This window comes from Streptomyces sp. NPDC041200 (assembly GCF_055591805.1).
The window spans coordinates 1-381,504 of sequence record NZ_JBVIZF010000004.1 but is presented as its reverse complement, the minus strand read 5'-3'; the positions used below and the strand labels follow the sequence as shown (position 1 = coordinate 381,504).

340 protein-coding genes and 11 pseudogenes are annotated in these 381,504 nt (G+C 71.9%); 163 read left to right on the top strand and 188 right to left on the bottom strand.

The genetic code is table 11. From position 1 onward, the window contains the following. Window positions 1-1,203 (top strand): Ig-like domain repeat protein (locus tag ACZ6CL_RS15265; RefSeq protein ID WP_468936022.1); only part of this gene is annotated, 1,203 nt, incomplete at its 5' end. Window positions 1,204-1,208: 5 nt separating this feature from the next. Here ACZ6CL_RS15265 and ACZ6CL_RS15260 read toward each other — a convergent pair. The 5 genes from ACZ6CL_RS15260 to ACZ6CL_RS15240 form a co-directional block, all read right to left on the bottom strand. Beyond that, window positions 1,209-6,857, bottom strand: a complete 5,649-nt coding sequence (locus ACZ6CL_RS15260) for a hypothetical protein (RefSeq protein ID WP_468936019.1) — start codon at window positions 6,855-6,857, stop codon at window positions 1,209-1,211. Window positions 6,858-6,897: 40 nt separating this feature from the next. Further along, complete coding sequence (locus tag ACZ6CL_RS15255; RefSeq protein WP_468936017.1) at window positions 6,898-7,791, bottom strand: hypothetical protein; 894 nt, start codon at window positions 7,789-7,791, stop codon at window positions 6,898-6,900. Between the two features lie 89 nt (window positions 7,792-7,880). After that, complete coding sequence (locus ACZ6CL_RS15250) at window positions 7,881-9,416, bottom strand: hypothetical protein (RefSeq protein WP_468936014.1); 1,536 nt, start codon at window positions 9,414-9,416, stop codon at window positions 7,881-7,883. Window positions 9,417-9,640: 224 nt separating this feature from the next. Continuing rightward, window positions 9,641-10,285, bottom strand: a complete 645-nt coding sequence (gene pcp / locus ACZ6CL_RS15245) for a pyroglutamyl-peptidase I (protein ID WP_468936012.1) — start codon at window positions 10,283-10,285, stop codon at window positions 9,641-9,643. Between the two features lie 63 nt (window positions 10,286-10,348). Then, entirely contained in the window at window positions 10,349-11,053 is a 705-nt protein-coding gene (locus ACZ6CL_RS15240; RefSeq protein ID WP_468936009.1) for a GntR family transcriptional regulator, read from the bottom strand. Between the two features lie 194 nt (window positions 11,054-11,247). Here ACZ6CL_RS15240 and ACZ6CL_RS15235 point away from each other — a divergent pair, with 194 nt between their 5' ends. From ACZ6CL_RS15235 to ACZ6CL_RS15215, 5 genes are all read left to right on the top strand, one after another. Beyond that, complete coding sequence (locus tag ACZ6CL_RS15235) at window positions 11,248-12,534, top strand: MFS transporter (protein WP_468936007.1); 1,287 nt, start codon at window positions 11,248-11,250, stop codon at window positions 12,532-12,534. Between the two features lie 52 nt (window positions 12,535-12,586). Next, window positions 12,587-13,420, top strand: coding sequence for a putative hydro-lyase (locus ACZ6CL_RS15230; protein WP_468936004.1), 834 nt, complete (start codon window positions 12,587-12,589; stop codon window positions 13,418-13,420). Next, entirely contained in the window at window positions 13,417-14,199 is a 783-nt protein-coding gene (locus ACZ6CL_RS15225) for a LamB/YcsF family protein (RefSeq protein WP_468936002.1), read from the top strand. The genes ACZ6CL_RS15230 and ACZ6CL_RS15225 overlap by 4 nt, the downstream gene beginning before the upstream one ends. A 74-nt stretch (window positions 14,200-14,273) precedes the next feature. Next, window positions 14,274-14,915, top strand: coding sequence for a 5-oxoprolinase subunit B family protein (locus ACZ6CL_RS15220; RefSeq protein ID WP_468936073.1), 642 nt, complete (start codon window positions 14,274-14,276; stop codon window positions 14,913-14,915). Next, window positions 14,912-15,793 (top strand): 5-oxoprolinase subunit C family protein, encoded by an 882-nt coding sequence (locus tag ACZ6CL_RS15215; protein WP_468935999.1) that lies wholly within the window; start codon window positions 14,912-14,914, stop codon window positions 15,791-15,793. The genes ACZ6CL_RS15220 and ACZ6CL_RS15215 overlap by 4 nt, the downstream gene beginning before the upstream one ends. Here the strand turns inward: ACZ6CL_RS15215 and ACZ6CL_RS15210 are convergent. Together ACZ6CL_RS15210 and ACZ6CL_RS15205 are read right to left on the bottom strand one after the other, a co-directional pair. Continuing rightward, on the bottom strand, window positions 15,781-16,056 hold the full coding sequence (locus tag ACZ6CL_RS15210) for a CDGSH iron-sulfur domain-containing protein (protein ID WP_468935997.1): 276 nt from the start codon (window positions 16,054-16,056) through the stop codon (window positions 15,781-15,783). The two genes, ACZ6CL_RS15215 and ACZ6CL_RS15210, sit on opposite strands and share 13 nt — an antisense overlap. Then, on the bottom strand, window positions 16,016-16,696 hold the full coding sequence (locus tag ACZ6CL_RS15205; protein WP_468935996.1) for a HemK2/MTQ2 family protein methyltransferase: 681 nt from the start codon (window positions 16,694-16,696) through the stop codon (window positions 16,016-16,018). The genes ACZ6CL_RS15210 and ACZ6CL_RS15205 overlap by 41 nt, the downstream gene beginning before the upstream one ends. A gap of 130 nt (window positions 16,697-16,826) precedes the next feature. On the opposite strand from ACZ6CL_RS15205, the gene ACZ6CL_RS15200 reads away from it, so the two are divergent. Beyond that, entirely contained in the window at window positions 16,827-18,419 is a 1,593-nt protein-coding gene (locus tag ACZ6CL_RS15200) for an FAD-dependent oxidoreductase (protein ID WP_468935994.1), read from the top strand. 32 nt (window positions 18,420-18,451) lie between these two features. Next, complete coding sequence (locus ACZ6CL_RS15195) at window positions 18,452-19,459, top strand: iron-containing redox enzyme family protein (RefSeq protein WP_468936071.1); 1,008 nt, start codon at window positions 18,452-18,454, stop codon at window positions 19,457-19,459. Here the strand turns inward: ACZ6CL_RS15195 and ACZ6CL_RS15190 are convergent. The 5 genes from ACZ6CL_RS15190 to ACZ6CL_RS15170 form a co-directional block, all read right to left on the bottom strand. Further along, entirely contained in the window at window positions 19,372-19,782 is a 411-nt protein-coding gene (locus ACZ6CL_RS15190; protein ID WP_468935991.1) for a WhiB family transcriptional regulator, read from the bottom strand. The genes ACZ6CL_RS15195 and ACZ6CL_RS15190 overlap by 88 nt on opposite strands. A gap of 202 nt (window positions 19,783-19,984) precedes the next feature. Then, a complete protein-coding gene (locus tag ACZ6CL_RS15185; RefSeq protein ID WP_468935988.1) occupies window positions 19,985-23,629 on the bottom strand; it encodes a hydantoinase B/oxoprolinase family protein in 3,645 nt (1,214 codons plus the stop codon). A 241-nt stretch (window positions 23,630-23,870) separates the two neighbouring features. Continuing rightward, window positions 23,871-25,058, bottom strand: a complete 1,188-nt coding sequence (locus ACZ6CL_RS15180) for a glycosyltransferase (RefSeq protein ID WP_468935986.1) — start codon at window positions 25,056-25,058, stop codon at window positions 23,871-23,873. Beyond that, entirely contained in the window at window positions 25,055-26,197 is a 1,143-nt protein-coding gene (locus ACZ6CL_RS15175) for a glycosyltransferase family 4 protein (RefSeq protein WP_468935983.1), read from the bottom strand. The genes ACZ6CL_RS15180 and ACZ6CL_RS15175 overlap by 4 nt, the downstream gene beginning before the upstream one ends. A 256-nt stretch (window positions 26,198-26,453) precedes the next feature. Further along, complete coding sequence (locus ACZ6CL_RS15170) at window positions 26,454-27,878, bottom strand: HEAT repeat domain-containing protein (protein WP_468935980.1); 1,425 nt, start codon at window positions 27,876-27,878, stop codon at window positions 26,454-26,456. A 331-nt stretch (window positions 27,879-28,209) separates the two neighbouring features. Here ACZ6CL_RS15170 and ACZ6CL_RS15165 point away from each other — a divergent pair, with 331 nt between their 5' ends. Continuing rightward, window positions 28,210-29,676, top strand: a complete 1,467-nt coding sequence (locus ACZ6CL_RS15165) for a PP2C family protein-serine/threonine phosphatase (protein WP_468935977.1) — start codon at window positions 28,210-28,212, stop codon at window positions 29,674-29,676. Between the two features lie 29 nt (window positions 29,677-29,705). Here the strand turns inward: ACZ6CL_RS15165 and ACZ6CL_RS15160 are convergent, their stop codons facing one another. Further along, a complete protein-coding gene (locus ACZ6CL_RS15160; RefSeq protein WP_468935974.1) occupies window positions 29,706-31,220 on the bottom strand; it encodes a DNA-binding protein NsdB in 1,515 nt (504 codons plus the stop codon). A gap of 288 nt (window positions 31,221-31,508) precedes the next feature. Here ACZ6CL_RS15160 and ACZ6CL_RS15155 point away from each other — a divergent pair, with 288 nt between their 5' ends. Together ACZ6CL_RS15155 and ACZ6CL_RS15150 are read left to right on the top strand one after the other, a co-directional pair. After that, a complete protein-coding gene (locus ACZ6CL_RS15155; RefSeq protein ID WP_468935972.1) occupies window positions 31,509-32,612 on the top strand; it encodes an aminoglycoside phosphotransferase family protein in 1,104 nt (367 codons plus the stop codon). A gap of 163 nt (window positions 32,613-32,775) precedes the next feature. Continuing rightward, window positions 32,776-34,824 carry an N-acetylmuramoyl-L-alanine amidase gene (locus ACZ6CL_RS15150; RefSeq protein ID WP_468935969.1) on the top strand — a complete coding sequence of 683 codons (2,049 nt, stop codon included), beginning with the start codon at window positions 32,776-32,778 and terminating at the stop codon, window positions 34,822-34,824. 1 nt (window position 34,825) lies between these two features. On the opposite strand, the gene ACZ6CL_RS15145 is transcribed toward ACZ6CL_RS15150, so the two are convergent. The 3 genes from ACZ6CL_RS15145 to ACZ6CL_RS15135 form a co-directional block, all read right to left on the bottom strand. Further along, the gene (locus ACZ6CL_RS15145; RefSeq protein ID WP_468935966.1) at window positions 34,826-37,177 is read right to left on the bottom strand and encodes a glycoside hydrolase family 95 protein; all 2,352 of its coding nucleotides are present in this window, start codon (window positions 37,175-37,177) and stop codon (window positions 34,826-34,828) included. A 15-nt stretch (window positions 37,178-37,192) separates the two neighbouring features. Next, a complete protein-coding gene (locus ACZ6CL_RS15140; protein WP_009713271.1) occupies window positions 37,193-37,693 on the bottom strand; it encodes a hypothetical protein in 501 nt (166 codons plus the stop codon). 194 nt (window positions 37,694-37,887) lie between these two features. Next, window positions 37,888-40,818, bottom strand: a complete 2,931-nt coding sequence (locus ACZ6CL_RS15135) for an ATP-binding protein (protein WP_468936068.1) — start codon at window positions 40,816-40,818, stop codon at window positions 37,888-37,890. A 247-nt stretch (window positions 40,819-41,065) separates the two neighbouring features. Between ACZ6CL_RS15135 and ACZ6CL_RS15130 the strand changes: the two genes are divergently transcribed. Next, window positions 41,066-42,151 carry an isoafricanol synthase gene (locus ACZ6CL_RS15130; protein ID WP_468935963.1) on the top strand — a complete coding sequence of 362 codons (1,086 nt, stop codon included), beginning with the start codon at window positions 41,066-41,068 and terminating at the stop codon, window positions 42,149-42,151. A 59-nt stretch (window positions 42,152-42,210) separates the two neighbouring features. Beyond that, complete coding sequence (locus ACZ6CL_RS15125) at window positions 42,211-42,939, top strand: leucine-rich repeat domain-containing protein (protein WP_468935961.1); 729 nt, start codon at window positions 42,211-42,213, stop codon at window positions 42,937-42,939. Between the two features lie 44 nt (window positions 42,940-42,983). On the opposite strand, the gene ACZ6CL_RS15120 is transcribed toward ACZ6CL_RS15125, so the two are convergent. From ACZ6CL_RS15120 to ACZ6CL_RS15100, 5 genes are all read right to left on the bottom strand, one after another. Further along, window positions 42,984-43,229 carry a DUF397 domain-containing protein gene (locus ACZ6CL_RS15120; RefSeq protein WP_468935959.1) on the bottom strand — a complete coding sequence of 82 codons (246 nt, stop codon included), beginning with the start codon at window positions 43,227-43,229 and terminating at the stop codon, window positions 42,984-42,986. A 105-nt stretch (window positions 43,230-43,334) separates the two neighbouring features. Continuing rightward, window positions 43,335-44,501, bottom strand: a complete 1,167-nt coding sequence (locus tag ACZ6CL_RS15115) for a thiolase domain-containing protein (RefSeq protein WP_468936065.1) — start codon at window positions 44,499-44,501, stop codon at window positions 43,335-43,337. Further along, complete coding sequence (locus ACZ6CL_RS15110) at window positions 44,498-45,556, bottom strand: thiolase domain-containing protein (protein ID WP_468935957.1); 1,059 nt, start codon at window positions 45,554-45,556, stop codon at window positions 44,498-44,500. The genes ACZ6CL_RS15115 and ACZ6CL_RS15110 overlap by 4 nt, the downstream gene beginning before the upstream one ends. After that, window positions 45,557-46,516 (bottom strand): Zn-ribbon domain-containing OB-fold protein, encoded by a 960-nt coding sequence (locus tag ACZ6CL_RS15105; RefSeq protein WP_468935955.1) that lies wholly within the window; start codon window positions 46,514-46,516, stop codon window positions 45,557-45,559. It abuts the gene before it with no gap. A gap of 31 nt (window positions 46,517-46,547) precedes the next feature. Next, the gene (locus tag ACZ6CL_RS15100; protein WP_468935953.1) at window positions 46,548-47,354 is read right to left on the bottom strand and encodes a crotonase/enoyl-CoA hydratase family protein; all 807 of its coding nucleotides are present in this window, start codon (window positions 47,352-47,354) and stop codon (window positions 46,548-46,550) included. Between the two features lie 166 nt (window positions 47,355-47,520). Between ACZ6CL_RS15100 and ACZ6CL_RS15095 the strand changes: the two genes are divergently transcribed. Beyond that, a complete protein-coding gene (locus ACZ6CL_RS15095; RefSeq protein ID WP_468935952.1) occupies window positions 47,521-49,137 on the top strand; it encodes an acyl-CoA synthetase in 1,617 nt (538 codons plus the stop codon). A gap of 29 nt (window positions 49,138-49,166) precedes the next feature. Here ACZ6CL_RS15095 and ACZ6CL_RS15090 read toward each other — a convergent pair whose 3' ends face one another. The 7 genes from ACZ6CL_RS15090 to ACZ6CL_RS15060 all read right to left on the bottom strand — a co-directional run bounded on the left by ACZ6CL_RS15090 (window position 49,167) and on the right by ACZ6CL_RS15060 (window position 56,169). After that, window positions 49,167-49,310 (bottom strand): hypothetical protein, encoded by a 144-nt coding sequence (locus tag ACZ6CL_RS15090; protein WP_468935950.1) that lies wholly within the window; start codon window positions 49,308-49,310, stop codon window positions 49,167-49,169. 125 nt (window positions 49,311-49,435) lie between these two features. Further along, on the bottom strand, window positions 49,436-50,059 hold the full coding sequence (locus ACZ6CL_RS15085) for a chorismate mutase (RefSeq protein WP_468935948.1): 624 nt from the start codon (window positions 50,057-50,059) through the stop codon (window positions 49,436-49,438). Window positions 50,060-50,112: 53 nt separating this feature from the next. After that, window positions 50,113-50,802, bottom strand: a complete 690-nt coding sequence (locus ACZ6CL_RS15080; RefSeq protein WP_468935946.1) for an alpha/beta fold hydrolase — start codon at window positions 50,800-50,802, stop codon at window positions 50,113-50,115. Between the two features lie 40 nt (window positions 50,803-50,842). Continuing rightward, the gene (locus ACZ6CL_RS15075) at window positions 50,843-52,426 is read right to left on the bottom strand and encodes an acyl-CoA synthetase (RefSeq protein ID WP_468935943.1); all 1,584 of its coding nucleotides are present in this window, start codon (window positions 52,424-52,426) and stop codon (window positions 50,843-50,845) included. A gap of 27 nt (window positions 52,427-52,453) precedes the next feature. Beyond that, complete coding sequence (locus ACZ6CL_RS15070; protein WP_468935941.1) at window positions 52,454-53,557, bottom strand: NAD(P)H-dependent flavin oxidoreductase; 1,104 nt, start codon at window positions 53,555-53,557, stop codon at window positions 52,454-52,456. Between the two features lie 102 nt (window positions 53,558-53,659). Further along, the gene (locus ACZ6CL_RS15065; protein ID WP_468935939.1) at window positions 53,660-55,225 is read right to left on the bottom strand and encodes a phytoene desaturase family protein; all 1,566 of its coding nucleotides are present in this window, start codon (window positions 55,223-55,225) and stop codon (window positions 53,660-53,662) included. Between the two features lie 32 nt (window positions 55,226-55,257). After that, window positions 55,258-56,169: an oxygenase MpaB family protein gene (locus tag ACZ6CL_RS15060; RefSeq protein WP_468935936.1), complete on the bottom strand. Its 912-nt coding sequence runs from the start codon at window positions 56,167-56,169 to the stop codon at window positions 55,258-55,260. 205 nt (window positions 56,170-56,374) lie between these two features. Here ACZ6CL_RS15060 and ACZ6CL_RS15055 point away from each other — a divergent pair, with 205 nt between their 5' ends. The 5 genes and pseudogenes from ACZ6CL_RS15055 (at window position 56,375) to ACZ6CL_RS15035 (ending at window position 59,835) form a co-directional block, all read left to right on the top strand. After that, window positions 56,375-56,566 (top strand): hypothetical protein, encoded by a 192-nt coding sequence (locus tag ACZ6CL_RS15055; RefSeq protein WP_468935934.1) that lies wholly within the window; start codon window positions 56,375-56,377, stop codon window positions 56,564-56,566. Further along, window positions 56,539-57,219 (top strand): ABC transporter permease, encoded by a 681-nt coding sequence (locus ACZ6CL_RS15050; RefSeq protein WP_468935931.1) that lies wholly within the window; start codon window positions 56,539-56,541, stop codon window positions 57,217-57,219. Before ACZ6CL_RS15055 ends, ACZ6CL_RS15050 begins: the two co-directional genes overlap by 28 nt. Next, window positions 57,129-58,025: pseudogene (locus tag ACZ6CL_RS15045) on the top strand (ABC transporter ATP-binding protein); the annotation flags it as partial. The gene ACZ6CL_RS15050 and the pseudogene ACZ6CL_RS15045, both read left to right, overlap by 91 nt. Before the next feature lie 104 nt (window positions 58,026-58,129). Next, window positions 58,130-59,029 carry a helix-turn-helix transcriptional regulator gene (locus ACZ6CL_RS15040; RefSeq protein ID WP_468935928.1) on the top strand — a complete coding sequence of 300 codons (900 nt, stop codon included), beginning with the start codon at window positions 58,130-58,132 and terminating at the stop codon, window positions 59,027-59,029. Next, on the top strand, window positions 59,026-59,835 hold the full coding sequence (locus tag ACZ6CL_RS15035; protein ID WP_468935926.1) for an SDR family NAD(P)-dependent oxidoreductase: 810 nt from the start codon (window positions 59,026-59,028) through the stop codon (window positions 59,833-59,835). Before ACZ6CL_RS15040 ends, ACZ6CL_RS15035 begins: the two co-directional genes overlap by 4 nt. A gap of 11 nt (window positions 59,836-59,846) precedes the next feature. On the opposite strand, the gene ACZ6CL_RS15030 is transcribed toward ACZ6CL_RS15035, so the two are convergent. Both ACZ6CL_RS15030 and ACZ6CL_RS15025 read right to left on the bottom strand, forming a co-directional pair. After that, window positions 59,847-61,025 (bottom strand): acyl-CoA dehydrogenase family protein, encoded by a 1,179-nt coding sequence (locus ACZ6CL_RS15030; protein WP_468935923.1) that lies wholly within the window; start codon window positions 61,023-61,025, stop codon window positions 59,847-59,849. Window positions 61,026-61,143: 118 nt separating this feature from the next. Further along, on the bottom strand, window positions 61,144-63,291 hold the full coding sequence (locus ACZ6CL_RS15025) for a pyridoxamine 5'-phosphate oxidase family protein (protein ID WP_468935921.1): 2,148 nt from the start codon (window positions 63,289-63,291) through the stop codon (window positions 61,144-61,146). Between the two features lie 142 nt (window positions 63,292-63,433). On the opposite strand from ACZ6CL_RS15025, the gene dhaK reads away from it, so the two are divergent. The 4 genes from dhaK (at window position 63,434) to ACZ6CL_RS15005 (ending at window position 67,138) form a co-directional block, all read left to right on the top strand. Next, window positions 63,434-64,426, top strand: coding sequence for a dihydroxyacetone kinase subunit DhaK (dhaK, locus tag ACZ6CL_RS15020; protein WP_468935918.1), 993 nt, complete (start codon window positions 63,434-63,436; stop codon window positions 64,424-64,426). 70 nt (window positions 64,427-64,496) lie between these two features. Continuing rightward, complete coding sequence (dhaL, locus tag ACZ6CL_RS15015; RefSeq protein WP_468935915.1) at window positions 64,497-65,132, top strand: dihydroxyacetone kinase subunit DhaL; 636 nt, start codon at window positions 64,497-64,499, stop codon at window positions 65,130-65,132. Continuing rightward, the gene (locus tag ACZ6CL_RS15010) at window positions 65,129-65,560 is read left to right on the top strand and encodes a PTS-dependent dihydroxyacetone kinase phosphotransferase subunit DhaM (protein ID WP_468935913.1); all 432 of its coding nucleotides are present in this window, start codon (window positions 65,129-65,131) and stop codon (window positions 65,558-65,560) included. The genes dhaL and ACZ6CL_RS15010 overlap by 4 nt, the downstream gene beginning before the upstream one ends. Before the next feature lie 186 nt (window positions 65,561-65,746). Continuing rightward, entirely contained in the window at window positions 65,747-67,138 is a 1,392-nt protein-coding gene (locus ACZ6CL_RS15005; RefSeq protein ID WP_468935910.1) for an MFS transporter, read from the top strand. Between the two features lie 38 nt (window positions 67,139-67,176). Here ACZ6CL_RS15005 and ACZ6CL_RS15000 read toward each other — a convergent pair whose 3' ends face one another. From ACZ6CL_RS15000 to ACZ6CL_RS14990, 3 genes and pseudogenes are all read right to left on the bottom strand, one after another. Next, window positions 67,177-69,201 (bottom strand): helix-turn-helix domain-containing protein, encoded by a 2,025-nt coding sequence (locus ACZ6CL_RS15000; RefSeq protein WP_468935907.1) that lies wholly within the window; start codon window positions 69,199-69,201, stop codon window positions 67,177-67,179. Then, window positions 69,186-70,010, bottom strand: coding sequence for a 3-hydroxybutyrate dehydrogenase (locus tag ACZ6CL_RS14995; RefSeq protein ID WP_468935904.1), 825 nt, complete (start codon window positions 70,008-70,010; stop codon window positions 69,186-69,188). The genes ACZ6CL_RS15000 and ACZ6CL_RS14995 overlap by 16 nt, the downstream gene beginning before the upstream one ends. Window positions 70,011-70,065: 55 nt before the next feature. Continuing rightward, window positions 70,066-70,270, bottom strand: a pseudogene (locus ACZ6CL_RS14990) (NUDIX hydrolase); the annotation flags it as partial. A 551-nt stretch (window positions 70,271-70,821) separates the two neighbouring features. Here ACZ6CL_RS14990 and ACZ6CL_RS14985 point away from each other — a divergent pair. Then, window positions 70,822-71,493, top strand: coding sequence for an MBL fold metallo-hydrolase (locus ACZ6CL_RS14985; RefSeq protein WP_468935901.1), 672 nt, complete (start codon window positions 70,822-70,824; stop codon window positions 71,491-71,493). A gap of 519 nt (window positions 71,494-72,012) precedes the next feature. On the opposite strand, the gene ACZ6CL_RS14980 is transcribed toward ACZ6CL_RS14985, so the two are convergent. From ACZ6CL_RS14980 to ACZ6CL_RS14925, 12 genes are all read right to left on the bottom strand, one after another. Continuing rightward, window positions 72,013-73,173: an acyl-CoA dehydrogenase family protein gene (locus ACZ6CL_RS14980; protein ID WP_468935898.1), complete on the bottom strand. Its 1,161-nt coding sequence runs from the start codon at window positions 73,171-73,173 to the stop codon at window positions 72,013-72,015. Between the two features lie 222 nt (window positions 73,174-73,395). Further along, window positions 73,396-74,607 (bottom strand): aminotransferase class I/II-fold pyridoxal phosphate-dependent enzyme, encoded by a 1,212-nt coding sequence (locus ACZ6CL_RS14975; RefSeq protein WP_468935896.1) that lies wholly within the window; start codon window positions 74,605-74,607, stop codon window positions 73,396-73,398. A 58-nt stretch (window positions 74,608-74,665) separates the two neighbouring features. Then, on the bottom strand, window positions 74,666-75,961 hold the full coding sequence (locus ACZ6CL_RS14970; protein ID WP_468935893.1) for a dihydrolipoamide acetyltransferase family protein: 1,296 nt from the start codon (window positions 75,959-75,961) through the stop codon (window positions 74,666-74,668). Next, the gene (locus ACZ6CL_RS14965) at window positions 75,948-76,919 is read right to left on the bottom strand and encodes an alpha-ketoacid dehydrogenase subunit beta (RefSeq protein WP_468936062.1); all 972 of its coding nucleotides are present in this window, start codon (window positions 76,917-76,919) and stop codon (window positions 75,948-75,950) included. Before ACZ6CL_RS14965 ends, ACZ6CL_RS14970 begins: the two co-directional genes overlap by 14 nt. Before the next feature lie 15 nt (window positions 76,920-76,934). Then, on the bottom strand, window positions 76,935-78,017 hold the full coding sequence (pdhA, locus tag ACZ6CL_RS14960; protein WP_468935890.1) for a pyruvate dehydrogenase (acetyl-transferring) E1 component subunit alpha: 1,083 nt from the start codon (window positions 78,015-78,017) through the stop codon (window positions 76,935-76,937). 19 nt (window positions 78,018-78,036) lie between these two features. Beyond that, window positions 78,037-79,155 (bottom strand): SIS domain-containing protein, encoded by a 1,119-nt coding sequence (locus tag ACZ6CL_RS14955; protein WP_468935888.1) that lies wholly within the window; start codon window positions 79,153-79,155, stop codon window positions 78,037-78,039. An 86-nt stretch (window positions 79,156-79,241) separates the two neighbouring features. Continuing rightward, window positions 79,242-79,985, bottom strand: coding sequence for an SDR family NAD(P)-dependent oxidoreductase (locus ACZ6CL_RS14950; RefSeq protein ID WP_468935886.1), 744 nt, complete (start codon window positions 79,983-79,985; stop codon window positions 79,242-79,244). Between the two features lie 282 nt (window positions 79,986-80,267). Further along, window positions 80,268-81,200, bottom strand: coding sequence for a cytochrome P450 family protein (locus ACZ6CL_RS14945; protein ID WP_468935884.1), 933 nt, complete (start codon window positions 81,198-81,200; stop codon window positions 80,268-80,270). Between the two features lie 96 nt (window positions 81,201-81,296). Next, window positions 81,297-82,472, bottom strand: coding sequence for an FAD-dependent monooxygenase (locus ACZ6CL_RS14940; protein WP_468935881.1), 1,176 nt, complete (start codon window positions 82,470-82,472; stop codon window positions 81,297-81,299). Then, complete coding sequence (locus ACZ6CL_RS14935; RefSeq protein ID WP_468935880.1) at window positions 82,469-89,686, bottom strand: amino acid adenylation domain-containing protein; 7,218 nt, start codon at window positions 89,684-89,686, stop codon at window positions 82,469-82,471. Before ACZ6CL_RS14935 ends, ACZ6CL_RS14940 begins: the two co-directional genes overlap by 4 nt. A gap of 172 nt (window positions 89,687-89,858) precedes the next feature. Then, the gene (locus tag ACZ6CL_RS14930) at window positions 89,859-90,590 is read right to left on the bottom strand and encodes a hypothetical protein (RefSeq protein WP_468935878.1); all 732 of its coding nucleotides are present in this window, start codon (window positions 90,588-90,590) and stop codon (window positions 89,859-89,861) included. Between the two features lie 941 nt (window positions 90,591-91,531). Further along, window positions 91,532-92,587: a methyltransferase gene (locus ACZ6CL_RS14925; protein ID WP_468935876.1), complete on the bottom strand. Its 1,056-nt coding sequence runs from the start codon at window positions 92,585-92,587 to the stop codon at window positions 91,532-91,534. Window positions 92,588-93,836: 1,249 nt separating this feature from the next. On the opposite strand from ACZ6CL_RS14925, the gene ACZ6CL_RS14920 reads away from it, so the two are divergent. The 3 genes from ACZ6CL_RS14920 to ACZ6CL_RS14910 all read left to right on the top strand — a co-directional run bounded on the left by ACZ6CL_RS14920 (window position 93,837) and on the right by ACZ6CL_RS14910 (window position 96,142). After that, window positions 93,837-94,490, top strand: a complete 654-nt coding sequence (locus ACZ6CL_RS14920) for an ATP-dependent Clp protease proteolytic subunit (RefSeq protein WP_468935874.1) — start codon at window positions 93,837-93,839, stop codon at window positions 94,488-94,490. Between the two features lie 84 nt (window positions 94,491-94,574). Next, the gene (locus ACZ6CL_RS14915) at window positions 94,575-95,192 is read left to right on the top strand and encodes an ATP-dependent Clp protease proteolytic subunit (RefSeq protein ID WP_468935872.1); all 618 of its coding nucleotides are present in this window, start codon (window positions 94,575-94,577) and stop codon (window positions 95,190-95,192) included. Between the two features lie 224 nt (window positions 95,193-95,416). Beyond that, window positions 95,417-96,142: a dienelactone hydrolase family protein gene (locus ACZ6CL_RS14910; protein WP_468935869.1), complete on the top strand. Its 726-nt coding sequence runs from the start codon at window positions 95,417-95,419 to the stop codon at window positions 96,140-96,142. 114 nt (window positions 96,143-96,256) lie between these two features. Here ACZ6CL_RS14910 and ACZ6CL_RS14905 read toward each other — a convergent pair. The 6 genes and pseudogenes from ACZ6CL_RS14905 to ACZ6CL_RS14880 form a co-directional block, all read right to left on the bottom strand. Further along, window positions 96,257-96,740, bottom strand: a pseudogene (locus ACZ6CL_RS14905) (hypothetical protein); the annotation flags it as partial. A gap of 337 nt (window positions 96,741-97,077) precedes the next feature. Continuing rightward, the gene (locus ACZ6CL_RS14900) at window positions 97,078-98,346 is read right to left on the bottom strand and encodes a cytochrome P450 family protein (RefSeq protein ID WP_468935866.1); all 1,269 of its coding nucleotides are present in this window, start codon (window positions 98,344-98,346) and stop codon (window positions 97,078-97,080) included. A gap of 130 nt (window positions 98,347-98,476) precedes the next feature. Next, complete coding sequence (locus tag ACZ6CL_RS14895) at window positions 98,477-98,725, bottom strand: hypothetical protein (protein WP_468935864.1); 249 nt, start codon at window positions 98,723-98,725, stop codon at window positions 98,477-98,479. A 194-nt stretch (window positions 98,726-98,919) separates the two neighbouring features. Beyond that, window positions 98,920-99,153 (bottom strand): hypothetical protein, encoded by a 234-nt coding sequence (locus tag ACZ6CL_RS14890; protein ID WP_468935862.1) that lies wholly within the window; start codon window positions 99,151-99,153, stop codon window positions 98,920-98,922. Continuing rightward, entirely contained in the window at window positions 99,098-99,388 is a 291-nt protein-coding gene (locus ACZ6CL_RS14885) for a hypothetical protein (protein WP_468935861.1), read from the bottom strand. The genes ACZ6CL_RS14890 and ACZ6CL_RS14885 overlap by 56 nt, the downstream gene beginning before the upstream one ends. 384 nt (window positions 99,389-99,772) lie before the next feature. After that, window positions 99,773-100,252: an NUDIX hydrolase gene (locus tag ACZ6CL_RS14880; RefSeq protein ID WP_468935859.1), complete on the bottom strand. Its 480-nt coding sequence runs from the start codon at window positions 100,250-100,252 to the stop codon at window positions 99,773-99,775. 210 nt (window positions 100,253-100,462) lie between these two features. Between ACZ6CL_RS14880 and ACZ6CL_RS14875 the strand changes: the two genes are divergently transcribed. Beyond that, entirely contained in the window at window positions 100,463-101,506 is a 1,044-nt protein-coding gene (locus ACZ6CL_RS14875; protein WP_468935856.1) for an O-antigen ligase family protein, read from the top strand. A 384-nt stretch (window positions 101,507-101,890) separates the two neighbouring features. Here the strand turns inward: ACZ6CL_RS14875 and ACZ6CL_RS14870 are convergent, their stop codons facing one another. Together ACZ6CL_RS14870 and ACZ6CL_RS14865 are read right to left on the bottom strand one after the other, a co-directional pair. Further along, window positions 101,891-102,463, bottom strand: a complete 573-nt coding sequence (locus ACZ6CL_RS14870; protein ID WP_468935854.1) for a hypothetical protein — start codon at window positions 102,461-102,463, stop codon at window positions 101,891-101,893. 74 nt (window positions 102,464-102,537) lie between these two features. Further along, window positions 102,538-103,341, bottom strand: coding sequence for a glutamate racemase (locus ACZ6CL_RS14865; protein WP_468935852.1), 804 nt, complete (start codon window positions 103,339-103,341; stop codon window positions 102,538-102,540). A 77-nt stretch (window positions 103,342-103,418) separates the two neighbouring features. Here ACZ6CL_RS14865 and ACZ6CL_RS14860 point away from each other — a divergent pair, with 77 nt between their 5' ends. After that, the gene (locus ACZ6CL_RS14860; protein WP_468936059.1) at window positions 103,419-104,594 is read left to right on the top strand and encodes a glycosyltransferase; all 1,176 of its coding nucleotides are present in this window, start codon (window positions 103,419-103,421) and stop codon (window positions 104,592-104,594) included. Window positions 104,595-104,604: 10 nt separating this feature from the next. On the opposite strand, the gene ACZ6CL_RS14855 is transcribed toward ACZ6CL_RS14860, so the two are convergent. Beyond that, window positions 104,605-105,909 (bottom strand): TerD family protein, encoded by a 1,305-nt coding sequence (locus ACZ6CL_RS14855; protein WP_468935850.1) that lies wholly within the window; start codon window positions 105,907-105,909, stop codon window positions 104,605-104,607. A gap of 205 nt (window positions 105,910-106,114) precedes the next feature. Between ACZ6CL_RS14855 and ACZ6CL_RS14850 the strand changes: the two genes are divergently transcribed. After that, window positions 106,115-106,612 (top strand): DUF6643 family protein, encoded by a 498-nt coding sequence (locus ACZ6CL_RS14850; protein ID WP_468935849.1) that lies wholly within the window; start codon window positions 106,115-106,117, stop codon window positions 106,610-106,612. A 135-nt stretch (window positions 106,613-106,747) separates the two neighbouring features. Further along, entirely contained in the window at window positions 106,748-107,602 is an 855-nt protein-coding gene (locus ACZ6CL_RS14845; protein WP_468935847.1) for an MOSC domain-containing protein, read from the top strand. Window positions 107,603-107,897: 295 nt separating this feature from the next. On the opposite strand, the gene ACZ6CL_RS14840 is transcribed toward ACZ6CL_RS14845, so the two are convergent. Together ACZ6CL_RS14840 and ACZ6CL_RS14835 are read right to left on the bottom strand one after the other, a co-directional pair. After that, window positions 107,898-108,617: a response regulator gene (locus ACZ6CL_RS14840; RefSeq protein ID WP_468935846.1), complete on the bottom strand. Its 720-nt coding sequence runs from the start codon at window positions 108,615-108,617 to the stop codon at window positions 107,898-107,900. 147 nt (window positions 108,618-108,764) lie between these two features. Beyond that, window positions 108,765-109,214: a Crp/Fnr family transcriptional regulator gene (locus tag ACZ6CL_RS14835; RefSeq protein ID WP_468935843.1), complete on the bottom strand. Its 450-nt coding sequence runs from the start codon at window positions 109,212-109,214 to the stop codon at window positions 108,765-108,767. 209 nt (window positions 109,215-109,423) lie between these two features. Between ACZ6CL_RS14835 and ACZ6CL_RS14830 the strand changes: the two genes are divergently transcribed. The 5 genes from ACZ6CL_RS14830 (at window position 109,424) to ACZ6CL_RS14810 (ending at window position 116,032) form a co-directional block, all read left to right on the top strand. Then, on the top strand, window positions 109,424-109,891 hold the full coding sequence (locus ACZ6CL_RS14830) for an ATP-binding protein (RefSeq protein ID WP_468935840.1): 468 nt from the start codon (window positions 109,424-109,426) through the stop codon (window positions 109,889-109,891). Window positions 109,892-109,985: 94 nt separating this feature from the next. Next, window positions 109,986-110,873, top strand: coding sequence for a universal stress protein (locus ACZ6CL_RS14825; protein WP_468935834.1), 888 nt, complete (start codon window positions 109,986-109,988; stop codon window positions 110,871-110,873). Window positions 110,874-110,927: 54 nt separating this feature from the next. Continuing rightward, the gene (locus tag ACZ6CL_RS14820; RefSeq protein ID WP_468935832.1) at window positions 110,928-112,694 is read left to right on the top strand and encodes a GAF domain-containing sensor histidine kinase; all 1,767 of its coding nucleotides are present in this window, start codon (window positions 110,928-110,930) and stop codon (window positions 112,692-112,694) included. Window positions 112,695-112,785: 91 nt separating this feature from the next. Continuing rightward, window positions 112,786-113,388 carry an Rv1733c family protein gene (locus ACZ6CL_RS14815; RefSeq protein WP_468936057.1) on the top strand — a complete coding sequence of 201 codons (603 nt, stop codon included), beginning with the start codon at window positions 112,786-112,788 and terminating at the stop codon, window positions 113,386-113,388. A 202-nt stretch (window positions 113,389-113,590) separates the two neighbouring features. Then, window positions 113,591-116,032: a right-handed parallel beta-helix repeat-containing protein gene (locus ACZ6CL_RS14810; RefSeq protein ID WP_468935830.1), complete on the top strand. Its 2,442-nt coding sequence runs from the start codon at window positions 113,591-113,593 to the stop codon at window positions 116,030-116,032. On the opposite strand, the gene ACZ6CL_RS14805 is transcribed toward ACZ6CL_RS14810, so the two are convergent. Then, the gene (locus ACZ6CL_RS14805; RefSeq protein ID WP_468936055.1) at window positions 116,002-118,128 is read right to left on the bottom strand and encodes a hypothetical protein; all 2,127 of its coding nucleotides are present in this window, start codon (window positions 118,126-118,128) and stop codon (window positions 116,002-116,004) included. The genes ACZ6CL_RS14810 and ACZ6CL_RS14805 overlap by 31 nt on opposite strands. Before the next feature lie 534 nt (window positions 118,129-118,662). Between ACZ6CL_RS14805 and ACZ6CL_RS14800 the strand changes: the two genes are divergently transcribed. Continuing rightward, entirely contained in the window at window positions 118,663-119,514 is an 852-nt protein-coding gene (locus ACZ6CL_RS14800) for a DeoR/GlpR family DNA-binding transcription regulator (protein WP_468935827.1), read from the top strand. A gap of 32 nt (window positions 119,515-119,546) precedes the next feature. Beyond that, window positions 119,547-120,017, top strand: a complete 471-nt coding sequence (locus ACZ6CL_RS14795; protein ID WP_468935825.1) for an SRPBCC family protein — start codon at window positions 119,547-119,549, stop codon at window positions 120,015-120,017. Between the two features lie 27 nt (window positions 120,018-120,044). Here the strand turns inward: ACZ6CL_RS14795 and ACZ6CL_RS14790 are convergent, their stop codons facing one another. Then, window positions 120,045-121,166, bottom strand: coding sequence for a PLP-dependent cysteine synthase family protein (locus ACZ6CL_RS14790; protein WP_468935822.1), 1,122 nt, complete (start codon window positions 121,164-121,166; stop codon window positions 120,045-120,047). 175 nt (window positions 121,167-121,341) lie between these two features. Here ACZ6CL_RS14790 and ACZ6CL_RS14785 point away from each other — a divergent pair, with 175 nt between their 5' ends. The 4 genes from ACZ6CL_RS14785 to ACZ6CL_RS14770 all read left to right on the top strand — a co-directional run bounded on the left by ACZ6CL_RS14785 (window position 121,342) and on the right by ACZ6CL_RS14770 (window position 123,818). Beyond that, the gene (locus ACZ6CL_RS14785) at window positions 121,342-121,668 is read left to right on the top strand and encodes a hypothetical protein (protein ID WP_385442328.1); all 327 of its coding nucleotides are present in this window, start codon (window positions 121,342-121,344) and stop codon (window positions 121,666-121,668) included. A 186-nt stretch (window positions 121,669-121,854) separates the two neighbouring features. After that, the gene (locus ACZ6CL_RS14780) at window positions 121,855-122,529 is read left to right on the top strand and encodes an ATP-binding protein (RefSeq protein ID WP_468935819.1); all 675 of its coding nucleotides are present in this window, start codon (window positions 121,855-121,857) and stop codon (window positions 122,527-122,529) included. A gap of 98 nt (window positions 122,530-122,627) precedes the next feature. After that, window positions 122,628-123,209 carry a TetR/AcrR family transcriptional regulator gene (locus tag ACZ6CL_RS14775; RefSeq protein ID WP_468935818.1) on the top strand — a complete coding sequence of 194 codons (582 nt, stop codon included), beginning with the start codon at window positions 122,628-122,630 and terminating at the stop codon, window positions 123,207-123,209. A 21-nt stretch (window positions 123,210-123,230) separates the two neighbouring features. Beyond that, the gene (locus ACZ6CL_RS14770) at window positions 123,231-123,818 is read left to right on the top strand and encodes a DUF4865 family protein (RefSeq protein WP_468935817.1); all 588 of its coding nucleotides are present in this window, start codon (window positions 123,231-123,233) and stop codon (window positions 123,816-123,818) included. A 10-nt stretch (window positions 123,819-123,828) separates the two neighbouring features. Here ACZ6CL_RS14770 and ACZ6CL_RS14765 read toward each other — a convergent pair whose 3' ends face one another. After that, the gene (locus ACZ6CL_RS14765; protein ID WP_468935814.1) at window positions 123,829-125,082 is read right to left on the bottom strand and encodes an ROK family protein; all 1,254 of its coding nucleotides are present in this window, start codon (window positions 125,080-125,082) and stop codon (window positions 123,829-123,831) included. Here ACZ6CL_RS14765 and ACZ6CL_RS14760 point away from each other — a divergent pair. Genes ACZ6CL_RS14760 through ACZ6CL_RS14745 form a run of 4 tightly spaced genes read left to right on the top strand, consistent with a single transcriptional unit; the run spans window position 125,073 to window position 128,284 of the window. Further along, window positions 125,073-126,305, top strand: coding sequence for an MFS transporter (locus tag ACZ6CL_RS14760; protein WP_468935812.1), 1,233 nt, complete (start codon window positions 125,073-125,075; stop codon window positions 126,303-126,305). The two genes, ACZ6CL_RS14765 and ACZ6CL_RS14760, sit on opposite strands and share 10 nt — an antisense overlap. A 49-nt stretch (window positions 126,306-126,354) precedes the next feature. Beyond that, window positions 126,355-127,089 (top strand): maleylpyruvate isomerase family mycothiol-dependent enzyme, encoded by a 735-nt coding sequence (locus ACZ6CL_RS14755; RefSeq protein WP_468935809.1) that lies wholly within the window; start codon window positions 126,355-126,357, stop codon window positions 127,087-127,089. Between the two features lie 50 nt (window positions 127,090-127,139). Continuing rightward, the gene (locus ACZ6CL_RS14750) at window positions 127,140-127,388 is read left to right on the top strand and encodes a DUF6332 family protein (RefSeq protein ID WP_468935807.1); all 249 of its coding nucleotides are present in this window, start codon (window positions 127,140-127,142) and stop codon (window positions 127,386-127,388) included. Further along, a complete protein-coding gene (locus ACZ6CL_RS14745) occupies window positions 127,385-128,284 on the top strand; it encodes a DUF2797 domain-containing protein (RefSeq protein WP_468935804.1) in 900 nt (299 codons plus the stop codon). Before ACZ6CL_RS14750 ends, ACZ6CL_RS14745 begins: the two co-directional genes overlap by 4 nt. Before the next feature lie 25 nt (window positions 128,285-128,309). Here ACZ6CL_RS14745 and ACZ6CL_RS14740 read toward each other — a convergent pair whose 3' ends face one another. The 3 genes from ACZ6CL_RS14740 to ACZ6CL_RS14730 form a co-directional block, all read right to left on the bottom strand. Then, a complete protein-coding gene (locus ACZ6CL_RS14740; protein ID WP_468936053.1) occupies window positions 128,310-128,975 on the bottom strand; it encodes a response regulator transcription factor in 666 nt (221 codons plus the stop codon). A gap of 5 nt (window positions 128,976-128,980) precedes the next feature. Beyond that, window positions 128,981-130,282, bottom strand: a complete 1,302-nt coding sequence (locus tag ACZ6CL_RS14735; protein ID WP_468935802.1) for a sensor histidine kinase — start codon at window positions 130,280-130,282, stop codon at window positions 128,981-128,983. Window positions 130,283-130,371: 89 nt separating this feature from the next. Continuing rightward, window positions 130,372-131,088 carry a TetR/AcrR family transcriptional regulator gene (locus ACZ6CL_RS14730; protein ID WP_468935800.1) on the bottom strand — a complete coding sequence of 239 codons (717 nt, stop codon included), beginning with the start codon at window positions 131,086-131,088 and terminating at the stop codon, window positions 130,372-130,374. 140 nt (window positions 131,089-131,228) lie between these two features. Here ACZ6CL_RS14730 and ACZ6CL_RS14725 point away from each other — a divergent pair, with 140 nt between their 5' ends. Continuing rightward, complete coding sequence (locus ACZ6CL_RS14725; protein WP_468935797.1) at window positions 131,229-131,681, top strand: nitroreductase family deazaflavin-dependent oxidoreductase; 453 nt, start codon at window positions 131,229-131,231, stop codon at window positions 131,679-131,681. 7 nt (window positions 131,682-131,688) lie between these two features. Here ACZ6CL_RS14725 and ACZ6CL_RS14720 read toward each other — a convergent pair whose 3' ends face one another. Next, window positions 131,689-132,912 (bottom strand): geranylgeranyl reductase family protein, encoded by a 1,224-nt coding sequence (locus ACZ6CL_RS14720; RefSeq protein WP_468935795.1) that lies wholly within the window; start codon window positions 132,910-132,912, stop codon window positions 131,689-131,691. A 147-nt stretch (window positions 132,913-133,059) separates the two neighbouring features. Here ACZ6CL_RS14720 and ACZ6CL_RS14715 point away from each other — a divergent pair, with 147 nt between their 5' ends. Next, complete coding sequence (locus ACZ6CL_RS14715; protein WP_468935793.1) at window positions 133,060-134,421, top strand: M20/M25/M40 family metallo-hydrolase; 1,362 nt, start codon at window positions 133,060-133,062, stop codon at window positions 134,419-134,421. Window positions 134,422-134,797: 376 nt separating this feature from the next. Here ACZ6CL_RS14715 and ACZ6CL_RS14710 read toward each other — a convergent pair whose 3' ends face one another. The 4 genes from ACZ6CL_RS14710 to ACZ6CL_RS14695 form a co-directional block, all read right to left on the bottom strand. Beyond that, window positions 134,798-135,832: an NUDIX hydrolase gene (locus ACZ6CL_RS14710; RefSeq protein ID WP_468935791.1), complete on the bottom strand. Its 1,035-nt coding sequence runs from the start codon at window positions 135,830-135,832 to the stop codon at window positions 134,798-134,800. 125 nt (window positions 135,833-135,957) lie between these two features. Beyond that, a complete protein-coding gene (locus ACZ6CL_RS14705; protein ID WP_468935788.1) occupies window positions 135,958-136,878 on the bottom strand; it encodes a carbohydrate ABC transporter permease in 921 nt (306 codons plus the stop codon). Next, entirely contained in the window at window positions 136,875-137,789 is a 915-nt protein-coding gene (locus tag ACZ6CL_RS14700) for a carbohydrate ABC transporter permease (RefSeq protein WP_468935787.1), read from the bottom strand. Before ACZ6CL_RS14700 ends, ACZ6CL_RS14705 begins: the two co-directional genes overlap by 4 nt. Before the next feature lie 12 nt (window positions 137,790-137,801). Then, entirely contained in the window at window positions 137,802-139,085 is a 1,284-nt protein-coding gene (locus ACZ6CL_RS14695) for an ABC transporter substrate-binding protein (RefSeq protein ID WP_468935784.1), read from the bottom strand. Between the two features lie 210 nt (window positions 139,086-139,295). On the opposite strand from ACZ6CL_RS14695, the gene ACZ6CL_RS14690 reads away from it, so the two are divergent. Beyond that, the gene (locus tag ACZ6CL_RS14690; RefSeq protein WP_468935782.1) at window positions 139,296-141,377 is read left to right on the top strand and encodes an NPCBM/NEW2 domain-containing protein; all 2,082 of its coding nucleotides are present in this window, start codon (window positions 139,296-139,298) and stop codon (window positions 141,375-141,377) included. A 47-nt stretch (window positions 141,378-141,424) separates the two neighbouring features. Here the strand turns inward: ACZ6CL_RS14690 and ACZ6CL_RS14685 are convergent, their stop codons facing one another. Both ACZ6CL_RS14685 and ACZ6CL_RS14680 read right to left on the bottom strand, forming a co-directional pair. Beyond that, a complete protein-coding gene (locus ACZ6CL_RS14685; RefSeq protein ID WP_468935779.1) occupies window positions 141,425-143,008 on the bottom strand; it encodes a serine/threonine-protein kinase in 1,584 nt (527 codons plus the stop codon). Window positions 143,009-143,069: 61 nt separating this feature from the next. Further along, complete coding sequence (locus ACZ6CL_RS14680) at window positions 143,070-144,044, bottom strand: ROK family protein (RefSeq protein ID WP_468935777.1); 975 nt, start codon at window positions 144,042-144,044, stop codon at window positions 143,070-143,072. Window positions 144,045-144,179: 135 nt separating this feature from the next. Here ACZ6CL_RS14680 and ACZ6CL_RS14675 point away from each other — a divergent pair, with 135 nt between their 5' ends. After that, window positions 144,180-145,244 carry a LacI family DNA-binding transcriptional regulator gene (locus ACZ6CL_RS14675; RefSeq protein ID WP_468935774.1) on the top strand — a complete coding sequence of 355 codons (1,065 nt, stop codon included), beginning with the start codon at window positions 144,180-144,182 and terminating at the stop codon, window positions 145,242-145,244. 314 nt (window positions 145,245-145,558) lie between these two features. Here ACZ6CL_RS14675 and ACZ6CL_RS14670 read toward each other — a convergent pair whose 3' ends face one another. Further along, window positions 145,559-145,942: an SHOCT domain-containing protein gene (locus tag ACZ6CL_RS14670; protein WP_468935773.1), complete on the bottom strand. Its 384-nt coding sequence runs from the start codon at window positions 145,940-145,942 to the stop codon at window positions 145,559-145,561. A gap of 195 nt (window positions 145,943-146,137) precedes the next feature. Between ACZ6CL_RS14670 and ACZ6CL_RS14665 the strand changes: the two genes are divergently transcribed. Next, complete coding sequence (locus ACZ6CL_RS14665) at window positions 146,138-146,770, top strand: GAP family protein (RefSeq protein WP_468935771.1); 633 nt, start codon at window positions 146,138-146,140, stop codon at window positions 146,768-146,770. Between the two features lie 13 nt (window positions 146,771-146,783). Here ACZ6CL_RS14665 and ACZ6CL_RS14660 read toward each other — a convergent pair whose 3' ends face one another. From ACZ6CL_RS14660 to ACZ6CL_RS14630, 7 genes are all read right to left on the bottom strand, one after another. After that, window positions 146,784-147,980: a hypothetical protein gene (locus tag ACZ6CL_RS14660; protein ID WP_468935769.1), complete on the bottom strand. Its 1,197-nt coding sequence runs from the start codon at window positions 147,978-147,980 to the stop codon at window positions 146,784-146,786. Window positions 147,981-148,065: 85 nt separating this feature from the next. Then, window positions 148,066-149,346: a DUF6986 family protein gene (locus ACZ6CL_RS14655; RefSeq protein WP_468935766.1), complete on the bottom strand. Its 1,281-nt coding sequence runs from the start codon at window positions 149,344-149,346 to the stop codon at window positions 148,066-148,068. 175 nt (window positions 149,347-149,521) lie between these two features. After that, window positions 149,522-150,484: an electron transfer flavoprotein subunit alpha/FixB family protein gene (locus ACZ6CL_RS14650; RefSeq protein WP_468935763.1), complete on the bottom strand. Its 963-nt coding sequence runs from the start codon at window positions 150,482-150,484 to the stop codon at window positions 149,522-149,524. An 88-nt stretch (window positions 150,485-150,572) separates the two neighbouring features. Continuing rightward, window positions 150,573-151,358 carry an electron transfer flavoprotein subunit beta/FixA family protein gene (locus tag ACZ6CL_RS14645; protein ID WP_468935761.1) on the bottom strand — a complete coding sequence of 262 codons (786 nt, stop codon included), beginning with the start codon at window positions 151,356-151,358 and terminating at the stop codon, window positions 150,573-150,575. Between the two features lie 198 nt (window positions 151,359-151,556). After that, entirely contained in the window at window positions 151,557-152,063 is a 507-nt protein-coding gene (locus ACZ6CL_RS14640) for a flavin reductase family protein (RefSeq protein WP_468935758.1), read from the bottom strand. A 56-nt stretch (window positions 152,064-152,119) separates the two neighbouring features. Further along, complete coding sequence (locus ACZ6CL_RS14635; RefSeq protein WP_373689202.1) at window positions 152,120-152,203, bottom strand: putative leader peptide; 84 nt, start codon at window positions 152,201-152,203, stop codon at window positions 152,120-152,122. 94 nt (window positions 152,204-152,297) lie between these two features. Then, window positions 152,298-152,669 carry a TlpA family protein disulfide reductase gene (locus tag ACZ6CL_RS14630; protein WP_468935757.1) on the bottom strand — a complete coding sequence of 124 codons (372 nt, stop codon included), beginning with the start codon at window positions 152,667-152,669 and terminating at the stop codon, window positions 152,298-152,300. Window positions 152,670-152,860: 191 nt separating this feature from the next. Here ACZ6CL_RS14630 and ACZ6CL_RS14625 point away from each other — a divergent pair, with 191 nt between their 5' ends. Beyond that, window positions 152,861-153,592, top strand: a complete 732-nt coding sequence (locus ACZ6CL_RS14625; protein ID WP_468935756.1) for a lysophospholipid acyltransferase family protein — start codon at window positions 152,861-152,863, stop codon at window positions 153,590-153,592. A gap of 61 nt (window positions 153,593-153,653) precedes the next feature. Here ACZ6CL_RS14625 and ACZ6CL_RS14620 read toward each other — a convergent pair whose 3' ends face one another. The 3 genes from ACZ6CL_RS14620 to ACZ6CL_RS14610 are packed head-to-tail and all read right to left on the bottom strand — an operon-like array spanning window position 153,654 to window position 156,951. Then, a complete protein-coding gene (locus ACZ6CL_RS14620; protein WP_468935753.1) occupies window positions 153,654-154,715 on the bottom strand; it encodes a threonine aldolase family protein in 1,062 nt (353 codons plus the stop codon). Continuing rightward, window positions 154,712-155,497: an SDR family NAD(P)-dependent oxidoreductase gene (locus ACZ6CL_RS14615; RefSeq protein WP_468935750.1), complete on the bottom strand. Its 786-nt coding sequence runs from the start codon at window positions 155,495-155,497 to the stop codon at window positions 154,712-154,714. The genes ACZ6CL_RS14620 and ACZ6CL_RS14615 overlap by 4 nt, the downstream gene beginning before the upstream one ends. A 53-nt stretch (window positions 155,498-155,550) precedes the next feature. Then, window positions 155,551-156,951, bottom strand: a complete 1,401-nt coding sequence (locus tag ACZ6CL_RS14610) for a DUF6421 family protein (RefSeq protein ID WP_468935747.1) — start codon at window positions 156,949-156,951, stop codon at window positions 155,551-155,553. Between the two features lie 264 nt (window positions 156,952-157,215). Between ACZ6CL_RS14610 and ACZ6CL_RS14605 the strand changes: the two genes are divergently transcribed. Beyond that, the gene (locus ACZ6CL_RS14605) at window positions 157,216-157,899 is read left to right on the top strand and encodes a glycerophosphodiester phosphodiesterase (protein ID WP_450883301.1); all 684 of its coding nucleotides are present in this window, start codon (window positions 157,216-157,218) and stop codon (window positions 157,897-157,899) included. A gap of 16 nt (window positions 157,900-157,915) precedes the next feature. On the opposite strand, the gene ACZ6CL_RS14600 is transcribed toward ACZ6CL_RS14605, so the two are convergent. Further along, window positions 157,916-158,449 carry a GNAT family N-acetyltransferase gene (locus ACZ6CL_RS14600; protein ID WP_468936051.1) on the bottom strand — a complete coding sequence of 178 codons (534 nt, stop codon included), beginning with the start codon at window positions 158,447-158,449 and terminating at the stop codon, window positions 157,916-157,918. Window positions 158,450-158,574: 125 nt separating this feature from the next. Here ACZ6CL_RS14600 and ACZ6CL_RS14595 point away from each other — a divergent pair, with 125 nt between their 5' ends. Continuing rightward, a complete protein-coding gene (locus ACZ6CL_RS14595; RefSeq protein WP_468935745.1) occupies window positions 158,575-158,961 on the top strand; it encodes a VOC family protein in 387 nt (128 codons plus the stop codon). 28 nt (window positions 158,962-158,989) lie between these two features. Here the strand turns inward: ACZ6CL_RS14595 and ACZ6CL_RS14590 are convergent, their stop codons facing one another. Next, on the bottom strand, window positions 158,990-159,313 hold the full coding sequence (locus tag ACZ6CL_RS14590; protein WP_468935742.1) for an AzlD domain-containing protein: 324 nt from the start codon (window positions 159,311-159,313) through the stop codon (window positions 158,990-158,992). Further along, the gene (locus ACZ6CL_RS14585) at window positions 159,298-160,014 is read right to left on the bottom strand and encodes an AzlC family ABC transporter permease (protein ID WP_468935740.1); all 717 of its coding nucleotides are present in this window, start codon (window positions 160,012-160,014) and stop codon (window positions 159,298-159,300) included. The genes ACZ6CL_RS14590 and ACZ6CL_RS14585 overlap by 16 nt, the downstream gene beginning before the upstream one ends. 66 nt (window positions 160,015-160,080) lie before the next feature. On the opposite strand from ACZ6CL_RS14585, the gene ACZ6CL_RS14580 reads away from it, so the two are divergent. The 4 genes from ACZ6CL_RS14580 to ACZ6CL_RS14565 all read left to right on the top strand — a co-directional run bounded on the left by ACZ6CL_RS14580 (window position 160,081) and on the right by ACZ6CL_RS14565 (window position 163,134). Then, window positions 160,081-160,647 carry a helix-turn-helix domain-containing protein gene (locus ACZ6CL_RS14580; protein ID WP_468935737.1) on the top strand — a complete coding sequence of 189 codons (567 nt, stop codon included), beginning with the start codon at window positions 160,081-160,083 and terminating at the stop codon, window positions 160,645-160,647. Window positions 160,648-160,756: 109 nt separating this feature from the next. Continuing rightward, window positions 160,757-161,338 carry a DUF5134 domain-containing protein gene (locus tag ACZ6CL_RS14575; RefSeq protein WP_468935735.1) on the top strand — a complete coding sequence of 194 codons (582 nt, stop codon included), beginning with the start codon at window positions 160,757-160,759 and terminating at the stop codon, window positions 161,336-161,338. Between the two features lie 108 nt (window positions 161,339-161,446). Continuing rightward, on the top strand, window positions 161,447-162,382 hold the full coding sequence (locus tag ACZ6CL_RS14570; RefSeq protein WP_468935733.1) for a M56 family metallopeptidase: 936 nt from the start codon (window positions 161,447-161,449) through the stop codon (window positions 162,380-162,382). Between the two features lie 83 nt (window positions 162,383-162,465). Next, window positions 162,466-163,134 carry a phosphatase PAP2 family protein gene (locus ACZ6CL_RS14565; RefSeq protein ID WP_468935731.1) on the top strand — a complete coding sequence of 223 codons (669 nt, stop codon included), beginning with the start codon at window positions 162,466-162,468 and terminating at the stop codon, window positions 163,132-163,134. Here the strand turns inward: ACZ6CL_RS14565 and ACZ6CL_RS14560 are convergent. Beyond that, complete coding sequence (locus ACZ6CL_RS14560) at window positions 163,131-163,544, bottom strand: nuclear transport factor 2 family protein (protein ID WP_468935729.1); 414 nt, start codon at window positions 163,542-163,544, stop codon at window positions 163,131-163,133. The two genes, ACZ6CL_RS14565 and ACZ6CL_RS14560, sit on opposite strands and share 4 nt — an antisense overlap. Before the next feature lie 212 nt (window positions 163,545-163,756). Here ACZ6CL_RS14560 and ACZ6CL_RS14555 point away from each other — a divergent pair, with 212 nt between their 5' ends. Beyond that, a complete protein-coding gene (locus tag ACZ6CL_RS14555; protein WP_468935727.1) occupies window positions 163,757-164,374 on the top strand; it encodes a LysE family translocator in 618 nt (205 codons plus the stop codon). 5 nt (window positions 164,375-164,379) lie between these two features. On the opposite strand, the gene ACZ6CL_RS14550 is transcribed toward ACZ6CL_RS14555, so the two are convergent. The 5 genes from ACZ6CL_RS14550 to ACZ6CL_RS14530 form a co-directional block, all read right to left on the bottom strand. Further along, window positions 164,380-165,060 (bottom strand): response regulator transcription factor, encoded by a 681-nt coding sequence (locus tag ACZ6CL_RS14550; protein WP_468935725.1) that lies wholly within the window; start codon window positions 165,058-165,060, stop codon window positions 164,380-164,382. Continuing rightward, entirely contained in the window at window positions 165,057-166,331 is a 1,275-nt protein-coding gene (locus tag ACZ6CL_RS14545) for a sensor histidine kinase (protein ID WP_468935722.1), read from the bottom strand. Before ACZ6CL_RS14545 ends, ACZ6CL_RS14550 begins: the two co-directional genes overlap by 4 nt. Window positions 166,332-166,449: 118 nt before the next feature. Further along, window positions 166,450-168,726: an MMPL family transporter gene (locus ACZ6CL_RS14540; protein ID WP_468935719.1), complete on the bottom strand. Its 2,277-nt coding sequence runs from the start codon at window positions 168,724-168,726 to the stop codon at window positions 166,450-166,452. A gap of 155 nt (window positions 168,727-168,881) precedes the next feature. Next, the gene (locus ACZ6CL_RS14535) at window positions 168,882-169,997 is read right to left on the bottom strand and encodes an ABC transporter substrate-binding protein (RefSeq protein WP_468935716.1); all 1,116 of its coding nucleotides are present in this window, start codon (window positions 169,995-169,997) and stop codon (window positions 168,882-168,884) included. A 54-nt stretch (window positions 169,998-170,051) separates the two neighbouring features. Further along, on the bottom strand, window positions 170,052-171,293 hold the full coding sequence (locus ACZ6CL_RS14530; protein ID WP_468935714.1) for an MFS transporter: 1,242 nt from the start codon (window positions 171,291-171,293) through the stop codon (window positions 170,052-170,054). Window positions 171,294-171,430: 137 nt separating this feature from the next. Here ACZ6CL_RS14530 and ACZ6CL_RS14525 point away from each other — a divergent pair, with 137 nt between their 5' ends. Then, window positions 171,431-172,366 carry a LysR family transcriptional regulator gene (locus ACZ6CL_RS14525; protein WP_468935711.1) on the top strand — a complete coding sequence of 312 codons (936 nt, stop codon included), beginning with the start codon at window positions 171,431-171,433 and terminating at the stop codon, window positions 172,364-172,366. A 29-nt stretch (window positions 172,367-172,395) separates the two neighbouring features. Here ACZ6CL_RS14525 and ACZ6CL_RS14520 read toward each other — a convergent pair whose 3' ends face one another. Beyond that, window positions 172,396-173,154, bottom strand: a complete 759-nt coding sequence (locus tag ACZ6CL_RS14520) for an IclR family transcriptional regulator (protein WP_468935709.1) — start codon at window positions 173,152-173,154, stop codon at window positions 172,396-172,398. 239 nt (window positions 173,155-173,393) lie between these two features. Here ACZ6CL_RS14520 and ispH point away from each other — a divergent pair, with 239 nt between their 5' ends. From ispH to ACZ6CL_RS14500, 4 genes are all read left to right on the top strand, one after another. Beyond that, window positions 173,394-174,395, top strand: coding sequence for a 4-hydroxy-3-methylbut-2-enyl diphosphate reductase (gene ispH, locus ACZ6CL_RS14515; RefSeq protein WP_468935706.1), 1,002 nt, complete (start codon window positions 173,394-173,396; stop codon window positions 174,393-174,395). An 11-nt stretch (window positions 174,396-174,406) separates the two neighbouring features. After that, a complete protein-coding gene (locus tag ACZ6CL_RS14510) occupies window positions 174,407-176,263 on the top strand; it encodes a 1-deoxy-D-xylulose-5-phosphate synthase (protein WP_468935704.1) in 1,857 nt (618 codons plus the stop codon). Further along, window positions 176,260-177,435 (top strand): flavodoxin-dependent (E)-4-hydroxy-3-methylbut-2-enyl-diphosphate synthase, encoded by a 1,176-nt coding sequence (ispG, locus tag ACZ6CL_RS14505; protein ID WP_468935701.1) that lies wholly within the window; start codon window positions 176,260-176,262, stop codon window positions 177,433-177,435. The genes ACZ6CL_RS14510 and ispG overlap by 4 nt, the downstream gene beginning before the upstream one ends. 297 nt (window positions 177,436-177,732) lie before the next feature. Further along, window positions 177,733-178,374 (top strand): helix-turn-helix transcriptional regulator, encoded by a 642-nt coding sequence (locus ACZ6CL_RS14500; RefSeq protein ID WP_468935698.1) that lies wholly within the window; start codon window positions 177,733-177,735, stop codon window positions 178,372-178,374. Here the strand turns inward: ACZ6CL_RS14500 and ACZ6CL_RS14495 are convergent. The 11 genes from ACZ6CL_RS14495 to ACZ6CL_RS14445 all read right to left on the bottom strand — a co-directional run bounded on the left by ACZ6CL_RS14495 (window position 178,354) and on the right by ACZ6CL_RS14445 (window position 189,751). Then, window positions 178,354-179,100 carry a transmembrane-type terpene cyclase gene (locus ACZ6CL_RS14495; protein ID WP_468935696.1) on the bottom strand — a complete coding sequence of 249 codons (747 nt, stop codon included), beginning with the start codon at window positions 179,098-179,100 and terminating at the stop codon, window positions 178,354-178,356. The two genes, ACZ6CL_RS14500 and ACZ6CL_RS14495, sit on opposite strands and share 21 nt — an antisense overlap. A 66-nt stretch (window positions 179,101-179,166) precedes the next feature. Continuing rightward, window positions 179,167-180,360, bottom strand: a complete 1,194-nt coding sequence (locus ACZ6CL_RS14490; protein ID WP_468935693.1) for an acyl-CoA dehydrogenase family protein — start codon at window positions 180,358-180,360, stop codon at window positions 179,167-179,169. 2 nt (window positions 180,361-180,362) lie between these two features. Continuing rightward, a complete protein-coding gene (locus tag ACZ6CL_RS14485) occupies window positions 180,363-180,752 on the bottom strand; it encodes a limonene-1,2-epoxide hydrolase family protein (protein ID WP_468935690.1) in 390 nt (129 codons plus the stop codon). A gap of 4 nt (window positions 180,753-180,756) precedes the next feature. After that, window positions 180,757-182,547: an FAD-dependent monooxygenase gene (locus tag ACZ6CL_RS14480; protein WP_468935688.1), complete on the bottom strand. Its 1,791-nt coding sequence runs from the start codon at window positions 182,545-182,547 to the stop codon at window positions 180,757-180,759. A gap of 42 nt (window positions 182,548-182,589) precedes the next feature. Next, window positions 182,590-182,805, bottom strand: a complete 216-nt coding sequence (locus tag ACZ6CL_RS14475; RefSeq protein WP_468935686.1) for a ferredoxin — start codon at window positions 182,803-182,805, stop codon at window positions 182,590-182,592. A 25-nt stretch (window positions 182,806-182,830) separates the two neighbouring features. After that, entirely contained in the window at window positions 182,831-184,024 is a 1,194-nt protein-coding gene (locus tag ACZ6CL_RS14470) for a cytochrome P450 (RefSeq protein ID WP_468935683.1), read from the bottom strand. 16 nt (window positions 184,025-184,040) lie between these two features. Continuing rightward, window positions 184,041-185,405: an MFS transporter gene (locus ACZ6CL_RS14465; RefSeq protein ID WP_468935680.1), complete on the bottom strand. Its 1,365-nt coding sequence runs from the start codon at window positions 185,403-185,405 to the stop codon at window positions 184,041-184,043. Between the two features lie 122 nt (window positions 185,406-185,527). Further along, window positions 185,528-186,556, bottom strand: coding sequence for a polyprenyl synthetase family protein (locus tag ACZ6CL_RS14460; protein WP_468935678.1), 1,029 nt, complete (start codon window positions 186,554-186,556; stop codon window positions 185,528-185,530). 126 nt (window positions 186,557-186,682) lie between these two features. Beyond that, window positions 186,683-188,080 carry an FAD-dependent oxidoreductase gene (locus ACZ6CL_RS14455; RefSeq protein ID WP_468935675.1) on the bottom strand — a complete coding sequence of 466 codons (1,398 nt, stop codon included), beginning with the start codon at window positions 188,078-188,080 and terminating at the stop codon, window positions 186,683-186,685. A gap of 17 nt (window positions 188,081-188,097) precedes the next feature. After that, window positions 188,098-188,850, bottom strand: a complete 753-nt coding sequence (locus ACZ6CL_RS14450) for a tryptophan 2,3-dioxygenase family protein (protein ID WP_468935673.1) — start codon at window positions 188,848-188,850, stop codon at window positions 188,098-188,100. After that, a complete protein-coding gene (locus tag ACZ6CL_RS14445) occupies window positions 188,741-189,751 on the bottom strand; it encodes a polyprenyl synthetase family protein (RefSeq protein WP_468935671.1) in 1,011 nt (336 codons plus the stop codon). The genes ACZ6CL_RS14450 and ACZ6CL_RS14445 overlap by 110 nt, the downstream gene beginning before the upstream one ends. 236 nt (window positions 189,752-189,987) lie before the next feature. Here ACZ6CL_RS14445 and ACZ6CL_RS14440 point away from each other — a divergent pair, with 236 nt between their 5' ends. Next, window positions 189,988-191,307: a phosphatase PAP2 family protein gene (locus tag ACZ6CL_RS14440; protein ID WP_468935668.1), complete on the top strand. Its 1,320-nt coding sequence runs from the start codon at window positions 189,988-189,990 to the stop codon at window positions 191,305-191,307. A gap of 27 nt (window positions 191,308-191,334) precedes the next feature. Here ACZ6CL_RS14440 and ACZ6CL_RS14435 read toward each other — a convergent pair whose 3' ends face one another. After that, window positions 191,335-191,703, bottom strand: a complete 369-nt coding sequence (locus ACZ6CL_RS14435) for a winged helix-turn-helix transcriptional regulator (RefSeq protein WP_468935665.1) — start codon at window positions 191,701-191,703, stop codon at window positions 191,335-191,337. Between the two features lie 87 nt (window positions 191,704-191,790). On the opposite strand from ACZ6CL_RS14435, the gene ACZ6CL_RS14430 reads away from it, so the two are divergent. Continuing rightward, window positions 191,791-192,699, top strand: a complete 909-nt coding sequence (locus ACZ6CL_RS14430; protein ID WP_468935663.1) for an NAD(P)-dependent oxidoreductase — start codon at window positions 191,791-191,793, stop codon at window positions 192,697-192,699. A 47-nt stretch (window positions 192,700-192,746) separates the two neighbouring features. After that, window positions 192,747-193,073 (top strand): deoxyxylulose-5-phosphate synthase, encoded by a 327-nt coding sequence (locus tag ACZ6CL_RS14425; RefSeq protein WP_468935661.1) that lies wholly within the window; start codon window positions 192,747-192,749, stop codon window positions 193,071-193,073. Window positions 193,074-193,103: 30 nt separating this feature from the next. Here ACZ6CL_RS14425 and ACZ6CL_RS14420 read toward each other — a convergent pair whose 3' ends face one another. After that, window positions 193,104-194,042: an EamA family transporter gene (locus ACZ6CL_RS14420; RefSeq protein ID WP_468935658.1), complete on the bottom strand. Its 939-nt coding sequence runs from the start codon at window positions 194,040-194,042 to the stop codon at window positions 193,104-193,106. Window positions 194,043-194,112: 70 nt separating this feature from the next. Here ACZ6CL_RS14420 and ACZ6CL_RS14415 point away from each other — a divergent pair, with 70 nt between their 5' ends. The 3 genes from ACZ6CL_RS14415 to ACZ6CL_RS14405 all read left to right on the top strand — a co-directional run bounded on the left by ACZ6CL_RS14415 (window position 194,113) and on the right by ACZ6CL_RS14405 (window position 196,492). Then, complete coding sequence (locus tag ACZ6CL_RS14415; RefSeq protein WP_468935655.1) at window positions 194,113-195,003, top strand: LysR family transcriptional regulator; 891 nt, start codon at window positions 194,113-194,115, stop codon at window positions 195,001-195,003. A 67-nt stretch (window positions 195,004-195,070) separates the two neighbouring features. Beyond that, window positions 195,071-195,688, top strand: coding sequence for a hypothetical protein (locus ACZ6CL_RS14410; RefSeq protein ID WP_468935652.1), 618 nt, complete (start codon window positions 195,071-195,073; stop codon window positions 195,686-195,688). A 168-nt stretch (window positions 195,689-195,856) separates the two neighbouring features. Further along, window positions 195,857-196,492, top strand: a complete 636-nt coding sequence (locus tag ACZ6CL_RS14405; protein WP_468935649.1) for a TetR/AcrR family transcriptional regulator — start codon at window positions 195,857-195,859, stop codon at window positions 196,490-196,492. A gap of 16 nt (window positions 196,493-196,508) precedes the next feature. Here ACZ6CL_RS14405 and ACZ6CL_RS14400 read toward each other — a convergent pair whose 3' ends face one another. Continuing rightward, window positions 196,509-197,990: an LVIVD repeat-containing protein gene (locus ACZ6CL_RS14400; protein ID WP_468935647.1), complete on the bottom strand. Its 1,482-nt coding sequence runs from the start codon at window positions 197,988-197,990 to the stop codon at window positions 196,509-196,511. Between the two features lie 137 nt (window positions 197,991-198,127). Between ACZ6CL_RS14400 and ACZ6CL_RS14395 the strand changes: the two genes are divergently transcribed. Beyond that, window positions 198,128-198,805, top strand: coding sequence for a DUF305 domain-containing protein (locus ACZ6CL_RS14395; RefSeq protein ID WP_468935645.1), 678 nt, complete (start codon window positions 198,128-198,130; stop codon window positions 198,803-198,805). 134 nt (window positions 198,806-198,939) lie between these two features. Continuing rightward, window positions 198,940-200,283, top strand: coding sequence for an FAD-dependent oxidoreductase (locus ACZ6CL_RS14390; protein WP_468935643.1), 1,344 nt, complete (start codon window positions 198,940-198,942; stop codon window positions 200,281-200,283). Window positions 200,284-200,309: 26 nt separating this feature from the next. Here ACZ6CL_RS14390 and ACZ6CL_RS14385 read toward each other — a convergent pair whose 3' ends face one another. Then, window positions 200,310-200,636 (bottom strand): ArsR/SmtB family transcription factor, encoded by a 327-nt coding sequence (locus tag ACZ6CL_RS14385; protein WP_468935641.1) that lies wholly within the window; start codon window positions 200,634-200,636, stop codon window positions 200,310-200,312. A 324-nt stretch (window positions 200,637-200,960) separates the two neighbouring features. Here ACZ6CL_RS14385 and ACZ6CL_RS14380 point away from each other — a divergent pair, with 324 nt between their 5' ends. The 5 genes from ACZ6CL_RS14380 to ACZ6CL_RS14360 all read left to right on the top strand — a co-directional run bounded on the left by ACZ6CL_RS14380 (window position 200,961) and on the right by ACZ6CL_RS14360 (window position 205,965). Further along, window positions 200,961-202,052 (top strand): WD40/YVTN/BNR-like repeat-containing protein, encoded by a 1,092-nt coding sequence (locus ACZ6CL_RS14380; protein ID WP_468935639.1) that lies wholly within the window; start codon window positions 200,961-200,963, stop codon window positions 202,050-202,052. A gap of 58 nt (window positions 202,053-202,110) precedes the next feature. After that, window positions 202,111-202,788 carry a uracil-DNA glycosylase gene (locus ACZ6CL_RS14375; protein WP_468935637.1) on the top strand — a complete coding sequence of 226 codons (678 nt, stop codon included), beginning with the start codon at window positions 202,111-202,113 and terminating at the stop codon, window positions 202,786-202,788. A gap of 39 nt (window positions 202,789-202,827) precedes the next feature. Next, window positions 202,828-203,715, top strand: a complete 888-nt coding sequence (locus ACZ6CL_RS14370) for an LURP-one-related family protein (protein ID WP_468935635.1) — start codon at window positions 202,828-202,830, stop codon at window positions 203,713-203,715. Window positions 203,716-203,737: 22 nt separating this feature from the next. Then, the gene (locus ACZ6CL_RS14365) at window positions 203,738-204,778 is read left to right on the top strand and encodes an N-acetylglucosamine kinase (RefSeq protein ID WP_468936050.1); all 1,041 of its coding nucleotides are present in this window, start codon (window positions 203,738-203,740) and stop codon (window positions 204,776-204,778) included. A 185-nt stretch (window positions 204,779-204,963) separates the two neighbouring features. Then, the gene (locus ACZ6CL_RS14360; RefSeq protein ID WP_468935633.1) at window positions 204,964-205,965 is read left to right on the top strand and encodes a sirohydrochlorin chelatase family protein; all 1,002 of its coding nucleotides are present in this window, start codon (window positions 204,964-204,966) and stop codon (window positions 205,963-205,965) included. Between the two features lie 106 nt (window positions 205,966-206,071). On the opposite strand, the gene ACZ6CL_RS14355 is transcribed toward ACZ6CL_RS14360, so the two are convergent. Then, window positions 206,072-207,112, bottom strand: a complete 1,041-nt coding sequence (locus tag ACZ6CL_RS14355) for a lactonase family protein (protein WP_468935630.1) — start codon at window positions 207,110-207,112, stop codon at window positions 206,072-206,074. Between the two features lie 136 nt (window positions 207,113-207,248). After that, window positions 207,249-208,748, bottom strand: a complete 1,500-nt coding sequence (locus ACZ6CL_RS14350; protein WP_468936047.1) for an FUSC family protein — start codon at window positions 208,746-208,748, stop codon at window positions 207,249-207,251. 252 nt (window positions 208,749-209,000) lie between these two features. On the opposite strand from ACZ6CL_RS14350, the gene ACZ6CL_RS14345 reads away from it, so the two are divergent. Further along, window positions 209,001-209,504: an Lrp/AsnC family transcriptional regulator gene (locus ACZ6CL_RS14345; protein WP_468935628.1), complete on the top strand. Its 504-nt coding sequence runs from the start codon at window positions 209,001-209,003 to the stop codon at window positions 209,502-209,504. Window positions 209,505-209,528: 24 nt separating this feature from the next. After that, entirely contained in the window at window positions 209,529-210,218 is a 690-nt protein-coding gene (locus ACZ6CL_RS14340; protein ID WP_468935625.1) for an HAD family hydrolase, read from the top strand. 97 nt (window positions 210,219-210,315) lie between these two features. Here the strand turns inward: ACZ6CL_RS14340 and ACZ6CL_RS14335 are convergent, their stop codons facing one another. The 6 genes from ACZ6CL_RS14335 to ACZ6CL_RS14310 form a co-directional block, all read right to left on the bottom strand. After that, the gene (locus tag ACZ6CL_RS14335; protein ID WP_468935622.1) at window positions 210,316-212,523 is read right to left on the bottom strand and encodes a hydantoinase B/oxoprolinase family protein; all 2,208 of its coding nucleotides are present in this window, start codon (window positions 212,521-212,523) and stop codon (window positions 210,316-210,318) included. 31 nt (window positions 212,524-212,554) lie between these two features. Continuing rightward, entirely contained in the window at window positions 212,555-214,666 is a 2,112-nt protein-coding gene (locus ACZ6CL_RS14330; RefSeq protein ID WP_468935619.1) for a hydantoinase/oxoprolinase family protein, read from the bottom strand. A 76-nt stretch (window positions 214,667-214,742) separates the two neighbouring features. After that, on the bottom strand, window positions 214,743-215,873 hold the full coding sequence (locus ACZ6CL_RS14325) for an XdhC family protein (protein ID WP_468935616.1): 1,131 nt from the start codon (window positions 215,871-215,873) through the stop codon (window positions 214,743-214,745). Further along, window positions 215,866-218,004 (bottom strand): xanthine dehydrogenase family protein molybdopterin-binding subunit, encoded by a 2,139-nt coding sequence (locus ACZ6CL_RS14320; RefSeq protein ID WP_468935614.1) that lies wholly within the window; start codon window positions 218,002-218,004, stop codon window positions 215,866-215,868. Before ACZ6CL_RS14320 ends, ACZ6CL_RS14325 begins: the two co-directional genes overlap by 8 nt. Continuing rightward, window positions 218,001-218,993, bottom strand: coding sequence for an FAD binding domain-containing protein (locus ACZ6CL_RS14315; RefSeq protein ID WP_468935612.1), 993 nt, complete (start codon window positions 218,991-218,993; stop codon window positions 218,001-218,003). The genes ACZ6CL_RS14320 and ACZ6CL_RS14315 overlap by 4 nt, the downstream gene beginning before the upstream one ends. Then, window positions 218,990-219,589: a (2Fe-2S)-binding protein gene (locus tag ACZ6CL_RS14310; RefSeq protein WP_468935609.1), complete on the bottom strand. Its 600-nt coding sequence runs from the start codon at window positions 219,587-219,589 to the stop codon at window positions 218,990-218,992. The genes ACZ6CL_RS14315 and ACZ6CL_RS14310 overlap by 4 nt, the downstream gene beginning before the upstream one ends. 270 nt (window positions 219,590-219,859) lie before the next feature. On the opposite strand from ACZ6CL_RS14310, the gene ACZ6CL_RS14305 reads away from it, so the two are divergent. Next, the gene (locus tag ACZ6CL_RS14305; protein ID WP_468935606.1) at window positions 219,860-220,447 is read left to right on the top strand and encodes a TetR/AcrR family transcriptional regulator; all 588 of its coding nucleotides are present in this window, start codon (window positions 219,860-219,862) and stop codon (window positions 220,445-220,447) included. Here the strand turns inward: ACZ6CL_RS14305 and ACZ6CL_RS14300 are convergent. After that, window positions 220,444-221,211 (bottom strand): LysR substrate-binding domain-containing protein, encoded by a 768-nt coding sequence (locus tag ACZ6CL_RS14300; protein WP_468935603.1) that lies wholly within the window; start codon window positions 221,209-221,211, stop codon window positions 220,444-220,446. The genes ACZ6CL_RS14305 and ACZ6CL_RS14300 overlap by 4 nt on opposite strands. 73 nt (window positions 221,212-221,284) lie before the next feature. Here ACZ6CL_RS14300 and ACZ6CL_RS14295 point away from each other — a divergent pair, with 73 nt between their 5' ends. Then, the gene (locus tag ACZ6CL_RS14295) at window positions 221,285-221,698 is read left to right on the top strand and encodes a DUF5997 family protein (protein ID WP_468935600.1); all 414 of its coding nucleotides are present in this window, start codon (window positions 221,285-221,287) and stop codon (window positions 221,696-221,698) included. Window positions 221,699-221,722: 24 nt separating this feature from the next. On the opposite strand, the gene ACZ6CL_RS14290 is transcribed toward ACZ6CL_RS14295, so the two are convergent. Then, a complete protein-coding gene (locus ACZ6CL_RS14290) occupies window positions 221,723-222,517 on the bottom strand; it encodes a class II aldolase/adducin family protein (RefSeq protein WP_468935598.1) in 795 nt (264 codons plus the stop codon). 45 nt (window positions 222,518-222,562) lie between these two features. Continuing rightward, window positions 222,563-224,029, bottom strand: a complete 1,467-nt coding sequence (locus ACZ6CL_RS14285) for a sodium:solute symporter family protein (RefSeq protein WP_468935596.1) — start codon at window positions 224,027-224,029, stop codon at window positions 222,563-222,565. A 159-nt stretch (window positions 224,030-224,188) separates the two neighbouring features. Between ACZ6CL_RS14285 and ACZ6CL_RS14280 the strand changes: the two genes are divergently transcribed. Next, window positions 224,189-225,754, top strand: coding sequence for a PucR family transcriptional regulator (locus ACZ6CL_RS14280; protein ID WP_468935593.1), 1,566 nt, complete (start codon window positions 224,189-224,191; stop codon window positions 225,752-225,754). Between the two features lies 1 nt (window position 225,755). On the opposite strand, the gene ACZ6CL_RS14275 is transcribed toward ACZ6CL_RS14280, so the two are convergent. Next, window positions 225,756-228,089 (bottom strand): glycosyl hydrolase family 95 catalytic domain-containing protein, encoded by a 2,334-nt coding sequence (locus ACZ6CL_RS14275; protein ID WP_468935591.1) that lies wholly within the window; start codon window positions 228,087-228,089, stop codon window positions 225,756-225,758. Window positions 228,090-228,250: 161 nt separating this feature from the next. Then, window positions 228,251-228,559 carry a hypothetical protein gene (locus tag ACZ6CL_RS14270; RefSeq protein ID WP_468935589.1) on the bottom strand — a complete coding sequence of 103 codons (309 nt, stop codon included), beginning with the start codon at window positions 228,557-228,559 and terminating at the stop codon, window positions 228,251-228,253. A 123-nt stretch (window positions 228,560-228,682) separates the two neighbouring features. On the opposite strand from ACZ6CL_RS14270, the gene ACZ6CL_RS14265 reads away from it, so the two are divergent. Together ACZ6CL_RS14265 and ACZ6CL_RS14260 are read left to right on the top strand one after the other, a co-directional pair. Beyond that, window positions 228,683-229,999, top strand: a complete 1,317-nt coding sequence (locus tag ACZ6CL_RS14265) for an SGNH/GDSL hydrolase family protein (RefSeq protein WP_468935586.1) — start codon at window positions 228,683-228,685, stop codon at window positions 229,997-229,999. Window positions 230,000-230,132: 133 nt separating this feature from the next. Then, window positions 230,133-231,404 (top strand): hypothetical protein, encoded by a 1,272-nt coding sequence (locus ACZ6CL_RS14260; RefSeq protein WP_468935583.1) that lies wholly within the window; start codon window positions 230,133-230,135, stop codon window positions 231,402-231,404. 12 nt (window positions 231,405-231,416) lie between these two features. Here the strand turns inward: ACZ6CL_RS14260 and ACZ6CL_RS14255 are convergent. Beyond that, window positions 231,417-231,560: pseudogene (locus ACZ6CL_RS14255) on the bottom strand (DNA-binding response regulator); the annotation flags it as partial. Between ACZ6CL_RS14255 and ACZ6CL_RS14250 the strand changes: the two are divergent. Next, on the top strand, window positions 231,499-231,897 hold the full coding sequence (locus ACZ6CL_RS14250; RefSeq protein ID WP_468935581.1) for a hypothetical protein: 399 nt from the start codon (window positions 231,499-231,501) through the stop codon (window positions 231,895-231,897). The pseudogene ACZ6CL_RS14255 and the gene ACZ6CL_RS14250 overlap by 62 nt on opposite strands. Here the strand turns inward: ACZ6CL_RS14250 and ACZ6CL_RS14245 are convergent. Continuing rightward, the gene (locus tag ACZ6CL_RS14245; RefSeq protein ID WP_468936045.1) at window positions 231,811-232,413 is read right to left on the bottom strand and encodes a TetR/AcrR family transcriptional regulator; all 603 of its coding nucleotides are present in this window, start codon (window positions 232,411-232,413) and stop codon (window positions 231,811-231,813) included. The genes ACZ6CL_RS14250 and ACZ6CL_RS14245 overlap by 87 nt on opposite strands. A gap of 214 nt (window positions 232,414-232,627) precedes the next feature. Here ACZ6CL_RS14245 and ACZ6CL_RS14240 point away from each other — a divergent pair, with 214 nt between their 5' ends. Genes ACZ6CL_RS14240 through ACZ6CL_RS14230 form a run of 3 tightly spaced genes read left to right on the top strand, consistent with a single transcriptional unit; the run spans window position 232,628 to window position 235,501 of the window. Then, window positions 232,628-234,136, top strand: a complete 1,509-nt coding sequence (locus ACZ6CL_RS14240) for an MFS transporter (protein ID WP_468935579.1) — start codon at window positions 232,628-232,630, stop codon at window positions 234,134-234,136. A gap of 58 nt (window positions 234,137-234,194) precedes the next feature. Then, on the top strand, window positions 234,195-235,076 hold the full coding sequence (locus ACZ6CL_RS14235; protein ID WP_468935576.1) for an AraC family transcriptional regulator: 882 nt from the start codon (window positions 234,195-234,197) through the stop codon (window positions 235,074-235,076). Window positions 235,077-235,090: 14 nt separating this feature from the next. Continuing rightward, window positions 235,091-235,501, top strand: coding sequence for a VOC family protein (locus ACZ6CL_RS14230; protein ID WP_468936043.1), 411 nt, complete (start codon window positions 235,091-235,093; stop codon window positions 235,499-235,501). On the opposite strand, the gene ACZ6CL_RS14225 is transcribed toward ACZ6CL_RS14230, so the two are convergent. Next, the gene (locus ACZ6CL_RS14225; protein ID WP_468935574.1) at window positions 235,471-235,824 is read right to left on the bottom strand and encodes an ANTAR domain-containing protein; all 354 of its coding nucleotides are present in this window, start codon (window positions 235,822-235,824) and stop codon (window positions 235,471-235,473) included. The two genes, ACZ6CL_RS14230 and ACZ6CL_RS14225, sit on opposite strands and share 31 nt — an antisense overlap. A gap of 177 nt (window positions 235,825-236,001) precedes the next feature. Between ACZ6CL_RS14225 and ACZ6CL_RS14220 the strand changes: the two genes are divergently transcribed. Next, window positions 236,002-237,084, top strand: coding sequence for an AraC family transcriptional regulator (locus ACZ6CL_RS14220; protein WP_468935572.1), 1,083 nt, complete (start codon window positions 236,002-236,004; stop codon window positions 237,082-237,084). Here ACZ6CL_RS14220 and ACZ6CL_RS14215 read toward each other — a convergent pair. Both ACZ6CL_RS14215 and ACZ6CL_RS14210 read right to left on the bottom strand, forming a co-directional pair. Next, entirely contained in the window at window positions 237,038-237,649 is a 612-nt protein-coding gene (locus tag ACZ6CL_RS14215; protein ID WP_468935570.1) for a hypothetical protein, read from the bottom strand. The genes ACZ6CL_RS14220 and ACZ6CL_RS14215 overlap by 47 nt on opposite strands. Window positions 237,650-237,805: 156 nt before the next feature. Continuing rightward, complete coding sequence (locus ACZ6CL_RS14210) at window positions 237,806-238,210, bottom strand: pyridoxamine 5'-phosphate oxidase family protein (protein ID WP_468935567.1); 405 nt, start codon at window positions 238,208-238,210, stop codon at window positions 237,806-237,808. A gap of 108 nt (window positions 238,211-238,318) precedes the next feature. Between ACZ6CL_RS14210 and ACZ6CL_RS14205 the strand changes: the two genes are divergently transcribed. Both ACZ6CL_RS14205 and ACZ6CL_RS14200 read left to right on the top strand, forming a co-directional pair. Beyond that, entirely contained in the window at window positions 238,319-240,388 is a 2,070-nt protein-coding gene (locus ACZ6CL_RS14205) for a glycoside hydrolase (RefSeq protein WP_468935565.1), read from the top strand. Between the two features lie 124 nt (window positions 240,389-240,512). Next, window positions 240,513-242,060 (top strand): GMC family oxidoreductase, encoded by a 1,548-nt coding sequence (locus ACZ6CL_RS14200; RefSeq protein ID WP_468935563.1) that lies wholly within the window; start codon window positions 240,513-240,515, stop codon window positions 242,058-242,060. Window positions 242,061-242,181: 121 nt separating this feature from the next. On the opposite strand, the gene ACZ6CL_RS14195 is transcribed toward ACZ6CL_RS14200, so the two are convergent. Continuing rightward, window positions 242,182-242,406: a hypothetical protein gene (locus ACZ6CL_RS14195; RefSeq protein ID WP_468935561.1), complete on the bottom strand. Its 225-nt coding sequence runs from the start codon at window positions 242,404-242,406 to the stop codon at window positions 242,182-242,184. A gap of 83 nt (window positions 242,407-242,489) precedes the next feature. Here ACZ6CL_RS14195 and ACZ6CL_RS14190 point away from each other — a divergent pair, with 83 nt between their 5' ends. Continuing rightward, complete coding sequence (locus ACZ6CL_RS14190; protein WP_468935558.1) at window positions 242,490-242,894, top strand: GNAT family N-acetyltransferase; 405 nt, start codon at window positions 242,490-242,492, stop codon at window positions 242,892-242,894. A 52-nt stretch (window positions 242,895-242,946) separates the two neighbouring features. Here the strand turns inward: ACZ6CL_RS14190 and ACZ6CL_RS14185 are convergent, their stop codons facing one another. From ACZ6CL_RS14185 to ACZ6CL_RS14155, 7 genes are all read right to left on the bottom strand, one after another. After that, window positions 242,947-244,137 carry a M48 family metalloprotease gene (locus tag ACZ6CL_RS14185; protein WP_468935556.1) on the bottom strand — a complete coding sequence of 397 codons (1,191 nt, stop codon included), beginning with the start codon at window positions 244,135-244,137 and terminating at the stop codon, window positions 242,947-242,949. 60 nt (window positions 244,138-244,197) lie between these two features. After that, window positions 244,198-244,638, bottom strand: coding sequence for a Pycsar system effector family protein (locus ACZ6CL_RS14180; protein ID WP_468935553.1), 441 nt, complete (start codon window positions 244,636-244,638; stop codon window positions 244,198-244,200). Between the two features lie 77 nt (window positions 244,639-244,715). Beyond that, window positions 244,716-245,816 carry a PE-PGRS family protein gene (locus tag ACZ6CL_RS14175; protein ID WP_468935551.1) on the bottom strand — a complete coding sequence of 367 codons (1,101 nt, stop codon included), beginning with the start codon at window positions 245,814-245,816 and terminating at the stop codon, window positions 244,716-244,718. Window positions 245,817-245,879: 63 nt separating this feature from the next. Beyond that, the gene (locus ACZ6CL_RS14170; RefSeq protein ID WP_468935548.1) at window positions 245,880-247,991 is read right to left on the bottom strand and encodes a hypothetical protein; all 2,112 of its coding nucleotides are present in this window, start codon (window positions 247,989-247,991) and stop codon (window positions 245,880-245,882) included. Further along, window positions 247,988-248,851: a hypothetical protein gene (locus ACZ6CL_RS14165; protein ID WP_468935546.1), complete on the bottom strand. Its 864-nt coding sequence runs from the start codon at window positions 248,849-248,851 to the stop codon at window positions 247,988-247,990. Before ACZ6CL_RS14165 ends, ACZ6CL_RS14170 begins: the two co-directional genes overlap by 4 nt. A 111-nt stretch (window positions 248,852-248,962) precedes the next feature. Continuing rightward, window positions 248,963-249,688: a Crp/Fnr family transcriptional regulator gene (locus ACZ6CL_RS14160; protein ID WP_468935544.1), complete on the bottom strand. Its 726-nt coding sequence runs from the start codon at window positions 249,686-249,688 to the stop codon at window positions 248,963-248,965. 62 nt (window positions 249,689-249,750) lie between these two features. After that, on the bottom strand, window positions 249,751-250,170 hold the full coding sequence (locus ACZ6CL_RS14155) for a YjbQ family protein (protein ID WP_468935542.1): 420 nt from the start codon (window positions 250,168-250,170) through the stop codon (window positions 249,751-249,753). A 101-nt stretch (window positions 250,171-250,271) separates the two neighbouring features. Between ACZ6CL_RS14155 and ACZ6CL_RS14150 the strand changes: the two genes are divergently transcribed. The 8 genes from ACZ6CL_RS14150 (at window position 250,272) to ACZ6CL_RS14115 (ending at window position 257,273) form a co-directional block, all read left to right on the top strand. Beyond that, window positions 250,272-250,355 carry a putative leader peptide gene (locus ACZ6CL_RS14150; protein ID WP_370593019.1) on the top strand — a complete coding sequence of 28 codons (84 nt, stop codon included), beginning with the start codon at window positions 250,272-250,274 and terminating at the stop codon, window positions 250,353-250,355. Window positions 250,356-250,460: 105 nt separating this feature from the next. Then, complete coding sequence (locus tag ACZ6CL_RS14145; protein WP_468935540.1) at window positions 250,461-251,273, top strand: ABC transporter permease; 813 nt, start codon at window positions 250,461-250,463, stop codon at window positions 251,271-251,273. Further along, a complete protein-coding gene (locus ACZ6CL_RS14140) occupies window positions 251,246-252,022 on the top strand; it encodes an ABC transporter ATP-binding protein (protein WP_468935538.1) in 777 nt (258 codons plus the stop codon). The genes ACZ6CL_RS14145 and ACZ6CL_RS14140 overlap by 28 nt, the downstream gene beginning before the upstream one ends. 54 nt (window positions 252,023-252,076) lie before the next feature. Beyond that, a complete protein-coding gene (locus tag ACZ6CL_RS14135; protein WP_468935535.1) occupies window positions 252,077-253,114 on the top strand; it encodes an ABC transporter substrate-binding protein in 1,038 nt (345 codons plus the stop codon). Next, entirely contained in the window at window positions 253,114-254,277 is a 1,164-nt protein-coding gene (locus ACZ6CL_RS14130) for an LLM class flavin-dependent oxidoreductase (RefSeq protein ID WP_468935533.1), read from the top strand. The genes ACZ6CL_RS14135 and ACZ6CL_RS14130 overlap by 1 nt, the downstream gene beginning before the upstream one ends. A gap of 214 nt (window positions 254,278-254,491) precedes the next feature. Beyond that, the gene (locus ACZ6CL_RS14125; protein ID WP_468935531.1) at window positions 254,492-255,727 is read left to right on the top strand and encodes a cytochrome P450; all 1,236 of its coding nucleotides are present in this window, start codon (window positions 254,492-254,494) and stop codon (window positions 255,725-255,727) included. Then, the gene (locus tag ACZ6CL_RS14120) at window positions 255,724-256,620 is read left to right on the top strand and encodes an SDR family NAD(P)-dependent oxidoreductase (RefSeq protein WP_468935528.1); all 897 of its coding nucleotides are present in this window, start codon (window positions 255,724-255,726) and stop codon (window positions 256,618-256,620) included. Before ACZ6CL_RS14125 ends, ACZ6CL_RS14120 begins: the two co-directional genes overlap by 4 nt. A 5-nt stretch (window positions 256,621-256,625) precedes the next feature. After that, window positions 256,626-257,273, top strand: coding sequence for a TetR/AcrR family transcriptional regulator (locus ACZ6CL_RS14115; protein WP_468935526.1), 648 nt, complete (start codon window positions 256,626-256,628; stop codon window positions 257,271-257,273). 10 nt (window positions 257,274-257,283) lie between these two features. Here the strand turns inward: ACZ6CL_RS14115 and ACZ6CL_RS14110 are convergent, their stop codons facing one another. Continuing rightward, entirely contained in the window at window positions 257,284-257,577 is a 294-nt protein-coding gene (locus ACZ6CL_RS14110; RefSeq protein WP_468935523.1) for a DUF1330 domain-containing protein, read from the bottom strand. 71 nt (window positions 257,578-257,648) lie between these two features. After that, complete coding sequence (locus tag ACZ6CL_RS14105; RefSeq protein WP_468935521.1) at window positions 257,649-258,563, bottom strand: hypothetical protein; 915 nt, start codon at window positions 258,561-258,563, stop codon at window positions 257,649-257,651. Between the two features lie 150 nt (window positions 258,564-258,713). Here ACZ6CL_RS14105 and ACZ6CL_RS14100 point away from each other — a divergent pair. Next, window positions 258,714-259,562, top strand: a pseudogene (locus ACZ6CL_RS14100) (PAS domain-containing protein); the annotation flags it as partial. 394 nt (window positions 259,563-259,956) lie between these two features. Beyond that, a pseudogene (locus ACZ6CL_RS14095) lies at window positions 259,957-261,336 on the top strand (ATP-binding SpoIIE family protein phosphatase); the annotation flags it as partial. A 38-nt stretch (window positions 261,337-261,374) separates the two neighbouring features. Here the strand turns inward: ACZ6CL_RS14095 and ACZ6CL_RS14090 are convergent. Beyond that, window positions 261,375-261,962 (bottom strand): cysteine hydrolase family protein, encoded by a 588-nt coding sequence (locus ACZ6CL_RS14090; RefSeq protein ID WP_468935519.1) that lies wholly within the window; start codon window positions 261,960-261,962, stop codon window positions 261,375-261,377. 74 nt (window positions 261,963-262,036) lie between these two features. Between ACZ6CL_RS14090 and ACZ6CL_RS14085 the strand changes: the two genes are divergently transcribed. Continuing rightward, a complete protein-coding gene (locus tag ACZ6CL_RS14085) occupies window positions 262,037-263,023 on the top strand; it encodes a GlxA family transcriptional regulator (protein ID WP_468935517.1) in 987 nt (328 codons plus the stop codon). 144 nt (window positions 263,024-263,167) lie between these two features. Here ACZ6CL_RS14085 and ACZ6CL_RS14080 read toward each other — a convergent pair whose 3' ends face one another. Beyond that, window positions 263,168-263,410 carry a DUF397 domain-containing protein gene (locus tag ACZ6CL_RS14080; protein ID WP_468935515.1) on the bottom strand — a complete coding sequence of 81 codons (243 nt, stop codon included), beginning with the start codon at window positions 263,408-263,410 and terminating at the stop codon, window positions 263,168-263,170. Window position 263,411: 1 nt separating this feature from the next. Next, window positions 263,412-263,804 carry a DUF5753 domain-containing protein gene (locus ACZ6CL_RS14075; RefSeq protein WP_468936041.1) on the bottom strand — a complete coding sequence of 131 codons (393 nt, stop codon included), beginning with the start codon at window positions 263,802-263,804 and terminating at the stop codon, window positions 263,412-263,414. Between the two features lie 145 nt (window positions 263,805-263,949). Between ACZ6CL_RS14075 and ACZ6CL_RS14070 the strand changes: the two genes are divergently transcribed. After that, complete coding sequence (locus tag ACZ6CL_RS14070) at window positions 263,950-265,029, top strand: NAD(P)-binding domain-containing protein (protein ID WP_468935514.1); 1,080 nt, start codon at window positions 263,950-263,952, stop codon at window positions 265,027-265,029. A 67-nt stretch (window positions 265,030-265,096) separates the two neighbouring features. Here ACZ6CL_RS14070 and ACZ6CL_RS14065 read toward each other — a convergent pair whose 3' ends face one another. After that, window positions 265,097-265,768 (bottom strand): response regulator, encoded by a 672-nt coding sequence (locus ACZ6CL_RS14065; protein WP_468935512.1) that lies wholly within the window; start codon window positions 265,766-265,768, stop codon window positions 265,097-265,099. Then, complete coding sequence (locus ACZ6CL_RS14060) at window positions 265,743-266,918, bottom strand: sensor histidine kinase (RefSeq protein ID WP_468935510.1); 1,176 nt, start codon at window positions 266,916-266,918, stop codon at window positions 265,743-265,745. Before ACZ6CL_RS14060 ends, ACZ6CL_RS14065 begins: the two co-directional genes overlap by 26 nt. Window positions 266,919-267,171: 253 nt before the next feature. On the opposite strand from ACZ6CL_RS14060, the gene ACZ6CL_RS14055 reads away from it, so the two are divergent. Then, window positions 267,172-269,355 carry an MMPL family transporter gene (locus ACZ6CL_RS14055; protein WP_468935508.1) on the top strand — a complete coding sequence of 728 codons (2,184 nt, stop codon included), beginning with the start codon at window positions 267,172-267,174 and terminating at the stop codon, window positions 269,353-269,355. A gap of 25 nt (window positions 269,356-269,380) precedes the next feature. Here the strand turns inward: ACZ6CL_RS14055 and ACZ6CL_RS14050 are convergent, their stop codons facing one another. Both ACZ6CL_RS14050 and ACZ6CL_RS14045 read right to left on the bottom strand, forming a co-directional pair. Further along, window positions 269,381-270,400 (bottom strand): LacI family DNA-binding transcriptional regulator, encoded by a 1,020-nt coding sequence (locus ACZ6CL_RS14050; RefSeq protein WP_468936039.1) that lies wholly within the window; start codon window positions 270,398-270,400, stop codon window positions 269,381-269,383. 123 nt (window positions 270,401-270,523) lie between these two features. Further along, window positions 270,524-271,417, bottom strand: coding sequence for a LysR substrate-binding domain-containing protein (locus ACZ6CL_RS14045; protein WP_468935506.1), 894 nt, complete (start codon window positions 271,415-271,417; stop codon window positions 270,524-270,526). A 118-nt stretch (window positions 271,418-271,535) separates the two neighbouring features. Between ACZ6CL_RS14045 and ACZ6CL_RS14040 the strand changes: the two genes are divergently transcribed. Further along, window positions 271,536-272,714: an aminotransferase class V-fold PLP-dependent enzyme gene (locus ACZ6CL_RS14040; RefSeq protein ID WP_468935504.1), complete on the top strand. Its 1,179-nt coding sequence runs from the start codon at window positions 271,536-271,538 to the stop codon at window positions 272,712-272,714. A gap of 78 nt (window positions 272,715-272,792) precedes the next feature. Here ACZ6CL_RS14040 and ACZ6CL_RS14035 read toward each other — a convergent pair whose 3' ends face one another. From ACZ6CL_RS14035 to ACZ6CL_RS14005, 7 genes are read right to left on the bottom strand one after another with little or no spacing between them, the layout of a single operon-like run. Continuing rightward, the gene (locus tag ACZ6CL_RS14035) at window positions 272,793-273,806 is read right to left on the bottom strand and encodes a LacI family DNA-binding transcriptional regulator (protein WP_468935502.1); all 1,014 of its coding nucleotides are present in this window, start codon (window positions 273,804-273,806) and stop codon (window positions 272,793-272,795) included. Between the two features lie 24 nt (window positions 273,807-273,830). Then, the gene (locus ACZ6CL_RS14030; RefSeq protein ID WP_468935500.1) at window positions 273,831-275,258 is read right to left on the bottom strand and encodes a BNR repeat-containing protein; all 1,428 of its coding nucleotides are present in this window, start codon (window positions 275,256-275,258) and stop codon (window positions 273,831-273,833) included. A 22-nt stretch (window positions 275,259-275,280) separates the two neighbouring features. Then, a complete protein-coding gene (locus ACZ6CL_RS14025; RefSeq protein WP_468935498.1) occupies window positions 275,281-275,601 on the bottom strand; it encodes an L-rhamnose mutarotase in 321 nt (106 codons plus the stop codon). Window positions 275,602-275,616: 15 nt separating this feature from the next. Then, window positions 275,617-276,705, bottom strand: coding sequence for a rhamnose ABC transporter substrate-binding protein (gene rhaS, locus ACZ6CL_RS14020; protein ID WP_468935496.1), 1,089 nt, complete (start codon window positions 276,703-276,705; stop codon window positions 275,617-275,619). Between the two features lie 25 nt (window positions 276,706-276,730). Continuing rightward, entirely contained in the window at window positions 276,731-277,699 is a 969-nt protein-coding gene (locus ACZ6CL_RS14015) for an ABC transporter permease (protein ID WP_468935493.1), read from the bottom strand. Further along, a complete protein-coding gene (locus ACZ6CL_RS14010; protein ID WP_468935490.1) occupies window positions 277,696-278,730 on the bottom strand; it encodes an ABC transporter permease in 1,035 nt (344 codons plus the stop codon). The genes ACZ6CL_RS14015 and ACZ6CL_RS14010 overlap by 4 nt, the downstream gene beginning before the upstream one ends. Next, the gene (locus ACZ6CL_RS14005; RefSeq protein WP_468935487.1) at window positions 278,727-280,241 is read right to left on the bottom strand and encodes a sugar ABC transporter ATP-binding protein; all 1,515 of its coding nucleotides are present in this window, start codon (window positions 280,239-280,241) and stop codon (window positions 278,727-278,729) included. Before ACZ6CL_RS14005 ends, ACZ6CL_RS14010 begins: the two co-directional genes overlap by 4 nt. A gap of 192 nt (window positions 280,242-280,433) precedes the next feature. Here ACZ6CL_RS14005 and ACZ6CL_RS14000 point away from each other — a divergent pair, with 192 nt between their 5' ends. From ACZ6CL_RS14000 to ACZ6CL_RS13940, 13 genes are all read left to right on the top strand, one after another. Further along, complete coding sequence (locus ACZ6CL_RS14000) at window positions 280,434-283,640, top strand: alpha-L-rhamnosidase (protein WP_468935484.1); 3,207 nt, start codon at window positions 280,434-280,436, stop codon at window positions 283,638-283,640. Window positions 283,641-283,673: 33 nt separating this feature from the next. Then, window positions 283,674-284,834, top strand: coding sequence for an L-rhamnose isomerase (rhaI, locus tag ACZ6CL_RS13995; RefSeq protein ID WP_468935482.1), 1,161 nt, complete (start codon window positions 283,674-283,676; stop codon window positions 284,832-284,834). Between the two features lie 60 nt (window positions 284,835-284,894). Then, a complete protein-coding gene (locus ACZ6CL_RS13990) occupies window positions 284,895-286,934 on the top strand; it encodes a bifunctional aldolase/short-chain dehydrogenase (protein ID WP_468935480.1) in 2,040 nt (679 codons plus the stop codon). 202 nt (window positions 286,935-287,136) lie between these two features. Then, window positions 287,137-288,660, top strand: coding sequence for a rhamnulokinase (locus ACZ6CL_RS13985; protein WP_468935477.1), 1,524 nt, complete (start codon window positions 287,137-287,139; stop codon window positions 288,658-288,660). Further along, a complete protein-coding gene (locus ACZ6CL_RS13980) occupies window positions 288,651-289,403 on the top strand; it encodes a (Fe-S)-binding protein (protein ID WP_468935475.1) in 753 nt (250 codons plus the stop codon). Before ACZ6CL_RS13985 ends, ACZ6CL_RS13980 begins: the two co-directional genes overlap by 10 nt. Before the next feature lie 29 nt (window positions 289,404-289,432). Continuing rightward, window positions 289,433-290,914, top strand: coding sequence for a lactate utilization protein B (locus tag ACZ6CL_RS13975; RefSeq protein ID WP_468936037.1), 1,482 nt, complete (start codon window positions 289,433-289,435; stop codon window positions 290,912-290,914). Next, a complete protein-coding gene (locus ACZ6CL_RS13970) occupies window positions 290,911-291,570 on the top strand; it encodes a LutC/YkgG family protein (RefSeq protein WP_468935472.1) in 660 nt (219 codons plus the stop codon). Before ACZ6CL_RS13975 ends, ACZ6CL_RS13970 begins: the two co-directional genes overlap by 4 nt. A 119-nt stretch (window positions 291,571-291,689) precedes the next feature. Then, window positions 291,690-292,280 (top strand): hypothetical protein, encoded by a 591-nt coding sequence (locus ACZ6CL_RS13965; RefSeq protein ID WP_468935471.1) that lies wholly within the window; start codon window positions 291,690-291,692, stop codon window positions 292,278-292,280. Continuing rightward, window positions 292,280-296,965: a putative T7SS-secreted protein gene (locus ACZ6CL_RS13960; protein WP_468935468.1), complete on the top strand. Its 4,686-nt coding sequence runs from the start codon at window positions 292,280-292,282 to the stop codon at window positions 296,963-296,965. Before ACZ6CL_RS13965 ends, ACZ6CL_RS13960 begins: the two co-directional genes overlap by 1 nt. 1 nt (window position 296,966) lies before the next feature. Beyond that, on the top strand, window positions 296,967-297,329 hold the full coding sequence (locus ACZ6CL_RS13955) for a hypothetical protein (RefSeq protein WP_468935465.1): 363 nt from the start codon (window positions 296,967-296,969) through the stop codon (window positions 297,327-297,329). A gap of 97 nt (window positions 297,330-297,426) precedes the next feature. After that, window positions 297,427-297,600, top strand: a complete 174-nt coding sequence (locus ACZ6CL_RS13950; RefSeq protein ID WP_468936035.1) for a Scr1 family TA system antitoxin-like transcriptional regulator — start codon at window positions 297,427-297,429, stop codon at window positions 297,598-297,600. A 12-nt stretch (window positions 297,601-297,612) separates the two neighbouring features. After that, entirely contained in the window at window positions 297,613-297,810 is a 198-nt protein-coding gene (locus ACZ6CL_RS13945; RefSeq protein ID WP_468935463.1) for a DUF397 domain-containing protein, read from the top strand. Window positions 297,811-297,971: 161 nt separating this feature from the next. After that, the gene (locus ACZ6CL_RS13940) at window positions 297,972-298,679 is read left to right on the top strand and encodes a haloacid dehalogenase-like hydrolase (protein ID WP_468935461.1); all 708 of its coding nucleotides are present in this window, start codon (window positions 297,972-297,974) and stop codon (window positions 298,677-298,679) included. A gap of 5 nt (window positions 298,680-298,684) precedes the next feature. On the opposite strand, the gene ACZ6CL_RS13935 is transcribed toward ACZ6CL_RS13940, so the two are convergent. Together ACZ6CL_RS13935 and ACZ6CL_RS13930 are read right to left on the bottom strand one after the other, a co-directional pair. Then, a complete protein-coding gene (locus ACZ6CL_RS13935; protein WP_468935459.1) occupies window positions 298,685-299,569 on the bottom strand; it encodes an aminoglycoside phosphotransferase family protein in 885 nt (294 codons plus the stop codon). Beyond that, window positions 299,566-300,777 carry an MFS transporter gene (locus ACZ6CL_RS13930; protein WP_468936033.1) on the bottom strand — a complete coding sequence of 404 codons (1,212 nt, stop codon included), beginning with the start codon at window positions 300,775-300,777 and terminating at the stop codon, window positions 299,566-299,568. The genes ACZ6CL_RS13935 and ACZ6CL_RS13930 overlap by 4 nt, the downstream gene beginning before the upstream one ends. A gap of 82 nt (window positions 300,778-300,859) precedes the next feature. Between ACZ6CL_RS13930 and ACZ6CL_RS13925 the strand changes: the two genes are divergently transcribed. The 8 genes from ACZ6CL_RS13925 to ACZ6CL_RS13890 all read left to right on the top strand — a co-directional run bounded on the left by ACZ6CL_RS13925 (window position 300,860) and on the right by ACZ6CL_RS13890 (window position 311,363). Then, window positions 300,860-301,618: a DeoR/GlpR family DNA-binding transcription regulator gene (locus ACZ6CL_RS13925; protein WP_468935455.1), complete on the top strand. Its 759-nt coding sequence runs from the start codon at window positions 300,860-300,862 to the stop codon at window positions 301,616-301,618. A gap of 195 nt (window positions 301,619-301,813) precedes the next feature. Then, complete coding sequence (locus ACZ6CL_RS13920; protein WP_246096865.1) at window positions 301,814-301,969, top strand: hypothetical protein; 156 nt, start codon at window positions 301,814-301,816, stop codon at window positions 301,967-301,969. A 39-nt stretch (window positions 301,970-302,008) separates the two neighbouring features. Continuing rightward, window positions 302,009-303,610, top strand: coding sequence for a penicillin-binding transpeptidase domain-containing protein (locus tag ACZ6CL_RS13915; protein WP_468935452.1), 1,602 nt, complete (start codon window positions 302,009-302,011; stop codon window positions 303,608-303,610). A 183-nt stretch (window positions 303,611-303,793) separates the two neighbouring features. Continuing rightward, window positions 303,794-305,065 carry an ROK family protein gene (locus tag ACZ6CL_RS13910; protein ID WP_468935449.1) on the top strand — a complete coding sequence of 424 codons (1,272 nt, stop codon included), beginning with the start codon at window positions 303,794-303,796 and terminating at the stop codon, window positions 305,063-305,065. Between the two features lie 183 nt (window positions 305,066-305,248). Next, complete coding sequence (locus ACZ6CL_RS13905) at window positions 305,249-306,505, top strand: ABC transporter substrate-binding protein (RefSeq protein ID WP_468935446.1); 1,257 nt, start codon at window positions 305,249-305,251, stop codon at window positions 306,503-306,505. 23 nt (window positions 306,506-306,528) lie between these two features. Then, the gene (locus tag ACZ6CL_RS13900; RefSeq protein ID WP_468935443.1) at window positions 306,529-307,509 is read left to right on the top strand and encodes a carbohydrate ABC transporter permease; all 981 of its coding nucleotides are present in this window, start codon (window positions 306,529-306,531) and stop codon (window positions 307,507-307,509) included. Further along, entirely contained in the window at window positions 307,506-308,399 is an 894-nt protein-coding gene (locus ACZ6CL_RS13895; protein ID WP_468935440.1) for a carbohydrate ABC transporter permease, read from the top strand. Before ACZ6CL_RS13900 ends, ACZ6CL_RS13895 begins: the two co-directional genes overlap by 4 nt. A gap of 12 nt (window positions 308,400-308,411) precedes the next feature. Continuing rightward, the gene (locus tag ACZ6CL_RS13890) at window positions 308,412-311,363 is read left to right on the top strand and encodes a glycoside hydrolase family 2 TIM barrel-domain containing protein (RefSeq protein ID WP_468935437.1); all 2,952 of its coding nucleotides are present in this window, start codon (window positions 308,412-308,414) and stop codon (window positions 311,361-311,363) included. A 19-nt stretch (window positions 311,364-311,382) separates the two neighbouring features. On the opposite strand, the gene ACZ6CL_RS13885 is transcribed toward ACZ6CL_RS13890, so the two are convergent. The 4 genes from ACZ6CL_RS13885 to ACZ6CL_RS13870 are packed head-to-tail and all read right to left on the bottom strand — an operon-like array spanning window position 311,383 to window position 314,402. Continuing rightward, window positions 311,383-312,153: an amino acid ABC transporter ATP-binding protein gene (locus tag ACZ6CL_RS13885; RefSeq protein WP_468935435.1), complete on the bottom strand. Its 771-nt coding sequence runs from the start codon at window positions 312,151-312,153 to the stop codon at window positions 311,383-311,385. Then, window positions 312,153-312,803 (bottom strand): amino acid ABC transporter permease, encoded by a 651-nt coding sequence (locus ACZ6CL_RS13880; RefSeq protein WP_468935432.1) that lies wholly within the window; start codon window positions 312,801-312,803, stop codon window positions 312,153-312,155. Before ACZ6CL_RS13880 ends, ACZ6CL_RS13885 begins: the two co-directional genes overlap by 1 nt. After that, window positions 312,803-313,543: an amino acid ABC transporter permease gene (locus ACZ6CL_RS13875; protein WP_468935404.1), complete on the bottom strand. Its 741-nt coding sequence runs from the start codon at window positions 313,541-313,543 to the stop codon at window positions 312,803-312,805. The genes ACZ6CL_RS13880 and ACZ6CL_RS13875 overlap by 1 nt, the downstream gene beginning before the upstream one ends. A gap of 49 nt (window positions 313,544-313,592) precedes the next feature. Then, complete coding sequence (locus ACZ6CL_RS13870) at window positions 313,593-314,402, bottom strand: ABC transporter substrate-binding protein (RefSeq protein WP_468935401.1); 810 nt, start codon at window positions 314,400-314,402, stop codon at window positions 313,593-313,595. A gap of 247 nt (window positions 314,403-314,649) precedes the next feature. On the opposite strand from ACZ6CL_RS13870, the gene ACZ6CL_RS13865 reads away from it, so the two are divergent. Beyond that, a complete protein-coding gene (locus ACZ6CL_RS13865; RefSeq protein ID WP_468935399.1) occupies window positions 314,650-315,498 on the top strand; it encodes an IclR family transcriptional regulator in 849 nt (282 codons plus the stop codon). A 48-nt stretch (window positions 315,499-315,546) separates the two neighbouring features. Here the strand turns inward: ACZ6CL_RS13865 and ACZ6CL_RS13860 are convergent, their stop codons facing one another. From ACZ6CL_RS13860 to ACZ6CL_RS13830, 7 genes are all read right to left on the bottom strand, one after another. Further along, window positions 315,547-317,511, bottom strand: a complete 1,965-nt coding sequence (locus ACZ6CL_RS13860; protein ID WP_468935397.1) for a DUF2264 domain-containing protein — start codon at window positions 317,509-317,511, stop codon at window positions 315,547-315,549. After that, complete coding sequence (locus tag ACZ6CL_RS13855; RefSeq protein WP_468935395.1) at window positions 317,508-318,557, bottom strand: rhamnogalacturonan acetylesterase; 1,050 nt, start codon at window positions 318,555-318,557, stop codon at window positions 317,508-317,510. The genes ACZ6CL_RS13860 and ACZ6CL_RS13855 overlap by 4 nt, the downstream gene beginning before the upstream one ends. Window positions 318,558-318,708: 151 nt before the next feature. Then, window positions 318,709-319,164: a peroxiredoxin gene (locus ACZ6CL_RS13850; RefSeq protein WP_468935392.1), complete on the bottom strand. Its 456-nt coding sequence runs from the start codon at window positions 319,162-319,164 to the stop codon at window positions 318,709-318,711. A gap of 74 nt (window positions 319,165-319,238) precedes the next feature. Beyond that, window positions 319,239-320,435 carry a Gfo/Idh/MocA family protein gene (locus ACZ6CL_RS13845; protein WP_468935389.1) on the bottom strand — a complete coding sequence of 399 codons (1,197 nt, stop codon included), beginning with the start codon at window positions 320,433-320,435 and terminating at the stop codon, window positions 319,239-319,241. A 26-nt stretch (window positions 320,436-320,461) separates the two neighbouring features. After that, window positions 320,462-321,838, bottom strand: coding sequence for an ABC transporter substrate-binding protein (locus tag ACZ6CL_RS13840; protein WP_468935388.1), 1,377 nt, complete (start codon window positions 321,836-321,838; stop codon window positions 320,462-320,464). A gap of 11 nt (window positions 321,839-321,849) precedes the next feature. Then, the gene (locus tag ACZ6CL_RS13835) at window positions 321,850-322,797 is read right to left on the bottom strand and encodes a carbohydrate ABC transporter permease (RefSeq protein ID WP_468935386.1); all 948 of its coding nucleotides are present in this window, start codon (window positions 322,795-322,797) and stop codon (window positions 321,850-321,852) included. Window positions 322,798-322,808: 11 nt separating this feature from the next. Then, the gene (locus ACZ6CL_RS13830) at window positions 322,809-323,705 is read right to left on the bottom strand and encodes a carbohydrate ABC transporter permease (protein ID WP_468935384.1); all 897 of its coding nucleotides are present in this window, start codon (window positions 323,703-323,705) and stop codon (window positions 322,809-322,811) included. A gap of 174 nt (window positions 323,706-323,879) precedes the next feature. On the opposite strand from ACZ6CL_RS13830, the gene ACZ6CL_RS13825 reads away from it, so the two are divergent. After that, window positions 323,880-325,049 carry an ROK family transcriptional regulator gene (locus ACZ6CL_RS13825; protein ID WP_468936032.1) on the top strand — a complete coding sequence of 390 codons (1,170 nt, stop codon included), beginning with the start codon at window positions 323,880-323,882 and terminating at the stop codon, window positions 325,047-325,049. Between the two features lie 42 nt (window positions 325,050-325,091). On the opposite strand, the gene ACZ6CL_RS13820 is transcribed toward ACZ6CL_RS13825, so the two are convergent. The 3 genes from ACZ6CL_RS13820 to ACZ6CL_RS13810 form a co-directional block, all read right to left on the bottom strand. Next, window positions 325,092-325,400, bottom strand: coding sequence for a hypothetical protein (locus ACZ6CL_RS13820; RefSeq protein WP_468935381.1), 309 nt, complete (start codon window positions 325,398-325,400; stop codon window positions 325,092-325,094). A gap of 36 nt (window positions 325,401-325,436) precedes the next feature. Further along, entirely contained in the window at window positions 325,437-326,702 is a 1,266-nt protein-coding gene (locus tag ACZ6CL_RS13815) for an amidase (protein WP_468935379.1), read from the bottom strand. A gap of 70 nt (window positions 326,703-326,772) precedes the next feature. Beyond that, the gene (locus tag ACZ6CL_RS13810; RefSeq protein ID WP_468936030.1) at window positions 326,773-328,242 is read right to left on the bottom strand and encodes an aminopeptidase P family protein; all 1,470 of its coding nucleotides are present in this window, start codon (window positions 328,240-328,242) and stop codon (window positions 326,773-326,775) included. Between the two features lie 491 nt (window positions 328,243-328,733). Between ACZ6CL_RS13810 and ACZ6CL_RS13805 the strand changes: the two genes are divergently transcribed. The 7 genes from ACZ6CL_RS13805 to ACZ6CL_RS13775 are packed head-to-tail and all read left to right on the top strand — an operon-like array spanning window position 328,734 to window position 335,857. After that, window positions 328,734-329,894, top strand: a complete 1,161-nt coding sequence (locus tag ACZ6CL_RS13805) for an MFS transporter (protein WP_468935377.1) — start codon at window positions 328,734-328,736, stop codon at window positions 329,892-329,894. Window positions 329,895-329,929: 35 nt separating this feature from the next. After that, complete coding sequence (locus tag ACZ6CL_RS13800; protein WP_468935375.1) at window positions 329,930-330,778, top strand: cupin-like domain-containing protein; 849 nt, start codon at window positions 329,930-329,932, stop codon at window positions 330,776-330,778. Next, window positions 330,775-332,055 carry an 8-amino-7-oxononanoate synthase family protein gene (locus ACZ6CL_RS13795; protein ID WP_468935372.1) on the top strand — a complete coding sequence of 427 codons (1,281 nt, stop codon included), beginning with the start codon at window positions 330,775-330,777 and terminating at the stop codon, window positions 332,053-332,055. The genes ACZ6CL_RS13800 and ACZ6CL_RS13795 overlap by 4 nt, the downstream gene beginning before the upstream one ends. Continuing rightward, on the top strand, window positions 332,052-332,957 hold the full coding sequence (locus ACZ6CL_RS13790; RefSeq protein WP_468935369.1) for an HpcH/HpaI aldolase/citrate lyase family protein: 906 nt from the start codon (window positions 332,052-332,054) through the stop codon (window positions 332,955-332,957). The genes ACZ6CL_RS13795 and ACZ6CL_RS13790 overlap by 4 nt, the downstream gene beginning before the upstream one ends. After that, the gene (locus tag ACZ6CL_RS13785) at window positions 332,944-333,873 is read left to right on the top strand and encodes an acetaldehyde dehydrogenase (acetylating) (RefSeq protein WP_468935366.1); all 930 of its coding nucleotides are present in this window, start codon (window positions 332,944-332,946) and stop codon (window positions 333,871-333,873) included. The genes ACZ6CL_RS13790 and ACZ6CL_RS13785 overlap by 14 nt, the downstream gene beginning before the upstream one ends. Further along, on the top strand, window positions 333,870-334,886 hold the full coding sequence (gene dmpG, locus ACZ6CL_RS13780) for a 4-hydroxy-2-oxovalerate aldolase (protein ID WP_468935364.1): 1,017 nt from the start codon (window positions 333,870-333,872) through the stop codon (window positions 334,884-334,886). Before ACZ6CL_RS13785 ends, dmpG begins: the two co-directional genes overlap by 4 nt. Next, window positions 334,883-335,857, top strand: coding sequence for an ornithine cyclodeaminase family protein (locus ACZ6CL_RS13775; protein WP_468935361.1), 975 nt, complete (start codon window positions 334,883-334,885; stop codon window positions 335,855-335,857). The genes dmpG and ACZ6CL_RS13775 overlap by 4 nt, the downstream gene beginning before the upstream one ends. On the opposite strand, the gene ACZ6CL_RS13770 is transcribed toward ACZ6CL_RS13775, so the two are convergent. Next, the gene (locus ACZ6CL_RS13770) at window positions 335,818-336,375 is read right to left on the bottom strand and encodes a MaoC family dehydratase (protein WP_468935359.1); all 558 of its coding nucleotides are present in this window, start codon (window positions 336,373-336,375) and stop codon (window positions 335,818-335,820) included. The two genes, ACZ6CL_RS13775 and ACZ6CL_RS13770, sit on opposite strands and share 40 nt — an antisense overlap. A gap of 151 nt (window positions 336,376-336,526) precedes the next feature. On the opposite strand from ACZ6CL_RS13770, the gene ACZ6CL_RS13765 reads away from it, so the two are divergent. After that, window positions 336,527-337,891: a hypothetical protein gene (locus tag ACZ6CL_RS13765; RefSeq protein ID WP_468935357.1), complete on the top strand. Its 1,365-nt coding sequence runs from the start codon at window positions 336,527-336,529 to the stop codon at window positions 337,889-337,891. 76 nt (window positions 337,892-337,967) lie between these two features. On the opposite strand, the gene ACZ6CL_RS13760 is transcribed toward ACZ6CL_RS13765, so the two are convergent. Continuing rightward, the gene (locus ACZ6CL_RS13760; RefSeq protein WP_468935354.1) at window positions 337,968-338,387 is read right to left on the bottom strand and encodes an ankyrin repeat domain-containing protein; all 420 of its coding nucleotides are present in this window, start codon (window positions 338,385-338,387) and stop codon (window positions 337,968-337,970) included. Window positions 338,388-338,614: 227 nt separating this feature from the next. Here ACZ6CL_RS13760 and ACZ6CL_RS13755 point away from each other — a divergent pair, with 227 nt between their 5' ends. Then, window positions 338,615-338,809, top strand: a complete 195-nt coding sequence (locus ACZ6CL_RS13755; protein ID WP_039936790.1) for a hypothetical protein — start codon at window positions 338,615-338,617, stop codon at window positions 338,807-338,809. A 1-nt stretch (window position 338,810) separates the two neighbouring features. Beyond that, window positions 338,811-340,424: a hypothetical protein gene (locus tag ACZ6CL_RS13750; RefSeq protein WP_468935352.1), complete on the top strand. Its 1,614-nt coding sequence runs from the start codon at window positions 338,811-338,813 to the stop codon at window positions 340,422-340,424. A gap of 33 nt (window positions 340,425-340,457) precedes the next feature. Here the strand turns inward: ACZ6CL_RS13750 and ACZ6CL_RS13745 are convergent, their stop codons facing one another. Continuing rightward, entirely contained in the window at window positions 340,458-342,020 is a 1,563-nt protein-coding gene (locus tag ACZ6CL_RS13745; protein ID WP_468935349.1) for an SCO1417 family PLP biosynthesis transcription factor, read from the bottom strand. A 211-nt stretch (window positions 342,021-342,231) separates the two neighbouring features. Here ACZ6CL_RS13745 and yczE point away from each other — a divergent pair, with 211 nt between their 5' ends. Together yczE and ACZ6CL_RS13735 are read left to right on the top strand one after the other, a co-directional pair. Continuing rightward, window positions 342,232-342,864 (top strand): membrane protein YczE, encoded by a 633-nt coding sequence (gene yczE / locus ACZ6CL_RS13740; protein ID WP_468936028.1) that lies wholly within the window; start codon window positions 342,232-342,234, stop codon window positions 342,862-342,864. A gap of 256 nt (window positions 342,865-343,120) precedes the next feature. Further along, window positions 343,121-343,498, top strand: coding sequence for an RNA polymerase-binding protein RbpA (locus ACZ6CL_RS13735; protein ID WP_055556980.1), 378 nt, complete (start codon window positions 343,121-343,123; stop codon window positions 343,496-343,498). Between the two features lie 88 nt (window positions 343,499-343,586). On the opposite strand, the gene fxsA is transcribed toward ACZ6CL_RS13735, so the two are convergent. After that, window positions 343,587-344,192: an FxsA family membrane protein gene (fxsA, locus tag ACZ6CL_RS13730; protein WP_468935346.1), complete on the bottom strand. Its 606-nt coding sequence runs from the start codon at window positions 344,190-344,192 to the stop codon at window positions 343,587-343,589. 126 nt (window positions 344,193-344,318) lie between these two features. Here fxsA and ACZ6CL_RS13725 point away from each other — a divergent pair, with 126 nt between their 5' ends. Genes ACZ6CL_RS13725 through ACZ6CL_RS13700 form a run of 6 tightly spaced genes read left to right on the top strand, consistent with a single transcriptional unit; the run spans window position 344,319 to window position 348,113 of the window. Then, on the top strand, window positions 344,319-344,483 hold the full coding sequence (locus ACZ6CL_RS13725) for a hypothetical protein (RefSeq protein ID WP_468935344.1): 165 nt from the start codon (window positions 344,319-344,321) through the stop codon (window positions 344,481-344,483). Further along, window positions 344,480-344,920, top strand: a complete 441-nt coding sequence (locus tag ACZ6CL_RS13720) for an MrpF/PhaF family protein (protein WP_468935342.1) — start codon at window positions 344,480-344,482, stop codon at window positions 344,918-344,920. The genes ACZ6CL_RS13725 and ACZ6CL_RS13720 overlap by 4 nt, the downstream gene beginning before the upstream one ends. Further along, window positions 344,917-345,186 (top strand): Na(+)/H(+) antiporter subunit B, encoded by a 270-nt coding sequence (locus tag ACZ6CL_RS13715; protein WP_468935339.1) that lies wholly within the window; start codon window positions 344,917-344,919, stop codon window positions 345,184-345,186. The genes ACZ6CL_RS13720 and ACZ6CL_RS13715 overlap by 4 nt, the downstream gene beginning before the upstream one ends. Beyond that, complete coding sequence (locus ACZ6CL_RS13710; protein ID WP_468935336.1) at window positions 345,183-345,953, top strand: MnhB domain-containing protein; 771 nt, start codon at window positions 345,183-345,185, stop codon at window positions 345,951-345,953. The genes ACZ6CL_RS13715 and ACZ6CL_RS13710 overlap by 4 nt, the downstream gene beginning before the upstream one ends. Next, window positions 345,950-346,294 carry a sodium:proton antiporter gene (locus ACZ6CL_RS13705; RefSeq protein WP_468935334.1) on the top strand — a complete coding sequence of 115 codons (345 nt, stop codon included), beginning with the start codon at window positions 345,950-345,952 and terminating at the stop codon, window positions 346,292-346,294. Before ACZ6CL_RS13710 ends, ACZ6CL_RS13705 begins: the two co-directional genes overlap by 4 nt. A gap of 4 nt (window positions 346,295-346,298) precedes the next feature. Beyond that, on the top strand, window positions 346,299-348,113 hold the full coding sequence (locus ACZ6CL_RS13700; RefSeq protein WP_468935331.1) for a complex I subunit 5 family protein: 1,815 nt from the start codon (window positions 346,299-346,301) through the stop codon (window positions 348,111-348,113). A 4-nt stretch (window positions 348,114-348,117) separates the two neighbouring features. On the opposite strand, the gene ACZ6CL_RS13695 is transcribed toward ACZ6CL_RS13700, so the two are convergent. The 5 genes from ACZ6CL_RS13695 to ACZ6CL_RS13675 all read right to left on the bottom strand — a co-directional run bounded on the left by ACZ6CL_RS13695 (window position 348,118) and on the right by ACZ6CL_RS13675 (window position 353,831). Beyond that, window positions 348,118-348,312 carry a Rho termination factor N-terminal domain-containing protein gene (locus tag ACZ6CL_RS13695; RefSeq protein WP_468935329.1) on the bottom strand — a complete coding sequence of 65 codons (195 nt, stop codon included), beginning with the start codon at window positions 348,310-348,312 and terminating at the stop codon, window positions 348,118-348,120. Window positions 348,313-348,431: 119 nt separating this feature from the next. Continuing rightward, window positions 348,432-349,166 carry a polyprenol monophosphomannose synthase gene (locus ACZ6CL_RS13690; RefSeq protein ID WP_468936025.1) on the bottom strand — a complete coding sequence of 245 codons (735 nt, stop codon included), beginning with the start codon at window positions 349,164-349,166 and terminating at the stop codon, window positions 348,432-348,434. Between the two features lie 149 nt (window positions 349,167-349,315). Beyond that, window positions 349,316-351,055, bottom strand: a complete 1,740-nt coding sequence (gene lnt / locus ACZ6CL_RS13685; RefSeq protein ID WP_468935327.1) for an apolipoprotein N-acyltransferase — start codon at window positions 351,053-351,055, stop codon at window positions 349,316-349,318. 588 nt (window positions 351,056-351,643) lie between these two features. Continuing rightward, window positions 351,644-353,287: an amidohydrolase gene (locus ACZ6CL_RS13680; RefSeq protein WP_468935324.1), complete on the bottom strand. Its 1,644-nt coding sequence runs from the start codon at window positions 353,285-353,287 to the stop codon at window positions 351,644-351,646. Window positions 353,288-353,390: 103 nt separating this feature from the next. Beyond that, complete coding sequence (locus ACZ6CL_RS13675) at window positions 353,391-353,831, bottom strand: Lrp/AsnC family transcriptional regulator (protein ID WP_009713557.1); 441 nt, start codon at window positions 353,829-353,831, stop codon at window positions 353,391-353,393. Between the two features lie 228 nt (window positions 353,832-354,059). Here ACZ6CL_RS13675 and ACZ6CL_RS13670 point away from each other — a divergent pair, with 228 nt between their 5' ends. Then, the gene (locus ACZ6CL_RS13670) at window positions 354,060-354,434 is read left to right on the top strand and encodes a hypothetical protein (protein ID WP_468935320.1); all 375 of its coding nucleotides are present in this window, start codon (window positions 354,060-354,062) and stop codon (window positions 354,432-354,434) included. Window positions 354,435-354,538: 104 nt separating this feature from the next. Here the strand turns inward: ACZ6CL_RS13670 and ACZ6CL_RS13665 are convergent, their stop codons facing one another. Continuing rightward, a complete protein-coding gene (locus ACZ6CL_RS13665) occupies window positions 354,539-355,711 on the bottom strand; it encodes an acyl-CoA dehydrogenase family protein (protein ID WP_468935318.1) in 1,173 nt (390 codons plus the stop codon). A gap of 346 nt (window positions 355,712-356,057) precedes the next feature. Between ACZ6CL_RS13665 and ACZ6CL_RS13660 the strand changes: the two genes are divergently transcribed. From ACZ6CL_RS13660 to ACZ6CL_RS13640, 5 genes are all read left to right on the top strand, one after another. Further along, window positions 356,058-357,317, top strand: coding sequence for a glycoside hydrolase family 18 protein (locus tag ACZ6CL_RS13660; protein WP_468935316.1), 1,260 nt, complete (start codon window positions 356,058-356,060; stop codon window positions 357,315-357,317). Between the two features lie 258 nt (window positions 357,318-357,575). Next, window positions 357,576-357,731 carry a hypothetical protein gene (locus ACZ6CL_RS13655; protein WP_468935314.1) on the top strand — a complete coding sequence of 52 codons (156 nt, stop codon included), beginning with the start codon at window positions 357,576-357,578 and terminating at the stop codon, window positions 357,729-357,731. Between the two features lie 44 nt (window positions 357,732-357,775). Beyond that, window positions 357,776-359,107 carry a GAF domain-containing protein gene (locus tag ACZ6CL_RS13650; protein ID WP_468935312.1) on the top strand — a complete coding sequence of 444 codons (1,332 nt, stop codon included), beginning with the start codon at window positions 357,776-357,778 and terminating at the stop codon, window positions 359,105-359,107. A gap of 67 nt (window positions 359,108-359,174) precedes the next feature. After that, window positions 359,175-360,698 carry an acetaldehyde dehydrogenase ExaC gene (gene exaC / locus ACZ6CL_RS13645; protein WP_468935309.1) on the top strand — a complete coding sequence of 508 codons (1,524 nt, stop codon included), beginning with the start codon at window positions 359,175-359,177 and terminating at the stop codon, window positions 360,696-360,698. Continuing rightward, window positions 360,698-361,078 (top strand): DUF779 domain-containing protein, encoded by a 381-nt coding sequence (locus tag ACZ6CL_RS13640; protein ID WP_468935306.1) that lies wholly within the window; start codon window positions 360,698-360,700, stop codon window positions 361,076-361,078. Before exaC ends, ACZ6CL_RS13640 begins: the two co-directional genes overlap by 1 nt. A 61-nt stretch (window positions 361,079-361,139) precedes the next feature. Here ACZ6CL_RS13640 and ACZ6CL_RS13635 read toward each other — a convergent pair whose 3' ends face one another. The 3 genes from ACZ6CL_RS13635 to ACZ6CL_RS13625 all read right to left on the bottom strand — a co-directional run bounded on the left by ACZ6CL_RS13635 (window position 361,140) and on the right by ACZ6CL_RS13625 (window position 364,714). Continuing rightward, window positions 361,140-363,320, bottom strand: a complete 2,181-nt coding sequence (locus tag ACZ6CL_RS13635; RefSeq protein WP_468935304.1) for a putative bifunctional diguanylate cyclase/phosphodiesterase — start codon at window positions 363,318-363,320, stop codon at window positions 361,140-361,142. 352 nt (window positions 363,321-363,672) lie between these two features. Next, window positions 363,673-364,416 (bottom strand): Hsp20/alpha crystallin family protein, encoded by a 744-nt coding sequence (locus ACZ6CL_RS13630; RefSeq protein WP_468935301.1) that lies wholly within the window; start codon window positions 364,414-364,416, stop codon window positions 363,673-363,675. A 34-nt stretch (window positions 364,417-364,450) separates the two neighbouring features. Next, window positions 364,451-364,714, bottom strand: coding sequence for a UBP-type zinc finger domain-containing protein (locus ACZ6CL_RS13625; RefSeq protein WP_468935299.1), 264 nt, complete (start codon window positions 364,712-364,714; stop codon window positions 364,451-364,453). A gap of 199 nt (window positions 364,715-364,913) precedes the next feature. Here ACZ6CL_RS13625 and ACZ6CL_RS13620 point away from each other — a divergent pair, with 199 nt between their 5' ends. Both ACZ6CL_RS13620 and ACZ6CL_RS13615 read left to right on the top strand, forming a co-directional pair. Continuing rightward, window positions 364,914-366,644, top strand: a complete 1,731-nt coding sequence (locus ACZ6CL_RS13620; RefSeq protein ID WP_468935297.1) for a PucR family transcriptional regulator — start codon at window positions 364,914-364,916, stop codon at window positions 366,642-366,644. 91 nt (window positions 366,645-366,735) lie between these two features. Then, complete coding sequence (locus ACZ6CL_RS13615) at window positions 366,736-367,383, top strand: HhH-GDP family DNA glycosylase (RefSeq protein ID WP_468935295.1); 648 nt, start codon at window positions 366,736-366,738, stop codon at window positions 367,381-367,383. A 4-nt stretch (window positions 367,384-367,387) separates the two neighbouring features. Here ACZ6CL_RS13615 and ACZ6CL_RS13610 read toward each other — a convergent pair whose 3' ends face one another. Then, complete coding sequence (locus ACZ6CL_RS13610; protein ID WP_468935292.1) at window positions 367,388-368,203, bottom strand: SDR family NAD(P)-dependent oxidoreductase; 816 nt, start codon at window positions 368,201-368,203, stop codon at window positions 367,388-367,390. Then, a complete protein-coding gene (locus ACZ6CL_RS13605) occupies window positions 368,200-369,348 on the bottom strand; it encodes a mandelate racemase/muconate lactonizing enzyme family protein (protein WP_468935289.1) in 1,149 nt (382 codons plus the stop codon). Before ACZ6CL_RS13605 ends, ACZ6CL_RS13610 begins: the two co-directional genes overlap by 4 nt. 164 nt (window positions 369,349-369,512) lie before the next feature. Here ACZ6CL_RS13605 and ACZ6CL_RS13600 point away from each other — a divergent pair, with 164 nt between their 5' ends. Further along, window positions 369,513-370,151 carry a GntR family transcriptional regulator gene (locus tag ACZ6CL_RS13600; protein WP_468935286.1) on the top strand — a complete coding sequence of 213 codons (639 nt, stop codon included), beginning with the start codon at window positions 369,513-369,515 and terminating at the stop codon, window positions 370,149-370,151. On the opposite strand, the gene ACZ6CL_RS13595 is transcribed toward ACZ6CL_RS13600, so the two are convergent. After that, a complete protein-coding gene (locus ACZ6CL_RS13595) occupies window positions 370,130-370,879 on the bottom strand; it encodes a lysostaphin resistance A-like protein (RefSeq protein WP_468935283.1) in 750 nt (249 codons plus the stop codon). The genes ACZ6CL_RS13600 and ACZ6CL_RS13595 overlap by 22 nt on opposite strands. Window positions 370,880-370,996: 117 nt before the next feature. Between ACZ6CL_RS13595 and ACZ6CL_RS13590 the strand changes: the two genes are divergently transcribed. From ACZ6CL_RS13590 to ACZ6CL_RS13575, 4 genes and pseudogenes are all read left to right on the top strand, one after another. Beyond that, window positions 370,997-371,161 (top strand): hypothetical protein, encoded by a 165-nt coding sequence (locus ACZ6CL_RS13590; RefSeq protein ID WP_468935279.1) that lies wholly within the window; start codon window positions 370,997-370,999, stop codon window positions 371,159-371,161. Window positions 371,162-371,598: 437 nt separating this feature from the next. Next, the gene (locus tag ACZ6CL_RS13585; protein WP_468936023.1) at window positions 371,599-371,790 is read left to right on the top strand and encodes an ester cyclase; all 192 of its coding nucleotides are present in this window, start codon (window positions 371,599-371,601) and stop codon (window positions 371,788-371,790) included. 78 nt (window positions 371,791-371,868) lie between these two features. Next, window positions 371,869-372,000, top strand: a pseudogene (locus ACZ6CL_RS13580) (NAD(P)-binding domain-containing protein); the annotation flags it as partial. A gap of 2 nt (window positions 372,001-372,002) precedes the next feature. Beyond that, window positions 372,003-372,476 (top strand): annotated as a pseudogene (locus tag ACZ6CL_RS13575) (alpha/beta fold hydrolase); the annotation flags it as partial. 40 nt (window positions 372,477-372,516) lie between these two features. Here the strand turns inward: ACZ6CL_RS13575 and ACZ6CL_RS13570 are convergent. After that, a complete protein-coding gene (locus ACZ6CL_RS13570; protein WP_468935277.1) occupies window positions 372,517-373,551 on the bottom strand; it encodes a hypothetical protein in 1,035 nt (344 codons plus the stop codon). 283 nt (window positions 373,552-373,834) lie between these two features. Continuing rightward, window positions 373,835-374,401 (bottom strand): annotated as a pseudogene (locus tag ACZ6CL_RS13565) (NAD(P)-dependent oxidoreductase); the annotation flags it as partial. A 319-nt stretch (window positions 374,402-374,720) separates the two neighbouring features. Between ACZ6CL_RS13565 and ACZ6CL_RS13560 the strand changes: the two are divergent. Beyond that, the gene (locus ACZ6CL_RS13560) at window positions 374,721-374,855 is read left to right on the top strand and encodes a hypothetical protein (protein WP_468935274.1); all 135 of its coding nucleotides are present in this window, start codon (window positions 374,721-374,723) and stop codon (window positions 374,853-374,855) included. 28 nt (window positions 374,856-374,883) lie between these two features. Here ACZ6CL_RS13560 and mtnC read toward each other — a convergent pair whose 3' ends face one another. The 6 genes and pseudogenes from mtnC to ACZ6CL_RS13530 all read right to left on the bottom strand — a co-directional run. Next, window positions 374,884-375,594, bottom strand: coding sequence for an acireductone synthase (mtnC, locus tag ACZ6CL_RS13555; RefSeq protein WP_468935271.1), 711 nt, complete (start codon window positions 375,592-375,594; stop codon window positions 374,884-374,886). Beyond that, window positions 375,591-376,169, bottom strand: coding sequence for a 1,2-dihydroxy-3-keto-5-methylthiopentene dioxygenase (locus ACZ6CL_RS13550; RefSeq protein WP_468935268.1), 579 nt, complete (start codon window positions 376,167-376,169; stop codon window positions 375,591-375,593). Before ACZ6CL_RS13550 ends, mtnC begins: the two co-directional genes overlap by 4 nt. Continuing rightward, the gene (gene mtnB, locus ACZ6CL_RS13545) at window positions 376,166-376,840 is read right to left on the bottom strand and encodes a methylthioribulose 1-phosphate dehydratase (protein WP_468935265.1); all 675 of its coding nucleotides are present in this window, start codon (window positions 376,838-376,840) and stop codon (window positions 376,166-376,168) included. Before mtnB ends, ACZ6CL_RS13550 begins: the two co-directional genes overlap by 4 nt. Continuing rightward, window positions 376,837-378,432, bottom strand: coding sequence for an S-methyl-5-thioribose-1-phosphate isomerase (mtnA, locus tag ACZ6CL_RS13540; RefSeq protein WP_468935262.1), 1,596 nt, complete (start codon window positions 378,430-378,432; stop codon window positions 376,837-376,839). The genes mtnB and mtnA overlap by 4 nt, the downstream gene beginning before the upstream one ends. 228 nt (window positions 378,433-378,660) lie before the next feature. Continuing rightward, window positions 378,661-379,428 (bottom strand): Vgb family protein, encoded by a 768-nt coding sequence (locus tag ACZ6CL_RS13535; protein ID WP_468935259.1) that lies wholly within the window; start codon window positions 379,426-379,428, stop codon window positions 378,661-378,663. Window positions 379,429-379,451: 23 nt separating this feature from the next. Further along, window positions 379,452-379,830 (bottom strand): annotated as a pseudogene (locus ACZ6CL_RS13530) (alpha/beta fold hydrolase); the annotation flags it as partial. A 101-nt stretch (window positions 379,831-379,931) separates the two neighbouring features. Between ACZ6CL_RS13530 and ACZ6CL_RS13525 the strand changes: the two are divergent. Continuing rightward, window positions 379,932-380,348, top strand: a pseudogene (locus tag ACZ6CL_RS13525) (transposase); the annotation flags it as partial. Between the two features lie 137 nt (window positions 380,349-380,485). Next, window positions 380,486-380,920 carry a DUF6228 family protein gene (locus ACZ6CL_RS13520; RefSeq protein WP_468935256.1) on the top strand — a complete coding sequence of 145 codons (435 nt, stop codon included), beginning with the start codon at window positions 380,486-380,488 and terminating at the stop codon, window positions 380,918-380,920. A gap of 71 nt (window positions 380,921-380,991) precedes the next feature. Here the strand turns inward: ACZ6CL_RS13520 and ACZ6CL_RS13515 are convergent. Next, window positions 380,992-381,504, bottom strand: a 513-nt coding sequence (locus tag ACZ6CL_RS13515) for an inositol monophosphatase family protein (RefSeq protein ID WP_468935253.1), incomplete at its 5' end; no start/stop codon positions are given.

Genomic DNA, 381,504 nt, shown 5'->3' with positions numbered 1-381,504 from the left:
ACCGACACCCAGACCGTCAACAAAGCCGCCACCAGCACCTCCGTGGTCTCCTCACCCGACCCCTCGACCGTCGGCCAGTCGGTGACCCTCACCGCCACCGTGTCCCCGGTGGCACCGGGCAGCGGGATCCCGACCGGCACCGTCACCTTCACCTTCGGCGACGGCACGAGTCCCGCCACCGCCACCCTGACCAACGGCATCGCGACCGTCACCCACCCCTACACCACCAGGACCGGCAGCCCGTACACCGTCACCGCCACGTTCAACGGCGACACCAACTTCACCACTTCCAGCGGCACCGACACCCAGACCGTCAACAAAGCCGCCACCAGCACCTCCGTGGTCTCCTCACCCGACCCCTCGACCGTCGGCCAGTCGGTGACCCTCACCGCGACGGTGGCGGCGGTCGCTCCCGGGGCCGGGACGCCGACCGGCACGGTCACCTTTACCTTCGGCGACGGCACGAGCTCCGCCACCGGGACCCTGTCCGGCGGCGTCGCGACCGTCACCCACCCCTACGCCACCAGGACCGGCAGCCCGTTCACCATCACCGCCACCTACAACGGCGACACCAACTTCACCGCCTCCAGCGGCACCGACACCCAGACCCTGACCAAGATCACGACCATCACCACGGTGACCTCGACCCCCGACCCCTCGGTGGTCGGGCAATCGGTGACCATCAGTGCGACCGTCTCCTCCGCGTCCGGTACGCCGACCGGAATGGTCACCTTCGCCTTCGGCGACGGGACGAGCACGGCCGCGGCTCCGCTGTCCGGTGGCATCGCGACCGTCACCCACACGTACACCACGACCACGGGAAGCGCGTTCACCATCACCGCCACCTACGGTGGGAACGACAGCTACGCGAGCTCCAGCGGCACCGATACCCAGACCGTCAGCAGGGCGGCCACCACCACTTCCGCGGTCGCCGCACCGAACCCGGCGTTGGTGAGCGACCCGGTGACCGTCACCGCGACCGTGGCCCCCGTCGCCCCCGGCACGGGTACGCCCACCGGAACCGTCACCTTCGCCATCCCGGGGCGCACCCCGCAGACCGTGCCGCTCGTGGGCAGCACCGCGTCCGCCACGTTCACCCCGCTGCCGAAGGGCACGTACACCGTCACCGCCAACTACAACGGCTCCGTCGACTACGCGCCCTCCACCGGAACCATGACCCTGGTCGTGACGACGCCGGGCTGAGGCTCCTAGGGGGCGTCCGGCCCGGTGGTCCGGTCCGGCGCGTCCCCCTCCGGCCGCTTGTACATCCGCGTCGCCGTGATCTGGCCGTGCACCTGCTCCCCCTCCGGGTCCTGCGTCGGCAGACCCGGCCGCAGATGCTCCTCGACGCTGATGTACTTGAGCCCGGCCCGCAGGTCCGCGTCGTTCCGCAGCCGGATCACCAGCGGGAACTCGGCCAGCGCCGTCGTGTCGAACAGGCCCGTCGTATAGAGCAGCTGGACGCCCAGCGCGTCCGCCACCGCCCGCTGCAGCTCCAGCAGATACGTGGCGTTGGCGCGGCCGATGGGGTTGTCGAGGAAGAGCGTGCCCGCGTGGCGGTGCTTGTCGCGGCCCCGGTCGTTGCTGCGCAGCGCGGCCATCGTGCAGTACAGGGCGATGGCGGCGGTCAGCAGCTGGCCGCCGGAGAAGACGTCGCCCATCTGCCCGACCGGCACCCGCTCCGCGCGCAGCACCGCGTCCGGCTTCAGGATCTCCACGGCCACCCCGCGCGGCTGGAGCGCCGCCGAGACGCCGCGCAGCAACAGGGACATGCCGTCCCGGCGCAGGTCGGAGTTCTTCTTGACCGCCGAGTGGGTCGCCTCGTCGATGACCTCGCCCAGCCGCTCCGTCAGCGTCGCCTGGTCCGGGTCGTCGAACCGGATCCGCAGGAACTCCTGCCCCGACCATTCGCCAAGACCCTCCGGGAGCCGGGAGAGCCGCTGCGCCGAGCGGAGGGTGGCCAGGCAGGATTCGACCAGGCCGCGCAGCCGGTCGACGATGGAGTCGCGGTTGCGCTCCAGCTGCTCCAGCTCGTCGGTCAGCACACGCAGCCGGGGCGCGAACGCGTCCGCCCAGGCGGCGGCGTGCTCGGGCAAGGCGGCCGCGGGCAGTTCGCGGATCTGCTGGCGGGCGGGGGTGCGGACCTGCTCGTAGCGGGTGGAGTTGGCGTGCCGTACGAGGACGTCGCTCGCCTCCCGGACCGACGACTCGGCGCCCGACAGATCGGCCGCGCAGCCGCGTAGCGAGCGGCGGGCCTCGGTGGCCGCCTGCCGGGCCTCGTCCAGGCCGCCCGCGTACGGGTCGGGGCGCTCGCCGTCGTCCTCGGCGCCCGGGCCGTCCCGGAGCAGGTCCCGCAGCAGGGCGGCGGTCTCGTCGAAGCCGCCCGCCGCGTCCTCGGCGGAGCGGTGGGCGCGCAGCAGGTCGGCGTGGGCGGTGCGGGCGGTGTCCAGCGCGTCCGTACGGGCGGCCAGTTCGCCGTTGGCCGTGCGCAGCAGCTCCTTCGCCTGCTCCGCGTCGGCCGGTGCCATCTCCTCCGGCAGGGCGGTGTGGGCGTCGTCGCCGTCGGCTGGTGCCAGCCGCTCGGCCTCGCCGCGCAGCCTGCCGAGCTGCTCGCTCGCCGTCGACGCGCGGCTCTCCAGCATCTGGACGAGCGATTCGGCACGGGCCGCGGCGGCCTGCCGGGACGGGCCGTCGGCGCCGTCCGTGCCCTCCAGGAGCTGGGCGGCGCGGGTGCGGACCTTGTTGGTGAGCCGGTCGAGGGTGGCGAGCGCCGCGCTCTCGTCGCTCTCCGCGCGGGCCTGTTCGGCGCGCAGGTCGGCGCCGACGCCGACCTTCTCGTACACCTGGGAGGCCGCGCGATACGCCTCGCGGAGCGCGGGCAGCGACGCGGTCGGCGGCTCGGTGTCCTCGCCCAGGTCATCGGGCGCTCCCGCGATCTCCGCCCGCTCGGCGCGCAGGGCGCGCGCGGTGCGGTGCGCGTCGTCGGCCGCGCGCTGGGCCGCGCGCCGGTCCTCGTCGGCGGCGCGCGCCCGGTCCACGCAGGCGGCGGCCTGCTCCTCGGCCTCGGCCGCCTCGTCGGCGAGTTCCCGCAGCCGGGTCTGCCAGGTGGCGCGCTCGCGCAGCCGGTACGCGAGCCCCGCCAGCGCGTCCGCCACCCGGCGGGCCCGCTGCGCGGCCTCCTGCCGCTCGTCCCGCACCCGGGCCGCCTCGGTGGCGGCCTCGTCCGCCTCGGCCCGGGCCGTACGCGCCTCCACCAGCTCCCGCCGCGCCGCCTCGGCCGCCTCCGCGGCGCCCTCGGCCGCGGCCGCCAGCTCGGCGAGCCGACCGGCCGGGCATCCGTCGCGCCACGACGCCAGCCGGGCCGCCAGCGCCCGGTCCCCGGCCAGCCGGGCGGCCAGCGCCCGGATCTCCTCGTCCCGCGCGGTGGCCCGGTCCCGCAGCCCGCGCCGCTCGTCGTCGGCGGCGCGCTCGTCGTGCATCGCCGGGTTCGGCGGTACGAGGAACACCCCGCTCTCCTCGCCCGCCCCGGGCGCGGGCGTCGGCGCGAGCAGCGCGGCGGCCGTCCCGACCGCGACGGCCGAACGCGGCAGCAGCGACGCCTGCGCCAGCACCTCGCGGGCGCGGGCGTGGGTGCCGGGGTCCGTGATGACGACGCCGTCCACCAGCTCGGGGCGGGCCGCGAGCACGGCCGCGTGGTCGACGGGATCGACGGCCTGGGCCAGGTAACGCCAGCCGGGCAGGGCGGGGATGCCGTGCTCGCCCAGGTACTCGACGGCGGCCAGCACGTCGGCGCTGGGCGGCAGCAGCCCGCCGTCGCCGAGCGCGGCGAGGATGCGCGAGTCGTCGGCGGCGGCGGTCCGCAGGTCGAACAGCTGCCGCTCGGCGGAGGCCACGCTCTCCTCCAGCAGCTCCCGCAGCGCGTCGGCGTTCCGGTCCAACTCCTCGGCGGTCAGCGGCCCGTCACCCACTGGCCGCCGCGGTGCCGCGGGCGCGGTGCCGTCGCCGCTGTGCGGACCGTCCTGGGCGGCGGCAGACGCGTCGCCTTCGCCGATCTCGGGGTCCCAGCAGTCCTGCTCGTCGTCGGACCCGTTGTTCGTGTTGTTCGTGTTGTTCGTGTTGTTCGCGTTGTTCGCGTCGTCAGCGCCGTCCGCGCCGTCCGCTGGGTGCGGCTGACCACCTTCGGGCGCCTGCTCGGGCACGTGCGCGTCGCCGCCGTCGCCCTCGCCGTCGTCCCCGACCCGCGCCGTCACCCGCCCGGGCGGAGGCGAATCGGCGGCGTACACACGCGCGGCTTCACCGGAGTCGGCGACCGGCTCGCCGCTCACGTTCACGGCACCGGTAGCCCGCGTACGTCCGGCGCGGTCGCCGGTACCGGAGGCGGCGCCCGCGCCCGAGCGCGCGGCCCTGGAGGACGACACGGCGCCGGTCCGCACCCCGGCCGCGCCCCGGCCCACCGGACGTGGCTCGCCGACGGGCACATCCCCCTCGCCTGCGGCAGTCGAGCCCGAGCGCTCATCCTCGGCCGACGACACACCGCGCTCGTCCGCGACGCCAGTGGCCCGCGTACGGCCAGTACGGGAGACGGCGCCGTCGTTGTCCTCCGGGGCGGCGTCCACGTCCTCGACGCGGACCGTCACCCGGCTGCGGGGGCGGGACTCGGCCGGGTGGGTGCGGCCGGGGCGGGGGGCCGGATCGCCGGGTGCCGCGTCTTCGGGCGCGCCGTCCGGGCGTCCCTCCTCGTCGTCCGCGTCCGTGCGCGGGCCCCGGGCTTCGTAGGGCTCGTCGGAGGCGTACGCGTGGTCGGCGATGGGCGCGCAGGCGGGGTCCACGGCGCCCTCGTCCTGGGGGCGGGCGGTGGGGTCCGCGCGGAAGGCGGCGGGGAGCTGGGACAGGCCCAGCATGTCGTCCGCGTCCGGGTCGTCGTCCACCCGGACCGTGACCCAGCCCGTACGGGGCGACTCGGCCGCCGAGGGGCGGGCCGGGCGGCGGGCGGCGGGGATGGCGGCGGTGGGCTGGGGAAGGCCCAGCAGCTCGATGAGGCGCGGCTCGGCGCCGAGCGCCTCGGCGGCGCGCCGCTCCGCGTCGTACGCCGACTCCGCCGCCCGCGCGGCGTCGGACGCCCGGGCGGCGGCCAGATCCGTGCGGGACTGTTCGGCGGCGGCCGACTTCGCGTGGTCGGCGGTACGGCCCGCCGTCTCGCGGGCGGCCTCCCAGGCCGCGGCGGCCGTCTTCTCGGCGTCGCTGGCGGCGAGCGCGGCGCGGGCCGGGTCGGCGTCGGGGGCGGAGTCGTCGAGCCATCCGGCGCGCACGGCCTCGGCGGTCTCCTGCTCGACCTCGGCGAGCCGCTGCCGCAGGTGCTCGGCATCGCTGCGGGCGCGCTGGGCGGCGGTGGCGGCGGAGGTGGCGTCGCGGTGGGCGGCCTCGCCGGTCTCCTGGAGGGCGGCGGAGCGCTCCTCCTCCTCGCCCGCGTGCCGTTCGCCGTCCTCGGCCGCCGCGTGCAGGGCGCGTACGAGGTCGGCGGCGGCCTTGGCGCGGGCGGCGAGCGCGGGGGCCGCGTCCCGCTCGGCCTCGCGGATGGCGGCGGCCACGCGCGCGGAGCGGTCGGCGGCGGCGCGGTGGCGGAGCACCGTCTCGGCGGCCTGCCAGGCGGAGTGCAGGGTGCGGGCGTCGTTGAGTTCGCGGCGCTGGGCGGCGGCGCCCTTCTCGGCGGCGGCGAGGGCCAGCGAGGCGTGGCGGTAGGCGAGTTCGGCGGCGACCAGGTCGCTGCGGCCGCGCGCGGTCTCCGCCTCGGTGACGGCGTGCGCGGCGGCGGCGACCTGCTGGGCGAGTTCGGCGGCACGGCCCCGCTCCTCGGCGCCGCGCGCGGAGAGCCGCCGGGCGAGCGTACGGGTGCGCCGCTCGGCGCCCGCGTGCACCCCGCGCGCCTGCTCGCGGCGCTCGGCGGCGTCGGCGATGCGCTGGAGCAGGTCCAGCGAACCGGCGGTGAAGTCGCGCTCGGCGGTCAGCTCGGCGCGGCGGCCGAGCTTGTGCGCGAAGCCGTGGACGAGGTCGGCGAGCCCGTCCGTGTCACGGGTGTCGGTGACGGCGCGCAGCAGCAGGTCGGTGAAGTCGGAGTCGTTCTTGACGGCGAAGAGCCCGGCGGCCTCGCCCTCGTCGGCGTTCATCTCGCGCTGGTAGCGGAAGAGTTCGGGGTCGAGGCCCAGCTCGCCGAGGTGTTCGTTCCAGCGCTCGTGGATCTCCACCCAGGAGACGTCCAGGTGCGGATAGGCCTTGCCCGCCTCGGTGAGGGCGTCCCGGAAGCCCTTCATGGTGCGGCGGCGGCCGCGCGCGGTGGAGGCGCCCTCCGCGGCGGGGCGGACCGCCGCGGCCTCGGCGACCGGCAGCGAGTCGAGGCTGAGGCCCGGGCCGGGCCGGAACGAATACCACGCCTCGGCGAACTTCCGCGGGTCGTTGGAGACCTGGCGGCCGCGCCACTCGCTGACCTTGCCGACGACGACCGACTCGCCGGTGACCGTGTGCTGCCACTCCAGGGCGACGTGCCCGCAGTCGTCGGCGAGCAGGAACTTGCGCAGCACACCGGAGCTGGCGCCGCCGAGGGTGTTGCGGTGGCCGGGCAGCATGACCGAGAAGATCAGCTTGAGGAGGACGGACTTGCCGCCGCCGTTCTCCAGGAAGAGCACCCCGGCGGGGGCCGGGCGGCGCGGCGGGCCGACCGGCTCGTCCTCGAAGAACTCTGCCTGGGTCGGCGCGGGGCTGGGCACCGGCTCGCCGACTCCGCGCAGGTCCAGCACGGTGTCGGCGTAGCGCGCACCGGCCGGCCCGATGGAGTAGAGGCGGACCCGGGACAGCTCGTACATGGCGGCGGACTCTCGTTGTCGGAGGGTGGCTTAAGCGGGGTCAGGAGTGGAACGGCAGACCGGCGTCGGCGACGAGGTCGAGGTCGTCGCCCTCGTCCGGCGGCAGCAGGGTCGCGCTGCCGTCGCCGACCGGCACGACGCCGAGCGCCAGCAGCTCGGACATGGCCGCACCGGCCGCCATGTCGCGCACCTGCAGCTGGTAGCGGGCGGTGGTGCGGTACGTGCCGCCGGACTCGTCCCCGGTGCGCTGGAGGAAACCGGAGTCGACGAGGAAGGCGACGGCCTTGCCGATGATGCCGGTCGTCGAACCTGCCAGCCGCCGCGCGTCCTTGGTCGCGCCGGTGGCGCTGCGCCGCGCGTACACCCGCCAGGCGGCCTCCAGGCCGGGTGCCTCGGTGGCCGGGTCGGTGTTCTCGCCCTGCTCCTCGGCCCGCTGCTCCAGGCGGGCACAGGCCTGCCGGACGAAGGCGTCGACGCCGTTGACGGTGACCCGGCCGATGTACCCGTCGTCGGCCAGGTCCTCGGGGCGCGGGAAGGCCATGGCGGCGACCGAGAGATGGGCGAGGCCGTGCAGGAAGCGGTCGGCGGAGTCGCTGGCGGCGCGGCGGGCGTAGTCGCCCATGCGGACGGCGAAGACGGAGTCCTCGTCGGCGGTCACGGCCATCCCGGCGCGGGTGGACACCTCCAGCACGATCAGTCCGAGCCCGGTGGCGACGGCGTCGGTGAGGCGCGCGAAGGCCGGTTCGTCGCGGTAGCGGCGCAGCAGCTCGGAGTACTCGACGTCCCGGGCGGGCAGCAGCTTGGGCTGCAGCCCGAAGGACACCAGCCGCGCCGCGTCGGCGGCGTCGGCGGGCGTGACCCCGCTCGCCGGACCGCCGGGCGCGGCGGTCGGCTCGTGCTGTGCCGCGTCGTCGGCGGCGTCGTACTCGGTCACGGGTGAAGCTCCTTGCGCGGGGCGTTCTCACGGTGTGCGGCGGGATCGGCCTCACGGTGTGCGGCGGAGGCGGCACGGCCGGGGGTCATCTACGCAACCTCCGTGCGGTCGGCCGCCATGCCCGCGGCGTCCAGGAGGGCGGTGCCCACGATGAGGTCGGCGCCGCCGAATCCGGGGTCTTCCAGTTCCGTGCCGTCGTCCACGGCGAACAGCAGCCGCTGTTCGCCCTGGCGGTAGGCGGTGCCGACCGGGGGGCTGGCGGCGTGGATGGCCAGCAGGGCGATCAGGTAGGGCAGGTCGGGGTCGCGGCGCCGGGCGTCGGCGAGGAGCCCGGAGAGGCGGCGCGGGGCGTCGGCGGGGAGGTCGAGCAGTTCCATGGCGACCGCGAGCTGCTCCTCGCTGAAGCGGCTGTCGTCGGGGGTCGCGATGAGGTCCGGTTCGGGCATCTCAGCGCCGAGGTGTTCGCGCTCGACGGGCGGGGTGAGGAGCATCTCGACCAGGTCGCCGACGCGGACGGAGGTGGGCGTCCGCATTCCGGTGCCGCGGGCGAAGAACGCGTCGGTGACCGGACCCGCCTGCTCGACGGGGAGCGGCAGGATGGGGGCCAGGAGCTGTCCGTACAGGTCGAGTCCGGCGCGCGCGGCGGGCGGGGCGAAGGCCTGGCGGTCCTGCTCGGCGCGGAACAGCGGTCCGGCCTCCAGCAGCCGGGACTGGAGCTGGGTGTGGCGCCGGATGCAGTCCTTGACGATGTCGACCAGCTCGGCGGCGCGCCGCTTGTGCTCGGCGCCCTCGGCCTCGTCGCGCGCCTTGCGGATGTTGGTGAGGATCGCGTTCTCGTGGCGGTAGCGGTCCGCGACGTGGTCCAGCGCCTCGGTGATCATCTCGGGGACGGTGCGCAGCCAGTCCACCGCGCGGACGTTGCGCCGGGTCGCGTCCAGGGTGCGACGCAGCGTCTCCGAGTACTGGACGGTGCGGTAGCGGGCCTGCTCGGCGGCGAGTTGGGCGTCGGCGAGGCGGCCGCGGCTGATGAGGACCTCCAGCTTGACCTCCGCGGCGATCTGGGCGCTGGTGACGTCCGTGTCGAGGGCGCCGACCAGGACGTTGACCGCTTCGTCGGTGGTGCGCAGATAGACGCTGCCGCCGGGCCCGGGCACCTCCTCGATCAGCTTGAAGTCGTAGTCGCGCCGGACATACGCGCCGTCGGCGCCGAACGTGCCGTAGACGGCGCGGAAGCCGCGGTCCACGCTGCCGACGTTGATCAGGTTCTCCAGCACCCAGCGGGCGACGCGCTCGTGCTCGGCGGCGGGCCGCTCAGGGGCCTGGGCCGCGACGCGGGGCAGCAGCCTGTCCACTATCTGTTCGTGGTCGGCGCCGGTGTCGAAGTCCATGTTGAGCGTGACGAGGTCGATGGCGGCGAGGGCGACCTCGGCCATCGCGTACACCCCGTACTCCCCCGCGAGGTTGGCCTTGCGGGTGTCCAGGTCATGGAGCGGCGCCGTGCACGCGAGCGCGCGCAGCCGCCGGGCCAGGCCCTCGTCGGCGGCCGGTCCCGGCGCCGGGCGGGCGGCCCCGTCATGGCCGTTGAGCTGGGGCGCAGCGGTGGCCCCGGGGGGTGGAGATGTCACGTCGCACAGATTAGGCGGTCGCACCGACAACGCACGAAACGGCACGGAGATCCCGCTATGTCGGGGCGCGTCATACCCGCCTGTACACCGGTGCGTCTCCCGTGACTCACCGACCGGTCAGTCTACGGCTTCGCGGGCGTCCCCCGGACCGCCCGGCGGGCCGTCGAAGGCGAGGGCGGCGAAGCGCTCCGCGTGGGGATCGAGCCCCGTACCGTCCGCACCGCTCAGTGAATCGCGCCTTCGGCGCTGCGCACATCCGTCCCGGTGCTCGCCGCCGTGGTGACGATCGCACGGAGCGCCTCGGCGACCGTGGCGGCGGGCAGGGACGGTTCGGCCCGGTCCACGACTTGTTCGGGCGCGTACGGGACGTGGACGAAACCGCCGCGTACGCCGGGCCGCTCGGTGGCGAGCAGGTGGGCGAGGCCGTAGAAGACGTGGTTGCAGACGAAGGTTCCGGCGGTCTGCGATACGGAGGCGGGAATCCCGGCGGCGCGCACGGCGGCGACGCACGCCTTGATCGGCAGGGTGGCGAAGTACGCGGCGGGGCCGCCCTCGACGACCGGGCCGTCGAGGGGCTGCTGTCCCGCCTCGTCGGGTATGCGGGCGTCGTTGACGTTGATGGCTACCCGCTCGACGGTGATGCCGGGGCGGCCTCCGGCCTCCCCCACGCACACCACCACCTCGGGGTCGTCCCGGTACACCGCGGCCCGCAGCTCCTCCAGGGCCGTGCCGAAGACACAGCTGAGCCGGGCGGTGGTGACGGTCGCACCGGGCGGCGGGTCGGCGGCGACCAGGGAGACGGCCTGCCACGAGGGGTTGACGACCGACCCGTCGAAGGGCTTGAAGCCGGTGAGCAGCACTCGGGTCACGAGGTGGCCTCCTCGGAAGGCGAAGGGCGACATGACGGCGCGGGTGGCCCACTGGGCCGAAGGTCAGCCGATCCGCTGGGCGTACGCCTCGGAGAGCTGAGCCAGCGAGTCTTCCAGATAGGCGGCGAGCAGGCGCTCGGCGCCCGGCGCGTCGCCGTCCTCCAGTGCCCGCAGCATCTGCCGGTTTCGGTCGAGGTAGGGTTCGTGGAAGCGCCGGGGGTCGTCCATCATGTGGAAGACGAGGCGGAGTTCGGCCAGCACGCCCCGCATGAGTTCGTCGGTGCGCGGGCTGCCCGCCAGCGCGACGATCCCCTGGTGGAAACGGATGTTGGCGGTGCCGAGATCCCGCCAGGCGGCGTCGCGGTCGGCCTGGTCGCCCGCCGCCACGGCCTGGCGCAGCGCGTCGAGCGGATAGGGCGGCTCGCCGAGCCCGCGCAGGGCCGCGCATTCGACGAGGTGCCTCACCCGGTAGATGTCCACGACGTCTTCGACCGCGAGCACGCGGACGAAGACCCCGCGGTTGAGTTCGTGGACGAGCAGGCGTTCGTGCGTGAGCAGCCGGAACGCCTCGCGCAGGGTGTTGCGGGAGATGCCGAGCGCGCCGCCGATGCTGTCCTCCGACAGCCGTGAGCCGGGAAGGATGAACCCGTCCGTGATGCGGGTGCGCAGGATGTCGGCCACCCGCTCGGCGGTGCTGGTGCGCCCCAGCAGGGCACGGTCGTCCGCCAGTCCGGCGAACGCCGCCTGACCGGCTCCGTTCTTCCCCACGCGCTCTCTTCTCTTCTCGTAGCCCTCTGCCTGCGACCAGTCAACCGCAGAAACAGGAACGAAACAACATGGGTATTGCCGGATCGTTCAACGATCCCCTACGTTGACCGGCAAGCCCGACCGCCCCGACCGCCTTCACCCTCCCCCGGGTGACCTTCACTCCTCTGCCACACATCCCTCTCTGCGAGGTGGCCATGAGCACGTCCCCGACAACGCCGACATCCCGCCCCACCGCCCAAGCCGCCGAGGACAACGGCGCCTTCGCCTGGCGCCGCGACCTCGGGCCACGAGGCCGCCGCGCCTTCAACGGCGCCTTCGGCGGCTACGCCCTGGACTCGTACGACTTCTTCGCCCTGCCGCTGAGCATGGTCGCCATCGCGGCGTACTACGGGCTCAGCAGCGACCAGACCGGGCTGCTCACCACGGTCACCCTCGTGGTCTCCGCCGTGGGCGGCGCGCTCGCCGGGATCCTGGCCGACCGGATCGGCCGGGTGAAGGCGCTGATGATCACGGTGATCACATACGCGGTCTTCACCGTGGCCTGCGGGTTCGCGCCCAACTACGAATCACTGCTGGTGCTGCGCGCCTTCCAGGGGCTCGGGTTCGGCGGTGAGTGGGCGGTCGGCGCGATCCTCGTGGCCGAGTACGCCTCCGCCAGGCACCGCGGCCGCACCCTCGCCTTCATCCAGAGCTCCTGGGCGGTCGGCTGGGCCCTCGCCGTGATCGTCTACACCCTCGTCTTCCAATTCGTCGACGAGGACCTCGCCTGGCGCGTGATGTTCTGGACCGGCGCCCTCCCCGCCCTGCTCGTGTTCTACATCCGCAGGAACGTCACCGACGCGCCCCAGGCCGCCGAACAGCGGGCCAGCAGCACCAAGCGCGGCTCGTTCGCCGAGATCTTCCGCCCGGGGCTGCTCAAGACCACGGTCTTCGCCTCACTGCTCGCCACCGGGGTCCAGGGCGGCTACTACACGCTCGCCACCTGGGTTCCGACGTTCCTCAAGGAGGAGCGGGGCCTCACGGTCGTCGGCACCGGCGGTTATCTGACGTCGCTGATCTCGGGCGCCTTCACCGGCTACCTCACCGGCGGCTACCTCACCGACCGGCTGGGCCGGAAGATGACCATCGCGCTGTTCGCCTTCCTCTCCGCCGGCTGCATCCTCGTCTACACCAACATCCCGAGCGGCGCGAACGGCCTGCTGCTGGTTCTCGGATTCCCGCTGGGCTTCTGTATGTCGGCCATCTTCAGCGGCTTCGGCTCGTTCCTCAGCGAGCTCTACCCCACGGCCGTCCGCGGCACCGGGCAGGGCTTCACCTACAACACCGGCCGGGCCGTGGGCGCGTTCTTCCCGACCCTCGTCGGATTCCTCGCCGACAGCTGGGGCGTCGGTGGCGCGCTGGTGTTCGGCGCCGTGGGCTACGGCATCGCCGCCCTCGCCCTCCTCGGCCTGCCGGAGACCCGTGGCCGGGAACTGCTGTGAGGGCAGACGGTTCAGCGAAAAGGGAGCAGAAGAGAGCACAAGGGAGAACGACATGAGCGTCACCACACCTCCCGCGGACCCCGCCCGCGCGCGCGAGATGTTCCGGTCCGGCATCTCCTCGCCGACGGCCGGATGGGCTCCGGGCTACGCGCAGGTCAACCTCATCGCCGTGCCGGCCGACTGGGCGAAGGACGTACGGCTCTTCTGCCGCCGCAACCCGGCGCCGTGTCCGGTCCTCGACGAGACCGGGCCCGGCTCCGTCACCACCCGGCTGGCCGACGGCGCCGACCTGCGCACCGACTTCCCCGGCTACCGCGTCTGGGAGCACGGCGAACTCGTCGCCGAACCGGCCGAGGTGACCGCCCACTGGCGGGACGACCTGGTCGCGTTCCTCATCGGGTGCAGCTTCACCTTCGAGACGGCGCTCGCCGCCGCGGGCGTGCCGCTGCGCCACATCGAGCAGGGCCGCAATGTACCCATGTACGTGACGGACCGCCCGTGCCGTCCGGCCGGACGGCTCTCGGGCCCGATGGTGGTCTCCATGCGGCCGATCCCCTCCGGACTGGTCCCCACCGCGCGCCAGGTGAGCGGGGCGATGCCCGCCGTGCACGGCGCACCCGTACACGAGGGTGACCCGGCCCTGCTCGGCATCCGCGACCTCTCACGGCCCGACTTCGGCGACTCGGTAGAGTTCCGGACGGGCGACGTCCCGGTGTTCTGGGCCTGCGGGGTGACACCGCAGGCGGCCGTCATGGCCTCCCGCCCGCCCTTCGCGATCACCCACTCGCCGGGCCGGATGCTCGTGACGGACGTACGAGACGACGAGTACCGCGTACCGCGCGTCATGACTCCCCACCCGTACCACCGACCTCCGGAGGAGCGATGACCGACGCACCGATCGGCGCGCCGATCGACCTCAACGCCGACCTCGGCGAGGGCTTCGGCCACTGGCGGCTCACCGACGACGAGGCGCTGCTGTCCGTCGTCACCAGCGCCAATGTCGCCTGCGGCTTCCACGCCGGTGACCCGTCCACCATGCGGCGGGTGTGCGACCTGGCCGCCGAGCGCGGGGTCCGCGTCGGCGCCCAGGTCTCGTACCGGGACCTGGCCGGATTCGGGCGGCGCGCCATGGACGTGGAGCCGCGCGAGCTGGCCGACGAGATCGCCTACCAGATCGGCGCGTTGGAGGTGTTCGCCCGCTCGGCGGGCATCCGCGTGCGTTACGTCAAACCGCACGGGGCGCTCTACAACCGCTGCGTGCACGACGCGGAGCAGGCCGCGGCCGTCGTGGAGGGAGTGCGCCTGGCGTGCGGGGAAGCGGCTCTGCCGGTCCTGGGCCTGCCCGGCTCACGGCTGCACGAGGCGGCCGGCGCGGCCGGACTGCCCATCGTCGCCGAGGCGTTCGCCGACCGCGCGTACACGGCCGAAGGGACGCTGGTACCGCGTCGCGAGCCCGGCGCCGTCGTCACCGACTCGGGCACCGTCGTGAAGCGCTCCCTGATGATCGCCCGCGACAGGGCGGTGACCTCGATCGACGGGCAGCGGGTCGAGGTCACCGCGCGGTCGCTGTGCCTGCACGGCGACACCCCGGGCGCCGTCGGCCTCGCCCGGCGCGTACGGAACGAACTCGCGGCCTCGGGCGTACGGGTGGAGGCGTTCACGTGACCGGTGGTGACACGACGGTACGGGCAGCGGGAGCCGACGGCGAGGCCGAGGCCCCGCCGCCCGGCCCGCGCGTCCTGCCCGTCGGCGAGCACGGGCTGCTCGTCGAACTCGACAGCGGCGAGGCGGCCGAGGCGTTGCACGCCGAGATCCTGCGCCGCGTGGCGGCCCGCCAACTGCCCGCCGTACGCGAGATCGTGCCCGCCGCGCGGACCGTGTTCCTCGACGGTCTCGACGACCCCGCCCGGCTCGCCGCCGAGCTGCCCGGCTGGCGGATCCCACCGCTCGCCCGGGACCGGGCCGGGACCGTCGAGATCCCGGTCCGCTACGACGGCCCCGACCTCGCCGAGGTCGCGGCGGTCTGGGGCGTCACGCCCGCCGAGGCGGCGGCGATCCACTCCGGAACCGAATTCCGGGTCGCCTTCTGCGGGTTCGCCCCCGGCTTCGGCTATCTGACCGGCCTGCCCGACCATTACCAGGTGCCTCGCCGCGCCACCCCACGGACCAGGGTTCCGGTCGGATCCGTCGCCCTCGCTGGCTCGTACACCGGCGTGTACCCGCGCTCCTCCCCCGGTGGCTGGCAGCTCATCGGCACTACGGACGCGGTGCTGTGGGACACCGCGCGCGACCCGGCGGCGCTACTCACACCCGGCACCCGCGTCCGCTTCGTCATGGCAGAGCCGGCAGCGCCAGAAAGGCGAGAAGGGAGGGAACGGTGACCGACAGCGCCTTCGCGGTCGTACGGGCGGGCGCGCTGACCACCGTCCAGGATCTGGGGCGCGCGGGCCACGCCCATCTCGGCGTGCCCCGCTCCGGCGCCCTGGACGAGCCCGCGCACCGGCTGGCGAACCGCCTCGTCGGCAACCCGGAGGACGCCGCGACCCTGGAGACCACGCTGACCGGCTGTGCCGTACGGCTGCGCCGCGCGGCCACGGTGGTGGTCACCGGCGCGCCCTGCCCGGTCACCGTCGACGGCCGTCCCGCCGCGTGGGGGGCGCCGGTGCGGGTACCGGCGGGCGCCGTGCTGGAGGCCGGGGCGGCGACCCACGGCGTGCGCTCCTACGTGGCGTTCGACGGCGGCGTGCACGCCGACCCGGTGCTCGGCAGCCGCGCCACCGACGTGCTGTCCGGGCTCGGCCCGGCGCCGCTCGCCGACGGCGCGGTGGTGCGGCTCGGCACTCCGTACGGACCGGCGCCGGGCGCGGATTGCGCGCCCTTGAGGAACGTCGTATCGGAGCTGGTGCTTCCGGTGGTGCTCGGTCCGCGCGACGACTGGTTCACGGCCGCGGGGCTGCGCACCCTCACCACCGGCCGTTTCCGGGTCGCGGCCGCGAGCAACCGGATCGGGCTGCGCACCGAGGGCCCCGCGCTGGAGCGCGCCAGGGAGGGCGAGCTGCCCAGCGAGGGCATGGTGCTCGGGGCGCTCCAGGTGCCGCCGGACGGCCGCCCGGTGCTCTTCCTCGCCGACCATCCGACCACCGGGGGGTATCCCGTGGTGGGCGTCGTCCCGGAGCCCTGCCTGGCCGCCGCGGCGCAGGCCGTGCCCGGCACTCCGGTGCGCTTCGCCCCGCTGCGCCGCCCGGGTCAGCCGTCCTGAGCCTCCCGGGTGGGGGCGTCCCGGGTGCGGACCGGGCGGCGGTGACTGGTGTCGCACCAGGGGTAGCGGGCGCTGCGCCCGCAGGCGCACACCGCCACCATCATCCGGTCGGAGCGGACCGTACGGCCGTCCTCCAGGACGACTTCCACCGGGCCCTCGACCAGCACCGGGCCCTCGGGGTCGACGATGACGCGCCGCGCGGGGGCCCGCGCCGGGCCGGGCTCATCGGGCGCAGCTGCTGCACTCGGTCGTACGGATGGCACGGATCACCACCAGTTCCTCCTTGTCGTCGCCCGGGCCGATCAGCCCCCTGGCCGCCAGCCAGGCGCTGCGCCGCAGCAGCACGGGCCCGAACGGGACGACGCGGCGTGCCGTCACATCCGCGTGCAGCCCCTGGTCGGCCAGCCGCTCCAGCGTCGTTCCGACGCCGCTCAGCGCGGACTGCACCAGCAGCAGCACGCCCCGGGGGCGCAGCAGCCCCGGCATCCGGGCGCACAGCCGGTCCAGCACCGCCCGGCCGTCCGGCCCCGCGTTCCAGGCGCGGCCGCCCCCGGCGCGCTCGAAGGGGCGGGGATTCCGCGCGGGCACGTAGGGCGGATTGGCCAGAACGACGTCGAAGCGCCGCCCCGGGGCCATGGACGCCAGCCCGCCGAGGCGGACCCGGACCGGCTCGCCGCTGAGCCGGGCGTTCAGCCAGGCCGCGAGCACCGCGCGGGCGGAGACGTCCACCGCCTCGACCCCCGCGGCTCCGCAGCGCGCGGCGAGGACCGCCAGCGCGCCGGTGCCCGTTCCGAGGTCCAGCACCTGGGCACCTGGCATGGCGGGCTCAGCCCGCACCGCCTCGGCCAGCAGGGCGGTGTCGTCTTGCGGCGCGTACACCCCGGGAGGCGCAATCAGTCGCATCCGTCCCAGGTACCTCATCCGCACCGGACGAAACGCCCCGGTGGTTCCGGCCGGATGCGTCGGCCGGGCGATCGGGGGCACTCGGCGGGCCCTAGGAGCAGCGGAAGAGCGGCGGACAGAGGAGCGGTCGATGACGAGTCTTCCCACCGGGTTCGCGCCCGCGTCGTACTGGATGGAGTCCGCCCCGGGCCCCGCGTATCCGGCCCTGGAGCCCGGCCCCGAGCGTGCCGTCCCCGAGGTCGAGGTCGCCGTCGTGGGCGCTGGCATCGCGGGGATCTGCACGGCCTGGGAGCTGGCGCGGGCGGGGCGCCAGGTGGCGCTGATCGAGGCGGACCGGCTGGCGGCGGGGGCGACCGGGCACACCACGGCCAAGCTCTCCGCCCTCCAGGGCCTCGCCTACCAGGACATCCTCGCCGCGCGCGGCGAGGAGGCGGCACGGCTGTACGCGGCGTCCCAGGCCGACGCGGTGGACCGGGTCGGCCAGGTCGCCGCCGAGCTGGGCGCGGACTGCGATCTGGAGCGGGCCCCGGCGTACACCTACGCCGAGGGCGAGGAGTCACTGGACGCGGTGCGGGCCGAGGCGGAGGCGGCCTCGGCGGCCGGTCTCGACGCCTCGTTCACAACGGAGACGGATCTGCCCTTCCCGGTCGCGGGCGCGGTCCGGGTCGCGGACCAAGCCCAGTTCCACCCCAGGAAGTACCTGCTGGCCCTCGCCGGGGACCTGGTCGCGCGCGGCGGCCGGATATACGAGAACACGCGGGTCATGGGCCTGCGCGAGGGCCATCCCTGCCAGCTCACCACCGACCGCGGGGCGCGGATCCGGGCCCGCGAGGTCGTGGTCACCACCGCCTACCCGATCTTCGACCGGGCGCTGCTCTTCCCCCGGCTGGAGACGAAGCGCGAGCTGGTCGTCGCCGCGGTGCTGCCGGACGGCCGCGCCCCGCGCGGCATGTACCTCACACCCGAGGGCGGCACCCGCTCGGTCCGCAGCGCGCCCTACGGCGACGGCAAGCGGCTGCTCATCATCACCGGGGAGAAGTTCACGCCCGGGGTGGGCGGTGTCGAGGACCGCTACGAGCGGCTGATCTCCTGGACGCGGCAGCGCTTCCCGGACGCCGAGCCCGCGTACCGCTGGGCCGCACAGGACAACTGGACCACCGACCACGTGCCGTACGTGGGCCCGCTGCACCCCGGCGCCCGGCACGCGTACGTGGCCACCGGCTTCGCCGGATGGGGCATGACCGGCGGCGTGCTCACCGGACGGCTGCTGACCGCGCGGCTGACGGGCGAGCCGCTGCCATGGACGGACCTCTACGATCCGCGGCGGCTGAACCCGCTGCGCGAGACCCCCGCGCTGCTGCGGCTGCAGGGGAAGGTGGCGCGCCACTTCTTCGGCGACCGGATCTCCGGGGACGGCGCGGACGCGGTCCGCGACATTCCGCCGGGCGGCGGCGCGGTCGTCCGCGCCGGGGCGGGGCAGCGCGCCGTGCACCGCGACGAGGAGGGCGCGCTGCACGCCCTGTCCGCGCGCTGCACCCATCTGGGGTGTCTGGTCCGGTTCAACGACGCCGAGCGGACCTGGGAGTGCCCGTGCCACGGGTCCCGCTTCGCCGTCGACGGCAGCGTGCTGCAGGGCCCGGCGGTCCACCCGCTGGAGCGCTACGACGACCTCGGCGACGCACGGGACGCACAGGACGGTCCGAACGGGGAGGGCCAGCGGTGACCACCGACGCTCCCCGGAACACGGGCACGGGCGTGGGCGTGGGCGCGGCGTTGTCCGGCAGGCCCGCGCTGCCGGAGGCCCGCGGTCCGCTGTCCGCGGCGGTCCGTACCGCCCTGTGCCACGCCCCGCCGCCGACGGAGCTGCCGGGGGCCGGGACCGCCGACCCGTTCGGTGAGGACCTCCAGCTCGCGCTGTACCTCACGTACGAACTCCACTACCGCGGCTTCGCGGGCGTCGACGAGGCATGGGAGTGGCAGCCGGATCTGCTGCGGCTGCGGGCCGCCCTGGAAGGCCGGTTCCTCGGCGCGCTGCGCGAGGCCGTGCCCGGCGGCGCGGACGTGGCCGGTGAGCTGGACGCGCTGCTGGTCGAACCGCTGGACGCGCCCGGCGTCAGCCACCACCTGAAGAGCCGTGGCACCTGGGGGCAGATGCGCGAATATCTGGCGCACCGCTCGCTGTACCAGCTCAAGGAGGCCGACCCGCAGGCGTGGCTGATCCCCCGGCTGACGGGCCAGGCCAAGGCGTCACTGGTGGCGGTGGAGTTCGACGAGTTCGGGGCGGGCCACGGCGACCGGGTGCACGCCCGGCTGTTCGCCGAGGCGATGGCGGGGGCGGGTCTCGACCCGGCGTACGGCCGCTACCTGGACCAGGCGCCCGCCGAGACGCTCGCCACCGTCAACCTGATGTCGCTGCTCGGCCTGCACCGCGCGCTGCGCGGCGCGATGGCCGGGCACTTCGCCACCCTGGAGATCACCTCGTCGCCCGGGGCCCGGCGCCTGGCGCGGGCGCTGGAACGGCTCGGCGCCGAGCCCCGGTGCGTACGGTTCTTCACCGAGCACATCGAGGCCGACGCGGTGCACGAGCAGCTGATGCGCCGGGACGTCATCGGCGGCTTCCTCGCGCAGGAGCCGGAGCAGGCCCCGGCCGTGGTCTTCGGGATCCAGGCCACCGGTTACCTGGACGCGCGCTGGTCGGACCGCCTGCTCGGGGCGTGGGCCGCCGACCGGCCATCCCTGCGCCGACCGCTGTGCGACGGCTGACCGCCGCGCGGCGGGGCGCCCCGGGACTGACCACCCGGCGACGGGGCGCCCCGGGGCTGTCCGCCCTGGGCCGCCGCGCCGCTCGCCTGACGCCGCTCCCGGCGGCGCAGCACCCGGCGTTCCTCCTCGTCGGTGCCGCCCCACACGCCGTGGGTCACACCGGTCTCCAGCGCGTACACGAGGCACTCGTGGATCACCGGGCAGCGGTGGCAGACCTCCTTGGCCTGGGCCTGCTGCGCCTGGGCCGCGGGTCCGGCCGCCCCCACCGGGAAGAACAGCTCGGGGTCCTCGTCCACGCATGCCGCGCTCTGCCACCACTCCATGACTGCCCCTTCTGTGATGCTTCGTGGTGATTTTCCCGCCCTCGCCTACGCGGGGTGACGCGTCCAGTGAGTGGGCATGGAGGCGTGAAGCCGACCTCGCGCACGAGGCTTGGCGGGCTTGATAAAACTCGGGTTTCCCACCCACGCGACCGCAAACGGGATTGATCGCGCCAATGCGGCGGTGTGCTTCCGGGGCCCGCGCTCAGTCCGGCGCCGGGCCGTAACCGCCACCGCCCGGGGTACGGATGACGAGGACGTCGTCCGTACCGGCATCGGCCGCGTCGCAGCCGTTCAGCCGGTCCACCGATCCGTCGGCGCGCTCGATCAGGTTGGCGCCGAGCGCGCCCGGCGCGCCGCCCGCCATGCCGTACGGGGCGACGCGGCGGTGGCCGGTGAGCAGGGCCACGGTCATCGGCTCCAGGAAGCGGATGCGGCGGGTGACGCCGTGGCCGCCCCGCCAGTGGCCGCGGCCGCCGCTGTCCGGCCGTACCTCGAAGCTCTCGACCCGGACCGGATAGCGCCACTCCAGCACTTCGGGGTCGGTGAGCCGGGAGTTGGTCATATGGGTCTGTACGGCGTCGGCGCCGTCGAAGCCGTCGCCCGCGCCCGAGCCGCTGGCCACCGTCTCGTAGTACTGGACGCGGTCGTTGCCGAAGGTGACGTTGTTCATCGTGCCGGAGCCCTCGGCCTGGACGCGGAGCGCCGCGTAGAGGGCGCCGGTGACGGCCTGGGAGGTCTCGACGTTTCCGGCGACCGTGGCGGCCGGATACACCGGGGCCAGCATCGAGCCCTCGGGGATGCGGACCTCCAGGGGCTTCAGGCAGCCGCTGTTGAGCGGGATGTCCTCGGCGACCAGGGTGCGGAAGGCGTACAGCACGGCCGCCATCACCACCGAACTGGGCGCGTTGGCGTTGCCCGGCTGCTGGGGCGAGGTACCGGCGAAGTCCAGGACGGCGCCGCGCCGCGCGTGGTCGACGGTGACGGTGACGCGGATGACGGCGCCGCTGTCCGTCTCGTAGCGGTACGAGCCGTCCCGGAGGGCGCCGACGATACGGCGCACGGACTCCTCGGCGTTGTCCTGGACGTGGCCCATATAGGCGCGCACGACGTCCAGGCCGAACTGGCCGATCATCCGGCGCAGTTCCTGGATGCCCTTCTCGTTGGCGGCGATCTGGGCGCGCAGGTCGGCGAGGTTGGCGTCCGGGGCGCGGGAGGGGTAGGGCCCGGCGGTCAGCAGTTCGCGGGTCTCGCGCTCGCGCAGCGCGCCGTCCCGCACCAGCGGCCAGTTGTCGAAGAGCACGCCCTCCTCCTCGATGGTGCGGCTGAAGGCGGGCATGGAGCCGGGGGTGATGCCGCCGATCTCGGCGTGGTGGCCGCGCGAGGCCACCAGGAACAGCAGCTCGGCCCCGTCCTCGTCGAAGACGGGGGTGACGACCGTGACGTCCGGGAGGTGGGTACCGCCGTGGTACGGGTCGTTGATGGCGTAGACGTCGCCGGGGCGCATCGCGCCGCCGCCCGGCGCGTCCCTGTTGCGCCGCAGCACCTCCTTGATGGACTCGCCCATCGATCCCAGGTGCACCGGGATGTGGGGAGCGTTGGCGATCAGGTTGCCGTCGGCGTCGAACAGGGCGCAGGAGAAGTCCAGCCGCTCCTTGATGTTGACGGAGTGGGCGGTGTTCTCCAGGCGCAGGCCCATCTGCTCGGCGATGGCCATGAAGAGGCTGTTGAAGACCTCCAGCATCACCGGGTCCACCTCGGTGCCGACCGCGGCCGTGCGCGGCCGGGACCGGCCCCGGGTGAGCAGCAGATGGCCGCGGTCGCCCGGGGCCGCCTGCCAGCCCGGGTCGACGACGGTGGTGGCGTCGTCCTCGGCGATGACCGCGGGGCCGGTGACGGTGTCCCCGGGGCGCAGCCCGGCGCGTTCGTACAGCTCCGTGCGCTGCCACCGGCCCTCGGCGAACATCTCCACGGTCGCCACCGGCGCCATGTGGCCCTCCCTGGGCGGCTGTTCGACGGCGTGGCCGCCCGCCGGGCCCGCCGCGCCGACCGCCTCCACCGATACCGCCTCCATGACGAGCGGCTTGTCCATGGTGAAGGCGTAGCGCGCGCGGTGCGCCCGTACGAAGCCGTCGGTCATCGCGGGGGCGGAGTCCAGCGGGACGGGGAGGGCGGCGTCGGTGCCCGCGTACCGCAGATGGACCCGGGCGGTGGTGTGGACGCTCTCCCCGGGCACGCCGTCGGCGAGCAGTTCGTCGCGCGTCCGCGCCGACAGCCGCGCGCACAGGTCGCGTACGTCCGGCAGCGACTCCTCGCTCAGCTCCCGCTCCACCGCCTGCTCGCGCATCGCGGTGGCGTCGGCGACCCCGATGCCGTACGCCGAGAGCACGCCCGCCAGCGGCGGCACGATCACCGTCCCGATGCCGAGGGCGTCGGCGACCGCGCACGCGTGCTGGCCGCCCGCGCCGCCGAAGCTGGTGAGCGCGTAGCGGGTGACGTCGTGGCCGCGCTGCACGGAGATCTTCTTGACCGCGTTGGCCATGTTCAGCACCGCGATGTCGAGGAAGCCCGCCGCGACCTCCTCCGGGCCGCGCCGGTCGCCGGTCGCCTCCGCGATCTCCTCGGCGAGGCGGGCGAAGCGCTCCCGTACCGCGTGCGCGTCCAGCCGCTGATCGGCGTGCGGGCCGAAGACCGCCGGGAAGTGGGCGGGCTGGACGCGGCCCAGCATCACATTGGCGTCGGTCACGGTCAGCGGGCCGCCGCGCCGGTAGCAGGCCGGGCCCGGGACGGCACCGGCCGAGTCCGGGCCCACGCGGTAGCGGCGGCCGTCGAAGTGGAGCACCGAGCCGCCGCCCGCCGCGACGGTGTGGATGTTCATCATGGGCGCGCGCATCCGCACCCCGGCGACCTCGGTCCCGAAGACCCGCTCGAACTCGCCCGCGTAGTGCGACACGTCGGTGGAGGTGCCGCCCATGTCGAAGCCGATGACCCTGTCGTAACCGCCGCGGCCGCCGTGGTTGTCGTGACCGGCCTCGGCCGAGGTGCGCACCATGCCCACGACGCCGCCCGCGGGCCCCGACAGCACCGCGTCCTTCCCTCGGAAGTGGGCGGCCTCCCGCAGCCCGCCGTTGGACTGCATGAACATCAGCCGGATGCCGCGCAGCTCGGCCGCCACGTCCTCGACGTAGCGGCGCAGGATCGGCGAGAGGTACGCGTCGACCACCGTGGTGTCGCCTCGCGACACCAGCTTCATCAGCGGGCTCACCTCGTGCGAACAGCTCACCTGGGTGAAGCCGAGGTCGCGGGCCGCCCCGCCCACCGCGCGCTCGTGCGCGGCGTACCGGTAGCCGTGCGTCAGGACGACCGCGGCGCTGCGGAAGCCGTCGCGGTGGGCGGCGCGCAGTGCCTCGGTGGTCGCGTCGAGGTCCAGGGGTCGTACGACGGCGCCGTGCGCGTCCACCCGCTCGGGCACCTCGATCACCCGGTCGTACAGCGCCTCCGGCAGCGTGATCCGGCGGTCGAACAGCCTCGGCCGGTTCTGGTACGCGATGCGCAGCGCGTCCCGGAAACCGGCCGTGACGACGAGCACCGTGGGCTCGCCCTTACGCTCCAGCAGGGCGTTGGTCGCGACGGTGGTGCCCATCTTGACGACGGCGATCCGGTCGGCCGGAACCGGCTCGTCCGGCCCGAGCCCCAGCGTCTGCCGGATCCCGGCGACGGCCGCGTCCCCGGTGCGCTCGGGATGGTGGGACAGCAGCTTGCGGGTGACCAGGCGGCCGTCCGGACGTTTCCCGACGACGTCCGTGAAGGTACCGCCACGGTCGATCCAGAATTCCCAGCGACCGGTCACCCCGCCATTGTCGCAGCGTGCGCGGGTGCTGGAGCTTCCCGCTGCGGCAACGAGGCGAGCGCGGCGAGCGCCGCCCGCCGTTCCTGCCCGTCGAGCTGTGTGCGGTCCCCCGTACGCGGTGACGGACCTCCTGCGCCGCCAGCGCGAGGAGTCCGGGCAGCAGATCGGTGCAGCGGTCCACGACCCACCGGGGGTGAGGGCGCGGGGTGAGGGCGGCGGGCCGGGTGAGCGCGCGGTGTGGTCACCGCGCATCGCCGACCGCCGTGCGGGCCGGGGTCCGGCCGTCGGGCCGGGCGGCGGCGGGCGCGTCGTGGGCGGCCAGGAAGGCGTCGACCGCCGCGGGCCAGCCGAAGCGCTCGGCGCGGGCCCGGGCCGTGGCGCGGCGTACGGGCTCGGGACGGGCCAGGACCTCGGTGACGGCGTCCGCGAACGCCGCCCCGTCGTCGGGCGCCGTCGCGCCCGCCGGGCCGACGATGGCGGGGAGCGCGGACAGGGCGCTGACGACCACGGGCGACCCGCACGCCAGCGCCTCCAGGGCGGCAAGACCGAAGGTCTCCGCCGGGCCCGGGGCGAGGACGACGTCCGCGCTCGCCTGGAGCGCGGCCAGCCGGGACCGGTCGCCGACGTGGCCGAGGAAGGTCGCCGGAAGCCCTTCCGCGCAGGCGCGGGCCTCCAGCCGGGCGCGCATCGGGCCGTCGCCCGCGACGACGAGCGCCGCCGGGAGGCCGCGGCGCCGCAGCTCGGCGAGGGCGTCCAGCGCACGTCCCGGCCGCTTCTCGGGCGACAGGCGGGAGCACATGGCGAGCAGGACCGAGGCGCCGTCCCGGTGGTGCTCGCGCAGGGCGCCGTCGTAGTGGGACGGGTGGAAGTGGCCGAGGTCGACGCCCAGAGGGGCGCGTACGACGTTGCGCGCGCCGATCCGCACGAACTCGCGCTCCGCCCACTCCGTGGTGCACACGACCCGCGCGTACGCCCGCGCGGTGCGCCGGTTCAGCCGGTCGGCCGCGCCCCGGGCGGCCGACTCGGGCACGCCCCAGGTGCGCAGCACGGCGTCGGCACTCTCGTGGGAGACCATCACGGCGGGCACGCGGGCACGCCGCGCCCACTCCCCCGTCCAGCGCAGGGTGGTGCGGTCGGAGACCTCCAGCCGGTCGGGCGCGAGCCCGTCCAGCAGGCGGGCCAGCCGCCGCCGGTCGGTCAGCACCCGGTAGCCGCCGGTGCCGGGCACGGCGGGCCCGGGCAGGGTGATCACCCGGCCCTGGCGGGTGTGCTCGTCCGCGTCGCGCTCCCCCGGCACGATCAGGACGGACTCGTGCCCGGCCGCCTCGTAGCCCGCGCCCAGCTCGCGCAGCGCGGTGCGCAGGCCGCCGGAGGAGGGGGTGACGAAGTTGGCGAGCCGGACGATCCGGAGGGACGGCGCGTCGCTCATGCCGCCACCGCCGTACGGGCCATCAGTACCTCGGCGTAGTGGTCGATCAACTTGTCGACGATCGCCTCCCAAGTGCGGCCCTCGACCGCCTCCCGGCCCGCCTGCCCGAGCGCGGCGCGCATCCGGGGGTGGGCTTCGAGGAGTGATACGGCGTCGCGCACCTCGTCCGCGTCGCCGGGCGGCACCAGCAGGCCGGTACGGCCGTGGTCGACGAGGTCGAGCGGGCCGCCCGCGGCGGGCGCGACCACCGGCACGCCGCTGGCCTGCGCCTCCTGCACGGTCTGGCAGAAGGTCTCCTGCGGGCCGGTGTGCGCGAAGACGTCCAGCGAGGCGAAGACGCGGGCCAGCTCGGTGCCGGTCCGGCGGCCGAGGAAGTGGGCGCCGGGCATGGCGGCGCGCAGCGCGGGCTCGCTCGGCCCGTCGCCGACCACGACCACCCGGACGCCGGGCAGCGCGCACAGCGGGGCCAGCAGCTCGACGTTCTTCTCGGGTGCCAGGCGGCCGACGTAGCCGACGATCAGCTCGCCACCGGGGGCCAGGGAGCGGCGCAGCTCCGGGTCGCGGCGCGAGGGGTGGAAGCGCTCGGTGTCGACCCCGCGCGGCCACAGCGCGATCCGCGGCACCCCGTGCTCGTCGAGGTCGCGGGCGGCGGCGGTGGACGGGGCGAGGGTGCGGTCGGCGGCGGTGTGCACGGCCCGTATCCGGCGCCAGGCCGCGTTCTCGCCCGCACCGAGGTACGTACGGGCGTAACCGCCCAGGTCGGTCTGGTAGACGGCGACGGCGGGGATCCGCAGCCGCAGCGCGGCCGTCATCCCGCGCGCGCCGAGCACGAAGGGGCTGGCCAGGTGGACGAGATCGCTGCGGTGCGAGGTGATCGCGGCGGCGAGCCGACGGCTGGGCAGCGCGACGCGCACCTGCGGATAACCGGGCAGGGGCAGGGACGGGATCCGGACAACGGGAAACGGATGCGCCCCGTCGCTCTCCCCGGCCCCGTCGGCCGGTCCGTCGTGCGGACCCGCGGGGGCGATGACGAGGGGTTGGTGACCGCGCCGGTGAAGATGCTGGGCGGTCTGCAGCGTGCAATGAGCGACGCCGTTGATGTCGGGCGGGAAGGATTCGGTCACGATGGCGACTCGCATACCGGTGTTGTCGGCGTACGAAGGGTGGCCCCGGCATCGTGCACCTTGCGTGCCGTGAAACGTCCCGTGAGCGTTGGCCCCCGCGCCCGCCGAAGCCGGGCGAGTGCCGGGCGAACCCCCCGAAACCCGGCGCCAATCCCGGGGTTTACGGACGACCACATGGCGTAAACACATCGGTCCCCGCCCCGATACCGGTGACCCACCCCGCCGACTCCGCCACTGCAGGTGACCCCCTCGGCGGCGGGGTGGGGAGGGGTCAGACTCCGGCGGCGTCCGGGCCGATGCGGCTGCGGACCGCGGTTTGGACCTCGGCCTCCTCTGCCGGGTCGGCGGCCAGTCTGCGGAGTCGTTCCACCACGCGGACGTCACCGGTGGCGGCGTGGCGGGCGGCGATTTCGCGGGTGGTCTCCTCGCAGTCCCAGAGACATTCGACCGCGAAGCCCGCCGCGAACGAGGGATCGGTGGCGGCCAGGGCGCGGGCGGCGCGGCCGCGGAGGTGGGAGGAGGCGGTCTCGCGGTAGATGTGGCGCAGCACGGGGGCGGCACAGGTGATCGCGAGGCGCCCGGCGCCGTCCACGAGCGTCCACAGGGCCTGCGAGTGCGGCCCCTCGGCCCGCACCGTACGGCGGAGGGCGGCGAGGACGAGGCCCGCGTCGTACTGCCCGCCGCGGGCGGCGAGCATCGCGGCGGCCGCGCCGCCGAGCGCGTCGGGGCGGTGGGCCCAGATCCGGGCGCGGTCCAGGGCGGCGATGCTGAGCATGCGTTCGAACGCGCCCAGGGCGGCCCGGGAGACCGGCTCCGAGGCGTCCGGCTCGGTCACCGCGATCTCGATCAGGTCCAGCACCTCGGGGTCGCCGATGTCCGCGAGGTGCCGCAGGGCGGTCGCGCGGGCCGCGTCCGGGGCCGACGCGGCGGCGGCCAGCAGCTCGGGCCGGTCCTCCGGACCGGCGACGGCGGCGAGGCAGCGGGCGGCGGCGTCGGGGCGCCGGGCACCGGGCCGCAGGTCGTGTTCCTGCTGGGCCCAGGCCAGCACGTCGCGGACGCTCCAGCCGGGCCGCGGCCCGGAGGGGCGCAGCTGGCGCTGCCAGCGGTCGAACGCGCCCTGCTCCTGCACGGCGCGCACGCGCGGCCCGTGCGCCGGGTCGTCGGCCCACAGCCGCCAGGGGCGCGGCTCGTAGGCGCCGCGCGCGGCGGCGGCCAGCTCGGCGTCGCCGTCGGGGGTCTCGGGGAAGCGGCCGAGCACGGCGGGGGCGAGGGCGCGCAGCCCGGCGTCGTCGTCGCGCAGGGCCAGCTCGTCCAGGGCCCATTCCCAGTTGCTGCCCGCGGCGGCGTACCGGCGCAGCAGCCGCAGCGCGTCGAGCCGGTCGTACGCGGCGAGGTGGCCGAGAACGGCGAGGGCGAGCCCGGTGCGCTCCTCGTCGGTGTTCACCAGGTCGTCGGGGTGGAACAGGTGCTGTTCGATTTCGTCGAGGTCCGCGTCGAGGTCCAGGCAGAGCCGGGCGTAATAGAGGGAGCGGTTCTCGACCTGCCAGTCCCGGCGGGGGTCGTGCAGCACGCAGTGGTGCAGTGCCGCGAGCGCCTCGGCCCGCGGCGCGGCGAGGGCATGCAGAGTACCGTCGCCGCGGCCTCGCTGGAGGAGGCCGAGCAGGGTACCGCTGGGCGCTATGTCTGGATCGAACATGAGGTCAGCATCCGGTGCGGGGGGTTCGCTGGCAACGGGATTTCCGTCGATCGGCATTCTTGCCGGTGTCCTGGCGCCATATGCCGGATGAACACCTGAACTGAGGGAATCCCGAGCGCCGCAGCCTACCCGGAATCGCACCCTCCACCGAGCCGTGTCCGACTTGCCCCAGGAAAGCCATGGGCATATGCCAGAAGCACCACCGGATCGGGTATTGCCAAACGACTTACGCGACGTCGCAGCCTGTGCAAAAGTCGTTACCGGCCCAAGACACCCCTGACCCCTTCAGACCCGGCCGCGCCGCGCCGTACCGGCCCGTATCGGAGAACACATGCCGCCCCCCCGCTCCGCGGACCACCCCGCCGCCCCGTCGCCCCGGCGCGGCACGGTCGACGCGCTCATCACGCAGACCCGGCGGCTCCGCGGCGGCATCGCCGCCGTGCGGCGCGACACCACGGCGGACCTGAGCGGTACGGCACACGAACCCCAGCTGCGCTGGCAGCGCGCCCTGTGCGATCTCGCCGTCCACCATCTGGACGACCTCGGCCAGCATCTGGACCAGCTGCGCGAGGGGCTGCCGTCCGAGCAGCCCGGGGAAGCGAAGGAGACCGCGGAAGGGGACGGAGCGACGGCGCCGCGACAGCGGGGGCCCGAGCCCACCGGGCCCGGCTCGCTGCTCCACCGCGTCGGCAGCGCCGAGTGGAACCTCCTCACCGACGAGGTGACCTGGTCCGACGAGCTGTGCCAGATCTTCGGCCGCGGCCCCGAGGAGGGCGGGCTGTCCCTGGACGAGCTGCCCTCCTGGGTCGTCGCCGACGATCAGCCGGTGCTGACCGCGATGGTCACGGACTGCCTGGTGGACGGCAAGCCGATCGACGGCGAGTTCCGCGTCGTCCGCGCGGACGAGGCCGTCCGTACGGTGCACATGGCGGGCGAGCCCGTGTTGGACACCGACGGCAGCACCGCCTCCATGTGGGCCGTGCTCCGCGATGTGAGCGAGCTGCGCCGCAGCGAGCGGGCGGTGCGCGAGTCCCGGGACACGCTCCAGCGCCAGCGGCACATCGCCCGCACCGAGCGCCGACTCGCGGTCGAGCTGCACGAGGCCGTCCTGCCGCCATGGCGCGGCTCCACGCCCCTCGCGCACGGCGGGCGGCCCACGGGCACCTCCCTCGACGTCGCCGCCCACTACTTCCCCTCCGCGAACAGCGCCCTGATCGGCGGCGACTGGTACGACGCGCTCGAACTGCCCGACGGCGGCACCCTGCTCAGCGTCGGCGACCTCACCGGCCACGGCGTCGCCGCGACCTCCGGCATGGCGATGGTGCTGGGCGCGGTGCGCGGCATGGCGGTGGCCGGGATAGAGCCGGGCCCGCTGATGGGTCGGCTCAACCAGCTGCTCGACGCCTCCTCGCAGCCCGCCCTGGGCAGCGCCGTCTGCGGACGGTACGACCCGGCCACCCGCACCCTGGTGTGGTCGCAGGCCGGGCACCCCGCCCCGCTGCTGTTCCGCGACGGGGCGGGACGCGCCCTGCGGCCCCCGGCCGGAGTGTTGCTCGGCGGCACGGCGGGCGCCACGTACACCCAGGCCGAGGAGCGGCTGGAGCCGGGCGATCTACTCCTGCTGCACGCCGGCGGGCTCGCCGAGGACCCCACGGTGACGGCCGAGCGGCTGCTCGCGCTCGCGCCACGGTTCGCCGCCGCCCGTGGCACGCAGGAGTGCGTGCGGGTGGTGGCCGAGGAGTTCGACGACGAGCGGCGTGAGGGCGACGCCTGCGTACTGCTCGCGATGATCGGTTGAGTCGGTTGAGCTGATATGACGGGCGGCCGCTAGACCACCGTGCTCTTCGCCGCCCCGCCCGCCCCCTTCGACCCTCCTCCGGATCCCTTCTGGTGGCCCATCCCCTTCGGCATGGCCTGCTGCAGCTCCGCCCGCAGCTCCCGCACCAGGGGGGACGACGCGTACGGCGCGGTGAGCCGGTACATCTCCCGCAGCCGGTCCCAGGTGCGGTGCGAGGAGTTCTGCTCGATCGTGGCCAGCGCCTGGCGGGCGGAGGCGGTCCCCTGCTCCGGGTGACCGCCGATGAAGCAGGCCGAGGCGATGGAGATGTGGTCGAAGATCTGCGACCGCTGACGGCCGCCCTCCCGCATCCGCAGCGCCTCCATGGCGTGCCGCTGCGAGAGGGCCGCGACAGCGGGGTCGTGCTCGGCCAGGGTGCGGTAGACCAGCCCTTGCATCCCGTGCAGGTCGGCCTCGTTGAACAGCTGCATCCAGCTCGGCGCGGTCCCCCGGTCCTCGTCGGAGACGAACAGCTCCTCCGCTTCCCCCAGGGTGCGCCGCACCGCCTGGCCGTGCCCCTTCGAGGCGTGCGCCCAGGCCTCGATGGTGCGGAACATGGAGCGGGTGCGGGGCAGTGCCTCGTCGCCCGCTCCTGACGAGGCCAGCCGCATCAGATCGAGGGCGTCGTCCGGGCGGCCGATGTGCACCATCTGACGGGCGGCGCGGGACAGCGCCTCGCTGGCCCGGGGCCGGTCGCCGCCCTCCCGGGCCGCGTGCGCGGCGATGACGAAGTACTTCTGGGCGGTGGGCTCCAGGCCCACGTCATGGGACATCCAGCCCGCCAGCACGGCCAGGTTCGCCGCGACGCCCCACAATCTGCGCTGCAGCGCCTCGGGGTGGCGATAGGCGAGCATCCCGCCCACCTCGTTGAGCTGGCCCACCACGGCCTTGCGCTGCAGCCCGCCGCCGCGGGCCGCGTCCCAGGCGCGGAAGACCTCGACCGACGTCTCCAGCGCGTCGATCTCCTGGGAGCCCACGGGGGCGGCCTCATAGCGGTCGAAGCCCGCGGGCTCGGCGGAGAGGGGGTTGTCGGAACGGGGCGCGTCGGTGGCGAGGGTGGGGTCGGAGAGCAGCCATTCGCTCATGGCACCGGTGATGGCGGATCCTGCGGCGAGCGCGGCGCCCGCACCCACCAAGCCGCGTCGGTTGAACATAAGGTCCATTCCCGTGAATTCGGTGAGGACCGCGGCCGTGGACTCGGGCGGCCAGAGCAGCCCGTCGGCGGACTGCCCCTTTCCCGCGCGCCCACCTCGTCCGAACCCGAGGTCCTCGATGGTCACGACTCGACCGAGGCGCTCGGTGAACAGGACTGCCAGCACCTTGGGCACGGGATCGCGCGGCGTCTCGCCGGTGTCGATCCAACGCCGCACCCGCGAGGTGTCGGTCGCCAGCTGCGGGTGGCCCATGGCCGCCGCACGCCGGTTCACGAGCCTCGCCAGCTCTCCCTTGGACCAGCCGGCGAGGCCGAAAAGGTCCGCAAGACGGGTGTTGGGTTCCCTCGTCACGTCAAGCCCCCAGGATCCTTGGCTGACTTGACAGTAACGGGCCCGTCACGAGCGGTGCGACTATTCGCCAGGGTTCGCCAGGGTCCGCCAGATGGTGTGCCACCCGCGCGCGGGTGTGATGTAGGAGTGCGCTACCCGGCCCGGAGATGGTTGGCAATTTCCAGCTGGAAAATGCCATTCGGAAGACGCCGGTTGGAAAATGCCAGCCGCATTCCCCAGGGTGCGGCCCCGTCACCGGGGCCGGGAGCGTATGTACATCGTCGGCACACGAAGGGATCTGTCTCGCCCATGTACGCAGCGTCGTCCTCCGTGTCCGCCCCGCCTCGGCCGTACCGGCGGCAGCTGCCCGGCAATGGGCCGTACCTCGATCCCGCTCCCGGCGGCCGCCCGCGGCGGACCCCCGCCCTCGGTTCGGTGCCGCCCAGCGGAAGACTCGATGTGTCCGGCCCCCAGGGTGCCCAGCTGCGCACCGCCATCGCCTCGGTCCATCGCATCTGCCCGGAGTTCAACCCCGTCCAGGTGCTCCGGCGCAGCGGGCGGTCCGTCCTCCTGCTCGGTTCCACGGGCCGCACCACGGCGGTCGCCAAGTGTCTGCTGGACCACTCTCCAGCGTGGGCCGAGCGGTTCCGTCGCGAGATAGCGATGTACCGCACGTTCGTACGGCAGCGTCCGCCCGTCCGGGTGCCGCGCCTGATCGCCGCCGACCCCGACAACTGCGCGCTGGTCATCGAGCGGATGCCCGGGCGGATCGTGGCCGCGCAGCGCCATCCCACCGAGGCGCCGCCGCGCGCCGATGTGCGGGCCGCGCTCGGCGCGCTCTGCCGGATCAACCAGTGGCGGCCGCCGGGTGACCTCTTCGACGCCCCGGTGGACTACGCGGCCCGGCTGTCCCGCTACCACGAGCTGGGGCTGCTGACCGACCGGGACATGGGCGATGTGCGCAAGCTGCTGCGGGGCGTCTCGCAGGCGGCGGGGCGGCAGCTCCCGGCCCAGTTCTGCCACGGCGACGCCCTGTTGAACAATGTGCTGCTGTCCCCCTCGGGCGCGGTCCTCATCGACTGGGACCACGCGGGCTGGTATCTGCCCGGCTACGACCTGGCGACGCTCTGGGCGGTGCTGGGCGACGCCCCGGTGGCCCGGCGTCAGATCAGCCAGCTCGCGCAGTCGGCGGGGCCGGCGGCGCGGGACGCGTTCCTGGTGAACCTGATGCTCGTCCTCACCCGGGAGATCCGCCGGTACGAGACCGCCGTGCAGCGCACCATGCACGATCCGGCGCCGGTGGTGCCGGGGGTGATGGCCGCCGGTGAGGAGCAGCGGCTGCTGCTGCGGCGGCTGCATGACGACTGCGGGCTGGCCCGGCGCGCCGTACGGGCCGCGGTGGGGACGCGGTGAGGGACGGCCCAGCGGCCAGCGGCCGCCCAGTGCGCGCGAAGCCTACTTCGTGCGACGGTGATTGACGGATCGCCTGGCAGCGGATAGCTGTAGGCCGTGCCGTGCCTCCGGTGGAGGTGAGGCACGGCTACGGTTCGGCTCAGCCCACCTCGAGGAGGCTGCAATGCCAGGATCCGCACAGGACAGCACCCACGGCACGGACAGAGGCGCGGACAGGGACGCGGACAGACCGGTCCCCAACCGCCGTACGGCGCTGCGGACCGCGGGCGCCGCCGCGTCCGCCGCCCTTCTTCTCCCGGTCGTCGCCGGGGCCCCGGCCGCCCGGGCCGATCAGCCGCGAGCGGGCGACCAGCCGTCGCCGGGCGCGGCCGGGTCGCTCCAACGGGCCTTCGCGGCGGCGGCGAAGGAGCACCGGGTGCCGCTGAGTGTGCTGCTGGGCGTGTCGTATCTGCAGTCCCGCTGGGACGCCCACCGCGGCGCCCCCAGCGTCACCGGCGGCTACGGCCCCATGCACCTCACCGACGCCTTCACCGCCCTCTCCACGGCCCCGCACCACAGCCAGGGCACCGAGGATGCCCGCGGCGACCAGGCGCGGCCCCTGCGGGTGCCGGAGGCCTCGGTGTCCGAGCCGCGGCAGCTGCCCGCGCGGCTGCGCACGCTGGACCGGGCCGCGGAGCTGACGGGCCTCTCCGCCGGGGCGCTGCGCGGCGACGCGGCGGCCAATGTGCGCGGCGGCGCCGCGCTGCTGGCCGCCACACAGAAGCGGCTGGGGCTGCCGCCGAGCGAGGACCCGGCCGACTGGTACGCGGCGGTGGCGGCCTACTGCGGCGCCGACAGCGCCCCGGCCGCCGCCGTGTTCGCCGACGACGTGTACGACGTGATCCGCGGCGGCGCGGCGCGCACCACGGGCGACGGCGAGCGGGTCACGCTCGACGCCGCCCCCGAGGTCGCCCCGGACCGGCGGCAGCTGCGGTCGCTCGGGCTCCCGGACCCCAAGCGGGATCCGCACGTCGAGGCGCCGAGCAATGTGTCGTGCGAGTGGATCCCGGCCCCCTACGAGCAGTTCGGGGACAACGACTACGGCAACCACGACCTGGGGAACCGTCCGCTCTCCCAAATGATCGACTACATCGTCATCCATGACACCGAGGGCTCCTGGGACACCACCATCAAGCTGGTCCAGGACCCGACGTACGTCTCCTGGCAGTACACGCTGCGCTCCTCCGACGGCCATATCGCCCAGCACGTGCCGCTCAAGGACGTCGCCTGGCACGCGGGCAACTGGTACGTCAACGCCAAGTCCATCGGCTTGGAGCACGAGGGCTTCCTGACCGCGCCCGACGCCTGGTACACGGAGGCGATGTACCGCTCGTCGGCCCGGCTGGTGAAGTGGCTGGCGCGGCGGTACGGCATCCCGCTGGACCGTCAGCACATCCTGGGCCACGACAATGTGCCCGGCACGACCGCCGCCACCATCAAGGGCATGCACACCGACCCGGGCCCGTACTGGGACTGGGCGCACTACTTCAGCCTCCTCGGCGCGCCCTTCCACCGCACCGCGGGCGCCTCCGGGGGGCTGGTCACCATCCGCCCGGACTACGAGACGAACGAGCCGGTGTACACGGGCTGCGAGCAGGCCGGTCAGGTGTGCGCCCCGCACGGCTCGTCCGCGGTGCGGCTGCACACCGCGCCGAGCGGCGACGCCCCGCTGGTCAAGGACATCGGGCTGCGGCCGGACGGCGCCGACTCGACCACCGGCGTCAATGACACCGGCGCCCGCGCCACCACCGGCCAGAGATACGCGGTCGCGGGGCGGCAGGGCGACTGGACGGCGATCTGGTACCTCGGCCAGCAGGCGTGGTTCCGCAACCCGCGGCGGCGGCCCACGGCCGTGTACGCCAAGGGGCTCGTCGTCACCCCGAAGCCGGGCCTGGCGGAGGTCCCGGTGTACGGGCGCGCCTACCCGGAGAAGGAGGCGTACCCGGAGGGCGTGCCGGTGCAGGCGGTCTCACCACTGCCGTACAAGCTGCTCGCCGGGCAGCGGTACGCGCTGGGGCTGAAGACCCAGGGTGAGTATCTGTGGGCGACCACCTTCGATGCGGACGGGCACATCGTGGTGCGCGGTCAGGACATCTACTACCAGATCCAGTTCGGGCACCGGGTGGCGTTCGTCCGGGCCGCCGATGTGCGGGTGCGGCGCTCGGGTCGGTGAGTCAGCCGCGCGCCGTGAAGCGGTAGGTGTGGCCGCCGCGGGCCGCGAGCGTGACCGTACGGACGTCCCCGGAGCCGGTGTCGTCGCGTACGGGCGTCTCGTGGCCCGTGGCGTCGTCATGGGCGGTGTACGGGCGCGCGAACAGGTCGCTGCGTATCCGCACCGGCCCGTCCTGTCCCGCCGCCACAGTGAGGGTATGGGCACGCCCCTCGCGCCAGGTGACGTCGACCGTGAGGTCGCCGTGGGCGCGCAGCCCGCGCACCGAGCCGTCCGGCCAGCGGCGCGGCAGGGCGGGCAGGACGTCCAGCACCGCGCGGTGGCTCTGCAGCAGCATCTGGGCGATCCCGGCGGCGGCGCCGAAGTTGCCGTCGATCTGGAACGGCGGGTGGGTGTCCCACAGGTTGGGGAGGGTGGAATCCGTCAGCTGTCCGGCGAGCAGCCGGTGGGCGCGGTCGCCGTCGCGCAGCCGGGCCCAGAAGTTGACCTTCCACGCCCTGCTCCAGCCGGTGCCGCCGTCGCCGCGCGCGTCCAGGGAGACGGCGGCGGCCCCGGCCCAGCGGCTGTCCGGGGCGATCTGCCGTCCGGGGTGCAGGGCGAAGAGGTGGGAGGCGTGGCGGTGGGTGTCGGCGGGGTCGTCCCGGTCGGCCTTCCACTCCTGGAGCTGGCCCCAGGATCCGATGTGCAGCCCCGGGTCGAGGGCGTCCAGGGCGCGCCGCAGTGCGGTCTGGAAGGCGGGGTCGTCGCCGAGGGTGCGGGCGGCCTCCAGGGTGGCGGTGAGCAGGTCGTGGACGATCTGCTGGGACATGGCGGGGCCCGCGGTGAAGTCGCCGTGCTCGGGCGAGTAGCCGGGCGAGACGACGAGCGTGCCGTCCCGGGGATCCGGGCGCAGCGTGTCCAGCCAGAACGCGGCGGCCTCGCGCATCGCCGGGTACGCGGTCTCCCGCAGGAAGCCGGTGTCGAGGGTGAAGCGGTAGTGCTCGTAGAGGTGGTGGACCAGCCAGGCGGCCGCCTCGGGGAACCAGAAGGCGGTGGGCCAGTCGTGGACGCCGGTGAAGCCGTACGGATTGGTCTCGTTGTGCACGACCCAGCCACGGGCGCCGAACATCTCGCGGGCCGTGATCCGGCCGGGGGCGCGCAGGGCGGTGATGAAGCGGTGCAGTGGCTCGGCGGTCTCCGCGAGGTGGAGGGCGTGCGCGGGCCAGTAGGTCATCTGGAGGTTGATGTTGGTGTGGTAGTCGGCCGACCAGGCGGGCTGGACGCTGTCGTTCCAGACGCCCTGGAGGTTGGCGGGGAGCGGGGCGCCGGGGCGTGAGGAGGCGATGAGGAGGTAGCGGCCGTACGCGAAGAACAGCTCCTCCAGGGCCCGTTCGGCCGGGCCGTCCCCGCCGGTGTACGCGGCGAGTTGCCGGTCGGTGGGCAGGCCGGGCGGGGGCTGGCCACCGAGGTCCAGCACCGTACGGTCGAACAGGGCGCGGTGGTCGCGGGCATGACGGCTCAGCAGGGTGGGATAGCCGTGGTCCGCGGCGGCGTCGACGGCCTCGGTGACGGCCTGGTGGGGGTCCTCGCCGCGGTAGTGGGGGTGGATGTCGGCGTAGTCGGTCCCGGCGGCGAGGACGAACCAGGCGCTGCGGGCGCCGGTGACGGTGAGCGTGCCGTCCGCCCCGGACGTGACGGTGCCGCCGTCGCACTTCACCCGCACCTGGGCCTCGAACCGCAGCCCGTTGTCCGCCAGCGCGCCGCGGATCGTCAACCGCCCGTCGTGGGCGGTGACGTGGTGGTCGCCGGGGCGGGGTGAGGTGTGGCGCAGGGTGAAGCCGACGTCCCACGGGGCGGCGCTCAACCGTCCGACGATCACCCGATCGGGGTACGAGGCGAAGAACTCGCGCTGGTGCCGCCCGCCGCGGGCGGTGTACTCCACGAGGGCCACGCCCTGGCTGATCTCCAGGCGGCGCCGATAGCTGTCCAGGGTCCCGGGCACGCCGGGGATGTCCAGCCACAGGTCGCCGAAGGGCTGGTAGGCGCCGTAGCGGGAGCGGGGCTGTCCGAGCCGGGCCGTCACGTCCTCGGGGGCGGCCGCGCCGTGCTCGTCGATCAGCCGCTGGACGGCGGCGAGGGCGCCGGGGCGGGGCTCACGCCAGTTGCCTGAGTCGTACGGCGGGGATCCCGGGCCGCCGCTGCCTGGGCCGCCGGTCCAGTCCGGGCCGCCGGTCCATAACGACTTCTCGTTGAACTGGATCCGCTCCCGGTCGGTGCCGCCGAAGACCATGGCGCCGAGCGTGCCGTTGCCAATGGGCAGCGCCTCGCGCTCCCAGTCCGCCGCGGGAGTGTCGTACCAGAGCGTCCAGCGGCCCATCGGGGCGCCTCCCCCTCAGCCCTGCTGGAACATCTCCGCGGGCAGCGGCTTGAGCAGCCGGTACAGATCGTCCGTGATCGGCCGGTCCCAGCTGGCGATGGTGACGAGGACACCGTCGCTGCGGTCGAACTGGGCGCAGGAGATCCGGCCTTCGGACAGCTTGATCCGGCGCACGATGAGGAGGTTGTCGTCGTGCATGACCGGGGTGTCCTCGGTGTCCACGACCTGCACCTGCTCCTCGTTGCCGAGGGCGGCCAGCAGCTGGGTCACCTCGAACGGAGCCTGTCCCTCGGCCACCTCACGGGCCGGGGAGCCCTCGGGCAGATTCCCGATGATCATCGCCGGGCCGCGCCCGCCGAAGAGGTCGTAGCGGAGGAAGACGCCCTGGCAGGTGCCGTCCGGTGCGGGCAGCAGCCCCGCGCCGAGATCGCCGGGCCAGTCCCCCGGATCCATGGCCAGGACATCGAAGTCCGGCCCGGTGGGCGTGGCGGCGCTGCGGCGGCGGAGGAAGGACATGCCGACATGGTACGTGGCCCGCCGCCGTTGCCATGCTGGGGAGCACCACCTGACGGCGCCGACCGTGCCCTGGCCCCGGCGGCGTGAGGGCCGGTCGCCGGGCCGCCGCAGGCTCGGTCGACAGGCCGCCCCAGGCGCGACCACCCGGCACGCGCGGGGCACGACCAACCGGCAGCCGCCCGGCGGCTGGGGGCTCAGTCGGCGGGGAGCGGGCCCGGCGGGCGGCCGGGGCGGTTGGCGCCGAGGAGCGTGGCCAGGCCGCTGCGGTCGGTGCCTACCTTGCGGTAGACGTCGGACAGCAGCCGGGCCACGTCGCGCTCGGCGAGGCCCGTCGCCTCGGCGATCCGGGCGTCCGGCCAGCCCTCGGCGGCTCGCTCGGCGACGGCCTGCTCCTGCGAGGTGAGGGGGCTGGTGTGGTCGACCCGCAGCTGCATCGGGCGCAGTCCGGCGGCGGACAGCTCGTCGCGGGCCCGGGACGCCAGCGTGTCCGCGCCGCACTGGACGGCGCCCTCCAGCCCGCGGTAGAGCCGGTCTCCGGCCTCCTGGGGCAGGCCGACGCGGCGCAGGGCGGCGCCGTGGTCGACCAGGGCCGCGGCCAGGTCGTACGCGGACGGGGAGCGCTCCAGATGGCTGACGGCCTCGGCCAGCAGCCTGATCCGCTCCGATCCCTGGGCCACGGCGGCGGCGCTGTGTAGCGCCCGGCCGATCGCGGAGTGGGTGCCGAACTGGCGGGCGCGGCGCACCGCGTCGTCGGCGACCTCGGCGGCCTGGCGGGGGTCGGTCAGCGCGAGGGCCTGGGACATGTGGAGCTGCCAGGGGCACCAGGCGGGGTTGCGCATGCCACGCCCGTCCATCCGGCTGCCGACGTCGGCGAGCTGCTGCCGGGCCTCGCCGTGCAGGTTGGAGGCCAGCAGCAGTTCGCCGCGGACGGTGGGTACATCGGGGCAGAGCACGGCCTGCGGGAGGATCTCGCCGCCGTGCCCGGCCGCGAACTCCTGCGCCTCCCGGATCCGGCCGCGGCTGATCAGGGTCTCGATGAGGGTGCCGACGGCGGTCCAGTGGGCGGGGGTCGAGGAGCCCACGAGATCGGCGATGCGCATGCCCTCGCGGGCCAGCTCCTCGGCCTCGACGAGCGCTCCGCGGCGCAGCCGCGCGTATCCGAGGAGGGTGATGCCGAACGCCAGGTGGGAGCCGCGCCAGCCCTTGCGCTCGCATTCGGCGATGCCGGTGTTGAGGAGCGCCTCGGCGCGTCCGGGCTGGTCGCAGTGGAGGAAGATCAGGGCGACCAGGATGGGCACCTCGAAGCCCCAGTCGTCATCGGTCCAGCTCAGGCCATCGCCGAGGGCCTCTTCCGCGTAGTGGAGGGCGGTGGCGGCCGGTTCTCCGCGCGTCATCGCGTCCCAGGCGCGCAGGCCCAGCAGATAGCGCTCGGCCATGCCGCGGCCGGTGAGGTGGTCGGCGAGCCGGGCGAGGCGCCGGGAGCGGGCGGGGGACTCCCGCTCGTCGGCCCGGAACATGTTCCACATGAACTGCTCGGCCTGCATCCGCAGCCGGGTGCGGGCACTGGTGGCCCGGCCCACCTCGGCGGCGACGACCTGCGCGGCCTCCTCCATGCGGCCGCTGTGGCCGTACGCCTGGGCGAGCCGGTAGGTGATCGCCTCGCGCAGGTCGGGGCCGAGGTCCGGCTCCTCCAGGGCGGCCCGCAGATGGTTGACGGTGACGGAGGGCTCGGTGAGCTGGGCGGAGCAGCCCAGCTCGTACAGGACGGCGGCGCGCTCCTCCGGGGCGGGCGGTTCGCGCAGGGCGCGGGCGAGGCAGCGGCGCCCGGCGTCGGGGGCACCGGCCCGCAGGTACTCGCGGGCCGCCTCCCTGAGGTGGCGCACCACCCAGGAGTCGCCCTCCGGGTGCATCTCCAGCAGATGGCGCCCGGCGGCCGCGGAGCCCAGGCCCGCGGCGAGCACCGCGGAGGCGGCCTGGCCGTGCATGGCCACACGCAGGGCGCCGGGGATCGCCTGGTAGACGGCGGTGGCGATGAGCGGGTGGAGGAATTCCAGCGGCTGGCCGCCGTGGGTGCCCCGCCGCGGCGGGGCGAGGATGCGGGCGTCCGCGAGCCGCGCCACCTGCTCGGCGGCCTCGGTCTCGCTGAGCCCGGCGACGTTGGCCGTCAGCGACGGGCTGGCCTCGATACCGAGGACGGCGACGGCCCAGGCGAGGCGGACGGCGGCGGTGCCGAGCCGGGTCAGCCGGTCGCCCAGCCCGCTGTCCTTCGCGGCGGCGACCAGCTCGCGCAGCGCGCTGAGATTGACCGACTGCGGCTTCAGGTCGCGGTCGCGGACCTTGGCGGTCAGCTCGACGACCTCGAAGGCGTTGCCGCCGGTCACCGCCCAGCACTCGCGGCAGAACGCCTCGTCGGCCTCCTCGCCGAGGACGTCCCGCACGATGCGGCCGACCCCGGCCGGGGTGAGCGGGGCGAGCACATGCGCCCGCGTGCCCTGGCGCTCGGTGAGGCCGCGGACCGCGGCGGCGTCGGCGCTCAGGTCCTCCGGACGGTAGCCGACGGCGATCAGCAGCGGCAGGTCCACGGCGCGGGCGGCGAACCGCAGGAGCCAGTCCAGGGATTCGGGGTCGGCCCAGTGGACGTCGTCCAGGATCATGACGACCGGGGCGTGCTCGACCGCGAACCGGGTGACCAGCCAGTCCAGGCCGTCGCGCACACCCTGCGGATCGGGTGAGCCGCCGCTGCCGGAGACCACCAGGCCCACCGCGGGCGCGACGATGTCGTACCAGCTGCCCAGGATCCTGCGGTGCTCCTCCTCGCCGGTCGTCGCGAGGACGGGCTGGAAGAGCTGCCGTACGACGTGGAACGCGGCGCCCTGCTCGTGCTCGCCGCCGCGCGCCGACATCACGGTGCAGCCGCGGTGGGCGGCGCGGCGGCGCATCTCGCCGAGCACCGCGGTCTTGCCGACGCCGCCCGGTCCGGCGAAGGCGATGACTCCACCGGTGCGGGTGCCGGACGGATCACCGGGATCGGTTCCGCACAGATCGGTCAACGCCAGGTCGACCGCGGCGAGTTCCGCCTCCCGCTCCAGAAGTGCCCGACGTGTCCGGTCCTGCCGGTCCATCATGTCCGCCACGTTCGTTCCCCTTCGGCACGTAACGCCGAGCGTAGCCTGTCTGGCACGCTCCGTAGCCCCGTATGCGGGTATTTCCTTCTGGCATTGCCATTGGCACACGCCAATTCAACTCGTGCTCTATCGATGGCACGTTCACCACGCGAGGATGACCGGATTCATCGGGTCGGCCCGTCGCCTCGGGGGCTTGTGGTAGTGGCGACGCGGCCCTCCCCTGATCCCGAAGGGGGGCGATACCGCCATGAACACGACGTACACGACCACTTCGCGCCCGCACATCCGGCAAGCGGCGCTGCTGAGCCGGGCGGCCCTGCTCGACATTCCGGCCTCGGCCGACCCCAGCCCCGGAACCGGGGCCGCCAGAGTACACACCGTCCAATGGCTCTCGCGGTACGGCGTGTTCGAGGCCGGGGGCGCGGTCGCCGAGTACGACGCACTCCGCTTCGACCTGCTCAACGGGCTGTTCTACCCCCGGACGACCGGCGCGGAGCTGGATGTGGGCAATGACCTCATCGGCTGGTACTTCGTGTTCGACGATCAGTTCGACGGTGAACTCGGCTGCCGCCCGGGGGCGGTGGCGCGGATGGTCCAGGACGTCATACGGGTCACCGAGGAACCGGACGACGCGCCGGGGCGGGGCGGCGGGCCCTTACTGGAGAGCTTCCGCGACCTGTGGCGGCGCATCCACGCGGACCGGCCACCGGTGTGGCGGGATCGTTTCCGCCACCACTGGCTGGAGTATCTGCACTCCTACCACCGCGAGGCCCTCGACCGCACCGGCGCCCAGGGCCCCCCGCTCTCGGTCGACGCCGTGCTCGCCCTGCGCCGCCACTCGATCGGCGTGCAGCCGTGCCTGGACCTGAACGAGCGCTTCGGCGGCTACGCCCTGCCCGCCGCCCTGCACGGCGGCCATCCGCTGGCCCGGATGCGGGAGGCCACGGACGACGTCGTCGTCTTCACCAACGACATCGCCTCCCTGGACAAGGAGCTGGCCGCCGGGGACGTCCACAACACCGTCATCGTCCGCCACCAGCGGCACGGCGGCACCCTCGACGACGCGGTCGAGCACATCGCGCACCTCGCCAACGCCCGCTACCGCTGGTTCGAGCAGACCGCCGACCGGCTGCCCCAGCTGCTGCGGGAGGCGGGCGCGGGGGCGGATCTGCGCCGGGACGTGGAGCACTACGTGGACGGGATGCGCCATGTGATGTGCGGCAACCTGGGCTGGTCCCTGCGGACGGCCCGCTACGACGAACGGGGCATAGCGGCGGTCAGCGACGGCCGCCAACGACCGTGGGCCGGACTCAGCGCCCCCGGCCCCGGCTGATCGAACAGGCTACGCACGAACGGCCCGCCCCGGCGGGCCGTTCGGGTATCAAGGGCAACGTGAACGACACCCTGAACCTGTGGAAGGCGGGGCTCGCCGAGGCCCCCGACGAGATCTGGCAGCGCACCGGCCTGCGCGTCCTGATCCTCGCCGACAACGCGCTCACCCACCTCCCGCCCGCCCTCGGACGGCTGCGGCGGCTGCACACAGTGGACCTCGGCCACAACCGGCTCGCCGAGGTCCCGGAGGAGATCGGCGAGCTGTCGGGCCTGACCCGCTGCCTCTATCTGCACGACAACCGGCTCACCCGGCTGCCGCGTTCGCTCGGACGGCTCGACCGGCTGGGCTATCTCAACGTCGGCGAGAACCCGCTCGGCAGCCTGCCGGAAGATCTCGGCGGCCTGGCGGGGCTGGTGGAGCTGCGGGCGCAGCACGCCGAACTGACCGGGCTGCCCGGCTCGATCGGGCGGCTCGGCGCGCTGCGGGAGCTGTGGCTGCGCGGCAACCGGATCACCGCCCTGCCCGCCGAGGTGTCCGCCCTCCGCGCGCTGCGTCAGCTGGAGCTGCGTGAGAACGCGCTGAGCGAGGTGCCCGAGCCGCTGCGCGGGCTCCCGCGCCTGCGCCACCTCGATCTGCGCGGCAACGGGATCCGGACGCTCCCCGGCTGGGTCGCGGAGCTGGCCGCCCTGGAAAAGCTCGATCTGCGCTGGAACCCGCTCGACGACGGCGTCGATGACGGCCCGGCCGTCCGGGCGCTCGCCGAGCGGGGCTGCGTCGTCCTCAGGTGAGGCCGACGCCCGGGCGAAGTCGAAGCCCCGGGTGAGGCCGGGGCTCAGGTCAGGTCGAACTCGCCGTCGCGGGCGTTCAGGACGAAGGCGCGCCACTCGGCCGGGGTGAAGATCAGGGCCGGGCCTTCGGGACGGCGGCCGTGGCGCATCGCGATGAAGCCCTCGACGAAGGCGATCTCGACATCGCCCACCCCCTGGCTGCTCGACTGCCACTGGGCGCTCGTGAGGTCGAGGTCGGGCTTCTCGCCGTTGCCCCTGAGCGGCTGTGCGGTCGTGGTGGTGTCTGCCACGTGTCGGCTCCTCCCGGATCGTCGTCCCGGCCCCACCCTAGCGATCGCGGGCGGTGCCGGACAGGCCACGAAAGGAGGATCTGATCTGTCCGGCGGGGCGCGGGCTCACCCGGTGGGAGGCGTCGCCGCGACCACCCACATCGCGAAGAACTGCGAGCCGCCGCCGTAGGCGTGGCCGAGCGCCGTGCGCGCGTCCTCGACCTGGTGTTCGCCCGCCTGGCCGCGGACCTGGAGGGCCGCTTCGGCGAAGCGGAGCATGCCGGAGGCGCCGATGGGGTTGGTTGACAGCACCCCGCCCGAGGGGTTGACGGGGAGGTCACCGCCGATCTCGGTCACGCCGGACTCGGTGAGCTTCCAGCCCTCGCCCTCCTCCGCGAAGCCCAGGTTCTCCAGCCACATGGGCTCGTACCAGCTGAACGGTACGTACATCTCGATGGCGTCGATCTCCCGGCGCGGGTCGGTGATCCCGGCCTGCCGGTAGACGTCGGCGGCGCAGTCGCGCCCGGCGCGCGGCGAGACGCAGTCCTTGCCCGCGAAGAGCGTCGGCTCGCTGCGCATGGCGCCGCCGTGCATCCAGGCGGGCGGGCGGGGGGCGCGGTCGGCGCCGGTGCGGTCGGTGAGCACCATGGCGCACGCGCCGTCGGAGGAGGGGCAGGTCTCGGAGTAGCGGATGGGGTCCCACAGCATCGGCGAGGACTGCACCTTCTCCAGCGTCAGATCCTGTTCGTGGAGGTGGGCGTAGGGATTGCGCAGGGCGTTGCGGCGGTCCTTGTAGGCAACGAGCGCGCCGACGGCCGGGGGCGCGCCGGTACGCCGCATGTACGCGCGGACGTGCGGCGCGAAGAAGCCGCCCGCCCCGGCCAGCAGCGGCTGCTGGAAGGGGACGGGCAGCGAGAGCCCCCACATGGCGTTGGACTCGGACTGCTTCTCGAAGGCCAGGGTGAGCACGGTGCCGTGGACGCGGGCGGCGACCAGGTTGGCGGCCACGAGCGCGGTGGAGCCGCCGACCGATCCGGCGGTGTGCACGCGCAGCATGGGTTTGCCGACCGCGCCGAGCGCGTCGGCGAGGTACAGCTCGGGCATCATGACGCCCTCGAAGAAGTCGGGCGCCTTGCCGATGACGACGGCGTCGATGTCCGCCCAGGTCAGCTCGGCGTCGTCGAGGGCCCGTACGGCGGCCTCCCGGACCAGTCCGGCGATGGAGACGTCGCGCCGGGCGGCGGTGTGCTTCGTCTGGCCGATTCCTATGACGGCCACCGGCTCCTTCATCAGGCTTCCCCTTCCAGGACGGCGACCAGGTTCTGCTGGAGGCAGGGGCCGGAGGTGGCGTGGGCCAGCGCCCGGTCCCCGTCGCCGCGGTGGATGGCGGCGGCGGCCTCGCCGAGCCGGATGAGCCCGGCGGACATCATGGGGTGGGCGGCCGGTGCCCCGCCGGACGGGTTGATCCGTACGTCGTCGCCCAGCTCCAGTTCGCGGCGCAGGATGACCTCCTGCGAGGTGAACGGGGCATGGAGTTCGGCGAGGTCGGCGGGCGCCTCGAAGGCCCCGGCGCGGGTCGCGGCGAGCCGGGTCGACGGGGAGCGGGTGAGGTCCCGTACGCCCAGGCCGTGCGGTTCGATGCGGTGGTCCATGCCGCGGATCCAGGCGGGACGGGCACACAGCCGCCGCGCGGTGTCCCCGGCGGCGAGCACCACGGCGGCCGCGCCGTCGCCGATGGGCGGGCAGTCGTGGCGGCGCAGCGGCCGCACCAGGTACGGGGTGTCGAGGAGGGCGGCGGGCGGGGCGGAGCGGGTCACCTGGGCGTGCGGGTTGTCGGCGGCGGCCTCGCGGCCGCGCGCGGCGACCTCGGCGAGGGCGCGTTCGTCGGTGTCGCCCGCGTCGAGGAGCGCCTGGGCCTGGAGGGCGGCCAGGGAGACGGAGTCGGGCCACAGGGGGGCGACGTAGTACGGGTCGAGCTGGCGGGTGAGGACCTCGGGCAGGTCGCCGGGCGAGGACTTGCCGTACGCGTAGACGAGCGCGGTGTCCGCCTCGCCGGTCAGCAGCTTGACCCAGGCCTCGTAGAGCGCCCAGGCGCCGTCCATCTCGACGTGGGACTCGGCGATGGGCGGCCAGGCGCCGACGCCGTCCAGCGCCATGGTGAAGGAGAAGGCGCGGCCCGCGAGGTAGTCGGAGGAGCCGGAGCAGGTGAAGTCGATCTCGCCCGCCCGCAAGCCCACTGCGGCGAGCACCTGGTGGAGGACGGGCATCAGCATCTCGACCTCGGAGACCTCGGCGCTGGTGCGCCGGGTTCCGCTCTGCCCGAAGGCGACGATGGCGACGTCTCGCATCTACAACAGCTCCTTGTAGGTGTCGTAGTCGGCGTCGGGTTCGCCGGTGGGCCGGTAGTGGTCGGGGTAGCGGCCGCCCTCGGTCCATACGGGCATCACCCGCAGTCCCATCCGCACCTGGTCGTAGGGGATGCCGCCGATGCGGCCGTGGAGGGCGAGGTCGGCACCGTCGAGGGCGATGTGCGCGTAGACGTAGGGCACGTCGATGTCGAGGTTGCGGGCCTTGATGTTCACGATGCAGAAGGTGGTGACGGTGCCGCCGGGGCCCACCTCGACCTGTTCGTCGGTGGCGACGCCGCAGGTGGGGCAGGCGCCGCGCGGCGGTACGTACACCTTGCGGCAGGACGGGCAGCGCTCGCCGATGGTCTTCTGTCCGGCGAGGGCGGCGAGGTAGCGGGACTGGGCGCGGCCGGGCGCGTACGTGTAGTCGAGGCGGGCGGGGGCGACGATGCCGGTGACGGGGTCCGCGAACGCGCCATCGTGCGGGGCGGCTTCATGGGTGGCGACGCCGTCGTACGGTTCGAAGCAGGCGATGTCGGTGATGGCGCCGGTGCGCTCACCGGCCCAGCGGACCCGTACCCGCATGCCGGAGCGCACGGCGTCCGGCCCGGGCGCGTCGAGGGCGTGGAGGAGGGCGGTGTCGGCGCCGTCGAGCCGGACCAGCGCCCAGGCGAAGGGGGTGGGCAGGGGCTGGCCGCGGCGCGGGGCCGGGTTCCAGGCCCAGGTGGTGACGGTGCCGGTGGGGGCGACCTCGACGAGGTCGCGCAGTTCGTCGGCGGTGGCCGGGTCGTATTCGACGGGCGGGACGAGCACCCGGCCGTCGGCGGTCCGTACGCCGAGCACGGTGCGCTCGCGCAGACCCGTGAGGAAGGCGCTCTGGACGGGGCCGAGGGAGCGGGTGAAGGGGAACTCGACGACCAGAGGGGCCTGCAGCACGTCGGGGGTGGGAGCCGGTGTCATGGGGCGTCTCCTTACTGCTGGGAGCGGAGCGCTACGCCCGGCGGTAGACCGGGGGGCGTTTTTCCGCGAAGGCCTTCGATCCCTCTTTGGCGTCGGCGGTGTCGAAGATGGGCCAGCCGCGTTCGAGTTCGGACGCGAGGCCATCGGTCTCGGTCATCTCCGCGGTCTCGTAGACGGATGCCTTGACCGCCTCGACGGCGAGCGGGCCGTTGGCGTTGATGAGTTCGGCGATCTCCAGGGCCTTGGCCAGGGCCGTGCCGTCGTCCACGACCTGGCCGATCAGCCCGATCCGCTCGGCCTCTTCGGCGCGGTAGGGGCGGCCGGTGAGCAGCATCTCCAGGGCGTGGGTGCGCGGCACCTGGCGGGCCAGCCGCACCGTGGAGCCGCCGATGGGGAAGAGCCCGCGCCGGACCTCGTACAGCCCGAACGTGGCGCCGCGGCCCGCCACCCGGATGTCGGTGCCCTGCAGGATCTCGGTGCCGCCCGCGACGCAGTGGCCCTCGACGGCGGCGATCACCGGGGTGCGCGGCCGGTGGTGGCGGAGCATGGCCTTCCAGTGGAGGTCGGGGTCGGCCTTCAGCCGGTCCCGGTACTGCTGTCCCTCCATCCGGCCGCCGCCCGCGAGCGCCTTGAGGTCCATCCCGGCGCAGAAGACACCGCCCGCGCCGGTGAGTACGACGGACCGGACGGTGTCGTCCTCGTCGGCCTGGATCCAGCCGTCGTACAGCCCGACCAGCATGGGCAATGAGAGCGCGTTCTTGGCCTCTGGCCGGTTGAGCGTGAGCACCAGTGTGGCGCCTTGGCGCTCGACGATGAGGTGTTCGGTCCCGTGCGGCACGGCAGTCCTCCCGTCTCAGACCTAGAACAGGTTGCAGGAGGGCGGGAGCGACTTCAAGAGAAATCTGATGCATAGTCAGATTTCTTGGCCACGGCCCTTCCCACCTCTCCCCCGCGGTGCTGTCATGAGCGCCGAGCCCGCCCGATGTGTCAGGTCAGGAGGAGCCGTGGAGTACAACCTTGCCGACCTGTTCGAGTCGATCGTGGACACCGTGCCCGGCAGAGAGGCGCTGGTGTACGCCGACCATCCGGGCACCGGCGCCGAGCGGCGGCTGAGCTACGCCCAGCTCGACGCCGCCGCCAACCGGCTCGCCCACCACCTCCGGGACGCGGGGATCGCGCCGGGCGAGCATGTGGGGCTCCACCTCTGCAACGGCGTCGAGTACCTGCAGACCGTCCTCGCCTGTCTGAAGGCCCGGGCCGTGCCGGTGAACGTCAACTACCGCTACGTCGAGGACGAACTGGTCTATCTCTACCGCGACGCCGATCTGGCCGCCCTGGTCTACGACGCCGAGTTCGGCGACCGGGTGGCGGCGGCGTTGCCGCGCACGGACGCCCTGCGCCACCTCGTCCAGGTCGGCACCGGGGAAGGACCGCCCGGTGCCGTCCCGTTCGCCGAGGCCGAGGCGTCCGGATCGGACGGGCGCGGCTTCGGGCCCCGCTCCCCGGACGACCGCTTCATCATCTACACCGGCGGCACCACCGGGATGCCCAAGGGCGTGGTGTGGCGACAGGAGGACTTGTTCTTCTCCGGGCTCGGCGGCGGCGCCCCGACCGGCGTTCCGGTCGGCCGCCCCGAGGAGCTGGCCGAGCGGGTGGCGGCCTCCGGCGACGGCCTGGTCTTCTTCCCCACCGCGCCGCTGATGCACGGCACCTCGACGCTCACGGCCTTCATCGCCCTCAACTTCGGTCAGAAGGTGGTCATCCACCGGAAGTTCGTGCCCGAAGAGGTACTGAGGACGGTCGAGAAGGAAAAGGTCAGTACGGTGTCGCTGGTCGGCGACGCGATGATGCGGCCGCTGGTGGACGCCCTCACCGGCCCCCTCAAGGACATCGACCTGTCCCCGCTGCTCAGCGTCAGCAGCTCGGGGGCGATCCTCTCGGACACCGTGCGCGCCCAGTTCGCAGCGCTCGCGCCCCACACCATGGTGCTCAACAACTTCGGCTCCTCGGAGTCCGGGTTCAACGGCACCGCCACCGCGGACTCCGGCCCCGAGCGGGGCTTCCGGGTGAGCGTCCACGACCGTACGGCCGTCGTCGACCCGGCGACCCACCGGCCCGTCGCGCCCGGTGAACCGGGCCGGATCGCCCAGCGCGGCCATGTGCCGCTCGGTTACTACAACGACCCGAAGAAGTCCGCGGAGACCTTCTTCGAGGCGGACGGCGAACGCTGGGTGCTTCTCGGCGACATGGGAACGGTCGACGAGGACGGCGTGATCACGGTCCTCGGCCGCGGCTCCCAGTGCATCAACACCGGTGGCGAGAAGGTGTACCCGGAGGAGGTGGAACAGGCCCTCAAGGCCCATCCGGACGTGTACGACGCGCTGGTGGCGGGCGTCCCGGACGAGCGCTGGGGGCATCGTGTGGCGGCCGTCGTCCAGCCCCGCCAGGGGGCCGGGCCCCTGGACGCCGACGCGGTACGGGACCACTGCCGCACCCGGCTCGCCGGGTACAAGATCCCCCGTACGGTCGTCTTCACCGACCACATCCAGCGCTCCCCCAGCGGCAAGGCGGACTACCGCTGGGCCCGCGCGGTCGCCGCCGGAGACGGACCCGGGGCGTAGGGGGTGTCTTGCCCCCTGGGGGCGCGCTCTCAGGAGGCGGGCGGCGGGGGGCGCGGCAGCACGCGGGCGGCGAACTCGCGGACCGCGTCCAGGATGCCCCTGCCGCGGTGCCCGACCCCCGGCACGATGTCGAGGGTGACCTCGATGCCGAGCGCCAGATAGTTGTCGCGCACACAGCCGCTCCGGGGGGAGGTGTCCGCCGCCATCCTGTGCCTGGCCCTGGCGTCCCTGGTGGGCCCGATGGCCGTGCGGCTGCTGCGCCGCCGGGCGTCCGTACGGGACCGCGAACGGCGGGCGTCTAGGGCGTCCAGGGCCTCTCGCACACCGACGGCAGCGCGCGGGTCAGCGCCACCGCGTGCAGCCCGTCCAGCCGCTTCTCGTGACCCGTGGCCAGGGCTCCGGCCAGAAGTCGGGGCGGGCACGAGGGGGCGGCACGGGCGTTCACGGCGCGCGCGATCGCCCGGACCAGTTCGCCGTTGATCCGGTTGATCTCCAGCCGGATCTTCGCGAGGTCGGGGCGCTCGGCGGGCGCCTCGGACGGGTCGGCCTGCCACCGCCGGTACAGGCCGCGCTGGACGACCTTGCTCGCCTCGATCTGGTCGCGGAAGATCCTCGACGTCGCCACCGGGTCGCCGCCCACCTCCCGGGCCTGCTCCGCCACCGCGTCCAGCACCTGCTTCTCCCGGGCCGGGTCGTCGATCGGGCTGTCGGTGCCCCACTTGGCGGCGGCGACCTGGTCCGCGACCAGCAGCCGGTCGGCGGACAGCCCGGCCAGCGGCCGCAGTTGGCCGTGGGACGGCGGCGCGGACGGCTCCCCGGGCGCCGCCACGGCTCCCCCGGCTCCGGCCGTCAGCACGGCCGCGGTCATGGCCGCGGTCATGACGGCGATCAGAACAGGGCGCACGGAATCGGTCAGTCGCACGGGCGGACCCCTCTCTCGGCGGCGCGAGCGGCGCGGGCAGCGCGGGGAGGAGTCTACGACTCCAGGAACGCCCCTATGGCGGCGAGGAATTCCTCGGGGCGGTTCTGGTGGACGCAGTGGCCCGCGTCGATGGTGACCAGGCTGCAGTCGGGTATGCGCTCCGCCATCTCCGCGAGCAGCTCCTGCGGGATGTGGCTGGCCGGGCCGCCGCCGATGACCAGGGTGGGGGCGGTGATGGCCGAAAGGCCCTCGGTCCAGCGGGGGTCCGGGGCGTTGCGCTGCTCGGTGAACTGCGTCTTCACCGCCCAGTCGAAGGCCATGCGCCCGGTCGGGCGCGGCGGCACCTCCAGCGGCGGGTCCTGGGGCAGCAGCGGCGGGGCGTCCTCGATGACCAGGCGCTCCGTCAGCTGCGGGAAGCGCTGGGCGACCAGGTAGGCGACCACGCCGCCGTACGAGTGCCCGATCAGCGTGACGCGCTCCACCCCGACCGCCGCGAGAAACCCGGCGACCTCGTCCCGCAGCTGCTCCAGGGCGTACTCCCCCGGCCAGTCGCTGGATCCGTGCCCGCGCAGGTCCAGGGCGTAGACCCGGCGGCCCGGGGCGAGGCGCCGCGCGATGGTGATCCAGTCGACGCCGTCCTCGCCCAGGCCGTGCAGCAGCAGGACGGGCGGGTCGCCCGCGGTGCCCCACACCCGGTACGTCAGCTCGACCCCGTCCACCTCGACACTGTCAAGTGTGTGCATAGGGCCGAGGATACGGCCGGAACCGCTCACGTCACCCCCGTCACACAGGCCGCTCATGTCCGTCCCAGTAGGGCTCCCGGAGCCGCCGCTTGTAAAGCTTGCCGTTGGGGTCGCGGGGCATCTCCGCGATGAAGTCGACGGACTTGGGGCGCTTGTAGCCCGCGAGCCGCTCCGCGCAGTGGGCGAGGATGGCGGCCGCCAGCTCCGGCCCCGGGGTGTGGCCCGCGGCGGGTTCCACGACCGCTTTGACCTGCTCGCCCCAGTCGTCGTGCGGGATGCCGAACGCGGCGGCGTCGGCGACGGCGGGGTGGGTGAGCAGCGCGGACTCGATTTCGGCCGGGTAGATGTTGACCCCGCCCGAGATGATCATGTCGATCTTGCGGTCGCGGAGGTAGAGATAGCCGTCGTCGTCGAGGAGGCCGAGGTCGCCGACGGTGAAGTAGTCCCCGATGCGGTTCTTGGCGGTCTTGCCCTCGTCCTTGTGGTAGCTGAAGCCGCCGGTGCTCATCTTCATGTACACGGTGCCGAGTTCGCCGGGCGGCAGGTGCCGTCCGTCGTCGTCGAAGATGGCGATGTCGCTGATGGGCCAGGGCTTGCCGACCGTTCCCGGCTTCTTCAGCCAGTCCTCGGCGGTCGCGAAGGCGCCGCCGCCCTCGCTCGCCGCGTAGTACTCCTCGACACAGCGGCCCCACCAGTCGATCATGGCGCGTTTTACGTGGTCCGGGCAGGGCGCGGCGCCGTGGATGGCGTGGCGCATCGAGGAGACGTCGTAGGACGTCCGTAACTCCTCGGGGAGGGCGAGCAGCCGGTGGAACTGGGTGGGCACCATGTGGGTGTGGGTGCAGCGGTAGGCGTCGATGAGCCGCAGCATCTCCTGGGGCGTCCATTTGTCCATGAGGACCAGGGGGTGGCCGATGTGCAGGGACGAGGACGCGAACTGCAGGACGGCCGTGTGGTAGAGCGGTGAGCACACCAGGTGGACGTGGTCGGGTTCCTCGGCGCGGGGCCTGATGCCGAAGAAGCGCAGGAAGCCGCCGAGATGGCTCTCCTCGGGGAGCTTCCCGGTCAGCGGGCGCCGGATGCCGCGCGGGCGTCCCGTCGTACCGGAGGTGTAGTTCATGACCCAGCCCAGCTCGCGGTCTGTGGGCGGCTCGGCCGGCTGTCCCTGGAGGAGTTCGGCGTACGGACGGAAAGCCTCGATGGCGCCGACCGCGTAGCGGTGGTCGGCGGGCAGCCCGGCCTCGTCGGCGGCCAGGGCGGCCTGCGCGCCGAAGCGTTCGTGGGCGATCAGCACCTTGGCGCCCGAGTCGGAGACGATCCAGGCGATCTCGGGGCCGACCAGATGGTGGTTGACGGGCACGAGGTACAGCCCGGCCTGGGTGGCGGCGAGGGCGGCGGTGAAGAACTCGACCCCGTTGGGCAGGACGACCGCGAAGGCGTCGCCGCGCCGGAGCCCGGCCGCGCGCAGTCCGCCGACGAGCTGGTTGCACGCTTCGTGCAGCCGGGCCGCGGTCCACTCCTCGCCATCGGGGGCGACGAGGACGACGCGGTCGGGTTCGCTCGCGGCCTGGGCCCAGAAGCCGACGGGGATCTTGACGGTGGGGTCGCTGGTCGTGGCGGTCATCGGTCGTCGCCCTCCTGTAGTCCCGTTTCAGTCCCGTCCGGCGATGCGGTTGACGCGGTCGATGGCCCGCTCGAAGCCTCGGGTCAGGTCGTCGAAGACGGCCTGCACACTGCGGGTGGAGTTCATCCGGCCGACGATCTGGCCGACCGGGGTGCCGAGCAGCGGATCCACCTCGTACTTCTGGATGCGCGAGACGGCCTCGGCGACCAGCAGCCCCTGGAGCGGCATCGGCAGCGGTCCCGGGCCCCGCGGGTCGTCCCACGCGTCCGTCCACGCGGTGCGCAACTGGCGGGCGGGCTTGCCGGTGAGGGCACGGGAGCGCACGGTGTCGCCGGACCCGGCGGCCAGCAGCTTGTTGGTGAGCGCGGCCGAGTGCAGTTCGGCCTCCTCGGTGGTGAGCCACAAGGAGCCGAGCCACACCCCCTGGGCACCGAGCGCGAGCCCGGCGGCGATCTGTTCGCCGCTGCCGATGCCACCCGCGGCGAGCACCGGCAGCGGGTCGACGGCCTCGACGACCTCCGGGGTGAGCACCATGGAGGCGATCTCGCCGGTGTGGCCGCCCGCCTCGTAGCCCTGGGCCACGACGATGTCCAGGCCCGCGGCCTGGTGGTGGCGGGCGTGGCGGGCGCTGCCCGCCAGCGCGGCGACGAGGATGCCGTGCTCGTGCGCGCGGGCGACGACGTCGGCGGGCGGCGAGCCCAGCGCGTTGGCCAGCAGCTTGACGGGGTAGTCGAACGCGACGTCGAGCTGGCTGCGGGCGACCTGCTCCAGCCAGCCGGTGATCCGCCAGCCGGACGCCTCGCCCTCGGCCAGTTCGGGCACCCCGTGCTTGGCCAGGGTCTCCTGGACGAACGCGCGGTGCTCCTGCGGGATCATCTCCTCGATGTCGGCCTCGCTCACCCCCTCGACCTTCTTCGCGGGCATCACGACGTCGAGGCCGTACGGTTTGCCGTCGGTGTGCTCCTGCATCCAGTCCAGGTCGCGGGCCAGGTCCTCGCCCGCGGCGTAGCGGACCGCGCCGAGCACGCCGAACCCGCCCGCCCGGGTGATCGCCGCGGCCACGGCGGGGAACGGCGTGAAGCCGAAGATGGCGTGCTCGACACCCAGCCTTGTGCTCAGCTCCGTCTTCATGCGGGGCAGGATGCCGCAGGGGACCGGGGAGCGGAAGAGTTTTTCTGACGGAACGTCAGATTGGCTGGGTGTCGGGCAATCGTGCCGGGCACCTGTGCCGGGCTATTTGCCCAGCACCGCCATCGCCGCGTTGTGGCCGGGAATCCCGCTGACCCCACCGCCGCGCACCGCGCCCGCGCCGCACAGCAGCACATTGGCGTGACGCGTCTCCACGCCCCACCGGCCGGTGCCCTCCTGGGCGTACGGGAAGGCCAGCTCCCGGTGGAAGATGTTCCCGCCCGGCAGCCGCAGTTCGCGGTCCAGATCCAGGGGGCTCTTCGCCTCGACGCACGGCCTGCCGTCGGCGTCGTACGCGAGGCAGTCGGCGATCGGCTCGGCGAGATGGGCGTCGAGCTGGGCGAGGGTGTCCCGCAGCAGGGTCTCCCTGGCCGCGTCGGGGTCGTCCGTGAACAGCCGGGCCGGGGTGTGCAGCCCGAACAGGGTCAGCGTCTGATAGCCCCGCGCCGCCAGGTCCGGGCCGAGGATCGACGGGTCGGTCAGCGAGTGGCAGTAGATCTCCGACGGCGGCCGCCGAGGCAGCTCCCCCGCGGCCGCCTGCCGGTACGCCGCCTCCAAGTCGCCGTAGCCCTCGGCGATGTGGAACGTCCCGGCGAACGCCTCGCGCGGGTCCGCCTCGGGGTCGCGCAGCGCGGGCAGCCGCCGCAGCAGCATGTTCACCTTCAGCTGCGCGCCCTCGGCGGGCGGGGCGGGCGGCTCCTCGCCGAGCAGCCGCGCCAGCTCGCGCGGGGCGGCCCCGACGAGTACGTGGCGGGCACCCACGACGTGTTCGCCGTCCCGGTCGGCGTACGTCACCTCGGCCGCCGTCCCGTCGGTGGCGATCCCCGTGACCTCGCAGCCGGTCGCGATCCGCGCACCCGCCAGCTGGGCGGCCTGCGCGAGCGCGTCGGTGAACGCGCCCATGCCGCCCACGGGCACGTCCCAGTCGCCGGTGCCGCCGCCGATCACGTGGTAGAGGAAGCAGCGGTTCTGCGCCAGCGACGGGTCATGGGCGGAGGCGAACGTGCCGATCAGCGCGTCGGTGAGCACCACGCCCCGCACCAAGTCGTCCTCGAACGTTGCCTCGACCACCTCCCCCAGCGGCCGCTCGAACAGCGCCTCCCACGCCGCGTCGTCGCCGATCCGGGCCCGCAGCGCGGCCCGGTCCGGCAGCGGCTCGGTCAGCGTCGGGAAGACCCGCTCGGCGACCCGCCCCGTCATCCCGTAGAACCGCTCCCAGGCCGCGTACTCCCGCTCCCCGCCGGTCAGCCGCGCGAACGCCTCCCGGGTGCGGGCCCCGCCGTCGGTCTCCACCAGCAGCCCGGTCGGCCGCCCGTCCCGGACGGCGGGGGTGTACGAGGAGACGGACCGCTTGCGGACCGCGAACCGCAGCCCCAGGTCGTCGACGATGCGCCGGGGCAACAGGCTGACCAGGTACGAGTAGCGCGAGAGCCGGGCGTCCACCCCGGCGAAGGGCCGCGTGGACACGGCCGCGCCGCCGGTGTGGCCGAGCCGCTCCAGCACCCGCACGCTGCGGCCCGCCCGGCCCAGATAGGCGGCGGCGACCAGGGCGTTGTGGCCGCCGCCGACAATGACGACGTCGTAGGCATCGCTGGCATCGCTGTGAGGCATGCCCTCTGGTTAGCACGCGGTGAACGCCCCGGCTACCCGGCCCCGCCCGGTACGGCCACCCCGTGGGGGAGGTCGCGGGGCAGGTTGCGGGGCGAGGGGCGGGTGCCCGGGCCGAGCCGTTCCACCGCCCGCAGGATGTGCTTCGGCGGCAGCTGCCAGCGCACCGTGGGCGGAATGCGCCGCAGCGCCCGGCCCGTCGCCCGCAGCCGGCGGGTGACGGTGGCGGGGGCGGGCGCGGGGCGCCCGTACAGCGCGTGGGCGTACGGCGGCAGGGAGGCGTAGGCCAGCGCGGCGAAGGGCCCCCAGATGAGATCGCGCGCCGGGACGAGCGCGGCGTGCACCGGGGGCTTGCGCAGAAAGGCGTCGACCTCGCGGGCCTCGGGGGTGGCGGCGAGTTCGGGGCGCACCCTCGCGAAGTACGCGCGCAGTTCCGCCGTATCGCCCGGCACCCCGGCGGGGTCGAGCCCGACCAGGCGGGCGGATTCCCGGTTCTCGGCCACATAGCCGTCCGCCTGGGCGTCGGTGAGGGGGTAGCCGGAGCGGCGGACGACATGGAGGTACGAGGCGACCTCGGCGCAGTGCACCCACAGCAGCAGGGCGGGCTCGTCCACGGCGTGCCGGGCGCCGGTGCCGGGGTCGGTCACCGAGAGGCGGCGGTGAATGCCCCGCACCCGGGCCCCGGCCCGCTCGGCGGCCTCGGTGGTGCCGTAGGTGATGGTCGCGACGAACCGGGCGGTGCGCAGCAAGCGGCCCCAGGCGTCCTCGCGGAAGTCGGAGTTCTGGAGGACGCCGCGCACCGCGAGCGGGTGCAGGGCCTGGAGGTAGAGCGCGCGGACACCGGCGATCCACATCACGGGGTCGCCATGCATCTGCCAGGTCACCGACCTCGGGCCGTACAGCCCCGGGTCGGGGTCCGCGATGCCCTGCCGTACGGCCGCCGCCATGGGCCACCACCTCCTGCGGTCAGCCTAGAGGCGGATTGCCTTGCACCAAGTCAGAGTTAAATACAATCTCGCCCTCGAACCTCCATCCCACTGCACAGCCGCGCGACTCCCTTCGCCAGAAGGGTGTATCAATGCGCGCCTTGAGACAACATGGGGCGGCCGACGCTCACCCGGGCCACACCCGCCCGGAACGACAGCAGGGATCATGAGCCCAGACCGCATCGCCGCCCCACCCGTGTACGCCCGCCGCCGCGTGCTGCGCGGCGCCGCCGCCGCGGGTGTCCTCGCCGCCGGCGGCGGCACGCTCGCCGGTTGCACCGCCCAGCCGGGTAGTACGCGGGGACCGGCTGGGCGGCGGCGTCCGCCCGAGTGGCGTTCGTCGGCGCGGTCGCGGTGACTTTGCTCGGCACCGTCGTGGTCCTGGTGGCGCGCCGCTCCGACTTCCGCTTCGCGCGGCTGCTGGAGACGGCCGCGCGGTCACCGCACGCCGTGCCCGGCCTGATCGTCGGCATCGGCTTCTTCTGGGCCTTCGCCTGGATGCCGGGCGGGGACGCCGTACGGGGCACGCTCCTGGCCCTGATCATCGCGTTCGGCGTACGGGCCCTGCCGTCCGCGTACGGGGCGATCTCCCCGGCGACCATGCAGCTGGGCACCGAACTGGACCAGGCCGCGCGGGTCGCCGGGGCCGACTGGTGGCGCACGGTGTCCCGCATCCTGATCCGCCTCCTGGTGCCCGCGATGCTCGCCTCGTTCCTGCTCATCTGGACCCAGATAATCCGCGAGTACGCGCCCGCCATGTTCCTCGCCGGGACCGAATCGCAGGTCATCGGCACCACCGCCATCGACCTGTGGCCCCAGGGCGAGACTGGCTCCGTCGCCGCGCTCGCCACCCTGCAGATCGCCGTCACCGCCCTCGTCGCCGGCCTGGCCGGCCTGCTGCTGAAGAGGAAGCACGATGCTTCTTCGACGGACGGGCGCGCACCGCCGTGCCGCCGGAGGGCCGCAACCTGGGTCTGGTCTTCCAGTCCTACGCGCTGTGGCCGCACATGACCATCGCCGACAACCTCGCCCTGCCGCTGAAGCTGCGCAAGGTCACCAAGGCCGAGCAGAAGCGCCTGATCGACGACGCGCTCACCAAGGTCGACATGGCGCACCTGCGCGACCGCTACCCCCACCAGCTCTCCGGCGGCCAGCAGCAGCGCGTCGCGCTGGCCAGCGGCATCGTCTACTCCCCCGGCGTCCTGCTCCTGGACGAGCCGCTGTCCAACCTCGACGCGAAGATGCGCGACCAGGCCCGCATGTGGCTCAAGGACCTCCAGCGCGAGGTCGGCATCACCACGGTCTACGTCACCCATGACCAGATCGAGGCGATGTCCCTCTCGGACCGCATCGCCGTGTTCATGCACGGCCGTCTCCAGCAGGTCGGCACCCCGGCCGAGATCTACGAGATCCCGGCCACTCCGGAGGTGGCGGGCTTCATCGGCCGCTGCAACCTCCTGGACGGCCGTATCGACGAGGTCCCGGCCGAGGGCAAGACAGTCCGCGTCGAACTCGGTGCGACCGGACGGCACTTGAGGGTCGTACGGACGGAAGGCCTCACGGAGGGCCAGAGCGCGACCGTGGGTCTGCGGTCCGAACGCATCACCCTCGCCGACCGGGCGGACGCGGCGGGCGACGGCGTCAACGTCCTTCCGGCGACGATCGAGCAGCGCTCGTACACCGGCGCCCGCTTCGAATACGAACTCGCCATCGGCGACCTGCGCGTCCACGCCGAGAGCGCGGTCCGGCACGAGGGCCGGGAGATCAACCTGCTGATCCGGCCCGAGGACTGCCTGCTGTACCCCCGCGCGACGTAAGGCCCCCGGCGCCCGGGCGAACGTCCCTGGTCAGCGACTTCCTAGGACGCACAGACCTACCTTCGGGCCATGCCGGACGGGCGAAGGCGCGGCAGCATGGAGTCATGGCACGCAACGTGGATCTCAGTGAATTCCTACGCCGCTGCCGTGCCCGGATCAGCCCGGAATCGGTGGGACTGCCCGAGCGCGGCGCCTACCGGCGGGTCCCCGGCCTGCGGCGCGAGGAAGTCGCGCAGCTGGCCGGGGTGAGCACCGACTACTACACGCGCCTGGAACAGGGCAGGCAGATCAGCCCCTCCCCGCCCGTCCTGGAAGCGGTCGCGGCCGCGCTGCGGCTGGACGACGCCGAACGAGCCCACCTCTTCGACCTCATACGACCACAGACGAACAAGACCCGGCGCAGCCCGCCCGTCGTACAGAAGGCCCGCCCCGGCCTGCGCCGGTTCCTGGACTCCTTCACCGACCACGCCGGCTTCGTCCTCGGGCGGCGGGGCGACATCCTGGCCACCAACCACCTGTGCCGGGTACTGCTGGCCGACTTCGACGCCATGCCCTACCGGGAGCGCAACCTCACCCGCTGGATCCTGCTGGACGAAGTCGCCCGGCACCTGTACGTGGACTGGGAGAAGATCGCCTCGGAGATGACGGCGATCCTGCGGCTGGACGCCGGACGCCACCCCGAGGACACCCGCACCGCGGAACTGGTCGGCGAACTGGCGATGAAGAGCGAGCACTTCCGCCACTGGTGGGCCGACCACAAGGTCCTGGACCGCACCTTCGGCCAGAAGCGCTTCCGGCATCCGGTCGTCGGCCCGCTGACCATCGACTACCAGGCGTTCACCCTGCCCGGCGAGGAAGACCAGACCCTCTTCCTCTACCTGCCCGCGGGGGACCAGTCGTCACAGGACGCGTGGCAGCTGCTGAGCAGTTGGAACGCCGACGCCGCGCCGCGCGACCGGGCAGCTGAACAGACCAAGACCACACCCCACAGGAGCACACCGTGAGCACCGCCCCCTCCCGCCGGCCGCTGGCACTGGTCACCGGCGCCTCGGCAGGAATCGGCTACGAACTGGCCCTGCTGTTCGCCCGAAACGGCCACGACCTCGTGGCCACCGGCCGCAGCGACAAGATCCACGAAGTGGTGGCCGACTTCGCACAACACGGCGCCCAGGTCCTCCCCGTCCAGGCCGACCTGGCCCAGCACGATGGTGTCGAATCCGTGTGGCAGGCGGTCGAGGACACCGGCCGTCCCCTGGCGGTGGCCGTCCTCAACGCCGGGCGCAGCATCGGTGGCGCCTTCCTCGACACCGATCTGGCCGACGAGCTGAGCCTGATCAGCCTCAACGTCACCTCCGTGGTCCACCTCGCCAAGCACGTGGCCCGCCACATGGCCGTCCACCGCGACGGACGAATCCTGATCACGTCCTCGCTCTCGGCCACCCTGCCGACTCCGTACGAGACCGTCTACGGACCCTCCCGGGCCTTCACCCGCATGTTCGCCCTGGGCCTGCGCGAGGAACTCAAGGACCACGGCGTGAGCGTCACCACCCTGCTTCCCGGCGCCACCGACAGCGACTTCCACGCCCGCGCGGGCATGAACGACACCGCCTTCGGCCCCGGTACGAAGAAGAACAGCCGCGTCCAGGTCGCCCGCCAGGGCTTCGACGCCCTGATGTCCGGCCGGGCTCAGGCCATCGGCGGCGATCGGGCCACCCGGCGCACGGCGGCCCGGCACCGCTTCCTGCCCGAGACGTACAAGGCGGCCCGCCACGCCCGCAAGGCCAAGCCGGACCCCGCCCGCCGCGCGTAAAACAGCTCGGGTCAGCGGCGCACCCGTGGCATGCCCAGGCCGATCCAGGAGATGATCTCCCGCTGGATCTCGTTGTTGCCGCCGCCGAAGGTGAAGACGACGCTGCTGCGGTAGCCGCGTTCCAGCTCGCCGTGGAGGACCGCGCCCGCCGAGCCCTCCTTGAGGGGGCCCGCGGCGCCGACGATCTCCATGAGCCAGGCGTAGGCGTCGCGGCGGGCCTCGGAGCCGTAGACCTTGACGGCGGAGGCGTCGTGCGGGGTGAGGTTGTCGCGCTGGAGGGCGTCCACCATCTGCCAGTTGAGCACCTTCATGGCGTCCAGCCGGGCGTGGGTGCGGGCCAGCCGGGCGCGGACCCAGGCCAGGTCGATGACCCGGCGGCCGTCCGGGAGCTTGGTGTCGGCGGCCCACTGGCGGACGCCGCGCAGGGCGCGGATGGCCATGGTGCCGTGGGCGGCGAGGGTGACGCGTTCGTAGTTGAGCTGGGTGGTGATCATCCGCCAGCCCTCGTTCTCGGCGCCGACCCGGCGGCTCGCGGGGACCCGGATGTCCTCGTAGTAGCTGGCGGTGGTGTCGTGGGAGGCGAGGGTGGTGATGACGGTGCAGGAGTAGCCGGGGTCGGTCGTCGGTACGAGCAGGATGCTGATGCCGTGGTGGGGCCGCGCGTCGGGGTCGGTGCGGACGGCGAGCCAGACCCAGTCGGCGGTGTCGCCGTTGGTGGTCCAGGTCTTCTGGCCGTTCACCACGTAGTCGTCGCCGTCGCGTACGGCGCGGGTCGTGAGGGCGGCGAGGTCGGTCCCGGCGTCGGGTTCGCTGTAGCCGATCGCGAAGTCGATCTCGCCGGAGAGGATCCGCGGCAGGAAGTACCGCTTCTGCTCGTCGGTGCCGTAGCGCATGAGCGTGGGGCCGACCGTGTTGAGGGCCATGAGCGGCAGCGGTACGCCAGCCTGGGCGGCCTCGTCGAAGAAGATGAACTGCTCGACCGGACCCAGCCCCCGCCCGCCGTACTCCCGGGGCCAGCCCACGCCGAGCCAGCCGTCGGTGCCGAGGCGGCGGATGGTCTCGCGGTAGAACCGCTTCTGTCCGGCGGGGTCCGCGTAGCGGGCGTAGGCGTCGTCGGGGACCAGCTCCGCGAAGTAGGTGCGCAGCTCGGCTCGTAACTGCCGCTGTTCAGGGGTGTATTCGAGGTCCACGGCCCCTCCTGGAGTCTCGCGTGCGCCACGGCGGCGGCTGGGAGCGTCCTGGGATCGAGGGGCACGGTAGAACGCGTTCCAAAAATTCGGAAGGGCCATGGACCAACGGACGGCGGGGTCAGCTCTCCTCGTCCACCCGGGGCGGGCTGTCGTCCGTGCCGCGCCGGACGACCTGTACGGGATGGCCCGGGCGCCAGGTCCGCAGCACCAGGTCGGATCCCTCGACCGCGGTGTGCACGACCTCGGTCACCTCGGCGCGGAAGAGGTGGAACGGCTCGGGCGGATGGACCTCGGCGGCGAAGCGGGCCAGCGACTCCGGGTCGGTCACCTCGACGGCCCGGCCGCTGACCCGGACATCGCCGCCGGGGGTACCGGTGTCGGGGCCCGGGTTGGCCTGGACCGAGAAGCGCCGGTCGCGCCGCAGGTCGACGGCCTTGCGCGAGTCGGGCATCATGCCGAGCCACAGCTCCCCGAAGCGGAACGTGACCTCCAGAGGTGTCAGCCGCGGCGAGCCGTCCTGGCGCACGGTGGCCAGGACATGGGTGCGGTATCCCTCGAAGCGCTCCTGCGCGGCCGTGGCGAAGCCGGGCTCCGCCGCGTGGAATCCGGCCCAACTGGTGATCGGATGCGTCGTCATGGCGCCCATGCTCGCGGCATTACCCGACGTCTCCTGTCCGGATTCCCGGGACGGCAGGGGCTCCCCCGCGCCGCGCGAGGCCACCTGGCGCGCCTGGTCCGGCGGCAGAAAGGCGCTCCAAGCCGTCCCCGCCAGCGGAAACCCGATCCAGGTGCGGGCGTACGAGGGCGGCCGGGCGCCGCCGTCGCGCCGGACGAGCAGCGCGGTGGGCTCGTGTCCGGCCCGCCGCAGCAGCCCGGACACGCTGGTGGAGCGGTTGTTCCCGCTGGTCTGGGCGGAGGCGCAGCCCGCGTGGTACGCGACGGGCAGGGCGCGGTCACCGGCCACCAGACACGGCGGCCGCAGTCCCAGCCGCTTCAGCCCGTCGGCGGCGGTGCGGTAACGCCCGGTGGTCTTCTCGGACACCGCCGAGGTGTGGGTGAGGACGGCGAGCTGACTGCCCAGGTGGAGCAGGACGACGATCCCGAGCGCGGTGGCCATGTGGCGCGGCGAGCGCGCGACGCGTACGGCGCGGAAGCCGAGCGCGGCGATGGGCAGCGCGAGCAGGGCGTAGGAGGGCATCAGGAAGCGCGGCGCGGAATAGTCGATGAGCAGCAGGTACGGGACGGCGAGGGAGCCCGCGCAGACGATGGGCAGCACGGTGACCGGCACCCCGGGATCCTGCGGTACGTGCGGCCGCCCGAGCCCGACGCGCATGCGGGTCCGCCGTTCGTGACGGTCCCGCAGGGCGAGGGTGACGGCGGTCAGGGTCAGCATCGGCAGCGACAGCCACCACAGCGTCAGCTCCGGATGGCTCAGCCCCACCTCGCACGGGCGGCACAGCTGCGGCCCGTTGAGGCTGCGCAGCGCGGCGCCCACGGCGAAGTGGAGGCCCATGCCGCCCTCGACCTCGCTGGAGACGTCCAGCCGCCCGCCGACGCCGCCGAACCGGTCGTAGGCCTCGCCGATCCACTGCGCGGCGCCGAGCAGCAGCCCGCCCGCCAGCGGCGGCAGGGCGGGCCGCCAGGCCCGTACCCGCAGGGCGACGGCCAGCAGCGGAAGGGCCAGCCAGCCGCCGTCAGGGGTGCGCACCAGCGTGACACCGGCGATGACGGCGGCGAGCCACCACCGGGCATGGCGCTCGGCGGGCAACCGCAGGAACCAGCCGACGGCGGCCACCGCGCCGAGCGCGACCCAGAGGTTGGGCATCACCGCCGGACCGCTGATCGTGGTGATCCACAGCCCGGCGAAGAGCAGCGCGGCGAGCGCCACCGGGCCGCGCGGCAGCAACCTGTTCCATACGCGGAAGGCGGCGTAGAGCGCGCCCGCGGAAAGCACCGTAAGGAGGAGCCGGAGCACCGTAATCGAGGACGTGGCGGCCACCACCGGGGAGACCAGCATGCTGATGCCGCGGGAGCGCGGTGCGCTGAAGTACGCGGACGGGGTGCGCGGGTCCACCTGGGAGACGTACACGGACTCGTCCCAGCCCAGCGCGTGCCCGACATGCGGCACGACCACGGCGAGCTGGACCGCCGCATAGCCGACGGCGACCACCGCGAGCCACGGCGCGCGGCGCCGGTGGCGCGGCGGCCGGGGTGGATGCGGGCGCGGGCGCGCGGTGGCGGCCGCCGGTGCGGCAGTGTTCTCCATGCGCGCACCATATGATGCCTATGTACCTTTTTCGGCTTATTAGGCTGTTCGGCTCAGCGCTCCAGGGGTGCCATCACCGCATCGGATCCGTACGCTGTTGCAGCGGTGCACAGCCCCCTTCCGGTGGAGGACGAACACTCCCATGAAGATGCTCATCAACGTGGCCGAAACCGTGGTCGCCGACGCACTGCGCGGACTGGCCGCCTCCCATCCCGAACTGACCGTGGATGTCGAGAACCGGGTCATCGTCCGGCGGGACGCGCCGGTGCCCGACAAGGTGGCCCTGATCTCCGGCGGCGGCTCCGGCCACGAGCCGCTGCACGGCGGGTTCGTGGGGCCCGGCATGCTCGACGCGGCCTGCCCCGGCGAGGTCTTCACCTCCCCCGTGCCCGACCAGATGGTGCGCGCGGCGGCCGCCGTGGACAGCGGCAAGGGCGTGCTGTTCGTCGTCAAGAACTACACCGGCGACGTGCTCAACTTCGACATGGCGGCCGAACTGGCCGAGGACGAGGGCATCCAGGTCGCCCGAGTGCTCGTCGACGACGATGTGGCGGTGTCCGACAGCACCCACACGGCGGGCCGCCGCGGCACCGGCGCGACGCTGTTCGTGGAGAAGATCGCCGGTGCGGCGGCCGAGGAAGGGGCGCCGCTGGAGCGGGTGGAGGCGATCGCCCGCCGGGTCAACGCGTCCTCGCGCAGCTTCGGCGTGGCGCTCTCGCCCTGCTCGACGCCCGGCAAGGGCGGCCCCACCTTCGATCTGCCCGCCGGGGAGCTGGAGTTGGGCGTGGGCATCCACGGCGAGCCGGGGCGGGAGCGGCGGGCCATGATGACCTCGCGCGAGATCGCCGACTACGCGGTGGACGCGGTGCTCGAGGACCTGCGCCCGGACAGTCCGGTGCTCGTCCTCGTCAACGGAATGGGCGCGACCCCGCAGCTGGAGCTGTACGGCTTCGCGGCCGAGGTGCACCGGGTGCTCGGCGAGCGCCGCGTGGCGGTGGCACGTACGCTCGTCGGCAACTACGTGACATCACTCGACATGGCGGGCGCCTCGGTCACGCTGTGCCAGGTCGACGAGGACCTGCTGCGGCTGTGGGACGCGCCCGTACGGACCGCCGGGCTGCGCTGGGGCTGCTGACCCGGACCATTCCGCCACCTGGCCCGATACGTACGCTGTCGCCGTCGGTTACCGTCCTGAGGAGGCGTCTGTGTCCAGCAGTGAACCCGCAGTCGAACACGTGCTCGACACCTCTTTCTTCCAACGCTGGCTCACCGCCGCGGCCGAGTCCGTCCACCGCGAGGCGGCCCGGCTGACCGAGCTGGACTCCGCGATCGGCGACGCCGACCACGGCACCAATATGCAGCGCGGTTTCGCGGCCGTGACCGACGCGCTGGACAAGGAGCCGCCGGGATCGCCCGGCGCCGCGCTCATCCTGGCCGGACGCCAGCTGATCTCCAAGGTGGGCGGCGCCTCCGGGCCGCTGTACGGGACGCTGCTGCGGCGTGCGGGCAAGGCACTGGGGGACGCGGCCGAGGTCACGCCCCAGCAGCTGGCGGACGCGCTGCGGGCCGGGGTGGAGGCGGTGGCCCAGCTCGGCGGCGCCGCGCCGGGCGACAAGACCATGCTGGACGCGCTGCTCCCGGCGATCGATGCGCTGGGCGGCGACACCGCGTCGTTCACCTCGGCGGGCGAGGCCGCCGACAAGGGCGCGCTGGCCACCGTGCCGATGCTGGCCCGCAAGGGCCGGGCCAGCTATCTGGGCGAGCGCAGCGTCGGCCACCAGGACCCCGGTGCCACCTCGTCCGCGCTGATCGTCGCGGCGCTGGCGGAGGCCGTCCGATGACCGAGGGCAGCATCACCGAGGACAGCGGCGAGAAGCTGGTCGGGGTCGTGGTCGTGTCGCACAGCGGGGAGGTCGCCGAGTCGGTCGCCCGGCTGGCCACCGCGCTGGCGGGCGGCGGCACCGCGCCCGTACGCGCCGCGGGCGGCACCCCGGACGGCGGGTTCGGCACCAGCGAGGAGCTGATACGCGACGCGGCGCACGCGGTCGACCAGGGCGCCGGGGTGGCCATACTGGTCGACCTCGGCAGCGCCGTACTGACCGTCAAGGCGCTGCTGGCCGAGGAGGACGAGCTGCCGGAGGGCTCCCGGCTGGTGGACGCGCCGCTGGTGGAAGGCGCGGTGGCGGCCGTGGTCACCGCGTCCACCGGAGCGGACGTGGACACGGTCGCGGGGGCCGCCGCGGAGGCGTACGACTACCGCAAGGTCTGAAGCGGCGCGCACGGGCCCGGGGACATCGCCTCCCCCGGGCCCGTCTCCGTGCTCCCGTCCGCATGGGTGCGGCGCCCTCGATGGACGCCGGAAGTGTGTAGTCCCCGTACATATCCGAGCTGACATGCGCATTTCTACGGTGTGGCACACGAATCCCGTCCCCGCACCCGCTCGGAAGTGGTAACCATGGCTACCCCGGCCCCCGCTCCCCCGACCAGCCCCGGATCGCTGCGCCGCGTCGTCGCGGCGAGCCTCATCGGCACGACCATCGAGTGGTACGACTTCTTCCTGTACGGGTCGGCCGCCGCGCTCGTCTTCAACAAGCTGTTCTTCCCCGGCTCCGACCCGCTCGTCGGCACCCTGCTGTCGTTCCTGACGTACGCGGTCGGCTTCGCCGCCCGGCCGATCGGCGCCCTGGTGTTCGGGCACTACGGCGACCGGCTCGGCCGGAAGAAGCTGCTGATCCTGAGCCTGCTGCTGATGGGCGGGGCGACCTGTGCGATCGGGCTGCTGCCGACCCACGCCACCGTCGGGTCCGCCGCGCCCGTCCTGCTCACCGCACTGCGGCTGGTGCAGGGCTTCGCGCTCGGCGGCGAATGGGGCGGGGCGGTGCTGCTGGTGTCCGAGCACGGGGACGCGCGGCGGCGCGGATTCTGGGCGTCCTGGCCGCAGACCGGCGCCCCCGCCGGGCAGTTGCTGGCCACCGGGGTGCTGTCCGCGCTGACCGGTCTGCTCTCCGAGTCCGCCTTCGAGTCCTGGGGGTGGCGGGTGCCGTTCCTGCTCTCGGGTGTGCTCGTGCTGGTCGGCTTGTGGATTCGTCTCTCTGTCGATGAATCACCGGTCTTCAAGACCGCGCTGGCCCAGGCAGAGGCCCGGAAGACCACCGGCGACCAGGCGGAGAAGATGCCGCTGGTGGCCGTCCTGCGCCACCACTGGCGGGACGTCCTGGTCGCGATGGGCGCCAGGATGGCCGAGAACATCAGCTACTACGTGCTCACGGCCTTCGTCCTCGTCTACGCCACCTCCGACCAGGTCGGCCTCGGCAAGCAGACCGCGCTGAACGCCGTGCTCATCGCCTCCGCCGTGCACTTCGCGACGATCCCGGCCTGGGGCGCGCTCTCGGACCGTATCGGCCGCCGCCCGGTCTACCTGCTGGGCGCGGTGGGCGTCGGCGCGTGGGCGTTCCCCTTCTTCGCCCTCATCGACACGAAGGGCTTCGGGCCGCTGCTCCTCGCGGTCACGGTCGGACTGGTCTTCCACGGTGCGATGTACGCGCCGCAGGCGGCCTTCTTCTCGGAGATGTTCGCGACGCGGATGCGGTACTCGGGTGCCTCGATCGGCGCCCAGTTCTCCTCGGTAGCGGCCGGAGCACCCGCCCCGCTGATCGCTACCGCGCTGCTCGCCGACTACGGCAGCGCCACCCCCATCGCCCTGTACGTCATCGCGGCGGCGCTGCTGACGGTGGTGGCGGTCGGCGCGGCGAAGGAGACCCGCGACCGCGACCTGTCCGCCATCCGCCCGGGCGCCCCGGATGAGCCCCGGGCGGCGTCGGAGGCGTCCCGTTCGGCCTCGGCCTAGGAACGCGTCGGGCGGGCCGTCAGGAGAGCCCGCCCGGCTCAGCGTTCCCCGTCCGCGGCCCCGGCCGTCAGGCGGTGCAGCCGCAGTGCCAGCTGGATCTCCAGCGACCGCGCGGGCGATTGCCAGTCGTCGCCGAGCAGCCGCCCCACCCGCTCCAGCCGCTGCGCCACCGTGTTCACGTGCACGTGCAGCTCGTCCTTGGTGCGCGCCGGGCTCATCCCGCTGGCGAAGTACGCGTCGAGCGTGCGGACCAGCCCGGTGCCGCGCCGCGCGTCGTACTCCACGACCGCCCCGATGGTGCGCGTGACGAACTCCCGCACCCGGGTGCCGTCCGGGGCACCGTCCCGCGTACCGGCCAGCAGCAGGCCGAGGAAGCCGAAGTCCTCGGCGGCGGCCCCCTCACCGGCCCGCCCCACCGCCCGCAGCGCGGCCAGGCAGCGCCGGGCCTCGGCGTACGAGGCGGCGACCTCGGCGGGGCGTGCGGCGGGCGCGGCGACGGGCGCCGAGGCGCCGACGGTGACGGGCGCGTGCACGGCGGTGCCCAGCTGCCGGGCGGCGCGGCGGGCGAGGGCGTCGGCGCTGTCGCCCTCGGCGAGCGGCAGCAGCAGCACCGTGCCGCCGTCGCGCGCCGCGGCGAGCCCCTGCCGGGTGGCGGCCAGATGGGACGCGGCGGACCACAGGCGCTGCCGGTCGGCGGCGTCCTCGGCGGCGGGGGCGGGCTCGGCGGCGGGCTCGGCGCGGGGCGCGTCGATGCCCGCGGCGAGGACGACATGGGGCGCGTCCAGGTCCGCCCGCAGCCGCGCGGCGCGCTCCCGCAGCAGCCGCGGCTCCCGGTCGGGTGCGTCGAGCAGATCGTCCAGCAGCTCGCCGCGCACCCGCTGTTCGGCCTCGCCCGCCGAGCGGCGGGCGAGCTGCAGCAGCGAGGTGACCATGGCGGCGCGCTCCAGGGTGCGCTGGTCCAGGGGGTCGAGCCGGGGGTGGCCGTGCAGGACGAGCGCGCCGAGGAGTTCACCGCCCGCGGAGACGGCCGCGATCCAGTCCTCGCCGTGGCGTACGGCGTGGCCGTCGGCGCGCGACCGGTCGAGGGCGTCCGGGGGCGCCTGGTCCGCCTCCAGGAACTCCACCGATCCGCTCAGCACCTCGGCCACCGCGGCGGCGACATCGTGCACCCCGCCGCCGCGCAGCACCAGTTCGGCGAGCCGGTCGTGGACCTCGGAGGCGCGCTCGATGACCCCGCTGCGGTCCCGGATGATCTCGTTGGCGGCCTCCAGTTCGGCCAGCGCCGTCCGCGTCTCGGCCAGCAGATTGGCCGTATCGATCGCGACGGCCGCGTGCGCGGCGAAGGAGGCGAGCAGGGCGATCTGTTCGCGCTCGAAGACGCGGACCCGGCGGTCGGCCGCGAACAGCACCCCGATGACGTTGCTGCCCAGCAGCAGCGGCACCCCGAGGATGGCGACCAGGCCCTCGTCCCGGACGCCCGCGTCGATGGTCCGGGTGTGCTGGAACCGGGGGTCGTCGAAGTAACTGTCGGTCACATAGGGGCGCGCGGTCTGGGCGACGAGCCCGCCGAGCCCCTCCCCCATGCCGAGCCGCAGTTGCTGGAAGCGCGCCGAGACCGAGCCGTCGGTGACCCTCATGCAGGTGTCACCGGCGCTCAGGTCGTTGAGGGTCAGATACGCGACCTCGGTTCCCAGGAGCGAGCGGGCGCGCTGCACGATGGCCTGGAGGACCGCGTCCAGGTCGCGCAGCCCGGCGAGGTCGTGGGCGGTCTCGAAGAGCGCGGACAGCTCGGCCTCGCGGCGCCTGCGCCCCTCCAGCTCGCCGCGTACCCGCAGGGCGAGCAGCTTGGCGCGCTCCAGGGCGGCCAGCCGCTCGGCCGGGGCCTTCTCGGCGCGCGCGAGCAGGCCGGGGCGCTCGTACGCCTCGGCGGGCGCGCCGCGCGCGAGCAGTTCCAGGTACGGGGTCTCCGGGGGATCGCCGGGCGGGGGCACCGGCGCGCTCCCGCCGGACGCGGCGCGGCCCGGTGGGCGGTCCGCCGGGCGACCGTTCAGTGGGCCGTCCATCCGCCGTCCATGGTGAGCGAGGCACCGGTGATGAACGAGGAGTGCGGACCGCACAGATAGGCCACGGCCTCCGCCACCTCCTCCGGCTCGACCAGCCGCTTGACCGCCGCGTCGGCCAGCAGCACCTCGGAGACGACGCGCTCCGGGGAGATGCCGTGCGCCGCGGCCTGGTCGGCGATCTGACGCTCGACCAGTGGGGTGCGCACATAGCCGGGGCTGACGCAGTTGGACGTCACCCCGTGGGGCGCGCCCTCCAGGGCGGTGGTCTTGGAGAACCCCTCCAGCCCGTGTTTGGCCGCCACATACGCGGCCTTGTACGGGGAGGCGCGCAGCCCGTGCACGGAGGAGATGTTCACGATCCGCCCCCAGCCCCGCTCGTACATCCCCGGCAGCGCGCCGCGCACCATCCGGAACGGGGCCTCCAGCATCACCGTGAGCATCCGGGAGAAGGCCTCCGGCGGGAAGTCCTCGATCGGGCGGACGCACTGCATCCCCGCGTTGTTGACCAGGATGTCGGCGCCCTCGGCGACCCGTTCGGCCGCGTCGAGGTCGGTCAGGTCCAGGGCGCACGCCTCGACGGTGCCCGGTGGGCGGGCCGTACGCCCGGCGAGGGCGACCAGGTCGGCCAGGCCCTCGGCGTCCCGGTCGACCGCCCGTACCCGTGCCCCGGCGGCCGCCAGCCGCAGGGTGCACGCGCGTCCGATGCCCCCGGCGGCGCCGGTGACGACTGCGGTACGGCCGGAGAGTCCGGTGTCGGCGGGCCGGGGAGCGGAGCCCGGGGTGTGGCCGGGCGCGGGGGGCGCGTTCATGAGGCGCAGACTAGACGGACGCCGCGCCCCGGCCGATGGGGGCCCGGCACACTGTTCACTCCCCCGGGATGGGTTCGAACCACGTCGGCCCCTCGCCGAGCGCCTGCTTGATCCGGGTGAGCGAGAAGTCCCGCAGGTCCGGCAGCGCGTCGAGCGGGAACCAGCGCAACGTCCAGCGACTCGTCGTCGTTCACCCGCGCCTCGCCGCCCACCGCGCGGCAGCGGAAGCAGACGTCCATGAACTGCGCGAGGCTTCCGTTGACAGACGCATCCACGAGTGACAAATATGCGGGTCAGTGGCTTGGGCTCGCTCCAGAGCGAGTGAGCCCAAGCCGGCCCGTGCTGACCTGGTGCTGACTTCCCCTGCCGCCCGTTCCGGTCCGTTCGGGTGCGTCGTGCTGGATCCGTGCTGACCTTCAGGCATACGCGTCAGCGACGATCCTTCACCGCGCTGATCCCTCACCCACGCGGCCTGCACCGTTAGGAGGTGTCCGAGTGATCCCAGGTCCTCGGACCCGCGATCCATCGGGGGCTCCCTGTCGACGCAACTGGTAGCAGACGGGTGCCGTGGTGGTGACGTGCAGCGAGGCAGGCCCTGGCGGCGGGCGCTCGCGGATCGTGTACTGCTGGTGGCGGTCGGGGTGCCGCTGCCCGGCAGCCGCACCGGCTGCCGGGCGTTGGCCGAGTCCGGCGCGCACTTCGACGCCTCGTTCGAGCTGTCGGATTACGGCAGACATGTGGGGGCGGGGGTGGCAGTGAGCCGTCAGCGAACTACCGCATGGCCGCGAGGGCGACCGCACAGACTGAGGGCATGGATGCGATCGAGGTACTGCCGAGGCTGCGCATGCTCCGATTCCCGGTGGGATCGGCCTATCTGTGGCGGGACGGCGATGAGCTGACCCTGATCGACACCGGGACGGCGGAGTGCGCGGCGGACATCGAGGGAGCCCTCGACGGCGAGCTTCGGCGGATCGTGCTGACGCACTGGCACGAGGACCATTCGGGCTCGGCTGCCGAATTGGCCGCCCGGCACGGGGCGGAGGTGCTGGCGCATCGGCTGGAGGCGCCGGTGATTCAGGGGGAGGTGGCCGGGACGCCGCCGGTGCTGGAGGAGTTCGAGGTGCCGATTTGGGCGGCGCTTCCGCGCCTGCCGCTGGCACCGCCGTGCCTGGTGGACCGAGAGGTGGAGGACGGCGATGTCCTGGAGTTCGGCGGCGGGGCGGTGGTGGTCGCGGTGCCTGGGCACACGGATGGGTCGATCGCACTCCACCTGCCCGGTCCGAGCGTGCTGTTCACCGGTGACGCGGTCGCCAACGTCGGCCAAACGATGCTAGGTGTCTTCAACACCGACCGCCCCCGGGCCATCGAGTCGCTGCACCGGCTGGCCAAGCTGGAGGTCGACACGGCGGTCTTCGGGCACGGCGATCCCCTCGCCCACGGCGCGGCGGCTGCCCTGCAAGAAGCGGCCACCGCGGTGATGTGACGAAGGTCGGCCTTTCGGCTCGCCGGCAGCCCGCCCCCCCTCATAGGCACGTAGTCGGGAACAGGCAGGTCCCCGGTGTCCGGCGGCCGGCGGTGCCGTCTCGGGAACGCGGGGTCGGTGATCCGATGGGTACAGCGGTGGCCGCGCCGGTACGGCTGAATATCCGGCGTGGTGACGAGTCCGTGGTGGAGGGCCTGGACCTTCGGTGCGGCCGGACCGCTGAGGGAGGCCCGACCGTGGCGGACGTCCCGCTGGTTCCAGGGGCAGCAGCACTGTTCCGGCACGTACTGGCCGGTCGGCGACCGTGAGCGACCACGTGATCTACGGTCCGCGGCTGGAGCGGGGCGGCTGCTGTTCGCCGGCTTCTGCCCGGAGAAGGCTGCACGAACGCCGTCCGCCGTCCGCCTGCACGCCGAGCTCAAAGAGCCGGGCTGTCAGGGCACCTACCGGCCCATCAGCGTCGACGGCCCGGCCCCGCGCCGTGCAGGCGCGGGGCCGGAATCGTACGCGCGGCTGGGCTCAGCTCTCCAGCCCCAGCTCCCTTGCGATGAGCATCCGCTGGATCTCGCTCGTGCCCTCGCCGATCTCCAGGATCTTGGAGTCGCGCCACATGCGGGCCACCGGATACTCGTTCATGAAGCCGTAACCGCCGTGCACCTGGGTGGCGTCGCGGGCGTTGTCCACGGCGATGGTGGAGGAGTGCAGCTTGGCCAGGGCCGCCTCCTTCTTGAAGGGCTCGCCCGCCACAAGCCGGGAGGCGGCGTCGCGCCAGGCCAGCCGGGCCGTGTGGGCCCTCATCTCCATGTCGGCAATCTTGAACTGGATGGCCTGGTGGGAGGCGATCGGGCGGCCGAACGACATCCGCTCCTTCGCGTACTTCACCGACTCGTCCACACAGCCCTGGGCAAGCCCCGTCGCCAGGGCCGCGATGGCGATGCGGCCCTCATCCAGGATGCGCAGGAACTGGGCGTACCCCCGGCCCTCCTCACCCAGCAGGTTGGCCGCCGGCACCCGGACGTCGGAGAACGACAGTTCGCGGGTGTCGGAGGCGTTCCAGCCGACCTTCGAGTAGGGCGCGGCGACCGTGAAGCCCGGTGTGCCGGACGGGACGATGATCGCCGAGATCCGCGGTCTGCCGTCGGGCTTGCGGCCGGTGACGGCGGTGACGGTCACCAGTCCCGTGATCTTCGTGCCCGAGTTGGTGATGAAACACTTCGTGCCATTGATCACCCATTCGCTGGTGTCCGGGTCCAGCCGGGCCGTGGTGTGCGGTGCGCCCGCGTCACTGCCGCCGTTCGGCTCCGTCAGGCCGAACGCGCCGAGCGTCTCGCCCGCGCACAGCCGGGGCAGCCACTGCCGCTTCTGCTCCTCCGTGCCGAAAAGATGGATCGGCATCGCGCCGAGCGAGACACCGGCCTCCAGGGTGATCGCCACCGAGGAGTCCACCCGGGCCAGTTCCTCCAGGGCGATGCCGAGCGCCAGATAATCGCCGCCCATGCCCCCGTACTCCTCCGGGAACGGCAGAGCGAACAGGCCTATACGGCCCATCTCGCGCACGATCTCGTACGGGAACTCGTGCCGCTCGTAGAAGTCGCCGATCTTCGGCGCGACTATGTCGTGCGCGAATTCCCGCACGGTACGGCGGAGTTGCTCCAGCTCTGGGCTGAGACGGTGGTCCATGCTGATCACTGGTCCTCGGGAGAGTGAGTGGGCGGTGCAGGGCGGACGAGGCCGGGCGGCGAGAAGCGCGGGCGCATCGGCCGCTGTGGCCGGCCGGCATCCGGCCCAGGCTCCTGACGTCAGGCTTCGCCGAGCGCTGATGTGCTTGCGGTGGTGCGGACGGGGCAACCGGGCGGGGGCGGCCCCGCACCCGCCCCCTGGCCGGCCCGCCCGGTACGCGGGTCAGCCCTTCCGCAGTCCGGCCAGCCTCGCTGTGGCCTCGCGCAGCACCTCGGTCGACTTGCAGAAGGCGAAGCGGACGAGCCAGTCCGGGCCCGTGTCTTCGGCACCGTGCCGAAAGGCGGAAGAGGGAATGGCCGCGACCCCGACCCGCAGGGGCAGCTCCCGGCAGAACTGGACCCCGTCCGCATATCCCGCGCCCCGCACGTCCGCCTGCAGGAAATACCCGCCTTCGCCGCGGTAGGTACGCATTCCGACCCGTTCAAGGCCGGTACGCAGCAGGTCACGATGGTGCCGCAGAGTGCCTCGCAACTGCGCTGCCCACGCCTCGGTGTCGCCGAGCATGCCCGCCACAGCAGCCTGGAACGGTGTGCCGGAGGCGAAGGTCAGGAACTGCTTGACGGAGAGCACCGATTCCACCAGCCAGTCCGGTCCGCAGGCCCAGCCGACCTTCCAGCCGGTGACGTTGAATGTCTTGCCGGCGGACGAGACAGTGAGCGTGCGCTCCCGCATTCCTGGGAGCGAGGCGAGCGAGTGGTGCTTTCCGCCGTCGTACACGAGGTGTTCGTACACCTCATCCGTGACGGCGGTCAGTCCGTGGTCCAGGCACAGCTGGGCCATGACAGCGAGTTCCGCAGCGGTGAACACCTTGCCGGTGGGGTTGTGCGGTGTGTTGAGCAGCAGTACCCGTGTCCGCGGGGTGACCGCGGCCCGCAACGCAGCCTCGTCCAGCACGAACCGGTCCCCCTCCGTGGCCAGCGGGACGGCGACGAGCCTGGCACCGGCCAGCGAAGCGGCAGCCGCATAGGCGTCATAGCAAGGATCGAACGTGAGGACCTCGTCCCCCGGGTTGCACAGCGAGAGGAGCGCGGCTGCGACGGCCTCGGTCGCACCGGCAGTGACGACCACTTCCCGGTCCGGCTCGTACCGGACTCCGGTGCTGCAGAGCCGGCTTTCGGCTATCGCTCTGCGCAGCTCGCTGAGTCCTGCCGCCGGAGGGTACTGGTTGTGCCCTGCGGCCATGGCCGATGCGGCGGCGTCCACAAGGGCCGTGGGGGCGTCCAGTCCGGGCGCGCCCTGCCCCAGGTCGATGGCGCCGTGCCGCTCGGCGAGTTCACGTATCTCGGTGAAGACGGACGGCCGGAAGTGCTGGATACGGTCGGCCCTGGGCCGGCGGAGGACAGGGGTGTCCGAGGGAGTCTGCGCTAGGGGCACTGTCGCAGTGTCCTTTCCTTGTCCGTTCCTACGTGGTGCTCGTCGTCTCGGCCCTGTCTCATATCCGCAGAAGGACCGTCTCGGGGGATTCGACAAGGTCACGCAGCGCGGTCAGGAAGGCGGCGGCCTCTGCGCCGTCACACACCCGGTGGTCGAAGGCGCAGGTGAGCTTCGCGGTGGGCCGTACGACGAGCGCGTCCTTTCCCAGGACGTACGGACGAGGCCGGATCGAACCCACACCGAGGATCGCCGCCTCGGGGTGGTTGATGACCGGCACTCCTTCGTCGAGCCCCAGTGCACCGAAGTTGGAGACGGTGAAGGTGGACCCCGTCAGCTCCCCGGGGCCGAGGGTGCCCCCGCGGGCCTCGGCCGCCAGCCGCGCCGTCTCCTCGGTCAGCGCCGCGGTGGACAACGTGTGGGCATCGCGGACCACCGGCACGACCAGGCCACGCGGGGTGGCCGTGCCGATGCCCAGGTGCACCGCGTCGTACGTACGCACCGTCGGGCCTTCTTCGACGAAGGAGGCGTTGAGCCGTGGATGGTCGCGCAGCGTCAGCGTCAGGAGCCGCAAGAGGAGTGCGAAGGGGGTGGCCTGTTCCGCTCCTGACCCCGCCCGCAGCCGGTCGCGCAGGGCCAGCAGGCGGGAGAAATCGGCGGTGACGGAGCAGTGTGCGTCCGGAATCTCCCGGCGGGAGAGCGCCATGCGCTCGGCTGCCCGCGCCCGGATACCGCGGACCGGAAGGGTGTGCGCCGCCGGTGCCGTTCCAGGAGCCTTGACGGGCCCCATGGCGTGGGGATCCGCGGCCGCGTGGACGTCCGCACGCGTGATGTTCCCCTCGGGGCCCGAGCCCCTGCCCAGCGAGGTGAGGTCCACGCCGAGCGCACGGGCGAGCTTGCGCACGGGCGGCTTGGCACGGGGACGTCCGGTGTCCGTCGCGTCGGGCTCCGGGCGCCGGGGCGCGGGGCGCCGTCGGGCGGTGCGCCGTCCGGTCCCCGTGCCCCGGTCCGTGCCGTATCCGACGAGTACCGGCCCCGGCTCCGTTCCTGGGGCGTCCGTGCCGCCCCCGCTGCCGGCGTCGCCCGCCGGTGCCGTGTCGATACGTGTCAGGAGTGTCCCCACCAGCAGGCTTTCTCCTGGCTCCCCGCGTCGTTCCAGAACCACCCCGGCGAACGGGGAGGGGATCTCCACCTCCGCCTTGGCCGTTTCGAGAGAGCACAGCGGCTGGTTGACCGTGACCGAGTCACCCGCTGCCACCAGCCACTCGACGACGGTCGCCTCGACCAGTCCCTCACCCAGGTCGGGTACGAGGAATTCCCGGACCGCCTGGTCAGTTGCGGCGTCAGTCATGGGCATACCCGAAGGATCGGTCGATGCTGTCGAGCAGCCTGTCCACACCTGGCAACCATGCCTTCTCCCATCGTGCCGGCGGATACGGTGTGTCGAATCCCGTGGCCCGCAGCACAGGAGCCTCCAGATCCCAGAACAATTCCTCCTGGACCCTGGCCGCGATCTCCGCCCCCAGTCCCAGGGTGCGCGGCCCCTCGTGCAGCACGACGCAACGTCCGGTGCGCGACACCGATTCGGAGATGGCGGGAAAGTCGAGAGGTGCCAGCGAACGCAGATCCACCACCTCCAGCTCCCACCCGTGCTCACGCTGGGCGGTCTCCGCGGCTTCGAGGGCGGTGCCGACGGTGCTGCCGTAGGCAACGACCGTGATGTCCCGCCCGGTTCGGCGGATCATCGCCCGTGCCAGGTCCGCCGGCGCTTCGTCGGCGAGCAGGTCACCGCTCTCCCAGTAGCGTCGTTTGGGCTCCAGAAAGAGCACCGGGTCGTCACAGTCGATGGCCTGCCGGAGCAGAGTGTGGGCGTCGGCCGCCGTGCCGGGCGTCACCACGCGCAGCCCGGCAGTGTGGGCCCAGTAGGTCTCGGTGGACTCCGAGTGGTGCTCGACCGCGCCGATACCGCCGAAGGACGGGATACGCAGCGTCACCGGAACCGCAAGCTGCCCGCGGGTGCGGTTGCGGTACTTGGCCAGGTGACTGACGATCTGGTCCAGGGCGGGGTAGGCGAATCCGTCGAACTGGATTTCAGGTACCGGGCGGAGTCCACGCATCGCCATGCCCAGCGCCACTCCCACGATCGCTGACTCGGCCAGCGGCGTGTCGAAGCAGCGTTGCGGGCCGAACCGCTCGGCGAGGCCCTCCGTCACACGGAAGACGCCGCCTTGGCGTGCCACGTCCTGGCCGAAGACGAGGACTCGGTCGTCCTCGTCCATGGCTTCGCGCAGCGCCGCGTTGATTGCTTCCACCATGGTCGCTGCCACTGCTCACTCCTCCCTGGCCAGCTCGGCAAGGAGCTGGTCGGATTGCTCCAGCAAGTCCTTGGTGGGCTCCTTGAGCACGTGTGCGAACAGCTCCTCCGGCGGGACGTCCGGTGCGTCGAACACGCCGTCCCGCAGCTCGGTGCACATCCGGGCAGCCCGCGCCTGCGCGCGGTCCTCGATCTCCGTGTGCCAGATGTCCAGGTGCGTGAGGTACCGGCGGTAGCGTGGCAGCGGGTCGAGCCGCTCCCAGCGGTCCACCTCGTCCTGCGGGCGGTACCGGGTCGGGTCGTCCGAGGTGGTGTGCGGGGCGAGCCGGTAGGTGACGGCCTCGATGAGGGTCGGGCCGCCGCCTTCCCTGGCCCGGCGGGCCGCCTGTTCGGTCACTGCCCGGCAGGCGAGTACGTCGTTGCCGTCGACCCGCACCCCCGGCATGCCGTAGCCCACGGCCTTGTGTGCCAGGGAGGGGGCCCGCGTCTGCTGGGACAGGGGCACGGAGATCGCCCACTGGTTGTTCTGGATGTAGAACACACACGGCGCGGAGTTCACGGCGGCGAAGTTCAGTGCTTCGTGCACATCTCCCTCGCTCGTCGCCCCGTCACCGATGAACGCGACGGTCACCGAGTCCTCCCCGAGCCGGGGCGCCGCCATGGCGGCGCCGACCGCGTGCAGGGCGTGCGTACCAATGGGTATGGACATCGGTGCGCACGCGTGCTCGGGGAAGCCCCAGCCGGCATGCCACGTGCCACGCCAGGCGGAGCCGACCGCGGCGGCCGGCACACCGCGCATCAGGAACAGCCCGAGTTCTCGGTACTGCGGGAAGAGCCAGTCGTCGGGGCGCAAGGAGGCGGCGCAGCCGACCTGTGCCGCCTCCTGGCCCCTGCACGACGGGTAGAGGGCCAGTTGCCCCTGCCGCTGCAGATTGACGAACTCCGCATCCACGGCCCGGGTGATGACCATCCACTCATACAGGCCGGTCAGCTCGTCCGGTGACAGCGGTACGTCGAACGGTGGGTCTTCCACCGGTAGGCCCTCAGGGGTGATGAGAGCGACCAGCTCCGGATCGTGTGTGGTGGGTACGGCCTGCATGAAGGGCCTCCTTACGCAATCAGTGCAGTCCCCTGTGATCCGGGAGTCGGCCGGCGACTTCCTCGGCGCGGATGGTGTCCCCGTGGTACCAGGGGTTTCCCGCGGCCTCGGAGATCAGTTCGCGAGAACGGGTCTCGTGGGCCCGGCCGAGGTCCAGCGTGATGTACTGGATCAGTTCGAGCGCGGTGAAGTACTTGCGAGTGAACGTGGCTTCGGCGAGCGGGACCACGGAGACCTCTATGTTCCGGTTCTCCGGGCGGTCGCTGGTGAGGAGAGCGACCAGGTTCTTCATCTTCGCCTTGGTGTAGGCGTCGTCGTCCTCGTCCTCGAAAATGATCAGGCTGTGCTTCCTGGTCGGGTCGGACAGGGTGGCCACCTCGCTGTGGCAGAACTCGTGGAAGTAGTTCCGGGCCGCCGGGACCATCGCGATCTCGTTGAGGTGCATCTTGCCGAGCTTCAGCAGGCTCTCGTGCCACTTGGGGGAGGCCAGCATGATGACGTTGGCGTCGCGGCTGCGCTCGGCCACCACACGGGCCAGCTCGCGGTGGGCCTCGGTGAAGTCGGTCTCCAGGTGCCCGGGGAGTTCCTGGGTCTCCTGCCGGTGGTCCTCGTCGATCAGTCCCAGTTCCAGGAACATGTCCAGCAGGATGGCGAAGTACTGCCCGACGTGGAAAAGCGGGTACTCGCGGTCCGGCTCGCTCAGCGTCCACCGCGCAATCGATACCCCTGCTTCCTCGCCCAGGGCGCCCAGCCGCCCGCCCGAGGTGAGCAGCAGCACCCTGTCGTGGGCGTGCGCGAGGTTGTGGAAGACGTGGACCGGCTCGTTCGAGTGGCCGCTGTACGAGCTGAGGATGATGAGTGTCGACTCGTCATCCATGATGGAGGCCGGGAGCAGGTACCGGTAGTCGTAGTCGTTGAAGACGTGGAAATCCAGGTCGCTGCCTGCCGAGTTGAAGAAGGCTGCCACCACGTCGGAGACGATTGCGGAGCATCCCATCCCGGTGAACACGACCCGCTTGAACCGTCCCGACTTGATTTTGAGCCGGAGGTCGTCGGTGACGTCTGCGAGGGAGTACTCCTCGGGCTTGAGGAATCCCTTCCGGTATTCATTGGTGAGGAAGCTCTCGTAGCGAGCCATGCGCGACTGCATGTGACTTACCTTTCGTTGCGTGAGGGCGCCTGCCGGGCGGGAATCAGCTGTACGGTCTGTGGCGAGCGGAAGCGTCACCACATGAACTGGCCGCCGTCGACGATCATCTTCTGTCCCGTGATGTACGAAGCCTTCTCGCTGACCAAGAACTCCAGCGCGTCGGCCATCGCTTCCGGGCTGCCGATGTGCCCCTGCGGGATCTCGGCCAGCAGCCGGTCACGGAATTCCGGTTCATCCGTCCTGAACCGTGTATTCATCTCTTCGGTGTCGATCATTCCGGGGATCAGAGAATTGACCCGAATCGTGGGGGCGAGTTCCAGTGCGAGGCACTTGGTGAGATGGAGCAGGCCGGCCTTGCTCGCGCAGTAGTTGGCGCCGTTCAGCCGGGGCCGGATTCCGGTCGTTGCTGCCACGTTGACCACACTGCCGGCGCCGGCCGCCAGCATGGCAGGAGCCAGCGCTCGGGTGAGGTAGAAGGGCGCGGAGAGGTTCGCCTCGATGACCTGATTCCAGTCCCCAGGAGACATCTCCAGGAAAGGACGGTCGATGTTCCGCCCCGCATTGTTGACGAGCACATGAGGGGTGCCGTGCTCGGCCAGCAACGCCTCGGTGGCACGGAAGACTTCAGCACTGTCCGAGATATCCGACTGCACTGCAGTGTAACCGTCGTCGCCCAGCTCCTTTGCGGCGCGTACGGCGGACTCCCGGTCGTTACGGTACAGAGCGACGACCCGGTACCCCACGGACAGCAGCCTGCGGCTGAGGCTCAGGCCAATTCCCTTCGTTCCGCCGGTGATCACGGCAAGTCGCGGCTGCATGAAGAACTCCTTATTTCGTCGGGGCCTATCTGGCCCAACCTTCACGGTCCGGCGCTGGACAACCGAAAATCGGCATGCCGGAACTCCGGGGCCGGCACCGGGATTGCGGGTGAAAGCTTCACGGGAGGGGCGCGCTGCGCTATGGCGTGCGCGGAAGACTTCGCTCAGCGCATCTGAATTCCTCGGGGAGAACGTCGTTCCCTGGCGTCGCCGGCCGCGTCCTCGCGTGGGGTGCGGAACACACACGAACTGGGCGCACACCACGCGCGGTCGGCACGTCACTCAGACTCCGGCAGCCACCTCCTCACGCGGCCTGAGCACAGCGGGCAGCGCGCGAATGCCGTTGAGTGCCAGCGAGGGGACCGGTTCGACCTCGTCCCTGGGGACGGCCAGTACGGCGTCGTCGAACGACGCGGCCAGCGGACCGTGATGCGCGGGGTCGCGCCCCAGCGCCGCGTACGACATCATCACCGGCTCGCCGGCGCGGATCAGCACTCCGCCGATCTCGATGTCCTGCTCCGGGTAGCGGAACGCGCCCTGGCTGACCGGCGAGTCCCAGGCCAGCGCCGATTCAGTCACCGACTCCCACGACACCTCGCCGGCGCGCACCCGCGCCAGCTGGTCCGCCACGAAGCGGTAGAGCGCCTCCTCGGTGGCGGTCACCTCCGTCGGCTGTTCGGTGGTGTCGAAGAGCGCGTGGCACAGGGAGTGCAGCAGGTCATGCTGCTCGTCGGGAACTCCGAACAGCTCGCATACCACCCCCATCGGCAACGGGACGGCGAACGCCGTCTTGAGGTCGGTCACCTCGTGCGCGAGCGGGGCGGCGAGCTGGTCCAGCAGGTCGTCGACGATCCGCTGGATCTGCGGCCTCAGGGCCTCGACCCGGCGCGGAGTGAACGCCCGGGACACCAGGTTGCGCAGCCGCCGGTGCTCGGCCCCATCAGCGGTGCCCATGTACTGGGCGGTGATGATCTTCATCAGGGGCCAGCCTGCGGGGACTTCACCACGCTGAAGGGCTCCCCAGTTGCTGCTGTTCATCGAGAAGCGCGGGTCCTCAAGAATCTGTTGGGCGACGGCGTGGCGGCTGACCGCCCAGACGGGCACACCGACCACGTCGACCGGTACGACGGCTCCGGCCGCAAGCAGCCGCGCAGCTTCCGCTTGGGCGTCGGCGGCGAACGGGTCGAGGGCGAACAGCGGCCCGGACAGATCCATGATTTGCTCCCACAAAGAGTGCGGATACCGGTGCGGCCGCGGGCGGGCACGTGTATGCCCACCCGCGGGTCGGCCATCAGCGGTCATGGGATGTGGTCAGCCCAGTGGGGGCCAGGTGAGGACCGCTTCGTTCTGGCTGGTGAGCTTGGACAGCGGAGTGAACCGGAAGTAGAGGTCGCGCGCCAGGGCGGGAAAGAGGCCCTCCAGCTGCTCGGTCTCGCTCAGCGCACGGGCCGCGCCGACCAGTGCCTCGGTCCGTGGCCGGCGCTCGTCCTCGTAGCCGCGCAGGGCCGCGGGCAGATCCGTTGCCCCCTTGAGGTGCTGGGCGAGAACGACGGCGTCCTCGATGGCGAGCGCGGCGCCCTGGCCGAGGCTCACCAACATCGGATGCGCCGCGTCCCCGAGCAGGGTCGTCCGCCCGCTGCCCCACCGTGACAGGAACGGACGGTCCTGGGCAGTGATGCGGACGATCGTCTCCTCGGGGGTGACCCGGATCGCCTCCCGCACCTCGTCGGCCCAGCCCGCGAAGAGGCCCGCGAGCCCCTCCTTGCCGCGCCGTAGGTGTCCGGAGGCGCCCGGGGGCACGTTCTTCGTCGCCCACCAATAGGCGCGGCCGTGGCCGATGTCGGCGAGGCCGAAGCGCTGGCCCCGCCCCCAGTAGTGCGCGGCGTAGCCCTTGGTCATCCGCGGATGGCTGAAGGGCACCGTCGCCAGCCAGCACGCGTAGTTGCCGGGCCGCGGCTCGTCGGCGTCCGCCACCTGGCGGCGGATCGCGGAGTTGAAGCCGTCCGCACCGATCAGGACGTCGCCCGAGGCCGTCCGCCCGTCCTCGAAGGTCACCTCGACTCCGTCGTCACCGGAGACGAACCCCGTGGCGGCAGCGTTCAGTTCGATGACCTGGTCGTCCCCGAGCGCATCCAGCAGCGTCTGCTGGAGGTCGGCCCGGTGAACGGCGTAGTTCGACGCGCCCAGCCGGTCCGCGAGTTCGCGGAACGGGAGCGCTCTGATCGGTCGGCCGCGCCTCGTGAGGAACTTCAGCTCGTCGAAGACCTCACCGCGCTTGTCCAGACCCGGAGCGATGTCGATGTCCAGGGCGCGCAACGCCAGGATCGCGTTGGACATCAGGGAGACCGCTGTCGTCCCCGGGCGGAGCTCGGGGGCCCGTTCGAAGATCTGGACCTCGACTCCGGCCCGGCGCAGCGTGGCCGCGGCCGCCAGCCCGCCGATCCCTGCCCCGATGATGAGGGCCTTGCGTGGGGATTGCTGGATCATTTCCCGCTCCTCTCGGCCGGCCGCCCGTCGAGACGGTCGGACATCGCTTCTGCCACCCTCTGGGCGACCGTGCTCACGTGTGGTTCCTCCAGCAGGACCAAGTGGTCACCAGGAACGTCCACCACCTGGAGCCGGCCGGTGGTCAGGGCTCCCCACCCGTTGGTGGGGTCCTCGTGCAGACTCTGTGCGGCTCCGTGCATCGGCCGGAGGATGTCCGGAAGTTCTGCGTGGGCGCGGAGCAGTACCAGGTCCTCGTCGCCCGGTTCGGGGTGGTAGGAGAGAATCGCCTGCCAGTGCGCCTTGAACATGCGGAACAGCCGCCGCACGGTGGTGCGTGAACTGCCCGCCGGCAGGACGCCGGCCTCCGTGGCGTGCTCGACGATGAAGTCGAACTTCGCCTCCTCCTCCAGCCCGTCCGGCAGCGAGACCACCGGCGCGGTCCCGCCGCGCCCCATCCACAGCAGCTCCCAGAAGAACCACTCCAGCAGCGAGTGGTCGGCGATGTCGGGCCGCTCGCCCTGCTTGACGAAGATCGGATCGATCAGCACGGCGCCCCGGAGGGCGTCCGGATCGGTGCGCCGCAGCTGACGCGCCATCTCGAAGGCGATGAAGCCGCCGAACGACCAGCCGCCGATGACGTACGGGCCTTCCGGGCACGCCCGGCGTATCGCCTTCAGATAGCTGTCGGCCAACTCGGGGATGGAGCTGAGCGGTTCCGTGCCGGGGACGGTCCCGGCAGCCTGCAGCGCGTAGACCGGCCGGTCTTCCGGCAGGTGGCGGGCGAGGCGTACGTAGGACAGGACGTGGCCGCCGAGTGGGTGGACCAGGAAGAGGGGGGGCTCGCTGCCCTGGGCGCGGATCGGCACGACAGGGTCGAACTCCGCCCCCGAGTCCCCGCCCCGCAGCCGTTCCGCGAGCCCGGCCACGGTCGGCGCCGCGACGAACGCGGAGAGCGGGACGTTGACGCCGTACCGCTTCTCGATCGTCATCACCAGCCGCATCGCGGTCAGCGAGGTGCCGCCGATGTCGAAGAAGTTGTCTCGCACCCCGAGCGACGGCAGCTCCAGCAGTTCCGCCAGGATGTCCACCAGCGCCCGCTCGTACTCGTCACCCGGCGGGGCGGCGTCGGCCGTCGGCGCGGCGAGCGGCATGCGGCGCAGCAGCGCGTCGTCCCGCTTGCCGCTGGGGGTCAGGGGCATACGCGGCAGCCACTCCAGGTGCGAGGGCATCATGTAGTCCGGCAGCACCACGCGCAGGCGGGAACGCACCTCGTCCAGGTCAACGGCGGCCGCGTCACCCACGAGGAACGCGGCGAGGAACGCGTCGGCGCCTTCCCGGCACCGGGCCACCACCGCGGCCTCACGAATACCCGGCTGCTCATCGGCGAGTTTGGCGATCGCGATTTCCACCTCGGCGAGCTCGACCCTGAAGCCGCGCACCTTCACCTGGGAGTCGGCGCGGCCGAGCCACACGAGGTTGCCGTCGGGCATGCGCCTGGCCAGGTCACCGGTGCGGTACAGACGGGCCCCCGGCTCCCCGGAGGGATGCGGTACGAAGCGCTGCTCGGTGAGGTCGGGCCGGTTGCGGTAACCGTGGGCCAGGCACACCCCGCCGACGTAGACCTCCCCCTTCGCGCCGGGCGGCACCGGCTGCATCAGCCCGTCGAGCAGGTGAATCTCGATCCCGTCGACCGGGATGCCGATGGGCGGCAGGTCGGGGAAGGCGGCCGGGTCGCCGGTCATCGTGTGGTGGGTCAGCAGATGCGTCTCGGTCGGCCCGTACTGGTTCTCCAGCACGGTGCCCGGCAGCGCGGCGCAGAATCGCCGGATCTCGTCGGTGACGCGCAGCTGCTCGCCGGAGGAGATCACGACCCGCAGCGCGCGGGGTCGGATGCCCAGCGCTTGGGAGGTCTCCGCGAGCTGCTGGAGCGCCACGCAGGGCATGAAGGCACGCTCCACCTCCTCGCGGTCCAGGAGGCGCAGCAGCGCCGGCATGTCGCGCCGCTCCTCCTCGGCGAGCAGTTGGAGAGTGCCGCCGCCGCACAGGGTGGAGTAGATCTCCTGGAACGCCACGTCGAAGCTGAGCGATGCGAACTGCAGGGTCTTGCCGCCTGCCGCGCCGCTGGCGGACGGGATCTGCCATTCCATGTAGTTGGCGAGCACCCGGTGCGGGAGTTCGACGCCCTTGGGCTCACCGCTGGATCCGGAAGTGAACAGCAGGTAGGCGACGGTCTCACCGGTGATCTCCGGCAGGTCCTGCCCGTCGGCTGCCGGCTCGGCGGTGAGCAGGTCGGCCACGTCCAGCAGCCGGGAGGAGTCCTCGAAGAGATGCGCGTGCGTGGCGTGCGTGATGATCCGCACCGGGTCGGCCTGGGCGACCATGGCCGCGAGCCTGGCCTGTGGATAGCTGACGTCGAGCGGGACGCAGGTGGCGCCGGCCTTCCCGACCCCCAGCACGGTGGCCAGCGTCTCGGGCGATCGGTCCATGGCGATGCCGACGGTCGTCCCGGGCCGGGCCCCGGCGCCGATCAGGCCACGGGCTATTCGGTACGCGGCGTCGTCGAGCTGTGCGTACGTCCACTGGCGCGATCCGCAGGAGACGGCCACCGCGTCGGGGGTGCGCGCCACGTGCTCGTCGATCCGCCGGATGACGTTCTTGTGCGCGTCCACGCCGGTGCCGGGCGCTGACCTCAGTGCCGCTTCGGCCCGCGGATCGCGCAGGAAGGCGAAGTCCACGCTCTCGTCGGGGTGTTCGGTCAACTGCTGGAGGACGGAGAGATACGTCCGGCCGATGCTCTCCACCTGTGCCCGGGAGAAGGTGCGTCCGTCGCAGTCCATGCGCAGCCAGAGGTGTTCGTCCACGGGGTCGACCACAGCGTTGACCAGGAGCTTGAAGTTCGTCTCCTCCCAGGTCCTGAAGTCGGTCAGCTCCATGCCGGTGTCCTCGAAGAGCGAGGTGAGGACGTGCGGGTGGACGTAGTTGAAGGCCGTCTCGAAGATCACGCCTCCGCCGCGGTCCTCCTGGATCGCGCTGAGCGGGTAGTGCCGGTGGGGGTGGCTGTCCCGCTCCTGCTGGTAGACCTCGCGCGCCGAGTCCAGCCAGGTACGCGGCTGGGGGTCGAGGCGCAGCGGCAGCGTCTCCAGGAAGAGACCGGTGATCCGTTCGGCGTCGGCTTCCTCCGGCCGTCCGCCGGTGACCAGGCCCGTGGTGATGTCCGGCGTGTCGGAGTACAGCCGCAGGGTCAGACAGTGCGCCGCGAGCAGCAAGGATTTGACCGGCAGGCCGTGGATACGCGCCAACTGGCGCACCTGGGTGCTGAGGCCGTCGGGCAGTTCCACATGGTGGACGATGAGTCCCTCGCCGTCCGCGGGTGCGTACGGCCGGAATCCATCGATCTGGACCAGTTCGGCGTCGGCCAGCAGCCGCTCCCAGTAGCCCTTGGCGAGATCGGAGGCGAGGGCTCGCCGTTCCTCACGTACGTAGAGGGCGGGGGACGGCAGTTCGCCGGACGGGACGGCGGCGACGGGCTGCCCGGCGTGATGGAGGAAGTCCTGGAGCAGCTCGCGGACGAGGGTGGCCACGCTCCAGCCGTCCAGGATCGCGTGGTGGAAACTGAACACCAGCTCCACGGAGGAGTCCAGGACGTGCGCGCGGAACAGGTACAGCGGCGGGTGGTCCAGCCGGTACTCGTGGTACCGCCGCTCCTCGACGTGCCGGGCGACCTCGGCCTGCGCCTCCTCGTCACTGAGACCGCGGAGGTCCGCGATCTCCAGTCCACCGTCGACCTCGCGGTGGACGAGTTGCAGGGGTTCGGAGTATCCGCCCAGATCGAATGCCGAGCGCAGGACCGGGTGGCGCCGGACCAGGCTGGCGAAGGCGCGGCGCAGCGCTTCCTCGTCCCAGACCGTCTTGAGGGAGTAGCGGAAGACATCGTGGTAGACGGCCGTCCGCTCGTGCTCCCGGCTGTGGTAAAGGAGACCGAGGTGAAGCCGCGTCGCCGGGTAGGCGTCCGCCAGGCCGGTCAGCCGCGCGCGGTCGACTCCGGAAACCAGCGCGAACGGCTCCAGCGGAGCGTCCTGCCCGTCCGGCGACGAGGTGGTCGCGACCTCGGCGAGCGCCGCCACGGTGGGGTGCCGGACCATGTCGGCCAGGGTGAAGTGCACGCCGGCGCGCCGTGCCTCCGCCTGGATGCGGAGCATCAGGATCGAGTCCCCGCCCAGGGAGTAGTAGTCCTGGTCGACACCGATCCCGTCGGTTTCGAGGACGACGGACCAGGCCGCCGCGATCTTCGCCTCCATCTCGTTGGCCGGCGCCGCACCCTTGGCGTCCGCTTCGACGGCGGGAGCGGGCAGCCGCCGCCGGTCGGCCTTGCCGTTCGCGGTGAGCGGGATGTGGTCGATCCGTACGAAGAACGCCGGGATCATGAACTCCGGCAATGTCTCCAGGAGCCGGTCCCGAAGATCCGCAATCCGCACTTCCTGATCCGCGACGTAGTAACCCACCAGGTGGACGCCGCGGGCCGAAGTGCTCCGGTCCACGACGATCGCGTCCCGGACGCCCGGGAAGGCCGCCAGTCGGTCGCGCACCTCACCGAGCTCCACCCGGTTTCCGCGGATCTTGACCTGGTCGTCCAGGCGGCCCAGATATTCGAGGGTGCCGTCCGCGAGCCATCGCGCCCGGTCACCGGTCCGGTACATCCGTCCGCCGGGTCTGAACGGGTCCGCAACGAACACCGCCGAGTCCAGCTCGGGCCGATCCAGGTAGCCGCGCGCCACGCCCACACCCGCGATGCACAGCTCACCGGCCACTCCGGCGGGCTGCAGATCGCCGTGTGCCCCGACCACGTAGAGCCGGAGGTTGTCGATCGGCCGCCCGATCGGGACACGTCGGACTTCTTCGGCCGCGTCGCCCGGGCAGTCGTGGTAGGTGACGTCTACCGTGGCCTCGGTCGGGCCGTAGAGGTTGACCAGCCGCGGCGTGGTGGCACCGGCCGCGGTGAAAGCCCGGTTGAACCGGTTCACCTGAGCGGGCGTCAGCGCCTCTCCGCTGCAGAACACCAGGCGCAGTGACGCGATGTCCTCGACAAGTGCCGGAGTCGCTTCGAGCAGGTCGAGGAAGGGGCCGAGCATCGAGGGCACGAAGTGGGCCACACTCACCCGGTGCGCCTTGACCGTCCCGAGGATGACCTTGGGGTCGCGCTCGCCCCGGGGCGGGAGCAGCGCGAGTCCGGCGCCGGTGATCGCCCACCAGAACAGCTCCCACACCGAGACGTCGAAGGTCGCCGGCGTCTTCTGGAGCAGGACGTCCTCGGCACCGACCGGGTAGCCGCGCTGCATCCACTCCAGCCGGTTCACCACGGAACGGTGCTCCACCTGCACGCCCTTGGGCTGCCCGGTGGACCCCGAGGTGTAGATGACATAGGCCAGGTCACGCGGACCGCCGAAGGGGCCGGGCGGCGCGGACGCGGCACGCGGGGCGGCGTCCAGGTTCCGTACGGGCACCGCGTCACCCACCAGGGCACCGGACACGGTACTGCCCAGGAGCGCGGCCTTCGCCCCGCTGTCGGTGAGCAGGAACCTGACCCGTTCCGCGGGATGGCTCGGATCCACCGGTACGTACGCACCGCCTGCCTTGAGCACTCCCAGGACGGCCGCGACCAGTTGCGGGCTGCGCTCGGCCACCACGGCCACCCGGTCGCCGATGCCCACGCCGTCACCGCGCAACTGGTGCGCGATGTGGTTCGACCACGCATCCAGCTGCGCGAAGGTGAGCGACTGTGCGGGATCGTCCGTGGCGACGGCGAGCCGGCCGGGCGTCCTGGCCGCCTGCTCCTCGAAGAGCGCGTGGACGGTGGTGTCCTGGGAGAAGTCGGTCACCGGGCCGCTGCCTGCCGCCATCAGGACGGCGCGCTCGGCGTCGCTGATCATCGGCACCTCGGTCAGCGGGCGGTCCGGCCGGGCAAGGGCGCCCTTGAGGATCGCCTCGATGTGAGTGGCCACCGACTCGATGGGGAAGTCCGTGTCGAAGACGTCGAGGGCGTAGTCCATGTCGACCAGGACGTCGCTGACGTCGTCCAGTTCGTTGACGACGACCGCCAGTACGTCGTCGTCGTGGGCGCGGGCCTGAACGGCGGTTTCGTACGCCACGCCCTGCACGTCGAGCGGGCTGGGCCAGCGCAGGTAGGCGATGGTGGTGTCGAACAGCCGCTTGGGGCCGCTCCCCTGAAGCGGTACCGAGCGCAGCAGGTCGCCCAGGGAGAACCGCTCGTGGGGCTTGAGCGCCCGGGTCGCGGCCTGCACCCCGGCGACCAGCTCGCTCATCGTGCGGTCTCCGGAAGGGATCACCCGCAGCGGCAGGGTGTTGGCGAAATGGCCGACGGTCTCCTTCTGGCCGTCGGTGGGCCGGTTCAGCAGCGGGACGCCCAGAACGACCTCGTCGCTGCCGTGGACCCGGGAGAGATAGACGGAGAAGGCACTGGCGACGAACGCGAAGACCGAATGGCCGCGTTCACGTATACCGTCGATGAGCCCGCGCTCGATCAGGAAGCTGTGGCGGGCGCTCCGCCGGGAGCCGGCCGGGGCGGTGCGGCGGAAGAACGCCGGGGTGACGCCCTTCAACTGCTGCTGGAAGAACTCACGGTCCCGCTCGTGATCGTCCGAACCCTGGTAGCGGCGCTCGTCGTCGACGAAGTCGAGGTACGACGGCGCGGGCCGGTCGCGGAACCGCCCGGTCCGCCGCACCTGGTCGTATTCGGCGCGGACCTGGGACATGAACAGGTTCAGGCCCCAGGCGTCGGCGACGATGTGGTGCACCTTGACGTACGTGTGGACGACGTCCTCGCGCTCCTTGAGGACCGCGAACATGAACAGCCGGCGACGCTCCACCTCGAACGGGACGTCGAAGGCTTCTTTGATCCACTTCTCACAGGCCGCACGTGGCGCGGCAGTTCCGGAGAGGTCGACCGTCGGGATGTCGAACCCCTCGTGCTCGGCCCACTGGCTCGGGGTTCCGTCCTCCGGGTCGATCCGGAGCTGGAACGCGTCGTTGCGGTCCGCCGCGCGGCGCAGGCACTCCTTGAGCAGGTCGACGTCGACCTCACCTGTGAACCGGTCCGTGATGAAGCAGTTGAACTGCGGGAGATCCGGGTAAAGAGAGTTCGCTGCCCAGATGTCCTGCTGATAGGCCGTTAGACACTTGCGCCCCCGGAGATTCACGATCGCTCCATTTTCCCTCGGCTGCTGCCTGTGCTGCATGAGCTGTGCGAGTGCCTCAGCGGGCATTCTCCGCGGCGGTCGTGCTGCCGTGCTGCCAGGAATGCCCGGCCGCCTCGGAGGCGAGATGGCATGCTTCGTTTCCCGTGCCCTTCGGAGACCAAGGGTCAGGCACTCAATGAATTCCAGCGCGGTGAAATACTGGCGGATGGAGGTTGGCTGGCCGGGTTCGGCCCCTGCCACGGTGACGCGCGCGCTCTTCGAGACCGGCGCGGTGCGCGACGAAACCATTTTCTTGCGCTTGACTCGGGTGCCTTCGTCCGCTGCCGGACCGGAGAAGATGAGAATGCCGCGCCGGCGCTCGGGATCGGTGAGCGTGGCCACCTCGCCGTGACAGAACTCGTGGCAGCAATTCCGCGTCACCGGCACCATATCGATCTCGTTGAGGTGCGTCACCGGCATCGGCGGCCGACTCACGCAGCGCAGGCGTGACGTCGGTCTGCAGGGCCTTCGCCAGGCCACGGGCCTCGGGACCACGGCCCACGTCGAGGATGCCGAGCTGCCGGAGCGTGGCGACCAGAAGCGGGAAGTGTGCCCAGCAGCTCAGGATGATCCGCTTCCGATCGTCCTCGATCACCGAACGCGGAACCAGGCACTCGAAGTCGTGATCTTTGAAGACATGCACTTCGAGGTCGTTCCTGATCGAGTGGACGAAGACCCCGATCACGTCCGACGCGGTGGTCGAGTGACCCGTTCCGCTGAACACAATACGCGTGAACCGGCCGCCTTGCATTCGTCTCAGAAAATTATCAGAGACCCCGGAGACATCACACTCGTCCGACTTCGCGGAACTGGGGTGGCACTCCTGCTCCAGATTTCCCTGACAGCGCTCAAGGCGTGCTCGCATGACTTCCCCCGTTCGTCAAAACCCGGTGCCTACAGGCACACTGATGCGCAATCCATAGAAGATTGCCGAGCGACATTACAGCATGATTCGACTGCCGTTTGAGGTCAATTGTCGGCTCTTGGTAGAGACGGTACGTTAATTCATCGTGAATTCAAGTGCGTCCACCCTATGGCGGTGACGCCGACCCTGCGCTGCGAAATCACTTTCAGCACTGCGCTCAGGCATTCCGGCTCGGCCGAGCCGGAATGGGGCCGCACCGCGTCCGCTCCGGGTCGATCTCCTCCGGCGAGGCGGTTCACCCGGATGCCAGGGCACGAGTTCCGTGGCCAGAGACTTGGTCAGATGGAGTGGGATCGGCTCGCGCGAACCGTGGTGGGCGCCGTGCCGGCGGGGGCCGGCCGCCGTGGTCGCGCGTTGCCGACCAGCGCTTGCGGCATTCCGTGCCCAGCGCGCACGAGTGCGGCCGAGTACGCCGCCTTGTCGGGGCGCCATACGCCCGACGGGGCGGCTGACAGGCCCTGTTCCGTCTCTCGCAGGGCATGGTTCGCGCACTTCTCGGCACTGCGAACCGTCCTGATCGCCCGACTTCCCGTCCGGACGCGCCTGCGTCCCGACTCGTCCGCGGTGCCCTTGGTTCCGCCGGTGACCACAGCCGGCCTGTCAGCTGATCTCATTCGAGCCCCCGTTGTATCTTTCCTGCTTTCCCGCTGCGCTTCCCGCTTGCCCGCTGCCGCTCCGAGTCGCTTCGTACGAGCCGCTCCGAGCGAGGGGCCTGTTCGGCGATGCCTCCGAAGAAGCGAAGCGAGCGGGGCGTGCCCCCGGTTCCGGCGCGGACGGGCTCGCCGGCGCATCCGACGCACGAGCCCGGGAGAGTCCCGGGCCGAGCCGGGCGGACACGGTATGCCTCCGGTCAACTCCCCTTAGGGTTAACCTGGTTCAGCTCAGACGGCTTCGGGCTTGCGGGCGCGAAGGATGACGTCGAACCGTCCAGGGTACTGGCGGTCGATCGTCTCGAAACCCGCTTCGGTGTACCACTGCTCGAACTCCCGCGCCGTGTAGATGCGGCCCTCGGGCGACGCGACCGTCTGGACGTACGCCGACATGAACGCGGCGTGGGCGGGGCCCGTCTCGTCGTCGTCCTGGGCACAGGCGACGATCACCATGTGGCCGCCCGGCTCCAACGCGCGGTAGGTCTTCGCGAAAAGGTCCTGGACCTGCTCCGGGGACCAGATTTCGAGGAACCGGGAGTACACGACGCAGTCGTGGGACGACGTGGGGAACTCTTCCTGCATGATGTCGGTTCCGATCGCGCTGACCCGCTCGGACAGGCCGGCCTCAGCGATCCGGTCGTTCGCCATCTTCGCCACGTTGGGCAGTTCGAGGATGGTCGCCTGAAGGTGCGGCCATCGTTCGGCGAAGCTGATGGCGTTGGTTCCGGTCCCCCCTCCGACGTCCAGGACGCGGTGGTACGACGAGAAGTCAACGGCGTTGACGAGGTCCTCGACCACCGAACGACTCTGGTGTTCCATCATCGCGGTGAAGACCTTTTCGAGGTCCTTGTCCTCGGCGAGGAGCTCGTAGAGCGTGGTCGCCGACGATCCCGCGAGCAACTCCCGGTCCATCCCCAGGTTCTCGTTCTGCACCAGCGACTCGTAGAGCCAGCCGACCGGCCGGTAGAGCACCTGGTGGGTGTAGCGGACGATGACCGGCATGAAGGCGTCCTGGTCACCAGCCAGAAGGTCGGTCGCGGCGGTGTTGTGGTAGCCGTCGCCCTCCTTGCGGACCAGTTCGTACGCGCAACACCCCAGCAGCAGCACGTGTCCCGCGCGCTCTTCCAGCCCCAACGCGTCGGTAATTTCCTCAAGCGTGCTGCCTGGCCGGTCCTTGAGCAGGGTGAACAGATCCAGCCGTTGGGCGGCATGCATGAACGGGAATCGGAAGCTGGTGTACACCAGCTTCCAGAGCTCGTCCAACGCGGTCGACGACGGTTCAGTCATGGTGTTTCCCTTCACGAAATCGCAGGCCTCTGGCGGGCGTCCTCGGTCGACTCGTGGTGCGGTCCGGCATCGTCCGGGTCTGCGGATCGGCGGCGGATCGAAGTGGGCAACAGAAACAGCGGCTGCGGATCGTTGTCCGCGGCCGGCCCGCCCACTGCACCGTCCTGGATACGGAATGGGTCTCGTTCGTCACCCGGCGGGCGCGCGCACGGCGTTGGCCTTAGTCGATGCGCAGCGCGGCGGCGACATCGCCGGCCTCGGAGAGATGCCGGGCCGGCACGGCGGCCTCCCCTGTGGCGAGCCCTGCCCCTCGGCCCATCGACGCGTGCGTCGGGCGGGCAGTTTCGCCTCTCCCCCGTCTTCTGAATCGTCAGCACCTCCCCCCCGCAAGATGCAACACCAGGCCCAGAGTTCACACAAGACCTCTCGAGTCACCGCCCTTCCAACGGTGGCGCGAATCGTGCTTGCGCTCCCTTCCGGATACCGCTGCGAGACACGCTGGGGTGCCAAAACGGTTCCGCCATTCGTTCGGTCACGCGGCCGAAAATCCTCCATCCTTTAAATGGTCGAAACATGGACCATCCACCTGAAGTAGGACGGCGTACCGGAACGATGCCTACCGACGGTTCGTCAAGTTCCCTCAGTGGCAGGCGAGATGACAGGCCTGAGCGGTTGAGGGACGAGGTTGCGGGGACGCGACGACCCCGGATGGACGATGACCACACGGCATCCGCTTCCGCCCGCGCCGGTGTCGTTGAAGGAGTACGCCCAGGAGCAGTGCAGGAGTAACCGACTGTTCACGAGCACCTGTTCACCAGCGCGGGCCAACAGGCCTGCCGACAAGGGGGGTCGGTTGGGGAGACGAAGGTCGACGTCACGTCACCATTCGTACGCGAACGAGTCATTCCTGTCTTATTCGAGCGAACGATCCGCCGACATCGAACCCTGGAAGCCCCGACCTGCGGACATTCGGGGTGACGCAAAGCGCCGGGGGCGGCTGACTGAAATGCGTCGCCGCATGTCCGAGACTGCATGCTGCGCGTCGGAACCTTGCCACCGCAGCTCAACTCCGGCCGTCGGACCGGGCGTTGAGTCGCGCATCTGCTCTCAGCGAACGACAGACGGAATCACGTTCCGTGGCGAGTGAACGTGTTAGCTTCAAACCAGACTGGGGAGGCGAGTTCCGACCATCGCTTACCTGAAGCAGTTCCCCGGGGCGCCTGGGGCTCGGTCAAGAACAGGGGAAGACATGAGTGACGCGAAGTTCCACCACCCGGCAGCGTCGATCGCACCGTATGCCTACAACCCCAACGGCGGCGCCGCGTTCGGTGACCAGATTTACAACCGCCTGCTCAGCGACCGCATCATTTTCCTGGGCAAGGAAGTCGACGACGAAATCGCGAACCAGATCACGGCCCAAATGCTCACGCTGGCCGCCGATCCGGACCAGGACATCTACCTCTACATCAACTCCCCCGGCGGCTCGGTGATGGCCGGACTGGCGGTCTACGACACCATGCAGTACATCCGCAACGATGTCGTCACCATCGCCATGGGATTCTGCGCGTCCATGGGCCAGTTCCTGCTCACGGCCGGCACTCCGGGGAAGCGGTTCGCGCTGCCGCACACCAGGATTCTCATGCACCAGCCCTCGGCCGGGCTCGCGGGCTCCGCCACGGACATCCGGATCTACGCCGAGCAGCTGCGGGAAACCAAGCGGGAGATGGCCGAGTTGATCGCCCATCACTCGGGGCAGACCCCGGAGCGGATCACCAAGGACTCGGACAGGGACCGCTGGTTCACGCCGGCCGAGGCCAAGGAGTACGGCCTCATCGACGACATCATGACCAACGCCACAGGTACGCCGGGTGCCAACACCCTCCCGGGCGGTTCTGCCGGTTGATCGCGTGGCGGGACCACGACGCCCATTCGTATGGAGGTGTCGCGCTCAGTGCAGCCGACTGAATACTCATCTCAAGCCCGGGACATGCCCATGAACAGTCGCTACGTCGTTCCGAGCTTTGTGGAGCGCACCTCGCAGGGAACCAGGGAACTGGATCCGTACGGCAAGCTCTTCGACGAACGGGTGATATTCCTCGGAAGTCAGGTCGACGATGTGTCGGCCAACGACGTCATGGCCCAGATGCTTTGCCTGGAAGCCATGGATCCGGACCAGGATATCTCCCTCTACATCAATTCTCCTGGCGGCTCCTTCACAGCCTTCACCGCCATCTACGACACCATGCAGTTCGTCAAGCCTGACATCCAGACGGTCTGCCTGGGTCAGGCCAACTCTGCCGCCGCGGTGATTCTCGCCGCGGGCACGCCGGGAAAGCGGATGGCACTGCCGAGCGCTCGGGTGCTCATTCACCAGCCGTTCAGCCAGGGGAGCCAGGGCCAGGTATCCGACCTGGAAATCCAGGCGGCGGAGATCGAACGGCTGCGCCGACTCATGGAGAAGGTGTTGGCGGACCACTCTCAGCAGACCCTGGAGCAGGTTTCTGCCGACGTGGAACGGGACAAGATCTTCACTGCCCAGGAGGCCAAGGAGTACGGGCTGATCGATCACGTAGTGGCGCCTCGGTCGATCCCCGGAGCTTCTTGATCCTCGTACGCTGCCCTGTGGCACTCCAGCGAGAGGGGCCGGGACACTACGTCCCGGCCCCTCGTCCGTGTCCGGACTCTCTCGACCTCGGGGAGCATCGCGCGGCAGGACCTCGTCGGCCTCTCGGCTCGGCTCCGCCGCCCGGCTGACTCGGCGCGGCACGACCGGACCGTGGCCACGCCGCTACACGAGATCACCGGCAACGATCACTACAGTCCAGTCCCATGACGGTGGTTACCACGCGCACGGTCGAATACCCGGCCGACGGCCTCACGATAATCGGGCACCTAGCGCTTCCCGCCGGTGTCGGCCGCCGGCCCGCGGTCCTGATCGGTCCGGAGGGGCCGGGGCTGAACGATTTCCAGCGCCGCCGGGCCGACACCCTGGCTGAACTGGGGTACGTGGCGCTGGCCTTCGACATCAACGGAGGGCGCTGGTTCACCGATCCCGCGGAGATGCTGGCGCACACGACCCCCTTGCTCGCCGCCCCGGACCGGATGCGGGACATCGGCCACGCGGCGCTCGACGTGTTGCGCGCGGAGCCGAGGACGGACCCCGACCGGATCGCCGCCGTCGGTTACGGCACCGGGGGCGCCATCGGGCTGGAACTCGGCCGCGACGGTGTCGACCTGCGCGCCATCGGAACGGTCAACGCACTGACCACGGGCCGGCCCGGCGAGGCGGCACGCATCCGCTGCCCGGTGTGGGCGGGGGTCGGATCCGAAGATCCGATCATGCCGCCCGCGCAATGGGCGGCGTTCACTGCCGAGATGCAGGACGCGGGCGTCGACTGGCGTCTCGTGGTCTACGGTGGCGCCTTGCACGCCTTCCACCACCCGCCGGTCGACCAGGCCGTGCTCCCCGGCGTCGGCCACCACCCACGACACGCGCAGCGCGCCTGGCGCGACGTCGTCGACCTGCTCGCCGAGTGCGTACCCGTAACGGAGTGACCTGGCCGACCCCCGGGTTCCCCGGACGCGCAGCGGGCCCGCGCCCGGCCAGGGCAGCCCGGCTGCGGCGGCGGACAGCTCCCTCGCAGCCTCATTCGTGCCTGCGGGTCGTCATCAGTCCCGCGTACCAGCAGCAAGACCAGCAGACCCACCACCCAGCCGTGGTCCTCCAACGACTCGAGGAAGCGTGATCAGTGACGGTGCGGCGGACGATCCAGTGGTCCGCCGCCCCTCGTACGCGGAGTAGTCCGCGATCACGTGATGCGTTGCGGCCGGCAACACCTGCTCGGCGCGCGGGTCGTGCATCACGATGTCAGCGTCGGCGCCGGGCGTGATGGCGCCCTTCTTCGGACACAGACCGAACATCATTGTCGGCATGGCGCACACGATCTCGATCCAGCGGCGACGGCCTATTCGGCCGAGACGTGCACGACGTTGAGCGGCGCCCCGGCGACCCGGGCGAGCTGGAGCGTGCGGTGCGTGCCCTCGGCCTCAGGCAGCTCGCACCGCACCTCGCCGTAGTCCCGGGGATCGGTCCGTCCCTCAGCCCCAACGCCTGTTCGACGAGTACGTCGATCGCGATGCCGTTCTCCGCGTGGGACTACTTGCCGCTGGAGCTGGGTTCACCAACTACGGACAGATCCCCAGCTCCCGCAGTGCCCGCTTGTGGGGGCCCGTGGGGTTCGCCGGGAAGTAGAGGTAGCAGACGCCACCGGTGCCCGACTTCACGGCGCCGCTCGCGTCCTTGCGGAAGACGCTGGGCCCCAGTGCGCGCTGTCCCCCATGACGATCGCCTCTCTCCTGTCCGGTGCGTGACCGCCTCTGTCGCAGCACTGCGGACAGCGTGGACCCCGCCACTGACAGTCCCCGCCGACCTGCGCGAACGGCGTGCCGCGACCGCTCACCCGCCCGTCAGCCCGCCCGCGGCAGGCGTATCACCACCGCACCGGCAGGCTCCGCCTCCCCCGGATCAGCATCCCCGGGAGCCACTCCCCCGGCTCCCCGTCCGCCGTCAGATCCGGGCAGCGCTCCAGCAGCGTGCGCAGCGCCACCTCGCCCTCGAGGCGGGCGAGCGGGGCGCCCAGGCAGAAGTGGATCCCGTGTCCGAAGGAGAGATGGCCCCGGGCCTCGCGACGCCGTACGTCGAAGCGTTCCGGATCGGGGAAGCGCGCCGGGTCGTGGTCCGCGCCGGCCATGGCGATCAGCACGATGGCACCGCGCGGCACCCGTACGCCGCCGACCTCGGTCTCCTCCAGGGCGATGCGCGGCGTGGTGGTCGCCACCGGCCCGTCGTAGCGCAGCGTCTCCTCTACCAGCCCCGCCGCCAGCCCCGCCGGATCGGCCCGTACGGCCGCCAGCTGCTCGGGGTGCGCGAGGAGCGCGCGCACCGCGTTGCCGATCGTGTTGACCGTCGTCTCGTGCCCGGCGACGAGCAGCAGGAAGGCCAACGAGACCAGCTCGTCCTCGGTGAGCCGGTCGCCGCCCTCGTCGACCGTGTGGACGAGGGCGCTGAGCAGGTCCTCCCCGGGGCTCTCGCGCTTGGCGGCGATGAGCCCTGTGAGATAAGGCATGACCTGCTCGTACGCCTCCTTCTCCGCCTCGGGGCTGGTGGGCGCGAGGGTCTCGTTGGACCAGGCGTGGAAGGAGGCGCGGTCCAGGCCGGGGACGCCGAGCAGTTCGGAGATGACGATCATGGGGAGCGGGGAGGCGAACGCCTCGATGAGGTCCGCGCGGCGCGCTCCGTCCGCCGTCATGCGGTCCAGCAGCTCGTCGGTGATCTCCTGGACGCGCCCCCGCATCCCCTCGACCCGCCGGGCCGTGAACTCCCCCGCCACCAGCTTCCGCAGCCGGGTGTGGTGGGGCGGGTCGCTCATCAGCATGTTGGCGTTGCCGAGCATGTCCAGGGCGTACGGCGGGCGCCAGCCGGTCTGCCGCCACTCGCGCTGCCAGTCCCGGCTGAGCTGCGGGGCGGTGAAGGCCTCGCGCGCGGCCTCGTACCCGACCACGAGCCACACCACGCCCCTGTCGGGCGTCACTACCTGGTGCACCGGACCGCGCTCGCGCAGCCGCGCGAAGGCGGTGTACGGGTCGGCTTCGAAGTCGGGGCTGAGCGAGGCGAGCACCTCGATCCCGCCGAGGCTGTCAGGCCGGTCGGTTCTGTCGGGTATCGCGGGATCGGCGGCTGCTTTCTCGGTCTCGGGCACGACGGAATTCCCTTCCCTCAGGCCCGGGTTACCGGCCCCCGCCGACCACTCCGAGCACGGCCGATCACTCTAATCCCGCACCCCCACCCGCACAACTACCCGCTTGCCCGGCTAAGTTGTGTCCGCAGAGTCAGGGGAGCCAGAGTATGTGGAAGTCGTCCCGGGCGAAGCCCTCGTTCCGGCGGTGTTGCCGGGTCACGAGCCTGGCTTCTGGCGCAGCATGAAGGCCGCCGCGGGGCTTTCCCGAATACGGTCGACGATGTCCTCCGCGGTCAGCGAGGCTGAGAGAGCCGGCTTCGAAGCTCTCGCCGGGCTGGTACTCGATACCTTCGGCCAGGACGCCAGACACGACGCCGTCGTCGACGTTCTCGCGGACCACCTCGGCGGCACCCTCCGGGCCCGCGTCTGGATGACCGAAGCTCTTACGGTGGCCGGACGCATCAAGCGGGCTGGCCCGCGGATTCGCTCGAAGCCCTCGCCGAGAAGTGGTGAGCGGGGCCCGCCCCATCGACGGGGTGGCATTCCGGGTCCATGAGACGTAGCAGGTCCGCTGGTCCGTCCCCCGTCGGCGCCTCAGCCTTCCTTGCTGGCCCCTCCTTGTCCGCCGCCCAGGTATCCCTCCAGGCCGGCCGCTGCCAGTGGGGAGAAGGAGCACAGGTCGGGGCTACTGTGCAGCCGCAGCAGTACATGGTCGTCGTCGACGAGGCAGTCGGTGTACGGGATGGTGCGGGAGAGGAGCCGGGCGAAGTCGTCACAGGCGGCCTTGACGATCGACGGGTGTGCCGGCAGCTTCGGCGGCCTCGCCACACCATTTCAGTGTTTCGCGCAGTGCGCCGAGTTGGACGCGCAGCGGCTCGAACGCCTCCCTGCGCATGTCGTCGCGGAGCGAAACGCCGATGTCGGGCGCCTGATCGCGCCACCAGTCCTGTACGACGTCGCGCACGGACTTCTCCCACGGCCCAGTATGCACGGCACGCAGCACGGCGTGCGCTGCGTGCCGCCGGACCACGCTTGCGCCGTCGGTACCCTCTTCGGCGGCCATGCGCCGCAGAAGGGAACGGGGGCCGTGGCGGGCGTCGTCGACGACTCGCCGGTACAGCTCGCGCAGAGCGTCGGGCACCGACGTCCCGTCCGGTCCGAGCAGGGCGTCTGCGCGTCCAGCCCAGGCCAGGAACGCCTCCGTGTCCCCCGTGGCGAGGAGGTCGGCGCCGAGATCGCCGCGGGCGAGGATACGGGTGTGCTGCCGTTCGGTCGTGGCGCCGAGGCCGTTGAGCTGGGCGTGGAGGAGGTCGGTCAGCAGGTCACGGTGGCGGAGGGTGAGGCTGTCGAGGAGGTCGTGAGAGGTAGGAGCGGCGAGGATATCGAGGACTTCCTGGGCGGTCGTCTTCTTCGCCTCCGGCCCTCATCCAGCTCGGCGGGAAGGCGCTTACGCCTCTCCCATGCCCTCGAACCAAGTCGGTGCGTCCTCCGTGGCCAGCTTGATTCGCTGCAGAGCGAACTCCTCCAGCGGGGGCAGAGCATCGAGTTCGAACCACCCGACTTCGAGCGACTCGTCGTCGTTCACCCGCGCCTCGCCGCCCACCGCGCGGCAGCGGAAGCAGACGTCCATGAACTGGCACTGGTCGTCGTTGGGGTACGTCACCGGCGCCAGGGTCCGTACGAGCACGATGCGCTCGGGCACGCAGCGCACCGCGGTCTCCTCCTGCACCTCGCGCACGATGGCCGCGGCGGGCTGCTCGCCCGGTTCGGGGATGCCGCAGATGATCGCCCAGCGGCCGTTGTCGGCGCGGCGGCCCAGCAGCACTCTGTCCTGGTCGTCGAAGACGACGGCGCTCACGCCCGGCAGGTAGAGCAGTTGATGACCGATGGAGGAGCGGAGGCCTCGGATGAAGTCGGGGGTCGCCATGCGGTGAGGGTATCCGCCGGGCCCGCGTCCGCGCCGGTGGCCCGCGCCGGGCGCCCGTTCTGCGCGCTCGGAGCGTGTTTCACCCCTGACACATCGTTTCTGCGCAACATATACACATAACTCACCGCTGGCGCTACCGTTCCTGGTGCATGGCTCGCGACGCGACTACCGGTCGCCGCGCGATGCCCGTCACGACGGGGGGTCGACGGGATGACGTCATCTGCATTGGAACCGGTCGTCAGGGAGTACGACCAGGACCACGGCACCGATCACTACAGCCAGCCCGTGGGCAGTGTGCCCGACATCGCGGGCGTGGCGATCCTCGCTTCCTGCGCCCTCTGGGCGCTCATCTCCGCCATGGGCCGCACCGCGCGCCCCGAGGGGGTACTGCTCGCCGTACTGGCCGTGGCCGCCGGGTACGCCTGCGGCCGCATCGCCGGGTCGCTCCTGCCGGTCCTCTGCGGGGCCGCCGCCGGGCTCGCGGGGCTCGGGCTGGCCCTGGCCGCCGACACCGGCCCGGGCGGCCACCAGGGGCTGGCCGCGGCCGAGCTGACCCTGGCCACCGGCGCGGCCTGCTGCGCCGCGTGGGCCGCCCGGCGGCCCGCGCTCCGGCTGGCCCTGTGGCTGCTGGCCCTGACGATCACACTCGGCGCCGTGGTGACCGGCCCGCCCGCGGGCTGGGTCGCGAGCGGCGCGGTCCTGCTGTGCTCCCTGGCCGCCGCCCGGGTACGACGGCGGCTGGCGGGCCTGGCCGCCCTCGCGCTCGTCGCCGCGGTCGGCGTCGGCGGCTGCTGGGCGGTCGCGGCGGACGTGGTGCCGGGCGGTCTGCCCGCCTCGCTGCGGGCCCACCTCACCGAGCACCGCGTCCGGCTGTGGCAGGACGCGGCCCACCTCGCCGCGACGAACCCGGTACGCGGCACCGGGCCCGACCGCTTCGCCGAGCTGAGCCCGGCCGCCGCGGCGTCGCCCGAACCGGAGACCACGCCCCACTCCGCCCCGCTCCAGCAGGCCGTCGGCCAGGGCCTCCCGGGCGTGGCCCTCCTGGCCTCGGCCTTCGCCTGGCTCCTGTACGCCCTGTGGCGCTCACCCCGCTCCACCCCGATCGCCCTGACGGCGGCGGCCGCGCTGACGGCCCTGGCCGTAGAGGCGTCCCTGGGCAACGCGCTCAGCTTCCCGCAGATAACGGCGGGCGCGGGCCTCCTGGCAGGCCTGGCAACGGCCAGCCACCCGGAAGCCCCCTTCCCCACCCCCTGACCGGCACCCCGCCACACCGAACAACGCGACGGATCCCGCGCCCCAACCCCGCTCCTCCCCGACCCGGGAAGGGGCGCGGCTGAGGAAGAAGCCCCGCCACACGAGCCGATCCGCAGCCCATACCGCGGCAGCGGAAACGGAGGCCGCGCCCCAGCGGGAGCCGAGCACAAGCGCCAGCCGGGGGGCCGGGGGCCCGCCCCCGGTATCGGGAAGGGGCGGGGCCGGGGAAGCAACCCCACCGCACGAGCCAATCCGCAGCAGCGGGAGCCGGACGCAGGCGCCAGCCGGGGGCCTGCGCTCGGGGCGGGGGCCAGGGCCGCGCCTGGGACGGAGCCCAGGGCGCCGCTCCGGTTTCGGGGAGGGGCGGGGTGGGGGTAAGGCCCGTTAGACCTGGGACGTGGGGGTCGCGATCAGGCGGAGCCGGTCGCGGATGACCCGGACGGCCGCCTCCGCGTCGTCCACCGTCACCGTGAAGATACGGCCGTCCCCCAGCCGCACCACCAGCCCCTCACCGCGCCGCACCACCACCGCCGTGCCCTTGTCGGGGCGCCACCGGTAGCCCCAGCCACCCCATTGGCAGGGCGTGACGCGAGGCGCGACGTCGGCGTGGACCACGTCGCTGAGCGGGATGCGGCGGCGGGGCAGCCCCATGTGGCCGCAGCGGACCTCCAGGCACTCCTCGTCGACCCGCACCGCCACATGGACGAAGGCGAGGGTGCCGAAGAGCATCAGCAGCCCCGCGGCGAGGCAGCCGATGACCGACATCAGGAGCGGGGCGAGTCCGGTGGTCCAGGGGGAGGCGACGGCCAGGTCGATGCCGAGCGCCACGCACGCGGCGCCCACGGTCGCCAGCACCCACTGCACACGGTTGTGGGCATGACCGGTCCAGACCGCGGGCGTGCCCTGGCCCGGGGTCTGCTTGCCGTGGGGCTCGGGGTCCTCGGCGTGGGGCCTCATGACTCGCAGGGTACTCACGTTCCGCTACCACGGCAGCCGACCGAGCCGTTTTGGCCGGTGGGAAGGGGAGCGGGTCAGCCGCGCGCCGGGGCGGCGGCGGGGGCCAGCAGCCCGCCCTCGGCGTAGGCGAGCGCGCCGTCCGGAAGCGTGGCCTCGCGGCCGCTGAGGATGACCGTGAGGGTGCCCCGGGCGGGCGCGGCCGCGCCCGGCGGCAGCGAGGACTCGGCGCCGATCCGGCGCAGCGCCTGCGCGGCGACGGCCCCGGCCGACCCGTGGAGGGCGATGGGCGGCGCCCCGGCGGGCTGGACGGCGGCCCTGATGCGCTCCGCGACCAGCTCGTAGTGGGTGCAGCCGAGGACGACGGCCCGGACGTCGTCCGGGGTACGGGCCGCCGCGGCGGCCACCGCGGCGTCGATCGCCGCGTCGTCGACGTGCTGGACGGCGTCGGCGAGGCCGGGGCAGGGCACGGCCGTCACCTCGACGCCGTCCGCGAACTCACGGATCAGCTCGCGCTGGTACGGACTGCCGGTGGTGGCGGGCGTGGCCCAGATCGCGATGGGCCCGCCACCGGCCGCCGCGGGCTTGATCGCCGGTACGGTCCCGATGACCGGCAGCCCGGGCTCCAGCTCGGCCCGCACCGTGGGCAGGGCGTGGACGGAGGCGGTGTTGCAGGCGATGATCAGCGCATCGGGCCGGTGCGCGGCGGCGGCACGGGCGCAGACCAGGGCGCGTTCGGTGATGTCCTCGGGAGTGTGCGGCCCCCACGGCATGCCGTCGGGGTCGGAGGAGAGAACGAGATCAGCGTCGGGTCGAAGGCGGTGCATCGCGGCCGCGGCGGGCAGCAGGCCGAATCCGGAGTCCATTAGCGCGATCTTCACCCGATCACTTTAATGGATCGGCCCCGAGTCCCCGGCACCCGGGCGCCGGTTCGGGCAGACTGCGGCGGGTGAGCCTGCTGACGTGGATCGCCGCCGGGGCACTGGTGGGATGGGTGTGGCTGCTGCTGGGCCAGGGGTTCTTCTGGCGTACGGATGTCCGGCTTCCCCGGGCACCGGCCGGTGAGGAGCCGGGCGACTGGCCCTCGGTGGCCATCGTGGTGCCCGCCCGGGACGAGGCCGCCGTCCTCCCGGCGAGCCTTCCGTCGCTGCTCGCGCAGGACTACCCGGGCCCGGCGGAGATCTTCCTGATCGACGACGGCAGCTCCGACGGCACCGGAAAGCTGGCCCGCGAACTCGCCGACACCCACGGCGGGCTGCCGCTGACCGTCGCCTCACCGGGCGAGCCGGAGCCCGGCTGGACCGGGAAGCTGTGGGCGGTACGGCACGGGATCGCGCTCGCCAAGAGCACCCACCAGGCCGACTTCCTGCTGCTGACGGACGCCGACATCGCCCATGAACCGGACTCGCTGCGGGAGTTGGTGCGGGCCGCCCGGGCCCACGGCCTGGACCTGGTGTCGCAGATGGCGCGACTGCGGGTGACGACCGGCTGGGAACGGCTGATCGTCCCGGCGTTCGTGTACTTCTTCGCCCAGCTGTACCCGTTCCGCTGGGTCAACCGCCGCCGTGGACGCTGGGCGGCCGCCGCGGGCGGCTGCGTGCTGCTGCGCCGGGAGGCGGCCGAGCGGGCCGGGGTCCCGGAGGCCATCCGGCAGGCGGTCATCGACGACGTGGCGCTCGCCCGCGCGGTCAAGCGCTCCGGCGGGGCGACCTGGCTGGGCCTCGCCGACCGGGTCGACAGCGTACGGCCGTACCCGGGGCTCGGCGAGCTGTGGCGGATGGTCGCGCGCAGCGCGTACGCCCAGCTGCGGCACAATCCGCTGCTGCTGATGGCGGCCGTCGCGGGGCTCGCGGTGGTGTACCTCGCGCCGCCCGTCGCGCTGTGCGCGGGCGCACTCACCGGGCGCCCGGCGCTGCTCGCGGCGGGCGCCGCCGCGTGGGCGCTGATGACCGCCACGTACGTCCCGATGCTGCGCTATTACCGGCAGACCCTCTGGCTGGCTCCGCTGCTGCCGCTGACCGCCTTCGTCTATCTGCTGATGACCGTCGACTCGGCGGTGCGGCACTGGCGGGGGCGGGGCGCGGCCTGGAAGGGGCGCACCTACGCCCGACCCAGTGCCGCGCCCGGCGAATGAGCCCCAGCCCTCACTTACGCCCCGGGGTCCAGTTCATGCCCCAGCCGTACGCGTGGTCGAGGGTGCGCTGCGGGCTGACGCCACGGTCGGGCACCAGATAGCGGGCCTCGCGCTGGACGACGAGGTCGCCGCCGTTGTTGGTGATGAGCGCGAGCGCGCAGACCGTGGACGGGACGGTGCACTCGTCGAGGGAGAAATCGACCGCCGCGCCGAACTGTGGCTGAAGAGTGACGGTGGCGTGCAGGTTCGCGAAGCTGCGGGCACCTTCGTAGATGGTGACGAAGACGAGGATGCGGCGGAACGCGTCCTTGTGGTCGAGGTTGACGGTGAGGTTCTCGCCGGACGACCGGGCGCCGGTCCGGTCGTCGGCGTCGAGGTGGATGAACGGTGGCTGGTGCAGCGAGCCAAACGAGTTGCCGAGCGCCTGCACCACGCCCTTGCTGCCATCGGCGAGTTCGAACAGGCAGCCCAGGTCGAGGTCGAGGTCACCGTGGAGGGCCAGGGCCCTGCCGAGCTTCTGGCCCCACCCCTGGAACTGCTTGTGCACCTGCCAGTTGAGGTTGACCCGCAGGGCACCGGAGGTGCCGCCCTGCTTGGTGAGCGAGACGGCGGGCGACTCCTTGGTCAGCGTGACCTTGCTGAGGCTCACCGGAGCCGCAGCAGGAGCAGGAGCCACAGCCGGGGGCGCGGCGGCCGGGGGCGGCGGGACGGCGGCGGCCGGAGGCCCCGACGGCGGCGCCAGCGGCGCGGCCGGGGGCGCGGGGACGGAGGCGGGCGCGGGCGCCTGCTGCGGTTCATCGACGCTGATGCCGAAGTCGGTGGCGAGCCCCGCGAGCCCGCTGTCGTACCCCTGGCCGACCGCGCGGAACTTCCACCCGCCCTGCCTGCGATACAGCTCGCCGAGGACGAACGCGGTCTCCACGGAGGCGTCCTCGCTGTCGAAGCGGGCGATCTCGGCGCCGCCGGACGCGTCGAGGACGCGGATGTACAGACCGGGCACCTGGCCAAACGTTCCGCCATCCGTGGAGGCGGCGAGCACCACGGTCTCGACCGCGGGCTCCACGCGGCCCAGATCGACCCCGAGGGTGTCGGTCACGGAGTCACCGACGGGCCGCTTGCCCTCGTGACGTACGGCACCCGATGTGTGCGCCGCCTGGTTGTAGAACACGAAGTCCGCGTCGGAGCGAACCTTTCCGGACACCAGCAGCAGCGCGGAGGCGTCCACGTCCGGCACTCCGGGGCCGGAGCGCCAGCCGAGTTCGACCCGCACCTCCCCTGCCGTGACCTGGATGTTGCTGCCTTTGCGCATCGCCATGCTGTCCCCTGTCTTTCTGTTCGCTTCATCTTCTGGACGGGCATGTGACCCTCTGAAAACGCGCTCTTTACAGGATCTCAACGTACCCTGACGACCGTTTTCCCCGGGTTCCGTCCGATTGGGGATCCACGACCGCTCCGAACACTGAAAACAACCTTCTTACCGGGCTCCCCAATCAGCACATGGTGGGCTTAACTTATGGTCTATGACCTCCCCCCGCAGCACCTACGGCGGCGGCTACTACTCCTCGCCGTCCTTCCCGGACACCCCCATCTACGACAGCCTTGTCGCCGAGCGGGGAACGCCTCAGATCGCACCCATCCGGGTGCCTTCCGCGTACGACAGCGGAAGTCACCTCCCGGCACTGCCCTCGGCGCTTCCCGCGCTCCCGGCCGCCCCGTCCCAGCAGAACCCGCAGCAGGGCTATCAGCAGCAGGCCCCGCAGCAGGGTGGAATGCAGCCGGGCGGGCTCCAGCAGGCCCCCTCCCCGTACATCCCGCCGCAGGCGGGCCCGCGCGGCTACCCGGGGGCGCAGCAGCAGCGCCCGGCGGCGCCGAACGGGTACGAGGCGATGCGCCCGGCGATGCCCCGTCCTCAGGCGCCCCGCCCGGCGGCTCCCGCGCCGTCCCCGTACGACGACCCGTACGGCCGTCAGCAGCAGCAGTACCCGGGGCGTCCCCAGCAGCCGGGGGGCGGCTACTGACCCCAGCGCACTCTTCGCGCACCCATCGCACCGCGGCCGGGGCCCGGTGGTCCGACTTTCGGACCACCGGGCCCCGGCATGTGTTCACCCTGTGGCCATCCCGGCCTGTCGGACCCTGCTGGCAGGATGTTCCGCATGGTCAACCCAGAGCTGAGCGCCGTCAGCGCCCTCCATGTCTACCCCGTCAAGTCCGTCGCGGGGTTGGCGCCAGGTGCCGCGACCGTGGAGCCATGGGGGCTGGCCGGGGACCGCAGGTGGATGGTGGTCGAGCCGGACGGGCGCTATGTGACCCAGCGCCAGCAGCCGAGGCTGGCGCTCGCCTCGGCCGAGCCGCTGCCGAGCGGAGGCGTGCGGCTCAGCGCCGAGGGCCGGGAGCCGCTGACCGTGGCCGCACCCGGGCCCGGGGACCCGTCGGTGCCGTCACTCGCCCCCTTCCCCGTGATGCTGGCGCGTACCGAGGTCGAGGTGGTGTCGGCGGGAGCCGACGCCGACGCGTGGTTCAGCGACTTCCTGGGCGCCGAGGCGCGGCTGGTCCATCTCGATGACCCGGCGCGGCGGCGGCCGCTGACCCCGGAGTACGCGCTCGGCGGGGAGACCGTGAGCCTCGCCGACGGGTTTCCGCTGCTGGTCACGACCACCGCGTCACTGCACGCGCTCAACTCGCTCATCGCCCAGGGGGACCACCCCGATGAGGGCCCCTTGCCGATGAACCGCTTCCGGCCGAACGTCGTCATCGACGGCACCGCGCCCTGGGCCGAGGACGACTGGCGGCGGATAAGGATCGGCGAGGTCGTCTTCCGGGTGGCCAAACCGTGCTCCCGCTGTGTCATCACGACGACCGACCAGAGCACCGGGGAGCGCGGCAAGGAACCGCTGCGGACGCTGGCGCGGCACCGGCGGGTGGGGGACGCCCTGATCTTCGGGCAGAACCTGGTGCCGGAGGGCACGGGCACGCTGCGGCTGGGCGACCCGGTCGAGATCCTGGAGTAGCCCGCAGCGGGGTGTCAGCCGCGCGGCGGCCCATCCGGCCCCGGGCCGGGGGCCGTTCGGCCCTCCCTCGCCGGGGGCGCGGCGCGGGATGCTGGGGGTCGGCGGTGTGAGCCGGTTGACCACGGGGCAGCCGGGCTCTCATTCCACTGCGGTGATGAGCGTCCACGACCGGCCGAGCCCCGTTCGGCGTGGGGTGCGGGGCCGGATGGGGAGCCGGCCTCGTGCCCCCCGCGACCCCGCGCACCGACCCGGCGCGGCACCGCGCACCGATCCGCGCACCGGCCCGGCACACGGCTCACTGCCCGGTCTCGCGCTCCCTGATCCGCTCGGCGATCACCGCGGCCTGGATCCGCCGTCCCACGCCCAGCTTGGACAGGATCGAGGAGATCCGGTTCTTGACGGTCTTCTCGGCGAGGAACAGCCGCTCGGCGATCTGCCGGTTGGTCAGCCCGTCCCCGATCAGCTCCAGGATCTCCCGTTCGCGCGGGGACAGCCGCTCCAGCTCGTCGGGCGCGCTGGGCTGAGGCCCGCGGAGCCGGGCCATGACACGGGCGGTCGCGCCCGGGTCGAGCATGGACCGGCCGCCCGCCACGGTGCGTACGGCGGACACCAGGTCGGAGCCGTTGATCTGCTTGAGCACATAGCCCGCGGCCCCCGCCATGATGGCGTCGAAGAGCGCTTCGTCGTCGTCGAAGGACGTGAGCATCAGACAGGCCAGCCCGGGCAGCCGGGCCCGCAACTCCCGGCAGACCGCGATCCCTTCGTGATCGGCCCCCTCGCCCGACCCGCCCAGCCGTACGTCGAGCACCGCCACGCGGGGCCGTACGGCGGGGGCGCGGGCGATGGCCTCGCGGGCGCTCGCCGCTTCGCCGACGACCGTGAGATCGGGTTCCGCGTCGAGCAGATCGCGCAGGCCCCGCCGCACCACCTCGTGGTCGTCGAGCAGGAAGACCCCGATGGGCTCGGCGGGCGGGTCGACTCCCCCGGCGTCGGCGGTGTCGGCTGTCTCGGGCACTGCCCTCTCCTCCGTAGCGCGCGGGGCGCCGGTCGTGATCCGGCTGCCCACTCTTACGTCCTGCCGCGGGAAGGGGTAAGGGGCCATTCGGCCCTCCCCGATCACGGTTCTCCCCACGATCGGTACGCTCAAGCTCAGGGGGACAGATCAGGGGGACATGCCGCCCGCGTACGGCCCGTACAGGTCCAGCAGCCGGGTGCGGGCGGCCTGCAGCCGTCGCCCGATGACCTGGGCGCAGGCCAGCGCGAGCGCGTAGCCCAGCTCGGCGTCCTCGTCGCACAGCCTGCGCACCGCCTCCGCGTCGAACTCGTACGCGCGCACCGGGCTGAGCGCCTCCGCGCCCAGGTGCCAGGTGTCCGGCGGGAACAGCCACGACCAGCCGATCAGCTCGCCGGGGCCCAGGGTCTCGATCACCGCGGCGCGGCGGCCCGGGACCCGCAGGTCGAGGGTGATCGCGCCGGTGCGGATGACCCAGAAGTGGTCGGCCTTCCGGCCCTCCTCGAAGATGCGGCCGCCCGAGGGGAAGGACACATCGTGGGCGAGCGCCATCAGTCGCTCGCGGTGCTCGGTCTTCAGTGCGCCCAGAAGTCCCTTCATGGCCTCACTCTGCCGTCTCCTCCCCCGCCTCGCCCCTCGACGGTGACCGTGCGTGCGAGCCGCCGCCGATCCGAAGCGATACGCCGATGAGCGCGTACCGACTCTCCATTAGTCATTTCCAGTCGAGTTGGGGACATGACACGTCATTCACGGTCACACCTCCCCATGACACCCCACACCCCATACCCTCGGCTCCTTCACCGAGCCTGATGTCGCTCGCCCTCGTCACACAGGAGGCCCTGGTGCCAGCCGACTCTCTCCGTCGGTCCGCCAACCGAGCCGGAGCACACCTGGAACATCTGCTGCACCGCCGCTTCACCGCGGGCGAGCTGCCGCGGCTGCGCGTCCTCGTCGAGGAGTGCGCCGCCTGGGCCGGGCTCAGCGAGGACCGCCGCGGTGACTTCGTCCTCGCCGTCGACGAGATCGCCAGCAACGCGATCGAACACGCGGGCGGAAAGGGCTCCCTGCTGCTGCGGCGGGTGGGCGACGAGCTGGAGTGCCGGATCAGCGACTCCGGCCCCGGCTTCTCCGAGGACGTCATCCCGCAGATCCTCCCCGGGCTGGACGGCGCGACCAGCGGCCGCGGGCTGTGGCTGACCCGCCTGGTCACCGACCGGCTGGTGATCAGCGCCGGGGCCATGGGCGCCGTCGTGACCCTCGCCATGCGGCTGCGCTAGCCCCCGTTACTCCCGCTGCCCCGATACCGCGTCATGGCCACCGCTTCGGCGGGACAATGAGCGGGCATACAGCCATGTGCCGACAGGAGAGGCGGTGGGCGCCGTGGAGCTTCCCGTGGTCGTCGGGGTCGACGGCTCGGACGCCGCCTCCGGCGCGCTGGACTGGGCCGCCGACATGGCGGCCCGGCGACGGCTCCCCCTGCGCATCGTGCACGCCTCCCTGTGGGAGCGGTACGAGGGCTACGTACCCGCCACGGCCGCCGACCGCCCCACCGAGCGGCTGCACAGCGAGACCGTGCTGGCCACCGCGGCCGAGCGGGCCGGGCGGCGCGCACCGGCGCTGAAGGTGATGACCGATCTGGCACCCGACGAGGCGGTGACGGCCCTGCTGCGCGCCGGGCAGAGCGCGGAGGCCGTGGTCGTCGGGTCGCGCGGGCGCGGCGAGTTCGCATCGCTGCTGCTGGGCTCGGTCGGGCTGGGCATCGCGGCCCGCGCGTCCTGCCCGGTGATCGTCGTCCGCGGCCGTCCGGAGGGCGGGTACGGCGGGATGAACCGCGTCGCGGTGGGCATCGCCGAGCGCGAGCGCCCCGGCGAGCACGACCACACCCCGCCCTCCCCCGCCGTCGCCTTCGCGCTCCGGGAGGCCCGGCTGCGCGGCTGCGAGCTGGCGGCCGTGCACGCCTGGCGCTGCGCGGGGCCGGAGGACCACGGGCCGCACGAGGACCACGCCGGGCACGCCGCCGAACTGCTGGACGAGGCGCTGGGCGGGGTGACGGAGATGGCGCGGCCGCCCGTACCGGTGGCGTACCGCGCGTTCGAGGGCCCGGCCCGCAAGGCGCTGCTGGACGCCTCGGACGACGCCGACCTGCTGGTGGTGGGCGCCCGGCGGCGGCAGGGCCACTTCGGGATGCAGCTGGGCCTGGTCAACCACGCCGTCCTGCATCACGCCCGCTGCCCGGTGGCGGTGGTCCCGCAGCCCTGACTGTCACTCCCCCTCGATACGCTGTGTGCCGCGGCGCAGACCAAGGGGGTCCACGTGTCGGCTAGTGGGGATCAGGGGAGCCATCCCACTCTGCCTCAGCTCCGGCTGGATCAGCTTCTCGACGAGTTGCAGGCGCGGCTGGACGCCGCCCGGGCCACTCAGGGGCGGATGCACAGCCTGCTGGAGGCCGTGCTCAGCGTGGGCCGCGAGCTGGACTTGGAGCAGGTGCTGCGGCGGATCGTGGAGTCGGCGGTGGTGCTGGCGGACGCGGAGTACGGGGCGCTGGGCGTGGTCGACAGCAACCGGCTGTCGCAGTTCCTGCCGGTGGGCATATCGGAGGGTCTCGCGCACCGGATCGGCCCGCTGCCGAGCGGCCACGGTCTGCTGGGCGAGCTGATCCGCCATCCGCAGCCGCTGCGGCTGACCGATCTGTCGGAGCATCCGGCGAGCCATGGCTTCCCGGAGCACCATCCGCCGATGCGCTCGTTCCTGGGGGTGCCGATCCGGGTCCGGGACCAGGTGTTCGGCAATCTGTATCTCACGGAGAAGCGCGGCGGCGCGCAGTTCGACCCCGATGACGAGGCGGTGCTGACCACCCTGTCGGTCGCCGCCGGGGTGGCCATCGAGAACGCCCGGCTGTACCACGAGAGCCGCCGCCGCGAGCAGTGGCTGGAGGCGCTGGGGGTGATCACCCGCACGCTGCTGGCGGGCACTCCGGCGGCCGAGGTGCTGAGTCTGATCGCCCGGCTGGCCCTCCAGGTCTCGCTGGCCGACTCGGCGGCCATCCTGTTGCCCGCGCCGGGCACGGACAGCCTGATGGTGGAGGTCGCGGAGGGGCATGACGCGGAGCGCGTCGGCGGTCTGGTGGTGCCCTCCGACGGCTCGCTGGCCGGTCTCGCGGTGCGCACCGGGCGGCCCGCGGTGGCGAGCGACGTGCGGACCGACGCCCGGGCGCGGGCCTGGCCGCTGCCGGACCAGGAGAGCGAGTTCGGCCCGCTGGTGGCCGTACCGCTGGTCGCGCACGAGCGGTCCTCGGGGGCGCTGCGGCTGTGCCGTCTGGCGGGGCGGCCCGCGTTCGACGACCACGAGGTGGAGCTGCTGTCGGGCTTCGCCGCGCAGGCGGCGCTCGCACTCGAACTGGCCCGGCACCGTGCCGAGTCCGAGCATCTGGCGCTGCTCCACGACCGCGACCGGATCGCCCGTGACCTGCACGATCTGGCGATTCAGCGGCTGTTCGCGACGGGTCTTACGCTGCAGAGCGCGAGTCGGCTGATCGAGCATCCGGAGGCGGGTGAGCGGGTCGGCCGGGCGGTGGACGACCTGGACGAGACGATCAAGATCATCCGTTCGACGATCTTCGCGCTGCGCGCCGTCGGCGACGAGGACGGCGAACCGGCCACCTTGCGGCGGCGGCTGGTGAAGGCCGTTCGGTCGGCGTCCGACATCCTGGGCTTCACGCCATCGCTGCTGATGGACGGGCCGGTCGACACCGACGTACCGGACGAGACCGGCGATCAGGCGCTCGCGGTGCTCGCCGAGGCGCTCAGCAACACCGTCCGGCACGCGTACGCCCAGCGGGTGGACGTGCGGTTCACGGTCGGCGCCGATGTCGTCCTCACGGTCACCGACAATGGGGTGGGCATCGGCGCCGCCGTCCCCAGCGGAGGCCTGGTCAACATGCGGTCGCGGGCGGAGCTGCTGGGCGGCACGCTGAGCGTCGAGGCCCCCGAGGCGGGCGGCACCCGGGTGGTGTGGCGCGTGCCACGGACCCCGGACGATCCCGACGGCCCCGCCCGCGCGACCAACGGGCTCAGCCCGTGATATGGCTCTCTCTTCACCGAATTCGCGCATATCCGGCTTCCCATGCGGTATCCACGAACGGGGAAGGGGATTGTCGAAAGACGTGCGGATGATGCGAATGATCAAGGGCTTGTGGCGTTGGCGACGGAACTCGCTGCGCCGTAAGACCGACCTGGCAGAGGCATACGCGGCGCTTGTCGCCGCCGTGCTGATCGTGCTCGCGGCCCCGGCCGCGGGCTGGGCGGCGGGGTCCCTGGCGCACGGGGCGCTGAAGCAGACCATGCAGGAGCAGCGCGCCGAACGCCATGACGTGGCGGCGACCGTGGTCAAGGTGCTGCCCCAGCCACCCATCGACTCGGATCCCGAGACCGCCTCCGCGCGCGACGCCCAGCGCCGGGTGCTCGCGCGGTGGACGGGCCCGGACGGCAGCAGGCACGACGGCACCCTCGCCGCCGGTCCGAGCGCCGACCCGGGCGAGACGTTCCGTATCTGGACGGACGACCAGGGCCGGCTGAAGGCCCGTCCGCTGGACTCGGCCACCGCGGCCACCCATGCGGTGCTGGCCGGGATCGGCGCGGGCGCGGTGACGGCGGGGCTGGTCGACGGCGCCCGGCGGCTGGTCGTATGGCGGCTCATGCGCCGGCGTTACGCCCAGTGGGACATCGCGTGGGAGCGGGCCGGTCAGGACTGGGGCCGAGCCGACGCGGACAGCTGACGCGGCAGTAACGTAGAGCCGGGCACCGCCCCCGTGCGCGGCTCTTCACCACAACACCCCGTGTACGGGACATCCCGTGCGCCGGAGCTTACGGGCAGGTCAACTCGGCGTGCCGCGCGCACGCTACGGTGGGGCCCTCACGTGAACAGCGGCACAGTCGCGCACATCCGACATACGCACGAGGTGGGGGCACAGCAGCACCATGGCACAGGGCTCGGTCGTCCAGGTGACGCACAGCGGGACGTCGCGGTGGCGGCGCCGCACCGGAGAGTACGCCTCCCTCGCCGCGGCCCTGGAGGCCGCCGGGGACGGCGACGTGCTCTCCATCTCGCCCGGCACCTACCGTGAGAATCTGGTGGTGGGACGGGCCGTCACCCTGCGCGGCCCCGAGGGCTCCTCGCGCGGCTCGGTGCGGATCGCCCCCGCCGACGGCGTCGCGCTGACGATACGCGCGTCGGCGGTGGTCCAGGACCTGCACGTGGAGGGCATGGACTCGGCGTCGCCCGCGCTGCTGGTCGAGGAGGGCACCCCGGAGCTGACGGACGTGCGGGTCGCGACCCGCTCCGCCGTCGGCATCGAGGTGCGCGGCGGCGCGCGGCCGACCGTGAAGCGCTGCACCGTGGACAACCCGGCGGGCGTGGGCCTCAGCGTGCTGGACGGCGCGGGCGGGGTGTTCGAGGACTGTGAGGTGATGGCGGCCGGGCAGTCCGGGGTCGCGGTGCGCGGCGGCGCCCGCCCGCGCCTGGAGCGCTGCCGCATCCACCACTCGTCGGGCGCCGGGGTCACGCTGACCGGCGAGGGCAGCTCGCTGGAGGCCGTCGGCTGCGAGGTGTACGAGATCCGGGGCGCGGGGGTGGCGGTCTCCTCGCGGGCGACCGGGCACCTGACCGACTGCCGGGTGCACCGCACGACGGGCGACGGCGTCAATCTGGACACGGACGCCGTGCTCACGCTCGCGGACTGCGAGATCCACGACGTCCCGGAGAACGCGGTCGACCTGCGGTCCCGTTCGGTGCTGACGCTGACCCGCTCGACCGTGCGCCGGTTCGGGCGCAACGGCCTGTCGGTGTGGGACCCGGGCACCCGGGTGGACGCCAACCAGTGCGAGCTGCACGAGAGCACGGGCGACTATCCGGCGGTGTGGGTGAGCGACGGCGCCACGGCCGTGCTCGACTCGTGCCGGGTGCGCGACGTGCCCGACGCGCTGTTCGTCCTGGACCGCGGCTCGCGTGTGGACGTCGTCGACAGCGATCTGTCCCAGGTGCGCAACACGGCGGTGTCGGTGAGCGACGGGGCGACCGCGCAGCTGGACGACTGCCGGATCCGGGAGGCGGCCACCGGCGCCTGGTTCCGCGACCACGGCAGCGGCGGCACCCTCGCGAACTGCGTCATCGACGGCGCCGCGACCGGAGTGATCGTCACCAAGGGCGCCGATCCGACGGTCGAACGCACCACGGTCTCCTCGCCGACGGAGGCCGGTTTCTATGTGTCCGCCGAGGGCCGCGGCACCTTCAGCAACTGCCGGGTGACGGGCAGCAGCGGCTACGGCTTCCACATCATCGACGGCTGCCGCACCACCCTCAACCGGTGCCGCACCGAGCGGTGCGCGCGCGGCGGTTACGAGTTCTCCGAGGCGGGCCCGGCCGTCGAGGACTGCACCAGCGACGAGAGCGCCACCAGCGCCGTCACCACCCCGGCGACCGCCCCCGCCCTCCCGGCGCCCGCCGTGGAGACCGCCGCCTCGACGGGCGGGCTGCTGGGCGGCCTCCCGGCGCAGCGCTCCGTCCAGCCCCCGGCCGTGACCGCCGCGCCCGCCGAGGAGCCGGTGTCCGTACGGCCCTCCACGACGGTGCTGGGCGAACTGGACGCGCTGGTCGGGCTGGACAGCGTGAAGCGCGAGGTGCGCGCCCTCACCGACATGATCGAGGTCGGCCGCAGGCGTCAGGAGGCCGGGCTGAAGGCCGCCTCCGTCCGCCGCCATCTGGTCTTCACCGGCTCCCCCGGCACCGGCAAGACGACGGTCGCCCGGCTCTACGGCGAGATCCTGGCCTCCCTCGGCGTGCTGGAGCGCGGTCACCTGGTGGAGGTCTCCCGGGTGGACCTGGTCGGCGAGCACATCGGCTCGACGGCGATCCGCACCCAGGAGGCGTTCGACCGGGCGCGCGGCGGCGTGCTGTTCATCGACGAGGCGTACGCGCTCTCCCCCGAGGACTCCGGCCGGGACTTCGGGCGCGAGGCGATCGACACCCTGGTGAAGCTGATGGAGGACCACCGGGACTCGGTGGTGGTCATCGTCGCCGGGTACACCGCGGAGATGGAGCGCTTCCTGTCCGTCAACCCCGGTGTGGCGTCCCGCTTCTCCCGCACCATCACCTTCGGCGACTACGCGCCCGAGGAGCTGCTGCGGATCGTGGAGCAGCAGGCAGACGACCAGGAGTACCGGATCGGCGAGGGCGCCTCGGAGGCGCTGCTGAAGTACTTCACGGCACTTCCGAAGGGCCCCGCGTTCGGCAACGGCCGTACCGCCCGGCAGACCTTCGAGGCGATGGTGGAGCGGCACGCGGGCCGGGTCGCGCAGGTGAGCGACCCGAGCACCGACGACCTCACGCTGCTCTACCCGGAGGATCTGCCCGAACTGCTCTGAGCGGGCCCCGGGTTGTCCTGAGCCGGTCCGGAACCGCTCCGAGCCGGTTTCGGCACGGTGACGGGTTCGGGAGCGGATTCGGGGGCGGGGCCGCAGCCCTTTCCCTCGGGGAGCCGGGCCAGCAGCGCGGCCCGCTCCCGGTCGAACGCCGGGTCCGCCTGGTACTCGCCGTGCCCCAGGATCGGTGCGGGCAGCGGGTGTTCGGCGGTACGGCCGTAGGCGAGCGGGTCCTTGAAGGCGTCGCAGTCCACCTCGGGCCCGTCGGCCTCGGTCAGCCGGATCGGGCCGCCGATGGGGTCGGTGTAGCGCCACAGGTTGCGCCAGCACCGCACCTCGCCGTGGAGCGAACGCAGTTGCGCGGGCCCGAAGTAGGCGGGGAACCAGCGCCCGTACAGCCGCTCCAGCGGTGAGCCGTACGTGAGCAGCGCGACCTGGGCGCGGGTGCGCGGGTCGACCTGCCAGACCGCGGCGGCGGCCAGCACACTGCCCTGGGAGTGCCCGGAGATGACGAGGCGGCCGCCGTAGGTGCGGGTCCAGGTCTCCATCCGCCAGGTCAGGTCGGGGACGGCGCGCTCGGCGTAGCAGGGCGGGGCGAAGGGGTGCGCGGCGCGCGGCCAGAAGGTGCCGACGTCCCACAGGATGCCGATGGTGCGCCGGGCGGAGGGGCTGCGGTACGCGCGGCGGGCCCAGGTGATCAGCATCAGGACCGCGAAGCCCATCATCCAGGAGCCGAGCGCCTGTGCCGTCTGGGTGGCCGCGTCGATGAACCCCGGGGTCTCGTCGGCGGCCCGCCCCGGCACCTCGTTGGTGAGCCAGGTCCCGATGACCGCGAGTCCGCCGAGCAGCAGGGTGAACAGGGCGACGGGGCCGACGAGCCAGGGCGTGGAGTCGGTGAGCCCGGCGCGGGCGATGGTGGTGGCGATCCGGCGGGTGCGCACCGCGTCGGCGGGCTCGCCCGGGTAGCTGTCCAGGACGCCGGGGATGAGCCGCTCGCGTATCCGCCAGGCGCGCAGGGCGGTGATCACGGCCAGCAGCAGGATCATCAGCAGCAGGACCGGTATGGCCGTGGCCCACCAGGACAGCAGGATCGGGGGCGCGATGGTGCCGCCCTCGCCCGGGGTGGCGCCGCCGTCCAGCCAGTCGGCGATGCGCTGGGCGACGCCACCGGCGAGCACCGAGCCGAGCCCGCAGGCGAGCATGGCGACGACGGGACCGGCCAGCCCCCGCAGCGGGGTGCGCGCGGTGGGCGCCTCCCGGTACAGGAGCAGGGCGCACACCGCGATGGCCACGATGAGCGCGCCCTGCACGATGGCGATCACGCTGAACGTCTGGTCGCCGGGCAGTCTCCCGTGGGAGACCCAGCCGGGGCGGGACCAGCCCGCGTACAGCATGGCGAGCGCGAGCACGCCGAGCGCGGCGCCGGGCAGCGCGGTGATGGTGAGGCGGTCCAGATGGCTGTCGGCCTTGGTCTCGCTGCGGCCTCGGCGGCACACCACGCACACCACCAGGCACCCGCCGGTGACCACTAAGGCGAGCAGCGTCCAGCCCGCGGCGTCCAGCAGGGCGCCGCCGCCCGCCCCGCGGTCGTACCCGGCGGTGGCCGCGGTGACGGCCGCGGCGATCGTCAGGAAGCCCGCGGCGGTGTGGGCGGCGCGCAGCCGGGCGACGATCCGGCGGCCGTACCAGAAGCCCGGCAGGCACAGCGCGGGGCGGTTGCCCGACTCGGCGCAGGTCTCGTCCACCGGCAGCTCCAGCGGGGGCTGCGACTCGTAGGCGCTCCAGGTGCGGTTGGACAGGTACCACAGCAGGCCGTTGAGGGCCGCCGGTACGACGGCGGTGAGCGCCAGGCGGCGGCCGGGCTGGCTCCACCAGCCGTCGTCCCCGGCGGACAGGAAGCCGAGCCAGGTGCCGTCGGCGCAGTCGGCCGCGCCCGCGCACTGCCAGGCGACCAGGTCGAGGGCCACCTCGCAGGCCCCCGCGATCAGCAGCACGGTCAGGCTGAGCGCGATCAGGCGCACCAGCAGGCCGTAGCCGCGCACGGTGCGCTCCCGCCGGTCGGCCGCGGGGCGCATCCAGTGCGCCAGGTTGACGACCATGAAGGGCAGCAGGAGCAGCCACAGGGCGCGGGCGCTGTTGCCGGAGGTGAGGTTGGACCAGACGTACGCTTCGCGGACCGGGGCGCCCCGGTGGTCCTCCGGGCGCGACTCGGCGTCGATGTCGTCGATGCGCCGGTAGACCGCGGCGGTCTCGTCGCCGGTGACCGGCGTGGTGCGCGGATCGCCCAGCATCTCCTGGGGGGTGGTGCCGCCGACGCCGTGGACCAGGAGTTCCAGGTCGGGTGGTGGTTCACCGTTCCGGGACGGCGGTGGCGCCCCCAGCGCCCGGTCCGCCCCCGCTGCCGATGCGCTGGTACCCGTGGTCGATGCCACCGTGCCCCCCGATCCCGGTGTCGTGCGGTCGTTCCGCCCCGGTCTTCGCTCCAGGATTGTGCCCAGCGGGGTGGGACCCGGAGCATGACAGGCCGGGCGTGGCGAAATCGTAACCCCCCGGCGCGAGGGGCCCGGCTGTCCGCCCCACATGCGAAGATGGCCGCGCGGGCGACGTGCGACGGCCGGAAGGGAACGGGCAGGGTGAGCGACAACCAGAATCTCCTCGCCGAACAGCGGCGCGCCCTGATTCTCGACGAGGTCAGGCGGCGCGGCGGAGTGCGGGTCAACGAGCTGACGCGCAAGCTCAATGTGTCGGACATGACGGTCCGTCGCGACCTGGACGCGCTGGCCCGGCTGGGTGTGCTGGAGAAGGTGCACGGCGGCGCGGTGCCGGTCGCCGAGGCGAGCACGTACGAGCCGGGATTCGAGGCCAAGTCGGGCCTGGAGCTGTCCGCCAAGGAGGACATCGCGAAGGCCGCCGCCGCGATGGTCACCCCGGGCACGGCGATCGGGCTGGCCGGGGGTACGACGGCGTTCGCGCTGGCCCAGCAGCTGCTGGAGGTACCGGATCTGACGGTGGTGACCAACTCGGTCCGGGTGGCGGACGTGTTCTACAACGCGCAGCGGTCGGCGGCGGCGCTCGGCGGGGCCGCGCCGCGCCCCGGGGCGGCCACCGTGGTGCTCACGGGCGGGGTGCGCACCCCGTCGGACACGCTGGTGGGGCCGGTCGCGGACGCCGCGGTGCGCTCGCTCCACTTCGATGCGCTCTTCCTCGGGGTGCACGGCATATCGGTCGAGGCCGGGCTGTCCACGCCGAACCTGGCGGAGGCGGAGACCAATCGCCACTTCGTACGGTCCGCGCGGCGGGTGGTGGTGGTCGCCGACCACACCAAGTGGGGCACGGTGGGCCTGAGTTCCTTCGCCTCGCTGGACCAGGTGGACGCGCTGGTGACGGACCCCGGGCTGCCCGCTTCGGCGCGCGCCGAGATCGCCGAGTATCTGCCGGAGCTGGTGGTGGCGGGCGAGCCGGGCGAGGCCGCGTCGGACCTCTGACGGAACGACAGCCGTGCGGCTATCGTGGCCGCATGGCATACCGGTTGCGTTCCGTGGGGCTGGACTACACCGAGACGGCCCCGGTCCAACTCGCCTTCACCGCCGAGGCGTCGGCGCCGCCCGAGGCGGTGTTCGGGGCGCTGGCCGACGTCGAGGGCTGGCCCCGCTGGTTCAGCCAGGTGACCGCCGCCCGCCCGACGGCCGACGGGACGGGGCGGGAGATCGGCCTCATCGGCGGCACCCGCTTCCGCGAGACGATCATGGCGTCGGACCCGTGCGAGCGGTACGCGTACCGTGTCGACGAGACGAACGTGCCGGGGTTGCGGGCGCTGCTGGAGGAATGGCGGCTGGTGCCGTGGCGCTCCGGCACCGTCGTGCGCTACACGTTCGCGCTGGACGGCACGGCGGTGACCCGGGCCGCGGCGCGGGCCTTCCGCCCGGGGCTGCGGAAGGCGTTCCACGACGCGGTCCGGTGCCTGGACCGGCGCCTGACGACGGGCTGAGGACCCCCGGTTCCCCCGGGTGACGCGCTAGTCCGGCCAGTGTCCGGTCGCCAGGAAGGTGTCGATCGCCTTCGCGTGCGGCTCGATGTCGAGCCCCTGTTCCTCCAGCCAGGCGTCCGAGTAGTACTTGTCCAGATACCGGTCGCCCGGGTCGCACAACAGCGTCACCACGCTCCCCGTGCGCCCCTGCGCCACCATCTCCGCGACGATCTTCAGCGCGCTCCACAGCCCGGTCCCCGTGGACCCGCCCGCCTTCCGCCCGATCGCCCGCTCCAGCGCCCGTACGGCCGCGACGCTCGCCGCGTCCGGGACCTTCATCATCCGGTCGATCGCGCCGGGCACGAAGCTGGGCTCCATCCGGGGACGGCCGATGCCCTCGATGCGGGAACCGGACTCGCTGCACGCGTGGGCGTCGTGGCGCACCCAGCCGTCGAAGAAGCACGAGTTCTCCGGGTCGGCGACGCACACCCGGGTGTCGTACTGCATGTAGTGCACATAGCGCGCGATGGTCGCGGAGGTGCCGCCGGTGCCCGCGGTGGCGACCACCCAGGCCGGTTCGGGATAGCGCTCCAGCCGCAGCTGCTGGTAGATCGACTCGGCGATGTTGTTGTTGCCTCGCCAGTCGGTCGCCCTTTCGGCGTAGGTGAACTGGTCCATGTAGTGCCCCCCGGATTCCGCCGCGAGGGCGAGGGACTCCTCGTACATCTTCCGCGGGTCGTCCACGAAATGGCACTGGCCGCCATGGAATTCGATCAGGCGGCACTTTTCCCGGCTCGTCGTGCGCGGCATCACCGCGATGAAGGGGACGCCGATCAGCTTCGCGAAGTACGCCTCGGATACGGCGGTGGAGCCGCTGGACGCCTCGATGACGGGTTTGCCGGGACGGATCCAGCCATTGCACAGCCCGTAGAGGAACAGCGAGCGGGCGAGCCGGTGCTTGAGGCTTCCTGTGGGATGGGTGGACTCGTCCTTGAGGTAGAGGTCGATCCCCCACCGCTGCGGGAGCGGGAAGCCCAGCAGGTGCGTATCAGCCGATCGCTGTGCGTCGGCCTGCACTTTCCGGACGGCCTCCTTGAGCCAGTCCCGGTAGTCGTGGTCGCTGCGGTCCACGTCAACCGTGTCGACGACCGCCCGCGTCGTACTGTCCACGCCGCTCCTCGTGCTTGTGCCCCGTGCCCGTTCCGAGTGGCATACTCGGTCCGTTTCGATCCTAAATGGACCCCGGTGCGCCCTGGTGCCCCGGCCCGGTCACGGGCACACTGCGCAGCAGGGAGAATGAGGCAGCAGCGCTTGCCAGTCGGAAGCCACCGGGGAGGCGGTCGTGATGGCCGATACCGAGTTCAACGCCAGGGGTGTACGGATCGAGCGATTCCTGCGCTCGGTCACCCGCGCCGGACAGGTCTCGATCAAGGACGGCAGGCTACAGCTGCTGACCAGCTACGGGCGCGAGATCGACAGCGCGCCCGTGCAGTCGGTCCGGGCGAGCAAACCGTGGTTCGTGGACGGCGACCAGGCGATGGCGACCGTCAACGGCACCCGCTACCGCCTCACCCTCGGCCAGCAGGACGCGGCCAAGCCCTCCGGGTCCGGCGCCGCCGGCCGCTTCCTCGACGCGGTCCGGTCCGCCCGGGACCACGTCCGCAAGGGGTGAAGGCGGCCGAGTTGCGCATGCGCGCGGGGGGACCGACCCTGGACGAGCATCAGTATCACTGAGGGTCAACAAGCGGTGACGCTGAGAACCGGCCCACCGGTCGCGCACGGCAGCCACCACTGCTGAACGCGTTCGTCGCCCGCATCTGCATCAGGCTAGCCCCAACTTCTTCAGGGAGTCGCAGCCGTGATCAGTCGTCCTAGCAGGCATTGCACGGTGGAGCTGCAAGCCCTGCCGTCGCGGATCGGTCAGGTCCGCAGAATCGTGTCGGCGCAGTTGCGCTACTGGCATCTGGATCCGCTCATCGACCCGGCGGCGCTCGGTGTCACCGAGCTGCTCACCAATGTCCACCGGCACGCCGAGCCGGACAAGCAGTGCACGGTGGAGATCGCCCTCGTACTGGACCAGCTGACGGTTTCGGTCCGCGACCAGGACCCCCGGCTGCCCCGGGTCCGCGAATGTGACCCCGTATCCACCCACGGCCGGGGGCTCGCGCTGGTCGCGGCGGTCAGCGAGACCTGGGGGATGCGGGTACGGGACGACGGCAGCGGCAAGGTCGTCTGGTTCACCCTGGCCGTGCCGCAGCCCGCCACCGTGACCGGCTCGCCGTACGCGGCGCACGGAGCGGGCCGCACCGCGCCGCCGCCGCACCGCGCGGGGCCGTCCCGCCCGGTGACGGCCCCCACCCCGGCCTCCGCACCGGCCCCGGTATCCCCGGTGACCCCAGTGGCCCCGGTATCCCCGGTATCCCCGGTGACCCCAGTACCCCCGGCACCCGCACCGGCTCCCGTGGCGGCGCCCGCGCCCGCACCGGCCGTACGGGAGCGGGCACCGGCCGCCCGGTCGGCCGTATCCCACTGAGCTTTCCGGCACCGGGCGTTCGGGCCGCCCCGCCCCCAGGCGGACGGGACGGCCCGCTCACGACCCTCTCTGTACCTACTGGTATGTACACTCCTCGCATGACCACGTCGGAGCGGCTGATCGAGAGCACCCGGGAACTGCTGTGGGAGCGCGGCTACGTGGGCACCAGCCCCAAGGCCATCCAGCAGCGGGCGGGGGCGGGCCAGGGCAGCATGTACCACCACTTCACGGGCAAGCCCGATCTCGCGCTCGCGGCAATCCGCCGCACCGCCGGGGAGTTGCGGGCCGCCGCGGAGGCGTCGCTGTCCGGCCCCGGGGGCGCGTACGACCGTGTGCGCGGCTATCTGCGGCGCGAGCGCGATGTGTTGCGCGGCTGTCCGATCGGGCGGCTGACGATGGACCCGGACGTGATCGCCGACCCGGTGCTGCGGCAGCCGGTGGACGAGACGCTGGACTGGCTGCGCGGACGGCTGGCGGAGGTCCTCGCCGAGGGGCGGGAGCGCGGCGAGTTCACGGCCGGACTCGACCCGGCCCGTACCGCCTCGGCGGTCGTCGCGACCGTACAGGGCGGCTATGTGCTGGCCCGCGCGGCGGAGTCGGCGGCGCCCTTCGAGGACGCCGTGGAAGGTCTGCTCGCCCTGCTGGCCGCCCACCGGGCGCCCGATTCCCCTTCCCGGTAAGGGAGTTCAAGGAGCCTTCCCATGCATGCCATGCAGTACCGGATCACGCTGCCCGCCGACTACGACATGAAGATCATCCGGCGCCGGGTGGAGTCGCGGGGGCACCTCCTGGACGACTTCCCGGGGCTCGCCCTCAAGGCGTACGGCATCCGCGAGCGCGGGGTCGACGGGTCACCGGTCAACTCCTACGCGCCGTTCTACCTCTGGTCCGCCCCGGACGCCATGAACCGCTTCCTGTGGGGTCCCGGATTCCGGGGCATCGTCCAGGACTTCGGCCGCCCCGCCGTCGAACACTGGCAGGGGCTGGCCTTCCACCGCGGCCCGGCGCTCGGCGCCGCACCGCGCGCCGCCGTCCGCCACACCGAGCCGGTCCCGGCCGCCGCCGATCCCGCGACGGCCGTCGACGGCGCGCTGGAGGAGCTGCGGCGGCGGGCGACCGCCGAGGGCGTGCACTCGGCGGCGCTCGGCATCGACCCGCGCGGCTGGCAACTGGCGCGCTTCACGCTCTGGGCGGACGCCGCGCCGCCCGAAGAGCCCGGCGACCGCTACCAGGTGCTCCACTTGTCGGCCCCGGACCTGACCTCGCTCCCCGAGGGGCGGCTGTGGTGAGGCGTTGAGGCTAGGCGGCGCCCAGCGCCGTCAGCGGGTCGTCCAGCACCGGCTGCCACGCCAGCTCCGCCGCGCCCACCAGGCCGTTGTGGTCCAGGGTGCACGGCAGAATCGGTACGCCCCCGCTGCGCCCCCACAGGCTGCGCTCGGCGACGACCGCCCGCAGCCGCTCCGCGTCGGCCTCCAGCAGCTCGCGGTGGAGGCCGCCGAGGATGATGCGGTCGGGGTTGAGGATGTTGACGAGCCCGGCGAGCCCGAGGCCCAGGCGGTCGATGAGCTGCTCGGCGGCGGCCCGGACCGATGGATCGGCGTAGTCCGCGCGGATCAGGTCGCGGGCCTGCTGGAGCAGTGACCCCTCGGGGCCGGGCTCGCGCCCGGCGGCGTCGAGGAAGGCGAGCGGGTCGGTCTCGATGTCCAGGCAGCCTCGGCTGCCGCAGTGGCAGGGCGGCCCCTCGGGGTTGACGGTCAGATGGCCGACCTCCAGGGCGAGTCCCGCGCTGCCGGTGTGCAGCCGCCCGTCGAGGACCAGCGCGCCACCAACGCCGCGGTGCCCGGTGGCGACGCACAGCAGATGCTGGGCGCCGCCCCCGGCGCCGTGCCGGTGTTCGGCGAGGGCGGCGAGGTTGACGTCGTTGCCCGTGTGGCCGGTGAGGGGCTCCTCGTCCGCGCCGCGGATTCCCGCGGCGGCCAGGCTCCGGGTGAACAGATCGCGCACCGGCGCGCCCGCGGGCCAGGCGATGTGCAGCGGATTGAGCGCGGTGCCCTCCGGTTCGGCGACCGCGGACGGCACGGCCAGCCCCGCCCCCACACACAGCCGGCCCGTCTCGCGCAGCAGCTGGGCGCCGGCCTCGACGACCGCGTCGATGACGTGCGCCGGGTCGGCGGGCACCGTCATGCGGCCGGGGGCGGTGGCGACGATGTTCCCGCCGAGCCCGACGAGCGCCGCCCGGAAGCCGTCGGCGTGCACCTGGGCGGCGAGCGCGACAGGCCCGCGCGGGGCGATCGAGAGCCGGTGCGACGGGCGGCCCTGCGCCCCGGCGGAGCCGAGCGGCCGCGCGTCGACTTCGATCAGGCCGAGCGCCTCCAGCTCGGCGGCGACGGCCCCCGCGGTCGCGCGGGTCACCCCGAGTTCGGTCGTGAGCACCGCGCGGGTGGGTGCGCGGCCGGTGTGTACGAGCGCCAGTGCCGGGCCGAGAGCGCCCCGGCCCCGCTCGAGCCTTGTCCGTGTCTGGGTCACGCCCCTATTCTCACTTTGTGCCGACATCAAACAAAACATGGACGGCCATTCCGGGGAAGCCCGGGGCCGCCGCCCCCGAGCGCGCCCTGTCCCAACTCCGCGCCGCCCTCACCGTGTTCTTCGCCCTCGACGGCTTCGTGTTCGCCGGGTGGGTGGCCCGTATCCCCGCGATCAAGGACCAGACGGGCGCCTCCGCCGGGGCCCTGGGGCTCGCCCTGCTGTGCGTGTCGGTGGGCGCCACGGCCACCATGATGATCACCGGGTGGCTCTGCCGCCGCTTCGGCAGCCATGCCACGACGGTCGCCCTCGCCGTGCTGCTCTCGCTCAGCGTCACACTGCCGCCGCTGACCCATTCCGCGCTCGCCCTCGGGCTGGTGCTGCTGGTCTTCGGCACCGCGTTCGGCGGGCTCAACGTCGCCATGAACAGCGCGGCCGTCGATCTCATCGCCGCGCTGCGCAGGCCGGTCATGCCCAGCTTCCACGCGGCGTTCAGCCTGGGCGGCATGGCCGGGGCGGGGCTCGGCGGGCTGCTCGCGGATCATCTCTCCCCCACCCGCCATCTGGCGCTGCTGGCCGCCGTCGGGCTGGTGCTCGCGGCGGCGGCGGGCCGGACCCTGCTTTCCGTTCCGCCTCCGTCGCCGCCCGAAACCGCTACGAGCCCGGCGGCCGAGGCATCCGCCGGAGCGCGGCGCGGTCCCGCGCGCTGGCTGGTGGCCGTATTCGGCCTGATCGCGCTGTGCACGGCGTACGGCGAGGGGGCGATGGCGGACTGGGCGGCGCTCCATCTCCACCAGGACCTCGACGCGTCGGCGGGCGTCGCCGCCGCCGGTTACTCCGTCTTCGCACTGACGATGGCCATCGGGCGGCTGTCCGGCACGGTGCTGCTCGAACGGCTCGGCCAGACCGCGACGTTGACCGCGGGCGGCGCCACGGCGGCGGCCGGGATGCTGCTGGGCGCGCTCGCGCCGACGGTCTGGCTCACCCTGCTGGGCTTCGCGGTCACCGGACTCGGCCTGGCCAACCTCTTCCCCGTGGCCATCGCCCGGGCGGGCGCGCTGACCGGCCCCAGCGGGGTCGCCGCGGCCTCCACCCTCGGCTACGGCGGCATGCTGCTGGGCCCGCCCGCGATCGGCTTCCTCGCCGACTGGTTCTCGCTGCCCGCCGCCCTCACCACGGTCGCGGCGCTGGCGGCGGTCGCGGCCGTCGTCGCGTACGCCACGCGCAACGCCGCACGCCCCGGGCCGGATTGAATTTCGCCACGTCACCCCGCATGTCGGAGGTGGCTGGCAGAATTCCGCCATGGAGATTGCCGAGCTGATCGACGTCGTGGACCGCGAGGGACACCTGCTGGCCGACGCCGCCGCCAAGGCGGGCACGGACGCCCGGGTGCCCACCTGTCCCGGATGGCAGGTCCGGGAGCTGCTGTCGCACACCGGGCGGGTGCACCGGTGGGTGGCCCGCTACGTCACCGAGGGCCTGACAGAGCGGGTTCAGCTGAGTGACGAGCCGGAGCAGACCGGCGACGAGCTGGTCGCCTGGTACCGGGAAAGCCATCGGACGCTGGTCAAGGCGCTCAGCGACGCCGACCCCGACCTGGAGTGCTACACGTTCCTGCCCGACCCCTCACCGCTGGCGTTCTGGGCCCGGCGGCAGGCCCATGAGACGGCGATCCACCGGGTCGACGCGGAATCGGCGCTGGGCGCGGACCACTCCCCCTTCGACCCGGCCTTCGCGGCGGACGGGATCGATGAGCTGCTGCTCCGTTTCCACGGGTCGGAGCGGAGCCGGGTGCGCACGGACACCCCGCGTACCCTGCGACTGCGGGCCACGGACACCGACGACGTCTGGACGGTGCGGCTCAGCGACGAGATCCCGCGCACCACGCGCGACGGCGAGGGGGACGCGGACTGCGAGCTGACCGGTCCGGCCGGCGAGCTGTACATGGTGGCGTGGAACCGGCTGCCGTACAGCGCGCTGAGCGGCAAGGGCGATCTGTCGCTGGCGCAGGTGTGGCGGGAGCAGTCGAGCCTGTGAGCGGGCAGCATGGGCTGGGCAGCCCCGACACGACAGAGGACTGATGCCGTATGACCGCCGGACCCCGTAGTCAGGCCGACCGGGACGCGCTCACCGTGGAGATCGTGTTCGCGCTGGTCACGGGCGGGCTGCTGGCGGCCGTCCTCTTCTTCGCCGTCGCGAGCCCGGCGCTCTTCGGGGAGCTGGGGCGGGCCCAGGAAACCGCGTGGCGGACGGCGGCCGCCACCGCCGCCACCGCCGGGTTCGCCTACCGCGTGATACGGGTGCTGTGGCTGTCTCGTAAGGGGCGGCGCGAATGACCGGGGACGGGCGGTGGCGGTGCGCGGGGCCGCACTGGTCGTCCGGCTCCGGTCCCGCGCTCGTCTGGCGTCACCCTGTCCACGGGGAGCGGACGTCCGCGCTGGCCCGGGGCCGCCCGCTGGCCTTCACCACCGGGCCCGGGCGCCACTGCACCGGCGTGCGCCGGGGCGTCCGGCACACCCCTTGCCCGCACGACGCCGAGGTGGCGGCGTCCGCCGTCTCGTCCCAGTGCGCGGACTGCGCCCGGCTCGACCGTTCGTACTCGGTCGCCGCCGATACCCGCACCGACGACCCCCGCCCGTACGACGTCTATCTCGCCTGGTTCGGGCCGGGGCTGGTCAAGGCCGGGATCACGGCGGCCGAGCGGCAGGGCGTCCGGCTGCTGGAGCAGGCCGCGCTCTCGTACGCGCTGCTCGGCCGCGGCCCGTTGATGGCCGCGCGCCGCGCGGAGGCCGTGCTGGGCGCGGCGCTCGGCGTCCCGGACCGCTTTCCGTACGCGGCCAAGCGCGCCGCGCGCGAGGCGCCGCCGCCCCGGGAGCACCGCGCCGCCGAACTAGCGGCGCTGCACGCGCGGGCGCGGGGGCTCGGCGGTCTGCCGGAGTCGCTGGCCGTCACCGCCTTCGTGCCGGTCCACCACGATGAGGCGTTCCATCTGGAGCGGCTGGGGCCGGTGCACGGGGTGATCCGGCTCGCCGCCGACCGCACGGTGGCGGGGCGCGTCGAGGGCGTGGCGGGCCCGGACATCCACCTGACCGCGTCGGACGGCCGTGCCCTGTTGCTGGACGGCCGTCTGCTGGCGGGCCGTCCGCTCGGCGCGGCCCCGGCGGGCGCGGAGACGACGGCCCCGGTGGAGGTTCCGGCGCGGGAAGCCGCGCGTCCGGAGGCGTTGTTCTGACGCGGGTCCGGGCGGGAGGGGGCTGTCAGCCCAGCCATCCGGGGCGTACGAGTCCCGACTCATAGGCGAGGACGACGAGTTGGGCGCGGTCGCGGGCGCCCAGCTTGACCATCGTACGGCTCACATGGGTCTTGGCGGTGAGCGGGCTGACGACCAGCCGCCGCGCGATCTCGTCGTTCGACAGACCGATCCCGACCAGGGCCATCACCTCCCGTTCCCGCTCGGTCAGTTCCGCGAGGACCGAGGCGGGCGCGGGCTTCTTCGAGCGGGCGGCGAACTCGGCGATGAGGCGGCGGGTGACCCCGGGCGACAGCAGCGCGTCGCCGTCGACCACCGCCCGCACGGCGCGCAGCAGTTCCTCCGGTTCGGTGTCCTTGACCAGGAAGCCGGAGGCGCCGCCACGGATGGCCTCGAAGACGTACTCGTCCAGCTCGAAGGTGGTCAGCATGATCACCTTCACCTCCGCGAGAGCGGGGTCGGCGGTGATCCGGCGGGTCGCGGCGAGTCCGTCGAGGAGGGGCATGCGGATGTCCATGAGCACGACATCGGGGCGGCGCTCCCGCACCTCCCTCAGGGCCTGCTCCCCGTCGGCGGCCTCGGCGACCACGTCGATGTCCGGCTGGGCGGCCAGCAGTGCCCGGAAGCCCGCGCGGACCAGGAGCTGGTCATCGGCGAGCAGGACGCGGATCACTCGGCTCACGGTGTCTCCTCGGGCGCGGCGGTCTTCGCGGACGCGGCGGGCGCCTGGGGTGCGGCGGTCTTGTGTGCGGTGGTGAGCGGGATGCGCGCGTGCACACGAAAGCCGCCGTCCGGGCGCGGGCCCGCCTCCACCGTGCCGCCGAGGGCGGCGGCGCGCTCGCGCATGCCGACCAGGCCGTTGCCGCCGCCCGTCGCTCGGTCCGCCGTGTCGTCCGCGGTCGCCGGGCCGTCGTCGTCCACCCGCAGCTCCAGCTCCTCCGGGGCGTACGACAACCGGACGCGCGCGGTCCGTGAGCCGGAGTGGCGGACGATGTTGGTCAGCGCCTCCTGGACGATGCGGAACGCGGCCAGGTCCGTGCCCGGCGGCAGGGCGGCCGGGGTGCCCCGCGTCGCCACCTCCACCGTCAGCCCCGCGCCCGCGGCCTGTTCGGTCAGCTCCGGCAGCCGGTCCAGACCCGGGGCGGGCTGGCGCGGCGCGGCGCCGGAGGCGCGCAGGGTGTCCAGGACCTGGCGCACCTCGCCGAGCGCCTCCTTGCTGGCCGCCTTGATGGTGGTCAGCGCGGTGCGGGCCTGTTCGGGGTCCTGGTCGAGGAGGGCGAGGCCGACCCCGGCCTGGACGTTGATGACGGAGATGCTGTGGGCGAGGACGTCATGCAGTTCGCGGGCGATCCGCAGCCGCTCCTCGTCCGCCCGGCGCCGTACCGCCGCCGCCCGTTCCGCGCGCTCGCGGGCCCACTGCTCGCGCCGTACGCGGACGAGTTCGGCCGCGGCGAGCACCGCCGCCGCCCACGCCGCGACCGCTGCCTCCTGCCCCCAACCGGCGGACGGGTCGCCCGGCGGCGGCAGCCAGCGGTAGAGCCAGTGCGCGATGAGCAGCCGCCCCGCCCACAGCGCGCCGACCGCGCACCAGGCCGCCACCCGCTGCCCGGCTGCTACGGCCGCGACGCAGGAGACGACGACGCTGAGGAAGACCGGGCCGTCCGGCCCGCCCACGGCGAGGTAGCCCAAGGTCACCGCCGAGACGCCGAGGACGGCGAGCCGGGGGTGGCGGTGGCGCAGGAGCAGCAGCGCGGGCCCGGCCAGCAGCAGCGCGCACAGACCGGGTCCGAGGTCGGTCCGATCGGGCTGCCGCTGGGCGGCGAACCCCGTGCCGACCAGCTGGATGACGGCGACGGCGAGCGCGGAGCGCCAGGGCACGGAGGTGCCCGGCGGGCCGAACGGCCCGTCGTACCAGGGCGCTCCGCGCCACCACCCGCCCGGCCCGCGCCCAGGCTCCCGCTCCCCCGTGAATTCGTGCATACGGCAACGCTAGACCGGCCACCCGCGAACGGCGTCCCCCGCGCGCGGTGGCCGCCCGTACTCCCGCCGGAGTAGGCCGCGGGGGCCCGCTACCGCAGGCCCGCCTGCCGTCCCAGGGCGGCGGCCGTGTGCGCGAAGAACTCCTCCCGCGCCTCCACCACCTGATGGAAGTGGCCGAACAGCTCGAAGCTGATCAGCCCGAACAGCTGCGCCCACGCCGCGACGAGCGCCGCGAGCGCCCCGGCGGGCAGGGGCGCCTCGGCGGGCGGCCCGGCGTCGAGGACGTCGGCCAGGGCCGCGACGTCCGCCCGCACTCCCTCCGGCAGCTCCGCCTCCTCCGGTACGCGCAGGGCTCCCTCCGCGTGGGCGTCGCGGGCGACGGCGATGAAGGTGAGGGCGACGCGGGCGGCCGGGGCGATGGTGGCCTCGGGCGCGGAGTACCCGGGCACCGGGGATCCGTAGATCAGCGCGTACTCATGCGGGTGGGCGAGCGCCCAGGCCCGGGCCGCCCGGCAGACCGCGGTCCAGCGCGCCACGGGGGCGTCGCCGCCGCGCGTCGCGGCGAGCGCGGCCTCGGCGGCGGCGCCGATCGCGTCGTACGCGTCCACGATGAGCGCGGTCAGCAGCTCGTCGCGGCTCGGGTAGTAGCGGTAGAGGGCTGAGGAGACCATGCCCAGCTCGCGGGCGACGGCCCGGAGCGACAGCTTGGCCGCGCCCTGGTCGGCCAGCTGGCGGCGCGCCTCTTCCTTGATGGCGGCGGTCACTTCGGCGCGGGCCCGTTCCCTGGCCCCTCGGATCGCGGTCATGCGTGCAGTCTGCCATCTTTCGGAGCGACGCCCTAAAACGAGAGCACTGCTCTTGCCATGCCCCGAGACCTCTGCGCACAATGCTCATCAACGAGAGCACCGCTCTCGGGGGTGGTTCACAACAGCAGACGGAGGACGTCATGACGCAGCACTACATCGAGCCCCGCCGCTTCGAGGTGCCCGTCCACGGCGCCGTGGCCTGGCTGGCGCGGCGCGGGCTCAGCCTCTTCGGCGCGGCGGAGCTGTCCGTTCCGGGCCGGTCCAGCGGGGCGTCGCGGCGCGTCCCGGTCAACCCGCTGGCCCTGGACGGCGAGCGGTATCTCGTCTCGGCGCGCGGCAACGCCCAGTGGGTGCGCAACCTGCGGGCGGCCGGGGGCGGACAGCTGCGCAAGGGCCGCCGGACGCGGTCGTTCACCGCCGCCGAACTGCCCGAGGGCGCGGAGAAGGCGGCGGTGCTGCGGGCCTATCTGAAGCGGTGGGGGTGGGAGGTCGGCGCCTTCTTCGACGGCGTGACCGCCACCTCCACCGACACCGAACTCGCCCGGGCCGCCGCCCTGCACCCGGTCTTCCGCGTCACCGTCACGGACGCCTAGGCGTCCGCTACCCCTTGCCCGTCGCCTGCCCCTTGTCCATCGCCGCCAGGGCCCGGCGCGCCGCCGGGTGGGTACGGACCAGGTCGGCCAGCGTCGTCGTACCGCGCGTGATCTTCGTGAACGCGCGCCACGCCGGGCGGAAGCCGGTGATCGCCGCGTGGAACATCCCGGGGCGGCGGGCGAACGCCGCGTACATCCGGCGGCCGACGCCCATCTCCACGCCCAGACCGGCCTTGATCGCGAACGCGTAGTTGAGGGCCTGGCGCCGGGTGTCCACCGCGTCGTGCGCCTCGGCGATCCGTACCGCCCACTCCCCCGCGAGGCGGCCCGAGCGCAGCGCGAAGGAGATGCCCTCCCGCGTCCACGGCTCCAGCAGCCCGGCCGCGTCCCCGCACACCAGCACCCGGCCGCGGGAGAGCGGCGAGTCGTCGGTGCGGCAGCGGGTCAGATGGCCGGAGGAGACGCTCGGCTCGAATCCGGCGAGGCCGAGCCGGGCGATGAAGTCCTCCAGATAGCGCTTGGTGCCCGCGCCCTCGCCGCGCGCCGAGATGACGCCGACGGTCAGCGTGTCGCCCTTGGGGAAGACCCAGCCGTAACTGCCGGGCATCGGGCCCCAGTCGATGAGCACCCGGCCCGCCCAGTCCTCCGCGACCGTGTCCGGAACCGGGATCTCCGCCTCCAGGCCGAGGTCAACCTGGTCGAGCTTCACCCCGACATGCGCCCCTATCCGGCTCGCGCTGCCGTCCGCGCCGACCACGGCCCGCGCCAGCACCGTCTCGCCGTCCCCGAGGACGACCGCCACCGTGCGGCGGTCCGGCACGGACGGACCGTGCTGCTCGACGCGGGTGACGGTCACGCCCGTACGCACCTCGGCGCCCGCGTCCTTGGCCGCCTCGACCAGCCCGGCGTCGAACTCCGGCCGGTTGATCAGCCCGAACAGCGCGTGCTTGGAGCGGCGGGTCCGGGACAGCTTGCCGTTCATCGAGAAGGTCACCGCGTGGACGCGCTCGCGCAGCGGCAGCTCGAAACCGGGCGGCAGCGCCTCGCGCGAGGGGCCGATGATGCCACCGCCGCACGTCTTGTAGCGCGGCAGTTCGGCCTTCTCCAGCAGCAGCACCCGGCGGCCGGCGCACGCGGCGGCGTGGGCCGCGGAGGCACCCGCGGGCCCCGCGCCGACCACGACGACGTCCCATACCGTCTCTTTGTCCGGGGCTGCGTTGTCGCTGCTCACGTGTGCTTCCGCTCCCAATCGCCCGTCCTATGCGCCTACCGGGCATCCTACGGCGCGCCGGTGGCCGAACCTGCTGTGGGATGATCGGCGCAGTGCGCCACTCCGCACACCACCCCTCAACGCCGCGCATCCCAGGAGCGTTCCCCCATGGAACAGGACCTCGCCGCCACCGTCGCCGCGCTGCAGCCGCGCGCCCTGGCCGAGCTGGCCGAGCTGGTGGCCTTCCCGTCGGTGGCGGACCCGGCGCAGTTCCCGCGCAGCGCGTGCGAGGCCGCCGCGGAGTGGGTCGCGGCCGCGCTGCGCGCCGAGGGGTTCGAGGACGTGGCGCTGCTGGACACCCCGGACGGCACCCAGTCCGTCTACGGTTTCCTGCCCGGCCCGGCCGGCGCCCCGACCGTCCTGCTCTACGCGCACTACGACGTGCAGCCGCCGCTGGACGAGGACGCCTGGCTCAGCCCGCCCTTCGAGCTGACCGAGCGCGACGGCCGCTGGTACGGGCGCGGCGCGGCGGACTGCAAGGGCGGCGTGATCATGCATCTGACGGCGCTGCGCGCGCTCAAGGAGCACGGCGGCGTCCCGGTCAACGTCAAGGTGATCGTGGAGGGTTCGGAGGAGCAGGGCACCGGCGGCCTGGAGCGGTACGCCGAGGCGCATCCGGAACTGCTGGCCGCCGACGCGATCGTGATCGGCGACGCGGGCAACTTCCGGGTGGGGCTGCCGACCGTCACCGCGACGCTGCGCGGGATGACGCTGCTGCGCGTCTCGGTGGACACCCTCGAAGGGAATCTGCACTCCGGCCAGTTCGGCGGCGCCGCCCCGGACGCGCTCGCCGCGCTGATCCGGATGCTGGACTCGCTGCGCGCGGAGGACGGTTCGACCACGGTCGACGGCCTCGCCCCGGAGACGGCCTGGGACGGCCTCCAGTACGCGGAGGAGGCCTTCCGGAAGGACGCCGGGGTGCTGGACGGGGTCGAGCTGATCGGCTCGGGCACGGTCGCCGACCGCATCTGGGCCCGTCCCTCGGTCACGGTGCTGGGCATCGACTGCCCGCCGGTCATCGGCGCCACCGCCTCCGTCCAGGCGAGCGCGCGGGCGCTGGTCAGCCTGCGGGTGCCGCCGGGCGTGGACGCGGCCGAGGCGAACCGGCTGCTGGTCGCCCATCTGGAGGCGGCGGCGCCGTGGGGCGCGCGGGTGGCGGTGGAGCAGGTCGGCCAGGGGCAGGCGTTCCGCGCGGACACCGGGAGCCCGGCGTACGAGGCGATGCGCGAGGCCATGCGGGTGGCGTACGACGGCCAGGAGATGGCGACCGCGGGCCAGGGCGGCTCGATCCCGCTGTGCAACACGCTCGCCTCGCTGTACCCGGAGGCGGAGATCCTGCTGATCGGCCTGAGCGAGCCGGAGGCGCAGATCCACTCGGTCAACGAGAGCGTCTCGCCGGAGGAGTTGGAGAAGCTCTCGCTGACCGAGGCGCTGTTCCTGGGGGCGTACGCGACCGGCAAGAAGGCCTGACCCGGCCCCGGGTCTGCCTACGCGCCGCCGTACGGGCCTGACCGACCGCGCCCGAGCCCGGCTCCCGGGCCGCCCACGGCGGATCGGAAACCGCCCGCCATCGGCGACGCGCTGCCGGTACGACCGGTGCCACTCGGCGGCGTACGGTACGGCCAGCCCGCCGCGCAAGGCAGGGCCCGGCGTGACGGCAGGCCACTGACCGGCACCGCGACGACGTTCCGTACGGGCCAGCCCCCGTCACGCCGGGGCGGCCCGGCAGCCGCACCGCATCGCGGGCGCAGACCTCCGCCACCACACCGCACCGCGTGCCGGGGCCCGTCACGGCCCGCCCACGCCCACGGCGGATCAGCGGCGGCGCGCCACCGGGGGCGGCCGGTCAGCCCACCGGAACCCCCGCCTCCAGGTAGAGGGGGCGGCCCTGTTCGCGGGCGCGCAGCGCCCAGCGGAGACGGTTGAACCGGACCGGGGGCAGCAGGTCGGCGGCCTCGGCCTCGGTGACGAAGCGCCAGCCGCGCAGTTCCCCGCCGGGCAGCAGGACCTTCTGGGCCTCGTGGGCGGTGAGGCGGCCGCCGTCGAACAGCAGCCGCAGGCCTCCGTAGCCGGGCGGCTGGGGGCGTTCCCAGTCGGCGACCAGCAGCCGCAGCGGTTCGTCGAGCCGTACGCCCAGTTCCTCGGCCACCTCGCGGCGCCCCGCGCACATCGGCGGCTCGCCGCGCTCGACGACGCCGCCCGGGAATTCCCAGCCGGGCTTGTAGGTGGGGTCGACGAGCAGCACCCGGCCGGCCTCGTCGAAGAGCAGCACCCCGGCCGCCAGGGTCTCGGCCGTCGGCTCGGGCGTCTGCACGATGTCGCAACTCCCGGCGCCCTCGCGGACGGCGTCGGCGATGTGCTCGGCGGTCTGGCGCGGGGTGAGCCCGGTGGTGTCGACCACGTGGGCGTCGTTGGTCAGCCAGTTCAGCGCCGCGCGGTAGGGCGCGAGGTGGTCCAGACACCAGCGGCGCACGGACGCGCTGGCGTCCGCGTCGCCCGGTATCTCCTCGCGCTCGGCTATACGCCGGCGAAGGATCGTTTCATCGGTGTGCAGCAGAACGTGCCGCACGGGGATACGCCGGGCGGCGAAGCCGCCGAAGATCTCATCCCGGTACTCCTGTCTGAGGACGGTCATCGGGACCACGAGCGGGCCGCCGACCTCCGCGATGAGCGCCGCGCCGGTGTCCACGACCAGCCGTCGCCACGACGGCAGGTCCTGGTAGTCGGAGACCTGCTCCAGACGCTTGCGCGGCAGCATCATGCGCAGTCCGCTGCCGACCAGTTCCGGGTCGTAGAACGTGCTGCCGGGCATGAAGTCCACCAGCTCGCGGGCCGCGGTGGTCTTCCCCGCGCCGAACGCACCGTTCAGCCAGACGATCACATTTCCCCCTAATCCATCGCCTCCTGACAGTTGCCCGCATCACCCTGCCACGGAAACGCCCGAATCCGACTGAGTGACGGATCACGCCGCCCCGCGGCGCCCCCGCGGGGGCGCCGCGGGGCCCCTCACCCCTTGTTGGCGCCGAGCGTGAGCCCGGCGATGAAGTGCCGCTGCAGCAGCAGGAAGACCAGCACCGTGGGCAGCGCCACCAGCACCGAGCCCGCCGCGAGCAGGTTGTAGTCGGTGAAGAACTGCCCGCGCAGGTTGTTGAGGGCAGAGGTGACGGGGAGCTTGTCGCCGTCGGAGATGAAGACGAGCGCCCACAGGAAGTCGTTGTACATCCAGGTGAACTGCAGCGTGGCGAGCGCGGCGAGGGCCGGGCGGCACAGCGGCAGCGTGATGCGCCAGTACCGCGTCCACACCCCCGCGCCGTCCACCACCGCCGCCTCGATGATCTCGATCGGCAGGGTGCGCATGAAGTTCGCGAGGACGAAGACGCAGAACCCGACCTGGAAGGCGACCTGGACGGCGATCACGGCCCAGTAGGAGTCGTACATCGTCATCGAGTCGGACATCCAGTAGGGCAGCTCGATCTTGGTGAACAGGACATAGAGCGGGGTGACGATGACCTGCTGCGGCAGCAGGTTCCCCGCCGTGAACACCATCAGCAGGACGAGCCCGCCGCGCATCTTCAGCCGCGTGACGGAGAAGGCCACGAAGGACGCGAGGAAGAGCGTCAGCAGCACTCCGGGCACCGCGATGAGGATCGAGTTGAGAAAGTACTTGCTCATTCCGGAGTCGCTGAACGCCTGCCGGTAGTAGTCGAACGACAGCTTGCGCGGCAGCGAGAAATAGCCGTATTCCGCGGTCTCCTCGTACGGCCGCAGCGAGGCGTAGACGGCGAGCAGCAGCGGGGCGAGAAAAGCCAGCGAGACGGTCATCAGGAACGCGTGCAGACCGAGCCGCCCGGGGCGGACCCGGCGCCGCCCCGGTCCGCTCACCGGGTCCACGGCCGGTACGGGGGCCGGGCGGATATCGGTGATCATCCCTTTTTCTCCCCTCGCAGTTCCTGGACCAGATAGGTCACGATGAATCCCAGGGACACGGTGAGCAGGACGACGGCGATGGCGGAGCCGAATCCGATCCGGCTGGCCTCACCGATGATGTTGTCGGTGACCAGTACGGAGAGCAGCTCCAGGCCGTTGCGGCCGTGGTTGATGGCGTAGACGATGTCGAACGCGCGCAGCGCCTCGATGACCGTGATGACGCCGACGATCACATTGACCGGCCGCAGTGTGGGCAGCACGACCCGGAAAAAGCTCTGGGTCTCACTCGCGCCGTCGATCGCGGCGGCTTCCTTGAGCGAGGGGTCGACGGATTTGAGCCCGGCCAGATAGAGGATCATCACGTACCCGGTGTGCCGCCAGGCGGCCGCGAGCAGCACCATCCAGATATTGAGGTCGGGGTCGCCGATCCAGTCCACCGGATGGCTCTCGTTGCCGAGAATCGCGTTCAGCGCGCCCTGGTCGCGGGAGAAGACCAGCTGTGCGATGAAGCCGACGATGGCGAGCGAAAGCACCACCGGCATGTAGAGCGTCGACTGGTAGAAGCGGCTGAACCGGACGCCCTTGTCGAGCAGGACGGCCAGCAGCAGCCCGAAGGGCGTGGCGACCAGGCCGAGGAAGGCCACCCACAGAAGGTTGTTGCGGACGGCGGGCCAGAACGGCGGATATTCGGTGAACAGGTTCCGGTAGTTGTCGAAGCCGACCCAGCGGAGGTCGCCGATCCCGTCCCAGCTGGTGAAGGACAGGCCGATGGAGGCGAGGGTCGGGCCCCAGACCAGGGCCAGGTCGAGCAGGACGGGTACGCCCAGCAGCACGCCGATGACGGCGAGGTCGCGGGAGGTGAACCTCCGCGGTCCCCGCCGTTTGGCACGCCGCGCGGTGGTGAGCGGCACGGCGCGGTTCTCCTAGCTGTCGGCGAAGATGGTCTTCTTCTGGGACTCGATGTCCTTGGTCAGGGTGTCGATGTCATTCGGCTTGTTGATGAATTGCTGGATCGCCCGGATCATCACCTGTGACGCGAAGTCGGGGCGGGTGTCGCGGTCCATGAACTGCGATATCTGCTTGGCGCCGGAGACGAGGTCGACGGCCTTCTTCTGCAGCGCGTTGTAGGACGAGGTGGCCGCCTTGTCGTTGCACGCGATGTTGTTGGGGTCCCGCTTGAGGTAGATCTCCTCGGCGGCGGGGGTGGCGAGGTACTTCAGCAGTTCCTTGCCCTCCTTCTGCCGCTTGGACTTCTTCGCCAGCAGGAATCCGTCGATCGGCGCCTCGACCGCGTCCTGGCCGTAGGCGGAGTCGATTTCGGGGAAGGGGAAGAAGTCCAGGTCGTCGCGGTCGGCGGCGGAGAACTGCTGCCCGGGGTGGGGCAGTCCGAAGACCGCCATGCCGGACTTCTTCTGCGCCAGGCTCTGTGCCGCCTCCTGCCAGGTGCGCCCGTTGGCGCCCTGCTGGTGGTACGGCATGAGCCCGCGCCACAGGTCGAAGACGTTTTTGACCCGGGGATCGGTCCAGGACTCCTTGCCGCCCATCAGCGAGACATGGAAGTCGTAGCCGTTGGCCCGCATATTGAGATAGTCGAAGGTCCCCATGGCGGGCCAGCCGTCCTTGTCGCCGAAGGCGATGGCGTCGAGGCCGTCCTTGTCCATCCGCTTGGCGAGCGCCCGGAACGCGTCGAACGTCTTGGGGATCTCGTAGCCGTGCTGCTCGAAGACGGACTTCCGGTAGAAGACCGCCCACGGGTAGTAGTAATACGGCACGAAGTACTGTTTGCCGTCCTTGCCGGTGGACTGCTTCTTGAGCGCGTCGGAGAAACCGCTGAAGCCCTTCCAGAGGTCGCCGATCTCGGCGAGCTGCCCCTGTTCGGCGAAGAACTGCATGCGGTATCCGGCGAACCACATGAAGACGTCGTCCGGGGTGCCCTTCAGATAGCGGTTGATGCCCTCCTGGAAGGCCTCATGGTTGACGGTGTTGACCTTGACCTTCTTGTCGGACTTCTTCTCGTACGCCGCGAACACCTCGGCGAACGCCTTGCGGGGCACGGCGTCCGAGGCGTTGGAGCCCATCTTCACCTCATTGCCCGGGCCGCCGCAGGCGGTGAGGAGCGCCGGGAGAGTGACCGCCCCGGCTCCGACCGCGGTGCCACGGAGCAACGTACGGCGGGAGATCCGATGTCCTGACGATGACTGTGCCATGGGCCCTCCACAGAGGATCAATCAAACACAACCGAACGCGAGTGGCTGGATCACATCGGGCGAGAGGCGGCATAGTCAAGGGTTTGGACGAGATATCGAACAACTGTTATCGCATCTCTTCCAACAGACTCCAACAAGGCCTACCGTAAACGCTCGCATGTGACGCATCCGCAACGCTGCGTCACCCGTTGAGAACGGAGGATCCGCATCATGCGCCACCGCTCTTTACGTACCGCGAGACACCGAGTCATCGGAGGACTGGCCGCCGCGCTGCTCGGCACGACCGGTCTCGCCCTCCCCGCCGTGGCCGCCCCGGCGGGTAAGCCCGCCCCGGCCGCCCAGCCTGCCGCGGCCGATGAGACCGCCCCGGCCGCCGAGACCGCGGCGCCCGGGGACGGGCGCGCGCTCACCCCGCCGATGGGCTTCAACAACTGGAACTCCACCCACTGCCGCGCGGAGTTCAACGAGGCGATGGTCAAGGGCATCGCCGACATCTTCGTGAACAAGGGGCTCAAGGACGCCGGATACACCTACGTCAACCTCGACGACTGCTGGGCGCTGCCGCAGCGCGACGCGAACGGCAAGCTCGTCCCGGACCCGGTGCGCTTCCCGAACGGCATCAAGGCCGTCGCCGACTATGTCCACTCCAAGGGCCTCAAGATCGGCATCTACACCAGCGCGGGCACCAAGACCTGCAACACCGCGGGCTTCCCCGGCGCGCTGGGCCATGAAAGGTCCGACGCCCAGCAGTTCGCCGACTGGGGAATCGACTACCTCAAGTACGACAACTGCAATAACCAGGGCGTAGACGCCAAGCAGCGCTACCGCACCATGCGGGACGCGCTGAAGGCCGCGTCCGAGACCACCGGGCGCCCGATCGTCTACAGCATCTGCGAATGGGGGCAGAACAAGCCGTGGGAGTGGGCGGCGGATGTCGGCCAACTCTGGCGCACCACCGGTGACATCAGTGACACCTGGGGCAGCATGCTGTCGATCGCCAAGAAGAACCTGCCCCTCGCCCCGTACGCCGGGCCCGGCCACTGGAACGACCCCGACATGCTGGAGGTCGGCAACGGCGGCATGACGGACACCGAGTACCGCAGCCACTTCTCGCTGTGGTCGGTCATGGCCGCGCCGCTGCTGATCGGCACCGACCTGCGCAAGGCCGACGCCAGGGCGTTCGAGATCCTCGGCAACCGCGATGTCATCGCCGTCGACCAGGACCCGCTGGGCAAGCAGGGCACCGTGCTCTCCTCCGAGGGCGGACGCTGGGTGATCGTCAAGGAGATGGCGGACGGCAGCCGCGCCGTCGCCCTCTTCAACGAGACCGACCGGCCGCAGCGCATCACCACCACCGCCGCCCGCCTCGGCCTGCCGCAGGCGGACGGATACAAGCTGCGCGACCTGTGGCGGCACCAGGACCAGAACACCACAGGCTCCGTGGCGGCCACCGTCCCGGCCCATGGCACGGTGCTCTACCGGGTCTCCGCCGACCGGCGCTGGGCCTCGTACCCGCCCGCCGCCGAACTCGGCGTGGGCGCCGCCCCGTTCACCGAGGCCGGGGCCACCGCAGCGGTCGAGACGGCGCTCCGCAACCTCGGCGGCACCCCGGCCCACCAGGCCCGGGTCCGGCTCACCGGCCCCGACGGCTGGCGGATCAAGACCACCTCGCCGACCCGTGCCGCCACCCTGCCCGGCGGCAGCAAGCTCACCACCCGCTGGCAGGTCACCGCGCCGAAGGACGTCAAGCCCGGGGCGTACGACCTGACCGTGCGCGCCGATTACCGGTCGGCGCGCGGCGACACGGTGGGCACCGAACTGCCCGTTCCGGTGAACGTGGTGGTCGCGCCGCCCGCCGGTGCCACCTACGCGAGCGATCTGCCGTGGCTGAGCGCGTCCAACAGCTGGGGCCCGGTCGAGAAGAACACCAGCGTCGGCGAGAACGCGGCGGGCGACGGCCATCCGATCACCCTCGACGGCACCGCCTACGCCAAGGGCCTGGGCGTGCACGCGCCCAGTGAGGTCACGTACTACACCGGTGGCCACTGCTCCGCCTTCAGGGCGAAGGTCGGCGTGGACGACGAGGAGGGCACCGCCGGAACGGTCGCCTTCGAGGTGTGGGCGGACGGCACCAGGGTGCTGTCGACCGGGACGCTGACCAACGCCGATCCGGCCAAGGCCGTCACCGCCGATGTCGACGGCGCGGCGACGGTCCGGCTCGTCGTCACCGACGGCGGGGACGACGTCACCAGCGACCACGGGGACTGGGCGGACGCGGCGTTCAGCTGCTGACGTCCGTTACGGAACGACGACCGGCCCGCTCGCCCCGTACGGCTGTCTCAGCAGACCGGCAGCCCGGGGATGGGCCGGTCGTTGTCGCCACCCCGGATGTACACGTCGCTGACGTACACGTCCTTGTTGCCGTTGTCGTCGTCCGTCTTCGCCCACCAGACGTTCGTCCACTTGCCGTACCGCTCCGGGCGGTTCAGATTCTCCTGGCAGTAGAAGTAGTTGACGCCCTGCTTGAGCGCGCCGACCGGTTCGCCGCCGTGGGTGTGCGACGTGGCGTCGCGCCACACCACGCAGTTGTACTTGCCGCCGCCGATGTCACCGCAGGCCCGGGCGGTGCTGGAAGTGGAGGACGGGGAGGCGGTGGCCTTGGCGGCGCCCTTGCCGTCCGGCGTACCGTCCTCGCTCGCTCGCGGGCTGCTCGTTTTCGCCTCGTCCGTCGCCTCGCGGGTCGCTCCGCCGGACGCGGGCGCTCCGGATCCCGGCGCGTGCGGCGACCGGCCCGAGCCGCCCGACTGGCCCGGCTGACCCGACTGGCCCGTCGCCGCGTCGTCGCTCTCGCCGCCGAGCAGCGCGTACGTCACGCCGCCCCCGACGAGCACCACACCGGCGACCGCCGCCGCCACCAGCACCCGCGTCCGTCCGCGCCCCGGCGCGCCTTCCGGCCGCGCGGCCGGGGGTGGCCCGGAGGCGGCCGCGAGATCCGGCGCGGTCGGGGTCCGCGGGACCCGCGGGGCGCTCAGCACCTGAGGCGGAGACGGCACAGGCCCCGGCGCGGCACCGGCGGCGACGGCCTCCAGCAGCCGCCGCGCCTCGGCCGCCGTCGGACGCCCCTCCGGGTCCTTGTCCATCAGCCCGCGCAGGACGGGCCCCAGCGGACCGGCCAGCCGGGGCTCCGGCAGCGGCTCGGTGACGATCGCGGTCAGCGTCGACCACACGGAGGTGCGGCGGAACGGCGACGACCCCTCCACCGCCGCGTACAGCGTCATGCCCAGTGCCCACACGTCCGAGGCCGGGCCCGGCTCCTGGCCCTGGGCGCGCTCCGGCGCCAGGTAGTCCAGCGAGCCGATCAGCTCGCCGCTGCGGGTCAGCTTGGTGGTCGCGCCGTCGTCGGGCGCCTCCATGCTGGCGATGCCGAAGTCGGTGAGCACCACCCGGCCCCCGCGGTCGATCAGCACGTTGCCCGGCTTCACATCGCGGTGCAGCACCCCGGCGTCATGGCCCGCGGCGAGCGCGTCGGCCACCTTCGCGCCGATCCGCGCGGCCTCCAGGGGCTCGACGACGCCGCGCTCGTCGATCAGGTCGTCGAGTGACGGGCCGTCGATCAGCTCCATGACGATGACCGGCAGCCCGCCCTCGTCCGCCACATCGTGCACCGTGATCACACCCGAATGGCGGATCCGGGCCGCGGCGCGCGCCTCGCGCTGCATCCGGGTGCGCAGATCAGCCAGCTCCGCGCCGGACGCGTCGGTGTAGGCGCGCAGCACCTTGACGGCGACTTCCCGGCCCAGCACTTCGTCCACCGCTCGGCAGACCACGCCCATGCCGCCGCGGCCGAGCTGCCCCGTCACCCGATAGCGACCGCCCAGCAGCCTGCCGGACAGATCACCGCCCATGTCCCCCGGTGCCACCATCGGCTCCCTCGCATCGCCAGCAGTGAGCGAACAGCTTAGGGCCAGCCGGTGACAGCGCGGCTCAACTCGGACTGCCAGGCGCGCCCGCCGGGGCGAAACCCTCCAGCCGCTGGTCCTGGGCCGCCGCGGCGGCCGCCCCGACCAGGCCCGCGTCGGTGCCCATCTGTGCCGGCACGACCTCCAGCCCCCGCACATAGCTCAGGGTCGCGTAGTCGCGCAGGGCGCGCCGCAGGGGCGCGAAGAGCACGTCACCGGCGCCCGCCACCCCGCCGCCGATCACCGCCACCTCGATCTCGACGAGCGCGGCGGTCGCGGCGATCCCGGCGGCCAGGGCCTGTGCCGCGCGGTCGAAGGATGCCTGCGCGACCGGGTCACCGGCGCGTGCGGCGACGGCGACGGCCGCGGCGCTCGTGTCGCCGTCCGGGCCCGGTCGCCAGCCGCCGGACAGCGCCCGGCGGGCGATGTTGGGGCCACTGGCGATGCGCTCGACGCAGCCACGCCCGCCGCACGGGCACAGATCGCCGTCGAGGTCGACGCTGATGTGGCCGATGTGCCCGGCGTTGCCCGTGGGGCCGGGGTGGAGCCGCCCGTTCAGCACCAGCCCGCCGCCGACGCCGGTGGACACCACCATGCACAGCGCGCTCGCGCGCCCGCGCGCCGCGCCCTGCCAGTGCTCGGCGGCGGTCATGGCCGGTCCGTCGCCGACGAGCGTGACCGGCAGCTCGCCGGTGGTCTCCCGGACCCCGGCGACCAGCGGGAAGTCGCGCCAGCCCGGGATGTTGACGGGGTTGACGGTGCCCACCGAGGCGTCCACCGGGCCCGCGCTGCCGATGCCGACGGCGGCCACCCGGGACCAGTGCGCGGTGGCCGCGAGTTCGCCGAGCACCGCGGAGACCTCCCGCATCACCGCCGTGCCGTCGGGCTGCGTGGGGGTCGCGCGCCGGGCCCGTACGACCAGCTTGCCGCCGCCGTCCACCAGGCCGCCCGCGATCTTGGTGCCGCCGATGTCCAGCGCGGCGATGAGGTCACGTGCCATGGCGGTCGACTCTCCTGGTGGGCCTCGGGTGTCATCGGTTCGCGGCCACAGTCTTCCCTGCCGCTGACAACGTTGTCCAGGGGCTATGCTCGACACCCCTTCCGCCACGACGACCAGCGACGGGACGAGCACACCGTGACCGACACCGCCCGGGACACCGCCGCCGCCACCCCACCGCGGCGCTACGGCTCCCGGCCCACGATGAAGGACGTCGCCGCCCGGGCCGGGGTCGGCCTCAAAACGGTCTCGCGCGTGGTCAACGGCGAGCCGGGCGTCACCCCCGACACCGAGCACCGGGTCCAGGAGGCGATCACCGCGCTCGGCTTCCGCCGCAACGACAGCGCCCGCATCCTCCGCAAGGGGCGCACCGCGAGCGTCGGCCTGGTCCTGGAAGACCTCGCCGACCCGTTCTACGGTCCGCTCAGCCGCGCCGTCGAAGAGGTGGCCCGGTCCCATGGCGCGCTGCTGATCAACGGCTCCAGCGCCGAGGACCCGGTCCGCGAGCAGGAGTTGGTGCTCGCCCTGTGCGCGCGCCGGGTGGACGGCCTCGTCGTCATTCCGGCGGGTGACGACCACCGCTATCTGGCCCCCGAGATGGCGGCCGGTGTCGCCACCGTCTTCGTCGACCGCCCGGCGGGCGGCATCGACGCGGACGCGGTGCTCTCCGACAGCTTCGGCGGCGCGCGGGACGCGGTCGCCCACCTGATCGCCCAGGGCCACCGCCGGATCGGCTTCCTCGGCGACCAGCCGGGCATCCACACCGCCGCCGAGCGGCTGCGCGGCTACCACGCCGCGATGGCCGGGGCCGGGCTGCCGGTCCACGACGGCTGGCTCTCGCTCGGCCCGACCGACCCGGAGAGGGTGCGCGGCGCGGCCGCCGCCATGCTGGACGCCACCGAGCCGGTCACCGCGCTCTTCGCGGGCAACAACCGGGTGACGGTCACCGTCGTACGGGTCCTCGCCGAGCGCCCCGAACCCGCCGCCCCCGTCGCCCTGGTCGGCTTCGACGACTTCGAACTCGCCGATCTGCTCTCCCCCGGCATCACCGTGGTCGCCCAGGACTCGGCCCAGCTCGGCCGCACCGCCGCGGATCTGCTCTTCCGCCGCCTCGACGGCGCGAGCGGCGCACCCCGGCGGGTCGTGCTGCCGACCCGGCTGATCGCCCGCGGCTCCGGCGAATTGCCCCCGTCCCTGTCCTGAAACGCGTCGCGAACGGCCCCGCCCCGGTTGCCCCGGCTCGCCGTCCACGTCACGGTGGGGTGCGGAGGGCCGGGAGACCTCAGTCGACGGGACGGGAGAGGTGCGACGACCGGACGCCGTACGCGAACGATCCGCGCGGCGAGCCCCAAGGCCGCGCCGGCGCCGGTCGCCGCGGGCCGCTCGGAGGAGGGCGGCACCCCGTCGGCCGCGGTGTCCCGGGCCTCCCCCGCCCTCGCGGCACGGATCGGCTCCCTTCCTTCAGCCAGCTCCCTTCAGGTGGCTCCCTTCAGGTGGCTCCCTTCAGCCAGCTCCCTTCAGGCGGCGAGCACCTTGGCCTTGGCGCGTTCGTACTCCTCGGCCGTGATGTCACCGTGGTTCTTCAGCTCCACGAGCCGTGACAGCTCTTCGGCGTGGCTCGTTCCCGCGGTTCCCCGGACGAACTCCCGGAAGTCCTCCTCCGCCCGCTCGGCCCGCTTCATCTCGCGTGCGCCCATCCCGCGGCCCCGTGCCATCAGGTACACGAAGACGCCGAGGAAGGGCAGGACGACGACGAAGACGCACCAGCCCGCCTTGGCCCAGCCGCTGAGCGAGTCATCGCGGAAGATGTCCCCGATCACCCGGAAGAGCAGCATCAGCCACAGGACCCACAGGAAGATCCACATCGTGGTCCAGAACACATTGAGCAGTGGGTAGTCCATGGTCTGCCTCCCGTCGGACACACCCGGCGGGACCGACGCCACCACCGGTGCCGACGACTCCAGCGTACGGCGGCAGGTGCGCCGCGCCCGGCGGTACGCGGCCCGGTCGGCGCAGCACCAGGTGCGCCACGGGCCCGGTCGCGGGCCAATGGAGACAGGAAGGGGGCCAGGACGGCGGGGGCCGGAAGGGCAGCCATGGACCTCCAGATTCTCCCGCTCGCCATCACGATGATGGCCGGGCCGCAGATCGTGGCCGCCGTGATCCTCGTGACCACCGCGCGGCCGGTGCGGGTGTCCGCGGCGTTCCTGCTCGGGGTGGCGGTCGCGACGGCGGTGGGGGTCGCCGTCACCCGGGGGATCTTCGCGCTGCTGGGCAACGCGGTCACGCTGGGCCACCCCTCCGACCGAGGGGCGGCCGCGACTATCGTGCAGCTGGTGCTCGTGGGGCTGCTGGTGCTGATGGCAGTGAAGAACTTCGTGCGCCGGGAGTCCGTCGAACCGCCGAAGTGGCTGGGCTCGCTGATGGAGGCGGGCCCCGGGCGGGCCCTGACGACCGGGATGCTGATCATCCTGCTGATGCCCTCGGACATCATGGTGCTGCTGACGGTGGGGGCGAATCTGGAGCAGCACCGGGCGGCCCTGGCGGAGGCGCTGCCGTTCATCGGTGCCACCGTGCTGATCGCGGCGCTGCCGCTGCTGATCTACGTCGTCTTCCGGAACCGGGCGCGGCGCGCGATGCCCCGGCTGCGGGAGTGGTTGAACACCCACAGCTGGGTGGTCAACATCGCCGCCTGCCTGCTCTTCATCGTGCTCATCCTCACCCCCTGAAGCCCTCACCCTCTTAAAGCCGGTCCCGGCCCGTCGCGGCCAGCAACGTGATCACCGCGAGGACGGCCAGCAGGACCAGCACCAGGAACAGCACGGTCAGCACGGTGGGGTGGTTCCACAGCGCGAAGACGGCGGCCGGGGCCAGCGGCGCCGCGACGGTCAGCTCCCGCCGGTGGTCCGCGGTCCAGACCCCGGCCCGTCCGGTGCGCATCCCGCGGGCCGCGCCCCAGTACGCGGCGGAGTCGGCGGCGCGCTCGGCCGCGGCCCGTGCGGCGCGCGGCAGCCGTCCGGGACCGGCCAGATAGGCACCCGCCGCGACGACGGCGCTGAGCACCAGCACGGTGAGCACGGTGACCCGCAGGAAGCGCACCACGGTGTCGAAGAGGGCCGACGCGGCGGCCCGGGACAGCACGCCCGGCGGCACGTGGTCGAGGCAGTACCGGCGCGCCACGGTGAGGGCGAGGGCCAGTGCCAGCGAGGCGACGGCGGCGCCGAGGGCGGCGCGGGCGAGCGCGCGGCGGCGGCCCCGGGCGAGCAGCACGCCGGTGGCGCCGAGCGCGACGGTCAGGGCGGGCAGCCAGTTGCCGACCAGGTCGAGCAGGCGCACCGCCCGCTTGACGCGGTCGAGTTGCTGGGAGTGGAAGAGGATCGTCCGGCGGTGGATGTCGGGGATGTCGCTCGCCGAGGGGAATCCGGCGTTCACGAGCTGGAGTCTGACCTTCTCCACGGCGGCGCCGACGTTCAGGGTCACGGTGTCGCCGCGTACGCCGACCGGACCCTGGCCCTCGCCGGTGAAGGCGTTCACGGCGGCCGCGTGGGCGGCCCGGTTGGCGACGGTCCATACGGCGGCGAACTCCTCGGTGTGCACGATGTGCGTCGCGACCTTGCGTACGGCCTGGTCGAGGGCCGCGTCCAACTGGGGAGCCAGGCCCTCGATGGTGTCGGCGGCCCGTGACGGCAGGCCCTGGTCGCGCAGCCAGTCGGCGATGTCGGAGGTGACCTTCCGGCTGTTGTGCCGGAGGTCGACGGCGTCGCCGACGTGGTCCACGGCCGCCTCCTGGATCGCCGGATCGGTCGCCAGCGGGGCGACCGTCGCCACGTAGCGGTCGGTGTCCAGGACGATGCCGTGGACCCATACGGTCAGCACGGACACCGGTACGAGCAGGCAGGCGAGCAGGATCAGCAGGGCTGACACGGCACTTCTGACCATGCCACCATCTCCCGCCCTCCCTGGCGGAAGCGCATCCCGGGTGACACGGAGGGGTGAGCGAATATGGCCAGGCGGATCAGAGGGGTCAGATGGATGGGCCGCGTCCGGCGAGGGCGTCGAGTTCGGCGCGGCTCAGCCCGGTGAGCCGTGCCACCTCGGCGGCGTCGACCGCGCCGCAGTCCAGACCGCGCAGCAGATGGCCGCTGAGCGCCTTCGCGGTGGCGGGCTCGTCCATGACGTCCCCGCCCGTACGGTTCACATAGGCCGCGAGCCGGGCCGCGGCCGTCTCCAGGCCCTCGCGGTAGAACGCGTAGACGGCGGCGTAACGGGTGGGGAGGTGGCCGGGGTGCATGTCCCAGCCCTGGTAGTACGCGCGGGCCAGGGACCGCCGGACGAGGCCGTGGTGGAGCCGCCAGGCGTCGTGGACGCGCTCGGTGGGGCCCACGGGAAGCACATTGGTCGAGCCGTCGGAGAGCCGGACGCCGGTGCCCGCGGCGGCGACCTGCATGACGGCCTTGGCATGGTCGGCGACGGGATGGTCCATGGACTGGTGGGCGGCGCTGACGCCGCAGGAGGCGCTGTAGTCGAAGGTGCCGTAGTGGAGTCCGGTGGCGCGGCCCTGGGCCGCCTCGATCATCCGGGCGACGGTGGCACGGCCGTCGGGGCCGAGGATGGACTGGGTGGTCTCGATCTGGATCTCGAAGCCGAGCCGCCCCGAGGGGAGCCCGCGGGCCTTCTCGAACTCCTCGCACAGCCGGACCATGGCGCTGACCTGTTCGGCGTACGTCACCTTGGGGAGGGTGAGCACGAGCCCGTCCGGCAGACCGCCGGAGTCCATCAGTCCGGTGAGGAAGACGTCGAGGGTGCGGATGCCGCGGTCGCGGACGGCGGCCTCCATGCACTTCATGCGGATGCCCACATAGGGCGGTGCGGTGCCCGCCGCGTGGGCGGCGGCGACCACCGTGGCGGCGTGGGCGGCCGCGGCGTCCTCCTCGGCGTCGGGGCGCGGCCCGTAGCCGTCCTCGAAGTCGATGCGCAGGTCTTCCACCGGCTCGCGCTCCAGCTTGGCACGCACCCGCCGGTACACGGGCTCGGCCAGTTCGTCGGGGATGCCGAGGACCGCGGCGAAGGCGGCGGCGTCGGGCGCGTGGGCGTCGAGGGCGGCGAGCGCCTGGTCGCCCCAGTCGCGCACGGTGCTGTCGGTGAGGGCGTCGGCGGGGACGTAGACGGTGTGCACGGGCTGGCGGGTGCCGGAGTCGCCCGGATAGCGGCGGGCGAGGTCGGCGTCGACGGGTGCGAGGAACGCGGTGATCCCCTCGCCTACGCCGCGCGGCAAGCTGGTCCCCGCCGTCTCGTGCTGAGTCATGCCCGCACCTCCGCCTTTCACCTCGGCCCAACCGACTCGGAGTTTCCGTCTTGCGGAAACAAATATCCGTAGAGCGAAGTTATATGGGGTCCGGATGGAGGTCAACACCCCATTGACGCACGTGAGGCCCCGTACGCGCCGTGCGTACGGGGCCTCATCGCTACCGGCCGGGCGGTCAGCCCTTGCGGGCCTTGACCTCGTCGGTGAGCTGCGGGACAACCTCGAAGAGGTCGCCGACCACGCCGTAGTCGACCAGGTCGAAGATCGGGGCCTCGGCGTCCTTGTTGACGGCCACGATGGTCTTCGAGGTCTGCATACCGGCCCGGTGCTGGATCGCACCCGAGATACCGGCCGCGATGTACAGCTGCGGGGACACGGTCTTACCCGTCTGGCCCACCTGGTTGGTGTGCGGGTACCAGCCCGCGTCCACCGCCGCACGCGAGGCGCCGACCGCGGCACCGAGCGAGTCCGCGAGGGCCTCGACGACGGGGAAGTTCTCCGCGCCGCCCACACCACGGCCACCGGAGACCACGATCGCGGCCTCGGTCAGGTCCGGACGGCCCGTCGACTCACGCGCCGCGCGGGAGACGACCTTCGTGCCGGTGGCCTGCTCGGAGAACGACACCTCCAGCGCCTCGGCGGCACCCGCGGCCGGAGCCGCCTCCGGCGCGGCGGAGTTGGGCTTGACGGTGATGACCGGCGTGCCCTTGGTGATCCGGGACTTGGTGGTGTACGCGGCCGCGAACACCGACTGCGTCGCCACCGGACCCTCCGCACCGGCCTCCAGATCGACGGCGTCGGTGATGATGCCCGAGCCGATGCGGACCGCGAGCCGCGCCGCGATCTCCTTGCCCTCCGCCGAGGACGGGAGCAGCACGGCGGCCGGGCTCACGGCCTCATACGCCGCCTGCAGCGCGTCCACCTTCGGTACGACGAGGTAGTCGGCGAACTCCGGGGCGTCGGCGGTCAGCACCCGCACCGCGCCGTACTCGGCGACCTTGGCGGCGGTGTCCGCGGCACCGGCGCCCAGGGCGACGGCGACGGGCTCGCCGACGCGGCGGGCCAGCGTCAGCAGTTCCAGGGTGGGCTTGCGGACGGCGCCGTCCACGTGGTCGACATAGACGAGGACTTCAGCCATGGGACTTCTTCTCTCCTGCGAATGCGAGGGGTCGGGGCGGTCGGACGGCGCGGTTCAGAGGAAACTTCTGACCGGCCAGGCAGCGCGTTCAGACGAACTTGCGCTCCGCGAGGAATGCGGCGAGCTGCTTGCCGCCCTCGCCCTCGTCCTTGACGATCGTGCCCGCCGTGCGGGCCGGGCGCTCCTCGGCGCCGTCGACCTTCGTCCAGGCGCCCTCCAGACCCACTTCCTCGGCCTCGATGTCGAGGTCGGACAGGTCCCAGGAGGTCACCGGCTTCTTCTTGGCCGCCATGATGCCCTTGAAGGACGGGTAGCGGGCCTCGCCCGACTGGTCGGTCACCGAAACGACCGCCGGAAGCGACGCCTCCAGGTGCTCGGTCGCCGTGTCGCCGTCCCGGCGCCCCGTGACCGTGCCGTCCTCGACAGACACTTCCGACAGCAGCGTGACCTGCGGGACGCCCAGGCGCTCGGCGAGGATCGCCGGCAGCACGCCCATCGTGCCGTCCGTGGAGGCCATACCGCAGATGACCAGGTCGTAGCCGGTCTTCTCGACCGCCTTGGCCAGCACCAGCGAGGTGCCCAGCGCGTCGGTGCCGTGCAGATCGTCGTCCTCGACGTGCACGGCCTTGTCGGCACCCATCGACAGCGCCTTGCGCAGCGCGTCCTTGGCGTCCTCCGGACCCACGGTCAGCACCGTGATCTCCGCGTCGTCCGCCTCGTCCGCGATCTGGAGGGCCTGCTCGACCGCGTACTCGTCCAGCTCCGAGAGCAGACCGTCCACATCCTCACGGTCGAGCGTCAGGTCCTCGGCGAAGTGCCGGTCGCCGGTGGCGTCGGGCACGTACTTCACACAGACAACGATCCTCAAGCTCACGCCGGCTCTCCTACTGCATCGTCTCTTCCGGGCTGCCTTGTGCTGGCAGCATAGGCGCCCTCGGGGGCTCTTCCCGGTCGGTTGGCGGCCGGGGCGGCCCATGCACCGAACGAAATATTACTCGCCAGTACACCCAGGGTGTGCCCGGTACGCAACCCGGTTGAACTGTGACCTTGCCAACGGATGATCAGTCGCGGCTCAGTCGCGCAGCGCGTTGAAGCGCCCCTGGTGGTACAGGAGCGGGCGGCCCGCTCCCGCCGGATCGCCCGCGACCACCTCGCCGATCACCACGCGATGGTCCCCGGCGGGTATCCGGGCCACCACCCGGCACACCAGCCACGCCAGTACCCCGTCCAGCACCGGCACCCCCTCGGGCCCGGTGTGCCAGCCGGTGTCCGGGCCGAAGCGGTCCGCTCCGCTGCGCGCGAAGGTCGCGGCCAGCTCCCGCTGGTGCTCACCCAGGACGTGTACGCCGACGTGTTCGGCCTCGGCGATCACCGGCCAGCTGGAGGAGCTCTTGCCGACGCCGAACGAGAGCAGCGGCGGCTCGGCGGCGACGGACGCGAGGGACGTCGCGGTGAAGCCGACGGGGCGCTCCCCCCGCGCGGTGACCACCGCGACACCGGCGGCGTGCCTGCGGAAGACGGAGCGGAAGAGTTCGGGGGCGCTGAGCCGGGGCGTGCCGAGGTCGGGCGAGGCGGTCATGAACCTGTCCTTCTGCGGTGGGGTACGAGCGGGGGGAGCCGTGCTGTCGTCGTCGCTCACCCGCCCGGACACCGCGCACTCGCGGTCCGCACGAGATCCACGTGTACGCGTCCGTAGAGAAGAAGAAGTCCAGGCCGCATGACGTCACCCTGACGACCCCCGCAGCGCACCGTCAAGTACGGATGGGTGGACGGGATTCCGCGACTAGGGCATCCACCGGGATCTCACGCCGGATCAGACCGCCTCGCCGAGCGCCGCGATGACGTCCGCGGTCCGGGGCTGTCCCACCGCGCGGCGCACGATCCGGCCCCGCGCGTCCAGGACCAGCACGGTGGGCGTCCGCACGATGTCCAGCATCCGTACGAGGTCCAGCTGCGCCTCGGCGTCGATGTCGAGATGAGCCACGCCATCGACCATGTCGGCCACCTCGGCCAGGACCCGCCGGGTGGCCCGGCAGGGCTGGCAGAAGGCGCTGGAGAACTGGACGAGGGTGGCCCGGGCCCCCAGTGCCGCTCCGAGCTGGGCGGCCTCGAGCCGTTCGTCCCCGTCTGCCTCGCTCTGCCCCTGCACGTGTCGCACGCTGCCCTCCGGATTCGATGCCGTCATAGGGTGCAGCGATACGGGCCTTTAGGGGATTCCCCAGAGCCTGACGTGATGAGGATCTCGCGGCCAGGCCGGGACCCGCGCTAGCACAGAGAGATGACATAGGGCACCATCTGCCAGAAGCCGGGAAACCTACGGCTGCGTAACTTCCGCCGGGAGAGCCCTCCCAGGGAAAACGATGAAGGGTCCCTTCTATGGCAGAGCTCGTCTACCCGCCGGTGATCGGCGCGGCCCGCACCATGTTCAAGGCGCTGGACCTGCGTATCGACATGAAGGGCATCGAGAATGTCCCGGAGCGGGGTGGCGCGGTTCTGGTGAGCAACCACATCGGCTATCTCGACTTCGTGTTCGCCGGGCTCACCGCCCGTCCGGCGAAGCGGCTGGTGCGGTTCATGGCGAAGGAGGCGGTCTTCCGGCACAAGGTGTCCGGGCCGCTGATGCGGGCCATGAAGCACATCCCGGTGGACCGGGCCGCGGGCATGGACGCCTACAAGCACGCCCTCAAGGCGCTGCGCTCCGGCGAGATCATCGGCGTCTTCCCGGAGGCGACGATCTCGCGCTCGTTCACCCTCAAGAACTTCAAGTCGGGTGCGGCCCGGCTGGCCCAGGAGGCGGGCGTCCCGGTGCTGCCGATGGCCCTGTGGGGGACGCAGCGGCTGTGGACCAAGGGCCATAAGCGGGCGCTGGGCCGCAACCACTTCCCGATCACGATGCGGGTCGGCGAGCCGATGGAGGCCGACCCGACGGAGCCGTCCGACACGCTCACCGACCGGGTGCGGGGCCGGGTGCAGGAGCTGCTGGAGGCGGCGCAGCGGGCGTATCCGGTGCGGCCGAAGGGCCCGGAGGACACCTGGTGGATCCCGGCCCACCTGGGCGGTACGGCCCCCACCCCGGCGGAGGCCATCGCCCTGGACCGCGGGCGGTAATTCTTCAGCCAGTACCCGGCGGCCGTCCCTCCCGGCGGGGGGACGGCCGCTTCCGGGTCGGCTACCGCTTCATCTCCTCCCGGAGGGCCGCCACGAAGCCGTCGACGTCCTCCTCCCGGGTGTCGAACGAGCACATCCAGCGCACGTCGCCCGCCGCCTCGTCCCAGAAGTAGAAGCGGTACCGCTTCTGGAGGCGCTCACTCACATCGTGCGGCAGCCGGGCGAAGACCGCGTTGGCCTGGACGGGGTAAAGGATCGTGACGCCGTCGACCGCGCGCACCCCCTCGGCGAGCCGCTGTGCCATCGCGTTGGCGTGACGGGCGTTGCGCAGCCACAGGTCGCGGGCGAGCAGGGCCTCCAGCTGGACGGAGACGAACCGCATCTTGGACGCCAGCTGCATGGACAGCTTGCGCAGATGCTTCATGGCGCGCACCGCGTCCGGGTCGAGGACGACGACGGCCTCGCCGAAGAGCATGCCGTTCTTCGTGCCGCCGAAGGACAGCACGTCCACGCCCGCCACATTGGTGAACGAGCGCATCGGCACGTCCAGCGCCGCGGCCGCGTTGGCTATCCGCGCCCCGTCGAGGTGGACCTTCATGCCGCGCTCATGGGCGTGCTCGCAGATCGCGCGGATCTCGTCCACCGTGTAGACGGTGCCCAGCTCGGTGTTCTGGGCGATCGAGACGACCTGCGGCATCGCCCGGTGCTCGTCGTCCCAGCCGTACGCCTCGCGGTCGATGAGGTCGGGGGTGAGCTTGCCGTCCTCGGTGGGCACGGTGAGCAGCTTCAGCCCGCCGATCCGCTCGGGCGCGCCGCATTCGTCGACGTTGATGTGCGCGCTGTCGGCGCAGATGACCGCGCCCCAGCGGTCGGTGAGCGCCTGGAGGGCGACGACGTTGGCGCCGGTGCCGTTGAAGACCGGGAACGCCTGCGCGTAGGGGCCGAAGTGGCTGCGCATGACGTGCTGCAGATGCGCGGTGTAGTCGTCCTCGCCGTAGGCCACCTGATGGCCGCCGTTGGCGAGGGCGAGCGCGGCGAGGATCTCCGGGTGGCCTCCCGCGTAGTTGTCGCTGGCGAAGCCGCGTATCTCGGGGTCGTGATGACGGCGTGCGTCGGTGCTCACGGCTTGGGGGTCAGCCACTGGCGGGTTCCGTTCACTTCCCGGGCGGGCCGCTCCCAGACTCCGGCGATGGCCTCGGCCAGCTCCGTGACGTCGGTGAAGCCCGCGAACTTCGCGTTGGGGCGCTCCGCGCGCATGGCGTCGTGCACCAGCGCCTTGATCACCAGGATGACAGCCGCGGCCGCCGGACCGCCCTCGCCCCCCAGCTTGCGGAAGGAGTCGCCGAGCGCGAGCGTCCACGCCTCGGCGGCGGCCTTGGCGGCGGCGTACGCGGCGTTTCCGGCGGTGGGCTGGGACGCGCCCGCCGCGCTGATCAGCACATAGCGGCCGTTGCCGGTGCGCCGCAGGGCGTCGTGGAAGGCGAGCGAGGTGTGCTGGGCGGTGCGGATCAGCAGATTGTGCAGGGTGTCCCAGTCGGCGAGCGGGGCGTCGGCGAAGGTCTTGCTGCCGCGCCAGCCGCCGACGAGGTGGACCAGGCCGTCGACGCGGCCGAACTCCTTCTCGGTCCGGTCGGCCCAGGCACGGGTGGCGTTCAGGTCGAGCAGGTCGACCGTCTCCCCGGTGACGCGGGCGCCGCCGTGGGCGTAGCGCGCCGCGTCGACGGCCTCGGCCAGCCGCGCGGGGTCGGAGTCGGAGGCGACAACGGTGGCACCGGCCTCGGCGAGGCGGAGCAGCGTGGCGCGGCCCGCCGGGCCCGCCGCACCGGCCACCGCCACCACGGCGCCGTCCAGCGGCGTCCTGCCGCCCGGCTCGTTCGGGCTCGGGCTCGACGTCGGTGTGGTCATGCTCGCTGTCTCCTCATCGTCCGGTGCCGTGGATCGGTGCGCCGCGTTCCGGCTCACGCAGCCGCTCGTATGTCGGCGTCGCCTGCCGTGATGCCCTTGGTGGAGGCGACCACGTCACGCAGCTTCTTGGCGAGCGCCTCGTAGAACATGCTCAGCGGAAACTCGTCGGGGAGCACGTCGTCGACGAGCTTGCGCGGCGGCTGGGTCAGGTCCAGCGCGTCGGGGCCCTTGGCCCAGACGGATCCGGGGTGCGGGGCGAGATAGGTCGACACCAGCTCGTACGCCTTGAACCAGTGGACGAGCTTGGGCCGGTCGATACCGTCCCGGTACAGCTTCTCGATCTCACCGCACAGCTGGTTGGTGACCTGCGCGGCGCGCGACCAGTCGATGTGCAGGGTGTTGTCCGTCCAGCGTACGACGTCGTGCTGGTGGAGATAGGCGAACAGCAACTGGCCGCCGAGCCCGTCGTAGTTGCGGACCCGCTCACCGGTGACGGGGAACCGGAACATCCGGTCGAAGATCACGGCGTACTGGACGTCCCGGGCCTGGGCGAGCCCCTCCGCGTCGAGCTTCACGGCCTCCTTGAAGGCGGTGAGGTCGCAGCGCAGCTCCTCCAGGCCGTACATCCAGAACGGCTGGCGCTGCTTGATCATGAAGGGGTCGAACGGCAGGTCGCCATGGCTGTGGGTGCGGTCGTGGACCATGTCCCACAGGGCGAACGCCTCCTGGCAGCGCCGCTGGTCGGCGAGCATGTCCCGGATGTCGTCGGGGAGTTCGATGCCCAGCGCCCGGACGGCGGCGTCGCTGACCCGGCGGAAGCGGGCGGCCTCGCGGTCGCAGAAGATGCCGCCCCAGGTGAAGCGCTCGGGGGCCTCGCGCACGGCGATGGTCTCGGGGAAGAGCACCGCCGAGTTGGTGTCGTAGCCGGAGGTGAAGTCCTCGAATGCGAGACCGAGGTAGAGCGGGTTGTCGTAGCGGGTGCGCTCCAGCTCGGCCAGCCAGTCGGGCCAGACCATGCGCAGGACGACCGCCTCCAGATTGCGGTTCGGGTTGCCGTTCTGCGTGTACATGGGGAAGACGACGAGGTGCTGGAGGCCGTCGGCGCGCGTCCGGGCGGGCTGGAAGGCGAGCAGCGAGTCGAGGAAGTCGGGGACGCCGAAGCCGTCGTCGGCCCAGCGGCGCAGATCGGCGACGAGCGCGCGGTGGTACGCGGCGTCGTGCGGGAGCAGCGGGGCCAGCTCCTCGATGGCCGCGATCACCCTTTCGAGGGTGTCGCGGGCGCGGTGGGCCGGTGGCGCCCCCTCGGCGTCGAAGTCGATGGAACCGTCCTTGGACTGCCAGGGGCGAATCGTTTCTACAGCACCTTTGAGGGATGGCCAGGCCTGGTGTTCGATCACACGCTCCGCAGGCAGAATGCCACCGTCCGCTATGGCGGACGAAAGAATTTCCGTCATGACGACTCCTTCACCGGAGAACCTTCCGTGTAGACACCGTATCCGTGGATGACCTCGCCACTCAAGGGCGGGTAACGGAAATCGTCCTGCGTCACCTCCGCACCACCGCTGTTTTTCCTGCCCCATCCGCCCCGGACCATGCCACGGCCGTGCTTGAGCGGCCCTGCTGAAGTCGGCCGTTAGGCTGAGCGCCGGTCCGGACAGCCCGTGACTCCACACACAACCGAAAACCGACAAAAAGCCCGACAGAAGAGCGAGATCACGTTGACCTTTCTCACCATCGGACACCGCGGAGTGATGGGCGTCGAGCCGGAGAACACCCTGCGCTCATTCGTCCGGGCCGAGCACGAGGGCCTGGACGTCATCGAACTGGACCTGCACCTCAGCAAGGACGGCGCGCTCGTCGTGATGCACGACGCCCACGTCGACCGCACGACCGACGGCAAGGGCCCCATCAGCGACTTCACCCTCGCCGAGCTGCGCGAACTCGACGCCGGGGACGGCGAGCGGATCCCGGTCTTCGAGGAGGTCGTGGACGCGGTGAAGGCGCCGATCCAGGCCGAGATCAAGGACGTGGCCGCCGCGCGGGCCCTGGCCGAGGTGCTGACCAGCCGCGATCTGCTCGGCCGGGTCGACGTGATCTCCTTCCACGACGAGGCCCTCGCCGAGATCCGCACCCTGCTCCCCAGCGCCCGCACCGCCCTGGTGGCCAGCCGCTACGGGCTCGACGCCATCGACCGGGCGCACGCCGTCGGCGCCCGGACGCTGGTGCTCAACATCCGCCGGCTGACCCTGGAGCTGGTGGAGCGCGCCCACGCCGCCGACCTCAAGGTCATCGGCTGGACGGTCAACACCCCGGACCATCTGAAGCTGGCCCGCGGCCTCGGCCTCGACGGCGGCACGACCGACTTCCCGGAGATCCGCCGGGCGGTGCGCTACACGGCGTGAGCTGAGCGTTCAAGGATCAGCCCAGGGGCTTGACCAGCAGCTCGAACGCGAGATCCGGGCGGCGCGGCACGCCGAAGCGCTCATCGCCGTACGGGAACGGGATCATCCGTCCCGTCCGGGCGTAGCCGCGCCGCTCGTACCAGGCGATCAGGTCCTCGCGGGCGGTGATCACGCTCATGTGCATCTCGCGGGCGGCCCATTCTGCGGCCGCGAAACGCTCGGCCTCGGCGAGGATCACCTTCCCGAGGCCGCCGCCCTGCAGGCCGGGGCGGACCGCGAACATGCCGAAGTAGGCGTGTTCGCCGCGGCGCTCCAGCTGGCAGCAGGCGATCAGCTCGCCGTCCCGTTCGACGACCGTCATCCGGCTGTCCGCGCCCCGTACGACGGCCGCCACGCCCTCGGGGTCGGTGCGCTGCCCGCCCAGGAGGTCCGCCTCCGTCGTCCATCCGGCCCGGCTGGCGTCCCCGCGGTACGCCGACTCGATCAGCGCGACCAGCGGCTCGATGTCGGCCTCGGTGGCCCCGCGGTAGGTGAGCGCGGAGGCGCTCATGGCGGGGGCGTTCGTGGCGGGGGTGTTGGCGGCGTTCATGGCGGTGGCGTCCTAACGGCCGGATGACGGAAGAAGAAGACACTAACCCCGTCCCGCCCGGCGCGGGGGTGCGTAGGGTCACGGGCATGGTGCATGTACTGAGCGGCCGCACACTGCTGCGGCCAACGGACCCCGAGCGCTCCCGGACCTTCTACGGCGAGGCGCTGGGACTGGCGATCTACCGTGAGTTCGGGACCGGCCCCGAGCGCGGCACGGTCTACTTCCTGGGCGGTGGCTTCCTGGAGGTCTCCGGCCGCTCCGAGACCCCGCCCGCTCCGGGGCTCCAGCTGTGGCTCCAGGTCGCGGACGCGGAGGCGGCCCACGAGGAGCTGGCGGCCCGGGACGTGGAGATCCTGCGGCCGCCGAAGAAGGAGCCGTGGGGGCTGGTCGAGATGTGGATCGCCGACCCCGACGGCGTGCGCATCGCGGTCGTGGAGATCCCCGAGGACCACCCCCTGCGCTACCGGCCGTAGCGCCCTGGCCCGGCCCTGACCGGCCGGGCTAACCCACGCCGAGCAGGCGCAGCCCGGCCGCGGTGGCGGCCGCGGCCAGGACGACCACCAGGAACGGCGCCTTGCGCCAGGCGAGCACTCCGGCGACCGCGACCCCGGCGGGGCGGGCGATCCCGGCGGGCCCGTGGCCCTCGGTGAGCGCCGTCGTCGCCGCGACGGCGGCCAGCAGCACGATGGCGGAGGTCTCCATCAGCTTCTCCGCCCGGGGCGGCAGCGTGATCCGGCGGCGCAGCAGCGGCCCCGCGAGCCGGAGGGCGAACGTACCGGCCGCGAGCGCGAGGATCGCGGCGGCCAGCGTCAGGGAGCCGGGCACGGGCGCTCCTCCTCGGGGTCGTTCGCCCTGTCCGTCTTCTTCGGTACGGCGGCCAGCGCCACCCCGGCCAGGGCGAGCAGGACGGGCACGCCGGCGGGGAGGAAAGGCGTGGTGGCCAGGGCGATGGCGACGCCCGCCGGGACCGCGCGGCGCTTGTCCCGGTCGCGCAGCGCGGGCAGGACCAGGGCCAGCAGGATGGCCGGGAACATCGCGTCGAGCCCGAACAGACCGGTGTCGTCGATGACCGTGCCGATCAGCCCGCCGGTCACCGCGCCCAGCGGCCAGCAGAGGAGAACGCCCAGACCGCAGGCCCAGTAGGCGGCGCGCTGCCGCGCGACGCCGTCCTGGGCGAGGGCGAAGACGACGCTCTCGTCGTTCATCAGATGGCTGCCGAGGAGACGCCGGTGGCCGCGTCCGAGGACGTCGGGCAGGGCCAGCCCGAACGGCAGATGGCGCGCGTTGACCACCAGCCCGGCCAGCACCGCCGCGAGGGGGCTGCCGCCCGCCGCGATCAGCCCGACGAACAGGAACTCCGAGGCGCCCGCGAGCACCAGCACGCTCAACGCCGCCGGAACCCACAGAGGGAGACCGGACGCCACGGCGATCGCCCCGTACGACAGGCTGGTGACGCCGATGGCCAGGCAGACGAGCGCGATGTCCCGCAGCAGCACACGATCGAGCGTTCTCCATATCGAATGCATGACGGATATAGTGAACACCGCAGGCTACGTTCGTCAAACCGAACACAAGACGCATGGAGCGAACGGATGGCACAGGAAGTACCGGCCAGGATCCCGATGGAGTCGATCGCGGCTGTGCTGCGCCGCGAGCGCGGCCGGGCCGGGCTGTCGCTCACCGAGGTGGCCCGGCGCGCCGGAATCGCGAAGTCCACGCTCTCCCAGCTGGAGTCCGGCAGCGGAAACCCGAGCCTGGAGACGCTGTGGGCGCTGTGCGTCACCCTGGACGTGCCACCCTCGCGGCTTCTCGACCCACCGCGCCCCCGCGTCCAGGTGATCCGGGCCGACGAGGGGGTCTCGCTCGCCTCCGCGCAGGCCGACTACCGGGCCGCCATGCTGTCCGCCAGCCCTCCCGGGGCACGCCGGGACATCTACCGCCTCAGCGCCGAACCAGGCGCGGTGCGCGCCTCCGATCCGCATATGCCCGGCGTGGTGGAGCACGTCCTGCTGGCCACGGGCCGGGCCCGGGTCGGCCTCGCCGCCGAACCGGTGGAACTGCGCCCCGGCGACTATGTCGCCTATCCGGGCGACCTGCCGCACATCTTCGAGGCGCTCGAACCGTCGACGCGGGCGGTGCTCATCTCCGAGCACAACTGACGCGTCCGCGCGCTCCCCCGCTGCGCCAGTGCGCTCCCGTAGCCCGGTCCGCCCGCGGGCAACCTCCCGGCATACGTACGTCCGTGGCGTGACGACCGGGAGGTGTGCCGTGCACGGACCTCCGCTGATCGGCTGGCTGCTGGTCGCGCTGTGCGCCGCCACCGGCACGTACTGCCTGCTGCGGACGCGCGGCGAACCGGCCGGGCCGGGCCGCCGGACCGCGCGCGCCGAGGCGCTCATGGGGTGGGGGATGGCGGCGATGGCCGTGCCGTCCGCCGCCCTGGACCCGCGGCCTTGGGGCCCGCCCGCCTTCGCGGCGATGTTCGGCGTGGCGGCCGTACGGGCGGTGGGGCACCACCATCTGCACCACGCCATGGGGGCGTTGGCCATGGCGTACATGGCGCTCGCGATGATGGCGGGCCCCACGGGCGGCCACGGCCATGACGCCTCCATGACGGCAGGCGGCGCGCCCGGCGGCATGACGCCGGGCGGCACAGCGGGCGGCATACCGGTGCTCACGGGTGCCCTGCTCGCCTACTTCGCGGTCTACGCCGTCCGGTCCGGTCTGCGGCTGCTGCCGATGACGGACGGCGCGGTGACGGCCGTCGGCTGGTCGCGGCGTCCCGAACTACGGCACGCGTGCCGCCTCACGATGGCGATAGGGACGTTCACGATGCTGCTGACGCTCTGAGCCGCGCCGGGGCGCACGCCCGGTGGCGATGCCCACAAACCGTGGCGTGCGTCACTTCGTCCGCGCGGACATACCCGGGCCGACCGCCACGACCATAGGCTGACGGCCATGATGGTCCCGCTCGCGCTGATGGGCCTCGGCGCACTGGTGGCGGCAATGGCGCCGCGCCTGATGTCCCGTTCCACCTGGGTCGACCGCGAACCCGTACTCGCACTGTGGGTATGGCAATGCGTCGTCGTCGGAGTGCTGCTGTGTTGCGCCTTCACCATGGCGCTCACCGCGGCGGCGGCCTCGGAGGCCGTCCGGGGGAACGTCTTCGCCCCCGCGCCCAACGGCGTCGTGGAGGCGTACGCGCTGTCCGGCTACGGTCCTTGGGCGGCGCCCGTCGCCCTCGCCCTGGCCTCCGGCGCCGTATGGTCCGCCGTGATGCTCAGCCGCGAGATCGGCCGGGCCCGCGCCTGGCGCAGGCAGCACCGCGCCGAACTCCTCGTCCGCTCCCCCGTCTTGCCCGGTGAGGAGCCCTCCGGGGAGCGGCTCGTCGTCCTGGAGGGCGACAAGCCGGACGCCTGGTGGCTGCCCGGCACCACGCCCCAGCTCATCATCACGACGGCGGCCCTGCGCCGCCTCAAGGGGCGCCGGCTGGACGCCGTGATCGCCCATGAGCAGGGCCACGCGCGGGCCCGTCACCACTGGCTGCTGCACTGCTCCGGCGCGCTCGCCGGGGGCTTTCCGCAGGTCCCGGTGTTCGCGGCCTTCCGGGACGAGGTCCACCGGCTGGTCGAACTGGCCGCCGACGACTCCGCGTCACGGCGGTTCGGACGGACGACGACCGCGCTGGCGCTCGTCGAACTCAACGAGGACCGGGGGGTGTTCGGCCCCTGCCCCAGCGGACTCGCGCAGGTCCCGCAGCGGGTGGACCGGCTCCTGGCCCCCGCGGCGCGCTTCACCCCCGTACGCCGTCTGCAACTCACCGCCGCGGCCGCGCTGGTCCCCGTCGTCCCCCTGCTGGTGACCCTGGTCCCGGCGCTGCGGGTGCTGGGCTGAGCCTCCGGGGTACGGCCCACCGCCGACGTACGGCCCACCCGCGTGGTGGCCCCGGACGCCCGGCGTCGGCGATCATCGACACCATGCAGCCGCAGACCCCCCACCCCCGCCCCCTCCTCGTGGCAGCGGTGCTCAGCATCCTGTTCGCCGTGCTGCTCGCCCTCGTCGCCGCCCGCTGGGGGCCACTGATGGGCACGGACCGGGACCTCGTCGTCCCGCTGCACCGCTCCGCGCTCGACCACCCCGGCTGGACCGAGACCAACAGAGTGCTGACGGACTGGATCTGGGACCCCTGGACGATGCGCGCCCTGACGGCCGTGATCGTCCTGTGGCTGCTGCACCACCGGGAGCGGACGCCCGCCCTGTGGGTCGCCGTCACGGCGGCCGCCGGTACCGCCCTCCAGCAGGGCGTCAAGGCGCTCCTCGACCGCCCCCGCCCGCACTGGGCGAATCCCGTGGACACGGCCCACTACGCGGCCTTCCCCTCCGGCCACGCCCTCACCGCGACCGTCACCTTCGGCCTGCTGCTGTGGATGCTGAGGCTGCACGGCGCGCCCGCCCTCTGGCAGCGCCTGGCCACCGCCGTGGCCGCCGTCTCCGTGCTCGGCGTGGGATTCACCCGCACGTACCTGGGCGTCCACTGGCCCACCGACATCCTCGGCGGCTGGCTGCTGGGCGCGGCGCTGGTCGCCTGGGCGGTCGCCACATACCCGCACCCGGTTACCCACAGGGGCGAGCGGGAGGCTTCCTAGCCGAAGATCATGCGGTGCCCGCGGGCTGTATCCATGTACTCGTGGACCCGGTGGATGAGGCCGTCCCGGAGTTCGAAGACGAAGCAGTAGTCGTTGGCGTAGTGGTGGCCGTTGGCCAGAGTCGCCGTCATGGTTTCCTCCACGATCACCCGGTCTCCGTCGACGTGGAGGCCGTGGAAGGTGACCGCGACGTCGCGCGCGAACAGCCGGGGGAAGTCATCGGCGAGGAAGCTGGTGATCGCGTTCTTGCCCACCATGTGGCTCGGGGCGTCCAGGGCGATCGCTGTGGCGTTCCCCGGCGGCGCGAGCCACTCGGCGTCCTCGGTGAAGACCGCGGATATCTGATCGGCGTCGTGACTGGCGAACGCCTGCCATGCGGCCCGGACGATGGTGCGACTGTCCTGTGACATGCCGCGACAGTAGGCAAGGCGGCGGGGAAGGGCTGGCGGATTTCCGTCGTCATCGCCGCCCCGCGCGACGCCTCAGCAAGAATCTTCCGGAAATGGCCCCTACGAGAGAGATTTTGCCTCTCCAGTGGCTATTCCGGGGTAAGAACGCAAACACTTTCGGGCCGATCCCACCTAGCCTCCCTCCCAGAGCAAGAAATGCGAGGGATCGAACCATGGAATTGACGACGCTGGCGGCCTTTTTGGCAGTGGATCTGCTGCTGGTGTTCACCCCGGGCGCCGACTGGGCCTACGCGATCTCGGCCGGTCTGCGGGACCGGTCGGTCGTTCCGGCGGTCGCCGGGCTCATCGCCGGATACGTCGGGTACACGCTGCTCGCCGTCGCGGGCCTGGTGGTGATCGTGGCGAGTTCGGCCACCGTGCTCACCGCGCTGACCGTCGCCGGGGCCGGGTACCTGGTGTGGCTGGGCTGGGGCGTGCTGCGGCAGCCCGCCACGCTGACGGCCTCCGAGGAGACCATGGGGTCCTCCCGTTTGCAGATCATGCTCAAGGGGGTCGGGATCAGCGGCCTGAACCCCAAGGCGCTGCTGCTGTACTTCTCGCTGTTCCCTCAGTTCATCGACCCCGCCCACGGCTGGCCGGTCGCCGCGCAGACCGGCCTGCTCGGCACGCTCCACATGACGGCCTGCGCGCTGGTGTACCTCGCCGTCGGTGTCCTCGCCCGTACGGTCCTGAAGACGCGGCCGGGGGCGGCCCGGGCCGTGACCCGCGTCTCCGGCGCCATGATGATCGCCATCGGCGGGTTCCTGCTGGCGGAACGCCTGGTCGGCTGACGCGGTCACGGCGTGGGCGGAGCCGCCTGGACCAGGCCCGTCTGGTAGGCGATGACGACCAGTTGGGCCCGGTCGCGGGCGCCCAGCTTCGTCATCGCACGGTGGATGTGGGTGCGCACCGTCAGCGGGCTGACCGTGAGGATCTCGGCGATCTCGGTGTTGGACTTGCCCTCGGCGGCCAGGCCCATCACCTCGCGTTCGCGGACGGTCAGCTCCGACAGGCGTCGCGGGGGCGCGAGGTGGGCGTCGGGGGCGGGGGACATGAGGAAGTTCGTGATGAGGGTGCGGGTCGCGGCGGGTGACAGCAGCGCCTCGCCGGAGGCCACCGTCCGCAGACCGGCCAGCAGGGTGTCGGCGGTGACGTCCTTGCCGAGGAAGCCGCTGGCACCGGCGCGCAGCGCCTGGGCCACGCAGTCCTCGGTCTCGAACGTCGTCAGGATGAGGACGCGGGTGGCGGCCAGTTCCGGGTCGGCGCAGATCGCGGAGGTGGCGGCGAGACCGTCGGTGCCCGGCATCCGGATGTCCATGAGGACGATGTCGGGGTGGTGGGCGCGGGTCAGTTCCAGCGCCTCCGCGCCGTCCGAGGCCTCGCCCACCACCGTCATGTCCGCGCAGGAGTCGATCAGGATCCGGAAGGTGGCCCGCAGCAAGGCCTGGTCGTCGGCGAGCAGCACCTTGATGGTCATGACTCTTCTCCTCCTGCGGGAACATCGGTGGCGGCCGCGGCCGGTTCGGGTGCCGAGGGCTGGAGCGGCAGGGCGGTGGTGACCTCGAAGCCACCTTCCGGGCGGGGTCCGGCGCAGAGTTCGCCGCCGATGGTGTGGGCGCGTTCGCGCATGCCCATGAGGCCGAAGCCCCGGCCCCGCGCGGCCTCCGAGTCATGGGTGGTGCCGGGGGTGTCCGGGCCGTCGTTGCTGACCGTGATCAGCAGGCGCGAACCGGCGTAGGCGAGGCGTACGTGGGCGGAGTCCGCGGCGGCGTGCTTGGTGACGTTGGTGAGCGCCTCCTGCACGATCCGGTACGCGGTCAGGTCCACCCCGGGGGACAGCGGGCGGGGTTCTCCTGTCGTGGTGACCGTGACGGCCAGTCCCGCGGACGCGCACGCCGAGACCAGTTCGGGCAGGCGGGCGAGGCCGGGGGACGGCTCCAACGACGCGGTGGCCGGGTCGTCGTTCTGGCGCAGCAGTCCCAGCGTGGCCTTCAGCTCGCGCAGGGCGGAGGACGTGGTGCCGGTCAGGTCGGTGAGGATCGCTTGCGTCTGCCGGGGGTTGCTGAGCACGAGGTGGGCGGCCGTACCGGCCTGGGCGTTGGCCAGGGCCAAGTGGTGGGCCACGACGTCGTGCAGCTCGCGGGCGATGCGCATGCGCTCTTCGGTGACGCGCAGCCGTGCCTCCTCCTCCCGGGTGTGTTCGGCGTGTTCGGCGCGGGCCTGCACCGACGCCAGGTAGGCGCGCCGCAGCCGGGTCATGGTGCCGGCGGCGAGCGGCAGCAGCAGCCAGAAGAACGGGCCGATGGTCCTGAGCACCAGGGAGAGGCTGTCCATGGAGTCGGAGGCCACGGACGCGATCATCAGCGCCACCATGGTGGTGACACCGAAGGCGCGGGTGGTCCTGCGGTCGGAGAGCGTGGCCAGCCAGTAGAGCGCCGCCATGACGGGGCCCAGCAGCAGGGGGGTGAGCAGGTACCCCAGCGCGATCACGATCACCGTGCAGACCGCGGTCACGACGACGGCGGCGCGCGGGTGGCTGCGGTACTTCAGCAGGGCGAGGCAGGACACGCCCATGAGGACGAGGGCGGTCCTGCCCTGGTCGGGCGGGTCGGCGCCGGGCAGGGTGAGATCGCTGCCGAGCGTCGCGCATCCCATCAGTGCCAGGACGACCGCCAGGTCGACGACGCGGGGGTGGCGGTCGGAGTACTGCTCGAAACGGTCCGTGTAACGCTCAAGGCTGGTGCTCATCGGGTTCTCCGGTCGGTGCTCTGGGACCATCGTGGCCCGTTCCCCGCGCGGACGGCTGCCGGGGCCGCCCGTGTCGTTCGCCACGGGCGGCCCCGGCGGGGTGGGTCGGGCAGCCGTATCAGATGCGGGCCGCTTCCCGGCCGGGCGTCCCGGCCGCTTCCGGGTCGGCTTCCGGGTCCGGCGCCGGGTGCGGGCCCGCTTCCGGACGGCGGCTGAGCGCCTCGCCCTCCACATCGACGTTGGGCAGCAGCCGGTCCAGCCACTTCGGCAGCCACCAGGCCTTGTCGCCGAGGAGGGCGAGCACGGCGGGCACGATCGCCATCCGTACGACGAAGGCGTCGAACAGGACGGCGGCGGCGAGTCCGAACCCGATCATCTTGATCATGGAGTCGCTCTCGCCGACGAACCCGGCGAACACCGCGATCATGATCAGCGCGGCGGCCACCACCACGCGGGCGCTGTGCCGGAAGCCGGACGTGACCGCCTGGCCCGGCCGCTCGCCGTGGACGTACGCCTCCCGCATCCGCGAGACGAGGAACACCTCGTAGTCCATGGCCAGGCCGAAGACGATGCCCACCAGGAAGATCGGCATCAGGCTCATGATCGGGCCGGTCTGTTCCACGCCCAGGAGTTCGGCGCCGTGGCCCTGCTGGAAGACCAGGACGACCACGCCGAGGGAGGCCAGCACCGACAGCAGGAAGCCGAGGGCCGCCTTCAGCGGGACCAGCAGGGACCGGAAGACCACCAGCAGGAGCAGGATCGCGAGGCCCACGACGACGACCAGGTAGGGGATCAGCGCGGACTGCACCTTGTCGGAGATGTCGATGTTCAGCGCGGTGGTGCCGGTGACCTCGAAGGTCGCCCCGGTCTCGGCCTCGGCCGCGGGCCGCTCGGCCCGGATGGTCGTGACCAGGTCCTTGGTCTTCTCGTCGGTCGGCGCCGTGGACGGTACGACCTGGAAGACGGCCGTGTCACCGGCCTCGTTGAAGCGGGCCGGGGAGACGGAGACAACGCCCTCGGTGCCGCCGATCTCCTTCGCGACCGCCGCGGCCGCAGCCTTCGGGTCGGCGTCCCCCTTCGCGCTCCCCTTCGTGTCCCCCTTCGTGTCCCCCTTCGCGTCCACGACGACGGTCAGCGGCCCGTTGAAGCCCGGCCCGAAGGCCTCGGCGAGCGCGTCGTAGGCCCGGCGTTCGGTGGTGGAGGTCGACTTGGCCTCGTCGCCCGGCATGCCGAGCCGCAGGTTCGTCATCGGCACCGCGAGGGCCCCGAGGCCCACCACGCCGAGCAGCAGCACGGGCAGCGGACGCCGCAGCACGAACCGCGCCCAGCGGCTGCCGCCGTTGTTCCCGGTGCTCTCCTCGATACGGCCGCTCTTGCGGGCCCGCCGCCGGAGCACGGCGTTCGGCCAGAAGCCGAGGAACGCCGGGACCAGCGTCAGCGCGATCAGTACGGCCACGACGACCGCGCCCGCCGCGGCCATGCCCATCTTGGTGAGCATCGGGATGCCGACCACCGCGAGTCCGGCCAGCGCGATGACGACGGTGAGCCCGGCGAACACGACCGCGGAACCGGCGGTGCCGACCGCCAGACCGACCGCTTCCTGCGGCGCGTGGCCCTTGGCGCGCTCCTCCCGGTAGCGGGAGACGACGAACAGGGCGTAGTCGATGCCGACCGCGAGGCCTAGCATCATCGCCAGGGTGCCGGTCGTCGTGGACAGGCCCAGCGCCTCGGACAGGGTCAGGATGGTGGCCATGCTCACGCCTACGCCGATGATCGCGGTCAGCAGCGGCAGCCCGGCGGCGGCCAGCGAGCCGAAGGTGACCAGCAGCACGACGGCGGCTATCGCGACGCCGACCACCTCGGCCACACCGCCGGGCCCGCCGCCGTCGTCCATCGCGCTTCCGCCCGCCTCGACGGTCAGCCCGGAGTCCCGGGCCGTGCCGATGGCCCGCTCCAGCCGCGTCTTGCTGGCGTCGGTGAGGTCGGCGGCCGCGACCTTGTAGGTGACGGACGCGTACGCCGTCGTGCCGTCCTTGCTGACGGCCTTCGCCCGGAACGGGTCGGCGGCGCTCGCGACCTGGGGGCCGTCGGCCAGGTCGGCCACGGCCTTCTCGACGGTCTGCTTGTTCTCGGTGGCGGTGACCTTCTCACCGCCCGGCGCGACGAAGACGACCCGGGCGGTCGCGCCGTCGGCGGTGGCCCCGGGGAAGCGCTGCTCCATGAGGTCGAACGCCTTCTGGGACTCGATGCCCGGCATGGAGAACTCCTCGTCGGAGGCCCCCGGAGCCTTGAGGGCGCCCAGCCCGACGGCGGCCAGGACGGCCGCCCAGACCAGGGCGACGTACCAGCGCCGCCGGAAGGCCAGACGGCCCGCTTGGTAAAGGAATGTAGCCACGGCAGGAGGTCTCCACATCTGGTGCCGACTGTCCGCCCAGACTCCCCGGGAGCGGGCCGCCCTGTCGTCGTGCGCCTGCCGACACTTCCCGCTACTGAGAACGCAGTACGACCGGGCCGGGCGGATCCGCCGCTGGTACGACGGACCCCCTACGGCTACGACGGCCCGTGAAGGATCCGGAAGCGATCGGGGTCCGCCGGATCCCGGTCGACGACGTGGAGGGGCGCGCCGGCCCATTGCCACACGCTGATACCCGGCGTGCGGGAGAACCGGATCTGCCCGCGGGTGCCTTCGACCGCGACGCGCGCCCAGGATGCGGCGGTGCGCGCCCGGTCCGCGCCGTGCGAGCGCAGCACATCGGCGAGGACGGCGACCGTGTCGTAGCCCTCGAAGGCGACGAAGGAGGGCGCCTGGCCCAGCCGCTCGCGGAGGGCCGTCCCGACGCGTACGCCGAGGGGGCTGAGGCGCTCGGGCAGGTAGCGCAGGAAGGGGATCGCGGCGCCGTCCCCGCCCAGCGACGCCACCCATCCGGCGAACTCCGGCTGCCCGGCCGGGGCGCCGATCATGATCTCGGCCAGCCGCTGGTCGCGGCGGACGGACGTGACGATCGGCACCGCGGGTTCCGGGTGGCCGACCAGAAGAAGGAGGGCTGTCGCGCGATGGCCGACGAGTTCGTCGCACACGGCCGCGGGGGTGAGCGCGCTCATGTCGAGTTCGCTGACCGTGCCACCGCGTGGCGCGAGGTAGTCCCGCAGAATGCGGGTCCCGGCCGCCCAGTAGACACTCTGCTGGGCCGCTACGGCGATACGGCGGTGGCCCGCGCCGAGGAGGAAGTCCGCGTAGGCCTGCCAGCCACGGGACTGCGGCGGGGAGAGGCGCGCGACCCAGTCCGTCGGCTGTTCGGTGAGCGTGTCGAGAACCGCTGACGAGCAGAGGTACAGCAGGCCGAGGGCGTCCGCCCTGGTGGCAGCGGCGCGCGCGACGACGCTGTGGTACTCCCCCGCCACGGCGGCCACGCCCAGGCGGGCCAGTTCATCGACGGCCGCCGTGGCCCTCTGTGGATCAGCCGCGGTGTCCCGGACCACCAGCTCAAGTGGTCTTCCGGCGATCCCGCCGGTGGCATTGACCTCGGATACGGCCAGCTCCAGTCCGGCGAGCAGGTGGTGGCCCGCCTCGGTCCAGCCCGGCCGAGTCAGCGGAACGAGTGCGCCGATCCGGACGGGTGTCCCGTCAGGCCGCTCGGCTCCACGGGGCGTTGGTGGCGTAGTCATGCGGCAGTACATCCACCGCCGTCGCCACCGGCAACCGATTATTGGTTCGCCGACTTATTGGTTCGCCGACAGCTCCGGCTCGGAGACGGCCGCGGCCCGGCGGCGGGGCAGCAGCAGCGGGGTCGCCAGCAAGAACACGCCCGCCAGACCGATGGCGGTACGCGCGCCGAGCAGGCTGCCCAGCACGCCCCAGACGGCCGTCAGGAGCGCGGTCGTGGCCCTGACCGTCACCGTCCAGGCGGACAGCGTGCGGGCGACCCGATCGGTTGCGGTGCGTTCGAGACGGTAGGTGGCGTAGACGGGGTTGAAGACGCCGCAGCAGAAGATGAGCCCGAGTTCGACGCCGATCACCAGCAGCAGCCCGCCGGTGCCCGGCCCCAGGAAGGCCAGGCCGACGGGCCAGAGCGCGCGCAGCGCCCCGGACACGACGAGGACCCGGTGCTGTCCGAACCGGGTGACGAGCGGCCGGGCCAGCCGCGAACCGATCAGCCCGCCGATCGAGGGCGCGGCGAAGGCGAGGCCGTACTGCCACGGTGCGAAGCCGAGTTGGCCGAGCATCAGGACGGCCATCAGCGGCTGGGTGGCCATCACCAGGGCGTTGAACGAGGCGGTGTTGAAGAACAGCGGCCGCAGCGTCGTGTCGGCGAGGATGTACCGCCAGCCGTCAAGCAGGTCCCCGGCCCGCAGGCGCGCGGCCACCCGGCGCTCGGGCAGCGGTTCGCGCCCGCCCATGGCGCGGAGGCCCAGGGCCGAGAGCAGATAGCTGACCGCGTCGGCCACCACCGTCGCCACCGGGCCGAGAAGCCCGGTCGCCGCGCCGCCCAGCGGCGGACCGATGATCGTGGTCGTCCAGGCCGTGGACTCGAACCGGGCGTTGGCGACGAGCAGGTCCTCGGCCGGGAGCAGCGTCTTCAGGTACGCGCCGGAGGCGGCGCGGAAGGTGATCTCGGCCGCCGCGACGACGACCGAGACCAGCAGGAGCTGTACGAACGTGAGGGCCCCGAGGGCGAACGCGGCGGGGATCGTCAGCAGCGCCGCGCACCGCACCAGGTCCATCGCGATCAGCACCGGCCGCTTGCGCCGGAACTCCACCCACGGGCCGAGCGGCACCGCCGCGGCCGCGCCCACCGCGGTGCCCACCGAGGCGAGCGCGGCGACCTCGGCCGGTCCGGCGTGCAGCACCTCGATGGCGATCAGCGGGAACGCGCCGAAGGCGAGCCACGTGCCGAGCGCGCTGGACGCGTACGCCCCCCAGAACCACCCGAACCGCCGCCCCAGCCGCTGTCCGCTCCTCATGTCCGACTCCGCCCCTCGCCACTCGCTCCGCACAACCGATCCGCGTTCGGAAGCATCAAAGCGAGCGCCGCGACCAGGGATCAAACAACCGCGGAGCCGCCGGCCACAACCCTGGGTTGTGGCCGTAGGGTGTCGGCGTGGACCTCGACACCGTCCGGACCTTCGTCGCCGCCGCCGACGCGGGGCAGTTCCAGGAGGCCGCCACCGAGCTGGCGATCACCCAGCAGGCCGTCTCCAAGCGCATCGCCGCACTGGAGCGCGACCTCGGCGTGCGGCTGTTCACCCGCACCGCGCGCGGCGCCGGGCTCACCATCGACGGGCAGGCGTTCCTGCCGCACGCGCGCGAGCTGCTGCGCGTCGCCGAGCGCGCTGTCGCGTCCGTGCGCACCGGCCGACGTCCGCTGCGCGTCGACATCATCGCCTCGCGCGGCGCGGCGTCGGGCCTGATGCGCGGCTTCCACCGCGCGCACCCCGAGATCGACCTCGACGTGGTGATGCTGTTCGACATCGAGACGGCCGTCGCCGCCATCCGGTCCGGTGCGATCGACGCGTCCTTTCGCGCCGTCGCCGCGCCCGACCGGCCCCTTCCCGAGGACATCGAGTCCGTCCGGGTGCTCGACGAGCCGCTCCAGCTCCTCACCGGCCCCGCCCACGCGCTGGCGGGCGCCAGATCGGTGACCGTCGCTCAGCTCGCCGGCCACCGGATCTGGATGCCCGGCATCGTCCCCGGCACCGAGTGGGCCGCCTACTACGACGACCTCGTCGCCGAGTACGGCCTCACCATCGAGGCGACAGGCCCCAACTTCGGCTCCGACGCGCTCCTCGACACCGTCGCCGACACCCCGGCCCTGGCCACCTTCATGGGCGGGCAGACCCGGCTCGTCTGGCCCGCCGGCCACGGCCTGCGCCGCATCCCGGTGACCGACCCGGTGCCCGTCTACCCGCACTCGCTGCTCTGGCACCGCGACAACCCCCACCCGGCGCTGGGCACCCTCCGCGCCCACCTCGCCGCCACCGCGACCGGCCAGGACGCCGCCGGGACCTGGGCGCCGGACTGGGTGATTCCGCGCTGAACCCCCGCGCTTGCTTCCCCGACGGGCGGTCAGCAGGCCCCGGCCAGGTTCTGTTCGATGACGCCGACGGTCCGCAGCAGCACACGTCCCACGCTGCGCAGGTCCATGTTGTTCACCGTGTCGCCCACCACGATCGCGGCCACCGGGCCGGACTTTCCGAGGTGGACCGGGGCGGCCACCTCGACGAGTCCGGGGATGTGCTCACTCCTGGCATAGGACAGCCCGGTGCGCCGGATCTGCTCGAACTCGCGCCGCATCGTGTCCGTCCCGGTGACGGTCCACCGCGTGTCCGCGACCAGCGCCGTGCCGCCGGCGTCCGCCGGGCTCCGGGTGCTCTTGGCGATCAGGAGCCTGCCCGCCGCCGAGCAGTGCGCCGGGAAGGGGTGGCGCAGCGCCATCGCGAGCCGGGCGTGCTCCTGGCGGTAGAGGGTCCCGACATGGTGGACGTTCGTACCCGACAGCATGCCCACGCTGACGATCTTGTGGGTGAGCTGGAACAGCTCGATCAGGAAGGGGGTGATCGGGTAGCTGAGGTGCTGCGCCCGGGCCGCTCCGCTCGTGGCCGCCATCTGGGAGAGGTACTCCCCCACCTCGTAGTACTTCGATTCCCTCCGGACGGCGAGACGCAGATCGGTCAGCACCCGCATGGTGCGGTGCAGGGTCGACTTCGGCTGGCCGACCAGCCGGGCCAGCTCCGACAGGGTGAGCGGCCGCGACGCCCCGGCCAGCGCCTCGAGGACGGCGAGCGCCTTCCGCAGCGGGCCTCCAGCGGATCCGGTCGCGTCCATCTCAACCACCTCATCCGCGGCTGCTCCACGGCCCAGCGTCCGAGAATTCCGTCCAGCGTTCACGGTTCATGGCTACCTGCGTACGGGCGGTCAACTCAAGATCACCGGAGGCTGTTGTCCCGTGGGGCCATGCGATCGGGCCCTTTGTGACAGGGCCGGAACGCAAGCCCGCAGCGACCGTTCGGGAAAGTGGAATCGCGCGTTGATCGGAGCACATCGCCTTCCTAGTCTCCGGAAACATGGCTTACGTAAGCTCGGACGAGCATGTGGAGAACGACGGCGCACGTCGCGTCCTGCTGGCCGGCCCTCGGTCCTTCTGCGCCGGTGTCGAGCGGGCCATCGAGATCGTCGAGGAAGCTCTGGAATCGCGCGGCGCTCCGGTCTACGTCCGCAAGGAGATCGTGCACAACGTGTCCGTCGTCGGCGATCTCGCGGAGCGGGGCGCGGTCTTCGTCGACGAACTGGACCAGGTGCCCGACGGCTCGACGGTGGTGTTCTCCGCGCACGGGGTCTCCCCCGCCGTGCGCGCGGAGGCGGATCGCCGCGCTCTCGACGTCATCGACGGAACCTGCCCGCTGGTCGCCAAGGTCCACGCCAAGGCCCGCCGTTTCGCGAGCCGAGGCGACACCGTCGTGCTCGTCGGTCACGCCGGGCACGAGGAGGTCGAGGGCACCCTCGGGGAGGCGCCGGACTCCACGGTGCTGGTCGAGACGGTCGAGGACGTACGGAAGCTGTCGCCGGCCGATCCGCGGCAGATCTCCTACCTCACCCAGACCACGCTCGCGGTCGACGAGACGGCCGAGGTCGTCGACGCCCTGCGGGAGCGGTTCCCGCTGCTGCACGAGCCGTCGTCCGAAGACATCTGCTACGCCACCACCAACCGGCAGAAGGCGCTGAACGCGATCATCGGGGAGGCGGACCTCGCCCTGGTCGTCGGCTCGACGAACTCCTCCAACTCCGTCCGCCTGGTGGAACTCTCACGCCGCCAGGGCACCCCGGCCCATCTGATCGACCGGGCCGCCGACATCCGGCCCGAATGGCTCGAGGGAGTACGCACGATCGCGCTCACGGCCGGCGCCTCGGCCCCGCACCACCTGGTCACGGAGGTCGTGACCGCGCTGGGCGAGTTCGGTCCGGTCTCCGTCGAGGAACGTGAGATCACCCGCGAGACCGTGCGCTTCGAACTGCCCTCCGCGCTGCGCGGCGATACGGAGCCGCCGGCGGACGGCCCGACGAGCTGAACGGGAGAGCCATGTCGTCCACTTCTGCGTCCACCTCTGCGTCCACCTCTGCGTCCGCTTCCGCCTCCACTGTGCTCAGCGGCGTCCTCGGACCGCGGCAGCTCAAGGAGTTGCCCCCGGATCAGCTCCCCGTGCTGGCGAGCGAGATCAGGGACTTCCTCGTCGAACGTGTCGCCGCCACCGGCGGACACCTCGGCCCGAACCTCGGCGTGGTCGAGCTGACCATCGCGCTGCACCGCGTGTTCGACTCACCGACCGACCGCGTCGTGTTCGACACCGGTCACCAGTCCTACGTCCACAAGATCCTCACCGGCAGGCAGGACGCCTTCGCCACGCTCCGCGCGGCGGGAGGGCTGTCCGGCTATCCGATGCGCGCCGAGTCGCCGCACGACCACGTGGAGAACTCGCACGCCGCCACGGCCCTGTCGTACGCGGACGGCCTGGCCAACGCCCAGCGACTGGCCGGTGAGGAGCACCGCCGGGTGGTCGCGGTGATCGGCGACGGCGCGCTGACCGGCGGCCTGGCCTGGGAGTCCCTGAACAACCTCGGCCGCAGCGAGGGCCGGGTGGTGGCGGTCCTCAACGACAACGGCCGCTCGTACGACCCCACGGTCGGCGGCCTGGCCGACCATCTGGCCGCCCTGCGCGAGGGCCGCCACCAGGGCCGGAACCTGTTCGAGAACCTCGGTCTCGCCTACCTCGGCCCGGTGGACGGACACGACATCGCCGCGCTCGAAGCGGCATACCGCCACGCGGCGGAGCTGGACCGCCCGGTCGTGGTCCACTGCGTCACCCGGAAGGGGCTCGGCTACGCCCCCGCCGAGCAGGACGAGGCGGACCGGATGCACGGCATCGGTGTCATCGACCCCGCGACGGGGCGCCCGCGCTCCGGTGGCTCACCCAGCTGGACCGGGGTGTTCGGCGAGGAGCTGGCGAGCGTCGCCGCCGGACGGCCCGACATCGTCGCGCTGACCGCCGCGATGCTGCGCCCGGTCGGCCTCCACCGGTTCTCCCAGCGGTTCCCGGACCGCGTATTCGACGTGGGCATCGCCGAGCAGCACGCGGTCACCAGCGCCGCGGGGCTGGCCATGGGCGGCCTGCACCCGGTGGTCTGCCTGTACGCCACGTTCCTGGGCCGCGCCGCCGACCAGCTCATGATGGACGTGGCCCTGCACGGCCTGCCGGTGACCTTCGTCCTGGACCGCGCGGGCGTCACCGGCCCCGACGGCGCCAGCCACCACGGCATGTGGGATCTCGCGCTGCTCGGCGGGATACCGGGCATGCGGGTCGCGTCGCCGCGCGACACCGGCCAGCTGGCCGAGCTGCTGCGCGAGGCGGTGGACACCCACGACGGCCCTACGGCGCTGCGGTTCCCGAAGGGGAGCGCGGGCCCGGAGATCCCCGCCCTCACCCGCATGGACGGCCTGGACGTGCTGCACCGCAGCCGGTCCCAGCCGCTCGATGTCCTCCTCGTCTCCGCCGGAGTCCTCGCCTCCCCCGCCCTCCGCGCGGCGGAGCTGCTGGCGGAACACGGCATCGGGACGACCGTGGTGGACCCGCGCTGGCTGCTGCCGGTCAACCCGACGCTGGTGCATCTGGCGTCCCGTCACCGGCTGGTGCTCTCCCTCGAGGACGGCACGCGCGCCGGGGGTGTGGGCACGGCGCTGGCGCAGGCGTGTGCCGACGCCCACGTCTGGACACCGGTGCACACCCTGGGACTGCCCCATGAGTTCCTGAGCCACGGAGAGCGGTCGGCCATCCTCGCCGAGCACGGCCTCTCCGGGGAATCCATCGCCGACACCGCGCTCACGCTGCACAGTGCCCTGGCGACACGGCACGCCATCCACGTGGAAAGGACACCGCGGTGACCCAGGTCGCGCTCGGTATGCCCGCACTGCCGCCTCCGGCGCTCGCCGAGCGCCGCAAGACCCGTCAGCTGCAGGTCGGTCCGGTCGGGGTCGGCAGTGACCACCCCGTCTCGGTGCAGTCGATGACCACGACCGTCACGGCCGACATCAACGCCACCCTTCAGCAGATCGCCGAACTCACCGCGGCGGGCTGCGACATCGTCCGCGTGGCCTGCCCGAGCGCCGACGACGCCGAGGCGCTGCCCACGATCGCCAGGAAGTCCAAGATCCCGGTGATCGCCGACATCCACTTCCAGCCCAAGTACGTGTTCGCGGCCATCGAGGCCGGATGCGCCGCGGTCCGCGTGAACCCCGGCAACATCAAGAAGTTCGACGACAGGATCGCCGACATCGCCCGCGCCGCCACGGACCACGGCACCCCGATCCGGATCGGGGTGAACGCGGGGTCGCTGGACAAGCGCCTGATGGAGAAGTACGGCAAGGCCACGCCCGAGGCACTCGCCGAGTCGGCGCTGTGGGAGGCCTCGCTCTTCGCCGAGCACGACTTCCACGACCTCAAGATCTCGGTCAAGCACAACGATCCCGTGGTCATGGTGCGCGCCTACGAGATCCTCGCCGAGGCTTGCGACTACCCGCTGCACCTGGGCGTCACCGAGGCGGGCCCGGCGTTCCAGGGCACCGTCAAGTCGGCCGTCGCGTTCGGCGCGCTGCTGCGCCAGGGCATCGGCGACACCATCCGGGTGTCCCTCTCGGCCCCGCCGGTGGAGGAGGTCAAGGTCGGTGTGCAGATCCTGCAGTCGCTGAACCTGCGACCGCGCAAGCTGGAGATCGTGTCCTGCCCCTCCTGCGGGCGCGCCCAGGTGGATGTCTACAAGCTCGCCGACGAGGTCACCGCGGGGCTGGAAGGCATGGAGGTGCCGCTGCGGGTCGCCGTGATGGGGTGCGTGGTGAACGGCCCCGGCGAGGCGCGCGAGGCCGACCTCGGCGTGGCCTCCGGCAACGGCAAGGGACAGATCTTCGTCAAGGGCGAGGTCGTCAAGACCGTACCCGAGCACCGCATCGTGGAGACCCTCATCGAGGAGGCCCTGCGCATCGCCGAGGACATGGAGCCCGTCGACGACGCCGCGCCGACGGTCCACGTCCTGAACGGGGCGGGGGCGCCCGGGAACTGAGTCCGGCGCACATCCGCGCTCCCGGAAGAGCCTTGAGGACGGCCGCAGCACATCTATGCGGCCGTCTTCAAGGCTTTCGGGCACCGGCCGAGGGTTTTCCCCTGTTTAAAACCAGAACATCCGCAACTCATCGACTCTGCGAACTCGGCCACTGTATGGTCCTTGAAGTCGTTCCGGATCGCAAAGAACCCTCCCTGCCCACTGGGCGGAGGGTGTCGACCAGGCTCGGCGAATCCCTCTGCACACAGCAGTTAAAAGACTCTGGGTGAGCATACGGTGAATTCTTTGGGAGCGGTCGTGGGCAATAGGACTACGGCAAACCTGATACGAGCGCTGGTGCGGGCACCGGATCCCCTGACCTACAGGGCAGTCAGCAGCCATCTCGATGCCACTGCGCACATCGAGGTCGTCTCGGGCGAGCACCGCGCTTCGGCCGATGTCGCCGTGTTCGTCGCGGAGAAGATTACCGTGGAGACGGCGTCGTCATTGCGCGGGATGAAAGAAACCCTGAACGTACCGGTCGTTCTGATCGCCTGTGAGGTCGACCGGGCCGATCTGCTCACCGTGGTGGAGTGCAACGTCGTCGCGGTGCTGCTGCGAGCGGGCGCCACCAGCGAGCGCATCGAGGAGGCGGTGCGGACCGCCGCGACCGGCGGGGGTGTGCTGCCCTCGCAGATGCTCGGCGAGCTACTCCGGCAGGTGGAGCGGGTCCAGCGCGAGGTGCTGTCGCCGCGCGGGCTGCACCTCTCCGGGCTGACCCCCCGCGAAATCGATGTCCTGCGGCTCATGTCGGAGGGCCTGAACACCGCCGAGATCGCCGAGAAGCTGTGTTTCTCGGAGCGGGCCGTGAAACGGGTCGTCTTCGAGGTCACCAGGCGTCTCAATCTGCGCAACCGGCCCCACGCCGTGGCCTACGCGCTACGCAGTGGCGTGATCTGACCGAGGGGCGGCGACGCCCTGGCGCCGCGCCCAGGGCGATCGCCCCTCCGCGCGCATCGTCCCGCGCAGCATCACCAGGTAGGCGATGTCCAGGCCGACGTACGTCGGGACCAGCACCCAGAACAGCAGGTGGGACGGGTAGACGATAAAGGCGGTCAGCCCGGCGAAAACGGATCCGGTGAACTTCGCGACGGCGATGTACATGGACTGACCCACACTGGACCCGCGCCGTTTGAGCATCAGGAGGAATGAGGCGCTCAGCGGCACCTGGATGATCATTCCGGTGTACATCCCGTCGCGGTCGTGGAACTCATTCGCGCCCGCCATCACGATCAGCGCCGCCCATATCAGCACGCCCACGAGCGTCCAGGTAAAGGTGCGCGGCGACAGCTCGGGATGGTCGCGCCGCCCGTACCGGAACGCCTGATACAGCAGGATGACGTTGAAGACGACCCAGAAAAGGTTGATCTGCCGCTGGGTCGGCGTCTGTTCCAACAGGAATGCCAGGCTGAATTCCCATGCGAAGTTCACCGCCACCAGGTAGGCGGGAATGCCCACCCGGCCGTCCCTGACGGCCTGCCGGATGGCCAGGATGTAGGTCAGTGTCCAGCCCATCGCCGTCGGCCCGGCGACCGACCAGAAAAGCCAGTCGGGGACGTCGGCCTGCCCCACCGTCACCGGCGCGACTTCTGACATCTGGAGGAGATAAGGGGGAAGCCAGCTCATGGGATTCCTTGCGGGCGAGGAACGTGCGCGGGAGAAGGCGGGCGGTGGTCAGAGGGCGGGCGGTGGTCAGAGGCTGGGGACGATGGGGTCCAGGCCGAAGAACGCCCCGCCGTAGAGTTCATGGCCGACGTGGACGTTGAGCATGGCGTGCCGGGCCGCGGTGTTGGCGTCCCGCCAGTACTGCTGCATCGGATTCGACTGGGCGAAGGCGGCCGCGCCGTGGGCCCACATCAGCTCGTCGAGGGCGACGGTCACCAGGTTCACCGCCTGCCCGACGTCACCGCGGATGCGCAGGAGTTCGCTGTCGGGAAGCGCGGTGGCCGCGGCGGCGGCCGCGTCGATCGCGTCGGCGGCCCGGTTCACGTGCAGCTCGGCCGCGTCGATCCGCAACGCCGTCTTGCCGAGTGCGGACACGAACGTGGGTGAGTCCGGCTGGCTCGTGAAGCCGGTGGGCGCGATGCCCCGGCCCGGCGCCCGCTCGACGACGAAGGCGCGCGCGGCCTGGCCGACGCCGATCACCACCGAGGCGCAGATGGTGGCCATGGCCGCGATCGCCGCCGAGCGGAACAGCGGCGGCAGTGTGGTGTCGGTGGCGTTCTCCCGCCCCCGCTGCAGCGCGGCCGGAATCACCCGGTGCTGGGGGACGAACACCTCCCGGGCCACGGCGGTGTGGCTGCCGGTGGCCCGCATGCCCACGGTGTGCCACGTGTCCTCGACCGTCAGATCCGCGGTGGGCACCAGCACGGAGAGCGCGCCCACCGGTTCCCCGTCCGCGCCCAGTTCCTTCGCGATCAGGATCGCCCAGTCGGCGTGCAGAATGCCGGTGCCGTACGGCCAGGTGCCGGTGAGCAGATACCCGCCCGTAGTCCTGACCGCGGTGCCCTGCGCCGCAAAGATCGAGGCCAGTTTGGCGCCCGGATTGGTCCCGAACACCTCGTCCCGCGCCGTCTTGGGGAATTTCGCGGCGAGCAGGTTCGACCCGTTGATGTTGTTGACCACCCACGAGGTGGACGGGCAGTAGTGGGAGAGGGCCTTGGTGACCTCGCTCAGCGTCCGCACATCGGCTTCGAGTCCGCCGTAGGCTCTCGCGGTCCAGAGCCTGCTCACCTGTGAGTCGTCGATGGCCCGGACGCTGCTGTCGGGCAGCCTCCGCTCCCGCTCCCCCTCGGCGACACCGTCCGCGAAGACGGGCCCGAACTTGTGGACCCTGTCGACAAGTTCCGCTCGCAGTTCCATCGGATCCGTTCGGGTATTCGTCATGGCTACCATTCCGGGTGCTCGGACAGGAGGTTGGTGCTGTCGTAGTAGTCCCGCCAGGCGCTGATGCGGCCGTCCCGCAGCTCGAACGCCGCCATCACCCTGAGGTTCCGTGCGAGGGGTGTGCCGTCGGTGCGGAACATGTTCTCGATCCGCTCGGCCAGGACGGTGTCGGCGGTCGTGGCCAGGTGCCGGAACCTGACCTCCAGCCGTGCGAAGTCGGCGGGCATGAGGGCGAGGATCTCCCCCTTGCCCCGGCACACCGGCGCCCCGGGGTTCTCCCACACGCAGTCGTCGGTCAGGAAACGCTCCACCGCGGCGCGGACGTCCGCGGGGGTCGGGCCCATCGCGGTCAGGAACTCCCGGACGATCAGCTGGTGCTTGTCGGCGGTCATCTGCTCAGCTCCCTTCGGTCGTCGGCGCGGGCCGTACGAACAGCGCGCGGAACACCGCGTCCAGGTCCTCGTCGGGGTGTTCGCTCGCGGTGGCGCCGCGCCAGGCCACGTGGTTGTCCGGGCGTACGAGGACGGCGCCACCGTCGTCGATCTGGCGCACCGCGGCCCAGGTGCCCTCGGCGTCCCAGTGGCCCGCCTCGTCGGGCCTGCTCCCGATGGGCACCACGCTGAGCGCCACGCCGTGGGTGTCCGCCGCCTTCTTGGCCGCGACCGCCCAGCCCTCGCCCAGGGGCCCGGTGATCAGCACGAAGCCGCCGCTGTTGCCGACCAGGTCGTGCGTGGACACCCGGGTGTCGCCGTGCCGCAGCCACGCGTGCGGCAGCCGGTGACCCGGCCGGGTGAGCGGATGGTACGTGGCGCCCATCGGGTCCCGGGGCGGCGGCGGGGTGCCGTCCGGGATCACCGCCCCCCTCTCGTAGCGGTGGCCGAGTTCGATGTCGTGCGCCTGGTACTCCATCCGCTGGGTGCCGAACACCTCGCGCACCACGGCCCGCCGGGTCTCCCCCATCGGCGTGTCGGAGAGCAGCTCGCGGAAGCTCGCCCGGGTGGCCTCCGGCTGCCCGGGCTGCACACCGAGGCTCCCGAACAGGACCGAGTAGTTGCGCAGGCTGAACATCGCCCATCCCACGTTGCGCGTGGCGACGGGCAGCCGTTCCGCCTCGTAGGAGTCGAGCAGCGCGTCGTCGGCCCGGCCGCCGAGCACGGCCCCGAGCTTCCAGGCGATGTTGTGCGCGTCCTGGATCGCCGTGTTCAGGCCCCCGCCGTTCGCGGGCGGCTGCCGGTGGGCGGCGTCCCCCGCGAGGAAGACCCGGCCGGACCGGAAGGACCGGGCCACGACGGCCTCCGGCCGGTACTCGCTCACATGGTGAACCCGCAGGCTCAGGTCCTCCGGCAGCTTGAGCAGTTCCCGCACCCTCGTGGCGATCGCCTCCGGGCCGAGGTCCGCCGCGGCGCCCGGTGGCAGCCGGAAGTGCAGCGCCCATTCGTCGGATGCCAGGCCCCAGTCGGGTCCGGCCGCGACGACCACGGACACCTCGCCCTCGGGGCTGATGATGTGGGTCATCAGCACCGAGTCGCCGCTCCACCAGCGGGACAGGTCCGCGCTGAAGTGGACCGAGAGGATGGTGAACCCGCCACCGGCGCCGTCCATCGGCACGCCCAGTGCGGCACCGACGCTCCTGCCGCCGTCGGCGCCCAGCAGGTACCGGGCGCGGACGGTTTTCGTCTCGTCGGTCGTCCGGTCGGTGATCCGCGCGGTCACGCCGTCCTCGTCCTGGGTGAACTCCTCCATCACATGGTGGAAGAGCAGGCTGGACGGCGCCCGCTGCTCGGCGTGGCGGCGCAGCAGCGGCTCCAGCCGGTGCTGCGGGAGGTTCGTCGAGGGGCCGGGGCTGTCGGCCGCGTACGGACCGGCGGTACTGCCGCCGCCGAAGGCGTCCATCCGGTGCAGCTCCCGCGCGTCCACGGGGTCGTCACCGGCCAGCGAGGTGCGCCAGACGACCTCGCTCATGTTGGCCAGTGGGGCGCTGATCCGGTAGACGTCGTCGGCGATCCCGTGCTGCCGGAACATCTCCATGGTGCGCTGGTTCAGATAGTGCGCCCTGGGGAGTACCGAGGTCGACTCGCGGCGCTCCACCAGCAGGTGGCGCACGCCCGCGTCGGACAGGAAGACCGACGCGCTGAGTCCGCAGCCGCCGCCACCGACAACGAGAACGGGCACCTCTACGTCATACATGGGTTTTCCCCTGGGGTTGGGCGAACTCTCGGCAGGGTGTGGTCACTTGCCGCGGTCCGATGGGTTCTCGTGCAGGACGATGGCGGCGGCCGGGCACCGCGGGTGGGCCTCCCGGACCCGCTCGTACTCGCTCTCCGGCGGAGTCGCATCGAGCAGGATCACCGTGCCGTCGTCGTCGCGCTGGTCGAAGACCGCGGGCGCGAACGCGGCGCAGTTTCCGGCCGCGACGCATCTGGCCTCGTCGACCTCGACGTTCATGGTCAGCTCCGCTTCCGGTCGTCGGTCACCAGGTCACCGGCAGGGTGTTCACGCCGAAGACCAGCGCGTTCGTGCGGTAGTCCAGTTCGTCGTGCGGGACGGCCGACCGCAGCGTGGGGAACCTGGTGAACAGCGCCGGGAGCGCCACCCGCAGCTCCATGCGCGCCAGCTGCTGGCCGAGGCACTGGTGCGGGCCGAAGCCGAAGGTGAGGTGGCGGTGCGGAGGCCGCCGCACGTCCAGCCGGTCCAGGTCCTGGTCATGGCCCTGGCTCTGGTCGTGGCCGGTCGCCGAGGGGTCCCGGTTGGCTGCCAGGACGGACGCCACGACCCGTTCGCCCTCCTTGATCTCCTGATCGCGCACGCACATGGTCCCGGCCGCCTGGCGCGGCAGGATGGCGGCCGGTGCGCAGTACCGCAGCAGCTCCTCGACGGCGCCGTCGGTCGCCGAGGGGTCGTCCCGTACCACCGCGAGCTGATCGGGGTGCTGGAGCAGCAGCGCGATGCTGGCCGAGAGGGTGCTGGCGATGGTCTCGTGCCCGGCGATGAGCAGCATGTTGCCGATGCCCGCCAGTTCGCTGTCGGTGAGCTGGTCGCCGAATTCGCGCACCACCCGGCCCAGCACGTTGTCGCCCGCGTGCTCCCGGTGGCGCGCCACGAGCCCGGCCATGTAGGCCTCCATCTCGGCGGCCTTCTCCATCTGCACCTCGCGGCTGACGCTGAAGTCCAGCGCGACCTTGGTGCGGCGCTGGAAGTCCTCGCGGTCGGCGTAGGGCACGCCCAGCAGTTCACAGATGACCAGCGTCGGAATGGGGTTGCAGAAGACCTGCACCAGGTCCGCGCCCGGACCGGCCTCCGCCAGCGCGTCCAGCGCGGTCGCGACGACGCCCTCGATCGCCGGCCGGAGTTCCCGCGCCCGCTTGGTCGTGAACGACCCGGTCAGCATGCGCCGCAGGCGGGTGTGGTCGGCGCCGTCGTAGCTCAGCAGGTTGCCCGCCTGGTACGGCATGGACCCGCCCATCCGCAACTGGTCGTTCGCGAGCGCGCTCTTGACGTCGTCGTACCGGGTGACGAGCACCGCTTCGAAGTCGCCGAGCAGCGGGTTGGGCATCGTGACCCGGTGCAGTGCGTCGTCCTTCTGTGCCGCGTACAGTTCGGGGGCGGGTGCGAACGGGCATCCGGCGGCGCGTCCCGCGCTGGAGGTCGCCTGGGTTTCGGTCATGACATGGCCTCTCTGCTCATGAGGAAGAAGATTCGTGCGGCCGGCCGGGGATCGCGGCGCCGGTCGCCAGGGCGAACACCGCTCCGGCCATGCCGACCACCGCGATGAGCACGAAGGCTCCCCGCAGCGGGACGGAGGTTCCGCCGAGCGGCATGCTCCGCCCGGCGAAGATCGCGCCGATCACGGCGCCGGACAGCGACGTGCCGATGGACCGCATGAGCGTGTTGAACCCGTTGGCGACCCCGGTCTCGGTGGGCGAGACGGCCGTCATGATCAGCGCGGGTATCGCTCCGTAGGCGACCCCGACGCCGCCGTTGGACACCACGGTGCCGATCACCAGCATCGTGATCGAGTCCATCTGGACCAGGCAGACCGCGTAACCCAGGCCGATCAGCGCGGTGCCCAGCAGCAGCGAGAACTTGGGGCCGCGGGCCGCGGAAATCCTGGCGCCGACCGCCGACGCGCCCATCATCGCCAGCCCGGCGGGCAGCATCAGCAGACCGGCCCGCACGGTCGACAGGCCGAAGCCGTAGCCCGTGCGCTCCGGGAGTTCCAGCAGCTGAGGCACCATCAGAATCTGTGCGTACAGGGCGAAGCCGACCACGACGGAGGTGATGTTCACCAGCAGCACGGGCCGCCGTGCCGTGGTGACCAGATCGATCAGCGGATCGGCCACCCGGCGCTCCCATACGCCCCACAGCGCCAGCACCACCACGGAGGTGACGGCAAGGCCGAGGGTGGGGGTGCTGCGCCAGCCCCATTCGCCGCCGTACGAGATCGCCAGGAGCAGCGCGGTCAGCCCGGCGCTCAGCCCCAGCGCCCCGACGCCGTCGAAGCGCCCGCGGGCCAGCCCCGGGGGCGCCGGGACCAGCCGGGCCACCAGCACACCGAACACCGTCGTCAGCACGGCCATCACCCAGAACATCAGGTGCCAGTCGGCGAACTGCGCCGCCGCGGCGGCCAGCGGCAGCCCGACCGCCGCGCCGACCCCCAGGACGGATGAGGTCAGCGCGATCGCCGGGCCGAGCTGGCGCGGGGACAGCACATCGCGCAGCAGGCTGATGCCGAGCGGTGCGAGCCCCATGCCGACGCCCTGCAGCCCGCGGCCGATGACCATGGGGGCCAGTGAGTCGGCCACCGCGCACAGCAGCGAGCCCAGCGTCACCAGACCGAGCACGATCAGCATCAGCCGCCGCTTGCCGTAGAGATCGCCGAGGCGGCCGACGACCGGGCTGGTGACCGCCCCGCCCAGCGAGGCCGCGGTGACGACCCACGAGGTGCCCGCCACGCCCGCGTCCAGCAGTCTCGGCAGCTCGCCCAGCAGGGGCACCACCATGGTCTGGGTCATCGCGGCCACGCCCACGGCGAAGGCGACAACCACGACGGTCCCGGGTCCGGCGGGGGGATCCGGCGCGCCGGCCCTTCCGGACTCGGTGTGCGGCGGCGCTGTGCCTTCCGGCGGAGCCGTGTCGTCCGGGGCCAGGCCCCGGTCCCGTCGCCGCATCAGAACCGCCTGCCGACGATGAACCCGGCGACCTCCTGGAACTCATGGCGCACCCCGTCCGCGAGCCCCGCGGCGGCAAGGCATTCCTCCGCCGCGGCGACCTGGCGGGCCGCCTCGTCCCGGGCCCAGTCCCGCCCTCCCCCGCGTTCCACCAGGGCCGCGACGTGGCGCACGTCCGGCTCGCTCAGCGGCTCGGGACGGAGGTAGAGAGCGGCCAGCTCGTCCGATCCGTCCGCGCACAGGGCGGCCACCACGGGCAGCGACTTCTTGCGGACCCGCAGGTCCGCCCCTACCTGCTTTCCGGTCTGCTTCTCCTCGCCCCAGATCCCCAGCAGGTCGTCGACGAGCTGGAAGGCGAGGCCGACGTGCTCACCGAAGGCGGCGAGCCGTTTGACCAGTTCCGGGTCCGCGCCGACGAGGTCCGCGCCGAGCGAGCAGGCACACGCGAGCAGCGCTCCCGTCTTGTCGCCCGCCATCCGCACGCACTCGGCCAGGGTCACATCGCCGCGCCGCTCGAAGCCGACATCGGCTCCCTGGCCGCTGATCATGCGCTGGGTGGCGGTCATCAGCGACGTGGCGGCCGAGGCGGCGCCCTTGCCGTCGGCGTCGAGCAGGACGGCCCCGGCCGCGGCCACCAGCGCGTCCCCGGCGAGGATGGCGCCGGGCACGCCGAAGACCTTCCAGGCGGTCGCGCGGCCGCGACGGGACGCGTCGCCGTCCATGATGTCGTCGTGCAGCAGCGAGAAGTTGTGCACCAGCTCCACGGCCACCGCGGCCGGAATGCCGTCTTCGGCCGTGCCGTTCGCCGCCCGCGCCGACAGCAGCGCCAGGGTGGGGCGGACCAGTTTGCCGCCCCAGGTGCTGGTCGGCCTGCCGTCGGCGTCCGCCCATCCGATGTGGTACTGGGCGATCTGCCCCAGCTCCGGGCTCAGATGGGTCCGGACGGCGTCGCGCAGGGCCGGTTCGAGTGCCGCCCGGCTCGTGGCGAGGACCGAGGAGAGCAGGTCGGCCGGTGTCGTGGTGGTCATGGCCGTCACCGCCCGCTCGTGAGGTCCGTGCGCACGCGGCGGGTCGTCCGGGGTCGGTCCGCCCGCGGAGGGACGGACACGCTGGGGTGTCGCATGGTGTGGCCCTTCACTGTCGCTCGGGGGTGGTCACTGCGTGGGCAGGTCGCGTGGTGTCGGCACCACGGGACGCAGCAGGGATCGGCGGAGAACCTGAGGGGAGGTGAGCAGGCTGCGGGGCGGGGCGAGCAGGAACAGGACGTCCCGGTTGGCGGTGCACACGACCGGATCGCCCGGTGTGCGGTCGCGTACGCGGTCCAGGTACCGCGTCAGGAGCCGGTTGGCGGGACCGGTGCGTACCGCGTTGCCGACGACCCCCGGCATGGTGCTGTCCACACCCGTCGCCACGTCCCAGGCATCGCGGGACGACCGCAGGACCGCGCGTTGCAGGGCGTGCGGCGACGGCGGGCGTTCGGCGGCCAGCGCCCGGGTGAGCGCGACCGCGTTCAGGGCCGCGACGGACAGGCCCTGCCCGTAGACGGGGTTCAGGGCGCACGCCGCGTCTCCGACCACGAGCAGTCCCCTGCGAGCGCGCCCCATACGGTCGTAGTGGCGGCGCCGGTTGGTGGTGTGCCGGTATCCCACGGGACGGCCGACGGGATGTGCCGTGCTGAGCCACTTGTGGGGAGCGGTGTGCGGGAGGCGATCGACGAACGCGGTGAAACCGGCCGGGTCGGTGGGTGGCGCGTGGTCCCGGGGCCCGGACAGGGTGACCATCCAGCGGTCGTCCTCGGCGGGCAGGATGATCGCGCCGAACGGCTGCCCGGCGTCGGGAACGATGTAGAAGCCCTTGAGGTCCTCGGGCGGGCCGTCGCCGCGGAAGACGGCCGTGGCATACGCCCGCCCGGTCTCCACCACGTCCTCACGGGGCGGTGAGCCGCCGAGGTCGGTGAGCCACTGAGGCGTACGGCTGGCCCGCCCGGTGGCGTCCACCACGAGGTCGGCCGCGAGTTCCTGCCGGAGGTGGTGATCGGATCCCCGGCCACGGACCAGGACGCCGGTGATGTGATCGGGGCGGCCCAGCAGTCCCGCCGCCTCGGTCTGCGTCCGGACCGAGATGCGGGGATCGGCCAGGACCCGCCCGCGGATGCGATGTTCCAGGAAGGGGCGCGACGGGGTCATGATCGGACGGGACGGATTGCGGCGGGATATCCACTGACCCGCCTGCCACACGCCCACGTCCCCCGGAACGGCGGGACACGGCGCGCCCGCCTCCCTCAGCTCGGACACCAGGCCGGGCAGCAGCTCGTCCAGCGCCCTCATGCCACTGGTCAGCAGCACGTGGGTGTGGCGTGACTGCGGCACGCCCGCGCGGGGGCCGGGGCTCTCCTCGTACTGGTCGCGTTCGAGGACCGTCACCCGCTCCGCGTGGCGCGAGAACGCCTGGGCGGTGAGCAGACCGGCCACGCTGCCGCCCATCACCACCACGTGTCCCAGCGATAAGCCCGGGGCCGAACCCGGGGACAGACCCGGGGACTGTGCGCGCATGTGCCGCCTCTCACGTGTCACGAACGCGCCCGCTTCCCCGCGACGGCCGCGCGGTGGCCGCCCTCGTCCCGCGGCGCTCCGTTCAGCCGGCTGGCCAGGTAGCGGACGCCGGAGGTCTTCGCCGTGCCCGGCAGACTGCCGATCATGTACTCGACGAGTTCCAGGTGGGTACGGCGCCACCGCCGCACGGCGGCGCTCAGCCCGTCGCGCTGGCGGGGGTCCACCGGGAGGAGGTGACCGGCGCCTCCCGGCAGCAGGCACTCGGTCAGCGCGAACAGTTCGTGGAACTGCTCGGACTGCAGACCGCTCGCCGTTCCGACCCGGTCCCGGAACCGCAGGAAGTCCTCCGGCTTCAGCGTGTGGCGCATCAGCGTCAACTGCCCCTCCAGGGCGTCGATCAGCCGTGTCGCCCGTTCCGCCCGGTGGGCGAAACACCGCTGTCCGCACTCGTTCGCCGCGATGTGGCGCAGGTCCACGAGGACTTGGCTGAGCAGTGTCTCGGACGACTGGTGCACGACGATGAAGAGCCGTTCGTCGTCGTGCTCGTCCTGCAGCGTCACCGGCGTGAGCGGATGCTGCAGCGACAGCAGTTCGTCCAGGCGCAGGTACGTCGCATAGGTCATGCCGGTCATGAGAGCCACCTCCTCGGGTGAGTCCGCGCTACACCAGGCGGCCGGGCACGGTGAGTTCCGCGAGGGCGTTCCTGTGCTCGGTGGGCGGGAGGCATTGGAGCGCCTCCTCGGCCGAGCGCACGTGCCGGTGCGACACATCCCGTGCCGCCTGGACGCCGTCGAAGGCGTTGACCAGCTCGGACATGGCCTCGTACCGCTCTTCGACCGACGACGCGGTGTCCGCGAGCAGCCGCTCGATCCGCCGCCGCTGCTCGCGCGGCGCGCGCTCGTGCGCGAGCAGCACGGGCAGGGTGGGCCTGCCGTTGCGCACGTCGGAGACGTTCGGTTTGCCCGCCCGGGTTCCGTCGTACGCCATCAGGTCATCGCGGATCTGGTACGCGATGCCCAGCTGGTCGCTGTACTGGCTGAGCGCGTTGAAAGCGGTGTCGTCCGCCCCGCCGAGGGTGGCACCCACACCGCATGCCATCCACAGCAGAGCGCCGCTCTTGTCCCTGATCATGTCGAGGTACGTCTCGACGGAACAGACACTGCGGCTCATCCGGATTTCCTGAAGGGCCGCGCTTCCGATGCGCAGACCGGCCCGGGACAGCACGGCCAGTGCCCGTGCGACCCGTGCGGCGGGAGCCCCTGCTTCCTGGCACTCGGACAGCGCGGCGAAGCCGTGGAAGAAGAGCCCGTCCCCGCCCACGATCGCCGTCGGTTCCCCGAACACCGTGTGCGCGGCCGTCTTGCTGCGCCGCTCTCCGTCCCGGTCGATGATGTCGTCGTGCATCATCGCGCCGACCTGCACACATTCCAGGGCCACCGCGGCGGGAAGAGCGGCCGCCAGGTCACCCCCCACCGCGAGGCTGGACCGGATCACCAGCCAGGGGCCCATCATCTTGCCGAAGGGCACCAATCCGTAACGCACCACTTCGTCGAGGCCCGAGACACCGTTCGGCCATCGGTACTCCACCTCGGCCCGTACCAGAGCGGCTACTTCGGCATCAGCGACCTGAGGCACATCGATGTCCGCTATGAAGTCGACGTTGTCCGTCATGCCGCTGACGCTAGGAGCGCCGTGCCCCCCATGTCTTCAGCGCCGGGCGACCTCGGCCCGAGAGGACACCCGGAATGGCATCTTCGTGCTCCTTCGCGCTCCCGCGGTCAGCCGCCCCACCGCTCCGATATCATGATCGAACTCACGATCAAGGAACACCTAACAAAACGGCCAAGTAATTGATACCCAAACCTTCACGGGTGCTTTCGCGAAAACCCCGCACAGATGCGTTCGCCGTGTGGCGCCGGCCACGGGCGCTGCTGTGGACCACGGCGGTTGTGGCGGCCCTCGGATTCATCGTCGCGCTGGAGATCGCCTCGCGTCGCTATGGCCAGCCGGGGCCGCTCACCAACCAGGTGCGCGAGGTGATATTCGCCCCCAAATCGGGGTTCATGCTGTACGCGGGCATGGCGTTGATGATGGTGGTGCTCACCCGGCGGGAGAGGCTCATCGCGACCGGTGCCGCGATCGGCATCGACGCCGTCTTCTTCCTGGTGCGGTGGGCGGCCGGCATCACGACGAGTGAGGGCCACCCCTTCGGTAATGGCGCGCTCTGGGTGATCCTGGCCTACGCGGTCATCGCCATCACGCGCCGCGAGGGCCAGGAACGGGCCCTGCTGCTGAAAGGCGTCGGGCTGGGGCTGCTGCTGGTAGCAGGCCGCAAAACCGGCGACGCCTTTCTGCTGATCACCTCGAAGACCCGCCCGATGGTGCTCGATCAGTACGTGGCCGTCGCCGATCACGCGCTGGGCAACCCGTCGTGGCTGGCAGGCCGGATCCTCGCGGCCACCGGCCCGATCGGCGCCAAGGTGCTCGACGGCGTCTACGTCCAGCTCGCGGTGGCCGCGGCCATCGTCGCGGCCTACCAGCTGCGGAACGTGGCGGCCGAGCGCCGCTTCCCGGGCCATCACCTGGTGCGCACCTTTCTGGTGATCGGCCTCGTCGGACCGGCCATCTACATGATCTTCCCGGTGGTCGGGCCGGTCTTCGCCTACGGCTCCGGCGCCTTCGGAACCGGCGGCGAGCACTGGGCGATCGCCAGCCTGTGGCCCCACACGTCCACGCCGGTCACCACCCCGCACCCGGTGCTGTACGACGCGGTCACGCCCCGTAACTGCATGCCCAGCCTGCATACGGCGTGGGCTACCGCGATCTTCATTCATTCCCGCACGGGCCCACGGATTCTGCGGTTCGCGGGCACGTTCTGGCTGGTTGCCACGCTCTGCGCGACGCTGGGATTCGGCTACCACTACGGCGTGGACCTCATTGCCGGAGTGGTGTTCACGATCACGATCGAGGCAGCCCTGCGCGCGCTCGACCGCGGCTGGGACCGGTCGGCGATCCAGCTGGTCGGCTACGGCACGGCGGTCTTCGCCGCGCTCCTGGTGTCCTATCGCTATCTGCCGATGGAGATGGCCCACCACCCGTGGGTGTTCGGCCCCCTCCTCCTTCTCGCGATGGCCTCGGTGATCCACGGCTACATACGGACCACCCGGGGATGGGAACCGAAGGCCGCGCCCGTGCGGCCACCGGAACCGCAGCCCGAACCGGCGTGAGCCATGGCGCGCCGGACGGCGGGCTTCTCAGTGTGCGGGCTCGTGCACATCGACCGCCTCGGAGCGTTCGCGGCGGATCCGCTCCAGGCCCCAGGCGCCGAGCGGGCCGAGCGCCTGGTTGAGCGTGTGCCCGTGCTCGGTCAGGGAGTACTCCACGCGGGGCGGCACCTCGGCGTAGACCTTCCGGTGCACGAGACCGTCCTCCTCCATCTCGCGCAGGTGCTGGGTCAGCATCTTCTCGCTCACACCCGGCAGTCCACGGCGCAGCTCGGCGAAGCGGCGTACCCCGTAGTTGTCCAGATCCCAGAGGATCAGCCCCTTCCACTTACCGCTGACGACATCGAGCGCGGCATCGACGCCGCAGATGTAGGGCCCGCATCGCGGCGTCTTGGCCATCGCTGAGCTTCTCCCTTACAAAAAGGTAAGTACCGCAGTATTTAGTGGGTACTTCCGAGAATAGCGACATGCTCCGAGCATGGAGGGGTGAACGAACAACACACCTCATTCTTGCGGCAGGACAGCCCCGTCACCGTCATCGGCCTCGGGCCGATGGGCCAGGCCATGGCCCGTACCCTCCTCACCGCCGGTCACCCGGTCACCGTCTGGAACCGCACCGCGAGCCGAGCGGACGGAGTCGTCGCGGACGGGGCGAGGCTCGCGGCCACACCGGCCGAGGCGGTCGAGGCGAGCGGGCTGGTGATCCTCAGCCTCACCGACTACCAGGCGATGTACGACATTTTGGGCGGCGCCACCGGATCGCTCACCGGCCGGACGCTCGTCAATCTGAGTTCGGACACTCCCGACCGGACCCGCGCGGCGGCCACGTGGGCGGCGGGCCACGACGCCACGTTCCTCACCGGCGGTGTCATGGTTCCGGCGCCGATGGTCGGCACCGAGGCGTCCTACGTCTACTACAGCGGACCCGGCGAGGTGATGGAGCGTCACCAGGCGGCGCTGGCCCTGCTCGGCGCGCCGAAGTACCTGGGCGAGGACCCGGGCCTCGCCCAGATGATGTACCAAGCCGCGCTGGCGGTGTTCCTCACCACCCTGTCCGGTCTGATGCACGCGACCGCGATGCTGGGCAGTGCGGGGCTCAAGGCCCGGGATGCACTGCCGGAGTTGCTCTCCCTCGCCGACTCGGTCGGCGCCATCGTGCGAGCGGGCGAGGAGACACCCGGCGCCGCGCTGGACGCCGGGGAGCATCCGGGCGACCTCAGCACCGTCACGATGATGGGCGCGACGGCCGACCACATCGTGGAGACCAGCGCCTCGCTCGGCCTCGGCCTCGCCCTCCCCGAAGCCGTCCAGTCGCACTACCGCCGCGCGATCGACGACGGCCACGGTGGCGACAACTGGACCCGCATCATCGACGGCATACGCGACCCGCGCTGACCCAAATCCCCTCGCTCCACCACGGCCGGGGCCCCTAGCCTGAGCGCATGCCTCACGCGAAGACCTCGTACGTGTGCCTGCCGTGCCGGGCCTCGTACAAGCAGCCCTACCCCGGTGACCACGAACGGCTCTGCCCGCGCTGCGCACAGCCGATGATTCACGTGGGGTCCGCCTTCGCCCCGCCGCGCCGACGGGACGCGGCGGGCTGGCGGGTGCTGTCCGTACTGCTCCACGCGGGGGTGCGCTTCCACAAGAGCTGCTGCGGAGGCCCCGGTTACCGCCCGCGCACCCTTCACGAGGTGCGCGAGCGGATGGCCTACGCCCGGGCCACCGGGGAGCCGTTCCAGCAGGCCCTGGTCCGCCGCGACCTCTGACCGGAGCTGAGAGTGGCTAGGAGTGGGTATTCACTCTCCTTGCCTGTGCCTTTTCTCCCCGCGACGCGCGTCGGCGCCCGTCCGCACCGCGCCCGCGCTCGCCGCGACCACCATCGCGATCGCCGCGCACTGCGGCAGCGACAGGCCCTGGTCGAGCACCAGATAGCCCGCCAGCGCGGCGACGGCCGGGGCCAGGCTCGTCAGCACCGCGAAGGTCGCCGCGGGCAGCCGTCGCAGAGCCAGCAGTTCCAGCGCGTAGGGCACGCCCGAACTCAGCACCGCGATCGCCAGGCCCAGGCCGAGGGCCACCGGTTCCAGCAACGCCCCGCCCGAGGCCCCGACGCCCAGCGGCAGGCTGAGCAGCGCGGCGACGGACATCGCGATCGTCAGGCCGTCCAGCCGGGGGAAGCGCGCACCGGCACGGGCGTTGAGCACGATGTACGCCGCCCACATCACCCCGGCGCCGAGCGCGAAGGCGACGCCCCCGGCGCCCAGTTGGTCGAATCCGCCGTATCCCAGCAGGTACACCCCGGCCAGGGCGAGACCGGCCCACAGCAGGCTGGCGGCGCGGCGCGAGGCGATGACCGACAGCAGCAGCGGTCCGAGGACTTCGAGGGTGACCGCCGCCCCGAGGGGGATACGGGCGATGGCCTGGTAGAAGAGGATGTTCATGCCGCCGAGGGCCAACCCGAACCCGCAGACCACGGCCCAGTCGGTGCGCGCGTATCCGCGCAGCCGGGGCCGGGTGATGACCAGCAGCAGCAACGCGGCGATCGTCACCCGCAGCGCGACCGTGCCGAGCGCCCCGGCCCGGGGAAACAGCAGCGCGGCGCACGCCGATCCGAACTGCACGGACACGGTGCCCGCCAGCACCAGGCCGACGCCGCCGGGAGTGCCACGGCCGGGGGCGTGGCGGAGGAGGACAGGAGCGGTCGTCGTCGCGGAGGAACTGTGCGCCGGGGATCTCATGGGCCTCACGCTAGGAACCCGGTCCAGGCCCTGTGAAATGCGGAGTCCCCTGCGGTTATGCTCCTCAGACATGACCATCGAGCTGCGGCATCTGCGCGCCTTCCTCGCCATCGCCGAGGAGGGCAACGTCACCCGTGCCGCCGCCCGTCTCCATCTGAGCCAGCCCGCGCTCTCCCGCACGCTGCGCCAGCTGGAGGATCACTTCGGCGCCCGGCTCGTCGACCGCTCGACGCACCACCTGGAGCTGACCGCGGAGGGCCATACGTTCCGCGACAAGGCCCTCGCCGCCGTGGCCGCCGTCGAGACCGCTCTCGACCCCCGGGGCCTGCGGAGCTGGCCGCTACGGGTGGGCCACCCCTGGGCGGCGCTCGGCGACCACACCGTCCCGCTGCTGCGCCGCTGGGACGAGACCCACCCCGGCACTCCGCTGAAGCTGCTCCGCATCGACGACCGCACAGGGGGCCTGACCCAGGGGAAGGTCGACGCGGCCCTGCTGCGCGGCGAGATCACCGAGGCCGGGCTCCGTACGGAGTCGCTGATGACGGAGGAGCGGTTGGTGGTCATGCCCGCGGACAGCCCGCTGGCGGCGCTCCCCCGGATCACCCTGGCGGACCTCGCCGCCCACCGGATAGCCGTCAACACCGTCTCCGGCAACACGACGATGGACCTGTGGCCGCCGGCGGCCCGCCCCGTCGCGACCATCGAGGTGGCCAACACCGACGAGTGGCTCATCGCCATCGCGGCGGGCCGCGCCGTGGGGATCTCCACCTCGGCCACCCCGAGCCATCACGCACTCCCCTCGCTGGCCTTCCGGCCGCTCGCGGACGCACCGGCCGTTCCCGTCGTCCTGGCCTGGCGCGAGGGGCTTGGCCACCCGGCCATCCCGGACCTGGTGGCACTGGCCCACCAGGTCATCGCGGCCGATCGGACCGGAGAGGGCCGGATCTTCGCTCCCCGCTGAGCGCAACCCTGTGAGGGGGCGGTGGGTCATGTAAGCGCCCACCCTCGGATTTCCTGATTGGAATCAGATGAAGCTTCGACGTGCCCTGTCGGCAGCCGCCGCCGTCGCCGCTCTCGGCTCCGCGTCACTGCTCGCCGTCCCCGCCGCGCACGCGACGGGCGACGCGCCCTCGGTCGCCGCCGAGCCGTCGCCGTCCCCGACGTACACCCGCCCGGCGTTCTGCTCCGGGATTCCTGACGAGGAACGCGGAAAGACGGGGCTGCGCGGGCTGCCCGGCACCATCGTCGCCGGGTCCGGATGGCACGAGTTCACCTATCGCGTCACCAACGTCTCCACCGTCACGGTGATGGAGACCGTCATCGGCCTCTATCCCGGCACCGCCGACCCCGAGATCGACGACATCGCCGAACTCGGCATGGCGGTCGAGTGGTTCAACCCGGAGACCGGTGCCTGGAAGCCGATCGAGGGCGAGGGCGCGGAGCCGCTCGACAACTACGACTTCGCCACGCTGGGCATGGTCAAGCCGGGCGAGCACACGGACGCCACGATGCGCATCAAGATCGCCAAGTCCGCCAAGGCGGGCACCGGTTACTTCTTCACCCAGGGGTATTCCTACGGCGAGGACGACCAGTGCGGCTTCGACGAGATCAGCCAGTTCGACTTCACCGTCGTGTCGGCGCGCTGACGTTCGTCCTGTCCGTACTGCTCCTGAGGGGCTGAAACCGCCGGTTCGGACGATCCCCCGCGTCGCCCGAACCGGCGGTGGTAACAAGCCATCCTCGAAAGATCGCCGGACGGCATCCTGCCGCCTGAGTATATTGGCTCGCAGCCAGCCAACGCAGGAGCTAACAGCATGTCCCCCCGCAGCCCATCGGTCAATGAGGAGTTGCGCCGCCGGTCCCAGGCCCGTCTGCTGCAGGCGACGGTCGAACTGGTCGGTGAGCGCGGCTACGAGGCGACGACGCTCGCCGATATCGCCGACCGGGCGGGGGCGGCCCGTGGGCTGGTCTCGTACTACTTCCCGGGCAAGCGCCAGCTGCTGCAGACCGCCGTGCACCGGCTGATGCACATGCAGCTGGCCGGGGCCCTGGAGCGCGAGCCGCGCCCGGAGGGCGAGGACGCCGGGCGCGAGCTGCTGGCGCGCGCGATCGACGCCATCCTGGGGCTCGCCCGGGAGCGACCGCGGCTGATGCGTACGCACATGGCGGGGATCCTCACGGCGGAGGGGTTCATCCAGTGCCCGGAGCAGCAGCGGCTGGCCGCCCTGCTGCGCGACACGGTGACCCGCTACGGCTCCCCGGACCCGGAGGCCGACTACCGGCTGCTGCGCGCGCTGCTGATGGGCGCGGTGGTCGCGGTGCTGCTGCCGGGGGCGCCGATGGAGCCCGAGCGGCTGCGGGCGGAGCTGTTCCAGCGCTACGCGCTGGACTGGGGCCTGGGGGCCCCGCCGGGCGGTGAGCCGCCCGGCGGGGTCCCTCAGCGCGGGTGAGTGATCGGGCGGGCCGTCAGCGGTAGTCGGGCTGCGTCTGGACGTTCAGCTCGCGCAGCCGCACCGACCGGGCGCTGTCGGTGCGCCGGTCGTCGACCTTCAGGACGTCGAAGCCCTTGGTCATGTCGTTCGAGTAGATGTAGCCGTTGTAGTAGTACGCGGACCAGGAGCCGCCGCCGACCAGCGCGTCGGCCGAGATCGGGCCGCGCTCGAAGTAGCCGATCTCCTTCGGGCGGGTGGAGTCGGTGAAGTCCCAGATGGACACGCCGCCCTGGTACCACGCCTGGACCATGATGTCGCGGCCCTTGGCGGGGATCAGCGAGCCGTTGTGGGCGACGCAGTTCTCGGTGGCGGCCTGGTGGCGCGGGATCTTGTAGTAGCTCTTGAAGACCAGCTTCCGCTTGTCGCCCTTGCCGACGATGTCGTAGATGCCGTCGGCACCGCGCTTCGGGCCGGTCGCCTCGTTGCACGTCGCGGCACCGCCGCCGCCCAGCTCATCGGTGAACACGACCTTGTTTCCGCGCTCGTTGAAGGTCGCCGAGTGCCAGAAGGCGAAGTTGACGTTGTCCTCGACCCGGTCGAGGACCCGTGGCTTCGCCGGGTTGGCGATGTCCAGCAGGATGCCGTCGCCCATGCACGCGCCCGCCGCCAGCTTCAGCTCGGGGAACGCGGTGAGGTCATGGCAGCCGGTGGTCTGGGAGACGCCCGGGTTGCTGGGGCCGCCAGGGTTGCCGCCGTCCGGGAAGAGCACCGGGAAGTCGATGACCGCGGCCTTCTCGGGCGCCTTGCGGGGCACCTTGATGACGGAGATGCCGTCGTGCGGAGGCTGGCAGTCCGGGAACGTCTCGCTGGGGTAGTACGAGGAGACGTAGACGTACACGTTCTTGCGGTCGGGCGCCAGGGTGTGGGTGTGCGAACCGCACGAGGTCTCGACGGCGGCGACATAGCGCGGGTTGCGCTTGTCGCTGATGTCGAAGACCTTCATGCCCTCCCAGGAGGACTTCTCGGTGGCGGGCTGCGTGGTGCTGGTGCAGGAGTTGTCGCTACGCGAGGAGTCGGTGGAGAGAAAGAGCAGGTCCCCGGAGACCGATACGTCGTTCTGCGCGCCGGGGCAGAGCACCTGGCTGACGACCTTCGGGCGCTTCGGACGGCTGACGTCGTAGATGACGAAGCCGTCGTAGTTGCCCGCGAAGGCGTACTTGCCCTGGAAAGCGAGGTCCGAGTTGGTTCCCTTGAGGTCCTGCTTGGGGATGTTGGTGAGGTGACTGACGTTGTCGCTGTGAACGATCTCGTCCACCCCGGGGATCTCGCCGTTCTCGATGGCGGTCCTGGTGTCGGATGCCTGACCCTTCGTCACCCGCTCGCCGCGCGGCGCGTCACCGGGGTCCGGTGTCGCGACCGCGGGGCTCGCCGCCAGCAACGAGGCCACCAGGCCGAAGGCGGCTACGGCCGCACCGAGGTATCTGCGCCGCTGCGGGGATCTTTCCCACGGCTTCACTGCGTCCTCCCTATGTCCTGCGCCCGCTCGGAGTTGAACGGTTCATGGGACGTGGGCAGTATCGCGCCTCTCATGTACACCACAACAGGCGGCAACATAGTCGTCATACAAAATCCCGACTTCCCCTGGAGGTAACGGTGTTGCACCGGCGCACGAGGCATCACGCCGCATCCCTCGCGTTCGCGGCTACGGCCATCGCCGCGATGCTCGCCCTCACCGGCTGTGAGGCCGAGGGCGGCAGGCAGGACACCGGGCAGGGGACGGACGGGAAGCCCGCGGTGATCGCCCCGGGGCGGCCGGGCGAGGCGGCGCGGACGCTGTCGGCCGAGGAGGCGGCGAAGGCGGGCGACGACGACTCCCCCAACGCCGCCGACCGCGCGTACGTCACCATGATGATCGAGCACCATCAGCAGGCCCTGGTCATGACCGACCTCGCGCCGGACCGCGCGAGATCGGCCGAGGTCAGACGGCTCGCCGAGCGCATCGCGGCGGCGCAGGGGCCGGAGATCGACGCGATGCGGGGCTGGCAGCAGACCACCAGCGGCGCCCAGGGGTCGGAGGGTGGGCACCACCACGGCGGGACGGCGGACATGCCCGGCATGGCCACGCCGAAGCAGCTGGACGCGCTGCGCGCCGCCGAGGGCGCCGACTTCGACGCGCTCTTCCTCAAGCTGATGATCGCCCACCACCGGGGCGCGCTCTCCATGGCCACGGACGTGCTGGGCCGGGGCAACAACGTCCGGGTGGAGGAGATGGCCAACGATGTGATCGCGCAGCAGAACAGCGAGATCCGCCGGATGCGGAGGCTGACGTGAGCGGCTGAGGTGAGCGGCGAGCCTGAGCGCCGGGCGTGGACGGCTGAGGTGAGCGGCGCGCCTGAGCGCCGGGACCTGCGCGCTCGGGCCCGCCGGGTGGGATGCTGGAGACAGCCTGCGGAAGGAGTTCCTCCGTGCTTCGCGTCGCCGTCGTGGGATCCGGGCCGAGCGGTGTCTACGCCGCCCAGTCGCTCGTCCAGCAGCAGGCCGTGCCCGAGGTGTCGGTGCATGTGCTGGACCGGCTGCCGTGCCCGTACGGGCTGGTGCGCTACGGCGTCGCCCCCGACCACGAGAAGATCAAGTCGCTGCAGAACACCCTGCGCGCGGTCCTGGAGCACCCACGGGTCAGCTTCCTCGGCAACGTGCACGTGGGTCCCCCGCCGCTGGTGCCGCAGCGGCTGCTGGGGCTCTACCACGCGGTGGTCTACTGCGTGGGCGCGGCGACGGACCGGCGGCTCGGCGTGCCCGGCGAGGAGCTGCCCGGCAGCTACTCCGCCACCGAGTTCGTCTCCTGGTACAGCGCCCATCCGGACGCCCCCGGCGACGCCTTCGCGCTCGGCGCGCGCTCCGCCGTCGTCGTCGGGGTCGGCAATGTCGCGCTGGACGTGGCGCGCATCCTGGCCCGCGGGGCGGAGGAGCTGCGGCCCACCGACGTCCCCCATCTCGCCCTCGGCGCGCTCGCCGACAGCCGGGTCGCCGATGTCCATGTGGTCGGCCGCCGCGGTCCGTCGCAGGCGAAGTTCACCACCAAGGAGCTGCGCGAGCTGGGCTCGCTGACCGGTGCCGATGTGCTCGTACGCCCCGAGGAGCTGGCGCTGGACCCGGCGTACGGCGACCCTTCGGGGCTGCCCGCGGCCGGCCGCCGCAACGTCGAGGTGCTGCGCGACTGGTCACAGCGCGCGCCCATGGGCCGTCCGCGCCGCATCCGGCTGCGCTTCTTCCTGCGGCCCGCGGCGCTGCTCGGCGAGGGCGCGGTGCGCGCCGTACGGTTCGAGCGGACCGCGCCGGACGGGCGGGGCGGGGTGGCGGGCACGGGCGTCTTCGAGGACATCGCGGCGCAGTTGGTGCTGCGGTCGGTGGGCTACCGCGGCGTACCGCTGCCGGGGCTGCCGTTCGACGAGCGGCGGGGCACCGTGCCGAACGAGGCGGGGCGGGTGCTGCGCGGCGGTGTGCCCGCGCCCGGCGAGTACGTGGCGGGGTGGATCAAGCGCGGGCCGACCGGGGTGATCGGCACCAACCGTCCGTGCGCCAAGGAGACGGTCGCCTCGCTGCTCGCCGACGCGGACGTGCTGGCGGCGCGGCCGGTGGCCGAGGACCCCCTCGCCGCGCTGCGCGCGGCGGGCGTGGAGCCGGTCGAGTGGACCGGCTGGCTGCGGATCGAGGCGGCGGAGGCGACGCTCGGGGAGGCGCTGGGACGTACGAAGGTGAAGATCCCGGACTGGACGGGGCTGCTGGGCGCGGCGCGTGGGGAGGACTGAACCCGCCCCGGACCGGCCCCCGCGCCTCAGCCGGGGCCGCCCGCCCGGTCGTCCTGGCGGACGACGGCGGCGATGACGCTGTCGAGCAGGCCGGGGAACAGCGCGTCCAGGTCCTCGCGGCGCAGGGCGTTCAGCTTGGCGGTGCCCTGGTAGATCTGGTGGATCACGCCGCATTCGCGCAGCACCCGGAAGTGGTGAGTGCTGGTGGACTTGCTGACGGGCAGGTCGAACACCGAACAGAACAGGTCGCAGCGTTCCTCGGCCAGGGTCCGCACCACCCGCAGCCGCATGGGGTCGGACAGCGCGTGCAGCACGCCCTCCAGCCGGATGTCCTCGCGCCGCGGGTGCTCCATCGAACGGCCCGTCCCCTGCGTCTGAGGTGTGCTCCGCGTCCGCACGAGTGCCGCTCCTCACCGCGTCGTTCCGGGGCCCACCATGGTACGAAGCTTCTCGTAGTTTGACATCCGTCGTACTACACCACCGCCGGGCGCGGCGCGGCTTCCTGAACGCCGGACGCGTCACCCGCGAGACACCCGCGCCGACCTGCGGGAAGACGCTTCCACGGGCCGTTGTCAGTGGCGGGGTGCAGACTCTGTGATGTCGGACACATCCTCATCTCCCTCATCGCGCCTCTTCATCCCCTCACCTCTCCCTACGCCCCAAGGAGTGAGTCCGTCATGGACGATGTTCTGCTCGCCGTCGGCACCCGCAAGGGTCTCTTCCTCGGCCGCCGCCGCACCGGCCCGGACTGGGACTTCACCGGACCGCACTTCCCCATGCAGGCGGTGTACTCCGTCGGCATCGACACCCGCCGCTCCGGCGCGCCGCGGCTGCTGGCCGGTGCGGACAGCTCCCACTGGGGCCCGTCGGTCTTCCGCTCCGACGACCTCGGGGAGAGCTGGCACGAACCCGCCCGGCCCGCGGTCCGGTTCCCGGAGGGGACCGACACCTCGCTGGAGCGGGTGTGGCAGCTGCACCCGGCCGGGCCCGCCGCGCCCGAGGTGGTCTACGCGGGCACCCAGCCGGGCGCGCTGTTCCGCTCCGAGGACGGCGGGGAGACCTTCGACTTCGTGCGGAGCCTGTGGGACCACCCGCAGCGGCCCGAGTGGGGCGCGGGGTTCGGCGGCCAGGCGGTGCACACGGTGGTCACCGACCCCCGGGACGCCGAGGCGGTGACGGTGGCCGTCTCGTCGGGCGGGGTGTACCGGTCGACGGACGGCGGGGCGAGCTGGGCGCCGTCGAACAGCGGACTGCGGGCGGAGTTCCTGCCCGATCAGTATCCGGAGTTCGGGCAGTGCGTGCACAAGATCGCTCAGGACGCGGCCGATCCCGACCGGCTGTATCTGCAGAACCACGGCGGGGTGTACCGCAGCGACGACCGCGGGGCGCACTGGTCGGAGATCGGCGAGGGGCTGCCCGCCGACTTCGGGTTCGCGATCGCCGCCCATCCGCGGCGCGGCGGGGTCGCCTATCTCTTCCCCGCGTCCGACGGCTCGGACCGCTATCCGCCGGGCTACCGCTGCCGGGTCTACCGCACCCAGGACGCGGGCGCGTCCTGGGAGGAGCGGTCCGCCGGGCTGCCGGGCGAACCTCACTACGGGGTGGTGCTGCGGGACGCGCTCCGTACGGACGACGCGGACCCGGTGGGGGTGTATTTCGGCAATCGCAACGGCGAGGTGTACGCGAGCGCGGACGAGGGCGAGAGTTGGCAACAGATCGCCCAGCACCTTCCTGATGTGCTCTGTGTGCGAGCGGCGGTGATCGGATGAGACCGTGACCGGGTCGGACGGCACGCGGCCACGGGCTGAGCCACTAGAGTGACGCGGTGTGGCTGCACGACCGTTGAAGGAAATTGTCGAACCGGGCTGGGCCAAGGCACTTGAGCCCGTGGAAGAGCGCATCGCGTCGATGGGTGACTTCCTGCGGGCCGAGATCGCGGCGGGCCGCACCTATCTGCCCTCCGGACCGAATGTGCTGCGCGCCTTCCAGCAGCCCTTCGACGAGGTGAAGATCCTCATCGTGGGCCAGGACCCGTATCCGACGCCCGGTCACGCGGTGGGGCTGAGCTTCTCGGTGGCGCCGGAGGTGCGGCCGCTGCCCGGCAGCCTGGAGAACATCTACCGCGAGCTGCACAGCGACCTCGGGCTGCCGCGCCCGTCCAACGGCGATCTGACGCCCTGGACCCAGCAGGGCGTGCTGCTGCTCAACAAGGCGCTCACCACCGCGCCGCGCCGCCCCGCCGCACACCGCGGCAAGGGGTGGGAGGAGGTCACCGAGCAGGCGATCCGGGCGCTCGCCGGGCGCGGGCGTCCGCTCGTGTCCATCCTGTGGGGCCGCGACGCGCGCAACGTACGGCCGCTGCTGGGGCCGCTCCCCTCGGTCGAGTCCGCGCACCCCTCCCCCATGTCGGCCGACCGGGGCTTCTTCGGTTCGCGCCCGTTCAGCCGGGCCAATGACCTGCTCGTACAGCAGGGGGCGCAACCCGTCGACTGGCGCCTTCCCTGAGCGCTTCTTTCCAGGTGGGCGAGGGGTAGTCTGCCCGCCATGACGACACATCCGAACACCCCTGCGGGCTGGTACGCCGACCCGCAGGGCACCCCCAACCAGCTGCGCTGGTGGGACGGCGCCCAGTGGACCGAGCACACCCACCCGGGCCAGCAGCCGGTGCAGGCGGCCCAGCCGGGGTACTCCCCGCAGCCGGGGTACGCCGCCCAGCCGGGGCAGCACCAGCCGGGGCAGCACGGTCAGCCCGCCCAGCCGCACCCCAACCCGGCCAAGGTCCAGCACCAGGTGCAGCAGCAGGCGCACGTCGCCCCGGCCGCGGGCGGTGGCGGCTCGCTGTTCACCGAGCCGGTGCTGGTGGTGAACCAGAAGGCCAAGCTGATCGAGCTGACCAATGAGTACAGCGTCTTCGACCAGCACGGCCAGACCATCGGGTCGGTGGTCCAGGTCGGTCAGAGCACGCTCAAGAAGGTCGCGCGGTTCGTGTCGAGCCTCGACCAGTTCATGACGCACAAGCTGGAGATCCGGGACGCGGCCGGGCAGCCGCATCTGGTGCTCACCCGCCCGGCCAAGTTCATCAAGTCCAAGGTGCTGGTGGAGCGCCCGGACGGCCAGCCGGTCGGCGAAATCGTCCAGCAGAACGCCATCGGCAAGATCAACTTCGGGATACAGGTCAACGGCCAGCAGATCGGGGCCATCAAGGCGGAGAACTGGCGCGCCTGGAACTTCTCCATCGTCGACCACACCGAGACCGAGATCGCCCGGATCACCAAGACCTGGGAAGGCCTGGCGAAGACCATGTTCACGACGGCGGACAACTACGTCCTGCAGATCCACCGTCAGCTTCCCGACCCGCTGCTGAGCCTCGTGGTCGCCACCGCCCTGACCGTGGACACCGCGCTCAAGCAGGACGCGCGCGGGTTCGGCTGAGCCGGTGGACGATACGGCACATGTGCTCGGGATCGACTCGGGCGGATCGGGCGTACGGGTGGCCGTGGCGCGCGCCGAGGCCCAGCTCAGCGGTTCCGCGGAGACGCCGCTGACCTGGGCCTCAGCCATCCCCGCCGGGATCGGCGACCGGGGCATCGACGCGGCCGGGCTGCTGGAGCGGGTGCTGCCCGCCGCCCATGAGCTGCTGCGCCGGGCCGGGGCGCCGCGTCCGGCCGCCGTCTGCGTGGGCGCCGCGGGGATGGCCTCGCTCGGCGACGATCTGCGGGCGACGCTGCCGGGCGCGCTCGCGGAGGAGTTCGGCGTGCGCCGCCTCGCGCTCGCGGCGGACGCGGTGACCGGCTACGCCGGGGCGCTCGGCCAGCGGCCCGGCGCCGTGGTCGCCGCGGGCACGGGCCTGATCGCGCTGGGCGCGGTGCCCCTGCCGTGGAATGGGCGCGCGGCGGACGGCCGTACGGACGGCTCGGGCCACCCGGGCGACGCCGCGCCCGGGTGGCGGCGGGCCGACGGCTGGGGGCATCTGCTGGGCGACTGCGGCGGCGGGGCGTGGATCGGGCGGGCCGGTCTGGAGGCCGCGATGCGCGCGTACGACGGGCGCGAGGGGGGCTCACGGCCGCTGCTGGCCCGGCTGGAGGCGGTCTTCGGCCCGGCCGGTGAACTCCCGGGACAGCTGTACCCGCGCCCCGACCGGCCCGCCGTCCTGGCCTCCTTCGCGCCGGAGGTCGGCCGGTGCGCCGCCGGGGCCGATCCGGTCGCGGAGGCGATCCTGCGGGACGCCGCCCGCCACATCGCCCAGGCCGCGGCGGCGGTGTGCCCCCGCCCGGCGGCCGGTGAGATCGCGCTGACCGGTGGCCTCTTCCGCATGGGCGCGCCCCTGCTGACGCCCCTGCGCGCCGAGTTGGCCGCACGGCTGCCGGGGGTCCGGGTCACCGAGCCGGCCGGTGACCCGCTGGACGGCGCCCTGCGCATCGCGGCGGCGCTCGCCGCCGGGGAGCTGCGGCTGCCGCTCGACGCGGCACTGCTGAGCGTCATCACCGAGGGGTGAACGACGACCACCACCGATAGCCGGGGCGGCCGTTACGGATTACGGACACCCTATCGGTTATGCGAGCAGCTCCGTTCGCCCACCGCACAGCACCGAACAGCAAGGCTCGGCAAAAGGGGACAGAAAACGCCCAGTCGCACCCCTCCCGAACAGCCAACCCTATAGAGCGACTAACATGCGGCGCCATGAGCTCCCCCACAGGGCCCGCGTCCGGCCTGCCAGTACGAATGCCGCGTCCCCGCCAGCCCGGACGGCACCGCCGCCCGGAGCCCGCGGCCGCACCCGTGGGCGCACCGCCGCTGGTGCTGGCCGTTCCGGGGACCCCCGAAGCCGCCACCCGGGGCCTGGCCGAGGAGATCGTGAGCATCGCCCGCTCCGAGCTGCCCGGCCTCGACGCCCAGGTCGGCTACGTGGACGTGGAAGGCGGGAACGAGGAGTTCCCGCAGTTGGAGACCGTGCTCGCGCGCGCCGTCCAGGACCGCACCGAGCGGCTGCGCCAGGCGCGGGAGGCCGCCAAGGCCACCGCCGCCGCCACCGCGGAGGCGATCGCCGCGGCCGAGGCCGCGGGCGAGGAGATCCCGGAGATGCCTCCGCCGCCCGCCGTCCCGACCGACGGCCCGTCGGCCGTGGTGGTCCCGCTGCTCGCGGGCCCGGACAACGCGCTGCTGCGCCGGATACGCCAGTCGATCATGAGCAGCGGCTCCGCCGCCGAACTCACCGACGTCCTCGGCCCGCACCCGCTGCTCGCGGAGGGTCTGCACGTCCGGCTGTCGGAAGCGGGCCTCGCCCGCGCCGACCGGGCCCGCCTCTTCACGGTGGCGACCGCCGCGGACGGCATCATCCTGGCCACCGTGGGCGGCGGCGAGGCGGCGGACGCCGGTGGGATCACCGGCATGCTGCTCTCCGCGCGCCTCGCCGTGCCGGTGATGGCCGCCGCGCTGGACGAGGACGGGGCCGTGGTCCGCGTCGCCGAGCAGCTGCGCTCCGCCGGTTCGGCCCGGCTCGCGCTCGCGCCGTACCTGATCGGCCCGGAGGTCTCCTCCGAGCTGATCCGGGCCGCGTCCGAGGAAGCGGGCTGCGCCGCCGCCGACGCGCTCGGCGCGTACCCGGCCGTGGGCAAGCTGGTGCTGTCGAAGTACGCGGCGGCGCTGGGCATCACGCTTCCGGCGTCCTCCGGACTGCGCTGACCGGGACCGCGCTGAATCGTCCCTCCAACCGCGAGGCCCGCGCCGCGCGGGGCGTGCCGCCCCGCGCGCGGCCTGCCGTATGACGTCCCCAAGCGGGCCCATGCGGTCAGCCGAAGATCACGCAGGACGCGGCCGGGGCCTCGATCGAACCGCCGCGCCCCGGCACCCCGGTGGTGGGATCGAGGCCGAACCAGGCCACCTCGCCCGAGCGTTCGTTCGCGACGTAGAGCCGGGTTCCCGAGGGGTCGAGGGCCAGGTCACGCGGCCAGTGGCCGCCGCAGGGCGTGGTGGTGACCAGCTCCATGCGGTCGCCCGGGGTGTCGAGCGCGAGCGTCGCGACGCTGTCGTGGCCGCGGTTGGCCACCCAGACGAAGCGGCCGTCCGGGGAGACCACCACCTCGGAGGGGACGGTGGCGGTGTCCGTCCCCGGTGGGACGACCCGGGTCTCGCCGAGCGGTTCGAGGGTGCCGGACGCCGCGTCCCAGCGGCACACCGTGACCGTCGGATCCAGCTCGTTGACGACGTACGCGCGGTCGCCGCGCGGGTGGAACGCGAGGTGACGCGGCCCGCTCCCCGCCCGGAGCCGGACCTTCCGGTGCGCTCGGGGCCCGGCGGGCTCGTACACCCAGACGGCGTCGGCGCCGAGGTCGACGCTCAGCAGCCAGCCGCCGGACGGGTCGGGCAGCACCTGATGGGCGTGCGGCTCACTCTGCCGCTCGCGGACCGGGCCGCTGCCCTCGTGCCGCAGCACGGCCGTCGGCCCCCCGAGCCCGCCGTCCTCGCGGACCGGCAGCGCGCTGACGCTGCCGGAGCCGTAGTTGGCGGTGAGCAGGTGCCCGGCGGCGAGCGCGAGATGGGTGGGCGCCGCGCCGTGGACGGGGACGGGCTCGCCGAGGAGGGTGAGCGGGCGGCCGGGCCCGCCGGTCCGGAAGGCGGCGGCCGCGCCGTCGTCCGTCTCGCTCACCGCGTAGAGGACGTCGCCGCCGGGTGAGAGCGCGAGATACGAGGGGTTGGCCACCTCGTCCGTGGTGGAGCGCGGGGTCAGCGCCCCCGTGTCACGGTCGACGTCCGCGACGGTGATCCCGGCTCCGCCCGCCTCGGTGAACGACCCGATGTAGGCCCTGTACGTCCGTTGCTCCGTGCTCACCGTGCTGCCTCTCCAGCGGTTTCGCTTGCGGCCGACGCTAACAGCCCGGTCCGGACCAGGACTCTGGAATGGACGATTCCGTGCGGGACGCGCCATCAGCGCGCCCCGGTTGGCGGAACTGCCGGAGGACGCGCGCTCAGGCCCGCACGGGGGCGCGCAGCGGGTCGGCGAGGCCCGTCAGAGCGGCCTCCAGGTCGTGCAGATGGGCCAGGGCCCGGTCCGTGGCCGGATGGGGCCGCGGTCCGGCGGCGGGAGCGGGAGCGGCGGAGGACGGGCCCACGGGGGCGGTCAGACGGCTCACCGCCGCCTCGACGCGCGCGCACGCAGCGGTCAGCCGGGCGTCGTGGGAGGCGACCGGGTCGGCGGCCAGCGCGGCGAGGCCGCGCGCCTGGCGGGCACAGTCGTCGAGCGCCAGCATGACCTGCCGCGCCCGGGCCCGGCGGGCGCGCAGCGGGCTGAGCGGGTGCAGCAGCGGGGCGATGGACATCCGCAGTCCCCGCAGGGCCTCCTCCAGCTCGGCGACGTGCGGCGCGGGATCCGCGGCCGGGTCCCCCGCGAGCCGCCGCGCGGCGTCGGCGGCGCAGTGCCGTACGGACTCCAGGGCGCGCCGGATCCATCCGTCCGTCGCGGCGTGGGTGGTCACCGGGAGCACGAACGCCACGGCCAGGCCCGCCGCGACCGCGCCGACGGCTGTCTGCTCCAGGCGCAGCGCGAGCAGCCCGGGGTGCAGCACGCCGAGCAGGCCGTAGAGCAGCCCGGCCATCAGCGTCACGAAGAACACCATCCAGCTGTAGGACAGCGGCGCGGTGTAGAAGATCCCGAAGACGCAGACGGCGACGAGGACGGCGGTGGGCCCCGGGGCCCCGTCCAGCGGTACGGCGACGGCGAGCCCGGCCGCGATGCCGCTGACGGTGCCGACGACCCGGCGGAAGCCGCGTACCAGCGTCTCACCGCGCGAGGCGGTGTTCACGAAGATCCACCAGGTGGTGCCGACCGCCCAGTACCACCGCTCCCCGGAGAGCGCCTGGCCGACGGCGAGCGCGACGGCGCAGGCAGTGGCCGCCTGGAAGGCCTGCCGGGTGGCGGGCCGGGCCAGGCCCTGCCGGGCGGATCCCCGCCCGCCGGGCGGCACCGTGGCGGGTACCCCGGGCGTACGCCGCTCGACGCACCACACGCCGAACCGGACGAACGCGGCCACCGCCACGCCCATCGGCACCGCCACCGCCAGTACGGGCAGCTCCCGCCACCCGGCCTCCAGGAACTGCGCCGCGAAGAACATCATGAACGCGAAGATGCCGAGGGCGTTGCCGCGCGGCCCCCACCGCCGGGCCGCGACCCCGCAGAAGACCACCGCGAGGAAGGCCGCGTCGCGCCCGAGCGGAACCCGGTGCAGCACGGTGGCCAGCGCCAGCACCGGAAGCCCTGTGGCCGGGAACAGCGCGGTGGTGACGGCCTGCCGCCGCACCGTCGGGTCCGCCACCGTGAAGAGCGCGAGAAGCGCCGCGAGCCCGCCCGTGACGGCCGCCGTCAGGGGCAGCCCGGCCCACGCCACGGCGGCCACCGCCGAGCCGACGCCGAGCGCGCCCCGCGCCGAGATCCGCAGCCGCCGCAACCCCGGATCCGGAGCCGCGAACATCGTCGCGCACGCCCTCACCACCGTCTGAAACCCGCGCAGCACCGCTGTGACCTGTTCCTTTCGCCTCCGGGCATGACAAAGGCGCTGCGGGGACCCGGATGCGGCTTCCTTGCCGTCCGGCGCAGCCCAGCGCAACGCCATCTGCCCCCAAGAGAAGCACCCCGCCACCATCGGCTCAAGCGATCTCCGTTTCGCTGGGCCATTGGTACAGTCGCCGCTCGGACGAACCGACCACGAGGGAGCCGATGGCCCATGCCCGCACCGGTGGGCGCGGTGGACGCGCTCGACGCGAAGATCCTGCGGCTGCTGCTGGAGGAGCCGCGCACCAGCGTGCGCGAGTACGCCCGGCTGCTGGGCGTCGCGCGCGGCACCGTGCAGGCGCGGCTGGACCGGCTGGAGCGGGACGGCGTGATCACCGGCTACGGGCCGTCGCTCTCCCCCGCCGCCCTCGGCCACCCGGTGCTGGCCTTCGTGCACATCGAGGTCACCCAGGGCCATCTGGACGACGTGGGCGACGCGCTGGCCACCGTCCCGGAGATCATCGAGGTGTTCTCGACCACGGGCGCGGGTGATCTGCTGACCCGGGTGGTGGCCCGGGACAACGAGCACCTGGAGGACGTCGTGCAGCGGCTGATCCAGCAGCCGGGAGTGGTGCGCACCCGCACCGAGGTGATGCTCCGGGAGCGGGTCCGCCACCGGATGCTGCCGCTGGTCGACGCGGTGGGGCAGACCGCGGGAACCCGGCGTCGGCCCTGATCACGTCCTTGGCATGCTGTCCGTATGAGCTTCCGGCGGACCCCTTCCGTGATCTTCGACCTCGACGGCACGCTCGTGGACAGCGAGCCCAACTACTACGAGGCGGGCAAGCGCACCCTCGCGCAGTACGGCGTCACCGGCTTCACCTGGGAGGAGCACACCCAGTTCATCGGGATCGGCACCCGCGAGACCCTGGAGACCCTGCGCGCGCGGTACGCGATCGACGCGCCGGTGGACGAGCTGCTCGCCGTCAAGAACGGCCACTACCTGGAGCTGGTCCGCACCTCCACCACCGTCTTCCCCGAGATGCGGGCGTTCGCCGAGCGGCTGCGCGGCGCCGGGCATCCGCTCGCCGTCGCGTCCGGCTCCTCCCGGTCCGCGATCGAGGCCGCGCTCGCCGCCACCGGTCTGGACGCGCTGCTGCCGCTGTACGTCTCCGCGGAGGACACCGGCCGGGGCAAGCCCGAGCCGGATGTCTTCCTGGCGGCCGCGCGGCTGCTGGCCACCGATCCGGCCGACTGTGTGGTGATCGAGGACGCCGGACCCGGGGTGGAGGCGGCGCGGCGGGCCGGGATGCGCTGCGTCGCCGTCCCGTACGACGAGCACGCCGCCGGTGGCGGCTCGGCGTACGACCACGCCGGGCTGATCTTCCGGGGCGGGCAGGGCGAGTTCGACGCGGGGGCGGCGTACGACTGGGTGACGTCCGGCGGTTGATACGCACGCGTACCCCGGCCGGAAGTTGATACGTAACGCGTGCCCCGGCCGGAAACCGGACCGGGGCACGCGTGGCCGTGGCGCCACTCAGGGCGCCTCAGGGGCGCGGGGCGAAGTCCCGCCAGGGCTTGCCCGCGGCCGGCTCCGTGTCGACCCACAGGGACGTCACACAGTGCGGGCAGACGTAGGCGACGACGGTGAGCGCGTCGTGGACGCGTACGTCCCGGCCCAGGTCGTCCGGGCCGAGCGTCAGGCGGCCCGCGAGTGCTTCCCAGCCGTCCGACAGCGTGCCGAGCCCGGCCCCGCAGTGGCGGCAGGCGGCGGCCTGCCGCCCGTCCGGGCCGGGGAAGGTGGCCAGAGCGCTGCCCCAGATCCCGGTGGGCTCCCCCGTGGCGGCGGGGGCCGGGGCGGCCGGGGCCGTCATGCGGGCGCGGCGGTCCTCGCGGATCCGCTGCCGGTGCGCCTTTGTCGCGGGCTCGTCCACGCCGCCGCCCGGGGTCAGGGCGACCCCGTACAGCCGGGTGGCGGACTCCGGGGTCACCGCGTGGCGCTCCACGTCCGCGGCGACCTTGGCGGGGTCGCGCAGCAGCGGGTCGCCGTAGCCGCCGCCGTTCTGGACGGTGCACTCGAAGACGTCGCCGTGGGCGATGCGGGCCGCCGGGGAGACGCCGGGCAGCGTCTCGTGGCTGCCGCCGAGGTCGGCGAGCCGGGTGATGGCCCGCCCGCCCGCGAGCCGCTCCAGCGGCTCGGCGGAGGTGACGCGCTCGAAGCGGGCGCACGAGCCGGGCAGACCGCCGAAGAGGCCGGTGCGGTTCGGCAGCGACACCCCGTGGGTGCCGAGGACGCCGGTCACCTCCGGGGTGTCGATCGGGGTGAGGGCGAACTGGATGCCGTTGCCGCCGCGGTAGGTGCCCGCGCCGCCGGAGTCGGCGACCTGACGGCGCCACAGGTACATCAGCGGATGCCGCATCTCCTGCTGTTCGACGTCGGTCGCGCCGCCGCCGAGGATGACCATGGCGCCGCCCGCGTCCACGCCGTCGCGGAAGGAGAAGGCGGGCCCGCCCCACATCAGCGAGTCCATGTACATCGAGGCGAACGGCTGCCCGTGCTGGTCGGCGCCGCCGAACTGGCTCAGCTGCCAGGACCCGTCGCTCGGGCCGAAGGCGAAGCTCTCGTAACGCTCGGAGAAGCTGAGCATCTTCGCGATCGCGCCGCCCGCGGAGCAGGTCGCCGTCCAGTTCGCGCCCGCGGCGCCGCCGCTGACGGGCATCGGCTCCACGGCGGTGACGCACAGCCCGTCGGGCGCCTTGACCTCGACGGGGCGCATGATGCCGTGGTTCCAGTGGATCTCCGCGCCGAACGTGCACAGCATGAGCGTGGCCACGGCGCCGAGCAGCCCGCCGCGGGTGGTCATGCCGTACGCGGGGCTCTGCGGGCTGGAGTCGGAGAAGTCGAAGACCAGCCGGTCGCCGGTCTTCTCCATCCGGCAGGGGACCTCCAGCAGTTCGATGCCCTGGTCGCCGTCGTTCCCCGAGCCGTCCGGGCGGTCGAGGTACGAGGTGTGCTCGTACACCCCGTCCGGCAGCTCCTCCAGCATGGCCCGCAGCTGGGCCTCGCTGTGGTCGAGGGTGCGCTCCATGGTGGTGCGCACCTGGCCGGTGCCGTAGCGGTCGCACAGCTCGTGGAAGCGCCGCTCGGCGACGCGCAGTCCGGCGAGGAAGGCGCGGAAGTCGTTGGCGACCGTGCCCGCCATGCGGGAGTTGGCGACGATCGTGTCCCACAGCTCCTGGTTGACGGTCCCCTTGCGGACGATCCGGCCCGGCGGGATCCGGATGCCCTCCTGGTAGACGTCGGTGGCGGTGGTGCACCAGCTGCCGGGGTCCATGCCGCCGAGGTCGACCTGGTGGGCCATGCAGCCGAGCCAGGCGACGAGTTCGCCGTCCCGGAAGACCGGGCTGCAGAACTGCACGTCGTTCTGGTGCATCGCGGCGATGTAGGGGTCGTTGATGATGAAGACGTCACCGGGCTCGATGTCGTCGTAGCGGCGCTGGAACTCCTCGATCGCCATCGCGCCCGTGTAGACCGGGGTCAGCAGATAGGTGCCGATGACGGCCATCTCGCCGGAGGCCGTGTAGATGCCGAAGTTGTAGTCGGTGGCGTGCACGACCGGGGAGCCGGAGACGTGCTCGACGGTGGTGGCGCCCTCGGCGTTGATGGACCAGAGCTTGTGCCGGATCACCTCGTGGGTGACGGGGTCGGCCGTCCCGTTCGCGGCGGCCGGGGGTGTGGGGGCAGCGGTGTTCATCGTTGCTCCTTGTGGGGGGAGGCGGGCCGGGTCAGGGGCGGTTGTGGATGACGATGCCGCCGAGCCGGTCGACGACGGCCTCCTGGCCGGAGCCGATCACGACGGTGGTGTCCGGCATCTCCACGATGGCCAGACCGTCGATGCGCAAGCCCTGGTGCAGGTGGTCGGCGCGGTAGACGGTGGCGTCCGTCCACGCGCCGCCGCTGAACACCCGCCGGGTGCCCGGCTCGGCCACGGCCCCGGCGTCCTCGGCCCGCCGTACGGTGTCGAGTTCGGCGCGGGGCACCGGGCTCGCCGCGACGACCCGGAAGGTGGTGATCTCCACACCGCCCTCGGGGAACGCCGAGCCCTTGCCGAACCGGCCCTCGTAGGTGTCGATGAACCGCTCGACCATGGCGTTCACCTCGGCGGCGGTGATCGGGCCGTCGCCGAAGCCGACGGTCAGCACATGGATCTGGGCCCGGAACCGGATCTCCACGGACCGGGCGAAGGTGACCGTCCCGCGGTCGGCGCCCGCCTCGACGAGCCCCCGCGCGGCCCGCTCCTGCAGCGCGGTGAAGGCCGCCTCGATCTCCTCCGGCGGCAGCGCGGCCCCGTAGTCGGTGGTGCCGGGCGGCGACTGGAGCGGCTTGGACAGCTCCTCGACCATGGTCAGGTCCGAACTGCCGATGCCGAACGCCGAATGGACCGAGGCGGTGAGCGGGACGACGATCCGCGGACAGCCCAGCTCGGCGCCGTAGCTGAAGGCGTGCAGCGGACCCGCGCCGCCGTACGCGAACACCGAGAAGTCGGCCGGGTCGTAGCCCTGTTCCACGGTCACCTGGCGCACCAGGTCGGCCATCCGGGCGTCCACGATGGTCTTGATGCCCTCGGCGGCCTGTTCGACGCTCAAGCCGGTCGGCCGGGCGATGTGCTCCTCGATGGCGGCGCGGGCGCGCTCGACATCGAGGGTGAGCCGCCCGCCGAGGAAGTTGTCCGGGTTGAGGTAGCCGAGCACCAGGTCCGCGTCGGCGACCGTGGGGCGCTCGCCGCCGCGCCCGTAGCAGGCCGGGCCGGGGCGGGCACCCGCGCTCTCGGGCCCGACGGCCAGCACCCCGCCCCGTACGGAGGCGATGGAACCGGCCCCGGCGCCGATCGCCCGCACCGCCACGGACGGCAGGGCGAGCCGGTCGCGGCCGATGAGGGTGGTGTTGGACATGACGGGACGCTCGTCCAGGACCAGCCCGACGTCGAAGCTGGTGCCGCCCATGTCGGTGGTGACGATGTTGCGGTGCTCGCCCCGGCTGCCCAGGTACTGGGAGGCGACCACGCCGCCGACCGGCCCGGACATCACGGCCGCCGCCGCGCGCTTCTCCGCCTCGGCGAAGGTCGCGAGCCCGCCGCCGGACTGCATGAGCAGCGGGCCGGTGCGCAGGCCCGCCTTGGCCAGGGTGGATTCGAAGCTGTCCAGCGACGCCCCGAGCAGCGGGCGCAGGCCCGCGTTGACCGCGGTGGTCAGGGTGCGCTCGTACTCGCCGATCCGCGGCAGGAACTCAGCTGACAGCGTGACGCTCGCGCCGGGCGCCTCCTCGGCCACGATCTCGCCGACCCGGCGCTCGTGCGCGTCGTTGGCGAAGGACCACAGCAGCGAGACGGCGAACACCTCGGCCCCGGCGTCCCGCAGCCGCGCCACGGCGCGCCGCACGTCGTCCTCGTCCAGCGGGCAGACGACCCGGCCCGCGTAGTCGACGCGCTCGGTGACCTCCTCGGTCAGCGAACGGGGCACGGCCGCGGGCTGTTTCACCAGCGTGCGGAACCGCTTGATCTCCTCTTCCTCAAGTCCGGTCCCCTTGAACCCGCGCATGGTCGTCAGGGTGTCCCCGAAGCCGCGGGTCTGGATCAGGCCAACCTTCTTGGTGCGGCCTTCGAGCATGGCGTTGGTGGCGATCGTGGTGCCATGCGCGAACATCTCGACGTCCGCGAGCAGTGCGGCCAGGCCGACGCCGCGCTCATCGGCGGCGTCGACCAGGGTGTTCAGCACCCCTTCGGCCGGATTCCCGGGGACGGTGGAGGACTTGTACCTGCCGACCCGTCCGGTGTCATCGATCACGACGGTGTCGGTGAAGGTGCCACCGATGTCGGAAGCCACGTAGTACGAAGGCATCCGGGCTGGATCAACTCCTTGGGTCTTCAGTCTGATGCACGACATGAACGAGCCTTTCCGCCATGCCGGATCGCTGTCAACCAGAGATGATCTTCGTCAATTGTCCGTTGGTCTCGTGGTGGATCGGTGTCTTCGAGCCGGTCAACGGCACGCCCGTGCCGCCTCGTCTGGCCGCGATGATCTCCGCCGCGATGGACAGGGCGGTCTCCTCGGGCGTACGGGCGCCGAGGTCGAGGCCGATCGGCGAGCGCAGCCGGGCCAGTTCGCGGTCGGTGAGACCGGCCTCGCGCAGCTTGCGGGTGCGGTCGCCGTGGGTGCGGCGCGAGCCCATCGCGCCGACGAACGCGACCGGCAGCCGCAGGGCCACCTCCAGCAGCGGCACGTCGAACTTGGCGTCATGGGTGAGCACGCACAGCACCGTTCGGCCGTCGGTGGCCGTGTCCCGCAGGTAGCGGTGCGGCCAGTCGACCACGATCTCGTCGGCGTCGGGAAAGCGGTCCCGAGTGGCGAAGACGGGGCGGGCGTCGCACACGGTCACGTGGTAACCGAGGAACCTGCCCGTGCGCGCCAGGGCCGCGGCGAAGTCCACGGCGCCGAAGACGATCATCCGGGGCGGCGGCACGCTCGACTCGACGAAGACCGTCAGGCCACCCGACTCCGGGAGGGTGAACGCGCCGGTGCGGCCCGAGGCGAGCAGGGCGCCCGCCTCCTCCGCCGCCGTACCGTCCGCCTCGGGGCGGCCGCCCAGGCCGCCCTCGTACGAGCCGTCCGGGCGGACCAGGAGCGCCCGGCCGAGGAGGTCGGCCGGGCCCCGGGACACCCGGGCGACCGCGGCCGTCTCGCCGCGGGCGGCGGCCGACAGGGCCGCCGCGAACACCTTCCGGACCGGCGCGTCCGCGCGCACCGGCGTGACCAGGACCTCCAGCTCACCGCCGCAGGTCAGCCCCACCGCGAACGCGTCCTCGTCGCTGTACCCGAACCGCTCCAGGACGGTCGTGCCGTCCTGGAGCGTCTGGAGGCAGCGGTCGTAGACCGCTCCCTCCACACAGCCGCCGGAGACCGAGCCGATGGCCGTGCCCCCAGCGTCGACGGCGAGGGCGGCGCCGGGACCACGCGGCGCGCTGCCACCGACGGCCACGACGGTGGCGACGGCGAAGTCCCGGCCCTCCTCGACCCACCGGTTCAGCTCGGTGGCGATGTCAAGCATCCCCGTCCCCACCTGGCGCGGTGCCCGCCAGCAGAACGCGGTCGGGACGGATCGGCAGGTGCCGGTGGCGCACACCGGTCGCGTGCCAGACGGCGTTGGCGATCGCCGCCGCCGCGCCGACGATGCCGACCTCGCCGATGCCCTTGATGCCGACGGGGTCGTCCGGGTCCGGGTCGTCCACCCAGCCCACCTCGATCGGCGGCACATCGGCGTGCGCGGCGACGTGGTAGCCCGCCAGGTCGGGGCCGACGTGGCTGCCGAAGGCCTGGTCCCGGATCGCCTCCTCGTGCAGCGCCATGGACAGGCCCCAGGTCATGCCGCCGATGAACTGGCTGCGCGCGGTCAGCGGGTTGACGATCCGGCCCGCGGCGAAGATGCCGAGCATGCGCCGCACGCGGACCTCGCCCGTGGCGGTGTCCACGGCGACCTCGGCGAACTGGGCTCCGTAGGAGTGCCGTTCCTTCTTGGCGAGCGCGAAGACGGCCTCGGAGGTGTCCGACCGGGCGGTGATGCCCTCCTCCGGGATGGTGCCGCCGAGGGACAGCTGCTCGCGCAGCTCCTTCACCGCGGAGGTGACGGCCCAGGCCCAGGAGCGGGTGCCCATGGAGCCACCGGCGATCATCGCCTGCCCGAAGTCGCTGTCCGCGATCCGCATGTGGATGCGGCTCGGTGCCACCTCCAGCGCGTCGGCGGCGATCTGGGTCAGCGCGGTCCTGGCTCCGGTGCCGATGTCGGCCGCGGTGATCCGTACCGTGAACGTGCCGTCCGCCTCGGCGGTCACCGCGGCCGTGGACGGCATGGCGTTCGAGGGGAACGTGGCCGCCGCGGTACCGGTCCCGAGCAGCCAGCGGCCCTCGCGGCGCAGCCCGGGACGCGCGTCGCGGTCCGCCCAGCCGAACCTGCGGGCGCCCTCCTCGAAGCAGTCGATCAGCCTGCGGGTGCTGAACGGCAGCCCGGACACCGGACCCGCCTCGGGTTCGTTGCGGGCCCGCAGCGCGATCGGGTCGAGGCCGCACTTCTCGGCGAGTTCGTCGAGCGCGGACTCCAGCGCGAACGAGCCGGGCGCCTCGCCCGGCGCGCGCACGAAGGTCGGTGTCGGCACGTCGAGCTTCACCAAGCGGTTGACGGTGTGGTGCGCGTCGGCGTCGTACATCGCGCGCCCGTAGTCGGCGCTGCGCTCGATGAACTCGTGCACGGTCGACGTGAGGCTCTGGGCCTGGTGGTCGAAGACGCTCAGCCGCCCGTCCGCGTCGGCGCCGAGCCTGACCCGCTGCGCGGTGGGGCTGCGGTAGCCGGTGATGGCGAACATCTGGCGGCGCGTCAGGACGACCCTGACCGGGCGGTGGAGGACGGTCGTGGCCATCACGGCGGCCACCTGGTGCGGGCGCAGGCCCTTGGAGCCGAAGCCGCCGCCGACGTGTTCGGAGCGCACCCGGACCGAGCCCGGGTCGAGGGAGAACATCTTCGCCAGCTCGTCGGCCACCCACATGCTGCCCTGGTTGGAGTCGACGACCTCCAGCCGTCCGCTCTCCCAGCGGGCGGTGGCCGCGTGCGGCTCCATCATGGCGTGGTGCTCTTCCGGAGTGGTGTACTCCGCGTCCACGGTGAAGGCCGCCGCGGCGAGTCCGGCCTCGACGTCGCCCTTCTCGGTCTCCGCACCCTGCTCCTGCGGGACGTACGTACCGGTGCGCCCGGCGGAGAACGCGACGTCGTGCGGCTCCTCCTCGTACCGGACCTCCAGCGCCTCGGCGGCCTCCCGGGCCTGCTCCGGCGTCTGTGCGACGACCAGCGCCACGGGCCAGCCCGCGAACGGCACCCGGTCGTTCTGGAAGAGCGTGATGGTCGGGTCGGGCTTCCCCAGCAGGCCGACGTAGTCGCCGTCGACGCGCGGGGCGTTGCCGTGGTGCAGGACGGCGAGGACGCCGGGCATCGCCTCGACGGGCGCGGTCTCCACCGAGCGGATGCGGCCGCGGGCGATGGTGGACACCACCAGCCAGCCGTGGGCCAGATCGGCGAAGGGGATCTCACCGGCGTAGCGGGCGGCGCCGGTGACCTTCTCGCGGCCCTCGACGCGGGTGTGCGCGGCGCCGACGGACGGGGTGACGGCGGCGGTTCCGGTCGTCGTGGTCATCGGGCGGCCTCCTCGGAGAGTTCGGACAGCATGGCCACGACCAGGTTGCGCATCAGCGTCACCTTGTATCCGTTGTGCGGCAGTGTCTCGGCGGCCGCCAGTTCGGCGTCGGCGGCGGCGGCGAACGCCTCGGCGCTCACCGGGCCCCCGGTCAGCACCCGCTCGGCCTCACGGGCCCGCCACGGCCGGGACGCCACCGCCCCGAAGGCCAGGCGCACTTCGTGGACGACTCCGTCGCGGACGTCGAGGGCGGCGGCGATCGAGCCGATCGCGAACGCGTAGGAGGCGCGCTCACGCACCTTCCGGTAGCGCGAGACGGTGGCGACCGGAGCGGGCGGCAGGGAGACGCCGGTGATCAGCGCGCCGGACGGCAGCGCGGTCTCCAGGTGCGGGGTGTCCCCCACCGGCAGATAGAACGACGCGATGGGCAACTCGCCCGGCCCGTCCGCCGTTTCGAAGTGAACGACGGCGTCGAAGGCGGCCAGCGCCACCCCCATGTCCGAGGGGTGGGTGGCCACGCAGTGCTCGGAGGCGCCGAGGATCGCGTGGTTGTGGTGCTCGCCCTCGATGGCGGGACAACCGCTGCCGGGGACCCGCTTGTTGCACGGCTTGGCGGTGTCGGTGAAGTAGCCGCAGCGGGTGCGCTGGAGCAGGTTTCCGCCGACCGTGGCCATGTTGCGCAGCTGCCCGGAGGCCCCGGCCAGCACGGCCTGGGCCAGCGCCGGGTAGCGGGTGCGCACCTCGGGGTGGGCGGCGAGGTCGCTGTTGGTGACGGTCGCGCCGATCCGCAGGCCCCCGTCCGGCGTGGCCTCGATCTGGTCCAGGGGGAGGTCACGCACGTCGACGAGGCGTGCGGGCCGCTCCACCCCGGTCTTCATCAGGTCGACGAGGTTGGTGCCACCGCCGAGGTAGCGCGCGTCGGGGTCGGCGCCCAGCAGGGCCACGGCCCCGGAGACGTCGTACACGCGCTCGTACCCGAATTCCCTCATACCGCTGCCTCCGCGTCCTTCGCGCCGATACCGTCACCCGAGCCGCCCGAGGACGGCTGTGCGGCCTCCGCCGCCCGTGCGACCGCCTCGACGATCGACACGTACGCGCCGCAGCGGCACAGGTTGCCGCTCATCCGCTCCCGGATCTCCTCCGCGGACAGCGGCTGGACTCCCGCGTCCGGCCGCACGTCCTGGGTCGCGGCGCTCGGCCAGCCCGCCGCGTGTTCCTCGATCACGGCGATGGCCGAGCAGATCTGCCCGGGGGTGCAGTAGCCGCACTGGTAGCCGTCGAGGTCGAGGAAGGCCTGCTGCACCGGGTGCAGGTCCTCGCCGTCGGCCACGCCTTCGATGGTGGTGATCTCGCGCCCCTCGGCGGCCACCGCGAGCTGGAGACACGAGACGGCCCGGCGGCCGTCGAGCAACACGGTGCAGGCACCGCACTGACCCTGGTCGCACCCCTTCTTCGTGCCGGTCAGATCGAGGCGTTCGCGCAGGGCGTCGAGCAGGGTGGTGCGATGGTCGACGGGCAGCGTGTGCTTCTCGCCGTTGATGTTCAGCGTGATGGCGCTGTGCGTCGGGGAAGGGGCTGGGGCCATGATCAGCCTTCTTTCGCGTAGCTGGTGCGCGTCGAGCGAAATGATCCGGGCAGACGGGGCGGGAGTGGTCCGGGAGGACATGGGAAGAGTCTGGAAAGGTGAGCGGGCTGGTGGCGACCGGCACCGGCCGCTCGTACCGGGCGTTCGCACTGGCCGGATCTGCCGGTAAGGTAGACCTAAGTGGACAGTTGTCCGGCTGCTATGAACTTATCGGACAGTTGTCCGGTTAGCAAGGGCGGTCCGACACCGCGATTCCGGAAAGGAGGACGAGTGCCCGAGAAGAAGGACACCCCACTGCGCTCGGACGCGCAACGGAATCGCGAGCGCATCCTCGAAGTGGCCCTGGCGGAACTGACGTGCTCGGCGGACGCCCCACTGAGCGCGATCGCGAAGAAGGCGGGTGTCGGACAGGGAACGTTCTACCGGAACTTCCCCAACCGCGAGGCGCTGGTCCTGGAGGTCTACCGCTACGAGGTGCAGCAGGTCGCCGACGCCGCGGCCCAGCTGCTCCGTACCCGGGCACCGGACCAGGCGCTGCGGGAGTGGATGGACCGCCTCGCCCGGTACGCCATGACCAAGGCGGGCCTGGCCGGAGCGCTGCACAAGGCCACCAGCGAGCACGGCGGGCTGGTCCAGCTGGCCCGCTCCACGCTGACCTCGGCCGTCACGCTCCTGCTGACGGCGAACGAGGAGGCGGGCACGATCCGCCCGGGGGTCACCGCCGACGACTTCATGCTCGTCATCGCCGGACTCTGGCAGATCGATCCGCGCGGGGACTGGCAGCGGTGCGCCGGACGGCTCCTGGACCTGGTGATGGACGGACTGCGCGCCGGTGCGCCGGGGCAGGCGCCTCGTTAGGACCGGCGGCGCGGCCTGCCGCGCTTGGCGCCCTTGGGGGCAGCGGAACGGCCCCGCGGGTTCTTCCCGGCCCCGGCCGCCCTACTGGATCCGGACTTGCCGGATGCCGCCTTGCCCGCCGCGGGCTTGCGCTTCTCCTGCGCCGGGGGCTGGGCGCGGCCCCGGGTGCTGTTGACCGTCCGCCCGCGGACGATCCCGATGAAGTCCTCCACCTGGTCGGTGGTCGCGTCCTCCGGCCAGGACAGCGCGACGCTCGACTGCGGCGCGTCCGTGACCGGCCGGTAGGTGAGGTCCCTGCGGTGGTGCAGCCGGGCCAGCGACTGCGGCACGACCAGCACGCCCACTCCGGCCGCCACCAGCTCGATGGCGTCCGCCGTCGTGGCGGGGCGCTCGATCGCGGGCCGCCCCGGCAGCCGCTCCCAGCCGATCACGTCGTCCAGGGGGTGCAGCACGATGTCCTCGGCCAGATCGTCGGCGGTCACCTCGTCGACCGCCGCCACGATGTGGTCCTTCGGCACCACGACCACCGAGGTCTCGGTGTAGAGGGGGATCGCGCTGAACACCGTACGGTCCACCGGCAGCCGCACAAGACCCGCGTCCGCGTCGCCGCCCCGCAGCACCTCGGGCGCTTCGGCGGCGGACACCGGGATGAGGGTAAGGGGGACGTCGGGCAGGCGCTCGTTCCAGATCCGCACCCACTTGGCGGGCGTCGCCCCTGGGACATACGCGAGCCGGAACGAAGGGGATGCTTCCGAGCCTGTCACCCCGCCAGGCTACCGGTCGCGCCGGACCGGGCCGTGGTCCGGGGCCGCCCAGGCGCTCGATACTCTTGACACCATGAAGTCGCACCAGACCACCCAGACGATGAAGCCCGCCACCGCGGCGAAGAAGCTGGGTGTGTACCTCCAGGCCACCCCCGCCGAGTTCCAGGAGGGCGTCGTCTCACGGGCCGAACTCAACGCCCTCCAGACCGATCCGCCCGAGTGGCTGCGGGAACTGCGCCGCAACGGCCCGCACCCCCGGCCGGTGGTCGCGGCGAAGCTGGGCACCTCCATCGCGGGCCTGGCGCGCGGCGGCATCACCGAGCCCCTCACCACGGAGCAGATCGACGCCCTGAAGGCGGAGCAGCCCGAGTGGCTGGAGAAGGAGCGCGCCACCCAGGCCGAGGTGCGCAAGGAAGCGGTGCGGATCAAGGAGAAGAAGGCGGAGAAGGCGGAGCGCGCCGCCCAGTCCGGCCCGCCGCGCTCCTGACCCTTCCCGCCCGTTCAGCCCTTCTCAGTCCTTGTAGTCGGGAGCGACGCGCTCCACGAGCCGCAGCAGGGCCGACCACGCCAGGTCGTACGCCGTGTCGTCCTGGAGGTCGGAGCCCTCGTCCTCGCCCGCGAGCTGACGTGCGGTCAACTCGCGGATTTCCGGAGGCGGCATGACGAGTTTCGCGCCCCCGGCCGTCGCCGCGACCTGGATCTCACACGCCTTGTCCAGGTAGTACATGCGCAGGAAGGCCTGGGCGGGGGTTTCCCCGACGGTCAGCAGACCGTGGTTGCGCAGGATCATCGCAGGGTGACCGGCGAGATCGGCGACGAGCCGCCGCTGTTCGGCGAGGTTGAGGGCGACGCCCTCGTAGTCGTGGTAGCCGAGCCTGCCGTAGAACTCCATGGAGATCTGGTTGAGCGGCAGCAGACCCTCCTCCTGGGCGGCGACGGCGCAACCGGCCTTGGTGTGGGTGTGCAGGACGCAGTGGGCGTCGGGCCGGGAGGCGTGGACGGCGCTGTGGATGACGAACCCGGCGGGGTTGACCGGATGCGGGGTCTCCTCGACGGGGCGGCCGGACAGATCGACCTTGACGAGGTTCGACGCGGTGATCTCCTCGAAGAGGAGCCCGTACGGGTTGATCAGGAAGTGGTGTTCGGGGCCGGGGACGCGGGCGCTGATGTGGGTGAAGATCAGGTCGGTCATCCGGAAGTGCGCCACCAGGCGGTAGACCGCGGCGAGTTCGCGGCGCAGCCGCGCCTCCTCGGCGGAGGTGTCCGGGGCGGCCGGATCGGTGTGGTGGGGCGTCGAAGCGGTCACGGGATGAGTCCTCGGGTCGTGGGGTGACGGTGGATTCGGTCCGTCTCAGACGGTCGCGGGAGCGGGTTCGGGCGCGGTGGCCGGTTCGCCCGCCACGCGGCGGCGCCAGGCGTCGACCGCGGGCTCCCCGGTCGGCTTGGTGGCGAGGCTGACGGCCACGTAGGCGACGAGGGCGGCGAGCAGGCCGAAATAGATCGGCTCGTTGGCGAGCAGCCCCTCGACCACCATGAGCGTGATCACCGTGACGCCACCCGCGATCATCGCGGCCAGGGCACCGGGCAGGTTGCCGCGCTTCCACACCAGCCCGCCGAGGATGGGCACGAGCAGGCCGCCGACCAGAAGGTTGTAGGCGACGGTGAGGGCGGCGAGGACATCGCCCAGGACGCAGGCGATGACGATGGCGGTCACGCCGAGGACGACGATGGCGAGCCGGTTCGAGCGGATCTCGTCGCGATCGTCCGGGCCGTCCGTGGCCTCGGTGGTGCGGCGTCGCAGCCGGGCCCAGATGTCGTTGTTGGCAACCGTGGCCGAGGCGATCAGGGCGCCGCTGGCGGTGGACATCATCGCCGACAGGGCGGCGGCGAGGACGAGTCCCCGGACACCGGTGGGCAGGGTGTGCTGGACGATGGTGGCGAACGCCTGGTCGGCGCTGGCCAGGTTCGGGTAGAGCGCCTTGGTCGCCATGCCGATGACGGCCCCGGCCAGGGCATAGACGAGACAGTAGATCCCGGCGGCGGTACCGCCCCAGGTGGCCACCCGGTCGTTGCGGGCGGTGAAGACCCGCTGCCAGATGTCCTGCCCGATGAGCATGCCGAACGTGTAGATCAGCACATAGGTGAAGATGGTCTGCCCGCCGATGGAGGCCGGGGAGAAGTAGTCGTGCGGCAGCCGGTCCGCCATCGCGGAGAAGCCCCCGGCCTTGATCACCGCGATGGGCAGCAGCAGGACGAGCACGCCGATGCTCTTGATCACGAACTGCACCATGTCGGTGAGCGTGATGGACCACATGCCGCCGAGCGCCGAGTAGCCCACGACGATGGTTCCGCCGATGACGACCGCGACCCAGCGCGGCACGTCGAAGAGCACGTCGAAGACGCTGGCGTACGCGATCGTCGAGGTCACGGCCAGCATCAGGGTGTAGACCCACATCACCACGCCGGAGATCACGCTCGCGGCGTCGCCGTAGCGCAGGGAGAGCATTTCGGCGACGGTGTAGACGCGCAGCCGGGCGATCCGGGCGGAGAAGAACACGCTGAGGGCCAGCAGCCCGAGACCGATGGCGAACACCATCGCGGCGCCGGAGACACCGTAGGTGTAGCCCAGGCGTACCCCGCCGATGGTGGAGGCGCCGCCGAGGACGACGGCGGCCATCGTGCCCGTGTACATCAGCGGGCCAAGCCGCCGCCCGGCGACCAGGAAGTCGCTCTTGGAGGCGGCGAGTCTCTTGCCCCACCAGCCGACACCGACGATGGCCAGCAGATATCCGAGCATGACGAGGTAGTCGACGGCCATCAGGTCCTCCGAAGCGGTACGGCGTGGGGGGGGGTGATGCGTGACCTTATCCACGGTGCACACTGGCGCTGAACCCGCGGATTCGCCTCATGTGAAACCGTCCGTTGGACGATTCCGACACCCCGGCGCGGTGCCGCAGGATGAGAGGATCCCTGCCTTGTGACCGAGCACGATCCACTGTCCGTCCCCCTCGGCGTGCTGCTCGCCGACTCCTCGCTGGGCCTGCGCCAGGTAGCCGGGCCCGCCGGGGAGCGGCGCATCGGCACGGTCGGCACCACCGAGATCGAGGACCCCACGCCCTATCTCGTCGGCGGCGAACTCCTCCTCACCGCCGGAGTGCGGCTGCCGCCCGACGCGGACGGCATCGACACCTATGTGGCACGCGTGGTGGCCGCCGGGGTCGCCGCCCTCGGCTTCGGCGTGGCCCCGGTGCACGAGGACGTACCGGCCGATCTCATCGCCGCGTGCGACCGCCATGGGCTGCCGCTGCTGCGGCTGCCGCCGCACACCCCGTTCGTCGCCGTCGGCCGGGCGACGTACGCCGCCATCGCCGAGGCCCGCAACCGCGACCTGAAGAAGGTCTCGCAGGCGCAGTCGGCCCTCGCCTCGGCCGCCGCCCGTCCGGACGCGCTGCAGGCCGTACTCACCCAGCTCAGCGCCCACACCGGCACCTGGTCGGTGCTCTTCGACGGCCGGGGCAACGAACTGTTCCGTGCGGGAAGGCGTCCACCGGAGCCGGTGCCCGCTCTGCTGCGCGACCTCGCCGTCCGTACGACATCCCGCCCCGCCACCGGCCGGGCCACGGGCGGGCCACCGCCACCCTCGGCGGCAGCCCACCACCACGACGGCGTGCACCTGACCGTGCACACGCTGCCCGGCGCCGACGGCACCACCACGCTGGCCCTCGGCCAGGCCGCCACCACCGCCCTACCGATGGTCCACCGCCAGGTGACGAGCACGGCGACCGTCCTGCTGTCCCTGCTCACCAGCCCGCGGCACGCCCTGAACACCGACAGCCGCAGCGCCGGAGCGCTCGTGCGGCTCATGCTCGGCGCCACCCCGGCCGAGGTCGCGCCCGACCTCGTACCCTCCGGACACCCGGCGCACGACCACTGGATCGTCGTCCACGGACGGCAGGATCCCCACCGGTCGCGTCAGGGTCAGGACCCGGCGCAGCTGGCCGCCCTCGGTACGGCGCTCGGCACCGCGTACGTGCACATCGACGGTCCGGCGCTGCGGGCGCTCGTCCCCTGCGCGCCGGACACCCGTCCGCGCGTCCCCGCGCAGGCCGCCGCCCTCGGGTGGACCCTTGGCTTCAGCACCCCCTCCCCCGCGGCCGGCCTGCCACGCGCCGACGCCCGGGCCGGGCGGGCACTGCAGCGCGCGATCGCCGCCGAGGTGGCGGCCCTGGTGCACGAGGACACGGCACCGGCCGTGCACTCCCTCGTCTCGCCCGCCGACGCCCGGGAGTTCGCGCGGGCCCGCTTCGCCGCGCTCGGCGGGGCCGGTCCGCCGGGCGCCGCCGTACTGCTCGGCACCCTGCGGACCTGGCTGACGTTCCACGGCAGTTGGGACCGTACGGCCGCCGAGCTGCGGGTCCACCGCAACACGGTGCGCCACCGCATGACCCGGGTCGCCGGGCTCCTCGGCGCCGATCTCCAGGACCCGGCGGTGCGGATGGATCTCTGGTTCGCCCTGGAGTGGCTTCCCGACGACACGGTCTAGTTCAGTCCGGCAGCCCCCACGGCTTGGCGTCGCCCACGGCCGGTACGTCGCGCGGGGCCGGGTCGGGGCGGGTGCCGCGCGGGGCGATGAGGGCCGTCTCGTCCCGGCGGAGCGGGATCTCGATGCGGCCGGGCCCCGTTTCCCGGTACCTCAGCCGCCTGCCGCGCTCGTCCCGTACGTCGACGGCGCCGCGGATGCCGTGGTCCAGCACCAGGGGCGCGCCCGCCTCGCTGTGCACGCGGACCCACCGGGTGCGGCCGCCCGAGCGGTCCGCGTCGATACGGAACGCGCCCTGGGCACGCAGGGACTGGACCGAGAAGTCGGGCCAGCGCCGCGATACGGAGGGGAAGACACGCACCACGCCGCCGTGGCTCTGCACGGCCATGTCGAGCACCGACTGGGTCGCCGTCAGCGGGCTCTCGATGCCGAGGTTCCCGCCCTCGACGTACATGGTGTTCGGGGTCATCCAGGCGTTGTTGATGACGTTGCCGCCGGTGAAGAAGGTGAGGAAGTCGAGGGCTTCCTCGGGGCGGTCCATCCGCGAGGTCATCGACGAGGCGGCGGCATAGCTGTAACCGGCCCACAGGGCGCGGTCCTTGACCCAGTGATCGAAGGTGGTCCGCATGATGTCCCGGTCACCCGGCCGGTCCCAGTCCAGCTCGTGCAGCGGGAACAGCCACAGCATGTGGGAGAAGTGGCGGTGGGATTCGGTGAGCGGTTTGCCCGCACCGATCATGACGCCGGTCGCGTCGCGCGGGTAGGCCACCAGGCGCCCCAGGATCTCGCGCCAGCGCGCGGCGCGCGGATGGTCCGTACGGAGAATCCGCAGGCAGTCGAGGAGCGTGGCGCAGCCCCAGCGGAGCAGGGAGAGGTCGTAGACGCAGTCCTCGGCGTCCGCCCACTCGGGTGAGCGGGTGAGCGGGAGGTGCAGCTTGCCGTCGCCGCCCTCGTACAGGAAGTGGTCGTAGAAGTTCACCGCCTTGACGAGGATCGGGTAGAGGACGTCGCGCACGATACGGGTGTCCATGGTGTGGCGGTAGCTGAGCCAGACGTTGTGCATGGCCCAGATGAGGTTGCCGTTGTTGTCGGTCTTGGTGGAGGTGCCGGGGATGCCGACGGTCTTGGCGCCGGGGCGCAGCTTCCAGTCGGAGGGGTGGGCGAGGGCGTAGGTCTGCCCGTCCTGGTACTGCGGCGGGACCGAGAGCGGCAGGTACTGCTCGAAGTCCTTGAAGGTGGAGGTGACGGAGTCGAGTTCGAGGTGGTTGGAGCCCTGGATCAGCCAGGTGGCGATCTGCACGTTGAGGTTCCACCACACGGCGGTCCAGCTGCCGCCGGTCTCCGGGTACCACGGTCCCCACTCGGACATCGAGGGGCCGCCCGCCCGGGTGGCGCAGGCCGCCTTGTAGAGCTGGATCCAGTAGAAGTCCTGGAGGCGCTTGTCGGGTACGGACAGCAGGCTGCGCCGGTAGAAGCGGTGCCACCAGGCGCGGTGTTCGCTCACCAGGTCGTCGGGGTTCGCGGCCAGGGTGCGGGCCACCTCGGCGACGGCCAGCTCCGTGGTGCGCGACAGGTCTCCGGGGTAGCGGTAGACGATGTGCGCGGCGAGCAGTCTGCCGGTGCCGACGCGCCGTTCGCGCCACGCGGTGGTCCAGCCGCCGCCCGCGATGAGCGGCTGCTCGACGTAGCCGGTGGCGCCCGCGGTGCCGGTGCGGGGGTCGGGGTTGCCCGTGTAGTCGGCGGGCTTGTCCTTGGTGCGCGGCGAGGCGGCGGGCAGCCAGGTGAACGACCAGGCCGCCGCCGCCTCGCCCGCGCTGGGGCGGGTGGAGATCAGCAGCGCGGTACGGGCGTTGTGCACCAGCATCGAGAAGCGGACGCTGCCCCGGGTGGTGGTGACGGTGCCGCGCAGCTCGGCGTCCCAGAGGTCGAGGGTCCAGTCGAGGCCGGTCACCTCCCCGGCCAGGGTGAGGTCGAAGTGGCCGATGGGCAGCCGCGAGAAGCCGTACGGGGCGCGCCACTGGGGCCGCTGGTCCTGCACCTGGCTGTGGCTGACCATGACTTTCACGGAGTTGGGCGTCGCGCCCCGGTAGACCTGCGCGCCGAGCAGGCCGTTGGCGAGGAAGGGGCCGTCCTTCCAGTCGCCGGGCATCCGGCGCCACCGCAAGGACGCGGCCCTGACCACGCGTTCGGTCGGGTTGTCCGAGCCGCCCGAGTGCTGGGGCGTGGCCCAGGCGGTGCCGGATCCGGCCAGCCAGCCAGCGGTGCCGACGGTGCCGATCGCGGCCGCCGAGCCGATCACACCTCTTCGAGAGATCCCGTTCCCTGTCGTCGGGGTCACGTATGTGCCTCCCATACCTGGTGGTGAACTACCCGGCATGGTGCCGCCAGGGAGGCGGCAAGGGAAGACCTCCGACGTATCAGAGGGTGAATCCGACAAGCGCGCCCACAACGCACCGACTGAGGCGTGAACCAACCGATGTCTCGCCGTCCGCCTCGGTATTAGACGCTGACCATGCAGAGGAGAGCGATAACGCCCAGGAAGCCGAGACCGCCGAGGGCGGTTCCGGCGACGGCCGTCCACAGACGGCCCGCGCCGCGGCGGGCGTGGTAGATGCCGATGGCGCCGAGGGCGACAGCGAGGCCCCCGGCGATGGGCACCAGGGGGAGGGTGAAGGCCAACAGCGGGGACGGCAGTACGCCGACGATGGCGAGGACACCGACGACGGAGAAGACGCCGAGGACCACGGCGGTGGGGCCCAGCGCGACGGCGGGTGTGTCGGTGCGGTGGGCCATGGTCGGTGCAGGCATGAGTGTCCCCCTTGCAGAGCCCCCGGAGCGGGCTCATCTGACGTACCGATCGTAGCCGGGGTTCCCCGGCGCTCCGGTGGGCAGGGTGGGTGCGTCAAGTCCCCCTGATGGAGAGGATGTTCCATGCGAGGCATTCTTCGAAGACTTGGTCCGCTGGTGGCGGTTTTCCTCGTCGTGGCGCTGGTGTCCGTGGCCCAGGGAGCCGAGCGCAGCCGGGCGCGCACCACACCTGCGGAGGAGAGCAAGCCGCGTCCGGGCAGCCACTGGGTGGGGACCTGGACGTCCATGCCGCAGCTGACCGAGCCGGGCAACATGCCGCCCCCGCCGTACACCGGGGGCGGCGCGGTCCTCACCGACAGCACGCTGCGGCAGACCGTGCACGTGTCGGTGGGCGGCCGCCAGCTGCGGCTCCGCTTCTCCAACGCCTTCGGTGGCGCGCCCCTCCCCATCTCCCGCGTCTCCGTGGCCCGTCCCGTGGGCGGCCGGGCGGGGGTGAGCGCGATCGAACCGGGCACCTCCCGGCCCGTCACCTTCGACGGCCGTGCCGCCACGACGGTGCCGATGGGCGCGCTGGTGGTGTCCGACCCGCTGGACTTCCGGTTGCCGCCGGGCTCGAACCTCACCGTGACCATGTACCTGGCCGCCGGGCAGCAGTCGACCGCCATCACGTCCCACCCCGGCTCGCGCACCGCCTCGCATCTGCTGCGCGGCGACCACGTCGACGCCGCCGACCTGAAGGGGGCGGCCCCGGTCGAGCACTGGTACTTCCTGAGCGGCGTCGAGGTGTGGTCGACGGCGCGCACCAGGGCCACCGCCGTACTGGGCGACTCGCTCACCGACGGCAGGGGTTCCACCACCAACCACAACGACCGCTGGACGGACCAGCTGACGGCCCGTCTGCGCGCGGACCACCGGACGGCCGACGCCGCGGTGCTGAACCAGGCGGCGGGCGGCAACCGGCTCCTCCAGGACGGGCTGGGCCCGAACGGCCTCGCCCGCCTGGACCGTGACGTCCTGGCGCAGAGCGGCGTCACCTCCCTGGTCGTCTTCGAAGGCGTCAACGACATCGGCACCGCCCCCGCCACCCCCGGCGCGCAGCGGGACATCGCGGACCGGATCATCTCCGCCTACGGCCAGATCGTCGTGCGCGCCCACGCGCAGGGCATCCGGGTCTACGGGGCCACCCTCACCCCGTTCGGCGGCAGCACGCCCTACGACGACGCGGCGGGCCACCGCGAGGCGGCGCGGCAGCGGGTCAACGACTGGATACGGAGCAGCGGCCGCTTCGACGCGGTCGTGGACCTGGACCAGGCGACCCGGGACCAGGACGACCAGCGGCGGCTGCGCCCGGACCTCGACGTGGGCGATCATCTGCACCTCAACCCGGCGGGCTACCGCGCGATCGCCGACGCCTTTCCGTCGCGCCTCTTCCACCGCTGACCGCGCGGGTATCCGTCCACGCCCCCATGTTCCTCTGTTCCTTGCCGTGTCTCCTTCCCGTGCCGTACGAATGGACGGTCCTGCGCCGGTCGGCGGAGGACGAGCAAGCGAACGGCGAATCAGGAGCATGCGCATGCGGACCGACCCCACAGTCACGGCCGGGACGCCCAGCGAGCGGGGGCCGGTGTCGCGCCGGTGGTTCCTGGGTGTCTCCGGCGCGGCCCTCCTCACCGCGGGCTGTCAGGACACCGGTGGGAAGAGCGAGGGCGTCGGGAACACCTCCGGGCGCCGGGCCGTCGTCCCGAGCGGCGCGCTGGGGGCCAACTTCAACGAGGACCCCAGCACCATGGACTTCTCCATGCTGGAGGGCCTCTCCGCTGGCTGGCTGCGCGGCTTCGTGCCCATGCCGGAGCTGGACGAGACCCCCGCCGGGCAACAGGCCGCGATCAAGGCGCTTCTGAGCGCGCACGACAAGGGGTACGGCACGGTCCTCTCGCTGAAGTTCCCCTACAACCACCGTCCGATGCCCGCGGCCGACAGTGCGGCCATGGACGCCGAACTGGCGCGGGTGGACAAGGTGCTGGACGCCGCCATGGGCAAGGCCGACATCCTGGCGATGGCCAACGAGCCGTTCATCGAAAGCCTGAAGAAGGACCACGACGGGACGCTGAACGCCTTCTACGAGAGGGTGGCGCGGCACGTCATCGCGTACCGGAAGAAACACTTCGGGCAGCGCTGCCGGACCCGTCTGTACATGGGTTCCCTCAACCACCTCGACAGGCCCGACTGGCGTACGCCCGCGACCGAGCGCTGGATGAGGTTCACCCGCGAGACCCCGGAGATCGAGGGCGTGGACATCCACCCGCACGTGGCCGCCATCGAGGACTCGCAGAAGTACCTGGACTACATCCTTCCCGAGCTCCGCCGCGACCAGAAGTTCCTGGTCACCGAGTTCTCCCTGGTCCTGCTGTGGCAGCAGCACATGCGCGACGCCATCCCCGCCGAGTTCGCCCGGCGCTACAAGCTGCCCGTGAGCACCGAGGTGTGGCAAGTGATCAAGCAGGCCACCGAGCGCCCCTTCCCGCAGCAGAAGTGGCAGGACTTCCTGTCCATGAGCCCGTGGTTCGAGACCCACAAGCATTACCTGCGGAACCAGATGAAGAAGTTCCGTGACACGGGACAGCTCGCCGTGGCCACCTACGGCGTGGCGCAGGCACCGGCGATGGTGAAGGACTTCGGTCCCGGCAAGCAGCCGTGGCTGCTGAACAGCCTGTACTCCAACCTGATCGTCCAGGAGGGCGAGGGCGGGAAGCCCGCGCGGAGCTATGGCTTCTTCGACGACTTCCGTGCCCTGCAGCGTGCCCAGGACCGCCGGCCGGTGCGCACGGCCGAAACGGCGACGTGACGATCTGTCACGCCGCAGATACGCGAGCACCGCCAGCACCCTGCGGTGCGTCGCGTCGGCCGGGGGGAGGTCCAGCTTGCTGAGGATGCCGCCGATGTGTTTGCCCACGGCCGCCTCGGACACCACGAGTTGGCGGGCGATCGCCCCGTTCGACTTGCGTGACCTCCGCCGCCAGGTCGCCCTCGCGCGGCTGGTGGGTGCCGAGGCGCTGATGGTGGTCGCGGTCGGGGCGGCGCTGGGTGTCGTGGTCGCCGGGCTCCATCTGGCGGGCATGGGGAGCGCTCTGGCCCTGCTGTCGGCGCCGACCACGGTCCCGGTTCCCTGGGCTCCCATGGGCACGGCCGTGGGCGCTTGCGCGGTGCTGGCCGTGGTCTCGTCCGTCGTCCCCGCCGCGCTCGCCCTGCGCTCAGCGGCTCCCCGGACCCGTCGCGAGCAGTCCGCCCACGACGAGCGCGGCCAGCGATTCGGCCGTGGCCGTGAGCTGTTCCGGTGAGGCGGGCTCGGGTCTGCCCAGCCGGCGCGCCAGCGGCACGTCCACCATTCCCGAGACGGGCGGGACGACGGCGAAGAACAGCACGTCCATCGGGACCGGCGCCATGCGCCCGGCGGCCACGAGCCGCTCGATGCTCGCCATCAGGGTCCGCAGGGTCGGGGCGATGTACTCCTCGTACAGATAGTCCAGCCGCTCGCTGTCCTGGTTGAGTTCGTTGACGAAGAGCCGCCCGATCAGCGGCGCGTCGGCAGCGGTCCGGTAGAAGCCGGTGATGGTCCGCCGCAGGCACTCGGCATCGTCGGCCGAGGGATCCGGCTGCGGCAGCCGCGCCAGCTGGGCCCCCAGGGCCGAGTCCACCACCGCGCGCCAGAAGGCGGCCTTGGACCCGTACCGGTCGTTGATGAAGTTGTGGCTGACGCCCAGGCGCCGGGCCAGCTCGCGCGCGGAGGCCCGCTCGTACCCCAGTTCCGCGAAGGTTTCGAGCCCGCGCTGGAGGATGTTCTCCTCCTCGGGCAGGGCGGGGGTGTCCGCTCCGGGGCGCCCCGGCCGTCGAGCGGATTCGGCTCGTGCTCCCACCGTTGTCTCCCTTGCCACGTGCGCACTGCTTGCCATGGACATCCTAAGGACCTCCGTCCCGATTATTTGACACCTGTCAGATTCACTCTAATCTGACAGGTGCCAGACGGGTCCATCGACTCGCGGAGCACCACTTCTTCCGGAGATTTCCCCCATGCCCCGAACCACCTCCGACACGTCTGTCGGCACGGTCGGCACGCCCCTCGCGCCCGCCGACGCACCCCCTCGCCATCGCTGGTGGATCCTCGCCGTCATCGGCCTGGCCCAGCTCATGGTGGTCCTGGACGCGACCATCGTGAACATCGCCCTGCCCTCCGCGCAGAAGGACCTGGCGTTCTCCGACGGAGACCGGCAGTGGATCGTCACCGCCTACGCCCTCGCCTTCGGCAGCCTGCTGCTGCTCGGCGGCCGCATAGCCGACCTGTTCGGGCGCAAGATGACCTTCCTGGTGGGGCTGGTCGGCTTCGCCGGTGCCTCCGCCCTGGGCGGCGCCGCGGGCAGCTTCGAGGTGCTCGTCGCCGCCCGCGCCATTCAGGGCCTGTTCGGCGCCCTGCTCGCCCCGGCCGCACTGTCCCTGCTGACCACGACCTTCACCGACGCCAAGGAGCGTGCCAAGGCCTTCGGCGTCTACGGCGCCATCGCGGGCGCCGGTGGCGCCATCGGGCTGCTGCTGGGCGGTGTGCTGACCGAACACCTCGACTGGCGCTGGACCCTCTACGTCAACCTCGCCTTCGCCGCCGTCGCCTTCCTCGGCGGCGCCCTCCTGCTCAATCGCACCAGCCGCGACAAGACCGCCACCATCGACATCCCCGGCGCCGTCCTGGTCTCCGCGGGTCTGTTCGGCCTGGTCTACGGCTTCTCCAACGCCGAAAGCCACGCCTGGAGCTCCCCGGCCACCTGGGGCTTCCTGGTCGCCGGCGCGGTCCTGCTGGCCGTCTTCGCCGGGTGGCAGACGCGCGCCGCACACCCGCTGCTGCCACTGCGGGTCCTGCTCGACCGCAACCGCGGCGCGTCCTTCGTCTCCGTGCTGATCAGCGGCGCCGGAATGTTCGGGGTCTTCCTGTTCCTCACCTACTACCTGCAGCAGAGCCTGGGCTACACCCCCATCAAGACCGGGCTGGCGTTCCTGCCCATGGTGGCGGCGCTCATGGTCACCTCGACCCTCGCCTCCACCGTGCTGATCCCCCGTCTCGGCCCCAAGCCGGTGGTGCCGCTGGGCATGGGCACCGCCGCCGCGGGCATGGCCTGGCTGACCGCTCTCGACCTGCACAGCGGCTACGCGACGGACATCCTGCCCCCGCTGGTCGTGGCCGGACTGGGCCTCGGCCTGGTGATGGCCCCGGCCATGAGCCTGGCCACCGCCGGGGTGGACGCCGAGGACGCCGGTGTCGCCTCCGCCGCCGTCAACACCATGCAGCAGGTCGGCGGTTCCCTGGGCACCGCCCTGCTCAACACGCTGTCCACCAGCGCTGCCACCGACTACCTGACCGGCAAGAACCCCAAGGACCCCGCCGTCCTCGCCCAGGCCGGTCTGGAGGCCTACTCCACCGCCTACTGGTGGTCGGCCCTCTTCTTCGGCGCGGGCCTGGTCATCAGCGTCCTCCTCTACCGGCGCGGCGCGCCCGCCCAGGATCCCGACGCGGCACCCGTGGTGCACATGTGACGCGCTCACTGCGTTCCAGGGCGAAGCCGCAGCCGGTGACGCGTCGCATACTGGCCACATGGCTGCTGAGGCGGGGCGGGAAGGCGAGGCGTTCCAGGAGTTCGTGCGCTTCGCGCCCCGGTTCGGGGGGATGGTCACGTCCGCGGTGGGCTATCGCACCGGCGGGCTGCCGCCGGCCGTGCACCGGGGGCTGCCGTCCCCCTGGCTGACGTTGATCTTCTCGCTGGACGGGCCGGTGACCAGCGGGTTCACCCTGGAGCAGGCGCGGGGCGCGGACGCGGTGCGGACCGACATCGTGGTGGGCGGGCTGCACCAGACTCCGGCGTATGTGATCCAGCCGGAGCACGAGAGCGGGCTGCAGCTCGCCGTCCATCCGCTGGCGGCCCGCAGGCTGCTCGGTCTGCCCGCGGGCGCGCTCGCGGAGCAGCTCGTGGTGTCGGGGACGGAGGTGCTGGGTGCGCGGGCCGCGGAGATCCACGAGCGGATGCGGGAGCGGCAGGGGTGGGAGGAGCGGTTCGCCCTCCTCGGCTCGTATCTGAGGGCGCGCGCGGCGGACGAGGCCATGCCGGTCCGTCGCGAGGTGGTCGAGGCCTGGGCGTGGCTGGCCCGGCACCGGGGCGCGGGCACGCTGCGCGGACTGGCCGGGCACGTGGCACTCAGCCCGCGGCGGCTCACGGCGCTCTTCCGGGCCGAGACCGGCCTGAGCCCGAAGCAGGCTGCCCGGCTGATGCGCTTCGAGCACGCCAAGGCCACCGTGGTCCGGGCCGTCGCCACGGGCGGCTCGCCCGATCTGGCGCGGGTCGCGGCCGACTGCGGCTACTTCGACCATTCCCATCTGGTGCGGGACTTCCGCCAGTACACCGGCGTCAGCCCGACGGCCTGGCTTGCCGAAGAGTGCCGGAATATCCAAGCGGGCGGGCACCGGAACGGCGAAGAGTGAAAGGCATGAACACCATGGAAAACCAGCAGCGTGCCCCGAGCGTCTGGCCGACCCTCCAGGCCCATGACGCGCCCGCTCTGATCGACTTCCTCGTCGGCACGGTCGGCTTCCTGCGCACCGCCGTGTACGAGGACGGCGGCCGGGTGGCACACGCCCAGCTCGACTGGCCGGAGGGCGGCGCGATCATGCTCGGCTCCTACAAGCCGGACAGCGCGGACTGGTGTCTGCGACCGGGCACCTTCGGCGCCTATGTCGTCACCGACCACGTCGACGACCTGTACCAGCGGCTGAGCGCGGCAGGGGTGAAGGTCATCCGGGAGATCGCGGACCAGCCGTACGGCAGCCGCGAGTTCGCGATCGCCGACCCCGAGGGCAACAAGTGGTCCTTCGGCACCTACCGGGGCGAGCCCCGCCCGGCGGACTGACGCGGCGCGGGGCCGCCCGCGCCGGGGCGCGCCCGGTGTGCGTCCGCCACCGCGGCGTGCAGCTTGGGGCGGATCTCCTCGGGAAGCCGACGGTCGTGCGCCCACCGCACAATGTGCCGGGCGACCTCGCGCACCTTGATGTTGGTGTGCTGGGAGACCGTGCGGAGCACCGCCCAGCCCTCCTCGGACCGCAGGCCCGTCAGCGCGACCAGCACGCCGATCGCCTGGTCGATCACGGCGTGCGAGACCAACGCCCGGTGGAGGTGGTCGATTTCTTCCTGCAGGGCGGCCACCTTGTCGTCTGGCTCGTTTTCGTCGGTCATGCGCGGCGCTATCTCCACTTCGGTCCCACAGCCACGATGTCCGCGGACGTCAGCACCGTGTTCCTCCGATCCACCCTGGTGCTGCGCCGATGGCTGGGACCAGCCGCGTAGCGAACGGCATCGGGGGCAGCAGTCCACTAAACGAAAAACCCCTGGTCGCGAGAGGAAATCTCCGCCGTGCACACCCTCACCTTCGACAGCGACAACCTGGAACAGACCGAGGAGTTCCTCAGCAGCGCGTACGCCAAGATGAACATCGGCAACGGCACACCGGAGACCAGCCGGACACGCATCTCTCGCAGCGCCATCGACTCCCTCAGCGTCGACGAGCTGGACCTGGACTTCGACATGAGCTACGCGGTCACGCCGCTGGGCCGGATCTGTCTGTGCGTCGTCCACGAAGGCACCATCCAGAAACACACGTTCCAGGGGGTCGAGGACTCGTTCGGCCCCGGCGACGTGGTGTCGTTCGCCCCGCCGGAGCTGCCCTACTCGGGGCAGATCTGCAGCGCCCGCTACAACATCACCATGCTGGACCCCGCCCTGCTCAACCAGGTGGCCGCCACCGCCGACACGGCCGACTCCAGCCCCGTCCGTCTCACCGGACACCGACCGCACTCCCCCGCCGCGGCCCGGCAGTTACGGAAGACGATCATCTACGTGCGCGACCACGTCCTGACCGATCCCGCCGTGGCAGAACAGCCACTGGTCGCTTCCACCGCCGCGCAGCACCTGGCCGCGAGCGTCCTGGCCACGTTCCCCAACACCACGCTCACCGCGCCGACCGCGTCCGACAGCAGGGACGCGCACCCGGCCATGCTGCGCCGCGCGCTGGCCCACATCGAGGATCACGCCGACGAGCCCGTCACCGTCGCCGACATCGCCGCCGCGGCACGCGTCACCGTGCGCGCACTGCAGTACGCCTTCCGTCGGCATCTGCACACCACGCCGCTCGGCCATCTGCGCCAGGTGCGTCTCTCCCGCGCCCACCACGACCTGCTGAACGCCGAGCCCGGCGGACCGGCCACCGTCACCGAGACCGCCGCCCGATGGGGCTTCTGGCACCCCGGCCGCTTCGCCTCCCTCTACCGGGAGACCTACGGCCGGTCACCACGCCAGACCCTCCGCGAACCGGCCGCCCGCCGGGCGACGGCCCCTCCGCCCGCACACCTGAGGCAGACGGACGGAGAGGGCCGAACCCGGTGTCACACCATCAGCCGAGGTTCAGATCGAGGTTGGTCACATACCAGGCGTCCTTGATCTTGGTGGACTCCACCTTCACGTCCAGCTGCCCCGGCTTCACTCCGGTGGAGTTGGACACCATGACCTTGTCGAGCGTCTGTCCATCGACGGTGATCTTGTCGGCGGGTACCAGCACCTTGCCACCGGTGGCCGGGACCTTGGCGACCTCCACCTTCGGGCTGCCGCTGGACTGCTTGGGCGTGAACGACTCACGGAACCTCCCGGCGCTCTCGCGCATCTTCCGCACTTCGGGCGCGTCGCCGTTGCACCTCTCCGGGGTGCCGACCTGCGCGGGCGACGAGCCCTTGGCCGGTCCCGCCATCACCAGACACGCCTGCTTCGGCCGCCCCTTGATGACCTCGGTCACCCACGTGGCAACCGCCTCCTCGGCCGTGGCCTGGCGGGGCTCCGAGGCCTGCGAGTCCGCCGACCCCTCCCCCTTCTTCTCCGCCCCGGTGCCGGTCGAGCTGCTCGCCGCCGGCTTGCTCCCCGAGTCGGACTCCGCCTCCTTCGAGCAGCCCGTGACACCGACGACGGCCGCTACCACCGCCGCCCCGGCGATCCAGCGGACGGTCCTGCTCATGTTGCTCTCTGACACTCTCTCAAGAGCCTTTCCATAGACATCCGTACGGCCGATGTCACCCCGAGGCATCTCTCATCGAGACACCACATCGGCCCTGAAGACGAGCGGGGCAACGGAATGGTTCGCCGCCCCGCCACCGTCACTGACACGCCACCGTCACTGAGCCGTACCGGCCAGCAGCCAACGGCGTACGCGCACTTCCAGCAGAACACGCGCGCCACCCGGGCGCGTGGGCGCGGTGACGTCCCATTCATACTTCCCCTGGAACGCGGTCACGACCTCGGGGGGGAATGGGCCGTGGATCAGCGAGGCGTCCCCTTCCGCGACGACCGGGAACCGGCCGTCCTCCAAGGCCAGGGAGACACGCGGCTCCGTCCGCACGTTTCCGACCTTGACCGCCCCGCGATCCGCGCCGATCCACCACCGGGCGGTCTCGTAGACGAACCAGACGGGTGTCACATGCGCCGACCCATCCGGGCGGACGGTGCACAGCCAGACGTTCCTCTCCCTGGCCAGGCGCTCGCGCACGCCTGGCCCCGGCTCGGCGACGAGATCATCCATGCGCCCATTGTGGCCCCGTGCGGGACCACTTCCCCGACGGTCGTGTTCATGTCACGATTATGGGAGCGCTCCCATGCGATGACCACACGCCATCCTCAAAGGAGAGACATGGCTCTTCCACAACGACACGGCCGACGCCGCGCCGCGGCGCTCGGGCTCGGCTTCTTGGCCGCCACCGTCATGACGATGGCCGGGACCGCCGGTGCGGCGACCGGCCCCGCCCAGGACCGGGCGGCCACCGGCCCCGCTCAGGGCCAGACGGCGACCGGCTCCGCCAAGGCCTCCACCCTGGGCGCCCAAGCAGCCCAGTCCGGGCGGTACTTCGGGGCCGCCGTGGCCGCGGGCAAGCTCGGGGACGGCACGTACGCGGGGATCCTCAACCGGGAATTCAACATGGTCACCCCGGAGAACGAGATGAAGTGGGACACGATCGAGCGGTCCCGCGGCTCGTTCAACTTCGCTCCCGCCGACCAGATCGTCAACCACGCCACCTCACGCGGACAGCGATTACGGGGACACACCCTGGTCTGGCACTCCCAACTCCCCAACTGGGTCAGCGCCATCGGCGACGCCACCACCCTGCGCAGCGTGATGAAGAACCACATCACCACCACGATGGCCCACTACAAGGGCAAGATCTCCGCGTGGGACGTGGTGAACGAGGCGTTCGCCGACGGCGGCAGCGGCCAGCACCGCCCCTCGGTGTTCCAGAACGTGCTGGGCAACGGCTTCATCGAGGAGGCCTTCCGCGCCGCCCGGTCGGCCGACCCGGCGGCCAAGCTCTGCTACAACGACTACAACATCGAGGACTGGAACGCCGCGAAGACCCAGGGCGTCTACCGCATGGTGCGCGACTTCAAGGCGCGCGGGGTGCCCATCGACTGCGTCGGCCTCCAGGCCCACTTCGGCACCGGCGGCCCGCCGGCCAGCTTCCAGACCACCCTGTCCAGCTTCGCCGCGCTCGGCGTGGACGTGCAGATCACCGAGCTGGACATCGCGCAGGCGCCGACGGCCGCGTACGCGAACACCGTCAAGGCCTGCATGAACGTCCCGCGCTGCAACGGCATCACCGTCTGGGGCATCCGGGACCGCGACTCGTGGCGCGCCGGGGAGAACCCGCTGCTCTTCGACAACAACGGCAACAAGAAGCCCGCCTACAACGCCACCCTCACCGCGATGGGCGGCACCCCCGCGGCCAAGGACGCCCCGCGGACCGCCGCCGCACTGCCCACCAGCTTCCGCTGGAATTCCAGCGGCATCCTGATGTCCCCGAAGCCGGACGCCACCCACAACATCGCCGGGCTCAAGGACCCGACGGTGGTCCGCCACAACGGCAAGTGGCACGTGTTCGCCAGCGTCGCCAGCGCCTCCGGCTACAACCTGGTCTACCTGAGCTTCACCGACTGGTCCCAGGCGGCCTCGGCCACCCATCACTATCTGGACCGCAGTGGCATCGGGACCGGTTACCGGGCCGCGCCGCAGGTGTTCTTCTTCGCGCCCAAGAACACGTGGTACCTGGTGTACCAGACCGGCAACGCCTCGTACTCCACCAACAGCGACATCAGCAACCCGAACGGCTGGAGCGCCCCGCGCCACTTCTACTCCTCGATGCCGGACATCATCAAGCAGAACATCGGCAACGGGTACTGGGTGGACATGTGGGTGATCTGTGACAGCGCCAACTGCTACCTGTTCTCCTCCGACGACAACGGACACCTGTACCGCTCGCAGACCACCCTGGCCCAGTTCCCGAACGGGTTCACCAACACCGTCATCGCCGCCCAGGACTCCAACAAATACGCCCTGTTCGAAGCGAGCAACGTCTACAAAGTGCAGGGCAGCAATCAGTACCTGCTGATCGTCGAGGCGATCGGGTCGGACGGCAAACGCTACTTCCGCTCCTGGACCTCCGGCAGCATCGCGGGCTCATGGACACCGCTGGCCGCCTCCGAGAGCAACCCCTTCGCCCGGGCGAACACCACCGCCTTCCCCGCGGGCGCCTGGACCAAGGACATCAGCCACGGCGAGCTGATCCGCGCCGGAACCGATCAGACGCTCGCCGTCAACCCGTGCAAGCTCCAGTACCTCTACCAGGGCATGAACCCGAACGCCACCGGTGACTACAACACCTTGCCGTGGCGCCTCGGCCTCCTCACCCAGACCAACTCCACCTGCTGACCCCGGCGCTCGCCCCTTGCCGTCCTCCTTGCCGCCACCGTGGTGGCGGCAAGGAGGACAAATCTACGTGGCTGGCCATGCCCCCTGCCCGGCTGACAAGATCGTTAAGGCAAGCCACCAGCAAGTGAAGGGCGGACAGTTTTCCGAGAAGTTCGGCCGCGAGGAGTACGACTACGTCACCGTCGGTGCCGGTTCGGCCGGTTGCGTGCTCGCGGCGCGGCTGTCCGAAGACCCGGAGAGAACGGTACTGCTCCTGAAAGCCGGGGCGGCGGACACCAAGGCGGAGCTGGCCGTGCCACCCGCCTGGCCCGGGCTGTGGGGTACGGAGGTCGACTACGCCTACACCACCGTGCCGCAGGCGGGTACCGGCGGCCTGACTCAGCCGTGGCCGCGGGGCCGGACGCTGGGCGGCTCGAGCGCCATCAACGCGATGGTGTTCCTGCGCGGACACCGCAACGACTTCGACCGCTGGGCGGCGGCCGGTTGCACGGGATGGGGCTACGACGCGCTCCTGCCGTACTTCCGGCGGATGGAGACCGTCACCGGAAAGGACCCGGAGTTCCGCGGCGACAGCGGCCCGATGCGTCCGGCGCAAGCGCGGGACGGCAACCCGCTCTCGCAGGTCTTCGTCGACGCCGCCGCGTCGGCCGGGCACCCGACGACCGACGACTTCAACGGAGCCGCCCAGGAGGGCGCCGGCTGGCACGACCTGAGCATCGCGGACGGCAAACGGCAGAGCACCGCGACCGCCTATCTGCACCCGGTCAGCGCGGAGCGGCCGAACCTGACGGTCTCCACCGACTCGCGCGCGCACCGCCTGCTCATCGAGGGCAACCGGTGTACGGGCGTGGAGTTCCGGCGGGGTGGTGATCCGGTCATCGCGCACGCCCGTGGCGAGGTGATCCTCAGCTCAGGCGCCGTCGATTCCCCCCGGCTGCTTCTGCTGTCGGGCATCGGACCGGCCGACGAACTGCGGCAGGCCGGGGTGGACGTACGCCACGACCTGCGCGGCGTGGGGCGCAACCTGCACGACCATCCGCTGTGCGGGGTCGTCTACGAGGCGAGCAGGCCGGTTCCCGACGGACTCACCAATCACGCGGAGACCTCGATGCTGTGGCGCAGCGACGCGTCCGCTCAGGGCCCCGACATGCAGCTGATGTTCATTCATGTGCCGTTCCACCCACCGGCCATGCGGGCGCCGCAGAACAGCTTCACCCTCGGGGTGGCGACCGTGCCCGAGAGCCGGGGCTCGGTGCGCATCACCGACGCCGATCCGCAGACGCCGCCGCTGATCGATCCGAACTACCTCGGCGAGGAGTCGGACGTCCGGCGCATGCTGCACGGCATCGAGGTGGCGCGGGACATCGCGGCCGCGAACCCCTTCTCGGAGTGGCGCTCGCGCGAGGTGCTCGCCGGGGACGACGTCAAGGACGAGGAGGGGCTGCGCGCCTTCCTGGCGCGCGGCACCGGAACGTACTACCACCCCGTGGGCAGCTGCGCGATGGGCGTGGGCGAGGACGCCGTGGTCGCCCCGGACCTGACCGTGCACGGACTTGAGGGCCTGCGGGTGGTGGACGCGTCGGTCATGCCGACGATCGTCTCCGTCAACACGAACCCCGCGACGATCGCCATCGCGGAGAAGGCGGCCGACCTCATCCGCCAGGCCGCGTAGGCCACTCGGGCCACTCCCCGGAACCGTCCACTGGTCGTCCACGGAGGGCTGTACCAGCCGATTGATGGTCAGGTCGCCTCACGTACCGAGCGGGAAAGGATCAGCACAGCGGGCAGCATCATCAGCAGACCGACCACGAAGACCGTACTCGCCGGGCTGAGGACGACTCCGGCAACGCCACCCACGGCGAAGCCCGCGGGGAAGGCGTCAGATTGACCGCGCGGTAGGCCGCTGTCGCGATGGGTCGGTCCTCCTCGGCGATCGCACGGGCCCGGAACGCCTGGATCCGGACCAGCACCACGCCCGAGCAGAACTCGTCCAGCACGAAGCCGACCAGGACGATCACCAGCCCCGTCATATCGCGCCGCGCGTGATGAGTGAGCAGCCTTGTCGGCGCGAGAGACTCTCTTGACGGATACGATCCCGGCCGTGTCCGACACCACCACGTGGCTGACCGCCACTCCCGTCACGACGTCACGCCTCCGACTCGGCCCCCTGCGGGTCGAGCACGCGCAGGAGGCCGTATCGGTCTTCGACGACGTACGACTGCACCGATGGACCGGCGGAACGCCGTGCACCCTCGAAGAGCTGGAAGCCAAGTACCGGCGGCAGTCGGCCGGGCAGTCCCCGGAAGGCGGACAGGGCTGGCTGAACTGGATGCTTCTGCGGCTCGCGGATGGGCAGCTCATCGGCACCGTGCAGGCCACCCTCTACCGCCCGAAAACGGGGGGAATCGAGGCCGAACTCGCCTGGGTGATCGGCAGCGACCACCAGGGCAACGGCTACGGGCGGGAGGGAGCACTGACCATGCTCTGGAGGGACTCCGGACAGTGAGACGGCCTGCCGGCGCGGTCCACGCCGGAAGGCTCGCCGAAGCCCCGACGCTTCACCGCCATTTCGCCAGGTACGGGGCCAGGTGGTGGAGGCGCGTGTGGTAGTCCGGGTGGGTGGACAGCAGCTTGTCGAGCATGACCGGTCGGCCGGTTCGAGCCCGTTCCGTCGTACCGGCCATGCTCGCGGCTCCGCCGCAGCCGGAGGAGGCGGCGACCACGCGACGACGCTCGGCGTCCGCCTCCCCCTTCTGCATCGTGTGCAGCACCTCGGCGAGCATGGGGCCGAAACCGAGCGCCGCCGCATACCGGTCGGCCCGTAGTTCGGCTTGGCGCGCCAGCGCCGCCATCGGGTACGGCGCCACCACCAGCACCAGCAGAACGAACCAGTAGGACAGAGCGAGCGTCACCAGGACGCTGCCCACCGCCAGGACGAGCACCAATGCCACACAGCCGTTGAGCCGTCGGCCGACGCGGAACCCGTGCCGGGCCAGCCACCGGACGACGGCCCAAGCGATCCGTCCCGGCGCGGAGTACCACTCGCCCAGCAGCGAGGACCACGCGTGTCCGCCGACGTGGTGCCCCAGTTCATGGGCGAGGACCGCGGCGAGCTGATCGTTGGGCAGGTGTTCGAGGGAATACCCGGTGACGCTGACGATGTGCCCCGCCGCGGCGACGGCGTTGATCGCGTCGCTGTCCTGGATCCGCAACTCATAGGCCCTGCCGTCGACGCCCGCCCTGGCCGTCACCTCCCGCCAGACCGGTTCCAACCTGCCGCGTTCCCGGGGGGTCGGGTAGCGCAGGTCGAGCAGGTGGCGGGCGAGGGCGCTCTCGGTGGGCCGGTGGAACACCAGCGCACCCGTGGCGAGCCATATCAGGACGACGACCCAGCCCGCGGTCGAGAGCAGGGCGCAGGCGACCGACGCCACGAGCAGCAGGCTGGCGGCGAACCACGGCAGGTACAGCAGGAGTCGGCCCATGGCCGTGGCGTCCGTGCACCGTTGCCGTTCGGCGAGGTGCACTCGGCCTGACCGGCCGAAGTCCGTGTCCTGCGGACGGGATTCCACCGGGCCGGAATCCTGGGACCGGTCACCGGGATGGGGCGGCGGCTCCTCGCCGGGATAAGGCGGTGGCGGAGGCCGGTCGCCGGGGTAGGGCGGAGGCGAGGGGAACACGGCGGCCGGGGACTGCGGGGGCTCGGGGTACGGGACGCGGTCGGAACCGGTGGGGTCGGGTGGAGTGGCCATGGTGTGTCTTCCCCTACGTACGAACGGAGGTGTCCGGATGGCGCGGCGAACCGGCGGCGTTCAGCGGATGGTCAGCGCGGTGGGCAGCAGCACCAGCCCCACGCCATAGGCGGCCAGGCCCGCGCGTATCCAGCGGTGTTTGCTGCTGACGATGCGGCTGTTCTGGGCGAGGGCTTCCAGCAGACCGCCGAGGGGATCCTGCTCGGTGGCGTCGAGCGCCTCGGTCAGCAAGCCCTGATCCGCGGCGCGGCGGATGTCGTCGAAGTAGGTCAGCGGTCGCCCCGGGGCCCAGCGGCTGCTGCCGTACCGCGGCAGGATGGCCAGGAGGAGGCACGCCAGCGATCCGGCCAACGCCGTCAGACCGGCCCACAGCAGCCCGGTTCTGGTGCCGGAAAGCCCGGACAACGCCCCGCCGCGGGCGGCGAGGAGCCCCCCGAGCAGACCCACCGTCATGCTGAGCGCACCCAGCAGCAGTGCGGCCTTGCTGTCGGCATGGGCCATTTCCGCTCTCACCTCTGCGAGCAGGCGCCCTCCCACAGCGGGCCCACTCGCTGCCCTGCCGCTTGCTACCCGGCCGCTCACGCCTCATCCGCCGTGGTCTCGCCCGGGAACGGCTCCGCGGACTCGGCGTGTCCATCCCAGGACAGCGAGCCCGGCACAGGCGGGGCCGGGGAGGCGCCAGGCAGACTGTGGGTGAGAAGCTCCTCGATGATCTGCACGGCCTGCTTGTTCAGCCCCGCGCGCTGGTACTCCTCCATGTTCTCCCCCCGCAGGACCTGCAGGGCGACCTCGGTCTGGCTCTTGATGAGGGCCAGTTGATCCGCGCGCAGGTTGTCCATCACCAGGCGCGAGTCCTCGGGGTGCCGCGCCAGGTGGAGGGCCCAGGTCGCCACCCCGCCGTGCTGGAGGTAGTACTGGTAGTAGCGGATCTTCTCCGCCTCCAGCTCCCGGAGTTCCGCTTCCTGGCGGCTCTGGAGCATGGCCAGTGCGTGCCCGTGCCGCACCTGTGCCGTGTCACGCTCTGCCTGGAGGCGCTCCTCGCGCATCGCCAGGTCGTGCGCGTCGCCCAACTCCTCGTCGGCATAGCGGATCCGGCGCAGCTCCCGCTGGTGAGCGATGGCATCGTCGTCCCGTCGCAGCTGGACCGACCACGTCACACGCAGCCCGATGTCGTCGGCCAGTGCTCCGGCCTTCGTGAGAACGTGGCGTACCGCGCCTTCGGCGGCGGCGCTGTGGTCGATCGGGAAACCGCAGCTGACGGGCCGCATCAGCTCCTCCAGACGCCGGGTGAGCAGGGCGGGCACATCCCGCTCACCGCTGGCGACGAACCGATCCGGCCGGATGACCTGCCAGGTCGTCTCCAGTGCGGTGGTGAAGTCGAAGGCGTCGTTGTCGCTCGGCAGCAGCAGCGTGGCCGTGCAGCGGTGGACGCCCATGTCCACTTCGTAGACCGCGGTGTACCGCTTGGTGGCGAATTCCGAGCGGGAGGGGCGACGAGGCGGCAGCCAGACGTCGAAGCCGCCCTTGCCGGTGGTGAACACCAGGGCGTTGTCGATCCGGCTGTGGTTCCTGCGGTAGTCGAACCGGGAAAGCGTACGCACGGTGATCACCGGGTCGGCGAGGACGCTGTGCCGGTCCGCGCCCTGGTCCCAGTCCAGCTGGCGACGGGAGTCGGCCATGGTTCATCTCTCCTTGGTCTGCGTTCCAGTACGTCGTGGGTGGGGGATGCCGGACCGCGGCACCTACAGCGCGGCCGACAGGCGGCCTGCCACCGCCGGTGGGGCGTCGCCACGCCGGTCGCGCAGCGTCGCGAGGAGGTGTCCGAGGCGCTTCCGGTCGTCTCCGGTGACGGCGAGAGCCGGAAGCAGCAGCGCCAAGTGACGTTCGGCCTCCGGGTCCTGATCCGCCTCGCGGACCCAGTCGCCCAGAGCCTTCAGGGCTTCACCGGTGTAGCGCATGTCGTTCAGGACCGTGCGCCACAGATGGGCGAGCTGACGGGCGTCCTCGGTGTCGCCCCGCTCGCCGGCCGTCGCATACCACCGCAAGATCAGCAGGTCGTCGGTGTGCGTGCAGGCCAGTACGAAGGCCTGCAGCACCAGCCGCCTGACCGGCGGCACGTCCCCCAACAGGTCGACCATGTCCCGCAGCACCAACTCGCGGACCGCGGGCGACTCATCGGTGAGCAGCAGCGCGGCGGACTCCGCGATGTGCCGGGCCTCCTGCTCGTCCTCACCCGTCCGGGCGGTGTCTGCCAGCGCCGCGAGCGCCTCGCGCGGCATCATCGCCCCCACCAGGGCGTATCCGCGGATCGCCGTCCAGCGCAGCCGTGACTCGGAGGGGTCGCCCTCGCACCAGGTCCGCAGGATCGCGGGGATGTTCGGGGCGCCTACGGCGTGCGCCGTCGCGAGGGCGTTGGCGGCCACCAGGCAGTCGCGGTAGCGCCTGGACTTCGCCCACCCCTCGATGAGCAGCGCCATCGCCGACGCCAGGTCCGCCTGGGCCAGCACTGCCGCGGCCACCGCCGCCCTGGTGCGCACCAGCGGACGGCCATCGTTCGCCAGCCGCTGGAGCCAGCGGATCAGGCCTGGTCGTGCTGAGGGGTGGCCGGTCCACACCTCGCGCAGCACCTCGACCGCGACCCTGCCGTCCTGGAAGCGGGCCATGCGCTGGGTGACCGGCCCCCATTCGGTGTGCTCCTCCTGCCAGTACGCGGTGGCACGCGCGAGCTGCAATCGTTTGGTGATGGATGTCCCGAAGACGCCGACCCGAGGTCTCCGGTTGGCGTCCTCGGTGCCTTGGAACTGTGCGTAAAGGTCATCGCTGACCTCGGCGGTCAGCGCGTACGCGGCCTCGTCGAACGCCGCGAGGGAGATCAGGAACGCCTTGTCCCGCAGGGGTGGCTCGTCGTCCCCGAACCACTCCCGCACCTGTTCCTGGATCATCGACGCGCCGAAGGAGGCCAGTCGTTCGAGGCTCAGCCCGCCATCCGCGTGTTGGGACAGCACCTTCGCGAACTCCGCGGCCTCGCGCAGCTGGTGGCCGGTCCGGCCGAGGAATTCCTGGGCGGGCGGCAGACCGAGCAGTTCGCGTTCGCGTGGCGGATCGTCCACCCGGTCGTGCAGATGTGAGCGAAGGACGGACTCGGGGGACGGCGGGTGCCACTCGACGGCGTCGATGCCGTGCAGGACGGCGAACAGGTCAACGGTGATGACCAGGTAGGCGTTGTTCCGCTTGAGTTCGTCCCGCACGGACCACAGGTCGATGTCGCGCAGCGGGGCGTCATGGCCGGTCACCAGGTCGAGGACGAGGTAGCCGTGCGTGTCGCGGGTCACCTGCTCGTTGAGCGCGGTCGGCCTGGTCTTCGGGTCAAGGGCTCGTACCGGTACGGCGTTCAGGGCGTGCAGCAGCATCAGGGCGGCGCTGCGCCTGCCGCTGAAGGGCGCGCCGGACAGCACGAGGACCCGCTCGTCGCGCAGCCGGTCCAGCAGCGGGTGCACCAGCTCCTCGTAGCCCGCGAACACCTTTGCCAGAGAGCTGATTTCGCCGGTGGGGATGTTGCCAGAGGTGTGGGTAGCGGCGCCGAAGCGGTAGTGGTGCTCGATCTTCGTCCCGAGGATGACGTCGCCTGTGACGCTGCCGCCGCTCACGCCCGTCTGGTCACCGCCGACCAGGCTGCCCCCGATGGCGGTCGGCGCGTGGCGATGGAGTTCGCGCCGGGCCGCCCACGGGTCCTGGGGGCGGTCGTTCTCCTCCTCGGGCCGCTGGTCGTTCGCCTGCTCGGACGCTTCGGGACCCGGAGCGCTCTCGTCGGGGTGCTGGTCGGCCTTCTCATGGACGGCCGGTTGCTCGCTCATGCCGGCCCGCCGCCGTTTTCATGCCGGACGCTCCCAAGGATGACGTCGCCCGTGACGTTGCCGCCGCTCACGCCCGTCTGGTCGCCGCCGACCAGGCTGCCCCCGACGCTGAGGGAACCGCCCTCGACGGTGACCCGCACGCCGCCGGTGTCCGTACCGCTCGGCGCGGAGGGCCGTTCAGCGGTGTCCTCGCCCGCTGCCCGGGCCGCGTCCGGGGAGCCGTCCCGCCCCAGCGCCGACGTCGGCGCGGTGGCGGAGGTGCCTCGCGGAAGCGGCCCGTGCAGCCACGCTTCGAGCCGGTCCTTCTTCACCGCCACGTCGACGGGGTGGAAGTCCGCCGCGCGCAGCCCGCGGTGCCCGTGACGGACCACGCCGTGATAAACGGGGGCCGACACGCACAGCACGCAGTCCTCGTCACGCTGCTTGAGCGCTTCGCGCAGGACCTCGGCGTCGAGGAGTCGGCAGGACTGGTTCAGGTCGTGACCGACGAGCCCGCCGACCGTGCCCTGGTAGGAGTCGAAGGCCACCTCCCCGGAAGCCAGGACCATCCGCAGCCGCATCTGGGCGCTGCTGGACGCCAAGCGGTTGTACGCACACAGCGAGTCCGGGACCGTGACCAGCAGCGAGCGCAGCAGCGCCGTCTTCGGGATCTCGGCGCTGACCAGGATGATCAGTCCGTCCCCCCGGTCCTCCCGGTACTGCATGTTCGGCTCGACACCGGCCGCGGCGAGGGCGTCTTCGACCAGGCTGTGCAGGCTGCGACGCAAGAACGTCTGCTCCACGTCGTCCCGGCGGCTGAAGTTCTCGATGTCCAGCAGCAGGATGCTGCGGTTGACGGGTTCTGTCAGGGCCAGTGTCATGCGTGCCTCTCGGACGGTTCGAACTCGGTCCGGAGCACTATCCCGTGAGGGTCTGACATTGGAGGAGGAACGTTGTCACACACCTTCTGTGACCGATGACGCACAAGGTGGCTAGCCGCCGCGTCCGATCAGACGCAGCTGATCCGGACGGACGATCACGAGCCCCCGGCGGCCCGTTCGTACGATGCCTCGTTCCCGCAACTCCCTCAGCAGCCGGGCCACCGCTTCCCGCGAAGCCCCCACCGAGCCCGCCAGTTCATGCTGACTCAGGCCGCTGGTCAGCCGCACGCCTTCGGGGACCTGCGCGCCGTGCGTGCGCGCCAAGTCCAGGAGCAGGAGGGACAACCGCTCCCGGGCCCCGAGCGCGCCCTGTTCCACGCGTTGCCGGTCACTGGCCCGTGTCCGGTCCGCGGTCAAGCTGAGGAGCTGGAGCGAGGTCGCCGGATGGGTCGCGAGATGGTCCAGGAAGCGGTCACGCTCGATCGTGACGGCGGACACGTCCTCAAGAGCCGTCACGGTGGCCGAGCGAGGGCGGCCGCTGACGGCGGAGGCCTCACCGACGATGTCGCCCGGACCGCGAAGCGCGAGCAGGGCTTCGTAGCCGTTCGCCGCTGTGTGGGTGACCTTGGTCCAGCCGTCGAGCATGAGGATCACATGGGTGGACGGATCATCCTGACGGACCAGGACCGTGCGCGGGCCGTACTTCATGGAACGTCCCAGCTCCAACAGGACGACGCGCTCCGGGTGTTCCAGCCGGGCGAGGAAGGGAACCTGGTCGTCCAGACGACTGGTTCCCGACGCGCCCTGAAAGGAACTGGTCGTGCCACCGGTATCCACCAGCAACCTCTCTCGTTCGCGTACTGTCGGGCGGCTCGGGCGCCGCTGGGCGGACTGCTGGATCAGCCAAGGAAGCTCAGCCGGACCTTGCGGTGCGGGTTGTCCACGTTCGTGTCGACCAGGCACACCGACTGCCATGTGCCGAGCGCCAGGCTGCCGCCGATGACCGGGAGGGTGGCGTGGGGCGGGACGATGGCCGGGAGGACGTGGTCGCGACCGTGGCCCGGGGAGCCGTGGCGGTGGCGCCAGCGGTCGTCGGCGGGGAGCAGGTCGCGGAGGGCGGCGAGGAGATCGGTGTCGCTGCCCGCGCCCGTCTCCAGGATCGCGATACCGGCGGTCGCGTGCGGGACGAACACATTGAGCAGGCCATCGGCGCCCTGAGCCACCTCGCGCAGATACGCCTCACAGTCGGCGGTGAGGTCGGCGACGGTCTCGGTGCTGCCGGTGGTGATGTCGAGCGTGTGGGTGCGGAAAGTAGCCATGACTCCATCCTCGTACGTGCTCGCTTAAAACTCCCGCAACAAAGGTCCGAGGGGCAAGACGGCGTTGACCCAGGTCGGACGCGCTCGCTAGTTTCAAGGGCATGTCTACGTCAGCCCTGCTCACCACGCGCGGTCACATCGACCTGCTGCGGGTGGCGTCCGCCACGTGTCCCGGCGCCTGCTGACTTCTCCGCGCACCTCCCCCTCTTTCTCGTTCTCGTCGTACCGCGCTGACCGCTGAGCCGTCATGCCGTGCGGGCGCCGAGGCGTATCCCCTTCCTGGAGTCCCCGTGTCCCCGGTTCTTCTCGAACCGGTCGTGCCCCTGTCCGCGCGCCGCCGCACCGTACCCCGATGGCTGCGCCGCACGACCGGTCCTCTCCTCCTGCTGGTCCTCTGGCAAGTGTGCAGCGCCACCGGTGTGCTGCCCGCCGACATGCTCGCCGCGCCCGGCACCATCGCCGGTACCGCCTCCAGCCTGCTCCAGGACGGCACCCTGCCGCACGCCATGCTGGTCTCGGTGCAACGGGTGCTGAACGGGCTGGTCATCGGCGGGATCGTCGGGGTCGGTCTGGCGCTGGTCTCCGGATTGTCGCGGCTCGGTGAGGACCTGGTCGACGCGACCGTGCAGATGCTGCGCAGCATCCCCTGGGTCGGGATGATCCCCCTGTTCATCATCTGGATGGGCATCGGCGAGGCACCGAAGATCGCGCTGATCGCGCTCGGTGTCGCGTTCCACCTCTATCTGAACGTGTACGCGGGCATCCGCGGCGTGGACGCGCAGCTCATCGAGGCCGGGAACGCGCTGGGGCTCGGGCGCTGGGGGCTGATCCGCCATGTCGTCCTACCGGGGGCGCTGCCCGGGGCCATGACCGGACTGCGGTATTCGCTGGCCACCGCCTGGCTGGCGCTGGTCTTCGGCGAGACGATCAACGCGGACGACGGGATCGGCTTCCTGCTCAACCGCGCGCGGGAGTTCTTCCAGACCGATGTGATCGTGGTCTGCCTGATCGTCTACGCCGCCCTCGGCCTGCTCGCCGATTTCATCGTCCGCACTCTGGAGAGGCTGCTGCTGCAATGGCGACCGACCTTCACCGGCAAGTGAACCCGCTCGCGAAGGAAGCGACGACTGACGCCGCCGTGCGGGTCGGTTCGCTCACCCGCTCCTTCGATGGCCGCGCCGTCATCGACAACCTCGAACTGACCATCCAGCAAGGCGAGTTCGTGGCGCTGCTCGGCCGCAGCGGCTGCGGAAAGTCGACGCTGCTGCGGGTACTGGCCGGGCTCGACCGGGAGATCGAGGGCGAGGTGCTGGTGCCGCGCCGCAAGGCCGTCGCCTTCCAGGCGCCACGGCTGATGCCGTGGAAGAGGGTGTGGCGCAATGTACTGCTCGGGCTGCCCGGCCGCCCCGGGCGGGAGGTCGCCGAGAAGGCGCTGGAGGAGGTCGGGCTCGGACACCGGACCGACGCGTGGCCCAAAACCCTGTCCGGCGGCGAGGCGCAGCGCGCCTCGCTCGCCCGGGCGCTGGTGCGCGAACCCGATCTCCTGCTGCTCGACGAGCCGTTCGGCGCGCTGGACGCGCTCACCCGGATCACCGCACAGCGCCTGGTGGCCGATTTGTGGCAGAGCCGGGGCTGCGCGGTGCTGCTGGTGACGCACGACGTCGAGGAGGCGCTGCTGCTCGCCGACCGGGTGCTGGTGATGGACGGCGGTGTCATCGCACACGAGACCCGGGTGAACCGGGACCGCCCGCGTGACATCGGCGATCCGCTGATCGCACGGCTGCGCGCCGAACTGCTGGACCGGCTGGGCGTGGAGGCGCCCGAGACCGCCGAGGTGGAGAAGGTCGCGTAACCCAGCCCCCGCACTTCCCTCCGTACCAACCCTCACGAATGGAAACCCGCTGCCATGCGACGGCGTATCGCCCCCGCCCTGCTCATCTCCCTCGCTCTGCCGCTGTCCGCATGCGTCAGCTCGAACACCCAGAACGCGTCCTCCGGCTCCGGCGGCCACGTCGACGGCAAGGGCGATGTGACGCTCAACGTCGGCGACCAGAAGGGCAATGACGAGGCGGTGCTGCGCGCTGCCGGTGAGCTGAAGAACCTCCCGTACAAGATCAAGTGGTCGACGTTCACCTCCGGCCCGCCCATCCTGGAAGCCGTCAGCGCCCAGGCCGTGGACATCGGCGGCGTCGGCAACACCCCGCCCGTCTTCGCCGCGGCCGCCAAGTCCAAGATCAAGATCGTGGGCGCCAAGCACGGCACGGCCGACGGGGAGGCGATCGTGGTGAAGAAGGGCTCGCCGCTGAAGAAGACCGCCGACCTCAAGGGCAAGAACGTGGCGGTGGCCCAGGGCAGCTCGGCCCACTACCAACTCGTCGCCTCGCTCGCGAAGGCCGGGCTTTCGATCAAGGACGTCAAGGTCAGTTTCCTGCAGCCCGCCGACGCGCTGGCGGCCTTCAAGAGCGGCAAGGTGGACGCCTGGGCCATCTGGGACCCGTACACCGCACAGGCGGAACGCCAGGCGGACGCGCGGGCCATCACCACCGGCAAGGGGGTGACCAACGGCCTCAACTTCCAGGTCGCCAACCCGTCCTCCCTCGATGACAAGAAGAAGACGAAGGTCATCAAGGACTACCTGGAGCGGCTGCGGCGCGCCCAGGTCTGGGTCTACAAGCACCCCGAGGCGTGGGCCAAGGTGTGGGGCAAGGAGACCGGGCTGCCGTACCAGGTGGCGCTGGACTCCGTGAAGCGGACCAACGGCACCCGGGTGTACACCGCCGTCGACAAGCCCGCCATCGCCTCCGAGCAGCAGATCGCGGACACGTTCGCCAAGCTGAAGCTCACTCCGCGCCGCTTCAACTTCTCGGACTACGTGGACACCCGCTTCAACGGCGGCCTGCCGCCGTCCAGCACCGCGCCCCGCACCTTCGGGAAGGGCTCCTGATGCCCGTCCGCCTGCACTGGTTCCTGCCGACGGGCGGCGACGGCCGCACCCTCGTCGACCGGCACGCCTACACCGGCGGTGACCGCTCGCGCATCACCCCGGTGAGCGGCGTGCGGACACCGGACATCGACTACCTCGCGCAGATCGCCAAGGCGGCCGAACACCTGGGGTTCGAGGCGGTGCTGACCCCGACCGGCACCTGGTGCGAGGACGCCTGGCTGACGACGGCCGCGCTCGCCCAGCACACCGAGCGGCTGAAGTTCCTGGTGGCCTTCCGGCCGGGGCTGATCTCACCGGTGCTGGCCGCGCAGATGGCCGCGACGTACCAGCGGATCACCCGTGGGCGGCTGCTCCTCAACATCGTCACCGGCGGCGACTCCGCCGAGCAGCGGCGCTTCGGCGACCATCTCGACCACGACCAGCGGTACGCGCGCACGGCGGAGTTCCTGGAGGTCGTACGGGGCGTGTGGGGCGGCAAGCCCTACGATTTCGACGGCGAGCACTACCAGGTCGCGGGCGGGCTGACCGCGGTGCCGCCCGACCCGCTGCCGCAGATCTTCTTCGGCGGCTCCTCCCCGGCCGCCGGGCCGGTCGCCGCCCGGCACACGGACGTCTATCTGACCTGGGGCGAACCGCCCGCCCAGGTCAAGGAGAAGATCGACTGGATCCGGGGGCTGGCGGAGCGGGAGGGCCGAGAGGTCCGTTTCGGCATCCGGCTGCACACCATCGCCCGCGACTCCTCACGCGAGGCGTGGGCGATCGCCGACCGGCTCCTGGACGATCTCGGACCGGAGGCGATCGCCGGGGCGCAACAGGCGCTGGGGCGCAGCGAGTCGGTGGGCCAGCAGCGGATGCTGGCCCTGCACGGCGGTTCACGCGACCAGCTGGAGATCTCGCCCAACCTGTGGGCGGGGATCGGGCTGGTGCGTGGGGGCGCGGGTACGGCCCTGGTGGGCAGCCATGCGGAGGTGGCCGACCGGATCGAGGAGTATCACGCCCTGGGCGTCGAGCACTTCATCCTCTCCGGCTACCCACACCTGGAGGAGGCGTACTGGTTCGGCGAGGGAGTGACCCCGGAGCTGGCCTCGCGCGGCCTGCTGGCGGACGGCCGCCCGACCCCGGGTGCTGGCGCCGCGCCGCTGCTGGTCGCCGGCGGCCGCTGACGGGCGGCGCACACCACCGCACACCGCCCAGCGGCGCCCCTCGGGCCCGCTGGGCGGCCGTCGTTCTGTTCGCGGACGGCGCCTGGGCGGCCTTGCGCCTGTAAGGTGACATTCGTAAGGTGACATGCGTGACCTTGACGGGGAACGGCCCGCCTTCGCGGTCACCACGTCCGCTCCCCCGTCGAAGCATCAGCTCTTTGACGAGGAAGGCACCATGACGACCACCGCATCCGAGGCCGCTTCCACCGGGGAAGCACCGTTCTTCCCCGCCCCCCGCACCTGTCCGTTCAGCGCGCCACCGCGCCACGCCGATTTCCGGGAAGCCGGCGGTCTGCACAAGGTCACCATCTGGGACGGCTCCAGGCATTGGCTGGCCACCCGGCACGCGGACATCCGCGCTGTCCTCTCCAGCCCGTCCTTCAGCGCCGACGTGCGCCATCCCGGCTTCCCGCTGGTCCACTCCAACCAGCCCGAACACGAGGGCGGTCTGTTCCTGCGCCTGGACGACCCCGAGCACGCCCGCCTCCGGCAGATGCTCACCAAGGAGTTCAGCGTCAAGCGCACCCGGGCATTGCGCGAGAAGCTGCTGGAGATCACGGACGAGCTGATCGACGCCATGCTCGCCAAGGGCGGACAGGCGGACTTCGTCCGGGACTTCGCGCTTCCCCTGCCCTCCCGGGCCATCTGCCTCATCCTCGGCGTCCCCTACGAGGACCACGAACTCTTCGAGCGCCACGCCAACGCCGGCACCGACCTGGACGTCAGCCACGAGGAGCGCGCACGGACGCAGCGGGAGGCGTTCGAGTACTACGCGGCCCTCGTCGCGCGCAAACGCCGTGAACCCGCGGACGACATGATCAGTCGGCTGCTGGCCGACCACACCGGCCCGGACGGGTTCACACCGGAGATGCTGCCCGTTCTGGTCGGGATCCTGGTCGGCGCCGGGCACGAGACCACCGCCAACATGCTGGGCCTGGGGGCGGTCGCGCTCCTGCTCAACCCCGGCCAGCGAGACCGGCTGCGGGCCCATCCCGAGCTGGCTCCCAGTGCCGCGGAGGAGATGCTCCGCTACTGGAGCATCGTCTCCACCGATCCACGACGCGTGGCCCTCGAAGACGTCGAGGTGGGCGGGCAGCTTGTCCGTAAGGGCGAAGGGGTCATCGTCTCCCTCATCGCCGGAAACCGGGACCCGCGTGCCTTCGGCGCCGACGAGGGCGAGTGCCCCGCGGACACGCTCGACATCGGCCGCCGCGCCCGCCACCACGTGGCGTTCGGTTTCGGCACCCACCAGTGCCTGGGCCAGAACCTGGCGCGGGTGGAGATGCAGGTCGCCTGGCCACGGCTCTTCGAACGCATCCCCGGCCTGCGGCTCGCCGTCGCCGAGGACGAGTTGCCCTTCAAGAAGAACTCCATCGTCTACGGCCTCACGTCCCTCCCGGTCGCCTGGTGAGCGGCACAGCGGAGAGCCAGGCGTTCGAGGTCGGCGGCCACACCGACGGCCACGGCACCCGTCTGGCGGGCAAAGCCGTGCTGGTGACCGGCGCCGGAAGCTCGGGCGACTTCCTGGGCACCGGAGCGGCCACGGCGATTCTGATGGCCGCCCAGGGTGCCACCGTCGGCGTCCTCGATATCAGCGGTGAGCGTGCGGAGCACACGCAGAAACGAATCGAGAAGAGCGGCGGTCGAGCGATCGCCCTGACCGCTGACATCACCGATGAGGAAGCGGCACGGGCCGCGGTGGACGCTTTCGCAGACGGGGCCGGACGCCTGAACGCGGTCGTCAACAATGCCGGTACCAGCGGCGAGGGCAGCATCACGGCCACCACACGCGCGGGCTGGGACCGGGTTTTCGCCCTCAACGTGACCGCGGCCATGCAGGTGGCCCGCGCCGCCCACCCCCACCTCGTGCGCGGCGGTGGCGGCTCCGTCGTCAACATCTCCTCCATCGCGGCCCTCCGCGGATTCGGCAGCGGCGCGTACGGGGCCAGTAAGGGCGCGCTCCAGTCGATGACCATCGACCTGGCCTACAGCTGGGGACGGGACAACATCCGCGTCAACTGCCTCGTACCCGGCCACCTGCACACCCCCATCGGCGATCACGGCGGCGAAGGAGGCCGCCGGATGCGCCGCGCGGCCAACCTGCTCGGCGCCGAGGGCACGGCCTGGGATCTCGCCTGGGCCGTCCTCTTCCTGGCCGGTGCGGAATCGCGCTGGATCACCGGCTCGGTGATTCCCGTGGACGCGGGCACCACCGCGGCCACCGTGCTGGGCATGCTGCCGCACCTCGCCGAACCCCGACAGGCCACCGGGAATCCGCACGGCCCCCCGGGTACCGCAGAATGAGATCCATGAACGAGGACACCGCGGCCGACACCACCCGCAGGCGCAATCCCCGCGGCCAGGGGGACCGGCTCCGCGCGGACATTCTGGCTGCCGTGGCGCGGCTCCTCGACCAGAAGCTCACCGACAACCACCTCCCGGTGTCTCTCCGGGAGGTGGCACGCGAAGTCGGAATCGCCGCTCAGAGCATGTATCTGCACTTCGCCGACAAGGACCAACTCGCCCGCGCCGTCGCCGAGGACGGCTACCAGCGTGTCGTCGCGGCCATGCGCGACGCCGACACCGAGGCCGCTGCCCTCGGAGCCGACGCGGGCCAACGCCTCCGCGCCCAGGCGAACGCCTTCTGTACCTTCGCCCGCACCGAGCGCGGCGTCATCCGCCTCATGTTCGGTCACAACTCCTCAAGCTTCGGCGAGCCCGACCAGACCCACCCGGCCCGCCTGCTGTGGCAGCAGTGGCTGGACGCCATCCACACCTGCGAAAAGGCGGGGCTGGACTGGCCGGACGGCGCCGAACAGACCGCGATGCTCCTGTGGTCCGCCCTCTTCGGCCGCTTCGCTCTGTGGACCTCCTCCTTCGGGCGGCACGACGCACAGGAACTCACCACCTTCGTCGACCGCATCGTCGACACGCTCCTGCGCGACGCAGGCCGGTGACCGCCGGGGGTCAGGGCCCGCCGTCGACGAACAGCAGCCTGCGGTCCAGGGCGTCCTTGCGGATCTCCATCGCCTCGGCGTACTCCGGCGACGCGTACCAGCGGCGGGCCTCGGCCATGGAGGGGAACTCCAGGATCACCATCCTGCGCTCCTCCGGCCACTCTCCCTCCGCCGCGTCCGGAAGGCGGCCCCGGGCGAGGAAGCGGCCGCCGTACTGGGCGATCGAGGCAGTGGCCAGCTCTCGGTAGGCGGCGGCGCGCGGCTCGTCGAGCACCTCGACCTCGGAAATGACGTACGCAGGCATGCCGCCCCCGTGTCTCTCGCCGGAAAGTTTTCCTGGAAGGTACCACCGAACCGGCAGAAGGGATCATGCCGTCAGCGGACGGAGCGCGCGTTGGCCCGCAGCGTGTCCAGGTCCCGCCGGACCGCTTCGTACGCGGCCTTGTGCCCGGCGATGTCGGCCCGCTGACGCTCCGCCATCACGGACCACCACACCCCGAGGGTGTTGTGCTTCCGCTTGCACTCGATGTCCGCGACGGCAGTGACCACTTCCCTCTTGGTGTGGGTGGTGTTGCCGTCGCGGCCGGTGCCCCAGGCCTTGTCCTCCCGCGCGGCTTCCGGGTTTCCGTACCGCTTGATCCCCTTGTCCACGACACAGTCCGACCAGGTGGCGAACGCCTTCCGGAGGCGCGGTTCCTTGGCCACCGCCGCCTCCAAGCGCTCCTCGCGCCGCGCCGGATACGCCCACATGCGGGAGGAGTCCGCCACACCCCTGAGCAGCTTCCCGTCGCCCTGCCCGGCGCAGCCGCCCTTCGGGGCGCCGGAGCCGGACAGACCGTACAGGGCCGCGTACTCCTTGTCCGTCATGGCGCGGCCCTTCGGCCCGGGCACGCCCAACGGGTTTGCCCTGGGGGCCCAGCCGTAGCCCCACCGCTTCGCCCGGTCGAGGTCGAGCGGCCCCAGCGGTGTCTCACTCACGCTGACCGCCAGGAGCGACGCACCCGACCCGGAACTCTTCGGGGGCTTCGGGTCCAGGGGGAAGTCGGCGAAGCCCAGACCCACCATGCAGCGCTGTGCGAGGCGATCGCGCGCCGTGTCGAACTCCTTCGAGTCCCGCTCGCCGAGCTTGTACCGGTCAATGGGCAGCGCGGGCAGGTCGTCCGCCTCCTTGACCTGCGGTACTCCGTTTCCCGCCCCGGAGGACTCGGCCGTGGCGCCGGACCCGCATCCCGCCACGACCACCGTCAGCAACAGTGCGGCGACCGGCCACCGCCCACGATGGAACCTCACAGCAAATCCCCCGACCCCTCTGTCAGCAAGAGTTGGACCTTACCGCCCCACGCCGGGAAGATCCGGCGCCGCGCTACCCGGGGCAGGAGACCTTCCGGGTGCGCCCGCGCAGTCGCACCGGTCCCGCACGCTCGCGGCGGGAGGTGAGCCATGGCCGAGCAGGCCCCCTTGGACCAGGCCGGTCACGCCCGGCTGCGCACGATCATCACGGCGGGCGATGAGCTGGGCGACGCCGAGCGGCTGGGCTTCGCGCTGGACCACGCGGTCACGGAATCGGGCGGGCTCGGCGGCATGGTGCATCTGCGGGGCCCGGTCAGCCCGGGGCTGCTGCTGATGGCGGTGCATGGGCTCGCGCGTACGGTCGCCCGGCACTGGGAGAAGATCGAGGAGTCCGGCGCCACCACCCCGGCCCGCGCGGTGGCCGACGGGGTACCGGTATGGGCGCCCGCCCATACCGGCGCCGCTCGCGGCCCGGCGCTGCCCGTCGGCTGCGGACTGCTGGCGGTTCCGCTGGTCACCCCGGGCGGGGTGGCGGGCGTGCTGTCCGTGCTGATGGACCGCGCGCAGGAGCCCACGCGACGGCAGCGGGAGTCGGTCGAGACACTCGCCGCGTGGGCCGCGCTGCGGCTGCGGGAGCACTCACCGGCCCCCTGGCCGGCCGAAGCCTCCCGGGACCGGGAGGGCCGGGACGACGCGGGCTGGGATGGCCAGGTGCGGCAGGAGCCGCCCGCCACCCATCTGCGGCAGGCGCTCAAAGCCCTCAGGGTGGGGTCCTGGGAGTGGAACCTGGCCACCGGAGAACTGCTGTGGGACGAGCCGACCCTGGCCCTCTTCGGCATGGATCCGGGCACCCCGAAGCAGTCGTTCGAGAACTGGACCGGCCGGGTCCACCCCGATGATCTGCCCTCGGTACTGGTCGAGGCCGAGCAGGCGATCCGCCACCGCAGAGTCTTCAGCGTGGAGTACCGGATCTGCCGACCCGACGGGACCACGAGTTGGGCCAGCGCGCGGGGGCGGGTCCTGCTCGGGCAGGACGGTCAGCCTGCCGGCATGGTATGCGACACCACCGAGAGCCGAATCGCCCGGGATGCCGTGAACCGTGCGCTGCGCCATATGAGCGACGCCTTCCTTGCGGTCGACAGCAAGTGGCGGATCACCTTCGTGAACGTCGAGGCGGAGCGGCTGCTCGGCACCCCCGGACGCTGCACGGCCGGACGCTGTGGGACGCCTTCGCCCGGCTCGGCGTCGATGCCGAGGAACCGGGCCTCGAGGCCCACTGCCGACAGGCCGCCGACAGCGGCACACCCGTCGGATTCGAGGTGCGGTGGCCCGCCAACGAGCGCTGGTACCACATGCGGCTGGTCCCGGCGACGGGTCCCCGATCGGCGAGATCTCCCCGATCGCGGAGGTGTACTACAGCAGGACACCGGCCTTCGTCGGCTCGGTGGAGGAGTACATCGCGCGCTATCCGGCGATGGCCTGGCGCCCGGCGGCGGCCGACAAGGCCGCCTGGGCCTTGTCGGCCGCTGACCGTCTCGGGCCGCTGCGTCGGTTGCTCGGTGATCTCCTTCACCGAGCCGCGCCACCTCGACGGTGAGGAGCGGGCCCTTCTCACCGCTCTCAGCGGGCTCTTGGCACAGGCCATCGAGCGAGCCAGGCTGTCGACACGGAGCACAACCGGGCCAAGGAGCTCCAGCGGGGACTCCTGCCGCGGACCCTGCCGCCGCTGAGCACGGTCACCACCGCCGCGCGCTATCTGCCCGCCAGCGAGGGCATCGACGTCGGCGGCGACTGGTACGACGTGATCCCGCTGTCCGGCGCCCGGGTGGCCCTGGTGATCGGCGATGTGATGGGCCACGGCCTGCCCGAGGCCGCCACCATGGGGCGGCTGCGCACCGCCGTGCGCACACTCGCGGATCTGGATTTCCCGCCCGCCGAACTCCTCACCCGCCTCAATGACCTGGTCAACGACCTCGGTGACGACTTCTACGCCACCTGTCTTTACGCGGTGTACGACCCCGTCACCACCACGTGCTCCTTCGCCCGCGCCGGGCATCCTCCGCCGGGAGTCATCCTTCCCGGGAGCGCCGTCCAGTTCCCGGACCACTCCCCCGACCCTCCGCTGGGCGCGGCCAGGCCGCCGTTCGAGACGGTTGAGGTCTCCCTCCCCGAGGGCAGTCTGCTGGTGCTGTACACCGACGGGCTCATCGAATCGCCCACCCGGGACATCGACCGCGGCATGCGGCACCTGGCGAGAGCGCTGTCCGGCGCGTTCACGGTCCGGGGCGGGAGGGAACCCCTGGAGCGGCTGTGCGACGGCGTCCTGGCGGAGCTGCTGCCCGAGAAGGAGCTCACGCAGGACGACGCCGCGCTGCTGATCGCCCGTACCCATGCGACGGCCCCCGACGACATCGCCGCCTGGCCACTGTCCGACGGCCCGATCGCCGCGAGCGAGGCACGCGACCATGTCCGCGACCAGTTGGCCCGCTGGGACCTCGACCCGCTCATCATGACCGCGGAGCTACTGGTCAGCGAGCTGGTCGGAAACGCCGTCCGGCACGCCGAAAGCCCCGTCGGGCTGCGTCTGCTGCGCGGTGAGGGGCTGATCTGCGAGGTTTCCGACGGCAGTCTGACCACGCCCCGGATCCGCCATGCCGCGGAGACGGACGAGGGCGGGCGCGGGCTGCAGCTGGTGGCCGCGCTCTCCCAGCGCTGGGGCACCCGCTACACCGCCGGCGGAAAGTGCATCTGGACCGAGCAGGCGGTGCCCTGACCGCGCGACTGGGCTAGACGGCCAGGAGCGGACGGAGCTCAGGAGCGGGCGGCCGCGACCAGTTCCTCGGTCGTCACCACCCGGGCGAAGCCCCCGCCGTGCAGCGAGACGGCACTCGCCCGGGCCAGCTCGTCGGCCGTCAGGCGCCAGCCGTTCGGGCCGGTCAGGTCGAAGGTGTGGGTGGCGTCGAGGGCGACCAGCACGTCGTATCCCAGGTTGCCGCCCATGCGGGCGGTGGTCTCCACGCACATGTTGGTCTGGATGCCGGCCAGTACGACCTGGGTGATGCCTGCCGCTTTGAACCAGTCGTCAAGGTCGGGGGTGCCGTAGAACGCCGAGTTCACGGACTTGGTGACGAGCAGCTCCGGCCCGCTGCCCTTGCCGCGCCGCTCCTCGACGTACTCCTTGAAGTCGTTGCCCTCGTACCCGGTCCGCAGCGGCGAGCCGGGCTTGTCGGAGTCGTGCCGCACGAAGACGACCGGTCGGCTCGTGTCCTGCCAGGCCGCGATCAGGGAGGCGATGTTCTCGTCGGCGGGCGGGTTGTTGCGCGGGCCCCAGAACTCCGACTCGTCGAAGCCCTTCTGCACGTCCACCACTACCAGCGCCGTGTTCTGCGTGATCTCCATGTCCATGATCCTGCCGCCCCGCCGGGCAGGTTCACAGGCGACGGAAAGACGACGATCGATGGTTTACTGCCAGAATGAGCCGACCGGCGCCAGCCCACCGCATCGCCCTGCTCGCCTTCCCCGGCATCCGGGCTTTCGACGTCTCGGTGATCACCGAGGTGTGGGGCACAGACCGCACTGACCGAGGGGTGCCCGCGTTCGAGTTGCGCCGGGTGGCCACGGGCCCCGAACCGGTATCGATGCGCGGCGGGCTAGCGCTCGTCCCTGACCGCACCCTCGCCTGGCTGCCGCGCGCCGAGCTGATCCTGGTGCCGGGCCTGGACGACCATGACACCCCAGCACCCGAGCCGGTCCTAGCGGCACTGCGCCGCGCCCACGTCCGGGGCACCACCATCGCCGCGCTGTGCGGCGGAGCGCTCACGCTTGCCCAGGCGGGACTGCTGGACGGCCGCCGAGCGCTGACCCACTGGGCGCTGGCCGATCTGCTGCAGACCCGGCACCCACGTGTGCGGGTTGAGCCGGACGCCCTGTTCATAGAGGACGGCAATCTGTGGACGTCCGCTGGCACTGCCGCCGGCATCGACCTGTGTCTGCACTTGCTACGCACCGCGCACGGCGCGGAAGCCGCCGCGACGGTCGCCCGGTCCATGGTCACCGCGCCGTTCCGGACCGGCACCCAGGCCCAGTTCATCGAGCATCCGACCCCGCGCGCCGACCGCGATGCTGACGCGCTGGCCCAAGTACGCGCCTTTGCCCTGGCGCATCTCGACGAGCCGCTCACCGTGTCCGCGCTCGCCGCCCGTGCCGGGATGTCGCCGCGCTCCTTCGCCCGGCACTTCGCGGCGGCCACCGGGACTACCCCGCTGCGCTGGCTTCTGGACCACCGCATCGCGGCGGCTCAGAAGCTCCTCGAACGTACCGACTTGCCTATGCCGGAGGTCGCCCGCCGGTCCGGTTTCGGCAGCGAGGTCACCATGCGCCAGCACTTCGCATCCCGCCTGGCGACCAGCCCGCGCGCCTACCGGGCGTCGTTCGCCGCACCGGACAGTCCCTGCAGATAGCGGGTGTGTGATCGATCTGCACCTGCCCCAGCGGCGCGGTGACCTCCGGCTATATACCCAGGCCACTTCGGGAGGTCCGCATATTCGCGGCGGCCTCGTCCGCATCGGCCAGTCCCACCGCGTCCTTCGCGGCGAGCAGCCCGATCACTTCAGCCTCGACCGTCGCGCGGCTGGCCATGAGCGACGAATCTCCCTGACGAACTCCGCCCAGGCGGCGTCCGGGACGACCAGGGCGGGGCCGGACTTGTCCTTGGAGTCGCGGATGCCGACCTCGGCGGTGCGGGTGAGGTGGGCGATCTCCACGCACCCGGTGCCGTTCGCTTCGCTGTAGGAGGATTTGAACCAGGCCGCCTCGGGTGCGACGTTGTTTGCTGTGCCGTGGGTCATGTCAGATCTCCCGTACTAGTCGTTGCAGGAACGCCGGTGTATCGCCAGGCGCGAGAGCGGCAGCCCGCAGGTTTTCGAACCTGCGTGAGAAGGACCAGATCGTCGTTTCCTTGTCGCTGATGTCGGATCCGTCGACGGCGTCGCTCTGCACCACGGACGGCAGCGGGGCGCCGAACTCCCACAGGTTGAAGTTCGTGTGAGGCCGATAGGCGGGTGTGGCCATCGGAAGGATCTGGACCGTCACGTTGTCGAGCCGCCGCAGGGTCTGGATCTCCTCGTACTGCTCACGCATTACTTCGGGGCTGCCGACCACTCGGCGCAGTGAGGCTTCGTCCTGGATGACCCAGAGTTCCATTGGGTTGTCCCTGCGCGTCAGGGCCTTCTTGCGTTCCATCCGGATCTGACGCACGCCGGTGAGCTGCGCTTCGTGGGGCATCGGCTCGCCGAGGCGCTGCATGACGCGCTGCGGGTGGCCGAGAGCCGGGGCATGCGGCTGGAGGACCGGGAAGAACCGGCGCCGGAGCCGAGTTAGTAGAAGCATGAACAACGTGGACGTCGTGGTCGTGGGAGCCGGGCAGGCGGGGCTGTCCGGGGCGTATCACCTGCGGCGGGCGGGGTATGAGCCGGGCGCCGGATTCGTGGTGCTCGACCACTCCCCCGCACCCGGCGGGGCGTGGCAGTTCCGGTGGCCGTCGCTGACGTACGGCAAGGTGCACGGGATGTACGACCTGCCCGGGATGCGGCTGACCGGCGACGACGCCGATCCCGAGCGGCCGTCGTCCGAGGTGATCCCGGCGTACTTCGCACGCTACGAGCGCGCCTTCGACCTGCGGGTCGTACGGCCCGTCCATGTGGCCGCCGTACGCGACACCGGTGACGGCAGGCTGCGCGTGGAAACCTCGGCCGGGACGTGGTCCGCCCGTGCGCTGATCAACGCGACCGGCACCTGGGACCGCCCCTTCTGGCCGCGCTACCCCGGGCAGGAGACGTTCCGGGGGCGGCAGGTGCACACCGCGCGGTACCCGGGTCCGGAGGCGTTCGCCGGGCGGCGGGTGATCGTCGTCGGGGGCGGGACGTCCGGGGTGCAGCATCTGCTGGAGATCGCCGAGGTGGCGGACGCGACCACCTGGGTCACCCGCCGCCCGCCGGTCTTCCGCACCGGGCCGTTCGGCGAGGACCAGGGGCGGGCCGCGGTGTCGCTGGTGGAGGAGCGGGTACGGCGGGGGCTGCCGCCGCAGAGCGTGGTGTCGGTGACCGGGCTGCCCATGACGGAGGCGATGGAGCGGGCCCGCGCGCGGGGCGTGCTGGACCGGCTGCCGATGTTCGACCGGATCACCCCGGACGGGGTGAGCTGGGCGGACGGCCGCACGGTGGCGGCGGACGTCATCCTCTGGGCCACCGGTTTCCGCGCCGCGATCGACCATCTCGCCCCGCTGCGGCTGCGCGAGCCGGGCGGCGGGATCGCCGTCGAGGGGACCCGGGCGGTCCGGGATCCGCGCGTGCACCTGGTCGGCTACGGGCCGTCGGCGAGCACGGTCGGGGCGAACCGGGCGGGCCGGGCCGCGGTGCGCGAGATCCGGGGCCTTCTGGACGCGGTTGCCGCCCCGGCCGCGGTCTGACGGTCCGGCCCGGGGCCGGACACCCACGTTCCAGCGTCCTCGGCGAGGTACTGGCTGTAGGGGTTGCTCAGTCCGTGAGCCAGCCGGGGCTGACCATGCGGTACTCATAGGCCATGATCACGACTTGGGATCTGTTCCGGGCGCCGAGTTTGGCCATGATGCGGCTGACGTGGGTCTTCGCGGTCAGAGGGGAGACCACCAGTTGTGCGGCAATCTCGTCGTTGGTGCGTCCGGCGGCGATCAGACGCATGACTTCGCGTTCGCGGCCGGTCAGGGCATCGAGGCGGTGATCGGGCTTGCGGGTGTTGACCGGGCGGTTGGCGAATTCGGCGATGAGCCGGCGGGTGACGGAGGGGCTGATGAGCGCGTCACCGCGCACGGCGACGCGCACCGCGTGCAGGAGTTCTGCCGGTTCGGTGTCCTTGACGAGGAAGCCCGTGGCGCCGGCTCGCAAGGCCCCGTACACGTAGTCGTCGAGGTCGAAAGTCGTCAGCATGACCACCTTCACCGCCGCCAGTTGCTCGTCGTCGGCGATGCGACGAGCGGCTTCGAGTCCGTCCATGCCGGCCATGCGGATGTCCATCAGGACCACGTCGGGCCGCAGTTCGCGGCAGGCGGCGAGGGCGGCGTGCCCGTCGGCGGCCTCGGCGACCACGTCGAGGTCGTCCTCGTCGTCGAGGATGCTGCGGATCCCCGCGCGAACGAGGCGCTGGTCATCCGCCAACAGGATCCTGATCATCAACTGCTCCGCTGATCGGCTCGTGGTGGTTTGAGAACGGTAGCCGGGCCCGAACGACGAACCCGCCCGCACTGCCCGGCTCGGCGCTCAATGTTCCGCCCAGCGCGCGCGCCCGTTCCGTCATGCCCGCGATCCCACTGCCGCCCGCATGCCCGGCGGGGGCCGGATCCTGTCCGTCGTCCTGGACGCTGAGCGTCAGTTCCCGGTCACCGTGGTGGAGCCGGATGACGACGTGCCGGGCCTCGCTGTGCTTGACGGCGTTGGTCAGTGATTCCTGCACGATGCGATAGGCGACGAGGTCCACCGCCGCCGACAGCGCGAAGGGGGCTCCGCTCTGCTCGATGCGTACGTCCAGGCCCGCCCGAGCGGCTGAGGAGACCAGTTCGTCGATCCTGGACAGACCTGGTGAGGGAGTGATGGGGGCCTCTTCGTCGACCTGACGCAGGACACCGAGGGTGGCGCGCAGTTCTTGCAGGCCCTCCTTGCTGCCCTGCTTGATGGCGGCCAGTGCGTCTTGTGCCTGGCTGGGGTCCTTCTTCAGCCGGTGCAGGGCGGCAGACGCCTGCACGTGGATCATCGACATGTTGTGGCCGATCACGTCGTGCAGTTCACGGGCGATGCGCAACCGCTCCTGCGTGGCTCGGAGTCTGGCCTCCTCCTCGGCGTAAGCGACCCGGCCGTGGCGCATCGCGCCCAGAGCCACAACAGCGACCAGCCAGCCGGTCAGCATGAAGACCGCCGTGCCGTTGACGTCACCGGTGCCGGCCAGAGCCCCCGCGCCCACCCCGATGACCATGACCGTCGTCATGGCGACTGACGCCTGGATCCGGCCCCGGGCCGCCAGCGCGTACAGCGCAGCGATCGGGACCACGACGAGGGGGCCGTCCACCGTGCTCAGCAGGTGGTAGGCGCCCGTGCCGATCACCGTGAACCAGCCCACCGCCACCGGGTACCGGCGGCGCAGCAGCAGCGCGCCGCACACCACCATCATGAGGAGCCAGGAGACGATCAACGACGGGGCCGCGTACCAGTTCGGGCCCAGTCGCTGCCCCTCGGCCACCCATGCCAGCACCAGCACGACCCCGGCGAGTGCCATGTCGGCCCGCCGCCCTCGCGGAAGGGGGAAGTGGGTGACGTCGAGGCGCGGCATTGCTTCATTCTGCCTGCGTCACGGTCCTCCCCAGAGGCGTATGTCCGCATGTGCGTCGGAGGTGTCTGCTGGGGAGGTACGCGACAGCCCGGACGTACATCTGCTGGTGTACGGCGCGGCCGTTGCGTCCGCTTGCTGGTGCAGCCCGGCTGTCAGCCGTGGGCCGACGCCCCCGCCCGGGGCGCGCGGGCACGATCGAGGGCATGCCGTCGACTCCCGGCAACACCACTCGCTCGAATTCGAGGTAGGCATCGTGTCTTCCCCCCGCGGCTCCGCCGCGTCCCTCGCTCCGCCCCCGCCGCAGGCCGGCAAGTCCACGCCCGTCGGACGGTTCGGTGCCCTGGCAGGCTGGGCGCAGCGACATCGCTGGACCGCCGTCGTGCTCTGGGTAGCTGTCGTGGCTGCCATCACGCTGGGCTCAACCGCTGTCGGCTCCGCGTACAAGAACGACTTCTCGCTGCCGGGCACCGATTCCCAGGCGGCCACCGACCTGTTCACACAGCACGGCAGTGACCAGGCAGGCGACACCGTCGAGATCGTCTTCAAGGACACCGCCGGCGTCAAGAGCGCCAAGGCCGACGTCGAGCCGATGCTGGCCGAGGTGAAGCAGATGGCGGGGGTCGCCCACGTGCGCAGCCCGTTCACCGATGCCTCAGCGGTATCCAAGGACGGCACGATCGCCTACGCGTCCGTCACGCTGGACGGCAAGACGGAGGACGTCCCCAAGGAGGACGTCGCCGAAATCATCGACACCGCGCAAAGCATTGCCTCCGAGCGGCTCCAGGTCGAGGTGGGCGGCGAGGCCGCGCGCAATGCGGAGGACAAGGCGGGACCAACCGCCGAACTCGCCGGGATCGTGGCTGCCCTGGTCATCCTTGTGCTGCTGTTCGGTTCGCTGCTGGCGGCATCACTGCCGCTGATCACCGCGCTGTTCGCGGTCGGCGGCGCTATCGGCCTGATCGCCCTGGCCTCGCACATCTTCACCGTCGCCGACTTCACCCCGCCCATCCTGATGCTCGTCGGCCTCGGCGTCGGCGTCGACTACGCCCTGCTGATCTTCTACCGCTACCGCCAAGAACTCCTGGCCGGTGTTCAGCCCGCAGAGGCGGGCCGCAAGGCCCTCGACTCCGCCGGTCGCACGATCTTCTTCGCCGGCTGCACTGTCATCGTCGCCTTGCTGGGCCTGGTCGCCCTCGGGCTCGGCTCCCTGCGGGGCATCGCCCTCGCGGTGGCCATCACCGTCCTGATCACGATGGCCGCCTCCCTGGTGCTGCTGCCCGCGCTGCTGGGGCTGTTCGGTACGCGTATCCGGCACCATGTGCACAAGCAGCAGGCGAAGGCGACGGAAAAGGGCAAGGTCGAAGGCAACCGCTGGCGCGCCATGGCACGCGCCGTGCAGCGACGCCCGATACCGACCCTGCTGGTCGGTGTGATCGCGCTGCTGGCACTGTCCGCACCGGCACTGGGCATGCGCCTGGGTTTCGCCGACTCCGGCAACGATCCCGAGGAGACCACTTCCCGCCAGGCATACGACCTGCTTGCCAAGGGCTTCGGCCCCGGCTTCAACGGCCCGCTCATCGTCCTGGTGAAGGGCGGTCAAGAAGCCGGCGAGACCGTGCGGGCAAGGCTCGCCACCACCGACGGCGTGGCCGAAGCCAGCCCTGCGATGCCCTCTGTGGACGGCGCCCTGTCCACCGTCTTCGTCTACCCGACGACCTCTCCGCAGGACGAGGGGACCGTGGACCTCGTGCACCACCTGCGTGACGACGTGGCCCCGCCCCTGGAGCACACCACCGGCGCCGAAGTCCTGGTGGGCGGTGCCACTGCCGCCTCCCAGGACGTCTCCGAAACACTCGCCGACCGGTTGCCCCTGTTCGTCGCCGTCGTTGTCGGCGTCTCCTCGCTCCTGCTGCTGCTGGTCTTCCGATCCATCTGGATCCCCGTCAAGGCAGCCATCCTGAACCTGCTGTCCATCTCCGCCGCGCTCGGCGTGATCACCCTGGTGTTCCAGCACGGCTGGTTCGGAGCACAGCGAGGCCCCATCGAGGCCTTCATCCCAGCGCTGATCTTCGCGATCGTCTTCGGCCTGTCCATGGACTACGAGGTCTTTCTCGTCTCACGCATCCACGAAGAATGGACCCGCACCAAGGACCATGCGCAATCGGTACGCGAAGGGCTCGCTTCAACCGGCAAGGTCATCACCGCAGCCGCGGCCATCATGATCGTCGTCTTCGCAGCCTTCGTGCTCAGCTCCGACCGCATGCTCCAGCAGTTCGGACTCGGCCTGGCCGTCGCCATCCTTCTCGACGCTGTGGTCATCCGGTGCCTCATCGTCCCGGCCGTCATGCAGATGCTCGGCACATGGGCCTGGTGGCTGCCCGCCTCGCTGGCCCGAAAACTGCCCAAGGTGTCCATCGAGCGCCCTGAGCACAGCTGACCGGCGGCTCAGCACAGCCCGCCGCTCACGCGCCCGGCTTCGCCGCCAGCGTCGAGTCCCGTACGACCAGTTCCGGCTGGAGGACGATCCGCTGGTGCCGGTGGGCGTCGGCGTCGTCGCCCGTCTCCTCGATCAGCAGCTCGGCCGCCGTGTGCCCCATCCGGAACGCGGGCTGGCGCACCGAGGTCAGCGGCACCGCCGCGGCCGCCGCGAACTCGATGTCGTCGTATCCGACCAGCGCCACTTCGCCCGGCACCGACACCCCGGCCGCGAAGAGCGCCTGGAGGACACCGAGCGCCAGCAGGTCGTTCGCGCAGAACACCGCGGTCGGACGCGGTGAGATGCCCAGCAGCCGCGCCCCCGCGTCGCGGCCCGCGGCCACGTCCAGCCGGGCGGCCTCGAGGTGCAGCAGCGTCTCCGGCGGCAGGCCCTCCTCGGCGAGCGCGGCGAGCGCCCCGGCGCGGCGGTCCTGGCACTGCGGGAGCTGCATCGGACCGCTGACGTACACCAGCCCGCGGTGTCCCTGGGCGAGCAGATGGCGGATGGCGAGTGCGCCGCCCTCGATGTCGTCGACCGACACCGAGCAGCCCTCGCGGCTCGGCACCTCGCGGTCGACGAGAACGAAGGGGATGTCGTGGCGGCGGAAGTTCTCCAGGTTGCCACCGGTGGCGTCGGCGGGGGTCACCAGGACGCCGCGCACCCGGTGCTCGGCGAACAGCCCCAGGTAGTCGGCCTCCTCGTCGGCGCTCTGCGCGCTGTTGCACACCATGACGCCGAGGCCCGCGTCCCGGGCGGCGCGCTCGGCGCCGCTGGCCACGTCCACGAAGAAGGGGTTCGCCATGTCCAGCACCAGCAGCGAGATGATCCGGCTGCGCCCCGCGCGCAGCTGGCGCGCGGATTCGCTGCGTACGTAGCCGAGCCGCTCGATCGCGGCCTGCACCCGGTCGCGGGTGCTCTCGGCGACCATCTCCGGCCGGTTGATCACGTTCGAGACGGTGCCGACGGACACTCCCGCCTGCCGCGCGACGTCCTTGATCCCCACCATGCGTCCCACGACCTCGGCCTCCGCCTTCCCGCGACCCACCTCGGCCGCGGGACCCATGCTATGGCGTACGCGGTGGGGATGGCTGCACCAGCCCTTGCGCGCGGACGACCCGGCATGCGGCGGTCACCCGGTACGGGCGGCCAGTTCGCCGATCGCGTGGCGGATCGCGGTGAGGAAGGTCTGGATCAGGGGATGCTCCCCGGCTCCGGCGCGTACGGTCGCGAGCACGGTGCGGGTGTGGCCGGCTGAGCCGGCGAGCAGGAGGCCGGGGGCCCGGTCGAACCACAGCATGTCCGGCAGGAAGGCCACCGCGTGGCCCTCCTCGACCAGCCGTGCGTGGACCAGCATGTCCGCGGACACGTAGACGACGTCAGGCTCGAACCCGGCGGCGTGACACATGCCGGTCGCCCACGCCCGGGCGGGCGTGCCGGCGGGTTCCATCACCCAGGGGCGCTCGGCCAGATCAGCGAGCGACACCACGGGGGCGGGGGTGGCCAGCCGCATGGCGTCCTCGTACAGCGGGTGGTGCTCGAACTCGGAGGCGCGGGTCGGCCGCGGGTGCCCGGGGAACGTCTCGTCGATCACGAGGTCGAAGTCCCGGGTGAGCAGACCTGGCAGCGAGGTGTCGGGCTCGGCCTGCGTGGCCTCCACCCTTATCCGGGGATGGTTCTCCCGCAGCCAGGTCAACGCGACGGGCATCAGGGCGAGCATCGCGGTCTGGAAGGCCGCGACCTTGATCGTCCCGGATGTCTCCCGCAGCGAGGCCGCGATCTCCGCCTCGGCGCGCTCCAGCTCCCGCAGTGCCTTCTCCGTGTGGGCGACGAGGATTTCCGCCTGCGGCGTCAGCCGGACCCCCCGGCCTTCCCGCTCCAGCAGCGGTGCGCCGACTTCGGACTCCAGCAGCGTCAGTTGTTGGGAGACGGCCGAGGGGCTGTAGGACATGGCCGAGGCGACAGCGGCCAGCGTGCCGCGGTACTTCAGCTCTCGCAGCACCACCAGGCGGCGCAGATTGTGCACAGCCTCACCCCATCCATCAATTTTTGTGGCCTGTCTCCTCCGGAAACGTTCACTTTACTCAAGGGAGGCGCTTTGGAACCGTGATGGCAAGGCAGCACCGCACAGATCGGAAACGGGCATGGACATCGAAGCGCTCCGCCAGGACACCCCGGGCACCGCGAACCGGATTCACCTCAACAACGCGGGCGCGGGCCTCCTGTCGCGGCAGACACTCAAGGCCATGACCTCCCACCTGGAGTTGGAGGCCGCGATCGGCGGCTACGAGGCCGCGGCCCAGGAACGGGACCGCATCGACGCCACCCACGGGCACATCGCCCGACTGGTGGGCGGCCGGGCGGACGAGATCGCGCTGTTCGACAACTCCACCCACGCCTGGAACGCCGCGTTCTACTCCATGACGTTCAAGCCGGGCGACCGCATACTCACAGGCCGGGCCGAGTACGGCAGCAGCGTCCTCGCCTACTTGCAGACAGCCCAGCGCACCGGAGCCGAGGTCGTCGTCGTCCCCAACGACGAGTCCGGTCAGGTCGACACCACCGCCCTCGCGAACCTTATCGACGACCGCACCAAGCTGGTGGGCATCGCCCACGTCCCCACCAGCGGTGGCCTGGTCAACCCGGCCGCCGAGATCGGACACGTCGCCCGCGCCGCCGGCGTTCCCTTCCTTCTCGACGCCACCCAGTCCGTCGGCCAGTTCCCCGTGGACGTCGCCGAGATCGGCTGCGACATGCTCACTGCCACCGGCCGCAAATACCTGCGCGGCCCGCGCGGCACGGGCTTCCTCTGGGTGCGCCCCGAGGCACACGCATACCTGGAGCCGCACGTGACCGAGGTCGCCGCTGCTACCTGGGACGGCCAGCGCAGCTTCACCTGGAACGACGGCGCGCGGCGTTTCGAGACGTGGGAGGTCAGCTACGCCAACGTCCTGGGTCTGAGCGCCGCCGTCCAGCAGGCCCTGGACCTCGGCCTGGACGAGATCGGCCGACGCGCCCTCGTCCTCGGCGCCCATCTGCGCGACCAGTTGGACGCCGTACCCGGCATCACCACCTACGACCTCGGCCGGCAGCGGTGCGCGATCGTCACCTGCGAGGTCGCCACCATGGCGACGGCCGATGTCGCGGCCGCCCTCGCCGGGCACGGCATCAACGTCAGCACCACCGACCCGGCGCAGACCCAGTTCGACACCGAGGACCGGGACGTCCACCCGCTGGTACGGCTCTCGCCGCACTACTACAACACCGAGGCCGAGATCGACCGCGCCGTCGAGGTCCTCGCCGACCTCGCCGCGGCCCGCTAGCCGCTCACGCCCAGCCGCCCCGCACCGGCGTGCGTGCGCGAGGGCGTCCAGGAAGGCAGCAGTGCCGGCGAATCTCCCTCAGCCGCGCAGCCGGACCAGGCTCGATCCGCGGACGACGAGTTCGGGGCGCAGCACGATCCGCCGGTGGCGGTGGGCGTCGGCCGCCTCCCCCGTCTCGTCGATGAGCAGCTCGGCCGCCGTACGCCCCATCCGGAACGCGGGGCGGCGCACCGAGGTCAGCGGCACCGCCGCGGCCGCCGCGAACTCGATGTCGTCGTACCCCACCAGCGCCACCTCGCCCGGCACCGACACCCCGGCCGCGTACAGCGCCTGCAACACCCCCAGCGCCAGCAGGTCGTTCGCGCAGAACACCGCCGTCGGACACGGCGACATGCCCAGCAGCCGCGCCCCCGCGTCCCGGCCGCCCGCCACGTCCAGCCGCTCCACCTCCACATGGCGCAGCGCGGCCTCGCCGACGTCCTCCTCGCGCAGGGCGTTCAGCGCGCCGGTGCGGCGGTCGCGGCACTGGGCGAGGTGCATCGGGCCGCTGACGTACGCGAGCGCGCGGTGCCCCTGGCCGAGGAGGTGGCGGGCGGCGAGCGCGCCGCCCTCGATGTCGTCGACCGACACCGAGCAGCCCTCGGCACTGGGCACCTCGCGGTCGACGTAGACGAACGGGATGCCGTGCCGCCGGAACGACTCCAGGTTGCGCCCGGTGGCGTCGGCGGGGGTGACGAGGACGCCACGTACCCGCTGCTCGGTGAAGAGCCCCAGGTAGTCGGCCTCTTCCTGGGGGCTCTGGGCGCTGTTGCACACCATCACCCCGAGGCCCGCCTCGCGCGCCGCGCGCTCGGCGCCGCCCGCCACATCCACGAAGAAGGGGTTCGCCATGTCCAGCACCAGCAGTCCGACGATGCGGCTGTGGCCCGCGCGCAGCTGACGCGCCGACTCGCTCCGGACGTACCCCAGCCGCTCGATGGTGGACAGCACCCGGGCCCGGGTTCGCTCGGACACCGATTCCGGGCGGTTGATGACGTTGGAGACCGTGCCGAGCGAGACCCCGGCCTCCTTCGCCACTTCCTTGATGCCCACACCACGGGCCCTCAAGCCAGGTCCCTAACCCGGCAGTCGGAAGTCGATGACCCGGAGGGCCGAGGGCGTGGTGCCACTGGACTTCCGCTGGTACATGAACGACAGCACACCGTCCTGGGCGAGGCGGGTGTCGTCGACGACGACCTCGCCGAAGGCGTTCAGCCCGCTGCCGTCGAAGACGGTCTTCCAGTCGGTGTAGCCGGACGCGCTGGACGCGGCGACGATGCGGCCGTACGGCATGACGGCATAGGCGTTGTCGTACTTGTCGAAGGCCAGGTGGGTGCGCTGGCTGGAGTTGAGGGCCACCGGGATCTCGGTCTTCTTCCAGGCGCCCGTGGCGTTCTTGAAGAGGTGGAAGGCGCGGCCGCTCGAGGTGCGGTCGGCCACGTAGTCGGTGGTGCACTGGCCGAAGCGGCCGGGGACGTAGCTGATGACGGCGTGCGGGCGCCCGGCGGAGTCGGTGGCCTGGCTCTCCTGGTTCATCAGCGAGTGGTCGGGGTTCAGCGGATCGACGACCGTGCCGGTGTCGTTCACCGCCACCTTGTCGGCGCCGCCGGTGGTGCCGACGACGGTGGCCGCCGCGTTGCGCCAGGTGCGGCCCCGATCGGTGCTGTAGACGTAACCGGTGTCGTGGTTGGTGAGGCCACCGGCGTCGCACATCACCGCGTTGTTCTGCTCGCGCCAGGTGTAGAAGGCGTGCAGACGGCCATCGGCGCCGTAGTCGATGCCGTGCAGATACATGTTGCGGGCGGTGCTGGAGCCGTGCTCGCTGGTGTACGTACCGGTGGACGCGGACCATTCGCCGAGCGCGGTCCACTTGGTGCCGTCGTACTCGGCCAGCGCGTTGCGGCCGTTGCCGGAGACGCCGACCCGGTAGCTGAGCTGGAGGCGGCCCTCGGGGGTGGCAACGAACTGCGGGTACGTGAACTGGGAGGTGAGCGCGAGCCCGTCCAGGGTGGTCTGCACGGCGCCGAACTGGGCGCTGTCCCACGGGTGTCCGGCGGGGTTGTCCAGCAGTCCGGCCACCGACTTCACGTAGAAGAAGCCGCTGCTGTGCGAGTCCATGTTGAGGTGCAGGCGGCCGTCGACGCGCGAGATCCCCATGGAGATCACATTGTGGGAGTCGTCGGCGGTGAGCTTGTGCGGCAGCCGGACGGTCTGCCAGTCCGCCCGGCCCAGCGCGCGGCGGCCGATGACGGCGGTGCGGTCGCCGGTGTACCAGACGGCGTACTGGTAGCCCTGGTAGGTGAGCAGCCCGTTCTTCTGGAACGCGTTGTTGTTGACGAGGCCGTTGTACGACTCGAAGTAGATGGCCTTCGAGTCGAGCTGGGTGTCGGCGACCTTGCTGACCGCCGGGCCGGGAGCACTCGGGGCGGCGGCGGTCGCGCTGCCAGACGGGATGGCGGCGCTGAGGAGGGCGGTGGCCAGCACGGCGACGGCCAGGGGTCTCATATTCCTGTGTCTCCTACGTGTCCTAAGCGAGGTGGAACACTTCGGTGAGCGGTGTCATCGCCTCATCCGGCTTGGCACCATCCAACTCCTCAAAGAAGTCGGCCATCTCGGCCTGCCACCGCGCGTTGACATCGGTGGCGGCCATCGCGGCCTGCGCCGCCGCGAAGTCCTCGGTCTCCAGATAGCCGACCAGCAGCCCGTCCTCGCGCAGGAAGAGCGAGTAGTTGTGCCACCCGGCGGCCGAGAGCGCGTCCAGCATCTCCGGCCACACGGCCTCGTGCCGCTCGCGGTACTCGGCCAGCCGCTCCTGGCGGACCTTCAGCAGAAAACACACCCGCCGCATCGCCGACCGCCCGCCTCAGAAGTGGAACTTGTCGATGTTGGACTCGTCGAACACGGTGGGCGGGCCGAGGATGACCTCGCCGTTCTTGCCGACCGTGTACTCACCGAGCTTCCCGGCCTCGAACTTCTCCCCCTCGGCCCCGGTGATCTGCCCGGAGGCGAGCGCCGCGGCGGCGTACGAACCCAGGTACCCCAGCTTCTTGGGGTCCCACAGCGCGAACTGCTCGACGGTGCCGTCCTTGACGTACTTGCGCATCTGGTTGGGCGTGCCGAGGCCGTTCAGCACGACCTTGCCCTTGTACGAGGAGTCGCTGATGTAGCGGGCGGCCGCGGCGATGCCGACCGAGGTGGGCGAGATGATGCCCTTGAGCTTCGGATACGCCTTCAGCAACCCTTGCGTCTCCTGGAACGACTTCTGGTCGTCGTCATCCCCGTACACCGTCTTGACCAGCTTCATGTTCTTGTAGGCGGGCTTCTTCAACTCGTCCTTCATGAACCGGATCCAGGTGTTCTGGTTGGTCGCGTTCTGGGTGGCCGAGAGGATCGCGATCTCGCCCTTGTAGTCGAGCTGCTTGGCCAGGTGCTGGACCTGGCTGCGGCCGATCTCCTCCGAGCTGGCCTGGTTGATGAACAGCTGGCGGCAGGCCGGGGCGGTGTCCGAGTCGTACGCGACGACCTCGATGTTCTTCTTCATGGCCTGCTTGAGCGGGCCGCACACCGCGTTGGGGTCGTTGGCGGCGATGAGGATGGCGTCCTGCCGCTGCTGGACCAGGGTGTTGATGTACGACACCTGGGAGGAGGCGCTGGCGTCGGACGGGCCGACCTCCTTGCCCTTGCCGCCGAAGTCCGCGGCGGCGGCGATCCCGGCTGTGTCCAGGATCTTCAGGTACGGGTTGTTGATCTGCTTGGGCAGGAAGGCGAGCTTCAGGCCCTTCTTCAGCGGGGCGTCCGGGTTGGCCTTCGCCTTGGATCCGCTGGTGGCCTTGCCGCTGTTGTCGGTGTCCTTCTTGGTGGTGCCGCCGCATCCGGCGAGGGTGATGGCGAGGGCGCACACCGCGGCGGCGGTGGCGGCGGCGCGGCGCCGCGAGGAAGAGCGCTGGATCATGGGTGACCTTTCAGCTGTATCTGTGTCAACTCGTGGCCGCGGCGCGCCGATGGCGCCAGGCGCTCACCGTGGTGATCATGCGAGGCGTGAGGACGGACGCCACCAGCAGCAGCCCGGTGACGATCACCTGGACCTCGTTGGCCACGTCGTTGAGGGTCAGCAGGTTCTTCAGGACGCCGATGAGCAGCACCCCGGCGACCGCGCCGAACAGGGTGCCCTTGCCGCCGTCGAAGTCGACGCCGCCCAGCAGGACGGCGGCGATGACCAGCATTTCGAAGCCCTGGCCGTTGTCGGCGCGGGCGCTCCCGTACCGCAGGGTGAACACCACCCCGGCGAAGGCGGAGACGAGCCCCGCCACGACGAACAGCAGCAGCTTGACCCGCTTGACACGGATGCCCGCGAAGTACGCGGCGTCCTCCTGGGCGCCGATGGCGAACAGCGACCGGCCGAACCCGGTGGAGTGCAGCACCACGGCGGCGACGGCGGCCAGCACGATGAACAGCGCCACCGGATAGGTGAGGAAGGTCCCGGGCACCGTGGTGGTGTCGACCGCCCACTGCGCGTACGTGTCCGGGAAGTCGGTGATGGCGTTCGAGCCGAGCACCACCGAGGCCAGCCCCCGGTAGAGCGCGAGCGTGCCGATGGTGACGGCGAGGGACGGCAGCCCGACCCGGGTGACCAGCCAGCCGTTGAGCAGCCCGCCCGCCACGCCGACCAGCAGCACGACCGGCACGATGGTCTCGAACGCCCAGCCCGACTCCCACAGTTGACCGGTCAGCGCGCTGGACAGGCCGAGCATCGAGGCCACCGACAGATCGACCTGCCCGGCCACCACCAGCAGCGTCATCGGCAGCGCCATCAGCGCGACCTCGGCGATGTCGTTGAAGGCGAAGGCGAGGTTGTCGCGGCTCGCGAAGCCGTCCGTCGTACCGAGCCCGGTGAGGAACACCGCGACCAGCAGCACTCCGACGGCGGTGTCCCACCTCAGCTTCATCGCGCGCTCCTCTTCCTCAGCGCACGGGTCATGCGCACGTTCACGATCCGGTCGACGCTGATGGCGGCCAGCAGCAGCGCGCCCGCGATGGCGTCCGCCCAGAAGGAGTCGACCTTCAGCACGGCCAGCGCGCTGCCGATGGTGGTGAGGAGCAGCGCCCCCAGCGCCGCGCCCCACACGGTGCCGGTGCCGCCGACGATGGCGACGCCGCCGACCACCACCGCGCTGACCACGGTCAGCTCCCAGCCGTGCGCGTTGTCCGCGACGACGGTCCCGAAGCGGGCCAGCCACAGCGCCCCCGCGAAGCCCGAGACGGCGCCGGAGAAGAGGTACGCGCCGAGCACCCGGCGCCGGATCGGCACGCCGGCGAGCCGGGCGGCCTCGGGGCTGGAGCCGATGGCGTACAGCTCCCTGCCGCTGCGGTACGTCCGCAGGAAGTACGCGGTCCCGGCGAGCACCAGCACCGAGATCAGCGGCAGATACGGGACGCCCAGCACACTGCCGCTGCCCAGGTCCAGCACGGACTGCGGCACATCGGCGGCGTTGATCTGCTCTCCCTGCGCCCACCAGTAGTCGAGGCCCTGGATGATGTAGAGCATCCCGAGCGTGACCACCAGCGCGGGCACCTTGCCGAAGCTGACGAGCGATCCGCTGACGGCGCCGCAGGCCGCGCCGACGAGGACGCCGAGCAGCAGCACCGTCAGCGCCCCGTGGTCCGTCCCCGAGACGAACTTCCCGCAGGCGAAGGCGGACAGGCCCACCACGGACCCCACCGACAGGTCGATGTTGCGGGTGATCACCACGACGGACTGCCCGATCGCGAGCAGCACCAGGATCGCGGCGTTCAGCAGCAGGTCCTTGACACCCTGGTCGTTCAGGAAGCGGGGCTCGGCGACCCAGGTGAACAGCACCAGCAGCACCAGCGCGCCCCCGATGCTGATCTCCCGCGCCCGGAAGACCGCGTCGACGAGCGAACGCGCCGAGCGTTCCGTGTCCGCCGCCGGTACGGGCTTGTCGACCGTGACCGTCATGCCGCCCTCCCCTCGCCGCCGAGCCCCGTCGCGGCGGCCATCACCGACTCCTCGGTGGCCTCGGCGCGCGGGATCTCGGCGACCAGCCGTCCCTCGTGCATCACCAGCACCCGGTCCGCCATGCCGAGCACCTCGGGCAGATCGGAGGAGATCATCAGCACCGCGAGCCCGTCCGCGGCCAGCGACGACAGCAGCCGGTGCACCTCGGCCTTCGTCCCGACGTCGATGCCGCGCGTCGGCTCGTCCACGATGAGCACCGCCGGTTCGGTGGCCAGCCACTTGGCGAGCACGACCTTCTGCTGGTTGCCGCCGGACAGCACCCCGACGCTGTCGCCGAGGCTGCCGTACTTCAACTGGAGCCGTACCGCCCAGTCCGACGCCCGCCCGCGCTCCAGCGCGCGCCTGACCATCCCCGCGCGGCCCAGCCGGTCCAGGCCGGTCAGCCCGATGTTGCGTTCGATGGACATCTCCATGACCAGGCCGCGCTGGCGCCGGTCCTCGGGGACGAGCGCGAGCCCCGCGTCCATGGCGGCGGTCGGCGAACCGGGCCGCAGCACCGTGCCGCCCACCCGCACCTCGCCCGCGTCCGCCCGGTCCACCCCGAAGACGGCCTGCGCGACCTCGCTTCGCCCCGCGCCGACCAGCCCCGCGAGCGCGACGATCTCCCCGCGCCGCACATCGAACGACACGTCCCGGAAGACGCCCTCCCGGGTCAGCCTGCGCACCGACAGCGCGGTCTCGCCGACCCGGGTCGGCTGCTTGGGATACAGCTCCTCCAGGTCCCGGCCGACCATGCGGCGTACGAGGTCGTCCTGCGTCAGCCCGGCCAGCGGCTCGGACGCCACCCAGCGCCCGTCCCGGAGCGTGGTCACCCGCTGGCACAGCTCGAAGATCTCCTCCAGCCGGTGCGAGATGAACAGCACCGCGGCGCCCTCCGCGCGCAGCGCCTCGACCACCGCGAACAGCCGGGCGGTCTCGCTGCCGGTCAGCGCCGCGGTCGGCTCGTCCATGATCAGTACGCGGGCGTCGAAGGAGAGCGCCTTGGCGATCTCGACGATCTGCTGGTCGGCGATGGACAGCCCGCGCGCGGGCCGGTCCGGGTCGAGGTCGACGCCGAGCCGCGCCATCAGACCGGCCGTGGAAGCGCGCACCGCCTTGTGGTCGATCCGGCCCAGCGGGCGCCGGGGCTGGCGGCCCATGAAGATGTTCTCGGCGATCGACAGGTCGGGAAAGAGCGTCGGCTCCTGGTAGATCACGGCGATGCCCACGTCCCGGGCGTCGGCGGGGCCGTGGAAGACCACCGGTTCGCCGTTCAGCAGCACCTCGCCGGAGTCCGGCCGGTGCACTCCGGCCAGCGCCTTGATGAGCGTCGACTTGCCCGCGCCGTTCTCCCCGGCCAGGGCGTGCGCCTCACCGGCGAAGAGGTCCAGCGAGACGTCCCTGAGGGCCCGTACGGCGCCGAAGGACTTGTTCACCCCCTTGAGGGCGAGGACCGGGACAGACTGACTCACGGAGGCTCCAGAATGAAATGTTTCAAAGCGGATTCCGGGAAGCTAGCCTCGCGCCATGACCTCGTCAAGAGGGTGCGCGGCAGGTAAATCCCCTTCACGCGCGACCACTTGACGCACCCAAGCCACCGGCCCTACGGTCCAGGCGCCTGTGCGATTGAATCGTTTTCATCCAGCCGTCCCTGGAGGAAGCTCGTGATCAGCAGACGCCACCTGCTCGCCACCACCGCTGCCACCGGTACGGCCCTCACGGGTCTGCCCGCACTCACCCCGCCCGCCGCCGCGGAGAACCGCCCCGCCGCGGGACTGCGGATCCGGAGCACCACGGTCGAGTACGCCACCCACCCGCTCGGCCTGGACACACCCCGCCCCCGGCTGAGCTGGATCCTCGAATGCGACGCCCGCGACCAGGCGCAGAAGGCCTACCGCGTCCGGATCGCCACCTCCCCGGACCGGCTCGGCGACCCGGACGTCTGGGACAGCGGCAAGCGGAAATCGAGCCAGTCGGTCCTGGTCCCCTACGACGGCCCGGCGCTGCGCCCGCGCACCCGCTACCACTGGTCCGTACGCGTCTGGGACGACCGCGGCCGCCCCTCCCCGTGGTCCGCCGCCGACTGGTGGGAGACCGGGCTGCTCGGCGCCGGGCAGTGGCAGGCGCGCTGGATCACCGCACCCGCCGAGCTGACCGCGCCCCCGCGACTGGACGGCGCCAGCTGGATCTGGTTCCCCGAGGGCGATCCGGCCGCCGACGCCCCGGCCGCCACCCGCTGGTTCCGCACCACCGTCCGGGCCACCGCTACCGTCCGGCGCGCCCGCCTGGTCGTGGCGGCCGACGACGGCTTCACCGCCCACGTGAACGGCACCGAAGTGGCCACCCGCGAGGCGCTGGGCGTGGCCAAGGCGTGGGCCCACCCGCTCACCGTCGACGTCACCGAACACCTGCGCGGGGGATCGGCCACCCTCGCGATCGCGGCCACCAACGCCGAGCAGGGCCCGGCCGGTCTGCTGGCCACCCTGGAGCTGACCACCGAGGACGGCACCACCCACCACCACACCGACGCGACGTGGCGCACCACCGGCCAACGGCCGCCCGCCACGTGGACCTCCCCCGGCCACGACGACAGCGGCTGGACAGACGCCAAGGAGCTGGCCCCCTGGGGCGGCGGGCCGTGGGGCAGGGTGCTGCCGCAGGCGTCGCCCGCCCAGCTGCGCCGCACCTTCCGGCTCGCCCGGAAGCCCGTCGCCCGCGCCCGGCTGTACGCCACGGCGCTCGGCCTCTACGAGGCCCACGTCAACGGCGTCCGCGTCGGCCACGACCACCTGACCCCCGGCTGGACCGACTACCGCGAACGCGTGCGGTACCAGACGTACGACGTCACCGACACCCTCCGCCGAGGCACCAACGCCATCGGCGTGACCCTCGCCCCCGGCTGGTACGCCGGAAACGTCGCCTGGCTCGGCCAGCACCAGTACGGCACCCACCCCGCGCTGCTCGCCCAGCTGGAGGTCACCTACGCCGACGGCAGCACCGAGCGCGTCACCACCGGCCCCGAATGGCGCGCCGCCACCGGCCCGCTGCTGACCGCCGACCTGCTGATGGGCGAGGCGTACGACGCCCGCTTGGAGACCCCGGGCTGGACCTCACCGGGCTTCGACGACACCGGATGGCAGCCCGCCGCCACCGCCGCGGACATCACCGCCGAGGTGGTGGCCCAGACCGACGCGCCGACCCGGGTGGAGCGCGAGCTGACGCCCGTCAAACGCACCGAACCTGCCCCGGGCGTCCACCTCTTCGACCTGGGCCAGAACATGGTCGGCAGCGTCCGCCTCACCGTCTCGGGACCGGCCGGCCGCACGGTCCGGATCCGCCACGCGGAGGTGCTGAACCCCGACGGCACCGCGTACACCGCCAATCTGCGCACCGCCCACCCCGTGGACACGTACACCCTGAAGGGCGGCGGCACCGAGACCTACGAGCCGCGCTTCACCTTCCACGGCTTCCGCTACGTCGAGGTCACCGGCTACCCCGGCACACCGCCCCCGGGCGCGGTGACCGGCCGGGTCATGCACACCGCCGCCCCGTTCACCATGTCCTTCCGCACCGACGTGCCGATGCTCAACCAACTGCACTCCAACATCACCTGGGGCCAGCGCGGCAACTTCCTGTCCGTCCCCACCGACACCCCGGCCCGCGACGAACGGCTCGGCTGGACCGGGGACATCAACGTCTTCTCCGGCACGGCCGCGTACACCATGGAGTCGGCCCGCTTCCTCACCAAATGGCTCCAGGACCTGCGCGACGGGCAGGGCACGGACGGCGCCTTCCCCGATGTGGCCCCGGTCGTCAGCGGCCTCGGCAGCGGCACCGCGGGCTGGGGCGACGCCGGGGTGACCGTCCCCTGGAACCTGTACCAGGCGTACGGCGACACCCGGGTCCTGCGCGAGAACTGGTCCGCCATGCGCGACTGGATCGCGTACCTGGAGAAGCACAGCTCGGACCTGCTGCGCCCCGCCGAGGGCTACGGCGACTGGCTCAGCGTCGACGCCGAGACCCCCAAGGACGTCATCGGCACCGCCTACTTCGCCCACGCCACCGACCTCGTCGCCCGCACGGCACACGTCCTCGGCGAGGACCCCGCGCCGTACGAGTCCCTCCTCACCCGCGTCAAGGCGGCGTTCAACCGGGCGTACGTCACCGCCGACGGACGGATCAAGGGCGACACCCAGACCGCGTACGTCCTGGCTCTCTCCATGGACCTGCTGCCCGCCGCCCTGCGCCGCCCGGCGGCCGACCGCCTCGTCGCCCTGATCGAGGCCCGCGACGGACACCTGTCCACCGGCTTCCTCGGCACACCGCGGCTGCTCCCGACCCTCACCGCGACCGGCCACACCGACCTGGCGCACCGCCTCCTCAACCAGCGCACCTTCCCCTCCTGGGGGTACCAGATCGACCGGGGCGCGACCACGATGTGGGAGCGCTGGGACTCCATCAAGCCGGACGGCACCTTCCAGGACGTCGGGATGAACTCCTTCAACCACTACGCCTACGGCTCGGTCGGCGAGTGGATGTACCAGAACATCACCGGCATAGCCCCCGCCGCCCCCGGCTTCCGCCGGATCCTCGTCCGGCCCCGCCCCGGCGGCGAGGTGCGCTCCGCCGAGGGCCGCTACGACTCCCTCTACGGGCCGATCGCCACACGCTGGTCACAGCGGGACGGGGAGTTCACCCTCGCGGTCTCGGTACCGGTCAACACCACCGCCGAGATCTGGGTGCCCGCGCGCCGCGAAAGCGACGTGACCCAGCGGGGCGCCCGGTTCCTGCGGCTGGCCGACGGCTGCGCCGTGTACGCCGCGGGCTCGGGTTCGTACCACTTCTTGACGCGCACAGACCTGCGCGATTAGCTTTCTTGAATCGTTTCACTCCCAAGGAGACCCATGTCTGACGTTCCGGCCGTGAAGGCGGCCCTCAAGAGCCAGGCGATCGAAACGCCGTCATGGGCGTACGGCAACTCCGGAACCCGCTTCAAGGTCTTCGCCCAGCCCGGTGTCCCCCGCACCCCCCAGGAGAAGCTGGACGACGCCGCCCAGGTGCACGCCTTCACCGGCGTCGCCCCCACCGTCGCCCTGCACATCCCCTGGGACAGGACCGACGACTACGCGGCCCTCGCCAAGTACGCCCAGGAGCGCGGGCTGAAGCTGGGAGCGATCAACTCCAACGTCTTCCAGGACGACGACTACAAGCTGGGCTCGGTCACCCACCCCGACCCGGCGGTCCGCCGCAAGGCCGTGGACCACCTCCTGGAATGCGTCGACATCATGGACGCCACCGGCTCCCGCGACCTCAAGCTCTGGTTCTCGGACGGCACCAACTACCCCGGCCAGGACGACATCGCCGCCCGCCAGGACCGCCTCGCCGAGGCCCTGCGCACCGTCTACGACCGCCTCGGCGACGACCAGCGCATGCTGCTGGAGTACAAGTTCTTCGAGCCCGCCTTCTACACCACGGACGTCCCGGACTGGGGCACCGCCTACGCCCACTGCCTGAAGCTCGGCCCCAAGGCCCAGGTCTGCGTCGACACCGGCCACCACGCCCCCGGCACCAACATCGAGTTCATCGTCGCGCTGCTCCTCCGCGAGGGGAAGCTCGGCGCCTTCGACTTCAACTCCCGCTTCTACGCCGACGACGACCTCATGGTCGGCGCCGCCGACCCCTTCCAGCTCTTCCGCATCATGTACGAGGTCATCCGCGGCGGCGGCCTCACCTCCGACATCGCCTTCATGCTCGACCAGTGCCACAACATCGAGCCCAAGATCCCGGCGATCATCCGCTCCGTGATGAACGTCCAGGAGGCCACCGCCAAGGCCCTCCTGGTCGACCGCGACGCCCTCGCCGCCGTCCAGCGTTCGGGCGACGTCCTCGGCGCCAACGCGGTCCTGATGGACGCGTACAACACCGACGTACGCCCCCTCCTCGCCGAGGTCCGCGAGGAGCTGGGCATCGACCCCGACCCGATGGCCGCGTACCGGGCGTCCGGCTGGGCGGACCGGATCGTCGCGGAGCGCGTGGGCGGCGAACAGGCGGGCTGGGGCGCATAGCGCCGCGGATCCCCACCCCGCCCCTTCCCGAACACTGAGACAGCCCACACAGAGGACGACATGACCGCAGAACTCCACCCCCAGGCGGCCACGCTGCTGGAGCGGAGCCACCGCCTCGGTGCCGATCCGCGCAACACCAACTACGCGGGCGGCAACACCTCCGCCAAGGGCACCGACACCGACCCCGTCACCGGCCAGGACGTCGAGCTGATGTGGGTCAAGGGCTCGGGCGGTGACCTGGGCACCCTCGCCCCCGCGGGCCTCGCCGCACTCCGCCTGGACCGCCTCCGCGCCCTCACCGGCGTCTACCCGGGCGTCGAGCGCGAGGACGAGATGGTCGCGGCCTTCGACTACTGCCTCCACGGCAAGGGCGGCGCCGCGCCGTCCATCGACACCGCCATGCACGGCCTCGTCGACGCCGACCACGTGGACCACCTCCACCCCGACTCCGGCATCGCCCTCGCCTGCGCGGCCGACGGCGAAGCGCTCACCAAGGAGTGCTTCGGCAACGACGTCGTCTGGGTGCCGTGGCGCCGCCCCGGCTTCCAGCTCGGCCTGGACATCGCCGCCATCAAGAAGGCCAACCCCCAGGCCATCGGCTGCATCCTCGGCGGCCACGGCATCACCGCCTGGGGCGACACCTCCGACGCGTGCGAGGCGAACTCGCTCCGCATCATCCGCACCGCCGAGGAGTTCCTCACCGCACGCGGCAAAGCGGACCCCTTCGGCCCCACCATCCACACCACCCTCCCCCCGGCCGAACGCCGCGCCCGCGCCGCCGCCCTCGCCCCCGTGATCCGCGGCCTGGCCTCCACGGACCGCCCGCAGGTGGGCCACTTCACGGACAGCGACACCGTCCTGGACTTCGTCTCCCGCGCGGAACACCCCCGCCTGGCGGCACTGGGCACCTCGTGCCCGGACCACTTCCTCCGTACGAAGGTCCGCCCCCTGATCCTGGACCTCCCGCCGAACACCCCCCTCGACGAGACCATCACCCGCCTCAAGGAACTCCACACCACCTACCGCACCGACTACGCGGCCTACTACGACCGCCACGCCACCCCGGACTCCCCGGCGATGCGCGGCGCGGACCCGGCGATCGTGCTGATCCCCGGGGTAGGCATGTTCAGCTACGGCAAGGACAAGCAGACGGCGCGGGTCGCGGGCGAGTTCTACGTCAACGCGATCAACGTGATGCGCGGCGCCGAAGCAGTCTCCACCTACTCCCCCATCGAGGAGTCGGAGAAGTTCCGCATCGAGTACTGGGCGCTCGAAGAGGCCAAGCTCCAGCGCATGCCGAAGCCGAAACCCCTCGCCACCCGGGTCGCCCTGGTGACCGGAGCGGGCTCGGGCATCGGCAAGGCGATCGCCCACCGCCTGGTGGCCGAGGGCGCATGCGTAGTGGTGGCGGACCTGAACGCGGACTCCGCCACCAGCGTCGCCACCGAACTGGGCGGCCCCGACAAAGCAATCCCCGTAACAGCGGACATCACCAAAGAAGACGACATCAAGGAGGCCTTCACCACCGCCGTCCTGGCCTTCGGCGGCGTGGATCTCCTGGTCAACAACGCCGGGATCAGCATCTCCAAACCGCTCCTGGAAACGACGGCCCAGGACTGGGACCTCCAGCACGACATCATGGCGCGCGGCTCCTTCCTCGCCTCCCGCGAGGCGGCCCGCGTGTTCATCGCCCAGAACATGGGCGGCGACATCGTCTACATCGCCTCCAAGAACGCGGTCTTCGCGGGCCCGAACAACATCGCGTACTCCGCCACCAAGGCCGACCAGGCACACCAAGTACGCCTCCTGGCAGCCGAATTGGGCGGCCACGGCATCCGCGTCAACGGCGTGAACCCCGACGGCGTGGTCCAGGGCAGTGGCATCTTCGCGGGTGGCTGGGGCGCCCAGCGCGCGGCGGTGTACGGCGTGCCCGAGGAGAAGCTGGGCGAGTTCTACGCCCAGCGCACCCTGCTCAAGCGCGAGGTGCTGCCGTCCCACGTGGCGAACGCGGTCTTCGCGCTCACCGGCGGCGATCTGTCGCACACCACGGGTCTGCACATCCCGGTGGACGCGGGGGTCGCGGCGGCGTTCCTGCGCTGACGCGCGCGTGAGGGGGACGGGGTCGCAGGGGTGGGGTCCTGGACGATGACGTGTATGTGTGGCGCCTACTCCCGGCCCACCCCACGTTTCCGAGCACCGGCGCCAAAAATATACGAGTCCAGGGCCCTGCCCCGGAGGCCCCGGCACCCGCCCCCTGCCGAACCACCGCAACCAAGAACCCACCACCCACCACGAGGTCAAGGTGCCCCCCAAAGAACCCCGCTTCGCCGCCGTGGACCTCGGCGCGTCCAGCGGCCGCGTCATCGTCGGCCAGGTCACCCCGGACACCCTGACGCTCCACGAGGTGCACCGCTTCCCCAATGACCCGGTACGCCTGGGCGGCACCCTGCACTGGAACATCCTGTCCCTCTACCAGGGCGTCCTGACCGGCCTCAAAGCAGCCGCGGAGGCCACCGCCACCCCGCTGACCAGCATCGGCATCGACTCCTGGGCCGTCGACTACGGCCTCCTCGACGCCACCGGCACGCTCCTCGCCACCCCGGTCCACTACCGCGACACCCGCACCACCGGCACGGCGGACACCGTCTCGGCAGCGATCCCACCCCGAGACCTGTACGCCGCCACCGGCCTCCAGCACCTCCCCTTCAACACGATCTACCAGCTCATCGCCGCCCAGGGCACCCCCGCCCTGGCCGCCGCCCACCGCCTGCTCCTGATCCCGGACCTCATCTCGTACTGGCTGACGGGCGAGGCGGGCACCGAGCTGACGAACGCCTCCACCACCCAGCTCATCGACCCGCGCACCCGCACCTGGTCCAGCCACGTCGCGGACACCCTCGGCATCGACCTGTCCCTCTTCCCGCCCCTACGCCTCCCCGGCACCCCCGCCGGAACCCTGTGCCCGGACGTCCTCGCCGAGACCGGCCTTCCGCATCCCACCCCCGTGACGGCGGTCGGCTCGCACGACACCGCTTCGGCCGTCGTCGGGGTCCCCGCCACGAGCCCCCGCTTCGCGTACATCGCCACCGGCACCTGGTCGCTGGCCGGGCTGGAGCTGGACGCGCCGGTCCTCACCGAGGCGAGCCGGCTGGCGAACTTCACCAATGAGCTGGGCGTGGACGGCACGGTGCGCTATCTGCGCAACATCATGGGCCTGTGGCTGCTCCAGGAATGCCTGCGCACCTGGGAAAACACCGGAACCACGAGAAGCGGCCTCACCGCCCTCCTCGACGCGGCCGCCGAGGCCACCCCGCTCCGCTCCGTCGTGGACGCGGGCAACCCCGCGTTCATCCCTCCCGGCGACATGCCCGACCGCATCGCCGCCGCCTGCCACCGCACCGGCCAGCCCGCACCCCGTACCCCCGCCGAGACGACCCGCTGCGTCCTGGATTCCCTCGCCCTGGCGCACCGCCGCGCGATCGAGGACGCGGTGCGCCTGTCGGGCCGTACGGTCGACACCGTGCACATCGTCGGCGGTGGCGCGCACAACACACTCCTCTGCCAGCTCACCGCCGACGCCTGCGGCCTCCCGGTGGTGGCGGGCCCGGCCGAGGCGGCGGCACTCGGAAACGTCCTGATCCAGGCGCGCACGGCCGGAACGATCAGCGGCGGGCTGCCGGAACTCCGCGCACTCCTTCACAGCACCCAGCCGCTGAGGCAGTATGAGCCCACAGGTGATCATTCCGCGTGGAACAGGGCAGCCTCCCGCCTGGAAGGCACACAGGTCACCGGGACCGAAGCAGCCGAGGAGGAACGGTGCGGGTAGCGCTCTTCATCACCTGCGTCAACGACACGCTCTATCCGCGCACCGGTCAGGCCGTGGTCACCCTGCTGGAGCGGCTGGGCGTGGAGGTGGGATTCCCACCCGAACAGAGCTGCTGCGGCCAGCCGCAGTTCAACACCGGCTACCGCCACGACACAGAACCCCTGCTCCGCCGCTACGCCACCGCCTTCCGCGACTACGACTACATCGTCACGCCCTCCGGATCGTGCGCCGCGATGGTGCGCGACAACTATCCGAGGATGGGTGCGAAGGCGGCCGCCGAGGGCCGAGGCCACGAGCTGGCCGACCTCGCCGCGACGGCCGCCCCGAAAACGTACGAGCTGACCGAGTTCCTGACCAACGTCCTCAAGGTGACGGACGTCGGCGCCTACTACCCCCACACGGTGACGTACCACCCCACCTGCCACGGTCTGCGCATGCTCGGTCTCGGCGACGGGCCGCGCGCGCTCCTCACCGCGGTCAAGGGGCTGGACCTGGTGGAGCTGCCGGGCGCGGAGGAGTGCTGCGGTTTCGGTGGCACGTTCGCGGTCAAGAACGCGGCCGTGTCGGCGGCGATGGGCGCGGACAAGGCGCGCAACATCACGTCGACCGGTGCCGAGGCGATCTGCACGGTCGACAATTCCTGCCAGATGCACATCGGCGGCACGCTCGCCCGCCAGGGTTCGGCGGTCCGCCCGGTACACATCGCCGAGATCCTGGCCAGCACGGAAGGAGATGTCTGGTGAGCGGTACCCACCAAGCCACCTACCTGGGAATGCCCGCCTTCCCGGCGGCGGCCGACGCCTCCACCCGCAACACCCAGCTGCGCGCCAATCTGCGCCACGCCACCCACACCATCCGCGCGAAGCGCGCCACGGCCGTGTCCGAGCTGGACGACTGGCAGGGGCTGCGCGCCGCGGGCGCGGCCATCAAGGACCGTACGCTGCGCCACCTCGACCACTATCTGGAGCAGCTGGAGAACGCGGTCACGGCGGCCGGTGGCCAGGTGCACTGGGCGGCGGACGCGGACGAGGCGAACCGCATCGTCACCGAGCTGGTGCGGGCGACGGGCGAGCGCGAGGTCGTCAAGGTCAAGTCGATGGCGACGCAGGAGATCGGCCTCAATGACGCCCTCACCACCGCCGGGATCACGGCGTACGAAACGGATCTCGCCGAGCTGATCGTGCAGCTCGGCGACGACCTCCCGTCCCACATCCTGGTCCCGGCGATCCACCGCAACCGCGGCGAGATCCGCGACATCTTCACGGAGCGGATGGCCGAGTGGGGCCGGCCGGCCCCGGAGGGCCTGACCGACGCCCCCGCCGACCTGGCGGAAGCCGCCCGTCTCCACCTCCGCGAGAAGTTCCTCAACGCCAAGGTGGGGATCTCCGGCGCCAACTTCATGATCGCGGAGACCGGCACCCTGGTCGTCGTCGAGTCCGAGGGCAACGGCCGGATGTGTCTGACCCTCCCCGAGACGCTGATCTCCGTCGTCGGCATCGAGAAGGTGGTGCCCACCTTCCAGGACCTGGAGGTCTTCCTCCAGCTCCTCCCCCGCTCCTCGACCGCGGAGCGGATGAACCCGTACACCTCCACCTGGACCGGCACCACGGACGGCGACGGCCCGCGCGCCTTCCACCTCGTCCTGCTGGACAACGGCCGCACCGACACCCTCGCGGACACCGTGGGCCGCCAGGCGCTGCGCTGCATCCGCTGTTCGGCGTGTCTCAACGTGTGCCCGGTGTACGAGCGGGCGGGCGGCCACGCGTACGGCTCGGCGTACCCGGGCCCGATCGGCGCCATCCTGACCCCGCAACTACGCGGCACGCAGAGCGAGTTGGACGCCTCCCTCCCGTACGCGTCGTCTCTGTGCGGCGCGTGTTACGAGGTGTGCCCGGTGGCCATCGACATCCCCGAGGTCCTGGTGCACCTGCGGGAGCGCGTGGTCGAGGGCGGTCCCGCCTCCGTCCGTGGCACCCGTACGGTCATCAAGCCCGCCAAGGGCCACGCGGCAGAGCGGGCCGCGATGCGGGCCGCGCGCTGGGCCCTGGACCACCCCGGGGTGCTGCGCACCGGCCAGCGCCTGGCCGCCCGCACCCGCCGTTTCCACCCGCGCCGCCTGCCGGGGCCGGGGCGGGCGTGGAGCGATACCCGGGAGGTGCCGAAGGTACCGGCGGAGTCGTTCCGCGACTGGTGGCAACGGACACGGGGCCCTGGTGGGACCGTGGACGGCCGAGACATGAGGAACACCCCATGAACACATCCCCCTCCGGCTCCCGGGCCCTGGTGATGGCCCGTATCCGCCGCGCCCTGGCGGATGTCCCGCGCGCCGAGACACCACTCGATGTCGCGGTCGACCGTACGTACCACCGCGTACACGGCGACCGCACCGCCGCCGAGACCGTCGACCTGCTGGCGGAGAACCTCGCCGACTACCGCGCGATCGTCCACCGCACCACGGCCTCCGCCCTGCCCTCCCTGATCGCGAGCCTGCTCACCGCGCGCGGCGCGACGAGCGTCGTCGCCCCGTCCGGCCTGCCCGCCGAGTGGCTGTCCGCCACCGATGCCGTGCGGCTGACGGACTCCCCCGACCAGACCCCGCACGACCTGGACGACGTGTCCAGCGTGGTCACCGCCTGCGCGGTGGCCATCGCCGAGACCGGCACCATCGTCCTGGACGCCGACAGCGACCAGGGCCGCCGCCGCATCTCCCTCGTCCCCGACCACCACATCTGCGTGATCCGCGTCCCGTCCCAGGTCGTGGACTCGGTCCCGCAGGCCCTCGAACTCCTCGACCCGGCCCGCCCGTTGACGTGGATCTCGGGCCCGTCGGCGACGAGCGACATCGAACTGGACCGCGTGGAAGGCGTCCACGGCCCCCGCACCCTGGAAGTCGTCCTCGTCGCTGGCTGAGACCCTCACCACACACTCGCCACGAATTCGAACACACCGCCTACCCTTCATCGCTCGCGGTGACCGAGTGTCGTACGGTGCTGGTTGGATTGGGGCCGTGTCGAAGGGGAGGGCGAACGGTGAGCGGTGGCGAGGGCGGCGCCAAGGGTGGCAACGCGGACCTGGCTCTGGACAAGGATTCACAGGCGCTGATCGTCAAGGGGCTGCGCGGGGCGATCGATGAACTGGCGGACGTCGGCTCCGCGTCGGACGCGGAGATGGGTGCCGGGTTCGAGGATCTGTCGATGACGTCCATGGAGGCCGGACACAACGGCCTGGCCAAGGACTTCGAGGACTTCTGCGAGCTGTGGGACTGGGGTGTGCGCGGCCTGATCGAGGACGCCAGCAAGCTCGCGGAGAAGGTGGGACTGGCGGCGGGCTCGCAGTGGGAGCAGGAGCAGTACGCCCAGGGGACGTTCAAGGTCACCGCGAACGCGATCGCGGGCAATCCGCACCTGAGCGAGGAGGAGGTCGTCAAGAAGGGCTGGGGGGAGCTGTACTCGTCCGACACCTACGACCCTGACTACAGCAAGGAGTCCTTCGAGAAGAGCCAGGCCGACGTCAACAAGATCTGGGAGGCCACCGGCGAGGAGACGTCCCAGAAGGCACCCGGCCTTCAGCACGCCAGCGAGCAACTCGCCCAGCAGGCGGCAGAAGAGGGCGACCGCTGATGGGGTGGGACCTGACGCCCGACTGGGCGGACAACGCCATCGAGAAGGGCACCGAGGCCCTCGGCGACGGCGTCGAATGGGCCGGTAACAAGACCGCGGACGGCCTCGACAAGGTCGGCTGGGAGAGCGGCGCGGACTTCGTCCGCGACAAGTCCCGCTCCACCGCGAACTACCTGGGCGCGGACGTCGCCGAGATGCAGCTCGGGGAGACCGAGGACCCCAAGAAGCTCATCTACGGCAGCGTGAACAAAATCCGCTCCACGGTGAAGCACCTGAAGGACTTCCAGTCGGCGTTCGAGAAGGTCGGCAACGGCCTGAAGGCGCTGGACTCCTCCCACTGGAAGGGCGAGGCCGCCAACGCCTTCCGGGAGGAGGTGTCGGTCAAGCCGAAGGAGTGGTTCAAGGCGGCGGACGCGTGCAAGAAGGCCGCCGGGGCGCTGGAGGACTTCGCCGGGACCGTGGAGTGGGCGCAGGGCCAGGCGCAGGACGCGATCGACGCGTACAAGGCGGCCAAGACCGCCTCCGAGGAGGCCCGCTCCGCGCACAACGCCAAGGTGGACGCGTACAACACCGCCGCCGAGGCATACAACGCGAAGGCGGACGACGGCAAGGACCCCGGCAAGAAGCCCACCAAGCCGGGCGAGTTCCACGACCCCGGCACCGCCAAGGCGAAGGCCGCGCAGGAGAAGCTGGACGAGGCGCGCCGCCAGCGGGACGAGGCCGTCGTCGCGGCGCGCAAGGCAGTCCAGCAGGCCAAGGACGCGGCCCCGCCGAAGCCGTCATACGGCAAGCAGGTCGAGGCCGGGCTGGATGGCCTGAACGCGGACGCGATGCACCTCACCGGCGGCATCCTCAAGGGCAGCGCCGGGTTTGTCGGCTTCGCACGGTCGGTGAACCCGTTCGATCCGTACAACCTCACCCATCCTGCCGAGTACTACACGAGCCTGAACAAGACCGCGGCACAACTCCACACGGTGGCCAGCGACCCGGGCAAGGCCTTCAAAGGCATGCTCGACGGGTTCGCCAAGGATCCCGCCGAAGGCACGGGACGGCTCCTCCCCGAACTCTTCGGCGCCAAGGGCCTCGGCGCCGCCCGCAAGGGCGCGACCGCCGGCAGGCACGGGCCGAAGGGTAAAGCGCGCGAGACCCTGAACAACGAAGGACCGCACGGCCGTGGGCACAAGGACGGCGAAAAGACGTGCGACGGTACGGACCCGATCGACCTCGCGACGGGGAAGATGTTCCTGCCGCAGACCGACGTCTCCCTGCCCGGCGCGTTGCCACTGGTGTTCATGCGCCGGGTGGAATCCGGCTACACGGCGGGGCGCTGGTTCGGGCCGTCCTGGACGAGCACGGCGGACCAGCGGCTGGAGATCGACGCCCAAGGTGTCGTCTTCATCAGTGATGACGGGCTGCTGCTGTCCTACCCGCACCCCGCACCCGAGATCCCGACCCTCCCCGAGGCAGGCCCCCGCTGGCCCCTCGAACGCGACCCCCAAGGCGACTACACCCTCACCGACCCTGACACCGGCCGCATCCGCCACTTCACCGGTCCACGGGACGTGGACCCCGGCGGCGACGGGATCGCGCTGCTGGAGCAGATATCCGATCGCTCCGGCCACTGGATCACCTTCGAGTACGACGCCGAGGGCACCCCGACCACCATCGCGCACAGCGCCGGATACGAGCTGAAGCTCAGCACCGCCGAGGGCCGGATCACCGCCCTCCACCTGGCGGGCGCCGCCGAGGACGGCGGCGATCAGGAGCTGATCCGCTACGCGTACACCGACGGCAACCTCACCCATGTGACGGGCTCCTCCGGCCTGCCCCTGCGCTTCGAATACGACGAAGACCGTCGCGTCATCTCCTGGACCGACACCAACGACCGCCGGTACGACTACGTCTACGACCACCGGGACCGCTGCGTCGCCGAGGGCGGCGAGGCGGGCCACGTAGCCGTCCGCATCAGCTACGACGCGGTCGAACAGACAACCGGCCACCGCGTCACGACGGTCACGACGCCCCAAGGTCACACCACCCGGTACGTCATCAATGACCTCTGCCAGGTCATCGCCCAAACCGACCCTCTGGGCCACACCACCCGCTCCACATACGACCGCTACAACCGACTTCTGTCCCGCACCGACGCACTGGGCCGGACCACCACCCTCACCTACGACGAAGCGGGCCACCTCACCCGGATCACCGCCCCAGACGGCAGCGAGTCGACGGCGACGTACAACGACCTCGGCCTGCCGACGTCCATCACCGGCCCGGATCGCGCCACCTGGTCCCAGACGTACGACGAGGCAGGCCGCCGCACCTCGTCCACCGACGCGGCGGGCCACACCACGCACTACACGTACGACTCGTACGGCCACCTGTCGTCCGTCACCAACGCGCTGGACGAAACCACGCTGGTCCACTGCGACAAGGCGGGCCTCCCAGTAAAGATCACCGACCCCCTGGGCGCGGTGACCCGCTACGAACGCGACGCCTTCGGCCGCCCCATCACCATCACCGACGCGGTCGGGTCCGCCACCCGCCTCACCTGGACGGTGGAAGGCAAACTCACCCGCCGCACCAACCCCGATGGCTCCACAGAGACCTGGACGTACGACGGCGAAGGCAACTGCACCACCCACACCGACGCCATCGGCGGCACCAGCACCTTCGAGTACACCCACTTCGACCTGCTCGCGGCCCGCACCGGCCCGGACGGCGTCCGCTACGAGTTCGAGCACGACGCTGAGCTGCGCCTCACCCAGGTCACCAACCCACAGGGCCTGACCTGGTCCTACGAGTACGACCCTGCTGGCCGCCTGACCTCCGAGACGGACTTCGACGACCGCACGGTCACGTACGAACATGACGCGGCCGCCCAGCTGATCCGCCGTACCAACCCCCTGGGCCAAACCGTCACGTATGAACACAACACACTCGGCCAAATAGCCCGCAAGACCGCCGATGACCAGGTAACGACCCTCACCTACGACCCGGCAGGCCGTCTCACCGCAGCCACCGGCCCCAACACCGAGGTGGTCTACCAACACGACCGCCTGGGCCGAATCAAGTCGGAAATGATCAACGGCCGCGTGCTGGCCCACTCGTACGACCCCCTGGGCCGCCGCACCCGCCGCGTCACGCCAAGCGGCGCGATCACCACGTACGCCTACGACGCGGCAGGCAACCGCACCGCCCTGACCGCCGGAGGCCACACCCTCGCGTCCGAACACGACGAGGCGGGCCGCGAGACGACCCGCCACATCGGCGACACCCTGACGGTCACCAACACCTGGGACCCTCTGGGCCGACTGACCACCCAGTCCCTCACGGACGCATCTACCACGTCCCCCATCCAACACCGCGCCTACACCTACCGTGCGGACGGCAACATCACCGCCGTAAACGATCGTCTGAACGGCGCGAGCACCTTCGACCTGGACTCGGCAGGCCGCGTGACAACAGTCCGCGCCGCTGGCTGGACCGAGACGTACGCCTACGACGAAGCAGGCAACCAAACCCAAGCAACCTGGCCCACCACCGGTGCACCCCAGGAGGCCACCGGCGAACGCAGCTACACCGGTACCCGCATCACCCGCGCGGGCGCCATCCGCTACGAACACGACGACGCGGGCCGCCTCACCCTCCGCCAGAAGACCCGCCTCTCGAAGAAGCCCGACACCTGGCACTACACCTGGGACGCAGAAGACCGCCTCACCAGCGTCACCACGCCCGACGGAACCCTCTGGCGCTACCAGTACGACCCCTTCGGCCGCCGCACCACAAAACAACGCCTCGCCCCCGACGGCGAAACCGTCCTGGAGCAAACCGACTTCACGTGGGACGGCCCCACCCTCATAGAACAAACCACCACCACCCCAGACCTCCCCAACCCCATCACCCTCACCTGGGACCACGACGGCCTGCGCCCCATAGCCCAGACCGAACGCATCACCGAAGCAACCACCCAGCGCGAAATCGACGCCCGATTCTTCGCCATCATCACCGACCTCGTCGGCACCCCCACCGAGCTCGTCGACGAATCCGGCACCATCGCCTGGCACACCCGCTCCACCCTCTGGGGCACCACCACCTGGGCCGCCAACAGCACCACCTACACCCCCCTCCGCTTCCCCGGCCAATACTTCGACCCAGAAACCGGCCTCCACTACAATTTCCACCGCTACTACGACCCAGCTTCCGCCCGCTACCTCTCCCCCGACCCCCTGGGTCTACTTCCCGCCGACAATCCAGCGATCTACATCCACAATCCTCACACTTGGACAGACCCGCTTGGCCTGGCCCCAAAGTGCCTGAACGAACTTGGCAAGGAAGGGAAAGACGCAAACGAAGACTTCATACCCGGATCCGCCGAAGGACAAAAACTAGCCGATCACCTCCGAAGGAAATCTGCCGAATCCCTCTTCAACGAGAACGGATGGCTCACCCCGCAGGCCATCACGGAATCGCGTCGCATCATTTCTGGTGACGACATCCAAAATACGGCAGTCCGTAATCACATGACAGCAGATGGCAGCAATCTCAGCGACTGGGGCAAATACACGACCAGGACACATCAATCCCCATACGGGAATTTCCAGGTCCACTACTACTACAACCCCGAGACGGGCAGAGTACTGAATTACGACTATAAAGTCGTCATGGACAGAAGGAGGCAATAAAATGCGCGCCAGATTCGAGTCACCTCAAACTACGGATACCAGACTCCTGCAGGGCGCGGATGCACTCAAAGAAGGCAGGGAATACGTCATTCTTGAGATTTTCGCACCTCATGGCAAGAGCGCCCTATTCCGGGTCGAGCACACTGAAGGAGAAGGGCCCGCCCTTTTCGACAGCAGGCTGTTCACCGTGATTTCCTCCATCCTGCCACCCACGTGGCGCTACGTTCAGTTCGATACTGGATCGTTCGCCTTGCGCCCTGAGCCGTGGAGTCAGCAAGGTTTCTGGGAATCATATTTCGATCACGAGCCTCAAGCGCTTGAGGTTTTCGAAGCAGAGAAGCGAAAGATCCTGGCATCTTCCTAGCGGAGCTACGCAACAGCCGGGTCGGCCCTGGCCTAGCCCCCAGGGCGCGTACACGAGTACGGGCGGCGCGTTCGCTCTGTAGTCCTATCCCGATCCCCTGGACCTGGACATCGTGCATACCGACTATCTCGACGGTGCTCTGAATCTGGATGAGGATGCGACCGTGGAAAAGTACTGGAGGGCGTTGGACGGTCTGCGGGCGGCAGCACTATCGTCGCGGCAGTCCATGGAGCTGATCTCGTCGGTCGTGCGAGACCTTGAGCATGAGTGAAGAGGTACGCGCGTGATACGTCACGGTCTGCCGGAGAGCCGATGGCACAAGTCGTCGTACAGCGCCGATGGGGGCCCGACTTGTGTCGAGACACAGTGCACGGACGATGACTTGACGGCAGTGGGCGATAGCAGAGATCGCAGCCGTGGCGCCTTGAGCTGGGGATCCTTTATCGACGCAGTCAAACGCGGTCGCTTCGGCGCGCCATAGCCCTCCCCTCGACCACCTGACAGCAACTCCACGCGTATGCCACTGCGCCTCCTGCGCACGGCATCGGAATGAATTCGTCCTTTCAGGATCTTGCGCAGGGCCAAGCAAACGTAGGAGCGCATACCCCCGCTACACCGAGTCGGCGCGTCTACGCTGCCGCCATGACTGCCGACCACACCCCCGAACCCGTCCTGATCCTCTGGGACGTGGACCAGACGTTGGTCACTATCAAGGGTGGGGTGAGCCGCAGCCTCTACGAGCGGGCCTTCGAGAAGGTGACAGGCAAGCGGCTCGGGGAGCTGGCTGACATGGCAGGGCGCACCGAGCAGGCCATCATGGTGGAGACGCTGCGTCTCAACGGGATCGATGAGCCGGACGCGCTGTTCGGCGAGTTCTACGCCGCGCTGACGGCGGCAGCCGAAGAGCTGGAGGGGCGGATGCGCGAGGTCGGGGTGGTGTTGCCCGGTGCTCGGGAGGCCATCGCCTCGTGTGCGGCTCGCCGTGCCGTGCAATCGGCAGTTACCGGCAATCTTCGCCCCGTCGCCATCACCAAGCTGGCCGCGCTCGGTCTGGGTGAGGGGCTCGACTTCGAGGTCGGCGGTTACGGCGATGACGGCAGCGATCGGGCCGACCTCGTGCGGCGGGCCCGCAAGCGGGCGTCGGAGAAGTATGGGTACGGCTTCGACGGCAAACGGACCGTCGTCATCGGGGATACGCCGCACGATGTGCGCGGGGCCCTCGATGCCGAGGCTCTGGCCCTGGGAGTCGCCAGTGGGCGTAGCTCCGCCACGGAACTCCAGAGGGCCGGGGCGGACATTGTGTGGGGGAGCCTCGTCGAATTCAGCCCGGAAGCACTGGGGTTGGGGTAGCGGCCTCAGGCTTCCCCCAGCACCGCCCGGATCACGTGGCGGGCGTTGCGCGCCATCGCTGGGTTCGTGTTCCGGTGGTCCGGCAGGGCGATCAGGGCCTGGGAGAGGGTGCGGGCGCGGCCGCGGGTCCAGGTCGCGTCGTCTACGGCTAGTGCGTCGCGGAAGACCGCCCGCGCGTCGGGCGGCAGGAGGCCCCAGGCCGGGAACAGGTCGCAGGCCGGATCGCCCACCCCCATGCAGCCGAAGTCGATCACCGAGGTGAGCCGGCCCCCGGCGTCCACCAGGAGGTTGCCCGGCATCAGGTCGGCGTGCAGCCATACCGGCGGGCCGGGCCAGTCGGGGGTGCGCAGGGCGTCGTCCCATACGGCGAGGGCGGCGTCGCAGTCGACGCCCTCCTCCGGGATGGCGCGCAGTTGCTCGATCGCCGCCCGGGTCGCCGCGTCGAGCGTGGTGAGGGGGCCGCCGCGGTAGGCGTTCGGGGCGTCCGGCAGGGACACGTCGCGCATCGCGGTCACGAACTCGGCCAGGTCCTTGGCCAGCAGGACGGGCTCGTGCAGGGCGCCTTCCTCGGGGGTCTCCCCCGCCAGCCAGCCGTACACCGACCATGGCCAGGGAAAGCCCTCGGCGGGCTCTCCGGCGCCGAGCACCTCGGGGATTGTCACCGGGAGTTGGGGGGCGAGGCGCGGCAGCCAGTGCTGTTCCGTCGTGACGTCAGCGGCGCCGCCCGGGGCCAGGGGGAGCCGTACGGCCTTGGCGTCGCCCAGCCGGTACATGGCGTTGACGGTGCCGCCGGACGGGAACCGTTCGACGTCCAGCCCCGCCCATTGCGGGAATTGTCCGGCGATTAGCCGCCGTACGAGGGTGTCGTCGAAGCGGGGCACTGGGCTCATGGGGCACTATCCGACCGTTGGACGCCCACCGGGGCAACTGTTTTTCCGGGGCGCGGTTCCGGCGCGGGGGTCCGCAGGATGCCCGCCGCGCACGCGGCGATCACACAGAAGGCCACCGGCAGGAAGAAGGTGAGGTTCAGGGGCACGAGGTGGGTCAGGGGGCCGATGACGGCGGGGCCCGCGAGCATGCCGAGGTAGCCGAGGCCCGCGACGCGAGAGACGTTGGCGCCCGCGGTGGACTGGTCGGTGTGGCCCGCGGCGCTGAAGAGCTGGGGGACGCAGCCGGAGAGCCCGGCGCCGAACACCGTCCAGCCGAGCAGCGCCAGCGGGATCCAGGGCGAGAGCGCGGCCGCAGTCATGCCGAGGGCGGCCGCGGAGGCGCCGTAGCGGAGGATGGCCACCGGGCCGAACCGGGCGGCCACGCGGTCGGCGAGGAGGCGGCCGAGCGTCATGGCGGTGGCGAAGGCTCCGAAGGCGAGGGCGGCGGTGGCGGCGGGCGCGTCCAGGACGTTGCGCAGATGGAGCACGCTCCAGTCGTTGGCCACGCCTTCGCACAGCATGATCATCAACGCCAGCGTGGCCAGCGCCCAGATGCGGCGGGGTGTCCTGTGCCGGGTCTTCGTGGCAGGAGCATCGGCGCCCGGCGCGGCGGCGGGCCGCAGCAGGGCGGGGGACGCTGCCGCGGCGACGGCGAGACCGAGGACGGCCGTCGCGGCGAGGGTCGCCGCGGGGCTCCAGCCCCAGGCGAGCGTACGGGCCCCGACGAGCGAGGCGAGGACGCCGCCGAGGGAGTACGTGGCGTGGAAGGCGGACATCACCGGCCGCCCGTAGCCGCGTTCGACCTGGACGGCGTGGGCGTTCATGCTGACGTCCAGGCAGCCGTTGCCCACGCCGAGGACCAGCAGGGCCGCGCCCAGCGTCCAGGCGTTCGTGGCCAGGCCCGGCAGGATCAGGGTGGCGCTGCACAGCGCCGCGCCGAACGGTACGACGACGCGGGCGCCGAAGCGGTCGGTGAGGGGGCCCGCGATCTGCATGGCCGCGAAGGCTCCGGCGCCGAGGAGGAGAAGGAGCCAGCCGAACACGGCGTGGCCGGTCCCCGCGCGGTGCTCGATGCCGGGGATGTGGACGATCCACATCCCCATGAGGAAGCCGTTCAGGGCGAAGTAGGCGAAGGTGGCCAGCCGGGCGGCCCGCAGTTCTCTCTCCATGCGCTGCATGTCTTGAACATAGCGAACACATATCTTGTTCGTAAGATTGCCTTTCGAGCATCGCACGTGTTCAATGCGCGGCATGACGGGCACAGATCGACTGAGGCAGATCACCGAGGCCGTACGCGGCGCGGGCCGCGCCGGAGTCGCCGAACTGGCCGCGCTCACCGGCGCTTCGGAGATGACCATCCGGCGCGACCTGGAGACGCTGGCCGCGCAGGGCGTCCTGGAGCGCTACCGGGGCGGGGCGAGGAGCCTGCTGCTGCGCGGCGAGGAACCGCCGTTCGCACTGCGCGCCCACGAGGGGCTGGACGCCAAGCGGCGCATCGCCGCGGAGGTCGCCGGGCTGATCGCCGACGGGGAGTCCGTCGTCCTCGACAGTGGCACCACATGCCTGGAGGTGGCCCGGGTGCTGGAGCACCGTCGGCTGACCGTAATGCCTCTGTCCCTGCACGCGGTGAACGCGCTCACCGGCGCCCCGCAGGTGACGCTGCTGGTGCCCGGCGGGCGGCCCCGGCAGGGCGAGTTGGCGCTGACCGGTCCGCTGACCCAGGCGTCGCTGGCCGCGCTTCGCTTCGACACCGCGGTCATCGGCTGCTGCGGACTGACCGCCGCGGACGGGCTGACCGCTTACGACATGGACGACGCCGCCGTGAAACGCGCCGCCATCGCCTCGTCCCGCCGCGTGATCGCCGTCGCGGAGGCCGCCAAACTCACCCGCACCGCCCTAGCGTTCGTCACCGCCGCCTCCGGCCTCGACGCGGTCGTAACGGACGACACAGCGGGGAATGAGGAGACCGACCGGCTGACCGCGGCCGGTTTGGCCGTACAGAGGGCGTGACCAGGCACAACACGCGGGCGGATCCGGGGCATATGCCAGGCGGGACGGCGGGCAACACCCGTGCGGGAGATGCGTTGTTCCTCACATACCGCAGGTAACAGCCCAGTTGAGAGGTTTAGGCCACAGCGGTTGTCAGTGGCTGCCCCTACTCTATTGGTCATGCGTCCGACTCCTACTCCCCAGAGCCCTGCCTTAGTGACCACCTCCACCGACCAGGCCAACGAGGCGATCCGCGTGTTCCTGCGGGCCCGGGCCGGGCGGGCTCTGCGGCCTGCCGAGCGGGCGGAGTACGGGCGGCTCCTCGGGGTGTACACGCGGGCGCTGCGCGGTGAGATGGAGCAGGCGGCCTGAGAAGCAGACCGCCGACCACACCTGGGGGCGGGTCACGCCATGCGTGCAGCGGGGAGAGTCGTACTCGGTACGGCGTTAGCGGGATTCATCGGGGTTGCGGGGATCGGGGGGTACAACCTTTACACGGGGTTGACCGGCGGCAGCGGGCCGTCGGTTCCGGACGGCGCGGTGACGCCGTCCGACGTCAAGGACACGGCGCGGGAGTTCCTGGCCGCGTGGGCGGATCAGAACGACCTGAAGGCCGCCGCGTACACGAACGACGCCCAGAGCGCGACCAACGCGCTCAGCCGCTACCGCGAGGACGGCCGGGTGACGAAGCTGACGCTCACGGCGGGCGAGGCCCACAGCGCCACGGTGCCGTTCCGGGTCGAGGCGGAGATCGCCTATCGGGGGAAGGGCTCGACGTGGACGTACGACTCGGAGCTGACCGTCGTGCGCGGCCGGACGACGGGGAAGCCGCTGGTGGACTGGAAGCCCGCGGTCATCCATCCCAAGCTCGCGTCTGATGAAACGTTACAGACGGGCCTGGCGGACGATCAGCCGGTCCGGGTGCTGGACCGGAGCGGCAAGGAGCTGAAGCAGGGCAGCCATCCGTCCCTCGATCCGGTGCTGACCTCGCTGCGGGCGCGATACGGCGACAAGGCCGGTGGCGCGGCCCGGATCGAGGTGACGGTGGTCAAGGCCGACGGATCACCCGGCACGACGCTGCACGTGGTGGCAAAGGGCAAGCCCGGAAACCTGCGGACGACGCTGGATCAGCAGGTGCAGCGGCGCGCCGAGGCGGCCGTGAGCAAGCGGAGCGGAGCGTCCGTGGTGGCGCTCAAGCCCAGCACCGGGGAGATCCTCGCGGTGGCCAACTCGGACCGGGCCGAGTTCAACGCCGCGTTACAGGGGCAGACGGCGCCCGGCTCGACATTCAAGATCGTCACCGCCGCCGCCCTGCTGGAGTCGGGCAAGGTGACGCCCGCCCAGCGGGTGCCGTGCCCGAAGACGGCGGCGTACGCACAGGGCATGACGTTCCATAACGTCGAGGACAGCGAGAATCCGAGCGCCACCTTCGCGCAGGACTTCGCGGCCTCCTGCAACACCGCGTTCGTCTCGCTCGCGGGCTCCATACCCGACGACGGGGTGGCGGAGGAGGCGCGGGCGGTGTTCGGCATCGGGCTCGACTGGCGGGTCGGCGTCACGACGTTCGACGGCTCGGTGCCGACGGAGGGCGGGGACGCCAAGGCCGCGGCCGTCATCGGACAGGGCACGGTGCAGATGAATCCGCTCACGATGGCGTCGGTGGCGGCCACCGTGCGGACGGGCGTCTTCAAGCAGCCGGTGCTGGTGCCGCAGTCCCTGGACCAGCGTCCGGTCGCCACGGCCCAGCGCGGTCTGAGCCCGGCGGCCGTGCAGCAGCTGAAGGGCATGATGCGGCTGACGGCGACGAACGGCACCGCGGCAACGGCGATGGCCGGGCTCGGCGGCGACATCGGCGCCAAGACCGGCTCGGCCGAGATCGACGGCCAGGCGAAGACCAACGCGTGGTTCACCGCCTACCGGGACGACATGGCCGCGGCGGCCGCGGTCACGGAGGGCGGGCACGGGGGTGACGCCGCCGGACCCGTCGTACGGCAGGTGCTCGCACCCCGCTGACGCGCTCCGCCTGACACCAACCACCCCGCCGCCTCGCCCCGTTCACCCCGTCTCTCCTGCGTCTCCGCGTCCCCGACGCTTCGTACAAGGGTTGTGCGAAGGGGTTGTCTATGGTTCGGCGGACGCTCTAGCCTGGCGCGGCATCAGCCGAGAAAGCCAGCGAGCCACAGAGGGGATTCCGGCGTGAAGCGCACGTCCCGCGACATTCGCACCGCCAACCGCTACGGGGTGCTGCGCCACATCGTCGCCGAATCCCCGGTGTCCCGGCAGGAGGTGGCCGCCGCGACCGGGCTGAGCCTGGCCACGGTCGCCAACCTCGTCGGCGAGCTGCTGGAGCTGGGCATGCTGGTCGAGGTCGGCTACGAGGACTCCGACGGCGGCCGCCCGCGCGGGCTGGTCGCCGTCAACTCCTCCGGGGGCGCGCTGATCGGGGTGGACGTCGCGGAGACGTACATCCATGTCGAGCTGTTCGACCTCGCCCTGACCGTACTGGCCCGCGCCGACGAGGAGTTGCGCCCCGAGCGCCCGGAGGAGAACGACCCGGCGAAGGTGGTGGCGCACATCGCCGCCGCCGTGGCGTCCGTGGCCGGGCAGGCGGGGATCGCGCCCGACCGGCTGCTGGGCGTCGGCGTCAGCATGCCGGGGCAGGTGGACCGGGAGGGCGGGGTGTCGGTCTTCGCGCCCAACTGGGACTGGCACGACGTACCGCTGCTGCGGCTGCTGGCCGATCACATCCCCTACCCCCTCTACCTGGACAACCCGCTGCGCGCGTGCACCGTGGCCGAGCAGTGGTTCGGCGCGGCGCGCGGCCGGGGTGACGCGGTCGTGGTGAACCTCGGTACGGGCGTGGGCGCCGGGCTCGCGCTCGGCGGGACGCTGCACCGCGGGGTCAGCAACAGCGCGGGCGAGTGGGGCCACACCACGCTCATCCTGGACGGGCGGCAGTGCCACTGCGGCAACCGGGGCTGTGTGGAGACGTACGTCGGCGCGCCGGGCATCATGCGGAATCTGCGCGAACTGGCCCCGGACAGTCCGCTGCTGCGCGCCGACGACCAGACGGCGACCATCCAGGCCCTGGGACGGGGGCTGGCGGACGGGGACCCGGTGGCCGTGCGGGTGGTCCGCGAGACCGCCCGCTATCTCGGGGCGGGCCTCGCCGACCTGATCAACCTGCTCAACCCGGAAGTGATCGTGCTCAGCAGCTGGGTCGCGGCCGCGCTCGGCGAAGGGCTGCTGGCCGAGGTGCGCACGGCGGTGGCCGGGCGGGCGCTGGGCCGTCCGCTGGCGAGCACCGAGATCGTGCTGTGCCCGATCCCGTCGAACCCCGTGAGTCTCGGAGCGGCGACCTTCGTACTGGAGGGCCAGCTCGCGTCCGTGAGCCAGAAGCACCGCCGCGCGGCGACCACGAAGAAGCTCGGCCGGCTACTCGGCACACCGCTCAGCACACCTTCGTAAGGGGCCGCGGGAGCGCTCCCACTCCCCCTGTCGTTCGAACCCTCGAACCGCCCCAAAAGTCGCGCCACCCACTTCGTCCAACCCCTTGCCGAAGTCTTCGTCTATGGCTAACGTCCCGCTGCACCAACGCACTTGGCCGTGAACCGAGAACGTGAACCGAGACAAGGACGTCACATGTCGGCAATGAACAGAGCCAGGGATGCCAGGGATTGGGACCGCCGCGGCGTGCTGCGCGCCATCGGCGGGGTGGCCGCCCTGGGCGGGCTCGCCGCCTGCGGGTCGAACACCGGCCGCGCCGGCGGCGGCGGGAAGTCGATCAAGCAGATGTACCACGCCTACGGGGAGCAGGGCACCCAGCAGGCCGCCAAGAAGTTCGCCGACGCGTACTCCAAGGCGAAGGTCACCATCGAATGGGTGCCGGGCGAGTACGAATCCAAGCTGGCGACCTCCCTGCTGGGTTCGGGCCGCCCGGATGTCTTCGAGTACCACCCCGACCTGCAATTGGTGCGCTCGAAGCAGATCGTCCCGCTCGACGACATCATCGCCGACGTCAAGGATGACTTCCTGCCGGAGGACATCACGGCGAATTCCGTGGACGGAAAGATCTACGGAATCCGCATGATCGACGACCCGCAGTTCTTCTTCTACCGCAAGTCCCTCTTCGAGGACGCCGGGGTCAAGCCCCCGACCACCTTCGACGAACTGATCGATATCGCCCACAAGCTGACCAAGGGCAAGATCAAGGGCCTCTACATCGGCCAGAACCTGAAGACCATCAGCAAGCCGCTCGTCTGGTCCAACGGCACCCATTACCTCACCGAGGACCACAAGATCGCGTACCACACGGATGAGCTGGAGGAGACGCTCACCAAGGCGCGGGAGCTGTACAAGAGCAAGTCGCTGCTGCTGGGAGCCCCGACCGAGACCTGGGACCCGACCAGCTTCGTGCAGGGGCTGTGCGCGATCCAGTGGTGCGGGATATGGGCGATACCGGCGATCCAGAAGGCGTTCGGCGACGACTTCGGAATCTTCCCGTTCCCCAAGTCCGGGAAGAAGGGCCGCCCGGTGGTCTACAACGGCGGCTGGTCCACGTACGTGTCCGCCAAGGCCAAGGACGTCGACGGGGCCAAGGACTTCGTCAAGTGGCTGTGGATCGAGCAGAAGAAGTACCAGCAGGAATGGGCTCTGGACTACGGGTTCCACATTCCCGCGCGCAAGAGCATCGCCGCCGGGGCGGCCAAGCTCAAGGACGGGGTCGCGGCCGAGGCGGTCGAGCTGTTCAACAGCCACGGCATCTTCGACGACCCGTACTGGACCGAGGGCATGTTCAACATCGTGCTCGACGCGGTCGTCAACTCGGTGCGCGACAGCAAGAATCCCGCGTCCGAGCTCGACAAGGCCGATAAGAAGATCGAGCGCGAGCTGAAGAAGCTCGGTTAGGCCGCGGCCGGAAGACCACTGACATGGCGACCACCACACCCACCCAGAGCGCCGCCCCCGCGCGGCCCCGCAAGGGGGCACCCGCCGGGCGGCGGCCGCGCGGACTCGGCGGCAGCCGCGGCCGCGCCCTCAACTTCTGGCTGTTCACCGGCCCGTTCCTCATCGGGCTGATCATCTTCGTCTATGTACCGATCGGCTGGAGCCTCTGGCTGAGCCTGTACAACGCGAAGGGCACCGTCGCGCCCACCGAGTTCGTCGGCCTCGCCAACTACGCCGACATGCTCAGCGACGGCGACTTCGTGGACAGCCTCATCAACTTCACGATCTTCGCCGCGATCATCGTCCCGATCACCTACGCGCTCTCCCTCGCCCTCGCGCTGCTGGTCCACCGCATCCGCTTCATGAAGGCGTTCTTCCGCTCGGTGTTCTTCCTGCCGACCGCGTGCAGCTTCGTCGTGGCCTCGCTGGTCTGGAAGATGTCGATGTTCAACGGGCTGCACTACGGCATGGTCAACACCGTGCTCGGCTGGTTCGGCGTCGACTCCGTCGCCTGGCTCGCCTCACCCCATCCGCCCTGGTACTGGCTGGTGATCTGCACCGCCCGGCTGTGGCTCCAGTGCGGGTTCTACATGATCCTGTTCCTGGCCGCGCTGCAGAACATCCCGCGCGAGCTGTACGAGGCGGCGGCCGTCGACGGCGCCAAGTCCGGCTGGCAGACGTTCCGCCACATCACCCTGCCGCAGTTGCGCGCCACCTCGGTCGCGGTCGTCCTGCTGCTGCTCATCGCGGCGTACCAGGCGTTCGACGAGTTCTACAACATCCTGGACGAGGGCCGCGCCACCTGGGGCCGTCCGCCGCTGGTCGAGCTGTACCTCCAGGCGCTCGGCGCCAACCAGGACTACGGGCACGCCAGCGCGGGCGCCCTGATCCTCGCCCTGCTGATCGCCATGGTCACCCTGGTGCAGGGCAAGTTCCTCGGCCTCGGAAGGGGTGACGACAAGTGACCGCCACGGCACCGAGGCCCTTCGGGGACCAGGCCGGACCCTCCATGGTCAAACAGCGCACCGCGCGCTCCGTCATGAGCAGCACCGGGCTGTACGTCGCGCTCGGCGTCGCGACCGTGCTGTTCGTCATCCCCTTCTACCTGATCGTCCGCAACGCCCTGTCCACCGACGCGGACATCACCGGCGAGGACTGGGCGTTCTTCCCCAGCGATCTCCAGTGGGGGAACGTCAAGGAGCTGTTCGACGACCCGTCCGTCCCCTTCGCCCGGGCGCTGTGGAACTCCACCGTGGTGGCCGTGCTGCACACCCTCGGGACGCTGCTGGTGTGCTCGCTGGCCGGATACGGACTGGCCCGCATCCCGTACAAGCACGCCAACAAGGTGCTGTACACCGTCCTGTTCACCCTCATGGTCCCGGCGGCGGTGACCTTCGTACCGAGCTATGTCCTGGTCTCGTCCCTCGGCTGGGTCTCCTCGCTGCGCGGGCTGATCATCCCCGGGCTGTTCAGCGGCTTCACCGCGTTCCTCTTCCGCCAGTACTTCCTGGGCTTCCCCAAGGAGCTGGAGGAGGCGGCCCGGGTGGACGGGCTGGGCTACTGGGGCGCGTACTGGCGCATCGTGGTGCCCAACTCGCTCAACTTCTTCGCGGCGATCTCCGTCATCACGTTCATCAGCGGCTGGAACGCCTTCCTGTGGCCGCTGGTGATCGGCCAGGATCAGAACTCGTGGACCGTCCAGGTCGCGCTGTCCTCGTACATGACCGCACAGACGATCAACATCCACCTGATCTTCATGGCAACGGCCGTATCGATCCTGCCACTTGTGCTCGTCTTCGTGTTTCTGCAGCGCTGGCTCGTGCAGGGTGTGGCACAGACCGGTATCAAGGGCTGACCGAGGAGAACGATGAGCTCCACGCAGCACACACCGCCGCTTCCCTACTACGAGGACGTCTCCCCCGGCACCGGATGCCTGCCGCCGCGCGCCTGGGCCCCCGGCTCCGACGCCGCCCGGCTGAGCCTCTCCGGCACCTGGGCGTTCCGGCTGTCGCCGACCGCGGCGGCCGAGGACGAGTCCTTCGCCCGGCCGGGCTACGACGCCTCCGGCTGGGACGAGATCCCGGTGCCCGCGCACTGGGTGCTGCACGGCCACGGCGCGCCGATCTACACCAATGTGAACTATCCGTTCCCGGTGGATCCGCCGCGCGTGCCCACCGAGAACCCGACCGGTGACCATCTGCGCGTCTTCGACCTCCCGGGCGACTGGCCCTCGGACGGGGACGCGGGCGGGCAGGCGGTGCTGCGCTTCGAGGGCGTCGAGTCGTGCGCCCGGGTCTGGCTCAACGGGGAGGAGCTGGGCACCTTCAAGGGCAGCCGGCTGCCGCATGAGTTCGCGGTCGGAGGTCTGCTGAAGCCGACGGGGAACGTGCTGGCGGTGCGGGTGCACCAGTGGTCCTCCGGCAGCTATCTGGAGGACCAGGACCAGTGGTGGCTGCCGGGGATCTTCCGCGAGGTGACGCTGCTGCACCGCCCCGCGGGCGCCGTGGCGGACTTCTTCACGCACGCCTCGTACGACCACGTCAGCGGCGCGGGCACGCTGCGGGTCGACGCCGAGCCGGGCGGCGGCCGGGTCACCGTGCCCGAGCTGGGGCTCGACCTGGCCACCGGGGAGAGCGCCACGCTCCCCGTCGAACCGTGGACGGCGGAGACGCCGCGGCTGTACGAGGGCACCCTGACGACGGCGGGCGAGACCATCGCCTTGCGGATCGGCTTCCGTACGGTCCTGGTCGAGGACGGCGTGTTCAAGGTCAATGGCCAGCGGGTGCTGTTCCGGGGCGTCAACCGGCATGAGTTCCACCCGGAGACCGGCCGCGCGCTGGACCTGGCGACCATGCGCCGCGATCTGGAGCTGATGAAGCGGCACAACATCAACGCCGTGCGCACCAGTCACTATCCGCCGCACCCCGCCTTCCTCGACCTGTGCGACGAGCTGGGGCTGTGGGTCATCGACGAATGCGACCTGGAGACCCACGGCTTCGTCGACCTCGACTGGCGGAACAACCCGGTCGACGACGACCGCTGGACCCCCGCGCTGGTCGACCGGGCCGCCCGCATGGTCGAGCGCGACAAGAACCACCCGTCCATCGTGATGTGGTCGCTGGGCAACGAGTGCGGCACCGGGCGCGGGCTGTCCGCGATGGCCGACTGGATCCGGGAGCGCGACGGCTCCCGGGTGATCCACTACGAGGGCGATCTGTCCTGCGCCGACACCGGCGTCTACTCCCGGATGTACGCGCCGCACGAGGAGGTCGCGCGGATCGGCACCCGTGACGAGGCGCCGTGGGGCGATCCCGCACTCGACGCGCGGCGCCGGGAGCTGCCGTTCATCCAGTGCGAGTACGCGCACGCGATGGGCAACGGGCCGGGCGGACTCAGCGAGTACCAGCGGCTGTTCGAGGCGCATGAGCGGCTGCAGGGCGGGTTCGTCTGGGAGTGGATCGACCACGGCTTCGCCCAGCACACGGCGGGCGGCACGCCGTACTACGCGTACGGCGGGGACTTCGGCGAGGAGCTGCACGACGGCAACTTCGTCTGCGACGGCCTCCTCTTCCCCGACCGCACGCCGTCCCCGGGTCTGATCGAGTACAAGAAGGTCATCGAGCCGGTACGGATCGAGGGCGACGGGGCTTCGGGTACGGTCCGGATCACCAACGGCCACGACTTCACCGATCTGTCTCATCTCGCCTTCACCTGGGCGTACGAGGCCGAGGGCGTAGCGGTCGGCTCCGGCGAGCTGGCGGTGCCGCCGCTGGCCCCCGGCGAGTCCGCCGACCTCAAGCTGCCCGCGCCCCCGGACACCGCGCCGGGCGGCGAGACCCGCTGGACGGTCGAGGCGCGACTCGCCGGCGAGACGGCATGGGGCGAGGCGGGGCATGTGGTGGCCTGGGCCCAGCTGCCCGCCGTGCCTACCGCCCCCATGCCTGCCGCGCCCGTGCCCGCCGCGGTCGCGGCCACGGTCGCGCCGCGCCGTGGCGGGGACCGGATCGTCCTCGGCCCGGGCACCTTCGACGCCGCCACCGGCACCCTCGCCGACCTGGGCGGGCTCACGCTCACCGGCCCCCGGCTCGACCTCTGGCGCGCCCCCACCGACAACGACAACGGCGCGTACTGGCAGCCCGATGAGCGCTACGGGCTGATCTGGCGGCAGCTGGGCCTGCACCGGCTGCAGCACCGGGTCGACGCGGTGGACCTCACGGACCGGGAGCTGACCGTCCGTACCCGGGTCGCCCCGGCGGCGACCGACCTCGGGCTGAGCGCGGTCTACCGCTGGACGGCGGAGGGGGAGCGGCTGCGGCTGGCCGTCTCCGTCACCCCGCTCGGCGCGTGGCCCTGCCCGCTGCCCCGGCTGGGCGTGCGGCTCGGCGTACCGGCCGCGCTGGGCGCCGCGGAATGGTTCGGCGGCGGTCCCGGCGAGGCGTACCCGGACACCCGGGCGGCCTCCCGGCTGGGGCGCTGGGCGCTGTCGGTGGACGAGCTGCAGACGCCGTACGTGCGGCCGCAGGAGAACGGCGCGCGGGCGGATGTGCGCTGGGCACGGCTGACCGCGCCGGACGGTACGGGCCTGCGGATCGAGGGCCACCCGCCCTTCTGGTTCACGGCCCGCCGCTGGACCACGGAGCAGCTGGACGCGGCCGAGCACACCCCGGATCTGGTCGCGTCGCCCGACACGGTGTGGGTCAACCTCGACCACGGTCAGCAGGGCATCGGCAGTCAGTCCTGCGGGCCGGGGGTGCTGGAGCCGCACCGGCTGCTGGCGGCCCCGGCGGAGTTCTCGTTCACCTTCGGCCCGCTCGGCTGATCCGCGGCCCGGGCCGGGGTCAGGTGTCCAGCACCCGGTGCAGGAACTGCTGGGTACGGGCCTCGGCCGGGCTGCCGAAGACCCGCTCGGGGGTGCCCTGTTCGAGGACGACACCGCCGTCCATGAAGACCACGTGGTCGGCGGTGTCCCGGGCGAACCGCATCTCGTGGGTGACGACCACCATGGTCATGCCCTCGTCGGCCAGGGACCGCATGACGCCGGTGACCTCGCCGACGAGCTCGGGGTCGAGGGCGGAGGTGGGTTCGTCGAAGAACATGACGGCGGGGTCCATGGCGAGCGCGCGGGCGATCGCCACGCGCTGCTGCTGGCCGCCGGACAGCTGGGCCGGGTAGGCGTCCGCCTTGTCGGCGAGCCCGACCCGGGTCAGCGCCTCCCGGCCCCGCTCCTCGGCCTCCTTGCGGCCGGTCTTGCGCACCTTGAGCAGCGCGAGGGTCACATTGCCCAGCGCGGTGCGGTGCGGGAACAGGTTGAACTGCTGGAAGACCATGCCGACGTGGCCGAAGATCTCGGGCGCGCGCCTGCGGTCGTGCAGCGGGACTCCGTTGACCCAGACCTCTCCGCGGTCGGCGCGCTCCAGGTCGCACATGATCCGCAGCAGGGTGCTCTTGCCGGAGCCGCTGGCTCCGATGAGCACCACGACCTCACCGGCGCCGACCTCGATGTCGACGCCCTTGAGGACCTCCAGATCGCCGAAGCGCTTGTGCACGCCGGTCAGGGCGACCTGGGCGGTGGTGGCGGGGGGCCGCTCCATGGGGGACTTGGTGATCATCAGGCGGTCACGGCCTTTCTCTCCATGCGCCGGACGACGACCGACAGCGGGGAACAGATGACGAAGTACAGGACGGCGATGGTCAGGTACGCCATGCCCGGGTGACCGTCCCGGTCCACGATGGCCTGGCCCTCGCGGAGGAGTTCGGCGTAGCCGATGACGACGGCGATCGAGGTGTCCTTGACGAGCGAGAGGTACTGGCCCACCAGCGGCGGCAGCACGATGGCCCGGGTCTGGGGCAGGATGACCGTCCCGAAGGTCTGGACGCGGGTCAGGCCCAGGACCCGCGCCGCCTCCCACTGGCCGCGCGGTACGGCCTCGATGCCGGAGCGGAAGATCTCCGCGACATAGGCACCCTGGAAGAGGGTGAGCGCGAGGAGGGCGGCGCCGAAGACGGAGATGTTCCCGATGCCCAGGTAGGCGGCGCCGAAGTAGATGAAGAGCATCTGGACCAGCAGCGGAGTGCCCCGGAAGATCTCCAGGTAGCAGCGGGCGAGCTGGGCCAGGACCGGGACGCGGCTGGTACGGATGGCCGCGATGACCAGGCCGAGCAGGGTGCAGGCGGCGATGGCAGCGGCGGACAGCAGGGCGGTGGACCACAGCCCGGAGCCGTACAGATCGCGGTTGGACCACAGGACCGACCAGTCCATCACGCCTCCTTGCGGATCAGGACGAGGCGGCGGACCGCGGTCCGCAGGCCCGCCAGGACCGACTGGCGGGCGCGGATCGGGCGCAGCGGCGGTTTGAAGGCCGCGCGGCCGATCAGCTCGGCCACCAGCACGACCAGGTTGGTGAGCACCAGGTAGAGCACGGCGGCGATGCCGAAGACCTGGATGGTGAGCAGGTTGCGGGAGTTGATCACCATGGCGGTGCCGGTGAGTTCGGGGACCGAGATCGCCGACAGCAGCGACGAGCCCAGGATGATCTGGACGAGCTGGTTGATCACGGCCGGATAGACGTTGCGCAGCGCCTGCGGGAACACGACGTGCGCGAAGGTCCGGAAGGGGCTGAGGGCGAGCACGCGGGAGGCCTCGCGCTGGCCGCTCGGGACGGCCTGGATGCCCGCGCGGAAGATCTCGGTGAGGTACGCGCCGACGTTGACGCCGAGCGCCGCGATGCCCGCCTGGACGGGGCTGAGGCGCAGTCCGGCCGAGGGCAGGGCGAAGTAGGCGACGAACATCTGGAGCAGCACCGGGGTGTTGCGGATGACCTCGACGTAGAGGGCGGCCGGGGCGCGGACGAGGCGGTGGCGCGACCGGCGGGCGAGGGCGCCCAGCAGCCCGAGGGCGCAGGCGAGGACGAAGGCGGCGAGGGACAGCTTCAGGGACAGCCAGGCCGCGCCGAGGTAGGTGGGCCAGTCCTGGAGGGCGTACGTCCAGTCGGCGAACATGGGGTTCCTCCATGGGGGCGGCGGCGGGGGTGCCGCCGCCCGGCTGGGCTCAGTAGGACGGGTTGAGCGGGTACACGGGCTTGACGCCGAACCACTTCCGGTAGAGGTCCGCGCTCTGGCCGGAGGTGTTGAACTCCCGCAGCCAGGTGTTGACCCACTGCAGCCAGTCGGAGTCGCCCTGGCCCACGCCGATCGCGTTGTACTCCAGCGGGACGACGGAGTCCTTGGTGACCTTGAGGGAGGGGTCGAGCTTGGCCTGGTAGTTGAGGAAGTTGGAGTCCTCGACCATGGCGTCGGCCTGGCCCTGCTTGACCGCGAGCACGGCGGCCGCCGAGGTGTCGTACTCCTGGATCCGCGCCTTCGGGTTGCCCTCCTTGACGGCGGCGCCGTTGGTGGAGCCCTTGGTGACCGCCACCTTCTTGCCCGAGAGGTCCTTGAGGCTCGCGATGTCGCTGGACTTCTTCACCATCAGCACCTCACCGGCGACGATGTACGGATCGCTGAAGGCGACCTGCTTCGCGCGCTCGGCGGTGGTGGTGAAGTTGCAGATCACCGCGTCGACCTTGTGGGTGCGCAGATTGGGGATGCGGTTGGCGGAGGTGGTGTCGACGATCTTCGCCTTGACGCCCAGGGCCTTGGCCATGGCCTTGGCGACATCGACGTCGAAGCCCTGGGGCTTGTTGCCCTTGTCCGTCGACCCGAAGGGCGGGAACGTCAGACAGCTGGCCACCCGCAGGGTGCCGCTGCGGGTCACCTTCTGCAGGGTGGAATTCCGCGACTGGGAGGCCGGGCTCTGGCTGGAGGAGCAGGCGGCGAGCAGGGACGTGGCGGCGAGGGCGCTCACGGAGATCGCGGCCATTCTGCGGGCATGAGGGCGTCGTCGTCCCATGGTGGGACTCCCTTCGGGGGTGAAAAAGAGCGAGACAGATCATCGAGGCCGCGATCGTCGATGACCGTCGGGCTCTGGGGATTCTGCAATGCAGAATCAAATTCCGTATTGGGTGCGCACAAGCTAACCGAGCCGGTCAAGGCCGTCAATGGTGGATTTCGAATTCCGGTATCCGGTGCTGCTATGCAAAAACGGGGAGGTCGGCTACCTTCCCCGCATGACATCTCGGCCGGACACCGCCCACGGCGGCCAGGACGACCGGCCCGCCGGGTCCGGACCTGGTCGCAACACCTCGTCGTCGCTGCGCAGGGCGCTGTCCATCGTGATGTTCCTGGCCGAGGACCGAGGGCATCCGCGCGGGGCGACGCTCACCGATCTGGCCGAGGGTCTTGGTCTCAGCAAAAGCACGATCCTGCGGCTGCTGGCACCGCTGCGGGAGGTGCGGCTGGTGGACCAGGACGCCGAGAACGGGCGCTATCGACTGGGCCCGCAGAACGCCTTTCTCGGTCAAGTCTATTTGGAGCGGCTGGACTTCCGTGAAACCGCGGCCCCACATCTGCATGAACTCGTCGACGGCATAGGGGAAACGGTCCACTTGGTGATCTTCGATCCACCGGAGATCGTTTATATCGACAAGGTCGAAAGCCCCCAGCCGGTGCGCATGCATTCCCGCATCGGCAGCCGCCAGCCCGCGTATTGCACCGCCGTCGGCAAGGTGTTCCTCGCCTACGCCTCCCCCGCCGTGGTGGACCAGGTGATCGCGCGGGGCATGCCGTCCCGCACCCCGGCCACCATCACCACCGCCGGGTGGCTGCGCGCCGAGCTGGCCGCCGTGCGGGAGCGGGGGTACGCGATCGACGACGTGGAGAACGAGAAGGAGATCCGCTGCGTCGCCGCGCCGGTCTTCGACCACAGCGGGGCGGTCGCCACCGCGATCAGCGTCTCCGGTCCCGCCTCCCGCGTCACCCGGGACCGCGTCGCCGAGATCGGCGAGAGCCTCCTCGCCTCGACGAAGGCCCTCTCCGAACGCCTCGGCGGCACGCTCCCGCCCGCCCCCGCGCCGTAGCCGCTCGGCGGCGGCCGGCGCCGGTGCTCGGCTTCTGGCTGGAGCGGGTCAGCTTCGGCTGACCGGCGCCGGGATCGACGGGTCGACCCGGACCGCCTCCGCCGACAGGCGGGCGCGGTAGGCGGCGCCGTCCCACCAGGCGACGCGGACCTCATAGCCGTCGGCGGCGAGCGCCACGTCCACGCGGGCCAGCGTCTCCAGCGGCGGCGGGTCCGGTTCGGCCGTCAGCCGGGCCAGACAGACGAACAGGTCCCCGGCCGCGCCGCCGGTGGTCTCGCCGGTGAGGGCGGGGGCGACGGCGTGGCCGGTGAAGGCCGTGGCGGCTGCGGGCAGCGGATCGGCGGTGAGCAGGCCGTGCAGCGGCAGGAGTTCGGAGCGCGGGCCGTTGTCCGGGCTGTCGCTGTCCGGGCTGTCCACGGCCTCCGGGTCCTCCGGGGCCGCCCAGCCGGTCTGGCGTACGGCGTGGCCCGGGGCGGCCCCCGCCACCAGGTGGACGCGGACCTCCGCCGCGCCGTGCGCCAGCACCAGCCCGGTGATCCGGACCTCCTCCGGCCGCTCCTCCCCCACCACCCGGGCGCGGTGGCGGGAGGCGGCCCAGCCCTCCCCGGTGCCCAGGGGCTCCAGCTCGGCCCGCAGGGAGACCCGGTCGCCGCCGCCGCTCAGCAGGCCGAAGTGGTTGTCGGGCGCGGCGCCGTACGGGACGGGGCCGGTGACCGTGGAGTAGGCGAGCCGGGCGTAGTACGGGTCGTCCTGGTCGGGGTCGCCGGGCGGCGGTAGGTGTTCGCTGCCGTGGTTGTGGAGGCGCACCACACCGTCGGCCGTGGTGGACTGGAGCAGCCAGTTCGGGCCGGGCACCGCGCGGGTGAGGTCGCCGCCGGCGGTGGCGGGCCCCGGTTCCTCGCGGGCCGTCCACACCGCGTGGTCGTCCGGGAGCAGCAGCCCGAGGAAGCCCTTGGCGGCCCAGTAGGGGGACGCGGGGCCGGAGTAGGGCTGGGCCAGTTCCTCGTAGCGGCCGTGCCAGCCCGGTGACAGCAGCCCGCCCTCGGATGCCGCGCCCCGGTCGACGAAGTGGCGCAGGGCGCCGGAGGCGAGGCGGCGGGTGGTGCCCGGGGTGAGCGGGGTGTGCCCGGTGAGGGCGCCCAGCCACAGCGGGGCGGCGGCCGCGAAGCGGTAGATGAGCGAGCGGCCCTGGTGGAGCGGGGCGCCGTCGCCGCCGAAGAGGTGGGCGTAGTCGGCGAGGTGGGCGGCCAGCCGCTGCCCGTAGCGGGCGAGCCGCTCGGTGTCGCCGGACAGCCAGGCGTCGAGGGCCGGATAGAGGTGCAGGGCCCAGCCGTTGTAGTAGTCGAAGGCGCGGTTGGCGCCGTCGCTGTACCAGCCGTCGCCGGTGTACCAGGGCTCGATGCGCGTAAGGCCCCGGGCGACGGCGGCGCGGGCGGCCTCCGGTGCCACGTCCGCCTCGGCGAGGAAGCCGCCGACGGCCACCGGGAACAGCTCCCAGTTGGTGGGCACGGGGGTGGCGGTCAGCGCGTCCGTGAGCCAGGCGCCGACGCGCTGGCGTACGCCGTCGTCGAGGTGGTCCCACAGCCAGGGGCGGGTGAGCCGCAGCCCGAGCGCGATCGAGGCGGATTCGACCAGCGGCTGGCTGCGGTCGGCGATCCGGGGCCAGTCCTCGGGTCCGTCGCCGCCGGGCCGCCGGGTGCCGGTGGCGAACCCGGCCGCGTACCGCTCCAGCAGGCCGTGCGGATCGGCGCCGCGCGCGCCCGCGACGCGGAACGCGGCCAGCAGGAAGGTGCGGGCGAACCCCTCGAGCCCGTCGGAGCGGGCGCCGGACCAGCTCGGCCGGAGGCCCGGCAGCTGGTAGAGGGCCTGGCCGGGGGTGGCGTACGGGGTGACGGCGGCGAGCAGCCCGTCGGCGGCGGCCTCCCAGTGGGCCCGGGTCCACCCGGTGTACGGGCTGGTGGCGCGGTCCTCGGCGGGCAGCGGGAACGGGTGGGTGCCCTGGGTGTGCGTCACCGGATCACCCCGCCGGGGACGAGGCGCCGCTCGCGCAGCTCGCCGAGCACCAGCCGGGCGAACTCGGTGGCGCCGTGGGCGGACGTGTGGGTGTTGTCCCGGGCCTCGTTGTAGAGGTAGAGCGCCTTGGAGTCCTCCGGGCCGAGCCGTTCCACCAGCTGCCGGGTGAGGGCCGTGAGGTCGATGAGGGGGACGCGCCGCTCGGCGGCGAGGGCGCGCATCTCAGCGGGCAGGTTCACGCCGAGGCCGTTGACGTGCAGTGCGGTGCCGTTGTCGAGGGTGCCGTCGTCGTTGAACCAGCGGCGCACGATGGGCGTGACGAGCACGGGCTTGCCGCCGCGTGCCCGCACCCCGTCGAGCAGCGCGGTGAGGTTGGCGCGGTAGTCGGCGGCGGTCGTCTGCTTGTCGTTGTGGGCGAGCTGGATGAGGACGGTGTCGCCCTTGCGGATCAGCGGCCGCATGGTGGGGAAGAGCCGGGGGTCGGAGAGGAAGGAGCCGGAACCCTCTCCGGAGTCGGCGTAGTTGGCGACCGAGAGACCACCCCGGAAGAACTGCGGAAGCTGCTGCCCCCAGCCCGTGTACGGGGCGGCGATCTGGTCGCAGACGGTCGAGTCCCCGGCGAGGAAGAGCTGCGGGCGGCGGCTCGCGGTGACCTTCAGATCGGTGAGGCGGGGCGCGTCGCCGCCGAAGGTGAGGTCGAGCCCGGGTGATCCGCTCGGCCCGGTCGGCTCCCCTTCCGGCTCGCGCACATCGACGGTGAAGGTCACCTTCAGCCGCTGCCGGGCGGCGGTCGGTGTGGCGGGCAGCAGCGTGCGCCGCGACTCGGCGGTCACGGCGGTGCTGCCCGCCTCGGCGCCGCCGAGGACGGCCGTGACGTCGTACGTCCCCGGGGCGACGTCGAGGTGGCAGACGACGGGTGCGGTGCCGGTGCAGTCGCGGAGGGCGTGGCCGGGGTGGTGTCCGGACGTTCCGGCCCACGCCGGGGCGCAGGGCAGCAGGGCGAGGCAGGCGGTGGCGGCCAGCAGTCCGGTACCGGCGCGTCTCATGTCAGGCTCCTCAGCTCGGCGCGTGCGGTGTGGCGGGGCGGGGCGTAGGGTCGGGCGGCCCGACCCTACGCCGCTCGGCAAGCGCTTGCTAGAGGGCTCACAAGGTTTGCGGGGGCGGCGCAACGCACCGTCCCCGCAAGTGTTTTCAGATCTACGCCGCCCGGCGGCGGAGCGCGTCGAGCGCGCGGTCCGCGTGCACTCCCATCCGGAACTCACTCTTGACGATGTCCAGCACCCGGCGGTCGGTGTCGATCACGAAGGTGACCCGCTTCGTCGGTACGGCCGCGATACCGCGCTTCACTCCGAACCGCTCCCGCACCGTCCCCTCCGGATCCGACAGCAGCGGATAGCCGAAGGAGTACGCGCGGGCGAACTCCGCCTGCTTTTCGACCACATCCGCGCTCACCCCGACCGGCTGGGCGCCCAGCTCCTTGAACTCCGCCGCGATGTCGCGGAAATGGCACGCCTGTTTCGTGCAGCCGGGCGTGAAGGCCGCCGGATAGAAGAACAGCACGACCGGGCCGTCCGCGAGCAGCCCGCTCAGGGTACGGGTGGCGCCGCTCTCGTCCGGAAGTTCGAAGTCCTCGACCACATCACCGATGTCCATGAGGATCAAGCTATACGGCCGGACCGCCGCCCGGTGGGGCGATGCCCCCGGCGGTCCGGCTCACCGTGCGCCGGTTACGCGGGGGCGTCACCGAAGTCGGGTATGTCCAGGCGGGTGCCGCCCTGGAGCGCGGACCGGTGGGCGATGATGCCCGGCAGGGTGTAGCGGGCCGCGACCCACGCGTTCACCGTGGGGAGGGTGCGGGTGGTGACGGCGGTGACGAAGTCGTCGACGAGGAAGTGGTGGCTCCCCTCGTGCCCGTTGGGCAGCTCGGCGAACTCCTTCGGCAGCCGCGACCGGTCGTGCACGGGCGCGCTGCCCGAGGTGAAGGCGTCCCGCAGGGCGGGGGCGACCTCGGCGAGCGACGGATCGTCGGCGGACAGGGTCGGCGCGGGCTGGAGGTGCTCGGAGACGTCCTGGACGCCCTTCTTGTCCTGCCAGAAGCTGACGGTGGCGAGCTGTTCGAGACTGCCCTCGGTGCCAAAGAAGCGGAATCGCGACTCACGGATGTGCGAGGGGTAGCCGACCCGCCGGAACTCGTTGATCCGGAACGACCCGCCCCCGGCGGCCTCGAAGAGCGCGGTCGCGTTGGAGAAGTCGTTGTCGAACTGGCTGACCTCCTTGTCGAAGACGCCGTCCCCCCGCTCGTCCCGGACGCCTATCGCGGACACGCTCACCGCGTGCGTCTGCCAGGCGCCCAGCACCCCGCCGACCGAGTGGGTGGGGTAGTGCAGCGGCGGATAGCTCGCGGTGGACTTCCAGTCCGCGCCGCCGCTGTACTGGTACGCCTCGTAGAAGCCGAGGTCCATGTCGTGGACGTAGTCGCCCTCGGCGTAGAAGAGCCGCCCGAAACCGCCCTCGGTGATCTTCTGCCGGGCGTAGACGGTGGCCGGGTTGTACTGGCTGGTCTCGCCCATCATGTAGGTCAGCCCGGTCTCCCGGACGGCGTCGATGATGGCGGCGATCTCCACCTCGCTGACCGCCATCGGCACGGCGGAGTACACATGCTTCCCGGCGTGCAGGGCCTGGACGACGAGGGGGCCGTGGGTCCAGCGCTGGGTGAACAGCGCGATGGCGTCCACGTCGGATTCCAGCATGGCCTCGAACGTGGGGTGGGTCCCGGCCAGCCCGTACTGGGAGACCAGCCGGTCCGCGCGCTCGGGCAGCAGATCGGTGACGGTGACGTCGCCGACGCCCGGGTGGGCCTGGAAGAGCTTGGCGAACTGGCCGGCAAACTGCCCGGCGCCGACGATGCCAAGGGTGAACGGCATGGAGGGCCCTTTCATCGGTCAAAGAGTCACTGGTCGAAGAGGAAGTTGATCTGCTTATTGGTGCGGTCGAGCACACCGGAGACGGACGCCCCGTTGGCGTAGATGTCCTGCATCGCGGGGCCCATCAGAGCCTTGATGTCGGCGGCGTAGTCGGTGATGGGGAAGGGGAAGGTGGTGCGGTCGGCGACCGGCTTGGTGAAGGCCGTGGTGTCGATGCCGTCCTTCTCATAGGCGGCCGCGGCCGCTGCCGTGCCCGCCTTGGTCGCGGGGAAGACGATGCCGTGTTCACCCACCGTCTTCTGGCACTCGTTCGAGGCGAGATAGGCCACCCACTTCTCGGCGCCCTTCTTGTTCTTCGCGTGCTTGCTGATGGAGTCGGCGAGGCCGTTCATCATGGTGGCGCGGTGGCCGGACGGACCGATAGGAGTCGGGGCGGTGCCGACGTCGATGCCCTTCAGCCCCGCGAAGGTGGAGATCATCCAGGAGCCGTGCATCGCGATGGCCGCCTTGCCCGAACCGAGCTGCACCTCGGGGCCGTTGGACTCGGAGAAGTCCGTGAAGGGTGCGAGGTATCCCTTCTTCGCGAGCCCGAAGTACCAGCTGATGGCATCCTTGAAGGCGGGCTGGTCGTAGTTGTAGTGATCGCCCCACTGCCGCTTGTTGGTGTAACTCCAGCCCGCCGAGCCGGCGAAGGCGCTCCATTGGGTCTGGCCGTCGGACTCGCCCGCGTCATTCGTGGCAAGGCCGTACGTGCGCACGTGGTGCTTGTCGAAACCCGGCTCGTCCCCCCGGACCCCGTTACGGTCGACGGTGAGATGGGCGACGGTCTTCTCGAACGAGCCGCCGTCCCGGGGGTTCCAGGCCAGGGAGTTGAGATCCTTGGCGGAGACCCCGGCGGCCTTGGCCATCTTCTTGTTGTAGAAGAGGGCGACGGTGTCCCAGTCCTTCGGAGCGCCGTAGCGGTGGCCGTCCTGGCCGACCCAGGAGGCACCGAGCCCGGGCTGGTAGTCGGCGTTCTTGATACCCTTGGTGGCGGGCAGCTCGTCGAGCGGGGCCAGCACGCCGAGGTCGGCGAACTGGGCGAACTTGGAGACGTGGTCGGTGAAGACATCGGGCGCGGTTCCCGCGATGAATCCGGCGGTGAGCTTGGTCCAGTAGTCGTCCCAGCCCACCTGGGTGATATTGACGGTCAGCCCGGGGTTCTTCTTCTCGAAGTCCTTCGCGCACGCCTGGTAGGCGGGCAGCTGGTTGGCGTCCCAGAGCCAGTAACTGACGGTCCGCTGCGCGGAGACCGAGGACCCCTGCGATCCACAGCCCGCCACGAAGGTGAGCGCGGCGGCTCCGCCGAGCGCGACCGCCGTACGGAGGGCGCGGGGTGCGCGGTGGGTTCGTGCCGTTGACATCGCTGCGCCTCCTACTTGATTCCGGTGAAGCCGACGGAGTTGATGATGCGCCGGGCGAACGCGGCGAACAGCAGGAGCATCGGGAGCGCGGCGACCAGCGTCGCCGACATCAGCCCGGCCCAGTCCACCCCGGACTGCGGCGACTGGGCGCGGAAGATGCTCAGCGCGACGGTGAGCACCCGGGAGCTGTCGCTGTACGACACCATGAGCGGCCAGAAGTAGTCGTTCCAGGACGTCATATAGGTGAGCACGGCGAGCGTCGCGATCGGCGCGCCCGCCATTGGCAGGATGAGCCGGAAGAAGACCCGCACCTTGCCCGCCCCGTCCAGCAGCGCGGCCTCCTCGATCTCCGCGGGGATGTTCATGAAGAACTGCCGGAGGAAGAAGACGGCGAACGGCGTCATGAACATCGTGGGCAGCGCGATGCCCAGCAGGTTGTCGACCAGGCCCAGCTCCTTGATGAGGACGAAGTTCGGGAGCAGGGTGAAGACGGCGGGCACCATGAGCCCGGCGAGCACCAGCCCGAACACGGTTTCCCGGCCGCGCCATTTCAGGCGTGCGAAGGCGTAGGCGGCCATGGCCGAGAACAGGACCTGGCAGACGGTGATCACGGTCGAGACGAGCACCGAGTTGAGCAGATAGCGAAAGAAGTGGAGGCTGCCGCCCGAGCCGCCCTCGGCGAGGGCTTCCTTGGTGCTCTGGAGGCCGAAGACCCGGGCGAAGCCGCCCAGGCTGACGTCGGCGGGCAGCAGGGAGGAGGGGTGAGCTGCGAGGGCGGCATTGCTGGACAGCGCGGTCCGCAGGATCCAGTAGAAGGGGAAGAGCGTCACCACCATGATCCCGCCCATGAGGACCCAGGCGAGGACGCGGCCGGGCGAGGGCCTGCGCCGCACGCGCACCGCGGGCCGGGTGGTGGCCGGGCTGGGGGCACCGAGTTTCGTGGATGTCGCCAAGGCCATGACGGGCCTCCCTAACCGAGGTCGGTCTGGCCGGCTTTGGTCAGCCGGTACTGGACGATGGTGATCACGCTGAGGACGATCAGCAGGGCGACGGACATCGCGGAGGCGTAGCCGAACTGGAAGCGTCCGAACGCGGCGCCGTAGATGTAGTACTGCAGGACGTTGGTGGCGTTGGCCGGGCCCCCGGCGGTGGTGACCGCGACCGTGTCGAACACCTGGAACGACCCGATGACGGTCATGATGAGCACGAGCGCGAGGATCGGCCGCAGCAGCGGCAGCGAGATCCGCCAGAACATCCGCCACTCCCCCGCCCCGTCGATCCGCCCCGCCTCGTACATGTCCTTGGGGATCGCCTGGAGCCCGGCGAAGAGCAGCAGGGCCGTGTAGCCCACGTGCCGCCAGACGTTGACGAGCGCGATGGTGGGGATCGCCCACTCCTGGCTGCCGAAGAAGGCGATGTGGCCGAGGCCGAGGGCGCCGAGGATCTGGTTGCCGATGCCGAGCTGGGTGTCGAGCATCCACAGGAAGACGATGCCGGTCACGACGTTGGAGACCAGATACGGGGTGAGCACGATGCCGCGCACCAGCGCCGACTGGGTCAGCCGCTGCATCAGGACGGCGATGAGCAGGGCCACGACCGTCTGCACGCCGATGTTCATGACCACGTAGACGACGGTGACGCGCAGCGAGTCCCAGAAGATGGGGTCGTTGACCATGCGCACGTAGTTGTCCAGGCCCACCCACTCCGGCGGGGTCAGCAGGTTGAAGCGGGTGAAGCTCAGATAGATGCCGCGCAGGGTGGGCCAGAGGAGGAAGACGAAGAACCCGAACAGGGCGGGGGCGGTGAACGCCGCCGCGAGCAGCCCGTCGCCGCGGGCGCCCTCGCGACGGGGCGAGGCGATGGCCATAAGACTCCCTTGTCCATGACGTGGTCCATGGCCGATTAGTTTCGTGACGAAAAAATAGAACTGTCAAGACCCCTGCAAGAGGTGTGGAAAACTCGTTGTCCACAGCCCAGGACCCCGGCATTGTTTTCGTCGGGAAAGATATATAGGCTCCGGGATGTGGATGATGACGGCTCGATGAGTGCACTGGCGGCCAGTTGGGCACCGCTCAGTCCCGCCGAGCGGGCGGTGGCGATCGAAGTGCTGATGCACGGACCGCTCTCCCGCGGCGAGATCGCCAGGCGGCTTGATCTGTCGGCGGGCAGCCTCACCCGGCTGACCAAGCCGCTGATCGAGTCCGGGCTGCTGGTCGAGGAGGCGTGGCCGGTCTCGTCCCGTCCGGCCCGGCCCAGCGGGCAGGGGCGCCCCTCCCAGCCGCTGGACATCGTGGCCGAGTCCCGTTATTTCGCCGGGTTCAAGATCACCGGTGATGCGGTGTACGGGGTGGTCACCACGCTGAAGAGCGAGGTCGTGGCCCAGCGGACCCTCCCGCTGGACACCCACGCCCCCGAAGAGGTCGCGGACCTCCTCCATGCCCTCGTCCAGGACTTCAGCCGCGACTTCCCCCGGCTGGCCGGGATCGGCGTCGGCGTGGGCGGCCATGTCCGGGGCCGGTCCACCGTCGTCGACTCCGCCTTCCTGGACTGGGACGACGTTCCGTTCGCCCAGCTCATGGAGCGGCGCACCGGGCTGCCGGTGGTGGTGGAGAACGACGTGGTGGCGCTCACCGAGGCCGAGACCTGGTTCGGCGCGGGCCGCGGGCTGGACCGCTTCGTCGTGCTCACGATCGGCGCGGGCATCGGATACGGCCTGGTCATCGGCGGCACCCTGGTCCGCGGCGCGGAGGACGGCCACGGTCTCGGCAAGCGCTGGATCATCAATCCGAACGGCCCCCTCACCCCGGACGGGGAGCGCGGCAGCGCGGTCGCCCTGCTGTCCATCCCCAGCATCCGCTACCAGGTGCGGGCGGCGCTCGGCCGCGAGATCGACTATCCCGGCATCCTCGCCCTCGCCGCGTCCGGCGACCCGGTCACCGGCCGGGTGATCGACGAGGCGGCGCGGGGTCTTGGCGTCCTGGTGGCGCAGATCGCCAACTTCGCGATGCCGCAGAAGATCCTGCTCGCCGGGGAGGGGGTCGGCCTGGTCGACGTGGCGGGCGAGACCATCCAGGAGACCATCGCCGCCCATCGCCATCCGCTGGCGGACCCGGTCGACCTGGAGACCAAGGTCTCCGACTTCCACGACTGGGCGCGGGGGGCAGCCGTGCTGGCCATCCAGGTCCTCGTCCTCGGCAAGACGGACGGCTAGCCGGCGTCACGGCTCGTCACAAGCCCCTGGCCGCAGGGGCTTTCAGCAGCGCAGCCGGGCCGTGTGTCCGTCGATCCGCAGGATGCACTCCGTGAACAGCGCCATCGACGGGCTGCCGTCCGTGGGGACCAGCCGCAGTTCGAGATCCATGATGGATCTGATGACCTGGGCGGTACGGCTCCCGTCCGGGTCCGGGCCGCGCAGCGCCGACCACGATTCGAACTTGTCCCGGGCGTTCTCCCACGCCGGGCCGGGCGTGAAGTGGCAGAGCAAGACCGGCTGGTCGACCCCATACTGCCGTAACTCGCCGACCGTGGCCTCACCTTGCATAAGCCACCAGGTGGCAGACATCGCGCCCCCAACTCCGTACATGGGACTGGATACCGATCATACGGGTGCGGAAGGTCCGCCGAGGACCAACTCGATTCCGCGGCCCCACTCCAGCAGCCGCTCATCCGCCCCGGCCCGGGCCACACACTGCACGCCCAGCGGGAGCGAGTTGGCCGCCCGGCCCGCGGGCAGGCCGAGGACCGGCACTCCGGCGACGCTCCAGGGAAGGGACATGATCGAGTCACCGGTGCTGGTGAGACCGCGCGGCGCCGGGCCCGTGGCCGCCGGGGTGATCCACAGGTCGATGCCCTCCTCGTCCGCCGCCGCCGACAGCCGGTCCCGGAACCGGTCGCGCTCGCGCAGGGCCGACGCGTACGCCTCGTGGCCGATCTCAAGCCCCTGCCGGATCTTCGTGGCGGTCTCCTCCCGGTACAGCTCGCCGTAGCGCGGGAACCACTCGGCATGGCTGCGGGCGACCTCGTAGCGGTCGATCACCCGCTGCCAGGCGACGAGGGCGTCGAAGTCGGCCGGGAAGGGGACCCGGCGCACCGGGAATCCGGCGTCGGCGAGCCGCCGCGCCTGCTCCTCGAAGGCGTCCGCCGCCTCGGCCTCCGCCCGGTCGAGGTACGGGCCGGTCGGCACGGCGAGCGTCGGATGCCCCACCGCCGGAGCCCCACCCGCCCGGACCGGCCGCCAGTCGTCGCACAGCACGCCCACCGCCGGGACCAGCCCGGCCGTGTCCGGGGCGAAGAGGCCCACCGTGTCGAAGGTGGGCGCGTTGGGGATGACGCCGTCGGCCGGGATGCGGCCGTGGGTCGGCTTGAAGCCGACGACGCCGCAGTACGCGGCCGGGCGGATCACCGAGCCGATCGTCTGCGTGCCGATGGCGAGCGGCACCATGCCCGCGGCGACGGCCGCCGCCGAACCGCTGCTGGAGCCGCCGGGGGTGTGATCCGGATGGCGCGGATTGCGGGTCGGGCCGGGCGCGGTGACGGCGAACTCGGCGGTGACGGTCTTGCCCGCCACCAGCGCGCCCGCCGCCCGCAGCCGGTCGATCAGCGACGCCTGTGGACCGGCCAGCGCCTCGGCGGGCACGGCCGAACCGCCGTGCGTGGGCAGCCCGTCGACGCGCACGATGTCCTTGACGCCCACCGGCACCCCGTACAGCGGCGGCCGGTCGGCGGGATCGGGCCACCGCTCGGCCGTCGACCGCGCCTCGTCCCGAAGCCGGTCTCGTCGGCCGGGTTCGGGGACGAAGGCGCGTAGCGGGCCGTCGGCGGCCTCGATCCGGTCACAGGTCTCCACGAACGGCAAGGGATCCATGGACGGCAAGGCTACGGCCGCCTGCCGCGGTGTGCCGCCCCGCGCCCACGGCGGCGGCACACCCCGGTGATCAGCCTGTGAGCCGGGCCATCCAGGCCTCGACCTCGTCCGCCTGGCGCGGCAGGGCCGCCGAGAGGTTCTCGTTCCCGTCCTCGGTGACGAGGATGTCGTCCTCGATGCGCACGCCGATGCCCCGGTACTCCTCCGGCACCGTCAGGTCGTCCTGCTGGAAATACAGGCCCGGCTCCACGGTCAGGCACATGCCCGGCTCCAGCACGCCCTCGACGTACATCTGGGTTCGGGCCGCGGCGCAGTCGTGCACGTCCAGGCCGAGCATGTGACCGGTGCCGTGCATGGTCCAGCGGCGCTGCAGCCCCAGCTCCAGGACCTTCTCCACGGCCATGTCGCCGAACAGGCCCCACTCGACGAGCTTGGTGGCGAGGACGCGCTGAGCGGCTTGGTGGAAGTCGCGGTACGGGGCGCCCGGCTTCACCGCCGAGATGCCGGCCGTCTGGGCCTCGTACACCGCGTCGTAGATCTTGCGCTGCAGGGGCGTGAACCGGCCGTTGATCGGCAAGGTGCGGGTGACGTCCGCGGTGTAGAGGTTGCGTGTCTCCACGCCGGCGTCGAGCAGCAGCAGTTCACCGTCGCGGACCGCCCCGTCGTTACGCATCCAGTGGATGGTGGTGGCGTGCGGCCCGGCGGCGGCGATCGTGCTGTAGCCGACGTCGTTGCCCTCGACCCGGGCCCGCAGGAAGAATGTGCCCTCGATGTAGCGCTCGGACGTGGCCTGTGCCTGGTCGAGGGAGCGGACGACGTCCTCGAAACCACGGGCGGTGGCGTCGCAGGCGAAGCGCAGGTCGGCGATCTCGAACTCGTCCTTGATGCGGCGCATTTCGGAGAGGAAGACGCGGAACTCCTCGTCGCGCTCCGCGGTGACCTTGTCAGCGAGGGCCTCTTCGATACCGCCGTCGTAGCCGCGCAGCAGACGGACCGGGCCGGTGCCCTCCCGGAGCGCCTCGGCGAGCGTGCGGACGTCCTTGCAGGGCAGGCCGAGGAGCCGCTCGTTCTCACTGAGGCTGTTGCGGCGGCCGTCCCACAACTCGCCGCGGTCGGAGAGCCAGAACTCGCCGTTCTCCCGGTCGGAGCGTGGCAGCAGGTAAGCGGTGGCCTCGTGGCCGCCGTCCCCCCGGGGTTCCAGCACCACTACGGCGTTCTCGGTCTGGTCGCCCGTCAGATACGTGTAGTCCGAGGAGGGACGGAACCGGTAGACCGTGTCGTTCGCGCGAACCCTCAGATTGCCGGCCGGGATCACCAGGCGCTCGCCCACGAAGCGGGCGGACAGCGCGGCACGCCGGCGGGCGGTGTGCTCGGCCTGCGGGATCGGCTGTAAGTCGTGCCGCTCGGTGTCGGCCCAGCCCTGCCTCATGTTCTCGGCGAGCTCCTCGCTCACATTCACGTCCAGACCGTTCTTCCGCTGCTGTACGGCCTCACTCGCCTCGTCCTCCGAAGCCTTCTGGGCCGGGAGTTCCTGGCCGATCTCCTGGCTTTCGAGCTCCTGGCTCTCGAGCGTCCGCTCGGTCACGCCGCCTCCTGAATGTCGCTCACGACCGCCTCTGGTCGCATGCGGTCGGCCACCTTCGTATGGAACGCAGGAATAATACTCCGCGGCGCGATATTCGAATCACGTCGACGGGAGGCATGTTGACCGATGCCAAGCCTGCCTGTTGCGCCCCGAGCCAAGTCGATTTACCCATTGACACCCTGTGATAGCCAGCCCTACGATGACGTGCCACCACAGGGAGCGGGCGAATTAGGGGGGTTCGCACCGCCGGCGCACGGCTGCCAGTTCCTGAACGTGTAGCGGTTCACACTTTCTCAACCCGAGAATTCCGGGTTTATTTTTCGACTCATTTGCTCTGCACCGACAGGAGAATTGTGTCCGAGAGTGCGTCGCCATCGAATTTCGGGCTGGGGTCCTATCTGCGATTATTGAGATCGCCTGGTGCCGGCTCGCTGGCCTTATGGGGCATGGTCGGCCGCTTCCCGATCGCCATGCGCTCCATCGGCTGCCTGATGCTGATCTCGACCGTCACCGGATCATTGGGCGACGCCGGCACGGTGGCGGCGGCGATGCTCATCTCCCAGGGGGTGGCAGCCCCGTTCCTCGGGCGCCTGGCCGACCGGCGCAGCCAGCGCAAGGTGCTGCTCACCACCTGCCTGGGTCATGCGGTCGGCATGACACTGCTGCTGGTGTCGATCGGGCTGGAGCTGCCGCTGTGGGCGATGGTTGCCGCGGCCGTGGTCACCGGGTGCACCTCCGTTTCGTTCACCGGCTTCATGCGGGCACGCTGGGCGGCGTTCGTCGACCAGAGCGCGCTGCGCACCGCGTACGCCATGGAGTCCATGCTCGACGACACGATCTTCCTCCTCGGGCCGCTGCTGGTCACGGTGCTGAGCTCGTCGGTGCACCCGTCAGGAGGACTGGTCGCCTGCGTGTTGCTGACGGTGACCGGCTCGATCTTCGTGGCGCTGCATCGGCGGTCCGAGCCGGCGAGCGCCCACAAGCCGGGCGAGCGCCCGCAGCGGGCGATCACGGTGCCCGGGGTGTGGGTGCTGATGATCACCTACGCCGGCATGGGCTTCTTGTTCGGGGCGGTCGACGTCACGATGATCGCGTTCGCCCAGGAGCGCTCGGCGTCCGGTCTCGGCGGTGTGCTGCTGGCGCTGATCGCGGTGGGCAGCCTGGTCGCCGGGGCGGTCTACGGCGCCGTCAACTGGCGTGTGCCGCAGGCCAGACTGCTCCCGGTCACCACCTGTGTGCTGACGCTCAGCGCGGTCCCCCTGGCCTTCGCGGACTCCCTTCCCGTGATGGCGGTCCTGGCGGTCGTCGCGGGCGTCGCGGTCTCGCCCGCCCTGATCGCGGGCAGCACCCTCCTCGAATCGGTGGCTCCGAAGGGCGCCCTGTCCGAGGCGTTCTCGTGGCTCAACAGCTTCGGCGCCCTCGGCATCGCGTCGGGCACAGCCGTCGGCGGGCACGTGGCCGACCAGGGCACCTTCGCGCACGCCGCATGGGCGGGGGTCGTCGGCGGACTCGTCGCCCTGGTGCTGAGCGTCGTCGGACAGCCAGTGCTGCGGAGGGGGGAGCCGGCCGGGCAGCCGGCTCCGGAAATGGCAACAGCGGAACAGTAAAGAAAGAGGACAGAGTTGTGAGTACAGCACATTCGATGTCCAGACGGGACAGCATAGGGGGCTTACCGGCTCCCCGTATCTCGTTCGACGAGTTCATGGCCTTCGGGCGGGAAGCCCTCATCCGGGCCGACGTCCCGGTGGTCATCACCCTGCCGCGGGGAACCAAGGGCCTGGGCCGTGACGGTGTGGCCGAGCGCCTCGGCGACATGCTGGTCACCCTGTTCACCGAGCCGGGCAACAAGCAGAACCCGGAGCGGTGGACCACCAAACAGATCAGACTCCGCGAGTTCTTCGAGGACGACCGGTACAGACACGACCCCCGCACGTGGAACCGCATCGTCTCGAACTTCCGCAACAGCCCGGCCGATGTCAACGCGGTCCTCGGCTTCGACGCGGGGAAGCTCTTCGACTACCGCGGCCCCATGAACGCCGCCAACCTGTGGATCAGCCACAAGGGCGTGTTCACCCAGAGCCACTTCGACGAGCTGGAGAATTTCAACATCTGCCTGGAGGGCAGCAAGCGGTTCGTCCTCGCCCCTCCCGGCTTCTGGGAGTACTACCCGAGGTCACTCAGACACGGGTTCGGCGACAAGTCGAAGGTCTTCGACTTCGACGACGTGGACTGGGCGCACTATCCAAAGCTCGCCGCCAAGCTCGTCCAGCGGCGCGAACTGATCCTGAAGCCGGGCGAGATGCTCTATCTGCCGCTCGGGTGGTGGCACCAAGCCGAGTCACTGGACGACATGAACATCAACATGAACTTCTGGCTGCGCGATCCGAAGATATTCCGCCGCCCGTACGTGCTCGGTGTGGCGATCTACACCGCAGTTTACCGGAAGCTCAAGGGCGTCTACAACTACGAACCGGCGGATACCACGTCATGACCGAGCCTCAGGCCATCACCCCCACCCACAGATACCGCAACAACGACAAACTCATCGGCATCGGCAACGAGTTCTGGGACCTGTCGGAGCGGCACGGCCTGGCCGGGATCGTGGCCGACTTCGACGCCGGGACGGGCGTCCTGCGCGCCGCCGAGGGCCATGAGTTCCTCCCCGCGGGCCACGAGTTCGTCAACTTCAGCTGCTGCTCGTACCTGGACCTCGACTCCCACCCCAAGGTGATCGAGGGTGCCGTCGACGCGCTGCGCCGCTACGGCGTACTCGACCACTGCATTGCCCGCAGCCGGGTCCAGATCCCCGCCATGCAGGAGCTGGAGACATCGCTCGGCGAGCTGCTCGGCGCCCAGGTCGTCTGCTCCATCGCCGCCAGCACCGCGACCTTCGGCCTGCTCCCGCTGATCGCCTCCGGCCATCTGGGCAACGGCACCCGACCATTGATGATCTTCGACAAGAACGCCCATGTGTCGATGGCCAACGTCAAGCCGGTCTGCGCCGACGAGACCGAGGTCGTCACCTCCCGCCACCACGACCTCGGCTTCATCGAGGACATGTGCAAGAAGTACGCCCAGGTCGCCTACGTCTGCGACGGCAGCGACAGCCTGGGGGGCTATGCGCCGGTGAAGGAACTGGCCGGGCTCCAGGACAGGTACGGCCTGCTGGTCTACTACGACGACTCACACTCGCTCTCGGCGTACGGCGAGCGGGGCATCGGCTACGTCCGTACGCACAACCCCGCCCAGGACGAGCGCACCATCACGGTGGTCACCCTCAACAAGGCGTTCGGCACCAGCGGTGCGGCGATCGTGCTCGACGGACAGTCCAAGGAGACGCTGCGCGTCATCGAGCGGTTCGGCGGCGCGCTGAACTACTCCCAGCTCCTGGACACCGCTTCGGTGGGCGCCGGCCTCGCCTCGGCGGAGATCCACCGGACCGACGAACTGCCCACGCTGCAGAACCGCCTCTACCGCAACATCCAGCTTTTCGACTCGTTGATCCACACCGACCAGAGCGGCAGCACCTTCCCGATCCGGCTGGTGCCGATGAGCGACGCGACCGTGATCGAGGCGGGCCGCCGCGTCATCGAGGCCGGGTTCTACGTATCCCCGGTGTTCTTCCCGATCGTCGCGCGGGGCACGGCGGGCCTGCGGGTCATGATGCGCGCGGGCCAGACGGAGCAGCAGATCCGCGAACTGGGCAAGGTGCTGGTCGAAGTGGGCGCCCTCCCGGCCGGCCCGCTCGCTGCCGAGGCGGCCCGGTGACAGGCGCGGCCCGGGCGGTGCCCCGCAGCATCCTGTACACGCCGGCGCTCTCCCTCGACCAGGTCGTCAAGGCCTGGTCGTACGACGCGGACCTCCATGTGATCGATCTGGAGGACTCGGTCCCGCCGCGGCAGAAGGCGGCGGCGCGGAACGTGTGCCGGGCGGCGCTCGAGAAGGTCCCCGCACCGGCGAACGCCGCCGTGCGCGTCAATCAGCTGGGCACCATGGAGGCGGTCCACGACCTGCTGATGCTCGCCGAGTGCCCGGTCAAGCCCGGCTTCGTCGTGATGACCATGGCCGACTCGGCGGCCGAAGTCGTCCTGTTGCGCGACACTCTCGCCTCGGCGGGCGTGCGTCCGCAGATCTACGTCACCGTGGAGACGCCCCGGGCCGTCGCCGGCATCGACGCGATCGCGGAGGCCGCCGACGGTCTGGTGCTCGGCTCGGCCGACCTGGCCGCCACCATGGGCGTCGAGATCACCTGGGCGAACATGCTCCCGGCGCGGCAGGCGATGGCCATGGCCTGCGCCCGATACGGCACGGCCTGCATCGACACCGCCAATTTCCGGCTCGGCGAGCCCGCGGTGCTGGCCGAGGAGATCGCCCGCGTCAACGAGCTGGGCTTCCAGGGCAAGGTGACCGTGCACCCGGCCGAACTGGACGCGATCAACCGCGCCCTGCGGCCCGATCCGGAAGAGCTTCGCCGGGCCCGGCGCATCACCGAGGCCGTGCGGGCGGCCGACGGCGGGGTCGCGCTCCTGGACGGGAGCATGGTCGGCCCGCCGTTCGCCCGCATGGCCCGTACGACGGTGGCGCTCGGGGACGCGTGGGTACAGCGGTTCGGGCACCGCGCCGAAGGCGCGTGGAGCGACGGCGAGGAGGCAGCCCATGACCGTCATTGACGACACCACCGGCGTCACGCCCGGGACCGTACGTCCCGTCTCCGTCGCCGTCATCGGCACCGGGGCCATCGGTCAGGACCTGGTCAGCAAGGCGCACCTCTCCGAAGTCCTGGAGTGCGCCCTGGTGGCCGGACGCAACCCCGACTCCGCCGGCCTCCGGTACGCCGCCGGACTCGGCTACCCGACGTCGGCGGACGGGATCGACGCGATCCTCGCCGCGCCGCGGGCCTTTGACGTCGTCTTCGATGCCACCAACGCCATGGCGCACGCCGACCACTGGCGGCTGCTCGAACCGCTGGGCACGCTGCTGATCGACATGACGCCCAGCAAGATCGGGCAGATGGTGGTGCCGACGGTCACCGGCATGCGGGCGCCGGCGGCGCGCAACATCAACCTGATCAGCTGCGGCGGGCAGGCGTCGGTTCCGATCGCGCACGCGCTCGCCGACCGGTTCGGCGTGGCGTACATCGAGGTCGTCTCCACTGTGGCCTCCACCATCGCGGGCCGCGCGACCCGGCTGAACCTCGACGAGTACGTGGCCACGACCCAGCACGCCGTCACCGCGTTCTCCGGTGTGCGCGACACCAAGGCGGTCCTCAACATCAGCCCGGCCGTCCCTCCGGTGCCCTTCCGGACGGCCGTCCACGCGGTCGCCCCGGGAGCCGACGCCGAGGCGGTACGCGCCGTTGTCGCCGCGGCGGCCGAGAAGGTCCGGGCCGTCCAGCCCGGGTACGAGGTCGTCGCCTGCACGGTGAACGGCGACCGGATCAGCGTCTCCCTGGAAGTCATGGCGGACAGCGAGGTGCTTCCGCCGTACGCCGGGAACCTGGACATCATCAACTCGGCGGCCATCATGGTCGCCGAGCAGCACGCGGCCCGGCTCTCCTCAGCAGCCCGGAAGGCGGTGGCCCGATGAGCTCCGTGACGATCTACGACCCGACGCTGCGCGACGGCCAGCACGCGGTACGGCACCAGCTCGGCGCATCCGCGCTGCGCGGGTACGCACAGGCCGCCGACGCCGCGGGGATCCCGGTGGTCGAGGTGGGTCACGGCAACGGTCTGGGGGCTTCCTCGCTCCAGGTCGGACAGGCCGCCGTCAGCGACGACGAGATGCTGTCAACCGTGCGCGAGGCGCTGACCAACAGCAGGATGGGCGTATTCATGCTGCCCGGCTGGGGCACCTCCTCCGATCTGCGCAAGGCGATCGCGCACGGCGCCGACGTCCTCCGCATCGGGGTGCACTGCACGGAGACGTCGCTGGCCGAGCGCCACCTCGAATTCCTGCGGGCCGAGGGCGCCGAGGCACATTGCGTGCTGATGATGAGCCATATGGCGACGCCTGCCGAACTGGCCGAGCACGCGGCGCAGGCCGTGGGGTACGGGGCGCAGGCGGTCGGCATCATGGACTCCGCCGGCCACTTCCTGCCCGAGGACGTCACCGAGCGGATCAGCGCGATCGCCGGGACCGTCGACGTGCCCGTCATCTTCCACGGGCACAACAACCTCGGCATGGCCGTCGCCAACTCGGTGGCCGCCGCCCGGGCGGGCGCCACGATCATCGACGGCTGCGCACGCGGCTTCGGTGCCGGGGCGGGCAACTCCCCGCTGGAAGTGCTCGTTCCGGTCCTCGAACGCACCGGTATCCGCACCGGCATCGACCTGTACGCGCTGCTTGACGCTGCCGAATTCGCGGAGCGGGAACTCATGCCCGCGCCACCGGTCACCGGCTCGCTGAGTATCGTCAGCGGTCTGGCCGGCGTCTTCTCGGGGTTCAAACACCAGGTGCTCGACCGCGCCGGGCGCGCCGGGGTCGACCCGCGCGACGTCTTCTTCGAGCTCGGCAGACGCCAGGCCATCGCCGGACAGGAAGACCTGATCATCGACGTCGTCGCCGAACTGAGCGCGCGTGCGGACAGCGGGACAGCATGACGGAACCTTTGATGATCACGTCTGCGGACATGGCGGGCGAAGAACGTCTGCTCCGGGTGATCGACACGCTGGGAGACGCGCTGTCCGACCTCTCGGCAGGCAGGACCTCCTCGCCGTCGCGGACCGTTGTCCAGCACGGCCCGCGACGGGAGCTGCTGGCGGGGACGGCGGTCTGGGAGCGGCGCGGGGTGGGCAGCGTCAAGATCACCACGCTCACCCCGGACAACCCGGGTCGTGGCCTGCCGTTGATCCATGGCCTGGTCGTGCTGACCGACCTGGAGACCGGGCGGGTCATGGCACTGCTGGAGGGCGCCGAGCTCACCGCTGTCCGCACGGGCGCGGTCGCGGCGCTCGCGACCCGTCTGTGTGCTCCCCCCGACGCCGCGGACCTGGCTCTCGTCGGGGCCGGTGTGCAAGCCCGGGCACTGGTACGGGCGGTGTCGGCGGTGCGTCCGGTTCGCTCGGTGCGGGTGTTCTCCCGCACCCGCGCCCGTACGGAGAGGTTCGCCGAGTGGGTACGGGAGATCTCGGGCCCCGCAGTGCGGGTCACCGTGTGCGACACGGCCCGGGAGGCCGTGCTGGACGCCCAGATCGTCTGCACGACGACCTCGACCAGCGACCGCACACCCCTGGTGGCGGCCGAGTGGGTGGCCCGCGGAGCACACCTCAACGTGATCGGTGGCACCCACGAGGACGCGGTCGAGGTCGAACCGACGCTGCTCGCGGACGCGTTCGTCGTCGTGGAGGAGCGGTTGGCGGCGGTCGAGGAGGCCGCCGAGGTACGCGCCGCCCTCGCCGCGGGACTCATGGCTGAACATCAGTTGGTCGAACTGGGCGCGCTGGTGGACGGGCTGGCCGTCGGGAATGGCCGTACCACGGTGTTCCGGGGCGTCGGCATGGCCATCGAGGACACGGCCGCCGCCGCGGCGCTCTACGAGGCTTCGGGCGGCTCAGGGGCCTCGGGCGGCTGAGGAGTCTCGGGCGACTGAGGAGTCTCGTGCGGCGTCTCGCGGCAGCGGACCATGAAGGAGCGCTCGAAAGTGATGACCGTCTCCCCGGTCGACTTCCTGCCGGTCGTCTCCACCGTGATGATCCCCTGCCCCGGGCGGGACGTGGACAGCCGCTTGTGGAGGATCCGGCTCTCGGCGTACAGCGTGTCGCCGACGTACACCGGGTCCTTCAGGCGGACCTTGTCCCAGCCCAGGTTGGCCACCGCCCGCGCGGAGAGGGCCTGCACGGTCATGCCGCCGACCAGGCAGAGGGTGATCCCGCTGTTGACGAGGACCTGCCCGTACTCGGCACCGCCTCCGTAGGCACGGTCGAAGTGCAGCGGGTGCTGGTTCATGGTGAGCAGGGTCAGCCAGGTGTTGTCGGTCTCGGTGATGGTCCGGCCCGGCCAGTGCCGGATCAGCATCCCGGGCTCGAAGTCCTCGTAGTCCCCACCGTGCTCTTCCACGTACTCGTTGTCCCGGACGTGGCGCAGCGTCATGCGTCGAACTCCCTCGTGCGATGGGGCAGTTGCCGGGCGGTGCGACTTTACGCTATTCATGCCGTGGATGAGCGCTGCTCTGACCTGGGCACATGCCATCCATACCGGGTTCGCTGTCCGCAGCGGACCGCAAGGGGGCGGGGGAAGACTGATGAGCGTGCTCATGGAGGTCGGCAGGCAGGCGCCGTCGGGCCACCCGTGGTTCGGTGACCACCGCATCGCCCCGCCGGCCGTGCCCCCGGCCACGATCCGCCGGATGCTGGACCACGAGATACGGGACACCGGCTGGCCGTACCAGCGGCTGCTGCCCGCGGCGCCCATCGCGCTGCCGCGCGCGTCGTACGCGGAGCTGTTCCGGGTGACCGCCGCGTTGCTCGACCTGGTGCGCCGCACCGCACTGGAAACGGCGGCCACCACGGAGGGCCGGCTGGCGGCGTACCGCATGCCGGAGAGTGAGCACCAGCTCTTCTTGGCCGACCAGTTCGCCGAGGAGCGGTACGCGGACTGCGTGACCCGCCCGGACGTCGTGATCGGCCCGAACGGCCCGCAGTTCCTGGAGTTCAACGTCAGCGGGGCGCTCGGCGGTCCGGTCGAGGTACGTTCCCGCCTGGCCGTCTGGCGTGATCTGTACGCCGACGACCGGGGCCGGGTGCCGTTCAGCAGCCAGGACCCCTTCGCCGTACGCGGCGAGATGTTCCGCGGTCTGTGCGCCGAACTGGGCGTGGCGCCCCGCGTGGCCGTGCTGGGCAGCGCCCGTGACCAGGGCGGCTCCACCCGGTACTTCGACATCCAGACCGAGTACTTCACCAGCCGGGGCCTGACCGCGCGCTTCTTCGAACCCGAGGAGCTTCACGAGGCCTGGGACTGCCCGCCGCAGCTGCGCTACCGGGTGGGCCTGAGGGACTTCACCATCCCGGACTGGCTCGAGCTGGGCATCGACACCGCGCCCGTACAAGACGCCTTGGACCACGGTTGTCTGCTCGTGGGCACTCAGACGTCCACCTTCCTGTCCAGCAAGCTCACCATGGGGTTGTTGTCGGAGGGACGCCCTTGGATGAGCGCTGCCGAGCAGGCCTTGGTCGAGCGGTACCTCCCATGGACCCGGGTGCTGTCCCACCGCTTCACGCACCGGGGCGACCGTAAGGTCGACCTCGTCCAGTACGCCGTGGCGGGCCGTGAGTCGCTGGTGCTCAAGGCAAGCATCGGGATGAGCGGCCAGCAGGTCGCCATCGGCCGCGAGACGGACCCGGCGGAGTGGGAGACGGCGGTGACCACCGCCGCCGAGGCGGGCACCAGCATCGTGCAGGACTTCGTGTCTCCGCGCACCTGCCGCCTGTCCCTGGCCGCCGACGGCGCCGACGAGCCCCACGACGCCGACATCTCACCGGTCCTCGGGCCGCTCCTCTTCGGCGGCCGCCCGGCGGGCATCCTCGCCCGCTTCTTCGGGGACGGCACGGCCGGCGTCGTGACCGTCCGCGGCGCCCACAGCTCCGACAACTGCGTGGTCGCCGTCTGACGCGGGCTCGGTGCCGGGCAGGCCGCCCGCCGAGCGCTGTCGGCCCGGGCGGCCGCCGTGGCGCGGTGTCCGCCCCCTAGGCGTCCGCGGGCCCGAACAGGGCGAGCAGATCGTCCCGCCCGAACATGCGCGCCGTATCGACCGCCGAGGGCGAGCCCGCGCGCGGGTCGGCACCGGCGGCCAGCAGGACCCGCAGCACCTCCTCCTCCCCCTTGAAGGCCGCCCCGGCGAGGGGCGTCTGCCCGCGCTCGTTGACCCGGTTGGGGTCGGCGCCTCGCTCCAGCAGGGCGGAGACGGCCGCCGCGTGGCCGTGGTACGCGGCCAGGACGAGCAGCGAATCGCCCTTGTCGTTGGTGAGGTTGGCCGGAACGCCCGCGTCCACATAGGCGGCGAGGGTGTCCGTGTCACCGTGCCGGGCCAGGTCGAAGACCTTGGCCGCCAGTTGCAGCACCTCCGGGTCGTGAGCGGGTTCGCTCTCGGGGTTCGGTGCGCTCATCGCGTATCGCCTCCGGCTTCGCTAGCTGTGCGTTCACTGCCTGTGCATGCCGCTACCCGCGCACGCGCAACCTGTGCATGTGATCACCGGCACGTGACCATTGTTGCGCTTGCGCCAACAATCTCCCCATTTGCACCTTTCCCCGGATGGATACATGCTGTGACTCTGGAATGACTCACGGTGAGAGTCGCCCACAGCCCCGCCAGTCCACCAGCCAGGAGACCGAGATGATCCTGTCCATTTCCGGTGTCGTCCTGCTCGGCATCGTCGTCTTCATCTTCTTCCGCAAAGACGGCCTCAAGGCATCCCACGGCGTCGTGTGCGCCCTCTTCGGCTTCTACCTCGCGAGCACCGCCATCGCCCCGAGCATCAAGGCCGGTGGCGCGAGCCTCGCCAGTCTGCTGGGCGGGATCAAGATCTGACGTGGGCCGACTACCGCTCCCCCGGCTCCGCTTCGGCGGAGCCGGGCGCGCCCCGTTCCGCCGCGGCCGCGAGTTCGCCCGCACCGCGGCCGACAGCGCCGCCGATGTCTTCCACCCGCTGCTCGCCCTCTCCCGCGGGCTGGGGGTGCTCGCCACGGGCGGGCGGCGCCGGTGGGCGGAGCTTCCGGGCGAACAGCGCGGGCCCGCGTTCTTCGTCGCGGCCGCCTGCGTGTTCGTCGTCTTCCTGCTGCCGTACGGGCCGCTGGCCTCGGTGGTCGGACTGCTCGGCGCCGCGGGCTGGGCCGGGCGGGTGCGCGCCCCCGCCTCCCCCGGGCCCGGCGCCGACGAGACCGAGCGGCTGCGCCTGATCTACGAGGCGCTGGTGCCGTACTTCGCCGCGGCCGAGGACCCGGATCCGCTCTACGGCCACGGCGGGGAGTGGTCGCGCCCCTTCGAGTCGTTCGCCTTCGACGAGGACGGGCGGCTGACGCGGCTGCTGCTGCGGTACCCCGCGTACTTCACGGACGGCGAGCCCGAGGCCCGGGCCCGGATCGAACAGCTGCTGTACGCGAAGTCGGGGCGCGACCGGGAGTACCTGTTCACCTGGGACGAGGAGGCGAACCGGCTCACCCTGGAAGTGCTGCCCGCCCTGTCCACCGCGATCTGCGCCCAGCGTTTCGTGACCGCGCCGGGCGAGACGGTGCTCGGCTTCACGGACGCGTCCCGCGTGCGGCGGACCCTGCCGGTGCTGGAAGGCGTCGACGACGAGACGGCCGGGGACGGCTCCGGCGCGGGCGGCGCGGACGATACGGCCGACGGGGCGACGACCCGGGATGTGCCGCCCGTCGTCTGGCGCACCGGGCCGCGCTCCACCGAACCGCATCTGCTGGTGCTCGGCCGCCCCGGCAGCGGCACCACCACCCTGCTCCGCTCCATCCTGCTGCAGGCGCTGCCGCACGGCGACGTCCTGGTGGTGGACGGCAGCGGGAGCGGCGAGTACGCGTGCCTCAGCGGCCGGGCCGGGGTGCTGGCCGTCGAATGCGGGCTCGCCGGGGTGCTGGCCACGCTGGAGTGGGCCGGGCACGAAACCGAACGGCGGCTGCTCGCCGCCAACCGCGCCCGCCAGTTCGGCCATCCGCCGCCGGACGACGTCCAGCGTCCGCTGTGGATCGTGCTGGACCGGCCGTCCGCGCTCAGCCATGTGGCGGCGGCGGACGGCCGTACGGATCCTCAGGAGCTGCTCCAGGTGCCGCTGCGGCACGGGCGGGCGGCGAACGTACGGGTCGTGGTGGCCGAGCAGCTCGACGCGGCGGAGGGGCTGAGCGAGGCCGTACGGTCCCACACCCGCGCCCGGGTGGTCCTCGGCCCGGCCTCACTCGAACAGACCACCGCCGTGCTGGGCGCCCCGCCGCCCACCACCCCGGTGCCCGAGGTACCGGCGGGCCGGGGGTACGCCCGGCTCGGCGCGGGCCCGGTGCACCGGCTCCAGGTACCGGCCACGCCCGATCCGTACGACGACGCGACGAGCGAGGGGCAGCGGCAGGCGGTGCTGCGGCTGCTGCCCGCGCCGGACGCGGGCTCCCCGGGCGAGCGTGCGGTGGCCACGAGCACCTGAGCGCCATCGGGGCCCCGCGCTGGCCGGGCCGGGTCAGGCCACCCAGGTGCGCGGGGTCTCCGCCTCCGCCGTGGCGCCCGTCGCCACCAGATCCGCGGCGGCCGCCAGCCGGGCCGCGGCCTTGTCGGCCACCGCGCCCGCCACCGTGAACGGCAGCCGCACGTAGCCCTCGAAGGCACCGTCCACGCCGAAGCGCGGGCCCGAGGGGACGCGGACGCCCAGCCGGGCGCCGGTTTCCGCGATGCGGGAGCCGGAGAGGCCGCCGGTGCGGGCCCAGAGGGTGAGCCCGCCGTGCGGCACGGTGAACTCCCATTCGGGCAGGTGGCGTCGTACGGCGTCCACGAGCGCGTCCCGGTTGTCGCGGGCGTGGGCGCGGCGGACCTCGATGGCCTCCTCCCAACCGCCGGTGGTGAACAGCCAGGCGACGGCGAGCTGTTCGATGACGGGTGTGCCCAGGTCGGCGTAGGCGCGGGCGGCGACGAGGCTGCGGATGACCTCGGGCGCGGCCCGGACCCAGCCGATGCGCAGCCCGGCCCAGAAGGACTTGCTCACGGAGCCCACGGTGATGACGGTGCTGCCCGCCGGGTCGAAGGCGCAGACCGGGCGGGGCATCGCCACGTCGTCGTCCAGCCGCAGGTCGGTCATGGTCTCGTCGGCGATCAGGACCGTCCCGGCCGCGCGGGCGGCGTCGACGAGACTGCGCCGCTGCTCCTCGGTGGCGAGCGCGCCGGTGGGGTTGTGGAAGTCCGCGACGACGTACGCCATGCGGGGCGCGGCGGCGCCGAGGACCTGGCGCCAGGCGGGGATGTCCCAGCCCGCGAGTTTGTCGGTCATCGCGACGGGCACCAGCCGGGCGCCCGCTTCCCGCATCAGCTGCAGCACATTGGCGTAGCTGGGCGATTCGACGGCGACGCGCTCACCGGGGCGGACCAGGAGGCGGCAGGCGGCGGCGACGGCGCCCATGGCACCGGTGGTGACCATGATCTGTTCGGGCATGGTCGGTATGCCGCGGGCGGTGTAGCGGTCGGCCAGGGCCTGGCGCAGGACGGGCAGCCCGGCGGGGTAGTCGCCGTGGGTGTGGGCGTACGGCGGCAGCTCCTCCAGGGCGCCGCGGGTCGCGCGGGTCAGCCACGGCTCGGGGGCGGGGAGCGCGGCACAGCCGAGGTCGATGACGGAGGCGGCGGTCTCCGGGGGCAGCGGGTCGAGTCCGCGGGTGGGCAGCGGGCTTCCGGCGGGCATGGCGGTCCAGCTGCCCGCGCCGCGCCGCGACTCAAGGAACCCCTCGCCGCGCAGCGCTTCGTAGGCGGCGGCGACGGTGGTGCGGCTGACGGTGAGCGCCGCGGCGAGTTCGCGCTCGGCGGGGAGGCGGGCCGCGACCGGGACGCGGCCCTCCAGCAGGAGCAGCCGTACGCCGTCGGCGAGCGCGCGGTAGGCGGGGACGCGGCGGCCGCCGTTCAGCGCCGCGACCGGGCCCGCCGCGGAACCGCCGTCCGGGCTCGCGGCCGTCGCGTCGCGGGGGTGCTGATCGCGGGTGTGCTGGGAGCCGAGCAGCCGGGCCAGTTGAGGTGCCCCCACCGCGGAGGTCCAGGGACTCATCGGATGCGGTCCACCTTTCCCGGATTGGCCATGGAACTGGACTGTTTCCAGGCATCAGAGTGACATGCCACCGGCCAATGGCACCAGCCCGCACAGAAGTGGCCACACACCTCAGGAGTTCGCGTTGTCCAAGGAAGCCTCGGGGGGCTCCCGCCACCTCACCCGTCGTCTCATCCAGCTCTACGGTGGACTCGTGCTCTACGGCGTGGGCATGGGGCTCCAGGTGCACGCCGCGCTCGGGCTCGACCCGTGGGACGTGTTCCACCAGGGGATCGCCAAGCGCACCCCGCTGTCGTTCGGCACGGTGACGATCATCGTCGGGGTCGCCGTGCTCCTGCTGTGGATTCCGCTGCGGCAGCGGCCGGGGCTCGGCACGGTGTCGAACGTGATGGTGATCGGCATCACGGTGGACGCCACCCTGTGGCTCACACCGCAGCCGGACGCGCTGGCGCTGCGCGTCCCCCTCCTCGTGATCTCGGTCGTGCTGGGCGGCGCGGCCACCGGGCTGTACATCTCGGCGCGGTTCGGGCCGGGGCCGCGGGACGGCCTAATGACGGGGCTGCACCAGCGCACCGGCCGGTCGATCCGGCTGGTGCGGACCGGGATCGAGGTGGCAGTGCTGGCCACGGGGTTCGCACTCGGCGGCTCGGTCGGGGTGGGCACGGTACTGTACGCGCTGGCCATCGGGCCGCTTTCGCAGTACTTCCTGGGCCTGTTCGCGATACCCTCAGCCACCGGCGACGCGGCGGACGGCACGGCCGAAGGCGCTCCCGGCGGGGCCACGGAGAGTTCACCGGTGGTGGCGCAGGGCGGTTCACGGAGTCCGATCCGTGACCTGATTTAGCCCTCGCGCACGCGGAGCGGTAGTGTACGCCCTTGGCCCACCAGGCGGACCGTTACTGCGCGCTAAAGCATGAGAAACGCTGGGTGACATCTGCTGCCAGATGTGACAAACCGGGCGCCTGTGGGTACAACAACGGGGCGGCACGACGGGCGACGCATGTCCCAGATCGGGAATCTTCACCGCCGACCGGACGTTGACCGGATGACGACGACAGCGACACCTGTCCTGTGGGCGAGAAGCCCGGGAGGCACGATTCATGAGTGAGCGAGCTCTTCGCGGCACGCGACTCGTGGTGACCAGCTACGAGACCGACCGCGGCATCGATCTGGCCCCGCGCCAGGCGGTGGAGTACGCATGCCAGAACGGACATCGATTCGAGATGCCGTTCTCGGTAGAGGCGGAGATCCCTTCGGAGTGGGAGTGCAAGGCGTGCGGCGCCATGGCACTCCTGGTCGACGGCGAGGGACCAGAGGAGAAGAAGGGCAAGCCCGCGCGCACGCACTGGGACATGCTCATGGAGCGGCGTACCCGTGAGGAGCTGGAGGAAGTGCTGGCCGAGCGGCTGGCGATCCTTCGTTCGGGCGCCATGAACATCGCCGTGCACCCGCGCGACACGAGCCGTAAGTCTGCCTGAGCCGCAAACGGCAGTACTGACGCACAAGGGCCGGGGCCACTGCTGAGCAGTGGCCCCGGCCCTTGTGCGCTTTTTGTGCGCTTTTCGATCAGTCCTTGTCGTCCCGGACCACATCGCCGCGGCCCGTGTCATCCCGGCTCACGTCGTCCCGGACGACCTCGCCCTGGATGACCTGGCCGTCCCGCGAGCCCCCGGCCGAACCCGGCCCCGGGCCCGGCTGCCGCCCCGACCCGCCCTGCCCGAAGGCGACGCCCAGGGAGCCCGGTGTGTAGCCCATCCGGCGCGACAGCGCGCTCTCGGTGCGGCGCCGCAGCAGCGCCGCGGTCGGCGGGAACAGGCACAGCAGCGCGGCCACGTCCGAGATCAGCCCCGGGATCATCAGCAGCAGCCCGCCGAGCATGGTGAAAGAGTTCCCGGTGCGCCCCGGCTGCTCGGCGGGCTCGGCGCCCGGCTGCATCGTCCGCGCCAGGTTCTGCCATGCCCGGCGCCCCGCCCGCTTGACGACGGTCGCGCCCACGACCGCGCCCGCGACCAGCAGCAGGAAGACGGTGAACCCACCGGCCGCCTCCGCGACCAGGGTCAGCAGCCAGATCTCCAGCACCAGCCAGGCAGCGACGCCCAGCGGTACGAAAGTGCGGGCACGGCTGCGCTTCGGGCGGGTCGGGTCGCTCTGCTGAGATGCGCCGGTCATCATGCCTCCAAGTGTGCCCGGACCCGAGCGCTGTACGGACCCCGGGGCGTGGATCCAGGCACTCCCGGACGGAATCCACAGGGAATCGGCGGCGGCGGTCCGGGTACCCGCCGCCGCGGAGGTGGCGGAATGTCCGGTGTGCTCGAGGTGCTGGCCTGGTGGCTGGCGCTGACCGGGGTCTGGCTGGTGCTCATCAGCACGGTCGACTCCCTGGAGGTCATGGTGGGCGCGGCCGTCGCGCTCCCCACCGCCCTCGTCGCCCGCGCCGCGCGCCGGGTGGTGACGGGCCGGTGAGCGCGTCCGACGCCTGGCTGCTGGTGGCACTCGTACCGCTACTGGCCCTCGCGCCGGTGCTGTGGTGGGTCTCCCACGGGGCGCCCGAGGACCGGCTGGTCGCCCAGAACCTCAGCTCGCTGCTGGGCGGCCTGGCGCTGCTCCCCGCCGCCCAGGGCTTCGGCCGCCCCGGGTACGTGGACGTCGCGCTGGTGCTGTCCGTACTCGGGCCCACCGGCACGCTGATCTACGCCCGCTTCCTCGGCGTCCTGCCCGGCTCCCGGCTGGTGCGCTGGACGGCGCTGCTCGGGGTCCCCGCCATCGTGCTGCCGCTGTGCGTGGCGGCCGGGCCCGGCCGGGCCATGCTGAAGCTGCTGCTGATCGGGGCGCTGCTGATCGCGGGCACCGTGGTGACCAGTGCGGGCGGCGGCCGCCCGAGCGAGAGCCGGGCCGCATGACCGATGTCCTGATCTCCGTGGCCCTGCTGCTGGTCGCGGGCGCCGCCACCGCCGCCGTGCTCAACCGCGACCCGGTGCGGCAGGCGCTCGTCCTCTCGTTCCTCGGGCTGTCGCTGGCCCTGCTGTTCACGTTCGTCCAGGCACCCGACGTCGCGCTGTCCCAGCTCGCGGTCGGCTCCGCGGTGACCCCGCTGATGATCCTGCTGACCGTACGGAAGGTGCGACGCCGTCCCGGGGACAGTGCGGACAAGGAGCGCGGGCGATGAGCGCCCGCGGCCGCCTGTGGCTCTTCCTGGCGGGAGCGGCCGTCTTCGCGGCGCTGTTCGCCACGGCCTGCTTCTCCCTGCCGCCGTTCGGCTCCGGCCACCATCCGTACGGGGAGCGGGCCGTGCGCGCCGCCCTCGGCCACCACACCGCCAACGTCATCGCGTCCGTCAACTTCGACCTGCGCGCCTTCGACACGCTCGGCGAGGAGACGATCCTGTTCGCCGCGGTGCTGGGCGCCGTCGTCCTGCTGCGCCAGACCGCCGACGAGGAGCGCAGGAAGCCCGCGCCCGCCGCGGTACCCCGCCAGGTGCGGTGGTTCGCGCTGCCGATGCTGCCGCTCGCGACGCTGACCGGCCTCTATGTGATCGCTCACGGCCAGGTCAGCCCGGGCGGCGGCTTCCAGGGCGGGGTGGTGGCGGCGACCGCGTTGCACCTCCTCTACATCGCCGCCGACTACCGGGCGCTGGAGCGCGTCCGGCCGCTCCCCCTGTACGAGATCGGGGACGCCGCGGGCGAGGCGGCGTACGTCGTCACCGGACTCGGGGCCGTCCTCGCCGGGTCGGCGTTCCTCGCCAACGTCCTCCCCCTGGGCACCTTCGCCACGCTGTCCTCCGGCGGCACCGTCATCCTGCTGAACGCGGCCGTCGGCATCGAGGTCACCAGCGGGATCGTCGTCCTGCTGGCCCGTTTCCTGGACCAGGCCGTGGAGATCGAGAACGCCAACGACAACGGAAACCACGGGGACAGCGGAAAGGAGCGGGTGTGACGGTCCTGCCGTACCTGATCGCCGGATGGATCTTCCTGATCGGGGTGTACGGGCTGGTGACCAGCCGGAACCTGATCCATGCCGTGGGGTGCCTGGCCGTCGCCCAGTCCTCCACGTACGTCCTGCTGCTCGCCGTCGGCTACCGCGACGGCGGCACCGCCCCGGTGTTCTCCGACGCGCCCACCGACAGCCGCGTGGTCGACCCGGTGGTCCAGGCGCTCGCCCTCACCGACATCGTGGTGGGCGCGACGGTGACCGCGCTGCTGCTCGCCCTCGTCGTCCAGCTCCGCAAGCGGCACGGCACGGTCGACCCGGACGCGCTGTCCGAGCTGAAGGGCTGACCGGGTGGACGCCGCGCGGCTGCTGCCGCTGGTGGTCGCCGTACCGCTGCTCGGCGCCGCGGTGCTGGTGGCCGCCGGGCGGCGGCTGCCGCGGCTCGCCTCCGACGTCCTGGGCTGCGCCTTCGCGGCCGCCACCGCCGCGCTGGCGCTGATCCTGGCGGGGCACTCCGCGGGCCATCCCGTGGAATGGGCGGGCGGCTGGCGCCCGGCGGGGGGCGAGGGCGTGGGCATCGTGCTGGTGGGCGATCCGCTGGGCACCGGGCTCGCGGGCCTGGTCTCGCTGCTCGTGGTGGCCGTCCTGGTCTACTCCTGGCGCTATTTCGAGGAGCCGCCGAGCGGTCACACCGGTTCCTTCCCGGCGCTGATCCTGCTCTTCCAGGCGGGCATGTGCGGCTTCGCGCTGACCGGGGACCTGTTCAACGCGTTCGTCTTCTTCGAGCTGATGGGCGTCGTCGCGTACGCGCTGACCGGCTTCCGGGTGGAGGAGCCGAAACCGCTCCAGGGGGCGCTGGCGTTCGGCGTGGTGAACTCCCTCGGCGCGTACTGCATGCTGCTGGGCATCACTCTGCTGTACGCGCGCACCGGGGAGCTGGGCTTCGCCCAGCTCGGGCGGGCGCTCGGCACAGGACATCCGGACGCGCTGGTACTCGCCGCGTTCGTCCTGGTGACGACGGGTCTGCTGGTGAAGGCGGCCGCGGTGCCCTTCCACTTCTGGCTGCCCGACGCGCACGCGGTCGCCCCCACCCCCGTGTGCATGCTGCTGTCCGGCGTCATGGTGGAGCTGGGGGTGTACGGGGTCGGCCGGGTCTACTGGACGGTCTTCTCGGGCCCGGGCGGCATCGCGCACCCCTCCTTCACCCACGCGCTGCTGACCCTCGGCGCGCTCACGGCCGTGCTGGGCGCGGTCATGTGCTGGCAGCAGCGCCACCTCAAGCGGCTGCTGGCGTTCTCCACGGTGGCCCACACCGGGCTGTTCCTGACCGGCCTGGCCGTGCTCTCCCCCGACGCCGTCTCCGGGACCGCGCTGTACGTCGTCGGCCACGCGGGCGTGAAGGCGGCCCTGTTCGCGTGCGCGGGCATCCTGCTGGACCGGTACGCCTCCGTGGACGAGCACGAGCTGTACGGGAAGGCGCGGGAACTCCGCCTGGTGGGGGCCCTGTTCACGGTGGGCGGGCTGGCGCTGTGCGGGCTGCCGCCGTTCGGCCCGGGGCTCGGCAAAGCGGTCGCCGAGGAGGCCGCCGGGCACACGGCGGCGGTGCTGCCCGCGCTGTACGTCCTGGTGTCGGCGGTGACCGGCGGCGCGGTGCTGCGCGTGGCCCTGCGGGTCTTCGCCGGGGCGGGCCGGCCGCCGCACGACCAGCGGAGCGCGGGCCCGGAGACCACCGGCGAGGAGGAGCCGGAGACCGGCGGCCGCCTCGGGCGCATTCCGGTGCCGATGCTGGCCGTACCGGCGGGGCTGCTGGCCGGGTCGCTGACGGCCGGGCTGGTCCCGTCGCTCACCCACGCCGTCGGCCGGGCCGGCGCGCTGTTCACCGACGGCTCCGGCTACCGGCACGCGGTGCTCGGCGGACGCGTGGCGTCCGCCCCGGCGTTCGTGCCGCCGCACTGGTCGGCGGCCGGGATCCTGCTCGGGCTGCTCTCCACAGCCCTCGCCATCGCCCTGGCCGCACTGGCGGTGCGGCGGCCCGCCCGCACCGGGGCGGCCGCGCTGCTCGTGCCCGTACGGCGGCTGCAGTCCGGGCACGTCGGCGACTACGTCGCCTGGATGGTCGCCGGGACGGCTCTGCTGACCGCGCTGACCGTCCCGGGGATCCGCTAGCGGATCAACGATTACGGCGCAGAGCGGAGATCAGCTGACTCTTCGACATCTGCGACCTGCCCTCGATCCCGGCCTTCTGGGCCTCGCGGTACAGGTCTTCCTTGGTACGCGCCTCCATGCCGCCGGACTTCGCACCCTTGGGGGCCATCGTCCTGCGCTGTGCGCTCTTGCTGCTGCTCTTCATGGTCATCTTGGGCATGTTCCGCCTCCTTCCGCCTTCAGTGTCCGGCAGGTGACGGAGTGCCGCCCGTGGGACTACTCCGAGCGCGTTCCCGCTGCTTCCCAAGGGCCCCGGGGCGGCTATGGCCCCGGGGGCGGCTACGGGTCCTTGCGCCCCAGCAGCTTGTTCACCCGTGAGCCCACGCCCCAGGACATGACGCGCCAGGCCGCCTCGGTGACGATGTCCCGGCTCATCTTGCTCTCGCCGCGCTCGCGCTCGATGAACGTGACGGGGACCTCGATGACGTGGAAGCCCGCCTTGACGGCGCGCCAGGCCAGGTCGATCTGGAAGCAGTAGCCCTGGGAGGCGACGGCCTCCATGCCGAGCCCCTCCAGGGTCTCCTTGCGGAAGGCCCGGTAACCCGCCGTCATGTCGCGGATCGGCACGTCGAGCATGAGCCGGGAGTACGTGCTGCCGCCCCGGGAGATGAACTCGCGGGACTTGGGCCAGTTGACGATCCGTCCGCCGGGCACCCAGCGCGAGCCGATCACCAGGTCCGCGCCCTTGAGCGCGGTGAGCAGCCGGGGCAGTTCCTCGGGCTGGTGCGAGCCGTCCGCGTCCATCTCCACCAGGACGCCGTAGCCGTGCTCGATGCCCCAGCGGAAGCCCGCCAGATAGGCGGCGCCCAGGCCTTCCTTGCCCTTGCGGTGCAGGACCTTGACGTGGTCGTCGTCGGCCGCCAGCTCGTCGGCGACCTTGCCGGTGCCGTCCGGGCTGTTGTCGTCGGCGACGAGGACGTGGGCGTCCGGTACGGACTCCCTGACCCGGGCGACGATCGGCGCGATGTTCTCCGCCTCGTTGAAGGTCGGAATGATCACCAGGACGGTGCCCAGCGGACCGTACTTCCGCCGTCCGCCGTCGTCCTGGCCGGTGCGGCGCGGCTCCGGACCCCCGTCCTCGGTGCCGGGCCCATCGGCCTCGTCTGCCCCGGTGCGCGGCTGGTCGGCCTGGGTGGTCGGCTCCTCGGCCTCGCGTGCGTCGCTCACGGCTGCTGCCCCTTCTCGTCCGTACGTCCCCGACGGCCGATCATGATCGCGGCCGCGCAGGACAGAACGCCCACCATAGCGAGCACCCACTCCGGGGTCGCACCGACGCGGTCGGCGAGGGTCGTGCCGTCACGCAGCGGGATGCGCGCGGTGAGCACGTCTTGCGTGAATTCTTTCGTCCGCTGCTCGATCGTGCCATCCGGCGCGACGACCGCGCTGATCCCGCTGGTGGCCGCGGTGATCACCGGACGGCCGTGTTCGATCGCCCGCAGCCGGGACATGACCAGCTGCTGTTCGGGCTGGCCGCTCTCGCCGTAGGTGGCGTTGTTGGTCTGGACGACGATCGCGCGGGCGCCCGCGTTGACCGTGTCGCGCACGATCTCGTCGTAGGCGACCTCGAAGCAGATCACATCGCCCAGCTTGGCCGGGCCGACCTGCAGCAGACCGGTGTGGTCGCCGGGGAAGAAGTCGCGGGGGACGCGCTGCAGCCGCGTGATGATCTTGCTCAGTTCCTTGCGGAACGGCACGTACTCGCCGAAGGGCACCGGGTGCTGCTTGGTGTACTGGGCGCCGGGGCCGTCCTTGGGGTCCCAGACGATGCCCTCGTTGAACACGTACCCCGGCTTGGAGGGGTGGTCGACCAGGGCGCCGACGAGCACCGGTACGCCGATCGCCTTCACTGCCTCGTCGATCCGGGCGTAGGCCTCCTGGTACTGGAAGGGGTCCAGGTCGGAGGAGTTTTCCGGCCATATGACGAGGTCGGGCTTCTTGATCCGGCCGGCCTTGACGTCCTTGGCCAGGTCGAGCGTGGCGTCCACGTGGTTGTTGAGGATCTTCATGGGACGGCCCAGGAAGTCCATGCCCGCCTGCTGCACGTTGCCCTGGACGACGGCGACGTCCACGCTGTCGTCCGCCTTCGTCGGGATCGGCACCGCGAACCCGCCCACGGTCATGGCGGCCGCGACGACGACCGCGCCGGCGGCGGGCAGCGCGCCCCTCGCGGTCAGACGGCCGTCCGCCCGCAGCCGCCACAGGGCGAGCGCGGCGGAGGCCAGCAGTCCGCCGGTCAGCGCGACGGCGAAGGTGACCAGCGGGGCGCCGCCGAGCGCGGCGAGCGGGGTGAACGGCGACCCGGTGTTGGCGAAGGCCAGCCGCCCCCAGGGGAAGCCGCCGAACGGCACCCGGTCCCGGGCCAGCTCCTCGGCCACCCACAGACAGGCCGTCCACAGCGGCCACAGGGACGGCACCGGCAGCCGGGAGACCAGCGCGAACCCGGCGCCCATCAGCACCAGGAAGAGCGATTCGATGACCGACAGGCCGATCACCGCGTCCCAGCCGATCACGCTCAGCCACTTCAACAGCAGCAGGAAGAACGGCACCCCGAACGCGAACCCCGTCCAGGCGCCCTGGCGGACCGTCCGGCCGTGGGTGAGCAGGCTCAGGGCCGCCACGGACAGCAGGGACAGCGGCCACAGGTCGAACGGCGGGAAGGCGAGCCCGAGCGCGACCCCGGAGAGGGCCGCGAGCGCGCTGCGCCCCGCCTCGCGGCGGGCGAGCCCGCCCAGGCGGCGCCACCGGCCGGGACGGCCCCCACCGGGGGGCGTGGACGCCTTCGCCGCGGCGTCCCCCTCGTCGCCCGGTCCGGGCGCGGCGGAGGGCGTCCGCGGCCCGTCCGGTCGTTCTTCGGCCGGGCCGGACGAGGCGGCTTCGGCGGTGGTGTCGGAACCCGAGGGCACGGTTTGCGGCCTTCCTGCAATCAAGCTGTGGTGAGGTGACCGTATAACGCGGGCGCGCGGCTGTGTCCCCGAGGTGCGGAACGCGGGGAAATCACGGGGAAATCGCGAGGAAGAAGACCGGGGGTCCGTGCGGACCGGGGCCGTGATTTCGGCGGATGCCGCCCCCTCGCGGGGGGCGGTCCGCCGTGTGCGTGCGGATGGGGGCCCGACGCCCTTCGGGCCGACCTGGGGCCCGCTGGCTGCGGGTCGACCGAGAGCCGTTGTCTACTGAGCGTCCGGGCCCCTCCCGGGTCGCACCTGCCGACCCGGCGACCCTCCCTCGCCCCCGTGCGCTGGACCTGGCTCCCAGTGGTGACGGCCTGGGCGGCGCGTCTCCCTCTGGCCCAGCGGCGTTCGACGACTGCGTGAAGATTCCCCGGTCGGGTTGTCCTGTGGTGGACGGGGCCGAACCTACCGGCCACCAACCGGACTCTGTCAACAGTCGCATGACCTGCGCCGTTTCCTCAAATGACCAGGTCAGTACGGACAATGTTCAGCCGCCGCGACAGGCCGGTGGGACATCGTTCGGCGGTACGCGGCGCTCTCGCGTCACTCGTCCGGACGGCTGTGCACGGTGCGTCCGCCCACCACCGTGCGCACACAGACGGGAAGTTGGCCGCCGGGGGTGAGATCGGGCAGCCCGGGCGTGCCGGAGCGCGGATCGGTCGACCAGCCCGCCACCCGCGTGTCGGGGACCTGGACGACGAGTTCCCCGGTCCGCCACACGGTGTAGTCGGCGGGCGCGCCGGGCACGAGGACGCCCGCGTCGTCCCGTCCGATGGCCCGCCAGCCCCCGCGGGTGTGGGCGGTGAAGGCGGCGCGGGCGGAGATCTGGTGCTCCGGGGTGCGGTGGAAGGCGGCGGCGCGCACGGTGCCCCACGGGTCCAGCGGCGTGACGGGGCTGTCGGAGCCGAGCGCCAGGGGCACCCCGGCCCGCAGCAGCGCCGCGTACGGGTTGAGGGTACGGGCCCGCTCGGCGCCGAGCCGCTGGGCGTACATGCCCTCCTCGCCGCCCCAGGCGGCGTCGAAGGCGGGCTGGACGGAGGCGGTGAGGCCGAGGTCGGCGAAGGCGGCGATGGTCTCGGGGGTGAGCATCTCGGCGTGCTCGACGCGGTGCCGGGCGGCGCGCACCCGGGCCAGGCCCACCTTGTCGGCCGCGGCCCGTACGCCCTCGACGACGGCGGAGACGGCGGCGTCACCGATGGCGTGGAACCCGGCCTGGACGCCGCCCTCGGTGCAGACGGCGACATGGGCGGCCACGGCGGCCGCGTCCAGGTAGGCGGTGCCGGTGTGCGGCGCGTCGGCGTACGGCTGGTGGAGGCAGGCGGTGTGGGAGCCGAGGGCGCCGTCCACGAAGAGGTCTCCGGCGGCTCCGGCGGCGCCCAGGGCACGTACCTTCTCCAGGTCGGCGGCGCCGGTCACGGCCTCGGCCCAGTAGACGTGGACCCGGGGGCCGGGCTCCGCGGCGGCGAGCCGCAGCAGCCCGGTGAGGTCGTCCTCGCCGGAGATGCCGGGGCCCGCGCATTCGTGGAGGGAGCCGATGCCGACGGCGGCGGCGTGGGCGAGGGCGGCGCGCTGGGCGTCCTCGCGCTGCCGCGCCGTCACGCTCGCGTACGCGGCGGCGCGCACGGCGTGGTGGGCGTCGCCGGTCAGCGGCGCGTCGGGGTGGTAGCCGGTGCGTCCGGTGATGCCGGGAACGCGGTCGAGCAGCGCGGTGGTGACGACCGCGGAGTGCACGTCGGCCCGGCTGAGGTAGAGGGGGCGGCCGCCGGTGGCCTCGTCCAGTTCGGCGCGGGAGGGCGGGCGGCCGCCGGGCCAGCCGCTGGCGTCCCAGCCGTGGCCGAGAAGCATCTGGTCGGCGGGGTGGGCGGCGGCGTGCGCACGGACCCGCTCCAGGGCCTGGGCGAGGGTCGGGACGCCGGTCAGGTCGAGTCCGGTGAGGGCGAGCCCGGTGGCGGTGGTGTGCACATGCGCATCGGTGAACGCGGGGGTGACCAGCGCCCCGTCCAGCCGCACCACCTCGTCCACACCGTCCGCGAAGCCGTCCGCGGCGCCCTCGGAGCCGACCCAGGCGATGGTGTCGCCCTCGACGACCATCGCGGTCGCGAACGGGTCGGCGGGGCTGTGCACCTCGCCCCCGCGCAGCAGGACGGTACGGCCTTCGTCGGCCTGGGCGGGGGTCGGGTCGTTCACGGCGGGCTGCCTCGCGGGGTCGGTTTTCGGACGATCCGGGCACCGGGGACCACAGGTCCGGCCGGGCCCGTACGGGGGGGTACGGGGGTCGGTACGGGGAGGATCAGACGCGCGGCGGGCGCGCCTCGTACGGGGTGGACAGGACGACGGTGGTGCGGGTGGAGACACCGGCCAGCGAGCGGATCCGGCTGAGCAGGTGCTCCAGCTCCAGCGGGGTGGCGACCCGCACCTTGAGGATGTAGTTCTCGTCGCCCGCGACGCTGTGGCACGCCTCGATCTCGGGCACCTCGGCGAGCCGGTCGGAGATGTCGTCCGGCGCGCTGGGGTCAAAAGGTTTGACCGAGATGAAGGCGGTCAGGGGCAGCCCCACGGCCTCCGGGTCCACCACGGCCGCGTAGCCGCGGATCACTCCCCGCTGCTCCAGGCGACGGACCCGCTGATGCACGGCCGATGTGGACAGGCCAGTGGCCTTGCCCAGGTCCGTGTAGCTCATCCGCCCGTCCTTGACGAGCAGCTCCACGATTTGTCTGTCCAACTCCTCCACAGCCGATCACCTTATGTGGTCGGAGGCCTCCGGGCACAGCGGGCGCACCCCGCGAACCGGCTCCGGAGGGGTGGCGGACGGGCAGCATCTGCACGGGGCATGTGACGAACACCACATCTCCTCGTGGGTGTCCTATGGGATGCCGCGATTACCTATGCGACGGCAAGGGAAATGCTTGCTGTGGTCGAGGCCGACGCGCCTGGCCAGCCCACCCGAGGGGGAAATCTCATGCCCTACGTTGAGCGCCTCGACGAAGGCGACATCGAAACCTACGAAACGTATGAAATGTTCCGGGTCATGTGCCCGGACTGCGCGCAGCCCATCGCCCTGCTCGCGGACGAGGACGTACTCCCGGAGCACGCGCTGTGCCCGTCTCCGTGGAACCCGTTCGGACTGACGGTGTGCCCCGGCACCGGGCGCGGAGTGGCGGACGCCGCCGCCGCGGACGCCACGCTCGACGCGCACGAGCAGGACGCGGCGCTACTGCTGACGCTGCCGGAGGGGCTGGACTGGCGGAAGCAGCCGTTCTCGCACATCGGCGGCCCGGGCTCGCGCCCGATCAGGACGCCGATGACACCGCGCCACGCCGCGTCCCGCTCGTAGCGCACGCGGAACGGCCCCGTAGCGAACGTGAAAAACGGCGGGGGCCCGGCTAGTGCCGCGCCCCCTGACCGCCCCGTACGGCGCTTCCGTAACCCAGACGCCGGTTATCGGCTTTCGGGCCCCGCGACGGCGCGCGCGATGACCACGCGCTGGATCTGGTTGGTGCCCTCCACGATCTGCAGGACCTTGGCCTCGCGCATATAGCGCTCGACCGGGAAGTCCGCCGTGTAGCCGTAGCCGCCGAACAGCTGGACCGCGTCGGTCGTCACGCGCATCGCCGTGTCGGTGCAGAACAGCTTCGCCATGGCCGCCTGCTTGGAGAACGGCCGCCCCGCGTCCCGCAGCCGGGCGGCGGCCAGGTAGAGGGCGCGGCCCGCCTCGATCTGGGTGGCCATGTCGGCCAGCGTGAAGCGCAGCCCCTGGAAGTCGGCTATCGGACGGCCGAACTGCTGGCGCTGCGCGGTGTACGCGACCGCCTCGTCCAGGGCCGCCCGCGCGAGGCCGACCGCACAGGCCGCGATGCCCAGGCGCCCCGCGTCGAGGGCGGACAGGGCGATGGCGAAGCCCTGGCCCTCCTCGCCGATCCGGCGGGCACCGGGGACCCGGACCCGGTCGAGGTGGATCTGCGCGGTGGGCGACCCGTTCATGCCCATCTTGCGCTCGGGGGCGGCGGCGGAGAGTCCGGGGGCGTCGCCGGGCACCAGGAACGCGCTGATGCCACGGGTGCGCTCGGAGCCGGTGCGGGCGAGGACGGTGTAGAAGTCGGCGATACCGCCGTGGGTGATCCACGCCTTGGTGCCCTCCAGCGTCCAGCTGTCGCCGTCCCGGGTGGCCCGGGTGGTGAGGGCGGCGGCGTCGGACCCGGAGGAGGGCTCGGAGAGGCAGTACGCGCCGAGCAGGCCGCCGCCGAGCATCGCCGGAAGGTGTTCGGCCAGTTGCTCCTTGCTGCCGAACGTGGCGAGGCCGTGGCAGGCCAGGGTGTGGACGCTGACGCCGAGGCCGACGGTGAGGCGGGCCGCGGCCAGCTCCTCCAGGACCTGGAGGTAGACCTCGTACGGCTGGTCGCCGCCGCCGAACTCCTCGGGGTACACCAGCCCCAGCAGCCCCGACTGGGACAGCAGGGTGAACAGTTCGCGGGGGAAGTGTCCGGCGGCCTCCTCCTCGGCGGCGCGGGGACGGATCTCCCGCTCGGTCAGCTCGCGGACGAGCGAAATCAGGTCGCGAGCTTCCTCAGTGGGCAGTTCGCGTTCCACCGGCTGCGGGCCGTGGTCGGTCATGGCGCGCTCTCCTCTCCCTGTAGGGCGCGGCGGCGTACGCGCGCCCGGTGGGGCGGCGCCGCCCGTGTCCTGCCGCCGAGCCGGTCCTCCCGTCGGGTCGCGAACGGGTGATGACCTGCACCGTGGCGGTTGGAGTATGCCCGATCGAGGGGCCCGCGTCACCGGTATGTCGATCTTCAACGAAGTTCATCCGTCCGGGTGTTGCCCGGACGGGATTGGCCCAGACCATTGACCCCACTGGTCTAGTCCTTCTACCGTTCTCCCACCCTGCCCTGCGCGTTCATGTCAATATCGGGGCAGGTCGTCGGGCACTTCGTCTCCCCTCACCCCCCACCGAGGAGAATCCATGCTCAGACCACGCGGACTACGGGCAGCACTCGCGGCCCTCTCGACGGCGGTGCTGACCGCCACCCTGCTGGCGGGCGCGGCGACGGCCAGCCCCGGTGCCGCCCCGGCGGAACCCCCCACCACCCCCAAGGCAGCCACCCCCAAGGCAGCGGCCGGCAACAAGGTGGTCGGCTACTTCACCCAGTGGGGCATCTACCAGCGCAATTACCACGTGAAGAACGTGGAGACCTCCGGGTCCGCCAACAAGCTCACCCACATCAACTACGCCTTCGGCAACGTCACCGGCGGCAAGTGCGCCATAGGTGACGCCTACGCCGACTACGACAAGGCGTACGACGCGGCGGGCAGCGTCGACGGCAAGGCCGACACCTGGGACGCGGGCGCCCTGCGCGGCAACTTCAACCAGCTGCGCAAGCTCAAGAAGCTGCACCCGAACCTCAAGGTGCTGTGGTCCTTCGGCGGCTGGACCTGGTCCTCCGGGTTCGGCGAGGCGGCCAAGAACCCCGCCGCGTTCGCCGAGTCCTGCTACAACCTGGTCGAGGACCCGCGCTGGGCGGACGTCTTCGACGGCATCGACATCGACTGGGAGTACCCCAACGCCTGCGGCAACACCTGCGACACCAGCGGCCGGGCCGCGTTCAAGAACGTGATGGCCGCGATGCGCGCCAAATTCGGCCAGAACAACCTGGTCACCGCCGCGATCACGGCCGACGCCTCGTCCGGCGGCAAGATCGACGCCGCCGACTACGCGGGCGCCGCGCAATACGTGGACTGGTACAACCCGATGACGTACGACTTCTTCGGCGCTTGGGCGGCCCAGGGCCCGACCGCCCCGCACTCGCCCCTCACCTCCTACAGCGGCCTGCCCCAGCAGGGCTTCTACACCGACGCCGCGATCCAGAAGCTCAAGGGGCTCGGCGTCCCGGCCTCGAAGCTGCTGCTGGGCATCGGCTTCTACGGACGCGGCTGGACCGGCGTCAGCCAGGCAGCCCCGGGCGGCACCGCGACCGGCGCCGCGCCGGGTACGTACGAGGCGGGCATCGAGGACTACAAGGTGCTCAAGAGCAAGTGTCCGGCCACCGGCACGGTCGCCGGGACGGCCTACGCCCACTGCGGCAACCAGTGGTGGAGCTACGACACCCCCGCCACCATCGGCGGGAAGATGACCTACAAGCAGCAGCAGGGTCTCGGCGGCACCTTCTTCTGGGAGCTGAGCGGCGACACCACCAACGGGGAGCTGATCAAGGCCATCAGCTGACCCTCGGGCAAGCAGCCAAGGAGCCGGGAGCCATGTGCTCCCGGCTCCTTCGTACCCGCCGGTAGCCCGGCGCGCAAGCGCCTCCCGCACATGCCGCACGCATGCGCCGAAACCCGCGCTCCGCTGAACCGATCCGCCATCGGAGCCGTATCGCAACGCGGCTTGTTCTGACTATTGCGGGGCATCCGCCTCACAAGGAAATCTGAGCGCTGGGGCGGCCCTGACCGGCCCGTTGCGCATTGAACCAAAGGATCGATCATGAGTTCCGAGCAGTGCCCGAGCTGTGGCGGCCAACTCGCCGTCAACCAGGACGGGTGGAAGATCTGCCACTCCTGCGGCTACGCCTCACCGCCCGGCTTCGCCCCCGCCCCCACGCCCGGCTGCTGCGCCACCCCCACCACCCCGCCCACCTGACCCTCCCGTCCCACCCGACCCTCCGTACCGTTGAGCGAGGCCCCGTGGTCAATCCCTGGCTGGCGATGGCGTCCGGCACCGATCCGGCGGAGCGCACCCGCGCCGTGCGCCGCGCGCACGAGGCGTTCCTGACGGAGGGGGCCCTCGGCCCGGCCGTCCGCCCGGTGGTGGCGGACTCCTGGCGGCGCTCGGCCGACGCCCGGGTGGCGCAGGAGTGCGTGGCACCGATCGATCTGGCGGACGACGCGCTGGAGGCGTACCGGGCGGACCATCCACTGGCCCGGGTGATGCCGCTCTTCCGCGAACTGCTGGGGAGCATCGCGCACGACGGCGCCCATCTGCTGGCGGTCTGCGACGACCTCGGCCGCATGCTGTGGGTGGAGGGGCACACGGGGATGCGCCACCGGGCCGAGCGGATGAACTTCGTGGCCGGGGCGCGCTGGGACGAGCGCCACGCGGGCACCAACGCTCCCGGCACCGCGCTCACCGTCGACCACGCGGTGCAGATTTTCGCCACGGAGCACTTCAACCGCAGCGTGCAGCCCTGGACCTGCGCCGCGGCTCCCCTCCACGACCCCCACTCCGGGCGGCTGCTGGGCGCGGTGGACCTCACCGGCGGCGACCATCTGGCCGCCCCGCACAGCCTCGCCCTGGTCCAGGCGACCGCCCGCGCCGCCGAAGCGCAGCTGGCCGCCCTGGCGCCCCCGGCGCGCGGGCCGCGGGTGGCGCTGACGGCGCTCGGCCGCGACGAGGCGCTGCTGATCACCGAGGGGCGGCGGCTGCGGCTCGGGCGGCGGCACAGCGAGATCATGGTGCTGCTCGCGGGCCATCCGGAGGGCCTGAGCGGCGACCGGCTGGCGCTGGAGCTGTACGGGCCGCGGGCCGACCGCCGGTCACCGGTGACGCTGCGCGCCGAGATGTCCCGGCTGCGCAGGCTGGTCGGCCCGCTGCTGGGCTCGCGCCCGTACCGGCTGTGCGCGCCGGTACGGACCGATATGAGCGTGGCGGCCGAGGAGTTGGCGGCCGGTGAGGTGTCCACGGCGCTGCGGGCGTATCCGGGTCCGCTGCTGCCGATGTCGGAGGCGCCCGGAGTGTGCCGGATGCGGCGGACGCTGGAGGACGGGCTGCGGGAGGCCGTACTGGCCGGCGGTGACCCGGAGCTGCTGCGGCGCTGGGCGCAGACACCCTGGGGCGAGGACGACCTGGAGGTGGCGGAGGCGTTACTGGCCGCCCACCCGCCGCGCTCCCCCGGCCGGGCGGCCCCGGCGGCGCGGGTGCGGCGGCTGCGCGAGGTGTACGGGCTGGCGGACGGCGGCCCGGACGACGACTACCGCGAGCACGGGTACGCAACGTCGCCGCAACGTTGCCGCGTCTAGCCTCCCCTCATCTCCGCCCGTCCCGTGGCGGGCGGAGCCCGCAGGTACGACAGGGAGGGCCGCCCCCATGACGCGTTACGCAAACCCCGGCTCCGAGGGATCGGTGGTCAGCTACCAGCCGCGCTACGACCACTGGATCGGCGGGGCCTACCAACCCCCCGCCCAGGGCCGCTACTTCGAGAACCCGTCCCCGGTCAACGGGCAGCCGTTCACCGAGATCGCCCGGGGCACCGCCGAGGACGTCGAACGGGCCCTGGACGCCGCGCACGCGGCCGCGCCAGCCTGGGGCCGCACCGCGCCCGCCGAGCGCGCCGCGGTCCTGCTGAAGATCGCCGACCGCATGGAGCAGCACCTCGAGGAGCTGGCGGTCGCCGAGAGCTGGGAGAACGGCAAGCCGGTACGGGAGACCCTGGCCGCCGACATCCCGCTGGCCATCGACCACTTCCGCTACTTCGCGGGGGTGATCCGGGCCCAGGAGGGCAGCCTCTCCGAGATCGACGACGACACGGTCGCCTACCACTTCCACGAGCCGCTGGGCGTGGTCGCCCAGATCATCCCGTGGAACTTCCCGATCCTGATGGCCACCTGGAAGCTCGCCCCGGCGCTGGCCGCGGGCAACGCGGTGGTCCTCAAGCCCGCCGAACAGACGCCCGCCTCGATCCACGTCTGGATGAACCGGGTGGCCGACCTGCTGCCGCCGGGCGTGGTCAACATCGTCAACGGTTTCGGGGTGGAGGCCGGGAAGCCGCTGGCCTCCAGCCCGCGCGTGGCCAAGGTCGCCTTCACCGGCGAGACCACGACCGGCCGTCTGATCATGCAGTACGCGAGCGAGAACCTGATCCCGGTCACGCTGGAGCTGGGCGGCAAGAGCCCGAACATCTTCTTCGACGATGTCTCGGCCGCCGACGACGACTTCCTCGACAAGGCGCTCGAAGGCTTCACGATGTTCGCCCTCAACCAGGGCGAGGTGTGCACGTGTCCGTCGCGTGCGCTGGTCCAGGGCGGCCACTACCAGGACTTCATGGACGCGGCCGTGGCCCGTACCGAGAAGATCGTCCAGGGCCATCCGCTGGACACCGACACGATGATGGGCGCCCAGGCGTCCAACGACCAGCTGGAGAAGATCCTCTCCTACCTGGACATCGGCCAGCAGGAGGGCGCCCGCATCCTCACCGGCGGCACCCGCGCCGAGCTGGGCGGCGAGCTGGAGGGCGGCTACTACGTCCGGCCCACCATCTTCGAGGGCGGCAACCACATGCGCGTCTTCCAGGAAGAGATCTTCGGACCGGTGGTGGCGGTGGCCCGGTTCGCGGGCTTCTCGGACGCGATCGAGATCGCCAACGACACGCTGTACGGGCTGGGCGCGGGCGTCTGGACCCGCGACGGCACGGCCGCGTACCGGGCCGGACGGGCGATCCAGGCGGGCCGGGTGTGGACGAACTGCTACCACGCCTACCCGGCGCACGCCGCGTTCGGCGGCTACAAGCAGTCGGGCATCGGGCGCGAGACCCACAAGATGATGCTGGACCACTACCAGCAGACGAAGAACCTGCTGGTGAGCTACTCGCCGAAGAAGCTGGGCTTCTTCTGATGACCGAGGTCTCGCGCATCGCCCTGACGGAGGCCGCGGCCGCGCTGATCCGGCGGCTGCGGGCGGAGCACGGGCCGCTGATGTTCCATCAGTCGGGCGGCTGCTGCGACGGCAGCGCGCCCATGTGCTTCCCGCGGGGCGAGTTCCGTACGGGCGCGTCCGATGTGCTGCTCGGTGAGCTGGAGGTGGACGGGGTCGAGGAGCCGGTGGGCTTCTGGATGTCCGCCTCGCAGTTCGAGCGGTGGCGGCATACGCATCTGACGGTGGACGTGGTGCCGGGGCGCGGCAGCGGATTCTCACTGGAGGCGCCGGAGGGCGTCCGCTTCCTGATCCGCTCCCGGCTGCTGGACGCGCCGGAACAGGACGCGCCGCAGCGGTAGGGCGTGCCGAGTCGGGCAGCGCACGGGGGCGGGCCGGGCGACCGGCCCGCCCCCGTGGCGCTCAGCTGGCGTCGGCCAGGGCCAGGGTGTGCAGCCGCTCCGGGGGGCCGGGGCGGGCGTAGTACCAGCCCTGGGCGGTGTCGCAGCCCAGGGTCCGCAGGTGCTCGGCCTGCACCGCCGTCTCGACACCCTCCACCGTGACCGCCAGGTCGAGGGTGTGGGCCAGCGAGACGATGCCCTCCACGATCTTGACGTCGACGGGGTCGGCCGGGGCGCGCTGCATGCCGCGGGTGAAGGAGCGGTCCAGCTTGAGGGTGCTGACCGGCAGGCGGCGCAGGTACGAGAGGTTGGAGTACCCGGTGCCGAAGTCGTCCAGGGCGATGTCCACGCCCAGGTCGGCGAGTTGCCGCAGCGGCCGCAGGGCGTTCTCGTCGGCCCCGATGAGGTCGTTCTCGGTGACCTCCAGGCACAGGGCGCTCGGGCACAGCCCGGCGTTCTCCAGGACCGCCACCGTGTCGGACACCAGCGTGGGGTGGCTCAGCTGGCAGGGCGACAGGTTGACGTTGACCCGCAGCCGCTCGACGTCACACTCGGCGGCGTCCTGCCAGTCGCGGGCCTGCCGGGCGGCCTGTTCCAGCACCCAGCGGCCGAGCGGCACGATGAGGCCGGTGTCCTCGGCGAGCGGGATGAACTGGTCAGGGCCGAGAACCCCGTGCACCGGGTGGAGCCAGCGCACCAGCGCCTCGGCGCCGCGTACGGTGCCGTCGGCGAGCCGTACCAGCGGCTGGTACTCGATGAAGAACTCGCCGTTCTCCAGGGCCGACGGCAGCCCGTTGCTGAGGCTGTGACGGGCGATCACCCGGGCGCTCTCGTCGGCGTCGGCGAGTTCGTAGCGGTTGCCGCCCGCGGCCTTGGCCCGGTACATGGTGATGTCGGCGCTGCGCAGCACCTCGGCCCGGCAGATCTCCCCGGCCCGCCCGTCGACGACGCCGATGCTGGCCCGTACCCGCAGCTCGCGGCCCTCGACGTGGACGGGGTCGGCGAGCGCGGCGAGCATCCGGCGGGCCATCGTGGTGCCGTCCGCCTGCGCGGCGGGCCCGGTGACCAGCGCCAGGAACTCATCGCCGCCGACCCGGGCGACCAGCTCGTGCGGGGAGGTCACACAGCCCTGGAGCCGCTCGGCGACGGCCCGCAGCATCCGGTCCCCCGCCACGTGTCCGAGGCTGTCGTTGACGGCCTTGAACCCGTCGAGGTCCAGGTAGCACACGCCGAAGCGCTGGGCGTCGGCCGCGGCGGCGAGCGCCTGGTCGAGGCGCTCCAGCAACAGGGTGCGGTTGGGCAGCCCGGTCAGCTCGTCATGGGTGGCCTCGTAGCGCAGCCGCTCGCGCAGCAGCCGGTGCTCGGTGATGTCCTCGGCGAGCGCGAGCTGGTACTGGGGCGCGCCGCCGGAGTCGCGGAGCAGGGTGACGGTGAGATTGGTCCACAGCACGCTGCCGTCGTCGCGGTAGTGCGGCTTCTCGACGCGGAAGTGGTCACGGTCGCCCCGCACCAGCTCGCGGTACAGCTCGTGGACGCCCGGCGCGTCGTCGGGGTGGACGAACTCGGTGACGTTCCGGCCGGGGCGGAAGAAGTCGGAGCCGCCGAACATCCTGGCCATCGCGTCGTTGACGACGAGGACTTCGCCGTCGAGCCCGGCGATCCCCACGCCGATCACCGCGCCCTCGAACACGGCCTGGAACTTGGCCTCGCTCGCGTGCAGCGCCTTCTCGGCCTCGACGCGCGCGGTCAGCGCGGCGCGGGAGACGGCCTTGCGCTCATCGCGCTCACGCTCACGCAGCTCCCGTACGAAGCCCGCGGCGAGCGCGTGCTGCAGCCGGGCGCAGCGGGCCCGCAGGTCCTCGTCGCTCATCGGCCGGTCCGGCGGGGAGTAGAGCACCAGATACGCGTCGATGATGCCGAGGATCGCGGGCAGTGCCTCGGGTTCGTCGCACTGGGCGTCGACGAGCGCGGCGCCCACCTCGTAGGCGTCGGCGGTGTCGAAGGGGACGGTGTGCAGGGCCTCGCTCAGCCGGTGGGCGAGCGGCAGCAGATAGCCCTGGAACTCGTCAAGGGTCAGGGTGGTGGCCGCCATCGGGTGGACGGCGCGGCTCCAGATCGCGGCGAACCGCCGCAGCCTCTCGTTCTCCGCCTCGGCGTCTCCGGCGCCGCCCCGACGTCTCGGCCCGCCCGGCGTGGAGGTCATATCGCACGCCTCGCCGGGGGGACGCCGCCTCGGGCTGGTTCGTCCTCGCCTGTGGCGTTGATGCCCGCCGGCCGCCAGGCAGCTTTTACGTCCTGCACTTCCTTCGCCCTCTTCCGGCTTCCGGGGCCGCCCTCGGGGGTCGTCCGCATCCTCGGGGCAGTGGAGCACGACGAAGAGCGGCAGGGCAACCCGCTGCTGAGGCGAGATTACTGATCAACCGTTGGCTGGGGAAAGGAAAAATGGACATTGACCATCCGGATGTACCCACGGGGAGGGGAGAAGCCGGGAGAAGCCGGGCATCGGGCGGCGGCGCCCCGGAGGAGCGCCGCCGTGGAGAGGGTTTCTTTCGGGTTCAGCGGTTGCGGCCGCGGAAACCCCAGGATGGGCGGGTCTCATCGGCCTCTTGGGACTCCCGGGCCTCTTGGGCACCTTGGGCACCTTGAGCGCCTTGGGTGCCTTGGGTGCCTTGCGCCCCCTGGGCTCCTTGGGCACCTTGGGTGCCCTGCATTCCTTGGGCGCCTTGGGTGTCTTGGGCCTCGGTGGTCTCGTCGGTCATCCGCGTCCCGCCGGGGGGCTGCTGGGCCTGCGCCCCGCCCCCGGCCTCCGTGTCGCCGATCTCCCCGCTCTCGGTGATCTCGACATGACGGGGTTTCACGGCCTCCGCCTTCGGGACCGTGATGGTCAGCACACCGTCGGTCATCCCGGCCTTGACGGCCTCGGTGTTGACCTCGGCGGGCAGCAGCATCCGGTACTCGAAGCGCCCGGTGCGACGGGTGCTGCGGCGCAGCACGCCCGCGCGCTCGCGTTCCCCGATCTCGCCGGAGACGGTCAGCTCCTGGCCGCTCACCTCCACGTCCACATCGGCACGGCGGACGCCGGGAAGGTCGACTTCGACCCGGTAGGCGTCGTCGGCCTCAGTGACATCGGCGGCGGGCGCCCATGCGGTGAGGGCGGGCGGGGCGGCGCCGACGGTGGATTCGAGGAGTCCGCCCATCTGGCTGAGCAGTTCGTCGAATTCCGCCAGCGGATTGCGGCTCCAGCCCCGGGGACGTTCGAGGGGGCCTGCGCCCCGATGTCGTCGGACGGGCATGCTCATCGTCCTTCACCTCCGTGGTGTGGTTGTCGGCAGGTCAGACCAGGGCCTCGTGGACGTAGCACCACCGCCATTCCTCCTCCGCCTCCAGGGGCTCGACGATGGGATGGCTCGCCACGGCGGCATGGGCGCGGGCGTGCTTGAGCGGCGAGGAGTCGCAGCAGCCGACGTGTCCGCAGGTCAGGCAGAGCCGCAGATGCACCCAGGGCGAACCCAGACGCAGGCACTCCTCGCACCCCTGCGGGGTGTGCGGGGCGACCGGGCGCACCATGGACAGATGGGGGTCGGGCTCGATGGCCATGGCGTTCGCCCTCCCTTGCCGTAGCGGGCGGCCGGATGTTCGCGTCGCCGCCAATGGCCGGACCACTGGCGGGACCGAGGCCCATGCCGTCAGGGTGACAAGGCGGGACGAGGGTGCGCCTGCGTCCCCGAGGTCGAAATTACGGTCCTGAATTCGACCTCTTGCGGTGATTCGCCGGGATAGGGGTACTCCGGTGCGCATGGCCCCATCAGGTGTCGCCGATGAGCTGATGCTGCGCTGTCTGACCATGTTCGACAGCCGGGACGAGACGGAGATCCTGCGCCGGGCGATGGCCCAGGTCAGCGCGGTGGGGCCGGGCCGCGCCGAAGCGGGCTACCTGCTGCTCGGCGACGGTTTGGTGCGCTGCCCGGACGACGGCTTCCGGGCCACCGAGGCCCTGGACGCGCAGGTCCGGGCGCTGGCGGGCCGGGACGGGCCGGTGCGCTTCCCCCAGCGGGCCTGGGGGTGGGCGTTCGCCCTGCGCGAGCCGGACGGGCTACCTGAGCCGGACGGGCTGCGCGAGCCGGACGGGCCGCGGGCGCCGGACGGGCCGTACGAACCCGATGGGCTGCGCGGCGCGCTGGTGGTCAGTTCCCGGGACCGGCCGGGCGAGGACGAGCGGTTCCTGCTGGCTCTCCTGGTGCACCAGACCTCCGCGGCGCTGTCCATCGCCGCCGCCCACCGCCGGGAGCGCGCCCAGGCCGCCGAGCTGCGCCGGGTTCGGGGCGAGCGGGAGGCGATCCGGCGGCGGCTCGACCACTCCCTCGCCGACCTGGGCCATCTGCGCGCGGTGCACGACGCGCTCGCCCGGACCGCCGCCCGCGGCGACGGCGAGGCGGGGATCGCCCGGGCGCTGCACCGCCTCACCGGGCTGCCCGCCGCGGTCGAGGACCGGTTCGGCAATCTGCGCGCCTGGGCGGGCCCCGGGCGCCCCGATCCGTACCCCAAGCCCGATCCGGCGCAGCGCGAGGAGCTGCTGCGTGACGCCGCCCGCCGGTCCCGCCCGGCCCGGGTGCGGGACCGGCTGGTCGCGGTCGCGGCGCCGCGCGGCGAGCTGCTGGGCGCGCTGTGTCTGGTGGACCCCGAGGGCCGGGCCGACGAACGGGCCGTACGCGCCCTGGACCACGCCGCGTCCGCGCTCGCCCTGGAGCTGGCGCATCTGCGCGAGCTGGCCGAACTGGAGCTGCGACTGCGGCGCGAGCTGGTGGACGACCTGCTCACCGGCGCGGACGACACCAGCGCCTACGCCCGCGCCGAGGCGGTCGGCCACGATCTGCACGGTCCGCACCATGTGGTCGCGGTGCGCTGGGAGGACGGACCGGTGGACGACGGGTTCCTGCGCGCCGTCGGCCGGGCGGCCTCGGGGCTGGGGCTGCGGGTGCTGCCGACCCGCCGCTCCGGTACGGCGGTGCTGGTGGCGCGGGGCCGTCCGGCCGAGCGCGCGCTGCACACGGCGCTCAGCCGGGAGCTGGGCTCACCGGCCGGGGCGGTCGGCGTCGGCGGCCGCTGCGACACCCCGCATGACGTACCCCGTTCGTACCAGGAGGCGCTGCGCGCGCTGGAGGTACGGCAGGGCTCGCACAGCGCGTACGGCATCACCTTCTTCGACGATCTGGGCCTGTACCGCATTCTGCGCACCGGAACGGAGCAGCGGGAGGTCGAGCAGTTCGTACGGGAATGGCTGGGCCCGCTGCTGGACTACGACGCGCTGCACCGGACGGCCCTGGTCGAGACCCTGACCGCGTACTTCGACCGCGGCGGCAACTACAGCGCGACGGCCGCCGCCCTGGTGATCCACCGCTCCACGCTGCGCTACCGGCTGCAGCGGATCCGCGAGATCAGCGGCTGCGATCTGACGGACGTGGACAGCAGGCTCAACCTCCAGGTGGCCACCCGCGTCTGGAAGATCCTTTGGAGCGGGCCGGAGTGAGCCCGAGTGAACCGTGCCGCGGCGGGCACCCGCGTAGACCGTCCTCAGCAGGACCTCAGCAAGGCCCCAGCGCAAGGAGGTGGGCTCGGAGATGAGCGAGAAGGGCAAGACGGACAAGAACACGAGCGTGGTGCGCAGCCTGCTGGACCAGCAGGGCACGACGTACGCGGCCGAGGCCGGGATCACCCTGCGGAACACCCCCGGCCCCCTCTACCAGCTGCTGGTGCTGGCCCACCTGCTGTCCGCCCGCATCAAGGCGGACATCGCGGTGGCCTCGGCGCGCGCCCTCTTCGACGCCGGGATGCGCGATCCGCGGAAGATGGCCGACGCCACCTGGCAGCAGCGGGTGGACGCCCTGGGCGAGGGCGGCTACCGCCGTTACGACGAGCGGACCGCGACCCAGCTCGGCGAGGCGGCCGAGCTGGTGCTGCGCGAGTACCAGGGCGATCTGCGGAAGCTGCGCGACGCCGGGGACCCGCGGAAGCTGCTCCGGGAGATCACCGGCATCGGACCGGCCGGGGTCGACATCTTCCTGCGGGAGGCGCAGGGCGTGTGGCCGGAGTTCGCCCCGTACTTCGACCGCAAGGCGCTGGAGGGCGCCGAGCGCGTCGGCCTGCCGAAGAGCCCCGCGTCCCTGGAGAAGCTGGTGTCCGGCAAGGACGTCCCCCGGCTCGCCGCGGGCCTGGTGCGGGTGGCGCTCCACGGCGACGCCGCGCAGGAGGTGCGCGCGGCCGCGTAGGGGGTCAGAAGTCGTTCGCGCTGCGGGCCGTCAGACCGCCGTCGACATGGAGGTGGCTTCCCGTCACATAGCTGGCCTGGGGGCCGAGCAGCCAGTCGACCGCTGCGGCGATCTCTTCCGGGCGGGCGAGTCGGCCGAGCGGAATCTGCCGCTGGGCGCGGGCGGCGATGCCGTCGGTGGCGTCGGTGCCCTCGGGGTCCGGCGATACGACGTCGAGCAGCGGGGTCGCCGTGGCGCCCGGGATGACGCCGTTGACGCGGATGCCCGCGGCCGCGTAGTCGATGGCGAGGGCCCTGACGAGCGCGGAGATGCCGCCCTTGGAGCTTCCGTAGGCGCTGTTCGAACCTCCTCCGAACCCGATGACGGCGGACGGGGACGAGAGGCAGACGAGGGAGCCCGTCAGTTCGTGCTCCAGCAGCAGCCTGATGGCCTCGCGGCAGGTGAGGAACGTGCCGGTGAGATTGGTGCCGATCACCCGCTCCCAGTCCGCGATCCCGGTCTCATGGGCCTTCACGGATATCTCGATGCCCGCGCCCGCGACCACGCGCGTGGGGACGCCCAGCGCCTCACGGCAGTGCCGGAAGCCCTCGATGACGGCGGATTCGGCGGCGATGTCGGCCGGGATGGCCGCCACTCCGGGGGCGCCGAGCGCCCTCGCCTCGTCGGCGGCCTTCCGCAGGCCGGTCTCGTCGCGGTCGACCAGCGCGACGGCGTGGCCCGCCGACGCCTGCAGGAGCGCGATGGCCCGCCCGATGCCCGATGCCGCGCCGGTGACCAATGCGATGTCGTGCGCGACGCCTTGCGTCACGTCGGCCGTCACGTCGGCCGTCCGGGCTTCAGGAGGGTGTCGGCGTCGGTGTAGCGGGCCAGGGCTTCCGGGTCGAGGAGAGCGCCCAGTCCGGGGCCGTCGGGGATGGGGAGCATCCCGTCGGCGTCCAGTTCCCAGGGACGGGAGGTGAGGTCGTCGACGTACGGGGAGCCGGTGACGTACTCGACGAGGTCGGTGTCCGGCAGGGCGGACGCCAGCTGGAGGTCGGCGGCGAGCCCGATGGCGGTGTTCCAGCCGTGCGGGATCAGCCGTACGCCGTGGTCCTGCGCGGCCCAGCCGATGCGGCGCTGTTCGCTCAGGCCGCCGACCTTGGTCACGTCGGGCTGGACGATGTCCCAGGCCCCCGCCTCCAGCCAGGGGTGGAAGCTCTGCCGCCGGGTCAGCACCTCCCCGCCGGAGATGGCGACCGGCGCCTCGCGGCGCAGATGGACGAAGTCCTCCAGGGCGTCGGGGCCGAGCGGCTCCTCGAACCAGGCGACGTCATAGCGGTGGAGCATGTGCGCGGTGCGCAACGCCCACTTGTAGCCGTTGGACCAGGCGCTGTCGCTTCCGCCCGCGTCCACCATGAGCAGGGCCTCGGGGCCGACGGCCTCCCGGGCGGCGGCCACGATGCGCTCGTCCAGGGCCTCGCTGACCCGGCCGAAGGGACCCCAGCCGATCTTGAAGGCGCTCCAGCCGCGCCCGGCCAGTTCGCGCAGCCGCCCGGCCAGGGCGTCGGGCTGGTCCATGAGCAGGGAGGCGTACGGACGGACGCGCTCCCGGTACCGCCCGCCGAGCAGGCGCCCGACGGGCTGGCCGGTGAGCTGGCCCAGCAGATCCCACAGGGCCGTGTCGATGCCGCTGATCGTGTGGGTCACCGAGCCGCCGCGGCCCAGCCAGAACGTGGCCCGGTGCAGCCGCTCCGAGACGCGCTCGGGCTCGGCGGCGTTCTCGCCGATCACCAGCGGCCGCAGCACCTCCAGCGCGCCGCGCACCAGGGCCTCGCTGGTGAACACGCTGCCCACGCCGACTAGTCCGTCCTCCGTGTGCACCGCGACCAGGGTGTGGACGACGTCATCGGGGTTCAGCTCCTCCTGCCACCCGCCCGCGGGGGTCGCGCCCCGGAGGCCGGCGGCGCGGATGTCACGGATCTTCATGGCCCGGACACTAGGCCGATGGATGGCAGATGGTCAACCATCTGCCAGGCGGGGAGCTGCGTTAGGGTGTGGCGTACGGGTCCGCAGGGTGCGGGCCTCATCGCGGCCTTATTCGGTGGGACGGGAATCACGTGACGCAGTCGAGTCCGGGCTCAGCGCCGCCCATGTCACGACGGGACTGGATCCTGAACTGGCTCCGGCAGGCCATCGCCACGGGCGAACTGGGGCCCGGCGACCGCCTGGTCGAGCGGGACATCTCCGCGCGTTCCGGGGTGAGCCGCGGCCCGGTCCGCGAGGCGATCATGGTCCTGGAGCAGGAGGGGCTCGTCGTCTCCCACCCCTACCGAGGGGCCTCGGTCGTCGGGGTGTCGCAGCGCGAGGTGCGCGAGGTCCTGGTGCCCATCCGCCTGACGATCGAGCGCGTCGCGTTCGCCGACGCGGCCCGCGACGGCTCGCCCGAACTGCTCGACCGTCTGGAGCGGCTGGTCGAGGAGATGTCCGAGGCCGCGGCGAGCGCGCCGGGGTCCGCGACCACGGCCGCCGAACGCCTCGCAGCCCTCGACCTGGCGTTCCACGAGGCCGTCATCGAAGCCACCGGACACGCCCAGACGCTGCGGATCTGGCGCATCATCCAGCCCCGCGTGCTGGCCTACTTCGTCCGCGACGCGCCCGGACACCCCACCCTGGACGAGATCCCCCGGCAGCACCGCGCCCTGCTCGACGCGCTGCGCTCCGGCACCCCCGCCGAGGTCGAAGCCGCCGTCACCGAGCACATCGAGACCTACCTCGGCGACGAGGCGTAGGGGGTGTCCCCGGCGCCGTACCGCCGCAGCAGCCACACCCCGTACGCGACGTAAAAGACGTACACGGCCGCCTCCCACCAGTCCGGAGCCGAGCCCGGCGAGCGGATCTGGAAGAAGTCGTCCAGCCCATGGACGAGCACCAGCGGCCAGACCGAGCCGATCGCGTAGCGCAACCCGGCGCAGACGAAGCCGAAGAGCCCGGCGGACAGCATCTGCCACAGCGTGTCGTCCAACGAGGCGTCGAAGAACACGTAGTTCTGGAGGTGCCCCAGGCCGAACAGCACGCCGACGGTCACCGCCGCGCGCATCGCCCCGAGCGGGCCGAGCGCCTGCTGCACCAGACCCCGGCTGTAGGCCTCCTCGTTGACGCCCACCCACAGCAGCGACACCAGTGAGCTGACGATCACGCCCGCGCTGCCGTCGAGGCCCGCGACGGCGTACGAACACGCGACGAGCAGCATGGGCACACCCAGCCACCAGCGCCCCATCCGCCCGGGCGTCCCCACCCCCGACGCCCGCAGCCACCCCCACCGCCACAGCAGACACCAAACAGCCGCGAAGCAGACCGCGTTGACCAGGGTGGCACCGAGGTCGGGAAACCACGACGGAGCCAGCGGAGGCAGAATCACCTCGGCGAACAACACCAGCACCACATGCCAGGCGAGCGTCAACTCGACGGCGCCCCACAGCGGATGGCGCGCGACATGGCCTTTCCACCGGCTCCCCACGCTCCGAGAATAGCCACGACCCCGCGAAATCGCGCGGGTCCTCGGCTCGTCGCCCGTCCGGGTGAAGACCGCGCCGCCGAGGGGTGGTCACCGTGCGCGCCGCGCCATGCTGCGGGGGTGGCCGACGACCCTCACTGCTCGAAGTGCTGCCCCGTGAAGCCGCCGAAGCCGCCCGAGCCGGTGGTGTGGCCGTGGGGCGTGTTCCTGTGGCTGGCCGTCGCCGCCGTCGTGATGGTGGGCGGGTGGGGGCTGATCATGTGGGCGCTCGGCGCCTGGGCGTGACGGCTCGGGGCCCTGCCACCTGACCGCTGATGTGGCTCGCGGCCTATGGGCAAGCGGGTGGACCGGCTGAGCAGGGGACCGGCTGGGCCAGGTTCAGGGGGTCGAGCGCTCGCTTCCCGTGTCGAGACTGGAACGACGCGACAGTCCTGAAGCGAGGAACGACATGAACGACATCACCGGCGAGCGCAACGTCGCCACCGCCAAGAAGCTGCTCGAAGACGCCATGCCCAGTCTCGACTGGGACCTGATGCGCTCCCTCGTCGCCCCCGACGCCCCGATCACCCGGGCCGGTTTCGCCGACCTCTACGCGGCCACCGGTGACGACATCCCCCGGAGCGGCAACTTCATCGACTGGCTGGAGTCCGGCTGGAAGAAGCTGTCCGAGGGGCTCAGCGACAAGACCTCGCAGACGCAGGACGTGGTGGCCTCCGGCCGTGATGATGAAGTTCCACATGACCGCGCTGCACTCCGGCACCTTCGCCGGTGCCCCGGCCACCGGTCAGCGCGTCGGGTGGGACGAGATCACGGTGCTGCACTTCGATGACGAGGGCAAGATCACCGACATGTGGTTCATGTGCCAGGAGTTGAGCCTGGCTGAGCAGATCGGCTACCCGCTGCGGCGGGCCTGAGCCACCGGTCCCCCGCATCCGGCCCGCCCTCCCGCCGGGCCGTCTCCACCACGTTGGAACGTAAGGAAACACCGACACATGAGCACGATCGGACTGATCGGCAGTGGGCTGATCGGCAGCACCGTCGCACGGCTCGCCGTCGCCGCCGGCCACGAGGTCATCCTGAGCAACCGCCGGGGCCCCGAGACCCTCGCCGGCCTGGTCGCCGAACGGTGACCGCGCTCGCGCTCATCAATACCGGCCCCAGCATGGATGCCTTCATCGCACCGGTGGCCACCGCGATCGACCCCGCGCGGTGGCCACCGACCGACGAGCACATCCGCCAGTTCGCGAGCACCGGATTCCGCGCGGGCTACCACGTCCCACAAGAACTCGTCGACGAACTGCGCGGCATGGCCCACCGCGCGATCACCGCAGCGATGCAGGCGTCCACCGCCTATCTGAACCAGCGTGCGCTCCCGGATCGGTTGATGGCCCTCGGTAAGCCGCTGCAGGTGATCTTCGGCGACCAGGACCGCAGATGGCGACCCTCATCCGCGGCCGACTACCGCGTCGTTCCAGGCGCGAGAGTCGAGTTGCTGCCCGGGGCCGGACACACACCCATTCTGGAGGATCCGCCACGGACCGCCGCGCTTCTCCTGTCGTTCACCGAGACCCACACCGCTCAAGTGCCCAAGTCCACTTGACGATTTCACCCAACACGGCAGGTCTGCGGAGCCAACTCCCCTAACCGGCGCGGCAGGTGCGGCAGGCGTCTCCTTGCGCGGGGTCGTAGAGGGAGCCGCAGGTGCAACGGGGCCAGCCGAGGCAGGTGGGGCATTGGGTGTAGGGGTCGGTGATGGGTCGGCCGCAGGTGCCGCCGCGGCCTTCGCATTCGCGGTGCGGCGGCCGGTAGGCGACCGCTTGCGCGGGGGTGCGGTTCGTGGCGGTGGGCGCCGCCGGCGTCCGATCGTGGTCGGGCCGGTCGTCAGACGCCTGGGATTCGGGGCCGCGGCCGGGCAGGAGCCACCCTCCGCGGCAGACACCGCACGGCTGGTCGTCGTCGGCCGGCCGATCCGGCGGAGCCGGGTGCCAGCCGTCTTCGCACCGGCCGGCGCACGGTGTGGGTGCCAGCAGCCACATCGCGACGTCGTCAGGCCGGTACCCGTCCTCTCCCGCGTCGGCCGCGCGTTCCAGGGGCCGGTGGGCCCAGGTGCTCCACCAGCGGCGCTCGATCCGGGCGGTGAGCCGGGCGGCGGGCTGGTAGAGCAGTTCGTCGCGGACGGTCTCCAGAACGGTGGGCGGCACGCCGCCTCCGCAGGCGCGCAGCACCTTGTCCGGGAGCGCGGTGAGGACGGCCCGGACCGGGTCGGCGGTACCGGCGGTGCTCTGGCACGCGGCGCACTGGTCCCAGGCTCGGGGGTAGTAGGTGCGCGCCCAACGGCGGTGCTTGTCCTTGCGCTGCCCGGGTTCGACGCGGGTGGTGGACTCGGCGGAAGCCGGGCGGGCCGGGAGCGGGGCGGAGCAGGTGCGGCAGCGGCCCTGGCAGGCGCGGCAGGGCCTGCCCTCCTGGTCAGTGACCGCCTGGCACTCGGGGCACTCCCGTCGGCAGACCTGGCACAGGTGGTCCTCGGGGTGGGGCTGCGGCAGCCAGCGGTGCTCGCCCTGACAGCGCACGCATTTGCGCGTGTCGGTGTCCTCGCGGTGGGTGTGGAGGATGGGCCGCCCGGGGCACTGGTCGCAGCGGATGATGGGGCGGTCGGTGTTGCGGTGCAGGATCACGCGGCGCTCCCGGCGTGGTGGGCGGAGGCGAGTTCGTCAGCGTAGCGGGTGGTGGTGGAGCACCAGGTCGCGGCGGGTGGTGGTGGAGCACCAGGTCGCGGTCGCCGCGGACACCCTGCTGGTGTGCTGCTGGGCGGGGCAGCGGGCCAGCGTCATGCCTGGGGGCCGGTGACCTCCCAAGGCGGGGTCCAGTCGTCCTCAAGCCGGAAGGACAGCCCGGTGTCGTCCTCGATGCGATCGAGGGCACGTCGTGGCGGGCGACGAAGGAATCGCCGACCGACTGCTGGATGGCCGACCACAGCACGCGCAGGTCGACGCCGTGCCGCATCCCCAGTGCGAAGCCCTCACCGAGGGCGGCGGAGGCGATGAACCACAGCTGGTTGGTGACCAGCTTGACGACGTTGCCGGTGCCGAGCCCGCCGCAGGCGATCACGGTTCCCACCGTCTGCAGGAGGGGCGTGACCCGCTCCAGATGCGCGGAATCACCACCCGCGAACAGGGTGAGCCTGCCGTTGCGCGCACCGTCGACGGCTCCGGTGACCGGGGAGTCGACCACCCCGACCCCGTCGGGGGCCTCGGCGGCCAGTTCCTCGACGAGTTCCTTGCGGTTCGCGGTCAGGTCGACCCAGATCGATCCGGGCTCCATCGCGGCCAGTACCCCGGCATCCCGCAGCACGGCTTCCACGTGGTCCGGGCGCGGCAGGGAGGTCGGCAGGAATTCGACGTCCTTGGCGCATCCGGCGGCGGAGCCGGCTCCGACCGCCCCGAGCCTCATCGCCTCGTCGATCTTGCGCTGGTCGGTGTCGAAGACCTGGGCCTGATGTCCCGCCTCCACCAGCCGACGGCACATCGGCGCTCCCATATTGCCGAGCCCGATGAACCCGATCGCGGCCATAGCTGATCAGCTCCTTGGTGTTCCGGTCTACGCAACGGCACCGTAAACACGCTGCTGCCGAGGCGGCGGGCGCCCTGCGCCCGCACGCCCTGGCCGCGCTCGCCGCCGCCGACGAAGGGGACCGGGCCGTCGCCGCCGTGGCCGGTGCCACCGCCGGAAAGGTGCGATTCGGCCTGTTCGGCGCCGCATCGCCGCCCGCGGCCACGCCGACACCATCGCCGCCCGCGGCGTCGTCCACCGCCTCGCCGACCAACTGCCCCAAAAGCTGTTCGCCGTGCCACTACGGCCCAAGCTCTACGACCACTTCGCCGTCGTCCACCGCCGCAACACCACCCTCAGCCACGCCACCCGCACCCTCATCGAGCTGGCCACCGCCCGCCTCCGACGCGCGACCGCCCCGAGCCAGTAGCCGAGATCGCGTCGGAGGGGCCGGCTCGTTACACGCCCTTCATGAGGTCGTCCAGGTCCCGTTCGTCCAGCGAACGGATCGTTGGGTGCCCCGGCACAGCCAAGGGGCGCGGATCGTCCGCCCGTCGTACGCCTACCGTGCGCCAGCCGGCGTCGGCCGCGGCATCGAGCTCCTCGGCGGAATCGCTGAGGAACAGCGTCGCGTCAGCCGGCATACCGATCGTCTTCGTGATGTGCCGGTAGGAGTCGGTGGACTTCTTACTCCCGGCCGTATCCAGGTCGAAGTGGCCGTGCAGGAGCGGGGTGAGATCGCCGTACGGGGTGTGCGCGAACCAGTTCACCTGCGCCGCGACGGAGCCGGAGGAGTAGATGTAGAGCGCCGCGCCCGACGTCTTCCAGCGGCGCAGTGCGTCGGGGACCTCGGCGTAGACATGCCCGGTGAGGGAACCGTCGGCGTAACCCGCCGCCCAGATCCAACCCTGGATCGTCTTCAGCGGAGGCGCCTTGACGTCTTGGTCGGTCCAGGCCGCGAGTGCCGCGACGGCCCCGGCTTCGTCCAGTGTCTCGGTCTGGAGGTAGTCCCGGATCTCCGCGAGCAGCTCCGCCCCCCGAGGCGTGCCGCGGTGCTCGGCGAACCACTGGGGCAGCCGCTCCCGCGCGTACGGGAAGAGCACGTCGTGGACGTGCGCTGCGGAACCGACCGTTCCCTCGATGTCGAGGACGACCGCGGGTCCGGTCATCGGTCCCCCGCCAGCAGCTCGTCGAGGCGGGGGAAGTCCTGGGCGATCGGGTCGCCGGTGAAGTCGCCCACCCAGCCTCCCTCTTCCTTGAAGAAGCGGATGGCGGCGAACTCCGGCCGCGGGCCCATGTCGAACCAGTGACGTGTGCCGGCCGGTACGGACAACAGGTCGCCCGCCTCGCACACGACCGCGTACACCGTGCCCTCGATATGGAGGTAGAAGCAGCCGGTGCCGTGGGCGAAGAACCGGACCTCGTCCTCGGCGTGCCGGTGCTCCTCCAGGAAGGCGGAGCGGGCCTTGACGGCGCGCTCCGCCCACTCCGGTCCGGGGGCGGGATGGAGCTGCGCCACGTCGACCAGGACGAGGCCATCGCTGGCGCAGAGCGCGTCGATCTCGGCCCGGTAGGCAGCCAGCAGCTCTTCCTCAGTCGTGTTCGCGGTCACCGTGGCGCGCAGCTCCCAGTGGCCGTACTCCACGCCCAGCTCTTTCAGTACGGCGCCGATCCGGGCTTCATCCCGTGTGCGCAGCACCACGTCGTCGGGCGCGGCCTGCGACATCACCTGGAGCAGGGTCATCGGTTCACGGTCTCCTTCACATCGGTGCGTTCGTCCCGGGCGCCGAGGACGAGCAGCTGGCAGATGGCTTCCAGGCACTCCAGCCGATTGCGGGCCTGGGCGAGGTCCTTGCCCCAGGTGGTGATGCCGTGGTCGGCGATCAGCAGGCCCGGGGGCGCATCGGGGTGGGCGGCGAGGTATTCCGCCGCCTCGTTCGCGATCCTCCGTACATCGGGCCAGTTGCGGAAGACCGGGAGTTCGGTCCGGGCGGGGTCGTCGAGGCCCAGGCCTTTGAGCAGTTCGAACCGGTCGAGCGGGAGTACGGCCGTACGGTCCCGCTCGCCGGTGCGGCACGCCATCACCGTGGCATAGGGCGAGTGCACATGAATGACCGCGCGGGCGTCGGTCGTCCCGTAGACCGCCGTGTGGATCGAGGTCTCCGCCGAGGCCTTGAGCCGCCCCGGGACCAGCACGTCGCCGGTCGTGGCGTGCACGGCGACCATGTCTTCCGCGGTCAGGTCGCCCTTGTCGCGACCGCTGGCCGTGATCAGTGCTGTGGGTCCGCCGTCGTCCGGGAGGCGCACGGAGATGTTGCCCGACGTGCCGGGCATCCAGCCTCGTGTGTACAGGTCGCGGGAGTACTCGGCGATTGATGCGCCGAAGGCGGTGTGCCGATCCTCAGGCGCCGTCATGCCGCCACCTCGCACAGGGACAGGAGTTCATAGGACTTCAGCCGCTCGGCTCCAGACAGGCCGGTGAGTCCGACGAGGACCACCGCTCCGGCGACCTTGGCCTGCGAGGCCTCGATGAGTTCACCCGCCGCGAGCAGAGTGCCGCCGGTGGCGAGCACATCGTCCACGCACAGCACCCGCTCGCCCGGCGCGATGGCGCCCTGCCGGATCTCGAGGCGGTCCTCCCCGTACTCCAGCGCGTACCCGACGGAGTGCACCGGGCCAGGCAGCTTGCCGGGTTTCCGGACGAGGCTGAGCGGGACCCCGGAGCGCGCCGCCAGGACAGCTCCCAGGAGGAAGCCGCGGGACTCCACGGCGACGACACGGTCGAACTCGCCCGAGAAGTGCTCGCGCACATGGTCGGCGGCGTCCTGCAGCAGGCCGGGTTCGGCGTAGAGCGCCGAGAGGTCCTGATAGACCACGCCGGGCTTGGGGTGGTCGGGGAACTCTTCCAGGAGTTGGGCGATACGAGTACGGAGGCTCCCGGCGCGCTGTTCGCGGTGAGCCTGGCGTGGCCGGACGACACGGTCCTCGGTGACGATCGCGGTGATCAGCTCTCCGGGAGTCACGTCGAACGCGGGGTTGAAGACCCGGGCGCCCGCCGGAGCCACCGCGGCCCCCGCAACGCCCGTGACCTCTGCCGGATCACGTTCTTCGACCACGATCCCGCTGCCGTCGGGCAGATCGTGGTCCCACGTCGACTCCGGCGCCACGACGATGAAGGGGATACCGTGCCGGGCGGCTGCGACCGCGAGCCCGTACGTGCCGATCTTGTTGGCCGTGTCGCCGTTGGCGGCGATCCGGTCCGCACCGACCAGGACACAGTCGACCAGCCCCCGCGCCATCGCGGCGGCGGCTGCCGAGTCCACGCAGATCCGGTACGGCACCCCGGCCTCGCCCAGCTCCCAGGCAGTGAGCCGAGAGCCTTGGAGGAGCGGTCTCGTCTCGTCGACCAGGACCTCCGCCACCCTTCCGCGACGAGCGAGTTCCAGGATGCCGCCGAGGGCCGTCCCTCCAGCGGCCGTGGCCAGTCGGCCCGTGTTGCAGTGGGTCAGGAGCCGCAGCGGACGGTCCGACAGGAGTGACTGGACCAGCCCGGCGGCGCGGGCTGCCGCCGCGGAGTTGACCGTCGCGTCCTCGGCGACCATCTTCATGGCTTCGTCGAGCACTGCCTGGGGACCGTACGGCAGCTGTGCGAGAGCGCGGCGTACGCCCCAAGTGAGATTGACGGCCGTGGGCCGGGCGGCGGCGATGCGCTCTGCGTCGGCCCTTACCGCGTCCTCGCCCACCACGCCCGTGTGCGCGTCCTGGTGTGCCCGAGCAGAGAGAGCGACACCGAAGGCACCCGCGAGGCCGATGGCGGGAGCGCCTCGAACGGCCAGGGACTTCACTGCGGCGATCAGCGCATCGATGTCCGCCAGGCGCAACAGCTCGTACGTGTGCGGGAGGGCGCGCTGATCCACGGCTATGACGGCGTTGTCCTCCCAGTACAGGGATAAGCCCGAGTGATCTGCGGAGGTCTCGTCGGGGCTGTCGTGCTTCGCTACGCCCATTGCGCATCCTCACCTTCTTCGCGTTCTTTCGGCGCCCGCCGGAGCAGCCGGGCACAGCAGAGCGGCCCACGGCTGGCTGGGAAAGGCTGCGACGTCCCCGGCATCGCAGGATCTTACCGATGGGATTGCGTCGCACCTGGTCAGCGAAGTCTCAACTGGTGGAGCCCCTAGAGTTCGCTGACCAGGTGGTCACGCAGGCCGAGTGCGAGCTGAGCGCATATCCCGCGGCTACGGTTCCACCCGCACGCCCCCTCCCGTTTCAAGGGCCACCCACAGAGCGCCGTCGGGGCCCAGGGTGATGCCGTGCGGCTCGGCCGACGGTGACGGCAGGCTGTACTCGGCGATCTCGCCGCTATCGGTGATGCGGCCAACGCGGTTCGCTCCCCATTCGGTGAACCAGCACTCCCCGGTGAAGGCCGCGACAATGGCGTGGGGTTTGGCCGTGCGGTCAGGGAGCGGAAACTCCTTGATCCCGCCATCCACCGAGACCCTGCCGACCTGACCTGCTGCGATCTCAACGAACCACAAGGCGGCGCCGTCACTGGTGATGCCCACGGGTGCGGCGCTGGGGGTGGGAAGCGGGTGAATGATGATGTCCCCGTCGGCAGACATGCGGCCGAATGCGTTCGCCTGATTGAGGGTGGACCAGAGGGCCCCGTCAGGGCCTGTGGTGATTGCCGAGGGATAGGCGCCCGCATGGGGAAGGACGAACTCGGTGATCTCTCCCATGCCGGTGATGCGGCCGATACGGTCGGTGTTCATCTCCGTGAACCACATCGCATAGTCTGGACCTGCGGTGATCCCGAAGGGTCCGCTGCCGGGTGTCGGTACAGGGAAGGACTCCGTTTCACCGTTGGCGGTGAAACGGCCGATCCGGTGGTCCTGGGACCGGGTGAACCACAGTGTTCCGTCACGCCCCGCCGCGATGCCGTAAGGCCCGGCCCCCCTGTCTGCCACGGAGATCTCCCTGGTGGCCGGGGCATCAGAATGGCGCACGGCAACTCCTTGTGGGGGTGGGATCAATCAACGTTCCTGACCGATGCCACTCGGTCTCGCACCAGGTCGAGAATGATCGCGGCGAGGTCAGCAGGCCGGGTCATGGGGACGTTGTGGTTCGAGTTGATGTCGATCAGCCGGCGGGCCAGGGACGGCATCCACGACGGCACGCACCTCGTCGCGCCGTGAAGCGTAAAAACCATCCTCGGCCAACACGATCGTCATCGGACAGGTGAGGCGGTCGTACACATCGACGGCTGGGAAGACTTCCGCATCGGGCTCCACGGCAGTGACAGTCGCGATCTCCTCGATGGCCGGCCGCCGCACCCACCCGTGACCGCGACGCATGAAGGAGCGCCGCGCAACCTCCCCGACAAGTCCGGGCCGTGCTCCCGCGTTAAGAGGCCGCGCAGATAGGGGTGGAGGTGGCACCCCAGCCACAAGACAGGCACAGGCTCTAGCGATCATGGAGTTGCGACACTCCGTGATCACCGGAGAGACCTGTGCCTGCGCTGCCATCATGGCTGACCGAACCGCTCTGGGGTCAATTCGCGGCCCTGCTGCCCGAGCGGCCGTTGCACCATCCGGACCATCCACTGGGCTGCCACCGCCCGCGGATCAGCGACCGGGTCATCCTTGACAAGCTCCTGCAACTGCTGCGCTTCGGCTGTTCTTACGAGGCGATCGCCGACACGACGTGCTCGGCCACCACGATCCGCAACCGTCGCGACGAGTGGATCGTCCTCGGCGTCTTCGCCCGGCTCAAGCAGATCGCGTTGGAGTCCTACGACCGGATCGTCGGCCTCGTCCTCGACCAGATCGCCGTCGACGGCTCCATCACCAAGGCGCCCGGAGGCGGCGAGGTGGCCGGTCGCTCACCGGTCGACCGCGGCAAACAGAGTCTGAAACGCTCGGGCATGCCCATCAGGGACCAGGTTCCGCGCAAGATTCACAGCCATAGCGGACGATCACGCCCCAAGTAGCGCCTGTGGCCGTGCCCGGCGCAGTGTGGGGATAGCAGTTGGTCGTCGAGTCCCACGACTTCTAACCTGCTCGAATGATCGAAGATGGCCCCGCGGTACGCGTGGGAGACCCCGGACCGCGACCAGTCCAGCTGCTCTTCTCCGAGCTGACAAGACCGTTCGGGGACGACGCCACACTCGACTTCCTCGTGAAAGCTCGCGGGCAATGGGTGAGCATCGAGACCCTGGTGCGGACGTGGAACGGCGATGGCCTCGATACCTTCCTCTCCTCTCTGGCCGAGGATTTCCGCGGCTGGGAAGGAGCGCGCGCCTGGCGCTCGCTGGAACGCGACCTGACGATCTCGGCAGAACACCACCCGGGCGGTTACGTCCACCTGACGTGGGGCATCCACGACCGGCCCCCGTCCGAGGAGTGGCACTTCGAGACCACCACCGTGCACGCGGCTGGCGAAGAGATGCGAACCCTCGCCGCCGAGCTCCACACGTTTCTCACGAGCACGGTCGAGTAACTGAAGCACCACCACGTGAGACAGCCTCTTACTGATCATTTCAGAATGACCGGCGTCGGCACGCTGCCGTGCTACACGCCGTCGTCGAGGGCGTACAGGTCTCGGCTGCGTGGCAGGCCTGCAACCAGGTCCAGGATCGCTTCGTGGAGCAGGCCGTTGGTGGCCAGCACCGTCATGTCGCCCTCCAGTACAGACCCGCCGCTCAGGTCGGTTACGCGGCCCCCCGCCTCCGACACGATGATCGGCATGGGGGCCACATCCTGGTAATCCATCGGCGGGCCGGCGATCACCACGGCGTCCGTCCGGCCGGTGACGAGATCCACGATGCAGCCCATCGACGGCATCAGGAAGACCTGACGGTGGAGAGCCGTGAGAAGCTCTTCCGGCCAGCCGGCCGGGTTGTGCGCCTGGGTCCTGGCTCCGCGCATGCTGGTCCGCTCGGTGACCCGGGCGCGACGGCCCGACCTCAGGTCTGGCTTTCCCCCGGTCAGCACCCAACAGCCAAGGCCTCGCCCGGCCACGACCATCTGCCGACTCATGGGCATGTTGATCACCCCGACAGCAGGACCGTACTCGTCCTCGTA

Excerpts from the sequence above, each read along its gene's own strand:
- ACZ6CL_RS15260 (WP_468936019.1), bottom strand. The coding sequence starts at position 6,857 with ATGTACGAGCTGTCCCGGGTCCGCCTCTACTCCATCGGGCCGGCCGGT.
- ACZ6CL_RS15235 (WP_468936007.1), top strand. The coding sequence starts at position 11,248 with ATGAGCACGTCCCCGACAACGCCGACATCCCGCCCCACCGCCCAAGCC.
- ACZ6CL_RS15230 (WP_468936004.1), top strand. The coding sequence starts at position 12,587 with ATGAGCGTCACCACACCTCCCGCGGACCCCGCCCGCGCGCGCGAGATG.
- ACZ6CL_RS15225 (WP_468936002.1), top strand. The coding sequence starts at position 13,417 with ATGACCGACGCACCGATCGGCGCGCCGATCGACCTCAACGCCGACCTC.
- ACZ6CL_RS15205 (WP_468935996.1), bottom strand. The coding sequence starts at position 16,696 with ATGCGACTGATTGCGCCTCCCGGGGTGTACGCGCCGCAAGACGACACC.
- ACZ6CL_RS15200 (WP_468935994.1), top strand. The coding sequence starts at position 16,827 with ATGACGAGTCTTCCCACCGGGTTCGCGCCCGCGTCGTACTGGATGGAG.
- ACZ6CL_RS15190 (WP_468935991.1), bottom strand. The coding sequence starts at position 19,782 with ATGGAGTGGTGGCAGAGCGCGGCATGCGTGGACGAGGACCCCGAGCTG.
- ACZ6CL_RS15180 (WP_468935986.1), bottom strand. The coding sequence starts at position 25,058 with ATGAGCGACGCGCCGTCCCTCCGGATCGTCCGGCTCGCCAACTTCGTC.
- ACZ6CL_RS15175 (WP_468935983.1), bottom strand. The coding sequence starts at position 26,197 with ATGCGAGTCGCCATCGTGACCGAATCCTTCCCGCCCGACATCAACGGC.
- ACZ6CL_RS15170 (WP_468935980.1), bottom strand. The coding sequence starts at position 27,878 with ATGTTCGATCCAGACATAGCGCCCAGCGGTACCCTGCTCGGCCTCCTC.
- ACZ6CL_RS15165 (WP_468935977.1), top strand. The coding sequence starts at position 28,210 with ATGCCGCCCCCCCGCTCCGCGGACCACCCCGCCGCCCCGTCGCCCCGG.
- ACZ6CL_RS15155 (WP_468935972.1), top strand. The coding sequence starts at position 31,509 with ATGTACGCAGCGTCGTCCTCCGTGTCCGCCCCGCCTCGGCCGTACCGG.
- ACZ6CL_RS15150 (WP_468935969.1), top strand. The coding sequence starts at position 32,776 with ATGCCAGGATCCGCACAGGACAGCACCCACGGCACGGACAGAGGCGCG.
- ACZ6CL_RS15145 (WP_468935966.1), bottom strand. The coding sequence starts at position 37,177 with ATGGGCCGCTGGACGCTCTGGTACGACACTCCCGCGGCGGACTGGGAG.
- ACZ6CL_RS15140 (WP_009713271.1), bottom strand. The coding sequence starts at position 37,693 with ATGTCCTTCCTCCGCCGCCGCAGCGCCGCCACGCCCACCGGGCCGGAC.
- ACZ6CL_RS15135 (WP_468936068.1), bottom strand. The coding sequence starts at position 40,818 with ATGATGGACCGGCAGGACCGGACACGTCGGGCACTTCTGGAGCGGGAG.
- ACZ6CL_RS15130 (WP_468935963.1), top strand. The coding sequence starts at position 41,066 with ATGAACACGACGTACACGACCACTTCGCGCCCGCACATCCGGCAAGCG.
- ACZ6CL_RS15110 (WP_468935957.1), bottom strand. The coding sequence starts at position 45,556 with ATGCGAGACGTCGCCATCGTCGCCTTCGGGCAGAGCGGAACCCGGCGC.
- ACZ6CL_RS15105 (WP_468935955.1), bottom strand. The coding sequence starts at position 46,516 with ATGACACCGGCTCCCACCCCCGACGTGCTGCAGGCCCCTCTGGTCGTC.
- ACZ6CL_RS15080 (WP_468935946.1), bottom strand. The coding sequence starts at position 50,802 with ATGCACACACTTGACAGTGTCGAGGTGGACGGGGTCGAGCTGACGTAC.
- ACZ6CL_RS15075 (WP_468935943.1), bottom strand. The coding sequence starts at position 52,426 with ATGACCGCCACGACCAGCGACCCCACCGTCAAGATCCCCGTCGGCTTC.
- ACZ6CL_RS15070 (WP_468935941.1), bottom strand. The coding sequence starts at position 53,557 with ATGAAGACGGAGCTGAGCACAAGGCTGGGTGTCGAGCACGCCATCTTC.
- ACZ6CL_RS15065 (WP_468935939.1), bottom strand. The coding sequence starts at position 55,225 with ATGCCTCACAGCGATGCCAGCGATGCCTACGACGTCGTCATTGTCGGC.
- ACZ6CL_RS15060 (WP_468935936.1), bottom strand. The coding sequence starts at position 56,169 with ATGGCGGCGGCCGTACGGCAGGGCATCGCGGACCCCGACCCGGGGCTG.
- ACZ6CL_RS15055 (WP_468935934.1), top strand. The coding sequence starts at position 56,375 with ATGAGCCCAGACCGCATCGCCGCCCCACCCGTGTACGCCCGCCGCCGC.
- ACZ6CL_RS15040 (WP_468935928.1), top strand. The coding sequence starts at position 58,130 with ATGGCACGCAACGTGGATCTCAGTGAATTCCTACGCCGCTGCCGTGCC.
- ACZ6CL_RS15025 (WP_468935921.1), bottom strand. The coding sequence starts at position 63,291 with ATGGAGAACACTGCCGCACCGGCGGCCGCCACCGCGCGCCCGCGCCCG.
- dhaK (WP_468935918.1), top strand. The coding sequence starts at position 63,434 with ATGAAGATGCTCATCAACGTGGCCGAAACCGTGGTCGCCGACGCACTG.
- ACZ6CL_RS15010 (WP_468935913.1), top strand. The coding sequence starts at position 65,129 with ATGACCGAGGGCAGCATCACCGAGGACAGCGGCGAGAAGCTGGTCGGG.
- ACZ6CL_RS15005 (WP_468935910.1), top strand. The coding sequence starts at position 65,747 with ATGGCTACCCCGGCCCCCGCTCCCCCGACCAGCCCCGGATCGCTGCGC.
- ACZ6CL_RS15000 (WP_468935907.1), bottom strand. The coding sequence starts at position 69,201 with ATGGACGGCCCACTGAACGGTCGCCCGGCGGACCGCCCACCGGGCCGC.
- ACZ6CL_RS14995 (WP_468935904.1), bottom strand. The coding sequence starts at position 70,010 with ATGAACGCGCCCCCCGCGCCCGGCCACACCCCGGGCTCCGCTCCCCGG.
- ACZ6CL_RS14985 (WP_468935901.1), top strand. The coding sequence starts at position 70,822 with ATGGATGCGATCGAGGTACTGCCGAGGCTGCGCATGCTCCGATTCCCG.
- ACZ6CL_RS14980 (WP_468935898.1), bottom strand. The coding sequence starts at position 73,173 with ATGGACCACCGTCTCAGCCCAGAGCTGGAGCAACTCCGCCGTACCGTG.
- ACZ6CL_RS14970 (WP_468935893.1), bottom strand. The coding sequence starts at position 75,961 with ATGCCCATGACTGACGCCGCAACTGACCAGGCGGTCCGGGAATTCCTC.
- ACZ6CL_RS14965 (WP_468936062.1), bottom strand. The coding sequence starts at position 76,919 with ATGGTGGAAGCAATCAACGCGGCGCTGCGCGAAGCCATGGACGAGGAC.
- pdhA (WP_468935890.1), bottom strand. The coding sequence starts at position 78,017 with ATGCAGGCCGTACCCACCACACACGATCCGGAGCTGGTCGCTCTCATC.
- ACZ6CL_RS14955 (WP_468935888.1), bottom strand. The coding sequence starts at position 79,155 with ATGGCTCGCTACGAGAGCTTCCTCACCAATGAATACCGGAAGGGATTC.
- ACZ6CL_RS14950 (WP_468935886.1), bottom strand. The coding sequence starts at position 79,985 with ATGCAGCCGCGACTTGCCGTGATCACCGGCGGAACGAAGGGAATTGGC.
- ACZ6CL_RS14945 (WP_468935884.1), bottom strand. The coding sequence starts at position 81,200 with ATGGATCTGTCCGGGCCGCTGTTCGCCCTCGACCCGTTCGCCGCCGAC.
- ACZ6CL_RS14940 (WP_468935881.1), bottom strand. The coding sequence starts at position 82,472 with ATGATCCAGCAATCCCCACGCAAGGCCCTCATCATCGGGGCAGGGATC.
- ACZ6CL_RS14930 (WP_468935878.1), bottom strand. The coding sequence starts at position 90,590 with ATGCGAGCACGCCTTGAGCGCTGTCAGGGAAATCTGGAGCAGGAGTGC.
- ACZ6CL_RS14925 (WP_468935876.1), bottom strand. The coding sequence starts at position 92,587 with ATGACTGAACCGTCGTCGACCGCGTTGGACGAGCTCTGGAAGCTGGTG.
- ACZ6CL_RS14920 (WP_468935874.1), top strand. The coding sequence starts at position 93,837 with ATGAGTGACGCGAAGTTCCACCACCCGGCAGCGTCGATCGCACCGTAT.
- ACZ6CL_RS14915 (WP_468935872.1), top strand. The coding sequence starts at position 94,575 with ATGCCCATGAACAGTCGCTACGTCGTTCCGAGCTTTGTGGAGCGCACC.
- ACZ6CL_RS14910 (WP_468935869.1), top strand. The coding sequence starts at position 95,417 with ATGACGGTGGTTACCACGCGCACGGTCGAATACCCGGCCGACGGCCTC.
- ACZ6CL_RS14885 (WP_468935861.1), bottom strand. The coding sequence starts at position 99,388 with ATGGCCGCCGAAGAGGGTACCGACGGCGCAAGCGTGGTCCGGCGGCAC.
- ACZ6CL_RS14880 (WP_468935859.1), bottom strand. The coding sequence starts at position 100,252 with ATGGCGACCCCCGACTTCATCCGAGGCCTCCGCTCCTCCATCGGTCAT.
- ACZ6CL_RS14875 (WP_468935856.1), top strand. The coding sequence starts at position 100,463 with ATGACGTCATCTGCATTGGAACCGGTCGTCAGGGAGTACGACCAGGAC.
- ACZ6CL_RS14870 (WP_468935854.1), bottom strand. The coding sequence starts at position 102,463 with ATGAGGCCCCACGCCGAGGACCCCGAGCCCCACGGCAAGCAGACCCCG.
- ACZ6CL_RS14855 (WP_468935850.1), bottom strand. The coding sequence starts at position 105,909 with ATGGCGATGCGCAAAGGCAGCAACATCCAGGTCACGGCAGGGGAGGTG.
- ACZ6CL_RS14850 (WP_468935849.1), top strand. The coding sequence starts at position 106,115 with ATGACCTCCCCCCGCAGCACCTACGGCGGCGGCTACTACTCCTCGCCG.
- ACZ6CL_RS14845 (WP_468935847.1), top strand. The coding sequence starts at position 106,748 with ATGGTCAACCCAGAGCTGAGCGCCGTCAGCGCCCTCCATGTCTACCCC.
- ACZ6CL_RS14835 (WP_468935843.1), bottom strand. The coding sequence starts at position 109,214 with ATGAAGGGACTTCTGGGCGCACTGAAGACCGAGCACCGCGAGCGACTG.
- ACZ6CL_RS14830 (WP_468935840.1), top strand. The coding sequence starts at position 109,424 with ATGTCGCTCGCCCTCGTCACACAGGAGGCCCTGGTGCCAGCCGACTCT.
- ACZ6CL_RS14815 (WP_468936057.1), top strand. The coding sequence starts at position 112,786 with ATGCGAATGATCAAGGGCTTGTGGCGTTGGCGACGGAACTCGCTGCGC.
- ACZ6CL_RS14810 (WP_468935830.1), top strand. The coding sequence starts at position 113,591 with ATGGCACAGGGCTCGGTCGTCCAGGTGACGCACAGCGGGACGTCGCGG.
- ACZ6CL_RS14805 (WP_468936055.1), bottom strand. The coding sequence starts at position 118,128 with ATGGTCGTCAACCTGGCGCACTGGATGCGCCCCGCGGCCGACCGGCGG.
- ACZ6CL_RS14795 (WP_468935825.1), top strand. The coding sequence starts at position 119,547 with ATGGCATACCGGTTGCGTTCCGTGGGGCTGGACTACACCGAGACGGCC.
- ACZ6CL_RS14785 (WP_385442328.1), top strand. The coding sequence starts at position 121,342 with ATGGCCGATACCGAGTTCAACGCCAGGGGTGTACGGATCGAGCGATTC.
- ACZ6CL_RS14775 (WP_468935818.1), top strand. The coding sequence starts at position 122,628 with ATGACCACGTCGGAGCGGCTGATCGAGAGCACCCGGGAACTGCTGTGG.
- ACZ6CL_RS14770 (WP_468935817.1), top strand. The coding sequence starts at position 123,231 with ATGCATGCCATGCAGTACCGGATCACGCTGCCCGCCGACTACGACATG.
- ACZ6CL_RS14765 (WP_468935814.1), bottom strand. The coding sequence starts at position 125,082 with ATGTCGGCACAAAGTGAGAATAGGGGCGTGACCCAGACACGGACAAGG.
- ACZ6CL_RS14755 (WP_468935809.1), top strand. The coding sequence starts at position 126,355 with ATGGAGATTGCCGAGCTGATCGACGTCGTGGACCGCGAGGGACACCTG.
- ACZ6CL_RS14750 (WP_468935807.1), top strand. The coding sequence starts at position 127,140 with ATGACCGCCGGACCCCGTAGTCAGGCCGACCGGGACGCGCTCACCGTG.
- ACZ6CL_RS14745 (WP_468935804.1), top strand. The coding sequence starts at position 127,385 with ATGACCGGGGACGGGCGGTGGCGGTGCGCGGGGCCGCACTGGTCGTCC.
- ACZ6CL_RS14735 (WP_468935802.1), bottom strand. The coding sequence starts at position 130,282 with ATGCACGAATTCACGGGGGAGCGGGAGCCTGGGCGCGGGCCGGGCGGG.
- ACZ6CL_RS14730 (WP_468935800.1), bottom strand. The coding sequence starts at position 131,088 with ATGACCGCGATCCGAGGGGCCAGGGAACGGGCCCGCGCCGAAGTGACC.
- ACZ6CL_RS14725 (WP_468935797.1), top strand. The coding sequence starts at position 131,229 with ATGACGCAGCACTACATCGAGCCCCGCCGCTTCGAGGTGCCCGTCCAC.
- ACZ6CL_RS14715 (WP_468935793.1), top strand. The coding sequence starts at position 133,060 with ATGGAACAGGACCTCGCCGCCACCGTCGCCGCGCTGCAGCCGCGCGCC.
- ACZ6CL_RS14705 (WP_468935788.1), bottom strand. The coding sequence starts at position 136,878 with ATGATCACCGATATCCGCCCGGCCCCCGTACCGGCCGTGGACCCGGTG.
- ACZ6CL_RS14695 (WP_468935784.1), bottom strand. The coding sequence starts at position 139,085 with ATGGCACAGTCATCGTCAGGACATCGGATCTCCCGCCGTACGTTGCTC.
- ACZ6CL_RS14690 (WP_468935782.1), top strand. The coding sequence starts at position 139,296 with ATGCGCCACCGCTCTTTACGTACCGCGAGACACCGAGTCATCGGAGGA.
- ACZ6CL_RS14685 (WP_468935779.1), bottom strand. The coding sequence starts at position 143,008 with ATGGTGGCACCGGGGGACATGGGCGGTGATCTGTCCGGCAGGCTGCTG.
- ACZ6CL_RS14680 (WP_468935777.1), bottom strand. The coding sequence starts at position 144,044 with ATGGCACGTGACCTCATCGCCGCGCTGGACATCGGCGGCACCAAGATC.
- ACZ6CL_RS14670 (WP_468935773.1), bottom strand. The coding sequence starts at position 145,942 with ATGGACTACCCACTGCTCAATGTGTTCTGGACCACGATGTGGATCTTC.
- ACZ6CL_RS14665 (WP_468935771.1), top strand. The coding sequence starts at position 146,138 with ATGGACCTCCAGATTCTCCCGCTCGCCATCACGATGATGGCCGGGCCG.
- ACZ6CL_RS14660 (WP_468935769.1), bottom strand. The coding sequence starts at position 147,980 with ATGGTCAGAAGTGCCGTGTCAGCCCTGCTGATCCTGCTCGCCTGCCTG.
- ACZ6CL_RS14655 (WP_468935766.1), bottom strand. The coding sequence starts at position 149,346 with ATGACTCAGCACGAGACGGCGGGGACCAGCTTGCCGCGCGGCGTAGGC.
- ACZ6CL_RS14650 (WP_468935763.1), bottom strand. The coding sequence starts at position 150,484 with ATGGCTGAAGTCCTCGTCTATGTCGACCACGTGGACGGCGCCGTCCGC.
- ACZ6CL_RS14640 (WP_468935758.1), bottom strand. The coding sequence starts at position 152,063 with ATGACCGCCTCGCCCGACCTCGGCACGCCCCGGCTCAGCGCCCCCGAA.
- ACZ6CL_RS14635 (WP_373689202.1), bottom strand. The coding sequence starts at position 152,203 with ATGCGGCCTGGACTTCTTCTTCTCTACGGACGCGTACACGTGGATCTC.
- ACZ6CL_RS14630 (WP_468935757.1), bottom strand. The coding sequence starts at position 152,669 with ATGACGGCATCGAATCCGGAGGGCAGCGTGCGACACGTGCAGGGGCAG.
- ACZ6CL_RS14625 (WP_468935756.1), top strand. The coding sequence starts at position 152,861 with ATGGCAGAGCTCGTCTACCCGCCGGTGATCGGCGCGGCCCGCACCATG.
- ACZ6CL_RS14615 (WP_468935750.1), bottom strand. The coding sequence starts at position 155,497 with ATGACCACACCGACGTCGAGCCCGAGCCCGAACGAGCCGGGCGGCAGG.
- ACZ6CL_RS14610 (WP_468935747.1), bottom strand. The coding sequence starts at position 156,951 with ATGACGGAAATTCTTTCGTCCGCCATAGCGGACGGTGGCATTCTGCCT.
- ACZ6CL_RS14600 (WP_468936051.1), bottom strand. The coding sequence starts at position 158,449 with ATGAGCGCCTCCGCGCTCACCTACCGCGGGGCCACCGAGGCCGACATC.
- ACZ6CL_RS14595 (WP_468935745.1), top strand. The coding sequence starts at position 158,575 with ATGGTGCATGTACTGAGCGGCCGCACACTGCTGCGGCCAACGGACCCC.
- ACZ6CL_RS14585 (WP_468935740.1), bottom strand. The coding sequence starts at position 160,014 with ATGCATTCGATATGGAGAACGCTCGATCGTGTGCTGCTGCGGGACATC.
- ACZ6CL_RS14580 (WP_468935737.1), top strand. The coding sequence starts at position 160,081 with ATGGCACAGGAAGTACCGGCCAGGATCCCGATGGAGTCGATCGCGGCT.
- ACZ6CL_RS14570 (WP_468935733.1), top strand. The coding sequence starts at position 161,447 with ATGATGGTCCCGCTCGCGCTGATGGGCCTCGGCGCACTGGTGGCGGCA.
- ACZ6CL_RS14565 (WP_468935731.1), top strand. The coding sequence starts at position 162,466 with ATGCAGCCGCAGACCCCCCACCCCCGCCCCCTCCTCGTGGCAGCGGTG.
- ACZ6CL_RS14560 (WP_468935729.1), bottom strand. The coding sequence starts at position 163,544 with ATGTCACAGGACAGTCGCACCATCGTCCGGGCCGCATGGCAGGCGTTC.
- ACZ6CL_RS14555 (WP_468935727.1), top strand. The coding sequence starts at position 163,757 with ATGGAATTGACGACGCTGGCGGCCTTTTTGGCAGTGGATCTGCTGCTG.
- ACZ6CL_RS14550 (WP_468935725.1), bottom strand. The coding sequence starts at position 165,060 with ATGACCATCAAGGTGCTGCTCGCCGACGACCAGGCCTTGCTGCGGGCC.
- ACZ6CL_RS14545 (WP_468935722.1), bottom strand. The coding sequence starts at position 166,331 with ATGAGCACCAGCCTTGAGCGTTACACGGACCGTTTCGAGCAGTACTCC.
- ACZ6CL_RS14535 (WP_468935716.1), bottom strand. The coding sequence starts at position 169,997 with ATGACTACGCCACCAACGCCCCGTGGAGCCGAGCGGCCTGACGGGACA.
- ACZ6CL_RS14530 (WP_468935714.1), bottom strand. The coding sequence starts at position 171,293 with ATGAGGAGCGGACAGCGGCTGGGGCGGCGGTTCGGGTGGTTCTGGGGG.
- ACZ6CL_RS14520 (WP_468935709.1), bottom strand. The coding sequence starts at position 173,154 with ATGGACGCGACCGGATCCGCTGGAGGCCCGCTGCGGAAGGCGCTCGCC.
- ispH (WP_468935706.1), top strand. The coding sequence starts at position 173,394 with ATGGCTTACGTAAGCTCGGACGAGCATGTGGAGAACGACGGCGCACGT.
- ACZ6CL_RS14510 (WP_468935704.1), top strand. The coding sequence starts at position 174,407 with ATGTCGTCCACTTCTGCGTCCACCTCTGCGTCCACCTCTGCGTCCGCT.
- ACZ6CL_RS14495 (WP_468935696.1), bottom strand. The coding sequence starts at position 179,100 with ATGAGCTGGCTTCCCCCTTATCTCCTCCAGATGTCAGAAGTCGCGCCG.
- ACZ6CL_RS14490 (WP_468935693.1), bottom strand. The coding sequence starts at position 180,360 with ATGACGAATACCCGAACGGATCCGATGGAACTGCGAGCGGAACTTGTC.
- ACZ6CL_RS14485 (WP_468935690.1), bottom strand. The coding sequence starts at position 180,752 with ATGACCGCCGACAAGCACCAGCTGATCGTCCGGGAGTTCCTGACCGCG.
- ACZ6CL_RS14480 (WP_468935688.1), bottom strand. The coding sequence starts at position 182,547 with ATGTATGACGTAGAGGTGCCCGTTCTCGTTGTCGGTGGCGGCGGCTGC.
- ACZ6CL_RS14475 (WP_468935686.1), bottom strand. The coding sequence starts at position 182,805 with ATGAACGTCGAGGTCGACGAGGCCAGATGCGTCGCGGCCGGAAACTGC.
- ACZ6CL_RS14470 (WP_468935683.1), bottom strand. The coding sequence starts at position 184,024 with ATGACCGAAACCCAGGCGACCTCCAGCGCGGGACGCGCCGCCGGATGC.
- ACZ6CL_RS14460 (WP_468935678.1), bottom strand. The coding sequence starts at position 186,556 with ATGACCACCACGACACCGGCCGACCTGCTCTCCTCGGTCCTCGCCACG.
- ACZ6CL_RS14455 (WP_468935675.1), bottom strand. The coding sequence starts at position 188,080 with ATGCGCGCACAGTCCCCGGGTCTGTCCCCGGGTTCGGCCCCGGGCTTA.
- ACZ6CL_RS14450 (WP_468935673.1), bottom strand. The coding sequence starts at position 188,850 with ATGTGTCGCACCGGCACGTGCGCTCGGCCGAGGAGGCGCTCCAATGCC.
- ACZ6CL_RS14445 (WP_468935671.1), bottom strand. The coding sequence starts at position 189,751 with ATGACGGACAACGTCGACTTCATAGCGGACATCGATGTGCCTCAGGTC.
- ACZ6CL_RS14435 (WP_468935665.1), bottom strand. The coding sequence starts at position 191,703 with ATGGCCAAGACGCCGCGATGCGGGCCCTACATCTGCGGCGTCGATGCC.
- ACZ6CL_RS14425 (WP_468935661.1), top strand. The coding sequence starts at position 192,747 with ATGCCTCACGCGAAGACCTCGTACGTGTGCCTGCCGTGCCGGGCCTCG.
- ACZ6CL_RS14420 (WP_468935658.1), bottom strand. The coding sequence starts at position 194,042 with ATGAGATCCCCGGCGCACAGTTCCTCCGCGACGACGACCGCTCCTGTC.
- ACZ6CL_RS14415 (WP_468935655.1), top strand. The coding sequence starts at position 194,113 with ATGACCATCGAGCTGCGGCATCTGCGCGCCTTCCTCGCCATCGCCGAG.
- ACZ6CL_RS14410 (WP_468935652.1), top strand. The coding sequence starts at position 195,071 with ATGAAGCTTCGACGTGCCCTGTCGGCAGCCGCCGCCGTCGCCGCTCTC.
- ACZ6CL_RS14405 (WP_468935649.1), top strand. The coding sequence starts at position 195,857 with ATGTCCCCCCGCAGCCCATCGGTCAATGAGGAGTTGCGCCGCCGGTCC.
- ACZ6CL_RS14385 (WP_468935641.1), bottom strand. The coding sequence starts at position 200,636 with ATGGAGCACCCGCGGCGCGAGGACATCCGGCTGGAGGGCGTGCTGCAC.
- ACZ6CL_RS14380 (WP_468935639.1), top strand. The coding sequence starts at position 200,961 with ATGGACGATGTTCTGCTCGCCGTCGGCACCCGCAAGGGTCTCTTCCTC.
- ACZ6CL_RS14370 (WP_468935635.1), top strand. The coding sequence starts at position 202,828 with ATGACGACACATCCGAACACCCCTGCGGGCTGGTACGCCGACCCGCAG.
- ACZ6CL_RS14360 (WP_468935633.1), top strand. The coding sequence starts at position 204,964 with ATGAGCTCCCCCACAGGGCCCGCGTCCGGCCTGCCAGTACGAATGCCG.
- ACZ6CL_RS14350 (WP_468936047.1), bottom strand. The coding sequence starts at position 208,748 with ATGTTCGCGGCTCCGGATCCGGGGTTGCGGCGGCTGCGGATCTCGGCG.
- ACZ6CL_RS14345 (WP_468935628.1), top strand. The coding sequence starts at position 209,001 with ATGCCCGCACCGGTGGGCGCGGTGGACGCGCTCGACGCGAAGATCCTG.
- ACZ6CL_RS14340 (WP_468935625.1), top strand. The coding sequence starts at position 209,529 with ATGAGCTTCCGGCGGACCCCTTCCGTGATCTTCGACCTCGACGGCACG.
- ACZ6CL_RS14335 (WP_468935622.1), bottom strand. The coding sequence starts at position 212,523 with ATGAACACCGCTGCCCCCACACCCCCGGCCGCCGCGAACGGGACGGCC.
- ACZ6CL_RS14330 (WP_468935619.1), bottom strand. The coding sequence starts at position 214,666 with ATGCCTTCGTACTACGTGGCTTCCGACATCGGTGGCACCTTCACCGAC.
- ACZ6CL_RS14325 (WP_468935616.1), bottom strand. The coding sequence starts at position 215,873 with ATGCTTGACATCGCCACCGAGCTGAACCGGTGGGTCGAGGAGGGCCGG.
- ACZ6CL_RS14320 (WP_468935614.1), bottom strand. The coding sequence starts at position 218,004 with ATGACCACGACGACCGGAACCGCCGCCGTCACCCCGTCCGTCGGCGCC.
- ACZ6CL_RS14315 (WP_468935612.1), bottom strand. The coding sequence starts at position 218,993 with ATGAGGGAATTCGGGTACGAGCGCGTGTACGACGTCTCCGGGGCCGTG.
- ACZ6CL_RS14310 (WP_468935609.1), bottom strand. The coding sequence starts at position 219,589 with ATGGCCCCAGCCCCTTCCCCGACGCACAGCGCCATCACGCTGAACATC.
- ACZ6CL_RS14295 (WP_468935600.1), top strand. The coding sequence starts at position 221,285 with ATGAAGTCGCACCAGACCACCCAGACGATGAAGCCCGCCACCGCGGCG.
- ACZ6CL_RS14285 (WP_468935596.1), bottom strand. The coding sequence starts at position 224,029 with ATGGCCGTCGACTACCTCGTCATGCTCGGATATCTGCTGGCCATCGTC.
- ACZ6CL_RS14270 (WP_468935589.1), bottom strand. The coding sequence starts at position 228,559 with ATGCCTGCACCGACCATGGCCCACCGCACCGACACACCCGCCGTCGCG.
- ACZ6CL_RS14265 (WP_468935586.1), top strand. The coding sequence starts at position 228,683 with ATGCGAGGCATTCTTCGAAGACTTGGTCCGCTGGTGGCGGTTTTCCTC.
- ACZ6CL_RS14260 (WP_468935583.1), top strand. The coding sequence starts at position 230,133 with ATGCGGACCGACCCCACAGTCACGGCCGGGACGCCCAGCGAGCGGGGG.
- ACZ6CL_RS14250 (WP_468935581.1), top strand. The coding sequence starts at position 231,499 with ATGTGTTTGCCCACGGCCGCCTCGGACACCACGAGTTGGCGGGCGATC.
- ACZ6CL_RS14240 (WP_468935579.1), top strand. The coding sequence starts at position 232,628 with ATGCCCCGAACCACCTCCGACACGTCTGTCGGCACGGTCGGCACGCCC.
- ACZ6CL_RS14235 (WP_468935576.1), top strand. The coding sequence starts at position 234,195 with ATGGCTGCTGAGGCGGGGCGGGAAGGCGAGGCGTTCCAGGAGTTCGTG.
- ACZ6CL_RS14230 (WP_468936043.1), top strand. The coding sequence starts at position 235,091 with ATGGAAAACCAGCAGCGTGCCCCGAGCGTCTGGCCGACCCTCCAGGCC.
- ACZ6CL_RS14225 (WP_468935574.1), bottom strand. The coding sequence starts at position 235,824 with ATGACCGACGAAAACGAGCCAGACGACAAGGTGGCCGCCCTGCAGGAA.
- ACZ6CL_RS14215 (WP_468935570.1), bottom strand. The coding sequence starts at position 237,649 with ATGAGCAGGACCGTCCGCTGGATCGCCGGGGCGGCGGTGGTAGCGGCC.
- ACZ6CL_RS14210 (WP_468935567.1), bottom strand. The coding sequence starts at position 238,210 with ATGGATGATCTCGTCGCCGAGCCGGGGCCAGGCGTGCGCGAGCGCCTG.
- ACZ6CL_RS14205 (WP_468935565.1), top strand. The coding sequence starts at position 238,319 with ATGGCTCTTCCACAACGACACGGCCGACGCCGCGCCGCGGCGCTCGGG.
- ACZ6CL_RS14185 (WP_468935556.1), bottom strand. The coding sequence starts at position 244,137 with ATGGCCACTCCACCCGACCCCACCGGTTCCGACCGCGTCCCGTACCCC.
- ACZ6CL_RS14180 (WP_468935553.1), bottom strand. The coding sequence starts at position 244,638 with ATGGCCCATGCCGACAGCAAGGCCGCACTGCTGCTGGGTGCGCTCAGC.
- ACZ6CL_RS14175 (WP_468935551.1), bottom strand. The coding sequence starts at position 245,816 with ATGGCCGACTCCCGTCGCCAGCTGGACTGGGACCAGGGCGCGGACCGG.
- ACZ6CL_RS14170 (WP_468935548.1), bottom strand. The coding sequence starts at position 247,991 with ATGAGCGAGCAACCGGCCGTCCATGAGAAGGCCGACCAGCACCCCGAC.
- ACZ6CL_RS14165 (WP_468935546.1), bottom strand. The coding sequence starts at position 248,851 with ATGACACTGGCCCTGACAGAACCCGTCAACCGCAGCATCCTGCTGCTG.
- ACZ6CL_RS14155 (WP_468935542.1), bottom strand. The coding sequence starts at position 250,170 with ATGGCTACTTTCCGCACCCACACGCTCGACATCACCACCGGCAGCACC.
- ACZ6CL_RS14150 (WP_370593019.1), top strand. The coding sequence starts at position 250,272 with ATGTCTACGTCAGCCCTGCTCACCACGCGCGGTCACATCGACCTGCTG.
- ACZ6CL_RS14140 (WP_468935538.1), top strand. The coding sequence starts at position 251,246 with ATGGCGACCGACCTTCACCGGCAAGTGAACCCGCTCGCGAAGGAAGCG.
- ACZ6CL_RS14135 (WP_468935535.1), top strand. The coding sequence starts at position 252,077 with ATGCGACGGCGTATCGCCCCCGCCCTGCTCATCTCCCTCGCTCTGCCG.
- ACZ6CL_RS14130 (WP_468935533.1), top strand. The coding sequence starts at position 253,114 with ATGCCCGTCCGCCTGCACTGGTTCCTGCCGACGGGCGGCGACGGCCGC.
- ACZ6CL_RS14125 (WP_468935531.1), top strand. The coding sequence starts at position 254,492 with ATGACGACCACCGCATCCGAGGCCGCTTCCACCGGGGAAGCACCGTTC.
- ACZ6CL_RS14115 (WP_468935526.1), top strand. The coding sequence starts at position 256,626 with ATGAACGAGGACACCGCGGCCGACACCACCCGCAGGCGCAATCCCCGC.
- ACZ6CL_RS14110 (WP_468935523.1), bottom strand. The coding sequence starts at position 257,577 with ATGCCTGCGTACGTCATTTCCGAGGTCGAGGTGCTCGACGAGCCGCGC.
- ACZ6CL_RS14090 (WP_468935519.1), bottom strand. The coding sequence starts at position 261,962 with ATGGAGATCACGCAGAACACGGCGCTGGTAGTGGTGGACGTGCAGAAG.
- ACZ6CL_RS14085 (WP_468935517.1), top strand. The coding sequence starts at position 262,037 with ATGAGCCGACCGGCGCCAGCCCACCGCATCGCCCTGCTCGCCTTCCCC.
- ACZ6CL_RS14080 (WP_468935515.1), bottom strand. The coding sequence starts at position 263,410 with ATGACCCACGGCACAGCAAACAACGTCGCACCCGAGGCGGCCTGGTTC.
- ACZ6CL_RS14075 (WP_468936041.1), bottom strand. The coding sequence starts at position 263,804 with ATGGAACGCAAGAAGGCCCTGACGCGCAGGGACAACCCAATGGAACTC.
- ACZ6CL_RS14070 (WP_468935514.1), top strand. The coding sequence starts at position 263,950 with ATGAACAACGTGGACGTCGTGGTCGTGGGAGCCGGGCAGGCGGGGCTG.
- ACZ6CL_RS14065 (WP_468935512.1), bottom strand. The coding sequence starts at position 265,768 with ATGATCAGGATCCTGTTGGCGGATGACCAGCGCCTCGTTCGCGCGGGG.
- ACZ6CL_RS14060 (WP_468935510.1), bottom strand. The coding sequence starts at position 266,918 with ATGCCGCGCCTCGACGTCACCCACTTCCCCCTTCCGCGAGGGCGGCGG.
- ACZ6CL_RS14050 (WP_468936039.1), bottom strand. The coding sequence starts at position 270,400 with ATGGTGGGGATCAAGGACGTCGCGCGGCAGGCGGGAGTGTCCGTCGGC.
- ACZ6CL_RS14040 (WP_468935504.1), top strand. The coding sequence starts at position 271,536 with ATGGACATCGAAGCGCTCCGCCAGGACACCCCGGGCACCGCGAACCGG.
- ACZ6CL_RS14030 (WP_468935500.1), bottom strand. The coding sequence starts at position 275,258 with ATGAGACCCCTGGCCGTCGCCGTGCTGGCCACCGCCCTCCTCAGCGCC.
- ACZ6CL_RS14025 (WP_468935498.1), bottom strand. The coding sequence starts at position 275,601 with ATGCGGCGGGTGTGTTTTCTGCTGAAGGTCCGCCAGGAGCGGCTGGCC.
- rhaS (WP_468935496.1), bottom strand. The coding sequence starts at position 276,705 with ATGATCCAGCGCTCTTCCTCGCGGCGCCGCGCCGCCGCCACCGCCGCC.
- ACZ6CL_RS14015 (WP_468935493.1), bottom strand. The coding sequence starts at position 277,699 with ATGAAGCTGAGGTGGGACACCGCCGTCGGAGTGCTGCTGGTCGCGGTG.
- ACZ6CL_RS14010 (WP_468935490.1), bottom strand. The coding sequence starts at position 278,730 with ATGACGGTCACGGTCGACAAGCCCGTACCGGCGGCGGACACGGAACGC.
- rhaI (WP_468935482.1), top strand. The coding sequence starts at position 283,674 with ATGTCTGACGTTCCGGCCGTGAAGGCGGCCCTCAAGAGCCAGGCGATC.
- ACZ6CL_RS13990 (WP_468935480.1), top strand. The coding sequence starts at position 284,895 with ATGACCGCAGAACTCCACCCCCAGGCGGCCACGCTGCTGGAGCGGAGC.
- ACZ6CL_RS13975 (WP_468936037.1), top strand. The coding sequence starts at position 289,433 with ATGCCCGCCTTCCCGGCGGCGGCCGACGCCTCCACCCGCAACACCCAG.
- ACZ6CL_RS13970 (WP_468935472.1), top strand. The coding sequence starts at position 290,911 with ATGAACACATCCCCCTCCGGCTCCCGGGCCCTGGTGATGGCCCGTATC.
- ACZ6CL_RS13960 (WP_468935468.1), top strand. The coding sequence starts at position 292,280 with ATGGGGTGGGACCTGACGCCCGACTGGGCGGACAACGCCATCGAGAAG.
- ACZ6CL_RS13955 (WP_468935465.1), top strand. The coding sequence starts at position 296,967 with ATGCGCGCCAGATTCGAGTCACCTCAAACTACGGATACCAGACTCCTG.
- ACZ6CL_RS13940 (WP_468935461.1), top strand. The coding sequence starts at position 297,972 with ATGACTGCCGACCACACCCCCGAACCCGTCCTGATCCTCTGGGACGTG.
- ACZ6CL_RS13935 (WP_468935459.1), bottom strand. The coding sequence starts at position 299,569 with ATGAGCCCAGTGCCCCGCTTCGACGACACCCTCGTACGGCGGCTAATC.
- ACZ6CL_RS13930 (WP_468936033.1), bottom strand. The coding sequence starts at position 300,777 with ATGGAGAGAGAACTGCGGGCCGCCCGGCTGGCCACCTTCGCCTACTTC.
- ACZ6CL_RS13925 (WP_468935455.1), top strand. The coding sequence starts at position 300,860 with ATGACGGGCACAGATCGACTGAGGCAGATCACCGAGGCCGTACGCGGC.
- ACZ6CL_RS13915 (WP_468935452.1), top strand. The coding sequence starts at position 302,009 with ATGCGTGCAGCGGGGAGAGTCGTACTCGGTACGGCGTTAGCGGGATTC.
- ACZ6CL_RS13905 (WP_468935446.1), top strand. The coding sequence starts at position 305,249 with ATGAACAGAGCCAGGGATGCCAGGGATTGGGACCGCCGCGGCGTGCTG.
- ACZ6CL_RS13900 (WP_468935443.1), top strand. The coding sequence starts at position 306,529 with ATGGCGACCACCACACCCACCCAGAGCGCCGCCCCCGCGCGGCCCCGC.
- ACZ6CL_RS13890 (WP_468935437.1), top strand. The coding sequence starts at position 308,412 with ATGAGCTCCACGCAGCACACACCGCCGCTTCCCTACTACGAGGACGTC.
- ACZ6CL_RS13885 (WP_468935435.1), bottom strand. The coding sequence starts at position 312,153 with ATGATCACCAAGTCCCCCATGGAGCGGCCCCCCGCCACCACCGCCCAG.
- ACZ6CL_RS13880 (WP_468935432.1), bottom strand. The coding sequence starts at position 312,803 with ATGGACTGGTCGGTCCTGTGGTCCAACCGCGATCTGTACGGCTCCGGG.
- ACZ6CL_RS13875 (WP_468935404.1), bottom strand. The coding sequence starts at position 313,543 with ATGTTCGCCGACTGGACGTACGCCCTCCAGGACTGGCCCACCTACCTC.
- ACZ6CL_RS13870 (WP_468935401.1), bottom strand. The coding sequence starts at position 314,402 with ATGGCCGCGATCTCCGTGAGCGCCCTCGCCGCCACGTCCCTGCTCGCC.
- ACZ6CL_RS13865 (WP_468935399.1), top strand. The coding sequence starts at position 314,650 with ATGACATCTCGGCCGGACACCGCCCACGGCGGCCAGGACGACCGGCCC.
- ACZ6CL_RS13855 (WP_468935395.1), bottom strand. The coding sequence starts at position 318,557 with ATGAGACGCGCCGGTACCGGACTGCTGGCCGCCACCGCCTGCCTCGCC.
- ACZ6CL_RS13850 (WP_468935392.1), bottom strand. The coding sequence starts at position 319,164 with ATGGACATCGGTGATGTGGTCGAGGACTTCGAACTTCCGGACGAGAGC.
- ACZ6CL_RS13845 (WP_468935389.1), bottom strand. The coding sequence starts at position 320,435 with ATGCCGTTCACCCTTGGCATCGTCGGCGCCGGGCAGTTTGCCGGCCAG.
- ACZ6CL_RS13840 (WP_468935388.1), bottom strand. The coding sequence starts at position 321,838 with ATGTCAACGGCACGAACCCACCGCGCACCCCGCGCCCTCCGTACGGCG.
- ACZ6CL_RS13835 (WP_468935386.1), bottom strand. The coding sequence starts at position 322,797 with ATGGCCTTGGCGACATCCACGAAACTCGGTGCCCCCAGCCCGGCCACC.
- ACZ6CL_RS13830 (WP_468935384.1), bottom strand. The coding sequence starts at position 323,705 with ATGGCCATCGCCTCGCCCCGTCGCGAGGGCGCCCGCGGCGACGGGCTG.
- ACZ6CL_RS13825 (WP_468936032.1), top strand. The coding sequence starts at position 323,880 with ATGAGTGCACTGGCGGCCAGTTGGGCACCGCTCAGTCCCGCCGAGCGG.
- ACZ6CL_RS13820 (WP_468935381.1), bottom strand. The coding sequence starts at position 325,400 with ATGTCTGCCACCTGGTGGCTTATGCAAGGTGAGGCCACGGTCGGCGAG.
- ACZ6CL_RS13815 (WP_468935379.1), bottom strand. The coding sequence starts at position 326,702 with ATGGATCCCTTGCCGTTCGTGGAGACCTGTGACCGGATCGAGGCCGCC.
- ACZ6CL_RS13805 (WP_468935377.1), top strand. The coding sequence starts at position 328,734 with ATGGTCGGCCGCTTCCCGATCGCCATGCGCTCCATCGGCTGCCTGATG.
- ACZ6CL_RS13800 (WP_468935375.1), top strand. The coding sequence starts at position 329,930 with ATGTCCAGACGGGACAGCATAGGGGGCTTACCGGCTCCCCGTATCTCG.
- ACZ6CL_RS13795 (WP_468935372.1), top strand. The coding sequence starts at position 330,775 with ATGACCGAGCCTCAGGCCATCACCCCCACCCACAGATACCGCAACAAC.
- ACZ6CL_RS13785 (WP_468935366.1), top strand. The coding sequence starts at position 332,944 with ATGACCGTCATTGACGACACCACCGGCGTCACGCCCGGGACCGTACGT.
- dmpG (WP_468935364.1), top strand. The coding sequence starts at position 333,870 with ATGAGCTCCGTGACGATCTACGACCCGACGCTGCGCGACGGCCAGCAC.
- ACZ6CL_RS13775 (WP_468935361.1), top strand. The coding sequence starts at position 334,883 with ATGACGGAACCTTTGATGATCACGTCTGCGGACATGGCGGGCGAAGAA.
- ACZ6CL_RS13770 (WP_468935359.1), bottom strand. The coding sequence starts at position 336,375 with ATGACGCTGCGCCACGTCCGGGACAACGAGTACGTGGAAGAGCACGGT.
- ACZ6CL_RS13765 (WP_468935357.1), top strand. The coding sequence starts at position 336,527 with ATGAGCGTGCTCATGGAGGTCGGCAGGCAGGCGCCGTCGGGCCACCCG.
- ACZ6CL_RS13760 (WP_468935354.1), bottom strand. The coding sequence starts at position 338,387 with ATGAGCGCACCGAACCCCGAGAGCGAACCCGCTCACGACCCGGAGGTG.
- ACZ6CL_RS13755 (WP_039936790.1), top strand. The coding sequence starts at position 338,615 with ATGATCCTGTCCATTTCCGGTGTCGTCCTGCTCGGCATCGTCGTCTTC.
- ACZ6CL_RS13745 (WP_468935349.1), bottom strand. The coding sequence starts at position 342,020 with ATGAGTCCCTGGACCTCCGCGGTGGGGGCACCTCAACTGGCCCGGCTG.
- yczE (WP_468936028.1), top strand. The coding sequence starts at position 342,232 with ATGGGGCTCCAGGTGCACGCCGCGCTCGGGCTCGACCCGTGGGACGTG.
- ACZ6CL_RS13735 (WP_055556980.1), top strand. The coding sequence starts at position 343,121 with ATGAGTGAGCGAGCTCTTCGCGGCACGCGACTCGTGGTGACCAGCTAC.
- fxsA (WP_468935346.1), bottom strand. The coding sequence starts at position 344,192 with ATGATGACCGGCGCATCTCAGCAGAGCGACCCGACCCGCCCGAAGCGC.
- ACZ6CL_RS13725 (WP_468935344.1), top strand. The coding sequence starts at position 344,319 with ATGTCCGGTGTGCTCGAGGTGCTGGCCTGGTGGCTGGCGCTGACCGGG.
- ACZ6CL_RS13715 (WP_468935339.1), top strand. The coding sequence starts at position 344,917 with ATGACCGATGTCCTGATCTCCGTGGCCCTGCTGCTGGTCGCGGGCGCC.
- ACZ6CL_RS13710 (WP_468935336.1), top strand. The coding sequence starts at position 345,183 with ATGAGCGCCCGCGGCCGCCTGTGGCTCTTCCTGGCGGGAGCGGCCGTC.
- ACZ6CL_RS13695 (WP_468935329.1), bottom strand. The coding sequence starts at position 348,312 with ATGCCCAAGATGACCATGAAGAGCAGCAGCAAGAGCGCACAGCGCAGG.
- ACZ6CL_RS13670 (WP_468935320.1), top strand. The coding sequence starts at position 354,060 with ATGCCCTACGTTGAGCGCCTCGACGAAGGCGACATCGAAACCTACGAA.
- ACZ6CL_RS13665 (WP_468935318.1), bottom strand. The coding sequence starts at position 355,711 with ATGACCGACCACGGCCCGCAGCCGGTGGAACGCGAACTGCCCACTGAG.
- ACZ6CL_RS13660 (WP_468935316.1), top strand. The coding sequence starts at position 356,058 with ATGCTCAGACCACGCGGACTACGGGCAGCACTCGCGGCCCTCTCGACG.
- ACZ6CL_RS13655 (WP_468935314.1), top strand. The coding sequence starts at position 357,576 with ATGAGTTCCGAGCAGTGCCCGAGCTGTGGCGGCCAACTCGCCGTCAAC.
- exaC (WP_468935309.1), top strand. The coding sequence starts at position 359,175 with ATGACGCGTTACGCAAACCCCGGCTCCGAGGGATCGGTGGTCAGCTAC.
- ACZ6CL_RS13640 (WP_468935306.1), top strand. The coding sequence starts at position 360,698 with ATGACCGAGGTCTCGCGCATCGCCCTGACGGAGGCCGCGGCCGCGCTG.
- ACZ6CL_RS13635 (WP_468935304.1), bottom strand. The coding sequence starts at position 363,320 with ATGACCTCCACGCCGGGCGGGCCGAGACGTCGGGGCGGCGCCGGAGAC.
- ACZ6CL_RS13630 (WP_468935301.1), bottom strand. The coding sequence starts at position 364,416 with ATGAGCATGCCCGTCCGACGACATCGGGGCGCAGGCCCCCTCGAACGT.
- ACZ6CL_RS13625 (WP_468935299.1), bottom strand. The coding sequence starts at position 364,714 with ATGGCCATCGAGCCCGACCCCCATCTGTCCATGGTGCGCCCGGTCGCC.
- ACZ6CL_RS13620 (WP_468935297.1), top strand. The coding sequence starts at position 364,914 with ATGGCCCCATCAGGTGTCGCCGATGAGCTGATGCTGCGCTGTCTGACC.
- ACZ6CL_RS13615 (WP_468935295.1), top strand. The coding sequence starts at position 366,736 with ATGAGCGAGAAGGGCAAGACGGACAAGAACACGAGCGTGGTGCGCAGC.
- ACZ6CL_RS13605 (WP_468935289.1), bottom strand. The coding sequence starts at position 369,348 with ATGAAGATCCGTGACATCCGCGCCGCCGGCCTCCGGGGCGCGACCCCC.
- ACZ6CL_RS13600 (WP_468935286.1), top strand. The coding sequence starts at position 369,513 with ATGTCACGACGGGACTGGATCCTGAACTGGCTCCGGCAGGCCATCGCC.
- ACZ6CL_RS13585 (WP_468936023.1), top strand. The coding sequence starts at position 371,599 with ATGATGAAGTTCCACATGACCGCGCTGCACTCCGGCACCTTCGCCGGT.
- mtnC (WP_468935271.1), bottom strand. The coding sequence starts at position 375,594 with ATGACCGGACCCGCGGTCGTCCTCGACATCGAGGGAACGGTCGGTTCC.
- ACZ6CL_RS13550 (WP_468935268.1), bottom strand. The coding sequence starts at position 376,169 with ATGACCCTGCTCCAGGTGATGTCGCAGGCCGCGCCCGACGACGTGGTG.
- mtnB (WP_468935265.1), bottom strand. The coding sequence starts at position 376,840 with ATGACGGCGCCTGAGGATCGGCACACCGCCTTCGGCGCATCAATCGCC.
- mtnA (WP_468935262.1), bottom strand. The coding sequence starts at position 378,432 with ATGGGCGTAGCGAAGCACGACAGCCCCGACGAGACCTCCGCAGATCAC.
- ACZ6CL_RS13520 (WP_468935256.1), top strand. The coding sequence starts at position 380,486 with ATGATCGAAGATGGCCCCGCGGTACGCGTGGGAGACCCCGGACCGCGA.